The organism is Natronomonas pharaonis DSM 2160 (genome assembly GCF_000026045.1).
GTDB lineage: Archaea > Halobacteriota > Halobacteria > Halobacteriales > Haloarculaceae > Natronomonas > Natronomonas pharaonis.
In genome coordinates, this window is record NC_007426.1 from 942,608 (window position 1) to 1,386,905 (window position 444,298).

The 444,298-nt window shown below is 63.5% G+C and carries 463 protein-coding genes, 8 tRNA genes and 5 pseudogenes (2 of these 476 cut by a window edge); 275 read left to right on the forward strand and 201 right to left on the reverse strand.

Going from position 1 to position 444,298, the window contains the following annotated elements:
• From NP_RS04800 to NP_RS04810, 4 genes are all read left to right on the forward strand, one after another.
• Window positions 1-515, forward strand: partial view of a class I SAM-dependent methyltransferase gene (locus NP_RS04800; RefSeq protein WP_011322688.1) — the 3' portion only. The gene continues 106 nt to the left of window position 1, outside the view; 515 of the gene's 621 nt are visible here — the last part of the coding sequence; its start codon lies beyond the left edge, outside the window; it ends in the stop codon at window positions 513-515.
• Window positions 516-518: 3 nt separating this feature from the next.
• A complete protein-coding gene (locus NP_RS14085) occupies window positions 519-1,250 on the forward strand; it encodes an AAA family ATPase (protein ID WP_011322689.1) in 732 nt (243 codons plus the stop codon).
• A 152-nt stretch (window positions 1,251-1,402) separates the two neighbouring features.
• Entirely contained in the window at window positions 1,403-2,773 is a 1,371-nt protein-coding gene (locus NP_RS04805; protein ID WP_011322690.1) for an RtcB family protein, read from the forward strand.
• A 563-nt stretch (window positions 2,774-3,336) separates the two neighbouring features.
• The gene (locus NP_RS04810) at window positions 3,337-4,221 is read left to right on the forward strand and encodes an IS1595-like element ISNph2 family transposase (RefSeq protein ID WP_011322692.1); all 885 of its coding nucleotides are present in this window, start codon (window positions 3,337-3,339) and stop codon (window positions 4,219-4,221) included.
• A gap of 1 nt (window position 4,222) precedes the next feature.
• On the opposite strand, the gene NP_RS04815 is transcribed toward NP_RS04810, so the two are convergent.
• Window positions 4,223-4,534, reverse strand: coding sequence for a LicD family protein (locus tag NP_RS04815; protein WP_049939498.1), 312 nt, complete (start codon window positions 4,532-4,534; stop codon window positions 4,223-4,225).
• A 176-nt stretch (window positions 4,535-4,710) separates the two neighbouring features.
• Here NP_RS04815 and NP_RS14090 point away from each other — a divergent pair.
• The 5 genes and pseudogenes from NP_RS14090 to NP_RS04840 form a co-directional block, all read left to right on the forward strand.
• Window positions 4,711-5,019 (forward strand): annotated as a pseudogene (locus NP_RS14090) (ISH3 family transposase); the annotation flags it as partial.
• 389 nt (window positions 5,020-5,408) lie between these two features.
• Entirely contained in the window at window positions 5,409-6,842 is a 1,434-nt protein-coding gene (locus tag NP_RS04825; RefSeq protein ID WP_011322694.1) for an oligosaccharide flippase family protein, read from the forward strand.
• A gap of 317 nt (window positions 6,843-7,159) precedes the next feature.
• Window positions 7,160-10,276: a PEP-utilizing enzyme gene (locus NP_RS04830; protein WP_011322695.1), complete on the forward strand. Its 3,117-nt coding sequence runs from the start codon at window positions 7,160-7,162 to the stop codon at window positions 10,274-10,276.
• 1 nt (window position 10,277) lies between these two features.
• Window positions 10,278-10,958 carry a type 1 glutamine amidotransferase gene (locus NP_RS04835; protein WP_011322696.1) on the forward strand — a complete coding sequence of 227 codons (681 nt, stop codon included), beginning with the start codon at window positions 10,278-10,280 and terminating at the stop codon, window positions 10,956-10,958.
• Window positions 10,955-11,824: a phosphocholine cytidylyltransferase family protein gene (locus NP_RS04840; protein ID WP_083761662.1), complete on the forward strand. Its 870-nt coding sequence runs from the start codon at window positions 10,955-10,957 to the stop codon at window positions 11,822-11,824. Before NP_RS04835 ends, NP_RS04840 begins: the two co-directional genes overlap by 4 nt.
• Before the next feature lie 446 nt (window positions 11,825-12,270).
• Here the strand turns inward: NP_RS04840 and NP_RS04845 are convergent, their stop codons facing one another.
• From NP_RS04845 to NP_RS04860, 4 genes are all read right to left on the reverse strand, one after another.
• Entirely contained in the window at window positions 12,271-12,588 is a 318-nt protein-coding gene (locus NP_RS04845; protein WP_011322698.1) for a hypothetical protein, read from the reverse strand.
• Window positions 12,589-12,611: 23 nt separating this feature from the next.
• Entirely contained in the window at window positions 12,612-13,091 is a 480-nt protein-coding gene (locus tag NP_RS04850) for a type IV pilin (protein WP_011322699.1), read from the reverse strand.
• A 696-nt stretch (window positions 13,092-13,787) separates the two neighbouring features.
• Window positions 13,788-13,862 (reverse strand) — tRNA-Ile (locus NP_RS04855).
• Between the two features lie 74 nt (window positions 13,863-13,936).
• Window positions 13,937-14,551, reverse strand: coding sequence for an FxsA family protein (locus NP_RS04860; RefSeq protein WP_011322702.1), 615 nt, complete (start codon window positions 14,549-14,551; stop codon window positions 13,937-13,939).
• A gap of 123 nt (window positions 14,552-14,674) precedes the next feature.
• Here NP_RS04860 and gpmI point away from each other — a divergent pair, with 123 nt between their 5' ends.
• From gpmI to NP_RS04885, 5 genes are all read left to right on the forward strand, one after another.
• Complete coding sequence (gene gpmI / locus NP_RS04865) at window positions 14,675-16,195, forward strand: 2,3-bisphosphoglycerate-independent phosphoglycerate mutase (protein WP_011322703.1); 1,521 nt, start codon at window positions 14,675-14,677, stop codon at window positions 16,193-16,195.
• Complete coding sequence (locus tag NP_RS04870) at window positions 16,192-16,803, forward strand: alpha/beta hydrolase (protein ID WP_011322704.1); 612 nt, start codon at window positions 16,192-16,194, stop codon at window positions 16,801-16,803. The genes gpmI and NP_RS04870 overlap by 4 nt, the downstream gene beginning before the upstream one ends.
• Window positions 16,804-16,890: 87 nt before the next feature.
• Window positions 16,891-18,537, forward strand: coding sequence for a glutamine hydrolyzing CTP synthase (gene pyrG, locus NP_RS04875; RefSeq protein ID WP_011322705.1), 1,647 nt, complete (start codon window positions 16,891-16,893; stop codon window positions 18,535-18,537).
• Complete coding sequence (gene guaA / locus NP_RS04880) at window positions 18,537-19,454, forward strand: glutamine-hydrolyzing GMP synthase (RefSeq protein WP_011322706.1); 918 nt, start codon at window positions 18,537-18,539, stop codon at window positions 19,452-19,454. Before pyrG ends, guaA begins: the two co-directional genes overlap by 1 nt.
• Window positions 19,447-19,767 (forward strand): DUF7126 family protein, encoded by a 321-nt coding sequence (locus NP_RS04885; protein ID WP_011322707.1) that lies wholly within the window; start codon window positions 19,447-19,449, stop codon window positions 19,765-19,767. Before guaA ends, NP_RS04885 begins: the two co-directional genes overlap by 8 nt.
• 20 nt (window positions 19,768-19,787) lie before the next feature.
• Here NP_RS04885 and NP_RS04890 read toward each other — a convergent pair whose 3' ends face one another.
• Both NP_RS04890 and NP_RS04895 read right to left on the reverse strand, forming a co-directional pair.
• Window positions 19,788-20,462, reverse strand: coding sequence for an MBL fold metallo-hydrolase (locus NP_RS04890; RefSeq protein ID WP_049939503.1), 675 nt, complete (start codon window positions 20,460-20,462; stop codon window positions 19,788-19,790).
• A 30-nt stretch (window positions 20,463-20,492) separates the two neighbouring features.
• On the reverse strand, window positions 20,493-21,488 hold the full coding sequence (locus NP_RS04895) for a phosphate uptake regulator PhoU (RefSeq protein WP_011322709.1): 996 nt from the start codon (window positions 21,486-21,488) through the stop codon (window positions 20,493-20,495).
• Between the two features lie 204 nt (window positions 21,489-21,692).
• Here NP_RS04895 and NP_RS04900 point away from each other — a divergent pair, with 204 nt between their 5' ends.
• The 5 genes from NP_RS04900 (at window position 21,693) to phoU (ending at window position 26,213) form a co-directional block, all read left to right on the forward strand.
• The gene (locus NP_RS04900) at window positions 21,693-22,754 is read left to right on the forward strand and encodes a PstS family phosphate ABC transporter substrate-binding protein (protein WP_011322710.1); all 1,062 of its coding nucleotides are present in this window, start codon (window positions 21,693-21,695) and stop codon (window positions 22,752-22,754) included.
• The gene (gene pstC, locus NP_RS04905) at window positions 22,751-23,659 is read left to right on the forward strand and encodes a phosphate ABC transporter permease subunit PstC (RefSeq protein WP_011322711.1); all 909 of its coding nucleotides are present in this window, start codon (window positions 22,751-22,753) and stop codon (window positions 23,657-23,659) included. The genes NP_RS04900 and pstC overlap by 4 nt, the downstream gene beginning before the upstream one ends.
• Window positions 23,660-24,565, forward strand: a complete 906-nt coding sequence (pstA, locus tag NP_RS04910; protein WP_011322712.1) for a phosphate ABC transporter permease PstA — start codon at window positions 23,660-23,662, stop codon at window positions 24,563-24,565. It abuts the gene before it with no gap.
• Window positions 24,562-25,413 (forward strand): phosphate ABC transporter ATP-binding protein PstB, encoded by an 852-nt coding sequence (gene pstB, locus NP_RS04915; RefSeq protein ID WP_011322713.1) that lies wholly within the window; start codon window positions 24,562-24,564, stop codon window positions 25,411-25,413. Before pstA ends, pstB begins: the two co-directional genes overlap by 4 nt.
• Before the next feature lie 119 nt (window positions 25,414-25,532).
• Complete coding sequence (gene phoU / locus NP_RS04920; protein WP_011322714.1) at window positions 25,533-26,213, forward strand: phosphate signaling complex protein PhoU; 681 nt, start codon at window positions 25,533-25,535, stop codon at window positions 26,211-26,213.
• On the opposite strand, the gene asd is transcribed toward phoU, so the two are convergent.
• Together asd and NP_RS04930 are read right to left on the reverse strand one after the other, a co-directional pair.
• Window positions 26,210-27,247 carry an aspartate-semialdehyde dehydrogenase gene (gene asd, locus NP_RS04925; RefSeq protein ID WP_011322715.1) on the reverse strand — a complete coding sequence of 346 codons (1,038 nt, stop codon included), beginning with the start codon at window positions 27,245-27,247 and terminating at the stop codon, window positions 26,210-26,212. The two genes, phoU and asd, sit on opposite strands and share 4 nt — an antisense overlap.
• Window positions 27,248-27,412: 165 nt before the next feature.
• A complete protein-coding gene (locus NP_RS04930; protein ID WP_011322716.1) occupies window positions 27,413-27,607 on the reverse strand; it encodes a 30S ribosomal protein S17e in 195 nt (64 codons plus the stop codon).
• A 166-nt stretch (window positions 27,608-27,773) separates the two neighbouring features.
• Here NP_RS04930 and acnA point away from each other — a divergent pair, with 166 nt between their 5' ends.
• Window positions 27,774-30,527, forward strand: a complete 2,754-nt coding sequence (acnA, locus tag NP_RS04935) for an aconitate hydratase AcnA (RefSeq protein WP_011322717.1) — start codon at window positions 27,774-27,776, stop codon at window positions 30,525-30,527.
• A 127-nt stretch (window positions 30,528-30,654) separates the two neighbouring features.
• On the opposite strand, the gene NP_RS04940 is transcribed toward acnA, so the two are convergent.
• Genes NP_RS04940 through NP_RS04960 form a run of 5 tightly spaced genes read right to left on the reverse strand, consistent with a single transcriptional unit; the run spans window position 30,655 to window position 35,505 of the window.
• Entirely contained in the window at window positions 30,655-31,353 is a 699-nt protein-coding gene (locus NP_RS04940; protein WP_011322718.1) for an ABC transporter ATP-binding protein, read from the reverse strand.
• Window positions 31,350-32,126 (reverse strand): ABC transporter ATP-binding protein, encoded by a 777-nt coding sequence (locus tag NP_RS04945; protein WP_011322719.1) that lies wholly within the window; start codon window positions 32,124-32,126, stop codon window positions 31,350-31,352. Before NP_RS04945 ends, NP_RS04940 begins: the two co-directional genes overlap by 4 nt.
• A 34-nt stretch (window positions 32,127-32,160) precedes the next feature.
• The gene (gene urtC / locus NP_RS04950) at window positions 32,161-33,282 is read right to left on the reverse strand and encodes an urea ABC transporter, permease protein UrtC (RefSeq protein WP_011322720.1); all 1,122 of its coding nucleotides are present in this window, start codon (window positions 33,280-33,282) and stop codon (window positions 32,161-32,163) included.
• A complete protein-coding gene (gene urtB / locus NP_RS04955) occupies window positions 33,279-34,196 on the reverse strand; it encodes an urea ABC transporter, permease protein UrtB (protein WP_232503981.1) in 918 nt (305 codons plus the stop codon). The genes urtC and urtB overlap by 4 nt, the downstream gene beginning before the upstream one ends.
• Before the next feature lie 37 nt (window positions 34,197-34,233).
• A complete protein-coding gene (locus NP_RS04960; RefSeq protein ID WP_011322722.1) occupies window positions 34,234-35,505 on the reverse strand; it encodes an urea ABC transporter substrate-binding protein in 1,272 nt (423 codons plus the stop codon).
• A gap of 494 nt (window positions 35,506-35,999) precedes the next feature.
• Between NP_RS04960 and NP_RS14735 the strand changes: the two genes are divergently transcribed.
• From NP_RS14735 to NP_RS04995, 8 genes are all read left to right on the forward strand, one after another.
• The gene (locus tag NP_RS14735; protein WP_011322723.1) at window positions 36,000-36,158 is read left to right on the forward strand and encodes a hypothetical protein; all 159 of its coding nucleotides are present in this window, start codon (window positions 36,000-36,002) and stop codon (window positions 36,156-36,158) included.
• Window positions 36,159-36,222: 64 nt separating this feature from the next.
• Window positions 36,223-36,621, forward strand: coding sequence for an urease subunit beta (locus NP_RS04965; RefSeq protein ID WP_011322724.1), 399 nt, complete (start codon window positions 36,223-36,225; stop codon window positions 36,619-36,621).
• Window positions 36,618-38,330 (forward strand): urease subunit alpha, encoded by a 1,713-nt coding sequence (gene ureC / locus NP_RS04970; RefSeq protein ID WP_011322725.1) that lies wholly within the window; start codon window positions 36,618-36,620, stop codon window positions 38,328-38,330. The genes NP_RS04965 and ureC overlap by 4 nt, the downstream gene beginning before the upstream one ends.
• Window positions 38,327-38,656, forward strand: a complete 330-nt coding sequence (locus tag NP_RS04975) for an urease subunit gamma (protein ID WP_011322726.1) — start codon at window positions 38,327-38,329, stop codon at window positions 38,654-38,656. The genes ureC and NP_RS04975 overlap by 4 nt, the downstream gene beginning before the upstream one ends.
• Entirely contained in the window at window positions 38,656-39,276 is a 621-nt protein-coding gene (gene ureG, locus NP_RS04980; protein WP_011322727.1) for an urease accessory protein UreG, read from the forward strand. The genes NP_RS04975 and ureG overlap by 1 nt, the downstream gene beginning before the upstream one ends.
• Window positions 39,273-40,172 carry an urease accessory protein UreD gene (locus NP_RS04985; RefSeq protein ID WP_011322728.1) on the forward strand — a complete coding sequence of 300 codons (900 nt, stop codon included), beginning with the start codon at window positions 39,273-39,275 and terminating at the stop codon, window positions 40,170-40,172. Before ureG ends, NP_RS04985 begins: the two co-directional genes overlap by 4 nt.
• On the forward strand, window positions 40,172-40,816 hold the full coding sequence (gene ureE, locus NP_RS04990; RefSeq protein ID WP_011322729.1) for an urease accessory protein UreE: 645 nt from the start codon (window positions 40,172-40,174) through the stop codon (window positions 40,814-40,816). The genes NP_RS04985 and ureE overlap by 1 nt, the downstream gene beginning before the upstream one ends.
• The gene (locus NP_RS04995) at window positions 40,809-41,522 is read left to right on the forward strand and encodes an urease accessory protein UreF (RefSeq protein ID WP_011322730.1); all 714 of its coding nucleotides are present in this window, start codon (window positions 40,809-40,811) and stop codon (window positions 41,520-41,522) included. The genes ureE and NP_RS04995 overlap by 8 nt, the downstream gene beginning before the upstream one ends.
• A gap of 1 nt (window position 41,523) precedes the next feature.
• Here NP_RS04995 and NP_RS05000 read toward each other — a convergent pair whose 3' ends face one another.
• From NP_RS05000 to cofD, 4 genes are read right to left on the reverse strand one after another with little or no spacing between them, the layout of a single operon-like run.
• Complete coding sequence (locus NP_RS05000) at window positions 41,524-42,093, reverse strand: DUF447 domain-containing protein (protein WP_011322731.1); 570 nt, start codon at window positions 42,091-42,093, stop codon at window positions 41,524-41,526.
• 2 nt (window positions 42,094-42,095) lie between these two features.
• Window positions 42,096-42,971 (reverse strand): triphosphoribosyl-dephospho-CoA synthase, encoded by an 876-nt coding sequence (locus tag NP_RS05005; RefSeq protein WP_011322732.1) that lies wholly within the window; start codon window positions 42,969-42,971, stop codon window positions 42,096-42,098.
• Complete coding sequence (locus NP_RS05010; protein WP_011322733.1) at window positions 42,964-43,731, reverse strand: tRNA-dihydrouridine synthase; 768 nt, start codon at window positions 43,729-43,731, stop codon at window positions 42,964-42,966. The genes NP_RS05005 and NP_RS05010 overlap by 8 nt, the downstream gene beginning before the upstream one ends.
• Window positions 43,732-44,736, reverse strand: coding sequence for a 2-phospho-L-lactate transferase (gene cofD, locus NP_RS05015; protein WP_011322734.1), 1,005 nt, complete (start codon window positions 44,734-44,736; stop codon window positions 43,732-43,734).
• A 100-nt stretch (window positions 44,737-44,836) separates the two neighbouring features.
• On the opposite strand from cofD, the gene NP_RS05020 reads away from it, so the two are divergent.
• The 3 genes from NP_RS05020 to NP_RS05030 all read left to right on the forward strand — a co-directional run bounded on the left by NP_RS05020 (window position 44,837) and on the right by NP_RS05030 (window position 47,715).
• Window positions 44,837-46,060 carry an HD domain-containing protein gene (locus NP_RS05020; RefSeq protein WP_011322735.1) on the forward strand — a complete coding sequence of 408 codons (1,224 nt, stop codon included), beginning with the start codon at window positions 44,837-44,839 and terminating at the stop codon, window positions 46,058-46,060.
• A 56-nt stretch (window positions 46,061-46,116) separates the two neighbouring features.
• The gene (locus NP_RS05025) at window positions 46,117-47,133 is read left to right on the forward strand and encodes an amidohydrolase family protein (RefSeq protein WP_011322736.1); all 1,017 of its coding nucleotides are present in this window, start codon (window positions 46,117-46,119) and stop codon (window positions 47,131-47,133) included.
• A gap of 81 nt (window positions 47,134-47,214) precedes the next feature.
• Window positions 47,215-47,715, forward strand: coding sequence for a universal stress protein (locus NP_RS05030; RefSeq protein ID WP_011322737.1), 501 nt, complete (start codon window positions 47,215-47,217; stop codon window positions 47,713-47,715).
• Window positions 47,716-47,722: 7 nt separating this feature from the next.
• On the opposite strand, the gene NP_RS05035 is transcribed toward NP_RS05030, so the two are convergent.
• Complete coding sequence (locus NP_RS05035) at window positions 47,723-48,400, reverse strand: heme exporter protein CcmB (RefSeq protein WP_011322738.1); 678 nt, start codon at window positions 48,398-48,400, stop codon at window positions 47,723-47,725.
• The gene (locus NP_RS05040) at window positions 48,397-49,116 is read right to left on the reverse strand and encodes an ABC transporter ATP-binding protein (RefSeq protein ID WP_011322739.1); all 720 of its coding nucleotides are present in this window, start codon (window positions 49,114-49,116) and stop codon (window positions 48,397-48,399) included. The genes NP_RS05035 and NP_RS05040 overlap by 4 nt, the downstream gene beginning before the upstream one ends.
• A 54-nt stretch (window positions 49,117-49,170) precedes the next feature.
• On the opposite strand from NP_RS05040, the gene NP_RS05045 reads away from it, so the two are divergent.
• The 3 genes from NP_RS05045 (at window position 49,171) to NP_RS05055 (ending at window position 51,996) form a co-directional block, all read left to right on the forward strand.
• Window positions 49,171-49,848, forward strand: a complete 678-nt coding sequence (locus NP_RS05045) for a cytochrome c biogenesis CcdA family protein (protein ID WP_011322740.1) — start codon at window positions 49,171-49,173, stop codon at window positions 49,846-49,848.
• A 68-nt stretch (window positions 49,849-49,916) separates the two neighbouring features.
• Window positions 49,917-50,375 (forward strand): cytochrome c maturation protein CcmE domain-containing protein, encoded by a 459-nt coding sequence (locus NP_RS05050; protein WP_011322741.1) that lies wholly within the window; start codon window positions 49,917-49,919, stop codon window positions 50,373-50,375.
• 94 nt (window positions 50,376-50,469) lie between these two features.
• Entirely contained in the window at window positions 50,470-51,996 is a 1,527-nt protein-coding gene (locus NP_RS05055) for a molybdopterin-dependent oxidoreductase (protein ID WP_011322742.1), read from the forward strand.
• On the opposite strand, the gene NP_RS05060 is transcribed toward NP_RS05055, so the two are convergent.
• Both NP_RS05060 and NP_RS05065 read right to left on the reverse strand, forming a co-directional pair.
• Window positions 51,997-52,128: a CcmD family protein gene (locus NP_RS05060; RefSeq protein ID WP_011322743.1), complete on the reverse strand. Its 132-nt coding sequence runs from the start codon at window positions 52,126-52,128 to the stop codon at window positions 51,997-51,999.
• 5 nt (window positions 52,129-52,133) lie between these two features.
• Complete coding sequence (locus NP_RS05065; protein ID WP_011322744.1) at window positions 52,134-52,880, reverse strand: cytochrome c biogenesis protein; 747 nt, start codon at window positions 52,878-52,880, stop codon at window positions 52,134-52,136.
• A 162-nt stretch (window positions 52,881-53,042) separates the two neighbouring features.
• Here NP_RS05065 and glyA point away from each other — a divergent pair, with 162 nt between their 5' ends.
• The 5 genes from glyA (at window position 53,043) to NP_RS05090 (ending at window position 61,063) form a co-directional block, all read left to right on the forward strand.
• Window positions 53,043-54,317 carry a serine hydroxymethyltransferase gene (gene glyA / locus NP_RS05070; RefSeq protein WP_011322745.1) on the forward strand — a complete coding sequence of 425 codons (1,275 nt, stop codon included), beginning with the start codon at window positions 53,043-53,045 and terminating at the stop codon, window positions 54,315-54,317.
• A gap of 93 nt (window positions 54,318-54,410) precedes the next feature.
• Entirely contained in the window at window positions 54,411-55,820 is a 1,410-nt protein-coding gene (locus tag NP_RS05075; protein WP_011322746.1) for an FAD-dependent oxidoreductase, read from the forward strand.
• Between the two features lie 76 nt (window positions 55,821-55,896).
• Window positions 55,897-56,790, forward strand: coding sequence for a bifunctional methylenetetrahydrofolate dehydrogenase/methenyltetrahydrofolate cyclohydrolase (locus NP_RS05080; RefSeq protein WP_011322747.1), 894 nt, complete (start codon window positions 55,897-55,899; stop codon window positions 56,788-56,790).
• 4 nt (window positions 56,791-56,794) lie between these two features.
• Entirely contained in the window at window positions 56,795-57,328 is a 534-nt protein-coding gene (locus NP_RS05085) for an NUDIX domain-containing protein (protein WP_011322748.1), read from the forward strand.
• 291 nt (window positions 57,329-57,619) lie between these two features.
• Window positions 57,620-61,063 carry a carboxypeptidase regulatory-like domain-containing protein gene (locus tag NP_RS05090; protein WP_011322750.1) on the forward strand — a complete coding sequence of 1,148 codons (3,444 nt, stop codon included), beginning with the start codon at window positions 57,620-57,622 and terminating at the stop codon, window positions 61,061-61,063.
• A gap of 59 nt (window positions 61,064-61,122) precedes the next feature.
• On the opposite strand, the gene NP_RS05095 is transcribed toward NP_RS05090, so the two are convergent.
• The 3 genes from NP_RS05095 to NP_RS05105 all read right to left on the reverse strand — a co-directional run bounded on the left by NP_RS05095 (window position 61,123) and on the right by NP_RS05105 (window position 62,900).
• Window positions 61,123-61,755, reverse strand: coding sequence for a fibrillarin-like rRNA/tRNA 2'-O-methyltransferase (locus NP_RS05095; RefSeq protein WP_011322751.1), 633 nt, complete (start codon window positions 61,753-61,755; stop codon window positions 61,123-61,125).
• Window positions 61,752-62,594, reverse strand: coding sequence for an NOP5/NOP56 family protein (locus NP_RS05100; protein WP_011322752.1), 843 nt, complete (start codon window positions 62,592-62,594; stop codon window positions 61,752-61,754). The genes NP_RS05095 and NP_RS05100 overlap by 4 nt, the downstream gene beginning before the upstream one ends.
• 75 nt (window positions 62,595-62,669) lie before the next feature.
• Complete coding sequence (locus tag NP_RS05105; protein WP_049939507.1) at window positions 62,670-62,900, reverse strand: hypothetical protein; 231 nt, start codon at window positions 62,898-62,900, stop codon at window positions 62,670-62,672.
• Window positions 62,901-63,000: 100 nt separating this feature from the next.
• Here NP_RS05105 and NP_RS05110 point away from each other — a divergent pair, with 100 nt between their 5' ends.
• The 3 genes from NP_RS05110 to rqcH all read left to right on the forward strand — a co-directional run bounded on the left by NP_RS05110 (window position 63,001) and on the right by rqcH (window position 65,825).
• Window positions 63,001-63,408 (forward strand): glutaredoxin family protein, encoded by a 408-nt coding sequence (locus NP_RS05110; RefSeq protein WP_011322753.1) that lies wholly within the window; start codon window positions 63,001-63,003, stop codon window positions 63,406-63,408.
• Window positions 63,409-63,482: 74 nt separating this feature from the next.
• The gene (locus tag NP_RS14560; protein ID WP_011322754.1) at window positions 63,483-63,626 is read left to right on the forward strand and encodes a hypothetical protein; all 144 of its coding nucleotides are present in this window, start codon (window positions 63,483-63,485) and stop codon (window positions 63,624-63,626) included.
• 99 nt (window positions 63,627-63,725) lie between these two features.
• A complete protein-coding gene (gene rqcH, locus NP_RS05115) occupies window positions 63,726-65,825 on the forward strand; it encodes a ribosome rescue protein RqcH (RefSeq protein ID WP_011322755.1) in 2,100 nt (699 codons plus the stop codon).
• A gap of 38 nt (window positions 65,826-65,863) precedes the next feature.
• On the opposite strand, the gene NP_RS05120 is transcribed toward rqcH, so the two are convergent.
• A complete protein-coding gene (locus NP_RS05120) occupies window positions 65,864-66,361 on the reverse strand; it encodes a helix-turn-helix domain-containing protein (protein WP_011322756.1) in 498 nt (165 codons plus the stop codon).
• A gap of 186 nt (window positions 66,362-66,547) precedes the next feature.
• On the opposite strand from NP_RS05120, the gene NP_RS05125 reads away from it, so the two are divergent.
• The 4 genes from NP_RS05125 (at window position 66,548) to NP_RS05140 (ending at window position 68,485) form a co-directional block, all read left to right on the forward strand.
• Window positions 66,548-66,632: transfer RNA gene (locus NP_RS05125), tRNA-Leu, on the forward strand.
• A 211-nt stretch (window positions 66,633-66,843) separates the two neighbouring features.
• Window positions 66,844-67,146 (forward strand): DUF7552 domain-containing protein, encoded by a 303-nt coding sequence (locus tag NP_RS05130; protein ID WP_011322757.1) that lies wholly within the window; start codon window positions 66,844-66,846, stop codon window positions 67,144-67,146.
• Window position 67,147: 1 nt separating this feature from the next.
• Window positions 67,148-67,942, forward strand: a complete 795-nt coding sequence (locus NP_RS05135; RefSeq protein WP_011322758.1) for a DUF7260 family protein — start codon at window positions 67,148-67,150, stop codon at window positions 67,940-67,942.
• A gap of 48 nt (window positions 67,943-67,990) precedes the next feature.
• Complete coding sequence (locus tag NP_RS05140) at window positions 67,991-68,485, forward strand: cupin domain-containing protein (protein WP_011322759.1); 495 nt, start codon at window positions 67,991-67,993, stop codon at window positions 68,483-68,485.
• Between the two features lie 13 nt (window positions 68,486-68,498).
• Here the strand turns inward: NP_RS05140 and NP_RS14095 are convergent, their stop codons facing one another.
• Together NP_RS14095 and NP_RS05150 are read right to left on the reverse strand one after the other, a co-directional pair.
• Window positions 68,499-69,101, reverse strand: coding sequence for a hypothetical protein (locus NP_RS14095; RefSeq protein ID WP_011322760.1), 603 nt, complete (start codon window positions 69,099-69,101; stop codon window positions 68,499-68,501).
• Window positions 69,102-69,160: 59 nt separating this feature from the next.
• Entirely contained in the window at window positions 69,161-69,436 is a 276-nt protein-coding gene (locus NP_RS05150; RefSeq protein ID WP_011322761.1) for a hypothetical protein, read from the reverse strand.
• A gap of 432 nt (window positions 69,437-69,868) precedes the next feature.
• Here NP_RS05150 and NP_RS05155 point away from each other — a divergent pair, with 432 nt between their 5' ends.
• From NP_RS05155 to NP_RS05205, 11 genes are all read left to right on the forward strand, one after another.
• On the forward strand, window positions 69,869-70,516 hold the full coding sequence (locus NP_RS05155) for an archaellin/type IV pilin N-terminal domain-containing protein (protein ID WP_011322762.1): 648 nt from the start codon (window positions 69,869-69,871) through the stop codon (window positions 70,514-70,516).
• A gap of 8 nt (window positions 70,517-70,524) precedes the next feature.
• Window positions 70,525-71,148: an archaellin/type IV pilin N-terminal domain-containing protein gene (locus NP_RS05160; protein WP_011322763.1), complete on the forward strand. Its 624-nt coding sequence runs from the start codon at window positions 70,525-70,527 to the stop codon at window positions 71,146-71,148.
• An 8-nt stretch (window positions 71,149-71,156) separates the two neighbouring features.
• The gene (locus NP_RS05165) at window positions 71,157-71,789 is read left to right on the forward strand and encodes an archaellin/type IV pilin N-terminal domain-containing protein (protein ID WP_011322764.1); all 633 of its coding nucleotides are present in this window, start codon (window positions 71,157-71,159) and stop codon (window positions 71,787-71,789) included.
• Between the two features lie 122 nt (window positions 71,790-71,911).
• Window positions 71,912-72,472, forward strand: a complete 561-nt coding sequence (locus NP_RS05170) for a flagella cluster protein FlaD (protein ID WP_011322765.1) — start codon at window positions 71,912-71,914, stop codon at window positions 72,470-72,472.
• Window positions 72,473-72,710: 238 nt separating this feature from the next.
• Complete coding sequence (locus NP_RS05175; protein WP_011322766.1) at window positions 72,711-73,166, forward strand: fla cluster protein FlaF; 456 nt, start codon at window positions 72,711-72,713, stop codon at window positions 73,164-73,166.
• Window positions 73,163-73,663 (forward strand): flagellin, encoded by a 501-nt coding sequence (locus tag NP_RS05180; RefSeq protein ID WP_011322767.1) that lies wholly within the window; start codon window positions 73,163-73,165, stop codon window positions 73,661-73,663. The genes NP_RS05175 and NP_RS05180 overlap by 4 nt, the downstream gene beginning before the upstream one ends.
• 103 nt (window positions 73,664-73,766) lie before the next feature.
• Window positions 73,767-74,228 carry a flagellin gene (locus NP_RS05185; RefSeq protein WP_011322768.1) on the forward strand — a complete coding sequence of 154 codons (462 nt, stop codon included), beginning with the start codon at window positions 73,767-73,769 and terminating at the stop codon, window positions 74,226-74,228.
• 9 nt (window positions 74,229-74,237) lie between these two features.
• On the forward strand, window positions 74,238-74,930 hold the full coding sequence (locus tag NP_RS05190; RefSeq protein ID WP_011322769.1) for a DUF7500 family protein: 693 nt from the start codon (window positions 74,238-74,240) through the stop codon (window positions 74,928-74,930).
• 94 nt (window positions 74,931-75,024) lie between these two features.
• Window positions 75,025-75,381: a chemotaxis protein CheY gene (gene cheY / locus NP_RS05195; RefSeq protein WP_011322770.1), complete on the forward strand. Its 357-nt coding sequence runs from the start codon at window positions 75,025-75,027 to the stop codon at window positions 75,379-75,381.
• Window position 75,382: 1 nt separating this feature from the next.
• On the forward strand, window positions 75,383-76,579 hold the full coding sequence (locus tag NP_RS05200) for a chemotaxis protein CheC (protein WP_011322771.1): 1,197 nt from the start codon (window positions 75,383-75,385) through the stop codon (window positions 76,577-76,579).
• A gap of 3 nt (window positions 76,580-76,582) precedes the next feature.
• A complete protein-coding gene (locus tag NP_RS05205) occupies window positions 76,583-77,086 on the forward strand; it encodes a chemotaxis protein CheD (RefSeq protein WP_011322772.1) in 504 nt (167 codons plus the stop codon).
• On the opposite strand, the gene NP_RS05210 is transcribed toward NP_RS05205, so the two are convergent.
• Entirely contained in the window at window positions 77,087-78,586 is a 1,500-nt protein-coding gene (locus tag NP_RS05210; protein ID WP_011322773.1) for a stage II sporulation protein M, read from the reverse strand.
• 218 nt (window positions 78,587-78,804) lie between these two features.
• Between NP_RS05210 and NP_RS05215 the strand changes: the two genes are divergently transcribed.
• The 8 genes from NP_RS05215 to NP_RS05245 all read left to right on the forward strand — a co-directional run bounded on the left by NP_RS05215 (window position 78,805) and on the right by NP_RS05245 (window position 86,945).
• A complete protein-coding gene (locus NP_RS05215; protein ID WP_158303755.1) occupies window positions 78,805-81,357 on the forward strand; it encodes a type IV pilin in 2,553 nt (850 codons plus the stop codon).
• Between the two features lie 40 nt (window positions 81,358-81,397).
• Window positions 81,398-82,429: a saccharopine dehydrogenase family protein gene (locus tag NP_RS05220; protein ID WP_011322775.1), complete on the forward strand. Its 1,032-nt coding sequence runs from the start codon at window positions 81,398-81,400 to the stop codon at window positions 82,427-82,429.
• A gap of 71 nt (window positions 82,430-82,500) precedes the next feature.
• Window positions 82,501-83,145 carry a winged helix-turn-helix transcriptional regulator gene (locus NP_RS05225; protein WP_011322776.1) on the forward strand — a complete coding sequence of 215 codons (645 nt, stop codon included), beginning with the start codon at window positions 82,501-82,503 and terminating at the stop codon, window positions 83,143-83,145.
• Between the two features lie 39 nt (window positions 83,146-83,184).
• Window positions 83,185-83,541 carry a cupin domain-containing protein gene (locus NP_RS05230; RefSeq protein WP_011322777.1) on the forward strand — a complete coding sequence of 119 codons (357 nt, stop codon included), beginning with the start codon at window positions 83,185-83,187 and terminating at the stop codon, window positions 83,539-83,541.
• Window positions 83,542-83,641: 100 nt separating this feature from the next.
• Entirely contained in the window at window positions 83,642-85,192 is a 1,551-nt protein-coding gene (locus tag NP_RS05235; protein WP_011322778.1) for an ABC1 kinase family protein, read from the forward strand.
• 39 nt (window positions 85,193-85,231) lie between these two features.
• Window positions 85,232-86,023 carry a creatininase family protein gene (locus NP_RS05240; protein WP_011322779.1) on the forward strand — a complete coding sequence of 264 codons (792 nt, stop codon included), beginning with the start codon at window positions 85,232-85,234 and terminating at the stop codon, window positions 86,021-86,023.
• Between the two features lie 31 nt (window positions 86,024-86,054).
• Entirely contained in the window at window positions 86,055-86,213 is a 159-nt protein-coding gene (locus tag NP_RS14740) for a DUF7550 family protein (RefSeq protein ID WP_011322780.1), read from the forward strand.
• Window positions 86,214-86,945 (forward strand): hypothetical protein, encoded by a 732-nt coding sequence (locus NP_RS05245; RefSeq protein ID WP_011322781.1) that lies wholly within the window; start codon window positions 86,214-86,216, stop codon window positions 86,943-86,945.
• A gap of 438 nt (window positions 86,946-87,383) precedes the next feature.
• Here NP_RS05245 and NP_RS05250 read toward each other — a convergent pair whose 3' ends face one another.
• Together NP_RS05250 and NP_RS05255 are read right to left on the reverse strand one after the other, a co-directional pair.
• The gene (locus NP_RS05250; RefSeq protein WP_011322782.1) at window positions 87,384-88,184 is read right to left on the reverse strand and encodes a LolA family protein; all 801 of its coding nucleotides are present in this window, start codon (window positions 88,182-88,184) and stop codon (window positions 87,384-87,386) included.
• A 25-nt stretch (window positions 88,185-88,209) separates the two neighbouring features.
• Window positions 88,210-89,400: a tubulin/FtsZ family protein gene (locus tag NP_RS05255; RefSeq protein ID WP_011322783.1), complete on the reverse strand. Its 1,191-nt coding sequence runs from the start codon at window positions 89,398-89,400 to the stop codon at window positions 88,210-88,212.
• A 282-nt stretch (window positions 89,401-89,682) separates the two neighbouring features.
• Between NP_RS05255 and NP_RS05260 the strand changes: the two genes are divergently transcribed.
• Window positions 89,683-90,975, forward strand: coding sequence for an RNA-guided endonuclease InsQ/TnpB family protein (locus NP_RS05260; RefSeq protein WP_011322784.1), 1,293 nt, complete (start codon window positions 89,683-89,685; stop codon window positions 90,973-90,975).
• 15 nt (window positions 90,976-90,990) lie between these two features.
• Here NP_RS05260 and NP_RS05265 read toward each other — a convergent pair whose 3' ends face one another.
• A complete protein-coding gene (locus NP_RS05265; RefSeq protein WP_011322785.1) occupies window positions 90,991-91,716 on the reverse strand; it encodes a metal-dependent hydrolase in 726 nt (241 codons plus the stop codon).
• Window positions 91,717-91,807: 91 nt separating this feature from the next.
• Between NP_RS05265 and NP_RS14900 the strand changes: the two are divergent.
• Both NP_RS14900 and NP_RS14905 read left to right on the forward strand, forming a co-directional pair.
• A pseudogene (locus NP_RS14900) lies at window positions 91,808-92,215 on the forward strand (GNAT family N-acetyltransferase); the annotation flags it as partial.
• Window positions 92,216-92,308: 93 nt separating this feature from the next.
• Complete coding sequence (locus tag NP_RS14905; RefSeq protein WP_011322786.1) at window positions 92,309-93,070, forward strand: fumarylacetoacetate hydrolase family protein; 762 nt, start codon at window positions 92,309-92,311, stop codon at window positions 93,068-93,070.
• Between the two features lie 6 nt (window positions 93,071-93,076).
• Here the strand turns inward: NP_RS14905 and NP_RS05275 are convergent, their stop codons facing one another.
• Both NP_RS05275 and mobA read right to left on the reverse strand, forming a co-directional pair.
• Complete coding sequence (locus NP_RS05275; RefSeq protein WP_011322787.1) at window positions 93,077-93,535, reverse strand: hypothetical protein; 459 nt, start codon at window positions 93,533-93,535, stop codon at window positions 93,077-93,079.
• Between the two features lie 62 nt (window positions 93,536-93,597).
• Window positions 93,598-94,206 carry a molybdenum cofactor guanylyltransferase gene (gene mobA / locus NP_RS05280; RefSeq protein ID WP_011322788.1) on the reverse strand — a complete coding sequence of 203 codons (609 nt, stop codon included), beginning with the start codon at window positions 94,204-94,206 and terminating at the stop codon, window positions 93,598-93,600.
• Window positions 94,207-94,327: 121 nt separating this feature from the next.
• On the opposite strand from mobA, the gene hisC reads away from it, so the two are divergent.
• From hisC to NP_RS05300, 4 genes are read left to right on the forward strand one after another with little or no spacing between them, the layout of a single operon-like run.
• Complete coding sequence (gene hisC, locus NP_RS05285) at window positions 94,328-95,395, forward strand: histidinol-phosphate transaminase (protein WP_011322789.1); 1,068 nt, start codon at window positions 94,328-94,330, stop codon at window positions 95,393-95,395.
• Window positions 95,392-95,898 (forward strand): adenylate kinase family protein, encoded by a 507-nt coding sequence (locus NP_RS05290; protein WP_011322790.1) that lies wholly within the window; start codon window positions 95,392-95,394, stop codon window positions 95,896-95,898. Before hisC ends, NP_RS05290 begins: the two co-directional genes overlap by 4 nt.
• Window positions 95,895-96,524 (forward strand): CDP-alcohol phosphatidyltransferase family protein, encoded by a 630-nt coding sequence (locus NP_RS05295; protein ID WP_011322791.1) that lies wholly within the window; start codon window positions 95,895-95,897, stop codon window positions 96,522-96,524. Before NP_RS05290 ends, NP_RS05295 begins: the two co-directional genes overlap by 4 nt.
• Before the next feature lie 54 nt (window positions 96,525-96,578).
• On the forward strand, window positions 96,579-97,124 hold the full coding sequence (locus NP_RS05300) for a multiprotein bridging factor aMBF1 (RefSeq protein WP_011322792.1): 546 nt from the start codon (window positions 96,579-96,581) through the stop codon (window positions 97,122-97,124).
• A gap of 6 nt (window positions 97,125-97,130) precedes the next feature.
• On the opposite strand, the gene NP_RS05305 is transcribed toward NP_RS05300, so the two are convergent.
• Window positions 97,131-97,319 (reverse strand): hypothetical protein, encoded by a 189-nt coding sequence (locus NP_RS05305; protein ID WP_049939511.1) that lies wholly within the window; start codon window positions 97,317-97,319, stop codon window positions 97,131-97,133.
• Between the two features lie 147 nt (window positions 97,320-97,466).
• Here NP_RS05305 and NP_RS05310 point away from each other — a divergent pair, with 147 nt between their 5' ends.
• The 8 genes from NP_RS05310 (at window position 97,467) to NP_RS05345 (ending at window position 106,059) form a co-directional block, all read left to right on the forward strand.
• On the forward strand, window positions 97,467-98,411 hold the full coding sequence (locus NP_RS05310; RefSeq protein WP_011322794.1) for a hypothetical protein: 945 nt from the start codon (window positions 97,467-97,469) through the stop codon (window positions 98,409-98,411).
• Window positions 98,404-98,637 carry a DUF7385 family protein gene (locus NP_RS05315; RefSeq protein ID WP_011322795.1) on the forward strand — a complete coding sequence of 78 codons (234 nt, stop codon included), beginning with the start codon at window positions 98,404-98,406 and terminating at the stop codon, window positions 98,635-98,637. Before NP_RS05310 ends, NP_RS05315 begins: the two co-directional genes overlap by 8 nt.
• A gap of 326 nt (window positions 98,638-98,963) precedes the next feature.
• Window positions 98,964-100,601 (forward strand): FlaD/FlaE family flagellar protein, encoded by a 1,638-nt coding sequence (locus NP_RS05320; RefSeq protein WP_011322796.1) that lies wholly within the window; start codon window positions 98,964-98,966, stop codon window positions 100,599-100,601.
• Between the two features lie 2 nt (window positions 100,602-100,603).
• On the forward strand, window positions 100,604-101,365 hold the full coding sequence (locus NP_RS05325; RefSeq protein ID WP_011322797.1) for an ATPase domain-containing protein: 762 nt from the start codon (window positions 100,604-100,606) through the stop codon (window positions 101,363-101,365).
• A 3-nt stretch (window positions 101,366-101,368) separates the two neighbouring features.
• Window positions 101,369-103,042 (forward strand): type II/IV secretion system ATPase subunit, encoded by a 1,674-nt coding sequence (locus NP_RS05330; protein ID WP_011322798.1) that lies wholly within the window; start codon window positions 101,369-101,371, stop codon window positions 103,040-103,042.
• Between the two features lie 3 nt (window positions 103,043-103,045).
• Window positions 103,046-104,776, forward strand: a complete 1,731-nt coding sequence (gene flaJ, locus NP_RS05335) for an archaellar assembly protein FlaJ (RefSeq protein WP_011322799.1) — start codon at window positions 103,046-103,048, stop codon at window positions 104,774-104,776.
• A complete protein-coding gene (locus NP_RS05340) occupies window positions 104,773-105,654 on the forward strand; it encodes a CheF family chemotaxis protein (RefSeq protein WP_011322800.1) in 882 nt (293 codons plus the stop codon). Before flaJ ends, NP_RS05340 begins: the two co-directional genes overlap by 4 nt.
• 180 nt (window positions 105,655-105,834) lie before the next feature.
• The gene (locus NP_RS05345) at window positions 105,835-106,059 is read left to right on the forward strand and encodes a hypothetical protein (protein WP_011322801.1); all 225 of its coding nucleotides are present in this window, start codon (window positions 105,835-105,837) and stop codon (window positions 106,057-106,059) included.
• A gap of 11 nt (window positions 106,060-106,070) precedes the next feature.
• On the opposite strand, the gene NP_RS05350 is transcribed toward NP_RS05345, so the two are convergent.
• From NP_RS05350 to cheB, 5 genes are read right to left on the reverse strand one after another with little or no spacing between them, the layout of a single operon-like run.
• Entirely contained in the window at window positions 106,071-106,934 is an 864-nt protein-coding gene (locus NP_RS05350) for a CheF family chemotaxis protein (protein WP_011322802.1), read from the reverse strand.
• Window positions 106,934-108,253 carry a HEAT repeat domain-containing protein gene (locus NP_RS05355; protein ID WP_011322803.1) on the reverse strand — a complete coding sequence of 440 codons (1,320 nt, stop codon included), beginning with the start codon at window positions 108,251-108,253 and terminating at the stop codon, window positions 106,934-106,936. The genes NP_RS05350 and NP_RS05355 overlap by 1 nt, the downstream gene beginning before the upstream one ends.
• Before the next feature lies 1 nt (window position 108,254).
• Window positions 108,255-109,073, reverse strand: a complete 819-nt coding sequence (locus tag NP_RS05360) for a CheR family methyltransferase (protein WP_011322804.1) — start codon at window positions 109,071-109,073, stop codon at window positions 108,255-108,257.
• Window positions 109,070-111,349, reverse strand: a complete 2,280-nt coding sequence (locus NP_RS05365) for a chemotaxis protein CheA (protein ID WP_011322805.1) — start codon at window positions 111,347-111,349, stop codon at window positions 109,070-109,072. The genes NP_RS05360 and NP_RS05365 overlap by 4 nt, the downstream gene beginning before the upstream one ends.
• A gap of 5 nt (window positions 111,350-111,354) precedes the next feature.
• Entirely contained in the window at window positions 111,355-112,422 is a 1,068-nt protein-coding gene (gene cheB / locus NP_RS05370) for a chemotaxis-specific protein-glutamate methyltransferase CheB (RefSeq protein WP_011322806.1), read from the reverse strand.
• 355 nt (window positions 112,423-112,777) lie between these two features.
• On the opposite strand from cheB, the gene NP_RS05375 reads away from it, so the two are divergent.
• The 3 genes from NP_RS05375 to NP_RS05385 all read left to right on the forward strand — a co-directional run bounded on the left by NP_RS05375 (window position 112,778) and on the right by NP_RS05385 (window position 118,743).
• Window positions 112,778-115,204, forward strand: coding sequence for a methyl-accepting chemotaxis protein (locus tag NP_RS05375; protein ID WP_049939514.1), 2,427 nt, complete (start codon window positions 112,778-112,780; stop codon window positions 115,202-115,204).
• A gap of 65 nt (window positions 115,205-115,269) precedes the next feature.
• Entirely contained in the window at window positions 115,270-116,727 is a 1,458-nt protein-coding gene (locus NP_RS05380) for an RtcB family protein (protein WP_011322808.1), read from the forward strand.
• 72 nt (window positions 116,728-116,799) lie between these two features.
• Entirely contained in the window at window positions 116,800-118,743 is a 1,944-nt protein-coding gene (locus tag NP_RS05385) for a helicase HerA domain-containing protein (RefSeq protein ID WP_011322809.1), read from the forward strand.
• A gap of 7 nt (window positions 118,744-118,750) precedes the next feature.
• Here the strand turns inward: NP_RS05385 and tpiA are convergent, their stop codons facing one another.
• Window positions 118,751-119,398, reverse strand: coding sequence for a triose-phosphate isomerase (tpiA, locus tag NP_RS05390; protein WP_011322810.1), 648 nt, complete (start codon window positions 119,396-119,398; stop codon window positions 118,751-118,753).
• A gap of 104 nt (window positions 119,399-119,502) precedes the next feature.
• On the opposite strand from tpiA, the gene NP_RS05395 reads away from it, so the two are divergent.
• From NP_RS05395 to NP_RS05405, 3 genes are read left to right on the forward strand one after another with little or no spacing between them, the layout of a single operon-like run.
• On the forward strand, window positions 119,503-119,829 hold the full coding sequence (locus NP_RS05395) for a hypothetical protein (protein ID WP_011322811.1): 327 nt from the start codon (window positions 119,503-119,505) through the stop codon (window positions 119,827-119,829).
• A gap of 55 nt (window positions 119,830-119,884) precedes the next feature.
• Window positions 119,885-121,054, forward strand: a complete 1,170-nt coding sequence (locus NP_RS05400) for an outer membrane protein assembly factor BamB family protein (protein WP_011322812.1) — start codon at window positions 119,885-119,887, stop codon at window positions 121,052-121,054.
• 39 nt (window positions 121,055-121,093) lie between these two features.
• Window positions 121,094-121,537: a DUF5799 family protein gene (locus NP_RS05405; RefSeq protein WP_011322813.1), complete on the forward strand. Its 444-nt coding sequence runs from the start codon at window positions 121,094-121,096 to the stop codon at window positions 121,535-121,537.
• Window positions 121,538-121,546: 9 nt separating this feature from the next.
• Here the strand turns inward: NP_RS05405 and NP_RS05410 are convergent, their stop codons facing one another.
• From NP_RS05410 to NP_RS05445, 8 genes are all read right to left on the reverse strand, one after another.
• Complete coding sequence (locus NP_RS05410) at window positions 121,547-122,524, reverse strand: isocitrate/isopropylmalate family dehydrogenase (protein ID WP_011322814.1); 978 nt, start codon at window positions 122,522-122,524, stop codon at window positions 121,547-121,549.
• Complete coding sequence (gene leuD / locus NP_RS05415) at window positions 122,517-123,161, reverse strand: 3-isopropylmalate dehydratase small subunit (protein ID WP_011322815.1); 645 nt, start codon at window positions 123,159-123,161, stop codon at window positions 122,517-122,519. Before leuD ends, NP_RS05410 begins: the two co-directional genes overlap by 8 nt.
• Window positions 123,161-124,585, reverse strand: a complete 1,425-nt coding sequence (leuC, locus tag NP_RS05420) for a 3-isopropylmalate dehydratase large subunit (RefSeq protein ID WP_011322816.1) — start codon at window positions 124,583-124,585, stop codon at window positions 123,161-123,163. Before leuC ends, leuD begins: the two co-directional genes overlap by 1 nt.
• Window positions 124,582-124,824 (reverse strand): hypothetical protein, encoded by a 243-nt coding sequence (locus NP_RS05425; RefSeq protein ID WP_011322817.1) that lies wholly within the window; start codon window positions 124,822-124,824, stop codon window positions 124,582-124,584. Before NP_RS05425 ends, leuC begins: the two co-directional genes overlap by 4 nt.
• 8 nt (window positions 124,825-124,832) lie before the next feature.
• Complete coding sequence (ilvC, locus tag NP_RS05430) at window positions 124,833-125,828, reverse strand: ketol-acid reductoisomerase (protein ID WP_011322818.1); 996 nt, start codon at window positions 125,826-125,828, stop codon at window positions 124,833-124,835.
• Window positions 125,825-126,457, reverse strand: a complete 633-nt coding sequence (gene ilvN / locus NP_RS05435) for an acetolactate synthase small subunit (RefSeq protein ID WP_011322819.1) — start codon at window positions 126,455-126,457, stop codon at window positions 125,825-125,827. Before ilvN ends, ilvC begins: the two co-directional genes overlap by 4 nt.
• The gene (gene ilvB, locus NP_RS05440; RefSeq protein ID WP_011322820.1) at window positions 126,454-128,199 is read right to left on the reverse strand and encodes a biosynthetic-type acetolactate synthase large subunit; all 1,746 of its coding nucleotides are present in this window, start codon (window positions 128,197-128,199) and stop codon (window positions 126,454-126,456) included. Before ilvB ends, ilvN begins: the two co-directional genes overlap by 4 nt.
• A 313-nt stretch (window positions 128,200-128,512) precedes the next feature.
• Entirely contained in the window at window positions 128,513-129,712 is a 1,200-nt protein-coding gene (locus NP_RS05445; protein ID WP_083761666.1) for a LeuA family protein, read from the reverse strand.
• Window positions 129,713-130,050: 338 nt separating this feature from the next.
• Between NP_RS05445 and NP_RS05450 the strand changes: the two genes are divergently transcribed.
• Complete coding sequence (locus NP_RS05450) at window positions 130,051-130,584, forward strand: gamma carbonic anhydrase family protein (protein ID WP_011322822.1); 534 nt, start codon at window positions 130,051-130,053, stop codon at window positions 130,582-130,584.
• On the opposite strand, the gene thiC is transcribed toward NP_RS05450, so the two are convergent.
• On the reverse strand, window positions 130,581-132,014 hold the full coding sequence (thiC, locus tag NP_RS05455; RefSeq protein WP_011322823.1) for a phosphomethylpyrimidine synthase ThiC: 1,434 nt from the start codon (window positions 132,012-132,014) through the stop codon (window positions 130,581-130,583). The two genes, NP_RS05450 and thiC, sit on opposite strands and share 4 nt — an antisense overlap.
• A gap of 127 nt (window positions 132,015-132,141) precedes the next feature.
• On the opposite strand from thiC, the gene NP_RS05460 reads away from it, so the two are divergent.
• The 3 genes from NP_RS05460 (at window position 132,142) to NP_RS05470 (ending at window position 135,456) form a co-directional block, all read left to right on the forward strand.
• Window positions 132,142-133,797, forward strand: a complete 1,656-nt coding sequence (locus NP_RS05460) for a hypothetical protein (protein WP_011322824.1) — start codon at window positions 132,142-132,144, stop codon at window positions 133,795-133,797.
• 130 nt (window positions 133,798-133,927) lie between these two features.
• Complete coding sequence (locus NP_RS05465; RefSeq protein ID WP_011322825.1) at window positions 133,928-135,094, forward strand: thiolase C-terminal domain-containing protein; 1,167 nt, start codon at window positions 133,928-133,930, stop codon at window positions 135,092-135,094.
• Window positions 135,091-135,456, forward strand: coding sequence for a Zn-ribbon domain-containing OB-fold protein (locus NP_RS05470; protein ID WP_011322826.1), 366 nt, complete (start codon window positions 135,091-135,093; stop codon window positions 135,454-135,456). The genes NP_RS05465 and NP_RS05470 overlap by 4 nt, the downstream gene beginning before the upstream one ends.
• Here NP_RS05470 and NP_RS15210 read toward each other — a convergent pair.
• Complete coding sequence (locus tag NP_RS15210; RefSeq protein ID WP_011322827.1) at window positions 135,453-135,728, reverse strand: zinc ribbon domain-containing protein; 276 nt, start codon at window positions 135,726-135,728, stop codon at window positions 135,453-135,455. The genes NP_RS05470 and NP_RS15210 overlap by 4 nt on opposite strands.
• A gap of 50 nt (window positions 135,729-135,778) precedes the next feature.
• Complete coding sequence (locus NP_RS05480) at window positions 135,779-136,747, reverse strand: transcription initiation factor IIB (RefSeq protein WP_011322828.1); 969 nt, start codon at window positions 136,745-136,747, stop codon at window positions 135,779-135,781.
• A gap of 203 nt (window positions 136,748-136,950) precedes the next feature.
• On the opposite strand from NP_RS05480, the gene NP_RS05485 reads away from it, so the two are divergent.
• The 3 genes from NP_RS05485 (at window position 136,951) to NP_RS14755 (ending at window position 139,171) form a co-directional block, all read left to right on the forward strand.
• Entirely contained in the window at window positions 136,951-137,727 is a 777-nt protein-coding gene (locus tag NP_RS05485; protein ID WP_011322829.1) for an SDR family oxidoreductase, read from the forward strand.
• 141 nt (window positions 137,728-137,868) lie between these two features.
• Window positions 137,869-138,951, forward strand: a complete 1,083-nt coding sequence (locus NP_RS05490) for a phosphotransferase family protein (RefSeq protein ID WP_011322830.1) — start codon at window positions 137,869-137,871, stop codon at window positions 138,949-138,951.
• Window positions 138,952-139,027: 76 nt separating this feature from the next.
• On the forward strand, window positions 139,028-139,171 hold the full coding sequence (locus tag NP_RS14755; RefSeq protein WP_011322831.1) for a hypothetical protein: 144 nt from the start codon (window positions 139,028-139,030) through the stop codon (window positions 139,169-139,171).
• 18 nt (window positions 139,172-139,189) lie between these two features.
• Here the strand turns inward: NP_RS14755 and NP_RS05495 are convergent, their stop codons facing one another.
• Window positions 139,190-139,660, reverse strand: coding sequence for an FKBP-type peptidyl-prolyl cis-trans isomerase (locus tag NP_RS05495; RefSeq protein WP_083761667.1), 471 nt, complete (start codon window positions 139,658-139,660; stop codon window positions 139,190-139,192).
• Window positions 139,661-139,775: 115 nt separating this feature from the next.
• Here NP_RS05495 and NP_RS05500 point away from each other — a divergent pair, with 115 nt between their 5' ends.
• On the forward strand, window positions 139,776-141,422 hold the full coding sequence (locus NP_RS05500) for a rhomboid family intramembrane serine protease (RefSeq protein ID WP_011322833.1): 1,647 nt from the start codon (window positions 139,776-139,778) through the stop codon (window positions 141,420-141,422).
• Here NP_RS05500 and NP_RS05505 read toward each other — a convergent pair.
• Window positions 141,419-142,741, reverse strand: coding sequence for a HEAT repeat domain-containing protein (locus NP_RS05505; protein WP_148215433.1), 1,323 nt, complete (start codon window positions 142,739-142,741; stop codon window positions 141,419-141,421). The two genes, NP_RS05500 and NP_RS05505, sit on opposite strands and share 4 nt — an antisense overlap.
• A 202-nt stretch (window positions 142,742-142,943) precedes the next feature.
• Here NP_RS05505 and NP_RS05510 point away from each other — a divergent pair, with 202 nt between their 5' ends.
• Window positions 142,944-143,768 (forward strand): DUF7504 family protein, encoded by an 825-nt coding sequence (locus NP_RS05510; RefSeq protein ID WP_011322835.1) that lies wholly within the window; start codon window positions 142,944-142,946, stop codon window positions 143,766-143,768.
• A gap of 36 nt (window positions 143,769-143,804) precedes the next feature.
• On the opposite strand, the gene NP_RS05515 is transcribed toward NP_RS05510, so the two are convergent.
• Window positions 143,805-144,443, reverse strand: a complete 639-nt coding sequence (locus tag NP_RS05515) for an METTL5 family protein (RefSeq protein WP_011322836.1) — start codon at window positions 144,441-144,443, stop codon at window positions 143,805-143,807.
• A gap of 127 nt (window positions 144,444-144,570) precedes the next feature.
• On the opposite strand from NP_RS05515, the gene NP_RS05520 reads away from it, so the two are divergent.
• Window positions 144,571-145,737, forward strand: a complete 1,167-nt coding sequence (locus NP_RS05520; RefSeq protein ID WP_011322837.1) for a 3-dehydroquinate synthase II — start codon at window positions 144,571-144,573, stop codon at window positions 145,735-145,737.
• Here the strand turns inward: NP_RS05520 and NP_RS05525 are convergent, their stop codons facing one another.
• Both NP_RS05525 and NP_RS05530 read right to left on the reverse strand, forming a co-directional pair.
• A complete protein-coding gene (locus NP_RS05525; protein ID WP_011322838.1) occupies window positions 145,738-146,415 on the reverse strand; it encodes a type I 3-dehydroquinate dehydratase in 678 nt (225 codons plus the stop codon).
• A 66-nt stretch (window positions 146,416-146,481) separates the two neighbouring features.
• Complete coding sequence (locus tag NP_RS05530) at window positions 146,482-146,862, reverse strand: hypothetical protein (protein WP_011322839.1); 381 nt, start codon at window positions 146,860-146,862, stop codon at window positions 146,482-146,484.
• Window positions 146,863-146,963: 101 nt separating this feature from the next.
• On the opposite strand from NP_RS05530, the gene NP_RS05535 reads away from it, so the two are divergent.
• The 3 genes from NP_RS05535 (at window position 146,964) to NP_RS05545 (ending at window position 150,846) form a co-directional block, all read left to right on the forward strand.
• Complete coding sequence (locus tag NP_RS05535; RefSeq protein WP_011322840.1) at window positions 146,964-148,772, forward strand: flippase-like domain-containing protein; 1,809 nt, start codon at window positions 146,964-146,966, stop codon at window positions 148,770-148,772.
• Window positions 148,773-148,923: 151 nt separating this feature from the next.
• The gene (locus tag NP_RS05540) at window positions 148,924-149,883 is read left to right on the forward strand and encodes a transcription initiation factor IIB (protein ID WP_011322841.1); all 960 of its coding nucleotides are present in this window, start codon (window positions 148,924-148,926) and stop codon (window positions 149,881-149,883) included.
• A gap of 3 nt (window positions 149,884-149,886) precedes the next feature.
• Complete coding sequence (locus NP_RS05545) at window positions 149,887-150,846, forward strand: DUF5787 family protein (protein ID WP_011322842.1); 960 nt, start codon at window positions 149,887-149,889, stop codon at window positions 150,844-150,846.
• Here the strand turns inward: NP_RS05545 and NP_RS05550 are convergent.
• Together NP_RS05550 and NP_RS05555 are read right to left on the reverse strand one after the other, a co-directional pair.
• Window positions 150,843-151,667 carry an MBL fold metallo-hydrolase gene (locus NP_RS05550; RefSeq protein WP_011322843.1) on the reverse strand — a complete coding sequence of 275 codons (825 nt, stop codon included), beginning with the start codon at window positions 151,665-151,667 and terminating at the stop codon, window positions 150,843-150,845. The two genes, NP_RS05545 and NP_RS05550, sit on opposite strands and share 4 nt — an antisense overlap.
• The gene (locus NP_RS05555) at window positions 151,667-152,995 is read right to left on the reverse strand and encodes an ATP-binding protein (protein ID WP_011322844.1); all 1,329 of its coding nucleotides are present in this window, start codon (window positions 152,993-152,995) and stop codon (window positions 151,667-151,669) included. The genes NP_RS05550 and NP_RS05555 overlap by 1 nt, the downstream gene beginning before the upstream one ends.
• A 132-nt stretch (window positions 152,996-153,127) precedes the next feature.
• Here NP_RS05555 and rnz point away from each other — a divergent pair, with 132 nt between their 5' ends.
• The gene (gene rnz, locus NP_RS05560; protein WP_011322845.1) at window positions 153,128-154,054 is read left to right on the forward strand and encodes a ribonuclease Z; all 927 of its coding nucleotides are present in this window, start codon (window positions 153,128-153,130) and stop codon (window positions 154,052-154,054) included.
• Between the two features lie 21 nt (window positions 154,055-154,075).
• On the opposite strand, the gene NP_RS05565 is transcribed toward rnz, so the two are convergent.
• Window positions 154,076-154,531, reverse strand: coding sequence for a MaoC family dehydratase (locus NP_RS05565; RefSeq protein ID WP_011322846.1), 456 nt, complete (start codon window positions 154,529-154,531; stop codon window positions 154,076-154,078).
• A 133-nt stretch (window positions 154,532-154,664) separates the two neighbouring features.
• Between NP_RS05565 and hisB the strand changes: the two genes are divergently transcribed.
• Window positions 154,665-155,252, forward strand: a complete 588-nt coding sequence (gene hisB / locus NP_RS05570) for an imidazoleglycerol-phosphate dehydratase HisB (protein WP_011322847.1) — start codon at window positions 154,665-154,667, stop codon at window positions 155,250-155,252.
• Window positions 155,253-155,287: 35 nt separating this feature from the next.
• On the opposite strand, the gene NP_RS05575 is transcribed toward hisB, so the two are convergent.
• Together NP_RS05575 and NP_RS05580 are read right to left on the reverse strand one after the other, a co-directional pair.
• Entirely contained in the window at window positions 155,288-156,442 is a 1,155-nt protein-coding gene (locus tag NP_RS05575) for a thiolase family protein (protein ID WP_011322848.1), read from the reverse strand.
• 148 nt (window positions 156,443-156,590) lie between these two features.
• Window positions 156,591-158,393, reverse strand: a complete 1,803-nt coding sequence (locus NP_RS05580) for a heme-binding protein (RefSeq protein ID WP_011322849.1) — start codon at window positions 158,391-158,393, stop codon at window positions 156,591-156,593.
• Window positions 158,394-158,641: 248 nt separating this feature from the next.
• Here NP_RS05580 and NP_RS05585 point away from each other — a divergent pair, with 248 nt between their 5' ends.
• Both NP_RS05585 and NP_RS05590 read left to right on the forward strand, forming a co-directional pair.
• On the forward strand, window positions 158,642-158,893 hold the full coding sequence (locus NP_RS05585) for a hypothetical protein (RefSeq protein WP_011322850.1): 252 nt from the start codon (window positions 158,642-158,644) through the stop codon (window positions 158,891-158,893).
• A gap of 19 nt (window positions 158,894-158,912) precedes the next feature.
• Window positions 158,913-159,197, forward strand: a complete 285-nt coding sequence (locus NP_RS05590) for a hypothetical protein (RefSeq protein WP_011322851.1) — start codon at window positions 158,913-158,915, stop codon at window positions 159,195-159,197.
• Between the two features lie 41 nt (window positions 159,198-159,238).
• Here NP_RS05590 and NP_RS05595 read toward each other — a convergent pair whose 3' ends face one another.
• From NP_RS05595 to pyrH, 3 genes are all read right to left on the reverse strand, one after another.
• The gene (locus tag NP_RS05595; protein WP_011322852.1) at window positions 159,239-161,014 is read right to left on the reverse strand and encodes a site-2 protease family protein; all 1,776 of its coding nucleotides are present in this window, start codon (window positions 161,012-161,014) and stop codon (window positions 159,239-159,241) included.
• 62 nt (window positions 161,015-161,076) lie between these two features.
• Window positions 161,077-162,714: a lysine--tRNA ligase gene (lysS, locus tag NP_RS05600; protein WP_011322853.1), complete on the reverse strand. Its 1,638-nt coding sequence runs from the start codon at window positions 162,712-162,714 to the stop codon at window positions 161,077-161,079.
• On the reverse strand, window positions 162,707-163,390 hold the full coding sequence (gene pyrH / locus NP_RS05605; protein WP_011322854.1) for a UMP kinase: 684 nt from the start codon (window positions 163,388-163,390) through the stop codon (window positions 162,707-162,709). The genes lysS and pyrH overlap by 8 nt, the downstream gene beginning before the upstream one ends.
• Before the next feature lie 83 nt (window positions 163,391-163,473).
• On the opposite strand from pyrH, the gene NP_RS05610 reads away from it, so the two are divergent.
• The 3 genes from NP_RS05610 (at window position 163,474) to NP_RS05620 (ending at window position 166,062) form a co-directional block, all read left to right on the forward strand.
• Window positions 163,474-164,262, forward strand: coding sequence for a molybdopterin synthase (locus NP_RS05610; RefSeq protein ID WP_011322855.1), 789 nt, complete (start codon window positions 163,474-163,476; stop codon window positions 164,260-164,262).
• Between the two features lie 260 nt (window positions 164,263-164,522).
• Entirely contained in the window at window positions 164,523-164,762 is a 240-nt protein-coding gene (locus NP_RS05615; RefSeq protein ID WP_011322856.1) for a DUF7123 family protein, read from the forward strand.
• Between the two features lie 133 nt (window positions 164,763-164,895).
• The gene (locus NP_RS05620; protein WP_011322857.1) at window positions 164,896-166,062 is read left to right on the forward strand and encodes a site-2 protease family protein; all 1,167 of its coding nucleotides are present in this window, start codon (window positions 164,896-164,898) and stop codon (window positions 166,060-166,062) included.
• A 30-nt stretch (window positions 166,063-166,092) separates the two neighbouring features.
• Here the strand turns inward: NP_RS05620 and thiL are convergent, their stop codons facing one another.
• Window positions 166,093-166,962 carry a thiamine-phosphate kinase gene (gene thiL / locus NP_RS05625; protein ID WP_011322858.1) on the reverse strand — a complete coding sequence of 290 codons (870 nt, stop codon included), beginning with the start codon at window positions 166,960-166,962 and terminating at the stop codon, window positions 166,093-166,095.
• Between the two features lie 134 nt (window positions 166,963-167,096).
• Between thiL and NP_RS05630 the strand changes: the two genes are divergently transcribed.
• The 37 genes from NP_RS05630 to NP_RS05815 all read left to right on the forward strand — a co-directional run bounded on the left by NP_RS05630 (window position 167,097) and on the right by NP_RS05815 (window position 200,244).
• Window positions 167,097-167,552 (forward strand): 30S ribosomal protein S19e, encoded by a 456-nt coding sequence (locus NP_RS05630; protein WP_011322859.1) that lies wholly within the window; start codon window positions 167,097-167,099, stop codon window positions 167,550-167,552.
• A 127-nt stretch (window positions 167,553-167,679) separates the two neighbouring features.
• Entirely contained in the window at window positions 167,680-169,467 is a 1,788-nt protein-coding gene (locus NP_RS05635; protein ID WP_011322860.1) for a flippase activity-associated protein Agl23, read from the forward strand.
• Window positions 169,464-170,618, forward strand: a complete 1,155-nt coding sequence (locus tag NP_RS05640) for a 5-(carboxyamino)imidazole ribonucleotide synthase (RefSeq protein ID WP_011322861.1) — start codon at window positions 169,464-169,466, stop codon at window positions 170,616-170,618. Before NP_RS05635 ends, NP_RS05640 begins: the two co-directional genes overlap by 4 nt.
• Before the next feature lie 80 nt (window positions 170,619-170,698).
• Entirely contained in the window at window positions 170,699-171,307 is a 609-nt protein-coding gene (locus NP_RS05645) for a nitrous oxide reductase accessory protein NosL (protein ID WP_011322862.1), read from the forward strand.
• Window positions 171,308-171,381: 74 nt separating this feature from the next.
• Window positions 171,382-172,002: a 5-(carboxyamino)imidazole ribonucleotide mutase gene (gene purE / locus NP_RS05650; RefSeq protein ID WP_011322863.1), complete on the forward strand. Its 621-nt coding sequence runs from the start codon at window positions 171,382-171,384 to the stop codon at window positions 172,000-172,002.
• 103 nt (window positions 172,003-172,105) lie between these two features.
• The gene (locus NP_RS05655) at window positions 172,106-172,510 is read left to right on the forward strand and encodes an NADH-quinone oxidoreductase subunit A (protein ID WP_011322864.1); all 405 of its coding nucleotides are present in this window, start codon (window positions 172,106-172,108) and stop codon (window positions 172,508-172,510) included.
• Window positions 172,507-173,190: an NADH-quinone oxidoreductase subunit B gene (locus tag NP_RS05660; RefSeq protein WP_011322865.1), complete on the forward strand. Its 684-nt coding sequence runs from the start codon at window positions 172,507-172,509 to the stop codon at window positions 173,188-173,190. The genes NP_RS05655 and NP_RS05660 overlap by 4 nt, the downstream gene beginning before the upstream one ends.
• A complete protein-coding gene (locus tag NP_RS05665) occupies window positions 173,187-174,857 on the forward strand; it encodes an NADH-quinone oxidoreductase subunit D (RefSeq protein ID WP_011322866.1) in 1,671 nt (556 codons plus the stop codon). The genes NP_RS05660 and NP_RS05665 overlap by 4 nt, the downstream gene beginning before the upstream one ends.
• On the forward strand, window positions 174,857-175,915 hold the full coding sequence (locus tag NP_RS05670) for a complex I subunit 1/NuoH family protein (RefSeq protein WP_011322867.1): 1,059 nt from the start codon (window positions 174,857-174,859) through the stop codon (window positions 175,913-175,915). Before NP_RS05665 ends, NP_RS05670 begins: the two co-directional genes overlap by 1 nt.
• A complete protein-coding gene (locus NP_RS05675; protein ID WP_011322868.1) occupies window positions 175,915-176,376 on the forward strand; it encodes a NuoI/complex I 23 kDa subunit family protein in 462 nt (153 codons plus the stop codon). Before NP_RS05670 ends, NP_RS05675 begins: the two co-directional genes overlap by 1 nt.
• A 60-nt stretch (window positions 176,377-176,436) precedes the next feature.
• Window positions 176,437-176,949 (forward strand): hypothetical protein, encoded by a 513-nt coding sequence (locus NP_RS05680; RefSeq protein WP_011322869.1) that lies wholly within the window; start codon window positions 176,437-176,439, stop codon window positions 176,947-176,949.
• A gap of 60 nt (window positions 176,950-177,009) precedes the next feature.
• Window positions 177,010-177,285, forward strand: a complete 276-nt coding sequence (locus NP_RS05685) for an NADH-quinone oxidoreductase subunit J (RefSeq protein ID WP_011322870.1) — start codon at window positions 177,010-177,012, stop codon at window positions 177,283-177,285.
• On the forward strand, window positions 177,282-177,563 hold the full coding sequence (locus NP_RS05690) for a hypothetical protein (RefSeq protein ID WP_011322871.1): 282 nt from the start codon (window positions 177,282-177,284) through the stop codon (window positions 177,561-177,563). The genes NP_RS05685 and NP_RS05690 overlap by 4 nt, the downstream gene beginning before the upstream one ends.
• Window positions 177,563-177,877 (forward strand): NADH-quinone oxidoreductase subunit NuoK, encoded by a 315-nt coding sequence (gene nuoK, locus NP_RS05695; RefSeq protein ID WP_011322872.1) that lies wholly within the window; start codon window positions 177,563-177,565, stop codon window positions 177,875-177,877. Before NP_RS05690 ends, nuoK begins: the two co-directional genes overlap by 1 nt.
• A gap of 1 nt (window position 177,878) precedes the next feature.
• Window positions 177,879-179,918, forward strand: coding sequence for an NADH-quinone oxidoreductase subunit L (nuoL, locus tag NP_RS05700; RefSeq protein WP_011322873.1), 2,040 nt, complete (start codon window positions 177,879-177,881; stop codon window positions 179,916-179,918).
• Window positions 179,919-181,466, forward strand: a complete 1,548-nt coding sequence (locus NP_RS05705) for a complex I subunit 4 family protein (RefSeq protein WP_011322874.1) — start codon at window positions 179,919-179,921, stop codon at window positions 181,464-181,466.
• Entirely contained in the window at window positions 181,466-182,953 is a 1,488-nt protein-coding gene (locus NP_RS05710) for an NADH-quinone oxidoreductase subunit N (protein WP_011322875.1), read from the forward strand. Before NP_RS05705 ends, NP_RS05710 begins: the two co-directional genes overlap by 1 nt.
• A gap of 45 nt (window positions 182,954-182,998) precedes the next feature.
• Window positions 182,999-184,447: a DHH family phosphoesterase gene (locus NP_RS05715; RefSeq protein ID WP_011322876.1), complete on the forward strand. Its 1,449-nt coding sequence runs from the start codon at window positions 182,999-183,001 to the stop codon at window positions 184,445-184,447.
• Between the two features lie 33 nt (window positions 184,448-184,480).
• Complete coding sequence (locus tag NP_RS05720) at window positions 184,481-185,296, forward strand: CBS pair associated ParBc domain-containing protein (RefSeq protein ID WP_011322877.1); 816 nt, start codon at window positions 184,481-184,483, stop codon at window positions 185,294-185,296.
• 90 nt (window positions 185,297-185,386) lie between these two features.
• Window positions 185,387-187,072: an acyl-CoA mutase large subunit family protein gene (locus NP_RS05725; protein WP_011322878.1), complete on the forward strand. Its 1,686-nt coding sequence runs from the start codon at window positions 185,387-185,389 to the stop codon at window positions 187,070-187,072.
• A gap of 54 nt (window positions 187,073-187,126) precedes the next feature.
• Window positions 187,127-188,422 carry a UDP-glucose dehydrogenase family protein gene (locus NP_RS05730; protein ID WP_011322879.1) on the forward strand — a complete coding sequence of 432 codons (1,296 nt, stop codon included), beginning with the start codon at window positions 187,127-187,129 and terminating at the stop codon, window positions 188,420-188,422.
• A gap of 66 nt (window positions 188,423-188,488) precedes the next feature.
• Entirely contained in the window at window positions 188,489-189,085 is a 597-nt protein-coding gene (gene trmY / locus NP_RS05735) for a tRNA (pseudouridine(54)-N(1))-methyltransferase TrmY (protein ID WP_011322880.1), read from the forward strand.
• 41 nt (window positions 189,086-189,126) lie between these two features.
• Window positions 189,127-189,873: a hypothetical protein gene (locus NP_RS05740; RefSeq protein ID WP_011322881.1), complete on the forward strand. Its 747-nt coding sequence runs from the start codon at window positions 189,127-189,129 to the stop codon at window positions 189,871-189,873.
• A 65-nt stretch (window positions 189,874-189,938) separates the two neighbouring features.
• A tRNA-Pro gene (locus tag NP_RS05745) sits at window positions 189,939-190,011 on the forward strand.
• 175 nt (window positions 190,012-190,186) lie between these two features.
• Window positions 190,187-190,561 (forward strand): SWIM zinc finger family protein, encoded by a 375-nt coding sequence (locus NP_RS05750; protein ID WP_011322882.1) that lies wholly within the window; start codon window positions 190,187-190,189, stop codon window positions 190,559-190,561.
• Window positions 190,562-190,744: 183 nt separating this feature from the next.
• Window positions 190,745-191,425 carry a hypothetical protein gene (locus NP_RS05755; RefSeq protein ID WP_011322883.1) on the forward strand — a complete coding sequence of 227 codons (681 nt, stop codon included), beginning with the start codon at window positions 190,745-190,747 and terminating at the stop codon, window positions 191,423-191,425.
• A gap of 188 nt (window positions 191,426-191,613) precedes the next feature.
• A complete protein-coding gene (locus NP_RS05760) occupies window positions 191,614-191,859 on the forward strand; it encodes a hypothetical protein (protein ID WP_011322884.1) in 246 nt (81 codons plus the stop codon).
• Window positions 191,856-192,041, forward strand: coding sequence for a hypothetical protein (locus NP_RS05765; RefSeq protein ID WP_011322885.1), 186 nt, complete (start codon window positions 191,856-191,858; stop codon window positions 192,039-192,041). The genes NP_RS05760 and NP_RS05765 overlap by 4 nt, the downstream gene beginning before the upstream one ends.
• 85 nt (window positions 192,042-192,126) lie before the next feature.
• Window positions 192,127-192,327: a hypothetical protein gene (locus NP_RS05770; RefSeq protein WP_011322886.1), complete on the forward strand. Its 201-nt coding sequence runs from the start codon at window positions 192,127-192,129 to the stop codon at window positions 192,325-192,327.
• A 2-nt stretch (window positions 192,328-192,329) separates the two neighbouring features.
• Window positions 192,330-192,914 (forward strand): hypothetical protein, encoded by a 585-nt coding sequence (locus NP_RS05775; RefSeq protein WP_011322887.1) that lies wholly within the window; start codon window positions 192,330-192,332, stop codon window positions 192,912-192,914.
• Between the two features lie 211 nt (window positions 192,915-193,125).
• Complete coding sequence (locus NP_RS14350; protein WP_148215434.1) at window positions 193,126-194,823, forward strand: hypothetical protein; 1,698 nt, start codon at window positions 193,126-193,128, stop codon at window positions 194,821-194,823.
• Window positions 194,824-194,935: 112 nt separating this feature from the next.
• Window positions 194,936-196,333, forward strand: coding sequence for a hypothetical protein (locus NP_RS05790; RefSeq protein WP_011322890.1), 1,398 nt, complete (start codon window positions 194,936-194,938; stop codon window positions 196,331-196,333).
• The gene (locus tag NP_RS05795; protein WP_011322891.1) at window positions 196,326-197,429 is read left to right on the forward strand and encodes a hypothetical protein; all 1,104 of its coding nucleotides are present in this window, start codon (window positions 196,326-196,328) and stop codon (window positions 197,427-197,429) included. Before NP_RS05790 ends, NP_RS05795 begins: the two co-directional genes overlap by 8 nt.
• Complete coding sequence (locus NP_RS05800) at window positions 197,426-197,668, forward strand: hypothetical protein (protein ID WP_011322892.1); 243 nt, start codon at window positions 197,426-197,428, stop codon at window positions 197,666-197,668. The genes NP_RS05795 and NP_RS05800 overlap by 4 nt, the downstream gene beginning before the upstream one ends.
• Window positions 197,665-198,402, forward strand: coding sequence for a hypothetical protein (locus NP_RS05805; RefSeq protein WP_011322893.1), 738 nt, complete (start codon window positions 197,665-197,667; stop codon window positions 198,400-198,402). The genes NP_RS05800 and NP_RS05805 overlap by 4 nt, the downstream gene beginning before the upstream one ends.
• Window positions 198,403-198,561: 159 nt before the next feature.
• On the forward strand, window positions 198,562-199,215 hold the full coding sequence (locus NP_RS05810) for a recombinase family protein (protein WP_049939817.1): 654 nt from the start codon (window positions 198,562-198,564) through the stop codon (window positions 199,213-199,215).
• A 171-nt stretch (window positions 199,216-199,386) separates the two neighbouring features.
• Window positions 199,387-200,244, forward strand: a complete 858-nt coding sequence (locus NP_RS05815; RefSeq protein WP_011322895.1) for a MutH/Sau3AI family endonuclease — start codon at window positions 199,387-199,389, stop codon at window positions 200,242-200,244.
• On the opposite strand, the gene NP_RS05820 is transcribed toward NP_RS05815, so the two are convergent.
• From NP_RS05820 to NP_RS05835, 4 genes are all read right to left on the reverse strand, one after another.
• Window positions 200,241-201,848, reverse strand: coding sequence for a DNA-methyltransferase (locus NP_RS05820; RefSeq protein ID WP_011322896.1), 1,608 nt, complete (start codon window positions 201,846-201,848; stop codon window positions 200,241-200,243). The genes NP_RS05815 and NP_RS05820 overlap by 4 nt on opposite strands.
• 265 nt (window positions 201,849-202,113) lie before the next feature.
• On the reverse strand, window positions 202,114-203,793 hold the full coding sequence (locus tag NP_RS05825; protein WP_011322897.1) for a hypothetical protein: 1,680 nt from the start codon (window positions 203,791-203,793) through the stop codon (window positions 202,114-202,116).
• 296 nt (window positions 203,794-204,089) lie between these two features.
• A complete protein-coding gene (locus tag NP_RS05830; RefSeq protein ID WP_011322898.1) occupies window positions 204,090-204,392 on the reverse strand; it encodes a hypothetical protein in 303 nt (100 codons plus the stop codon).
• 11 nt (window positions 204,393-204,403) lie between these two features.
• Window positions 204,404-204,727, reverse strand: coding sequence for a helix-turn-helix domain-containing protein (locus NP_RS05835; protein WP_011322899.1), 324 nt, complete (start codon window positions 204,725-204,727; stop codon window positions 204,404-204,406).
• A 210-nt stretch (window positions 204,728-204,937) separates the two neighbouring features.
• On the opposite strand from NP_RS05835, the gene NP_RS05840 reads away from it, so the two are divergent.
• The 5 genes from NP_RS05840 (at window position 204,938) to NP_RS05855 (ending at window position 207,649) form a co-directional block, all read left to right on the forward strand.
• On the forward strand, window positions 204,938-205,294 hold the full coding sequence (locus tag NP_RS05840) for a PadR family transcriptional regulator (protein ID WP_011322900.1): 357 nt from the start codon (window positions 204,938-204,940) through the stop codon (window positions 205,292-205,294).
• Entirely contained in the window at window positions 205,291-205,629 is a 339-nt protein-coding gene (locus NP_RS05845) for a hypothetical protein (RefSeq protein WP_011322901.1), read from the forward strand. Before NP_RS05840 ends, NP_RS05845 begins: the two co-directional genes overlap by 4 nt.
• A 69-nt stretch (window positions 205,630-205,698) precedes the next feature.
• Entirely contained in the window at window positions 205,699-205,953 is a 255-nt protein-coding gene (locus NP_RS14355) for a DUF7563 family protein (RefSeq protein WP_162010748.1), read from the forward strand.
• Window positions 205,954-206,072: 119 nt separating this feature from the next.
• On the forward strand, window positions 206,073-207,038 hold the full coding sequence (locus NP_RS05850) for a tyrosine-type recombinase/integrase (protein ID WP_232503983.1): 966 nt from the start codon (window positions 206,073-206,075) through the stop codon (window positions 207,036-207,038).
• A 176-nt stretch (window positions 207,039-207,214) separates the two neighbouring features.
• Complete coding sequence (locus tag NP_RS05855) at window positions 207,215-207,649, forward strand: hypothetical protein (RefSeq protein ID WP_011322903.1); 435 nt, start codon at window positions 207,215-207,217, stop codon at window positions 207,647-207,649.
• On the opposite strand, the gene NP_RS05860 is transcribed toward NP_RS05855, so the two are convergent.
• The gene (locus tag NP_RS05860; RefSeq protein WP_011322904.1) at window positions 207,646-207,903 is read right to left on the reverse strand and encodes a hypothetical protein; all 258 of its coding nucleotides are present in this window, start codon (window positions 207,901-207,903) and stop codon (window positions 207,646-207,648) included. The two genes, NP_RS05855 and NP_RS05860, sit on opposite strands and share 4 nt — an antisense overlap.
• A gap of 85 nt (window positions 207,904-207,988) precedes the next feature.
• Between NP_RS05860 and NP_RS05865 the strand changes: the two genes are divergently transcribed.
• Both NP_RS05865 and NP_RS05870 read left to right on the forward strand, forming a co-directional pair.
• Window positions 207,989-209,275: a GTP-binding protein gene (locus NP_RS05865; protein WP_011322905.1), complete on the forward strand. Its 1,287-nt coding sequence runs from the start codon at window positions 207,989-207,991 to the stop codon at window positions 209,273-209,275.
• Window positions 209,276-209,290: 15 nt separating this feature from the next.
• Window positions 209,291-209,488 carry a DUF7511 domain-containing protein gene (locus tag NP_RS05870; protein WP_049939525.1) on the forward strand — a complete coding sequence of 66 codons (198 nt, stop codon included), beginning with the start codon at window positions 209,291-209,293 and terminating at the stop codon, window positions 209,486-209,488.
• 39 nt (window positions 209,489-209,527) lie between these two features.
• On the opposite strand, the gene NP_RS05875 is transcribed toward NP_RS05870, so the two are convergent.
• The 4 genes from NP_RS05875 to NP_RS05890 form a co-directional block, all read right to left on the reverse strand.
• Entirely contained in the window at window positions 209,528-210,253 is a 726-nt protein-coding gene (locus NP_RS05875) for a universal stress protein (protein ID WP_011322907.1), read from the reverse strand.
• Window positions 210,250-211,626: an APC family permease gene (locus NP_RS05880; RefSeq protein ID WP_011322908.1), complete on the reverse strand. Its 1,377-nt coding sequence runs from the start codon at window positions 211,624-211,626 to the stop codon at window positions 210,250-210,252. Before NP_RS05880 ends, NP_RS05875 begins: the two co-directional genes overlap by 4 nt.
• 69 nt (window positions 211,627-211,695) lie before the next feature.
• Window positions 211,696-213,480, reverse strand: coding sequence for a glutamine--fructose-6-phosphate transaminase (isomerizing) (gene glmS, locus NP_RS05885; RefSeq protein WP_011322909.1), 1,785 nt, complete (start codon window positions 213,478-213,480; stop codon window positions 211,696-211,698).
• Window positions 213,480-214,670 (reverse strand): sugar phosphate nucleotidyltransferase, encoded by a 1,191-nt coding sequence (locus NP_RS05890; RefSeq protein ID WP_011322910.1) that lies wholly within the window; start codon window positions 214,668-214,670, stop codon window positions 213,480-213,482. The genes glmS and NP_RS05890 overlap by 1 nt, the downstream gene beginning before the upstream one ends.
• A 121-nt stretch (window positions 214,671-214,791) precedes the next feature.
• On the opposite strand from NP_RS05890, the gene NP_RS05895 reads away from it, so the two are divergent.
• The 5 genes from NP_RS05895 to NP_RS05915 all read left to right on the forward strand — a co-directional run bounded on the left by NP_RS05895 (window position 214,792) and on the right by NP_RS05915 (window position 219,029).
• Window positions 214,792-214,989 carry a hypothetical protein gene (locus NP_RS05895; protein WP_011322911.1) on the forward strand — a complete coding sequence of 66 codons (198 nt, stop codon included), beginning with the start codon at window positions 214,792-214,794 and terminating at the stop codon, window positions 214,987-214,989.
• A 45-nt stretch (window positions 214,990-215,034) separates the two neighbouring features.
• On the forward strand, window positions 215,035-216,273 hold the full coding sequence (locus NP_RS05900; RefSeq protein ID WP_011322912.1) for a tRNA pseudouridine(54/55) synthase Pus10: 1,239 nt from the start codon (window positions 215,035-215,037) through the stop codon (window positions 216,271-216,273).
• Between the two features lie 20 nt (window positions 216,274-216,293).
• Entirely contained in the window at window positions 216,294-216,932 is a 639-nt protein-coding gene (gene rnhB / locus NP_RS05905) for a ribonuclease HII (RefSeq protein ID WP_011322913.1), read from the forward strand.
• A 108-nt stretch (window positions 216,933-217,040) separates the two neighbouring features.
• Window positions 217,041-218,384, forward strand: coding sequence for a 7,8-didemethyl-8-hydroxy-5-deazariboflavin synthase subunit CofH (gene cofH / locus NP_RS05910; RefSeq protein ID WP_011322914.1), 1,344 nt, complete (start codon window positions 217,041-217,043; stop codon window positions 218,382-218,384).
• A gap of 93 nt (window positions 218,385-218,477) precedes the next feature.
• Window positions 218,478-219,029, forward strand: coding sequence for a hypothetical protein (locus NP_RS05915; protein WP_011322915.1), 552 nt, complete (start codon window positions 218,478-218,480; stop codon window positions 219,027-219,029).
• Here NP_RS05915 and cofG read toward each other — a convergent pair.
• The 5 genes from cofG to NP_RS05940 form a co-directional block, all read right to left on the reverse strand.
• On the reverse strand, window positions 219,026-220,111 hold the full coding sequence (gene cofG, locus NP_RS05920) for a 7,8-didemethyl-8-hydroxy-5-deazariboflavin synthase subunit CofG (RefSeq protein WP_011322916.1): 1,086 nt from the start codon (window positions 220,109-220,111) through the stop codon (window positions 219,026-219,028). The genes NP_RS05915 and cofG overlap by 4 nt on opposite strands.
• Window positions 220,112-220,160: 49 nt before the next feature.
• Entirely contained in the window at window positions 220,161-220,766 is a 606-nt protein-coding gene (gene cofC, locus NP_RS05925; RefSeq protein ID WP_011322917.1) for a 2-phospho-L-lactate guanylyltransferase, read from the reverse strand.
• On the reverse strand, window positions 220,767-221,519 hold the full coding sequence (locus NP_RS05930; RefSeq protein WP_011322918.1) for a hypothetical protein: 753 nt from the start codon (window positions 221,517-221,519) through the stop codon (window positions 220,767-220,769).
• On the reverse strand, window positions 221,506-222,684 hold the full coding sequence (locus tag NP_RS05935; protein ID WP_011322919.1) for a tubulin/FtsZ family protein: 1,179 nt from the start codon (window positions 222,682-222,684) through the stop codon (window positions 221,506-221,508). The genes NP_RS05930 and NP_RS05935 overlap by 14 nt, the downstream gene beginning before the upstream one ends.
• Window positions 222,685-222,788: 104 nt before the next feature.
• The gene (locus NP_RS05940) at window positions 222,789-223,706 is read right to left on the reverse strand and encodes a complex I NDUFA9 subunit family protein (RefSeq protein WP_011322920.1); all 918 of its coding nucleotides are present in this window, start codon (window positions 223,704-223,706) and stop codon (window positions 222,789-222,791) included.
• 122 nt (window positions 223,707-223,828) lie between these two features.
• On the opposite strand from NP_RS05940, the gene NP_RS05945 reads away from it, so the two are divergent.
• Both NP_RS05945 and thrS read left to right on the forward strand, forming a co-directional pair.
• Window positions 223,829-224,266 carry a PaaI family thioesterase gene (locus tag NP_RS05945; RefSeq protein ID WP_011322921.1) on the forward strand — a complete coding sequence of 146 codons (438 nt, stop codon included), beginning with the start codon at window positions 223,829-223,831 and terminating at the stop codon, window positions 224,264-224,266.
• 79 nt (window positions 224,267-224,345) lie between these two features.
• Window positions 224,346-226,274: a threonine--tRNA ligase gene (thrS, locus tag NP_RS05950; RefSeq protein WP_011322922.1), complete on the forward strand. Its 1,929-nt coding sequence runs from the start codon at window positions 224,346-224,348 to the stop codon at window positions 226,272-226,274.
• Between the two features lies 1 nt (window position 226,275).
• Here the strand turns inward: thrS and NP_RS05955 are convergent, their stop codons facing one another.
• From NP_RS05955 to NP_RS05975, 5 genes are all read right to left on the reverse strand, one after another.
• Window positions 226,276-227,082 (reverse strand): PspA/IM30 family protein, encoded by an 807-nt coding sequence (locus NP_RS05955; protein ID WP_011322923.1) that lies wholly within the window; start codon window positions 227,080-227,082, stop codon window positions 226,276-226,278.
• A gap of 64 nt (window positions 227,083-227,146) precedes the next feature.
• Window positions 227,147-227,965: a carboxylating nicotinate-nucleotide diphosphorylase gene (gene nadC / locus NP_RS05960; RefSeq protein ID WP_011322924.1), complete on the reverse strand. Its 819-nt coding sequence runs from the start codon at window positions 227,963-227,965 to the stop codon at window positions 227,147-227,149.
• Complete coding sequence (locus NP_RS05965; RefSeq protein ID WP_011322925.1) at window positions 227,955-229,460, reverse strand: L-aspartate oxidase; 1,506 nt, start codon at window positions 229,458-229,460, stop codon at window positions 227,955-227,957. Before NP_RS05965 ends, nadC begins: the two co-directional genes overlap by 11 nt.
• A complete protein-coding gene (gene nadA / locus NP_RS05970; protein ID WP_011322926.1) occupies window positions 229,457-230,593 on the reverse strand; it encodes a quinolinate synthase NadA in 1,137 nt (378 codons plus the stop codon). Before nadA ends, NP_RS05965 begins: the two co-directional genes overlap by 4 nt.
• A gap of 155 nt (window positions 230,594-230,748) precedes the next feature.
• Window positions 230,749-232,254, reverse strand: coding sequence for an amidohydrolase (locus tag NP_RS05975; protein WP_011322927.1), 1,506 nt, complete (start codon window positions 232,252-232,254; stop codon window positions 230,749-230,751).
• A gap of 92 nt (window positions 232,255-232,346) precedes the next feature.
• Here NP_RS05975 and hmgA point away from each other — a divergent pair, with 92 nt between their 5' ends.
• Window positions 232,347-233,555: a hydroxymethylglutaryl-CoA reductase (NADPH) gene (gene hmgA / locus NP_RS05980; RefSeq protein ID WP_011322928.1), complete on the forward strand. Its 1,209-nt coding sequence runs from the start codon at window positions 232,347-232,349 to the stop codon at window positions 233,553-233,555.
• Here hmgA and NP_RS05985 read toward each other — a convergent pair.
• From NP_RS05985 to icd, 4 genes are all read right to left on the reverse strand, one after another.
• A complete protein-coding gene (locus tag NP_RS05985; RefSeq protein WP_011322929.1) occupies window positions 233,552-233,878 on the reverse strand; it encodes a hypothetical protein in 327 nt (108 codons plus the stop codon). The genes hmgA and NP_RS05985 overlap by 4 nt on opposite strands.
• 51 nt (window positions 233,879-233,929) lie before the next feature.
• The gene (locus NP_RS05990) at window positions 233,930-234,337 is read right to left on the reverse strand and encodes a hypothetical protein (RefSeq protein ID WP_011322930.1); all 408 of its coding nucleotides are present in this window, start codon (window positions 234,335-234,337) and stop codon (window positions 233,930-233,932) included.
• A 1-nt stretch (window position 234,338) separates the two neighbouring features.
• Window positions 234,339-234,836 (reverse strand): DUF5817 domain-containing protein, encoded by a 498-nt coding sequence (locus NP_RS05995; protein WP_011322931.1) that lies wholly within the window; start codon window positions 234,834-234,836, stop codon window positions 234,339-234,341.
• Window positions 234,837-235,417: 581 nt separating this feature from the next.
• Entirely contained in the window at window positions 235,418-236,674 is a 1,257-nt protein-coding gene (icd, locus tag NP_RS06000) for an isocitrate dehydrogenase (NADP(+)) (RefSeq protein WP_011322932.1), read from the reverse strand.
• 153 nt (window positions 236,675-236,827) lie between these two features.
• Between icd and NP_RS06005 the strand changes: the two genes are divergently transcribed.
• The 4 genes from NP_RS06005 (at window position 236,828) to NP_RS06020 (ending at window position 240,403) form a co-directional block, all read left to right on the forward strand.
• Window positions 236,828-237,712, forward strand: a complete 885-nt coding sequence (locus NP_RS06005) for an isoaspartyl peptidase/L-asparaginase (RefSeq protein WP_011322933.1) — start codon at window positions 236,828-236,830, stop codon at window positions 237,710-237,712.
• Window positions 237,713-237,760: 48 nt separating this feature from the next.
• Complete coding sequence (locus NP_RS06010) at window positions 237,761-239,023, forward strand: DNA double-strand break repair nuclease NurA (protein ID WP_011322934.1); 1,263 nt, start codon at window positions 237,761-237,763, stop codon at window positions 239,021-239,023.
• A 68-nt stretch (window positions 239,024-239,091) separates the two neighbouring features.
• A complete protein-coding gene (locus tag NP_RS06015; protein WP_011322935.1) occupies window positions 239,092-239,694 on the forward strand; it encodes a DUF420 domain-containing protein in 603 nt (200 codons plus the stop codon).
• A gap of 1 nt (window position 239,695) precedes the next feature.
• Window positions 239,696-240,403, forward strand: a complete 708-nt coding sequence (locus tag NP_RS06020; protein WP_011322936.1) for a 5-formyltetrahydrofolate cyclo-ligase — start codon at window positions 239,696-239,698, stop codon at window positions 240,401-240,403.
• Here NP_RS06020 and NP_RS06025 read toward each other — a convergent pair.
• The 4 genes from NP_RS06025 to NP_RS06040 are packed head-to-tail and all read right to left on the reverse strand — an operon-like array spanning window position 240,400 to window position 244,180.
• Window positions 240,400-241,179: an ABC transporter permease gene (locus tag NP_RS06025; RefSeq protein ID WP_011322937.1), complete on the reverse strand. Its 780-nt coding sequence runs from the start codon at window positions 241,177-241,179 to the stop codon at window positions 240,400-240,402. The two genes, NP_RS06020 and NP_RS06025, sit on opposite strands and share 4 nt — an antisense overlap.
• Window positions 241,176-242,096, reverse strand: a complete 921-nt coding sequence (locus tag NP_RS06030; protein ID WP_011322938.1) for an ABC transporter ATP-binding protein — start codon at window positions 242,094-242,096, stop codon at window positions 241,176-241,178. Before NP_RS06030 ends, NP_RS06025 begins: the two co-directional genes overlap by 4 nt.
• Before the next feature lie 54 nt (window positions 242,097-242,150).
• Entirely contained in the window at window positions 242,151-242,816 is a 666-nt protein-coding gene (locus NP_RS06035) for a DUF7546 family protein (protein WP_011322939.1), read from the reverse strand.
• Complete coding sequence (locus NP_RS06040) at window positions 242,816-244,180, reverse strand: heme o synthase (protein WP_011322940.1); 1,365 nt, start codon at window positions 244,178-244,180, stop codon at window positions 242,816-242,818. The genes NP_RS06035 and NP_RS06040 overlap by 1 nt, the downstream gene beginning before the upstream one ends.
• A gap of 100 nt (window positions 244,181-244,280) precedes the next feature.
• Here NP_RS06040 and coxB point away from each other — a divergent pair, with 100 nt between their 5' ends.
• From coxB to NP_RS06070, 6 genes are all read left to right on the forward strand, one after another.
• Complete coding sequence (gene coxB / locus NP_RS06045; RefSeq protein ID WP_011322941.1) at window positions 244,281-245,033, forward strand: cytochrome c oxidase subunit II; 753 nt, start codon at window positions 244,281-244,283, stop codon at window positions 245,031-245,033.
• 143 nt (window positions 245,034-245,176) lie between these two features.
• Window positions 245,177-246,043 (forward strand): cytochrome c oxidase subunit 3, encoded by an 867-nt coding sequence (locus tag NP_RS06050; RefSeq protein WP_011322942.1) that lies wholly within the window; start codon window positions 245,177-245,179, stop codon window positions 246,041-246,043.
• Window positions 246,044-246,112: 69 nt separating this feature from the next.
• Window positions 246,113-246,523 carry a DUF7541 family protein gene (locus tag NP_RS06055; protein WP_011322943.1) on the forward strand — a complete coding sequence of 137 codons (411 nt, stop codon included), beginning with the start codon at window positions 246,113-246,115 and terminating at the stop codon, window positions 246,521-246,523.
• Window positions 246,524-246,583: 60 nt separating this feature from the next.
• A complete protein-coding gene (locus NP_RS06060) occupies window positions 246,584-246,871 on the forward strand; it encodes a DUF6684 family protein (protein ID WP_011322944.1) in 288 nt (95 codons plus the stop codon).
• A 116-nt stretch (window positions 246,872-246,987) separates the two neighbouring features.
• On the forward strand, window positions 246,988-248,751 hold the full coding sequence (ctaD, locus tag NP_RS06065; RefSeq protein WP_011322945.1) for a cytochrome c oxidase subunit I: 1,764 nt from the start codon (window positions 246,988-246,990) through the stop codon (window positions 248,749-248,751).
• 432 nt (window positions 248,752-249,183) lie between these two features.
• Entirely contained in the window at window positions 249,184-249,453 is a 270-nt protein-coding gene (locus NP_RS06070) for a DUF7520 family protein (protein ID WP_011322947.1), read from the forward strand.
• Window positions 249,454-249,489: 36 nt separating this feature from the next.
• On the opposite strand, the gene NP_RS06075 is transcribed toward NP_RS06070, so the two are convergent.
• Together NP_RS06075 and NP_RS06080 are read right to left on the reverse strand one after the other, a co-directional pair.
• Entirely contained in the window at window positions 249,490-251,997 is a 2,508-nt protein-coding gene (locus NP_RS06075; protein ID WP_011322948.1) for an efflux RND transporter permease subunit, read from the reverse strand.
• Window positions 251,998-253,509, reverse strand: coding sequence for a COG1361 S-layer family protein (locus tag NP_RS06080; RefSeq protein ID WP_198408101.1), 1,512 nt, complete (start codon window positions 253,507-253,509; stop codon window positions 251,998-252,000).
• A gap of 270 nt (window positions 253,510-253,779) precedes the next feature.
• Between NP_RS06080 and NP_RS06085 the strand changes: the two genes are divergently transcribed.
• A complete protein-coding gene (locus NP_RS06085; protein WP_011322950.1) occupies window positions 253,780-254,388 on the forward strand; it encodes a TetR/AcrR family transcriptional regulator in 609 nt (202 codons plus the stop codon).
• 93 nt (window positions 254,389-254,481) lie between these two features.
• Here NP_RS06085 and NP_RS06090 read toward each other — a convergent pair whose 3' ends face one another.
• The 3 genes from NP_RS06090 to mgtE all read right to left on the reverse strand — a co-directional run bounded on the left by NP_RS06090 (window position 254,482) and on the right by mgtE (window position 258,738).
• Window positions 254,482-257,247: a BGTF surface domain-containing protein gene (locus NP_RS06090; protein WP_011322951.1), complete on the reverse strand. Its 2,766-nt coding sequence runs from the start codon at window positions 257,245-257,247 to the stop codon at window positions 254,482-254,484.
• A 105-nt stretch (window positions 257,248-257,352) separates the two neighbouring features.
• Window positions 257,353-257,583 (reverse strand): Lrp/AsnC family transcriptional regulator, encoded by a 231-nt coding sequence (locus NP_RS06095; protein ID WP_011322952.1) that lies wholly within the window; start codon window positions 257,581-257,583, stop codon window positions 257,353-257,355.
• A gap of 132 nt (window positions 257,584-257,715) precedes the next feature.
• Entirely contained in the window at window positions 257,716-258,738 is a 1,023-nt protein-coding gene (gene mgtE, locus NP_RS06100; protein ID WP_011322953.1) for a magnesium transporter, read from the reverse strand.
• Window positions 258,739-258,985: 247 nt separating this feature from the next.
• On the opposite strand from mgtE, the gene NP_RS06105 reads away from it, so the two are divergent.
• Together NP_RS06105 and NP_RS06110 are read left to right on the forward strand one after the other, a co-directional pair.
• Window positions 258,986-259,216 (forward strand): Lrp/AsnC ligand binding domain-containing protein, encoded by a 231-nt coding sequence (locus tag NP_RS06105; RefSeq protein WP_011322954.1) that lies wholly within the window; start codon window positions 258,986-258,988, stop codon window positions 259,214-259,216.
• A 46-nt stretch (window positions 259,217-259,262) separates the two neighbouring features.
• Complete coding sequence (locus NP_RS06110; RefSeq protein WP_011322955.1) at window positions 259,263-259,646, forward strand: cupin domain-containing protein; 384 nt, start codon at window positions 259,263-259,265, stop codon at window positions 259,644-259,646.
• Here the strand turns inward: NP_RS06110 and tmk are convergent.
• Genes tmk through NP_RS06135 form a run of 5 tightly spaced genes read right to left on the reverse strand, consistent with a single transcriptional unit; the run spans window position 259,636 to window position 263,606 of the window.
• Window positions 259,636-260,226: a dTMP kinase gene (gene tmk / locus NP_RS06115; RefSeq protein WP_011322956.1), complete on the reverse strand. Its 591-nt coding sequence runs from the start codon at window positions 260,224-260,226 to the stop codon at window positions 259,636-259,638. The two genes, NP_RS06110 and tmk, sit on opposite strands and share 11 nt — an antisense overlap.
• Before the next feature lie 47 nt (window positions 260,227-260,273).
• Window positions 260,274-261,305, reverse strand: coding sequence for a dipeptide epimerase (locus NP_RS06120; protein ID WP_011322957.1), 1,032 nt, complete (start codon window positions 261,303-261,305; stop codon window positions 260,274-260,276).
• Window positions 261,302-262,312, reverse strand: a complete 1,011-nt coding sequence (locus NP_RS06125) for a DUF1611 domain-containing protein (RefSeq protein ID WP_011322958.1) — start codon at window positions 262,310-262,312, stop codon at window positions 261,302-261,304. The genes NP_RS06120 and NP_RS06125 overlap by 4 nt, the downstream gene beginning before the upstream one ends.
• A 25-nt stretch (window positions 262,313-262,337) precedes the next feature.
• On the reverse strand, window positions 262,338-263,216 hold the full coding sequence (locus NP_RS06130) for a Vms1/Ankzf1 family peptidyl-tRNA hydrolase (protein ID WP_011322959.1): 879 nt from the start codon (window positions 263,214-263,216) through the stop codon (window positions 262,338-262,340).
• 24 nt (window positions 263,217-263,240) lie between these two features.
• Entirely contained in the window at window positions 263,241-263,606 is a 366-nt protein-coding gene (locus tag NP_RS06135) for a DUF5802 family protein (RefSeq protein ID WP_011322960.1), read from the reverse strand.
• 217 nt (window positions 263,607-263,823) lie between these two features.
• On the opposite strand from NP_RS06135, the gene NP_RS06140 reads away from it, so the two are divergent.
• Window positions 263,824-264,603: a hypothetical protein gene (locus NP_RS06140; protein ID WP_011322961.1), complete on the forward strand. Its 780-nt coding sequence runs from the start codon at window positions 263,824-263,826 to the stop codon at window positions 264,601-264,603.
• A 60-nt stretch (window positions 264,604-264,663) separates the two neighbouring features.
• On the forward strand, window positions 264,664-265,461 hold the full coding sequence (locus tag NP_RS06145) for an ArsR/SmtB family transcription factor (protein ID WP_011322962.1): 798 nt from the start codon (window positions 264,664-264,666) through the stop codon (window positions 265,459-265,461).
• A gap of 24 nt (window positions 265,462-265,485) precedes the next feature.
• Here the strand turns inward: NP_RS06145 and NP_RS06150 are convergent, their stop codons facing one another.
• Window positions 265,486-266,004, reverse strand: coding sequence for a hypothetical protein (locus NP_RS06150; protein WP_049939532.1), 519 nt, complete (start codon window positions 266,002-266,004; stop codon window positions 265,486-265,488).
• Between the two features lie 99 nt (window positions 266,005-266,103).
• Here NP_RS06150 and gatD point away from each other — a divergent pair, with 99 nt between their 5' ends.
• Together gatD and NP_RS06160 are read left to right on the forward strand one after the other, a co-directional pair.
• Window positions 266,104-267,348, forward strand: a complete 1,245-nt coding sequence (gatD, locus tag NP_RS06155; RefSeq protein WP_011322963.1) for a Glu-tRNA(Gln) amidotransferase subunit GatD — start codon at window positions 266,104-266,106, stop codon at window positions 267,346-267,348.
• Window positions 267,348-268,247: a GNAT family N-acetyltransferase gene (locus tag NP_RS06160; RefSeq protein WP_011322964.1), complete on the forward strand. Its 900-nt coding sequence runs from the start codon at window positions 267,348-267,350 to the stop codon at window positions 268,245-268,247. The genes gatD and NP_RS06160 overlap by 1 nt, the downstream gene beginning before the upstream one ends.
• On the opposite strand, the gene NP_RS06165 is transcribed toward NP_RS06160, so the two are convergent.
• Genes NP_RS06165 through NP_RS06200 form a run of 8 tightly spaced genes read right to left on the reverse strand, consistent with a single transcriptional unit; the run spans window position 268,233 to window position 274,244 of the window.
• On the reverse strand, window positions 268,233-268,607 hold the full coding sequence (locus NP_RS06165) for a hypothetical protein (protein WP_011322965.1): 375 nt from the start codon (window positions 268,605-268,607) through the stop codon (window positions 268,233-268,235). The two genes, NP_RS06160 and NP_RS06165, sit on opposite strands and share 15 nt — an antisense overlap.
• Entirely contained in the window at window positions 268,607-268,861 is a 255-nt protein-coding gene (locus NP_RS06170) for a hypothetical protein (protein ID WP_011322966.1), read from the reverse strand. The genes NP_RS06165 and NP_RS06170 overlap by 1 nt, the downstream gene beginning before the upstream one ends.
• Complete coding sequence (locus NP_RS06175; protein WP_011322967.1) at window positions 268,862-269,143, reverse strand: ubiquitin-like small modifier protein 1; 282 nt, start codon at window positions 269,141-269,143, stop codon at window positions 268,862-268,864.
• A gap of 22 nt (window positions 269,144-269,165) precedes the next feature.
• The gene (locus tag NP_RS06180) at window positions 269,166-269,552 is read right to left on the reverse strand and encodes a hypothetical protein (RefSeq protein WP_011322968.1); all 387 of its coding nucleotides are present in this window, start codon (window positions 269,550-269,552) and stop codon (window positions 269,166-269,168) included.
• 38 nt (window positions 269,553-269,590) lie between these two features.
• Window positions 269,591-269,896 (reverse strand): hypothetical protein, encoded by a 306-nt coding sequence (locus NP_RS06185; protein ID WP_049939533.1) that lies wholly within the window; start codon window positions 269,894-269,896, stop codon window positions 269,591-269,593.
• 42 nt (window positions 269,897-269,938) lie between these two features.
• Window positions 269,939-271,696 carry an archaeosine synthase subunit alpha gene (arcS, locus tag NP_RS06190; protein WP_011322970.1) on the reverse strand — a complete coding sequence of 586 codons (1,758 nt, stop codon included), beginning with the start codon at window positions 271,694-271,696 and terminating at the stop codon, window positions 269,939-269,941.
• A complete protein-coding gene (tgtA, locus tag NP_RS06195; RefSeq protein WP_011322971.1) occupies window positions 271,693-273,255 on the reverse strand; it encodes a tRNA guanosine(15) transglycosylase TgtA in 1,563 nt (520 codons plus the stop codon). The genes arcS and tgtA overlap by 4 nt, the downstream gene beginning before the upstream one ends.
• Window positions 273,256-273,314: 59 nt before the next feature.
• Window positions 273,315-274,244: a KaiC domain-containing protein gene (locus NP_RS06200; RefSeq protein ID WP_011322972.1), complete on the reverse strand. Its 930-nt coding sequence runs from the start codon at window positions 274,242-274,244 to the stop codon at window positions 273,315-273,317.
• Between the two features lie 124 nt (window positions 274,245-274,368).
• Here NP_RS06200 and NP_RS06205 point away from each other — a divergent pair, with 124 nt between their 5' ends.
• Both NP_RS06205 and mptA read left to right on the forward strand, forming a co-directional pair.
• Entirely contained in the window at window positions 274,369-275,181 is an 813-nt protein-coding gene (locus NP_RS06205) for an NAD(+)/NADH kinase (protein ID WP_011322973.1), read from the forward strand.
• A 57-nt stretch (window positions 275,182-275,238) separates the two neighbouring features.
• Complete coding sequence (gene mptA, locus NP_RS06210) at window positions 275,239-276,168, forward strand: GTP cyclohydrolase MptA (RefSeq protein ID WP_011322974.1); 930 nt, start codon at window positions 275,239-275,241, stop codon at window positions 276,166-276,168.
• Here mptA and NP_RS06215 read toward each other — a convergent pair.
• From NP_RS06215 to NP_RS14685, 6 genes are all read right to left on the reverse strand, one after another.
• Window positions 276,165-277,559: a PAS domain-containing sensor histidine kinase gene (locus NP_RS06215; RefSeq protein WP_011322975.1), complete on the reverse strand. Its 1,395-nt coding sequence runs from the start codon at window positions 277,557-277,559 to the stop codon at window positions 276,165-276,167. The two genes, mptA and NP_RS06215, sit on opposite strands and share 4 nt — an antisense overlap.
• Window positions 277,560-277,633: 74 nt before the next feature.
• Window positions 277,634-278,440 carry a TrmB family transcriptional regulator gene (locus NP_RS06220; protein ID WP_011322976.1) on the reverse strand — a complete coding sequence of 269 codons (807 nt, stop codon included), beginning with the start codon at window positions 278,438-278,440 and terminating at the stop codon, window positions 277,634-277,636.
• 156 nt (window positions 278,441-278,596) lie between these two features.
• Window positions 278,597-280,213 carry a DUF255 domain-containing protein gene (locus NP_RS06225; protein ID WP_011322977.1) on the reverse strand — a complete coding sequence of 539 codons (1,617 nt, stop codon included), beginning with the start codon at window positions 280,211-280,213 and terminating at the stop codon, window positions 278,597-278,599.
• A 51-nt stretch (window positions 280,214-280,264) separates the two neighbouring features.
• A complete protein-coding gene (locus NP_RS06230) occupies window positions 280,265-281,953 on the reverse strand; it encodes a preprotein translocase subunit SecD (protein ID WP_011322978.1) in 1,689 nt (562 codons plus the stop codon).
• The gene (secF, locus tag NP_RS06235) at window positions 281,950-282,819 is read right to left on the reverse strand and encodes a protein translocase subunit SecF (protein ID WP_049939537.1); all 870 of its coding nucleotides are present in this window, start codon (window positions 282,817-282,819) and stop codon (window positions 281,950-281,952) included. The genes NP_RS06230 and secF overlap by 4 nt, the downstream gene beginning before the upstream one ends.
• An 80-nt stretch (window positions 282,820-282,899) precedes the next feature.
• Window positions 282,900-283,085, reverse strand: a complete 186-nt coding sequence (locus tag NP_RS14685) for a hypothetical protein (RefSeq protein ID WP_049939538.1) — start codon at window positions 283,083-283,085, stop codon at window positions 282,900-282,902.
• A 24-nt stretch (window positions 283,086-283,109) separates the two neighbouring features.
• Between NP_RS14685 and NP_RS15160 the strand changes: the two are divergent.
• Window positions 283,110-283,811: pseudogene (locus NP_RS15160) on the forward strand (IS200/IS605 family accessory protein TnpB-related protein); the annotation flags it as partial.
• A gap of 256 nt (window positions 283,812-284,067) precedes the next feature.
• Window positions 284,068-284,970, forward strand: coding sequence for a hypothetical protein (locus tag NP_RS06245; RefSeq protein ID WP_011322982.1), 903 nt, complete (start codon window positions 284,068-284,070; stop codon window positions 284,968-284,970).
• A gap of 4 nt (window positions 284,971-284,974) precedes the next feature.
• Here NP_RS06245 and NP_RS06250 read toward each other — a convergent pair whose 3' ends face one another.
• Complete coding sequence (locus tag NP_RS06250; protein ID WP_011322983.1) at window positions 284,975-285,436, reverse strand: ArsR/SmtB family transcription factor; 462 nt, start codon at window positions 285,434-285,436, stop codon at window positions 284,975-284,977.
• Between the two features lie 170 nt (window positions 285,437-285,606).
• Here NP_RS06250 and NP_RS06255 point away from each other — a divergent pair, with 170 nt between their 5' ends.
• The 3 genes from NP_RS06255 to NP_RS06265 all read left to right on the forward strand — a co-directional run bounded on the left by NP_RS06255 (window position 285,607) and on the right by NP_RS06265 (window position 289,423).
• Entirely contained in the window at window positions 285,607-286,236 is a 630-nt protein-coding gene (locus tag NP_RS06255; RefSeq protein ID WP_011322984.1) for a thioredoxin domain-containing protein, read from the forward strand.
• Window positions 286,237-286,818: 582 nt separating this feature from the next.
• Window positions 286,819-288,006 (forward strand): redox-regulated ATPase YchF, encoded by a 1,188-nt coding sequence (locus NP_RS06260; protein ID WP_011322985.1) that lies wholly within the window; start codon window positions 286,819-286,821, stop codon window positions 288,004-288,006.
• 70 nt (window positions 288,007-288,076) lie between these two features.
• Complete coding sequence (locus NP_RS06265; protein ID WP_011322986.1) at window positions 288,077-289,423, forward strand: cytochrome P450; 1,347 nt, start codon at window positions 288,077-288,079, stop codon at window positions 289,421-289,423.
• A gap of 25 nt (window positions 289,424-289,448) precedes the next feature.
• Here the strand turns inward: NP_RS06265 and NP_RS06270 are convergent, their stop codons facing one another.
• Window positions 289,449-290,588, reverse strand: coding sequence for a thiamine pyrophosphate-dependent dehydrogenase E1 component subunit alpha (locus tag NP_RS06270; protein WP_011322987.1), 1,140 nt, complete (start codon window positions 290,586-290,588; stop codon window positions 289,449-289,451).
• A 109-nt stretch (window positions 290,589-290,697) separates the two neighbouring features.
• Between NP_RS06270 and NP_RS15080 the strand changes: the two genes are divergently transcribed.
• The 3 genes from NP_RS15080 to NP_RS06280 all read left to right on the forward strand — a co-directional run bounded on the left by NP_RS15080 (window position 290,698) and on the right by NP_RS06280 (window position 292,442).
• Window positions 290,698-290,820 carry a hypothetical protein gene (locus NP_RS15080; protein WP_011322988.1) on the forward strand — a complete coding sequence of 41 codons (123 nt, stop codon included), beginning with the start codon at window positions 290,698-290,700 and terminating at the stop codon, window positions 290,818-290,820.
• Window positions 290,821-290,884: 64 nt separating this feature from the next.
• On the forward strand, window positions 290,885-291,967 hold the full coding sequence (locus tag NP_RS06275) for an acetate and sugar kinases/Hsc70/actin family protein (RefSeq protein WP_011322989.1): 1,083 nt from the start codon (window positions 290,885-290,887) through the stop codon (window positions 291,965-291,967).
• 49 nt (window positions 291,968-292,016) lie between these two features.
• Window positions 292,017-292,442, forward strand: a complete 426-nt coding sequence (locus NP_RS06280) for a hypothetical protein (protein WP_011322990.1) — start codon at window positions 292,017-292,019, stop codon at window positions 292,440-292,442.
• On the opposite strand, the gene NP_RS06285 is transcribed toward NP_RS06280, so the two are convergent.
• From NP_RS06285 to NP_RS06305, 5 genes are all read right to left on the reverse strand, one after another.
• Window positions 292,439-292,873, reverse strand: a complete 435-nt coding sequence (locus NP_RS06285) for a universal stress protein (protein WP_011322991.1) — start codon at window positions 292,871-292,873, stop codon at window positions 292,439-292,441. The genes NP_RS06280 and NP_RS06285 overlap by 4 nt on opposite strands.
• A gap of 25 nt (window positions 292,874-292,898) precedes the next feature.
• Window positions 292,899-293,225, reverse strand: coding sequence for a DUF5658 family protein (locus NP_RS06290; protein WP_011322992.1), 327 nt, complete (start codon window positions 293,223-293,225; stop codon window positions 292,899-292,901).
• Window positions 293,226-293,239: 14 nt separating this feature from the next.
• The gene (locus tag NP_RS14565; protein ID WP_011322993.1) at window positions 293,240-293,380 is read right to left on the reverse strand and encodes a hypothetical protein; all 141 of its coding nucleotides are present in this window, start codon (window positions 293,378-293,380) and stop codon (window positions 293,240-293,242) included.
• Between the two features lie 621 nt (window positions 293,381-294,001).
• The gene (locus NP_RS06300; RefSeq protein WP_011322994.1) at window positions 294,002-294,292 is read right to left on the reverse strand and encodes a DUF7521 family protein; all 291 of its coding nucleotides are present in this window, start codon (window positions 294,290-294,292) and stop codon (window positions 294,002-294,004) included.
• A gap of 93 nt (window positions 294,293-294,385) precedes the next feature.
• A complete protein-coding gene (locus NP_RS06305) occupies window positions 294,386-294,736 on the reverse strand; it encodes an ArsR/SmtB family transcription factor (protein ID WP_049939541.1) in 351 nt (116 codons plus the stop codon).
• 99 nt (window positions 294,737-294,835) lie between these two features.
• Between NP_RS06305 and NP_RS06310 the strand changes: the two genes are divergently transcribed.
• Entirely contained in the window at window positions 294,836-295,267 is a 432-nt protein-coding gene (locus NP_RS06310; RefSeq protein ID WP_011322996.1) for a universal stress protein, read from the forward strand.
• Here the strand turns inward: NP_RS06310 and NP_RS06315 are convergent.
• Both NP_RS06315 and NP_RS06320 read right to left on the reverse strand, forming a co-directional pair.
• Window positions 295,264-295,974: a fumarylacetoacetate hydrolase family protein gene (locus tag NP_RS06315; protein WP_011322997.1), complete on the reverse strand. Its 711-nt coding sequence runs from the start codon at window positions 295,972-295,974 to the stop codon at window positions 295,264-295,266. The two genes, NP_RS06310 and NP_RS06315, sit on opposite strands and share 4 nt — an antisense overlap.
• Before the next feature lie 25 nt (window positions 295,975-295,999).
• Window positions 296,000-296,701, reverse strand: a complete 702-nt coding sequence (locus NP_RS06320) for an SOS response-associated peptidase (RefSeq protein WP_011322998.1) — start codon at window positions 296,699-296,701, stop codon at window positions 296,000-296,002.
• Window positions 296,702-296,847: 146 nt separating this feature from the next.
• Between NP_RS06320 and NP_RS14365 the strand changes: the two genes are divergently transcribed.
• Window positions 296,848-297,030 (forward strand): hypothetical protein, encoded by a 183-nt coding sequence (locus NP_RS14365; RefSeq protein ID WP_011322999.1) that lies wholly within the window; start codon window positions 296,848-296,850, stop codon window positions 297,028-297,030.
• 76 nt (window positions 297,031-297,106) lie between these two features.
• Here the strand turns inward: NP_RS14365 and NP_RS06325 are convergent, their stop codons facing one another.
• From NP_RS06325 to NP_RS06335, 3 genes are all read right to left on the reverse strand, one after another.
• Window positions 297,107-297,403, reverse strand: a complete 297-nt coding sequence (locus tag NP_RS06325) for a DUF7545 family protein (RefSeq protein ID WP_011323000.1) — start codon at window positions 297,401-297,403, stop codon at window positions 297,107-297,109.
• A gap of 154 nt (window positions 297,404-297,557) precedes the next feature.
• Window positions 297,558-297,632 (reverse strand) — tRNA-Val (locus tag NP_RS06330).
• Between the two features lie 47 nt (window positions 297,633-297,679).
• Complete coding sequence (locus NP_RS06335; RefSeq protein ID WP_011323001.1) at window positions 297,680-297,949, reverse strand: DUF7553 family protein; 270 nt, start codon at window positions 297,947-297,949, stop codon at window positions 297,680-297,682.
• A gap of 150 nt (window positions 297,950-298,099) precedes the next feature.
• On the opposite strand from NP_RS06335, the gene NP_RS06340 reads away from it, so the two are divergent.
• Together NP_RS06340 and NP_RS06345 are read left to right on the forward strand one after the other, a co-directional pair.
• Window positions 298,100-298,453 carry a HesB/IscA family protein gene (locus NP_RS06340; RefSeq protein WP_011323002.1) on the forward strand — a complete coding sequence of 118 codons (354 nt, stop codon included), beginning with the start codon at window positions 298,100-298,102 and terminating at the stop codon, window positions 298,451-298,453.
• Between the two features lie 63 nt (window positions 298,454-298,516).
• A complete protein-coding gene (locus tag NP_RS06345) occupies window positions 298,517-299,017 on the forward strand; it encodes a DUF2062 domain-containing protein (protein ID WP_011323003.1) in 501 nt (166 codons plus the stop codon).
• 10 nt (window positions 299,018-299,027) lie between these two features.
• Here NP_RS06345 and NP_RS06350 read toward each other — a convergent pair whose 3' ends face one another.
• Window positions 299,028-299,225: a dodecin gene (locus NP_RS06350; protein WP_011323004.1), complete on the reverse strand. Its 198-nt coding sequence runs from the start codon at window positions 299,223-299,225 to the stop codon at window positions 299,028-299,030.
• A 113-nt stretch (window positions 299,226-299,338) separates the two neighbouring features.
• On the opposite strand from NP_RS06350, the gene NP_RS06355 reads away from it, so the two are divergent.
• On the forward strand, window positions 299,339-300,535 hold the full coding sequence (locus tag NP_RS06355) for a pyridoxal-phosphate-dependent aminotransferase family protein (RefSeq protein WP_011323005.1): 1,197 nt from the start codon (window positions 299,339-299,341) through the stop codon (window positions 300,533-300,535).
• Here NP_RS06355 and NP_RS06360 read toward each other — a convergent pair whose 3' ends face one another.
• A complete protein-coding gene (locus tag NP_RS06360; protein ID WP_011323006.1) occupies window positions 300,536-300,850 on the reverse strand; it encodes a DUF7116 family protein in 315 nt (104 codons plus the stop codon). It lies immediately after the preceding gene.
• 83 nt (window positions 300,851-300,933) lie between these two features.
• Between NP_RS06360 and NP_RS06365 the strand changes: the two are divergent.
• The 3 genes and pseudogenes from NP_RS06365 to NP_RS06375 form a co-directional block, all read left to right on the forward strand.
• Window positions 300,934-301,605, forward strand: a pseudogene (locus tag NP_RS06365) (molybdopterin-dependent oxidoreductase); the annotation flags it as partial.
• Between the two features lie 2 nt (window positions 301,606-301,607).
• Window positions 301,608-302,813 carry a 4Fe-4S dicluster domain-containing protein gene (locus NP_RS06370; protein ID WP_049939543.1) on the forward strand — a complete coding sequence of 402 codons (1,206 nt, stop codon included), beginning with the start codon at window positions 301,608-301,610 and terminating at the stop codon, window positions 302,811-302,813.
• 12 nt (window positions 302,814-302,825) lie between these two features.
• Window positions 302,826-303,764 (forward strand): TorD/DmsD family molecular chaperone, encoded by a 939-nt coding sequence (locus NP_RS06375; RefSeq protein ID WP_011323009.1) that lies wholly within the window; start codon window positions 302,826-302,828, stop codon window positions 303,762-303,764.
• Between the two features lie 9 nt (window positions 303,765-303,773).
• On the opposite strand, the gene NP_RS06380 is transcribed toward NP_RS06375, so the two are convergent.
• Complete coding sequence (locus NP_RS06380) at window positions 303,774-304,010, reverse strand: DUF5816 domain-containing protein (RefSeq protein ID WP_011323010.1); 237 nt, start codon at window positions 304,008-304,010, stop codon at window positions 303,774-303,776.
• 128 nt (window positions 304,011-304,138) lie between these two features.
• Between NP_RS06380 and NP_RS06385 the strand changes: the two genes are divergently transcribed.
• On the forward strand, window positions 304,139-305,500 hold the full coding sequence (locus NP_RS06385; RefSeq protein ID WP_232503984.1) for a bifunctional metallophosphatase/5'-nucleotidase: 1,362 nt from the start codon (window positions 304,139-304,141) through the stop codon (window positions 305,498-305,500).
• Here NP_RS06385 and NP_RS14570 read toward each other — a convergent pair.
• The gene (locus tag NP_RS14570; protein WP_011323012.1) at window positions 305,497-305,661 is read right to left on the reverse strand and encodes a hypothetical protein; all 165 of its coding nucleotides are present in this window, start codon (window positions 305,659-305,661) and stop codon (window positions 305,497-305,499) included. The two genes, NP_RS06385 and NP_RS14570, sit on opposite strands and share 4 nt — an antisense overlap.
• Window positions 305,654-306,541 (reverse strand): prohibitin family protein, encoded by an 888-nt coding sequence (locus NP_RS06390; RefSeq protein ID WP_011323013.1) that lies wholly within the window; start codon window positions 306,539-306,541, stop codon window positions 305,654-305,656. Before NP_RS06390 ends, NP_RS14570 begins: the two co-directional genes overlap by 8 nt.
• A gap of 124 nt (window positions 306,542-306,665) precedes the next feature.
• Here NP_RS06390 and NP_RS06395 point away from each other — a divergent pair, with 124 nt between their 5' ends.
• Entirely contained in the window at window positions 306,666-307,067 is a 402-nt protein-coding gene (locus tag NP_RS06395; RefSeq protein ID WP_011323014.1) for a universal stress protein, read from the forward strand.
• Here the strand turns inward: NP_RS06395 and NP_RS06400 are convergent, their stop codons facing one another.
• Window positions 307,068-308,102, reverse strand: a complete 1,035-nt coding sequence (locus tag NP_RS06400) for a mechanosensitive ion channel family protein (RefSeq protein WP_011323015.1) — start codon at window positions 308,100-308,102, stop codon at window positions 307,068-307,070.
• Between the two features lie 110 nt (window positions 308,103-308,212).
• On the opposite strand from NP_RS06400, the gene NP_RS06405 reads away from it, so the two are divergent.
• Window positions 308,213-308,527, forward strand: coding sequence for a YbjQ family protein (locus NP_RS06405; protein WP_011323016.1), 315 nt, complete (start codon window positions 308,213-308,215; stop codon window positions 308,525-308,527).
• 21 nt (window positions 308,528-308,548) lie between these two features.
• Here NP_RS06405 and NP_RS06410 read toward each other — a convergent pair whose 3' ends face one another.
• Both NP_RS06410 and tbsP read right to left on the reverse strand, forming a co-directional pair.
• The gene (locus NP_RS06410) at window positions 308,549-310,237 is read right to left on the reverse strand and encodes a YcaO-like family protein (protein ID WP_011323017.1); all 1,689 of its coding nucleotides are present in this window, start codon (window positions 310,235-310,237) and stop codon (window positions 308,549-308,551) included.
• Window positions 310,238-310,405: 168 nt separating this feature from the next.
• Complete coding sequence (tbsP, locus tag NP_RS06415; RefSeq protein ID WP_011323018.1) at window positions 310,406-311,212, reverse strand: transcriptional regulator TbsP; 807 nt, start codon at window positions 311,210-311,212, stop codon at window positions 310,406-310,408.
• 562 nt (window positions 311,213-311,774) lie between these two features.
• Between tbsP and NP_RS06420 the strand changes: the two genes are divergently transcribed.
• Both NP_RS06420 and NP_RS06425 read left to right on the forward strand, forming a co-directional pair.
• Window positions 311,775-312,956, forward strand: a complete 1,182-nt coding sequence (locus NP_RS06420) for a thiolase domain-containing protein (RefSeq protein ID WP_011323019.1) — start codon at window positions 311,775-311,777, stop codon at window positions 312,954-312,956.
• Window positions 312,953-314,383, forward strand: coding sequence for a zinc ribbon domain-containing protein (locus tag NP_RS06425; RefSeq protein ID WP_011323020.1), 1,431 nt, complete (start codon window positions 312,953-312,955; stop codon window positions 314,381-314,383). Before NP_RS06420 ends, NP_RS06425 begins: the two co-directional genes overlap by 4 nt.
• A gap of 9 nt (window positions 314,384-314,392) precedes the next feature.
• On the opposite strand, the gene NP_RS06430 is transcribed toward NP_RS06425, so the two are convergent.
• Together NP_RS06430 and NP_RS06435 are read right to left on the reverse strand one after the other, a co-directional pair.
• Window positions 314,393-316,180, reverse strand: a complete 1,788-nt coding sequence (locus NP_RS06430) for a methyl-accepting chemotaxis protein (protein WP_148215436.1) — start codon at window positions 316,178-316,180, stop codon at window positions 314,393-314,395.
• Window positions 316,181-316,323: 143 nt separating this feature from the next.
• Window positions 316,324-317,475, reverse strand: coding sequence for a thiolase family protein (locus NP_RS06435; RefSeq protein WP_049939544.1), 1,152 nt, complete (start codon window positions 317,473-317,475; stop codon window positions 316,324-316,326).
• 89 nt (window positions 317,476-317,564) lie between these two features.
• On the opposite strand from NP_RS06435, the gene NP_RS06440 reads away from it, so the two are divergent.
• Window positions 317,565-318,008 carry a universal stress protein gene (locus tag NP_RS06440; protein WP_011323023.1) on the forward strand — a complete coding sequence of 148 codons (444 nt, stop codon included), beginning with the start codon at window positions 317,565-317,567 and terminating at the stop codon, window positions 318,006-318,008.
• A 30-nt stretch (window positions 318,009-318,038) separates the two neighbouring features.
• Here NP_RS06440 and NP_RS06445 read toward each other — a convergent pair whose 3' ends face one another.
• Entirely contained in the window at window positions 318,039-319,211 is a 1,173-nt protein-coding gene (locus NP_RS06445) for an MFS transporter (RefSeq protein WP_011323024.1), read from the reverse strand.
• Between the two features lie 178 nt (window positions 319,212-319,389).
• On the opposite strand from NP_RS06445, the gene NP_RS06450 reads away from it, so the two are divergent.
• Window positions 319,390-320,148 carry an IclR family transcriptional regulator gene (locus NP_RS06450; RefSeq protein WP_011323025.1) on the forward strand — a complete coding sequence of 253 codons (759 nt, stop codon included), beginning with the start codon at window positions 319,390-319,392 and terminating at the stop codon, window positions 320,146-320,148.
• 502 nt (window positions 320,149-320,650) lie between these two features.
• Here NP_RS06450 and NP_RS06455 read toward each other — a convergent pair.
• A complete protein-coding gene (locus tag NP_RS06455) occupies window positions 320,651-321,814 on the reverse strand; it encodes an acyl-CoA dehydrogenase family protein (protein WP_011323026.1) in 1,164 nt (387 codons plus the stop codon).
• Window positions 321,815-321,953: 139 nt separating this feature from the next.
• On the opposite strand from NP_RS06455, the gene NP_RS06460 reads away from it, so the two are divergent.
• From NP_RS06460 to NP_RS06485, 6 genes are all read left to right on the forward strand, one after another.
• A complete protein-coding gene (locus tag NP_RS06460; protein WP_011323027.1) occupies window positions 321,954-322,997 on the forward strand; it encodes a TAXI family TRAP transporter solute-binding subunit in 1,044 nt (347 codons plus the stop codon).
• 13 nt (window positions 322,998-323,010) lie between these two features.
• A complete protein-coding gene (locus NP_RS06465) occupies window positions 323,011-325,275 on the forward strand; it encodes a TRAP transporter permease (protein WP_011323028.1) in 2,265 nt (754 codons plus the stop codon).
• A 92-nt stretch (window positions 325,276-325,367) separates the two neighbouring features.
• The gene (locus NP_RS06470; RefSeq protein ID WP_011323029.1) at window positions 325,368-326,939 is read left to right on the forward strand and encodes a long-chain-fatty-acid--CoA ligase; all 1,572 of its coding nucleotides are present in this window, start codon (window positions 325,368-325,370) and stop codon (window positions 326,937-326,939) included.
• Between the two features lie 158 nt (window positions 326,940-327,097).
• Entirely contained in the window at window positions 327,098-328,237 is a 1,140-nt protein-coding gene (locus tag NP_RS06475; protein ID WP_011323030.1) for an acyl-CoA dehydrogenase family protein, read from the forward strand.
• Between the two features lie 95 nt (window positions 328,238-328,332).
• The gene (locus NP_RS06480) at window positions 328,333-329,220 is read left to right on the forward strand and encodes a 3-hydroxyacyl-CoA dehydrogenase family protein (protein WP_011323031.1); all 888 of its coding nucleotides are present in this window, start codon (window positions 328,333-328,335) and stop codon (window positions 329,218-329,220) included.
• Window positions 329,217-330,038 (forward strand): enoyl-CoA hydratase/isomerase family protein, encoded by an 822-nt coding sequence (locus NP_RS06485; protein WP_011323032.1) that lies wholly within the window; start codon window positions 329,217-329,219, stop codon window positions 330,036-330,038. The genes NP_RS06480 and NP_RS06485 overlap by 4 nt, the downstream gene beginning before the upstream one ends.
• Before the next feature lie 211 nt (window positions 330,039-330,249).
• Here NP_RS06485 and mch read toward each other — a convergent pair whose 3' ends face one another.
• Window positions 330,250-331,191, reverse strand: a complete 942-nt coding sequence (gene mch, locus NP_RS06490; protein WP_011323033.1) for a methenyltetrahydromethanopterin cyclohydrolase — start codon at window positions 331,189-331,191, stop codon at window positions 330,250-330,252.
• 302 nt (window positions 331,192-331,493) lie between these two features.
• Between mch and NP_RS06495 the strand changes: the two genes are divergently transcribed.
• From NP_RS06495 to NP_RS06510, 4 genes are all read left to right on the forward strand, one after another.
• On the forward strand, window positions 331,494-332,417 hold the full coding sequence (locus tag NP_RS06495; RefSeq protein ID WP_011323034.1) for a ZIP family metal transporter: 924 nt from the start codon (window positions 331,494-331,496) through the stop codon (window positions 332,415-332,417).
• A gap of 68 nt (window positions 332,418-332,485) precedes the next feature.
• Window positions 332,486-332,989, forward strand: a complete 504-nt coding sequence (locus NP_RS06500; RefSeq protein ID WP_011323035.1) for a CBS domain-containing protein — start codon at window positions 332,486-332,488, stop codon at window positions 332,987-332,989.
• On the forward strand, window positions 332,979-333,197 hold the full coding sequence (locus tag NP_RS06505) for a hypothetical protein (protein ID WP_011323036.1): 219 nt from the start codon (window positions 332,979-332,981) through the stop codon (window positions 333,195-333,197). The genes NP_RS06500 and NP_RS06505 overlap by 11 nt, the downstream gene beginning before the upstream one ends.
• Window positions 333,198-333,263: 66 nt before the next feature.
• Window positions 333,264-334,187, forward strand: coding sequence for a DMT family transporter (locus NP_RS06510; RefSeq protein ID WP_011323037.1), 924 nt, complete (start codon window positions 333,264-333,266; stop codon window positions 334,185-334,187).
• Here the strand turns inward: NP_RS06510 and NP_RS06515 are convergent.
• The 3 genes from NP_RS06515 to NP_RS06525 all read right to left on the reverse strand — a co-directional run bounded on the left by NP_RS06515 (window position 334,175) and on the right by NP_RS06525 (window position 335,448).
• Window positions 334,175-334,396: a hypothetical protein gene (locus NP_RS06515; protein ID WP_011323038.1), complete on the reverse strand. Its 222-nt coding sequence runs from the start codon at window positions 334,394-334,396 to the stop codon at window positions 334,175-334,177. The genes NP_RS06510 and NP_RS06515 overlap by 13 nt on opposite strands.
• A 157-nt stretch (window positions 334,397-334,553) precedes the next feature.
• The gene (locus NP_RS06520) at window positions 334,554-334,979 is read right to left on the reverse strand and encodes a hypothetical protein (protein WP_011323039.1); all 426 of its coding nucleotides are present in this window, start codon (window positions 334,977-334,979) and stop codon (window positions 334,554-334,556) included.
• A gap of 64 nt (window positions 334,980-335,043) precedes the next feature.
• Window positions 335,044-335,448: an acyl-CoA thioesterase gene (locus tag NP_RS06525; protein ID WP_011323040.1), complete on the reverse strand. Its 405-nt coding sequence runs from the start codon at window positions 335,446-335,448 to the stop codon at window positions 335,044-335,046.
• A 280-nt stretch (window positions 335,449-335,728) separates the two neighbouring features.
• On the opposite strand from NP_RS06525, the gene NP_RS06530 reads away from it, so the two are divergent.
• A complete protein-coding gene (locus NP_RS06530; RefSeq protein ID WP_011323041.1) occupies window positions 335,729-336,106 on the forward strand; it encodes a VOC family protein in 378 nt (125 codons plus the stop codon).
• A 20-nt stretch (window positions 336,107-336,126) separates the two neighbouring features.
• Here NP_RS06530 and NP_RS06535 read toward each other — a convergent pair whose 3' ends face one another.
• The 3 genes from NP_RS06535 to NP_RS14115 form a co-directional block, all read right to left on the reverse strand.
• Window positions 336,127-336,501 (reverse strand): universal stress protein, encoded by a 375-nt coding sequence (locus NP_RS06535; RefSeq protein ID WP_011323042.1) that lies wholly within the window; start codon window positions 336,499-336,501, stop codon window positions 336,127-336,129.
• A 58-nt stretch (window positions 336,502-336,559) separates the two neighbouring features.
• Window positions 336,560-340,141: a S8 family serine peptidase gene (locus NP_RS06540; RefSeq protein WP_011323043.1), complete on the reverse strand. Its 3,582-nt coding sequence runs from the start codon at window positions 340,139-340,141 to the stop codon at window positions 336,560-336,562.
• Window positions 340,142-340,209: 68 nt separating this feature from the next.
• Window positions 340,210-344,688 carry a PAS domain S-box protein gene (locus NP_RS14115; RefSeq protein ID WP_011323044.1) on the reverse strand — a complete coding sequence of 1,493 codons (4,479 nt, stop codon included), beginning with the start codon at window positions 344,686-344,688 and terminating at the stop codon, window positions 340,210-340,212.
• Between the two features lie 117 nt (window positions 344,689-344,805).
• On the opposite strand from NP_RS14115, the gene NP_RS14120 reads away from it, so the two are divergent.
• Complete coding sequence (locus NP_RS14120) at window positions 344,806-345,123, forward strand: DUF3006 domain-containing protein (RefSeq protein ID WP_083761693.1); 318 nt, start codon at window positions 344,806-344,808, stop codon at window positions 345,121-345,123.
• 214 nt (window positions 345,124-345,337) lie between these two features.
• Here NP_RS14120 and NP_RS06555 read toward each other — a convergent pair.
• Window positions 345,338-345,421 (reverse strand) — tRNA-Leu (locus tag NP_RS06555).
• A 91-nt stretch (window positions 345,422-345,512) separates the two neighbouring features.
• On the opposite strand from NP_RS06555, the gene NP_RS06560 reads away from it, so the two are divergent.
• The 3 genes from NP_RS06560 to NP_RS06570 all read left to right on the forward strand — a co-directional run bounded on the left by NP_RS06560 (window position 345,513) and on the right by NP_RS06570 (window position 347,169).
• Entirely contained in the window at window positions 345,513-345,989 is a 477-nt protein-coding gene (locus NP_RS06560) for a hypothetical protein (RefSeq protein WP_011323046.1), read from the forward strand.
• A 14-nt stretch (window positions 345,990-346,003) separates the two neighbouring features.
• Window positions 346,004-346,498 carry a DUF309 domain-containing protein gene (locus tag NP_RS06565; protein WP_011323047.1) on the forward strand — a complete coding sequence of 165 codons (495 nt, stop codon included), beginning with the start codon at window positions 346,004-346,006 and terminating at the stop codon, window positions 346,496-346,498.
• Window positions 346,499-346,578: 80 nt separating this feature from the next.
• Entirely contained in the window at window positions 346,579-347,169 is a 591-nt protein-coding gene (locus NP_RS06570) for an AsnC family transcriptional regulator (protein ID WP_011323048.1), read from the forward strand.
• On the opposite strand, the gene NP_RS06575 is transcribed toward NP_RS06570, so the two are convergent.
• The gene (locus NP_RS06575) at window positions 347,166-347,360 is read right to left on the reverse strand and encodes a heavy-metal-associated domain-containing protein (protein WP_011323049.1); all 195 of its coding nucleotides are present in this window, start codon (window positions 347,358-347,360) and stop codon (window positions 347,166-347,168) included. The two genes, NP_RS06570 and NP_RS06575, sit on opposite strands and share 4 nt — an antisense overlap.
• 150 nt (window positions 347,361-347,510) lie before the next feature.
• On the opposite strand from NP_RS06575, the gene NP_RS06580 reads away from it, so the two are divergent.
• Genes NP_RS06580 through NP_RS06595 form a run of 4 tightly spaced genes read left to right on the forward strand, consistent with a single transcriptional unit; the run spans window position 347,511 to window position 353,265 of the window.
• The gene (locus NP_RS06580) at window positions 347,511-350,066 is read left to right on the forward strand and encodes a heavy metal translocating P-type ATPase (RefSeq protein ID WP_011323050.1); all 2,556 of its coding nucleotides are present in this window, start codon (window positions 347,511-347,513) and stop codon (window positions 350,064-350,066) included.
• 56 nt (window positions 350,067-350,122) lie between these two features.
• Complete coding sequence (locus tag NP_RS06585; RefSeq protein WP_011323051.1) at window positions 350,123-351,289, forward strand: MBL fold metallo-hydrolase; 1,167 nt, start codon at window positions 350,123-350,125, stop codon at window positions 351,287-351,289.
• A 60-nt stretch (window positions 351,290-351,349) separates the two neighbouring features.
• On the forward strand, window positions 351,350-352,009 hold the full coding sequence (locus NP_RS06590) for a 2,5-diamino-6-(ribosylamino)-4(3H)-pyrimidinone 5'-phosphate reductase (RefSeq protein WP_011323052.1): 660 nt from the start codon (window positions 351,350-351,352) through the stop codon (window positions 352,007-352,009).
• On the forward strand, window positions 352,009-353,265 hold the full coding sequence (locus tag NP_RS06595) for a TIGR00341 family protein (RefSeq protein ID WP_011323053.1): 1,257 nt from the start codon (window positions 352,009-352,011) through the stop codon (window positions 353,263-353,265). Before NP_RS06590 ends, NP_RS06595 begins: the two co-directional genes overlap by 1 nt.
• Window positions 353,266-353,283: 18 nt before the next feature.
• Here NP_RS06595 and NP_RS06600 read toward each other — a convergent pair whose 3' ends face one another.
• The 7 genes from NP_RS06600 to NP_RS06625 all read right to left on the reverse strand — a co-directional run bounded on the left by NP_RS06600 (window position 353,284) and on the right by NP_RS06625 (window position 360,216).
• Entirely contained in the window at window positions 353,284-355,494 is a 2,211-nt protein-coding gene (locus NP_RS06600; RefSeq protein WP_011323054.1) for an amino acid permease, read from the reverse strand.
• Between the two features lie 54 nt (window positions 355,495-355,548).
• On the reverse strand, window positions 355,549-355,833 hold the full coding sequence (locus tag NP_RS06605; RefSeq protein WP_011323055.1) for a DUF7545 family protein: 285 nt from the start codon (window positions 355,831-355,833) through the stop codon (window positions 355,549-355,551).
• 64 nt (window positions 355,834-355,897) lie between these two features.
• Window positions 355,898-356,947, reverse strand: coding sequence for an NAD(P)/FAD-dependent oxidoreductase (locus NP_RS06610; RefSeq protein ID WP_011323056.1), 1,050 nt, complete (start codon window positions 356,945-356,947; stop codon window positions 355,898-355,900).
• 79 nt (window positions 356,948-357,026) lie between these two features.
• Window positions 357,027-357,152 carry a hypothetical protein gene (locus NP_RS15085; RefSeq protein WP_269764005.1) on the reverse strand — a complete coding sequence of 42 codons (126 nt, stop codon included), beginning with the start codon at window positions 357,150-357,152 and terminating at the stop codon, window positions 357,027-357,029.
• 38 nt (window positions 357,153-357,190) lie between these two features.
• Window positions 357,191-357,790, reverse strand: coding sequence for a hypothetical protein (locus tag NP_RS06615; protein ID WP_011323057.1), 600 nt, complete (start codon window positions 357,788-357,790; stop codon window positions 357,191-357,193).
• 13 nt (window positions 357,791-357,803) lie between these two features.
• Window positions 357,804-359,105, reverse strand: coding sequence for a hypothetical protein (locus tag NP_RS06620; protein WP_011323058.1), 1,302 nt, complete (start codon window positions 359,103-359,105; stop codon window positions 357,804-357,806).
• A 67-nt stretch (window positions 359,106-359,172) separates the two neighbouring features.
• Window positions 359,173-360,216 carry a FlaD/FlaE family flagellar protein gene (locus NP_RS06625; RefSeq protein WP_011323059.1) on the reverse strand — a complete coding sequence of 348 codons (1,044 nt, stop codon included), beginning with the start codon at window positions 360,214-360,216 and terminating at the stop codon, window positions 359,173-359,175.
• A 135-nt stretch (window positions 360,217-360,351) separates the two neighbouring features.
• Here NP_RS06625 and NP_RS06630 point away from each other — a divergent pair, with 135 nt between their 5' ends.
• Window positions 360,352-361,383: a hypothetical protein gene (locus NP_RS06630; protein WP_011323060.1), complete on the forward strand. Its 1,032-nt coding sequence runs from the start codon at window positions 360,352-360,354 to the stop codon at window positions 361,381-361,383.
• An 8-nt stretch (window positions 361,384-361,391) separates the two neighbouring features.
• On the opposite strand, the gene cutA is transcribed toward NP_RS06630, so the two are convergent.
• Together cutA and NP_RS06640 are read right to left on the reverse strand one after the other, a co-directional pair.
• Entirely contained in the window at window positions 361,392-361,694 is a 303-nt protein-coding gene (gene cutA, locus NP_RS06635; protein ID WP_011323061.1) for a divalent-cation tolerance protein CutA, read from the reverse strand.
• Between the two features lie 4 nt (window positions 361,695-361,698).
• A complete protein-coding gene (locus tag NP_RS06640; protein WP_011323062.1) occupies window positions 361,699-361,905 on the reverse strand; it encodes an HEWD family protein in 207 nt (68 codons plus the stop codon).
• Window positions 361,906-362,037: 132 nt separating this feature from the next.
• Here NP_RS06640 and NP_RS06645 point away from each other — a divergent pair, with 132 nt between their 5' ends.
• Window positions 362,038-362,592 carry a YbhB/YbcL family Raf kinase inhibitor-like protein gene (locus NP_RS06645; protein WP_011323063.1) on the forward strand — a complete coding sequence of 185 codons (555 nt, stop codon included), beginning with the start codon at window positions 362,038-362,040 and terminating at the stop codon, window positions 362,590-362,592.
• Between the two features lie 23 nt (window positions 362,593-362,615).
• Here the strand turns inward: NP_RS06645 and NP_RS06650 are convergent, their stop codons facing one another.
• The gene (locus NP_RS06650; RefSeq protein WP_049939545.1) at window positions 362,616-363,068 is read right to left on the reverse strand and encodes a hypothetical protein; all 453 of its coding nucleotides are present in this window, start codon (window positions 363,066-363,068) and stop codon (window positions 362,616-362,618) included.
• 93 nt (window positions 363,069-363,161) lie between these two features.
• On the opposite strand from NP_RS06650, the gene NP_RS06655 reads away from it, so the two are divergent.
• Window positions 363,162-363,581: a universal stress protein gene (locus NP_RS06655; RefSeq protein ID WP_011323065.1), complete on the forward strand. Its 420-nt coding sequence runs from the start codon at window positions 363,162-363,164 to the stop codon at window positions 363,579-363,581.
• Window positions 363,582-363,616: 35 nt separating this feature from the next.
• Here the strand turns inward: NP_RS06655 and NP_RS06660 are convergent, their stop codons facing one another.
• A complete protein-coding gene (locus tag NP_RS06660; protein WP_011323066.1) occupies window positions 363,617-364,096 on the reverse strand; it encodes an acyl-CoA thioesterase in 480 nt (159 codons plus the stop codon).
• A gap of 92 nt (window positions 364,097-364,188) precedes the next feature.
• Here NP_RS06660 and NP_RS06665 point away from each other — a divergent pair, with 92 nt between their 5' ends.
• The 3 genes from NP_RS06665 to NP_RS06675 all read left to right on the forward strand — a co-directional run bounded on the left by NP_RS06665 (window position 364,189) and on the right by NP_RS06675 (window position 366,757).
• Complete coding sequence (locus NP_RS06665) at window positions 364,189-365,694, forward strand: TraB/GumN family protein (protein WP_011323067.1); 1,506 nt, start codon at window positions 364,189-364,191, stop codon at window positions 365,692-365,694.
• Window positions 365,691-366,338: a zinc metalloprotease gene (locus tag NP_RS06670; protein ID WP_011323068.1), complete on the forward strand. Its 648-nt coding sequence runs from the start codon at window positions 365,691-365,693 to the stop codon at window positions 366,336-366,338. Before NP_RS06665 ends, NP_RS06670 begins: the two co-directional genes overlap by 4 nt.
• A gap of 143 nt (window positions 366,339-366,481) precedes the next feature.
• Window positions 366,482-366,757 (forward strand): hypothetical protein, encoded by a 276-nt coding sequence (locus NP_RS06675; protein WP_011323069.1) that lies wholly within the window; start codon window positions 366,482-366,484, stop codon window positions 366,755-366,757.
• An 86-nt stretch (window positions 366,758-366,843) separates the two neighbouring features.
• Here NP_RS06675 and katG read toward each other — a convergent pair whose 3' ends face one another.
• Both katG and NP_RS06685 read right to left on the reverse strand, forming a co-directional pair.
• The gene (katG, locus tag NP_RS06680; protein ID WP_011323070.1) at window positions 366,844-368,985 is read right to left on the reverse strand and encodes a catalase/peroxidase HPI; all 2,142 of its coding nucleotides are present in this window, start codon (window positions 368,983-368,985) and stop codon (window positions 366,844-366,846) included.
• A 795-nt stretch (window positions 368,986-369,780) separates the two neighbouring features.
• Window positions 369,781-369,852, reverse strand: a tRNA-Ala gene (locus NP_RS06685).
• Between the two features lie 191 nt (window positions 369,853-370,043).
• Between NP_RS06685 and NP_RS06690 the strand changes: the two genes are divergently transcribed.
• From NP_RS06690 to NP_RS06700, 3 genes are read left to right on the forward strand one after another with little or no spacing between them, the layout of a single operon-like run.
• Window positions 370,044-370,460: a cobalamin B12-binding domain-containing protein gene (locus NP_RS06690; RefSeq protein ID WP_049939548.1), complete on the forward strand. Its 417-nt coding sequence runs from the start codon at window positions 370,044-370,046 to the stop codon at window positions 370,458-370,460.
• Window positions 370,461-371,522, forward strand: a complete 1,062-nt coding sequence (gene meaB, locus NP_RS06695) for a methylmalonyl Co-A mutase-associated GTPase MeaB (protein ID WP_011323072.1) — start codon at window positions 370,461-370,463, stop codon at window positions 371,520-371,522.
• 24 nt (window positions 371,523-371,546) lie between these two features.
• Window positions 371,547-372,470, forward strand: a complete 924-nt coding sequence (locus NP_RS06700; RefSeq protein WP_011323073.1) for an alpha/beta fold hydrolase — start codon at window positions 371,547-371,549, stop codon at window positions 372,468-372,470.
• On the opposite strand, the gene NP_RS06705 is transcribed toward NP_RS06700, so the two are convergent.
• Together NP_RS06705 and NP_RS06710 are read right to left on the reverse strand one after the other, a co-directional pair.
• Complete coding sequence (locus NP_RS06705; RefSeq protein ID WP_011323074.1) at window positions 372,467-373,489, reverse strand: response regulator; 1,023 nt, start codon at window positions 373,487-373,489, stop codon at window positions 372,467-372,469. The genes NP_RS06700 and NP_RS06705 overlap by 4 nt on opposite strands.
• Window positions 373,490-373,588: 99 nt before the next feature.
• Window positions 373,589-374,179 carry a sulfite oxidase-like oxidoreductase gene (locus NP_RS06710; RefSeq protein ID WP_193763570.1) on the reverse strand — a complete coding sequence of 197 codons (591 nt, stop codon included), beginning with the start codon at window positions 374,177-374,179 and terminating at the stop codon, window positions 373,589-373,591.
• 221 nt (window positions 374,180-374,400) lie between these two features.
• Here NP_RS06710 and NP_RS06715 point away from each other — a divergent pair, with 221 nt between their 5' ends.
• The 10 genes from NP_RS06715 (at window position 374,401) to menE (ending at window position 383,734) form a co-directional block, all read left to right on the forward strand.
• Window positions 374,401-374,613 (forward strand): ribbon-helix-helix domain-containing protein, encoded by a 213-nt coding sequence (locus NP_RS06715; RefSeq protein ID WP_011323076.1) that lies wholly within the window; start codon window positions 374,401-374,403, stop codon window positions 374,611-374,613.
• Between the two features lie 82 nt (window positions 374,614-374,695).
• On the forward strand, window positions 374,696-374,974 hold the full coding sequence (locus NP_RS06720; RefSeq protein WP_011323077.1) for a UPF0058 family protein: 279 nt from the start codon (window positions 374,696-374,698) through the stop codon (window positions 374,972-374,974).
• A gap of 43 nt (window positions 374,975-375,017) precedes the next feature.
• Window positions 375,018-376,355: an isochorismate synthase gene (locus NP_RS06725; protein WP_011323078.1), complete on the forward strand. Its 1,338-nt coding sequence runs from the start codon at window positions 375,018-375,020 to the stop codon at window positions 376,353-376,355.
• Window positions 376,356-376,359: 4 nt separating this feature from the next.
• A complete protein-coding gene (gene menD / locus NP_RS06730; RefSeq protein WP_011323079.1) occupies window positions 376,360-378,120 on the forward strand; it encodes a 2-succinyl-5-enolpyruvyl-6-hydroxy-3-cyclohexene-1-carboxylic-acid synthase in 1,761 nt (586 codons plus the stop codon).
• Entirely contained in the window at window positions 378,117-378,482 is a 366-nt protein-coding gene (locus NP_RS06735; RefSeq protein WP_011323080.1) for a hypothetical protein, read from the forward strand. Before menD ends, NP_RS06735 begins: the two co-directional genes overlap by 4 nt.
• A gap of 74 nt (window positions 378,483-378,556) precedes the next feature.
• The gene (locus NP_RS06740; RefSeq protein ID WP_011323081.1) at window positions 378,557-379,444 is read left to right on the forward strand and encodes a 1,4-dihydroxy-2-naphthoyl-CoA synthase; all 888 of its coding nucleotides are present in this window, start codon (window positions 378,557-378,559) and stop codon (window positions 379,442-379,444) included.
• Between the two features lie 60 nt (window positions 379,445-379,504).
• Window positions 379,505-380,212, forward strand: a complete 708-nt coding sequence (locus NP_RS14575; protein ID WP_011323082.1) for a transducer protein — start codon at window positions 379,505-379,507, stop codon at window positions 380,210-380,212.
• Between the two features lie 98 nt (window positions 380,213-380,310).
• Window positions 380,311-381,249, forward strand: coding sequence for a 1,4-dihydroxy-2-naphthoate polyprenyltransferase (locus NP_RS06750; RefSeq protein ID WP_148215437.1), 939 nt, complete (start codon window positions 380,311-380,313; stop codon window positions 381,247-381,249).
• A complete protein-coding gene (locus NP_RS06755) occupies window positions 381,249-382,253 on the forward strand; it encodes an o-succinylbenzoate synthase (protein WP_011323084.1) in 1,005 nt (334 codons plus the stop codon). Before NP_RS06750 ends, NP_RS06755 begins: the two co-directional genes overlap by 1 nt.
• A gap of 14 nt (window positions 382,254-382,267) precedes the next feature.
• Entirely contained in the window at window positions 382,268-383,734 is a 1,467-nt protein-coding gene (gene menE / locus NP_RS06760; RefSeq protein ID WP_011323085.1) for an o-succinylbenzoate--CoA ligase, read from the forward strand.
• Here the strand turns inward: menE and NP_RS06765 are convergent, their stop codons facing one another.
• From NP_RS06765 to NP_RS06775, 3 genes are all read right to left on the reverse strand, one after another.
• Window positions 383,735-384,562 (reverse strand): amidohydrolase family protein, encoded by an 828-nt coding sequence (locus tag NP_RS06765; protein WP_011323086.1) that lies wholly within the window; start codon window positions 384,560-384,562, stop codon window positions 383,735-383,737.
• On the reverse strand, window positions 384,559-387,132 hold the full coding sequence (locus NP_RS06770; RefSeq protein WP_011323087.1) for a PAS domain S-box protein: 2,574 nt from the start codon (window positions 387,130-387,132) through the stop codon (window positions 384,559-384,561). Before NP_RS06770 ends, NP_RS06765 begins: the two co-directional genes overlap by 4 nt.
• Window positions 387,133-387,234: 102 nt before the next feature.
• Window positions 387,235-387,429, reverse strand: a complete 195-nt coding sequence (locus tag NP_RS06775) for a methytransferase partner Trm112 (protein WP_011323088.1) — start codon at window positions 387,427-387,429, stop codon at window positions 387,235-387,237.
• 88 nt (window positions 387,430-387,517) lie between these two features.
• Here NP_RS06775 and NP_RS06780 point away from each other — a divergent pair, with 88 nt between their 5' ends.
• Both NP_RS06780 and NP_RS06785 read left to right on the forward strand, forming a co-directional pair.
• Window positions 387,518-387,952, forward strand: coding sequence for a GIY-YIG nuclease family protein (locus NP_RS06780; protein WP_049939828.1), 435 nt, complete (start codon window positions 387,518-387,520; stop codon window positions 387,950-387,952).
• 89 nt (window positions 387,953-388,041) lie between these two features.
• On the forward strand, window positions 388,042-388,407 hold the full coding sequence (locus NP_RS06785; RefSeq protein WP_011323090.1) for a DUF7475 family protein: 366 nt from the start codon (window positions 388,042-388,044) through the stop codon (window positions 388,405-388,407).
• On the opposite strand, the gene NP_RS06790 is transcribed toward NP_RS06785, so the two are convergent.
• Together NP_RS06790 and lrpA1 are read right to left on the reverse strand one after the other, a co-directional pair.
• A complete protein-coding gene (locus NP_RS06790; protein ID WP_011323091.1) occupies window positions 388,404-388,886 on the reverse strand; it encodes an SRPBCC family protein in 483 nt (160 codons plus the stop codon). The two genes, NP_RS06785 and NP_RS06790, sit on opposite strands and share 4 nt — an antisense overlap.
• Window positions 388,887-388,972: 86 nt before the next feature.
• A complete protein-coding gene (gene lrpA1, locus NP_RS06795; RefSeq protein WP_049939551.1) occupies window positions 388,973-389,398 on the reverse strand; it encodes an HTH-type transcriptional regulator LrpA1 in 426 nt (141 codons plus the stop codon).
• Window positions 389,399-389,601: 203 nt separating this feature from the next.
• Here lrpA1 and NP_RS06800 point away from each other — a divergent pair, with 203 nt between their 5' ends.
• The 4 genes and pseudogenes from NP_RS06800 to NP_RS06815 all read left to right on the forward strand — a co-directional run bounded on the left by NP_RS06800 (window position 389,602) and on the right by NP_RS06815 (window position 393,845).
• Window positions 389,602-391,557 carry a 3-hydroxyacyl-CoA dehydrogenase/enoyl-CoA hydratase family protein gene (locus NP_RS06800; protein WP_011323093.1) on the forward strand — a complete coding sequence of 652 codons (1,956 nt, stop codon included), beginning with the start codon at window positions 389,602-389,604 and terminating at the stop codon, window positions 391,555-391,557.
• Window positions 391,558-391,923, forward strand: a pseudogene (locus tag NP_RS06805) (PaaI family thioesterase); the annotation flags it as partial.
• Entirely contained in the window at window positions 391,841-392,449 is a 609-nt protein-coding gene (locus NP_RS06810) for a MaoC family dehydratase (protein ID WP_332370220.1), read from the forward strand. The pseudogene NP_RS06805 and the gene NP_RS06810, both read left to right, overlap by 83 nt.
• Before the next feature lie 64 nt (window positions 392,450-392,513).
• Window positions 392,514-393,845, forward strand: a complete 1,332-nt coding sequence (locus tag NP_RS06815; RefSeq protein ID WP_011323096.1) for a methyl-accepting chemotaxis protein — start codon at window positions 392,514-392,516, stop codon at window positions 393,843-393,845.
• A gap of 43 nt (window positions 393,846-393,888) precedes the next feature.
• Here NP_RS06815 and NP_RS06820 read toward each other — a convergent pair whose 3' ends face one another.
• Together NP_RS06820 and NP_RS06825 are read right to left on the reverse strand one after the other, a co-directional pair.
• The gene (locus NP_RS06820) at window positions 393,889-394,245 is read right to left on the reverse strand and encodes a helix-turn-helix transcriptional regulator (RefSeq protein ID WP_011323097.1); all 357 of its coding nucleotides are present in this window, start codon (window positions 394,243-394,245) and stop codon (window positions 393,889-393,891) included.
• 64 nt (window positions 394,246-394,309) lie between these two features.
• Entirely contained in the window at window positions 394,310-395,047 is a 738-nt protein-coding gene (locus NP_RS06825) for an NRDE family protein (RefSeq protein WP_011323098.1), read from the reverse strand.
• A gap of 116 nt (window positions 395,048-395,163) precedes the next feature.
• Here NP_RS06825 and NP_RS06830 point away from each other — a divergent pair, with 116 nt between their 5' ends.
• Complete coding sequence (locus NP_RS06830) at window positions 395,164-395,733, forward strand: DUF7524 family protein (RefSeq protein WP_011323099.1); 570 nt, start codon at window positions 395,164-395,166, stop codon at window positions 395,731-395,733.
• A gap of 4 nt (window positions 395,734-395,737) precedes the next feature.
• Here the strand turns inward: NP_RS06830 and NP_RS06835 are convergent, their stop codons facing one another.
• From NP_RS06835 to NP_RS06865, 8 genes are all read right to left on the reverse strand, one after another.
• On the reverse strand, window positions 395,738-396,136 hold the full coding sequence (locus NP_RS06835) for an OsmC family protein (protein ID WP_011323100.1): 399 nt from the start codon (window positions 396,134-396,136) through the stop codon (window positions 395,738-395,740).
• A gap of 72 nt (window positions 396,137-396,208) precedes the next feature.
• Window positions 396,209-397,462 carry a type III ribulose-bisphosphate carboxylase gene (rbcL, locus tag NP_RS06840; RefSeq protein ID WP_011323101.1) on the reverse strand — a complete coding sequence of 418 codons (1,254 nt, stop codon included), beginning with the start codon at window positions 397,460-397,462 and terminating at the stop codon, window positions 396,209-396,211.
• 90 nt (window positions 397,463-397,552) lie between these two features.
• On the reverse strand, window positions 397,553-397,708 hold the full coding sequence (locus NP_RS14580) for a hypothetical protein (RefSeq protein WP_011323102.1): 156 nt from the start codon (window positions 397,706-397,708) through the stop codon (window positions 397,553-397,555).
• Window positions 397,709-397,777: 69 nt separating this feature from the next.
• Window positions 397,778-398,563, reverse strand: a complete 786-nt coding sequence (locus NP_RS06845) for an HAD-IIA family hydrolase (protein WP_011323103.1) — start codon at window positions 398,561-398,563, stop codon at window positions 397,778-397,780.
• A 50-nt stretch (window positions 398,564-398,613) separates the two neighbouring features.
• Window positions 398,614-398,973, reverse strand: a complete 360-nt coding sequence (locus NP_RS06850; protein WP_011323104.1) for a hypothetical protein — start codon at window positions 398,971-398,973, stop codon at window positions 398,614-398,616.
• A complete protein-coding gene (locus NP_RS06855) occupies window positions 398,970-401,411 on the reverse strand; it encodes a penicillin acylase family protein (protein WP_011323105.1) in 2,442 nt (813 codons plus the stop codon). Before NP_RS06855 ends, NP_RS06850 begins: the two co-directional genes overlap by 4 nt.
• A 57-nt stretch (window positions 401,412-401,468) precedes the next feature.
• On the reverse strand, window positions 401,469-402,965 hold the full coding sequence (locus NP_RS06860) for a PH domain-containing protein (RefSeq protein WP_011323106.1): 1,497 nt from the start codon (window positions 402,963-402,965) through the stop codon (window positions 401,469-401,471).
• On the reverse strand, window positions 402,965-403,531 hold the full coding sequence (locus NP_RS06865; RefSeq protein WP_011323107.1) for a PH domain-containing protein: 567 nt from the start codon (window positions 403,529-403,531) through the stop codon (window positions 402,965-402,967). Before NP_RS06865 ends, NP_RS06860 begins: the two co-directional genes overlap by 1 nt.
• Window positions 403,532-403,773: 242 nt before the next feature.
• Between NP_RS06865 and NP_RS06870 the strand changes: the two genes are divergently transcribed.
• On the forward strand, window positions 403,774-404,025 hold the full coding sequence (locus NP_RS06870) for an AbrB/MazE/SpoVT family DNA-binding domain-containing protein (RefSeq protein WP_011323108.1): 252 nt from the start codon (window positions 403,774-403,776) through the stop codon (window positions 404,023-404,025).
• Window positions 404,026-404,460, forward strand: a complete 435-nt coding sequence (locus NP_RS06875; RefSeq protein ID WP_011323109.1) for a type II toxin-antitoxin system VapC family toxin — start codon at window positions 404,026-404,028, stop codon at window positions 404,458-404,460.
• Between the two features lie 101 nt (window positions 404,461-404,561).
• Here NP_RS06875 and NP_RS06880 read toward each other — a convergent pair whose 3' ends face one another.
• Both NP_RS06880 and NP_RS14375 read right to left on the reverse strand, forming a co-directional pair.
• Window positions 404,562-405,266 carry a YqjF family protein gene (locus tag NP_RS06880; protein WP_011323110.1) on the reverse strand — a complete coding sequence of 235 codons (705 nt, stop codon included), beginning with the start codon at window positions 405,264-405,266 and terminating at the stop codon, window positions 404,562-404,564.
• A gap of 90 nt (window positions 405,267-405,356) precedes the next feature.
• Window positions 405,357-405,674 (reverse strand): hypothetical protein, encoded by a 318-nt coding sequence (locus tag NP_RS14375; RefSeq protein ID WP_148215438.1) that lies wholly within the window; start codon window positions 405,672-405,674, stop codon window positions 405,357-405,359.
• 178 nt (window positions 405,675-405,852) lie between these two features.
• On the opposite strand from NP_RS14375, the gene NP_RS06890 reads away from it, so the two are divergent.
• Window positions 405,853-406,365, forward strand: coding sequence for a macro domain-containing protein (locus tag NP_RS06890; RefSeq protein ID WP_049939554.1), 513 nt, complete (start codon window positions 405,853-405,855; stop codon window positions 406,363-406,365).
• Between the two features lie 18 nt (window positions 406,366-406,383).
• Here NP_RS06890 and NP_RS06895 read toward each other — a convergent pair whose 3' ends face one another.
• The 8 genes from NP_RS06895 to NP_RS06930 form a co-directional block, all read right to left on the reverse strand.
• Window positions 406,384-407,034 carry a helix-turn-helix domain-containing protein gene (locus tag NP_RS06895; RefSeq protein WP_011323113.1) on the reverse strand — a complete coding sequence of 217 codons (651 nt, stop codon included), beginning with the start codon at window positions 407,032-407,034 and terminating at the stop codon, window positions 406,384-406,386.
• A 55-nt stretch (window positions 407,035-407,089) separates the two neighbouring features.
• Window positions 407,090-408,064: an aldo/keto reductase gene (locus tag NP_RS06900; RefSeq protein ID WP_011323114.1), complete on the reverse strand. Its 975-nt coding sequence runs from the start codon at window positions 408,062-408,064 to the stop codon at window positions 407,090-407,092.
• Between the two features lie 43 nt (window positions 408,065-408,107).
• The gene (locus tag NP_RS06905; protein WP_049939556.1) at window positions 408,108-409,151 is read right to left on the reverse strand and encodes an ABC transporter permease; all 1,044 of its coding nucleotides are present in this window, start codon (window positions 409,149-409,151) and stop codon (window positions 408,108-408,110) included.
• Complete coding sequence (locus NP_RS06910) at window positions 409,144-411,027, reverse strand: ABC transporter permease family protein (RefSeq protein ID WP_011323116.1); 1,884 nt, start codon at window positions 411,025-411,027, stop codon at window positions 409,144-409,146. The genes NP_RS06905 and NP_RS06910 overlap by 8 nt, the downstream gene beginning before the upstream one ends.
• Window positions 411,027-411,962, reverse strand: a complete 936-nt coding sequence (locus tag NP_RS06915; RefSeq protein ID WP_011323117.1) for an ABC transporter ATP-binding protein — start codon at window positions 411,960-411,962, stop codon at window positions 411,027-411,029. The genes NP_RS06910 and NP_RS06915 overlap by 1 nt, the downstream gene beginning before the upstream one ends.
• 63 nt (window positions 411,963-412,025) lie before the next feature.
• A complete protein-coding gene (locus tag NP_RS06920; protein ID WP_011323118.1) occupies window positions 412,026-413,045 on the reverse strand; it encodes an LLM class flavin-dependent oxidoreductase in 1,020 nt (339 codons plus the stop codon).
• 63 nt (window positions 413,046-413,108) lie between these two features.
• Window positions 413,109-413,348 (reverse strand): hypothetical protein, encoded by a 240-nt coding sequence (locus tag NP_RS06925; RefSeq protein WP_011323119.1) that lies wholly within the window; start codon window positions 413,346-413,348, stop codon window positions 413,109-413,111.
• 152 nt (window positions 413,349-413,500) lie between these two features.
• The gene (locus NP_RS06930) at window positions 413,501-413,917 is read right to left on the reverse strand and encodes a DoxX family protein (RefSeq protein WP_011323120.1); all 417 of its coding nucleotides are present in this window, start codon (window positions 413,915-413,917) and stop codon (window positions 413,501-413,503) included.
• Between the two features lie 229 nt (window positions 413,918-414,146).
• Here NP_RS06930 and NP_RS06935 point away from each other — a divergent pair, with 229 nt between their 5' ends.
• Window positions 414,147-415,184 (forward strand): tyrosine--tRNA ligase, encoded by a 1,038-nt coding sequence (locus NP_RS06935; RefSeq protein WP_011323121.1) that lies wholly within the window; start codon window positions 414,147-414,149, stop codon window positions 415,182-415,184.
• A gap of 4 nt (window positions 415,185-415,188) precedes the next feature.
• On the opposite strand, the gene NP_RS06940 is transcribed toward NP_RS06935, so the two are convergent.
• Window positions 415,189-415,515: a winged helix-turn-helix transcriptional regulator gene (locus tag NP_RS06940; RefSeq protein WP_011323122.1), complete on the reverse strand. Its 327-nt coding sequence runs from the start codon at window positions 415,513-415,515 to the stop codon at window positions 415,189-415,191.
• A gap of 85 nt (window positions 415,516-415,600) precedes the next feature.
• Here NP_RS06940 and NP_RS06945 point away from each other — a divergent pair, with 85 nt between their 5' ends.
• The 4 genes from NP_RS06945 (at window position 415,601) to NP_RS06960 (ending at window position 419,076) form a co-directional block, all read left to right on the forward strand.
• Window positions 415,601-416,059, forward strand: coding sequence for a hypothetical protein (locus tag NP_RS06945; protein ID WP_011323123.1), 459 nt, complete (start codon window positions 415,601-415,603; stop codon window positions 416,057-416,059).
• A 121-nt stretch (window positions 416,060-416,180) separates the two neighbouring features.
• Complete coding sequence (locus tag NP_RS06950) at window positions 416,181-417,443, forward strand: PKD domain-containing protein (protein ID WP_011323124.1); 1,263 nt, start codon at window positions 416,181-416,183, stop codon at window positions 417,441-417,443.
• Window positions 417,440-418,453, forward strand: coding sequence for a hypothetical protein (locus NP_RS06955; RefSeq protein WP_011323125.1), 1,014 nt, complete (start codon window positions 417,440-417,442; stop codon window positions 418,451-418,453). Before NP_RS06950 ends, NP_RS06955 begins: the two co-directional genes overlap by 4 nt.
• Before the next feature lie 74 nt (window positions 418,454-418,527).
• Complete coding sequence (locus NP_RS06960) at window positions 418,528-419,076, forward strand: CAP domain-containing protein (protein ID WP_158303756.1); 549 nt, start codon at window positions 418,528-418,530, stop codon at window positions 419,074-419,076.
• On the opposite strand, the gene moaA is transcribed toward NP_RS06960, so the two are convergent.
• Complete coding sequence (moaA, locus tag NP_RS06965) at window positions 419,073-420,053, reverse strand: GTP 3',8-cyclase MoaA (protein WP_011323127.1); 981 nt, start codon at window positions 420,051-420,053, stop codon at window positions 419,073-419,075. The two genes, NP_RS06960 and moaA, sit on opposite strands and share 4 nt — an antisense overlap.
• A 128-nt stretch (window positions 420,054-420,181) precedes the next feature.
• Between moaA and NP_RS06970 the strand changes: the two genes are divergently transcribed.
• From NP_RS06970 to NP_RS07050, 17 genes are all read left to right on the forward strand, one after another.
• On the forward strand, window positions 420,182-421,228 hold the full coding sequence (locus NP_RS06970) for an Mrp/NBP35 family ATP-binding protein (protein ID WP_011323128.1): 1,047 nt from the start codon (window positions 420,182-420,184) through the stop codon (window positions 421,226-421,228).
• 3 nt (window positions 421,229-421,231) lie between these two features.
• The gene (locus tag NP_RS06975; RefSeq protein ID WP_011323129.1) at window positions 421,232-421,462 is read left to right on the forward strand and encodes a hypothetical protein; all 231 of its coding nucleotides are present in this window, start codon (window positions 421,232-421,234) and stop codon (window positions 421,460-421,462) included.
• Window positions 421,463-421,625: 163 nt separating this feature from the next.
• Window positions 421,626-421,709, forward strand: a tRNA-Ser gene (locus NP_RS06980).
• Between the two features lie 14 nt (window positions 421,710-421,723).
• On the forward strand, window positions 421,724-422,236 hold the full coding sequence (locus NP_RS06985; protein WP_011323130.1) for a 30S ribosomal protein S13: 513 nt from the start codon (window positions 421,724-421,726) through the stop codon (window positions 422,234-422,236).
• Window positions 422,236-422,760, forward strand: a complete 525-nt coding sequence (locus tag NP_RS06990; RefSeq protein ID WP_011323131.1) for a 30S ribosomal protein S4 — start codon at window positions 422,236-422,238, stop codon at window positions 422,758-422,760. The genes NP_RS06985 and NP_RS06990 overlap by 1 nt, the downstream gene beginning before the upstream one ends.
• On the forward strand, window positions 422,761-423,144 hold the full coding sequence (locus NP_RS06995) for a 30S ribosomal protein S11 (RefSeq protein ID WP_011323132.1): 384 nt from the start codon (window positions 422,761-422,763) through the stop codon (window positions 423,142-423,144).
• A 1-nt stretch (window position 423,145) separates the two neighbouring features.
• A complete protein-coding gene (locus NP_RS07000) occupies window positions 423,146-423,889 on the forward strand; it encodes a DNA-directed RNA polymerase subunit D (RefSeq protein WP_011323133.1) in 744 nt (247 codons plus the stop codon).
• 136 nt (window positions 423,890-424,025) lie between these two features.
• Window positions 424,026-424,110, forward strand: a tRNA-Leu gene (locus NP_RS07005).
• A 23-nt stretch (window positions 424,111-424,133) separates the two neighbouring features.
• Window positions 424,134-424,487, forward strand: coding sequence for a 50S ribosomal protein L18e (locus tag NP_RS07010; protein ID WP_011323134.1), 354 nt, complete (start codon window positions 424,134-424,136; stop codon window positions 424,485-424,487).
• Window positions 424,484-424,918, forward strand: coding sequence for a 50S ribosomal protein L13 (locus tag NP_RS07015; RefSeq protein WP_011323135.1), 435 nt, complete (start codon window positions 424,484-424,486; stop codon window positions 424,916-424,918). The genes NP_RS07010 and NP_RS07015 overlap by 4 nt, the downstream gene beginning before the upstream one ends.
• A complete protein-coding gene (locus tag NP_RS07020; RefSeq protein ID WP_011323136.1) occupies window positions 424,912-425,310 on the forward strand; it encodes a 30S ribosomal protein S9 in 399 nt (132 codons plus the stop codon). The genes NP_RS07015 and NP_RS07020 overlap by 7 nt, the downstream gene beginning before the upstream one ends.
• Window positions 425,311-425,322: 12 nt before the next feature.
• Window positions 425,323-425,517, forward strand: a complete 195-nt coding sequence (locus NP_RS07025; protein WP_011323137.1) for a DNA-directed RNA polymerase subunit N — start codon at window positions 425,323-425,325, stop codon at window positions 425,515-425,517.
• Entirely contained in the window at window positions 425,514-425,687 is a 174-nt protein-coding gene (locus NP_RS07030) for a DNA-directed RNA polymerase subunit K (protein WP_011323138.1), read from the forward strand. The genes NP_RS07025 and NP_RS07030 overlap by 4 nt, the downstream gene beginning before the upstream one ends.
• The gene (gene eno / locus NP_RS07035; RefSeq protein ID WP_011323139.1) at window positions 425,684-426,880 is read left to right on the forward strand and encodes a phosphopyruvate hydratase; all 1,197 of its coding nucleotides are present in this window, start codon (window positions 425,684-425,686) and stop codon (window positions 426,878-426,880) included. Before NP_RS07030 ends, eno begins: the two co-directional genes overlap by 4 nt.
• On the forward strand, window positions 426,877-427,710 hold the full coding sequence (gene rpsB, locus NP_RS07040; RefSeq protein WP_011323140.1) for a 30S ribosomal protein S2: 834 nt from the start codon (window positions 426,877-426,879) through the stop codon (window positions 427,708-427,710). Before eno ends, rpsB begins: the two co-directional genes overlap by 4 nt.
• A 105-nt stretch (window positions 427,711-427,815) precedes the next feature.
• A complete protein-coding gene (mvk, locus tag NP_RS07045; RefSeq protein ID WP_011323141.1) occupies window positions 427,816-428,805 on the forward strand; it encodes a mevalonate kinase in 990 nt (329 codons plus the stop codon).
• Window positions 428,802-429,533, forward strand: coding sequence for an isopentenyl phosphate kinase (locus NP_RS07050; protein ID WP_011323142.1), 732 nt, complete (start codon window positions 428,802-428,804; stop codon window positions 429,531-429,533). Before mvk ends, NP_RS07050 begins: the two co-directional genes overlap by 4 nt.
• Here the strand turns inward: NP_RS07050 and NP_RS07055 are convergent, their stop codons facing one another.
• The 3 genes from NP_RS07055 to NP_RS07065 are packed head-to-tail and all read right to left on the reverse strand — an operon-like array spanning window position 429,534 to window position 432,924.
• Complete coding sequence (locus NP_RS07055; RefSeq protein ID WP_011323143.1) at window positions 429,534-429,725, reverse strand: hypothetical protein; 192 nt, start codon at window positions 429,723-429,725, stop codon at window positions 429,534-429,536.
• 50 nt (window positions 429,726-429,775) lie between these two features.
• Entirely contained in the window at window positions 429,776-430,834 is a 1,059-nt protein-coding gene (locus NP_RS07060; RefSeq protein WP_011323144.1) for a phosphotransacetylase family protein, read from the reverse strand.
• On the reverse strand, window positions 430,831-432,924 hold the full coding sequence (locus NP_RS07065; RefSeq protein WP_011323145.1) for an acetate--CoA ligase family protein: 2,094 nt from the start codon (window positions 432,922-432,924) through the stop codon (window positions 430,831-430,833). Before NP_RS07065 ends, NP_RS07060 begins: the two co-directional genes overlap by 4 nt.
• Window positions 432,925-433,089: 165 nt before the next feature.
• Between NP_RS07065 and NP_RS14865 the strand changes: the two genes are divergently transcribed.
• The 4 genes from NP_RS14865 (at window position 433,090) to NP_RS07085 (ending at window position 437,488) form a co-directional block, all read left to right on the forward strand.
• Window positions 433,090-434,091: a hypothetical protein gene (locus tag NP_RS14865; RefSeq protein WP_011323146.1), complete on the forward strand. Its 1,002-nt coding sequence runs from the start codon at window positions 433,090-433,092 to the stop codon at window positions 434,089-434,091.
• A 96-nt stretch (window positions 434,092-434,187) separates the two neighbouring features.
• Complete coding sequence (locus tag NP_RS07075) at window positions 434,188-435,579, forward strand: metal ABC transporter substrate-binding protein (protein ID WP_011323147.1); 1,392 nt, start codon at window positions 434,188-434,190, stop codon at window positions 435,577-435,579.
• Between the two features lie 53 nt (window positions 435,580-435,632).
• Complete coding sequence (locus NP_RS07080; RefSeq protein ID WP_011323148.1) at window positions 435,633-436,376, forward strand: metal ABC transporter ATP-binding protein; 744 nt, start codon at window positions 435,633-435,635, stop codon at window positions 436,374-436,376.
• On the forward strand, window positions 436,373-437,488 hold the full coding sequence (locus NP_RS07085) for a metal ABC transporter permease (RefSeq protein WP_011323149.1): 1,116 nt from the start codon (window positions 436,373-436,375) through the stop codon (window positions 437,486-437,488). Before NP_RS07080 ends, NP_RS07085 begins: the two co-directional genes overlap by 4 nt.
• Before the next feature lie 11 nt (window positions 437,489-437,499).
• Here the strand turns inward: NP_RS07085 and NP_RS07090 are convergent, their stop codons facing one another.
• The 5 genes from NP_RS07090 to hisD all read right to left on the reverse strand — a co-directional run bounded on the left by NP_RS07090 (window position 437,500) and on the right by hisD (window position 444,007).
• Window positions 437,500-437,976 (reverse strand): YbaK/EbsC family protein, encoded by a 477-nt coding sequence (locus NP_RS07090; protein WP_011323150.1) that lies wholly within the window; start codon window positions 437,974-437,976, stop codon window positions 437,500-437,502.
• A 31-nt stretch (window positions 437,977-438,007) separates the two neighbouring features.
• Complete coding sequence (locus NP_RS07095) at window positions 438,008-438,706, reverse strand: MBL fold metallo-hydrolase (RefSeq protein WP_011323151.1); 699 nt, start codon at window positions 438,704-438,706, stop codon at window positions 438,008-438,010.
• A 171-nt stretch (window positions 438,707-438,877) separates the two neighbouring features.
• The gene (locus tag NP_RS07100; RefSeq protein ID WP_011323152.1) at window positions 438,878-440,536 is read right to left on the reverse strand and encodes a tRNA uridine(34) 5-carboxymethylaminomethyl modification radical SAM/GNAT enzyme Elp3; all 1,659 of its coding nucleotides are present in this window, start codon (window positions 440,534-440,536) and stop codon (window positions 438,878-438,880) included.
• A gap of 46 nt (window positions 440,537-440,582) precedes the next feature.
• The gene (locus NP_RS07105) at window positions 440,583-442,664 is read right to left on the reverse strand and encodes an OB-fold nucleic acid binding domain-containing protein (RefSeq protein WP_011323153.1); all 2,082 of its coding nucleotides are present in this window, start codon (window positions 442,662-442,664) and stop codon (window positions 440,583-440,585) included.
• 74 nt (window positions 442,665-442,738) lie between these two features.
• Entirely contained in the window at window positions 442,739-444,007 is a 1,269-nt protein-coding gene (gene hisD, locus NP_RS07110; protein ID WP_011323154.1) for a histidinol dehydrogenase, read from the reverse strand.
• A gap of 83 nt (window positions 444,008-444,090) precedes the next feature.
• Here hisD and NP_RS07115 point away from each other — a divergent pair, with 83 nt between their 5' ends.
• A protein-coding gene (locus tag NP_RS07115; protein WP_011323155.1) for a metal-dependent transcriptional regulator crosses the window boundary here: on the forward strand, window positions 444,091-444,298 show its beginning. It continues 452 nt past the right edge of the window; only the first 208 of its 660 coding nucleotides appear in the window; its start codon is at window positions 444,091-444,093; its stop codon lies beyond the right edge, outside the window.

Genomic DNA, 444,298 nt, shown 5'->3' on the forward strand with positions numbered 1-444,298 from the left:
GAGAGTCGGCAAATTTACATGAGTATCTGATAACAAACACCGAGTGCCACGTACAAGGAATAGATGTGCTTGAGGAAGAGATCGAAAAGATGCGGAATGAAGGGTACGATGTTCAGGTGGGGGACGCCGAAATCTTTGAGTCGGAAACCGAGTTTGATGTTATCGTTGCTGGTGAGGTTATAGAACATCTGAAAAACATAGGGAAGTTCATCCGCACTGCGGAGAGCAATCTCGCTGTGGGGGGGAAACTGATAATCACGACCCCGAATCCGGACGGCTTCGCGTATTTCAGGAAAGCACTGTTCAACCAGCCAAACAACCCCACACACACCTGCTGGGTAGACCCTAAGAACCTTGAGCAGCTTATTTCCATCACCGAAACAGATCTGCAACTAAACGAATGGACATACCTCCCACCAGTTGGTGGTGTTTCCATGGTCCTCTGGAAGACGGGTTTCAGCAGAGCTGCGAGCCCAGGGTACGTTGCTGAACTCTCGTTAGATTCAACTGGGTAAACTATGAGTCATATTGAATTTGTTGGGCCGCCGGGTGCTGGAAAATCGACGATTTACGGTGCCGTAATCGATAACCCGAAATTCTTTGGAGCGCTCCAAGAGGATGCTGTGAAACGGTGGATGCTACGTAAAGCACGCAAACGGTACCGGATCCTCTATCGGATGACCCCGGGTTTTCTCCGCTCACTGCTTGTCGATAGCGTTATCGAATATCGTCTCAGACGAGCGGTATTCGACGATTTTGTTCGAAGCTACCCTAACTTTCCCCATGTCTTGTCTCTGATACTGAACGAAGCACGATATCAACCGGAGACACTTCATCAACTGGTCAAACGATGTGCTGAAACATATCAAATAGGGGTTGAAACAGTCGAGGACGATGAAACACTTTTTATCGACGAGGGCTTTTCTCAGAGCGCGGTCTCAATACTATGGCGGTTTGACGACAGACAGTTCCCACTGAGTGACTACTTCCAGCGTACGCCTACACCCAGATTACTCATCTACGTGGATGCCCCAGTCGACACATGCATTCAGAGACAACAAAAACGGGGAAACGTTCCTGCCTCAAAAGAATGGGTCTCGGAGGATATTCAAACGGTTCAATACGACTTGGATAACATTTGTCAGCAGGTAGTGACGGCAGCAGAAAAGCATACGCAGGTACTAACCATTAACAATACCGGTGGTATCGACACTGCGGTGGACCGCATTCGTTCGGCACTGTCCAACTGAGCGCTATTGTCAGATTGGAAACTTACGGGCTCCATAAGAACGGGGGACTCCGCGAACCGAAAACAGGGTGAGGAGTATATAAAACAGGGATTCGGCGGATTCAATAGAGTTGGCCACAATAAGTACGTACAGAGTGCTCAATGGGTGGACAAATGCATGCCGAGCAAACGGTTGTTGTCGAGGATGAATTCGGGATCGATGATACACTAAAGGATGATCTCAAGACCGTGGCAGGTATACCGGATGTGGAAAGAGTGATTGCACTTGGGGACATCGGCCCGTCAAAATCTGAAACTCCGGGATCGATAGCTGTTGCAACGACGGGCACGGTCTATCCTGAGTTCTGTTCGAATGTCGTCAACTGTGGCATGTCTCTCCTGCGGACCGGCCTCAAAGAAGAGGACGTGACTGATGAACTTCTAACCAAATTCTGTGAGCGCCTGCAAAGTCCAGACGAGCGTTTCAGTCCTGACAAGCAGGATACCATCGGTATGCTGGAACACGGCGCCGAGTACGTCGTTGACGAATGGGGATTCAGTCCGGACCTGTTGACCAACATCGAAAACGGCGGAAATATGTTCAAAACTGAAAACCGGACACGGGAGATTCGGGAGCTTGTCCCGCCGTGGATACTCAGTCACCCAAACGCACGTGAGGACACTCCTATTCCAAACCTATCAGGAAACCACTTTATCGAGTTCCAGGTCGTTGACGAGGTGTTAGATTCGGACACTGCGACAGAGTGGGGACTCAGTGAGGGCGATGTCTTGGTTGCCATGCATGGGGACTATCAACTCACCCTCTACATCAATTGGCACTACGCCAATCGCCACAAGTTCCGAGAACATGCCGCTCTTCAGGATAAAATCAAACTCCAACTCTCGAAGCTACTCTTCCACGCGTGGAGTGGCAGAGTCCGAGATCTCCCGCAGAACTGGAAATGTTACAATGGATCGGAGCGATTCTCGGGGATTGATACGAACACTGTCCAAGGGGACCGATACGTTCAGACCCAGCATGCAGCGATGAATTTCGGCTATGCCAATCGACTTCTCGCCAACTGCTATATGGCCGATGTGTTGGCAGATATCACTTCCAAAGCGAGCGACGCATCGCTGCTGTGGGATGTCGGGCACGACACCCTGCAGCGGGAATCCATTGGGGGAGAGGAATACTGGATACATCGGAAGGCTGCAGGTAATGCCGCTGCAGGTAAGCCTGCATTTATTTCGGGGTCGTACAATATGGATTCGTTTCTCGGCCAAGGACTTCCAGGTGCGGAAGCATATCTCAACTCCTACGACCACGGCAGTGGGAATGTAATCAGCTACTTTGAATCAAACGGCCAGCTACCCAAAACAGACCTATCAACTGCGAAGTACTCCTTGCAGGAGGCACGTGACAGTGATAAAATTAAACATATTGATAGGAAACCAATCGAAAGGCTGGCCGATAACGTGACTGGGAAAGGTATTCTTTCGGGAGTGGCGTGGCTTCGGCCCATTGCAAATATTGGCGAGTAACCGCCACGGCCCATATAACAACAAATTAGTCTCATATCTGGACTTGGACTACATTATTACTCAGAGGATGTTTAGGCAGTGACATTTGACAGGTTGAACCTACAGCTTATTTTATTGTCTGATTTGATCAATCACATTACCGGGATCTCCATCATATAGGATACCGCTGTCTGTCCAAAAGTCGTAATCTTTGGTCGGTACTTGCCAATTCCCATAGACTCGTTTCAGATACTCCTCAGGCTGGGAGGGTAGGTATACGCCGTGTTCCTCACTGTACATGCGGTCTTCGTAATGGTATTTTGGTACTTTTCTAACTTTGATTTTATTTATTGTATTCAAAACTGGATCCATAATAGTATTATCTTTGACATACCAGTGATAGGCCGAATGTAAACGAGAGATTAGGTTCGCCTTTGATATTCGTCTATGAGTCACATTCCAAGCATACTGCTCCCCCGCATGATAAACAATAACGCTCTTCGGAAGCAGATTGTTGGTCGGGTAGAGCTGTCGCTGTGAAAGCGTAGCGGGCAAGGGTGACGCGAACGCGTCACCCGAACGCAATGTTCCCATTTGAATTGCTGAGCTCAGAGGCGAGCGCCGCGAACCTGCTGGAGCAGGTTCGCTGGCGCGAGGGCCTCTGTTGCCCGCGCTGCCGGTCTGAGTCGGTGATCAAACACGGCAGCTATCGAGAGTACCAGCGGTATCTCTGTAAGGATTGCGACCGCACGTTCAACGACAAGACCGGCACGATCTTCGCGCACGCGAAGATCGGCCTCGACAAGCTGTTGTTCGCGTTCTACTCGTTGCTCCGGTTCAACACGAGTATCCGCCAGTTAGACGCTGAAATTGACGTGTCGTATCGCTCACTTCGCCGGCGCGTCGAGCAGTTCGCCAGAACGCTCGACGCGCCAGCCATCAACCTCGTTGGCCCGGTCGAGATCGACGAGTTCTACGTCTCTGCCGGGAAGAAGGGCCGCGAGCGCGACCGAGAGTCGCGCTCGCGTGCTCTCTCGAAACGCGGACGAGGAACGTATGAGGAGGACAAACCACCAGTGTTCACGCTCGTTGATCGCGGCACCGGTCAGCGATACGTCGTCCCGGCGAAATCCGCCGACGAAGCGACGGTGCGACTCCTTCTCGAAAACCACGAGAAGGAGTCGCTAACCGTCTATACCGACGGATTTCGGGCATACGATCCACTTGACGATGATGAGGACTTCCACCGAGAATCAGTAATTCACGGTGACGGCGAGTACGTTGATGGAGACGCACACGTGAACACGTGCGAGAGCCACGCGTCGCTGGCGCGACGGTGGCTCTCGCCACATCGAGGCGTCTCAAAGGACAAACTGACAGCGTATCTTAGACCGTTCCAACTTCGGCGACGAATCCTCCGCAAACCGGGACGAGAAGCACTGAAACAGATTATTCGAGAAGTTCTCTGACTCACCAACAATGTACTTCACAAGAGCGAACAATAATATCAACTTTGACATCATAACTGCGAGGTCTCCCCTTAACTGCAAATACTTTCTTTTGATATGTTTTTGTTTTGTATTCATAATCTTCGGACTCTTCGAACATGTCAATGACTTTCTCAACGTCCGTGGACCAGACACCGAGATCGATATCGTCATCCCAACTTATGAGATGGCCTTCGCGGACTAATCCGAGTAAATTGCCCAAATCAACCCAGTAGGCGACCTTGTTAGTTTCCAGCTCAGCACAGATGTCGAAAAACTGCTCTTCAATGTCCATAGCGGAGCCGTCGCGTTTCGAACAATTAAATATTAACGGACGAGCTAGTTGAACAGCCATGGAGAATCATAGACCCGCGAGCTGATCGAATAAGAAACATCAGTACTTCACAAAGCCCGTTAGTTAGGACATCTGCCTGCTGAAGGTGTGTTCAAGACCAACAAGCAGACAGCGAAATCCACGAGGACCAGCTCGTTAACTTCCTCATCAACCAGCTTGACGAAGAAGTTGCTTTCTATCTTGCCGACAACGCTGAAATCAATTCTGAGGACATCTACGAGGTCCTCGTCGGCGCAACCGCCGACGGGACTCCAATCTCGACGCTGCACAACTCCAGCGAAGACCCGCCACCGGCGAACACGATACTCTACCATCTTCGGATGAAGTTCGAACCGGAACGGCTCAAACGAGTCGCTAACACACTCCTTCGGCGACATATAGTCGAGCTGCTCCCCGAGCAGGTGGAGGTCTCTACCGGTCGTCACTGACCCAGCAAGCGTTTTCGCAAGTTGCAACGCTGTTGCGCCGGCGGCTGACCGCCGCCGACACCGACAGCTCCGTTTTTGATCAGCGTTGCTCGGCTGTGCTGGCGACTCATCAACAGATGACTCAGGTCGGGTTAACTGGCGATGCTTTGTGAGGTACTGAATTTGGTACAGTGGGATTCACCACCTTTCGACGGTGAGAATAATCGGATTAGATTTGGTCCCCGTCCGCATTCGTATCCAGCACAAACAGTGGCAGGAGTACCGCGACGAAGTCTGGAACAACCCCAGTAAGGACGCTTCCTGGCATCCCGACCTACAGCAACCCGACTGACCCGTCCTTTCGGTGTGTTTTTACGTCTCTCCGCGAAAGTTTGCCCACAGGTTATATGAGGATCGGCCAGACCTCCGTGATCTACTTTCTCGGCAAGGTCACGGCCTCCGTCGTCGGCTTCCTCGCCACGATCTACTTCGCTCGAGTTCTCGGCGCAGAAGTGCTCGGCTTCTACGCCGTCGCGATCGCCGTCGCCGGCTGGCTCAAGCTCGGTGGCTCGATGGGCGTCAGCTCGGCCGTCCAGAAACGAATGAGTGAAGGCGACGATCCGGACCGGTACTTCGTCGCGGGCGCGCTGATGGTCGCCGCGTTCGCGGCCGTGGCCGTCTCAGTGCTGCTTCTCTTTCGCGACCAGGTGAACGCCTACGTCGGTGCGGAAGCAGCCCTTCTCGTCGCTTTACTGGTCACCGTCCAGCTCCTGTTTGCCATCGTCGGGGCCGGACTGAAAGGACAGCGTCGAGTCCACGTCTACGGCGTTCTCAAACCACTCAAGGAAGCGTCCCAGAGCCTGACACAGGTTGCACTCGTCGTTCCCGTCCTCTTCGGCCTCGGTCTCACGGGACTCCTCGCGGGCAAGGCGATCGGTGCCTTCCTCGTCACGCTCCTCGCTATCGCGGTGTTGGGCGTCAGTTTCAAACGTCCAACACTCGAACATTTCAAGAGTCTCCTCGATTTTGCCAAGTACTCCTGGCTCGGGAGCGTCGAGAGCCGGACCTTCAAGGAAGCTGATATCGTAATTATGGGATTTTTCGTCTCCTCCGCACTCATCGGCGTCTACTCCATCGCCTGGAGTCTGACGATGTTTCTTACCCTTTTTGGCTCTTCGGTGCGGACGACGCTCTTTCCTGAGATCAGCAACGCAGCATCGACCAAAGGGAAAGACGCCATCTCACTCATCGAAGATGGGATATCGTACCAGGGACTGATCCTGATACCCGGATTCGTTGGTGGCACGATACTCTCCGAACAGATTCTGCAGATATATGGTGACGAGTTCGTCCAGGGAACGGCTGTCCTCTGGATACTCATTCTGGCCGTCCTGTTGAAGGGGTACCAGTCCCAGTTCCTCACTGCACTCAACGGCCTGGATCGGCCCGATATCTCGTTCTACATCTACACCGCCTTTATTCTCTCCAACCTAATTTTGAACGTCACCCTTATCTACCTATTCGGTTGGGTCGGTGCCGCAATCGCAACAGCACTCTCTGCAGGTGTGGGGCTCTCGCTCTCATACATCGCCGTCAAGCGGCTGTCATCATTTAAAACACCAACAGAGATGATCGCTAAACAGCTAACTTCGGCACTGCTTATGGGTATTTTCGTCTATGCCGGTTTGTATATCGAACAGACATTCGGACTGATTGAGTACAACGCCATCACAGTCGGTATTCTCGTATTTTCAGGCGCTCTGCTATACTTTGTTTTACTGTTCGTATTGTCAGAGGAGTTCCGGCGTACCACACGGAGAAATTTACCCGGGTTTGGGTGATTGAGTTTGGCGAACACCAGCTGTACATCGTTGTTCGCTTCTCCACTAATGATGCTATCTTGAAGGTAGTTCCTCGAGTCGATTGGATGTTTTTCGAGAGGATACTCAACTCAGCGATAACTCCCAAAATCAATATCGATTCGAGACGAACCGGTTTGATTATATCGGACAATTTTCCTCGTTCAGACTATCCTATATTTCTGCACAATTGACTGCTGATCTTCCCGCGAGGACACTATAGTGTAGATCATCATCAAAATGTCGGGAGTCATCGCAAGCGAAAGAACATAAATAAACCTCCACCAAAGGTATTGTTGATGACTCGCCCCTTCGTCGTTATCCTCGGTGCCGGCCGCCCCTTCTCCGGCACCGTCCCCTCGGCACTCCAGCGCATCTCCGGCGATCGTCGCGTCCTCGATTGGCTCATCGATGCGTTCAGCACCACCCTGGAAAACCCAGAGATCCACTTCGTCGGCGGCTACCGCATGGACGAGATCGTCGAGGAGTACCCCGACATCCATTTCTCGCGCAACGAAGACTGGGAGGAGACCGGCACGATCGGCTCGCTCCTGTCGGCCCCCCTCGACGAGACCCGGCCCACCTACGTCTGCTATGCCGACGTCGTCTTCCAGCCCGAGATCGTCGCCGACCTCCAGAGCACCGCCGCCGACGCCGCGGTCGCGATCGACGAACGCTGGCGGACCCGCTACCGATCGCGCTCCGAGGCGAGCCGCGAGCGCGCCGAGAAAGCCCGCTACGAGACTGCCGACGAACCGTACGTCGATCGCGTCGCATCCGACCTCGATCCCGAGGAGGCCGACGCCGAGTTCACCGGCCTCACTCGACTCTCCCCCGCCGCGATGCGGTTCGTCTCCGATCTCGTCGATCGCAGCCTGATCGGCCCCGAGGACGACCTCGCGGATCTGGTCACCGCCCTCTCGGTCGGCGAGATCCACCCCGAACCGGTCGACGTGGCGGGCCACTGGGCGGAACTCGAAACCGCAGAGGACCTGGCGCGGTTCGTCCTCGACACCAAGGCCAACACGCTCAAGCGCCTCGAATCGATGGTCACCGAGAGCACGATCGCCCCCCAGTACACCTTCACCGTCGACGACTTCGAGGACGATCCGACCACCGTCGCCGACACGATCGAGGCCACCTTCGATCGCCCGGTGATCGTCCGATCGAGCACCCTCGCCGAGGACGGCTGGGAGCACTCCAACGCCGGCCGCTTCGAGAGCGTCCTCGACGTGCCGCCCGACGACGAGACCGCCCTGCGGAACGCGATCGAAGCTGTGATCGACTCCTACGACGGCAACCCACACAACCAGGTGCTCGTCCAGCCGATGGTCCCCGACGTCGCCGCCAGTGGCGTCGTGATGACCCGATCGGTCGAACACGCCAGCCCCTACTACGTGATCAACTACGACGCCGAGACGGGCAGCACGGTCACCGTCACTGACGGCAGCGGCGACGACATCCGGACGATTATCGTCCGCAAGGACACAGCTGACCGGTCCACGGCTAACGAGCCCGCAACGGGCGAATCTATCGCTGACAGATCGGTCGCCTCAACCGGTGATCCAGCCCTCTGCCTGCCGGCTCTTCTGCGGGCAGTTGCCGAACTCGAAGAGGTCGTCGGCCACGACGGACTAGATGTGGAGTTTGCCGTTACCGACGACGGCGAGGTGTATATTCTTCAGGTCAGACCGATGACAGTCGACCCCGGTGAACAGACCGTTGACGACGGCGCTGTCGTCCGGGCGATCGAAGAAGCCCGCGATACCTTCGAGTCCCGGCAGTCAGCTTCACCGTTCGTCTTCGGCGATCGGGCGATTTATGGAGTGATGCCCGACTGGAACCCGGCAGAGATTATCGGCCGGACGCCTCGCCTGCTGGCCGACTCCCTGTACCGGTACCTGATCATGGACGAGGTCTGGGCACGCCAGCGGGCTGAATTCGGCTATCGGGATGTCCGACCCCACCCCCTCATGTTCAGCTTTGCCGGCCAGCCGTACGTCGATGTACGTGCCGATTTCAACTCTTTCATCCCTGCGGCAGTCTCGGATGAGCTGGCCGAGAAGCTGGTCGATCACTACCTCACTCGGCTTGAAGAAAACCCCGAACTCCACGACAAAATCGAGTTCGAGATCGCGGTCACCTGCCTGCCATTCGATTTCGAGCACCGCGCCGAGCCGCTGCGGGAGGCCGGATTCACCGATGCAGAACTCGATGAACTCCGCGAGGGGTTACGAGGAATCACTCAGGGTGCGTTTGAGCGCGTCGAAGGCGGGGTCGATATGGCGAAGGTCGACGATCTCGAACGCCGGTACGAACGTCTCAGGACGGCTGACATCCCCGACCTACAGCTTGTCCGCACTCTGCTCGAGGACTGTCGACGGCTTGGAACACTGCCGTTCGCGCATCTAGCCCGAGCAGCGTTCGTCGCCGTCTCATTGCTTCGATCCCTCGAACGGAAAGGCATCCTGACAGACGAACAGGTGTCAGAGTTTCTCAACTCACTCGAGACCGTCGCCCGTGAATTCGAACATGACGGGTATCTGGTTGCTCAGGGAGAACTTGGTTTCGAAGAATACGTCGAGCGGTATGGGCACCTCCGGCCGGGCACATACGACATCACCTCTCCACGGTACGCCGCCGATCCGGAGGGTTATCTCCGGCCGACAGTTGAGACTGCGAGTGAACCAGATTCCCACCCCAGACCGGATGCGATCTGGGATGGCGAGACCGCAGCAGAAATCGAAGCTGAACTCGAATCGATCGGGCTTCCGGCGGATATTGATCGGTTCGTCGACTTCCTGCGTGATTCGATCAAAGGCCGAGAATATGCCAAGTTCATCTTCTCGAAGAACCTCAGCCTTGCACTCGAACGTCTGGCAGCTTACGGCCAAGAACACGATCTCGATCGCGATACCCTCTCACACGTCTCGATCGAAGACGTTCTCGAGCTCACGACAGGGCATCCACCCCAAGAGCCGGCTGAATGGCTCCATGAACGAGCTGCTGAGGGGCAGAGACGCCACACGATCGCCCAGGCCGTCGAGCTTCCACCGCTGCTGACTGAAGAACGGGAGTTTGACCGTTTCGAACGGCCAGCGCGTGAGCCGAACTTCGTTACAACCGAGACTGTCCGCGAACAGATAGCGGAGCCGGATGAGGACGATGATCCGACACTCGACGGCCGGATCGTCCTCATTCCGCAGGCTGATCCGGGCTACGACTGGCTGTTCGGATACGACATCGCCGGGCTCGTGACGATGTATGGTGGAACTAATTCCCACATGGCGATCAGGGCCGCAGAGTTCGGCCTGCCAGCGGCGATCGGGGTTGGTGAATCACTTTACGAACAACTCAGCGGGGCAGAGGTAATCGAACTCGACTGCGAAGCTAAGGCAGTCGAGCGGATTCGCTAATATGCGCCGGCTCGGGGTCACACAGCGCGTCGAAGTCGTCGAAGAGTACGGCGAGCGTCGGGACTGCCTGGATCAGGCTTGGACTGAGCTGCTTGAGAGCTGGGAGTTCCGGCCGTTTCCGCTACCTAACACCGTTGAGAACGTTGAAACATACCTTGACTCCCTGAATCTTGATGGGATTGTACTCACGAGCGGAAACGACCTTTCAAATCTCAAAAACCCGGACGATCCGGCACCCGAACGCGATCGATTCGAACGGGCCGCCCTCGAATGGGCGATCGATCACAAAGTTCCGGTCTGTGGTGTCTGCCGCGGGCTCGAACTTCTGAACGACCATTTTGATGGAAGCCTCTCTCCTGTGTCCGGCCATGTGGCAGTGGACCACGGTGTGTCGTTCGGCTACGAGGCGATCGATTTCAGCGAGGACGCCGATACCGTTCAACTCCCATCAGAGATCAAAACAAACAGCTATCATGACTACGGGATCGATCCGTCCGGTGTGGCGGATCCACTGTCGGTGCTTGGGACTGCTGCCGATGGAACCGTTGAGGCACTGCACCACCCGGAACTCCCGGTCCTCGGGATCATGTGGCACCCGGAACGTGATCCGGATCGGCCAGAGTCGTCTCGGGCTCTCGATCGTAAGCTATTCGATGCGCTGTTCGGAGAATCTGGACAATGAACGATGAGACGATATCAGAGCACACGCTAGACCAGACCGTTGGGAAGACTCCCCCCGACGAGCTGGACACTATTACAGATGGTGGTTCTAACGCTACACCTGTGGCCGTTCACCTCGCAGCAGGCCAAGGAACACGTCTGCGACCTCTCACTGACGATCGGCCCAAGCCGCTCGTCGAACTTGGCGGTCAGTCACTGCTGGAGCAAAACGTCGAGACACTCAAAGAAGCCGGTGTCAGGGACCACGTCGTCGTCACAGGCTATGAGGGCGACCAGATCGTCGATCGTGGGTTTGAGACGGTCCACAACGATGTCTACGACGAAACCGAGATGATATACAGCCTTTTTTGTGCCGCGGAGGCGTTTCCCGACTCTGGAGAGGGGGATCTGCTTATTTCGTACGGCGATATCGTATACGAGCGCGACGTGGTTGAGGCATTGCTGGACTGTAGCGCACCTCTCTGTGTCGCTGTCGACCGGCAGTGGCGAAAGCTATGGGAAGAACGTTTCGAGGACCCTCTCTCAGATGCTGAAACACTCGATATCGACGATAAGGGACGGATCCACGAGATCGGCGAGACGCCTGAGGGATACGATACGATCGATGCACAGTACGTCGGCCTGCTGAAAGTACGGAACGATCATATCGATCGATTTGTTGATGCTTATACTGAACTGGACGCTCAGACCGATGGCTATGTTTCGATTGACACGACCGCCTTCCTCCAGCAGTTGATCGACGACGGCTGGCACCTGCAGGCGGTCTCGATTGACCGCGGTTGGCTGGAGGTGGATACGCTCGAAGACCTCGAACGGTATCGGGAGCTGCACTCCAGCGGAGAACTTTCACAATTCGTAGATATATGAACATTCCTCAAATTGTTCAAGAATCTGGTTTCCCTCCCCTTGAGGCGAGAATCCTGTCGTTCACGGCGGGCGTGAACCACCGCACAGCATATTGAAGTGTTCTGAGCCGTAGTGGGCACGCCCGACGCAAAACAAGCCAGACAACTCTGAGGCAGCAGGGCAGAATCTCGTCCCTACTGCCGAGGGGAACGGCAACGTGGCCCTGCCAGCACCGCGTCGGAGCTTTTGTCGCCACGGTGGCCGAGTCACGTATAGAGCTCCCGGCCGAGCACCGAGGCTGATTCTGCCGGCCGCCACTCCGCCGGCCGGTCGTCCTCTGCCTCACGAGCCTGCTCGATGACGACGTTGGCACGGTCGGCGTGGTGGCGTAGTGCGTCGGCTTCGTCGTCGCCGTCAGTTACCCACGTCGGCGTCCAATGCTCGTTGATACTACCGCTTGCGAGCGTCTATGCCGCCAGCGTCGTCATTGAGCGGGCTGTGTCGTCCTCCCACCCATTGAGTATCCAGCCGTTTTCCAGCGCCGTTTGCAGGCAGCGGTAGCAGTCCGGCATCCCGTCGCCGTCAACCCACGACCGGATGCGGCCCCGCGGGAGGTCGACCGCCGTGCTGACTGCTTGCGACCCCTGCTGTGGGTGCTTAGCTGTGTACCGCTGGACACGTTCGTAGTCTTCGACAGCGTCCCACGGGTCGTCGTAGTTTGGCGGGTCGTACGTCTCAACGAGGCTGCGTTTCGCCGTGTCGGTGTCTACTGAGTTGGAGAGCACAAAGAAATGTGGATATATTCGGGTTATTGACCGTATTCGAACGAGGCGAGCGTAGATGTTCGCTCACCTTCCTGCGACTGCCACACTAAGCGAATGTCATCGCTGCCACTCGGGTCGAAGCTACCGGGGCTGCCGTCCGAGTTAAGAACGATCTGACCGCCGGCCCTCATTGTATCACTGACGTTCTGTTCTAGGTCTTCGTCATCTGCACGGATGCGTTCACCATCAACTGCCGAACCCGTTACAAAGAGGTTTTCAGCGTTTATCGAGTCTCCGCTTTCGTGTGTGAACGTAGTCTCGATATTACCATTATCAGTACCGTTATCGGCGCTGATTTGCGCGTTGGGTGCGGTTTCTTGGACTTGGTCGCCGAGTCCGAGGACGAAGGTGCCGATGACGGCTGCAAGAATAACGGTTATTGCAACCATGAGGATGACTCCTATAACGGGCGATACAGCGCGTCTATCGTCGGTTTCCGGGTTGAGTAGGTTACTCAGATTCATTGTTTTGGATTGTGTGTGCAGTCGCCGGCAGGAGATGAATTTATAACCCCGGACGCCCGAGTTACGGGTGCTTCTGGGGTAGTCATCTCGACTGCCTTTTGAGACTGACTGCGTAGCTATGCGTACGAGCGGGAGCGCATATAAATCCCTGTTTCTGCCTCAATTCGTGAGATGACCGAAAAACGACGGTTGACCAAATCGCGCAGAACTTGGGTCGGTCAAGTGCGCGGCCGATGGTCGACTGGGCGCAATCAAGCCAGCCGGTGGCTCCAACCAGCTCGTCAAACATCGCCCCGGTCAGCCGGACGCCCAGCCACGCTGCGAACGCGCACAAATGAGCTTTGCGAACGGGCTGTTGTTCGCCGGGTCGTACTCGGCTACGAGCGCTGATGCTATGACCGCCGCCAACCGCGGGAAGATGGGACCGACGCCGGTGTTCCGTTGCTGCCGTAGGTGCCTGGATTCGTCGGTCTGACGGATAGGTGGGCCGTCGCAGCGGCAGGCGTTGCCCGTCATGCTGCTGCCCCCCAGTCAGTTTCGGCTACGAGAATCGCACGACGTGAAGGGTGGGCAGGTAGTTTTTGCGTCGGACAATCACAGAGCGGGGGCTGCTCAAACGTTGAAACGGCGGAAATGAGACGCCAACGGGAGTTTGGCCACCGATTTCCAACGGCCAACGACCGTTTGGAAACCGAGTGGGCCAACTCGGATTTGAACCGAGGACCTCCCGGTTATCAGCCGAGCGCTCATACCTAGCTGAGCTATTGGCCCTAGGTTGGCGCAGTTCATCGTAGCGGGGTGATTTGTTTAAACGTTTCTCTTCGTCCGCCCCACGTCCCGTGGTGTCACGCCGTTCGGTCGGAGTCGGTGTCGTCGTCCTCGTCGGGTTCGGGGTCGGTGAACTCGTAGTCCGCTTCGCCCATTTCGACGGTATCGCCGGCTGCATCGGGACCGGACGCGTCACCGGGGAAGCCACCTCCGGGGCCACCGCCGCCCGGGAAGCCCTGCCCGGCCGTCTCGTCGCCGCCCGGGAAGCCGCCCACGTAAACGTTGCCGGAGGCGAAGCCGCCGGTCTTGTCGTCGAGGAACGGCGTGACGACGTACTTTTTCGTCGCAATGCGGATGGGATACCGGGTCGGTGGAAGCACCAGCAACAGCCCGATGAAGTCGGTGATGACGCCGGGCGTCAGCATGAGCGTCCCGGCGATGATAAGCAACAGCCCGTCCAGCAGCTCGTTGGTGGGCGCGTCTCCGTTTGCGAGCTTGCGCTGTATCTTCCGGAGGGTGTGTCGCCCTTCGGCGCGGGCAAACAGCAGCCCGAGCAGCGCCGTGAGGACGACCACCGCGACGGTCGCGACGGGGCCGATGGTGACCGGTCCCAGCCGCGTCGCAAGCACGACAAGCAGCAGGATATCCACGACCGGGACGAGCAACAGCAGGCCGATGACCCGCAGTCTCATACCGCCCGCTACCGGCGGCCGGGGGAAAACCTTTCCGAGACGACCGGTCGTGTCGGTGGCGGCCCACCAGCCCCGGCAGCGACACCGATACGGCCTTACGGCCCGGCCGGCTTTGCCTACCTGATGGAAGCAGCGCTTGTCATCCTCGACGGCTGGGGGCTCGGCGACGGCGACGAGACCGACGCCGTCGCGGCCGCCGACACGCCGGCGTTCGACGCCCTCGCCGAGCGGGGTGCGACCGGACAGCTGGAGACCCACGGCCGCAGCGTGGGGCTGCCGGACGGACAGATGGGCAACAGCGAGGTCGGCCACCTCAATATCGGCGCGGGCCGCGTCGTCAAGCAGGACTCGACGCGCGTCACCGACGACATCGACGCCGGCGTCTTCGCGGACAACGAGGCGCTGGCGCGGGCGTTCGACCACGCCGACGACCACGACGGCCGCGTCCACTTTATGGGGCTTGTCAGCGACGGCGGCGTCCACTCTTATCAGTCGCATCTGCACGCACTCGTCGACCTCGCCGCCGAGCGGGGCGTGGAGGCGGTCACCCACGCGTTCACCGACGGCCGGGATACGGCCCCGAAAAGCGGCGTCGGCTTCATCGAAGACCTTGCGGCGACCGTCGAGGAGGCCGGGACCGGCGACGTCGCAACTGTTTGCGGCCGCTACTACGCGATGGACCGGGATGAAAACTGGGAGCGGACAAAGCGCGCCTACGACGCCATCGTTCACCGGGAGGCCCCCCACGAGGCCGACTCAGCAGTTGCGGCCGTCGCGGCCTCCTATGACCGCGGCGACACCGACGAGTACGTCGAGCCGACGCTCGTTTCCGGCACGGACGCGCCGCTTTCGGCCGATGACGCCGTCGTCTTCTTCAATTTCCGTGCCGACCGGGCTCGCCAGCTCGTCCGCATGCTAGCCGACATCGACCCCGACTGGGCGTTCGAGACCGACCCGCCGGCAGCAGCACTCGTCACGATGACCGAGTACGACGAGACGTTCGACCTGCCGGTTGCGTACCCGCCGCTTGCGCCCGAGCAGCCGCTTGGCGCGGTGCTCGCCGAGAGCGACCGCACGCAGCTTCGGATGGCCGAATCCGAGAAGTACGCCCACGTCACCTACTTCCTGAACGGCGGCCGCGAGGTCGCCTTCGAGGGCGAGCGCCGCGATATCGTCGACAGCCCCGACGTGCCGACCTACGACGAGCAGCCGGCGATGTCGGCCCCGGAGCTGACCGACGCCGCAATCGACCACATCGGGGCCGACGCCCCCGACGTACTCGTGTTGAACTACGCGAACCCGGACATGGTCGGCCACACCGGTGACTTCGAGGCCGCCAAGGCGGCCATCGAGGCTGTCGACGAACAGCTCGGTCGGCTGGAAAGCGCAATCAGGGAGGCCGGCGGCCACCTCTTTGTCACGGCCGACCACGGCAACGCCGACGACATGGGCACGCCGGAGGCACCCCACACCGCTCACACGACGAACCCGGTTCCGTTCGTCTACTGTACGCCGGACGGCACCGACGGCGGCTACACCGTTCGGGATGGCGGTACCCTCGCCGACATCGCGCCGACGCTGCTTTCGACTATCGGTGTCGACATCCCGGAGACGATGACCGGCGAATCGCTGTTGGAGCGATGAGCAAGTCCGTCGTCGTCCCTGCGGACCGCGATATTCGCGGCACGCTCGATGCGCCCGACGCCGATAGGTGTGTCGTCGCCTGCCCGCCACATCCACAGCACGGCGGCAACCGCAACGACCCGCGGCTTGAGGCCGTCAGCGACGACCTCGATGCTGCCTGTCTGCGCTTCGACTACGGCCCGTGGGACGAGGGCCGCGGCGAACTCGAAGACGTCCGGGCGGCGTACGCGTGGGCGCGAGAGCGATACGACGCTGTCGGGCTCTTCGGCTACAGCTTCGGCGGCTGTCTGGCGCTTGTCGCCGCCGCGGCGGAATCGGAGGCGGGCACGCCGCCATCGGCGGTCGCTGTGCTCTCACCGGCGGCGTCGCTTGCTGCTGGCGAGCTCGATGCCGTCGCCGCCGTCGCTGATATTGACGCGCCGATGGCGCTGGTCTACGGCGAGCGGGACACGATGATTGACGCGACGGCGGTTGCCGACGCTCTCACCGACGCTGGCGGCGACGTTGCGTCGCTGCCGGCCGACCACTTCTTCGTCGGCCAGACACAGCGCGTCGGCGCGGCTATCGCCGCGTTCTTCAACGATGGGGCGCTTCCCGACTCGGTCTGAGCCGCCCTGTGGCTCGCCCCCACGGGACCGGCGCCCGCAGTCGGCGACTGTCGAAACCGTTTTGTCCGACGCTCGCGCACCGTCGGTATGCCGACGGAGCTTACTGATTACGACCCCTCGATGGGGAACAAGTTCATTTTCGTCACCGGCGGGGTGATGTCCGGGCTGGGCAAGGGCATCACCGCCGCGAGCACGGGACGCCTGCTCGCTAACGCCGGCTTCGACGTGACGGCGGTCAAGATAGACCCGTATCTCAACGTCGACGCCGGAACGATGAACCCCTACCAGCACGGTGAGGTCTACGTGCTGAAAGACGGCGGCGAGGTCGACCTCGATTTGGGGAACTACGAGCGGTTCCTCGATATCGACATGACCTTCGACCACAACATCACGACGGGAAAGACCTACCGGCACGTCATCGAAAAAGAGCGTGCCGGCGATTATCTCGGCAAAACGGTCCAGATTATCCCACACGTCACAGACGACATCAAACGTCGGATTCGGGAGGCCGCCGAGGGCCACGACGTCTGTATCATCGAAGTCGGCGGCACCGTCGGCGACATCGAAGGAATGCCCTACCTCGAGGCGCTCCGGCAGTTCGCCCACGAGGAGGATGACGACGATATTCTCTTTACCCACGTCACGCTCGTCCCCTACTCGAAGAACGGCGAACAAAAAACCAAGCCCACTCAACACTCCGTCAAGGAACTGCGGTCTATCGGCCTGCAGCCGGACATTCTCGTCGGCCGCTGTGAGGACAAACTCGACATCGAGGCCAAAGAGAAAATCGCGCTGTTTTGCGACGTGCCTATGGATGCGGTCTTTTCGAACCCCGATGTCGAGGACATCTACCACGTCCCCCTGATGGTCGAAGAGGAGGGCCTCGACCAGTATGTGATGGAACAGCTCGGCCTCGACGAGCGAGCGCTGCCGCCCGAAGAGCGGGCCAACGAGTGGCGCGACATCGTCACCCAGGAGACGACCGACGAAGTCGACATCGCGCTGGTCGGCAAGTACGCCATGGAGGACGCCTATCTCTCGATTTATGAGTCGCTGAAACACGCCGGCTTCGAGACCAACACCGATGTCAACGTCCTGTGGGTCGACGCCGACGAGATGGACGACGCCCACGCCGACCGGCTCAGCCGTGCTGACGGCATTATCGTTCCCGGCGGCTTCGGCAGCCGCGGCACGGAGGGCAAAATCGAGGCCATCACATACGCCCGTGAAAACGACGTCCCGTTCCTCGGGCTCTGTCTCGGCTTCCAGATGGCGGTCGTCGAGTACGCCCGCAACGTCTGCGGGCTCGACGGGGCTCACTCCGCCGAAATCGACGACGAAACCGACCATCCGGTCATCGACATCCTGCCCGAGCAGTACGAGGTCGAAGATATGGGCGGGACGATGCGGCTCGGCGCTCACGAAACCGACATCGAAGCGGGGACGCTGGCCCACGAACTCTACGCGGACGAACAGTGTACCGAACGGCACCGCCACCGCTACGAAGTCAATCCCGAGTACATCGAGACGCTCGAGTCGGCGGGGCTGGTCTTTTCCGGCCAAGACCAAAACCGCATGGAGATTCTGGAACTGCCCGACCACCCGTTCTTCTTCGGCACGCAGTTCCATCCGGAGTTCCGTTCCCGGCCCGGCCGTGCCTCACCGCCGTTCGTTGGGCTGGTCGAAACGATACTCGAAACGACCGACACTGACACCGAAGAGGTGACCGCATAATGGTTGAACCCACAGCATTCATCGACGAAAAGATTGCAGAGATAGCCGACGATGTCGGCGACGCAAACGCCGTTATCGCGCTGTCGGGGGGCGTCGACTCCTCGACGGCCGCCGCCCTCGCCTACGAGGCCATCGGCGACCAGCTGACGCCCGTCTACGTCGACACCGGGCTGATGCGGAAAGGCGAAACCGACCAGATTCGCGACACGTTCGACTACATGGACAGCCTGCGAATCATCGACGCCCGCGACCGCTTCCTTGATGCGCTGTCAGGCATCACCGACCCCGAAGAGAAGCGACACGCCATCGGCGAGCAGTTCATTCGCGAGTTCGAGACCGTCGCCCGCGATGTCGACGCCGATTACCTCGTCCAGGGGACCATCTACCCCGACCGTATCGAATCCGAGGGGACCATCAAATCCCATCACAACGTCGGCGGCCTTCCCGAGGTCGTCGACTTCGAGGGTATCGTCGAACCGATGCGAGACCTCTACAAGGACGAGGTCCGCGAGGTCGCCCGCGAACTCGACCTCGAATCCATCATCGCAGAGCGGATGCCGTTCCCCGGCCCGGGGCTTGCTATCCGCGTCCTCGGCGAGGTAACAGACGAGAAACTCGCGGTCGCCCGTGAAGCCAACCACGTCGTCGAGGAGGAACTCGAAGAGTACGAGCCATGGCAGGCCCTGGCGGCGGTGCTGGGCAAGGCGACCGGCGTCAAGGGTGACAACCGCGTCCACGGCTGGGTGGTGTCGGTCCGGTCCGTCGAATCCCGCGACGGCATGACCGCCCGCGCCCAAGAGCTTGACTGGGAGACGCTCCAGCGCATCCAGTCTCGCATTACGGGCGAAAACGAGAACGTCGCCCGCGTCGTCTACGACGTGACCCACAAACCACCGGCGACCATCGAATATGAGTGAGGTCGTCATCGCGGGCCCGGACCCTGAAGGGCTCGGCGAGGCGCTCGAAGCCGAAGGGGCGTCGGTCAGCCACGCTGACGGGACGGCCACCCGCCCGGACCTCGAAGACGCCGGTATCGTCGACGCCGACGTGTTTGTCGTCACCGACGCGGGGCTGGCAACGTCGGTTCCTATCGCCGTTGACTCCAACCCCGACATCCGCATTGTGATGTACACCCGCGATTCCGTCCCCGAGTTCGTGAAGGGACAGGCCGGTCACATCATCGACCCGGCCATCCTCGACCCCGAGACGGTCGCCGAAGAGCTCGTATAAAGTCTCTCCTTGCGGCCCTTTCAGTAGCGTTCTGCCAGCGCCCGAAGCCGCTCGCTGCCGCCCGTGCGGAACGGTGTTCCATGCCCCATCGCTGCCACCTCGAAGTCGGGCAGGCGAGCGGCAAGGTCGGCGATGCTCTCTTCGAGCCGGTCGCGGTCACGGCTAATAAACCACGGCGCTGGCGCGAGCTCGCCGTCGCGTTCGATGACCAAATCGCCGAGAAACGCCGCACTGCGTTCTTCGTGGACGTAGACGGTATGGCCCGGCGTGTGCCCCGGAGCGTGGTGGGCGGTGAAGCCGCCGACGGTGTCGCCGTCTTCGAGCGGCCGGACGCGGCGTTCCGGCAGGTCACCGACGAACGGCCCGGAAACGAGCTGTGTCAGCCGCTTTATTCCATATGGCGACGGCCGTTCGGCCCCGGTAAGCAGTGGCGCATCCGCCTGTCCAATGTACACTGGCGTGTCCACAGCGAGCGTCGATAACGGCCCGACGTGGTCGAAATCGTAGTGCGTGATGAGGATTCGTTCGAGGTCAGCGATATCGAAACCGGCGGCTTCGATTGCTTCGACCACTGTGCCCCCATCGAACGGTGTCCCAGCATCGACGAGTGTCAGTCCCTCGTCGTCAGCGACCAGATAGGCGTTGACGCCCATCGGCTCGAACCACCAGACGCCATCGCGCAACTCGGTTACCATAGGTCGGCGTAGGACCGCTGTGAACAAAAGCTACGGCTTCGGGGCGGCGTTCTGTAGTGCTGTCTCGGCGATGTTGCCGCCGTAGTCGGCGCTGCGGGACAGTGAGTCGACAACGAGACCGAGCAGTTGCGCCTGTTGGGGGTCAAGCTCTCGGATTTCGTCGTCGACGCGGCGGGTTAGCTCGTCGACGTTCGCGATTCGCGTGCGGGCGTCGTGTGCCAGCCGTGTCGCCCGGTCGGAGTCATCCTCCAGCAGCGCATCCATGCCCATATCGACGACTTCAGTCGCCTCATCGTGGAGGTCACGGATGGCGTCCGCGGCGTCTGTCGGCGGCGTCGACAGCGTCTCGGCGTGGGTCGCGATTTTCGCTGCGTGGTCGCCGATGCGCTCTAACTGGCGGGCGCTGGAGTGGTAGTCGAAACACGTCTCGCGGTCCAGACCGATAGTTGCGGCCGCCGAGGGGTCCCGCAGGACCGACCGGAACACCCGCGAGACCATCGACCACAGCCGGTCGACGTCGTCGTCGCGCTGGACGACATCGGCGGCCAGCTCGTCGTCGTCATCCAGCAGCGCGGTCACAGCGTCGGCGAGCATGGTCGTCGCCACGAGCCGCATCCGGGTGACGGCGTTGTGCATCGACAGTTCCGAGGAGTCGAGCAGGTCCTGGAGGCGGACCCGACCGGAGGTTTCGCCGATGACCTCCAGCCCGACGAGCCCCTGTGTGGCATCACGGATGGTCCGTCGCTGGGCGGCGCTTACCTGCGCCGTCTCGAGCGTGATGATGTCGAAGCCGCTGACGTACATCGTCACGACCGCCCGCATCAGCTCGTCGCCTTCGAGGCCGGTGATGTCGAGCGTGCCTTCGATTTTATCGTCGCCGTGTCTCGGCGTCAAAAGGAGCGATTCCTCCTCGGGATGGAACTCGACGACGCTGCCACCGCTGATGTCGTTTTCCGTCGCCCACCCCTTTGGGAGCGACACTGTGTAGGTCGACCCGCCAGTCACCTGGACCTTCCGCGTCTCCATACCCGACGCTACTCACCGGTATCATAAACCTCTGTCGAGATATATAGATGCCACGAATGGGCGCATATCGGCTGCTAAAGGGTTTTTGAGCCGCAACCGGAAGTCGAATACTGGCAATATTTGGGTTTGAAACCCTGTACCAAACATAGGTCTATATAGAAAACATAGTGGAGTACTTAGGTGTCCGGTGGGCGAGTAACGACAATGACACGAGGCCGGGAGCAGTCCTCATCCGGCGGCCGGTCGATGTCGCGTCGGTCGCTGCTCGCCGCCGCCGGTGCCGGACTTGCTGCCCTGTCGGGATGTACCGTTCTCGGCGACCCGCCCGGCGAAGACAGCGGGCTTCGCGGTGAGATTACCATGGACGGGAGCAACACCGTGCTGCCACACGGGGCGGCCGTCGCCGAAGAGTTCCTCTGGCGGAACAACCGCGTGACGATTCCGGTTCGCGGCTCGGGGACCGGCGCTGGCTTCCAGCAGTTCTGCCGCGGCGAAACCGACATCCAGAACGCCAGCCGGCCGGTACAGGAGAGCGAAGAACAGCTCTGTACGGAGAACGGTGTCGACTACATCGAGCTGGAGGCGCTCTTGGACGGCATCGCCATCATGGTCGATGCAGACAACGACTGGTGTGACTGCCTGACCGTCGAGGAGCTTCGGGCGATGTGGGAGTCGGGCTCGGACGTCGAGACGTGGAGCGACGTCCGGCCGGCGTGGCCGGACGAAGAAATCGACTTCTTCGGCCGCGATACGGCTTCCGGTACCTTCGATTCGTTCACCGAGCGGCTGATGGGTGAAACCGGGAACATCCGCAACGACTACTCGGCCAGCTCGGATACGAACGTCATCGTCCGCGGCGTCAGCGGAAACCGGAACGCTATCGGGTTCGGCGGGGCCGGCTTCTACTACGAGAACGAAGACCAACTCCGGCTTGTCGGGGTCGACGACGGCAATGGCTGCGTTCGTCCGACCCGCGAGACAATCGAAAACGAAGAGTACACGCCGCTTACACGACCGATGTACGTCTATCTGAGCACCGAACGCCTCGACGACCCGGCCGTGCAGGCGTTCGCCCGGTTTTACTTCGAGGAGATAGACGACGCGGTCCACGAATCGGCCGTCGAGGCCGGCATCGCCGCCCCCAACGAGACGTTGACGTGGACACAATGGGCGGCTCGACGCGTCGGCTACTACGCCGCCCCCGACGAGGTCGTTGATGAAAGCCGTGCGAAACTCGAACAGAAGATAGCGGAGGCAACCGAATGAGCACGACCGACATTACCGACGACGCCGTCAGCGACCGGGCGACAACGATTGCCCGCGTCGTCTTCTTTGCCTGTGCGCTCGTCACCGTCCTGACAACGTTCGGCATCGTCCTCGTGCTCATCACCGGCTCGATTCCCTTCTTCCGGGAGGTTTCTGTCATCGAGTTCTTCACCTCGACGGAGTGGTCGCCCAGAATCGAGCCCAACTCCTACGGTGTGCTCCCGCTCGTGTGGGGGACGATGATGATTGTGGTCGGCAGCGCCGCGATAGCGCTCCCGGTCGGCGTCCTGACCGCAATCTATCTCTCCGAGTACGCCGACCGTCGCACCCGGAAAGTGCTGAAGCCGACGCTCGAAATCTTGGCCGGCGTGCCGACCATCGTGTATGGCTTCTTCGCCATCTCGTTTATCACCCCACAGATACAGCGCGTCTTCCCCGAGACGGGGACGTTCAACGCACTCTCGGCGGCTATCGTGGTCGGTATCATGATTATCCCAATGGTCTCGTCGCTTTCGGAGGACGCGATGTCATCGGTACCGGACGACCTCCGCAACGCCGGCTACGGACTCGGCGCGACGAAGTTCGAGGTCTCGACACAAATCGTGCTGCCGGCCGCCGTCTCCGGCATCCTCGCGTCGTTCGTCCTTGCCATCTCTCGGGCCATCGGCGAGACCATGGCGGTGACGCTTGCGGCCGGGATGAGCCCGACTATCACCCTTGACCCGCTTGAGGAGATTCAGACGATGACTGCCTACATGGTCGAAATCGGTATCGGCGACGTCTCCGTCGGCTCCATCGGCTATCAGTCGCTGTTTGCGGTCGGGCTGTTGCTTTTTGTCATGACGCTTGCGATGAACGTACTGAGCCAACTTGTCCGGTCCCGCTATCGGGAGGTGTACGAATAGATGGCGGCCGACGACCGCCTTGCCGACCTGACTGCTGGCGACGACCTCGCCCGGAAGCGTCTCTATGGCCGGGTGTTCGTGGCAGTCTGTCTCATTTCGACGCTCGTCGGCGTCGTCGCGCTGGGGCTGCTCGTTGCCGACCTCATCTACGAGGCACGCGGCTGGCTCACCATCGATTTCCTCACACATCCGCCGTCGTGGTTCCCGGAGAACTACCAGCCCGGCGGGCGCGGAGCCGGGCTCTATCCGGCGATAATCGGCTCGGTGTTTCTCATCGCGCTGACAGCGCTTTTCACCATCTTCCTCGGTGTCGGGGCGGCCATCTACCTTGAGGAGTACGCGCCGGACAACCGGCTGACCCGGTTCATCGAGGCGAACATCGCCAACCTCGCCGGTGTCCCCTCCATCGTGTACGGGCTGCTCGGACTGGCTATCTTCGTCCGCGCCGCCGGCCTCGGGTCGAGCCTGCTGGCCGGGGCGCTGACGCTGACGCTTCTCATCCTGCCCATCGTCATCGTCTCCGCACAGGAGGCCATCCGGGCGGTGCCGGATTCGCGCCGACAGGCCGCATACGGCGTCGGCGCGACGAAATGGCAGGTGACCCGTGATGTTGTCCTGCCGTCGGCGCTGCCCGGTATCATGACCGGCACCATCCTCTCGCTTTCCCGGGCCATCGGTGAGACGGCACCCATCCTGATGGTCGGCGCGGCGACGTTCATGATAGCGCCCCCCGACTCGCTTCTCGGGCCGTTCAGCGCCATGCCGATGCAGGTCTTCGAGTGGGCCAAACAGCCCGACCCGGCGTTCCAGCACATCGCTGCTGCCGGGAGCATCGTTCTCCTTACGGTACTCGTCTTGATGAACGCGACAGCCATCCTCATCCGGAACAAATACGATACACAATGAGCTCCGACGACACGACCGACCCGACGGCAGACGACGAATCGTTTACCGACTCACCGGTTGCCGGTCTCGAACAGTCGACCACCACACGAGGCTCCGGCCGGACGGTCATCAGCGCCCGCAATATAAACGTCTGGTACAACGAGACGCAGGCGCTTTCGGACATCACGATGGACATCCCCGAACAGGAAGTGACGGCGCTCATTGGCCCGTCCGGCTGTGGCAAGTCAACCTTTCTCCGGTGTATCAACCGGATGAACGACCGCATCGACGCCTGCCGCATCGAGGGCGAACTCGAACTCCACGGCAAGAACGTCTACGACGAAGATGTCGACCCCGTGGCCTTGCGGCGGAAGGTCGGGATGGTCTTTCAGAAACCCAACCCGTTCCCGAAGAGCATCTACGACAACGTCGCCTACGGCCTGAAGATTCAGGGCTACGACGGCGACATCGATGCTCGTGTCGAGGAGGCGCTCCGCGGGGCGGCGCTGTGGGACGAGGTCAACGACCAACTCGACGAGTCGGGACTGGAGCTTTCGGGCGGCCAGCAACAGCGGCTCTGTATCGCTCGGGCCATCGCGCCGGACCCCGAGGTCGTCCTGATGGACGAGCCGACTTCGGCGCTCGACCCCGTCGCCGCCTCGAAGGTCGAAGACCTCATCGACGAACTCGTCGAGGACTACACCGTCGTCATCGTCACCCACAACATGCAGCAGGCCGCCCGCATCTCGGATAAGACGGCTGTCTTCCTCACCGGTGGTGAACTCGTCGAGTTCGACGACACCGCCTCCGTCTTCGAGAACCCCTCCAGCGAGCGCGTCGAGAACTACATCACCGGGAAGTTCGGATAGATGCCGTTCATGTCACCGACCCGCTCGAACGGACGCCGGCAGCGCCACCGACACCGCGGCCCGGCCAAATTGGCACCCGCCCGAAGAACCATATCACGGAAACCACACAACTGAGACAAATGGCACGCAAGGGATACCAACAGCAACTGAACGAGCTCCGCGAGAACGTCCTCTACATGAGCGAAATCGTTCTCGAACGCGTTCGCCGCGGGCTCCGTGCGCTGGAAACGAAAGACGAATCGCTCGCCAGAGAAGTCATCGAGGGCGACCACGAGATAAACGAGCTGTACCTCGAACTCGAACAGTCGTGTATCGAGCTGTTTGCCCTCCAGCAGCCGGTCGCCAGCGACCTGCGGTTTATCGCCGCGTCGTTCAAAATCATCACCGACCTCGAACGGGTCGCCGACCTGGCGACGAACCTCGGCGACTACACGCTCCAGTCGTCTCGGGACCTCTATCCCGACGTCGACATTCAGGGCATCGGCGATGCCGTCATCGAGATGGTCGAGGACGCGATGGAGGCCTACGCCGAGGAAGACAGCGAGGCCTGCTTCGCCATCAGCGACCGCGACGACGAGGTCGACAGCCGCTGTGAAGACGCCTCCAATACGGTCGTCCGCGACCTCATCGAGACGGAACTCGACGAAACCTCTTCGGAAGGCGATATCGAGTCGCTGTTGCGTGAGGTCTCGCGGCTGCTGTTGACGATTCGTGACCTCGAACGCATCGGCGACCACGCGGTCAACATCGCCGCACGGACGCTGTACATGGTCGAAAACAGCGACGAGCTGATTTATTAGAGGTAGCCTTCTTCCAGCAGCAGTTCGCCGTTCAGCACGCTCGCGCCGGCAGCGCCGCGCATCGTATTGTGGGCCAGGCAGTTGAACTGGATGCCGTCGGCGGTCGACTCGACGCCGCCGGTGGCGATGGCCATCCCGTCGCCGAGCATCCGGTCCATCCGTGGCTGCGGACGGTCGGGTTCGTCGAAGACCTCGATGAGCTGGTCGGGCGAGGACGGCAGGTCGACGCTGGGGTACGATTCGAAGGCTTCGACAACGTCTGCGGGGTCGGGGTCCGCAGCGAGGTCGGCCCAAACGTTCTCAAGGTGGCCGTCAAGCGTCGGCACGCGGTTACACGACGCCGAGACATCGGCCTCGTGGAGGTCGACGCCTGCACCGTCAAACGAGCCGAGTAGCTTGCGGGATTCGGTCTCCATCTTCTCGGCCTCGCCGCCGATGTGGGGGATGACGTTATCGATGATTTCCATCGAGGTAACGCCCGAGTAGCCCGCCCCCGAGACGGCCTGTAGCGTCGAGACGTGGATGTTTTCGAGGCCGAACTCGTCCAGCGCCGCCAGCGCCGGCACCATCGTAATCGTCGAGCAGTTGGGGTTCTTGATGAGCGCGCCGTCCCAGCCACGCTCGTCGCGCTGGACCTCGATGAGGCCGAGGTGGTCGGCGTTGACCTCCGGAATCGTCAGCGGGATGTCGTCGTCCATGCGGCCGTTCGAGGAGTTCGAGGAGACGACGTAGCCCGCCTCGACGAACTCGGGTTCGACATCCGCACCGATGTCGGACGGCAGCGACGAAAACAGCAGGTCGATGTCGTCGGGGACGGCGTCGGGGTCGGTCTCGACAACGGTCATGTCGGCAACCGACTCCGGAATCGGCGTATCGACGCGCCATTTGGCGGCCTCCCGGTACGTCTTGCCGGCGCTGGCCGACGACGCCGACAGTGCGGCGACCTCGAACTCCTCGTGTGGGTCAAGCAACTGGATGAGTCGTTGTCCGACGGCACCCGTCGCGCCGAGGACTCCTACGCGAGTGGTAGACATTGGCGGTGGTATGATGAGCCACAGGAAAACGGTTGTGAAACGCGTCTGGTTTTACCGGCCGGGATAGCCGCGAAACTGTACATTCGTGAAGGTCTGTTGGCTTCTCGCTCTGTGTCGACAGCCGCGCTGCTGTGCGGCGTGAAAACGACGGAGCAAAGAACCCGACTACGCCGGCTGCTGGGGGGAGCGCTGCTTGCGCGTGACGTATCCGGCGATACGGTTACGAACGCTCTTGGACTCGATATTTGTCAGTTCGTCTACGAGCTCTTTGTTGTGCTCGAAGTCGTCACCGAAGGCTTTCGGATATCGGTCCATGAGTAGCGTTCCAGTCTTCTTGACGTAGGCGGGTTTGATGGCCATTGGTAGACCACCCTACTGCTGTGGTACTCAAAAAAGGTTCGGAAGGCCGACAGCGGGGCGTATGCTGTCGACTCACACTCTGTGGGTCGGCAACGGTCCCGCGGGTAGCAGCCACCGCTGCCGCTATCCCGGCACTTTCAAATACGGTTTCTCCGTAGGTCGCATAATGTCGAACCAACACATCCCAAACGCGGTTCGGGAACTGGAACACGACGGCGAAACGTACAAGATGGCCGACCTCACGGCGCTGGAAGAGGCCGGACTCTGTGAGCTTGACTCGCTCCCAGTCAGCATCCGCATCATGCTCGAATCCGTCCTCCGGAACGCCCAACAGGACGGCGAGACGGTCACCGAAGACGACGTTCGGGCGGCGGCTTCGTGGAGCCCCGACGTTCCTGACGCTGAGCTTTCCTTCCAGCCCTCGCGGGTCGTCCTGCAGGACCTGACCGGCGTGCCGGCGGTTGTCGACCTCGCGGCGCTTCGCTCCGCGGCCGACCGAAAGGGTGTCGACCCGACGGTCGTCGAGCCGGAAATCCCCTGTGACCTCGTCATCGACCACAGCGTGCAGGTCGACTACTTCGGCAGCGACGACGCCTACGAGCGCAACGTCGAACTCGAATACGAGCGCAACGAGGAACGCTATCGCTCCATCAAGTGGGCACAGCAGGCCTTCGAGGACTTCGAGGTCGTCCCGCCGGGAACGGGTATCGTCCACCAGGTCAACCTCGAACACCTCGGTCGCGTCGTCCACGCCCGCGAGGAGGACGGCGACCAGTGGCTCCTGCCCGACACGCTCGTCGGTACCGACAGCCACACGCCGATGATCGGCGGCATCGGCGTCGTCGGCTGGGGTGTCGGCGGCATCGAGGCTGAGGCCGCGCTGCTCGGCCAGCCGATTACGATGAGTCTCCCCGACGTCGTCGGCGTCCGTCTCTCCGGGTCGCTCCCCGAGGGCGCGACCGCGACCGACCTCGTTCTCCACATCACCGAGCGCCTCCGCGAAGTCGGCGTCGTCGACAAGTTCGTCGAGTTCTACGGTCCCGGCGTCGCCGAACTCACCGTCGCCGACCGCGCGACCATCTCGAACATGGCCCCGGAGCAGGGCTCGACCATCAGCATGTTCCCGGTCGACGACAAGACCCTCGAATACCTCGAACTCACCGGCCGCGACCCCGACCACGTCGACCTCGTCGAGAAATACCTCGACGCACAGGGGCTGTTCGGCGAGCAGGAGCCCGAATACACCCAAGTCGTCGAGTTCGACCTCAGCGATGTCGAACCGAGCCTCGCCGGCCACAAGAAGCCCCACTCGCGAATCCCGATGGGCAACCTCGACGAGCACTTCCCGAGCCTGCTTGAGGCCGAGGGCGTCGTCGGTGACGGCGGCGCGGTCACGGCTGACGCCGCTGGCAACCCTGCGGATGTCGTCGAGACGCCCGACCTCGGCGAGACCGTCCCCGTCGAGCTGGAGGACGGCACCGAGGTCGAAATCGGCCACGGGAGCGTTCTCGTCAGCGCGATTACGTCCTGTACGAACACCTCGAATCCGTCGGTGATGCTGGCGGCCGGGCTGCTCGCCGAAAACGCAGCCGAGGCCGGCCTTGACGTCCCCGACTACGTCAAGACGTCGCTTGCGCCCGGTAGCCGCGTCGTCACGGAGTATCTGAAGGAAGCCGACCTCCTCGAACCGCTTGAGGAACTCGGCTACCACGTCGTCGGCTACGGCTGTACGACCTGTATCGGCAACTCCGGCCCGCTCCCAGACCCCATCGAGAAGGCCATCGACGACAACAACCTCTGGGCGACGAGCGTGCTGTCGGGCAACCGGAACTTCGAGGCCCGAATCCACCCGAAGATTGCCGCCAACTACCTGGCATCGCCGCCGCTTGTCGTCGCCTACGGGCTGGCCGGCCGCATGGACATCGACCTCGAAGAAGACCCCATCGGCGTCGGCGACGACGGCGAGGCTATCTACCTCGAAGACATCTGGCCCGACACCGACGAGATTCACGACGCCATCGCCGACAGCGTCTCGCCGGAGCTGTTCGAGGAAAAATACGCACAGGTCTACGAGGGCGACGAGCGCTGGGAAGCACTTGATGCGCCGACCGGCGACGTCTACGAGTGGGACAACGAGTCCACCTACATCCGCGAGCCGCCGTTCTTCCAGGACTTCCCGCTTGATAAGCCCGGCGTCAACAACGTCGACGACGCCCGCTGTCTGCTGACGCTCGGCGACACCGTCACCACCGACCACATCAGCCCGGCCGGCCAGTTCAGCGAAGACCTGCCCGCCGGCCAGTGGCTCAAGGAACGCGGCGTCGAACCCCACGAGTTCAACACCTACGGCTCCCGCCGCGGGAACCACGAGGTCATGATGCGGGGGACCTTCGCGAACGTCCGCATCGAAAACCAGATGCTTGACGGGAAGGAGGGTGGCTACACCATCCACCATCCGACCGACGAGGAGACGACCGTCTTCGAGGCCAGCGAGCGCTACCGTGACGACGACACGCCGCTTGTCGTCATGGCCGGCGACGAGTTCGGGACCGGCTCCAGCCGCGACTGGGCGGCCAAGGGGACCGACCTGCTCGGCATGCGCGCGACCATCGCCCAAAGCTACGAGCGCATCTACCGCGACAACCTCATCGGCATGGGCGTGCTGCCGCTGCAGTTCGCCGACGGCGACGGCTGGGAGGAACTCGGCCTCGACGGCTCCGAACACTTCACCATCGAAGGCCTCGAGGACGGCCTCGAACCCAACCAGGAGCTGACCGTCACCGCCGAACGCGAGGACGGCGAGACAGTCGAGTTTGATGTCACCGCACAGGTCAGCACCCCCGCTGCCGTCGACTACGTCGAACACGGCGGCGTCTTGCACATGGTGCTTCGCCGCCTGCTGAACGACGAACTGAACTGACGACGACTGCCGCGCTGGCGTCGCGTTTCTTTTTTGTTGCTGCTGTCTTCTCGGGCCCGTAGCACTAGCTCCCGGAGCATGGAGCTACGTTCCGCCCACCCGTCAGAAACGCGTTGGCGGTCGCCGTTTACACGACCAGATGCGATTCCAGGCGGCCGCGGTCCTGAATCGCCTCCGCGTCGAGTTCGTCGACGAGGCGGCCCTTGTCCATCGCATAGCAGCGGTCGGCGAGGCCCTGAATCACCGAGAGGTTCTGTTCGACAAACAGGATGGTCGTGCCGAACTCCTCGTTGATGCGTGCGAGGTCTTCGGTTATCGACTGGACGATAGACGGCTGGACACCCTCGGATGGCTCATCGACCAAGAGCAGGTCGGGGTTGCCGACGAGCGCTCTGCCGATGGCGAGCATCTGCTGTTGGCCGCCGCTCATCGTTGCGGCGTCTTGACTCGCCCGCTCTTCGAGAATCGGGAAGTACTCGTAGACGCGGTCGTACAGCGCCTCGGTTTCGTTGCCGATGTTCTCGCCGATGAGCAGGTTCTCACGAACCGACAACCCGGGGAAGACGTCCCGGCCCTGCGGTACGTAGCCGATGCCGAGTCCCGCCCGCTCGTCAGCCGACAGCGCATCGATTGTCTCGCCGCGGTATTCGACGGTGCCGGAGTCGGGGTCGAGAAGCCCCATAATCGTCTTCAGCAGCGTCGTCTTGCCGACGCCGTTCTTGCCGACGATGCCGACGACTTCGCCGCCGTCGACGCGACAGTCGACGTCCCGCAGGATGGGGGTCCCGTCGTAGCCAGCGGTGAGTCCGGTGACGGTGAGGCTCATGCGTCTTCCCCCAGGTAGATGCGCTTCACTTCGGGGTCGGACTCGATGTCGTCTATCGGCCCCTGCCGGAATATGGACCCCTGGTTCAGTACGGTCACTTGGTCGGAAATCTCTCTGACAAACTCCATATCGTGTTCGATGACGACGAAGGCCATCCCCTCGTCGTTGAGCGAGCGGATGAGGTCGGCGACGCTTGCGGTCTCTTCGACCGACATCCCTGCGACCGGCTCATCCAGCAGCATGAGCTTCGGCTCCAGCGTCGTCGCCATGCCGATTTCGAGCCGCTGCTGTTGGCCGTGCGAGAGGTCGCCGGCTGGCGTCTCGGCGCGGTCGGCCAGTCCGATTTCGTCGAGCGTTTCGTAGGTCGTTGCTTCGAGGTCCCCGCTGTCGACGCGCTGGAGCGGCACCTGCAGGTTCTGAGCGACAGTGAGGTCCTCATAGACGTGTGGCGACTGGAACTTCACGCTGAGGCCGGCGTCGATGCGTTCGTGGGGCGGCAGCTGCGTGAGGTCCATGCCGTCGAAGTAGATGCGTCCCTCTGTCGGCGTGAGCTGTCCGGTAATCAGCTCTAGGAGCGTACTCTTGCCCGCTCCGTTGGGACCGATGAGACACCGGAGCTCACCTTCGTCGACGGTGAAGTCGACCTCATCGACGGCGGTGAGGCCGCCGAAGTTCTTCGTGAGCCGTTCGGTCGCGAGAATCGCATCGCGGTCGAGGCCGGTCGCCTTGACGGCCGGCTGAAGCCGCGTTGCGGGGTCGTCCGGCGTGCTCACAGCACTCCCTCCGTTGTCGTCGTCTGCTGTCGAATCATTCTGTTGCTCCCTCCGTTGGCTCGGTCGTCGACCGGTCGTTGATGCGCTCCAGTAGCTGCTTTAGGCCTCGGTCGAGGTACGGAACAATCCCGGCCGGCATGACGAGGATGACGACCATCAACAGCCCGCCGATGATGACAAACGCCCACTCGGGGCCCAGCGGACCGACACCGTCGGTGAGGCCGGTCCGCATCCACTCGATGGCAAACGTCGCGCCGATGGCGCCGATGAGCGACTCACGGCCGCCGACGCTGACCCACACGACGGGCAGCGCGGCAAACAGAATGCCGAACACTGAGGGGTCGATGAAGTTCCCCCAGACGGCGTAGAAGACGCCGCCGGCAGCCGCCAACGCGCCGCCGATGGTGAACACGACGAGCTTGATGAACGGAACGTTGTAGCCGAACGTCTCCGTTCGCGCCTCGTCTTCGCGGACGGCAACCATCGTCATCCCGAAGCCGCTGTTGACGAAGGCCCGCAGCCCGAGGTAGGTGACCACGAGCGCGGCCAAAAGCAGGTAGTAGAAGGCGACCCTGTCGAAGGCGACGCTCGCGCCGCCAACGCCCAACACGAGGTCGGGGATGTCGGGCATCCCGTTGAAACCGCCGAGACGCGCTTCGCCGATGGCCCACTCGCTGCCGGCCGTCTGGGCCGCAAAGGTGTTCAGTACGAGCGCGACGACGAGCGTAATGATGGTGACGTAGACGTCTCTGACGCCGCCGTAGAACATGAAATAGCCCAGCGCGGCCGCAAACAGCGCGCCGACGACGATGGCCCCCAAAAGCGCTGCGGTGATGCCACCGGCCGTACCGAAGTTGATGCCGATGACGCCGAAGGTGTATGCGGCGACGCCGAAGAAGGCGACTTGTCCGAAGCTGAGGATGCCGCAGTAGCCCCAGACGACGCTGAGACTCAGCGCCAGGAAGGCCAGCGCGAAGTACTGTGTCGTCGTCTGAATGCTGAACGGGTCCGTCGTCATGGGGTAGACCGCGAGACCAGCCACCACGACGACGAAGAACCCCCAAAACAGGGGCGAGTTCCCGTAGGTGTTCGGCCCTTCGAGGAGCCCACGGATGCGGGCGGCCGGTCCGTCAGGCGACCCGATGTCGGCACTCATTGGTCTGCCCTCCGTCGCTGCCGCCACTGTTCGATGTAGCCGGAGATGCCGTCAGGCAGTACCCGAAGGGCGATGATGGCGACGATGAGCATCGCCATTAGCCCGACGAAGGTCCCAAGCTGGAAGCTGAAGACCGCGTTGACGAAGCCGAGCAGCCCCGACGCCGAGAGCGTCCCGATGACGACCGACGGCCCGCCGACGACCACGGCGACGAACGCCTCGACGAGGAAGATGCTGCCTCTGTCGGGCGTGATAGCGCCGATAGCGGGCGCGTACAGCGCCCCGGTGAGTCCGGCCAGCCCGGAGCCAAGCGCGAACGTCGTGACGTACATCCGGTCGGTGTCGATGCCCATCGCACGGGCGGTTTCGGGGTCTTCGATGGTTGCTCTGGCCTTGACCCCGAACTCGGTGCGGGTAAACAGCACGTACAGGCCGACCAGGACCGCAAGCGCTACCAGCGGCAGGAAGACGCTCCGGTAGGTCCCGGAGGTGTATGGCCCGTAGGCGACGTTGCCCATCGGCGTTGAGATGCTGTCGAGGCTGGACCCGAAGGTAATCAACAGCAGCTGTGCGACCACGAGCGCGAGGCCCCACGTCGCGACCATCGAGTCAAGCAGACGGTCATAGAGGTGTTGGACGACCAGCCGCTCGACGATGATGCCGAAGATGACTGTCATGACGACACCGGACACCATCGCGACCGGCAGCGGGAGCCCGGCGTGGTAGGTGAGCGCCGTCCCGTAGATGCCGACGAGGATGAACTCCCCGTGGGCGAGGTTGATGACGCCCATCATCCCGAAGATTACCGCCAGCCCGACCGTCGCCAACACGAGGAAGGCGAAGCTATCGAGGAACTGAAACAGCAGCGCGGCCCCGTCGTACAGCGGCGATAGGGGCACGAGCGGCTGGCTCACGGCGTCTCACCCCCGCCGGTGTGTCGTAGCCGTCGCGTCATTCGAGGATATCACCGTAAACGTCGGCGGGCTCGTACTGCGTGGTCTTCGACTCCGCACGGAGGTCACAGCCGTCGCCGCCCTCGACTTCTTCGCGGAGGAACGAGGGGCCGATTTCCTGTTCGGCGTCGAAGCTGATGTCGTGGTTCTCGTCGGCGTGGGCGACGCGCATCTGGTGGGTGATGTGGTGGGTCGCACCGTCGAGCTCGATTCGGCCCGAGGGGGCGTTCATCTCCACGCCTTCCTCGAGGACATCGATGACGGCGTCCTGGTCGAAGGTGCCGGCCTCCTCGACGGCCTCTTTCCACATGTAGACCGAGAAGTAGTTGTTCTGTGCTTCCTGGTTGAGGTAGTTCGCGTCGGGCCAGCGGTCGTAGAAATCCTCGACGAAGTTCTCGCCCTCCCGGAGGTCGCCGAGTTCCTCCATATAGCTGACGCCCGCGTAGACATCGGTCACGGCGTTTGGCTCGTAGCGGATGTGCTCGTGGCCCTGGGCCATCGTCGTCGATGTCCCGATGGGAATCATCAGGTCGTTGGAGTCCCGCTGGTCGTAGAAGTTCTCGTGGTTGGCACCGACGAGCATCGACATGATGAAGTCGGGGTCCTCGGCCTGAATCCGGTTGATGACCGACGAGAAGTCGCTTTCGTCGAGCGGGATGTACTCCTCGCCGACGATGTTGTAGCCGTTCTCCTCGGCGATGACGTTGACCCAGTCGCCGGACAACTGTCCGAAGTTGTAGTCGGCGGCAATGATGTAGATGTCCTCGCCGTACTGGTCGGCGAGGTACGGCGTCACGGCCCCGAGCTGCTGGCGAGCCGTCGAGCCGACGGCGAAGATGGTATCGTCACAGACACCGCCCTCGTATTGGGTCGTATAAAAGTATAGCTGGTCTTCGTCGTTGATTATTGGCCGAATCGCCTCCCGAGTCGCGCTGGAGTACCCGGCCCAGAGGGCGTCGACTTGGTCCTGTAGGATGAGCCGTTCAGTCAGTTCCTGGTAGCGCTCGTTGTCGGATTGGGGGTCGGGGTCGACGATTTCGACTTCCTCGCCGAGAATCCCGCCGTCTTCGTTTATCTCCTCGATTGCCAGCCGCGTCGCCTGCCACTTCGAGGTGCCGTTGAGCTGGAAGTTTCCGGAGCGGTCCTCAAGGATACCGACGGTTGGTCCGTCGCTGCCACCGTTGCCGCCCATACAGCCCGCAAGGCCGATGCCGGCTGCGGCTGCTCCCGATGCGAGCAGTTTCCGACGGCTGACGGTCGGGTTACGCATTGGCATCACCTGTGGTGTAAACTGCACGTTCGGAAACGTTCGTGATTGTTTCGCTTTTGCGCCGAATACTGTCTGTATATTCAGACATTTTCACGTCTCATCCGGAGTTAGAGGAGTTATATAAGCGTTTTCGGGAAACACTTCAATAGAAATACCCACAGAGGAGAGGGGCTGGATACTCTATTGACTGTGTTGGTGTCCTTATATTCTGGATGAATGTGGTTCTGAGAAGGGTCTAATATCCCGTGTGTGCTACATCTGTGAACACCGTTTGAGTTCAAAACAGCTCCACCGCTGGCTGTCCGCGCTGCCTGTCGCTCCGCACCCCCCGGCTAATCGTACGTTTTCCATATAACGGGGTCGAACAAAAATATTCTTCCTGATTTCGTTACCCTCTAGCCGGACGTTATCGGTAGGTGGCAGAATGGAAGCATACGTTCGAAAATATCGCCCGATTGGTTACCTTATGTACGCTTCCACTCTCACCCGGTAGTATGTTCGATATACTGTTGCACGCAGGAACAGAGCATCCCAATCTCTCGTTCATCGTCGTTGCGAGCCTTCTTTCGTTCCTCGCGGGGCTTGGCATCGGCACCTACTCCGAACAGCTCGCCGGATTGTTCACATCCACCGACTCGGAGCCGACCGAGTGAGACCGATGACGGGTATCGACCGACCGGCCACTCCTCGGCCGGCCGCTACCGGAGGTGACCGTCCGTGAGCGACCCCTCGGAGGGCTCGCTGACGCCCGGCGAACTGCTCGTCGACGATGCGCCCGTCGAACTCAATGCCGGCCGTGAAACGGCGACGGTCACCGTCGAAAACACCGGCGACCGGCCGGTACAGGTCGGCTCCCACTATCATTTCTTCGAGACGAACCCGGCGCTTGCGTTCGACCGCGAGACGGCCTACGGCATGCGGCTGAACATCCCCGCTGGCACCGCCGTCAGGTTTGAGCCGGGCGCTGAACGGGATGTCGAACTGGTCGCTATCGGCGGCGACCGCATCGTCCATGGCATGGATGGACTGGTGAACGGTGACCTCGATGACGAAGCAACCCGCGAGCGAGCGATGGACCGAGCCGCCGCGGCCGGCTACCGGGGGGTCGAGCGATGACGAAAACGCTGCCCCGCGAGGAGTACACCGACCTCTTCGGCGCGACAGTCGGCGACCGGATTCGGCTCGGCGACACCTCGCTGCTGGCCGAAATCGAACACGACCACGCCACCTACGGCGATGAGGCGGTTTTCGGCGGCGGCAAAACGATGCGGGACGGAATGGGCATGCAGTCGGGGACGACACAGGCCGACGGCGCTCTCGACTGGGTGTTCAGCAACGTCGTCGTCGTTGACCCGGTTCTCGGCATCCGGAAAGGCGACATCGGCGTCCGAAACGGCCGCATCGTCGGCGTCGGCAAGGCCGGCAACCCGGACACTATGGACGGGGTCGACGACGAACTGGTCGTCGGCCCGAGCACTGATACTGTCCCCGCGGACGGTCTCATCGCCACGCCCGGCGGCCTCGACATTCACGTCCACTTCAACAGCCCACAGCTCGTCGACCACGCCCTCGCCAGCGGCATTACGACGATGTTCGGCGGCGGCTACGGCGGCGGCGCAACGACCTGTACACCCGGCCCGAACAACGTCAAGCGGTTCCTGCAGGCAGCCGACGAGTGGCCGGTTAACGTCGGTTTCTACGGCAAGGGCAACAGCAGCCAGCCGGAGGGCCTGGCAGAACAGGTCGAAGCCGGCGCTTGTGGAATGAAACTCCACGAGGACTGGGGGTCGACGCCGGCGGCTATCGACACCTGCCTCGAATACGCCGAGTCGGCCGACATTCAGGTCTGCATCCACACGGACACGCTCAACGAGTCCGGCTTCGTCGAGGAGACGTTCGACGCCATCGACGGCCGGGCCATCCACACCTTCCACATTGAGGGAGCCGGCGGCGGCCACGCCCCGGACGTGCTTGAACTGGTCGGCCACGAGCATATGCTGCCGTCGTCGACGAACCCCTCGATGCCCTACACCGAGAACACCTTCGACGAACATCTGGATATGGTGATGGTCTGTCACCATCTCAACCCGGACGTTCCCGAGGATGTCGCCTTTGCCGAATCCCGCATCCGCGCCGAGACCATCGCTGCGGAGGACGTCCTGCACGATACGGGCGCTATCAGCATGATGACCTCCGATTCGCAGGCGATGGGCCGGATGGCGGAGGTCATTTCCCGGACATGGCAGACCGCGGATAAGATGAAACAGCAACGTGGGCCGCTGCCCGAAGACGACGGCACCGACGCTGACAACCACCGCATCAAGCGCTACGTCGCCAAGTACACCATCAACCCCGCTATCGTCGCGGGCATCGACGACTACGTCGGCTCCATAGAGCCGGGGAAACTGGCTGATATCGTCCTCTGGGAACCGGCCTTCTTCGGCATCAAGCCGAAAACCGTCATCAAGGGCGGCTTCCCGGTTTACAGCCAGATGGGCGAGGCCAACGGCTCGTTGATGACGTGTGAACCCGTCGAGATGCGCCCGCGAGCCGGCGCAATGGGGAACGCAAAGCACGGGCTCTCGGTGACGTTCGTCAGCGGCACAGCCCACGAGGCGGGCGTCGGCGACGCCTACGGCCTCGATACGCCGGTCAGACCCGTCGACGGGACCCGCTCGGTTCGGAAGGCCGACATGCTGTACAACGACTACTGTCCCGACGACATCGACATCGACGCACAGACGTTCGAGGTATCGATAGACGGCGAGCACGTGACGTGTGAGCCGGCAGACGAACTCCCCCTCGCACAGCGGTACCACCTATGAATCTCACACCCAAAGAACGGGAGCGGCTGACGATATTCATGGCGGCGGAGTTGGCCCGCCGCCGGAAGGAACGCGGCGTGAAGCTCAACCACCCGGAGACGGTCGCCTACATCTCCGATTGGGCCTGCGAGCGCGCCCGAGAGGGGATGTCAGTCGCCGAAATCCGCCAGGAGGCGACAGCGCTTTTGACCCGTGAGGACGTGATGGACGGCGTTCCGGAACTTGTCGATATGGTACAGGTCGAACCGATGTTCCCCGACGGAACGAAGCTCGTGACGATTCACGACCCGATTCGGGCTGACACCCGGGAGCAACTGGAGGAATAATGGGGCACAGAGATGTCGCAACCGTCGGCCTCGGCGGACCGGTCGGCTCCGGCAAGACCGCGATGGTCAAACGGCTCGTCCCGCGGCTCGATGCGGCCGGCTACAACGTCGGCGTCATTGCCAACGACATTATGACACAGGAGGACGCCGACCGGCTCAGGGAGTCCTTCGAGGGGATTCTCCCGCCGGACCTCGTCGAGGGCGTCGAGACCGGTGCCTGTCCGCACACTGGCATCCGCGAGGACCCCTCGATGAATATCGCGGCTATCGACGAGTTCACCGAGTCGTATCCGGACCTCGATGTGGTGTTGCTCGAAAGCGGCGGCGACAACCTCGCGGCGACGTTCAACCCGGAGCTGGCCGACTACTTCATCTTCGTCATCAGCGTCGCCGAGGGCGACGACATCCCGCGCAAGCGCGGCCCCGGCGTCACGCAGGCCGATTTGCTGGTCGTCAACAAGACGGACCTCGCACCCCACGTCGACGCCGACCTTGAGGTAATGCGCCGGGACGCCGAGACGGTTCGCGGCGACGCGCCGACCTGCTTTACCGACTGCAAGGCCGAGGAGGGAATTGACGGCGTCGTCGACCACATCGAGGAGGGGGTTCTCTTCGCGTGAGCGCCGTTCCCGATGCCTTCCAGCGATACGGTGCGGAATCGCTGGCGCAAGCGCCGGCTTTCGGTCCCGGGAAAGACGGCGTCTTCGAGGCAACGCTCGCTCGCACGGGCGACCGCGACACCCGTCTCCTCCGCGATTATACGAAGGTTCCATATCACCTGACGGGAACGCTCGATACCGACCCCGCGCCGGGGCTGACGACGCTCTGTCTGCAGGAGCCGACCGGCGGCGTCGCACAGGGTGACCGCCACAGTATTACCGTCACTGCCCGCGAGGGTGCACGTGCACGCGTGACGACACAGAGCGCCACGAAGGTCCACAGCATGCAGGCCAACTACGCCCACCTCGATGCGACGCTTGAGGCCGGCCCCGACGCCCATCTTGAGTACGTCCCGGGGCCGACCATCGTCAACGAGGACGCCCGCTGTTTACAAACGGTCGCTGTCGACCTCGCGCCGTCGGCTACCGTCGTCGTCGCCGACGTGTTCGTTCCCGGTGGACTCTCGGCCCACGAGCCGTTCGATTTCGACCACTATCACAGCCGGCTCGAAGCCCGTTGTGAAGAGCGGCTCGTCTGTGCCGACGCGGTCGATTTGCACCCGGCGGACGGCGACCCCCGCGACCCGGCGACCGTCGCCGACTACGATGTCGTCGGGACGCTGTACGTGCTGGCTCCCGAGGCCGACACGGAGGTGCTCGCGGAGGCCATCCACGCCCGGTTCGACGCCCACGACGCGGTCACGGCCGGCGTCTCGGCGCTCCCGTACGAGTCGGGGGTCTCGGTCCGAGTCCTCGGCACCCGGAGCGCAGACGTGACTGACGCGGTGCGGGACGCATGGGACGCATCGCGACAGGAATTGCTCGGCGTCGGCATCCCCGCCGACAGGAGGTACTGATGCGGCACGTTGATGGGGTCGTCGGCAACCGCTATGACGACCCCGACCTCGACGAGCAGCTCCACGCCCACGAGGACGCCGGGCGACTCGAACGGGTCGTTCTCGAAGCCGGCCAGCGGAAGCGCTCCCGGCTTCGTGTCGAGACCGACGCCGGAACTGACCTCGGTATCGTCGTCGACCAGCCGGAGCTACGGGCCGGTGATGTCCTCTTTCTCGACGACGATGCGGCCGCTGTCGTCGAGTTCGAGTCCAGAACCGCTTTCGTCGTCGACCTCCCGTCGCCGGGGCCGGAGACGGTTGCCGCGGCGGTCGAACTCGGCCACCGCGTCGGCAACCAGCACTGGGATATCGCCATCGAGGGCGGGACGGTCTACGTGCCCGTCGAGGCCGACCGCCGTATCATCGAAGACGTCCTCGGCGAGCACATCCCGGACAGCGGGACAACACGCTATGCGTCGGTCGATGCGAGCCTGTTCATCGGCGAGAATGCCGAACCCAGCGGCGTCGACCACAGCCACGAAGCAACCGACAGCGGACACGGTTATGGGGAAGACCACGACCACGACCACAGCCACGACCACAACCACGACCACGACCACAACCACGACCACGACCACAGCCACAGCCACGACAGCCATGAGTGAAACGTCGTTTCTGACGGCGCTGCGGCTGGCCGATTCGTTCCTGCCGGTCGGGACGTACACCGCCTCCTACGGCATCGAGCAGTACGTCAACGAAGGCGATATCGAGACGGCGGCGGAACTCGGCGACCTCGTTGAGGCGTATCTGCGGCGTATCGTCGGCCCCGCCGAGACGGTCGCGCTTGCCGCCGCACATCGGGCGGCTGCGGCGGACGACGAAGCCGGCATCCGAGCGGCCGACGAACGGCTGCATGCCGCCACGCTGCCGGCGGAGTTTCGCGACAGCGCGACGAAGGCCGGGACGAAGCTGCTTGAGCTACTGGCATCGACCGACGAGGGCCTGTTCGCCGAGACGACGCTGGACGGTGCTGTCGCCGCATACGCTGCCGCCGTTGCAGCCGACGAAACCCCGGGACAGTATCCCGTCGTACTCGGCGTCGTTACCCAGCGGGCCGGGCTCGGCCGCCGGGAGGCCTGTCTGGTCGGTGCCTACTCGGTGGTGACAGAGCTGCTTGGGGCGGCCCAGCGGCTCGGCCGGTTCGGACATACCGACATTCAATCGCAGCTCGCCGAGCTGCTGCCGGTTATCGAGGAGGTCTGCGACGAGTACGTCGACGCCGAGCTCTCGTCGCTTTCGTCCTTTGCGCCGCTCGCAGAGACGATGGGCATGGCCCACGAGCGGGCCGACCGGCGGCTCTTTATGAGCTAGCTCAGTCGATATCGGCGTACTCTGTGAGCCGCTCGAAGGCCGCAGCTTCTCGGTCGCCGCCGCAGCGGTCGACCACCGATTCGAAGTAGTCGATGCGCGAGCGGAGCGTCTCCGTGTCGTAGCCCGGGACATCGAGCCGCGAGGCCGCGACGGTCGCCTCGATGACGGCGTAGTAGCCGCGGTTCGTCGTCGGAACGACCTCCCGTTCGACGCGGGCCTCGACCGGCGTGAGCGCCCACTCGACCCACTGGGTGTCGCCCTCCTCGCCGTCGTCGAGCCGTTCGACGTCAACAGTGGCCCACGCGTCGGCGCTGTCGAGCACCGGGTCTGCTTCCTCCCGTACCGAGCAAGCGGCGTCAACGAAGTCCACCGGGTCGTGAGTGAACTGAACGTAGCCACCGCCCCGCTCGCTGAAATTCCGCCATGTTCGGGTTCGACCCCACGTCCGGGCGGTCACCGGCTCGCCGGCAAAAAGCCCCAGTGCCGCGACGTTCCAGCGGCCGTTGGGCCCCCTTGTCGTCACGACCGATTCTGTGACCCCGGAGAGGTCGACGGGCCAGTCTGCCGGCACGCTCAGACCTCCAGTCCCCGCTGCAAAGCGATGAACAGCGCCGCAGCGGTGATGTCGGCTGTCGTCCCCGGGTTGATATCGCGGTCGACGAACTCGGCAGCGAGGTCGTCGGCGTCCTCACGGCCCTCCAATACCGCCTGTGCTCGCGCTGTTGCTTCCTCGGCTGCCGCCCGCCCGTTGCGCGTGACGACGAAGGTATCCGGCTCGTCGGCCAGCAGCCGCAGGAACGTCCGTGAGGCGCGCTGATATATCGGCCCGTCGTCGTCGCTGAGCCACGAGGCGGCCGTGAAACTGCGCTCGAAACCGCCGGTCAACTCGGCGGCGACGCCGTCGCGGTCGGCCGACAACGCCATCACATCCGCGAGCGTCAGCGCCCGCTCTCTGAGCTCCGGGGCCGCATCGCCGCCGCGGCGGACATCGAGCGCGTCCGCGTCCGCCGGCGGGTCGTCGACGGCAACGTCGACGTGCTCGAAGGCGCGATAGAACCCGCAGGCGTCCTCGACGGTCGTCGATTCGACGACGGTCCTCGTCCCCGCCGGCGTGAGCCGGCTGGTTGCGGCAGCACGGACAAGCGGCACCAACAACAGCAGCGCTCCGAACTGCGTGTTGCCGGCGGACTGTTCGGCCATGCCGGCGACCGCTCGCTCGAAGCACTCGCCGACGCCGGGAGTGGTGTCGGCGGCCGCCGCGAGGCCGCCCATCGCCCCGACCGCGCCCGCCATGAAGTGTTCGAGCCGGAGGTCGTCGTAGTCGCGGCGGCGGTCGACGTTGCCCGGCTTCGGCGTGCCGGCCACCTCAAGCAACAGTGCGAGTTGTGCGTTCTGTGCCGGGCCGCGCCGCGGGGCGGCCGGCCGGCTGTCGGTCGATTCCTCAGCCATCGGCCGACACCTCCGTCTGTCGCTGGCTGTCGAACCACTCGTCGACGGCCCGCCGAACCCGAGCCAGCAGCGCCGGGTCATCGGACGGGCGGCCAACCGACACCGCGTCAGCGCCGTAGTCGAGATACTCCCGTGTCGTTTTCCGGTCCCGAACGCCGTTGTTGGCAACGACGAAGGCGTTGGGGGCGGCTTCGGTAACCGCGCCGACGACGTGTTCGCTGTCCATCGCATCGACGTGGAGGACGGACGCGCCGGCGGCCGAAAGCGCCGCTGCAAGCGCCGGCAGGTCGACCCCGTCGACCTCTGTTCTGACCTTGACGCTCACCGTCGCGCCGGTGTCGGCGGCCGCCCGGACCTGCTCGCAGAGCCGGTCGTCGTCTTTGAGCAGCGACTCGCCGGCCCCGGCGGCGCACATCTCGGACTGCCGGCAGTGGGCGTTGAGTTCGACTATCGCGTCCCGGTCGGCACAGACTGCCGCGGCTTCGACGATGGGGTCGACGGTCGCACTCCGGACGTTGAACGCCGGCCGGACGGGAGTTCCGGCAAGCGCCGCGAGCTGTTTGTCGATGAAGGCGATGGGGTCGTCGGGCAGGAACTCCGTTCGGTCGCGTTCAGCGAGCGCCGCCGCGGCGCGGCGCGTCTCGGCGTCGATAGCCAGCCCACCGAGAAACGCACAGCCGACGTGCGGGGCGGCCGCGGCCGCCCAGTCGGCATCCGACTCGCCCGACAGCGATGCGACGGCGAGCCGTGGCGCAAACATTCAGGCCACCTCCACGCCGAGGCGGTCGAAGGCCTCGCGGACGGCCCGGCAGACGCGCTCGCCGTCGGCCGGGCTGCCGAGTTCGGTATCGGTGCGGACTGTCGGCCGCTCCAGCGGCGTTTCGTCGGCCTCGTCGACCACGAAGGCGTCGGCAAAGGGGTAGGCCTCCGCGACGCCGGCCGTCGACGGCGCATACCCGTCCGCGGCCATCAGGTCGTCGGCCGGCCCGGAGAAAACCCGGTCCTCGACGAACGGCGAGACGGCGACAACGGGTGTTTCGGCGAGGGCTTTGCGGATGCCATCGAGAGCCACCATCGGGCCGATGCTGGTAATCGGATTCGACGGTCCGATGACGACTGGGTCGGCAAGCGCCTCGCGGACCTCCGGCGTCGGCTCGGCCGCGTCGGCACCGCGGAATTCGACGCCGTTGATTGTCGGCTCGGCCCGTCGATGGACCCAAAACTCCTGAAAGTGGACCAGTCCCTCGTCGGTGTCGATGAGCGTCGCCACGGGGTCGTCGCTCATCGGCAACACGGGATGGTCGACGCCGAGCGCGTCGGCAAGCGTCGCGGTTGCCTCGGTCAGCCGCTTGCCCTCATCGAGCAGGCTCGTCCGGGTAATGTGGACGGCTCGGTCGGTGTCGCCGATTTCCATGAACTCCGCGACCCCCGAGAAACGCCGCCACCGGGCGATATCCCGGCCGGCCGTCTGCTTTTTGTCCGGGAGGTACCGCGGCCCGGTGTCGAGGTCGGCGGCGTCGGCGAGCGCCCGCAGTTCCTCGTGGGTTTCGGTCGTGTCGCCGTCGATGCCCCACCACGTCTCGCGGTCGAGGCGGTCGGCGGCGGCAAAAAGCACCGTGTCTACGTCGGGGCAGACGACCAACCCGCCCAGTTCGACGTCGTCGCCAGTGTTGCAGACGACGGGCGTGTCGGCGGTGTCGAAGACCGTTTCGGCTCCGTATCGGAGCTTCGGGGTCCCCGTCCCGCCGGCGAGAAACGTCACCATACCCCCGGTTTCGAGCCAACGGGTTTGTATCTGATTGTTGCCGCAGTGGGCTGGCCGCCCCGCGACGGTTTTTATACGACGACGCCGAAGACCCGGCCGGATGGTCACCATCAAGGACAGCGTCCACGACCACATCACCGTCGAGGGCGTCGCGGCGGACCTGCTGGATACGCCGGCGGTCCAGCGGCTCCGGCGGATTACACAGCTCGGCACTGTCGAGTACGTCTATCCGAGCGCCAACCACACCCGATTTGAGCACTCGCTGGGGGTGTACCACCTCGCGACGCGTGCGCTCGACCATCTCGGCATCGAGGGCACGCAGGCCGAGCGGCTCCGGGCGGCCGCCATCCTCCACGACATCGGTCACACGCCCTACAGTCACAACATCGAGGCCCTCGTCGCTCGCCGGACCGGCAAGCTCCACGACGAGGTCGAGGACCTGCTCGAAACGGGCGATGTCGCCCGCACGCTCGCGCTCCACGACATCGACCCCAGCGCCGTCGCCGACCTCATTGCCGGCGACGGGGAGTTCGGCCCGCTGGTTTCGGGCGAACTCGATGTCGACCGGATGGATTATCTCGTCCGCGACGCCCACCACACCGGCGTTCCGTACGGGACCATCGACGCCGGCCGGCTGATTCGCGAACTCCGGTTTGTCGACGGCGAACTCGTCCTCGCCGAGGGGAACGTCCAGACGGCCGAGTCGCTGCTTGTTGCCCGTGCCCTGATGAACCCGGTCGTCTACAACCACCACGTCGCCCGTATCTCGAAGGCAATGCTGCGGCGAGCGACCGAGCAGCTTCTGACCGCCGGTGTGACCGACGCCGAGACGCTTCGCCGGATGGACGACGCGGCGTTGCGGTCGGCGTTGCGGGACTGTGCGGCGACCGCACCGCTTGCCACTCGACTGGACCGCCGGACCCTCTACAAGCGGGCTGTCTGGGCCGAACTCCGCGACGTGCCCGACGATATCGTCGACGCCGACCACGAGACCTGCCGGGAACACGAACGCGCTATCGCCGAGCGGGCCGGCGTCGACCCGGCGGCTGTCATCATCGACGTTCCGTCGCGGCCGTCGATGCGTGAGTCGACGAGTCGGGTCGTCGTCGGCGGTGAGGTCAGAACCCTCGGTTCACAGTCGACGCTTGTGGCGGCGCTGCGCCGCACCCAGCGCGAACAGTGGCGGCTCGGCGTTTACGCACCGGAAGCAGAGACCGACGCCGTCGGCAGCGCCGCGGAGGACATTCTCGGACTCGACCTCGATGCGCTCGTCGTCGACGTTCGACAGGGCGTCAACACTCGCCTCGACGAATTTCAGGAGTAGCCGCTGAGACCCACGCCGGCTACAACCGATTTAACCCCCCGCCCCGTTCGGCCCGTATGGAGCTTTCCGGAACGATACTCGCCGGCCCCGACTACGAGCCGATAGAAGGCCGTGTCGTCGTCGAGGACGGCGAGATAACGGCCATCGAGGAGGTCGAGACCGCCTCCTCGGACATTATCTGTCCTGCGTTCGTCAACGCCCACACCCACATTGGCGATTCGATAGCCAAAGAGGCGGGGCGTGGGCTCTCGCTTGACGAACTGGTCGCGCCGCCGGACGGGCTGAAACACCGGCTCCTTGACGATGCCTCGCGGGAGGAGCTGGTGGCGGCGATGGCTCGCTCGCTCCAGTTCATGCAGGCGGCCGGAACCGGCGCATGCATCGAGTTCCGCGAGGGCGGCGTCGAAGGCATCGAAGCGCTCCAGGCGGCCACGGCGGGGCTCGATATCGAGTCGGTCGCCCTTGGCCGTGACACGACCGACGTGCTCGACATCGCCGACGGATACGGAGCCAGCGGTGCCCGCGATGGCGATTTCTCGGCGGAACGGACCGCCACCGGCAGGGCGGGACTGCTCTTCGGTATCCACGCCGGCGAGCGGGACGCCCACGACATCAACCCTGCACTCGACTTGGAACCGGACTTTTTGGTTCATATGGTCCATGCCGAACCGCTCCACCTCGAACGGGTTGCGGACCGCGGCACGCCGGTCGTCGTCTGTCCTCGCTCGAACCTCGTCACCGATGTCGGCGTACCGCCGGTGGCCGACCTTCTAGAACGGACCACCGTCGCTCTCGGGACCGACAACGTGTTGCTCAACAGCCCCTCGATGTTCCGCGAGATGGCGGTTACCGCGAAGCTCTGTGATGTCACCGCACCGGAGGTTCTCCGGATGGCGACGGCCGCGGGCGCGGAGATAGCCGGGCTGAACTGCGGTGTCATCGAGCCTGGCCGGCGAGCGCGGCTGCTCGTTCTCGACGGCGACAGCGACAACCTCGCGGGCGTTCGGGACCCTGTTCGAGCCGTCGTCCGTCGGGCCGGCGTCAACGATGTGAAAAACGTCGTGCTGCAGTAGCTCCCACAGTCGGAGCAGTTGAGCCGCTGAACGGTCGAAACTCGTATATGTAACTATTAATAATTGTGGTACTAGGGAACAATGTACGATACGATTCTCGTGCCGACCGACGGGGGCGGAGGAATCGGACGGGTAATCGACCACGCCGCCGAGATAGCGGCGGCACACGGGGCGGCACTTCAGTTTCTCTACGTGCTTAACACCGATTCGGCAGCGGTCTCGGCGGCGGCCGTCGGCGGTGAAGCCCACGAACTGCTCCGCTCGCAGGGCGAGGAGGCGCTCGCGGACGCCGACGCTCGGGTCGATGTGCCGACAGAGACCGCCCTGCTGGAGGGGCAGCCGGCCGACCGCATCGTCGAGTACGCCGACCGGACGGGCTGTGACCTCATCGTGATGGGGACGCATGGCCGTGGCGGACTCGGCCGGCTGCTGCTTGGCAGCGTCGCCGAGCGGGTCGTTCGGCTGTCGTCGCAGCCGGTGTTGACCGTCCACGTCGACGACAGTGCGGACAACGACAAGACCTCTCTCGAAGAGGTGTCGCCGGTGACGGTCGACCCGGCTGTCTCCGGCGTACTGGAGTGATTGTTGTCTACTCCTCGACGACGTACTCGAAGGTCATCCAGCCGGCAAGCAGCATCAACCCGTCGTAGGCCAGCAGCACCCGGAACCACGCGGTCGTCATGCCATCCGAGAGGTCCGGCTGTGTCAGTGCGGTCCCGGCAAGCAGTACGGGCACGACGAGCGGAATCAGCAACACCGGGAGCAGCGACTCCTGCAACTGCGAGTGGAGCATCAACACCGACAAGAGCACGCCGACCGCGCTGAGACCGAGCGCCGCCAGCGGCACGACCGAAAGCAGCGTCGAAAGCGCCGCCGGCTCGAAGGAGTACTCCAAGAAGACGACGACGAAGACGAGACTCAGCAGGCCGATACCGGTGACAAACACCGTCGTGCTGAGCACTTTTCCGAGATAGACCGCCGAGCGGTCGACCGGCGCGAGCAAGAGGCCGTCGATGGCGTCGTTTTGGCCTTCGAGTGCGACCGCATGACTCATTCCAACGACGCCGCCGAAGACGACGGCTATCCACAGCGCCCCGCGGGCCAGCGCCTCCCGGCTGCCGACGTCCTCGCCGAAGACAAACGAGAAGACGACGATGACGAGCAACGAGAAGACGAACGCCGAGTTGACCGTCTGCTTGCTCCGGGTTTCGACCAACAGGTCCTTCCGAGCGACCTCATAGACGGTCCGGAGATACCGGCCGGTCATCGTAACGCCCCGCCGACAGCCGGTTCGCCGCCACAGAGCGTTTCATATCGGTCGACCGCTCCCTCGACGGTCTCGAATTCGTCGGCAGCGGCGTCGCCGACCAGCCGCCCTTCGCGCATGAAGAGAATCCGGTCTGCGAGTTCGACGCCGCGTTCGAGGTCGTGGGTCGACGCCAGCACGGTCCGGTCGGCCAACTCCGAGAGGACGGTCGTCATCCGCTTGAGCGATGTCTGGTCGAGGCCGGTGTACGGCTCGTCGAGCAGGAGCAACGCGGGGTCGTGAACGAGCGCGCGCGCCAGCGAGACCCGCTTTGCCATCCCGTGTGAAAACCCCGACACCCGCTCGCTGCCGCGGGCGGCGAGGCCGACGGTTTCGAGCAGCTCCTCACAAATCGCCTCGTCAACGCCGTGGAGCCGGGCGTGCAACCGGAGGTTTTCCCGCGCAGTGAGCTCTTCGTACAGGAGTGTCTCGTGGGTTAACACGCCGATATCGCCGCGAGCCGCATCGTCGCCGACGAGGGGCTGCCCATCGATTCGGATGGTCCCGTCGCTCGGCCGGGCGAGCGAGGCAAGCATTCTGATGAGTGTTGTCTTGCCGGCCCCGTTCGGACCGAAAAGCACCGCTGTCTCACCGGCAGTGAGTTCGAAAGAGACGTCGTCGACGGCGAGGTGGCTCCCGAATCGCTTCGAGAGGCCGGCGACCGAGACGAACGACATACTGACGGTTCTCAGACCCACAAGTTAAGCATTGTACTTCCCTACGGCCGATTGATGGAGGTCCCGACGCTCTCGGTCGTCTTCATAGCCGGCGTGGCGACGATACTGACGCCGTGTTGTCTGCCGCTGTTGCCGCCGCTGTTGTCCGGCAGCGTCGGCCACCGGCTGCGGCCAATAGCCATCGTTGCCGGAAGTCTGGTGTCCTTTACGGCCCTTGGCGTCGTCGTCGGAACGCTCGGGTCGTTCTCACCTGATTCACTTCGCACGCCGGCCTTTCTGGCTATCGTCGCGTTCGGCGCGGTGATGGTTGATGACGACCTCAACCGAATCTACTCGACGTATGCCTCCCGACTCTCCGGATGGCTGACGGGCAGTTTCTCGACGCTCGATGCGGACCGACGGCCGCTCGCATCGGCGTTTTCGCTGGGGACGCTACTTGGCGTTATTTGGCTGCCCTGTGTCGGGCCGGTACTCGGGGCGGTGCTTGCCTATGCGGCAACGACCGGCGCGGCAGCCGAAAGCGGCCTGCTGCTCTTCGTCTACGGGACGGGCTTTGCGGTGCCGCTTTTGGGCGTCGCCTACGGTGGCAAAATCGCGGGGCGCTCCGTCGTTTCCCGCCTTGGGGCTGTCGGCGGCACGGAGACGCTCAGACGGATAGCCGGGGGCATTCTGCTGGTGACCGGCGTTGCCCTGCTCTTCGACTTCGACCGCGTGCTGTTGTCGGCGCTGTGACCGTCGCCGTGTTCGTGTCGTGGTATCGAGCAAAGAGTTGATGTAGAATCCAGCCGAACGTTCTGGCAATGGACCGGAGGACAAAAGCCGTCGTCGGCGGCGTCGGCATTGCCGTTTTGCTGGCGATACTGGCGACGACGACGATGGGGGCCGCGGCGGAGTTCGTCACGCCGACCGACCTCGAAGAAGACGACGACTATCAGAACGAACTCGTCAAGCTCGAAGGGCAGGTCACCGACCTTGAGGAAGGCCCGCCCATTGCTTTCGCTGTCGACGACGGTAACTACACGAAGGCAGTCACCTACGACGGCGAGATGCCCGAAACGATGTCCGAAGGCCGCATCGTCGTTGCGGAGGGACATTTCGACGGTGAGACACTCGTCGCCGACGACCTCACCGTTCGTGCCCACGAGGGCGAACACCCTGACGACCACCCCGGCGGTGTCGACGCTGATGCCCACGACGAGAGTCACTTCGAGGGCGACAGCGACTACGACAACGGCGACTACGACAAAGACGACTACTGACCCCGGAGCCGTTGCCCCGGCGTGTTCTCTCCAGCCGGTCCCGTTTTCGTGGACTGAAGCCGGCGTTTAATTGTCTCGCTGCGCTACTACCGGTATGTCCGATTCAGACAGCGCCCGTTCCGACAACGGGTCGGCCATCGGCCGATACGGGATGGCCGCGATTGCGGTCGTCGCGGCGGGTGTCTCGACGGTTGCGACCTCGTTTGCCGTCTATGCGACCGGGCGCGAATTTCTGGTGTCGTCGCTGAACCGGCACCTCCTCGAGTATCTTCCTGGCTGGTTCGTCTCCGGCGTCATCCAGCGGTTCGGCAACCTCGCGCTCGAACTGAGTATGGTGTTTTCCGGCGCTCTCCTCGCCGTCGTCTTCGGTATCGTCGCTGTCGGCGGCTACCGGCTCGGCGACCGGCTCTCGCCGACCCTGCCGCCGGTAGCGGGCTTTGTCGTCGCGACAGCGCTCGTCTTCGTCGTTTCCTACTCCGTCGTCGGCTCGGCAATGGCGGTTGTCGTTCCGGCTCTCGTTGGCGGCGTCGTCGTGACGTACTTCGAGACCCGCTCGCCGACTGAGATAGCGACCGACAGCGAGCGCCGCTCGGTGCTGCGGGCCGTTTCGGCGGTTGCGGCCTTCAACGTCGTCGCCCACGGCATCGGACTGGTGCGGCGGAGCCAGACCCAGCGGGCGGAACAGGAGCTTCAGGAGCGGGCCCTGCGGCTCGAAGCCGAGCACATGATTTCGGACGCACGGCAAAAGGAACTCGACGTCGAGGGGGTTCAGCCGCTTGTCACCGATATCGAGGACTTCTACAAAGTCGATATCAACCCGAGCCCGCCCGCTGTCGACCCCGACTCGTGGGCGCTTTCGATTACCGGCGCCGTCGAAGAGCCGGTCGACCTCGACTACGCGGAGATACAGCGTTTCCCCGTCGAACACCAGTACAAGGCGATTCGGTGTCTCAGCGACGACATCGAGGACGACAAGCTCGATACCGCCGTTTGGACTGGCTGCTCGATGGATGCGGTGCTCGATGCGGTCGACCTGCAGGGGTCACACGTCATGCTGTACGGTGCTGACGACTACTTCTACTCCATGTCGGTCGAGGACTTCCGGTCGTGTCTGCTCGCCTACGGCATGAACGGTCTCGAACTCCCGCAGGCCCACGGCTATCCGGTCCGGCTGCTGGTTCCCGACCGATGGGGGAAGCTCCACGTCAAATGGCTCACCGAAATCGAGGTTATCGACGATTACTCGGGGGGCTACTGGGAAGAACAGGGCTGGCACGGGATGGGCGCGGTAAACGCCGTGACGAAAATCGACCGCATCAACCGCCCGGAAGGTCGCATCCAGATATGCGGCCATGCGTACGCCGGCGCTCGCGGCGTCGACAGAGTCGAAGTATCGATAGACGGCGGCGAGACGTGGACCGCAGCGGCGCTCAGCGGCCAGCTAGACAATCCGGATACGATACGACAGTGGGTCTATGAAATCGACGACCCACAGCAGGACGAATACGAGGTCTACGCACGGACTATCGACGGCACGGACACCATCCAGACAGAGGTCAGGACGGACCCGTTCCCCGACGGGGCGACCGGATGGGTCAACCGAACCATCCGGCGTGGGTAGCTACTCTCCCCGTTCTGCCGAGAGGTCTTCGAGTCGGGATTCGAGGCGGTTGAGCCGGCTCCGCAGGTACAGCACGTACACTACGAGTGCCGCGAAGATGGCCCCGTAGGACGCTCCGAGTAGGTACTCCATAGTTGTTAGTCACCACCCGTCGGTTTGTGCGTTTTCGTCCGCGTTCGGTCTTTCATCTCATCAAGGCGGCTCGTCAGTTCGTGGAGCCGGACCCGGTTGCCGAGCAGGTACACATAGAGGAAGAAGATAGCAAGGAGCGAAACAAACAGTACCGAGGCGGTGATGTTGGCCTCCGCGTCGGGATTGCCGATAGAGGGAGCGTGAAGCTGTGCCGTCCACAGCCGGGTCGAAGCGTACGATATCGGGACGGTGATGAACCCGACGACGCCGTAGACCGACGCCAGCCGCGAGACGCGGCCGCCGTCGCCGGCCCCGGAGTAGATTATCAGATAGCCGGCGTAGATGAACCACACGAACAGGAAGGTGACAAGCCGGATGTCGGACCAGTCCCACCACGTGTTCCAGATGATGCGGCCCCAAGCGCTGCCGGTCACAAGCGTCAGCGTCGCGAAGATGAATCCGAGTTCGCCGGAGGCGTGGGCAAGCTGCTCCCAGAACCGCGTCGACGTGACGAGATAGAGCACACAGCCGACGAACGTGACTGTCAGTGCGAGGCCGCCGACGATTGCCAGCGGCACGTGCCAGTAAGCGATGAGGTTGATGCCGTGGTCGACGCCGTACATCGATGCGGAGGCAAAGCCAAAGACCAACACGAGCGAGGCCAGCCCGAACCCCAGCGCCAGATAGCCCGGTACGGCGCTGTGGAACAGCCGCCTGAGAACGCGAACTGAGAGCCGCCGGTCGGTGTCCATACATCGGCGTTCGCAGCCGCAGACAAAAATGGTGCGCAACCTCCCATCGCCTCGGATGATACGGCGGCGCACCCGTGAAACCCAGCGCGCCATCGCTGAGGGGGCTCCAAGCCGTTGCCGCAAACGGGTAGCTTCTTGTCGCGCCGATGTAGTATTTGAACTATGAACTACGAGCAGGTCCGCGAGGCCGACCCTGCAATCGCTGCTGCGCTTGCCGACGAGCGCGACCGCCAGGAAGACACGCTGGCGATGATTGCCTCCGAGAACCACGTCTCGGAGGCCGTCCTGCAGGCCCAGAGTTCGGAACTGACAAACAAGTACGCCGAGGGCTACCCCGGCGAGCGGTATTACGCCGGCTGCGGTCCCGCAGACGACGTCGAAGAACTCGCCATCGAGCGCGCCGAGGAGCTGTGGGGTGCCGAACACATCAACGTACAGCCCCACTCCGGAACGCAGGCGAACATGGCTGTCTATCTCGCCATGCTGGAGCCCGGCGACCGGATTCTCTCCCTAGAACTGGAACACGGTGGCCACCTCAGCCACGGCCACCCGGCCAACTTCACCGGCCAGACCTACGAAGTCGAACAGTACGAGGTCGACCCCGAGACGGGCTACATCGACTACGACGAACTCCACGAGCAGGCCGAGGCGTTCGAGCCGGACATCATCGTTTCCGGCTACTCCGCCTACCCCCGCGAGGTCGAATTCGAGCGGATTCAGGAGGCCGCCGATGCTGTCGACGCCTACCATCTTGCCGACATCGCCCACATCACCGGACTCGTCGCCGCCGGCGTCCATCAGTCGCCGGTCGGCGTCGCCGACTTCGTCACCGGCTCGACGCACAAGACCATCCGCGCCGGCCGCGGCGGTATCGTGATGTGTGACGAGGAGTACGCCGACGATATCGACGCTGCCGTCTTCCCCGGCGCACAGGGCGGTCCGCTGATGCACAACGTCGCCGGCAAGGCCGTCGGCTTCAAGGAGGCGCTCCAGCCCGAATTCGAGCAGTACGCCCAGCAGGTTATCGACAACGCCGAGGCGCTCGGCGAGCGGCTGCAGGAACACGGCTTCTCCCTTGTCTCCGGCGGCACCGACAACCACCTCGTGTTGGTCGACCTTCGGGAGTCCCATCCCGACACGAGCGGCACCGTCGCCGAGGAGGCCCTCGAAGCGGCCGGCATCGTTCTCAACAAAAACACCGTGCCCGGCGAGACCCGGTCGGCGTTCAACCCCTCGGGCATCCGCGCCGGCACGCCGGCGCTGACGACCCGCGGCTTCGACGAACAGGCCTGCGAGCGCGTCGCCGACATCATCGCCAACGTCATCGACAACCCTGACGACGAGGGGACCATCGACGAAGCCGCCGCGGAGGTCGACGCCCTCTGTGAGGAGTACCCGCTCTACCAGGGCGAAAGCGGCATCACCGACTTCGAGTAGCGACCCGGCCAGCCTGCCGGTCGCTCCCGTATGGGCGTCGCCGTCGCCACGCCGCCCGTCGCTTTTATAGCCGGCGTCCGAATCGCCCGATATATGAGTACGTTTGTCGTCATCGGCGGCGACGCCGCCGGGATGTCGGCCGCGAGCAAGGCAAAGCGCGACACCCCGGACCTCGATGTCGTCGTCTTCGAGAAGGGTGCGTGGGTCTCGTACGGAGCCTGCGGGCTCCCCTATTATATCAAAGGCGAGATACAGACGCTTGAGGACCTCGTCTCTGTGACCCCCGAGCAGTTCCGCGAGGAGCGGGACATCGACCTGCGAACCGGCCACGAGGTCGTCGATATCGACCCCGACGACCGGACGGTCACAGCCCGCGGCGACGGCGAGGAACTCGTCCAGCCGTACGATTCGCTGCTGATTGCGACCGGCGCTGCGGCAGTCGTCCCCGACATCGAGGGCGTCGACCGCGAGGGGGCCTACACCCTCGGGTCGATGACCGACGGCAAGGAACTTCGGGAGTTCGTCGCCCGGGCTCGCGAGGAGGGGCCGGCTGAACAGCCCGATAGCGGCCCAGCCTGTCAGCAGCTTGAAAACTGTAATGGCCCTGTCGGCGTCGTCGGCGGTGGGTATATCGGTATCGAGATGGCCGAGGCGCTGGCCGCCAACGACTTCGAGGTCCATCTCTTCCAGCGGAGCGACCGGGTTCTGAAGGCCTTCGCCCCGGAGACGAGCGCCGCCGTCGCCGACCACCTCGAATCCCAGTCCGTCTCGCTGTATCTCGGCTCGGAGGTGCAGGCACTCGACGGCGACGACGGTGTCGAGGCCATCGTCACCGGTGACGGCGAGCGGGTTCCTGTCGAGATGGCGCTGCTCGGCGCCGGCGTCCGTCCGCGGACCGACCTCGCAGCGGCGGCGGGTATCGAACTGGGGCCAACGGGCGCAATCGCGACCGACGCCTACCGCGAAACGAACATCGACGACGTCTACGCCGCCGGCGACTGCGCCGAGGCCGAACACGTCGTCACCGGCGAGCCGACCTACGTCCCGCTGGCGCTGACTGCGAACCGCCACGGCCGGGCTATCGGCCAGACCGTCGCGGGAACGCCGACGAAGGGTGGCGGCGTCGCCGGGACGGCAGCGGTCAAGGCCTTCGAGATGGAGGCTGCCCGAACCGGCCTCAGCCACGACGACGCCGCTGCGGCCGGGTTCGAGCCGGTCACCGAAACCATCGAGGCCAAATCCCGCGCCGGCTACTACCCGGGGGGCGGGACGGTGACCGTGACGCTGACCGCCGACAGCGAGACCGGCCGTCTCCTCGGCGGCACGCTCCACAGCGAGTACGGTGAAGGGGCGGTCCACCGAAGCCACGGGCTCGTTGGGGCTGTCACCGAGGGCGTCACGCTGTCTGAGCTTTCGAACTACGATTTCGCTTACGCGCCGCCGTTCAACACGACGTGGGACCCGATACTCACCGCCGCGAAGGTCCTCGACGGCACGCTGTAGCGGACGAACACGCCGCGTTCGGCCGTGCTGGCGGCTTCCGGGGCATTGATACGTCCGGCGCGCCCCGACTCGGGTAATGACAGAGGTCATCGACGGCAACGCCGTCGCGAGCGACATTCGCGACGACCTGACCGACGCGATAGCAACACTCGCCGACGCCGGCGCACGGCCGGGGCTGGCGACGGTGCTGATGGGCGACGACCCCGCCAGCGAAACCTACGTGAACATGAAACAGCGGGACTGCGAGGAGGTCGGCATCGAGAGCTACCACGTCGATGTCGATGGCGACGCGCCGCCGGAGACGCTGTACGACGAGATAGCCGCGCTGAACCAAAACGACGATGTCCACGGCTACATCGTCCAAGCCCCGGTCCCGGACCACGTCGACTACCGCGAGGTCATCCGCCGTGTCGACCCACAGAAGGATGTCGACGGCTTCCACCCGGAAAACGTCGGGCGGCTGGTCGCCGGTGACGCCCGGTTCCGTCCCTGTACACCCCACGGCGTCCAGAAGCTGCTTGAAGCCGCCGACATTGACACCGAGGGCAAGGACGTGACCATCGTCGGCCGTTCGGATATCGTCGGCAAGCCGCTGGCGAACCTCCTGATACAGAAGGCCGACGACGGGAACGCGACGGTGACGGTCTGTCACTCCCGCACCGAGAATCTCGCTGCAAAGACCCGACGTGCCGACATCGTCGTTGCCGCTGCGGGTGCGCCGGAACTCGTCGACGGCTCGATGATTGGGGAAGGGTCAGTCGTCATCGACGTTGGTGTCAACCGCGTCGACGCGGACAACGAGAAGGGCTATGAACTCGTCGGCGATGTCGAATACGAGAGCGCAACGCAAAACGCCAGTGCAATTACCCCGGTTCCCGGCGGCGTCGGCCCGATGACCCGGGCGATGCTACTGTACAACACGGTCAAGGCCGCGAGCCTGCAGGAAGACATCGACGTCGCGCTCCCCTGAGTCAATGCCGTCGCCGTCCGCGCTACTGGACCGCTACGAGAGCCCGATTCACAAGCGGGACACCATCGAGCTGTCGGCAGACCGCTACGAAGCCGGTATCGAGCGCGGTGACGACGGCGCGTGGGGCGTCGGTGCGCTGGTCGTCTCGGCCGGCCGAGTGCTCTTTGTCCGGGAAGGCGAGACGTGGCTTCTGCCGGGCGGTAAGCTCCACGCCGACGAGTCTGTAGAGGCCGGCGCTCGGCGCGAAGTTCGCGAGGAGACGGGCATCGACATCGAACTATCGACGCTCGGGGCGGTCGCAGAACAGACCTTCCGGCATCCGGAGCGGGACGATTCCTACCAGTTCTATTTCGCCACGTTCGTCGCCGAGCCACGACCGCCGGAACCAGAGCCGACGGCGGCCGCCGAGGCTGTCGACGAGGCGGCATGGCTCCAGTCGGTCCCGGAATCGACCTTCGACCGCGAGTTGGTCGTTCGGCTGGTCGAACGTTACAGCGGTAGCGAGGCGAAAGCCCACCCCTTTCAGGGGTGTGGATGAAGCCGACAACTGAGAATCTCTCCACGGGATTGAGCCATCCCAGAGTTTTTATTCAATCGGAACGTAAGCATGACCACGCCGAGGCGGGTTCACCGCCCTGTTAAACGGATAATATCGGGATTCGGGCCACACCACGTCTGAAGGAATCCCCTTCGGACCGCTGGTTGTGGATTCCGACACACGGTAACTCTGAATCCCATGCCGGGATAGGAGTAACGGCGGTTTGGCCCCGCCGGCAGTCTGGTCATGCCGACGAGACTGCAAACCTGAAACTCCCAACCAAGCGGTGCGGTGCCGTGGGAATCCCACCCCGTTCACGGGTGGGAGGAGGTCAAGGTTGCGGCAGTTGACGGAACGCCCACCATCGAAATTGAGGACGGTACTGATGAAACAGATGCGGTCGGCATTTCGGTTCCCGGCGATGATGTGACCATCCGAGATATCGAACTCGACGGCAGCGGCGGCAACGGTGACATCGACACCGGCATCAAGACGACCGCGCCCGACACTGTCGTCGAGGATGTGACTATCACAAACGCCGCCGACGGCATCAGCGTCGAGGGTGACATCGCGCTAGATGGCAGCGACAGCCGAATCGAGGGGGCAACCGTCGAAAACGCCGACCGCGGTGTCGTGGTGACCGGCTCCGCTGACACTATCGAAGCCACCAGCATCGGCCTCACGGACGACGACGCTGTCGGTCTCGTGGTGCAGGACGGCGGCGGGATAGCGACCCTTGACGAGTTCTCGGTCAAACGGGACAGCGGGACCGGTGGAACAGGTATCGAACTCCACGGAAGCGACGGCATCGACGGCCACGGCGTGACCTTCGAGAACCTCGATACTGCGTTCGTCGTCGACGACGGTACGGCAGACGTCGCGCTCACGGGTGTCGATGCAAACCCTACAGCGACCGTTGAGTTCGGCGATGTCGCCCCGGCGGCAAACAGCATCGAAATCAGCCACGATGACGGCCCACCCGTTACGGTCGGCGGCCGGGAGGCGACACTTGAACGCGACGACGACGCCCCGAACGACCCCGAAGACCTGTTCGGCATCGGTGCCGACCTCAGCCTCGAAAGCGACGGTGAGGACTCGGAACTCGACCTCACAATCAGTTACGACGGCCACGCCGCCGGCATCGTCGACGAGACGCTGGCGCTCTACCGACACGACGACGGCAACGGTGACTGGACAGACGTCGGTGACTCGACTGTCGACACGGACGAGCGCGTCGTCGAGGCGACCGTCACCGACTTCTCGACGTTCGAGGTCTACGGCGAAGGTGGGGTAATCGTCGAGGACGCGACGCTTCCGGACCGGACTGCGACCGGGGCGACGGTGAACGTTGAGGCGACAATCAAAAACCAGGGTGATTCCGAGCGGACCGGAACGGTCGAGTATCAGTTCGACGGCGATGGTGTCGACAATACCACGGTGTCGCTCGACAGCGAGGCGTCTACTGCCGTCGCCTTCGCCTACACTGTCCCCGACGATGTCGATGCCGGCGACACGTCCCACGGCATCGTCACCGAAGACGACGACACCCAGCGTGGCGATATCACCGTCACCGACGAGGCCTTCTTCGAGGTGACTGACATCGATGCGCCGGCAAGCGTCGAGCCCGACAGCCAAATGACCGTCTCGGCGCTGGTGACGAACCACGGCGAAACGGAAGGGGACCAAGACATCGAACTGCGCTTCGGGAGCGACCTCGAAGACAGCGACGATTACGAAACACTGGAAACAGAGAGTAAGGTCTCGCTCGACCCCGACGACGACTCTCGGGTTGAACTCACCGGTACCGTCCCCGATGATAACGGAAACGGTCTCAGCGACCTTGACCTCAGCGTTGGCGACGATGCCAAGGTTGGGGTGTTCTCCGATAACGATGACGACAGAACGACGACGCGCATTGCCGAAACAGTCCACACGATTTCCGGGACTGTAGAGGACAGTCAACTTGGCGAGACGCTCGAAGACATCGACATAGCGGCCGTTTCTGACGGCGATGACTTCGAAACGGCGACCGGCGAGGACGGCGAGTATGAACTCGCCGTCCCGGCCGATACGTACGACGTGACCGCTGCCGACGCCAGCGAGCGCTACGGCGCTGAAACCGAGGACAATGTCGACGCCTCCGACGGAGACGTCGCGGATGTCGACTTCGACCTCCGGCTACGTGACGGCACCCTCGTCGGAACGGTCACCGACGCGGGCACCGGCGACGCGCTTGAGGGCGCGACCGTCGCCACGACCGCCGACGGCGAGGACCGGGAGACAGAGACCGACGCCAACGGGGCGTACGAGCTGTCGCTGCCGCCCAGCGACTACGAAGGGGCGTACACGGTGACTGTCGACGCCGATGGATTCGAAGAGCGGGCCATCGACACGGTCGACGGCGCGTCGATTGAAATCGAGCCGAACGAGGAGACAACGCTCGATGTCGCTCTCGATGCCGACCCCGGAACTGTCAGCGGAACCGTCCTTGACGACGAAACTGACGACCCAATCGAGAACGCGACGGTGACTGCTGACGGCGAATCGACAGCGACCGACGAGGCTGGCGACTACGAACTCACCGTCCCCCGCGGCGACCACGATATCACAGCGAGCGCGGCCGGCTACGCGGATGCTACGGAGACTGTGTCCGTCGGTCCCGGCGAAGACGTCTCCGGCGTCGACTTCCGGCTCGACCGGATACCGGTGCTTACTTTCGAGACAGTTACCGTCCCCGAGTCGGTTGAACAGGGCGGGACGCTCTCAGCCGACGTAACCGTCGAAAACGAGGGACTGGCTGCCGGTACGGCAACCATATCGCTCGATATCGATGCGCTCAACCTCAGCAACGAGGGTGACGTTGACCTCGGTGCCGGCGAGAGCACCGACCGCTCCCTGTCGGTGTCGATACCCTCGGATGCCGACACCGGCGACTACGACGCGACGCTGTCGGTCGGCGACGAAACCGAAACCCGGACTTTCGAAGTCGAAGCGGCAACGACCGGTAACGGCGGCGGTGGTGGCGGTGGTGGCGGTGGTGGCGGCGCAGTTGGCGGCGGTGGTGGCGGCGGTGGCGGCCCGTCAACGAGCATGTCCACGGCTATCGAAGACAGCGCGCCCGGGCAGCCGGGGATTACCATCCAGACTGGCCGCATCGACGACCTCGATTCGATAACGCTGTTCGATGAGACTGCCACGGGGAGCGTCCGCGTCAACGGCTACGGTGACCGTCTGCCACCCCGTTCGCCGTCGATGGGGACACAGCCGGTCATTTCCGCCGTCGAAGTCATTGTGCCGGATGCGTACGCCGACTCCCCCGGCTCGCTCCGGTTTACCATCCATAACCGACAACTGCTGCACGCAGACACCGAGCCGGAGGAGCTTCGAGTACTCCGGGCGGTCCCGGGCGGCTACCAGCAGCTTGACACAGAGGTCGTCGGGTCTACGAACGCCGATGTGACCATTGAAGCCGAGACGCCGGGCTTTTCGGTGTTTGTCGTGTCGAACGACGGAACCGATGCGCTCGTTGATGACGAGCCGCCGGCTGTCGAGGAAGACACTCCTGATGAAGCTGACGAACCAGATACGCCCGATACGCCGACGGAGACGGACGATGACGTCCCTGAAGACGTTCCCGACGACCAGCCGGGACTCGGTGTTCTCGCAGCACTACTGGCGCTTGCTGTGGCACTTGGAGGGCGAGTCCTGCTTGCGACATGCCGCAGCGAGGCCTAGCCGCTATCTCCAAACGGAACCTACGACGCTCTTGAAGCCGATAGCCAGCCAGTGTTGGCTCAGTCGCCGCTTGGTTCGGCGACGACCGCGAGGTGGTCTTCGTGGAACCGTTCGAGCGACCGCGTCTCGACGATGTCGTATCCCGTTGTGAGTTCCTCGAGCACGTCGTCGAACACCGCGTCCGGGTCGGCGGTCACGTCCTCGCTTCGGGCTTTGATAGCCAGCAGGAGGCGGCCGTCGTCGCGAAGGAACCGCCGGTTCGCGAGGGCGACCTTCGCCTGGCCGCGGGTGGCGACATCCTGTATCAGCACGTCGACCGGCTCGACGACGTGGGTGTAGGTATCGGGCTTGCGGGCGTCTTTCAGCAGCGGGATGAGGTTGGGCCGTGGCTCGGCCGCCGTCAGCAGGTCCCGGGCCGGCCGCGCCGCGAACTCGACGGCGTAGGTCGGCCCCGCGAAGTCGGCGACGTGGCTGACGGTCGTCCCTGCAGCAGCGCCGAGATATAGGACGGTTTCGCCGCCCACGAGCCCGGTGTCGATGTCGGTTTCGAGCATTGCGCCGAGCTTCGAGCGCCGCGGGTCCCACTGTCGCCAGCCGTCGGCCGTCGGCTCGCCGTAGACCGGTGGTCCCTCGGTCGCCAGCCGCTCGCCGTCACCGAAGTCACGCCGCTGGACGCCCTTGGGCAGGCTCATTCGGCATCACGCGCCTGAATGCGCTCGATACGGTCCCGGAGGTCGGCCTCCAACTCGGGGTTTCGCTCCCCGGAGTAGTGGTCGATGCGCGCTGCGATGGTGAGCTTCCCCGCCAGCGCCCGTGCGGCCGACCCGCGGTGGGCGGGTGCGGTTCCCTGAATGGCTTCGTGGGTGTAGATGACGCCGTGTTTCGGCGACGGGGCACGGCCGCGGAGGTGGGCAAAGAGCGCCTCCTCGGCGCCGAGTACCTGTACCGTTCCGGCCGGCTTGCGGGCGAGCTGTTTCAGACCGCCGGCGAGCGCGATGAGGCGGGCGGCAAGCACCGGTCCCGCCAGCCGCGCGAGGTTCGGGGCGATTTCGGGGGTGACACGCTCGACGTGGCTCCGGAGGTCGTCGGCTTCCGCCGCGAGGTCGCGGATGCGCTCGGCGAGCGAGCGAAGCTGTGGGTCGTCGAGGTCGTCGGCGTCGGCCAACGAGGCGGCGTATTCGACGCCGGTTCCATCGGCGTCATACCGGTCGCCGGCCCACTCGGTGACCCGCTCGGCCAGCTCGTTTGCGACGCGTTCGGTGTCGTCCATCGCCCGAACGGCATGGATGAGCTGCTGGTCGTCGGCCGTCTCGGCCTCATGGACGGCCGCCCGAGTCGCCGCGACGGCGGCCTCGTGAAGCTGCTCGTAGTAGTCGTCCTCGTCGGCAGCAACGCCCGACTCGACGGCCAGCGACGGCCACTCGCCGACGGTGGCGGCGGAGCCATCGCGTATCGCCGCCGCGGCCGCCTCGACGTCGCCCGGCGGGACGTCGGCGAACCAGCCGTCCTCGACGGCGCGTTCGTCTGTCATACGCCGTGCTACTGGGCGGGCACGTATATCTGTTCTCGATTCGCCGGTCCGGAACCCAGCGTCTGCGCTCCGCAATCAGGCGTCGCCCGGCCGCAGCGCCAGCCGGAGCGCGTGGCCGGCGAAGCCGACGAGCGGCGGCACGAAAACCAGCGCGTGGACCCACGCGTCGTAGGTGATGTCGGCGGGCTTTGTCACGAGAAACAGCGCGTACAGAACCGTCATGACGAGCAACCAGATGACCGTAATCGCGAGAAACGGGGCTGTCCCCACAACCGCATCGCGTACCGCAGTCTTCGTATCAGCCATGAGTTATTTGCCGCCCGCCACTCCTAAAAGCGTTCGGCGTTCCGTCGGCGGTGCTGCCGTCTGCACAACTGTTTTGCCCGTCGATGCCGAACACGTTCCCATGACGTTCGACCCCAACGCCGACGCCGCAGACCCCGAGAACGTACAGGAACGTGTCGACACGCTCATCGAGGACAACGAGGTTGTCCTCTTCATGAAGGGCAACGAACTGATGCCCCAGTGTGGCTACTCGAAGAAGGCCCTCCAGCTGCTGACGAAGTATCGCGACGACGTCGTTACCGAGGACGTTCTCGATGCGCTCGATGCGTACCGAGCTGCGCTGGAGTCTCACAGCGGCTGGGAGACGATTCCGCAGACGTTCGTCGACGGCGAATTCATCGGCGGCAGCGACATTCTCGAAGAACTCGACAACCGCGGCGAACTCCACGACGAACTCGGCGTCGACGCTGACGATGTTGATGCCGACGACGCTGGTACTGACGACGCTGGTGCCGAAGCCCCCTTCTGAGCCGTTCTGCGTTTCCGTAGCCGAGCCAGATAGCCGACAGCGTTTTGTCGATGGTGGCTGTGGGTCGGGGTGAGATGACATCCCGAGACGAGGCTGTTGACGTCGAGGTCGCCTTCGAGGAGGGGACGCTGCTGCAGGTCGATATGCTCCGCCAGCAGCCGGGCTATGAGACCCGCTCCGATGTCGTTGCCGCCGCCATCGAAGCCGCAAGCGACTGATACTGCTGGAGTTCCCGTTCGATCCGCGTCCGAACCACAGGCGACGCCCCGGCGCGAGCGACCCGTCAGGCATTTCTCCGGCCCGGACGACGGACGTGTATGGACCGAAAGCGGGCGATGACGAGCGTCGACTTGGCGGCGCTGGTCGGCGAGTTACGCGATTACACGGGTGCCGTCGTCGACAAGGCCTACCTCTACGGCGACGACTTCGTCCGGCTGAAGATGCGCGATTACGACCGCGGCCGCATTGAGCTGCTCATCGAGGTCGGCGACCCCAAGCGCGCCCACGTGGCGGTGCCGGAACACGTTCCCGACGCGCCGGGGCGACCGCCGAACTTCGCGATGATGCTGCGGAACCGCATCGCCGGCGCGAACTTCGAGGGCGTCGAACAGTACGGCTTCGACCGGATTCTCACCTTCCGGTTCGAACGCGAAGACCAAACGACACTCATCGTCGCCGAGCTGTTCGGCGACGGCAATATCGCCGTTCTCAACGAGGACCACGAGGTCATCGATTGTCTCGATACGGTGCGGCTGAGCGCTCGGACGGTTGCGCCCGGCGCACAGTACGGCTACCCTGACGAGCGGTTTAGCCCGCTGGACTGTTCGTATGCGGCCTTCGCCGCGAAGATGGACGAGTCCGACAGCGACCTCGTGCGGACGCTTGCGACCCAGCTCAACTTCGGCGGTCTTTACGCCGAGGAGCTGTGTCGGCGCGCCGGCGTCGAGAAGACGACCGACATCGACGAGGCGACCGATGATGACTACGAGGCGCTGTTCGGCGCGCTCGAACGGCTTCGGGAGCCGATCCTCGAGGGTCGGACCGACCCACGGCTGTACGAGGACGACGGACAGGTCGTCGATGCGACGCCGCTGCCGCTCGAAGAGCACACGGCCGAGGGCTACGATGCGACCGCCTTCGAACATTTCAACGGCGCTATCGACGCCTACTTCCACCGACTCCAGGCCGAAGCCGAGACGGAAACTGACACCGGCGACGACAAGCCGGATTTCGAGTCGGAAATCGCCAAGTTCGAACGCATTATCGAACAACAGCAGGGGGCCATCGAGGAGTACGAAAAACAGGCCGAGGTCGAACAGCAGAAGGCAGAGCTGCTGTACGGCAACTACGACCTCGTCGACGAAATCTGCTCGACGGTGCAGTCAGCCCGCGAGGAGGGGGTCCCGTGGGACGAAATCGAGACGACCTTCGAGGAGGGTGCCGAGCGGGGCATCGACGCCGCCGCGGCTGTCGTCGGCGTCGATGCCGCCGAAGGGACCGTCACCATCGACCTCGACGACAAGGAAATCGACCTCGACCCCACGATGGGCGTCGAGAAGAACGCCGACCGGCTCTATCAGGAGGCAAAGCGCGTCCGCGGCAAAAAGGAGGGCGCACAGGCGGCCATCGAAGACACCCGCGAGGACCTCGAAGACGTCAAAGAACGCCGCAGACAGTGGGAGGCCGACGACGACGAGGACGATGATGCCGACGAGGAGTCGCCGGACCGCGATTACCTCTCGATGGCGTCGGTGCCGGTCCGGTACGACGAGAAGTGGTACGAACAGTTCCGGTGGTTCCGGACCAGCGACGACTTCCTCGTTATCGGCGGCCGCGACGCCGACCAAAACGAGGCGCTCGTCAAGAAGTACATGGACCCCTCGGACCGCTTTTTCCACGCGCAGGCCCACGGCGGTCCCGTGACCATTCTCAAGGCCACCGCCCCCGACGAGCCGGCACGCGAGGTCGATATCCCCGACACCAGCAAGCGGGAGGCCGCTCAGTTCGCAGTGTCGTATTCGTCGGTCTGGAAGGACGGCAAGTTCGAGGGTGATGTCTACGAGGTCGACCCCGACCAGGTCTCGAAGACGCCGGAAAGCGGCGAATACATCGAGAAAGGCGGCTTCGTGATTCGTGGCGACCGCAACTACTACCGGGACATGCAGGTCGGCGTCGCCGTCGGCATCAAATGCGAGCCCGACACTCGCGTCATCGGTGGGCCGCCATCGGCCATCGAGCCCGTCGCCGAAACGTCGGTGCGGCTCCAGCCCGGCCAGTTCGCCCAAAACGACATCGCAAAGCGGCTCTACCGGACCTTCCGGGAGCGATTCAACGACACGAGCTTCGTTCGAAAAATAGCCAGCGCTGACCGAATACAGGAGTTTTGCCCGCCGGGCGGCAGCGAGCGCGTTGAATAGCAGGTCGGCGGCTCAGCCGCCGGCTGTCGGTCGGGATTTCAGGTGTCGGCGAGTTCGATATCCAGCCGCTCTTCGAGTGCGCTGATGAGCGAGCCGCCGACGTTGGCGCGGGCGGCCCGGCCCTGCTCGACAGCGACGACATCGTCCTCGTCAGCGCCGACCTCGCGTGCGAGTTCGTCTATCTGTAGCCCTTCGGCCTGTCGGGCCTGCTCGACCAAGGTTCCGTAGTCGCTGACGAGATACGGCAGGGGGTCTTCTTCGTATTCGGTGTCTTCCTGCCAGTCGGTGTCGACCTTGCGGGCGTCGTCCAGCCGGGCGACGTTCTGTGCCGCTTTCTTGCGGCGCTTGCGTTCCTGTGTTCGGTCCTCGGTGTCGGTCTGGCCGGCGTCGCCGTCGCCGTGCTTTAGGCACTGGTCGCAGACGTTGAGCTCGGCTCCGGCAACGGTCGCCGTCTCAAGCGACCGGTCTTCGGCCCCACAGAGTTCGCAGGCACCGCTTTCGTCGCCGCCGACGCCGCCGGTCGAATACTTCGCCATACCAGCCACGTCTTCGGGAACACACTTCAACTTCGCGCTCTGTCGGCTCTCCGGTTGCGCGACCGGCAGCGACCGCCTGTCGCCCCGCCCGCTGTCGAAACCGTGCGAGGGGTTGCCGGCCCGGGCCGAAAGGAAAGCCCTTTTATTGTGCCCATTGCTACAGGAGAGTGCAGACAGATACGACGTGCGTGGGTAGCCAAGCTAGGCCAACGGCGCAGCGTTGAGGGCGCTGTCCTGTAGAGGTCCGCCGGTTCAAATCCGGTCCCACGCACTGCTGGCGGCCCACAGCCGCCCACACAGTGCGGGTGCTCGAAGACAGCACCCACGCAAACTTCTCACCGACGCTTCACCGAACAACAGCGGTGCTACCGCTTGCTGGTACTGGCGTCGAGAATGTTGATACGTGACAGATAGCGTGTTCCTATCCGCATGGTTTAGGCTTACCTAAAATATTTACCCTCGGCCGCTTTAGGCCAACCTAAATGAACGAACGAATGCTCCGCGCCCTCCGGCGGCACATTGAATCACTGGCCGACCCCGACGGGACCTACGTTGTTTGCTCGCGAACGGGCGAGCGGCCGGTTCCGGCCGATGGACTCCGGTTTCGGGACTGTCTGACCGCCCGCGAGGCTGCCCGACTCGCAGCACAGTATCGCACTCGCCTGCGGCGGTACGACCGTCGGCTGCCACGGTACGACCTCACCGTGCGGCAGTCCCCCGGTGACAGCCCGCTGGCGACGACCGACAGCGATGCCGACCGACCTGCAGTGACGACGAAGGCCTAACATGGCACTCACAAACCACCTCGACCGGGCCACCGGCCGCGTTGCCGACGAGCAGGACGTGATTGCCGACGAGCGGCGCGCCTACGAGCGGTTTCGAACGACTGTCGAGACGACGGCGACTGACGCCCACTCCACGACATCGGCGGCGTCCACCGGCGCTGGAGCCGCAGCCGTCGGTCTCCAACGCCGTAGCCGACCGGACCGCGGCTGTAGCGAAATCAGAGCGGCCTTTGCCGAGACGGTTCGACCCTACAGCACGGACGACATCGACCGCGAGGAGTCGGTCATCGAGACGCTCGGTGCGGAACTCGGTGACTCTATCGCCGCCGCGCTGTCCCCGGAGACGACACACGAGTTCACGCCGCAGCTCAAGACCGCGATTCTCGCCGCCGTTGATGACCGCCACGCTGAGCTTGCGGTAATGGAACGGGCGCTGACGCGGGAGGCCGAGTCGCTCCAGACTGCGGTCGAGGCCTACGACGACATCACCGACCGTTTGCTGGAGCGCAACGAGACATCGCTTTTCGAGTTCGGCTTTCCCGGACTGCGACAGCGCCACGAGGCGCTGGCCGCAGACCGCGAGACCTGCGAGCGGCTGCTCGAGCGCCGCCAAGAACTGTTGGCGAGTACGACCAGCCGCGGCGGTGATGCCGGCATCAACCACCGGACGCTTGTCCGATATCTCTATCAGTCACAGCCGGCCACCTATCCGGCGCTTTCGACGCTCGTTCAACTCGATTCGACGCTGGCAGACTGCCAGCGGACGCTCCGGGACCACCTCACCCGGCGGGTCTGAGCCAGCCGTCCCAAAGAGCCATTTGGTCCCCGGCCGTCGGCTCTATCTATGGGTGAATTTGACACACCGACGACGGGCGAAGCGACCGAAGCGGCGGCGTTCGAGTTCCTCGATACGCTCTCGTATGTCCGCATCGACGGCGACGCGACCGACGGCCAGCGGGCCGTCGTCGAGATGCGGCTCCGCGAGGGCCATGCGCCGCCGATGCACATCCACCGGGAGGCCACCGAGACGATTCACGTCCTTGATGGCGAAATCGACGTTCACACGCCGGATTCGGTCACATCGCTCGATACGGGTGCGTCAGCAGTGTTGCCCAACGGCGAGCCACACAGCCTCCACGCCGTCACACAGGCGACGATTCTCGCTTCGACATCGCCGGCCGGCTTCGAGCAGTTTATCGAGGCCGTCGGCAAGCCGGCCGCGACGGAGACTGTCCCGACGACGCCGCCGTCCGAGGACGCCATCGGACGGGTGTCAGAGCTCGCACCGGCACACGATATCGAAATCGTCGGCCCGCCGCCGGTCGAGCCACCGGAGTAAGCAGGCATCGCCGTCAGTCCCGCTGTGCGTGTCCCGCTGTGCCGGCACCGCCGGCACCGCCCAGCAGGGCATCGACGACCCGCCGAAGCAGTCGCCCGACAACGAAGGCGGCGACGGCTATCGGGAGGCCGAACCAGACAGCGACGCCGAGGCCGTCGCCAACCGCCTGCGGCAACGAGACGACCTGTGTCTGTCCCAACACCGCATACTGGGTTCCGTAGGTGGTCACACCGGCACCGAACAGCGGCCCACCGACAAGCGCCAGCGTCGGCAGGAGGCCCGCACCAAGCGCGGCGGCGACGGCGCCCACCGCCAGCAGGCCGCCGGCCGCGATAAACAGCGGCGGATGCGGCGATTCGCCGGTCCACGTTTCGACGACACGCTCGGCTAGTACTGCGGTCCCAACCGTCGTCTGGATGAATGCGGCGCTGGCGACGGCCAAAAGAAGGCCCGAAAGCACCGCGACAAGCGACATCGGCCGACGGCCGAACAGGGCGGTTTTGAATGGGCCACAGAGCCACGCGCGAGCGGCGTCGACAACGCGGCGGCCAGCGGTCGAGAGCAGCACACACAGCCGAAACAGTCCCGATTCGGCTCGGTCTGGTATGGAGGGCATCACGCGTGGATGTACTCACTCCCACAGTAATAACGTTGGCTGACAGGCTACAGAAAGAATTACCAGTAGAGAGCGTCGTCGATATTCTCTTCGTCGGTTTCGATGCCCGAGGCGATTTGGCCCGTATTGAATTGCTGGATAGCCGTCTCGCTCAGGCTCCGGTCTGTCTTTCGGAACGAATCGACGACCTCCGAGCGGGAATCGATTGCCGACCCGACCAGCTTGCTGAGAATCGCTTGCTGTGTGACCTTCGACCCTGTTTTACGCCGGATATCAGCCTGCAGCTCTTCGAGCTTCGATTTTGTCTCGTCGTCTATCTTCACCGCTGTCGCCATATACTGTGAGTGCATCCCACACGTCGTTAATATTTCCACTGGCGATTTCACCGGCGGTCACTCTATTGCTGAACGTCCGGCTGCCACATCGTACGACCAGCGCGCGGGTTCACGTAACGACTGCTCCGGGCTCCGCGGGGTCGAGGCGCTCGATACTGGACACGCACGTGTGCGCTCGCTGTGAAGAACAACGTCCTCTTTCCGGCCGCCGAGGACCTGTTGGCCGCCGAGCCGGTCCGAGATTGACAGTCTACCAAGCGCGTCTGCCGTCTTATAGCTTTTCCCTCTATTACTCCCCAATTCGAGTGCGGATACGAGCACGAAATTGCGTGTCGCTTTTAGGAGTATGTAGGGAGTACCACCGGGTAACGTCCGAGGCGAACCCCTGCGGCCGCACGGCCCAGGGGTCCCGGCGGGCGTGCATACCAAAGCATGTTCGAAACACTAACAGAAACGAAGGAACGCGGTCAGGTTGGAATCGGTACCCTGATCGTTTTCATCGCGCTGGTCCTTGTGGCGGCCATCGCGGCAGGGGTGCTTATCAACACCGCCGGGTTCCTCCAAACGCAAGCACAGGCAACCGGAGAAGAAAGTACAGAACAGGTCTCAACCAACCTCGTCTACCTCAGCACCACCGGTGAAGTTGTGGAAGATGGTACTGGCAGCCTCGTTGGAATCGACCAGTTCGAAACGACGGTACAGTTGGGTCCGGGTTCGAGTGCGATTGACCTGAACGACACGACAATCTCGGTCTTCACTGACGACGGTGAATCCGAGGAGTTCGATGGGGTTGATGAGGGTGACTCCCTCACTGATGATGGAATTGAATTCGATGACACCGACCGTGACTCATCGGTACTCAGCACTGACGCAACTGATGACGATGCAACCGCGACCATCGTGTTCGGCCTGGATGATGCAAGCGATGGAATCAACCCTGAGGACGACCGGTTTGACGAAGGCACGACGGTTGATATTGTGATAACGACGGCTGAGGGGACGCAGGCTGAAAACAGCTTCATCATTGAAGATCCGCTTGACCCGCAGCTTGATGACGAGGACGAGATCCGGCTTGATTAGATAAGACAATGTTTGAACAATTCACAGAGAGTGAGGAGCGCGGTCAGGTTGGCATTGGTACCCTGATTGTGTTCATCGCGCTGGTCCTCGTGGCGGCCATCGCGGCAGGGGTGCTTATCAACACCGCCGGGTTCCTCCAAACGCAAGCACAGGCAACCGGAGAAGAAAGCACAGAACAGGTCTCAACCAACCTCGTCTTCCTCAGCACCACCGGCACTGTCTCCGACGCTGAAGATGGAATTGACTCGTTCAATACGACGGTGCAGTTGGGTCCAGGTTCGAGTGCGATTGACCTGAACGACACGACAATCTCGGTGTTCACCGACGATGGCCAATCGCAAGAGTTCAGTGGGGTTGATGAAGACACTGACAACAACGACGGCGGAATCGAATTCGAAGATGACAGCCGTGATTCGTCGGTGTTGAGTACGGACTCCACTGATGACGACGCAACCGCAACCATCGAGTTCGATATAGGCGATGCTAATGAACTGAGTGAGCCTTTCGAAGAGGGGACGACGGTTGATATTGTGATTACGACGTCGGAGGGCACACAGGCAGAAAACAGCTTCATCATCGAAGACCCGCTTGACCCACAGCTTGAGGGCGGCGACGAAATCCGGCTTGATTAGATAAGACAATGTTTGAGCAATTCACAGAGAGTGAGGAGCGCGGTCAGGTTGGTATTGGTACCCTGATTGTGTTCATCGCGCTGGTCCTCGTGGCGGCCATCGCGGCAGGGGTGCTTATCAACACCGCCGGGTTCCTCCAAACGCAAGCACAGGCAACCGGAGAAGAAAGCACAGAACAGGTCTCAACCAACCTCGTCTACCTCAGCACCACCGGCACTGTCTCCAATAGTGAAGATGGAATTAACCAGTTTGAGACGACGGTACAGTTGGGTCCGGGTTCGAGTGCGATTGACCTGAACGACACGACAATCTCGGTCTTCACTGACGACGGTGAATCCGAGGAGTTTGACAGCCTTGCGGAAGACGGAATCGAACTTGAGGACCGGTCTGATGACGAGGCAGTTCTCAGTACCGCCTCCAGTGATGACGATGCAACCGCGACCATCGTGTTCGACCTGACTGATGGCGACGGGATCGACCCTGAAGACGGCCAATTTGACGAAGGGACAACGGTTGATATTGTGATTACGACGGCAGAGGGAACACAGGCAGAAAACAGCTTCATCATCGAAGACCCCCTCGACCCACAGCTTGATGGCAACACCGACCCCGACCAGGCCGACGAAATCCGCCTCGGCTAACGCGGATACCACCTAATTCCTTCCTTTTATTACCCAACCCACCAGCCGCAGCACTCACCGCCGAACTCGGCGCGTGAAACACCGACCCTCCTTATACGTCCACATCCACTTTGCTCGTGTATATGCACCGACGGACGTTCGTTTCGGGGGTCGCGGCCGGCGCGGTCGCCGGGCTGGCTGGCTGTCTCGGCGGCGACGACGATGCGCCGACGACTGACGAGGGACACATCGAGGCGCTGCGGGCGGAGATTACCGACCGCGGCGTCGAGGTCGATTCGGTCGAACTCGAAGACCGTATCGTGAGCGTCGAGCACGGCTTTGATGAGGACCCCAACGACGCGATTGCCAACGTGGCGATGGCGTTCGTCGAGCGGATTATCGATGAGTGGGATGTCGAGCGGCTAGAAGGCCACCTCCACGACGAGGGCAACGACTGGTCGTGGCACGCCGAAACGGAGTGGGCACAGGAGTACGCCGACGAGGAAATCGGCCCCGAGGAGTACGGCCAGCGCATCAGCGAGACGATGGCGATGGTTATCGACGAGGACGGAGCAAGCGAAACCGACACCGATGAAGACGACGACGCGGGCGACGACGGCGGCGAGAACGCCGACGACGGGTCGGACGGCGGCGACGCCGACGGAGACGCCGATAGCGACGACGAACCGACCGACGACGAGTAGCCGCCCGCCGCGCACGCACGAATCACATCTTGTTTCGGGCGGTGAAACGGAGGACTGGCTTTAGTGTCAGACGCGGGTATCCGTAGACGAGCACCGACTCGGCGGCCGCGGTATGGGGCATCGGTTCCGCGGCCGCCGAGCAGCCCCACTATGAACACTGCGAACGGCATTCAGCGGCACCGCGGGCCCAGCGACGCGGGCAGCCGTTGGTCCGGCCCGAAGACGGGGGTGAGCGTCGATGGGCTTTAGCGTCAGCGGCTCGGCGGTCATCGTCTTCATCGGGCTGGTTGTCGCTGCTGGCATCGCCGTCCCGCCGCTGATGGGGAGTGTTGGCAACCTCGCCAGCGCACAGGGTACCCAAATCGACCAGGGGACAGAGCGGCTCAACACCGACGTTGAAATCGCGGCGGCGACCTACGACGACGATGCTGAGGAACTCGACATCGAGCTTGAGAACACCGGTACGACGTCGCTTTCGGTGGCCGACACCGACCTGCTCGTCGACGGGGCGATGCAGACCGACGCCGATAACCTAGCAACGACAGTCGAAGGCGACGCTGACGCCGAACTGTGGCTGCCCGCGGAGACGCTGACGATGACGGTGGGTGCGACCACGGAACCCGACCGAGTGAAGGTCGTCACGGAGAACGGTATCGAACGAGCGACCAACGATATCACCGACGGTGAGACATGAGTGGGATTTCCGCCTCGACGCTGATTATTTTCATCGCCAGCATCCTCGTGGCGGCGGGCGTGGCCGGAACGCTCGTGACGACTGTCGGTGACATCTCCACCTCCGCCGAATCGCAGGGTGATGCCATCAGTGAGTCAATAAACACCGATATAGAGATACTCAACGACGGCCGTGGGTCCAGCTTTTATCAGGAGGATGTCGAGAACAACGACGGGGAGACTGTGGATGCACTGATTACGCTGTATGCCAGAAACGCCGGCTCGACCTCCTTACATCAGGACCCGGATAGGATTAACGTCCTTGTCAATGGGCAACTCATCACATCGGAGAATCTCAATCTGGAGTCGCCCAACGGCGGCGACGACGAGGTCTGGGCCGAAGACGAAGTCCTCGAGTTCGAGATAACGCTCGATGAGGAGCTGGATGGCAGCGGCAACCGAGTGTCGATCTCGGTCGATGGCTCCGAGCGAGCCATCGAGTTCCCCGCGGAGGCGTAATATACCATGATACGACAACCAACACAGGCGCTCGAATCGATGCGGTGCTGTTGCCGCTGTGGCGGTCGCAGTGCTGCCGGGGCCGTGGCGGGGGTGAGAAGCGATGGGTAGTGTCTCGGCGTCGCACCTGATAATCTTCATCGCCAGTCTCGTCGTCGCCGCTGGTGTCGCCGGTACGCTCGTTACCGAGGTCGACCGGGTGAGCCAGTCGATAACCGAACAAAGCGACGGGATGAGCGAGAGCATCGAGACGGATATCCAGATTATCAGCGACACCGGCGCAGACGGAATCTACGACGATGGCAGCGACGAGGTCACGCTATTGGTCAAGAACGTCGGCGCAGTGGAGTTACCGGCCGAACCGGAGCGTATCGACCTGCTGATCGAGGGACAATTTATCAACCCGGATGCCGTAGAAGCGGAGGTAGTCGGTGACGACGAGGTATGGACACCGGGGGCTGTGGTTCGCATCGAGGCCGACACGGACGATGTCGACATCGACGGCGAAACGCGGGTCTCGGTCAGCGTCAACGAAAACGAGGCCACCATCCAGTTCAGAGCCTAACCCAGAACGATGCCTGACGACATCCCACCGGAGTTCCCCGACGATGACGGCGACGACAGTGACGACGACTACGTCGACCCGGACGTACCAAACGAGAAGGGCGGCGGTGATGGCGGGAAGGTGTTGTCGCCGGACGAGCTCGACCTCTCGGACAGCGAGTACGTCGAGGAACTCGACGACCAGGGTCGGTACGTCGTCTCGCCGGGCAGCGGACCGCCGAACGTTCCCGACCGCGGCTCCGAAGACGACCGCCAGGGACGGCGCGAGCGGCGGGACCGCGGCGGCCCCCAGCACCGCGAGGAGCGGCCCCAACAGGACCGCGGCGGCCGGCAACGGGAGCCAGCCCCCAACAGCACACCAGTTAGCCCCGAGGCCGCGCGGTCGCTCTTGGCCGACGAGTTGGAGCGCACCGACTCCCGGTACGGGCTGGATATCGTCGCCCGCTTTGACGGTACGACTGTCCGACACCGGACGGCCTCAGACGACGTTATCGCGACGTTCGAAAACCTCGTCCAGTGGTACGCCCAGCACGTTACCGATGACACGCCCGCCGACGAGGTCATCGACATTCTGCTTCGGGAATCGGCGCTGGCCTCGACGGAGACGCCCAACCTGGCGAAGCTGCTCCGGAAGCACGACCTCGATACGTCCGATTCGATTGCGGAGCTTGTCGACGCCATCCGGGACGAAGCCCAGCAGTGACGTCCATGTCACGCCACTGCTTCGGCTCCCGTCGTTTCGAGCGATGAGGATGAAGGTAGTTTCACATAGTTGGTCCTAGTAGAGGTGCCTAGAGATGGACGTCTTGATCGCAGACGACTCCGAGTTTATGCGCAGCCTCCTCCGTGAGATTCTCGAAGAGGAGTACAACATCGTCGGCGAGGCCGAAAACGGCGTCGAGGCCATCGAGCTCTACCAGGAGCATAGCCCCGACCTCGTGATGATGGACATCGTCATGCCGATTCGTGATGGTATCGAGGCGACAGACGAGATCACCGACAGCGACCCCTCGGCGAAGGTCATCATGTGTACCAGCGTCGGGCAGGAACAGAAGATGAAAAGCGCGATTCAGGCCGGCGCGGAAGGATATATCACCAAACCGTTCCAGAAACCGAGCGTGCTTGACGAAATCGAGAACGTCGTGGGCGGCTGACATGCAGATCGACATCGACTCGCTGGAGACGTACAACACGCTCGCCCGCGACGGTGCACAGTCGGCCGCCCAATCGCTGTCGCAGTTGACCGGCATCGACACCCACGTCGAGGTGACAAACGTCTCGTTGATGGACCCGTCGGACCTCGAATACGAGTACATCGGCGGTGAGTTCTCCGGTGTCGAAATTGGACTCGAAGGTGCACTCTCCGGTGAGACGGTACTAACCTTCGACGAGGCCGCACAGGAGACCATTACGAACGTTCTCGCGCCCGGTGCCGACGAGGCGATGCGCCGCAGTTCGATAAAAGAAGTCGGCAACATCATGACAAGCGGCTTCATCGACGGCTGGGCTGACCACCTCGACGCACAGATAGACATTTCGACGCCGACGTATCTGGAAGGGACTGGCTCCGACGTACTGCCCGCGTCGGCCGCCGACAGCGACGAGCAGGTGTTCGTCTTCCGAAGCCGTGTCGAAGCCGTCTCCGAGGCCGTCGATTTCCATATCTTGCTGGTTCCCGAGCGGGACACGCTCGTTGACGCGCTCGACCCCGACGAGGACGATAGCATCCCCTTCGAGAAGTTCGAAGTGTTCAACGAGATGACGATGCACGGCGCCGAAAAGGCTGCCGAGAACATCACCACGATGACCGGCCTCACGACGGATGTCGAAGTAAACCGAATGACGTTCGTCCCCATCGACGACGTGCCGGCCGAGGTCGGCGACAGGCGCTACGTCGGAACGGTCATGGAGTACGAGGGCACGCCGAGTGGCTACCTCGTCATCCTCTTCGACCAGTCATCGGCGTCTTCGGTCGTTGACGCGCTCGTGCCGGTTGAAACCGACGGCGATTGGGGTGAGATGGAACAAAGCGCGATGAAGGAACTCGGCAATATCATGACGAGCGGCTTTATCGACGGGTGGGCAAACGTTCTACAGACGTCCATCGACCACTCGCCGCCGACGTTTGTCGCCGACATGGGGTCGTCGATAATGAGTCCCATCGTCGGACGCATGGCCCGCACCCAAGAGCACGCTTTCATGCTCGATTCGGTCATCAACACCGACGGCGACGGTGTCTTCCGGTGTGAGATGTTCGCCCTTCCTGATGAGGCAGAGTTGACCGATGTGCTTGACGACTTACTCGTTGAGCGGGCCGACGAAACCGAGGTCGAACCTGACGAGGTGTTCTGACCGGTGGCTGCACTTCCGGCCGAATCCGACACAAGCGAACGAATCAAAGTCTCGATAGCCGACTACGCGGTCGCGGAAGCGGGCACTATCTCGACAAGCGGCCTCGGGTCGTGTCTCGGCCTCGCCATCTACGACCCGGAGGCCGGCGTCAGCGCGCTCGTCCATCCGATGTTGCCACGGCGGGACGGCAACGACGACCGGCCGCCGGAACGATTTGTCGACTCCGGCATCGATGTCGTCGTTGATGCGCTGCTTGAGCACGGTGCATCGAAGGCGTCGCTGCGGGCAAAGATAGCCGGCGGTGCAGCCGTTGTCGATTTCGGTTCCGACGACGGCGACTCGATTGGCGACCGCAACATCGAGGTCGCACGCGAAGAGCTCTCCGACCGCGGCATCGAGTTGGTCGGCGAGGAGGTCGGCGGCGACTGCGGCCGGACGGTCAAAGTCGACGCCGCGACCGGCGATGTCAACGTCTCCCGGACGGACGGCGAAGAGACGACGCTGTAGTCACACGAGCCCGGCGACGCTCGGGCTGATAAAGCCCTCAATGAAGCCGGCTACAGCCAGTACGACGCCGATACCGACAAGCACCCAGAAGCTTCTCTCGATGCGGTCGGCCAGTTCGGCATCCGAACACCGTCCACGGAGCCGCCGCCAGCCGGCGACGCCGAGCCACAGCCCAGCCGCGCCCGCCGCGATGATGGCCGGAATCTCAAGGACACCGTGTGGAGCGACAAACGCAGCGAGCGCTTCGGGGTCGGCCTCAAGCCGGCCGTACACGCCGAAGACGACGCCGTTAAACACCAGCGACGCCGCTGCGGGCACCGCCAGTGTAAGCCCCGAAAGGGCCGTCCCCACCGCGACGGTCCAGTTGTTGGCAGCGAAAAAGACCGCCGCCGTCGGCGCGAAGTGGTCCTCCAGCCGCGCCTCGATAGAGGCTGTTACGAGGCCCTCATAGGGGGCCGCGAGCATCCACCCGAGTCCAAACCCGCCGAGGATGAGCCCCGTCGCAACGGCGTGGGTCCCCGGCGTTGCCCGAACGAACGCCCCGAGCTCGGCAAGGCCGCGCCGGAGCCCGGAACTGAGCTGTGCCGCCGCCGACCGCTCGGGTACGGCCGGCGGCGCGATGGCATCGACCGTCCCCGCATACAGCGCCGTCTTCAGCACAGCCAGCGCGGGCGAGACGACCACAAAGCCCGCGACAGCGGCAGCCCGGGCACCGGCCTCGCCACCGCCGCTCAACACGCCGACGACGCCGAGTAGGCCGAGAGCCAGCAGATAGTAGCCGACGGCGTCACCAGCGTTGCGCCGGATGTAGCCACCAGCGCGCCGGAGCCCATCCCCGGCACCGACGCCGTCTTCGACGACGGCCACCGGAGCGAAGGCGAAAAGCGCCCGGATGCAGACGACGGCGGCGAGCCACGCGAGCGTGACCACCAACGCAACGGCGACAAAGAGAATGCCTGGGAGCAGCAGCGCCGCCATCGCGCCGGCCACGCCCGCGACGGCCGTCGCGAGCACCCACAGGAAGACCTCGAAGACGACGAGCACGACCATCGCTCCCGTGTGCCTGCGTGCGCCCGCGAGCGCGGCCGTCGTTCCCCGTCGGTCACGAAGCGTCGCCACGGACGCCGAAAGCTGTGCCGCGAGTGCGACACCGTACAGCGCGACGAACAACACGACGGCGACAAGCGCTGTCACTGCCAGCAGCCCGACTACTGCAGGGGGCAAGAGCACCTCGAAGACCGGGACCAGCTCTTCGAGCCACGCTTCAAACGCCGGGTCCTCCGGCGATGGTGGGTCGAGTTCGCGGTCTGCGAGCGCTGACTGGAACCGTTCGAGCCGCCCCGTTGTCGCCAAGTACAGATAGGACAGCGCGAAGCCGCCGAGCCCGACGACCTGTACGACAGCGGAGATAGCTGGGGTCAAAAAGAACGCCGGGAGGAGGTCGCTTGCTCGGCCGCGAAACACCGCGATGACGGCACGGAGCGCAGGGGCAATGGCCATGGCAGGGGCCACGGGCGCGCCGATATTAAAACCGGGAGACAAGTGGAAACTGTTGTTTAGTTTTCTTTTGTTTTATTGGCTGTAGCGGCTCTCTACGTCGACTTTCTGATTTGCAAACGTTGCCCTATTTTCGACTATATCTACCACAGATTTATTTACTATGAAAGACAATCCACGATAGAGACCGATTCGCAATGGTGGGGGCTATACGCAAAGCGTTGGCAGATATCCGTGGACAGTCGAACGTCGTCGGGTCGATACTACTGGTCGCGATTGTACTGGTGGTCGTGGTCGGCTTCGGCGCGGCGACGTTTCCGAACTACGCGACAGACAACAGCGACCCGAACGTTGATATCGAAGTGGCCGATGTCACCGCAAATGAGGTCGAAATCGCACACACCCAGGGTGATTCGCTGAACGCCGATGAGGTCGAGGTTAGAGTAGATAGTGGGTCGTCGTATGTGTCCGACAGCGAACGCTACGACGACACTGATAGCTTTGACCAAGGCGATTCCGTGTTTAGAACGCACTTCGTTGATGAAGGCGACACGGTTGAAGTGATGGTCATCGATGAGGTGACGAATACAGTGCTGTTGGATACAGAGGAGCTGGTTCCGGAAGCGGAGCCGTCGGCACTCAGCGTGAGCATCGACTCCGTCTCCGAAGAGGTCTACATTGATGAAGACGCGGTCGAAGACGACAACGAACTGGTCGGTATTGACCACATCGGAGACGAAGCAGAGCTTGAATACACGGTGAAAAACGAGGGCGGGCAGCCGGTGACCATAGAAAGTGAGGACCTCCGGCTGGAAGTCGGCACCGGTGGCTACGAGGCATACACCAACATCAACGACCCCACCACGCTCGAAGGCTACACTGAATCCGGCGACGCACACGTCGAATCTGACATCATAGACGATTGGGACCTCACCGGCGCACAGCAGCAAGGGGTTGCCAACACCGACGAGACAAACGTCGCATTGTTCGCCAACGGCGTCTCTGACGACGCCGAAATCACCGTCTACGGTGGCCCCCACTTCGACCCAGAAATCCAGAATACCACCGAGACGATAAACGCCACTGAGACGTTCGAATTCGAGGCAAACGTCACGAACGACGGCGACCTGCCCGACACCCAGACGATTAACGCAACGCTGTACGACCTCGACAACCAAACGGTGGTCGACAGTGTGCTCAATGAAAAGACCCTCTCGTTGGACCCTGAAGAGCACGATACAGCCGACTTCGAAAACGATGATGGCCTCGAAATCCCTGAATACGGCCACGACACGCGCCTCCAGGTCAACGTCACGACACACAACGCCGAGGTGGAAGACGGCTACGAAACGGAGACAATCGATGTCAACGCTCCGCCGAGCTTCACTGTCGACCTCAATGACGCCCCCGAAGCTATCGAAGTCGATGAGGTGGCGACGATGAATGCCACCATCGAAAACATCGGCGACAACCCCGGCGAGCAGACAGTTTCACTCGATGTCCCTGACGCAGACCCCGAAACCGCCGAGGAGGAAACGATAGAGCTTGCCGCTGGCGAAGAGACCGATGTCAGTCTCGATGTCGTATTCACCTCCGAGGATGTCGGCACCGTCGACATCGCCGTCCAAAGCGAAGACAGCAGCGAGCAGGCACGTAGCGTCACCGTCTACGAGCCGATGGAGGTCGAGCTCGAAGAGCCCGCTCCGGTCTTCGCCGAAGAGGAAGCGACCATCACAGCGACCGTAACAAACCCGAACGAACACGCTGCACAGTCAGAGGAACTGACACTGTGGCTCGGTGACGACGACGAAGAAAACGACCCCGCCGAGGTCTGGAGCGGAACGGTTGAGGTTGATGCCGGCGGGGAGACGACAGTAAGCGAAGAACACATCCCCGGCAAAGAGGAGGTCCGTGACGTGCCGGTTGACGCCGAACTTGAACGTGGCGGCGAAGACAGCACGGAAATCCACGTTGAGAACCTCTATGTTGGATTCGACGGTATCTCCGACACGGAGACCAGCGGCCTCCTCTCCGGTGATGGTGCTCGCGTCGAAGCTCCCGTTGTCTACGACTCCACTATCAGTGTTACAGTAGAAGAAGTTCGAATCGACAATGTCGAACACGCCGACCCGCTCCGGGTCAGCCAGCATAGCTTCGACGGCGGCGCGACCCTCAAGTTCGGCGACCAAGAGGTGATGGAACGCGATTGGTTCGACGAAGGAATCTACGTCGGTGAAACTGTGGAGATAACGAATTTCGACCTCCCTGCCGTAGAGAATGAACTCGCCGATAGTATCGTCTTCAACCGGTTCGCCGACGAGCCCGGGGGAATCACGGGTATCGTCGACGTCTGGGTGGCCCACGACATGCGCGGTGCGAATTACGACTTTACCCTCATCGGCGAATCAGAAGACCTGACTGACGTCGATGGGGACCCCCGCGACATTGAACGGTCGATTACCGTTAACGTTCCCGCCGGGGACGAAGTGCCCACGGAAGACGAACTCGAAGAGCATGCTGAAGACCTCGAAGCGGCTTACGAGACCGTCAGCGAAGACGCCGACGAGTTAGACGACGACCAGCAGGAAGCCGTCGATGAAGTCGGTGACTACGTCGAGGGGGTCGACAGCGATATTGACGCGACTGAGAACGAAAACGACCGCATCGGTGTCCAAAACGACATCAATGCCAACTACGCCGTGCTCGAAGAGGCCTATGACGACATCGACTGCGACTGGCACCAAGTCTTGGGCTGGACCTGCGGCGACCTCTGACCCCGTCGCTATTTTATAACTCCCCGCCAAACCGCTCTGTATGTCCCTGCTCATCTACGGTGCCTACGGCTACACCGGCGAACTCATTGCTGAAGAAGCAGTCGACCGTGACCTCGATGTCGTCGTCGCTGGCCGCGACAAACGGAAGGTCCGTGACCTCGCCGCCCGGCTGAACTGCAAGGGCCGCCGCTTCGACCTCGATGCCGCTGCCGACAACCTCGACGATATCGAAGCAGTTCTCAACTGCGCCGGACCGTTCGTTGAAACCTATGAACCGCTCGTCGAGGCGTGTCTGGAGACCGGCACCCACTATCTGGATATCACCGGCGAGCTTTCGGTCTTCGAAGCCATCGCGGAGCGGGACCGAGAGGCCGAGAAGGCCGGCGTCTGCCTGTTGCCGGGCGTGGGCTTTGACGTGGTGCCAACCGACTGTCTGGCCGGTCACCTCCACGATATGCATCCGTCGGCCGACGAACTGCGGTTGGGCTTTGACCCCTCGGGGACCATCTCGAAGGGGACGCTCGCGTCGGTCATCGAACATCTCGACGAGGGAGGCAAGGTTCGCCGAGACGGTCGCCTCGTCGACGTGCCGCCGGCACACAAGCGCCGATATATTGATTTCGGCCGCGGCGAGCGGTCGGCGGCGACGATTCCGTGGGGTGATGTCTCGACGGCCTACTACACGACCGGCATCGAAAACATCGAGGTCTACACGGCGATGCCGAGCGAGGCCGCTATCGCGCTGAAATACGGCAGCGGTATCGTCAGTCCAGTGCTGGGTGCCGAGCCGGTCAAAGGCGCGCTACAGACGCTCGCAAAGACGGTCGTCTCCGGCCCCTCCGAAAAACAGCGACGCGAGGGCGTCTGTTACGTCTGGGGTGAGGCGACCGACGGCGAGCGAACGGTCACCGCACGACTGAAGACCCCAGAGACGTACGCGCTGACGGTCGACGCCGCCACAACGGCGGCAGCGCGTATCCTCGACGACGCGCCAGCCGGCTTCGAGACGCCGGCAGCAGCATTCACACCGGAGTTCGTTCTTGCCCTCGATGGCGTCGAGGGCTTCTTCTGAGCTGTTTTCGCTCCGAACCCTTTCGACGCCTGCGACAAAAGGCATACATGGCCCCGTAGCTGACTGCGGATATGGACCGCCAGCACGTCGCCGTTCTCGTGGCTGTCTGCATGGCGCTTGCGCTCGTGCCGGCGGGCGTCGCCGCCGCCGAGGAGCCGGCTGAAGCCGTCGCTGCCGCGACCGGCCCGACCGTTGACGCAACGGTTACCGACCGTTACCGGGCGGGCGCGTCGGCGGGGCTGTCGCGGGTCGATACAGACGGCGTCCTCGAACAGCCGACTCGGGCGACGATATACGAAGCCATCGACGAGTCGCCGGGTATCGACCTCGCCGGACTGGCGGCGGCGGCTGACGTGACGAAGTCGACGGCACGGTATCACGTCGACGTGCTACGCGATGCCGGCCTCGTTGCGGGTGTCGAAGTCGCCGGTGCGTTACGCTTTGCGCCCGCGGAGCTCGACGCGGAGGTCGCCGGCGTGCTTGAGACGGACGCGCCGGGCACCGTGCTGACGGCGGTCGCCGACCACGAGCCGGCCTCGGTACGAACGCTGGCGGAGGCGACCGACCGCGCACCATCGACAGTCTCACACCACCTCTCGGAACTCGAAGCTCGCGGGCTCGTCGAGCGCGAACGCCGCGGTGAGGCCGTCCTCACATCGCTTGCCCCGCCGGCACGGGACGCCCTCGGGGCACCACCGGCAACAGCCGACGACTGACGAAGGGTTTCTTTTGTCCGCCGGGACAACCGCCGCTGTATGGATTTCAGTGTCGCAACCACCGACGACATCGACAGCGTCGTTCCGGACGAATACGGCGGCATGTGGTTCTTCCGTGAGCCGTTGGACTGTGCGGCGCTCGGCATCTCGCTGCTGGAGTTGGAGCCGGAGGGCCGCGGAAAGCCCCACGACCATGCCGACGACGGCCAAGAGGAGGTGTATCTCGTCGTCGATGGCGAGTTGACCATCGCACTCGGCGGCGGCGACGACGAGCCACCGGCCGAAGAACGGACACTGACCACCGGCGAGGCGATGCGTGTCGGCCCGGGGACGTGGCGGGCGCTCTCGAACCGCGGCGACGAGCCGGTCCGGGTCGTCGTTGCCGGCGCGCCCTGACCGGCCGCTGTGCCGTCGGCCCGACCTGCAGGTATTTTGTCCCGGGGGCTGAACGCCCGGATATGGTAGGGAAACGCCCCGTGTTCCGCTGCCGACAGCCATGAGAGGATTCCATACGCGGCTGCTTGAGGTCACGGTCAAGCTCCTCCCGTTTGCGTTTGCCTTCCTCCGTGACCGCCGACGGTGGCTACTCGTCGGCGGCTCGCGGCGGGTTTCTGATGAGGTCCACAGCGCGCGCGCCGAACGGCTCGTTGCAACGCTGCTGTCGCTTGGCCCCGCGTTCATCAAGGCCGGGCAGGTGCTTTCGACGCGGCCGGACCTCGTGCCACCGGTGTATGCGGAGGCGCTTTCGTCGCTACAGGACGAGATTCCCGAATCGGAGGGCCAAGACCCGAAAGCGGTCGTCGAAGCCGAACTTGGCGATGCCGTCGACACGGAGACGCTGTCGCCCGTCGCCGGCGGGTCGCTCGCGTACGTCTATACGGCCGATGTCGATGGCAGACGGCAGGCCCTGAAAGTCAGGCGGCCGGGGCTGAAACCGAAAATCGAACGCGACCTCGAAGTCATTCGGCGGCTGATTCCGGTTGTCGGCCTCATCGCCGACGAAAACCAGCGGTACTCGATTGCGAACATCGCCGACGACTTCGAGCGCATCATCCTGGAGGAACTCGACTTCGAGCGCGAAGGGCGGATGATGCGCCGCATTGGCGAGAACTTTGCCGACGATGACCGGGTGTACATCCCCGATGTCGACGAGGAGCGAACCACCGAACAGGTGCTCGTGATGGAGTATGTCGAGGGGAGCAAGATAACCGACGAGGCGGCGCTGGCCGACCGCGGTATCGATGCCCAGGAGATGGCTGACCGCATCGCCGATATTTACTTGACGATGGGGTTGGAACACGGCGTCTTCCACGCCGACCCGCATCCGGGCAACCTCGCAGTTACTGATGACGGGACACTGCTCATCTACGATTACGGGATGAGCGAACAGCTCACCCCGGAGACACAGCGGCTGATAACCGACCTCTACCGGTCGCTCGCCCGCCGCGATGTCGACGGTATCATCGACGCGCTGGTCGGCCTTGACGTGCTCGCGCCGACCGCCGACCGCGCCGACGTCAGGCGGGTCGTCGAACTCGCGATGAAGAACCTCGAAGGCCGCTCCGATATCGACTGGCGAGACATTACATCAGAGCTTTTCGGGATGCTCCATGACTTCCCGTTCCGCATCCCCCCGAACGTGATGCTTCTGGTCCGGGTTGGAACCGTCGCGGAGGGCGTCTGCAGACAGCTCGACCCCGAGTTCGACTTCGTGGCGTTCGTCCGCGAGTTCCTGCTCGAACGCGGGCTCTTCGAAGACGAGCTTCGGTCGTCGGTAGCGGCGGCGTCGGCCGACCTCCAGCAGTCCCTCCCGGCCCTGGCCGGGCTGCCGGCCAGAACCGACCGCCTCTTCGACCGGCTCGAACGCGGACAGTTGACCGTCAAGACTGAACGCGCCGGCCCGACCGAGTCGGCGCTGGGGTATGCGGTGCTGGCGGGAGCGCTCGCGGTCGCCGCGGCCGTCCTCGTCTTCCACGAACAGCCCTACGAACTCCTCGCCGCCGTCGCCGCGCTCGGCTGTCTGGTGCAGTTTCTCCGCCGTGCCTGAAGCCGTACCTTCTTTTCGTCGCCGCTCTCACCTCCGGACATGTATCTCGGAGACGTATCGTGGCCCGAGGCCGGCACCCACCTCGATGCCACCGACGTTGCGCTCGTGCCCGTCGGCTCGACGGAACAGCACGGCCCCCACCTCCCGCTTTCGACCGACCACGTCATCGCGGAGGGGCTGGCCCGCGAGGCTGCCGACCGTGCGGGTGTCGTCTGTACCCCGACAATCACCGTCGGCGTCAGCCCGCATCACCGGCAGTTCCACGGGACGATGTCCGTCGAGGCCCCCGTCTTCCGCGACTACGTCGAGTCGCTGTCCCGCAGCCTCGTCTACCAGGGCATCGACCGCATCGTCTACGTCAACGCCCACGGCGGCAACGTCGAACACCTCCGGGAGGTCGGCCGCCGGCTCCACGAGGACGGGGCCGCCTACGCCGTCGAGTGGATGTGGGACGAGTCTATCCCCGACCTCGTCGACGACCTTTTCGAACAGAACGGCCCCCACGCCGGCCCCAAGGAGACGTCGATGGTTTGGTATCTCGCTGACAACGTCCGCGAGGACGAACTCGCCGACGCCCGTGACGGCGGCTGCCCTGCCCTCGAAGATATTCGGACGACCTACAACGGCGCGCGGCTCTTCTACGACGCCATCGAAAACAGCGACAACGGAGCCTTCGGCGACCCGACTGACGCCACAGCGGCGAAAGGCGAGCGGCTCTTCGAGGCCGCAAGCGAGCAGCTTGCCGACCTTGCGGAGTGGCTCGCCGCCCAACCGTGGGAGACGCTTGCCCCGCGCGAGCACGTTCGGTCCCGCGACGAGTCGAAGCGGTAACCAAAAGTAACGGTGCGACGAAGCCAACGGCATGAGCGACGATACCGATGCCGACGCCGACGACGCGGAGCCGCCGGAGCGTTCGACTGCTCCGCAAAGCGAGTACACAACGGGACAGGTGGCCTTCGGCTTCGTCGTCGCCCTCGTCGGCGTCGCCATCACGTTCGGGATGCCGCTGGCGTTCCTGTAGATGGCCGGCGAAGGGCTCGACATCGACATTGATATCACCGACATAGCGGCAGTCGCCGACGCCCGCGAGCAACTGCTCGCCGCCGTTGCCGACCACGCCGGCGAGATTGCCGCCGACATCGCCCGGCTCGACGGCGGCGACTACGGGAGCCGTTCGTTTTCGACCGACCGAGGGCAGTGGACGCTCAAGCACGAACGCGGGACGCTCCAGTATCTCCGGTATGAGCCACAGGGCGGCGGCGAAACCTACGTCGTCTCGACACAGCGCCCTGCCGCCCCCGAGCCGCTCTCGGATGCGCTTGCCGACTACGACGCGTTCGTGACCGCCTACAACGACTACGTCGACCGCGTTGCGGGATTGCTTGACGATGTCGACGACGAGTTCCCGGCCGTCCGGTCGACAGCCGATGTCGCCGCCGAGCGCGACCGAATCGTCGACGGCATCGAACGCGCCTGCCATCGGATGGCGGAAGGGCTCTACCGCTATGAGGGTACGGAGTACGGCACGTTCTCGGCCCGTGTCGACAGCACGCGCTGGGAGCTGAAACGTGAGACAGAACGCGTCTCGTATCTCCGCGTCGGCGGGTCGAACGGCATCTACCTGCTGTCACAGTACGGGCAGCCATCGGCGGCCGATGTCCGGTCGCACGCTCCCGAATTCGGCGGTTTTGTGGCCGCCTACAACGACCATGTTGCCGAACTTGCAGCCGACCTCGAAACAATCGAGTTGTAACTTCAGCATCTTTCGAGGCGGAGCCCCCGGCCGCAAGTCGTGCGGGACCTTCGGTCCCGCTGACCATCCGAACGGGCCTGCGGCCCGTGAGGAGAGAGCGAGGGCTTCCGACCGGTCGGAAGCACGACGCGAGTAGGCCGGGGAGGGAGCCGACATGATGGGGAACGGACAATATGGCTTCTGCCATCTGACTCGCTACCCGATACACTTTTTCCGGGGGCCGCCGTACCAATACCCGGTGATACCGTCGCACACGTCGCCGGTATCACGGGCCGCAGTAGCCCGGCCCCCGAATGGTGGGGATGCCGACCCCCAAGGTCGTTCGGTACGGGCGAGGAACGACCTTCCTTCCCGGCGACAACAGAGGGCGAATCCCACATCAAAACCCCTCCCTCAACGAGCGAGGTCGCAAGACCGAGCGAAGTAGGGAGGGGTCGGTTACCCGCTTATGTCGGTCACCATCGCGTCCTCCGGTGGCTCGAACGCGAACGCGTCGTCGCCGATGTCGCCGTTGAACGTCACTGACTCGAAGCGCTCCGTGTAGACGTGTCGCTCGTCGTCGTCTTCGATGAAGACGGCCTGCTCTTTGAGCGGATAGTCGTACTCGGCGTCAATCCACACCCGCGTCTCCACGACGAGGAGTTCGTCGTTCGGGTCGACAGAATCGAGTGCGAAGACGAACTCCCGGTCGCCGACGAGCAATTCGATACCGCGGGTTGCCGTTTCGTTGGCCGCAGCGACGTCAAGAACGTGGGCCTCTCGGTCTGCGATTGTCTCGGTGCCGGCGTATTCGACCTCGACGAGGGCACGTCTCTCCTCGGCGTTTTCGCTCCGGGCGTCGCGTATCTCGGCGTCGGTAAACGGCTCCGCCGGACGGAAGTAGTCGGCGCTGTTGGTGGTGGGGTTGTACCACCAGTTCACGGTGGCGTTGGAGACGTACACCTCTCCCTCATCTCCGGGGAGCGGCGCCTCCAATACCGCCGTTCGGTAGTCCGTATAAGGCCGTTCCGCAACCGCGACCGTTCGTGTTCGCGTCTCGTTTCCGGTCTCGACAATCGTCGTTCGCTCGCCCTCGATGCTTTCGAGGGCTTCGCTGTAGACGAACGTCGCCTCCCACAGTGTGTCGGGGTCGGGGGCTTCGTTCTCGGCGTCCCCCGTCGGTGATTCGAGGACGGACGCGCCGGCCAAGAGCGCGCCGGCCAAGAGCCCGACAACGAGTAGCTCCCTGACAGTGGCCATCCGTTAACCACTCTCAGACGTGGAGCTACGTATGTCCGTCGGTCGCACCGTCGCCGTCGCTGTCGTCGCCGTACTCGATGAGGTCCTGCATCGCGTCTTCGCTTTCGGCTTCGCTCGTCTCCGCTGTCTCGGCGTCGACCGCCTGTGACTGCATTCGGTCGATTCGCGGCACGTCGGTGACTCCCGAGAGCACGACAAGCGCCGCGACGCGGTCGGCGTCGGGCAGTGGGTAGTCGCCCGCCCGCACCTCCCGGCAGTCGATTTCGGATTCCAGCCAGCTACGGGCGTTGTCGATGCCCTTCCGTGAGAGATGCTCAGGTGGCCCGGCGACTATCAAAAGCGCCTTCGAGGTGCTGGCGAGGTTGCAGGGCAGCGTCAGCTTTCCGAGAGCGGCCCGCCGGACGAGCGCCGGAATCTGGACGACTGCATCCGAGCCGATCGAGTCATCGTCACTCCCGCCGAGAACGCGACCGAGCAGCCCGCCGTCGTCACCGGCGTCGTCCGGTAGCTCCTCGGAGGCGTAGCCGACACTCACGAGCCCTTCGAGCGTATTGATGATTTCGGAGGCATCGACGACCGACTCGGCGATGTCGTCGCCGAGGGCTTCGAGTTCGCCGGCCGAAAACAGCGTTCCGAACCGGGTGGCTATCTCCTCGTTGATTGCGCCATACCCCTCCGAGAGGGTTTCACCGCTGCTTTTGAACGCGTCGTTGTCGAAGACCAGCAGGCCGTCGGTCGCACCGACAAACGCCTGGAGGGAGTCGGCGGCGTTCCGGCTGTAGAGGCCGCCTTCGTCCGCCGTGGGCAGGATGCCGAGTCCGTAGACGGGTTCGGCATAGACCGCCCGTAGCCGTTCGGCGATGACCGGGGCGGCACCGCTGCCGGTGCCGCCGCCGAGTCCGGCGATGACGACGAACCCGTCGATGGAACTCGTGGGGGCGTGGTCGATCGCCGATTGGATTTCGCTTTCGGCCTCGCGGGCGCACTCGCGGCCTGTTTCGGGGTCGGTCCCCGTCCCGTGGCCGCCGACGGTCGATTGGCCGATGAGCAACCGGCTTTCCTCGGGAACTGCATCGAGCGCCTGCAGGTCCGGCTCTGCGGTGTTGACCGCGACAGCGTGGGCGAGGAACGTGCCGGGGTGGCGGGCGTCGTGTTCGAGCAGCCGGTCGAGGACTTTCCCGCCGGCCTGTCCCGCACCGATAGCAACGAGCTTCATGGCCCCTCCGCACGTCGCGTAGTCGTTTCTGATGCCGAGAGCCAACTGGAGGGCTGCATATTCGATGGTCGCCCGTGATACTATTTATATTTGGGGTCCAGCGCTGCAAAAGCGGAGACGGCTGGCGGGTCGGCCTCACAGCGGATACAGCGCGGAAGCCCACCGGCTTTAGCCGTGGGAGGAAGCGCGTAAGCTCCATGCAACAATCCACCGACTACAACATTGCCGACTCCCTAACGCTATCAAACATATTAATAAAGAGTAGCTACTGCTGTGACGTACATGGCGTGGGAGGTAACTCGAACGGTTCGCGTCCGTCTCGACGTACCTGACGACCGCAAGAGTGACCTCCATGCCACCAACTCCAAATTCCAGTACTGCGCGAACCGTACCGCAGACTGGGCGTGGCGCTACCCCGACGAGAGCTGCGTAACCAGCAAGAGCGAAGCCGAAGCCGCCATCTACGACGACCTTCGTGAAGAAACAGACTACCTACACGCGAACCTTGTCCAGAAGGCCATCAAACGCGCCACCGACGACATTGGCAACTGCGTTGACCGGCTTGCAGACGGTGAGAACACCAGCAAGCCACATTACGATACGTTCAGCATCGTCTACGACAAGCGAGCGGCCACTTACTACCGTGACAAAGTGAGTCTCGCCACAGTCAACGGGAGGGTCGAATGCGAATACGACCTCTCCGACGACCCAGACGGCACACCACACGGCGAATACCTGCTGAACGACGATTATTCCTTTTCGACCAGCACCGTCCACTACGACTCAGAAACCGACGAGTTCTACCTACACGCCGCGATGGAACGGAAACTCGACGTGAGCAGTCCTGAGAAAGCCGAGCATTCGAGAGTGCTTGGCGTGGACTGCAACGTTGATGACCACATTGCCGTGACCTCGACGGGTGCGTTCGTCGGGAACGCCGACTACCTTAACCATCAACGCCGAGAGTTCGAGAAGCGACGTGCCAGCCTCCAACAGACGGGGACACGGAGCGCCCATCTGACCTTCCAGCGCATTGGCGACACGTTCGGACGCTGGAGCGAAGACTATCTGCACCAGTGTTCCAAAGAAATCGTTGCCGAAGCCAAGCGCCACGGTTGTACGCACATCGCCTTCGAGAACTTGGAGCAGATTCGAGCGCGTATCAGCGACGACAAAAAATTCCAACAATGGGCGTTTCGCGCACTCCAAGAACAAACCGAACACAAGGCAGAAATGGCTGGTATCGTCGTCAAAACAGTCGAACCATCCTACACCAGCCAGCAATGCTCGAAGTGTGGCTGTACGCTCGAAGAGAATCGTGACGGTCAACAGTTCCAGTGTCTCGACTGTTCGTACACGGCAAACGCCGACTACAACGCAGCAAAAAACATCGCTCGGAAACTCGCACTCAAACTCCAGCGAGGGCAGAAGTCCCCCGCTGGAGGGGCGTTCTGTCAGTACGCCCTGAAGTCGGGGACAATGACCGTGAACGCTACTGAAGTGGCGTCCGATACCTACGTATCGGCTGAACGGGAGTCCACCGACAAGCCAACGGCTTCAGCCGTTGGTAGCTGACGCGTGGACAGCGCTTTACCCGAGCGTGAACGATTCGTCGCCGTCGAGAACGACCGCCTCGGCGTCGGCACCGGTCGCGTTGAGCGCGTCGACGAACTCGTCGGTGTCGATTTCGATGGGCGGGAACGTATCGTAGTGCATCGGCGCGGCGTAGTCGGCACCGAGCCAGTCGGCGGCGATGGCGGCCTGCTCCGGCCCCATCGTGAAGTGGTCGCCGGCCGGCAGCGCCGCGAAGTCGGGTTCGAGATACGGGCCGATGACCTCGCGCATCTCGACCATCAGGCTGGTGTCGCCGGCGTGGTAGAAGGCGGTGTTGGCGGCGTCGGAGGCTCGCTGCGGTTCCGACTCGGAGACGACGAAGCCGGCGGGCATCCCGGCGGAGGTTTCGTAGCCGGTTTCGATGCCGTTGGAGTGGTCGGCACGGGTCATCGTCACCCACGCATCGCCGCACTCGACGCTGCCGCCGAGGTTCATCCCCATTCCGCCGACGGCGTCTTCGAAGCCGAAGTTGTCCTCGGCGTAGCCGACGAGTTCGGGCGTCGCAACCAGCGTCGCGTCGCTGAACGCGCCGGCGTGGGCGACGTGGTCCTCGTGGCCGTGTGTGAGAAGCACGTAGTCCGGGCTGTCGAGGTCGGACGGTTCGAGGTCGGTTTTCGGGTTGCCGAAGAAGGGGTCGATAAGCAGGTCGGTGCTGCCAACGCTGACATGCCACGTCGAGTGGCCGTACCAAGTGAGCTCCATTACAGCCGGCGGTACTCCCGCGTTCGTATTAATATTGGGGCCGAGGCCAGTACCGACTAGTATACCTCTCTGGAGACCACCAGTGTCCGCCATGGAGATACGACGCGCAGTGACAGAGCCGGCGCTGTCGGACGCCTTCGCCGTGCGACGGGCGGTCTTTGTCGACGAACAGGGCGTCGACGAGGACATCGAAATCGACGGCAACGACGGCGATGCACTGCAGTTTCTCGCGTACGACGACGGTGCGGCGGTCGGTACGGCCCGGCTCAGACGCCCGGCCCCGGCCATCGGCAAGGTAGAGCGGGTGGCCGTCCGCGAGCCGTACCGTGGCCGTGGCGTCGGCCGGGCGCTGATGGAAGCCGTCGAAGCCGCTGCCGCCCGGCTCGGCTGCCGTGAACTCCAGCTTCACGGTCAGACTCGGGTCGAGCCGTTCTATCGCCGCCTCGACTACGAGCCGGAAGGCGAGCCCTTCGACGAGGCGGGGATACCGCATCTGAAGTTCCGGAAGTCGGTCGACGGCAGCGGCGGCGACCCCACCGCAGCCGCCGCCGAGTCCCCGGCAGTTATGGCCGCTGGGGCCGACGGCACGCTCATGCGACAGGCACGATTCGAAGACCCGGACGGCGATGTTCGGTACGGTGAGCTGTTCGAGGACGGCACCGTTCGCGCGTACCCGAAACAGGAAAAGCGGTTGACTGCCGCCGAAGAACGCTTCGACCGGGACGACATCGAGCTGCTGGCTCCCTGCGACCCCTCGAAAATCGTCTGTGTCGGGCTCAACTACGCCGACCACGCCGACGAGCAGGGCAAGGCGGTCCCCGACCGTCCGCTGCTGTTTTTGAAGCCGCCAAACACGGTTGCGGCCCCTGAGGACACGCTGGAGCTGCTCGCTGACCGCCAGCTCGACTACGAGGCGGAACTTGGCGTCGTCATCGGCCAGCGGTGTCGCAACGTCGCCGAGGCCGATGCGATGGATGTCGTTGCGGGCTTTACCTGCGTCAACGATGTTTCCAACCGCGACGACCAGGCCGTCGAGACGAACTGGGTTCGCGGGAAAGCCTTCGATGATGCCGCCCCGCTCGGCCCGGCCATCGCAACGCCGGAGGCGGTTCCCGAGGACGCGGCGATTCGGTGTCGGGTCAACGGTGACCTCCGGCAGGACTCCTCGCGGGACCAGTTCATCTTCTCGGTGCCGGAACTCATCGCGGAGATAACCAGCTACATGACGCTTGAACCCGGCGACGTGGTTTCGACCGGGACCCCGGAAGGGGTCGGCCCGCTGGCCGACGGCGATACGGTCGAGGTCGAAATCGAAGGTATCGGCACGCTGAAAAACGACGTCCGGATTCCGTAGGACGGGTTACAGAATCAGCGACGGCTCGCCGAGCAGGCCGGCCGTGACCAACAGCCCGACGGCGAAGACAGCACCGAGCAGGTAGAACGGGCGGGCGTTTCGAGCCGGCTCTCGAATCTTATCCTCCGCGAGGCCGCGATTGGCACGGGCGCTCCCGATTTCGACGACGGCGGCCAAAAGCAGCCACAGCGCGAGCATCGCGAGTACGACGTAGCCGGGGGTCGTGCCCGTGAGCCGCTCTGCTGTGTAGCGCGTCCCGGCGAGGTGGCCGCCGGTAGCGAGCAGTACGACAGCGCTGATTCGTGTTATCCATTGGAGCTTTGAGACGACGCTGGCGAACGCGCCGGGGTCGATTTTGGCGTTCATCGCCAGCGGTAGTACAGCAAGCACAACGAACAGTACCGACCCAGCCCACAGCGCCCCGAAGGCGGTGTGGAGGGTGTACATGACAGTGTCGACGACCATGCTATCGCTTCGTTCCCGTCCCGGTTACAAAATAGACGCGACTGCGGCAGGCGAGGGGCTGGCTACGACAGTCGCTCCCGCGCCCGTTCGAGGTCCTCGGGCGTGTCGACGCTCTCGAAGCTCCGCAGCGACCCGTGCTCGACGATGGCGTCTCGCTCGATGACGATGTGGTCGAGCGACGAAAGCGGCGTGATTATTCTGGCGTCCGCCGCTTCGAGCGCCTCGGCGCACGCTTCGGCCATCGGCTCCGGTCGGTAGACCGCATGCAGCGGCTCGAACCATTCCTCGGGTCGTGGGACAGCGGCGTCGTGACTGTCGGCGCGCTCGAAGAGATACTCCAGCAGTTCCGGGTCGAGATACGGCATGTCAGCCGCGACGACGGCTGCATACGGGGTTTCAACGGTCGACAGCCCGGTCATGATGCCGGCTGTCGGTCCGCGGTCCGGAACCTCGTCGACGGCAAACGTCGGTGACAGCCCCTCAAGCGCCGCCGCGAGCCGCTCTTGCTGGTCGCGCCGGCAGTTGACCACGAGATGGTCAACGACAGCCAGCAGTCGGTTGGCGACCCGCCGGACCAAGGGAACGCCGGCAACGTCTACGACGGTTTTGTCGACATCGCCCATCCGGGTCGATTGCCCGCCAGCGACGATGACGCCCGTCCGTTCTCCCATCGGTCGACGTTCCGCCGCCGGCGCATATCAATCTGCCGCGTGTTCCCGCCATCGCCCAGCCGCTTGCGTCCCGTCGTCCGGGGTGGGCACGCTTAAGGCCCGCCGCCCGTTTCACCCGAGCATGCAACCACGGGACCTCTCCCACCACGTCGCCTACGAGGCCGGGCGGGGAATCGAGGAAGTCGCCCGCGAGCTGGGCCTCGACCCCGACGACCTCGTGAAGCTCTCCTCGAACGAGAACCCGTTCGGGCCGTCGCCGAAGGCCGCTGAGGCCATCCGCGAGCACGCCGACCGGGTCAACTCCTATCCGAAAGCCGCCGCGACCGACCTCCGGGGCGAAATCGGTGACCTGCTCTCGGTCGACGCCGCACAGGTCTGGCTCGGCAACGGCGGCGACGGCGCACTCGATTATCTTGCGCGAGCGATGCTCGACCCGGACGACGGGGTGCTTGTTCCCGACCCCGGCTTCGCCTACTACGGGATGAGCGCCCGCTACCACCACGGACAGGTCAACAGCTACCCCATCGAGAAGGACGACGATTTCGAGCAGTCACCGGACGCGATACTGGAAAGCTACGACGGCGAGCGAATCGTCTATCTCACGAGCCCGCACAACCCGACCGGCAGCGAGGTGTCGCTTTCGGATGTCGAAGCCGTCGCCGAGGGGACTGACGAGGAGACGCTTGTCGTCGTCGACGAGGCCTACGGCGAGTTTGCCGACTCGCCGTCCGCGGTCGCACTCGTCGAGGAACGCGACGACGTGGCCGTTCTACGGACGTTCTCGAAGGCCTACGGGCTGGCCGGCGTGCGGCTGGGGTACGCCGTTGTTCCCGGTGAGTGGGCTGATGCCTACGCCCGCGTCAACACGCCGTTTGCGGCCTCGGAAATCGCTTGTCGAGCGGGGCTCGCGGCACTCGAAGACGACGCCCACGTCGAGAAAACCGTCGAGACGGCCCGGTGGGCCCGCGAGTATATCCGGTCGACGCTCGAGTGCCGGACCTACGAAAGCGCCGGCAACTTCGTCCTCTGTGCGGTCGGCGACGGTGGCGAGGTCGCAGAGGCTGCACAAAAGGAAGGCGTCATCGTCCGCGATACGACCTCCTTCGGGCTGCCGTCGTGTATCCGCATCACCTGCGGTACCCGCGAGGAGACCAAACGGGCTGTCGAAGTGGTGAACGACCTGCTATGAGGGTGGCCGTCACCGGAACTCCCGGCACGGGCAAGACGACGGCCACGGAAGCGGTCGAGACGGCCCTCGACGTTATCCACCTCAATGAGCGAATCCGCGAGGAGGGCCTCGATGCCGGCCGCGACGAGGAGCGGGACAGCCTCGTTGCCGACCTCGACGCTGTGGAGGCAGCGCTGGCCGGCGAGGATGATGCCCTCATCGAGTCGCATCTCGCACACCACGTCGACGCCGACCGTGTCGTCGTGCTCCGCTGCCGGCCCGACATACTCCAAGAGCGGCTCGTCGACCGCGGCGAGCCGGCTGCGAAGGCCGCCGAGAACGCCGAGGCGGAGGCGCTGGACGTGGTGCTCTCCGAGGCCGTCGCCGAGCACGGCCGCGAGTCGGTCTACGAAATCGACACGACGGAGGCGTCGCCGTCGGCAGTCGCCGAGGCTATCGAGGCCGTCATCGACGGCGAGCGTGCTCCCGCGGTCGGAACGGTTGATTTCACCGAACACCTATGACGCTCGACAAACTCCGCCCGGTCGCTGAACGCGTCCTGAATCCGTTCGTTGCTGCGGCCGACCGCGTCGGTCTCACGCCGGACGGCGTCAGCGTCATCGCCTTCGGATTCGCTGTCGCGGCAGCGGCGGCCTACACCGCCGCGGGCACTGCCGTCGTCGGTGTCGGGCCCGACCCGGCGCTGTACCTCCTCGGCGCGCTGTTCGTGCTCGGGAACGGCTGGATGGACCTCCTTGACGGCGCGTTAGCCCGCCGGCAGGGGACCGACTCGAAGGCCGGCGACCTCCTCGACCACGTCCTCGACCGGTATGCGGACATCGTCGTCGTTGCTGGCCTCGCTGCCGGTGCGGAATCGTATCTGCTCGGATTGCTTGCGGTCACCGGCGTCCTGATGACCTCCTATCTCGGCACGCAGGCGCAGGCGGTCGGCCTCGACCGCGTTTACGGCGGACTCGTCGGTCGTGCCGACCGGCTGGCAGTTATCGGCATCGTGACCGCCATCGCCGCCGGCTATCCGGAGCCGCTGTGGACGCTTTCGCTCGTCGAGTGGTTGCTCGTTTTCCTCGCGGTTGTCGGTCACCTCACCGCACTCCAGCGATTCTACCACTCCATGCGGGCGCTATCGTAGCCGACGGGCGAAACAGGCAGAAAACCCTTTTGTACCGAGCCGATAAGGTCGGGTATGGTCCAGTGTGAGATGTGCGGCGCCGAGACGGGGTCGCCGAAGACGGTCAAAATCGAGGGCGCGGAACTCGATGTCTGCGACGACTGTGCCGACTTCGGCACCGAGGTCCAGACCCAGGATACGTCGTCGACATCGACGAAGTACTCGACGTCCAGTTCGGGCTCGTCGTCCTCCGGGGGGTCCTCGGGGTCCTCGACCTCGTCCAGCACCGGCAGCGGGGGCGGAGGCGGTGGCGGCAGCCGCCGGGACATGTTCGACGAGATGGACGAGGTCGTCCAAGACTACGACGACCGCATCCGCGAGGCTCGCGAGGCGGCCAGCATGACACAGGAAGAGCTGGCGAACTCGCTCAACGAGAAGGCCAGCCTCATCCGCAAGTTGGAACGCGGCGAGGTGCTGCCGAGCGACAGCGTCCAACGGAAGCTCGAACGCGAACTCGACATCTCGCTTTCGACGGGCGGCGGCTCCGACGACAACGATTGGTCGGGTGGCAGTTCCACCGGCAAGACGACGCTGGGCGATGTCGTAAAGCGAAAAGACTAGTCCGGTCTACAGCGTCGACTCGAACAGTACGTCGTCCGTCTCGGGGTTGACGACAACTCGTTCTGTATCTTCGGTCGGCTCATCCAGTTCGACGGCCAAAAGCGGCGCGCCGGTTTTCGGTGCGTAGGTGTACTCGACGACTGTCCCCAGTCGTGGCTCGTCCTCGACCGGGACCCACACGCGGCGTCCATCCATGTACGAACCCTGTGGCTCCGGCCCCGTGTATGCGTCGGTGCGGCCACGCGTCTTCACCGTCTGCACCGGCCGATGGGGGCGCATCCGCCCCGTTCGGCGCTCGAAACGACCCGAACCCCTTTGAACTGAAGTCGAATACGGTCCAGCATGGCAACGGGGTCGGCGGCCGGCGACGAACCGACGCTTCTGGGACGGCTCCCGTCGGTTCGCACAGCCGGTCAAACGCTCCTCCGGTCGCTCGTGTTCGCCCCCGGCCGGAGCGCCGCCGTTCTGCTCGTCGCGCTGCCGTACCTGTGGCTGGGCTACTACGTCGTCGGCGTCGCGGCCGGGCGTGTCGGCGACCCGATTATCGCCGGCGACTGGCTGACGCTGATGTTTACCTCGTATGCGCTCGTCTCGTCGCTGGCGCTCGCCCACCGTATCCTGCAAACCGGGCGTTTCGGGCTCTCGGAGTCGTATCTGGTTGATGTCGTCGTGCTGGTGTGGCTGACCACGTTCTATTTCGTGTGGATGCTCGCTCGGGAGGCAGTGTCGGCTACAACGACGGTCGTCGAACTGTACGCGCCGGTACTGCACGGGGAGCCGACGGCTGTCGTGTGGGCAGCGGCGACGGTGCTTACGACTGCCGTCGCCGCTGGCGTTGTCGTCCATCCTCGCGAGGGGAGCAAGCTCTTTGCCGGCGAGTTCCGGACGGCGCTTGTGACGCTGCCGGCGACGGTGACCGCGCTGACGCTGCTCGTTCGCCCCGGTGGTGACTCGCTTCTGTGGCCGGTGCTTATCGGGCTGTTTCTCGGCACGCTGCTCGGCGGCCTAATCCGGATTCACATCGTCGCCAGCGCCGCCTCGAAGGGGGTCTTCGCCGCGCTTTCGCTTTTCGTCTGGGCGTTTGGAACGCTGCTGTGGGTCCTCATCCACCGTCGCCGGCCACCGAACTGGCGAGTCGTACTGACTCACGTCGCGTTCGGAACAACCGACCGGAACGCCGACAGCACCGACCGTGACACAGACGGGACGATTGTACAGGAACGGCAGAACCGACCGGGCGACACCCCTGCTATGTCAAGCGACGGAGGTGACCCAACACGTGACTGACAACGGGTTCGACATCCATGCGAATCGCCATCGGCTCAAGCAGCTCAAAGACAGCGGCGACACGAAGCTCTTCGAGAACAGAGATGATGTCGAATGCCCCGCCTGCGGGGAGCCGTTCTCCCGGCTGTTTTCGACGAAGCAGCGGGCGACGTCGTTCCCGAAAAACGACGGCGCACGGTTCTGTCTCGTCCGCGACGGGGAGTTCGTCCATCTCTTCAGACACTGAGAGGGCAGTCGTCGTGAACAGCCGACAACACGCCTCTCGGAGTGCTCGCCGGGCACGGACGACAGTGGTCCACGAGGCCCTACTTAAACGCCCGGAAATGGCGACGGCCGGCTGTCTGCGCAAACGACGATGAAACTGCATTACTCACGTCGGTTCGGCCGCCGAATCCAGCGGTGACACGAACGGTGAAATCCCCCAAACCTAATTAGGGCATCTAGACCAATCGTTGGGTAAGACGGCAGACGGTCTGTGTCCGGCGGACGCTGGCGCCGGGCACTGCTTTCCGACCCGACCGGCGACCAACCGGCAGACACGAGGAATCCACAATGATTGACAATCTACTCGGAGACGACGATGACGAACCAGCCGACGAGGCCGGCGGCGACGACGACATGGACGGCGGGCTCTTCGACGAGGACGAGGGGGCCGGCGGCGACGACCTGATGGGCGGTGGCGGCGGCGACGATGACCTGATGGGTGGCGACGACGACCTGATGGGCGGCGGCGACGATATGGGCTTCGGCGATATGGATGACGGTGGGACGACAACCGCCGAGATGGACAACCGTATCGACGAACTCGAAAACGAGGTCGCGTCGCTCTCCTCGACTGTCAACACGGTAAAGAGCGAAAACGAACAGATCAGCGAGTCTCTCGAAGACGTCGAGGAGAACATCCGGAAGCTGCTGGAGGTCTACGAAATGGTTACCCGCGGCGTCAACCCCTTCGTTGACGAAAACGAGATGGGAGACGCCTTCGGCGGCGGTGGCGGTGGCGGCGGCTCGATGAGCCTGTTCGGCGATGACGAGGAGGAAGACGAAGCCGACGTTGACGACGACATCGCTGACGCAGACGCCGACGAGTTCTTCGATGAAGACATCGACGACGATGACGATGAGGACTTCGACGACTTCGATGACTTCGACGATGAGGACGAAGGCTTCGAGGAAGACGACGATGACGGGTTCGGCGACGACTTCGACGACTTCGATGACGACGACGATGACGACGACGATGACGACGACTTCGGCGACGGTGGGTTCGGCGATGATGACTTCGATGACGACGACGACTTCGATGAAGACGACGGCGGCGGCGGCAAGTCCTTCGAGGAGCTCAAAGCCGAATACGAGTCCGGCGATGCAGACTGGGACGAAGATGGAGAGGGCGGCGACGAAGACGAGGGCGATGACCTCGGGATGGACGAGGGCTTCGACGATGCGGACGATGCACTGGAGGAGACAGACGACAGCTTGGGTGCGGACGACGATTTGAACAGCGATCTCGAAGAAACGGACGACACAGACGAGTTCGGAATGGACGACGGTGTCGACGATGGATTCGTCTCGGCAGACGAGGCCGCCTCGACAACAGACTCCGAAGAGTCCGACGGCCAACCGCCGATTGCGGGCGGCAAGCCGTACCTCGAAACACTTCCGTCGGGATATGTCGCTGACGTGGTTGTCATGGACTGGCTGGAGTTCCTCGTCGATGAGGCCGGCGTCGATGGCGCGGCACGGACGCTCTCCTATTACGGCGCTATCGACTGGCTCGATGCCGAGGCTGCCGACGACCTCCAGACGTTCCTGCAGGGCTTCGGCGACGATGTCGCGGATGACCCCGCACCGCGGTCGTCGCTGACTGTCGCCCACCACAACACCAGTCTGCAGTACATCAGCAGAATCGCCAATCCCGATATGGAAATGGTCGCATTCAACGAGCGGAACGACGGTAGAGATGACCTCGCCACCCGAAACGGCCGTCGGTCCGGCAGACAGGGCCGGCGACGAGAGCGGGAGGAGCGGCACACCGTCGAATCAGACGGCGGCCGGCGCTCGGGTGGGCCACTCGGGGACGCTTCGGTGGCCGACCGACGACCCCCGCGGCTGCGGAGCCCCCGCCGTCGTGACGCAGGAGGCGGCGAACCAGATAGCGGCTTCAACGGCGGCCACAACCGGAACTAATCATGCAGAAGACACGCAACCTTCATTCACTCGGACTCGACGACCACGACCGGCTCAACAAGGAACTCGGGGGCGGCATCCCGAAGGGAAGCATCGTCCTCGCGGAGGGTGACTACGGGGCCGGCAAGAGCGCCCTCTCCCAGCGGATGGCCTACGGCTTCTGCGAGGAGGGGACGACGGTCACTTTCCTGTCGACGGAACTGACAGTCAGTGGCTTCCTCGACCAGATGAATTCACTCTCCTACGACGTCGTCGACCACGTCCTCGATGAGCGGCTGCTGTTCCTCCATGCCGATATCGACACTGGCGGGGTCCTCTCCGGGGGCAGCGACGACGAGGAATCGCGAATGGACCTGCTGACCCGGTTGATGGAGGCAGAGACGATGTGGACCGCGGATGTCATCATCATCGATACCTTCGACGCCGTACTGCGAAACGACCCGACCTTCGAGGCGCTCATTCGGCAAAACGAGGAGCGACAGGCGGCCCTCGAGATTATCTCCTTCTTCCGTGACATGATTTCGGAAGGGAAGGTAATCGTTCTCACTGTCGACCCGTCGACGGTCGACGGCGACGCCATCGGGCCGTTCCGAGCCATCGCCGACGTGTTCCTCGAACTCGAAATGATAGAGGTCGGCAACGACGTCCGGCGGCAGATATCCGTCAAGCGATTCGCCGGGATGGGCGAACAGGTCGGTGACACCATCGGATTCTCCGTCCGGTCGGGAACTGGAATCGTCATCGAGAGCCGCAGTATCGCATAAACGATGACAGAACAGGGAACCGTCAAGCCGTCAGACGAGCTTCGGGAGGCAGCGTCACGTCGGCCGCACCTTCGCGAGCATCTCAAGAAGTTCAAGCAGATTACCGGCGAGTTCCCGCTGTTTGTCGAAGAAGCCGACAGCGAGTACGAGTCAAAACGCCCCAACATTCTCTACCCGGTTGGCGGCCCGATTTACTGTCACATCTACGGTGACGTCGGCCGTGACACGAAATACTACGCCATCGAGCCGACACTCACCGGCGAAGAACAGCATGTCTTCGAACAAATAAAGGATGAACTCCTCAGGCGGAGCGTCACAAAGCAAGCCCCGGAAAGCGAAGCCGAGTACGGCGACCGAATCGAGGAGCTGCTCTCGGAGGCGACCCGCATTACCGGCGAAGAGCCGGACAGCATCCTTGAGAACATCAAATTCAAACTCGACCCCAACACGAAGGAGATAACCCAAGAGACCTTCGAGGACATTCGATACCGGCTCAACCGCGATATCGTCGGCCTCGGGCCGCTGGAACCGGTCATGCGCGACCCGGCCAACGAGGACATTCACGTCATCGGCCCCGACGAGTGCTACGTCGACCACGGTGTCTTCGGGATGTTGAAGACGACTGTCGACTTCGGGACCGACGAGGAGTTCGACAACTGGCTGCGGAACATGGGCGAGCGCATCGGCGACCCGCTTAGCGACTCCGACCCCATCGTCGACTCGACGCTGCCGGACGGCTCCCGTCTGAACGTTATCTACAGCGACGACGTGAGCCTGAAGGGTCCCAGCCTCACCATTCGACAGGGTGACGAAGTGCCGCTCTCGGTCAATCAGATTACCAACTGGGGTACGCTGTCGCCGGAGCTGGCCGCCTACCTGTGGCTCTGTCTGGAGAACGAACAGACCGTCTTCGTTGTCGGAGAGACCGCATCCGGCAAGACGACGACGCTAAACAGCATTATGTCGTTCATCCCTCGGGACTCGAAGATATACAGTGCCGAGGACACCGCCGAGGTGCTCCCGCCTCACGACACGTGGCAACAGCTCCTGACCCGCGAGGGCGGCGGCGAGGACACCGAAGACGTCGACATGTTCAATCTCGTCGAGGCAGCACTGCGGTCCCGCCCGGAGTACATCATTGTGGGTGAGGTCCGTGGTGAGGAGGGTCGGATGGCCTTCCAGGCGGCCCAGACCGGCCACCCGGTGATGTTGACGTTCCACGCGTCCGACATCGTCTCGATGATTCAGCGCTTTACGGGCGAACCCATCAACGTCCCCGAGACGTTCATGGACAACGCCGACGTGGCGCTGTTCCAGAACCGCGTCAAGCAGGGCGACGACGTGCTTCGCCGGGTCACAAGCGTCCAAGAAATCGAGGGCTACTCGAAGGAGATGGAAGGTGTAGTCACCCGACAGGTGTTCTACTGGGACCCCGTCGAGGACGAAATCGTCTTCCAGGGCCGAAACAACTCCTACGTGCTTGAAGACCAGATTGCGGAGCTTCTCGGCTACGCAGACACGAGGCAGATATACAACGACCTCCAGTACCGTGCCGACATTATCGAGCGGATGATACAGGAGGATATTCTCGGCTATCACGAGGTCAACGAGGCAATCGCTTCCTTCCAGCGGGACGGCATCGAAGGGCTTCCGTTCACCGTCGCCCGGAGGGACTAGCCAATGGGCGTCGCCGAGCGCAGCGCCCAACTGACCGACCTCGTCGGCTCCATCCTCGATGCGTACGACAGGATGGAGATGGACGCCAAGACCTACGTCTTGGCGGTGCTGTTGCCGACGACGGTGCTTTTTCTCGGCAGCATCGTGCTGGCGTTGGTCTGGCAGACGATACTGCTGGTGCGGCTGCTGTTTCCCCTCCTCGGGGCGGTCCTGCTCGGTGCTGGCGTCGCCTACCCGAAACTCGCGATGGACCAGCGCCGCATCGAGATGGAAAACCGGTTCCACCTGCTCGTGACGCATATGACGGTGCTTTCGACGACGAACATCGACCGGATGGAGGTGTTCCGGAAGCTCTCGAAGGAAGAAGAATACGGAGAGCTGACAGTCGAGATGCGCCGCATCGTCCAGCTCGTCGATACGTGGAATCAGAGCCTCGACGACGCGCTCCGGCGACGGGCAAAAGAGGTCCCCAGCGACTCGCTGACTGATCTGTTCGACCGGCTGGCATACACCCTCGGAGCCGGCCAGGAAATGTCCGATTTCCTCTTCGAGGAACAGGGCGTGATGATAGAAAACTACAAGACCATCTACCAGCAGTCGCTGGAGAACCTCGACGTGATGAAGGACCTCTATCTGTCGATGGTGCTCTCGATGACGTTTGCGCTGGTTTTTGCCGTCGTCCTGCCGATTCTGACGGCAACGAACCCGACGTGGACGGTCGCAGCCGTCATCGCGATGTTCGTCTTCGTACAGGTCGGGTTCTTCCTCGTTATCCGTGCGCTCGTCCCGCACGACCCGCTGTGGTACATTGAGGAAGGCTACCGGACTCGCTCGAAACAGAAGCTCGTCGGCAGCTCAGTCCTAGCCGTCGTACTCTTTTTGCTCATCGTGCTCGTGATGACGGCCAGTTCGTTCGGCGTGGCACCGTTCGATTCGCTCGTGCCCATGGCCTCGATACCCACGCCGTTGTACCTCGCGATACCGACGCTGCCGTTTCTGATACCCGCCATCGTCTTCCGCCGACAGGAGAAAGCGATTATCGAGCGCGACGAGGAGTTCCCGAGTTTCATTCGGGCACTCGGGGCCAGCGAGAGCGCAAAGCAGTCGACGACCTCGACGGTGCTGAAGACGCTCCGAAAGAAGGACTTCGGCGCGTTGACGCCGAACGTCGACGACCTCTATCGGCGGCTGAACATGCGGATCAACACCGAGCGGGCGTGGCGATACTTCGCCGAGGACACTAACTCCTATATTATCCAGAAATTCAGCGAGATGTACCTCATCGGCCGCTCGATGGGTGGGAACCCGAAGATGCTCGGCGAGCTGATAAGCGAGAACATGAACGAGCTCTGCCAGCTCCGCGAACAGCGGCGGCAAGTAACTGTGACGCTCATCGGACTACTGTACGGTATCTCGGCGGCGTCCGCCTTCGCCTTCTTTACTGGGCTTGAAATCGCCATCATTATGGCCGGCTTCGACCTCGAGATGGGGACCGCCCAGTTCGACTTCGGCCAGTTGCTCCACACCGAGATGTACAACGTGCCGCTGCTCCGCTACCTGCTGTTGCTCGTTATTCTGTTCAATGCCGTTATGTCAGCACTGACGATACGGGTTGCTGACGGGGGCCACTACGGCAACGCCTTCCTACACTTCGTCGCGCTCGTGTGGGTTGGCTGTATGACCGCTTTCGCAACCGAATCGCTGATTAGCATGCTACTGGACATAGACCTATGAAAGAAGAGGCCGTTGCTGACTTCGTCGGCCGGTTCGCCCGCAACCCCGAAGGCGGGGTACAGGGCGAGCCGCAGTCTTGCCGGGCGGTGATGAGCAAAAAACGGCTCGTCGTCGCCGGCGACGGCGACGAACGGATTACCGTGCCGTTGTCTCGAGTCGTCGATGTCGTCGTCGGGAACGTTCCGCCGAACCTCCGTGACCTCTTCGATGCAACGGTGACGGTTGGATACAAGACCGACGAGGGAACTGTCGAAACAGTTCTCATCGAGGGCGACGACAGCACGATGTCGAAGTTCCAGACGGTGCTTTTCAAGTGTCTACTCAACGGCACGAAGGCGCTGGTCAAACATCCGGCTCAACTCGGTGGCCGAGTGACCGACTCCCCCGTCAGAAAGGCAAAAATCTCCATCGAGTCCAAGCAGGTCCGGTTCAAGACATCCGGGGACAACTTCACTATCGATATCACCAACGTCATCGACTTCGAACGGACCGAACGGGCACCCGATGGCGAAAGCCGACCGACACTTGTCGTCAAACACGCCGACGACGGACAGGTTGCGACATCGCTCGTGTCGCCGGCCTCCTCTCGGAAGCTCAATCTGCTCGGGCGCTACTTCCGTATCGAGTACAGCGAGCTGCTCAACGAAGTGGGGCAGATAGACCTCAGCGAGTCCGAAAAGCGTGTCCTCGTTACTATCTATGCGACCGGCGGCGACATTGACTTCAAGAACGTCCTCGACGGCAGCGCCGCACAGGCGACAAACGTCGTCAACTCGCTGCGCGAGAAGGGGCTCATCGAGGAAGAACCGACCGGGCTCTCGCTTACCTCACACGGACAGGTCGTTGTCAGCCAGCGGCTCGAAGATGTCAACATCTGAGCAGCCGGCACAAGCGTTCGGCCTACCGTTGCCCCTCACGTATGGCCGTTGTTCGCAAAAACAATAGCTCAGTTTCCTCCTGTTTACTTGATAACGGAACGATAATCAAAAAATCAATCTTACCAGTAGGGTTTTGTATCTCCTCCGGGTATACTCAAGATACCGATACACGACACAGCGATGATACGCCTCTTTGCGGCAGCTGGTTTCGTCGTCGGGTTCGCGCTGGTGTTAGCCGCCCCGATAGCGCTGTTACACGCGATGGCCGACTCGCGGGCCGTGACCGACCTGCCGACGTTGACACAAGGTGACGTGTACCTCATCGCCGGTGTGATGGGGCTTGGGCTGTTGCTCGCCGGATTCAGCGCAATCATGTGGCTAGCCAGCGACATCAGACCGACCTGAGAAGAGTCCGCCTACTGGCTGTTCATCGATTCGCTGGCGATGTTCCGACCACGGGGCTTCAGCGCAACCTCGCGACGAATACGGACCTCTTGGAGGACATCGAGGTCAATGAGCCGCTCGTAGATTTCTTCGACAGCATCGGGGTCCATGTCGAGAAACTCCGGTACCTCGAACGGCGAGACTCCGGAGTACAGCGCCATCAGAACCTCTTCCTCGTCCTTGCTGAGGTCGATGGAGGACGCGTTCTGTTCGGCACCGCGCTTCAGCACCGACTCGACGACCGAGCAGTGTTTTCGATTCCCCGAAAGGTACGTTTCGACGCTCGTTTCATCTTCCGTGTGCTCGGCCTCCAAAACGGGCCGTTCCTTCGATTTGACCTGCCGCTCGTTCCGCTCGACGGTCCCCACGTCGTCGATTTCTATCTGGACGAACGAGCCGTCCTCGACGGCGAGGTTGACTGCGTCCTCGTCGACTTTGATGCGGGCCTTCCGCCAGCTGACGTCCTGCACCACGCCGCCCTCGATGGCTGGGTGTTTGATGAGGACGATTTCGCCGTCCAGAATGGTCTTGTGGAGCGTCCGCTCGAAGCTCTCCGACTCCTTCGTCGAGACGAGGAAGACGTCCGTCCCAACGCGGATACTCACGTAGTCGGTAACCTGCGCTATGGTCCGGTTGACGTCGTACCGGCCCTCGATTTTGTCGACGTTCGTGAGCTTGATAGTCTGTTTACCGTCGGTGCCCGCGAGGACGAGCCGCCGATTGGAAAGCAGGATGCGCCCGTCAGTCCACGAGATGTCGTTGAGTTTCGTGCCGTCACGGACGACCTGTGTAAACCGGCCCGTCGTGTCCAGTAGTTTGCGCTCCGATTTGCTCATTAGATACCACCTGCGCCGATGCCTCCAAGTTTCGACAGCGCCGAGAAGGCCTGTTCGCGGAGTTCGTCACTCTCGGTCCGGTCGACGAACTCACCGAGTTCATCACGAGCCCGGTCGCCGCCCACCTTTCCGAGAACGAAAAGCGCCTTCGAGCGCGCGTCCTCGTCTCCAGTCTCGTCGCGGGCGAGCTCCAGCAGCTCTCGCTCTAGTCCCGGGTCATCAAGCTGTGTGAGACTGGTCGCAGCAAACTGGGCTGTCATCCCGTCGTCGTCGCCGAGGGCCTCGATGAGCGCCTCACGGGCCATCTCCCGGTGTTGGTGGCCGACGACGCGTCCAAGTAGCCACGCCGCGTTGCGGCGCTGCGGTGACCCGGAGCTTTCGGTCAGAATCTCTGTCAGCGGCGGGATGACTTCGTCGGCCGTCGCTGATTCGAGCCGGTCGGCGGCGGCCTGTCTGACCTCGTGGCTCTGCTGCGGTGGGGCGTTCGAGAGGATTTCCACGAGCGAGAACATCGCCGTCCGGCGGACCATCTCGTGTTCGTCATCGAGGAACCCGACGAGCGTATCGACCGGTTCGACGCTGCCGAACTGGCCAAGCGAGTCGGCGACGACGCGCCTGACGGAGCCGCTGGGGTCTCCGGCCGCATCGAGCAGCACCGATAGTGCCCCCTCTGTGCCGATGTCCCCGAGCGCTCTGGCGACTGCTTGTCGGACATCGATGTTCGAGTCGCTCGTTATCAACTCTTCGAGGGGACCGACGGCCCGCGGGTCTTCGATACGACCGCAGGCGACAGCCGACCGTGCCCGGACGCGGGGGTCCTCGTCGCTGAGCCGGTCGACAAGCGACGCCGTCACGCTCGGGTCGCCGACGCGGCCGAGTCCGGTCGCCGCTGCCATCCGTAGCTCCGGCTGGTCGGCCTCAAGCACGTCCGCAAAGGTCTTTGCGGCGACCCAGTCGGCGGCCGCATCGAGGTCCTTACCGGAGAGCTCAGCAACAACCCGTTCGAGGGCCTCTTGGCTGTGCTTGTCAAGCGCGTCGACGGCGGCCGCGCGGACGCCTTCGTTTTCGTCGTCCTTGACAGCCCGAACCAGTACGTCGATAACCGTCTCGCGGTCGGCTTCGGCTTCGAGTGCTTCGAGACCGAGGTCGTCGGTCTCGTCGGATTCGAGTACGAGGTCTGACTCCTCGACATCGCCGGTATCGAGGATATCACCGATGACCTCGGCGGCTCGCTTGCGAATCGAGGGGTTGTCGCTGTGCTGGAGCACTTCGACGAGGTCCTCGAGGTCGCGTTCCCGTTCGAGCTGATACAGCGACATGTTATTTCCTCCGGTAGATGTGTTTCCCCCGGTCGTAGGGGTCGTAAGCGTCGCGGAACGACCGTGGTAGTGTCTCGGACTTGCCGATAGTTAAAAACCCGCCTTCACGCAGTGCGTCGGTGAGCGTCTCGAATATCGGTTCCTTGTACGACTTGTCGATGTAAATCAGGAGGTTGCGGCAGAGGACGAGGTCGTGGCCGCTCTTGGGGCGGCCGCTGATAAGGTCGTGTTTCTCGAAGGTGACCATCCGCTTTACGTCGTCTTTGACCGCAAACGAGGTCCCGTCGTCGGTAATCTCGACGTGGGCTTCGGGGTCGGATAGCGGTTCCAGTTGGCTGCCGATATCGGTCGTTCGCGTCGACTCGTAGACGCCCTCTCGTGCCTCAGCCAGCGCTTCGGCGTCGATGTCCGTCGCCGTAATTTCGACGGCACGCTCCCTGATGTTGGGGTCATCGCGAGCCAACATCGCTATCGAGTACGGTTCCCGGCCGTCTGCGCAGGGAGCACTCCAGCAGTTGACCGTTCGGTGTTCCTCGGTCAGCATCGCGAGTACGTCCCGGAGCCGCTCCCAGACCGGCGGGTTGCGGAAGAAGCTCGTGACGTTGATGCTCAGTGCATCGAGCAGTGCCTCCTGTTCGTCCTCGCTGTCTGCGAGGATGTCGAGGTAGCCCTCGTAGTCGTCACAGTCGGTCCGGCGCATTCTGGCAGAGATTCGGCGGTCGAGATACGACTCGTTGTAGGAGTCAGGCTCGAAGGCCATATTGTCAGCGACGTATCTCACGACCGCCTCGAACCCGGTGTCCGTGTCCGTGCCTTTCATTCCTCCAGACTCACCACGTCGAGAATTGGGACGATGTTTCCGTCGCCGAGAATGGCAGTCCCGCTGAGACCGGGGATACCGCTCAGCGACCCTTCCAGCGGCTTGACGACGACTTCCTCCTGGTCGCTAAAGGAATCACACCGTAGTGCGACCGGACGGACGGATTCTCTGATTCGGACCAGCATTCCCTCTTCGTCGCTCCGGCGAGCCATGTCACCCAGCTCGCCGCCGTCGGCAGCGACAGCGGATTCGCCGTCGACCGCGGCGGCGTCGGGGTCGATTTCCAACGCCGAATCGAGGTCGATAACCGGGTACACTTCGTCGTCGTGTCTGACGACCGGCTCGCCGTTGACCGTCTCGGTGTCGGAGGCCCGTGTCAGCTCGTCGATGTTCTTGATGGGGATGCCGTAGACCTGCTCGCCCACGTTAACGAAGAGGACGTTGACGATGGCGACAGAGACCGGCAGCCGGAGTTCGACTTTCGTCCCTTCGCCGAGCTCGCTTTCGACGTTGACGCTGCCATCAAGTTGCTCGACAGTGCTGTTGACAACGTCCATTCCGACACCGCGGCCACTGACGTCTGTCACTTCGTCCGCCGTCGAAAAGCCCGGATGGAAGATGAGGTCGTAGGCGTCACTGTCGGAGAGCTCCTCGGCCTCGGATTCCGTGAGAATGCCCTCATTGACAGCCTTGTTCCGCATGATGTCCGGGTCGATGCCGCCGCCGTCGTCCTCGACGATGATGGTCACGTGGTCGCGCTGTCTGGACGCACGGAGCTCGACTTTCCCCTCGCGCGGTTTACCTGCTTCCTCTCGCTTGTCGGGGGCCTCGACACCGTGGTCGACAGCGTTTCTGAGGATATGGATGAGTGGGTCTTCGATTTCAGTCAGAATCGAGCGGTCTAGCTCGATGTCTTGGCCGTGCATCTCGAAGGAAATCTCCTTGCCCTGACTCCGGGCGACGTCACGGACGACCCGCGGCAGGTTGCTGACGACTCGCCGAAGCGGGATGAGCCGCATATCCATGACGGTGTTTTGGAGCCTCGAGGTGACCTTGTCGAAGTCGTTGAGACTGGTTTGTGCCGTCTCCAGGTCCTCGTTTTCGATGGCCCGACGGATGGTGATGCGGCCGGTCACGAGCTGTTCGACGAGCCCGTGGAGCTCGTCCAGCCGGTCGACATCGACCCGCACCGAGGAGATGTCGCTCCCGCCGGAGCTCGTCGACGACGAACTCCCACTGGAACCGGAGCTGCTGTCGTCGCTGCTTTGGTCCGCATCGGCTTCGGTGTCGTCTTCAGCTGCTGGCTCCTCGTCGCTTTCGGTGTCGTCGGCTACCGCTTCGTCCGGCTGCTCTATGTCTTCTGTCGGCTCGTCGTCGGCTGCGTCCGCTTCAGCAGCCCCGTTCTCGGCCGCCGACTCGTCAGCCGGGGCCTCAGCCGCCTCGTCGACGCTTTCTTCGGTCGCCTCGGCGGCATCGGCTCCTTCAGCCCCATCAGCGCCGGCGATGGCTGCCGTCTCGAAGTCTTCGACGGCCCCGATGTCTGCCAGCGTCGACTCGATGTCGTCGGTCGATACGTCGGCGACGAAGGCGTCGAAGGTCCCATCGTAGTCGCCCTCCTCGATTTCGTCCCGGCTCGGCGCGGTTTCAAGCCGCTCGAACCCGTCGGCGAGCGGTTCCAACGCGAGCATCGAATCGACACCGAGCATGCCGTCCGGGTCAAGTTCGACGCGGGCGTAGGCAATCGAGTCGGCGTCCTCGAACTCCGGCTCCTCGTCGGCGTGGGCGAAGGTCACGTCGTCGCTTTCGTCCGCGCTCTCGGTGTCTTCGCCGTCTTCGTCCGCCTCGTCGGCTGTGGCTTCGTCCGAGCCGTCCTGTGGCGCTGCGGCTGCTTCGCCCATCCCCTCTTCGATTGCGGCCCGAAGCCGCTCGATGGTCTCGTTGGGGTTGGTCTGTGAGTCACCGTCGGCCTCGATTTCGTCGACGATGGTTTCTATCCGGTCGACGCCATCGAAGGCGGCGTCCATAATTTCGGGCGTTACGTCGATTTCCCCGTCCCGTATCTCGTCGAGGAGGTCTTCGAGTACGTGGGCGAGTTCGCTAGCGTTCGAAAAGCCCATCGCGCCGAAGTTCCCCTTCAGCGTGTGGGCGGTCCGGAACACTGATTCGATAGCCTCGTTGTCTGTCGGATCGTCCTCAAGCGCGAGCAGCGCATTGTTGAGGTCGGTTATGCTCTCTCTACACTCGGAGACGAACGCATGCATGTGGTCTTCGTTCATCGGTATCACTCCCTCATGATGGTGTCGAGCACGCCGTCAGCGAGTTCGTTTCGCGGGCGGACGTCGTCGACGACGCCCGTCTCGATGGCTCGCTGTGGCATACCGAACACCGCTGATGTTTCCTCGTCCTGTGCGACGACGCTGCCGCCGGCGGCGCTGACGGATTCGACACCGTCGGCACCGTCTGCTCCCATCCCCGTCAGAATAGCTGCCGTTAGCGGGCCGTCGACCTGCTCGGCGGCCGTCTGCAGCGTCACGTCGACGGCCGGTCGGACGTTGTTGACCGGCTCGTCTTCGGTGAGTGTCACCCGGAGCCGGCCGCCGCCGTAGCCTGACACTTCGAGGTGGTAGCCACCCTGTGCGACGAGGGCCTCGCCGCCGCCGATACGCTCGCCGCCAGTCGCCTCGCTGACGCTGTATTCGCTGGCTCCGTCCAGCCGCTTTGCGAACCGACCGGTAAACCCGTCCGGCATGTGCTGGACGACCAGTATTCGCAGGTCGGCATCCAGCGGCAGCTCGCTGAGCAGCTGTTCGACGACCGTCGGTCCACCGGTCGACGAGCCGATAACGAGCGTCGGCTTGTCGACGTACTCCGACGCCGACCGGCTCGTAGTGGTCGATGTGGCCGTCGATGTCGTCCGTTCCGCAGCAGCCTCAGTCGCCGAAACGTCGGCACCAGCGACGGAGCGAACTTTTTCGACAAGTTCATCCTGCTGTTGTTTAATGCCGACCGAGACTTCGCCGCTGGGCTTTTTGAAGAAATCGACGGCACCTTCATCCATCGCCTCGAAGGTTAGCTCCGCACCGTCGTCGGCGTGTGCCGAAAGGACAAGCACCGGTGTCGGACACTCGTCCATTATCCGGCCGGTCGCCTCGATGCCATCCATCCCCGGCATCTTCAGGTCCATCGTCACCACGTCCGGCTCGTGGGTTCGGACCGCTTCGACACCGCTTTCGCCGTTGGAGGCTGTCGCGACGACAGTGATGCCGGCGTCGTCAAGCATATCGCTGATGACGGTCCGCATGAACTGCGAGTCATCGACGACGACGGCTGCAATCCCGTTGTTGCTCATTGTTTCAGTGGCGCACTCCCCGGCCGACACAACGACTCATCACCGGCTGGCGGCCGACCGACCCGCCTGCCGTCTCCGCGGCAACGACGCGCTGACGCTACGCTCATATCAGAACGTTTCCTGCGACACATATCAATACTAGTCCGGACTCACTGCTCGTCATACAGCGACGTACCCGAGAGAAAAACGCTCTTGTCGTCTTAAAAGACGTTTTAGCTGCTAAGGAGTCGTATAACGAAGGCGATGGGGGTATTCGGACAGCCACCGGTGTATCCGTCGCTTCATGACATTCGACGGTGGTTTCGAGACGCAAAACGCACCGGGGCTACTTTTTATGACAGTACGAGCACCATCCATGAGCGTCCGGAGTGCGGCAGCCAGAATCGTCCCCGACAGAATACGGCAGAGCTATCTGCTCAAATTCGCCGTCGCTGTCGTCCTCGTGCTCGCAGTGACCCTCGGTGCTGGTATCGTTATCCAGCAGGCTGTCGCTGACGACCTCGAAGACGACATCCACGACGAGATGGAGACGATAGCGATGCTCGAAGCCGACAAGATGGAGGCGTGGTTCGAAGAGCGTTCATCGTCGGCACGGGTACTCTCGGCAAACGACGACTTCGGAACAGAGGGTCCGGCCGGCAATGAAGCGCTTCTGACGGCGCTCGACCGGACGCCAGCCGACGTCGAGTCGGTCCACGTTCTCGACCTCGACGCCGATGAGATAACCGATAGTACTGACCCCAACGCTGAAGGACAGGCTGTCTCCGAACGGATTCCGGAGTGGTGGGTCGAAGGGCAACATCCGACTGCGCTTGCGCCCTCCGAGGCAACGATGTCCGAAGATTACGAGGTCGGCGACACCGAGTACATCGCGTTCGTTAGCCCCCTCGGGGCGGACGAGGAAACTGGGCTCGGCTCTAATACTGTTCTCGCGCTCGAAGTCAACGCCGACGTGCGGGCCGAGACCTTCCAAGACCGAAACGAGGATATTCACATTCAGGCCACCGACTCCCGCGGGGTGGCCGAGTTCTACGTCGATGAAGACCGGATTTACGAACTCGAACCGGACGATGAGCATCTGGAGCGGAGCCTCATCGGTATCACCAGAAGCTTCGAGGACGACGACACCGTCGTCGCCATGGCGGCTGTCGACGGGACTGACTGGGTGATCGTTGCCTCTGCGCCCCGGGCGGCTGTCTACGGACTCCACTCCAGTGTCATCACATATCTCTCCGTTCTCATCGGCATCTTCGCTGTCGGTCTCGTCGTCTTCAGCGTCGGGGTCGGCCGTGACATCACCGGCACGCTCCGGGACCTGACCGGCAAAGCAGAGCGGCTCGAAGCCGGTGACCTCGACGTCGACATCCGGACCGGCCGGACCGACGAGTTCGGCGAGCTGTACGGCGCCTTCGATTCGATGCGTGGCTCGCTTCGGACCCGGCTCTCCGAGGTCGAAGACGCACAGGCCGAAGCCGAGGCCGCACAGCGGGAGGCGACACAGCTCAACGAGCATCTCGAAACGAAGGCCCGCGAGTACACAGAGACGATGGAGGCAGCCGCAGCGGGCGATTTGACCCGTGAGATGGACCCGGAAAGCGAAAGCGAGGCCATGCAAGAAATCGGCGAGACGTACAACGCGATGATGACCGACATCCGCGAAATCGTTCGACAGGTCCAGCGGTTCGCCGACGAACTGGAGGCGACTATCGAGGAAGTCGCCGTCGGCATCGAGGATGTCGAGGAGGCAAGCGAGGACGTAAGCGCGTCCGTCCAGTCGATTTCGGCCGGCACCGACGAACAGCTAACACGCGTTCGTAACGCATCCGACGAGCTTTCCGACCTGTCGGCGACGGTCGAGGAAATCGCCGCTTCCGCCGACAACGTCGCCGAAACCTCACAGCAGACCGCCGAACGCGGGGCCGACGGCAGAAAGCAGGCCGCGGAGGCGCTAGACGCCATCGAGGAAATCGAGACGACGATGGAAGAGGGAATCGAGCAGGTCGAATCGCTCGAAGCCCAGATAGCCGAAATCGACGACATCATCGAGGTTATCGACGACATCGCCCAAGAGACGAACATCCTCGCGCTGAACGCCTCTATCGAAGCGGCCAACGCCGACGGCGACAGCGAGGGCTTCGCCGTCGTCGCCGACGAAGTGAAGTCGCTGGCCGAAAAGACCGCCGAATCCACCGCCGAAATCGCAGACCGCATCGAGTCCGTCGAGGAAACCACCGAGACCACCGTCGACCTGCTGTACGAGACTGGCGACCGCGTCGACAGCGGAACCGAGACCATCGAAGAGGCCGTTGCGTCGCTGGAAACAATCGTCGAACTCGTCGAGGAAGCCGACGAGGGGATGCAGTCGATTAATCAGGCGACCGACGAACAGGCCCGCACGACCGAGGATGTCGTGACCGACATGGAGCGCGTCGAGGACATCTGTTCGGAGACGACGGACGACGCGACCGACGTCGCCTCGGCAGCCGAAGAGCAAACGGCAATTGTCTCGGAGGTAAGCGACGAACTCCGAGCCGTTTCCTCCGACGCTGCCGGACTCCGTTCGTTGGCCGACGAGTTCGACACTGGCGTCGGGACGGCGGCGGTAGAAACGGCCGCCTCCACCACTGGGGACGATGCCGGACCGGACGACGATACCGAAGCCGACCCGGCGGTCGATGCCGGTGACGATGCTTCGGCCGCGGGCGATGCGGCTCCCGCCGCCGATGACGACTCGGCAGCCGCTGACGGCGGTTCCTCGCCCGACGCCGACGAGGAACGCTAACGGCGGTCGGGCATCGACAGGCCCCGGTCGTAACTTATTGAACGCGTCGCGCCGAATCCGTTGGCATGACCACGTTCGAAGCGGGCAACATCACGCTGCACAAGGTCCGCGAACACGTCTGGGAGATTCCCCCGGAGGACGGAATGCGGGTTCCTGCTCGCGTTTTTGCCAGCGAGCGGCTGCTGGAGGAGATTGCCGACGACAAGTCGCTCCAGCAGTTGAAGAACACGACCCACCTCCCCGGCATCGAAAAATACGCGATTTGTATGCCTGACGGCCATCAGGGCTATGGCTTCCCGGTCGGCGGTGTCGCGGCAATCGACGCCGAAAACGGCTGTATCTCCCCGGGCGCGGTCGGCTACGACATCAACTGCGGCGTCCGGATGGTGAAGACGAACCTCACCTACGACGACGTCAGCGGCATGGAGGAAGAACTCGTCGAGGCGCTTTTCGATGCGGTCCCGACAGGGCTCGGCGGCGGCGGTATTGTCCAAGGCGACCGGGACACCGTCGACGCCGTCCTCGAACGGGGTGTCGACTGGGCTCGCGAGGAGGGCTACGCCGTCAAATCGGACCTCGAACACTGTGAGGACGAAGGCGTTCGCCCGGATGCCGACCCGTCGGCCGTCTCACAGAAGGCCAAGGACCGCGGCCGAAACCAACTCGGCTCGTTGGGCTCCGGTAACCACTTCCTCGAGGTCCAGCGCGTCACCGATGTCTTCGACGCCGACATCGCCGATGCCTACGGCCTCGAAGCCGACCAGATTGTCATCCTCATCCACTGTGGCTCCCGTGGCCTCGGCCACCAGGTCTGCAACGACTACTTGCGCGACATCGAACAGGCCCACAGCGGGCTGCTCTCGAAGCTGCCTGACAAGGAGCTGGCGGCCGCCCCGGCCGGCTCACAGCTTGCTGAGGACTACTACGGCGCGATGTGTGCAGCCATCAACTTCGCGTGGGTCAACCGCCAGCTCATCACCCACCAGACTCGGACGGTCTTTGCCGATGTCTTCGGCGAGCCGTGGGAGGACCTCGGGATGGAGCTGCTCTACGATGTGGCCCACAACATCGCCAAAAAGGAGGTCCACGACGTCGACGGCGAGGACAAGGAGCTGTACGTCCACCGGAAGGGGGCCACGCGGGCGTTCCCGGCCGGCCGTCCGGAAGTGCCGTCGGCGTATCGAGACGTCGGCCAGCCGGTCATCATCCCCGGCAGCATGGGTGCGGGGTCGTACGTGCTCTGCGGCGGCGAGCAGTCCCTCGACATTTCGTTCGGCTCGACCGCCCACGGGGCCGGCCGGCTGATGAGCCGCACGCAGGCCAAAGACGAATTCTGGGGTGGCGACGTACAGGACGACCTCCGCGGCCAGGAGGTCTACGTCAAGGCCGAAAGCGGCGCGACAATCGCCGAGGAGGCCCCTGGCGTCTACAAGGACGTCGACGAGGTGGTCAGCGTTTCCGACGCGCTCGGCATCGGCGATAAGGTCGTCCGCGTCGCACCGGTCTGCAACATCAAAGGGTGACCCCGGCCCCGCTCGCCCGTCAGACGACCGTCTGACGGAGAACTATGTGGTGGCAGCGTCTGTCACCCAACGATGGGCGAGGAAACGATTACGGTCGGCGAGGTCAGCGCCGGCGACAGAGCGGGCGACGGCGTCGAACTACCAGTTGTCGACGTGCTGACCGGCCGGGCGTTCGTCACTGGCAAGAGCGGCAGCGGCAAGTCGAACTCGGCGAGCGTCATCTGCGAGAAGCTGTTGGACAGCGGCTACGGCATCCTCATCGTCGATATCGACGGCGAGTACTACGGGCTCAAAGAGGAATACGAGATTCTCCACGTCGGGGCCGACGACGAGTGTGACCTCCGCGTTGGGGTCGAGCACGCCGAGAAAATAGCCGAGTTGGCCCTCGAACAGAACGTCCCCATTATCCTCGATGTCTCGTCGTTCCTCGATGAGTCCGAGGCCCGCGAGCTGCTTACCGAGGTGACGAAACACCTCTTCGCCAAGGAAAAGAAGCTCAAGCAGCCGTTCTTGATGCTCGTCGAGGAGGTCCACGAGTACATCCCGGAGGGCGGCGGCGTCGACGAGTGCGGCCGGATGCTCATCAAGGTGAGCAAGCGGGGTCGAAAGCACGGCCTCGGGGTCGTCGGCATCAGCCAGCGGCCCGCGGACGTAAAAAAGGACTTCATCACCCAGTGTGACTGGCTCGTCTGGCACCGGCTCACCTGGAACAACGACACGAAGGTCGTCGGTCGCATCCTCGGGTCCGACTACGCCGACGAAATCGAGGACATGGGCGACGGCGAATGCTTCCTGATGACCGACTGGGATGAGGATATCCGCCGCGTCCAGTTCGAGCGCAAGCGGACCTTCGATGCCGGCGCGACCCCCGGTCTCGATGACTTCGAGCGACCGGAACTGAAAAGCGTCAGCGGCTCGCTCGTCGAGGAACTCGAAGAGATTACCGACGAGCAAAACCGGCGGGCCAACCGCATCGAAGAGCTCGAGCGGGAGCTCAAACAGAAGGAAGACCGGATTCAGGACCTCGAACGCCAGCTAGCCGACGCCCGCGACCTGAAACAGATGGCCGACCGCTTTTCGCGGGCGATGATGGAACAGGTAACGGGCCGGCCGCTGTCGGCCGCTCCCGGCCGTCAGAGCCAACTCGGCGAGGCGGCAGTCCGCCGTGACCCGCAGTTGGAGGCGGACCTCGACGCCGTCCGGAACGGCGACCGGGAGCCGACGGAAAGCCCGGTCCCGGACGCCGCCGCGGAGTGGGACGGCTCCGACCCCAATGTGAGCGAAGATTCCGAAGCGAATGCGGATGCCGATACCGACCCCCAGGACGGGCAGACAGGCGATAGCTCCGGCGGAACGATTATCGGAGCCGCCGAAGCAGCCGGTGCGTGGGATGAAGCAGCCGACGCGTCGCAAGGGAGCGACAACGGTGCCGATTCTGAAGCGGAGCCCCACCAAAACGGCACGGAACCGCTGAACGACGATGCGGAACCGCTGAACGACGACACGGAGCCACTGAACAATGACCCGGAGCCGAACAGCGACGGCGGCTCAAAAACCCAGTCGTCCGACATGCGCGCCTCGGTACCTCCTTCGGACGACCCGCTCGTTGCCCGGCTCCGCCGCGAAATCGACGACCTCGACGACCGTACTCGGGAGATGCTTCGCCGATACCGCGACGCCGGGCCGCTGGAACCGACCGAGGCCCACCGGACCGCCGGCGGCTCCGGCGACCGCGGTCCGGCCTACGCCGCAAACCGAACCCTCCGCCAGCGCGGGCTGGTCGCCCATGTCGGCTGTGGCTACTACGATTATGCGTTGACAGCCCTCGTCGAATCGGAGTCGTCAGACCGGCTTTCGACGACGGGACCGTCTGCGACGGCCGTTGCAAAACAGGTACAGAACGTCGAGGCGGCGTTTGTCGACGGCGTCTCCGTCGCCGACGACAGCGGCGACGCCGCTGAGACAGTCGACAAACCGGACGCGTCGGCGACAGCGTGGCCGACACAACAGCGATAACCGCCGGCTATTCTGCGATGGGTTCGACGAGGTCCCGCAACGCTGCCTTCGGGGCATCCGCCTTCGCGACGCCGGAGGCCAACAGCACTCCTTCGGCCCCGAGTTCTGCGGCAGCTTCGAGGTCGTCGCCGGTCGAGATGCCGGCCCCACAGAGAACGTCCACGTCGCCGACCGCGTCGGCGGCCTCGACGGAGTCGGTGACGACTTCGGGGTCGGCCTGCGAAACCGGGGTTCCGGTGCCGATGAGCGCCGGCGGCTCGACAGCGACGGCGTCCGGCTCCAGCGCGGCCGCGGCGGCGATCTGTCGCGGATTGTTCGCACAGACGATACTCTCCAGTCCGACCCGCTCGGCGGCCCGGAGCCCGCCATCGATGTCAGCAAGGCGGAGGCGTTTTTCCGAGTGATTGAGCAGCGTTCCCTCGGCACCAGCCTCAGCCGCGGCCTCGGCGAGCGTCGAACCGGTATGGGAGCCGTGGTCAACGGCGTCGACGTGCTGGGCCCACGTCTCGACACCGGTTTCGGCGACGCGGCTGATGTCGGCGGCCTGTGGCGCGACGGCGATGCGAACGCCCGTCTCGTCTGCGACATCGGCGGCGGCCTCGGCGACGGCGACCGGGTCGCACGGATAGGCTTTCAGGTTGACTACGACGAACATACCCGGACCCGGTTCGGCCACGGAAAAATAGCTGTCTATCGTCGCCGCGTCGAAAACGCTGGCACGGTAGCAAAGTTTTTGGTCGACAGCGCGCCAGTTGCGATATGGTTTCTCGCAGGGGGGTACTCGCGGCGCTCGCCGTCGGGGCGAGCAGTTCGCTGGCCGGCTGTCATACGGGGGCGCTGGTCGAGGTACAGGACATGAGCTGCGTTCGCAGTCGGACGGAGCCGGACACCTGCAACGTCCTCGTCGCCAACCACTGGGTGAGCGGTGAGTTCCGGGTGGTCGTTCAATCGGAGTCGCCCGACGGGACGGTTCACGGGGCGATACAGGAAGAGATACATCTGCGTGCCGGCGAAAGCCGCGAGCTAACACTCGACGGCGACCTCGGAGACGGGACGCTGTTCCGGGCCTCTGTCGAACGGGCGTGAGCCGCTTCGGACCGCAGTCGTGGGGTTCTTACCCGTATCGCCCTTCCAGTTCGACATGGACCGGCGGGTAACCCGACGCGGCGTGCTTGCAGCGGCCGGTATCGCGCTGGCCGGCTGTACCGACAACGGTGACGACCAACCCGTTCGGACGCCGCTCCCCGACGAGGAGCGGGAGCCGCTCTCGAACACGTGGCGGTCGCTTGGGAGGGACGACGGGAACACGGGTGCTGTCGCCGGTATCGCCGGGCCCTACATCGAAGTCGCCGCGGAGTGGCAGTTCGATGTCGGCGGCGCCGTTATCGGTGGTCCCGTATTTGACGAGAATACGCTGTATGCCGGCACCGCGGACGGCGAGGTCTACGCACTCGATACGCACGTCGGTGCCGAGCGCTGGTCGTTTTCGGCGGACGGTCCCGTCTCAACGACACCGGTGGTCGACGACGGGCTGGTCGCTGTCGGCTCCAGTGACGGCCACATCTACGGCATTGACGCCGACGACGGCACGGAGCTGTGGCGGTTCGACACCGCCGTCCGCGTCGACAGCAGCCCGGCCATTGACGACCGATACGTCTACGCCGGGTCAGTGTCCAACGCCGCTTACGCCATCGACCGGACCAACGGTGAACTCCACTGGCGGTTCGACGCTGACGGGTCGGTGCTCGCAAGCCCTGCGGTCGGCGACGAAACCGTCTACGTCGCCTCGACCGACCACAACGTCTACGCCATCGACCCTGACTCCGGCGAGGCGGACTGGCAGTTCACCACCGGTGGCGAAATCAGCGTCGCACCGACCCTCGTTGGCGACCGACTCTACGTGGGCTCTCGCGACAGCAGTGTGTACGCCATCGACACCGGCTCCGGCGAGGGTCGGTGGTCGTTTGGTCTCGAAGCCGCCGTCGCCAGCAGTCCGGCGGTCCTCGGGGACCGACTCTTTGTCGGCGCAGCCGACCACAATCTCTACGCGCTCGGCATCGGCGACGACAGCCCCGAGGGGCTGTGGCGGTCGCCGACGCCGGGGGCCGCCGTTGGCAACCCCGCTGTGACTGACGACCACGTTTTCTTCGGCGGAAGAGACGGAGCGGTTCGGGCACTGCGTACCGACGGTGGCGACCGGAGCTGGGAACACGACGTCGACGGCGGGATACAGGGCGGTCCGGCACTCACAGACCGGTGGCTCTACGTCGGCACCGACGCCGGTACTGTCTACGCGTTCCGCGCCGGCTAGCGCGTCGGTTATAAGACCGACGGGGCCGTAGCGCCGGCCATGACTGATTGGCAGGATATGGTCGTCGGCGACCGGATGGCCGTCGACAGCGAGTTCGCCTCTCGGGTCGACGACTCACAGTTTACCAGACAGGAGTGGGGACTGATAATGACCGCGACGACGTTCGAGATACGGAACCCCGAAGACGAGACGGCGGCCACCATCGTTGCCGACACCTCCGAACTCGAAGGGATGATGCCGCAGATAGAGGAGGTGTCCCAGATGGACCCGATGAGCCAACAGGGCGGCGGCTCGGGCAGCGACGGCGGCGTCGTCGACTCGATTCTCGGCGCGCTCGGGCTCGGCGACGACGGCGACACCGACCAAGAGAAGGTCCAGGCCGCCGAGCGGCTTGTCGCCGCCTACGCCGACGAGCTACAGGCACACCTCGAAGCCGAAGGCCGGTGGGACGACGTCAGAGCCGCAGCAGCGGAAAACGAATAGGACAGTCGTTTACAGTTCGTCGACGATAGCGGCGGTTACGTCCTCCGTCGAGGCGTCGCCACCGAGGTCCGGCGTCCGGGGACCGGATTCGAGTACCGACTCGACGGCGGAGCGAACGGTCGCCGCTTCCTCGCCGTAGCCGAGATGCTCAAGCAGCATCGCCCCCGACAGAATCGTCGCTGCGGGGTTGGCAACGCCCTCGCCGGCGATGTCGGGTGCGGAGCCGTGGACCGGCTCGAAAAGGGCGTTGTCCTCCCCGACGTTCGCACTCGGAAGCAGGCCGAGACCGCCGACGAGGCCGGCGGCCAGGTCGGACAGCATGTCACCGGCGAGGTTCGGGCAGATGACGACACCGTACTCTTCCGGTCGAAGCAGCAGGTGCATCGCCAGCGCGTCCATCAGCGCTTCCTCGTAGTCGTGGCCGCCCGCTTCGGCGACCGCCGCGACGCTGTCGAGGAACTGGCCGTCGGTCGTCCGCATCACGTTGGCCTTGTGAGCGACGGTCACGTCGTCGTAGCCGTTTTCGTCGGCGTACTCGAAGCCGTATTCGGCTATCTTCTGGGAAGCGTCGTCGGTGATGACGCGAGTCAGCGTCGTCACGCCGTCGTCGATTTCTGACTCGATGCCCTTGTAGACGCCCTCGGTGTTCTCGCGGATGAACACGAGGTCCGTCTCCGGGCGGAGCGCTTCGACGCCCGGGTAGGACCGTGCCGGCCGAACGTTTGCGAAGGAGCCGACGGCCTGCCGGAGCGGCAGGATGACATCGGCGGCCGTCTCGCCAGCCGCGCCGAAAAGCGTCGCGTCAGCCTCGGCAGCCCGCTCGTAGGTCTCGTCCGGCAGCGCCTCGCCGGTCTCGGCCTTCACGTGGTCGCCGGCTTCAGCCTCGACGAACTCGAAGTCAGCGACGGCATCGAGGACGGAAACGGCTGCGGGAACGACCTCCTTTCCGATGCCGTCACCCGGGACGACGAGGACGGTTTCAGTCATCGGCGTGGCCCTTCCGCGGTTCGGGGTCCTCGACGTACGGCAGCGATTCGGCGGTCGCCTCGATGGCCTCGGTGTTGGATTTCATCAGCGCTGTCGTGTCCCAGATGCCTTCGACGAGCGCCTTCCGTTGGGCGTCGTCGACAGTGACATCGACGGTCGTGTCGCCGTAGGTGACCGTCTCGGCTTCGACGTCGACCTCGATGTCGCCGTCGGGGTTGTCCTCGACCCAGTTCTGTAGCGCTTCGATGGTTTCGGTGTCGGCCGTCACCGTCGGCACACCGAGTGCGAGGCAGTTTCCGGCGAAGATTTCGGCGAATGACTCGCCGATGATGGCGTCGATACCCCAGCGGACAAGCGCCTGCGGGGCGTGCTCGCGGGAGGAGCCACAGCCGAAGTTCGCGTTGACCACCATGACGTTGGCGTCCTGATACTGGTCTTCGTTGAACGGGTGGTCTTTCTCGTTGTCTTCCTCGTCGAACCGCTGGTCGAAGAAGGCGAACTCACCGAGGCCGTCGAAGGTGACGACCTTCATAAACCGCGCGGGGATTATCTGGTCGGTGTCGATGTCGTTGCCCCGGACGGGAATGCCGCTGCCATCGACGTGCTTGACGCTCGGAATCTCGGTTTCGTCGGCCATTATGCCTCCACCTCCGCTTTCGGGAGTTCACGCACGTCCGTTACCTCGCCGGTCACGGCCGCGGCGGCGACCATCTCGGGGCTCATCAGGACGGTACGGCCGTCCTTCGAGCCTTGCCGACCGACGAAGTTCCGGTTCGAAGAGGACGCACAGGCCTCATCGCCGACCAGCTGGTCGTCGTTCATCCCGAGACACATCGAACAGCCGGCCTCACGCCAGTCGAAGCCGGCCTCCTTGAACACCGAATCGAGGCCTTCGTCCTCGGCAGCGGCCTTGACGCGCTGGCTGCCGGGAACGACCATCGCGCGGACGGAGTCGTGGACCTCGCGGCCCTTGATAATCTCCGCCGCCGAGCGCAGGTCGGGCAGCCGGGCGTTCGTACAGGAGCCGAGGAAGGCGACATCGATGTTGTAGCCCGCCATCGTCTCGCCGGGCTCGACGCCCATGTGGTCCTGTGCCCGCCGGGCGGTATCCTGCTTGTCTGCCGGCAGGTCTTCGGGGGCCGGGATTTCCTCGGTGATACCGATGCCCTGTCCGGGCGTGGTGCCCCACGTGACGACCGGTTCGATTTCCGAGCCGTCGATGGTGACGACGTCGTCGTATTCGGCGTCGGGGTCGGACCGAACCGACTCCCAGTAGGGCTTTAGCTCCTCGAACCGCTCGGGGTCGTCCGCGAAGGCGTCGGTCTCGCGGAGCCACTCGTAGGTGGTCTCGTCGGGGTTGACATAGCCCGCACGAGCGCCGCCCTCGATGGACATGTTACAGATGGACATGCGTCCTTCCATGCCGAGGTTTTCGATGGCTTCGCCGGCGTACTCGTAGACGTAACCGACCCCGCCGTCGGTGCCGAGCCGGCGGATGATGGTGAGGATGATGTCCTTGGCGGTGACGCCCTCGCCGAGTTCGCCGGTGACCTCGATTTTCCGGACGTCCTTTTTCTCCATGGCAATCGTCTGTGTCGCCAGCACGTCCCGAATCTGGGAGGTGCCGATGCCGAACGCCAGCGCGCCGAAGGCCCCGTGTGTCGAGGTGTGGCTGTCGCCACAGACGATGGTCTTGCCGGGCTGGGTAAGCCCCTGCTCCGGGCCGATGACGTGGACGATACCCTGGTTGCCGGTGGTGGGGTCGTCAAGCGTAATCCCGGCCTCGCGGACGTTTTCCTCCAGTTCCGCCATCATCTCTTCGGCGGCCTCGTTGTCGAGCGGCCGCGACTGGTCGGCCGTCGGCACGATGTGGTCGACAGTCGCATGCGTCAGGTCCGGACGGGCGACCTCGATGTCGCGCTCCCGGAGCATCCCGAACGCCTGCGGGCTTGTGACCTCGTGGATGAGGTGGAGGCCGACAAACAGTTGGTCCTGTCCGTTCGGCAGGGTGGTCACCTTGTGGTTCTCCCAGACCTTGTCGTATAGCGTGCCCTCGCTCATCGGTTCGTGCCACGGTCGTAGGCGCGCTGTGCGCCCTCGCTTCCTTCCGGCGGCGTGTGGCGTACGTCCGCCAGCGTCTCCGCGTCGGCGGCGTCGGCTGTGCCACCGTCGGCGGCGACGGTCTTTCCGCGGCTATACGTCTGTGTGTCGCCGAACACCCGCCCCGTATAGGGGTTGGTGTGGCTCATCTCGCCCAGCGTTTCGGCGTCGTCTGTCGTTGGTTCAGTGTTTTCTGTCATTGGTCTGTTTAGTCGTCGCCCCACGCGAACAGCGCGCGCAGGTCCTCGCCGACCGCTTCGATGTCGTGGTTCTTTTCGGCGGCCCGGAGCTGCTTGTAGCTCGGGCGGCCGGCCTGGTTCTCCGAAATCCACTCGCGGGCGAAGGTACCGTTCTGGACCTCTTCGAGGACCTCCTCCATCTTTTCGCGAGCGTGGTCGTCGACGATTCGGTCGCCACGCGTCAGGCCGCCGTATTCGGCGGTGTCGGAGACTGAATCCCACATCTCGCTGTTGCCGCCCTCGTACATGAGGTCGACAATCAGCTTCAGTTCGTTGAGACATTCGAAGTAGGCCATCTCCGGGGAGTAGCCCGCATCGACGAGCGTCTCATAGCCCGTTTTGACAAGCGAGGTGACGCCGCCACAGAGGACAGCCTGCTCGCCGAACAGGTCGGTTTCGGTCTCCTCGCGGAACGTCGTCTCGACGACGCCGGCCCGCGTACAGCCGATGGCCTTCGCGTAGGCGAGTCCGAGGTCGTGGGCCTCGCCGCTCGGGTCCTGATAGACCGCCAGCAGACCGGGGGTTCCCTCGTCGTTTTCGTAGTTGCGGCGCACCAGATGCCCCGGCGACTTCGGTGCGACCATCGTGACGTTGACGTCCTCGCTGGGTTCGATTTGTCCGTAGTGGATGTTGAACCCGTGGGCGAACTGCAGCGTGTCGCCCGGCTGGAGAACGTCCTCGATTTGCTCGTAGACGGCTGGCTGGACCGTATCCGGAACCAGCACGCTCACGAGGTCGGCCTGCTCGGCGGCTCCTCGCGGCGTCGCGACGTCGAGGCCGTCCGCTTCGGCGGCCGACCGCGAGGACGAATCCTCGCGAAGTCCAACGACCACGTCAACGCCCGAGTCGTCGAGGTTCTGGGCGTGGGCGTGGCCTTGGCTGCCGTAACCGAGAACAGCTACGGTCTTGTCGTCGAGTACGGTGCTTTCTGCGTCGTCGTCGTAGTAGATAGTTGCGTCAGTCATGTATGTTTCTCGTCAACACGTGCGGTCTCTTCAGCGCCGCGTGCCAGCGCGGCCTGGCCGGTTCTGGCGATTTCTCGGATATCGAACTGCTCGTAGGCGTCGATGGCGTCGTCGATTTTGCCTTCGTCGCCGGTTATCTGGACCGTGATGGTCTGTGGCCCGGCGTCCAACGTCTCGCCGTCGTACATCTCCGTGATAGCCTGTACCTTGTCCGGCTCGTCGCCGTCGACTTTCAGGATGACGAGTTCGCGTGCGACCGGGTCGTTGTCCAGTTCCCGAACGTGAACGACCGGCAGCACCTTCTGGAGCTGCTTTTTTATCTGGTCGATGCCGGGGTCCGGCTCCTCGACAACGAGGGTAATTCGAGAATACCCCTCGTTTTGCGTCGGGCCGACGGTCAGCGACTCGATGTTGAACTGCCGGCGGTGGAAGAGCCCGGACACCCGCGCGAGGACGCCCGGTTCGTTTTTCACGTACGCCGAGATGATGGTTCGCCGCGGTTCGTGTTCGGCTGCAACCTCGGGGTCGATGCGGATGCCCTGCTCGTTGCGCCGGCCGACTGGTCGCTGCCGCTCGCTGGGCTCCGGCCCCTCCAGCCCGTTGCGGCGTTCGTCCTGTCGGCGGCTCATAGCTGGTCCTCCGAGAGGGCGAACAGTCCGTTGTCCCCGCCGCTCGGCACCATCGGGTAGACGTTCTCTTCGGGGTCGATGTGGACGTCGACAACCGACGGGCCGTCGTGGTCCAGCGACTCCTGAATCACGTCGTCGGCTTCCTCGTAGGTGTCGATGCGGAACCCGCGAGCGCCGAACGCCTCGGCGAGCGTGTCGAACTCCGGAATCCACGGGTATTCCGAGGCCATGTGGCGCTCACCGAAGAAGGCGTCTTGCCACTGGCGGACCATCCCGATAGCGGCGTTGTTCAGCACGACGAACGTGACATCGAGGTCCTCACGCACCGCGACCGAAAGCTCCTGGCACGTCATCAGGAAGGAGCCGTCGCCGTCGAAGCAGACGACATCCTTCTCGGGAGCGGCCAGTTTCGCGCCGATGGCCGCCGGCACGCCGTAGCCCATCGTCCCGAGGCCGTGGGAGGAAACCCACGTGCGGGGCTCCTTGTAGGTCCAGTACTGGCAGGCCCACATCTGGTGTTGGCCGACGCCGGTGGTGACGATGGTATCGTCGTCGGTAAACTCGTCGTAGCGCTCGACGACGTACTGCGGCTTGACCGGGTCGTCGCCGGGCGCGGCGTAATCCATTGGGTACTCGGTCTTCCATTCTTGGCACTGCTTTCGCCACTGGTCGGCGGCTGGCGACCGGTTCATCGCGGTCGCCAGCTGCTTTGTCACCGCCTTGGCGTCACCGATGAGCGGGTAGTCGGCCTCGACGTTCTTCGAGACTTCCGCGGGGTCGATTTCGACGTGGATGACCTCGGCATCGGGGGCGAATGACTCAAGCCCGCCGGTCAGCCGGTCGTCGAATCGCGTCCCGACCGCCAGCATGCAGTCGGTCATCGTGATGGCCATGTTGGCGTAGCCGGTCCCGTGCATCCCCGCCATCTCCAGCGAGAGCTCGTGGTCCTCGGGGAAGCAGCCGATGCCCGGCATCGTCGTCACGACCGGAATCTCGTGTTCGATTGCGAACTCCCGCAGTTCCTCGCTGGCTTCGGCTTTGATAACGCCGCCGCCGGCGAGGATGAGCGGTTTGTCGGCCGCAGCGAGTACATCGGCCGCCTCGGAAACGGCTTCGGGGTCGGCCGTCTCCGGCGGCTCGTAGGTGTCCGGAAGCTCCGGCGCGCCGGGGTCTTCGGTGGCGTCGCCCTTCGTGACATCCTTCGGCAGGTCGACAAGCGTCGGCCCCTGCCGGCCACGATTTGCCAGCGCGAAGGCGGTTCCGACGTCCGTCCCGACCGCCTCCGAATCGTCGGCAAAGACGTTGGCTTTCGTTATCGGGCCGGTGACGCCGATGGTGTCGGTCTCCTGGAAGGCGTCGTTCCCGACGAAGTCGGTCGGCACCTGCCCGGTCAGCGCCAACATCGGGTCGGAGTCCATGTTGGCGTCGGCGATGCCGGTCACGAGGTTGGTCGCGCCCGGCCCCGAGGTCGCCATGCAGACGCCCGGCTCGCCGCTGACGATGCCGTAGGCGTCGGCAGCGTGGGCCGCCCCCTGCTCGTGTGCCATCGTGATGTGGCGCATCTCCGAGTGATAGAGGGCGTCGTAGACGGGCATGATGGCTCCGCCCTGCACGCCGAAGAGGTGTTCGACGCCGGCGTTTTCCAGCGCCCGCACGACCGCGTCGGCGCCGGTCTCGATGTCGTCAGCGCCGGCGGCTGTCTCCGTCTCTGCCTGTGGTTTGTGTGTCTGTTCGCCGCTCATCGGGAACCACCCGTGCGATACCGTCGGTTGGTGTCTCGTGTGTACATTGTCCTGTCTGTGAAGCGTTCTGAAATCGGTGCGAACCGCGATTGGAAAAGTAGGTGATGAGGGGCTATACTGCCCCTACAATACCGGCCGCGATGCTGGCCGTGACCGCGAGCGTCCGAACGCCAGCTATCGCGTCGGCCATGACAGTCGGCTATGCGTCGTCGACTATCATAAATATTCCGCGTTGTTTCGCCCGGTGTCGCGGCTGGCCGCATGCCGTGTACCGGCCGCTGTTCCGGGGGGCAGGCGTCCGCAGCGGGCATCCCTAGATGCGAACCTCCTCGCGCTCGATGCCCACCTCGCGGGCGAACTCCTTGAGCCGCTCGAAGGTGACCTGCTCTTTCTGTGCGCCGTGGTCTTTGACCATGCGGGTCACCTCGCGGACCTCCGCGTCACTCGGCTTGAAACCGGCGTCTTCCAGCCGCTCGCGAACCGAGTGGGTGCCGGTGTGTTTGCCCAACACCAGCTCGCGGGTCGCACCGACCATCTCGGGCGTCATGACGCCGGGTTCGAAGGTGTCGGCGTTCTCGATGACGCCGGCGGCGTGGATGCCCGATTCGTGGGAGAAGGCGTTGTTCCCCACCACGGGCTTGTTCGCCGGCACCGGGATGTCGCTTTTCTCCTCGACGACGCGGGCCAGTTCTGTGATGCGTTCGGTCTTGATGCCCGTGTCGACATCGTACAGCGACTCCAGCGCCATGACGACCTCTTCGTAGGCCGCGTTGCCGGCGCGTTCGCCGATACCGTTGACCGACACCTGCGCCTGTGCGGCGCCCGCTTCGTAGCCGGACAGGGCGTTGGCCGCTGCCAGCCCGAAGTCGTCGTGGGTGTGGACGTCGACGTTGGCGTCCGTATGCGAAACGACGGTCTCGACCATATCGTAGAACCGCCGGGGCGTCGCGACCCCACAGGTGTCGGGAATGTTTATCCAGTCCGTCCCGGCATCGGAGACGGCCTCGATGACGTCGATCAGGAACGATTCATCCGTCCGCGTCGCGTCCATCGGCGAGTACATGCAGGTTACGCCGGCGTCTTTGACGCGCTCGACGGCCTCTACGGAGCGTTCGAGCGCCTCTTGACGAGTAGCGTGCATCGAATCCTGCAGCTGAACGTCGCTGGTAGACGCGAACACGTGTACCATCTCGACGCCGGAGTCCAACGCGGCGTCGATGTCCTTCTCTACGACGCGGGCAAGCCCGCACACCGTAGAGGATGTCGCGTCGGCGATGTCCTGTACGGCCTCGAACTCCGCCTCGGAGTTCACCGGGAAGCCGGCCTCGATGACATGGGTGCCCATGTCGTCGAGGATAGCCGCTATCTCGCGTTTGTCCTCGTAGCTGAACGAGGTTCGCGGGGACTGTTCGCCGTCGCGCAGGGTCGTATCGAAAATCCGGGCCTCACTTATCTCTGAGGTACTATCTAGAGTGCCCTGGAAGAACTCGATCCGCCGCCGAAGGCGACGTATCCTCGTGCTGTGTCATTGCAAGTGAGTCAAGGGCACTCGTGGTATTTAAATTTACCCCATCACTCGACCCCATCTCGGATAGGTCTCATACGGCCTTCCGTGGGGCTACAGACACTGAAAAGCGCGAAACCGTTGCTACGGTCCCGCAAGCGGTGGGGCAGTCGATGACCGACGACGCCGGAAACCTGCTATAATTTCTCCCTATATAGTGGATATAAACATTTGCCGCCGCAGCGCGCGGCCCGAAGTTGACGGACATCCACCGTCGGTCGGCTATCCTTTCCGACGGGGACACACCGAACCGGGGGCGTTAACAGCCCCCGCACCGAGTGACCGCTATGCTTCGGAGCTTCGACGGTATGGAACCGACGGTTCACGAGGACGCCTACGTCGACCCTGCGGCGGTCGTCATCGGTGACGTAACAATCGAAAAGGACGCGAGCGTCTGGCCGAACGTCACGCTCCGTGGCGACCACGGGGAAATCATCCTCCGGGAGGGAGCCAACGTGCAGGACAACGCCGTGCTCCACGAGGGGACCGAAATCGGCCCGTACGCGACTGTCGGTCACACCGCTATCGTCCACAGCGCGGCCGTCGAGCGCCGGGCACTCGTCGGCATGAGTGCAACCGTTCTGGACGGCTCCGTGGTCGGCGAACGGGCCATGGTCGGCGCTAACAGCCTCGTTACAGAGGGGACCGACATCGAGCCGGAGACGCTGTACGCCGGGACGCCGGCGGAGAAACTCAAGGATGTCGAGGAGTCACCGTGGGCCTACGCGGGCGACCGCTATGTCGAGCTGTCCAGAGAGCACATCGAATCCTCGGAGGTCCTCGACGACGACTATTCGGGGTCGGCACCGACGGACGGCTAGTCGTCGGCAGCCACGTCGTCTTCAGCGACGGGACAGGGAATGTCGTCCAGCTTTTCCGCCCGATGGACCCCTGTCGGCGGCCGGTTGACCGCGGCGGCAGCGGAGCTATCGAGGTCGGTCCTCGATTCGAGGCCATCCATTCCGTCACCGGCCTCGCGGGCGTCTTGGTCGATACGCATCGAACAGAACTCGACGCCACACATCGAGCAGAAACGGGCCTCCTTGTAGTTGTCTTCCGGGAGGGTCTGGTCGTGGTAGTTCCGCGCCCGACCGGGGTCGAGCGCGAGTTCGAACTGCCGCCGCCAGTCGAACGCATACCGGGCCTCGGAGACGGCATCGTCCCAGTCGCGTGCGCCCGGCCGGCCGTTGGCGACATCGGCCGAGTGGGCGGCGATTCGATAGGCGGCCAACCCGTCGCGGACGTCCTCGGCGTCCGGCAGCCCGAGGTGTTCTTTCGGCGTCACATAACAGAGCATCGCCGCGCCGGCGCGTGCGGCCTCGGTCGCGCCGATGGCGCTTGTGATGTGGTCGTAGCCGGGCGCGACATCTGTCACCAGCGGCCCGAGCACATAGAAGGGCGCACCATCGCAGACGTCCTGCTGGCGCTCGACGTTGTCGGCGATTTCGTCCATCGGGACGTGTCCCGGTCCCTCGACCATCACCTGCACGCCGTGGTCCCATGCTCGGCGGGTAAGCTCTCCCAGCGTGTCCAGTTCGGCGAACTGCGCCGCATCGGACGCATCGGCCAGCGACCCGGGTCGCAGCCCGTCGCCGAGACTAACGGTGACGTCGTAGGCGGCCAGAATCTCACAGAGGTCGTCGAAGCGCTCGTAGAGGGGGTTTTGCTCGCCGTGTTCCTCCATCCATCGTGCGAGGATCGACCCGCCGCGGGAGACGATGCCGGTCGTCCGGCCGTCGGTCAGCGGAAGGTGTTCTGCGAGAACGCCGGCGTGCAGGGTCATGTAATCGACTCCCTGCTCGGCCTGCTTTTCGACAACGTCGAGCAGCAACTCGGGGGTCAGGTCGCTCGCGTCGTCGACGCGGGTGACCGCCTCGTAGATCGGGACGGTACCCACCGGCACCGGCGAGTAAGCAATGTTCTCGGTGCGGATGGTGTCGAGGTCGCCGCCGGTCGACAGGTCCATCACCGTATCCGCGCCGTAGTGGACTGCTGTATGAAGTTTCTGCAGCTCCGCTTCGGGGCCGCTTGCCGGCTCGCTGTTGCCGATGTTGGCGTTGACCTTCGTGGCGAACTCCCGGCCGATTATCATCGGGTCGAGCGCGTCGTGGCCGTGGTTGGCGGGGATGACCGCCTGTCCGTCGGCGACCTGTTGCCGCACGAATTCGGCGTCGCGGTTTTCCCGTTCTGCGACCCGCTCCATCGCGTCGGTGACGGTGCCGCCGCGGGCGTGCTGTAGTTGCGTCGTCATCAACAATCTAGTAATACAACCAGCTAATAAAACTACTGCCGGGTCCTCCGGCCGTGGTCGCTTCGAGTGGGATTGAGCGAACGGAAGACCGAAATGTCCCCGGTCGAAATGGGAGGCAAGTCGACACATGAATGAAGGAATCCCCGAACAGCTCATCCGCCGGCTGAGCGACGCCTCGCGGCTCGTGCCGCTGGCGTTGCTCGCCGTGGTCGCGGCCGTAATCTACGTCTGGCGGCCGCTGTTTCACGGCCTCATCTACCGCGTCGCCTACAGCCCCTCCCTGCTCATCCTCGTCGGCACGACGGTTGTCGCCGGCATCGCGCTGGTCTTTTGGCCGCGCATGGGCGAAGACCCGCTCGAATCGGCGGTGACGAAGTGGTCGATTCTCGGCACCATTGTCGTCGCCGCACTGGTGCTTTCGGTCGCCTACTCGATTCCCGCCGGCATGGCCGAAGAGCGCTCTCTCGCCCAAGACGCGACAGCCGACGCGGAGGCGGTCACGGATTTCCCGACCGTCAACGAGGAGAACCCGCGAATCGTCCCGGAGGCTGTCGCTAACGTCCAGACGAAAGGGAGTGTCTCCTACCGGCAGCACGAACTCGGTGCCAGCGACATCGCCCGCACGGAGGATGGCCGGCTGGCGTGGTCCTATCCCATACAGCCCGGCCCCTTCCAGGTCCGTCTCTCCGGCCACCAGCGGGGCGTGCTGCTTTCGGACATGACGGCGATGGAGGACCGTGAGATGCAGGCCTTCGACGAACACGAGTTCGCTCGTGGACAAGCGATGCTGTTCCACCGGAGCGCAGACTGGGGGCTGAAGAAATCCGACTACTGGGCTCAGTACCGCGACGACCCCGTCGAGTTCGTCCACGACGGCGAGGCCTACATGGCCTTCCCGAAGACGGGCCACGAATGGCGGCTGACGCCGGTGCCGCATACGGTTCCCGTCTGGGAAGGCGTCGCCTTGGTCCATCAGGATGGTACCATCGAGCACTTCGATGCCGACGAGGCGGCCGACTCCGAGGTGCTGGACGGCCAGCGGCTCTACCCGATTTACAACGCCCAACGCGAGGCCGAATCGCTCCGGTTCCGCAACGGCATTGTCAACCAGTTGCCGATTGTCGGCACCTTCGAGGGAGTCATCGAGCCGGCCGGACTACCGTCCGGCGCGGGCAACGAGCAGCCCTTTACCATCGACCTCGAAGGCGAGGAGATGGCCTACGTGATGGCGATGGAACCGTACGGGCAGGACACCCGCGGCCTCGATGAGGTGTGGTTCTTCAACGCCGAGACCGGTGAGACAGTCTACTACGAGACCGGCGGTGACACCCTGCTCGGTCCGGAACGGGCGACAGACATTGTTCGCGCTGAGGACACCCGGACCGACTGGGACACCGCTGGCTCCGACGGCGAGTTCCGCGCCGTCGAGCCTGTCCCCGTCGTCGTCGACGAGGAGCTGTGGTGGCACAGCAAGGTCGTTCCGACCGACAACAGCGACGTGACCCGAAACGTCTTCGTCTCCGCACACAGCGGCGCGGCCGTCGAACTCCACGACACTGAAGCTGTCATCGACTTCATTGAGGGCGAAGATGTCGAGGACATCGACGAGGCCGAGGAAGTCGGCGAAGTCGGTACTGAGCCGGCCGACGAGGAGGAAGACATCGCCTACTACGTCGTCATCACCGACGAGGCCGGCGAAGAGGTCGACCGCATCCCCGTCGCGGCCGGCGAGGAGGTCACCATCGTCGACGACACTGACGACGAAGCCACCGCAGGCGACTGACGCTGTCGGTCGTCGGACCGGCTGCCGTTTTACTTCTCGGAGCAGTAGACCCTGAGCCCGAAACAGCCGACGGCTCGCCCACCGAGCCGTTTCCGCACAGATTATAAACATCTGTTCCGTTCGTTGCCGTATGTCACGAGCAGCCGTCGTCGGCGCCGGCATGACGAAGTTCGGCGTCCACGAGTCACCGATGCAGGAGCTTTTCGCCGACGCCGCCTTCGAGGCCCTCGACGACGCGGGCATCGAGGCCGGCGAAATCGAAGCCCTGTACTTCGGCAACGCGATGGGCGGACAGACGGAAAACGAGACGCATCTCGGCCCCAAGATGGCAACTCACATCGGAATGGCCGGCACCCCTGTCCAGCGGTTCGAGGACGCCTGTGCCACCTCCGCCAACGCGTTTAAAAACGCCGTCCAGGCCGTCGAGGCGGGCGTCCACGACGCCGTCCTCGTCGGCGGTGTCGAGCGCTGTACTCCCGAGACGGGCAAGGACACCCCAGAGATGACCCGCATCTTCGGGTCGGCTTCCCACCGGCAGTACGAGCAGCCATCGGGGCTTACCTTCCCCGGTGTCTTCGCGCTGCTAACGAAGCGGCACATGCACGAACACGGGACAACCGAAGAACAGCTCGCCCACGTCGCGGTCAAGAACCACGGCAACGGCGCGCTGAACCCGAACGCGCACTTCGGCAAGGAGACGACCGTCGAGGAAGCGCTTGACGGTCCTATCGTCGCAGACCCGTTCCGGCTGATGGACTGCTGTCCGTTCTCCGACGGTGCGAGCGCTGTCGTCGTCGTTTCCGACGACCTCGCCGACTCCTATGACGCCCCCGTTGACGTGACAGGCGTCGGCCACGCGACCGATGTCGTTCCCATCGGCGACAAGCGCGAAATCGGCGTCACGCAGGCCGCCCGCGACGCGGCCGCGGAAGCGTACGAACAAGCCGGCATCGACGCGGACGCTGTCGACTTCGCGGAAGTCCACGACTGCTTTACCGGTGCGGAAATCCTCGCCAGCGAGGCGCTCGGCCTCATCGAAGACGGCGAGGGTGGCGTCGCCGCCGAGGAGGGCCGTACCGCCCGCGACGGTGACATCCCAATCAATCCCTCTGGTGGTCTGAAGGCCAAGGGCCACCCCATCGGTGCGACCGGAACGGCACAGATAGTCGAGCTGACAAAGCACCTCCGCGGCGAGGCGGGCGAACGACAGCTCGACGCCGCCGACTGCGGCGTCGCACACAACCTCGGCGGCGACTCAGCGACAACCGTCGTCAGCGTCATGGAGGCACGACAATGAGCGACCTGACACACAACGAGTGGGTATCGGCGGTCAAAGACGGCGAACTGCTCGGCCAGACCTGCCCCGACTGTGGGGCGACACACGGCACGCCGAAGGCTGCCTGTCCGCATTGTGGCTCACGGGACCTCGAAACAGTTGCCCTTCCGACTGAAGGCACCGTCTACACCGAGACGACCATCAACGTCCCGCCCATCAACATCGACGAGCGCGGCTATCAGGTCGCGGTCGTCGCGGTCGGTGAGGCCCGCGTGATGGGACGGCTGGTCGAGGAGGATGTCGACATCGGCGACAGTGTCGCCGTCGCTGGCTACGATGAGGACGACACCGGAAACGTGACGCCGCGGTTCGAGGCCGTCTAGCTTCCCGGCTGTTCCGCTGCCGGACGTTTATTGTCAGGTGTGCCGCCGCCTGAAAGGTCGGAGACACAGCGGCGGCAGTATCGGAAGCCGGGGGCGTTCGGCGTCCCGCAGGTCGGACAGGTCACCTGGTCCGGAGGCTCGTCGGCGCTGTCCGTCGGGGCGGCTGTTGCTTCGGCCTTTCTGTTCCCCTTACGGTACAGATACACGGCGATAACGATGTGTACCGCGACGAACAGAACGGTTGCCGCTACTAGCCAGCCGAACCCCTCCATCTCACCCTAGATATAGTGTGTCACACTATATAATTCTTGCAGCGAGCCCTTCAGGCCGACCCGGATTCCTGTTCGGCTTCGAGCAGTTCGTGGTAGCGGTTCCGGATGGTCACTTCGGAAATATCTGCGACCTCGCTGACCTCCTTCTGTGTGACCTTCTCGTTGCAGAGCAGCGAGGCGGCGTAGACAGCGGCCGCAGCGAGGCCGACCGGCGACTTGCCGGAGACGACGCCTGCTTCCTGCGCGTTGTCGAGCAGTTGTCGCGCCCGCCGTTCGGCTTCGTCGCTCAACTCGATGTCGCTGGCAAAGCGCGGGACGTAACTTTTCGGGTCGGCAGGCTGGATTTCGAGGCCGAGTTCGCGGACGACATAGCGGTAGGTGCGAGCGATTTCGCTTTTTTCGACGCGGGAGACTTTTGCGACCTCATCGAGGCTTCGCGGCGTCCGTGCCTGCTTTGCGGCGGCATACAGCGAGGCGGTTGCGACGCCTTCGATGGAGCGTCCGGGGAGTAGGTCTTCGTCGAGCGCGCGGCGGTAGATGACCGAGGCGGTTTCGCGGACGTTTTCGGGGAGGCCGAGCGCCGAGGCCATGCGTTCGATTTCGCCGAGGGCCTGTTTGAGGTTGCGTTCTTTGGAGTCGCGGGTGCGGAACCGCTCGTTCCAGGTGCGGAGTCGCTGCATTTTCTGGCGTTGGCGGCTCGACAGGGAGTTGCCGTAGGCGTCTTTGTCCTGCCAGCCGATGTTCGTCGAGAGCCCCTCGTCGTGCATCATCTTCGTCGTGGGGGCACCGACACGCGATTTTTCGTCCTTTTCGGCGCTGTCGAAGGCACGCCATTCGGGACCGCGGTCGATTTCGTCTTCCTCGACGACGAGGCCACAGTCGGCACAGACGGTTTCACCGTGCTCGGTATCCGCCTGCAGCCGGCCATCACACTCCGGACAGGTGAGGTCGTCCTCGTCTTCCGAGGTTGATTCATTCTCGTCGGTTCGCTGATACTGCCGTACAGTGGTGTCAGTCATTGTCGGTGTGAGACAGCGGGTGCTGGGGGTTCGCTTCCTCTAATCTATTGTCGTTCCAGCGACTTAAATTCTGTGGCCGGCGAAGCGGCAGATTCGCCCTGACTGCCGATATGTAAACGGGGCTGTAATTGACAACAGTTGTCTAGTGACGAGTTCACAATTTCCGAACGCTTATTCGGTGGCGGTCGGATACGGCGGACACAATGGACCTCGGACTCGACGGACGGACCGCCCTCGTCACGGGGGGCGGCGGGCGTATCGGAGGCGAAGACTGTCGTATCCTCGCTGCGGAGGGCGCGGAGGTTGTCGCCCTTGACGTGAATCTCGGTGCCGCTGAGAACGTCGTCGAGGAGATCGAAGCCGACGGCGGCACCGCCCACGCCGTGGAGTGTGACCTGACCGACCGGGCGGATGTCGAAGACACGATCGCGGCGCTGGAAGCCGAGACTGGCGGCATCGACGTTCTCGTGAACAACGCCGGGATGGTCGACGCCAGAGACCGGATCGAGGAGTTCGACGACGAGATATGGGACCGCGACATCTCGGTCAACCTCACCGGGGCGTACAACGTCACACGGGCGGTGTATCCCAATATGAAAGAGCGGGGCTGGGGTCGCATTATCAATATGTCCTCGATGGCCGGCTGGCAGGGGGGCTTCGGGCAGGCCTCCTACGCCGCAACGAAGGCCGCTCTCATCGGATTCGGCAAGACGCTTGCGCTCGAGGGAGCACAGCACGGCGTTACATCGAATATCATCGCTCCGAGCATCGTTGTCGGCCAACTGGCCGACCTTCCGATCGACCAGCTTGAGACGGTTGACGAACACTTCGCCCGCATTGCGAAGGCGACGCCGATGCGCCGGCTCGGCACCGAAGCCGACGTCGCAAACCTCGTTGCGTACCTCGCCTCCGAGCAGGCCGACTACATCACCGGACAGGTGGTCGGCGTCACCGGCGGCATCGACCTCTTTAGTTTCTGAACCGGCCGCTCCGGATGCTCAGAAACATTGTAAGCATGATTTCCGCAAACTGCCCCGTGGCTCTCCGGTTCCCGGCAGATATTTGGGGGCGGACGTTCCAATGTGGCTTACAATGTTAGTGAAATTCGGTGGTGAGTGTCGATGACTGACACTGACCCCGAGTATTTCGAGCGCATCGTCGACGAGGAGGCGCTCCGGGCGTATCTAACGGATGCGCTCGGGCCGGCCGACGGCTTCGATGTCCGCCACCACCAGGAGGGACACTCCAACGAGACGCTGTTTGTCACGTGGGGTGACCGGGAGTTGGTTATCCGACGCCCCCCGCCGGGCGACACGGCCGAAAACGCCCACGACGTGCTCCGGGAGTATCGGGTCGTCGACGCGCTGCAGGACACGGATGTCCGTGTGCCGACGACAGTAGTGGCCTGTGATGACCACTCGGTCATCGGTAGCGACTTCTATGCGATGGAAAAAGAGGCAGGCGACGTGCTCCGCGACGCCGAGCCAGACCGGTTTGCCAACCCGGCGGCCCGCGAACAGATCGGCTACGAGCTTGTCGACCGCCTCGTCGAGATTCACGAGGTTGATTACGAGGCAGTTGGCCTCGAAGAGGGCGATTTCGGCTATCCACCGGGCTTTACCGAGCGACAGGTCCGCCGTTGGTCCGAGCAGCTGACGTGGGCCTTCGAGGTCACGTCCGACGAGCGAGAAGTCAACGAGCTCTACGACGTGATGGAGTGGCTCTACGATAATGTCCCCGGCGACGACGAGTATCCGAACACGCTGGTCCACGGCGACTACAAGCTCGACAACGTGATGTTCGCGCCGAAGGACGAGCCGGAAATCGCCGCCATCTTCGACTGGGAGATGGCGACGCTCGGTGACCCATTCACCGACCTTGGTTGGATGCTCTCCTACTGGCGGCAGCCGAAAGACCCCGAGCCGCCGACGCCGTCGCTGACACAGACCTTTATGACCGAAGACGGCTACCCCACCCGCCGCGAACTCGTCGACCGCTACGAGCAACAGACGGGCTTCGAGTTCGACAATTGGCGGTTCTACTGGGTGCTTGCGACCTACAAGCTGGCCGGGCTCGGCGAGATGTTCTTCCGGCGGTATCTGGAAGGCAACTCCGCCGACCCGATGTACCCCAAGATGGAACACGGCGTCCCCGCGCTGGCCGAGCAGGCGCTGGACATCATCGACGGCGAAATGACGCTGTAGGCGACCGGCAGCATTTGCCGGGTTGTCGATAAACAATCATTACATTAAAGACCATGCAGGATGTTCGTCGAAACAGATGACCCGCGACGAGACGGCTCCGATGGTCCCGATAATGCCGGCAGACGACCGTACAGACGACACTATCCGTGCCGACGGCGGCCGGCGGAAACGCTACGACCGCGAAGAAGTACTCGCACCGCTCGTCGCGGACCTCCGGTAACTCCGGCTGCTTTTCCGATTAGTTGACGTCGACGATTTCGACATCGAAGGTGAGCGTCTCGCCAGCCAGTTCGGGGTTGAAATCGACTCGAACGACGTCGTCGCTGACGTCGGTGACCTCACCGTGCTGTCCGTTTTGTGCCTCCAGATACGCGCCCTCTTCGGGGAGCTGTCCGCCGAGCATCTCCTGTAGCTCCTCGGTGTCGAACGTCTGAACGCGTTCTTCGGACCACTCGCCGTACCCCTTCTCCGGCGGGATTTCCAGCGTCGTTTCCGCGCCGGCCTCAAGGCCGATAAGTCCCTCTTCCATCCCCTCGATGACTTCCTGTGCGCCGACATCGACTGTCAGCGGGCTGTACTCGCGGTCCGGCTGCGCATCCGCCAGCCCTTCCTCTTCGGCAACGTCCTCGCGGGACGTATCAAAGACCGTTCCGTCGTCGAGTCGCCCGGTGTACTCCAGCGTCACCGCATCGCCAGTAGCTATCGTCATACTGTACCGAATGTCCCGACAGTGAAAAGCCATTGTATCCCACACGACACGGCTCGGTGCCCTCTCGTCGCCGGAACCGTCGGCTTATTTTATCCGTCGGGCCGTCGGCTGGGATATGCCTCTGCCCGCCGCCGTCTGGTATCCGGTGCTCGCGGCCGCGCTTGCTGTCTCTCTCGCCGCCGTCTACTATCTTTCACAGCCAGCCGGCCGGTGGGGCCAACTCGTCCGCAAGCGGCTGCTCTTGGGGCTGCCGTGGGGGACGCTGCTGGCCGTCGGTGGCGTCCTCGCGTTCTATCTGCTCGCACAGGACGGCCTCGCGAATCCGAACGCCCCCGTTCAGATTCCGTTCCGCGCCTACGGATACACCTACCCGCTCGGCGTGCTGACTGCCGGCTTCGCACACGCGAGCCTCGGCCATCTGGTCGGTAATCTCATCGGCACGCTCGTTTTCGGCTCGCTCGCCGAATACGCGTGGAGCCATTTTCCGACTGAGCGTGGCTCGACATCGTTTTCATCGCTCCGGATGAATCCTTTCGCGAGAATCGCTGCGTTCGCGGCCGCCGTCTTTGCGTTCGGCATCGTCTCGGCGGCGTTCGGGCTTGGACCGGTCATCGGCTTTTCCGGGGTCGTCTTTGCCTTCGTCGGTTTCGCTCTCGTCCGGTTTCCGCTCGCGACCGCCGTTGCCACCCTGACGACCGGTGTCGTCTCACAGCTCTACAACGCCGTCCGTTCGCCGGAGAGCGTCCACGTCGCAAGCGAAACGTTTTCCCAGCCGTGGTGGGCCGGTATCTCGCTGCAGGGACACTTACTTGGCCTGCTTGCAGGTGCCGTCTTCGGAGCGGCCCTGCTGTATCGCCGTGGCGTGCGGCCGAACCCGACCCACATCTGGCTTGCCGCCCTCGTCTTTGCGGTCGACCGCGGACTCTGGGCGGTGTATCTCCCGGAGGGTCCGGAGACGTTCCGGCTTTTCCGCGCGCTCGGACTGGCTGCCGTGTTCTGTATCGCCGCCCTCGTTGCCGGGGCGGCGGTTGCGACCCCTCGTGACCTACTCTCCCGCATCGACCTGTCTCGACGTGAGGCGGCCTACGGACTGTTGATAGCCGCCTTGCTGGCCGTCGCCCTCGTCGCCGTCCCGCTGAATCTCTACACGATTGACGACCCCGATGCGGGACTCGACGCCGACAGCGGAATCGAAGTCGAAGACTACACGGTCTATTACGCAGAGGACGTCGAAAACCAGTTCGTGCCGGCGATACCGGTTCCGGGCGACGGGAACGTGACCGCCGACCGCATCGAGGCCAGCGGCATCATCATCGTCTCCGCGGAGCGGGATATCTGGTGGCAGGAGGTCTCGAAAAGCCGTCTCGCATCCAACGGTGAGGCCACGCTCCGGCTCGGGAGCCTGACGTGGAACGAGGATGTCCACGTTACCCGACCGACGTGGCGGGTTGCCGGCACCGAATCCAGCTACCTCGTCGAAGCACAGGCGGAGACGGCCGACGAGCGGTCGGTGCTGTTCCAGTCGCCGCCGGCACAGGCCGACGCCCGGCTTGACGGCCGGAACGTCTCTGTCGCACCGGCCGACAGCGGCTTCGAACTTCGGGTCACACGCGACAATGAGACGCTCGGAACGGCTGCCGTGCCGGCCGACGGCGAATCGGTGACTGCCGGCGGCGTACAGTTCGAGCGCGACGACCGGTCGCTGTTCGCCGAGCGCGGCGACACGCGGCTCCGAATCGCACAGCGGGCCGACCGCTCCTAGGAGCCGTGTTTTTCGGTGTAATCCGACGGCTGCCTGACGTAGGTGTAGTCGACGTCGTGTTTTTCGGTGTCTTTCGCCATGTCCTCCTTGATGCGTTCGAGCACCGAAGAGGCGATTGTCCGCGTCTCGGCCGAGCAGTCCGCGTCGCGGCTCATCGACCGGAGCTTCGATTCGAGCTTCTCGCCTTCGAACTGTCGTAGGTACGCCGCCGCCATCTCGGTCGCGGCGCGGTCGGGCGTCCGCAGCGAGTCGGCAAGCCAGCAGTGAACCTCCTCGTCGTCGAGCGTCCCGGCGATTTCGCCGAGCAGCCACACCGCGTGGCGTTTTACCGTCTGGCTTTCGCGGCTCGTGCCCTCGCCGTCGTCGGCGACGATGTTGGACAGCAGCCGCGCCAAGTCGACGAGCTCCTCGTGGTTTCGTTCCTTGATGAGATAGTCTCTGACCGTGTCCGGTTCGACGGGGCGCGAGGACGTATACAGGAGAATGAGCGACACCATCGCCCGCCGTCGGACGGTTTCGGAGCGGTCATCGAGCGCTCCGACGAGCACGACCGCCGATTGCCGTCGGTCGAGCCGGTGGAGCTGTTCGACGGTGAGCCGCCGGAGCCGGTTCTCCGTTGCCTGCGCGAGCGGCAACATTGCTTCTAGTGCCTCTTCGGTCCCGATATTTGCGAGAGCCGTCGCCGCCGCCCGTCGGACCATCGGGTCGTCCGTCTCAAGCGCTTGCCGGACCGGCTCGACAGCAGCCGCGTCGCCAACGTTCCCGTAGGCTTCGAGTGCTCGCGCCTGAACGCGTCTGTCGGAGTCGGTGAAGGCGGCTTCGAGTTCGTCGGCGACCCGCTCGTCGGCGCGTGTCGCCATCGCTGCGGCGGCGACCAACCGGAACTGGGGGACGTCCGAGCCGAGCCAGCGCCGGAAGAACGCCCCCGGCGTTTCGGAACCGCGGGTCCGGACGGCCTCTGCCAGCCGGGTCGCGAGCCGGTCGATGTGCTCGCTCCCGTACCGGTAGAGCGCATCGATGGCCTCCCCGCGCACCTCTTCGCTGTCGTCTCGGAGGACCGCTCCCATCAACTCGTCGAGTGCCTGCTCGACTTCGTCGCCGTCCGACGATGTCGAGATGCGGCCGAGCGCGTTCGCCGCCGCTTGTCTAACTGTGGGCGTGTCGCCACCCCGTAACAGCCGACATAGCTCCGGGATGTCGCTGCTGTCGACAGGCGGTTCGAGCACCGAGTACGCGAGCCCGTCATCGTCGGCAGAAAACGTCGAGTCTTCGAGTCTATCCAGCCACGTTCCGTCCGCGTCAGTATCCTCTGAGGTCATTCGGAGCGCTCCCCGGTCGCACTGGCCGTCGTCCGCGACCGCTCCCGTATCGGCGTCTGCACCCGCGAGCGTACGACGGACCGGACAATCAAGGTTACGCCGTTGTGGGGCCACTGGCGGCTGTCGTTTGCCTTTCGGCCGCCGAAACAATCGGAGCGATTAAACGACAGAGCGGAGACGGGTCCACAAGGGTCCACTAAGGATGGTATATCGATGGGACTGCCGCCACTGTGCGTTCTCGGCCTGGTCGAACAGCGACGAACGGCTGCGGAAGAACGCCGGTGCGCACCTGTTCGACCACCACTCGTCGAAGCTTTCGAAGGCCGACTTCAGAGTCGCCTGGGACTGTCCGTACTGTGATGCGGGCGAGACTGCCCACGACAAGGGCGCCGCCGCACAGGCGTTCAAAGACCATCTCGACTGGCACGCCGGAAACAGCATCGAGTCGAACGCCCACCTTGCCGACGAGGTCGAAAACAGCGGCAACGTCCTCGTACAGACAGCCGCCGACAGCGCCGCAGCAGACAGTGCTCGCCTGCAGTTTACCGCACGTAGCGACCTGTCGATAATCGTCACCAAGAGCCCGAAAGAGCGGCTCCGGCTGCTTCACGACCGATTCAACGGCTGGCCCGACCGGACCGTCGTCATGACCACCAAGCGCCGCCCGCTTGCCGGGGCGTTTGATATCGATCTCTCGGATGCCCCTGTCGAAGTCGTCGAACTCGACCGCCGACTCGGACCGAGCCAACTCGGTGAGACGATCTCCCGCGTCATCGACGCCCACCACACCCCCGACCAGCGCCTCGCCGTCGGGTTCGACATCCTCTATGACATCGTTAGCTCCTTCGACCTCCAGACGACGCACGATTTCGTCAGTATGCTCTCTTCGCGGCTCTCGGAGGCCGACGCCCTCTGGCATATTTACGCGGAGCCGCGGCCGCAGCTTTCGACCGCACTGAACGTTCTCGAAGAGTACATCGACCTGACCGTCGAGACGGAGTCGGGCGTCTTCGTCGTCAACGGCTGATGCCGCTGGGTCGGGTGGCTCCTGACGCGGACGCGGTCACCACTCGATACGGAACACTTCGGTGTCGATAGTGCTAGACTGCTCGGTGTGGTGGTCGAACTGCCGAGGGATATCGAACTCCGCGGCGAAGGCGTGGGTCACCTCGCCAGCGTTGTCGTCGGCGAACGCCTCGACGAACGACTCGCTGCCGGCGTTGTGGACGGAGTAGGAGACAGCGGCGACATCGGCTGCCGTCTCCAAGAACGCGCGGTCTGCCCCCTCGTTTCCGGACTGTGCGCCGAACGGCGGGTTCATCAGCACCGTGGTTGGGTCCGGCGGCGAGACGGGCAGTTGGGTCGCATCGGCGCGAAGCCACGCCACGTCGGTCATCGCACCGACGCGTTGCTCGTTTTCCAGCGCGGTCGAAAGCGGGTCGGCGTCGATATCGACGCCGACGACGCGCTCCGGCCCCCGGAGGGCGGCACCGAGGGCCAACATGCCGGTTCCACAGCCCAAATCGAGCACCGTCCGGTCCACGATGTCGCCTTGTAGGTCCGCGACGTGGACGATATGCGCCGCCAGGTCCGGCGGCGTGTGGTACTGCTCGAGCGGAGCAGTCGGGTCCTCAAACCCGGCCACGACCGCCAGTTCCTGTGCCAGCCGTCGCCGTGTCGCCCCCGTGTTCCCGTCGGTCATCGGTCGGAAATACTTGCCAGATATCCATATAGCTTTGTGTATTTCTGATAGTAATTCACCGGTCTGGAGGCGGCGCTGGCGAACCGGTCCCGCCACGTTCAATAGCCGCCCCCACAACCGGGGAAGTATGACACGTTCCGTGTGGCTCAAAGCCGACGATGCAGTCGGCGACTGGGAGGCGCGCAAGCGCCGTATCACCGCCGGGCTTGAGGCCGGCGTTGACTGGGTACTCGTCGACGAACGCGATGTCAGCCGCGTCCGCGAACTCGGACAGGTGAACGTCGCCGCCTTCGCCGGCGATGATGTTCATGTGATGGACGCCGAGGAACAGCCGGATGCCGAGCCGGACGCCGTCATCGTCGGCAAGGAGGGAGAAGGCGATGGGACTGTCGACCTCCCCTCCGACTTCTCCGGGTCCGCCGACCTGACGACGCTCCGCCGGGCCGAGGCCCCGGCCGGCGCGTACGTCCGGATTCTGGACCAAGATTACGAGTCCTTCGCCGAAACCGCTGCCGTGGATGCCGACTACACGATTGTTATCGGCGACGACTGGCAGATTATTCCGTTGGAGAACCTCATCGCTCGCATCGGCGACGAGACCGACCTCATCGCTGGCGTCCAGACCGCCGAAGAAGCCGAAACCGCCTTCGAAACGCTTGAGCTGGGTGCCGACGCCGTTCTGCTCGACACCGACAACCCCGATGAGATTCGGGCGACCGTCGAAGCCCGCGATGCGACCGAACGCGAGACACTCGACCTTCAGCGGGCGACCGTCACTGAAATCGAAGAAACCGGCTCCGCAGACCGTGTCTGTGTTGATACCGCCTCGATGCTCGAACACGACGAGGGGATGCTCGTCGGCTCGATGAGCCGCGGACTGTTCTTCGTCCATGCGGAAACGGCGGATTCACCGTACGTCGCCAGCCGCCCGTTCCGCGTCAACGCCGGGGCCGTCCACGCGTACGTCCGGACGCCCGACGGCGGCACGAAATACCTCGCGGAACTTTCCTCCGGAGACGAGGTCCAAGTCGTCGACACCGACGGCAACACCCGCGAGGCCATCGTCGGCCGCGCCAAGATAGAGAAACGGCCGATGTTCCGCATCGAAGCCGAACTGGAAAACGGCGACCGCATCGAGACCCTGCTGCAGAACGCCGAGACCATCAAGGTCGCTACCGACGAGGGTCGCCGGTCGGTAACTGAACTTGAAGCCGGTGACGAGCTCCTGATTTATTACGAAGACGTGGCTCGCCACTTCGGCGAAGCCGTCGAAGAGTCGATTATCGAAAAGTAGCTACGCGAGCGACGACACGAGTTCCCGAAGCGTCGCGAGGTCGTACTGCCCGGGGGCGGTCGCCTCAGCGGGGTCGACCGGCGCGTAGCCGATTTGTGACCCGTACACCGGCGCGACCGCGCGGGTGTGGCTCCCGGCTTCTCCCATCGCCATCGTTGCCACCGTCGTCCCCTTTTGTGTCGCCTCGTGGGTCGCTGCCAAGACATCGAGCGCGTCGCTTCTGTCCGTCGCTGTCACGGCGAGCTTTGCGACATCCCCGTATGTGCCGGCTCGCTCTAGCAGGTCGACAAGCGTCGACCGTGCCGGCGTCGCCTCGAAATCGTGCGTCGAGACGACGACCGAGGCGTCGTTGCCGTGGGCGTGGTCAGCCAACGACCGTGCTGCAGCGTTGTCTTCGAGCGCCGCCAGTTCGATGTCAACTGCGCCCACGGCGTCGTGTTCGACGGCGGCTTCCAGTGCCGGGAGTCGGCCCTCGTCGTCTGCCTCGCCGCCCTCCCACGTCGGCCGGTTTGTCACCAAGAGGGGCAGTTCGCCGTCGTAGCTGCCGAGCGCCGAGCGGGGCTCCGCCGCGAGGTCCATCCGGAACTCCACACAGTCGGCGTGCTCGCGGGCTGCCGGCTCGTCACCGAGGTCAGCCGTCGCGGCCGCGAGGGTGAACGTCTCGAAAGGAATCGCCATAGCCGGGGTGTGTAGCCCACCGGTGAAAGCCTCACCGGTCGCCGCAGTCGCTGTGTCTCGGCCGATTCAGGCCCGCCCGATAAACCGGGCCTGTGCGGTCGTCCGGTTGCTCCCGTAATCAGTAACCTGTACCCGTATCGTGTCGCCGACCGAGAGCGCGCCGCTGCCGCCGGGGTCGGGGATGTCGCGGACGAACGTCTGGAGGCCGTTGATGGTCCCGCGGACCTCCGGCGGTACGCGGTCGTATTGGGTTTCCTTCACCACCAGTTCGTAGGTTTTGCCCTTCTCGGCAGCCTCCTCCGGCGGGCGCTGCTGGGCCTCCCGGTGGGCAGCGTCTCGTTTTTTCTGCGCCGCCGTCTTCGGCGTTCTGCTTCGCCGGAACAGTCCCAAGAGCATGACGAAGACGACCAGGGCGACGACACCACCGATGACCAGCGATTGCACCATCGACCGGCCGTTCGCGGGGGGCGTTGAAATCGGTTGTGCCCGCACCGCAGGTCGGCGCGCAGACAGAAGGTTGATACGCGGCGCTGCCGGACACACGGCCGATGACAGACCGGGAGGTAAGCGTCGTTTTGCCCGCCTACAACGAGGCGGACACTATCGAGCGGACGGTCAACGTGACGCTCGAGACGCTTTCGTCGTTCCTCCCGGCCGACAGCTTCGAGGTGCTGGTCGCCGAGGACGGTTGCGACGACCGCACGCCCGACATTGCCAGCCGGATGGCCGATGCAGACGACCGGGTTCGACACTTCCACAGCGACGAGCGGCTTGGCCGCGGTGGCGCACTTGAACGGGCCTTCGAGGCCAGCGACGGCGAGGTGCTCGTCTACTTCGATACGGACCTGGCGACTGACATGCGCCACCTCGAAGCCCTCGTCGAGTCAGTCCGGACTGAAGGCTACGACATCGCGACTGGCTCCCGTCGGATGCCGGGCAAGCGCCAGCGGCGCGAGCCCGAACGCGGCATCGCCTCAACGGGCTACAATGCGCTCGTGCGGCTGTTCCTTCGGTCGCCGCTGTACGACCACCAGTGCGGGTTCAAAGCCTTCGACCGTGACGCGCTGCTTGCTCTCGCCGACGACATCGAGGACAACCACTGGTTTTGGGATACGGAACTGCTGGTTCGGGCCCAGCGAGCCGGCTACGACATCAAGGAGTTCCCGGTCGATTGGGAGCCGAAAGGCGACACGAAGGTCGACCTCGCCCGGGATGTCTTCGGGATGGGAAGCCAGATTCTCCGGCTGTGGTGGCAACTGAGCGTCAGGCCACGCATCGACCGCCGGACGACGACGGTTCTCGGGACACTGCTGGTTGTCCTCGCCGTTTTCTGGCTGTCGCAGTATCTGGACCCGACAGCGGTACTCGATGCTATCCGCGATGCCGACCCGGCACTTTTGGCCGCGGCGACCGGGCTCTATGTCCTCTCGTGGCCCGTTCGTGGCGTTCGCTACCGTGACATTCTCTCCGCGCTCGGCTACCGCGAGCGGGTGGGATTTCTCACCGGCGCGATATTCATCAGCCAGACGGGGAACCTGATATTCCCGGCCCGTGCCGGCGACGCCGTCCGTGCCTACATCGTCAAGGCGAGACGCGATATCCCGTATCCGTCGGGGTTTGCCTCACTGGCTATCGAGCGTGTCTTCGATTTGTTGACGATTACCGCTCTCGCCGGCGTGACACTGCTCGGCCTTGCTGCCGCTGGTGTCGATGTGGCCGCTCTTCGAACGGCCGACGCAGGGGGTGGCACCGCCGAGAGCGGCCGGACCGCTGTCTTTGCCGCCGGTGCTGTCGGTGCGGCTGCGCTTGTGGCCGTCGCTGGCATCATCGCCACCGCCCGCACCGAACGGAACTTCGTTCGAGGCGTCCTCGGCCGTCTCGGCGGCGACTCCTACGTTGACCGCGTTGTCGCTATTATCGAACGGTTCGCCGCTGATGTCCAGACGGTCGCCGAGCGCCCGTGGACGTTTCTCGTTGTCGCCGCAGCGAGCGTACTGGTGTGGGCAATCGACATCGTGACCGCCATCATCGTCTTTGCGGCCTTCGGCATCGAGTTGCCGCTGTGGCTTCTGGTCTCGGTCGGGTTCTTCGCGGTCAGTGTCGGCAATCTCGCGAAGGTACTGCCGCTTTCGCCCGGCGGTATCGGCCTCTATGAAGGGGCTTTCACCCTCATCGTCGTCGCCCTTACCCCGGTCGCGTGGCCGGTGGCGCTTGCGGCCGCCATCGTCGACCACGCAATCAAAAACGCTGTCACGGTCATCGGCGGCGTGGGCTCGGCGGTCTTTTTCAACGTCTCGCTGACGACCGCCGTCGAAGAGTCCTACGATGTCGATGCTGACGCGCCGGTACAGGAGTGAGTAGCCCGACACCTGTCGCCGCCGGAAACAGGAGTCTCGCTGTCGAAAATACCGAAGTGTTTAAATGCCTTTCGGCCCTCTTTCTGGTACTGATAGCTGACCGGGTTCTTTTGGGGCGTTTCCCTACCTGGTAGCTCCCGCCACGTTAGCAATGAGCGAACATATCCGAACACGAACGACCGAGACGGAAACGGAAGACGAACGAGCTGAGACGTCTGGCTGTCCCGAGTGCGGCGGCAAACTGGCTGCCGACACCGAGCACGGCGAAACCGTCTGCCGGGACTGCGGCCTCGTCGTCGAGGAAGACGAAATCGACCGCGGTCCCGAATGGCGTGCCTTCGACAGCGCCGAAAAGGACGAAAAATCGCGTGTCGGTGCCCCGACCACCAACATGATGCACGACAAGGGGCTCTCGACGAACATCGACTGGCGCGACCAAGACGCCTACGGCAACTCGCTTGACTCCCGGCAGCGCCAGAAGATGCAGCGACTCCGCAAGTGGAACGAGCGGTTCCGCACCCGCGACTCCAAAGAACGCAACCTCAAGCAAGCCCTCGGCGAAATCGACCGCATGGCCTCCGCGCTCGGGCTTCCCGATAACGTCCGCGAAACCGCCTCGGTCATCTACCGCCGCGCGCTCGACGAGAACCTGCTCCCCGGACGCTCCATCGAAGGCGTCTCAACGGCTTCCGTCTACGCCGCCGCCAGACAGGCCGGCGTCCCGCGGAGTCTCGATGAGGTCGCAGGCGTCTCCCGTGTCGAGAAAAGCGAAATCGCCCGCACGTACCGCTACGTCGTCCGCGAGCTTGGCCTCGAAGTCCAACCCGCCGACCCCGAAAGCTACGTCCCGCGCTTTGCCAGCGAACTCGAACTCTCCGAGGAGGCGGAAAACCGCGCCCGACAGCTCCTCCAGAACGCCAAAGAGCAGGGCGTCCACTCCGGCAAGTCGCCGGTCGGCCTTGCCGCAGCCGCCGTCTACGCCGCTTCGCTGCTGACAAACGAAAAGACGACGCAGGCGGCCGTCTCCGAGGTTGCGGATATCTCCGAGGTCACCATCCGGAACCGCTATCACGAACTGCTCGAAGCCGAACAGGACCTCGCGTTCGCCTGAGGCTTGCGGGAGTTCGCTTTCGAACTCGCGGTCGCGGCATCGCTGGAGGCGGCAACGGACGGGTTGGTCGCCAGACAACTCGGCACCCGCGACCGCATTGTCGACCTCGTCGAAATCGAGCCCGGGCCGGATTTCTCCGAGCGAACCAGCCTCACTGCAGAGCCGATTCCACCGCTAGCAATCGAGAGCGCCGTCGGCGTTGGGACCGCCCGCGACCCAGTGGAGGCAATCGATACAGACCCCGACCACGCCCGTTCCGTCGCTGACCAAGCCATCGAGGCCGGATTCTTTACCGCCGAGCGCCGCGGCAGCCGTCGGCACGTCCGGCAGACGGCTCGCTACCCCGACTGGTTCGCCGGCCTCCACGCCTACGAGAACAAACCCGACCTCGACCGGCCCGGCGACCTCGAACGCCAGCTCCGGAAGGACGTCTCGCTTGCGCTTTTTGACACCGTTACGCTCGTTACCGACTCGTATGTGACCGGCGCGCATCGAAACCGCATCCCCGAGGTGGTCGGTATTGTTCGTTTTGACGCCGAGCACGGCGAGACGACCGTCATCCGTGACGCCGAACCGTTGTCTACAGAAACAACGGGAATCGCCATCGGCGAGCGTTCTCCGGCCCGAGTAGACATCGAGCCCATCCCGTCCGAACGGAAGACAGCCCTTCGGCTACGCCTTGCGGAGCGCGCCTACGGGAAAGGCTGGCGGCCCGACGGCCTGCCTCCCTGCACGCAAGCCGACGCTCGTGGGCCACCGTTTGCGTCCGACGATGCGCTTCCGTACTGCCAGTGGAAGGGGCGGTTCGTGCATCCGACCCGGGAGTGTGGCCCCGACTGTGGAGGCCACGAGGCCGCCGAGCCGCCGCCGGCCGATATCGACGCCGTCCGTGCTGAAAAGACGCCGTGGGAGCCGGACCCACCCGGTGCGGGACGGACACAGACCAGCCTCGACGACTTCTAAAGCTCGAAGCGCTCGCCGTCGACGGCCATGTCGTCGTCGAACGCCTCGTCGGCCGGGATGTAGTGTGAGAGGTGCACGAGCCGGTAGTCGTCGGCGTCGAGGTCGTCGGCGAGTCGGCGTGCCCCCTCGACGGTCATGTGCTTAGTGCCGAACGTCCGGTACGTGCCGTCGGCATCGGCGTGGTCGCCGCCGGCAGGGTGGTACTCACAGTACGCTGCAGGGACGATGCCGTCGGCGAAAAACAGGTCCGGGTTACGGAGCACGTCGCGGGAGGCGTCGTCGATGGCGTAGTTGCTGTCGCCGGACAGTGCGAGTGTCGCTCCGGTTTCGGGGTCCTCGATGTGTAGCCCATAACAGACCAGCGGCGGGTGCTCCACCGGCACGAGCGTCACCTCGAAGCCGCAGGTTTCGAACGGCTCGAACGGCGACCGAGGTTCGACGGTGATGGCGTCGAGGTAATCGTATTTGTCGCCGACGGTCTCGGCGACGCTTTCGCCGGTTGCTGGGTCGACCTCATCGGCCGCAAAGACGGGCACGTCTTCGAGCAGTCGATAGGCGTTCCCGAGGCCGTCGAGGTGGTCGAAGTGGATATGGCTGATGACGATAGCGTCGGGGAGGTCGACATCGTTCGATAGGAACTGCGAACGGAAATCCGGGCTGGCGTCGACGAGCAGCGACTCGCCGGTGCGGTCGTTGTGGACGTGGACGGAAAACCGCGACCGCTCGACGCCGCGTTCGCGGGCGCGCTGGCAGGTCTCACACTTGCAACTCGGCGTCGGCGTCCCGGTCGTATCGCCGGTGCCGAGCAGCGTGACCTCCATCAGTGGTCGTGGTCGTGGTCGTGGTCGTGGCCGTCCGACCCATCGGCGATGAGCGCGTCGGCGTCGCCTTCTATCATGTCCATGTTCTTGAGGTTGTCACGCTCCTCGAAGCCTTCGATGGCCTCGAGGAGGTCATCCTGTGTCAGCGTGGTCCGTTCCTCGGTCAGCGCATCAAGGACAGCCTCACGCAACACGAGCCGGAGGTCGCTGCCGGTCAGCCCCTCGGTTGCCTCGGCGAGCGCTTCGGGGTCGAAGTCGTCGACGTCCATCCGGCGGGTGACGATGCGGAGGATGTCGGCCCGCATGTCACGGTCCGGCTTGGGGAAGTTGACAATCTCGTCGAACCGACGCCATGCGGCCGCATCGAGCTGGTCGGGGTGGTTCGTCGCCCCGATAAGTAGCACATCGTCCTGAATCAGCGAGATTTCGTCGATGCTTTTCAGGAGCGTGTTCACCGCACGTTTGATGGCGGCGTGTTCGTCCGACGAGCGGGTCTTGGCGACGAAGTCGAACTCGTCCATAAAGAGGATGCACGGCGAGAGCCGTTTTGCGACCTCGAACGTCTTGTCGACGTTCTTGGCCGTCTCGCCGAGATACTGGCTGGTAATCATCGAGAGCTTGACCTCGACGAAGGGCAAATCGAGGTCCTGTGCCAGCGCGCGGGCGACCGAGGTCTTGCCGGTGCCGGGCGGGCCGACAAAGAGGAGCTTTCCGATTTCTCGGAGCCCGATTTCGGCCAGATAATCGCGGTGTTCGATGGCCTTGACGATTTTGTGAATCTCGTTTTCTTGGTCGGTCGTCAACACGAGGTCATCCAACGTCGTCTCAATCTCCTCGGGGGCACGAATCTCGACGAGGTCAAGCATTTCCTCTTCGTCCTCGTCGAACATCTCCTCCAGCAGCGAGTCTATCCAGACCCGGTCGGCGTGAATCGGTCGGTTCTTCGACCGCGCCGTCTCGTAGTCGACCTCAGCGTCGACTTGGTCGCCAAAGGCGTGGGCGAGGGTGGGATTGTCGCGCAGCGCTTCTACGGAAACCCGCTCGAGGAACCACGATTCGGCCATCTCGCGGTCGGTGAACTCGATTTTACCTGAGAAGTCATCTCGGTCGGTGAACATGAGCCCGGAGATGGCTTCCCATGGGCGGTCGACGCCGGTCGCGGCGGCCGCAGTGTTCGTCGTGGTCGTCAGCGGCCGCTCGACCTCGCCGTCCTCCCAGAAGACGCGCCGATAGCGGGGCGGGAGGTCCCGCTCGTCGAGGTCACGGTTGTCCGTATAGATGGCCGCAGTCAGCAGAAACTCAACGACGTCCAGTTCGGGGCTGCTCATTCCCCCAAACCTTGCCTCGCTGGGGGTATAAGCCCGTCGGAAGCTATCTTCCGACCGGCAGTGAACTGTGTTTTGCCGCCCCCGCCGACCGACATCGAAGTCGGTTTACCCGCGTCGCCGCTGTGTTCGGATATGTCCCTTCGCGTGACCTTTCTCGGAACCAGCGGTGCCGTGCCGACGACCCGGCGGAACACGAGCGCAGTCTTTCTCCGCCGCGAGGGCGACCGGATGCTGTTCGACTGTGGCGAGGGGACACAGCGACAGATGATGCGGTTCGGGACCGGCTTTGCGGTCTCGAAGGCATTTATTACCCATCTGCACGGCGACCACATCCTCGGCCTCCCCGGCCTCCTGCAGACGATGGATTTCAACGACCGCGAGGAGCCGCTGTCGGTGTACGTTCCGAGCGGCAAACAGGCAGAGCTCCGGGACCTCATCGACACGGCCGCCGGAGCGCCGTCGTTTCCGGTGCATGTCAACGGCGTCTCCGACGGACAGGTCGTCGTCGATGCTGACGACTACGAAATCAGAGCCTTCGAGACCGACCACGACGCCCGGTCGCTCGGGTACGCGCTCATTGAAGCCAGCCGAAAGGGGCGCTTCGACCGCGAACGGGCCGAAGAACTGGGCGTTCCGGTCGGCCCGAAATTCCAGCAGCTCCACGCCGGCGAGGCCGTCGAACTCGAAGACGGAACCGTCGTCGAACCGGAGCAGGTCGTCGGCGACCCACGCCCCGGCCGCCGTGTCGTCTACACCGGCGATACGAGACCCACAGACCGGACCGTGACGGTCGCCGAGAACGCCGACCTGCTGATACACGATGCGACCTTCGCCACCGACAACGCCGACCGAGCGGCCCGGACTGCCCACTCGACGGCCGCCGAAGCCGCCGACATCGCCAGCCGAGCGGACGCCCGGCGGCTCGCGCTGGTTCACATCTCCTCGCGGTACGCCGGCGACCCCTCCCCCATTGAACGGGAAGCCGACGACGCCTTCGGTGGCGAGGCGTTCGTTCCGGAGGACGGCGACACCGTCGATATCCCGTTCCCGGACGAGTGACCGGCCAGCCAGCGGGGCCGACTACGCGTCCGGATTCCGCCGGCGGGTCATCCCAAGCGCCGTCCACTCGATGACCTCCTCGTCGTCCTGATTGTAGCCTCGCAGCCGCGTTTTGATGTGGCCCATCCCCGGCCGACTCTCGGAGGGTCGCTTGTCGACGATTTCGACCTCGATTCGGATTTCGTCGCCGGGATAGACCGGCTGCTTCCACCGGAGGTTGTCGATACCGCGGGCACCCATCGACGTCTCGGCATCGAGGAACTCATCGACAAAGAGCCGCATACACGCCGAGGCGGTGTGCCAGCCCGACGCCGCCAGCGAGCCGAAAATCGACTCCTCGGCCGCCTCTTGGTCCAGATGGAACGGCTGGGGGTCGTATTTTTCCGCGAACTCCGTGATTTCGTCTTCGGTTATCTCATAGCGGCCGTCGAGTTCGTACATCTCGCCGACCTCAACGTCCTCGAAGTATCGTGCCATTGGTCCCCGCTCGTCGTCGCCGAATAAAAAGCCCTCCGTCCCGGCACCAGCGGCCGCGACCCAAATCAGCCGCCTGCGCGGGGGGGCAACCGGCCCCCGCAACCGACTTAACCGAGCGCACAAAGGTGCCGACATGACAGACCGGACGGCGGCCGCGACCCGCGAAACGGCCGAGACAGAAATCGAGGTCACGCTCGACCTCGACGGCGACGGCGAGAGCACCGTCGACACCGGCATTGGCTTCTTCGACCACATGCTCGAAGCGTTCGCCAAGCATGGCCTCTTCGACCTCACGGTCCGCTGTGACGGCGACCTCGACATTGACGACCACCACACGGTCGAGGACATCGGTATCGTCCTCGGGGAGTGTCTGGCCGACGCCCTCGGGGACAAGCGCGGTATCGTTCGCTATGCCGACCGAGCGGTTCCGCTCGATGAAGCCGTCGCCGATGTCGTCGTCGATGTTTCCGGCCGTCCTCGGTTCTATTTCGACGGCGCGTTCTCACAGCCCTATATCGGTGAGTTCACAAGCGACATGGCCCGGCATTTCGCCGAATCGCTGGCGCTGAACGCGGGGCTGACGCTGCATCTCTCCATTGAGGGGGAGAACGCCCACCACGAGGTCGAGGCGCTTTTCAAGGCGCTTGCGCGGTCGCTTGACGACGCCACACGCGTCGACGACCGACGAAGCGATACGCCGAGCACGAAAGGAGAGCTGTAGGAACAGCGAAACGAGAAACGGCGAATCCGGAGGTTCTACCGGAGCTCGAACTCGATAGCCGCGCCCTGGCCGAAGCCGACACACTCGGTCGCGAGGCCGAGTTCAGCGTCGTCGCGCTTGCGCATCTCGTGGATGAGCGTCACCGGTAGCCGCGCGCCGGTCGCGCCGAGCGGGTGGCCGATGGCGATGGCACCGCCGTTGACGTTGAAGATTTCATCGTCGAAGCCGAGCTGCTCCTGACAGTAGACGGTCTGGGAGGCAAAGGCCTCGTTGAGTTCGACGAGGTCGTAGTCGTCGGCGCTCGTCCCCGAGCGCTCGAAGAGGTTCTCACAGGCCGGGATGGGGCCGATGCCCATAACCTCCGGCTCGACGCCGGCAACGGCGTTGTTGCCGATTTCGGCGAGAATCTCGAAGCCCTGCTCTTCGGCGAAGGCCTCGCTTGTGACAAGCAGCGCCGACGCGCCGTCGGTCGTCTGGGACGCGTTGCCCGGCGTGACCGACCCGTCGGCCTTGAACACCGTCGGCAGTCCGGAGAGCTTCTCGGCGGTCGTGCCCGGCCGAAGCCCCTCGTCTTCCTCGACGAGCACTTCGTTGCCCTCGTCGTCGTGGCCCTCAATGGGGACGATTTCGTCGTCGAAGCGGCCTTCCTCGGTCGCCTCGACGGCTCGCTGCTGGGACCGAGCGGCGTACTCGTCCTGTGTCTCACGGCTGACATCGTAGCGCTCGGCGACTTCTTCGGCGGTCATTCCCATCTGCAGCGCCGCGATGTTGTGGTGGTCGTTGAGGCCGGGGTGGACCTTGTTGTTCTCGCCCATCTTGACCATCGACATCGACTCGACGCCGCCAGCGATGATGCAGTCGCGCTGGCCGGCGCGGATGGCGTCGGCGGCGTTGATGACGGCCTCCGCGGAGGATGCACACCAGCGGTTGATGGTCGTCGCCGGCGTATCCTCACCGAGTTCGCTCATCAGCGCGATGACGCGGGCCATGTTGTTGCCCTGCTCTTCGCGCTGCTGGGCACAGCCCCACTTGAGGTCGTCGACGTCCTCGCCGGTCAGGCCGGTCTCGTCGAGAATCTGATCGATGAGCGGAACGGAGAGGTCTTCGGGCCGAACGTCCGCGAAGACACCGTCTTCCTTTCCGAACGGGGTGCGATACGCCTTAACCACGACTGGCGTGTTGTCACTCATACACTCCCCCATTATCCCCCCACCACGTTAAAGCTACTACTCGGGCAGATACCTCACGTAAAAGGTTTGCCCAGAATCAGTTTCAAATGTTAATAAACTGAACGAGAGTGCCTACGTTCACAGAGGTGCGGCCGCTCTGCCCCCGCGCTCAGGCGAGGAAGACGTGGCGGGGTCGGTCGGCGAGGACCTCCCGGCCGTACTCGACGGTCTCCCGGAAGGCATCAGAGCGGAAAAAGGCCATCGCCGCCTCCTTGTCGCGCCATTGGCTGGCGATGAACATGTCGTTTTCGTCGTCCTCGTTGACCATAAGCTGGGTTTCGAGGTGTCCATCCATGTCGGCGAGCAGCCCGCCGACCTCATCGAAGGTCTCGACGAAGTCCTCGCGGTAGTCGGGCTTGACAGTGTAAAACATCCCCATCGTCCCGAAGCCGCTCTCCTCGTCCTCGCCGGCGCGGGCGACGATGTCGGGCAGGTCCGAGAGATGTTCGGCGGCTGTGTCGGCGGCGTCTTTCTCGTCCCACAGCGAGACGACCGCCGTCCGGTCGCCGCCGACCTCGGCGTCGTAGACAGCGGACTTGATGTGGGTATCGTAGCGCTCGAAGTGCTCCGCGAGAGCGCCAAGCTCGTCGCGTAGCTCGTCGGGGTCGGCCTCCGAGTACAGCACCAGTGCGTAGACATCCTCGCCGTGTGGTTGCCCGGCGTAGATGTCAGCGTCAGCCAGCTCGCCGCGAATCTCGTCGTCTTCGTCGGTGCCGTGGGTTGCGGCGTCGCCGCTCCCATCGAGTGGCGCGCCGACACCTTCGGCGGCCCCCGGCAGGTCGCCGAGGAAGCCCGACGCGGTGGTGGCCGCCCGCTCGTTTTTCCACAGCGAAATGGCGGCCGTTTCGCCGCCTTCGGCACGGACCGTCGTCATGACGTGGGTGTCGTAGTGGTCGAAGTTCTCTCGGAGCCCGTCGACCTCGTCGGATACGGCCTCGGCGTCGGCGCTGGATTCGAAACAGAGTGCGTAGCCGGCTGCCGGATACTCCTCGAGGTCAACGCCGAACCGACCCAAGCGGCTTTCGAGGTCCTCGGCGGCTATCTCGTCGTGGGACGGGTCGGTCGACGGGCGGCCACCGCTGCTTTCGGAGCTGGTCTGGCTGTCCGCGCCGCCGTGGCCAGTCTCGCTCGTCAGCGGCTCCGCTGCAAAGAGTGAGGACAGCTCCGACGGCTCGAACTGCTGGCCGATGTAGAAGGGGCCGAACTCCGCGAACTTCGAGGATGAGGGGTCAAACCGCATCTCATAGAGGAGGTCCTTGATATCCGTCGGGTCGTCCGCAAAGAGCGTGATACCCCACTCGTAGTCGTCGAAACCGATGCTGCCGGCGATTATCTGGGAGACCTTGTCGGCATACTGCCGGCCGACATCGCCGTGGTTCGACATATACTCCCGCCGCTCGTCGAAGGGCAGGTCATACCAGTTGTGGTCGGGACCGCGACGTTTGCTCATCGGGTAGAAGCAGACGTGGTCGGCGTCGGGCAGCTCCGGATAGATGCGCTGTTTCATGTAGTTGCGCATCCCCTCGTCTTCGAGGTCGTCGAGGCCGTCGGTCAGCTCCTCGTGCATGTAGCCGGAAACTTCCGTCACCGAGACGTACGAACTCGACTGCTCGGTGAACTCCGCCAACGCCGTCGACTCGAAGCGACGTTCCGCGTGGTCGAGGTGGTCGAGCGTCGGCCGCAGGTGCAGTACCATGAAATCGGCCTTATGGCCGAGAATCGAGAAGACCGCCGACGCGCCCTCCTCCGCGTCTTTGAGGTCGACGTGTGCCTGCAGATAGTCAGTACCGGTCTCAAGCGCGCGTTCGCGCTCTCGGTCGGGCGCATCGCGCCACGCGTCCCAGTCGATAGAGCGGAAGTCGTGGAGAATATACCAGCCTTCTTCGGTGCCCGGTGGTTGGCGTTGTGGCATAGCCACTCGTTGGGCCGCCCGAGTAATGGGGTTTTGTGTTTTCTCTCATCCAGCGGGATACAGCCGTCAAAACAAGAATATAGGATTAGAGGGCCGTATAAATTCTCTAAACGTCTCTGAAAACGTCATTAAACGTTGGCGGGATGCGCAAAATCCCGACCATCGGCGTAAACGGCGCTGAACTGGACCGAAGGCTCTGGCGTTTATATGGGGTTGGGGATCCGTAGTGGAACGTGAGGAGAGCATTCATGTCCAGCGCAACCCCGCCCCGCTCGACCGTCCATAGCCCTGAACTGCAGACAGCCCTCTCGGCACTCGGCCGACAGCTCGCCGCCGTCGTCCGGGCGGCCGCCTTCTGGCTTGCGGCGCTGCTGCCGCTTGCCGTCCTCGCGGCGCTCGTCGTCGGCTCGCTCACGCAGTCGCCGGCGCTGCTCGCCGGTGTGTTGACGCTCAACGTCGTCTGTGCGGTCGTCGGCCACGGCCACTCCCCCGAACAATGACTACGTCCCCGCTCCACCAATGAACACGCACGCTAAATCACCCTCCACGACGACCCCGAACCGGCCGTCCGAGTCGCCCTACCGCTCCCACGCGGCCAAGCGCCTCGCGCAATACCTCCGTACTGAACTCGAACGCGCCGACGAGGCGCTCTATGTCACCGGCGACCGTATCGCCGACGATGTCGGCCTCCCCCCGTTGGAGGTCGAGCGGCTCCTCAGACAGCTCTCCGACCGAGTTCCGGGATTGTCAATCCGGACCGACCCCAGCGGCTCGCGGACGGTCTGGCGCGTCAGCCGACCCTGAACTGGTTTCTGCGTGCTCTCCCGCGTTCTGTCGGCCGCCTATCAGCCGAGCAGCCACGGGATAAAGAGCAGCCCCAGCAGGCTCAGTATCATCACCAGACTGACCGCGGTTGTTACTGCGCCCGCGAGCGCGGGACTCGCCTCGCCGGGGAGTCGAGCCAACACCGCTTCGGTGCTGGACCGCAGTATGTGCCCGCCATCGAGCGGGTACGACGGGATGCAGTTGAAGATGCCGAGGTTGATGTTGACCCAGCCAGTCCAGAACAGCACGTTGACGAGCGCAAAGACGATGCCGGCTCCGAGTGGGCCGGAGACGTCGTAGAAGTTGGTAATTTCTCCGTTGAAGCCAGCGAAATTGTAGCCGACCGTCGGGTCGATGATGTTCATGAAGGGCAACACCAGCGCGCCGAACGTCTGCGAGACGAACGTCGCCACCGGATTCTCACCGAGACCGTCCCCGCCAAGCATCTCGTGGTACTGTTCTGCGGGGTAGGTGTCGATGCCGAAGTCGTCGAAGACGAAGCCGCTGATGCCGGCTTGGATGCCGCCGACGCCGAGGAATCCGTGGTCGCCGTCCGAATGGGCCGACAGCGTCACCTCGTAGGTATGCCGATCGCCGCTCCATGGGTCGCCGTCCTCGTCGTGGAAGGCGACGACTTCGACGGTTTCGCCCGGTTCCGTCTCGGCTAACACGTCCGACAGCGCCTCGTGGGTCGGGGTCTGCTCGCCGCCGATGCTGTGGATTACCATCGGCGTATCCGGTGCGCCGGCCGCACCGAGCGGCTCGTCGTCGGGGACCGTGCTGACGAAGGTACCGACCGGAATGTCGACAGGGTCGGACTCATCTTTGAGCCCGAGTTCGATTCTCTCGGTGCCCTCGATGGCTGTAGCGAGCGCTGACTCCGTGTAGACGGCGTCACCGTCGACGGTTGCTACGACCGCACCCTGTTCTATCGGTCCGTCCCTGACCGCGTGTGTGACGATGAGTTCGCGCTGGACATCGACCGGCGCGGCGTCTTTCCGCTCGACGGTCACTTCGCGGTCGGCGTCCGACAGTGCGGCGTCGAACTCGGAGACGTTCTCGACCCCCTGTCCGTTGACGGCGGTCAGCACGTCCCCACGGTCGAGGTCGGCGTCGTCCGCCGCCGAGCCGGGAAGCACGCCGCCGACGGCAACCCCCGGTGCGACGCTGATGAAACTGGCGACCATCCAGAACGCGAGGGCGAAACAGACCGCTGTCACGAGGAAGTTGTTCGTGACGCCGGCGGCGAACATCCGTGTCTTGCCGCCACGGTCGGCAGCGTCTTGGCTTTCCTCGTCAGGCTGGACGAACGCGCCGAGCGGGATAAACGCGAAAAGCGCCACGCCCATCGACTCGATGTCGATGTCTTCGACCCGACACAGCAAGCCGTGGCCCCCCTCGTGGACGACGAGGCCGACGAGCAGCCCGATGACAATATCGATAGCTGCCGCCCACGGAAGGAACTGGTTGACGCCGGGAATGACGAGAGCGTCCTGTGGGCGGACGAAGCCGGTCGCCTGTGGCTCGACCAGCGCGCCGATTGCGGAGGCCAGCACGGCGAGGAACGACCCGACCATGATGACAAGCGCAATGCCGACACCGAAGTTCCCCCACGCCCGCCAGAGCCGTTTCGGGGTGGCGAGCCAATCGAGGAAGGCCCTGCCACGTTTCGTGTGTACCGTCAACAGCGGCCCGGACACCGAGACCGCGTCAGGCAGCACGCCCCTCGATTTGAGGGCCATCGCCACGGATGTATAAAGTAGAATGCCGACAAGCACCCAAAGCAGCGTACTCATTGTCAGTTACACAGGGGTCGGTACTGAAAAGTCGTTCCGTCGGCGGTAGGTCGTTGCCGGTATTACCCCTCACGCCGCAGCCGCTCGACGACGAAGGTTTCGTCCATCGCCGAAAGCAGCGGCCCCAGTCGCGGCCCCTCCGATTCGTCGAGGAACAGCCGATATCCGGCCGAAAAGAGGTCCCCAACGTCAACGTCGTTGCGCTTTGCAGTCTCGTAAATCTCACCTTGGAGCGTTTCGTCGTCCGGTGACTCGGTCTCGACGAACGCCGCCAACTCGTCGAGTGCTGCCGCGGTCTCGGCATCGAAATCGACGGCTGGGAGCGTCTCCGCGAGCCGGTAGTTGAACTCGTTGTCGGTCCGGACCGCCCACGCGCGGGCCTTTTCAACCCGTTCGAGCGCCCGCTCGATCTGGTCGTCGGTCGCATCGTCGGGGATGTGGCCCGAGCGCTGTGCCATCTGGAGCCGAAGGTCGCGGTCGTCGGTCATCCCGAGCACCGCTGCGAACGTGTATGGAATCCGAACCGGCTGTCTCTCCGGGAGTTCATCGACAACCATCGGATACGCGCGGTCGGCACGGGCGCGCTCGTCGTCCTCGACCGACTCATCGCCGAAATACCCCGCCTCAAAGCGGTCGAACTCGTCGACGAAGCGGTCGAGGTTCGAGACATCGAAGTCGCGCTGCTTTTTCGGGTTCTTCGTGAAGAAATACCGGAGGACGGCCGGCTCGAGCAGCTCCAGTACCTCATCGACAGTGATGATGTTGCCGGCTGACGACGACAGCGCGTCGCCGTTGAGGGTAAACCACTCATAGACCATCGGCACCGGCGGTTCGGTATCGAAGACCTCCCGCGAGACCGCTTTTCCGGACGGCCACGACCCCTCGGCGTGGTCTTTGCCGAACGGTTCGAAATCGACGCCGAGAACACGCCACTGTGCAGGCCACTCGAAGCGCCACGGAAGCTTCCCCGCTCTGAATGTGGCCCGGCCTTCGTGGCCGCAGCCCTCGATGACATCGTCGCCGGCCTCGACATCCGAACAAACGTAGCCAACCGTCCCGTCATCGAGGTCGATGTCGGTGACTGTCTCGGTCAGGAGCCCACACTCGGCACACTGCGGGAAGAAGGGAACGTACTCGTCGTCGACCTTGTCTTGGAACTCACTGAGCACCTCACGTGCGGTGTCCCGGTTTGCGAGCGCGTCTTCGACGGCGGCATCGAAGTCGCCGCCGGCATAGAGTTCGGTGTTCGACACGAGGTCGATGGGAACACCGATTGCCTCCGCCGACCGGCGGAGCAGTTCGGTGAAGTGCGCCCCGTAGGAGTCACAGCAGCCGAAAGGGTCCGGGATGTCCGTGTAGGGACGGCCGAGGTTCCGGCCGAGCGCGCCGGCGTCGACCTCCCCGAGACCGACGACGTTCCAATCGAGGTCCGCGAGCTTCCGCGGCAGTTTCCGGAGGCGGTCCTTGTCGTCGGTCGTGAACACCTGTCGGACCTCGTAGCCGCGTTCCCGAAGCGCCTCCGCGACGAAGTAGCCGCGCATAATCTCGTTGAAGTGGCCGAGATGTGGTACGCCGGACGGCGAGACACCGCCCTTGATAGTCACCGGTTCGTCCGGGTCGCGGGCCTCGACTTCGTCAGCGGCAGCATCCGCCCAGAACGGCCGCTTTTCGCCGGTGCCGAGGTCATAGAGGTCACTCATTGGGAAGGACCTCCGTCCCGACGGGGTCGCCGTCGACGGCGTCAGCGATGCGCTCCGGCGCGGTGCCATCCAGGACGATGGCCCGAAGCCCGGAGCGTTCGATGACTTTGGCGGCCAGCAAATCAACCGGTGCGTTCGACCCGGCCGTCGTCTCGATAGAGGAGATGACATCGACGAGTTTGCTCGCCTCGAGGCGGTCGAACCGTTCTGCGGACGGGTCTTCGTTCGGGTCGGCGGAAAAGACGCCCGGGACGCTGGTGGCGTAAATCAGCAGGTCAGCTTCGACCATCTCGGCCAGCATTGCGGCGACGGCGTCGGTCGTGTGGCCTGGGACCGTCCCGCCCATTACTGCGACTTCGCCGCGCCGCATCGAAGCGCGGGCGTCCTCGTGGGACTCGGCCGGCTCCGGGATGGCGGAGCTGTTCAGTGCGGTAACAAGCAGCCGGGCGTTCAGCCGTGTCACGTCGATGCCGAGGGCATCAAGGTCGTACTCGGTGGCCCCGAGGTCGCGGGCGGAGTCGATGTACTGGCGGGCGACGTCGCCGCCCCCGACCACCGCCGCCACCTCGTGGCCGTCCGCGACAAGACTGTCGATAGCGTCGGCGTGAGCCTCGACCCGACCGGCTTCGAGGTCGGGTGCGAGGACGCTCCCGCCGATAGAAACGATAATCCTCATTACGTTCAGGTTGCCCTGTGCCGGTCTTAAGGATTGTCAAGCGCTCCGACACCTACAAGCGGCCGCGGACGAACTACACCGGTATGTACACGACCGTAGTTGTCGGCTCCGACGCCGATGCGGCGGCGGAGCGGCTCGTCTCGACACTCGATGGGCGGGTTGGCGTTGTCCGCGAGGCGGCCGACCCGGCCGACGGTAGCACGGCTGTCGGCGCGACGACCTACACGCTCGGTGACGGCTGGCGGGCCGACGGTGGCGACCTCTCCGTTGACGGGGCGCTGGACCGGCTTGCGCCCGACCACGATTACGCCCTCGTCGTCGGCGTCGACGGTGTCCGCGGGCCGACAGTCGTCGCTGGAGACTACGACGACGACCCGGAGAACCTGCTCGCAGCGGCCGAACGCGCCGCCGACCTCGATGCCGAACAGATACAGGATGGTCTCCAAGAGACCGAACCGTACGAGACGCTGGAGTCGCTCGTCGCAGCGGTCAAGCGCTCACCGGACGCCGACTACGCCGGCGCGATTGCGACGTTCACCGGCCGCGTCCGTGCCAAAGAGGACGCAGACGACGAGCGGACGCGGTTTCTGGAGTTCGAAAAGTACGACGCCGTCGCCGACGAGCGGATGGACACCATCGCTACCGAACTGGAACAGCGCGACGGCGTCTTCGAGGTTCTTCTCCACCACCGAACCGGCCGCGTCCCCGACGGCGAAGACATCGTCTTCGTCGTCGTCCTTGCCGGGCACCGGGACGAGGCCTTCCGGACAGTCGAGGATGGCATCAACCGGCTGAAAGACGAGGTGCCGCTGTTCAAAAAGGAGGTCACCGAAGCGGAGACATTCTGGGTCCACGAACGCGACGACCGGTAGCCCCAAGCAACCGAAACAGGGCAATTTTCTCCGTATCCCAGCTTTACTCCGCGAGAATTGAGAAGTATTATATGTTGTATGGTTCAAAGCATTTTTACAGAATAAAAGCTTCTCAGAGCTTTGTAAAATTTCTAAGAGTTCCTAAAAGAGTTCTAAAAAGCACTCAAAACCACTAGCTCACACGAATCGTTCCGAAGGCATCCGAAGCTTCCTTCCTTTATATACTCTCTCGGGGGGAAGGGGGTAGTGAGGTGTCAGATATGAGCGCAACAACGGAACCCTCCGCCGACAGCAAGGAAACGCGCCTTCGCCGCTACCTCCGCAACCGCGCCGAAGAAGGGGAGGTCTACATCAAAAGCAAGTTCATTGCGGACGATGTCGACCTCTCGCCGAAGGAAATCGGTGCGCTGATGGTGAAACTGCGGGATTCAGCGGCCGACATCGAAATCGAAAAGTGGTCGTACACCTCCGCGACCACGTGGCGCGTGTCCCGGCCGTAGACTGACACCGACTCGCCGCCCTGTCGAGTTCGGTTTCTGTTCGTCCCCCGGTCAAGCGGCCGAACCGCTGCCGGAGCAATAGACCGTACCGCTGTCAAGAGATTTATTTCCGTCAGACACTACCGGACTAGCGATGGATACCGACCAGTCGGTAGCGGGCGACGGACCGTCGCCGGAATCGCTGCTGCCGGCGTTCCGGACGACCGACGTCGAGCGTCGCGACGACGGGTCAATAGTCTACTACGGCCGTCCGCAGATGGATTCGGACAGCCTCGAACGGCACGTCTGGCCACAGTTCCGCGACCACGGCTACGAGGTCCGGTTCGATGTCGTCGTCGACAGCACGCCGGACCCGATAACCGGCGTCGAGGTCGGCCAGCGTCGACAGGCGCTTGTCGCCGAGCCACGGCGTGTCGGCGTCGACGGGGTCCCGTGGACGAACGTCGTAATGTTCGTCGCGACGGTGCTGACGACGCTATACGCCGGCACCATCTGGTATTACCAGCCCGTCGGCGGACCGCTTGACCTCCTTGCTGGCTGGCCTTTCGCGGCTGCCGTCCTCGGGGTGCTTGCGGTCCACGAACTGGGCCATTATGCGCTTTCTCGCTACCACGACGTACAGGCGAGCCTCCCGTATTTCATCCCTGTACCGACGTTTATCGGGACGTTCGGAGCCGTCATCAGCATGAAGGGTCGTATCCCCGACCGGGAGGCGCTGTTCGACATCGGCGTCTCCGGTCCTCTCGCTGGCCTCGTCGCTGCCGTCGCAGTCGCCGTCGTCGGGTTGCATCTCGACCCCGTCGAGGTTCCACAGCGGGTGCTCGAGGCCGAGGAAGCCGTCGAAATCGAGCTTGGCTATCCGCCACTACTTGAGTTTCTCGCGTGGGCGACCGGCCAGCAACTCACCTACGAAGACCCGACTGTCGTCGCCAACCCGGTCATTTTCGGCGCGTGGGTCGGCCTCTTTGTCACGTTCCTCAACCTCATCCCCGTCGGCCAGCTCGATGGCGGCCACGTCGTCCGCTCGATGTTCGGCGAGCGGGCCGAATCAGTCGCCGCTGTCGTCCCGGTCGGTCTCTTCGGGCTCGCCGCCTATCTGTTCATCAGCGGCACGAGTTCTAATGCGTCGGTCCTCTGGGCGTTCTGGGGGCTTATCGCGCTCGTGCTGTCGTATGTCGGCCACGCCGAGCCGGTCTTCGACGAACCGCTCGGGACGCCCCGGATGGCCGTCGGCGCGATTACGTTCGTCCTCGGCGTGCTCTGTTTTACCCCCGTCCCGATAGAGCTGGTCGGGGCGTAGGGACCCACGCTCTTGTCCGCAGTGGTCTCCTCAGTGCGTGTATCCCCTGTCCGGAAGCGCTTCGCCGTCCATCGTAACCCCGGATTCGGTGACGGTGCCGACCCGCGTCAGTGCAACCGGTGATGCCTCAGCCGCGGCGTCGACCGCTGTCTCCGGCATCGTCGCGACGAGTTCGAAGTCCTCGCCGAAGTGGACAGCGAGTTCGCGTCTGTCGCTCGGACCATCAGCCACCTCCTCGACGGCCGGCGCAACCGGTATCGCGTCCGCCTCGATGGCGAACCCACAGCCGCTTGCTGCCGCGAGCTGGTGAAGCGACCGGGCGAGGCCGTCGCTGGAGTCCATCATCGCCGTCGCGTGGGGAGCTACCCCCCGCCCGGCTGCGACACGCGGCTCGAATCGGAACAGCTCGTTTCCGCGCTCAGTGTCGCCGGCTTCGAACCGTCGGAGGGCCGCAGCACTCCGGCCGAGCGTTCCGGTTACACAGACGGCATCTCCGGGGGACGCTCCCGACCGATAGACAGGCGCGTCCGTTTGCCCGAACGCCGTCGTCGCGACAGTGAACTCCTCGTGGCCGTCGAGGTCGCCGCCGACGTACTCGGCGTCGACCGCCTCGCAGACATCGAGACAGCCCTCGATGAACGCCGCTATTTCGTCCGCATCGAACTGGGGAGCACCGTAGACGGCAACCGCCGCCGTCGCTTCGGCTCCCATCGCTGCAACGTCCGAGAGTGACGCACCGACGCTCCGCCAGCCGGCCGTATACCGGCTCGTGCCGTCGGGAAAGTCGGTCGTCTCGTGGAGCATGTCGGTCGTCACAACGAGGTCGTCGACGACCGCACAGTCGTCGCCCGCCGCAGCAACGCGGTCGCCGACAAGCGAGAGTGCCGCCCGTTCATCCATATCGGCCGGTCGCCCCGAGTGTCAATAGGCCCATCGGTGCCGCTGTCTCCCACGGCAGTGTCCGACGCAGATGGCGGTCCAGCGGCCGGGGAAGACCAACAGCGTTAAACACGGCCGACGGGAACCGGGACGTAATGACGACACTCTACGACGTACCCGCTGAAGACCTCATCGAGGCGGTCGCCGACGAGCTCGAAGACGAACTCGAAGCCCCCGAGTGGCTCGCCTACTCGAAGACCGGCACCGGCCGCGAACTCCCGCCCGAACAGGACGACTTCTGGAGCCGCCGTGCCGCCAGCCTTCTCCGCAAGGTCGCCGTCGACGGCCCCGTCGGCGTCGAGCGACTCCGAACGGCCTACGGCAACTCCGAAAACGGTTCGACGCGCTACCGCGTCCGACCCAAGCACAAGCAGGACGGCTCCGGTAACGTCATCCGGACCGCCCTCCAGCAGCTCGAAGACGCCGGCTACATCGAAACCGCCGAGGGTCGCGGCCGGACCATCACCGGTGACGGGCGTGCGCTCCTCGACGAGACCGCGGAAGACGTTCTCGAATCGCTCGACCGCCCCGAACTCGAACGCTACGCCTGAAGTTTCGGTCTGAACGCTTCTCTGTTGCTGCGACACTACCCGTAAGCCACTGCTGTTGTGCGGGAGGGCTCCCCGTGTCCGCCGTAGACCAGAAAGATTCTAATCCCGCCTCTGCAGTAGCCGAACGATGAACCTTCGCGACCGGACCGTACAGGCCGTCGTCGGACTGACGGTCGTCGCCGTCATCCTCCGGACGGTATCGCTCGGTTCGCGGGTCGCCCACTGGGACGAGGGGCGGGTCGCCTACTGGGTCCTCGAATACGGCGACACCGGCGTGCTCTTTTATCGCCCAATCGTCCACGGGCCGCTGCTGAAACTCGTTAATGCGCCGCTTTTCGAGTTGCTCGGCGCGACCGATTTCGCTATGCGGTTGTTTCCCGCCCTTGTCGGTGCGCTGTTGCCGCTTTCGGCACTGCTCTTTCGCCACCGACTCCGCGATTCGGCAGTCGTCTCCCTTGCGCTCTTGCTCGCGCTCAACCCCGTCTTGCTCTACTACTCGCGATTCATGCGTAATGACATCTTGGTCGCTGCGTTCTCGTTTCTGGCCTTCGCGTGTCTTGTGCGTGCTATCGACTTCGACGATGGTCGTTACCTCATTGTGGCGGCAGGTGCGCTGGCGCTCGGGTTTGGCGCGAAGGAGAACGCCCTCGCCTACGTGTTCGCATTCGTCGGTGCTGCGGGGCTGCTGTTCGGCCATCGCCTCGTCTTCGGCTACCTCGACGGCCGGTCGCCGGCAACGGTGGCTGTCCAGTACCTCCGATGGGGATACGATGGGCTGCGACGCCACATTCGCTCGGTGGTCGCAAGCGTCGTGACGTTCCTGCTGTTGATAACGTACATCCACGCCCCCCGAGGCGAACTTCCGTCGCAGGGGCTGTACTACGCTTCCTGTACCGACTACGACCCGTACTTCGATGTCGCGACCGCCCCGACCCTTGGCGAGGCTGCCACGAACCCCCTGTTATTGCCGCGGCTGGTGTGGTTTTCGGTCGGTTCGACGGCCGAACTCTACGCCTGCCAGTGGATAACGCCCCGGACGGATGACCCGAACCCGCTCTTGGAGTTCATCCACGAGATGGGGCTGATAACGCTCGAATCCTCGACGACGCTCGCCGTCCTCGCCCTCGCCGGGTTCGGGCTGGCGGTTTTCCGCGCCCGCCCCCCGGACGACCTCGTCTCCTTTACGTTCTACTGGGGGGCTGCCTCGATGGTCGGGTATCCGTTCATTACCGACATCGGCGGCGCGTCGTGGCTCGTCGTCCACATCGTCCTGCCGCTCGCCGTTCCTGCCGCGGTCGCACTCGGGGCGCTCTGCGAGACAGGCATTGAGGCAACCCGGGACGGCGACACGGCGAGTGCCGCCCTTGCTGTGGCGCTTGTGGTCGTCCTTGTCGGGTCGATGGCGTGGACCGGCTACGCGACAAGCGCCGTCAACACCACCGACGATGACAACCCGCTCGTCCAGTACGCACAGCCGTCCAACGACCTCCGGCAGTCGCTCGATGAGATGTCACGGCTGGCCGAGGACAACAAAGCCGGGCCGGATGTCATCGTCTACGGACAGGAGCTTTCGGACCCGACGCCTGATGCGGAACTCGACCGTCGGCCGGCGTGTGTCGACTGGTTTGAGACGCTGCCGCTGGCGTGGTATTTCGAGGCCGACGACATAACCGTCGCGTGTGCGCCCATCGAAGGCGACCTCTCGTCGGCGCTCGAAACCCACGACCCGCCGGTCGTCATTGCCCACGAGGACGACCGCCTCGGCGTCGACAACCGGGTCGACGACCGCTACGAGGACCGAACCGTGATGATGCGGACGACGGATACGCCGTTCGTCTACTACGTCGACGCCGAGCGGCTCGACGGGACCGAACAACAACCTTCTATTCAGTCGCCCGCACAACCCCGGACATGAGACATCAGACCCCGGCAGCGACCGTCGGCGTCGTCGGCGGCGGCCAGCTCGGACGAATGATGGGCGAGGCCGCCGGTCCGCTCGGTGTTGAGCTGGTGGTCTCGGACCCGACGCCGGACTGTCCGGCCGCGCCGGTCGTCCGCGACCAGATTGTCGCCGACTTCGACGACTACGACGCCATCCACGAACTCGCCGAACGGGCTGACGTGTTGACGTTCGAAATCGAACTTGCCGACCCCGACGAGATGGCGGCGGTCAGCGAGGCCACCGACACGCCGGTCCATCCGACCCCGGAGACGCTGCGAACGATTCAGGACAAGCTCGTCCAGAACCGCGCGCTCGATGACGCCGGGATTCCGATTCCGGCCTACCGGCAGGTCGATAGCGTGGCTGACCTCAGGGCGGCCGGCGAAGCGCTCGGCTGGCCGCTGATGCTCAAGGCCCGCGAAGGCGGCTACGACGGCCGCGGCAACCGCCCCGTCGAGGGGCCCGAGGAAGCACCCCAGGCCTTCGAAGCCGTCGGCGGGGCCGCGCTGGCAGAGGAGCTCATCGACTTCGAGCGGGAGCTTGCGGTCATGGGCGTCCGCGGCGCGGACGAAACCTGTGCCTATCCGGTCACCGAGACCGTCCACGAAGCGGAGATTCTCCGTGAGCTTGTCGCCCCGGCCCGCGTCGATGACGCCGTCCGTGAGCGTGCCCGCGAGGTCGCCTTCGACGTGCTGGAGATGCTCGATGGTCGCGGCGTCTTCGGTATCGAGCTGTTCGAAACCGCCGACGGCGGCATTCTAGTCAACGAAATCGCGCCTCGCCCGCACAACTCCGGCCACTGGACCATCGAAGGAGCGGGGTGTTCGCAGTTCGAACAGCACGTCCGTGCGGTGCTCGGCTGGCCGCTCGGCTCCGCCGAGGCCCGCAGCCCTGCCGTGACGCGGAATATCCTCGGCGACGTCGACCAGCCGGAGGCTGCGTCGCTCGCCGGCACCGGCGAAGTGCTGTCGACTCCTTCCGCGTCGCTCCACTGGTACGGCAAGCGGGAGGTCCGGCCGCTTCGGAAGATGGGCCACGTGACGGCCACTGATGCGGACGCCAACCGCGGCGACCTGTTACAAACCGCCCGCGAACTCGACGACGCGCTAACGTTCGAAACGTAGGACGGCGAGGCTTTCGCCTCGAATTTTCCGTACCCCCTCGATAGAGGGGTTTTTGCGGCTCCCACCCGAACTGCGTACCGATGCAACAGCGGCTATCAGACAGCCGGCGTCGGCGGACGGTACTGGCAGCCATCGGTGCGGGAGCAGCGGGACTTGCGGGTTGTCTGGACGGCGGCTCCAGCAACGACCCCGAAGACGATGCTTCGCCCGAAGTGTCCGACCAGTCATTTCCCGACCACCCGGTGACGGAGCCGCGTGACCCACCTGAAGGTCGCCGCTGTGACGGTCCCTGCGGGATGGTGGCTGCGGAGTATCCCGACTGGAACGCACAGGTTGCACACGCCGACGGGCAGGGTGCGTTCTTCGACACGCCCGGCTGTCTGGTCGCCTACTACCAGCACCACACCTTCTATGACGGGCCACCAGCAGAGATTGAGGGCGTCTGGGTCCGGGACTTCGAGACGACGGAACTGCTTGACGCCGCTGAGGCGTACTTCGTGCTCGACACCGACGACGGCCGACACGCGGAGCCGATGGGGTCGAACCCGAAGCCCTTCGCCGACCGCGACGACGCTGTTTCCTACGTCGAGTCCTATCAGGACCTCACGACCGACGACATCGTCGGCCTCGACGAGTTCGGCCCCGAAGAGGCACACGTCTACCGCGACTATCCGCTCGACGAGGCCTGAGGACGGCCTGAGACCGTAGGCCCCTGCCGATGTGGACCACAACGTCCAAGCGCCACCGGCGCGGTGGACCTCGTATGACACGTTCCGAGGAAGTGGCGGCGCTTATCGACCTGTTCGAAGCCGAAGCCGAGCGGGACCGCTCCGATGCGGAGACGCCCGATATCGGCATCGTCATGGGGTCGGATTCGGACCTCGATACGATGTATGGGGCCTACGAGGCGCTGACGGAACTCGGCTTCGAGGAGGTGACCGACTACGACGACCCGCCGGAGAGCCGGTTTACCTTCGAGACGTTCGTCGTCTCGGCCCACCGGACGCCGGAGCTGATGTACGCCTACGGCGAGACGGCCCGCGACCGCGGCCTCGATGTCATCATCGCCGGCGCGGGCGGTAAGTCGGCTGACCTCCCGAACATGACCGCCTCGATAGCGTACCCGCTTCCGGTCGTCGGCGTTCCGGTCCACGAAAAGTCAGTCAGTTCGGTCATTGGAATGCCGACCGGCGCGCCGATAGTCGCTGTCGACGCCGGCAAGTCGTTCAACGCTGCGCTGTCGGCCGTCCAGATGCTTGCCCGCGGCCACCCGGAACTCGAAGCCAGACTCGAAGCGTATCACGATGACCTGCAGGACAACGTCGGTGCGGTCTCGAAGCGGCTCCACGAACAAGGCACCGACCGGTTCCGCGAGTCCCGGTGAGCGGGTAGCACGGCCCGGCGTTCGACCATCTCATCGACGGTTGGTGGCCGACTCAACAACCCTTATGTAGCAGACTTCCGAAGTCACGTACGATACAGACCGTATGAGTGATCCATGGATCGCCGTCGGAGCGCTGGCGGTCGTCGGGCTCGCGATTCCGCTTTCGATGATTGTCATCTCGAGCCTGCTTCGCCCCAGCGTCCCCGAGCAGGGTAAAAGCGCCACCTACGAGTCCGGCGAAATCCCGACGGGGGATACGCGCATCCAGTTCAACATCCAGTACTATATGGTCGCGCTGCTGTTTCTCGTCTTCGACGTTGAGACAGCGCTCATCTTCCCGTGGGCGCTGATATACAGCGACGCGGTCGCCGAATTCGGCCTCGTTCGGGTGTTGGTACCGATGCTCGTGTTCCTCGCTATCCTCATCATCGGACTCGGGTGGGCGTGGCGGAACGGTGCCGTTCGCTGGGTTAGAAGCGAACGCGCGGAAATCAAGACTGAACTATGAGCAGCGAAAAACTCCACGATACGACTTCGACGCAACAGGCCCGGATGGGTGACGGCGTCGACGACCGGTTCAACTCCAAACTCCGGGAGGCGTTCGGCTCGACGCCGTTCATCCTCACGAAGTTCGACAAGTTCATGAACTGGGTGCGGGGCAACTCGATGTTCATGCTGCAGTTCGGTATCGCTTGCTGCAGCATCGAGATGATTCACACCTACGCCATCAAACACGACCTCGACCGGTTCGGGGCGGGGGTCCCCCGGGCGTCGCCGCGGCAGGCGGACGTTATCATCGTTCCCGGGACCATCGTCTCGAAGTTCGCCCCGCGGATGAAGCGTGTCTACGACCAGATGCCCGAACCGAAGTTCGTCGTCGGGATGGGTTCGTGTACGATTTCGGGCGGTCCCTTCCAGGAGGGGTACAACGTCATCAAGGGGGCCGAAGAGGTCATCCCCGTCGATATCCACGTTCCTGGCTGCCCCCCTCGGCCGGAGGCGCTCATCTACGGCATCGCCAAGCTTCAAGAGCGCATCCGAAACGGCGAAACCTCTCCCGTGACGGTCAAGCCTTACGAACTGGAGGAGTTCGGCGACCTCGAACGGGACGAACTGGTACAGCACCTCGCAGACCAAATCGACGAGGAGGACCTTGTCATGCGGTACAACTGGGCTGATTCGCCATGAGCCTGCAGGAGCCAGCCTCCGACATCGGAGAGACGGCCGACGGCGAGGTCGACTACGCCGAACTCGAAGCGCTGCTCGGCGAGCACGTCATCGACCGGGAAGAGCACGTCAACGCGCCCGCGTTCGTCGTCCGTCCCGACGAGGTTCAGGATGTGCTGTTCGCGCTGCGCGACGAGGCGGGCTTCGACTATCTCTCGAACGTCACCGCACAGGAGTACGAGGACCGCTACGAGTCAATCTACCACCTGAAAAAATACGATGACCCGACACAGGAGGTCGGCGTCGTTGTCCCGGCAGCCAAGGGCGAGCCGGTAAGCCAGACCGCCGAGCCGGTCTACCGTACCGCCGACTGGCACGAGCGTGAGGCCTACGACCTCGTCGGCATCGAGTACGAGGGCCACCCCGATATGCGGCGGATTCTCCTGCCGGAGACATGGCAGGGCCACCCACTCGGGCTGGATTACGACCCCGAAAAGCCGCAGGTCGTCCCCTTCCGCGAGCACAAAAACCCGCTCCAGCCGGACGAACACAGCGCCGAATCCGACACGATGTTGCTCAACGTCGGGCCACACCACCCGGCGACACACGGCGTGCTTCACGTAAAAGCGGTCCTCGACGGCGAGCAGATCGCCGACGTGGAACCGGACATCGGGTATCTCCACCGCTGTGAGGAGCAGATGTGCCAGCAGTCGACGTATCGGCACCAGATAATGCCGTACCCCGACCGCTGGGACTACGTCTCCGCCGGTATCCTCAACGAGTGGGCCTACGCCCGCGCCGCCGAGGACATGGCGGATATCGAGGTTCCGGAGTACGCACAGGTCATCCGGACGATGTCGGCGGAGCTGTGCCGCATCGCGAGCCACATGCTCGCGCTGGGGACCTTCGCGCTGGACGTCTTCGGCGACTTCACCGCGGTCTTCCAGTATGCCTTCCGGGACCGCGAGGTCGTCCAGAACATCCTGGAGGACCTGACCGGCCAGCGGCTCATGTTCAACTACCTCCGGCTCGGCGGCGTCGCGTGGGACGTTCCTGAGCCGCGCGAGGCGTTCTTCGAGAAGATTCGGGACTTCCTCGACGACCTGCCGGAAAAGACCAAGGAGTACCACAACCTTATCACGTCCAACGAAATCTTCCAGGCACGCTGTGTCAACACCGGCGAGCTGCCGCCGGCGGTCGCAAAGCAGTACGGTGCGACCGGGCCGGTCGCCCGCGGCTCCGGCATCGACATCGACCTGCGTCGGGACGACCCGTACGGCTACTACGAGGAACTCGACTGGGATGTCGTTACCGAGGATGGCTGTGACAACTACAGCCGAGTACTCGTCCGGATGCGCGAAGTCGAGGAGTCGGCAAAGATTATCGAGCAGTGTGTCGACCTGCTGGAGGAGTGGCCGGAGGACGACCGGGAGATTCAGTCGAACGTCCCCCGGACGCTCAAGCCGGACCCTGACACCGAAGTCTACCGCGGCGTCGAGGCCGCCAAGGGCGAACTCGGCATCTACATGCGCGCCGACGGCACGGACAAGCCTGCGCGGTTCAAGATACGGAGCCCGTGCTTCTGTAACCTGCACACGCTGCGTGAGATGACCGAAGGCGAGTACATTCCGGACCTCATCGCATCGCTCGGGAGTCTCGACATCGTCCTCGGGGAGGTGGACCGATAATGCTGCAGGGCGCGCCGCTGCCGGAACGGCTCGCGGAACTGCTCGGGCTCGGTCCCGGCCCCGGGAGCACTGCTCTCGCGGCGCTTCTCGGTGCCGCAATCGTTGGGACACTGATGATGACGATGACTGCCGTTGCCGGCCCGTGGGCAAAGCGAAAGGTGACGGCAGCGTTCACCGACCGGTATGCGGTCAACCGGCTCGGCCCGTTCGGCATCATTATCATCGTTGCCGATGCGGTGCGGCTGCTCTCAAAGGAGCTTATCGTTCCTGACGGCGTTGACCGACCGACGTGGGACCTCGCGCCCATCGTGCTGGCCTTTTCGGCGCTTTTGGGCTTCGCCGTTATCCCGATGGGAAGCGGTATCCATCTGGCTGACCCCGAAGTCGGGCTCGTCTACGTCTTTGCCATCGCCTCGATTGCCTCGCTGGGGCTCGTGATGGCCGGCTACGCCTCGAACAACAAGTACTCGCTTCTCGGCGGGCTGCGGGCGGTCGCCCAGAACCTCGCCTACGAGATTCCGCTGGTGCTCATCGCTGTCTCGGTCGTCATCTTCGCTGGCTCGCTGCAGATGAGCGAAATCGTCGCCGCACAGGCCGAGCCGCTCGTTGACCTCGGTGTTGCGACGATTCCGCAATGGTATGCCTTCGTCAACCCCTTCGCGTTCGTGCTGTTCCTCATCGCGAACCTGATGGAGGTCGGTCGCAACCCGTTCGACATCCCGGAGGCACCGACCGAGATTGTCGCCGGCTATCAGACCGAATACTCCAGCGTCTACTTCGTGCTCATCTACCTCGGGGAGTTCCTCCACATCTTCCTCGGCGGCGCGATTATCGCGACGCTGTTCCTCGGCGGTCCGGCCGGCCCCGGTCCCGAGGCTCTCGGCATCGTCTGGTTCCTCGTCAAAATCTGGGCCGTCTACCTGTTCACACAGTGGGCTCGCTCGGCGCTGCCGCGGCTTCGTATCGACCAGCTCATCGAAGTCGGGTGGAAGGGAATGCTCGTGTTGGCCTTCGCTAACCTCATCCTGACGGCCATTATTGTGGGGGTGCTCGCCTAATGATCGGAATGCTCAAATCGATGGCAACGACGATGAAGCACGCGCTGGACGGCGAGAAGTTCACCGTCCAGTATCCTGAAGAAACACCGGAGGTGTCGCCGCGGTTCCGCGGTGTCCACAAGTTCTCACAGGAGCGCTGCATCTGGTGTCGCCAGTGTGAGAACGTCTGTCCGAACGACACCATCCAAATCGTCACCGACGATATGCGGAACGGCGAACAGTACAACCTCCACATCGGCCAGTGTATCTACTGCCGGCTCTGTGAGGAGGTCTGTCCCGTCGATGCCATCCTGCTGACCCAGAACTTCGAGTTCACCGGCGACACGAAGGACGACTTGGCCTACAACAAAGAGCAACTCAAGAACGTTCCGTGGTACAAGGACATCGACCCGCTCGCGTCGCGTGAGCCGGACCGCGAAGCGTGGGTCGGCGAGGGCGACGGCGAAGTCGACTACCAGTAGCCCCTCCGACGCTTCTTTCGCTTCGAAAGGTATTTTTTGTTCCCGTTTGCGGGTGGTAGTATGCGCCCTCCACTCGCTCGCGATGCCGACAGCGGTAGCGACCGTGTTCGCTCCCGTTCCCCCGGTGTCGACGCTGGCCTCGCCGCAGCCACCGTTGCGGCCTGTGTACTCGTCTCGCTTGTTCCAGCCCTCGTCGTCGCCGATGTCGCCGGGCTCTTCGGCCCGTCGGTCGACCCGCTTGGCCTGACTGTGGGCGTCGTCGCCGCAGGTGTCGTTGTGCTCCCGGCGGCTTTCGGAATGGGGTGGTTCGTCCGGAACGCTGTCCCGGCCGTTCCCGGTGCCGGCATCCTCGCCGGCGGCGTAGCAACGGCCGGGACCTACGCCTGCGGGCTCGGTGTCTGCTTTCTCGGCCTGACTGCTGCCGGCCTCGTCTCCGGCGCTGGTCTTCTGCCGGCGGCTGCCGACAGCGCAGCGGTGACAGCGGCGGCTGGCGGAGCAGCCGTCGCCTACACCGGCTGGTTGGCGTTTCCGCTCGGCTGCCTCGGCGGACGGCTGTACACGCGCACCGCGTAGAGCCCTGCCGGCGACCGAATACGGAAATCTTCAAAAGGTCGCCGGGTGCAGGGTAATGTAATGGCTGTAGTACCGCTTGAGACACTGGCGTTTCTGTTGTTCGCCCTGCTAACGGTTGGGGCGAGCCTGGGCGTCGTGTTGGCCCGTGACGTGTGGCATTCGGCGCTGTTTCTCGGCGCCGCGCTGTTCTCCGTCGCGGTCCACTACGTGATGTTACGCGCCGAGTTCCTCGCGGTGATTCAGGTGCTCGTGTACGTCGGTGGGGTATTAATCCTGATTACATTCGCGGTCATGCTCGTCCGCCAGGATAACACCGGCGGGGAGGCCCTGACATGACGACGCGACCGCGGCTCTACCGGGGGTCGAAGCTCGCCGGCGTGTTGGCCGTCGGGCTCTTTGCCTTCCTCGCGGCGGTGTTTTTGACCGCCGGATTCGGAACGTCGGGGGCGTTCCCGGAGGGGTCGGTGACAGAATCCATCGGCTACGCGATGTTCGACCTGCCCGGTGGGGATATCGACAGCGAAGGGTTCCTCGTTTCGTTCATCCTCATCGCGCTGGTCCTGGACGCTGCACTTGACGGCGCAATCATGCTCGCTAAAGGGGGTGAGGAGTGATGGTACTTGAGACCGTCCCCGCCGAGTATTATCTGGTCCTTTCGGCGGCCGTCTTCTGCATCGGCCTGTTCGGCATTCTGACCCGACGCAACGCGTTGATGTTCCTGATGAGCGTCGAGCTGTTGCTCAACGCCGCCAACATCAACCTCGTCGTCTTCGCCTTCTATTGGGGCGAGGTGACCGGACAGGTGTTCGTGCTGTTTACGATGGCGCTTGCGGCCGCCGAAGTCGCCATCGGCATCGGTATCATCCTCGTGTTGCATCGGAACTTCGACAGCGTCGACGTGACGGAGGCAGCTACGCTGCGGTGGTAAGATGGATCTGATATACCAACTCACTCCGGCTATCGTGCTCGTGCCGCTCGCGACGTTTATTATCAGTCTCGTCTTCGGCCAGTGGATGCCGAAGAAGGGAGCTATCGCCGGTATCTTCGCGACGGCGGCGACGCTTGGGCTATCTGTCGTGACGCTCGGCTGGCTCGTCCTCACTGGCGAACCGCACAATCAGACGTGGTATACGCTCGTTGCTGGCGATGAAATCGTCGAGTTGAGCTTCGGTATCCTCATCGACCAGCTGTCGGCGTCGATGCTCGTCATCGTCTCGCTTATCGCTTTCCTCGTTCACGTCTTCTCGCTCGGCTACATGAACGACGAGGGCGAGCCCGGCCTGCCGCGGTACTACGCCGGCCTGAGCCTCTTTACGGCGAGCATGCTCGCGTTCGTCATCGCTGACAACCTGTTCATGGCCTTCGTCTTCTTCGAACTCGTGGGGCTGTGTTCCTACCTGCTCATCGGCCATTGGTTCCGCGAGGACGCGCCGCCGTCGGCGGCCAAGAAGGCGTTCCTCGTCACCCGCTTCGGCGACTACTTCTTCCTCGTCGGCGTCGTCGGGGTGCTCGTGACGTTCGGCACCGCCCAGTTCGCCGGCGCGGAGGGCTTCCCGGCGCTCGCCCAAGCCGCCCTCGACGGCGAAGCCGCCATCCAGACCTTCGGCCTCTCAGTTGAAGGCTGGCTGTCGGTTCTCGGTCTGCTCGTTTTGGGCGGTGTTCTCGGTAAGTCCGCGCAGTTCCCGCTGCACACATGGCTGCCGGACGCGATGGAAGGTCCGACCCCCGTCTCAGCGCTGATTCACGCCGCGACGATGGTGGCGGCCGGTGTCTTCCTTATCGCCCGGATGTACGGCTTCTACGCCCTGCTGCCGACGGTGCTGGCGATTATCGCCTTCGTCGGCGGCTTCACGGCACTGTTCGCCGCGACGATGGGCGTCGTCAAAAACGAAATCAAGCAGGTGCTGGCGTACTCGACGATTAGCCAGTACGGCTACATGATGGTCGCACTGGGCGCTGGCAGCTACGTCGCCGCGTTCTTCCATCTGACAACCCACGCCATCTTCAAGGCGCTGCTGTTCCTCGGGGCTGGCGCGGTAATCATCGCGATGCACCACAACGAGAACATGTGGGACATGGGCGGCCTGAAAGACGAGATGCGGGTGACCTACCTCACGTTCCTGGCTGGTTCGCTCGCGCTGGCCGGCATCTTCCCCTTCTCGGGCTTCTGGTCGAAAGACGAGGTGCTCTTCGATACGCTGGTACACGCCCTCGGTGGAAGCACCCTCCTGCTCGGCGCCTATATCATGGCGCTGGGGGCGGTTTTCCTGACCGGCTTCTACACCATCCGGATGGTGATGCTCACCTTCCACGGTGAGCCACGGAGCGATACCGCCGAGGACCCACACGGTGTCCGCTGGAACGTCAAGACGCCGCTTTCGGTGCTCGGCGTGCTGGCGGTCGTCGCCGGCGTTATCAACCTCGTTCCGGTCGAGAAGCTCACTGGGCTTGAGGTGTCCTTCCTCTCTGAGTTCCTGAGCCGCGATGTGGGGCTACTCACGGACAATGCCCACTACAGCGAGCTACTCGAAACGGCCGCCTACGCCGGCTACGAGACGGGCTATCTCGGTGGCGGCGAAGAGATGACGGTGCTTCTCGGTGCCGGCCTCGGCCTCGGGCTTGCGCTTCTCGGTGCCGGCTCCGCCTACGGCCTCTATCGCGGTAGCGACCCCGTTCGACATACGGCGAAACTCGGCAGTCTCCAGACGGTTCTCATGCACAACTACTACCAAGACGAGTATCAGGTGTGGCTCGCGGAGGGCTTTACCGTCCGCCTCTCGAAGGCCGCCGACACCTTTGACCAAGGTGTTATCGACGGCGCGGTCAACGCAACATCGAGTGTGAGCCTCGCGGCCGGCGACCGCGTCCGGCGGCTCCAGACCGGCCTCGTGACCAACTACGCAGCGCTCATCATCCTTGGCCTGTTGGCGCTGCTTGTCTTCTTCGCCGTGCTTGGGGGGTGGTTCTGAATGTTTATCGAAGCGCTCATCCTCCTGTGTCTGGTCGGCGCAGCGGCCGTCTTCATCGCTCCGGACCGGTATGCCCACAAGCTCGCGCTCGGGCTCTCGGTGCCGCCGCTTGTCGTCTCGCTGTATATGTACGCCGCCTTCGACGGCAGCGGTAACGCGTTGCTCGGCGGCGACATCGCCTACGAGACGGCCACCGAATGGCTCCAACTCGGCCAATACACGGTCTCCTACCACGTTGGCCTCGATGGCATTTCGCTGCCGCTTGTCGTGCTGTCGACGGTGCTGACGACGCTTGCCATCCTGAGCGCGTGGACGCCCATCGACGAGCGCCAAAGCGAGTTCTACGGGCTGGTCCTGCTGCTTGAGGGGAGCCTCATCGGCGTCTTCGCCGCGCTGGATTTCATCCTCTGGTTTGTCTTCTGGGAGGCCGTTCTGATTCCGATGTATCTGCTCATCGGCGTCTGGGGCGGCCCGCGCCGGAAGTACGCCGCTATCAAGTTCTTCGTCTACACGAACATCGCCTCGCTTGTGATGTTCATCGGCTATTTCGCGCTGGTCTTCGGCCTCGGCGACGCCGTTTCTTCGACGGGGATGCCGGCGGTCGCACAGGCGCTTCGTGCCGACCAGCTCGGCTATCTCGGCACCGCGGCGGTCGGTATCGGGCCTGATATGCTGGCGATGGCGGCCTTCCTCGCGATGTTTGTCGGCTTTGCGGTGAAGGTCCCCGTCGTGCCGTTCCACACGTGGCTGCCGGACGCCCACGTTGAAGCGCCGACACCGGTGTCGGTGCTGTTGGCCGGTGTCCTGCTGAAGATGGGTACCTACGCGCTGCTCCGGTTCAACTTCACAATGTTGCCGGACCAAGTCGAGACGTTCGCAGTCCCTATCGCTCTCATCGCCATCATCTCGATACTCTACGGAGCGCTGTTGGCGCTGGCACAGAAAGACCTCAAGCGTATCGTCGCCTACTCGTCGGTCTCCTCGATGGGGTATGTCATCCTCGGGCTCGTCGCCTACACCGTCTACGGGGTCGGTGGCGCGACCTTCCAGATGATCGCCCACGGCCTCATTTCCGGGCTGCTGTTCATGACGGTCGGCGTCTTCTACAACGCCACCCACACCCGGATGGTCGGTGACATGGGCGGGCTCGCAGACCGGATGCCGGTGACGGCCGGCATCTTCATCGCCGGCGCGTTCGGCTACATGGGGCTGCCGCTGATGGCCGGCTTCATGGCCGAGCTGTTTGTCTTCATCGGCGCGTTCCAGTCGGCGATTCTCCCTTACGCGCCTGTCATTACCGCAGCGGGGATGTTCGGCATCGTCGTCGTTGCCGGCTACCTGCTGTGGGCGATGCAGCGGTCGCTTTTCGGCCCCTTCCGACTGGAGACCGACTACGAACTGGAGCGAGCACCGGTTCACGACATCGTTCCGCTGTTGACGCTCGTGGCGCTCATCATCGCACTCGGTGTCGCCCCCGACCTCATCTTCGAGATGATACGGGATGCGACACACAGCGTCATTGATTACGATTTCGGAGGTGACCTCTGATGGTATCCGACTGGCTCCTGCTTGCACCGCCGGCTGCCTTCATTACGGCAGCCCTGGCACTGTTCGTCGTCGACGCCATCTCGTCCGACGAAACGAGCGGCTGGCTGTTGTCGGGGGTCACTACCGCCGGCGGGCTCGCTGCCGCCGCCATCGCCGGTGTGCTCTTGCTTTCGGAGACGGCGGCCGGCGGCGTCGAGCTGTTCGGCGGCCAGCTAGTGGTCGACGGGATGAGCCTCCTGTTTACGTTCATCTTCGGCAGCGTGACCGCGCTGGTTGCGGTCGCGTCGCTGGATTACATCCGTGACCTGCCCCACAAGGCCGAGTACTACCTGCTCATCTCGCTTGCGGCGACCGGGATGTCGCTTATGGCCTCGGCCAACAGCCTCGTGGTCGTCTTCATCTCGCTTGAGCTCGCGAGCCTGCCGTCGTACGCCCTCGTTGCGTACCTGAAGAACAACCGCGGCTCCGTCGAGGCGGGTCTGAAGTACTTCCTCATCGGAGCGCTGTCGTCGGGTATCATGCTGTACGGTATCTCGCTCATCTATGCGACGACCGGCAGCTTCTTGCTTGGCGACATCGCTGCCAGCGTCGGCGAAGCGGCAAGCACCCATCCCGGTGTCTTCGGTGTGGGGCTGTTGATGGTCATCGGCGGCTTCGCGTTCAAGACGGCGTCGGTGCCGTTCCACTTCTGGGCACCTGATGCCTACGAGGGAGCCCCTGCACCGGTCGCGGCGTTCCTCTCGTCGGCCTCGAAGGCCGCTGGCTTCGTCATCGCCTTCCGGGTGCTGCTTGTCGGCTTCCCGATTCAGGAAGTCGCAGCGACTGTCGACTGGGTGCTCCTCTTCCAGATTCTCGCCGTCGTCACGATGACGGTCGGGAACTTCGCGGCAGCGACCCAGTCGAACGTCAAGCGGATGCTCGCGTACTCGTCTATCGGCCACGCCGGCTACGTCCTCATCGGACTGGCGGCACTGACGAACGTGGGCGGCCCCACCGCGGAGGCGACGGTGCTCGGCGCGAGCATGTTGCACCTGCTCGTCTACGGCTTTATGAACACCGGCGCGTTCCTCTTTGTGGCGATGGTCGAACACTGGGACGTTGGCCGCACCTTCGAGGATTACAACGGGCTTGCCCGTGAGGCGCCGCTGGCCTGCGTGGCGATGACCATCTTCCTGTTTTCGCTTGCGGGCCTTCCGGTCGGCGGCGGGTTCCTCTCGAAATACTACCTCGTCGTCGGCGCGGTCGGCACCGGCGTCTGGTGGCTCGCGGTCGTACTGGCGATAAACAGCGCCTTGAGCCTGTACTACTACAGTCGGGTTGTCAAGGCAATGTGGATAGAATCGCCGGCGGAGTCGCTTACCATCGAGCGATATCCCACCGCGCTGTATGCTGCCGTAATGGCCGCAGCAGCCGTGACGGTGCTGTTGCTGCCCGGTCTATTTGTCTTCGACGGGGCCGCCTTCGACGCGGCGGCGGCGCTGCTGTAGCGCCCTCCAGCATACTTTAGGCTATCGAGCGCGCACGCTTTGATTATGGACCGGTTGGTGTTGGGGTGTGCGCCGGGGACCCGGCAGTTCGTCGAGCAACTCGCCGAGCAGCCGGCATCGCTGCTGGTGCTTGTCGGCGACGAAGCCCGCGCCGACACGCTCCGGGACAGCGGCATCGACACCCGGGTGGTCGACCCCACCGACCCGGCCGCTATCAGGACAGTCGCCGGCGACGCTGCGTCGGTCGTCGTCGCGCCCGAGGCGAGTCCAGAGGCGGCAGCCATCGCCGACGCGGCGCGCAGTGCTTACCCGGATACCTTTCTGCTCGCCTGCTTTGGCCGACAACCATCCGAACCGGTTCGGTCGGAGGTTGCGGCTGTCGCTGACCGTGTCGTTGACGGACTCGCGGAGACGCGTGACAAGCTACTGGCGGCCGTCGGCGAGGGCGGTCTCCGGACCCGAAAGCTCCAGCACGTACTCCGGACTATCGACGGGCCGCTCGCGGTCGTTGCCCACGACAACCCCGACCCCGACGCCATCGGGTCGGCCATCGGCCTCAAACGCATTGCCGAGGCCGCGGGCGTCGAGGCGACCGCCTGTTATTACGGCGACATCAATCATCAGGAAAACCGGGCGCTGGTCAACCTGCTGGAGTTCGACCTTCGCAGTCTCGATGCCGACTGCGACCCCTCGTCGTTCGGTGGTATCGCACTCGTTGACCACTCGCGGCCGGGGGCTAACGACGGCTTGCCGCCCGAAGCGGACATCGACATTGTCATCGACCACCACCCGCCTCGCCAACCGATACAGGCGCGCTTTGTCGACCTGCGAAGCGATGTCGGCGCGACCTGTACGTTGGTGGCCGGGTACCTGCGCGAACTGGGCATTCCCATCGACGAGAATCTCGCCAGCGGCCTCCTGTACGGCATCTGGACGGACACGCAGTCGTTCAGCCGAGGGGTCGCCCGGGCTGACTTCGAGGCGGCGGCAGCGCTCATCGAGACCGCCGACAGGGAGGCACTGCAGCGAATCGAATCGCCGAGCGTGACTGCCGGGACGCTCGAAACCGTCCAGCGGGCCATCTCGAACCGAACCGTCAGAGACGACGTACTGGTGACCTGTGTCGGACAGGTTTCCGACAGAGACGCGCTCTCGCAGGCTGCGGACAAGCTGTTGAACATGCAGGACATCTCTACGACCCTCGTCTGTGGCTACACCGACGAGACGGTGTTTATCTCCGCGCGGGCGCGAGCAGCCGACCTCGACCTCGGTGAAACACTCCGGGAAGCGTTCGGGCAAATCGGCAGCGCCGGCGGCCACGCGGACATGGCCGGCGCCCAGATACCGGTCGGTATTCTCCTCGATGACGCCGACGAACGGGAGCGGCGGAGCGTTATCGAGGACGTCATCACCGAGCGGTTCTTCGAGGCCGTCGGGATGACACCGGACTATGTCCCGTTTGTCTACGCCGACACCTTCGGCGGCGTTGAGTGAGCTTTTTGCCGCGTCGGGCCCTCATCAGTACCGATGGACGCCCCGGACGACGGCCTCGACAGCAGGGATAAGCCGAAAGTCGACGACTACATGACACGCGATGTCGCGACGGTATCGCCCGACGACACCGTCGAAGACGTCGCCCAGCGCATTGCCGACAGTGACTCTCACAGCGGCTATCCGGTCTGTGACGGCCGGACAGTCGACGGCTTCGTCAGCGCCCGGGACTTACTGCTCGCCGAGGACCACGAACCGATTTTCAAGGTGATGACCGAAGATATCATCGTCGCTCACCCGGACATGAAGCTCACTGATGCTGCCCGCGTCATCCTCCGGTCGGGCATCCAGCAGCTCCCGGTCGTCGACGATGCCGGCAATCTCGTCGGTATCATCTCCAATGCCGACGTCATCCGCTCGCAGATCGAGCGGGCGACCCCGGAGAAGGTCGGCAAGCTGAAGGAGACACTGGAAAACATCCACGGCGTCGAAGCCACGGAGGACCGACGGACGGTCGAGCTGAACTCGCTGACGCCGACACAGACGAAGGTCTACACCGATGAACTCGAAGGGCGAAGCTACGAGCTGGAAAACGGTCTTGCAGAGCCGCTCGTAGTAATCGACAACGCCGGCGAGCTGCTGCTCGCCGACGGCCACCACCGGGTCAAGGCCGCCAGCCGGCTCGGTATCGAGGAAATGGATGCCTACGTTATCGTTCTGGACCGGCGGGTTGAGCTCGGGATGGCCGAAACGGCCCGCAAGTGCGACCTCGAACGCATCGAGGATATCCAAGAGGTCGACTACGCCCACCACCCGCTGGTCGAGACGACCGAGCGGCTTCAAGAAGAGTAGCCGGCTGCCGTCGGGAACGCGGCCGCTTTTGTCTGCCCTCGTGTGGTATCCGTCACCAACATTCATGCATTCGCCCGACGAAGTTCGGCTATGTTCGACGAGGAGGACCTCGAGACCATACGGGAGGAGCGAAAGCGGTGGGCCTCGGAGACACACGACGACAGCGAGCGGCGGGAGCGGTTTGCGACAGTCTCCAACCGCGAGGTCGACCGGCTGTACACCCCAGCAGACGTTGCTGACCTCGATTATGCGGCCGACCTCGGGTATCCGGGCGAGCCGCCCTACACTCGCGGCGTCTATCCGACGATGTACCGCGGCCGAACGTGGACGATGCGGCAGTTCGCTGGCTTCGGGACTGCCGCCGAGACCAACGAGCGGTTCCACTACCTCATCGATGAGGGACAGACCGGACTCTCGACGGCCTTCGATATGCCGACGCTTATGGGTATCGACTCGGACGCTCCGATGAGCGACGGCGAGGTCGGCAAGGAGGGGGTCGCCGTCGACACGCTCCGGGATATGGAGATCCTCTTCGACGGCATCGACATCGGCGAGGTTTCAACCTCGTTTACGATCAACCCCTCTGCGCCGGTCATCTATGCGATGTACGTCGCGCTGGCGGACAGACAGGGCGTCCCACGGTCGGAGATCCGCGGCACGCTCCAAAACGACATGCTCAAAGAGTTCATCGCACAGAAGGAGTGGGCCGTCCCCCCGGAGCCGTCGCTGGATATCGTCGTCGACACGGTCGAGTTCGCCGTCGAGGAGACGCCGAAGTTCCACCCGATTTCGGTGTCCGGCTATCACATCCGCGAGGCGGGGTCGACGGCAACGCAGGAGGCCGCGTTCACGCTCGCTGACGGCTTTGCCTACGTTGAGGCCTGCATGGACCGTGGGCTCGATGTCGATGCGTTCGCGCCGCTTCTGTCGTTCTTTTTCAACTCTCACAACGACATCTTCGAGGAGGTCGCCAAATTCCGCGCGACTCGCCGCGTCTACGCTCGCTTGCTCGCTGAGTGGTACGGCGCTGAGACCGATGATGCCCGGCGGCTGAAGTTCCACACCCAGACGGCAGGTCAGTCGCTGACGGCCCAGCAACCGCTGAACAACATCGTCCGGACAACAGTACAGGCGATGGCGGCGGTGCTCGGCGGCACGCAGTCGCTTCACACCAACAGCTACGACGAGGCGCTGGCGCTGCCGAGCGAGGAGGCGGTCCGGGTCGCGCTCCGCACCCAGCAGATACTCGCCGAGGAGTCCGGAGCGGCCGACATCGTCGACCCGCTCGGCGGAAGCTTTGCGGTCGAGTCGCTGACCGACGAACTGGAGTCCGACATCGTCGACTACCTCGACGAGATACGGGAGATGGGCGACGGCTCCATCCGCGACGGCGTGTTGGCGGGTATCGAGCGCGGCTACTTCCACCGGGAGATTCAGGAAGCATCGTACGAATACCAAAACCGCATCGAGGATGGCACCGAGACAGTCGTCGGTGTGACCGACTACACTATCGACGAGGAGACGTCCCCGGAGATTCTCACCGTCGACGACGAGGTCCAGCGTCGCCAGCGGGACCGCCTCGAAGCGGTCAAAAACGACCGTGACGACGATGCCGTCGAAGAGGCGCTTGCGGCGCTTTCGGCAGCTATCGAGAACGACGACAACGTCATGCCGCCCATCATCGACGCGGTGAAAGCCTACGCGACGATGGGCGAGATCATGGGCGTCTTCGAGGACCACTACGGGGCCTACGAGGAAGCTGTCGGACTGGCCTGATGCCGCCGCCGCGGGAAGCAAACCCTCAAACCTCGGGCCCCGATACGGGGTGACATGAACGTAAGCGTCGTCGGCAGCGGCTCCCTCGGGACCACCGTTGCGGCCTGTCTGGCCGACCTCGGACACGAGGTGACCGCCGTCGATACTGACGAAGCGACTGTTGAAGCGCTCTCGCGGGGCGAGACCCCCGTCGATGAACCGGGGCTCGGCCCGATGGTGACCGCCTACGCCGGCCGCGGACTAACGGCGACGACGGACCACGCGGCGATACTGGAGACGGACCTGACGATGCTTGCCTCCCCAACGCCGACAGACGAGGACGGCTCGCCCGACACCGGCGCGCTCTTGGCTGCCGCCGAGGCGGTCGGAGCGGCACTGGCTGACGCCGACGGCTACCACCTCGTTGTCGTGAAATCGACCGCGCTGCCCGGTTTTGTCGAATCAGAGCTGCTACCGACGCTTGAGGCTGCAAGCGGCATGACCGAAGGCGAAGACTTCGGCGTCGCGGTCAATCCCGCGTTCCTCCGGGCGGGCAGCGCTGTCGACGACTTCATGGAACCGGACCGTATCGTCATCGGCACCGACGGCGACGACCGCGCGCTCGACCGGCTTGCGGAGCTGTACCACCCGCTCGTCAGCGACTGGGACGTGCCCGTCGTCGAGACTGGCCGCCAGGAAGCGACGATGATAAAGTACGCAAACAGCGCCTTCCTTGCGGCGAAGGCCAGTCTCATCAACGACATCGGAAACGTCTGCAAGGAAGTCGGCGTCGACACGTACGCCGTCGCCGACGCGCTCGGCGAGGACGACCGCATCAGCGAGCGGTTCCTGCAGTCGGGTGTCGGATGGGGTGGCAGCCGCCTGCCGGCAGACACTACCGCGCTCGCCTCGGCCGCCCGTGACGCTGGATACGAGCCGGCGATGCTCGAAGCCGCTATCGAGGTCAACGACCGCCAGCCCCAACGGCTGCTGTCGCTGTTGGAATCCCATTGTGAACTTGCTGGTGCCCGCGTCGCGGTACTCGGCCTTGCATCCGAGGCCGGCTCCGACGATGTCCGCGGCTCTCAGGCCAAGCCGGTCATTGCGGGGCTTCGCGACCGCGGCGCGTCCGTCGTCGCATACGACCCTCGCGCAGCCGATGCGATGGCCGAGACATACCCGGACATCGAGTATGCCGACTCGGCGGCCGCCGCGCTCGATGGGGCTGACGCCGCCGCGTTCCTCGCCGGCTGGCCGGCGTTTGCCGACCTCGACGCGGAGTTCGATGCGATGGCTGAACCGGTCGTCGTGGACGGCCGGCGCATCGTGGGCCGCCGCGAAGGACTCGTCTACGAAGGGTTGACGTGGTAACCCCCGGAGACGGTCCCGGTGACCACGAAGCGGCGGCGATTTAGGCCTCCGCCACCCACCGTCGGTATGCGACAGTTCATCGTCATCGGCCACGATGTCCCGACCGACCCCGACGCGGTCTCGCTTGCAGACCTTCCCGGGGCTGGCCGGCTCGATGTCCTCTGCCGGTGTCTCAACAGCGCTTTCTTCCTGTCTCACGACCTCCGGGATAACGTCCGGGTATGGCTTGTTGTCGGCGACGAGTACGCTATCCGCTTCGAGGGAAGCGAACTCCGCCGGCTGAACCCGGACGAGCGCTCGACGGCAGCGCTCGTCCGAGGGGCGCTTGCGGCCCGCGAGAAAGCTATCGGCTCGATGGCAGCCAACCCTTCACCCGGCGTCTACATCCGCACGCAGTCACTTTCCGGGCTACTGGAGTCGGTCGCAGACGACGGCCCGCTCGTGACACTCCACGAGGACGGCCAACCGGTCGTCGACATCGACCCGTCCGCCGAGCCGACCTTCGTCCTGTCTGACCACCACTCCTTCGACGACGCTGAGACAGCACTGCTTGCTGCTCACGCCGACCGGCGCGTCTCGCTGGGTCCGGAGCCGCTGCATGCCGACCACGCGATTACGGTCGCACACAACTACCTCGACACCGACGGCTACAATCGCTACTGAGCGACGCGCAGGTTTATATCACATTGCGCGGAAGCGTCGGCATGGCCCTCCCAATCGGACAGACGATAGCTGACGGTATCGAGCGTGCGGCGACGAAGACCGGCCTCGTGCTGGCAGTCGTCCTGATAGCCTATCAGCTCCCGCTTGTCGCCGCGACGAACACACTCTTCGAAGCGCTGCTGCCGGCCGAGGCCGCCGCTGAGGCCGACATCGGCCTGACGCTGCCGCTTTCGGCCGACGCCGCGGCGGCGATTGCGGTCCTTGGATATCTCTTTGGCGTTGCTGTCGCCGTTGTCGCCGCCCGCGCGCTGGCCCGTCCGCACGCAGCGCTCTCGACGTTCCCCCCGTCGCTGTACACCAGACGTATCCTCCGAGCGACCCTTGCGGCACTCGTCGCGGGGCTACTCGCGACGGTCGCTATCGGGGTCGGGACGCTTTTGCTCGTCATCCCCGGCCTCTTTTTGCTCGTCAGTTTCGCGTTCTACCTCGTCGTTATCGGGGTCGAAGACGAGGGGCCGCTGTCGTCGCTGCGCCGTAGCTGGCAACTGGCCTCGGGCAACCGCTGGCGGCTGTTTGCGCTGATTCTCATCGTTGGCATCGCCGTCGGCCTCGTTTCAAGTGTCGTCTCGATTGCTGCGGCAGTTACCGGGTCGATGGTGGCAAGCGAGGTCGCATCCATCTTGGTCGCCGGCTTCCTCGGCATCGTCGGCTACGGCGTCATCATCGAGGCCTACCTCTGGCTCCGTGAGAACGACGACCCGGCGGCGGCCGCAACCGCCTCGATGTGACGTTTTCCCACTGGATATCCACGGACCACAACGCTTAAACTCGCCGACGGCTACCATCCGAGTGCGGGCCGGTGGGGTAGCTTGGTATCCTTCGGCCTTCGGGTGGCCGTAACCGCGATTCGAATTCGCGCCGGCCCACTACCCGCTTCAATACTTTGGTACCTCAGGTAAACAGACACATCAATACCGGGGGTGCCAGCCATGACGGCTGACGCCTGCCGCTGTGACGGCCCGCCCATCCGACAGACGGACGACTCCGGACGCGACTACTGCGGCCGTTGCGGAGCTATGTTGGGCGGAGGGGGTGCCAGCCATGACTTCTAAACTCGACTTCGAGGCCGAACGCGACGACGGCAGCGAATCGTGGGACCGCTCCGACCCACTAAACGCCGTTATCTGCCGGATGTCGTGGCGCGAGTGGGCCGTCGCACTCCCCGACGGCGACGAAGCACATATCTGCGAGCTGCACCACGACGGCCGCGGCTATCAGGGCCGCTGTGACTGTCAGGGCTTCAAATTCCACAGCGGGCCGTGTGCTCATCTCATCGCCCTGCGGAAAGCCGACGCCCTCGGCCTGCACGACGCCCGCGGCGACCGCATCGAGCTCGCATCCGACGACCGCCGGCACGCCGACGACATCGAGGACGCGGTCGACCGAGCCGCCACCGACGGAGGACGCAACCGATGACGCTCAAACTCAAACAGCGACACCGACGACCGCGACGGCGACGACGACAGCAACGCGCACGCGCCCCCGCGCGTGAAGCCGCCTCCGCAAGCGTATGGGGGGGTCCGACTACGTATTGCCATTCCCAACGCCTTCTTGCGATTCACTACGTAGTCGCCGGTCGACTACGTTGGGGGTGCAGCTATGAGCAAAGACATCGAGCAGAACCCAACACGCATATCGGTCAACCCCAAGTCGGCCTTCGATGTCGGCGAGCTGGACGACATCGCCGACGACAAAGATATGAGCCGGGCCGCACTCCTGCGGGAGATTATCGGCGACTACGTCGACGAACACACCGACGACGACGGCGAAGTTACCAACCCGGACCTCGCGAAGCCGGAGCACCCCGACCTGCGGGACGCCTTTATGACGTTATTGGACGTGAGCGACCACCCACGCGGCCCGCGCCGTATCTCGGTCGACGAAGCCGAAGACGCCCTGTATAGCACGGACTGCGCGAAGTCGAGCGTCCGGCGACGATACCTTGAGCCGCTCCGAGAGGACGGCTATATCGCGGTCAAATGTGGCCGTATCACCGTTCGACGCCGAACAGTCGAGGAAGTCGAACGCCGACAGGAGACGGCCGACCGACAGGCCGACACGCTCGCCAAGAGCGAACCTACCAACGACGACGACCGCGGCGACGGCCCCGTGATGGACGAGCTGGACAAAGAACACCGGAAGCTAATCAAGTCGAGACGCGCCGACATCGACCCCGCACTCGATGTTATCGGCTGGGCCTGCGAAAACACCGTTTGGGACCACGGCAATCAGACAGCCGTCCGCGCCGACGGTGGGGAGGTTACCAACGATGGCGAGTGAGCAACGCGGAGACGGAGACATCGAGCAGTCCACGGACGGTACTGAGCGATGCAGCGAGTGCGGAAGTCGGGCCGTGTTTCTAACCTACGAGAGTCGAGAGGATGGTCGTTGCGCACATTGCCGACTTGGAATCCCGTGGGTGAACAGCTCGGTAGACACGGATACCGACCGTTCGGGAGGGTCGGACGATGAGTGAGCCACGCGGAGACGGCGGCACTGAGCGAACGCCCCAAGGAAGCGTTCATGAGCATGACTGTGTCGTCTGCGGGACGTTGGTCCGATACGTGGACTTTTGCCCCCACATTGTCCTCTGCTTAGACTGTGGGTACCCCGACCCGGCTCCGTGTGTCGAGGCCGACGAGGACGGCTATGCTTACATCGTTACCAACGACATGACCAAGGACGACACCGACAACACGGAAGATAACCGATGAGCACAACCGACGACCGCGAACTGATTTGTCTGACGAGCCGGAGCGCAGTCACAGACGCCGGGAGCGTTCGCGTCAACATCCCTGCCGAGCTGCTGGACGCGGTCGACACCGACCCCGACGACATCGAGGACGTGATTATCCGCGGCTACGACGACGGCAACGTCGAAATCCGGCTACCTTAGTTCCGTCGTCGACATTCGACGAAATCCGTCTCTTTTCTGCGATTTTCCGACTTACTTCTAGCCGGAGCGATATTACCAACCTGCGATGTCTCGCAACGATGTGACTGGTATGGCCCTCTCGGCCGTGCTGGCACTTTCGGCGCTTAGCTGGACCGCTTACGGACTTTTCGGCTTCGACGTTTTCAGCCTAATGGGTCCCGAAATGACCGGCGGACTGGCAATGATAATCGGCGGCCTCGGCGCATACGACGCCGCAGACACCTTCGGCATCATCGACAACTGCTGACAATGAAACGAACAACCCTCATTCTGACCCTGACAGTCGTGCTGGCAACCACGCTCGCCGGAGCCGCCGCTGCTCCGGCACTCGCAGAGGAAACGAACGACGACTATGTCGAACTCACGTTCGACGAGGTAGACGACGGAATCGTCGTCGAGGCGGTCGACACCAACACCGACCACGATGTTACCAACGTCGACGACGAGCTACCGGACATCGACCTGTCCGGCCTTGAGAACGGGACCACAGTCACGTTCGAGTGGGACGCTGTCGACGCTGACGAGCTGCAAATCGAAGACGAAGACGGCGACGTGCTCGAAACCGACGACGCCGAGGAACTGAGCGACGACACCGGAACGCTGGAAGTCGACTGGAACGACAGCCTCGACGACGACGCCGACGCCTACCACTTCGACAACGCCGCCCTCTACGACGACGACGAAGACGCGGTCGGCACTATCGGTGGGAGCTTCTTCGGTGGCGGAGTCGGCGACATCGGCGACGACATCGACAACACCAGCCTCGGTATCGGCGCGGTCGGCGCGCTCGTGCTCGTGGTGGGCGGTATCGCGCTCGCCGGGAGGGCCAACTAATGCAGCTCCTTGACCGGCATCTCCGGGCCGAGGAGATGGCGCTGTATCTCGCCGGAGCCGCGACGGCGCTTGCAGGGGCCGCGCTCGCCGCGGGGGTGACAGTATGAGCGCCGACGTTGGTAAGTCCGGCAGCACCGACGGCGGGGAGCCTGAGACATACCACACGGCGGGGGCCAATATCGGACAGTCTCGACTCTCTCGGCGTGGCTTTGTGCGACTTTCCGCCGCTGCTGCCGGAACAGCTCTCGCTGCTGGCGCTGGCTCGAAAGCCGGACTCAACCCCGTCGGGAACGCTCAAGCAATCCCACCCATCGCTATCGGAGCTGCCGCTGTCGGTGGCTCCGCTGCTGTCGGCTGGGCACTCCGCGAGTACGAAGTAGCCGGCAGTGACGACCCTCCTGAGGGCCTTACGCCTGAGGTGCTGCATGAACGTGTCTACGACATCGTACGCACTCGCCAGAGCACCAACGGCTCCTCGTTCACGGATAACCGAAACATCCTCGAAGGTATCGAACACACAGCATTCGCAGACGGTAAAATAGCAGCTATTGAGGCTCTTAACGACCCACAGAGTCAGGACGAGGTCTACAACGCTGCTGAACAGGCCGCTGACGAGTACGCAACCACCGTAATGAAAAACTTCCTTCAGGGATGGAATGAGTCCCTCAATGAGCTTGGTAATCTCATTAATACCCTTGAAGAACATCCTGAGACGGACGTTGAGGGTACTCTAGTAGCAACACGCCAATCCAATGCTGATTTCCCTGATTACAACTATTCAGACCCTCCTGAAATCGATGACGAAGAACGCGAAATAGAGCTTCCAGACGGTTCTTTCGACGTTGAACGTGTCCGACGTGAAGGAGAGCCAAGGTCTTGGGACCCAGCTAAACATGACGGCTCCAGCCTCGGAACCCAAGACGGTTGGGTCTACTGTTCCATCAGTGATGAGGATGATGTACATTATCTTCGATTCACTGAATGGAATGAAATCTATGAAGAGATGGTCCAACTCTTCACTGACGTACGTTCTGGCCTTTCTCTCTGGGTAGAAGAGGTCTACGATAGTGTTCAAGCCGGTGAGCTTGATACCGAAGAGCTTCTGACTCCCCGTGAGCTGGCCGAGATGACCGCCGACGAAGAGGACTTCAATCAGGCGATTTCCGACCTGATGGCACTCAACGTGTCCGTCGACCTCGAACGAGAGGCTGAAGTCCATATCCCCGAGCTGGACGCGACTGTCTACGGTCAGATTGCCAAAACTGGCTCTGGTTCCCTCTCAACCGGCACTGTTAATCCCGACGAGGAGGATGAAGACTTCTACCTCACGTATGACGTTTCGGAAGGCTCCGGCGACTGGGGAGCCCACGAAACCGGAATCGACGGTGGCACTATCACGTTCACATCTGAACCGTGGGAAGAAACCGTCTACCACGTCCATACCGTCGCTGGTGAAACCGCCGAAATCCTCGCTTCTGACTTCGAACATGACGAAGAAGAGGATGAATGGACCTACAATGCGAGCAACCAGCTGGACGATGCAATCAGCGACATCGAGGACGTGGAATACTTCGCTTCGACCGAAGAAACCCAGTACGAAACCGTCCGACTGACGGGACCGTTCGAGATTATCACGTTCACTGACTCGGACGGGAACGAACACGACGAAGCCGACTTCACCCGGTCCGAAACCCAGACTGACGACAACTACATCACCGAAGAGGAATGGAAAGAACAGCAAGAGCGCCACGAAGAGCTAATCGAACAGTACGAAGACGCTCAGAGCGGCGGAGGTATCGACCTCGGAGGCCTCGGCGGCTGGTTCTCCGGTGTCGGACAAACGGCCGCCGCAGCCGGCGCTGGCGTGCTGGCCCTGATATTCGCCGGTATCGCGCTGGGGGGCGAGTGACGATGCTCCGGCTGCTCGGCACGGTCGCCGCGGTCGGCCTGTCGGCGTGGGCTCTTGAGACGGCTGGCTACATCGACGTGCTGCCGGTCTGACGACGCCGAAGTTACCAACGATGAAACGGACACTAACTGTCATCTTTGTTTTTGTCGCTGTCGTCGGCTGTCTCACGGCGCCCGCCGCTGCTCAAGCCGAGACACCAACGCCGACACCGGACGGCGACGAGGTACAGACGGTCGAGCACCAGCTCGGGAATAGCGATGTGCTGGAAGTCGACTGGACCGACCGCACGGCCCATATCACCATCGAGGCAGACAGTCGCGCTCGGGTGTCCATCACCGACGCCGGAGCTATCGACAACCTTGGGTCGGGAGGTAGCCAACGCATCGGCTTCGAGACATACACAATCCCGCCCGGCGAGACCCGCGAAATCCAGTTTACCACCGCGAGCGACCCGGTAATCACCATTCAGGAAGGTGGCGAAATGGTGGGCGCGAGCGGCGACCGGCAGGTCCTCGATATTGTGACCGGAGCCGCGACCGTCCAGCTCATCCAATGGTCGGGCTTCTCCGGGGTCGCCGGAACGTTGCTGTCGGTCGGCCTGTCAGTCGGACTCCTGAAACGGCGACACCAAAACAGTTACCGCGAGCTTACCAACGACGAACGACACCGCATTGAACGGGACCCAGTCGACGGGGTCCTCGGTCGCATCAAGCGTTTCCTGTCGGACCATTACGTCGCTATCGCGCTGGCCGTCGCCTTCGGCCTCTACGCGCTCCTGTCGGCCTTCGGCGTGGTTCGTGGGCCGGTCGAGTTTTGGAACGACCTCGCCGACGCACACCGCGTGATTGTCGCCGGGACCGTCGCGACAATGCTGCTGGCGATAGCGCCGGCGTTCGCGCTCGTGAGCCGCGTATGGAACCCCGACCTGAAATTCGTGCTCGATGTCGATGTCGACGATATGATTCAGTCGGCCCGCGGGGTCGAGCCGGAAGACGGCGGCTTTGCTGTCTATTCCGGCCCGCCCGAGCGAATCCGCGAAATGGAGCTGCGGAACGCCGACCGAGACGCCGGCAAGAGCAAATCGGAGTCGCCCGGCGGCCCGGCCGTCGTCGTCCGCGATTTTGACCCGGCAGACAACGAAGCCGATGGAACGTGGCCCGGCCTCGCCGACGACCGCGAGTTAGTGAGCGAGCAGGCCAAAATCCGAGACAACCGAAGCCGGCTGCTCGATAGCGCCGAGCTGGGCAAGAACCTGCTTCGAGAGATTAGCGGCATCAGCATCGCCAGCGATATTGCATCAACCCGCGCTGTCGACAAAGCCGTCCGAAACGCGCTGTCGACGGACTCCGGCGCTGTCGATGAAATCCTCGATGAAGCGGCCGAAGGGACCCGCTGGGAAGAATATTACACCCCCGGCGAAGTCGCCGACGACGACCGCGCCGACCACGCCAACGAATCGCCCGACGACCAAGACGACGTTACCAACGACGAGACAGACACCAATGAGTAACTCAGGCTATCAGGCTGCAGAGCTATCAGACAAGATTCGAGACGGCGACGTTGGTGCCCACATCGACTCGGTGCTGGCTGACGACCAAGACATGGGCCACGTGATGCTGATGATGGAAAAGGCCGGTGTTGACGACGGTCCGCTGGCGGAGATGCTGTCGCGAAAGGGGCAGACCGATATGCTCCGAAAGGCTCGCCAGAACGGCGATGTGGCTTCGATGAACGCCGCTACCGGCCTGTCTGAGTCGAGAGTCGACGCGACCGGCTACGAAATGCTACTGAGCCGCATCGAACCGGCAGCACAGCAAGCCCTGATTAAAGGCCCGAAGGGGTCCGGCAAGACCACGAAAGCCTTGGACATCGCTCGCCGGCTATACACGCGATTTGAGGGAGAGCTGTCGATAGCGACCAACATCAAAGGCCCCGACGAGCACGACGACGTGCAGCTCGTCGAGTCGGTTAGCGAAATGCTGGAATGGAACCGGGACACCGACGGCGAAAAATTGATGATAGGAGACGAATGGAGTACGACTGTCAATGCCCACGCTGGCGGCGGAGACGCCCGTAAGACCTTCAGCCAGTTTATTAACGCCCTGCGGAAAGGCCGCGGGGGGTCAACGCGACTACTGGTTATCGGCCACGAGCACGACACCGACATCGCCAAAATCCTACGGACGCAGAGCGACGTAGTGATTCGAGCCGATGGGAAGGTCGACGAAGGACTCATCGCCTGTGCGACCGTCTACGACGGCTGGACCGATTACGTCGAAGACGACCACGCCTTCCAACTCAGGGGCCTGCAGGATGTGCCCGAAAACGGCCCTTGGGGCACCGATACCAACTACTTCGCACACTTCGAGCTGGATCTAGACGAACCGGACAAGCAAATCCGCAAAGGCAAGCTCATCGACGACTGGGAAGCCTACCAAGACGACGCTACCAACGACGGCGACGATGAACTTGACCCGCTACCCTGTCGCGGGATTAAGGACGACGGTACCGACTGCGGCGCTATCACCAAGCACGAGAGCGGCTTTTGTGCGCATCATCGGGACCAATGGACCGGCGACGACGACCCGCGGAGGCAAGACGAATGACTGACGACACCGAGCTTACCAACGACGACCGAATCGACGAATTGACCGCGGAAATCGACGACCTCGAAAGCCGGCTGGACTATCTCGCCGACCTCACGGTCGACCGCATCGACCCGCCGGACCACGTCGACGAGCAAGTCCTTCGGGGGAGTCTGAAGGTCGACCGGCGAAAGGTCCGCACCAAACTGGACACCAAGCGCCGCCAGCTCGAAGCCGCGCGGGAGGCTACCAACCGATGACCATCATAACCAAGCAAATCAACGGACACGGCCCGTATGCGTACCGAGTGACATGGACCGGCGACGACCACCATTGGGAGTATCTGGGGCCGGCCGGGAAGGTCGACCCGGCCGACCTCACCGACCGCGAGACAGCCCAACTCCGCGCCGAAGGCTTCGCACTCGCCCGGTTCCGCGAAACGTCCGAGGAAGAATTTGGCGACCTTGAGACGGCTAACGCCGTCCGCGACGAACTCGGCGACGACCTCTTGGCCCCGACCGACGACCGCCGCGACACCGTCGTCGAGGTACTGGACGACGAGCTGGACGCCGACGAACGAGCGTACCTTGAGGGAGCCGCCGCGGAATCGCAGGTTCGCGAAACTTACCAACACGGACAGGCCGAACTCACCCGCGCCGAACGCCGGGATGTCGACCCGGACAACATCATGCACGCCCGGTCGGCAAAGGCGATTTTGCAGGGCGAGGGAGTCGACGACTGGCGGGCGTACTACGACCCGGAGCTTACGCCGTCCGAACACGTCGACGTAGCCGAGCAGGCCCGCAGAGACGAAGCAGGAGCACGAGCCGACCGAGACGCCGCACGGGACACCAGACAGGCCGCAAGCCAATTCGCGGCCGCACAGGGAGCACGCGCCAACCACGTCAGAGAAGCCTGTCGAGACGGCGAGATGGAAGCCTGTCGCGAACTGCAGGAAATGGGCGAGCCGCTGCCGGACTCAGTCGAGGTGTGACGAGCTTACCAACGACAACGACGCTTCGCGCCCGCGCGCATAGCCGGGGGGTCAGGGGTGGGGGTGTCACTCCCTACGAGCCCGAACCCTGCCCAAGAACCCACGTTCCTGAACAGACTGGCCGTAAAGACTAGATACTATAAGAGCCTCGGCGTGTCCGTGACCGTCGCCTGTTACGTCCGCGTTTCGACCGCGGACCAGAATCTCGACCGACAACTCGAATCGACCAGCAACTACGCACAAGATGAACTTGGAGCGGCACTCGGGGATATCGACACCTACCGAGACAAGTCGACCGGCACTGATACCGAACGGCGCGGGTACCGTGACCTCGTCGCCCAGCTCGAAGCCGGAACGGTCGACGCCGTCGTAGTGCACGAAATAAGCCGCCTTGCCCGGTCGCTGCAGGACCTCGAACGGACTGTTAGCCGCGTCACCGACGCTGGCGCGGAAATTCACTTTGTCCGCGACGGTCTCGTCTTCGGTGACGGGAAAGAAAAGCCGATGCAGCGGCTTCAACTCCAGATGCTCGGCGCGTTCGCGGAATGGGAAGCCCGAGTCAAGCAGATGAACACCCGCGAGGGTATCGCTGCTCGGCAGCAAAACGATGAGTATCACCACGGACCGGCCCCGCTCGGCTTCGAGAAAGACGATGGCCGACTCATCGAGACCGACACCTATCACGAAGTCGTCGCGGTCCTCGATATGGTACAAAAAGACGAGCTGTCAAAGCGGAAGGCCGCCGGCCGGCTTGATTGTTCCCGGTCGACCATCGGCCGGGCGCTGGACCGACGCGAACTGTACGGATTGTAATCAGCTGTCTTCTCTTTGCCTTCGGTACTTGAGCCACCCCTATTCGCTGCTTGAGGTTCTTCTATAACACCGGTCAGTAGGTAATCCGTGCTATACAGATATGTAAATGAAAGTGACTGTATTCTTGGAAAGGTTATTTTGATGTATAGTTATCTCAATCGCTAGCACGCCATGTTTGATTTACCGTCCGGGCCTGACGCCGAGCAGGAAGACATTCTTCGTGCCACGAACGCACTACTGGGTCGCTCATTCGGAGAGATAGACGAAGAAATACAGGGGATGGCAGACGACGAACGTGCCCGGTCAAAGCACGGCGTAGCAAATGTCATCGAGAGTGGGTATTTTAATATAGAGACAAACTCCTCCGCAGAACCGGACTTTGGCAAAGCTGGTATCGAACTCAAGGTTACACCGTTACGACTGACAGGGAATAATGAGCTGGTCCGGCCGAAAGAGCGGCTTGTGCTCTGTATGTGCGATTACATGGAAGTCGTTGATGCCGACCACTGGACCGATGTTCCTGCACTTCGGAAAAAGCTTGAGCAGGTACTGATAATCTGGTATATACATATTGTTGGCCAGGACCGACGTACCTACCCCATTGTGTGGTGGACACTTTGGGAACCGATGACCGAACCTGAGTGGTCCGAGATTATCCAGTCTGACTTCGAAATCTGCAAGAAGCGCATTTTGAACGGTGAGGTACCGAGCGAAAAACACACTCAGCTCCTCGGAACTTGCCCGAAGCATGGCGGAGGGTACGACCGCGAAAACCCAGAAGAATCTCCGCGGTCTTCCCGAGTTGCCCAAGACGCACATCCAACGCTCGATTATGCTGAGAAACGTGGCTGGTCAATCGGACTCGGGGGCTGCATGGACCTCTTTGAGTCCGCAACTGGCCTTGAAAAGGCAAGTCGTGGGCGCGCCAGCGGCATCGAATTAACTGCGCTTTGGGGAGCGGCCCAAGAGCGTACGCCGCACGATATCCCAAGGTTTAGCGATGCAATAAATGAAGACGATGACAGCTAGAAGTCGGTTATTCTCGCACCAGCAGAGTCAGCAGTAAACGGCTCTATTTCATTGGCCACCTCTTTGCCGTCCTCATCCACGTTTATATATAGGTTAGAGAGGACCGGAGGATAACTGTAGGCAACGTGCTTTTCACGCCAACTGTCGGGGTTGGCTACAAGCTTCGTCCAGTCGTCAAGAGACACCTTCCCAGCAGGGTAATTGAACGAGTTTTTGTTATAGACATAATGCGAGTCAGACTCATAATCACCAGCCGCTTCGTCTAGGAACTCTGAAACTGTTAGAACGCTCAGTTCCGCATCTATCGGCATATCACTACAAGGCTCATTTTCCTGAGACCGCTGCAGGAGTTCCTCAACATGCCGACAGTCGCTTGAATCCATATCGTCATCTAATACGACTGCAATAGAGCTTGAGACGCGTTCCGTATCTCGGTCACCGAGGACAGATGAATCTCTCTCGCCAGACACGAATATGGTGTTAATCCCGAGGTTGCTCATATCTCGGTCCTCAGCATCGTCGGGGAATGATTGGAGCAGCTTCCGCGGATATATCAACTGTCGAAGCCGCCATACTTTCTTTGCGAGCTGAGCTTGCCGGTCTTGCAGTGTGTGAGATTCCTCACGCCGTTCGTCCCACTCTTCAAAAATTTCCCCACGTAGGTCCGGGTACGCTTCCACAAATTCCTCGCTCAATTCAAACCCAAGCGGCCACCGCCCCATGGCTTCGCTTTGTCCAAGTACCGTTCCAGTCCCTCCGAATGGGTCGAAGACCACGTCATCCGGCTCCGTCGTCAGATGTACAATGCGCTCGACAAGCTCGCGAGGGAACGGTGCCGGGTGGTCAATTGTCATGTCGCTCCAGCCCCCCTGAGTCGGAGTTACCATCTCCCAGATGTTGTCGGGGACCATCCCACGGGGATGGTATCGTTCGGGGTAATCAATCCACCAGTCTTTGAATTCGGCTGGGTCAGCGATGCGGATTTTGTCTAAGTCGAAATGGAAGTCATTCTGCTTGCTAAAGCAGAGTATATATTCGAACACATTGCGGAACTTCCCAGTCCCACTGTACGGCAGCGCACGCACTTTGTCCCAAATGACGATGTCCTGAAGAACCCACGAGCCTTCAGTCGCATCGTACTCGAAGCCACAGTCATCAGAGCAGTATAATATACCAGTCTCTCTATCCTTATCTAGAGGAGCGCCGCACTCATCGCAGGTTGTTTTGTCTTCGAGATTCTCGCATACGTCGGCGATATCGGTCGGAAGGCGAACGGTGCGGCCGCCCTTTTTGAATGTGTTAACGACGACCCACAGTGAGCCGTCGGGCTTCGTCACGTCGTAGGTCTGTTTATAGATATCCCGGAGCTCCTCGAGATAGTCCTCATAATCATCACCCAGCCCGACTTGGAGTTCTTCATCGTAGCCGTAGTCCTTCACGTCTGCATATGGAGGCGATGTTATCGTAACATCGACTAAAGCGTCATCTACATCGGTGAACGCCTTGGACAGGGTCTCATAGAGGTTTCTGGTGTCCTCGTTATAGAACCCATATCCATCAGGTACCTCGCCATCGACGGGCCTGATGAGGGATGAATCGGTCATCTGGTTGCCGTAGAGTCGGTTGGTATATTGGTGCTGTGCTTCGTTCTGGCCCTATCTGCTTCTTTAATAAAACTCTACCCTCTGAACGAATTTCGAGCGTACTGAACTTTGTATCTCAATCGTTTATTTTGACTCGTTGCCCGAGCGGTGGTGCAGAATAGATAACAAGGCCTAACTCGGCAGATTTCGATTACCAGGTTCGTATAAACCGTACCGATGTTTGGGGAGAAGTAGTTGTTTACATCGGGGCGGAAACTTGTCTCACTCAAGAACCGAAATCCGATAGCTCAGAGTGTGGGCTGTCTTCCGCACCACCGCCACATTGCTCGATATGCTCGTCGAACCAGTCTTGGAGGTGGTCGGGGACGTCGTATCTGTCTAGGCGCTCGGGAAGTTCGCCTGAACGGGACTGCTCGGCTAGCTCTTCCTCCGTTTTATTTATTTCTGCTAACACCTTCAGAATGGCGTTCATTGGTTGGTCTCGGCCCTGTTTTCTGTATTGAGGACCTCCGCGCTCAATCGGATGGAAATTGAATCTGTAATTCACATCCTCCACGATGAATACGAGTGCCAGAAGCCACAGGAAGGCACGCCGGTTACTGTATCGTAGTTCGTCCGGGTTTGAATGGGGCGGCAGGTCGTCTGCCAGTTCCACAATCGCATCTCTAAGGTCAGTACCTCGGTCTTCGGCCCTATACAAACGATACAGAGCCTGCATGAACTCGCGACCGCTCGACTCACACAGGGCATTTCGCTTGACTTCGGAGAATATCTCTTCGAATGGTGCTTGGTCGATGTCGAATTCGAGTTGCTCTCCCTCAGGTCCCTCAATCAAACCTATGAAGTCCTCTGCGTCTTTCCTCCCGGGTTTCTCCACTAATACCCTCCAACCATCGAACTCATCGATGACTGTTTGCCTGTCGCCTGCTACCCCCTGCCGATACCCTGGAAGCGTCTCTCTTGCCCATTCACTGTGATTGAGCTTTCGGCGCTCATGGCTGGGGTCAAATCCTGGTCCGATATCATCCAGGTCCGAATGTCGGGGATGCATCTTGAATAGAATAAACCGCTCAGACCCAGAGACGTATTCACCAGCAATGGAAAACCCCCATTTGTCCAACCTAGCGACTATTTTATTTATTTCGGCGTCAGTGGTTGACTGTTCAGATACTCGCGCTAAGATACTCCCGCCACACGTCGCACTCGTTTGGATATCGAGTTCGCCTTGGACTTGGACTTCGTCCATCGCATAATCGGGATCTGCTTCACAGTGATGCCGCGGAGAAATCCGGGAAGACCCTGGAGGGACACGATTCAATATATTCTCGGTGATGAGCTGGTCCAAGGTCGCGTCTACATCTTCCCCGAAGTGAACAAGCACCGTGAACAGAGGCCCGTCTGAAATCGGTGTATGATTGAAGCCGCTACTATCAACGGTGTATTCAGACATATCGCTCACATCGAGAACGGGGCCTGCTTGGTAAGGGTGTGCAATATTGAAGCTTGCCCCAGACGCTCGCTCGGCGCCGTCGAAGAAATCCGGCAACTGGCTAGTTTCCCAGAAACCGTTCGTATTACTCACGGGTCGAACATTGTCTGGGTCATTCATCGAGGGAATCTTCGCTACCCGGCTTGTGTCCGCGAGGCGGCTCGCTAAGTACTCGGCATCAATATCGTCGTTAAACGGTGCCAGATAGCAGGGCTCTTCGCCTCGGAAATCGTCGATAGCCACTTCCACGTCGTTTGCGTGTGCCTCGGAAATATCATTGTGGCCAAGGAATCCTGCTGCTCCTTGAAGTGTCGGTGGATGCTCCTCGACACCGGCGAGCGTCAGCCCCCACCCGCTGTCGGCTTGGTCCTTCAGTAGCCATAGAACCTCGCGACGGGCAATTTCGGGAGTCGATGCAGGGTCCTTCTGAAACAAATATAGAGTCGTCGATGTCACGCTATCACCGAGAAAAAAGTCTCATAGTTAAATAAGTCTAGCACGATGAACTGTAATCTCTGCCAAACTATATTGTCGCGAATCCCATGTGATGGATAGACGCTTACCGAGCAACGAGACGTCTGTTCTTTGGAGACGGCTGGCTTCCGCTGAGGGCAGCATTAGCGCCCTAGCGACGGGACTCAAACTGGCTTTTTGCCAATTTAAGCACTTAGAGGGATTTAGATTCCATATAGGCGCTTCTTAGCTCTTCTATTTGATTCAGTTGAACGCGCGGTGAGTGGCAAGGATATGAGCTACAGGCTCTCTTTCAGACGCTTCGGATGCCGCGGGTGGGGATAGAGCTCGGCGTCAAGGTCGCCCTCCAGATACAGACGCCCCTCGGTAGTCAGCTGAACCATCCACCCGTTATCCGGTTCAACGGACACGAGACCAATATCAGCCATTCGTAGGCACCGCTCACGAATCTGCTGTTCAGTAACGTTGAGCGGGATTTCGACGGTCATCATCCCCGGAACCGACCACGGTTCTTCGTCAAGCAATTCCAGTATCCGTTCGTCAAGGCGGTCTTGCCAGCCTGCGTTCCGTCGAATCGTCATAGTTGGAGAACCTACGTGCCGTTTGCTTCACCTGCACTCTCCGCACCGTCGCTGTCTGCATCGGCTACATTACGGTCAAGATAGGCACCTCGCTCGGCGTCGTACTCTTCGTCGAGGTATGCCTCCCCTTCGTCAGTAATTATGTACACGCCATTCCCGAGATGTTTCAGGAGGCCGTGGTCAACGAGTTTCTTTGCCCGTTGACTGATATACGAGCGTGTCCACCGGACCCGCCCGCTGTTTGCCATCTCGCTCGGCGTACCTGATTCGTTCTCTGAGAGATATTCGAGAATCCTCTCATCGCACAGGACCATCCACTCCGCCGAGCGTCTCATAGGTGATTATAACCACCACGAAAAATATAGGTGACCAATATATTCTACTGAACTCCAAGAGTGGTGGGAAACTCACTGTTAACTATATTTTACAAGAGGTAATTGGTTACCCTACGAGGCCGCTGGCGATACCTGTCGCTCATCGTCGTGGTATCGTTGGGGCCGTGTCACCAGCACGACCCCTGAAATGCGGTTTCGTGGGATGAACCAATGGGTTCTGAAACCACAGCGGGCGAAGCCCGCACTGATACAGACGCACTGCCGAATAAAAAGCCCGCCGACCTCTCGAAGTTCCAGCTCCGCATCCTCGCAGTGCTGGCCGACGCCGGCGACGCCCCGAAGGGTGTCACCGTCAAGCGCCGTCTTCAGGAGTACTACAGCAGCGATGTCAACCCCGGCCAGCTGTACCCGAACCTCAACGAGCTGGTCGAGACCGGCTTCGTCGCCAAAGGTCAGAAAGACAAGCGCACCAACGCCTACGAGATTACCAACGACGGCCAGCAGGCGCTCACTTCGGAAGTCAAGTGGCTCGCTGCTCGCACCGCCGGCGTCGCGGAGGAAGCATGACAGGCGACCCACTCAGCCGGCTGTTCGTTGAAGACAGCGACGACCGCCCCGACGAGGTCGTCGTTGATGAGCTGACGACGATGGACGCCGGCGAGTTCGTCGCCCGGCTTGAATCGCTTGCCGAGGCGGCCGAGGCAGTCTCGACGATGGCCGGTGATGTGGAGCGGCTTCGGCAGACCGGGCTTTCGGATGAGGACGCCCGCGACCTGATTTACGGGCGGAACAACAGCCTCGCAAAACGCGACATTGAGGCGATGTTTGAGACGGTCGACGCGGTCGTATCCGGTCGCGCCGACCGCCCGGCAAAGCGCCTTCTGTCGGAGCTTTCCGGGTGAATCTCTCGGAGACAGAGGAGCTGATGGACGAGCTTGACCGCTTGAACCGGAAGTACGGAGGGATGGATGATGAGTAACGGTGAGTGTCTCAGCTGCGGGTCGCACGTCTCGCAGTCGTTCGTTCGGGTATTCGGCGACGGGGGTAACTTGTACGCCTGCCCGAGCTGCACGACCCGTGAGGCCATCAAGCGCGGGGCGGCTGCCGACCCGGACCACGACCGCCGCGTTACTGTGCCGCCATCGGACGCCCGCCGGCAGGCTGGCGACACGCCCCGGGCGACGTGGGACGGCAGACGCACCACCAGCCCGGAGGGCGTTCAGTGAGCCGGAACCGTAGCCGTGAGGCCCCGAGCGAGTGGTCGCCCCGGAACGCGGCGGAGCGGTATATCAAGCACCGAGCTTCGGACACGACGGAGTCGAGCCGGAGCGGCTGGTGGTACCGCTTGAAACTGTTCGTTGAGTGGTGTGAGGAAGTCGGTCTGGAGACGGTCAGCGATATTCAGCCGCTCGATATCGACGAGTATCACGATATCCGTGCTGAGGCAGTGGCTCCGGTCACGCTCGAAGGCGAGATGGCGACCTTGCAGGAGTACCTTCGGTACTTGGAGGGGTTGGACGCGGTCGCCGACGACCTCAGCGAGGCGGTTCATGTCCCGAATCTGGACGCGTCGCAGCGGTCGAATGACGTGAAACTCTCGACGCCGGAGGCGATGGCGATGCTACAGTACTTCCGCGAGACGCCGGCGGTTCGGGCGTCGCGGAAGCACGTGTTCTTGGAACTCGTGTGGTTCACCGGAGCCCGGCAAAGCGGCCTTCGGGCGCTGGACCTGCGGGATGTCCATCTTGATGATGCGTTCGTGTGGTTCAAGCACCGTCCGTCGGAGGGGACGGGGCTGAAGAACAATCTCGATGGCGAGCGGCCGGTCAGCTTGCCGTCGGGTGTGGTGGATGTCCTTCGGGAGTACATTCACGAGAACCGGAATAGTGAGACGGACGTTCACGGGCGAGCGCCGCTTTTCACCACGTTACAGGGTCGTCCGTCGGGTGACAGCGTTCGGAAGTGGTGTTATTTGGCGACTTTGCCGTGTTTGCATTCGGACTGTCCGCACGGGAAGGACCGTGAATCGTGTGATTGGACGGGCTACAAGTATGCGAGTAAGTGCCCGTCGACTAGGTCGCCGCACCGCATCCGGACGGGGAGTATAACTTACCAACTGAATATCGGCTTTCCGACGGAGGTGGTTGCGAATCGGGTGAATGCGTCGCCGAAGACGATTCGAGACCACTACGACAAAGCGGACCGCCAGGAGCGTCGCCGCCGGCAGCGCCGTCGTATGGAGTCTGACCGGCGTGGATACGTACAACAGATGGACTTCGATTATGAGAACGATATCGGGAGTGACGACTGAGATGCACAGCCAGCAAACAGGAGACAATCCGGCCGCAGTACCATTTTTTTCTCGGTCGCGCCGGCCCACTTTTCCCGCACTTCCATCAACGAATAACCCCGGCTGATTGCTGTCTCGGACGGGCATGACTCCAGCGGTCCCTGACGTTGAAATACGAGACTCACTAGCAGTGAAACATGCGAAAACCACGCGTCACCGACGACGAGACGCACCCAGCGGCGGACATTGACGCTGTCGTTGCTGACCCGGAGGACGTCGCCGAGCTCCTCCATCGTGAGCACACTGAGTCCGACCCACTCCGGAGCCACGGCTTCCGAATCGACCCGCCGCTCGAAGGAGATGTTCGGGCGGAGCCACACGTTCAGGACGGCCCTGTCCGCCACCAGGGCCAAGCGCCGCAGCCGATTCACCTTCCGCCGGCAACCTTCGTCGCCAATGAATCCGGCGACCATCCGAACGAGACACACCTCGAACCACCGACGGAGGCCCCTGACGAGGAGTGGCGCTCGGCGGTTGAGGAAGCATTGATATCGCCAGTCCGAGTCTCATTCGACGACCGGACGGGCAACGAAGTCTGGGTAACCGCCCGATACGAGTCCGGAGACAGCTAGACGGCCCGCTGTGCCTCCTTTCTAAGCGACGACTCCAGTGCCCGGTCTTCGGCCAGCAGCTGTAGCTCTGCTCTCGCGTTCGTCTCAACGAGCCCCTCCAAGGCCTGCCTGCGGAACGTCCCGCGCAGGCCGGCCGTCTGCACGAGTACCCGGAGGTTCGTCTTCTCGCCGCTTTCGACCAGTCGCTCAATGGCCGCGAGACGCGCATCGCGGTCGACGTTCGACTTGACGACAGTGCGGAATGCCTCTGACATCGCCTGTATCTGCGCCCGCCGAAATAATAAAACTGTCCTTAGGAATAACAAGATATATTAGAATATGGTCTGTATATGATATTAGATGAGCGAGCAATCGACACCAGTGACGGTGCTGTCCGGGACGCTCGGTGCCGGAAAGACGACCACGCTCAACCACCTGCTTCGGGAGAGCGGCGGCCGCGAGCTGGCGGTCCTCGTCAACGACATGGGCGAGGTCAACGTCGACGCCGAACTCGTCGCCGAATCGTCGGATATCTCGGCGGAAGAAGAAGAGCTCGTCGAGCTGTCGAACGGCTGTATCTGCTGTGAGCTCCGGGGTGACCTACTGGACGCCATCGGCGCGCTCACGAGCGAGCGGTCCTACGACGGCATCGTCGTCGAATCGACCGGCGTCGCCGAACCGCTGCCGGTTGCCCAGACGCTGACGCTCGGGTTCGACCAGTCCGACCTCGACCCGACGGAGTTCTACGAGGAGACCGGCATCGAACCGCTCGAGAACTGCCACCTCGATACGACGGTCACCGTCGTTGACGCCCATCAGTTCCAGTCGGCGATGGAGTCCGACGAAATACTCGATGACGACGGCACCGAAAAGCATCTCGGCGACCTGCTCGTCGAGCAAGTCGAGTTCTGTGACGTGCTGGTGCTGAACAAGTGTGACCTCGTCGATGAAGCGACGCTTGATGAAATCGAGGCCGTGCTGGAGACGCTCCAGCCCCGCGCTGAAATCATCCGGACGACCCACGGCGAGGTCGATGTCGATACTGTCGTCGATACGGGTCGGTTCGACTTCGACGAGGCTCGGCAATCGGCCGGCTGGCTGCAGGAGCTACAGGAGCCACACGCCTCTGCCGAGGAGGAACACGGTGTCGGCTCCTTTGTCTTCGAGGCCCGGCGGCCGTTCCACCCGGAGCGGTTCGCCGAACTGCTCGATGACCTTCCGTCGTCAGTCGTCCGCTCGAAGGGCCACTTCTGGCTCGCCGGCCGCGAGGAACTCGCAATGTCGTTGAACGTCGCTGGAGAGTCGATTCGCATCGCCCCCGGCGGCCGCTGGATTGCAACGCTGCCACCAGAAGAGCGGGCAGAGCAGTTCGAGGCGCACCCGGAGCTGGAATCCATGTGGGACGACGAGTGGGGCGACCGCGGCACGCAGCTTGTGGTCATCGGTACTGAGATGGACGCAACATCGCTTGAGGACCGGCTTGCTGACTGTCTCCTCACAGACGAGGACATGGAAGCCGATTGGTCGGCATTCGAGGACCGGTTTCCAACCTTTGAGCGTCCCGAGGCCGAGCCCGAAAAAGCGGATGCCGACGAGGCCGAACAGGCGGGCACCGACGACTCCGAGGAAATCGGGCTCGCCGACTGAGTGATATCTCCCGCCGTGACTGATACCCGCAACCCAGCACAACCGACCCGCGACGCCCCGACACCGGTCGAGAACTACCGGGCCGCCGTCGAGACGGACGACGACGGCACAACGACCTGTACCATCTATTCGACCGCCCCCGCTGACACCCTCCTGACCACGTGGATTTCGGCCGACGGCGACAGTTTCTGTTCGCTGGCCGAAATGCGGTAGGTCCGCCGCCTGTCGGCGTTCCTCCGTCTACCTGCTGTGTTATTTTTCGACCGGCGGCCGCCGAACGATGACGACCGGAACAGCGGTCTGTTCGGCGACTCGTTCGGAGGTATCACCGAAAATGCGGTCCCGGATCGTCGGCTCGTCCTCGCCGACGACGAGGAGGTCGTGCTCGTTGGCGGCTGCAACGAGCGCCGAAAGCGGTGCATCGTCGGCCTCAATGACCGTCCGGAACCTCGCCTCGTCGAGGCCGGCTTCGACGAGAGCGCTACCGAGCGCCCTCAGCGCCTGCTCAGCTTCCGCAGTGTCTGCATCGGGCGTGGCGGCGTGATACAGCGTTGCGCTCGCGTCGGTCGACCGCAGCAGCGCTGCCACCGTTGCGGCGATGTTCGGGACGTTGATACCGCCACGAATCGCCACGAGCACGCTTTCTGCGGCTGTCGCCGGTGCTGGAAACAGTATCGCGACGCGGTCGATGTCGGTGGCGACCTGTTCGATGGTCCGCTGTGAATCGTGGGTAAACGTGAGACGGGTCTCGACGGCCGCGCCGGCCGCCGCGAACGTCTCGGCGACTGTCTCCAGCGTCTGTCTGGCGTCGTCCTCAAACTGGTCGCGGGCCTGTTTCGGCGCGGTCTGGTCGGGAATCTCGACGACACCGACCACCAACACCGGCAGCGGCGACAGAAACGCCGCCAGCGTCTCCGGAACCGACTCTCGACCACGGACGTCGACCGGAACGACGATTGTCGGGGGGGTCGATGTCATTGCAACTCCTCCCGCAGTGATACGTCCTCCGCGTACAAAAAGTACCATCCGACCGCGACCACGGCGATAACGGCACCAAGCCGGCGGGATATCGGCTGCATGTAGTAGATGAGGCCGAAGCTCGCCAGCCCACCGGCGATAGGAACGGCTGGATAGCCCGGACATTCAAACGAGGGCTGATACCACGCGGGCTCCTCGTGACGGAGTTTGAGCAACGCGAGACACATCAGCCCGTACATTACGAGGTGGAGAAACGACGCCACTTCGGCCAGCACTTCGGTGCGGCCAGCGGCGACGAGTAGCACGGTCACACCGCCGGCAAACGAGAGCGCGAAGTGCGGCGTTCCGTACCGATGGCTCAGTTCGGCCGCCTGTGGCGGAGCGAGCCGGTCAGCGCTCAACGCGTACAGTGTCCGCGAGGCGCTGAGTATCGAGGCGTTCGCGCTGGAGACAGTTGCTAGCAGCCCGGCCAGTAGGACGCTCGCCGCACCGAGCGGGCCGAGATACACCCGCGCCACCTCTACGATGGCCGTCTCACCCATTGGGCCGATGGTCTCCGGGGCAAACGTACTGCCAGCGATAAGCAGCGTGACGACATAGAGGATGCCGACAAGCACAACCGACCCCACCATCGCCAACGGCAGGTTCCGGTCCGGCTCGACGATGTCCTCGCCGACGGTGGCTATCTGTGCAAAGCCGAGATACGACGTGAACACGAGCGCCGCCGTCGTCAGCACCGGCTCGTATCCGGCGGGTGCAAACCCCGTCGCTGGCTCTCGGTCACCCACGACGCCGAGCAGTTCGAGGCCGCTGGCAGACAGGAAGACGGCGAGGATAGCGAGCAACAGGCCGACAACGGCGTTCTGAAGCGTTTCCGTGTTCTCGGTGCCGAGGATGCTTATCGCCGTTAGACCGATACCGGCCACGATGCCGAGCAGGGCCGCCGCGGTGATGGGTCCGACGGCGACCGGTGGCTCCCCGACGACCCCAGCCGCTTCGAGTATCGAGACGGCGTACTCGCCGAACCCGACGAGATAGAACGCCGAGGCGAACACCAGCCCGAACCCGAGGCTAACGCCGACGACGGCCCCTGGCAACGCGCCGAGGCTTCGTGAGATGAAATAGTAGCCGCCGCCGGATTTCGGCATCGCGGTCGCCAGTTCCGCAGTCGGCAATGCGACGAGCAACGCGATTACTGCACCGATGGCAAACGACAGCGCTGCAGCCGGTCCGGCACGACCGGCGGCCAACCCTGGGAAGACGAAGATTCCCGCGCCGATCATCGTACCAACGCCGATAGTCAGCGCGCCGGCCAGACCAACGGTCCGGTCGAGGTCCGACTCCGAGGTGACTGCCTGCTGTTCCGGTGGCACGTGTCCGTAACATTACACCAATTGAATTAAGCCCGCCCTCTGTGACCAGTGGCTGGGATTTGCCGGAGGTCACTCTACCGTGACGCTCTTTGCGAGGTTCCGGGGCTTGTCTATCGGCCGCCCGAGCGCGGCCGCCGTATGGTAGGCAAAGAGTTGGAGTTGAACGTTTGCGAGCACTGCCGCCGTTCGCTCTTCGGAGTCGGGTATTCGGAGGACGTGGTCGGCGTACCGGTCGGCCTCGGAACGGCCGTCGGTGACAACGACGACGGGGGCTCCCCGCGCCTGTACTTCTTTGATGTTGTTGACCGTCTTGCGTGCTGCCTCTCCATCCCCAAGAACGGTGGCCAAAACCGGTGTCTGCTCTGTCACGAGCGCCAGCGGCCCGTGCTTGAGTCCGCCTGCGGGGAACCCCTCCGCGTGCTCGTAGCTGATTTCTTTCAGCTTCAGTGCGCCTTCCAGCGACACCGGATAGGCGAGTCCGCGGCCGATGAAAAAGTAGGCCTCGCTCCCGAGATACGACTCAGCGACTGCTTCCGACCGAGAGTTGTCGAGGACGGCCTGGACGTCGCTCGGCAGGCTCCGGAGGGCGGCAATCGTCTCCCGGTCCGTAGTGTCTGCCGCCAGCCACTCGGCGAGCAACGCCAGCGTCGTCTGTTGGCCGGCAAACGTCTTCGTCGCTGCGACCCCGATTTCCGGCCCCGACCGAATGTAGCAGACGTGGTCACACTCCCTTGCGAGCGTTGATCCGACGGTGTTTGTCACCGCCAGCGTCTCCGCCCCTGCGCCGCGTGCTGCCCGTGTCGCCGCCAGCGTGTCTGCCGTCTCGCCGCTCTGTGAGACCCCAACGACGAGCGCCTCACCCGGTGGTGGTGACAGCGCGTACTCGTGGGCGTGATATGCGTCAGCCGGAATCCCGGCCACTCGGAACAGCGACGCCCCGTATAGAGCCGCGTGATAGCTCGTCCCGGCGGCGACGAGGTGAAGACGCTCCGGGGACAGCCGCGACAACTCCTCGAACTCGATTCTGCCACCGAGTTCGTCAACGCGGCCGCGGAGACACTGCCGGAGCGCCCGTGGCTGCTCGTGAATCTCCTTGAGCATAAAGTGCTCATAGCCGCTCTTGCCGGTCTCTTCGGGACTCCAGGGGACGGTCTCGACCGACTTTTCGACCGGCGTTCCGTCGACTGTCGAAATCTCCCAGTCGGTCGGTCGAAGCACGGCGACCTCACCGTCATCGAGATAGATTACTTGGTCGGTGTATTCACGGAACGCTGGTACGTCGCTTGCGAGGTACGTTTCCCCGTCGCCGATGCCGACTACGAGCGGCGAATCCTGTCTCGCAGCGAAAACAGCGTCTTCCCCCGAAATGACGCAGGCAACAGCATAGCTCCCGTCGAGCCGCTCTATGGCCGCCCTGAATGCGGCCTCAGGCGGCTGTTTTGCTTCCAACTCGGCTTCGATGAGGTGCGGGATGACTTCGGTATCGGTTTCGCTCTCGAAGCGGTGCCCGTCGGCTTCGAGCTCTGTCCGAAGCTGTCGATGGTTCTCGACGATGCCGTTGTGGACGACAGCAACATTATTTTCGCAGTCGGTGTGGGGATGCGCGTTGCCGTCCGTCGGCGGGCCGTGCGTGCTCCACCGGGTGTGGCCTACAGCGACCGTCCCAGAAATCGGCTCCGATTCGAGCGCGTTTTCAAGCGCATCTAGCTCGCCGGCTCGCTTGACGACACTGAGGCTGTCGCCGCCGGCGGCGATACCGGCCGAATCGTAGCCCCGATATTCGAGGCGTGAGAGCCCGTCGGCGACTCTGTCGACCGTCGACTGCCCGTTCACACAGCCAACGATACCGCACATCAGCGAACCACCTCAGCCTCGTCTGCAACGTTGGCCTCAAGCACAACGCCAGCGGCGACAGTCGCCCCCACCCCGATGAGCGCCCCATCTGTAACCGTTGCTCCGCCCCCGACGGTCGCCCGGTCGGCGATAACCGCCCCAAGTCGTTGCTGTTCGAAGATGTCGTCGCCGACCCTGATATCACCAGGGCCGCCGGGGACGGCAACACCGGGGCCGACGCTGGCGGCTTCACTAAGGACACAATCACACAGTATCGAACCCACGTCGGCTCTGCTGTCCGAGTCAAGCAGCGAATCCCGCACTGTTGTGTTTGCGCCGACGGTCACGTTCCGCCCGACGGCAACATGCGGGCCGACGACGGCACCAGCAGCAACCTCCGCATCCGGCCCGACGACAACCGGCGGCTGCAGCGTCGCGGCCTCATGGACCCGTGCGCTGTCGGCAACCCAGACCTGCGGCTCCCGTTCCTCGATGGCGACTGCCCCGGCTTCGAGCAGCTCCCGGAGTACAGCCAGCAGGTCCCACGGATAGGTGGCGTCGACCCATAGCCCGGCTGTCTCGACTGCGTGTACCGCTTTGTTTTCCAGCAGCGTCTCAACGACTGTGGGGAGCTGCAACTCACCGCTAGGACGCGGCATCCGTTCGATGGTCTCAAAGACCGCCCTGTCAAAAGCGTAGACTCCGGCGTTGATATGGCTGAACGGCCCGGCACTGGGGGCGGGCTTCTCGTAGAACGACCGGAGCCGCCCATCCGATACCTCCACAGCTCCGTATTTTGAGGGCGTCGGATGCTCGATGGCAGCCAGCGTCGGCGTGCCGTCGAACGCCGTGCGGACATCATCGACTATCGGTTCGCCGATGACGCGGTCACCGTTGACGACGAGCACCGGCCCGTCGACCACCGGTGCAGCCTGTTCTAAGGCGTGAGCGCTGCCGAGTTGCGTTTTCTGATGGACATACGTTATCGGCACCCCACGGAAGTCGTCGCCGAAGTGGCTCTGTATCCGCTCGCGTCGATAGCCGACGACGATACAGAGCCGCTCGATGCCGCAGTCGACGAGCACGTCGAGGACGTGTTCGAGAATCGGCCGACCGGCCGCCGGTAGCATCGGCTTCGGCCGGGTCCTCGTCAGCGGTCGTAGCCGCGTCCCCTCGCCCGCCGCGAGGACGACCCCTGTACTGATATCCATACCACAACGTCCGCCCGGCGCGGAATGAACCTGTCGGCGGCGGGGACACCCGCTCGGCGATTTCCGGCAACCACTGGTGGGCGTCGGTACACATTCCATCCCACGCGCCCTACACGACAGTATGGCACGCGACTACCCGAAGGAAGCCCCAGCGGGTGTTCCGCCGGAGGACCGCGAGCGAGCCCGGGAGCTCCAACACGAACTGGTCGTTCTAAAAGCCCGGCTTGAATCGGCGACCTTCGACCAGCAGGAGGCCTACCGGCGGGCGATACGCGACCGGCGCGAGGAGCTACGGTCGCTCGTCGAGACCGACACATAACCGTCGAACACAACACCGAAGGCGACCGGCCACCGATACCTGCCAATGACGGTTCTCGACGCCGCCCGTGACGCGCTTGATTCGGGTCCGGTCTGTAACGCCTGCCTCGGTCGGCTCTTTGCCGACCGGAGCTTCGGACTCACAAACGAGGCCCGCGGCCGGTCGCTCCGAACAACCATCGCTCTGGAAGACGACGAACCCTACGAGGAACCAGAGGCAGACTGTTGGGTCTGTGAGGGCATTTGTGACCGCTTCGAGGAGTTCGCCGACCGCGTCGTCGATGCCCTCGGTGAGACGGAATTATACACATATCAGGTTGGAACACGCGTCCCGCCACTTGTGGCCGAAAACGACCGCCTGCTCAGAGCCGAGGCAGGTCTTGCGGAAGACGCTGGCGAGCCGCTCAAAACGGAACTCAACCGCGAGGTCGGCCGCCGGGTCGGCGCGCGGCTCGACGCCGATGTCGACTTCGAGCGGCCGGACGTGCAGTTCCTGCTGGACCTTGATGCCGATACGGTCGAAGTACAGCGCAACTCGCTTGCCATCTACGGCCGCTATCGGAAGCTCGAACGCGACATCCCACAGACTGAGTGGGACCGCTACGACGAAAGCGTCGCGGAACTCATCTCGCCGCCATTTCTCAGTGCGTTCCGCGGTACGGAGGCTGTCTTCCACGGCGCTGGTCGCGAGGACGTGGACGCGTTGATGCTCGGGACTGGCCGTCCCTTCGTCCTCGAAATCAAACAGCCCCGCCGACGGCAAGCCGACCTCGAAGCGCTCCGGGAAGAGGCCCACGACCACGCCGACGGCAAGGTCGAAATCGAGAACCTGACCGCCGTCACCTACGAGATGGTCGAACGCGTCAAAGAACACGACGGCGACAAGACCTACCGGGCCACAGTCGAGTTCGGTGCGGCCGTCGACGAGTCGGACTTCGAGGCGGCACTGGCCGAACTTGACGGCACGACAATCGAACAGCGGACGCCCCACCGGGTCGACCATCGGCGGGCAGACCTCGTCCGGGAACGGACGGTTCTAGATATCGACGGTGAACTGGAAGCCGACCACGCCGCAACCGTCGAGGTCCACGGCGAAGGAGGGCTCTACATCAAGGAGCTGATGAGCGGCGACGAGGGGCGCACCGAGCCGAGTCTTGCCGGGTTGCTCGGCGTCGGGGCGACCGTCACTGCCCTCGATGTCCTTGCTGTCGAGGGCGTCGATGAGCCGTTCCTCACCGACGACTACCGGCTCGAACGCGACGGAGAGCCGGTCTCCGGAGCGTGACACCTGCTGACGGGGACGGCGTGACCCCGCTTGTCGGCGTCGACGAGGCTGGCAAGGGTCCAGTCGTCGGCTCGATGTTCGTCGCCGCGGTGCGTGCGCCCACCGAGGCGCTCCCGGACGGTATCGACGACTCGAAGCGGCTCACCGACGACCGACGAGAGGCCCTAGCCGACCGACTACGGGATGCCGACCGTATCGATGTCGCCGTCGTCGAGTGTCAGCCCGCCGACATCGACGACGCGAATATGAACGACCTCACCGTCGCGGCACACGCTGCGGCTCTCGATGGCGTCGCTGCATCCGGCGAGACGGTGTTGTGCGATGCCGGCGATGTTGACGCCGGCAGGTTCGCCGACCGGGTCGCAGCCGCCGCCACCCTTGACGTTTCGGTCGCTGCCGAGCACGGCGCTGATGGCAGCGACGACCTCGTCGGCGCGGCCAGCATCATCGCCAAATCCGCCCGGGAACGTCACGTCGAGCAACTCAGCGAACAGTACGGCGCGGTCGGCAGCGGCTATCCGAGCGACCCGACGACGAAAGCGTTCCTCCGGGAGGCGTTCGAGCAGGAGGGCGGCTTCCCGCCCTGCGTCCGTACCTCGTGGTCGACCTGTGAGCGGATACGCGCCGAGGCCGAACAGACCGACCTCGATGGGTTCTGACATCGTCTGACGCCGGGAGGGCACTCGGACTCCACCGAGGGCGTTGTCGACACCGGGGACGGCTGCCGGTCCCGGTGGGGTTTTTACCGTGCAGTCTGGAGGGGTGGTATGGACGCCTTCGAGGCGTCGGCGAACGTGCCGGCGGAACTACAATTTGAGCGCCGGCCCGTGACCGACCAGTCCTTCGAGAACGCTCTCGAGAAGGCCCGCTCGGGGGTCCGGCTCGATGTTGATGACGCCATCGAGCTGTTGACCACCAGCTCCGACACCGAGGGCATCGACCAATCGCGGAAGGAGCTGGTATTAGAGGCAGCCGACCGCCGCCGCGCCGAGGTCGTCGGTGAGGAGGTTACCTTCGTCGCCAACCTCAACAACAACGTCACCACCGCTTGCAACGTCGGGTGCCTCTTCTGCAATTTCAAGGACGCCGCCCAGCGCTTCGAAGCGGACTACGACGGCGACAACGCCGGCTTCACCAAGACGCCGGCGGAGTCACGCGAGGTCGTCGCTGACGCTGTCGACCGCGGCATCTACGAGGTCACCTCTGTATCAGGCCTTCACCCGGCACTGGCACTGGACGAAGAGCACCGTGAAATCCTCTCGGCGGCCGACGACGGCCACAACTACCAGCCCCCCTCGACCTACGAAACCGACCCGGGCACGTACGTCGACCAGCTCCGGGCGATGAACGTCGACGACGTCCACATCCACTCGATGACACCCGAGGAGGCCTACCACGCCCGACGCGGTACCGACTGGGACTACGAGACGGTCTTTCGGCGGCTCAGCGACGCCGGACTCGACTCCGTCCCGGGAACTGCCGCCGAAATTCTCGTCGACGAGGTCAGAGACGCCATCTGCCCGGGGAAAATCGGCTCCGACGAGTGGCTCGAAGCGATGACCGCTGCCGCCGAGGTCGGCCTCGACACCACGGCGACCATCATGTACGGCCACGTCGAAAACGAGGCCCACCGGGCGATACATCTCGACCGCATCCGTGACCTGCAGGACCAAACCGGCGCGATAACGGAGTTCGTTCCGCTGTCGTTCATCCATCAGGAGACGCCGCTGAAGGAACGCGGACTCGTCGACGGCGGTGCGTCAGCCCACGAAGACGAACTGATGGTTGCCGTCTCGCGGCTCTATCTCGACAACATCGACCACATCCAGTCGTCGTGGGTCAAGTACGGCGATACGCAGGGGTTAAAGATGCTCAACTGCGGTGCCGACGACTTCATGGGGACGATTCTCTCCGAGGAGATTACAAAACGGGCAGGCGGCGACTACGGCGAGTTCCGGTCGATACAGGAGTATGCCGATATGATAACCTCCATCGGCCGCGTGCCGGTTGAGCGTTCGACTGACTACGAGACACGGCGCGTCGTCGACCCCGATGCCTCCTCTGTCGGCCCGCGACTCGGCCCCCGAGCGGACGGAACACCACTCCTGTGACCGCCTTCTCAACACCGCTGCCGGCTGCCGCTGTCGACCCTTTCGACGGCGACGTGAACACCCTTATGTACCTCACTCTCCCACGCCTAGCCGATGGAAACACAAGTTTCGCGACGCCGGCTGTTGCAGGCCGGCGGCGTCGGTGCGGCGGCTTCGTTTGCAGGATGTGGCTACATGGATACCGAGGACGGCGGTGCGCCGGCCGATATGTCCGGCCAAGGTCCACACACCGTCGCAATCGGTGTCGCTATCGACCAAATGGAGATGCAGGCCGCCGAGCAGGAGTTTGAGGGCATCCAACAGGAAGCCCAGGAAGATTTCGAGGCCGGCGAAATCGACCAACAAGAGGCGTCGGACATGATTGAAGAGGCACAGGGCGAACTGCAGGACACCCAGCGGCAGCTGCTTCAGGACGCCATCGACGGCGTCGAGGCCCACGCCGAGGGGACGGAGGCGCTCTCCGTTCTCGACTCCGAACTGGAGTTCGGTCTCGTGCTCGTCGAGGGCAGCGGCGACGCCATCGTCGGCACGCTCGCCTCAGAACACGTGCAGGCCATCGTCCCGGAAGACGAGTTCGAAGCCATACAGGGTCCGCAGGGCGAGCCGGAGCCGGAGCCAGAACCGGAACCGGAGCCGGAACCCTAGACGCTTTCCAACACGCGCCGGTATCGTCGTCCCGCTTCGCTGTCGGCCTCGATGGCCGACTGGATACGAGGCGAGAGCCACTCACTGGCTGCGTAGCGGTCCTGTACTGGGAGCCGCTCTTCGAGCGGCACTCCCGCTTCCTCTGCGATGTTTTCTAGCTCGCGCAGCGCCGGCCACGCGTAGTCGGGATTGACGTGGTCGTCGGTCACCGGCGAGACACCGCCGAGGTCGTCGACCCCACAATCGAGTAGCTCCCGGACGGGCGCGAGGTTCGGCGGCGACTGGACGCTTATTTCCGCAGGCAGCCCCGCACGGGCCATCGCTGTCGCCCGGCGAAGCGTCTCTAGCTCGGGCGACCCCTGCTGCCAGCGGTCGTTGTTCGACACCGGTTGGACGATAATCTCCTGAATGTGGCCATACCGTTCGTGAAGCTCCCGGATAGCGAGGATACTCTCGGCGCGGTCCCGGGCCGTCTCGCCGATGCCGACCAGTATCCCGGTCGTAAACGGGACGCCGAGTTCCCCGGCAGTCGCAATAGTCGCCAGCCGCTGTCCCGGCTCCTTCGCCCGCGGGCCGCCGTGAGCGCGTACCTCGGCAGTCGTCTCCAACATAACACCCACCGAGGCGTTCAAGTCGGCGACACGCCCCATCTGCTCGCGCGTTTGGTCGCCGGGATTCGAGTGCGGCAACAGCCCGCAGTCAAGCGCGATGTCGCAGGCCTCTCGAAGGTAGTCGTGTATCGAGTCATGGCCCCACTCGGCGAGCTGGCCGTGAATCCGCTCGTAGCGGTCGTCGGGGTCGTCGCCGAATGTGAAAAGCGCCTCCGTGCAGCCGGCGTCAGCGCCGCGTTCACAGATGTCCCGGATTTCCGCCGGCGACAGGAGCGACGCCTGTCCCGGGGGTTCGTAGTAGGTACAGTAGGTACAAGTGTACCGGCAGGCTGTCGTCAGCGGTACGAAGACGTTCCGGCAGAAGGAAAGCGACTCAGCCGCCGAGACGTCATCGGGTGTTACCGAGAGCAGCCGCTCGGTGTCGCCGTCGTCAACCTGTATGTCGACGCCGTAGTCGGCCGCTCCGAACACATCTTCCGGTGAGAGCCTCCGGCACTAAAACGCTCGCCTGCCGGCGGTGTTATCCGCGCCGCTCGACTGTCGTCCGGCCATCCGTCTCGGCCAGCCGGAACCCAGCGTTTTTGAGCCAGTCGGCGCTCCGGCCGTCGCCGTGCAACAGCACCTCCGCGAGGTCGGTCGGCTCGTCGATGTCGACGGCCAGCCGGAAGGAGTCGACACTTCGGGCATCGATACCGGCGCCTTCGGCCGCGCGGCGGTGGTCTCGTACCGAGGTGCCGTGGTAGTCGACTGTGAAACCATCCGCACGGACGACGAGGGCGTTCGTGCCGCCACCGAGTCCCGGTGCGATGACAACGTCGCCGGTGGTTGCGAAGAGTCGCCGCAGTGCCGCCGGCGTCACCAGCGCTACGTCGGCCATCACGACAGCCGCGGGCGGCGAGAGATGTGCGTCAATCGCTGGCGTCAGCGGCCGTTTGTCGACAACGACCGGCTGTTCGATAGCCAGTGGCTCTGTGGCGAGGACGGTCGGTTCGCCGCCGGCTGCTTCGACAGCATCACAGACATCAAGAAGCATCGCACGGGCAAACGCGGCCCGCTCGTCGGCATCGAGCGTCCCGGCGAGCCGTGTCTTGGGCTCGCGAGCCGCAAACGGGACGAGAACGTCCATCTACCTCAGTCGGCTCGTATCTTGCTTTCGCGACTGATAGACACGGTAGCCGCCGAAGCCGAGCAGTGCCAAGACGATGATGGCACCGCCGGCGAGGAGGCCGGTTCGGATAAGCTGGCTTCGCGTCGCGTCGCTTTCGGCGCTTTCGGCCAGCGAGATGGCGTTTTCGAAGTTCCCGTTTTCGTAGGACGACACGGCGCTTTCGAAGGTGTCTTGCCCACTTCCGGAGGCGTTGACGGCTTCACGGGCGCTGTCGAGCGCCTGTCGGGCTTCATTGCTCTCCTCGGTGTAGTGGTGTACACCGTGGTCGTTGATGTGGCGGTCCGTGCCACCCGACCGTTCTTGTGTGAAGTTCGCCGCGCTGAACTGGTGTGGCGGGTCGTAGCTGATGTTCTCGATTTCCGGGACCGTTCCTGTCACGCGGACCTCGATTCGGTCGACGTTGTCGTCAATGTCGACATCTTGGGCCGCACTCTGACCGTCCGTCTCACTCCGGTCGATTTCGGAGCCGGCCGGGTCGTACTGCCAGACCGTCCACGTCACGTCTGTCAGTTCAGTTTCGGCCGCAAGCGTCCACGTGTTGAACTCGTCGAAGAGGTCTTCGACTTCGAAGTTCGCTTCGAAGTCGGTACCGACCTCAGCGTCCTCAGGAAGGTCTTCGGAGCTGCTCGTTGCCGCGGCAGCACCGCCGACAAACAGCGTCCCGACGAGCAATCCCGCGACCAGCAGCGCGACGAACTTACTGCGTTTCATCGTCGCCGTATTCTATGAGGTCATCCAAGTCATCTTTGCTTTGCGAGCGAATCTCTTCGACTTTCTCTTCGGCCTCGACGGCCATCCGCTGCATCTCTTTGACGCGCGGGACATCCGTGACACCGGAGAGAACGACAATCGCGGCGACCTTGTCCTCGTTGGGCAGCGGGTAGTCGCCGGCGCGGACCTCCATGCAGTCGGTCTGGCTTTCGAGCCACTTGCGCGCCTTGTCGATACCCTTTCGGTTGAGCGCTTCCGGCGGCCCCGAAACAAGGAGTAGCACTCGCTCGGTGCTGTCGACCTCACACTGGAGCGTGAGCTTGCCGAGCGTCGCCTTCCTCACGAGTGAGGTAATGCGGTTCGTCGCATCGCCGCCGCTTGAGAACCCGTTCTTATCGTTTCCACCGCGGAGCCGGTCGAGCAGGCCGGAGCTTTGTTGTTTGGTCTGTACCGGTTCGCTCGCGTAGCCGACGCTGGAGATACCGTGCTCGCCGAGCGTGTTGATAATCTCGGAGGCGTCGACGACGCTTTCGGCGACGTTGTCCCCGAGTGCCTCGACCTCACCTGCGGAGAACAGCGCGCCGAAGCGCGTGATTATCTCCGCGTTTATTTCAGCATACCCTTCGCCGAGGCTTTCCCCGCCGGTTTTGAACGCGTCGTTGTCGAACGTGAGCAGGTTGTCGACTGCCTCAGCGAATCGCTGGAACGACCGCGCCGCGTTGCGGTTGTAGATACCCCCCTCGTCTCTCGCGGGCAGAATGCCGAGCCCGTAGACCGGCTCGACGTAGAGCCGCTGGAGATGTTCCGCCAGTACCGGCGCGCCGCCGCTGCCGGTGCCCCCGCCGAGTCCGGCCATAACGAGAAACGCGTCGATTTCGCTGGATACCATCCGGTCGATGGCGCTTTGGATCTCTTCCATGTCCTCCTTTGCACACCGTTCACCAAGCTCGGGCTCGGTCCCGGCGCCGTGGCCCTTGACGACAGACTGGCCGATGAGGACTCGGTTTTCGTTCGGAACGTAGTCGAGACCCATCAGGTCAGCCTTCGCCGAGTTGACGGCGACAGCGTGCCCGACGATACCGGTGCCCCGGGTCGAGTCATACTCGAGAAACCGGTCGAGGATTTTCCCGCCGGCCTGCCCGAAGCCGATCATTGCAAGTTTCATATCGGTCCTTATCTGACATGCAGCCTACGGAAATGATAAGCTTTCGGCCCACGTCAGACGGTGAGATGACATCACACGGCCGACCGCCGACAGACGATGGTGTGTTAGTCGTCGATGCTGAGGTAGTCGCTGACTGTCCGAAGCGTCCCACTGTCGACGCCGAAGGCAGCCACGTCGTTTTCGTCGGTCGTGTTGTCGAACTGGAGCGACCGGTATTGGTCGCCGCCCATCCGCGGGACGCCGGGGAGTGAATCAAGCACCGACTCGGGGACGGAACCGAGCGCTTTGAGCCCGGCCCCGGCGACCGCCATCGGTATCGGAAGCACGTTCACCGGCCGACCGTCGGCGGCGTGTGCCAGCTTTGCGATTGATGCCAGCGTCAGCGCCTCGGGACCGCCGAGCTCGTAGATTTCGCCGGCGTGTTCGTCTTCCGTCGCCGCATCGGCAATCATTGGGGCGAGGTCTCCGATCCATATCGGCTGGAACCGCGTCTTTCCACCGCCGGGGAGCGGCGTGAGGTATGCCGGTGCGAGCTGCTTCGTGTACGGGATGAACTCGCCGCCATCGCCGAAGACGACCGATGGTCGGAGGATGACCCATTCGAGCGACGACGAGCGCACGATGTCTTCGCCTTGGCCCTTGGCGCGGATGTAGGCCGTCTCGCCGTCCGGGTCGGCCCCGAGTGCGCTCAGCTGGACAAGCCGGTCGACGCCGTGTTTCTCGGCGGCCGCGACAACGTTCTCGGTGCCGTCGCGGTGAATCCGGTAGTGCATCTCGTCGCCGCCGCTCGGCCGGAACAGCGGCGATAGTGCGACGAGGTTGACGACGGCGTCGACGCCCTCGAAGGCCGGCTCGATGGAGTCGTAGGTCGTCACGTCACCGGCTGTCGCCTCGACGCCTTCGGGTACCCCGCCGTCGTCGGGCGACCGTGACATCGCCGTCACCTCGTGGCCGCGGTCGTGTAGCTCTGCACAGAGGTGAGTGCCGATAAATCCCGTTCCGCCGACGACGAGTAGCTCCATATGGATACTGTACTCCCGGAACCAACATAAAACGTCGTGGCAGTCGGCCCCAGCGTCCCTTCCATTCCGGTCGGTTCGGCCCCCTCCACAACGTATATTCCCCGGCCGCCGGCAGCCAGCGTATGGACCACTACCGGAAGCTCGAGCGGATGTACCACGAGACGCCCTGCAACAGCGACCTCGATTTGACGCTCTCGATTACCGGCCCCGGCGAGGCCGAGCTTCGACTGGCCGTCGACGAGAGCATGCACCACGCCGCCGACGGCGTCCACGGTTCCTACTACTTCAAGGCGCTCGACGACGCCACGTTCTTTGCCGCCAACTCGCTCATCGAGGATGTTTTCGTGCTCACGACCGACTTCCACATCCAGCTTACCCGTCCCGTCTCGACCGGCCAGCTCCGGGCGGAGGCCGAGGTGGTCAACGACCATCCCAGACAGCTCATTGCCGACGGCGTTCTTTACGACGGCGACGGCAATCAGCTCGCTCGCGGTACCGGGACGTTCGGAAAAAGCGACGTCGAACTCGACGCCGAAATGGGCTACGAGCTCTCCTCGTGACACCCTGCTCGTTGAGGCGTGCGGCGAGGGCCGCCGGAATCTCGAATCACTTATCCGCCCGCCACGGCTCTGTCCTCGCATGAGCGAAATCGTCGTCACGTTGCCGGACGGCTCCGAACTCGAAATGGAGTCGGGGTCGACCGTCGAGGACGTGGCCTACGAGATCGGACCGGGGCTCGGCGACGATACGGTCGCCGGTGTCGTCGATGGCGAACTCGTCGACAAGGCTGAACAGCTCACCGACGACTGCGAACTCGTCATCGTCACCGACCAGTCCGACGAGTACCTGCAGGTACTCCGACACTCCGCGGCCCACGTCTTCGCACAGGCACTCCAGCGGCTCCATCCCGAGGCAAAGCTCGCCATCGGGCCGCCAACCGAGGAGGGGTTTTACTACGATGTCACCGGCGTCGACCTCGACGCGGACGACCTCGAGGCCATCGAAGCGGAGATGGAAACCATCATCGAAGCCGACCACGACATCGAACGCGCCGAGCGTTCGCGCGAGGAGGCCTTCGAAATATACGAGGACAACCCCTACAAGCGCGATATCCTTGAAACCGAAGCCGCCGATGAGGACCCGGTGTCTTTCTACACCCAAGACGATTGGCAGGACCTCTGTCAGGGGCCACACGTCGATTCGACGGGCGAAATCGGCGCGGTCGAACTGCTCAACATCGCCGCCGCCTACTGGCGCGGCGACGAGGACAACGAGACGCTGACCCGGGTTTACGGTACCGCCTTCGAGTCAGAGTCGGACCTCGAAGGGTTCCTCCAGCGACGCGAGGAAGCCAAAAAGCGCGACCACCGAAAGCTCGGCCAAGAGCTCGATTTGTTCTCGATTCCCGACGTGACCGGTCCCGGGCTGCCGCTGTACCACCCCAACGGGAAGGCCGTCCTCCGGGAGTTGGAGGACTTCGTCGACCAACTAAACGACGACCAAGGCTACGAGTTCGTCGAGACGCCGCATCTTTTCCGGACCGAGCTGTGGAAGCAGTCGGGCCACTACGAGAACTACGTCGACGATATGTTCCTCCTCGATGTCAACGACGAGGAGTACGGCCTCAAGCCGATGAACTGCCCCGGCCACGCTACCATCTTTAACCAGGGCAACTGGTCGTACCGTGACCTGCCTGTCCGGTACGCTGAAAACGGGAAGGTCTACCGCAAGGAACAGCGCGGCGAGCTCTCCGGGCTCTCCCGCGTGTGGGCGTTTACTATCGACGACGGCCACCTCTTTGTCGAACGGGACGCCATCGAGCAGGAGGTAAACGTCATCATGGACCAAATCGAGGAGGTCCTCGACACGTTCGACCTCGATTACGAGGTGGCGCTTGCCACCCGGCCGGAGAAGTCGGTCGGCTCCGACGAAATCTGGGAGCAGGCCCAAACGCAGCTTCGCTCGGTGCTCGAATCAAGCGGCATGGATTACGACATCGAGTCCGGTGACGGTGCCTTCTACGGGCCGAAAATCGACTTCGCCTTCGAGGATGCGCTCGGGCGCAACTGGGACGGCCCGACCGTCCAACTGGACTTCAACATGCCCGAGCGGTTCGATTTGACCTACACCGGCGAGGACAACGAGGAACACCGCCCGGTGATGATTCACCGCGCGCTGTACGGCAGCTACGAGCGGTTCTTCATGGTGCTCATCGAGCACTTCGACGGCAACTTCCCGACGTGGCTCGCCCCCGAGCAAGTGCGTATCCTGCCGGTCTCCGACGACAACATCGGCTACGCAAAACAGCTCAAGAACCGCTATCTCGACGATTTCCGCGTCGAAATCGAGGACCGCTCGTGGACGGTCGGCAAGAAGATTCAGACCGCCCACGACGACCGCGTCCCGTATATGCTCGTTGTCGGCGACAACGAGGAAGAAGCCGGAACCGTCTCCGTCCGCGACCGCTTCGAAGACGAGCGCAAGGATGTCGATGTCGAGACGTTCCGCGACCACCTCGCCAGCGAGGTTGAGGAAAAGCGCGTCGAGCCGGATTTTGTCGACGAGTAGCCTACTCGTCGTCCTTTTTGAGGTCGTCTAGCTCCGCTTCGATTTCGGGGTCGGCCGCTGCTTCGTTCGTTTCTTCGAGTTCGACCTCGGGGTCTGCTTCTCCGTCGCTTTCGACGCCGGCGTCGGCTTTGAGCGTCTCCAGTTCGGCTTCGACTTCGCCTTCCTGACGGACCTCTTCGAGTTCGGCCTCAAGGTCGCTCTCGTTTGAGAGGGCGCTGTCGAAGGCCCCGGACTCTTCGAGTTCGTCCATCGCCGCCGCGCGGGCCTCCATGTCCTCAGTGTCGTCGCGGGCGCGTTCGATGGAGCGGTTGATGTTCTCCATCTCCTCGCCGGCCCCGGTCATCGCCTCGCTGACGCGGGCGCTGGCTTCGGCGGCCTCGTAGCGGGCCTTCATCGTCTCCTTCTCGGTACGGAACTCCTGGATGCGGTTTTGAAGCTCGTTTTTCTTTTCGACGAGGTTGTCCTGCGTGTTCTGGAGGTCGGCGATTTGGGTTTCTAGGTCCTCTATCTGCTGCATTTTCTGCTTCTTTTTTTCCAGTGCCCGCCGCGCGAGGTCGTCGCGGCCTTGTTCGACGGCCTGTCGTGCCTGCTCGTTGTGTTTCTCGACGTTTTCTTCGAGGCGGTTCTTCTGGATTTCGAGGCGTTTCTTCTGTGTCGTCAGGTCGGCAATGCCCTGTTTCACGTCCTGAAGCTCGTCGCGAAGCTGCTCGTAGGAGTAATCGAGCGTCTCGTGGGGGTCCTCCGCGCGATTCAGGACGGCGTTGATCTTCGACCGGATGACGTAGGATGCCCGGGAGAGGATACCCATATACCCGTCCTTTGTGGCCGGAACCCTTAAAACGCTACTCCGTGGTCGCGTCGGCCGGCCGCAGCTACCGGTCGCCGCCCGTCCGGAAGGAGAAATCCAGCGCGCCGGCACTATGGGTCAGCGACCCCAGAGAGATGATGTCAACGCCGGTTCCGGCGTAATCGACGACATCGTTGAGCGTGATACCGCCGCTTGCCTCGGTCAGCGTTCCGTCGGGCACGGCCGCGGCTGCGTCGGCCGTCTCGGACGGCGACATATTGTCGAGCAGGACGATGTCCGCTCCCGCTTCGGCAGCGGCGACAGCCATCTCGGCCGTCTCGGCCTCGGCCTCTATCTGCGTCGCAAAAGACGCCTGCTCGCGGAAGCGTTCGATGGCTGTTTCGACGCCCATCTCGGCGATGTGGTTGTCCTTCACCATCACCATGTGCGACAGGTCGAGCCGGTGGGTGTCGCCGCCGCCCGCCGCGATGGCCCGCTTTTCGACACCGCGCAGTCCCGGCGTCGTCTTCCGCGTGCCGGCGATAGCGACGTCCGGGGCAACCGCCCGAGCCCGTTCGACGGCTGTCCGGGTCTTGGTGGCGACGCCGCTGGCGTGGCCGGCGATGTTGACGGCGACTCGCTCGCCGCGGAGCACGTCGCTTGCAGCCCCCGAAACCCGGAGTACTGTCTCGCCGGCCTCGACAGCGTCGCCTGCCGACCGACGGCTCTCGATGTCGACGCCGAGGTACTCGAAGACGGCAGCGGCCGCTTCCAGCCCCGCGAGAACGCCCGGCTCTGTCGCGACGAGCCGCCCCGTCGTCTGGCCGGGGACCTCGTTTGTCACGTCGTGGTGGCCGAGGTCCTCTCTGAGCCACCGCTCGACTTGTGACTGCTCAATCCGCATCCGCGGCAGCCTCCTCGACGAGGTGATGACACCCGCGCGAGGTCTCGTTTTCCCGGGCCGCGCGGGTAATCAGCAGCGCGGCGATACACGCGTTCCGGAGTTCGTACAGCGACCGACTCGTCCGGGTTCGGATGTAGGCGTCGATTTCGCCCTTGAGCCGGCGGAGGACACCCGCCGCCCGGTCGAGGTCCGAAGGCGTCCGCTCGATGCCCACGTAGTCGTCCATGACGCGCCGCAGCCGGATGAACTTCTCTTCGGCGAAGCTGTCGGGAAGAGACGGGTCGCTGTCCCGAAGCTCCGGCACTTCGACGGCCACCGGTTCGTTGCCGGCTGCCGCCTCGCCCGCTCTGAGCCCCCAGACGAGCCCTTCAAGCAGACTCGTCGAGGCCAGCCGGTTCGCGCCGTGAACGCCGGTTCGGGCACACTCGCCGACCGCATACAGCTGGTCTAGTGAGGTCCGGCCCTCGGTGTCGACAGCAACGCCGCCACAGAGGAAGTGTTCCGCCGGTGCGACCGGGATGCCGGCCTCGATATCGACGCCGCGGTCCCGGCATGCGGACGCCAGACCGGGGAACTCGGCTTCGAAGTCGACCGGACCGACATCGAGAGACACCCCACCGGTCCGTTCCCGTTCCGCCCTGACCGCGCGGGCGACGACATCCCGCGGCGCGAGTTCGGCGTCCTCGTGATAGTCCGGCATGAACCGTTCGCCGTCGGCGTTCCGCAGCAGCGCGCCCTCTCCACGGACGGCCTCGCTGAGCAGGAACGTTCCGCGGTCGTCGCCGTCCTCGCCGGCAAAGGCGGTCGGGTGGAACTGGACGTACTCCATGTCGGCGGTGTCAGCGCCGGCCAGCGCCGCCATCGCAACGCCGTCGCCGGCCGCCGTCGGTGGGTTCGTCGTCCGGCCGTAGCAGGCCCCGACGCCGCCGGTCGCCAGCACCGTCGCGCCGGCGAGACAGGGTGCCCACTCGCCGTTTTGCTCCAGCATCGCGCCGTGGACTCGGCCTTCCGCGGTGACGAGTTCGAGCGCCGCGGTGTCGGCCAGTATCTCGACGTCGTCGTGGGATTCGAGATGCGACATGAACGGCCCGAGCAGGTGCTTGCCGGTTGCGGCGTCGACGTGGAGAATACGCGGCTCGCTGTGGGCTGCTTCGCGGGCGTACTCGTGTCCGTCGTCGCCGTCGAAGTCGACGCCGAGCGTCTCGACGAGTACGTCCTCGACAGCCTCGTCGGCCGACTCGACGAGCACATCGACAGCAGTCTCGTCAGCGAGTCCGTCACTGGCGGCGATGATGTCGCGTTTGAACTGCTCGGCGTCGCCGCGGGAGACGGCGATGCCGCCCTGTGCCCAGTAGGATGTCGACTCCTCGGGGCGGGTGGCCTTCGTTGCCAGTGTCACCGACGCGCCGGCGCGGGCACCGGCAAGCGCCGCCGCACAGCCGGCGATACCGCTGCCGACGACGAGTAGCTCGGTCTCGCGTGGCTCCCCTGTCATATCTCCAGCATCCGTTCCAGCGCCAGTTCGGCCAGCTCCTTTTCGCGGGGCTCGACCTCGATGACGTTCCGCTCTCGGCCTTCGATGAGTTCTTCGAGCACCCACGTCAGGTAGTTGGGGTCTATCTGCCGCATCGCGTTGCAGTCCATGCACGCATCGCCACACAGCGGCAGGACGTTCACCTCGGGGTGCCACCGCTGGAGGTGATTTGTCAGGTGGATTTCGGTGCCGATGGCCCACGTCTCGCCGGGGTCAGCGTTCTCGATAGTCTCACAGATAGTCGATGTCGAGCCGGCGATATCCGCGGCCTCGACGACTTCGCGGCGGCACTCGGGGTGGACGACGACCTGCACGTCGTCGTGTTCTTCTCGGATTGTCTCGATGTGGTCTTCGGTGAAGCGCTCGTGGACCTGACAGTAGCCGTCCCACAGCACGATGTCGGCGTCGGCGACCGCCTCGGTGTCTTTCGATTCGGGGTCCCACGGGTCCCACTCGGCGGTCGAATCAGCCATCCCGAGCCGGTGGGCAGTGTTCTCCCCGAGATGCTTGTCCGGCAAGAAGAGCACCTTGTCACCGCGCTCGAAGGCGTACTCGAAGGCCTTGTGGGCGTTCGAGGAAGTACAGACGAGTCCGCCCTGTTCGGCACAGAAGGCCTTCAGGTCGGCGTAGCTGTTCATGTAGGTTATCGGGATGATGTCGGTGTCGTCGTCGACAGCCGCGGTAAGCTCGGCCCACGCAGCGTCGACCTGCAGGGCTTCTGCCATGCCAGCCATCGGGCAGGACGCCTCCATCGACGGCAGGATAACCGTCTGGTCGTCGTCGGTGATGATGTCCGCCGACTCGGCCATGAACGTCACGCCGCCGAAGACGACGTACTCGGCGTCGGCCTCGGCGGCCCGCTTCGAGAGCTGGTAGGAGTCGCCGATGAAGTCGGCGTGGTCGACGATTTCGCGCCGCTGGTAGTTGTGGCCCAACACGACGAGGTCATCGCCGAGTTCGGCTTTCGCTGCTTCGATGCGCTCGGTTCGCTCTTCTTCGCTCAACTCCCGGTACGTTTCGGGAAGTTGTTCGAGGTTATCGTACTTGAAGAGGCTCAGGTCGGTCTCGAGTTCGACCGTTTCCATTTCCGGCATTGTCTTGGTACCTTGGGTTATCCTGACTAACGGTGCCGTACTTTGATAAAATTTTGTCTTCAACACCGGCCGATACAGGAATATCTTGCCGTGGTGCGGCGAATTGCGGGTCGGAGTAGTGGCACGGTGGCGACCCCGCAGAAAACTGGCGGGGCTTACGGCCGATACACAACGTCGCCGTCAACGACCGTCATCGTCACATCGATGTCAGCGATAGCGTCGTCATCGACGGCCCATGGTGACTCCTCCAGCAACACGAGGTCGGCTCGCTTGCCCACCTCGATAGTTCCGAGCCGGTCTTCGTCGTGGCCGGCGTAGGCCGCCCCGGTCGTGTAGGCGCGCAGTGCTTCGGTCACCGTGAGCCGTTGGCTGTCCTCCGGCGCGGTGACGGCCTGCTCGACGCCGTACAACGGGTCAAGCGGCATGCAGTCGCTCCCGAACGCGACCGGCACACCGGCTGCCAGCAGGTCCGCAAAGCGGTCGACGGTCGCGGCTCGTTCGGCCCCAAGCCGCGCCGCATAGAGGCCGCCAGCCCGTGCCCACCGCAGGAAGTTCGGCTGCATCGATGCCACGGCGTCGAAGTCGGCGGCCGCCCCCGGAAGCAACTCGGCGTGTTCGATGCGGTGTCGGCGGTCGGAGTCGTCCGGAAGCGCCGAGAGCACCGCCCCGACGGCTTCGTCGCCGATGGCGTGAACCGCAAACTGTAATCCGAGGTCGTCGACACGGGCTGCGAGTTCTCTGAGTCGCTCAGGGTCGGTGAGCCACTCGCCGCGGCCGTCGGCGTCGGCATACGGTTCCGACAGCCGTGCCGTCCGTGCGCCCAGCGAGCCGTCCGCATATGCCTTGATGCCGCCGACCTCCACGAGGTCGCTGCCACAATCGGCGACGAGCCCCGTCTCCTCGACGGCGTCGAGATGGTCTGCCCAGTAGTAGAGCCGCACGCGCAGTCCGAGTTCGCCGTCGCGTGCCATCGTCCGGTAGACGGCGGGGGCTTCGGAGGCACGGACCATCTCGTGGACGCCCGTAACCCCCCGCTCGTGGGCGTCGTCGCGTGCTGCCGTCACCAACTGCCGCGTTTCAGCACGGTCCGGAGCAGTCTCGCGGCGGAGCCGTTCTGCAGCCGCCTCGCGGACGACGCCGGTCGGCTCGCCGTCGGTGCGCTCGACGCCCGCTTCCGGTAGTTCGTCGCCGTAGCGCTCGAAGACGACGCTGTTTGCTGATGCGGTGTGTAGGTCCTCCCGGAAGGCGACGACCGGCCTGTCTGTCGATACCGAATCTAGCTCCGCCCGCTGTAGGAGGCGGCCGTCATCCCAGTCGGATTCGTCGTAACCGTATCCGAGTACCCACGCGTCGTCACCGTCGGCGGCCTCGTGAAGCCGGTCGAGTGCTGCCGTCCGTGTCCCCGTATCGAGGTCGGCCCGAACGAGCCGTCGGCCGAGGATTTCGAGGTGCGTGTGGGCGTCGATAAAGCCGGGGAGCAGTACGTTCCCGTCGCAGTCGACGACATCGGTGTCGACGCCACGCAGGAACTCGACCTCGTAGTCGCTGCCGACCCGAACGATGCGGCCATCACGGACGGCAACGGCTTCGTGGATTTCGTCTGACTCGCCGAGGGAGTGGACCTCGGCGTTCTCGAAAATGCGGTCCGCCGCGCGTGTCATACCGGACCCGGCGGCCGCCAGCGTCTTGAAGCCGCCGCTGTCGCCCGACCGCCTGACGGAAACCCTTAGTCGCCGGCTCCCGAGCGACCGGTTTGGACACTGACGCACTCGTCGACGCCGTCAGGGACGGCGAGCTCCGCCTGCACGAACTCGAAGCACACGCTGACGCCGACACCGCCGCCGCGGCCCGTCGGCGAATCGTCGCCGACGCTGCCGACACGAGCCTTGAGACGGTCGGCGAGTACGCGTTTCCCGCCGACGATGCCGAGCCGAACATCGAGAATATGGTCGGCGCGGCGCAGGTACCGATGGGTGTTGTCGGCCCGCTCGCCGTCGACGGCGACGCCATCGACGGCGAGCCGTACCTCCCGTTGGCGACGACCGAGGGGGCGCTTGTCGCGTCCGTCAACCGTGGTTGTGCCTCGATGACTGCCGCGGGCGGTGCGACAGCGCGCGTCCTGAAGAACGCGATGACGCGCGCGCCGGTGTTCCGGGTCGCCGGGGTCGCCGAGGCGAGCGAAACTGCCGCGTGGGTCCGGGACAACGTCGAGAGTCTCGCTTCGGCCGCAGAGGCGACGACAAGCCACGGCGAACTCCGCGACGTGACGCCGTACGTCGTCGGAGACAACGTTTTCCTGCGGTTCGCCTACGACACCAAGGACGCGATGGGGATGAACATGGCGACGATTGCGACCGAAGCCGCCTGTGAGGTCGTCGAGGCGGAAACGCCGGCCGAACTCGTCGCGCTCTCGGGGAACCTCTGTTCCGACAAGAAGCCGGCCGCGGTAAACAGCGTCGAGGGGCGCGGCCGGACCGTCGCCGCCGATGTCGTCCTCCCCGGGTCGGTCGTCGAGGAGTACTTCGGGACGACGCCGGCGGCCATCGCCGAGGCAAACACCCGGAAGAACCTCGTCGGCTCGGCGAAGGCCGGGTCGCTGGGATTCAACGCCCACGCGGCAAACACCGTCGCCGCCGCCTTCCTCGCGACCGGCCAGGACATCGCACAGGTTGTCGAGGGCGCCAACGCCATCACGACGGCCGACGTTCGTGACGGTGACCTCTATGCCAGCCTCACGCTCGCTTCGTTGGAGGTCGGAACCGTCGGTGGCGGAACGAAACTGCCGACGCAGGCGGAGGCGCTCGACGTCGTCGGCGTCCGCGGCGGCGGCGACCCCGCCGGCTCGAACGCCGATGCCCTCGCGGAAGCCATCGCGACGGCGGCCCTCGGCGGCGAACTCTCGTTGCTCGGCGCGCTCGCGTCGAACCACCTCGCCAGCGCCCACGAGGAACTCGGCCGCTAGTCGTCGTCCGCGTCGATGATGCGCTGGCTGGCCAAGAGCACCAGCCCGGCCGCCAGTAGCAGCCCGAAGGAGACCAGATACAGTATGTTCGCGGTTAAATCGACAAGCGCCGCGACTCCGAGTGCCGCGGCGAACATCACCCAGCCCCCGCCGGCGCGTCGTTCGCCGCCGTAGATGTGGACGCCGGCGGCAACGAGCAGGACGATTGCCCCGCCGCCGACGAAGGCTCCCTCGGGAAGCCCAACGAGAAGGTCGGCGACAAGCAACGGTCCCAGTCCGAGCAACACGACGAGACGACTGTAGGCGGCGGGTTCACGCTCCATACGTCGACACCCGACCCGGAGGTTGAAAGCCCACTCGAATCGCGGCGGCGGTCAGCGACGAATCGAAATGACAAGCAGCGCGACCGACCCCACGACGAGAACAGCAACCCCCGCTGCGAGCAGCACCGCCTCCGATAGTAGTGTCCCGAAGACCAGAAACGTCCACCCGAGCGCGCCGAGGCCGTGTACGGCTCCGACGACCCGGCGACCCTGCCGGAGGTACATGACGCTCCCGGCGAACAGTCCGACGGCAAACACCGCCGCCGACAGCGCGACGAGGTCGACCTCGACGCCGAGCACCGGCAGCCCGTCGGTGACCGTCCCGGCCAAAAACAGCAGGATACCGACGCCGAGACAGACGACAATGACCAGCGGGGCGACACTCGCCGTCTCGTCGGTCGGGTCGCTGTCGCCCTCGAAGTCCTCCGGATGGAATCGGTATTCGTCTTCGTCGCTCATGTCAGAGTCGCCGGAGCGTTCCGTCAGTTTCAGTCACTTCGCCCGCTCGCCGAAGCTTCGTCAGCAGCCGTTCGGCCTTCGCCTCCGGCACGCCGGCCGCTGTCGCGTACTCGACGACCTCGGCCTCGGTCGGCGCGTCGAGTTCGGAGAGGCCATCGAGGAGAATCCGCTTTCGGCTCCGCGAGCCCGATGTGTCCGTTTCTCCCGCATCGGCGACAGCATCGGGGTCGACACCCGACGCCGACAGAAACGTCGCGTCGTCTATCCCGACACCCTCGATGTCGATTGTTTGGGGGTCGACGAACGCCCCGTCGTCGGCCCGGTCTGCGAGCATCGAACTCCGGACACGAGCGGCGGCATCGGCGGTGTCGGTCTGGGCGAACGACCGGAGCTTCCCGAAGCGGTGACGCTTCCCACAGCGCCGGCACTCGGTCGTCTCCGGGCGGTCTTCGACCACCCAGATGGCACGGCATGCAGGACAGCCGACGACGGTGTACATACCCGATACTCTCGGTGTCCCGGCTGAATTACTTTACGAGTCAAAAAGAACGACTGACCTGGGTCATTGACCTCCTCTCCGCCCTAAAGGGCGAAGATTCCTCCGTGGGTAATCCAACCAGATTGATTACCCCGGCTGTGAACTTGCGGGTTTGCTGACGCACCTTCGGCCCTCGACTGAGGGTGTGGCGTATTGGCTATCCGCTCGGTGTTGCCCTCCCCGAAGGGAAGTGACACTCACGGGCGTCCAGCACCGTGAGCAGCGGGCCGGGCCATCGGCCTGACTCTCCGTTCCAGCCACCGTGGGGGAGTCGTCTCGTGACATGCCAACCGCTGCTGGTTGGGCTGGGAAGGTGTGTAAATGTGGAAGTTGAGACGCACTCGTAGCCATCTTGAGCATGAGCACGTTCCCCGCAGCAGCATGTCGCATGTCTACCATTTTATAATTGCTCGCATAAAATAAACGTTGGGATTACAGGCAGTCTGTGTCGCGTGATTTGTAGCATATCATGTCGGCTTCATCCCCGCGCTGAAGCGCGAGGCTTTCGCCTTGTAATTCAGTAACGGACGGCGACGGTCCGTTTAGGCGAGGTCGTAGAGGTTGTCGACGACGGCCTCGGCGTACTCGCTGGTGGCGAGCTTCTCGGCGTCTTCGACCTGTCGCTCGATGTCGTAGGTGACCTTGCGGTCGACGATGGTCTGTTCGACGGCGTCGCGAACGAGGTCGGCCGCGTCGTCCCAGCCCATGAACTCGAGCATGATGCGACCCGAGAGAATCATCGCGGTGGGGTTGACCTTGTCTTGGCCGGCGTACTTGGGCGCGGAGCCGTGGACCGGCTCGGCAAGCACGCGTCCGTCGCCGATGTTCGCGCCCGGCGCGATGCCGAGGCCGCCGATTTGGGCGCCACAGGCGTCCGAGAGGTAGTCGCCGTTGAGGTTCGGCATCGCCAGCACGTCGTATTGGTCGGTGCGAGTTAGAATCTGCTGGAGCATGTTGTCGGCGATGCGGTCGTTGACGACGACGGCGTCTTCCGGCGGCTCGCCGTCCCGTTCTTCCCAGAGGGTGTCCTCGGTGATGACCTCCTCGCCGTACTCCTCGCGGGCGACCTCGTAGCCCCAGTCACGGAAGGCACCCTCGGTGAACTTCATGATGTTGCCCTTGTGGACGAGGGTCACAGAGTCGCGGTCCTTTTCGAGGGCGTAGTCGATGGCCTGCCGGACGAGGCGCTTGGTGCCGAACTCGGTGATTGGCTTGACGCCAATACCGACCTCACCATCGTGGATGACATCGTCGTATCCCATCTGCTCTTCGACGAATTCCTTTACCTCTTGGACCTCGTCGGTGCCGGCTTCCCACTCGATGCCGGCGTAGACGTCCTCGGTGTTTTCCCGGAACGTGACCATGTCCATCTGCTCGGGCTGTTTGACCGGCGACGGGACGCCGTCGAGGTGGTAGGTCGGACGGATGTTCGTATAGAGGTCGAGCTTCTTCCGCAGGGCGACGTTGAGACTACGGAAGCCCGCCCCCACGGGCGTCGTTAGCGGCCCCTTGATGGACACTTTGAACTCCTTGAGTGCCTCGATTGTGTCTTCCGGTAGGTTCTCGTCGTACTTTTCGCGGGCCGACTCCCCAGCGTAGACCCGCATCCAGTTGATTTCACGCCCCGTCGCGTCAGCGGCCGCTTGCAGGACCTTCTGTGCTGCCGGTCCGACGTCCGTCCCGATACCGTCTCCGTGAATAATTGGAATAACCGGGTCGTCCGGAACGATGAGTTCGTCGTCCTCGTCTACCGCTACTTTCTCTCCCTCGGCTGGCACCTCGACTTTGTCGTATCCCATATCGGGGGCCTTCGGCCGGCCCCATCAAAGGCGTACCGCTCTCGCGGCGAATTTTGCATGAACAACCGGGAAGAACCGCGGGGGAGTTCCACACGTACAGGAATCCGACGAAAAGCCACAAACCGTAAGCAGGCAGGGGTCATACCGGGGGATATGCGAACGATTGTCCATGGCGGTGCGGGAACAGCTCCGGCGGAGCCGAACGAACGGCTCGCGGTGCTGGAGGGAGCCGCCGATGCCGGAGCCGACGCACAGACGCCGACCGAGGCGGTCTGTGCGGCCATCCGCCGGCTGGAGTCGGCCCCCCGATTCAACGCCGGTGTCGGCAGCGCCGTTCAATCCGATGGATACATCCGGACTGACGCGGGGCTGATGACGGACGACAGGTCTGTTGGTGCTGCTGCGGGGATGCCCGGTGTCGAACACGCTATCGATGTCGCCCGGACAGTCAAAGACGAGACGCCGCACGTTCTCGTGGCTGGCGTCCACGCCGTCGACCTCGCGGAGACCGTCGGCGTCGAGACCACCGTCGACCTCTGGACCGACCGGACGCGACAGCGGTGGGACGACCTCGATACGAAGCCACCGGACGAGTTGGGCGACCAACTCGCGTGGGTCACCGACCGGTTCGGCGGCGACCCCGCCGGCCGCGACGGAACGGACCACGACACCGTCGGAGCGGTCGCAACCGACGGCGACCGCATCGCTGCCGGCACCTCGACGGGCGGCCGCTGGCTGGCGCTTGCCGGCCGCGTCGGCGATGTCCCGCAGGTCGGCTCCGGCTTCTACTGTACGCCAGCCGGTGGAGTCTCTGCCACCGGTGCCGGCGAGGATATCGCGCGACAAACGCTTGCCCGCTCGGCAGCCGACCGCCTCGATGCTGGCGACGATGCACAGCGGGCGGTCGAGGCAGCCATCGACGACTTCGACGAGGCTGTCGAGGGAACTGCTGGTCTCATCGCGCTGACGCCCGACGGCGACGCCGGAGCGGCATACAGCAGCGAGGCGATGCAGACCGCGGTTTCCGGAACGCTCTGAGCCGGCCGATGCCTGTCATTTATACCCGATAGCGCCCCAGACCCGGTAATGACGCTTGACCCGGTCCACTTCGACGGTATCGCAGGGTTGGCTGACCGCATCAGCCACCGCGTCGATGCCACGGACCACGATGCCTTCGCCGAAACAGTCTTCGAGGAGTTTTTAGACCCGCTCTGGCACGACGGCGACCGCATCGTCGAACCGCTTGGCGAGTTACGCCGTCGCCGCATCGACATCGAGGACGCCGCGCTTCAAGACGCGCCGTTCCCCACCCAGCACGGCCTCGATTCAGGCACCATCAACCCGACGACGTTCACGAACGGACTCGTTATCGACATCGCCCACGCCGCGATGGCAGCAGTCCCTTCGGAGCTTTCGCTCCATCGCTCGCGGACCGTTGTCAAGACCGTCCACTCTAACGACCGGACGGTCGACTGCAACGAAGACGACTGGAGCGGCTTCGACCGCGATGGCCCCGACGGCGACTACTTTTCTCGCGGGCGTGTCCTGCAAGCGCCACACGTAAACCGGTACGAGGAAGGCGTCGTACACGCGCTCTCGTTGTATCTCGCCGAGGTCGAACACGCCCTCGACAACGCTGAGGCGGTCGAGGACCTGCTCGTCCTCGATGGCCCAATCTATCCGAAGGGGTTGCTCGCGTGGTCCGACCGCTCCCCCGAACTCGCGGACCTACTGGTGGAAAACGAACGCCCCCGCGATGTCGTCAGCAGCTACCTCCGGCTCGTCGAGCAGTTCGCCGACCGCGGCGTGCCGCTTGTCGGCGTTGTCAAGAACAGCGCCTCGAAGGCGATTACCCGTGCTGTCCGAAACGAAAAACGCGCCCCGTGGGTCAACGATGCCGCGTTCTTCGAGCGAGTGCTCCGTCGGACCGGCGACGACGGCGAGCTACGAACCGACGCACTGACCTTCACAAACTGGTTTGTCTCCCGCTGTGGCGTCGACGAGCCGCTGTCGAAACACGGCGATGCGCTTGGGCTCGAGCGGAACCGTCCACCGGAGGACTACGAAGTGACGTTTTGCTGTGTTTTCGACCCGCGGACCGAGCTGCTGTTCCGGGTTGAGGCACCAGCCGTTGTCACCCGTGACCCGGAGCTGCGGGAAGCGCTGACAATGCAGCTACTCCGGGATATTGCCCACGAGCGAGGGCCGCCGCTGGCTGTCGCCAAGGCCGACGAGTTGGCTCGCATCAGCCGCGACGAAAAGCGGGCGCTCGTCAAGACTATCGAAGAGCGGTTCGACGCCCAGGAGGCGACAGACTACAACGACGAGCGCTGGACCGGCCCGGTCTGACGACGCAAAAACGGCGACCGTCGCCGGGAAGCGAAGCGACCTTTGTCCGGGAACACGAAACGAACGGTATGTCAACGGCTTCCGCCCCGTCCTTTGCCCGTAACCATCCGAAGGCGCTCGCCACCGTCGTGACGCTCGTCGGATACGTCGTGGTCATCGGAACCCTCTACGGCGACTTCGGCCTCTACCCGGAGATTTCCGAGTCGACCGTCGACCTGCTGGCACACGCCATCGCCGTGGTCAACGCCGCGACAATCGCCTGCCTCGTCGCCGGCATCTACTGGATTCGTGCCGACGAGATACAGAAGCACCGCGCCGCAATGCTGGCTGCCTTCGGGCTCATCCTCGTCTTCCTCGTGCTGTACCTGCTGAAGACGGGGGGCGGCGGCCGCAAAGAGATTCTCGCCGGCGAGCCGCTCCGGGGAGCGTATCTCGCGATGCTCGGCATTCACATCTTCCTGTCGGTCGTCGCGGTGCCGTTCGTGCTGTACGCCATCACGCTCGGACTCACTCGGACGCCGACCGAACTCAAGTCGACCGCCCACGCCACCGTGGGCCGCATCGCCGTTACGACCTGGCTCGTCAGTCTCGTACTCGGCATCGTCGCCTACCTGATGCTGACGTTCTACTACGGACCCGAGCAGGTCGAGTTCGTCCGTGGGATGGCATAAAATGTCAGCGACCGATAAGGAGACGCTCCGGTCGCGCATCTGGGACCGGCTTGAATCGGACGGGCTTGCCAGATTTCCATTCCCGCCCCACGGCCGGATTACCAACTTCGACGGGGCGGCCGAAGCGGCCCAGCGGGCGATGGACCTGCCCCAACTGGCCGACGCCGGCGCGGTCAAGGCCAACCCCGACGCGCCGCAACTGCCGCTCCGGCGGCGGCTGCTCAAGGACGGAACGACCGTGTACATGGCCGTTCCCCGGCTTTCGGAGCCAGCGTGCTTTGTCGAACTCGACCCCGAATCGCTCTCGGACCTCGATGCTGCACCGACCGTCTCCCACATGCGGAACTACGGCCGCCCCGTCGAACCCCCGTCGATGCCGTCGATAGACGCTATCGTCGTCGGTAGCGTCGCTGTCACTCGGGATGGCGTCCGCGTTGGCAAGGGGGAGGGCTACAGTGACCTCGAATACGCCGTCCTGCGTGAGTACGGGCTTGTCGACGACGGAACACCGGTCATAACGACTGTCCACGACGTACAGGTTGTCGACGAGACGGTAGCCGCAGCGGCACACGACGTACCGATTGATATCGTCTGCACGCCGACGGAGACGATACGGCTCGACAGCGGCTCGAAGCCGGACGGCATCGACTGGGACGCCCTTGACGACGACCGACGCGAGGCCATCCCGGTGCTGGAATCTCTCGATTAATCCGTTCTGGGCAGTGCGTACGCGCCCGCGGCGAAGAAGACGACTGCTCCGGCTGCCAGCACCACGAGATTCAGGTACGGGTCGCTGCCGACCAACCCGGTTCCGCCGGTGTTAGCGACCGGCTCGTAGGTTGCCGCCCGGAGCCCACGTGCGAAGTACGTCAGCGGCGACAGGTCCAAAAGCGGCACGAACCACTCCGGCAAGAGCGCGGGCGGGACGAACGTCTCTGAGAGGAAAAGCAGCGGAATCGCAATCCCGTTTGAGGCCGCAATGGCGCCGTCCTGTGAGTCCGCGATGCGACCCAGTATCGCGCCGAGCCCACAGAACAGCGCAACGCCGAGCGCGACGTACGGGACCACAAGCAGCGAGAACGTGAAGGCTGCGTCGGTAACGAGCAACACGAGCCCAAGGATGAGCAGCGACGCCAGTCCGATGACGACGACGTTGACAAGCGTCTGGGCGAACAGCCACTCCGCTCTGGAAAGCGGCGTCGTCGCCAGCTTCTCGAAGCGGTTGCCGCTCCGGTGGCGCGCGACCTCACTACCGACCCGAGAAAGCGGGGTAAAGAGCACGACGACTGCCAAATAGCCGGCGACGTAGTAGCCGGCCGGCTCGGCGAAGAGCCCGCCGCCCGTGGGGTCCGTCCCGACCAGCGCACCGAATATCAATATCAGAATCACGGGGAAAAAGAACGTGAAGAACACCGCTGTCCGTCTGCGAACGAAGGCATACCACGCTGCCCGCGTCTCGGCTGCGATGCGGCCCGCCCGGCTCATGGCGACGCCTCCGTAACCGGTTCGCCGCCGGCAGCGACGTCAGTGCCAGTCAGCGCGACATAAACATCGTCCAGCGACGGCTGTCGCCAGACGAGGCCCTCGTAGTCAGCGCCGGCATCGTCAAGCGCCTCAACGACAGACGGAATCTCCCGCGGACCAGCGGGGACGGCGACGTGGCGCTCGTCGGGGAGTAGCTCGTACCCAGCATCTCGCAGCGCCGTCTTCGCGGCTGTCCCATCGTCCGCTTCGACGACCAGTCGGCTGTCACCGCCGTGGCGCTCGACGAGCTCCGAGGGCGTCCCGAGCGCGATGAGTTCACCGTCGGCGAGCATCCCGACCCGGTCGGCGAGTTCTTCGGCCTCTGCCATGTAATGTGTCGTCAGCAGGACCGTCGTTCCGCCCTCGGCCAGCCCCTCGATGAGCCGCCACAGGTCACGGCGACCGCGGGGGTCAATGCCGGTCGTCGGCTCGTCGAGAATCAGGAGGTCCGGGTCGTTGACGAGCGTCGTCCCGACACACGCGCGACGCTTCTGTCCGCCGGAGAGGTTCTCGTAGGCGGTTGCAGCGCTGTCAGTGAGTCCCACATCATCGAGAATGGCGTCGGTATCCCGCGTCTCGTCGTAGAGCCCGCCGTAGTAGTCGATGAGCTCCCGGGCCGTCAGCCGCTCGGCCGGCGTAAACTCCTGTGGGAGCAGTCCGATTCGGTGCCGGGCCACCGATTCGGGGGACTCACCGAAGACGGAAATATCGCCTTCGGCCGCGGTCGTCCCCGTCAGCGCCCGGATGAGCGTTGTCTTCCCGGCTCCGTTCGGCCCGATGAGCGCGAACACCTCGCCGGCGTCAACCGACAGGGAGACACCGTCGAGCGCCACCGTCTCGCCGTATTGGCGGCGCACGTCGGAAGCACGAATGACCATACAGAACGCCGGTGGGCCGTGGGCTAAAGGCTACTGTTCCAGCCGAGCGCCGCACTACGAGAGCCAGCGCCGAAACTGGCCGAGACCGGGGCGGTACGAGAGCAGCCCCACGGTGACGACGAAGACCGCAGTACTAATCGCGTAGCTTTGGAACTCGATTGCGGCCTGTGCGACCGCGCCGCCGCCCCCGACGACACCGCCGACGAGCGCGGCGATGACCGGCAGCGTACAGGAGACACACGAGAACAGCCCGAGCAGACCGCCCGCGACGGCGTGTTTCGCCTCGACGGCAGTCACGTAGATGAGGTAGGCCAGCACGCCGTAGCCGAACGCCGTGTACGGGATGATGGCAAACTGGAGATACTCGCCGGCATACAGCACTGCTGGGTTCCACCCCGGTGGAAGCTCAGTCGCCTGTATCAGCAGTCCGGTTGTCGGGCCTGACGCCGGACCGAACAGCCCGCCGACAAAGCCCAACACGAGGAAGTAGCCGCCGGCGACCGCACCCGCGAGCGCCTTCGTGCGACGGGCGGCGGGCGGTGGCGACACCCGAAGCAGCGCCCAGACGCCGACTGTTATCCAGACGAGCGGCACCGCCCAGTAGGCGGTTGGCTGCCGTTCTGCGAGCAGAGCGTAGCCGAGTGCGGCCAGTACAAGCGCGTTCGCTACGATGGCCGTGTAGATGAGCGTCCAGTTCGGGTCCTTGTCAGTGGCCGTCATCACACCGCGAGCGAATCGATAAGTATCGCTACGAGCACGAGCCCGAGATAGGCGTTCGAGGCGTGGAACGAGCGGAAGGCCGCCCGGTCGGTCTGCTCGTAGTGTAGCTCAACGACGGCCCACAGGAAGACGCCGGCCGCAAGCACTGCCGTCGCGGCGTAGAGCCACCCGAGGTCAGTGACGGCCGCGAGCGCCCCCGCTCCCAGAAGCGTCGCGCCCAAGTAGAAGACGATGTGTTTTCTGGTCTCGGTTTCCCCGCGAACGACGGGCATCATCGGGAAGCCGCCGCGCTCGTAGTCGTCCTTGTAGGCCAGCGCGAGGTTATAGAAGTGGGCGGGGGTCCACAGGAAGATGACCGCGGCCAGCACGAGTCCGCCGATGCCGATGGTTCCGGTGACCGCCGCGTAGCCGATGAGCGCCGGCAGCGCGCCAGCAGCGCCCCCGATAACCGTGTTCTGGACGGTGTTGGGTTTGAGGATGAGCGTGTACACGACGCTGTAGAAGGCGATGGCGGCGAGACCAAGCGCGGCCGCGAGCAGATTGACAGAGAGGAACGCCCACAGCGAGGCGACGGCCAGTAGCCCACCGAACGCCAGCGCGTTCGCCACCGGGACCTCGTGGGTCGCAATCGGGCGGTCCGACGTTCGCTCCATCCGCCGGTCGATGTCACGCTCCAGTACGTGGTTGAACGTTCCGGACGCGCCGATAGCCAGCACGCCACCGCCGAGCGTGAACACGACGGTCCGCACCGTCGGCGTTCCGGCGATGACCATGCCGGCCCCAGCGACCAGACAGAGCAGCCACATGAGCCGTGGCTTCGTCAGTTCGAAGTACGCCCGCGCGGTGGCCTTGGCTCGGGCCAGCCCTGAAAGCGCCGGCTGTTCGGTGGCCGCGGGTTCCTCGTCTACCGGCGGTGCCAGTTCCGGCGGTGACTCCGGGGCATCGTCGCTACCGGTCTCAGCTTCGAGATGCCACGCGAGCCCGACGACGAGTACCGCGAAGATGGCCATCGCGACGAACAGATGGAGGTTTGCAAGTGCCGAGCCGGTCGCCACCAGCGCCCCGAGAACGACCTGTGCCGGATACAACGCGAGCGCGAGCGCGAGTGTGGTCTTTACGCGGGCTGTCGTTTCGGACCACCCGACGACGGCCGTCGCAATAACGAGCAGACCGACGACGGCGGCCACGCCTCGGTGGAGCACAGCGACGGGCACCGATGGGTCCGAGAGGTCCCCTCCACAGAGCGGCCATCCTTGACAGGCGGCCGCCGCGTCGGCGAGTGCCGCTGTCGCGCCGACGACAACGAGGACGTAGACGCCGACGACCGTCGCGGAAAGCAGCCCCGAGAACCCAGTCGTACGCATTGTCCGATATCTTCGGCTGCCCATACTTAGACCCCCCGCTTCCAGCGGGACAGTCGGAAGTCGGCACTTACTTTAGCTGGTACTCCAATAGCCAGCCAACATGAGAGTCACGCGCATCGCGCCGGTCGCGCTCGTCGGGGCCCTTGCGCTGCTCGCGGTCGAGCCCGTGGCCGCCCAGAGCACTATCCAAGACGAGCTCATCACCGACCTCAACACGACCCTACTGTACGCAGCGATTCCGATAGCCATTCTCGTCGAAGCGATTCTGATATACGCGGTCGTCAAATTCCGGAACAACGACGACCCTAAGCCGACCGAGGAGAACCGACGGCTCGAAATTACGTGGACGATTGCAACCGCCATCGTCCTGCTTTTCGTCGGCTTTGCCTCCTATCAGGTGCTCGCTGTCGAGGAAGTTGGTAACCCACTCGAAGACGAAGACCGAATCGAACCGTCAGTCTCGGAGGACCTCGAGGGGGCTGTCGGTCCGTACGAACACGAAGAGGATGCTGTCGAAATAGAGCTTGAGGCCTACCGGTACGGCTGGGAAGCGAGCTACGCCGACGGTGAGGTAAGCGAGTTCGACCAGATACGGATACCGACTGACAGACCGGTTTATATCCACATCTATGCGTCCGACTGGCTCCACATGCTTCACGTGCCGGAGCTCAACCTGAAGCAGTCCGCCTTCGTGGGTGAGTACAACACCATCAAGACCGAAGCCTACGAAGAGGGGAGCCACCAGTTCTACTGTACAGAGTACTGTGGGACCGGCCACTCCCAGATGAACGGTGAGTTCACGGTCATGGACGACGACGAGTTCGACGACTGGCTCGACGAGCAACTCGAGTAAGCCCTCGTCGCGCGTTCGACCGCCTGCCGTTTTCCGTTCCTGTTTTCGCTGCCGCTACCAGTACTGTCGCCGGCCCAACTGTCGCGTCTTGAGGCGCAGCCGTTTTGCGAGGGTTTTTGACCCTCCACTCGAATCAAGCGCGTATGAGTGTCGAGACAGACGACGGACACGGCCATGGTCACGGCCACCACCTTCCGGCCGTCGAGGACTGGCCGAAAGGATTCGGTGAGGCCTCTTGGTGGCCCTTCATCGCGGCCCTCGGTGGGTCGGGACTGTACATCGGTGCAGCGCTTTTCGTACTGGGACAGCCGGAGCACGGCGTCGTCAGCCCGCTTGCTGGCCCGCTCGTTTTCGTCCTGAGCACCGCCGCGTTCCTCGCCGGCCTGTACGGCTGGCTCTACCACGCCTTCATCGTCGACTTCTGGGCTGGGGAGGCAGACGACCACGGGTTCCCGATGAAGCTAACAATGCTGTTGTTCCTCGGGACCGAAGTCGCTACCTTCGGAGCCGGGTTCGTATACTACTTTTTCATCCGGGCCGACGCATGGGCCAACCTGCCGCCGATTGTCGCTGACGGAAACGTCCTGAACGCGCTCGTCATCGCGAACACGCTGATTCTGATAGCCAGTTCGGTTACGATGCACTACGCCCATCACGCGCTCCTGAAGGACAACCGAAAGCGGTTCGTCCGGCTGCTTGGTGCGACGCTCCTCTTGGGGCTTATTTTCCTCGCCGGCCAGACCTACGAGTACTACGAGTTCATCACGGTCTACGGCTTCGGACTCACTGACGGCGCATACGGGTCAGCGTTCTATGCGCTGACCGGCCTCCACGGTCTCCACGTCGCTTTGGGCGCTGTCCTGCTGACGATTCTGTTCATCCGGGCGATATACGGCCATTACTCGCCCGAAAAGCACGTCTCGGTCAGCACCGTCTCGATGTACTGGCACTTCGTCGACATCGTCTGGGTGTTCCTCGTCGTGGTCCTGTACGTCGGGGCCATCGTCTGACTGACGAACGCTTCTGTTTTCGTTGTCGCCAACCGACGCGCCTTTGAACCGCTGGTACGACACACCGGTATGGGCACGGAGTCCGACTCGGAGCGGATGGCAGACCGATACGACAAGACAAGTCCGTGGCCGCTCGTCATTGTTCTCGGGCTCGTCCTCAGTGAGATTGGCATCCTGTTCAATGTCTACCCGGTTGCTATTGCCGGCCTCGTCATGTTCGTCGGTAGCGTCTCGGGTATCATCAGCGAGGCGGGATACGTCGCCTCCCCGTGGCGGCTCGTTTCGGGGCTCGGGCTGTTTCTCGCCGTCGTCGGCGCGTTGGTCATCTGGACGCAACTCGACGCCGTTTCGGTTGACGCTGCCGCGACGGCCGTCGCTGTCCCCGCAAACGATATTGTCCAGCGTGGCGTGACTATCGCCGCGACCGGCGGGGTACTCGCAATCGGCGGTGTTGTACTCCCCCGGCTGCGAGGGCGCTGACCCCTCCGAGAGCGTGCGGAACCAGTAACCTCTTAATGTCCGTGGACAAATGAGCGCTCAATGAGCAACAGTGTCTTCGACCGCGAAACGATGCTTGACCTGTCGGTCAACGTGATTCCGCTGGCGGTGCTGCTGTTCTTCATCGCCGCGTTTGCCGTCATTGCGCCGTTCCCCGGAAACGCTGTCGTCGTCGTTGTCCAGATGAGCATCATTGTCCTTACTGGCTTCGGGCTCGCCGTGCTGACGTACTACTCCGGCAAGGCGGTCGCCGGTGACGAAACAGACGACCAGATTCCCCCTGGATACTCACGCGAGGACGCGGCCGGACCCGCTCACAAAGAGGAGTAAACCGCCCCTTACTGGGGGGGCTCCCCCTCGGTAGCTGCTGCAGCGTCGCCGGAAACCGACAGCGGATAACGCAACCTTTCTTTACCAGTAGTCCTACCGAATGGGTAGAGACATACATGGCTGCAGAACAGCTCGCGTTGGCAGTTCTCATGGGGGCGCTCGTGCTTGCGGCGTTTGGGTTCGTCGCCCGCGTGCAGAACTGGCATCTCCCGTTCGTTGGTGGCCAGCGGGTCGCCACCGACGGCGGTCACGCGCACAAACCCGCTGGTATCACCCGCTGGCTAACGACTGTCGACCACAAGGATATCGGCATCCTGTACGGCATCTACGGTGTCATTGCCTTCCTCTGGGGCGGCGTCGCCGTCATGTTCATGCGCTTCGAGCTCTGGACGCCCGGAGCAACACACATGAGCACCGAGATGTACAACGCTTTGCTGACGAGCCACGGCATCACGATGCTGTTCCTCTTCGGGACGCCGATCATCGCGGCCTTCGCGAACTACTTTGTCCCGCTGCTCATCGGTGCCGACGACATGGCGTTCCCGCGCATCAACGCCATCGCGTTCTGGCTGCTCCCGCCGGGGGCCATCCTCATCTGGGCTGGCTTCTTCACGATGCCGCTGGACATCGGTGTCGGACCGGCCGAGACCTCGTGGACGATGTACACGCCGCTTTCGGTTGAGCAGTCCAACGCCGGTGTCGACCTCATGCTCCTTGGGCTTCACTTAACCGGCGTTTCGGCGACGATGGGCGCTATCAACTTTATCGCGACCATCTTCACCGAACGCTCCGACGACGTGACCTGGGCGAACCTCGACATCTTTAGCTGGACCATTCTCACACAGTCCGGCATCATCCTGTTTGCCTTCCCACTGCTTGGCAGCGCCCTCCTCATGCTGCTGCTCGACCGGAACTTCGGAACGCTGTTTTTCGCCACCGAAGGCGGCGGACCCATACTGTGGCAGCACCTCTTTTGGTTCTTCGGTCACCCCGAAGTCTACATCCTCGTGCTGCCGATGATGGGTCTCGTCTCGTGGATTCTGCCGAAGTTCGCGGGCCGAAAGCTATTCGGGTTCAAATTTGTCGTCTATTCGACGTTAGCAATCGGTGTGCTCTCCTTCGGTGTGTGGGCACACCACATGTTCGGGAGCGGCATTGACCCACGCATCCGTGCGTCGTTCATGGCGACATCGCTGGCGATTGCGATACCGTCCGCGGTCAAGACGTTCAACTGGATTACGACGCTCTGGAACGGCAACATCCGACTGACAGCACCGATGCTGTTCTGTCTCGGCTTCGTTGCCAACTTCGTCATCGGTGGCATCACCGGCGTTTTCCTCGCGTCGGTGCCGGTGAACCTCCTGCTCCACGAGACCTACTACGTCGTTGGTCACTTCCACTACATCGTGATGGGGATGATTGCCTTCGCCGGCTTCGGTGCCATCTACTACTGGTTCCCCATCGTTACCGGCCGTATGTACAACCGCCGGCTCGCGAAAGCGCACTTCTGGCTGTCGATGATCGGCTCGAACATCACGTTCTTCGCGATGCTGATCGCTGGCTACCTCGAAATGCCGCGGCGGTATGCGACCTACGAGTTCGACCCGAACCTTGCGCCGCTGACTGAAGTTACACTGCTGCATCAGGCGATGACAGTCGGCGCTGTCATCATCGCTGTCGGGACGTTGCTGTGGTTCGTCAACGTCGTCTGGTCGTGGAAGAAGGGCACGGAAGTCACCGACCCCGACCCGTGGAACACCAAAGAATACGGACTCCACGGCCGCGAGTTCGCGTGGTTCGAACAGCAGCTCGCTGCCACTGATGGCGGCGACGAGGAGCTTGCGACGGACGGCGGCGAACCAGCCGACGAAGCACAGTAACCTCTCACCCAACCGCGCTTTCTGCCTCGGCGTTTCGATAGGCCGCAACGATACCAGCGCATGCCTCGCTAGCCGCAGCACGATTCATTCCAAGAGTGGGCTGGTTGGGCGGCAGAAACAAAAACAGTAGCCGACGCACCGACGGCTGTTGGTTCGTGCTGATGCTACCGCTGAACGATACGGTCAGCCCCCGCCCCAAGGGTGGGCCGACAGGACTGCGGAACGACGCGTCAACTCGACGTAATGACGAGAATAAATGCAGTTGTCGCCATGAGCAATGCGACCCCGACGAGCACGACGAGCAGATACTCTTTTTCGGTGAACTCGCGCGTCTTAGCCATACACGTAATAGGGAGCATCATCTCAAAAGCGTTTCAACTCACGGCGGCGTGCTCCAAAAGGCTCATTCGGACGGTTGGCGTATCAAAAGATGTGAGCGATTCAGACAGCGCAGGCGTCGGTGGCAGGCGGATTATCGTCGGTCTCTACATCATCGTCGTCACAATCGCCGGCCTCTTGGGAGCGATAATTGGTAGCGCCGGCCTTCGCGACCTCGAGCCCGTTTCATTTCTTGGCATCGTCACATTCCAACCGACGCCAACCGGACTCGCCGCATTCGGTATGACAACGGTCGGCTTCGGCCTCGGTCTCGTCTTGCTCCTCGTCGTGGTTGTCTCGCGTCGGATTCCCGACGAAGCATAAAAGCGCTTCTGCGCTTGGAGGCGGCGAGAAAAGCAGTCAGGCTACCTTGTCCCGAAGCAGGTTCTGAATTCGAACTACTGTCTCGGACTCCATGGCCAGCTCGTAGGTGAAGATAGCCGGTGGGAGCGCAATGATTGCAGCGGCAAACGAGTAGACGACGGACAGCGCCATCAGCAGTCCGAAGTCGCCGAGTACCGGCGTAATCGCGAAGGCGAGCGCGCCGGTCCCCAGCGATGTCGTCAGCATACTGCCGGTCAGCGCGCCGCCAGTGCCGGTCAGCGTCGTCTCTAGAGCGTCGGATGTGTCTTCTTGTTTTTTGAACTCGTCGATAAAGCGGTGGGTGATGTGGACAGAGTAAGCGATACCGATACCGATAGATATCGACAGAATTGTCGCTGTCAGGGCGTTTAGCGGCATATCTAGCAGCCGCATCGTTCCGATGAGGAACGCGACGGCGATCATAATCGGGAAGACGTTGACAATCCCTAAGAGCGGCTGCCGTTCCAGCCATCCATAGGCGATGACGAGGAAGACACCGGTAAGCACCAGCGCTAGGACGAGACCCTGAATCGCCGACTCAAAGATTATGTCGCTGATAACGTCGAAGACAACGATTTGACCGGTCGCTGTCGCGCTGTAACGGAAGTCTTCGGAGAACTCCCTCGCGTCGTCGCTGATTTCACCCTGCGAGGCGTCGGCGTCAACGCCGAACTCGATTTGTGCACCGCGGCGGTCGTCGGTGAGGTACTGGTCGGCCTGCCGGCTGACTGCCGGCGGCGCTGCGTCGAGTTCGTTGTATATCATCCCGAGGTTCCGGTTTGGAATCCCGTCTCCGGTTCTGTCGTTCCGGTCGACTAGCGCGGCAAACTCCGGATTCCGTTCGGCGTACTGGTCAATGACGTTGATGATACTTGTCTCGTCGGCGGCCCCACCTGGCCCGACTGCAAGACTATCGGGCGGGTCATCCGTCGGTTCAGCAAGCGCTTCCAACGCATGATCCTCTTCGAAAGGCCCCTCAACAAAGATCGTGACCGACTCACCTTCCATCGCGGCAAAGCGGTCCTCAAGGAGGTTGATGGTCTCCGTAACAGTATACTCGCCGGGGGCAAACGGTTCCGGGATGTACTGAACGTAGGCAGCCTCTTCTTCCGGCGGGAGGAAGTCTTCGTTATCGAATGATGTGTCGACACCCGACCCGTAGGCCCCCATCCCGGCTCCGGCAAGGAGGATGACAACGACAAAGACAACCGGCGCATTCTGGCTTGCTTTCGACGGCAAGGCGAGAATCCGGCCAAGCGCAGATTCCTCGGAAGCGATCGGCGTCGAGTTGAACTCAGGCACATTATACTTTTCTCGAATCCGGTCGGCTTCGATTTTCGCTGCCGGGAGGAACAACCCGAAAACAAGGAATGTGAACACGATACCGACCGCGGAGACGATACCCAAGTTCCGTATCGGGTCAAGATCGGAGACGACGTTCGCGCCGAATCCGAAAACCGTCGTCACTGTGACGATAATGAAGGCGATGATGAGCTGATTATTGGCTGTTCGCATCGCCGTCACCGGGTCGTATCCTTGGATGGTCTCCTCGCGATACCGGTTGATAATGTGAATGCCGAAGTCGACTCCGACTGCTAGCAACAGCACCGGGACCGAAATCATGTTCTGGTCGAACGGAATCCCGGCATGTCCCATGAAGCCGAATGTCCAGATAATCGTCATCAGCAGGGCAAACAGCCCCATCATAAGGTCAATCGGGTCTCGGTAGGCGACGACGAGGAACGCCAAGAGCAACACGACGACAATCGGCATCACGATGGCCAGTGAATCACCGATAATTTCCCCGAACTCGCTTTGGGTAATACCGGTACCGAACACACGCAAATCGCCGGGTTCGTCGTCGGCGATACTGTCGATGGTCGTCTGAATATCTGCTAAGTCATTATCATCAAACCCTTGTGGGACATCATGGCTGATGGATGTCATTGACGCCGATGCTGACGCCTCTGTTTCGCTGAAATCGTTACCCAACTGTATCGCAAAGCTCTCATCTTCCTCCGCGGCTTCGCGGACGGCTCCTCTAATCTCGGTTGGCGTCGCATTCTCGACGGCTTGCCGGTGGGCAGCCATCGATGACTCGGCAGTTACGTCCTCATCAAGCGCTCGTGCGACGCTGACAGGCGGCCCGCCCGCTGAAGCCATCCGAAGGTCCTCACGCTGCTCAACTCGCTCAAGCACCGTCAGCGAACGGAGCAACTCTCCCCTAGTGAGCACGTCACCGCCGACATGAATCAACTGTGTCGATGCCGTGTCCTCAGTGAACGGTCCCTCGAACTGTTCGTTGATAGCGTCAAGGGCCTCCTGCTCGGGAATATCTTGCGTGAACCCCTCGGTCGCATCGTCTTCATCCTCTACTGCTGGGACGCCGGCGGCGAAGGCAGCCGTAGCGAGCAGAAAGACGAGGACGACCGTCTTCGGACGGGTGACGATAGACTCCTTGAGCGTATCGAAGACGGTTTTCGCCCGCTCGCTACCGGCTGGCATTCATTTCCTCCGGTACCAGTAGAAGCCGCCGCCCGCAGCGAGCAGGACGACGCCGACGAGTAGCCACGGCAATCCGTCTTCAGCCTCGGTGACGTTGTAGGCGACGCGTGTCGTATCGGAAAGCTGGCTGTTGCCGCGCTCGTCGTCATATCGGAAGTCGAACTCGATGGGGTACGTCTTCGGTGTTGCGCCGGCTTCGGCTTCGAGTTCGAACGTCATCATTGTCGTCTCACCGGGGTCGAGTTCCTCGACGAAGCCCTCATCGTCGTCGCTGTCAAGCGGGTCGTCCGCAAAGAGCCGCGCTTCGACGTCGGTTGCCGTCTCGTCAAGGTTGTTCGTCACCTCGACATCGATGAGTTTGGTCTCGCCGGCCGCTATCTCGCGGTCCTCGACATCGACGAGGAACTGGTCGCGCCGGGGGGCGATTTCAGAGAAGGCGTCGGTGTCCTCGTACTGGCGCAGTTCGTTGTCCGCGTTGCGGTAGGTGACCATCATGTCGAAGACCCGCGGGACGGCTTCGGCCTCGCGTGTCATCTCGATGGGCATCCGGAAGTCGGCAGACTCCCCTGGGTCAAGCGCGCCGACGGCGACGCGTTGTTCGACTGGGACGGCGTTGGGGTCTTCATCGGCAAAGCGGACGACAGCACTATTGGCCGTCGTTGGGCCGGTGTTGGTGACGGTGCCGTAGAGGTCGCCGCGCTCGCCGACGCGGAGTGTCGAGTCGATATTGGAAATCGAGAAGGTCTGTTCGGCTTCCGGCGTCGTTCCGCCGATAAGGCCTTCCTGAAGGCCATCGGTCGCGTCTTCGTCGGTGTATCGGACGGTACCGTCGAAGGCGAACTCCCGGATGCTGGCATCGGATGGGACAGTCACGTCGTAGTTGAGTGTCGTCTCCTCGCCGGCGGCAAGTTCACCGATGCGGGTTGTATCGGACTCACGTTCGCCGAAGAGGAAGCGAGAACTCTGTGTTTCGAGTGTCAGTTGCACATCGTCGGCATCCTCGTGGCCGATGTTTTCGAGCGTCACTTCGGCAGTACCGGTGTCGCCGATCTGTGCGTCGGAGTCGACGCCAGTAATTTTGAAGTACGGTCCTTCATCGACGGTGATATCGACGGTTCGAGTCACCGTCCGAGTGCGGTCTTGGGTTGAGCCGCCCCGCTGTGAGATAGCTGAGGTGTAGGAGTATCTGAGGTCGACATCAATTTCGTACTCTCCGGGCTCGACGTCATCGGGGACCGTCACAGCGATGGGGACCTCCCGTGGCTCGTTTTCACCGACCGAGCCGATAGCCATTTTGCCGGTTTCGACCTCGATACCACGCTCGCCTTCAGCTTCAAGCCGGACGTTACGGGCGGTTGTGACGACCTCACGGTTGCCGGGCGCACCGGTCGTTACCCGGCCATCGTTTGTTACCTGTAATGTGAGTTCGGACGTTGCCTCAGGCGGCAGGGTTTCATCGGGTGCCTCGACATCGAGGTCGGGGCTGCCCTTCACGAACAGCGGGTCCTGCATTTGCCCGGCGGCAGCCCCCGCCATAGCCCCAACAAATAGCACAGCGAAAACGAGTGCAAAGGCCGTCAGACGGCGCATGCTTTCCCTCTAGAGCAGTTTCCAACTGTCGTTCGGTGACGGAGGGGCGGTCCGTCATCCGGTACTTCGGTCTGTGGGGATCCGCCGTGCAGCATTGTAGATACACACTGTTCACGAATACAAAATGCTTTTGTTTTTGTATTCGCAATTGAGGGACAACACCGGGCCGGAGGGGGCCGGCGAGAGCCACGAATGAAGGGATTTACCGACGAAGAACGGGACCGAATCGAACGCGAGTTGCGCGAGGCTGGCCGGGAGCTGTTTGCGAGCTTCGGCCTCGAGCGCACGCGAATCAGCGACATCACCGACGAGGTCGGCATCGGCACGAGTACGTTCTACCAGTTTTACGACTCGAAGGCCGAACTGTATCTCGACGTCATCTACGAGGAGGTGACCCAAATCGGCGACGACGTCGCCGACGAAATCGCCGATGCGGAGTCGCTCGAAGAGGAAATCCGCCGGACGCTGACGTTGCTTTTCCGGAAGCTCGAAACCAACGACATCCTGTATCAGGTGCTCGTCGAGGACGACGGCCAGCGGCTGCGAAACCAACTCGACGCCGACGTCCAGAAGCGTCACCATGAGAACAAATACCGGACGCTCGGCCCGCTCGTCGAGCGCTGGACCGAAAACGAGCGATTCCGGGCCGACGACCCGGAGGTCGCCCTCGACATGCTCGGGGCCGTCCCGCAGTTTGTCGCCCACAGACGGCAGTTCGACGCCCTCGACCGCAATGACGCCTACGAGCCCGCCCGGGAACTGCTGGTCGAGACACTCACCGACGGGCTGGTCCTCGAGTGACCTGTGATTTCCGTCATACGACTGCAGTCGTTGGATGCCCACGACACTGTACCGCTTAATCGTCGCCGTGGTCCCGCTGCAAGGTGGGGCCGACTAACCGCCGAGTACGTACGCCCCACCGACGATGACCGCCGCGCCGACTGCGTGTCTGGCCCCGACTAGGCTCGTCAGCGCCCCGACGAGTTCGCCGAGGGCGTCGGCCGGCAGGTTATCATCGACCGGCTCTGCCGGGTCGTCAACGGGGTCATCACCGCCCGCAGCGATGACCTCTTCGGGCTCCGGTGGCTCGACAACGACCTGTCCGGACGCCTCGTCGTCGGGTGTCACAACAGTGTAGTTGTAGGTCCCGGCTTCGAGTCCGTCAGGCACATCGAAGTTGAACGGTGCCGGCTCGTCGGGCTCGACGGTTCTGTTGGTCTCTGCTATCTGAGCGTCCTCAAAGACGAACTCGATGGGCTTTCTGTCAGCCGCGTTGCCGGTGTTTTCTATCGTTGCCGACACACGCGTGTCGTTGTCGCCCTCGGTCATTGTCACCGGATTGCCGACATCGGTGACGATGAACTCGCTCGGGTCGTCGAGGTCGTCGACGACATCCGCAGCGCGCTTGTCAGCGAGCCGCTGGTTGGCGTAGAACTCCGCTTCGACATCTTCTCCGACCCGGAGTGTCGAGAGGTCTTCCGTGGCGCTGAAGCTGCCGTCTTCGTCTATCTCGACTTCGTCGATGGTGATGCGGGTCGGATTCGTCCGGTTGTGAGCGATGAGTTGGATGTGGGTCTCCGTCCCCGGTGCGACGTTTGTCGTTCCCTCTATGGTTACTTCGGTTCCGTTGTGGACCAGCAGCTCATCGGCGACGGTCGTACGGTCGTACTCGGCACTGGGGTCTTCGATGCGGAACGGCGCGATGTCGGTCTCGCCGGTCTCGCTTGTCCGGTAGTAGGGGTAGTGTTCGGTGTTCGGGTTCTCGTCGACGAGGTCGGGGTCGATGCTGTATGCCGGTGGCCGGACGCCGAGCGGCACGTCAACGAACCGGTGTCGGGCGTCTGACGGTGATTCGTAGCCGAACTCGACATCGAACTCGTCGCCGTGGCGGACCGAGCGGGTAAACGGACCCGAGTCGCGAGTATCGAGGACAACGTAGAACCGGTCGATTTCGCTCAGTTCCTCGTCTTCGTGGGCTGGCAGGACATAGGCATCGCCGTCCGCTGGTTCATTGAAATCAATCTCAGTTGGAGCCGTGTTGGGGTCCGAGTTGGTTTCGCTGACGTTGACGATAATGCCCTCGTGGGCGTCAACGACGCTGCCAAGCGCTCGGGGATGAACACCCTCCTCAAACGGCGGTTCGGAGCCATCACCGAAGGCAAACAGGTTGCCATAGATGCCCGTCGCCTCGATTTCGAAGACGAGTCGGTCGCCCTTCGCGACCGTCTCCCGTTCGGTAAGTTCGTCAAGTAGCTCGTTGAGGCTGCCGGTCTCTTCGACGCTGTTTGCGCTCGCTTGCGGGGCGACGTGGGTCGTTACCTCTCCCGGCTCCGGCTGATTCAACAGCAGGTTCGACCGCCCTAGCGGATAGTCGAAGTCGGGTATCTCGTCGTCACGCGTGATGACTGTTCCTTCCGCTCCCGCGACGATTCGATAGCGGTCCGGCTGAAGCGGACGGGGCTGTTCGGTCATATCGAGTTCGGCCCGGTATTCGTCAAGCGACGCTGCTATCTCGTCACCCTCCCCTTCCTCGTCTTCCCTGAAATCCACATCGTCGAACTCGGTTTCATCACCGTGGAGATAACTGTGAACCGTCCCGTCAGTGATGTAGACGGCGTCCGCGGGTGCATCAGTTCCGAGCAACCGTGTGTTGACTGTCAGCTCACCACCGTCGAATTTGACGATATCGAGGAAATCGTTGACGCCTTCCTCGGCGGTCGTTCCGTCAGCGCCGACAAGCAAGTACGTCTCGTCGAGGCCATCGAGGCTAACGTCCATCGTCACGAGGTCACCAGCCGGCACCTCGTAGAGGTCTTCGTCGAATTCGACATCGATCTCCGGCTCCTCGACTTCGAGCGGGATGACTGTCTCTTCACGAGAACGGTCGACGCTGATAACGAACTGATAGTTAGCAGCGCCGACGTGAGTGAACGAGGCCTCGATTTCCGGCACAGGTGGCTGTTCGCCGGCATCAGCTGGCCGATTGATGAGCAGGCGGTCGCCGTCGGTCTCGACGCCGATATCTTCGTGGTCCCTATCGACACTGAAAATCGACTCCAGTTGGTTGCCGTCCAACCCCGGCGAGGATACCACGACGTGTTCTGCGGGACTCCCGTCAGCTTCGACCGACAGTGTTGTTTCGTCATCCGGTCCGATACTGTCGACCGGGTCGTCGGCGAACGACGCAGCTATCTCACCGAACTCGACGGTTTCAGTTGCCGGCTCGCTGGTCCCCTCCCCGCTGTGAACGGTCAGCGTTGCGGTTGCCTCGTCAATAGTCGGGTTTCGAAGCGAGATGGTAGCTACGGCTGAGACGTCCTCACCGCCGGCCGTCTTCGTGAAGGTAATAACACCACCAGATGCATCGGCGTCGTCGAAGTCACCGGTGTCGACGATATCGATGAACTCGCCGTTTTCACTCTCTGTCCACTCCGTAACGTCGAGCTCGAAGACGAGATTTTGGTTCTCAGAGACGTTCGCGACATCTCCTCCGACCTCGTACTCAGCTATCGCGCCGGCGAGCTCGTCGTCGGTATCGAATTCGAAGTCCTCGATTTCGGGCTCGGCCGCCGCTGTGCCGGCACCAACAGCAACGACGAAACCCACCACTATCGCAACGAGCGCCAGCCGACGCAATCCGGAGGGACCAAGCGATGACATACCCGTGGTTGGGCTTATATACCCCACTTCGAGGTATCAACGTTCGGGTCGTATTCGCGCCCGAAACCCGGGCTGAGCCGGCCACCGGCACGGGTGCTGGCAGCGTTACCCCATCGCGACGTAGGTGTGCGTGTCGTCGACGCCGTCGAGGCTCTGAATCGAGGTGGCGGCGATGTCCTTGACATCTCCCGGCGACTCAACCTCGGCCTTCGCGATAATGTCGACATCGCCGGCGACGATGTGCGCCGAGACGACGCCCTCGATGGCCTTGATGTCGGAACGGAGCCGGTCGGCCTCGCCGGTGTTGGCCTTGACCGTAATGTAGGCGACAACCACGGGTCAGTCCCCCTGAAGACGGGATGTGCGTCGTCGTCCGGCTCGCTGTAGGGTCGTGGCATTAGTACACATAGATTGCTGTACGACGAGGGGGATAAACAATGTTGCTCAAAAAATCGCGCTGCGAACGGACTACAACAGCTCCGCCAGCAGGAACGTCGCCAGTCCGAAGTAGATTAACAGCGCAGTCACGTCTTTGATTGTCGTCACGAGCGGGTCCGACACAGCTGCGGGGTCGTAGCCGGCTTTGTTCGCCAGCCACGGGATGACGTAGCCGACGACGGAGGCGACGACACAGACGGCCACAAGCGCGATGAAGACGACAATGGCTATCGTCTCAGCGTGTGGGTCACCGCGGAGCACCCGCCAGCCGTAGGCTGCGCCGGCACCGAGGCTGCCGATAATGAGACCGATAGCGAGTCCGATAAGCCCCTCACGAGCGAAATGTCGCATCGCGTTCCGGTCGTCGATATGGCCCAACGCGAGCCCGCGGACGAAAATCGTCGATGCCTGTGTACCGACGTTACCGCCCATGTCCATGATGACCGGAATGAAAAACGCGAGTGCGACTGCCGTCTCCAGTGTCGCCTCATACTCCTCGATGACGGCACCGGCGAGCAGTCCACCGACGAGTGCGACGATGAGCCACGGGAGTCGCAGCCAGAGTATCTTCGGGACCGATGATTCGAGAATTGCCGTGCTCCGGGACGCCTCGATGTCCCGGAAGGTCATCCCGGCGCTTTTGAGGATGTCTTCGGTGGCTTCTTCCTCGACGACATCGACCATGTCATCGGCGCGGACGATGCCGACAAGCGTGCCGTCGTCGACGACTGGCAGGGCTTGGAAGTCGGTGTCGGACATGGTCGCCGACACTTTCTCGGGGTGGGCATCGGCGTCGATAGTCACGAGGTCCGTCTCCATGATGTCGGTGACGAACTCGTCCTCGTCGGCGTTTAGAAGCTCCCGGAAGGAGGCGACGCCGGTGAGGTTCCCTTGGTCATCGACGACGTACAGGAAGTAGACAGTCGTTTCTTCATCGACCGGGGAGAACTCCCGGAATTCCCGTATCGCTTCGCCGACGAACGTGTCCTCGTCGACGGAAACGTACTCGTTCGATACAAGCTCTCTGGCGCTGTCAGCGTGTGTCTCCACCATCGTTTTCACCACAAATGAGTGTTTTTACGCGGGACCCTCCAGCGAGGGCGGCCGTCGTCGATACAGTCGTCGCGACGGGGCCGACATCGGCTCCGCCGCCGACAGCGCCACTGGGAATGGATGCGGGTGCGGACATACAGGAGGTGCAATGATTAGACAGTACAAAAATATTATTCGAGACAGGAAAACAAACGTCACGGGTTAACACGACGAAAGCGATTTGTCAATCCATGTTGGATACCCACACATGGCTCGTTCGTTCATCATGGTCAAAGCCGACACCGGCCGAGCGAGGGCGCTGCTAGAACGATTCAGCGACCTCGATTACATTGCCGACGCGAACGTCGTCGCCGGCGATATCGACATCGTGCTCGAAGCCGAAGCCGACGAAGTAGCCGATATCATCGACTCCGTGGCAACGAATGTCAGGGCGATAGAGGGCGTCGTTGATACGAAAACCTACGTCTGTCTCGAATAGGCGGGCCCTGCGTCGCACCTATTATGCTGGACGCAGTAGCCCCGGTATGGCCGAGTACAAACACGTTAACTACGACGACATCGAGCCGGTCTCCGGCGGCATGCACTTCCTCCGGGAGCCGCTCGACAGCGAGCGCGTCGGCGTCACCGTCGCTCGCTGTGAGCCGAACTGGAACAGCCGCCCCCACGACCACGCGGACAACGACCACGAGGAGATTTACGTCCTCATCGAGGGAGAGGCAACTGTCGTCATCGATGACGAACCCGTCGAGATGGAGACCGGCGACGCCGTCTGGATTCCGCCCGAGGCGACGAGGCAGATACGGAACGACGACGAGGAGTGTGCGTTCGTTCTCGTGAGCGCTCCGGTGTCGCTGGAGCCGGACGACGGAGAGCACGCCGAGTGGACGACGGACGGCTTTATCGGCTGAGAAGCGTTTCGACCGTCTCGACGGCCGCCTCGACAACAGCCGATTCAGACTGCGTGGCATCGATTCGGTGGAACCGCTCCGGCTCGGCCTCGATAAGGCGCTCGTAGTTTTCACGCACCGATTCGAGGTAGTCTGCGGCCTCGAACTTGTTCGTCGCGCCGGCCCGTTCGGCCCCGACTGTCGGCGGGACATCAAAGTACAGCGTCGCATCCGGCGGTCGAGTAAACGGCTCGTGGACTCGCTTGACATAGGCCATCGGCTCGTCGATGACACCCTCCAGTGTCGCGCCCTGATAGGCGTAGCGGGAATCCGAATACCGGTCCGAGACGACGGGTTCGCCGGCTTCGAGCGCTGGCCGGACGACCCGGGAGAGGTGGTCGGCATGGTCGGCGGTGTAGAGAAACAGCTCCGCGAGCGGGTCGGCGTCGGCGTCGCCTATCGAGCGTTCGACCGCCGAGCCGTACCACGAGTCGGTCGGCTCGCGGGTAAAGGTCGTCTCCTCGGCGGTGAGCCGCTCACGCAGTGCCGCGTGGGCCGTCGACTTGCCGCTGCCGTCGATGCCTTCCAGCGTGATGAGCATACCTCGGTGGTGAGAGAGCAGACGTATAGTAGCCTCGGGATGCCCCGCTACCGCGGGGCCACGCCGGTTCCGCAGTCGACCGCTCCGAGGTCGAACCGACCGTCGGAGACGGAGACCCCCTCGTAGGGGTCCGAATCGAGCAGTAACGACCCATCAAGGTCAGCATACGAGAGCAGCGGCAACAGCTGTGCCGCTGCGGCAATCGAGGCGTTCGTCTCGACCATGCACCCACACATCACGTCGAGTCCGTGGGCACGAGCCGTGTAAATCGCCTCGACAGCCGGCGTCAATCCGCCGGTCTTCATCAGCTTCAGGTTGACGATGTCGCAACTGTCGGCAACGGCCGGAATATCACCGGCAACAACGCACGATTCGTCGGCGGCGATGGGCAGCGGCGACTGCTCGTAGACCCGCCGCAGCCCTTCGGCGTTACCGGCTGCAACAGGCTGTTCGACGAACTCGACGCCGTAGTCGGCGAGGGCTTTGCAGTTTCGGACGGCCGCAGATGGTGTCCACGCTTCGTTCGCGTCGACGCGTATCGTTGCTTCGGGGGCGATTTCCCGCACCGAGCGTACGATGTCGCGGTCGCGCTCGGAGCCGAGCTTCAGCTTCAACACCGGATACCCAGCATCAACAGCCGCTTTGGCTCGCTCGGCCATTGTCTCCGGGTCGTCCAGCCCGACAGTGTACGAAGTCGGTGGACACGAGGCCGACGCGGAAAGCCCCAGCAGCCGATAGACCGGCTCGCCGAGCAGTTTCCCCGCCAAATCCCATAGTGCGGTATCGACAGCAGCCTTCGCCGCCGGATTATCGCCGGCGACAGTCGCCATCCGCTCGTGTACCTGGTTTCGGGCGTGTGGGTCGCCGATAGACTCGACAGCGTCGAGTAGCTCCGGTAGCAGTGCCGCGACGGTATCCGCCGTTTCGCCGTAATACCGGGCGGGGGCTGCCGCGCCGTAGCCGGTCGAACCATTGTGCTTGATGACAACGATAAGGTTCTCGACTGTCCGCTTCGTCCCACGGGAGATGGTAAACGGCGTCTCCAGCGGTAGCTCGACGCGTTCGATGCTGGCCTTCATAGCTGTTCGACAATCGGTGCCGCCGACTGTCGAACCGGGTCGACCACCGGGACGCCGAGTTCGTCGGCGTAGTCGTCGATAGCTGTCTCGGCCGCTCCGCCGTCGAGATGGGACGTATTCAGTGCCCCCCCAAGCAGCGTTGTCGGGGCGACGGGTTCCGCAAGCGACAGGTACTGGTCGGCAACCGCCGACGGTTCAGGGATGGCGAAGTCCTCGTAGCCGTGCACCCGCTTGCGGCCGGCCTCATGGCACAGCACCAGCCAATCGGGCTGTGTTCCGTGAAGCAGCCCGCAGGTAACAGGCGAGTAGGCCGGATGCAGAATCGAGCCCTGCCCCTCGACGAAGAGGTAATCGTGGTCCTCGGCCGCTGTCGCGACCAGCCGCTCTGCGGCCCCGGCGGTAAAGTCGCTGATGGTGCGGTCTATCGGAATGCCATCGCCGGCAATCATAATCCCCGTCTGGCCGGTCGGGACGAAGCCGGCATCAAGGCCGGCCTCACGAGCCGCCTCAACGAGTTCCAGCGTCGTCGTCATCTTGCCGGTCGAGCAGTCGGTGCCGACCGTCAGCACGATTTCCGCATCGAGGTCCCGGGCGATACCGTCGGCAACAGTGAGGTCCGCAGGAGGCTGTCGGACATCGCGGAGTTCGACGCCGTATTCATCGGCCAGTGACGTGAACTCCTGGTCGTCGGAGAGGAAATAGTGCAGCCCGGAGACGACATCGGCACCGCGCTCGATAGCTGTCCGAACGTCCGGCCGCCACGACGCATCGAAGCCGCCGCCGATGGGCGCGATACCGATGTACAGCGCGTCGAAGTCGGGCGCGTCGGCAGCCGACGCCACGACCGGTATTTCCGCGTCAATATCGTCGAGATGGTCGCCGACAGCTGTGCCGGCACGCTCGCGGTCGAGAACAGCGACGACGTCGTCGGTACCGTACCGGAGGACTCCAACCGCGGTTTTGGCTCGGCCGGGGAACTGCTCGTGGGCAAGAATTGCGACTCGCATATCTCACCACAGCCGGTGGGTGTACTTAAAGACCGTAGAGTCGGACGGACCAAAACTCCCTGACGGCGTCTTCAAGCGCCGGCTTGGGCTTGCCGGTCGCGTTGACCGCCGCCGTGGCGTCGGCATCGAATTCGCCGATTAGCCGGCGGTCACCGACGACGTAGCGACGCTCGGCGTCGATGTCGTCGAGTGCTGCCGACGCTTTCTTTATGTGCTTTTGTATCTGTTCGTCGCGGATGCGCTCGAAGCGCGACTGTGAAAAGCCGCCCTTCGAGTGGTCGCTTTTAACGTTGCTCGTAACCGTCCTGATGTCGACTCGCTCGTCGCCCTCGTAGACTCCAACGGCAAAGATGTCCGACCGGACGACAGCGAGCGCGTGCCGGCCGGTCGGTACAAACCACGACCGCTCAACCGTCGGCCGACCAGCCCATTCGACGAACGGTTCCGGCGCGACCGGCGGTCGGAGCGCGGTTGCGAGCACCCCGGCGTCGTCGACACAGACGAGACACGGGGCTGCCCGCCGGACCAGCGGCGTCCGGTCGCCGAGCTGCTCGGCGAGTTCATCCGGCACGTCGTCATCGACGTACGCGGTCAGCACACCCTCGGGCTTCGCCTCGAATGATTCTACCCGCGAGAGCACGGCATCGCGCCGTTTTCCGTGGAGTGTTTCTTTACGACGGAACCCGATTTCAGCCGACTCGGATTCCTGCTGGAGCTTCCCTTCGAGGTCAGCGATACGGTCTTCGAGCCGGTTTATCCGCTCCTGTGCGGCCTGCTTTTCGCTGACTGCGTCGGCACGACGCTCGCTTTCGGCCTCCAGCTGGGCCGCCAGCCGGTCCCGCTCGTCTTCGAGTTCGGCGATTTGCTCTTTGAGCTCCGTCCGGCCGAGAATGTCGTCGAGCATCGGCGGACCGACGGCCCGCGCCGCCTAAAATCCCGCGGGGCCGTCCGCCGCTCCGTCCGGCCGTGCCGGCGAGTCGGGAGCCAAGCCGAGCAGTTGCTTTGCGCGGTCGGCTTTCGCCAGCAGCACTTCTTGGAGCGTTGGCGGATTCTCGACGCCGGCCGCCGAAAGGGCCGATTCCGGGAGGCCAACGGTTCGGCCAGGGACATCGTCGGCGCTGTGAACCGGTACGTGTGCCGACCCGATTTTCATCACGAGGGGGGCCTCTTTCCCGTCGTAGAGCTGCTCGTTTACCTGCTCGTGGTGGTTCCGATGCATCACGGCGTGGTCACCGCCGTACGGCTCAACGTAGAGCCGCCCGAGGTAGTAGCCGCTTGAGAACTGTTCAAACATGCCGCTACATGTGTGTTAGATATTGTCACACATAAGCGTTTGCCGTGTCACTTTCATCGCCGTGCGAGTCGACTTTTTATGTCACCCCGGCTGCCGGTCTTTCAGCCCTTCTGCCGCATAGCTCCCCCGCAGTCGTCGGATTTAACGGATATAAACGGTCCTGAACGGTCCGAACGGTGGTCGGGTTTTTATATATTCGCTAGCGGAGTCAGTAGCAATGAGTGGGACCGCACTCCGCGTTGGGGTACTCGCCATACTGCTGGCGGGGGCAATCGCGCTCGGGGGGTTCGCCGCTGCCCCGACCGCCGCACAGTCAGTTTCAGAGAACGCCTCCGTCGGCGCGGAAATATCCGCCTTCATGCAGACGACCGACGCGGCGACCGAACGAGACGTTGACGACGGCATGTTCGAGACCGCGTTCGACCGTGCTGAAGACCGGGCCGAACGGGAGGCGCTCGTCGAGCAGCGCCGCCAGCACCTTCAGGACCGTTTCCAGCGGCTCGCCGACCGACGCGCGACACTCGGTGCGGAGCCAACCGTTCGTAACCGCTCTCTCGCTGCCCGCATCGACGCGGGTGCAAGCGGAATCGAGCGCTCAGTGAACCACACCAAGCGGTCCGCAGCCGACGCAGGTGTCGACGCCGAGTCGCTCGACGAACTCCGGGCGAACGCCAGCCGGCTTCGAGGCCCGGAAGTAGCCGAACTCGCCCGCGGACTCGCTGGGCCGCCGGATGACCGTGGCCCGCCCGGAGAGCGCGGCCCCTCGGATGGCGACAGCGCAGGCCCTGGAGCCGGCGATAGGGGGCCGGGAACTGACGAGGAGGCACGTGGCGGCCCAGCAGAGCGTGGTGGCCCCGGCGGGGGTTCGGCTGCTGAGTCGACACCGGACGAACGGTCCGACGCGGACCCTGACGCCCGCGACAATCACGCCGATTTCACTCCCGACGGACCGAGTGACGGCCAGCCCGGCGACCGGCCCGGCGGTCCGCCCGCATAGCTGGTCTGGCCGCGCCGGGTCGCGTCACCCTTTTTCCCTCTCGGACCGAACTGGTAGGTGATGGACTCCGCCGCACTGCTGGACCTCCTCGGAAACGAAAACCGTAGACGCATCCTGCGGCTACTGGCGCGGCGGCCCTGTTACGTGACAGAGATCAGTGATTACCTCGGCGTCAGCCCGAAGGCGGTCATCGACCACCTCCGGAAGCTCGAGGAAGCCGGCCTCGTCGAATCACACGTCGACGACGGCCGCCGAAAGTACTTCTCTATCGCCCGGAATCTCCGGTTGGAGGTCAACGTGACCCCGTACGATTTCGGCACGAAAAGCGCCTACTCGGCGTCGCCGAACCTCGATATCACGTCTTGGAAGCACGTCTCGCTGCACGTCGAGCGGGCCACGCAGGCGGCGGCCGAACTGAACAGCGAAGAGGAGACTGAAGACACAGATATAAGAACCGACGCTGCCGGCGCATCCGACAGTCCCCCAGCCGATGTGGCCGACGGCGCATCCGACAGTGATTCTCCCGGTGATGCCGACCAGCCACCGAACGCGGACCTCGCGGGGCTCGCGGCCGACCTCGAACAGCTCGAACGGCTGGAAAACGAACTCTCGATGGCCCAGCGGTGGGTACAGGGCCGTCTCACAGAGACGCTCGACCGCATCAGCGACCATTTCGACGGCGTCGACGGCCGTTTCTACGCCGAGCTCCTCCGCGGTCTCGCGACCGGTCCCGAGCCCCCAGACCGGCTCGCACAGCGGGTCGATGCACCGCCGGACGTCGTCGCCGACGCGCTGGAGGGGCTAGCAGCCCACGGCGTCGTCGAACGCGACGGCGACCAGTGGCGGCTCAACGTCTGATACAGGCCGCTGGATGCCGCCGCGCTATATTTCTCTCGTCAGCCCGTCCCTGAGGTCGCGGCCGAAGTACGCTCCGAGAAGGCCGGCAGCCGCGCCCCCGAGGCCGCCGAGGATAGTCAGCGAAATCCCGAAGCCGCCGAGCACCGCAACGACCGCGAAATCGAGGAACGTACTCGCCGCGACCGCACCGCCCCCCGCGGCAGCCACCTCGGCGTACCGCCGTTCGTTGACGACGAAGCCGAACAGGAACGCCGCCGCGAAGACGCCGACCAGCCCGGCCCCCGGAAGCGGCAGGAACGTACTCGTCGCAAAGAGGCCGACCGCAATCAGCGCGAACGCGATGAGGAACGACCGCGGGGAGAAAAGCGACGTCGCCTTCGACTTCGCCCGGCCGGTGAGTCCGGCGTCGGTGCGGTCGGCGTCGGTGGTTTCGGGCGTTTCTGCCCCGCCGGCGTCGCCGAGCGCATCGCCGGTGCCGAACTCCAGCGACTCTTCGCTGACATCCCCCGAGCGGTCGCGGGTCGTGGTCCGGTCGCGGCTCATAGTTGCCTTGTAGGACGCCAGCGGTATCGGTCTTTCCCAGTCGGTCTCATGTCGCCGCGAAGGGAGGCTTTCAAGTCCGCCCGCGCGGTACCGGCTGGTATGAACCCCGGGGACCGCGTCCGCGTCGACCGTGCCGACGTTACCTACGAGGGCGTGCTCATGCCCTCGACGACCGACGAACACCTCGTCGTCAAGCTTGACGGTGGCTACAACGTCGGCATCGACCGCGCCGACGCCGACACAGAGGTACTGGAGACCGACACCTACGACGTTGCTGAGGCCCAGACCGCCGAAGGAACGTCCGAGATTACCTTCGAAGACGACTTGCCGACGGTGTCGCTCATCTCGACAGGCGGCACAATCGCTTCGACTGTCGACTACCGCACCGGTGCGGTAACGGCCCAGTTCGACGCTGAGGACGTCCTCCGCGCCGTCCCCGAACTCGCCGGCCGCGCCAACTACCGCGGCCGCGTCGTCGCGAACATCCTCTCTGAGAATATGACGCCGGAGGTCTGGCAGGAGCTCGCCGAGGCGGTCCGCGAAGAGATCGAAGCCGGCGCGGACGGCGTCGTCGTGATGCACGGCACCGACACGATGCAGTACACCGCCGCTGCGCTGTCGTTCATGCTTGATACGCCGGTCCCCGTCGTCTTCACCGGCAGCCAGCGCTCCGCCGACCGCCCTTCCTCGGACAACGTGATGAACGCTGTCTGTGCCGTCGAGGCTGCGACCGCAGACCACTCGGAGGTGCTGGTCTGCATGCATGCGACCGAATCGGACGACAACTGCGCTCTCCACCGTGGCACCCGCGTCCGGAAGAACCACACGTCGCGCCGGGACGCCTTTGAGACGGTCGGCGCGGAGCCGCTCGGCAACGTCGACTGGGAAACCGGCGATGTGTCATTCCGCCGCCCGGTCGCCGACCGCGGCGACGCGGACCCGCGGCTCCAGGGCGAGCTGAACACGGATGTCGAACTCGTCACGTTCGTTCCCGGAACCGATGCCGACCGGCTTGCTGTCGCCGAGGGCGCGGACGGCCTCGTCATCGAGGGGACGGGCCTCGGCCACGTCAACACTGACTGGATAGCCCGTATCGACGAGCTAACCGACGATGGGACAACCGTCGTGATGACGAGTCAGTGTATCGAGGGCCGCGTCTGCGACCGCGTCTACGACACCGGCCGAGACCTGCTTGATGCGGGTGTCATTGAAGCCGGCGACACGCTCCCGGCGACCGCCTACGTCAAGCTGATGTGGGCGCTCGAACACGCCGACAGCGTCGCCGAGGCAATGCAGCGTCCGCTTGCCGGCGAGCTACAGGAGCGGTCGACACCCTGGACCTGATGGCCGATATTGCTGTCCGACCGGCCCAAGCCGACGACTACGAAGCCGTCGCCGCGTTCACTGCCGACACGTGGCAGCGGCTGGACGGCGACTACATCCCCGACGTCTTCGACGAGTGGGTCGCATCCGACGGTCCCACCCAGCGGACGCTCGTAGCGACCGTCGAGGACCGTCCGGTCGGGCTTTGTCAGGGCGTGTTGCTCTCCGAAGACGAGGCGTGGGCACAGGGGATGCGCGTCGACCCGGAGTACCGCGGCCGCGACATCGCCCGCCGACTCGTTACGGGGGTCTTCGAGTGGGCAGCAGACGCCGGCGCGACCGTCTGCCGAAACATGGTGTTTTCGTGGAACGAGGCGGGCCTTGGGCTCTCCCGGTCTGTCGGCTTCGAGCCGCTGGCGTCGTTCCGCTGGCTGGAGCCGACACCGGATGCCGACGCCGACTGCGGGCTGGCTGTCGACAGTACCCCCGACGCAGCGTGGCGCGGCTACCGCCGTAGCGACGCCTGCCGACGCCTGTACGGGCTCGGACTCGACACCGACGAACCGTGGGCGCTGGCGGAGCTGACACGCGAGCGGCTGGCGGCCGTCGAACGCCCGCTCGTCGTCGCCGATGACGACCACATTAGAGGTGTCTCCTACCGAGTGCGAACGACCGACGAAGAAACCGATGACGGCGAATCGGTCAGCCGCGCCGAATACGGCGTCGGCGCGTGGAACGACGCCGAGGCGCTTTCGGCGCTTTCGGCCGCTGTCGCTCGTGATGCAGCTGCCGCAGGCGCAGACCGAACGCGGCTGCTGGTCCCCGAGACGCCGCGGCATATCTCCGATGCGGCCGCCGTCGGCGTTGCAGCCGCTGATGCGCCCGACTTCGTGCTCGAACGGGAACTAACCCGGTACTGACTGTTCTGTACCGATGACGACGACCTCTCGCAGCTCCAACGCCGCATCGAACTCCTGTCGCCGGTCGAGGTCGCCAGCGAGCTGTCCGAGCTGTTCACGATGGGCGCGGCGGAGCGCTCGCCACGCCTGGTCGTCGAGACCCCATTCATCGCCGAGCGTCTGCCAGTGGCCCTCCTCGACGAGAAAAACGGTCCGGTCGTCGTCGTCGTGGACACACTCGTAGCGACGGCGGTACGCATCGCGGCGGTCCGCGAGCCGCGACTGGGCGTCATCGACGAGCTTCGGAAGCTGCTCGCCGGAAACAGACGCTTTTGCGGCCGCGAGTACGAGGGCGTTGCCGTCAAGTGGGTCCCCGCTCATCAACCGCCCGCCCTGACCGCCTTCCGCTCGAAGGCCTCGATGACGGGGTCGAGCTCGTCGCGGTCGCCCTCGAAGCGGATTTCGACCTCGGAGAGCCGTATCGACCCTGCCGGCGACACGGTCCGGGCATCGAGCGTTGCCGCCCAGCCGTCGCCCTCAACGCGGCTCTCACCGTTGTGCTCGCCGCCGAGCCCTTCGAGATACGAAATCGCCAGCCGCTTCGAGATACCGCGGAACGTGCGTGTTTCCTCCATCTATCCGCCCGCGACCGGTGGAAAAATGCTCAACCGGTCGCCGTCGGAAAGCTCCGTCGCAGTGCCATCGAGGTGGACGACCTCCCGGCCGTTCCGCAGGACGGTCAAATGCGGCTGGATGTCGCCATCGTCGTCGAGGATGTCGCCGGCAAGCTCGGGGAACTCGTCTTCGACAGCCGCGAGAACGTCGCCGACGGTCGCTTCCGCATCGAATGTCCGTTCGATTTCTTTCGTCCCGACGGCCTCACGGAACGTCGCAAAGAACCGGAGTGCAAGCTGCATACCCGTCCTTCGACCGCTGGCCCTATAAATCGGACAGGCGGATGCCGTCCTCGACGAGCCGCGCGTTCCGCTCGCGGTCCAGCTGGGCGGCCAGCCAGTCGTGTTCGTAGAGCTGTTCGATGCAGTCGGCATACAGATTCCGCCAAGCGATGGCGTAGATGGGCGACTGTCCCCACGCCCGTAGCTCCGGGACGAAGGCGTGGAACCGTTCGATGCGGTCCTCGAAGTGCTCGACGAGGTCGAGTATCGCCTCGGCCGCCTCGCCCTCGTCGGCAGCCGCCTCAATGAGCCGCTCGAGACGGGCGTTGTATCCCTCGATTGCCCTGTGCATGTCCTGTGCGGCTGCGCCGTCGTCGTCCGGCAGCGACTCGACGAGCGGCTGTGGGACGCCGAGCTGTATCTCGTCCATGCTGGTTGGTGGCAGCCGCCGATAAAAAAGCTGACCCGCTAGTGCTCCTGTGCGGCTGTCTGAAGTAGGTCTGAGGACCGAATATCTGATTGGCCATGCTCGGCCCGCGTCTCACGGACCTCGTCTGCAACCGCTGGCTCAATATCTGCTGCCGGCGGCGCTGAGAGTGCCTCATCGACGGCTTCGCCTGCCGACCCGGCGGCAGCAACGACAGCGTCACCGGCGTCGTCAACTGGTCCGATGCCAGTCCCGACAACGCCGCCCGCGAACGCAAGGCTGACCGTGCCGATGAGCACGAACAGGAGTGCGATGAGGAGCTTGACAGCACCGAGTGCTGAGGGCACTATCCTCATTTCGGACGCTGGTGAAAAAAGTGTTCGGCGGCGCTACTGTTTTTCTTCACAGTGTCGAACATCGACGGCGACACCGCGAGTCGATTCTGCCATCGCACGGCCGTGGGCTGCCGCCCGGCCCACGCCGACCGCCTTCGGTCCCTCGAAGACGACCTCGTCGCCGGGGCGAATCGACCCGTCAGCGTCGAGAACGCCCGGTGCGAGCACGCTACCGCTGGGGACGAAGGCATCGATAGTGACCGTCTTCGTCGGGACATCGCTTTCCTGCCACGCCCGCGCGCCGGCCATCGACAGCGAGAGCGTCCCGTACTGGGGGACCATCGCCGCCAGTTGCGTGCCGTCGGCGTCGGTCACCCGCAGCGAGGGGTATCTGCCACCGGTCTCGATGCCGGGGCCGAACACCGCATCGCCCGCTCCGGGGCCGAATTGATAGTCGGCGATAGCCCGCACCGTTGCCGCCTCGCGGGTCTCCTTCCGATAGGCGTCCTCGCCGGAGAGCGCCTCCGAAAGCGCCGAGAGCGACTCGCCGGTCGTCGGGTGGTCGGTCGCCGTGTACTCGAAGCTGATACCGAGGCTGTCTTCGACCCGCTCGCAGATATCCCGATAGCCGTCGCCGGTCACATGGGCGATGTGGCGGTCGTAGTTGGCCCGCTCGAGGTAGCGTTCGAGAACGGAGGCGACGAAGTCGATTTCCGTCTCCGTCCACCGGCCGGTGACGACGCTGTCGTAGTGCTGTGCCGGATAGGTCGTCTCTAGCTCGTTCGGGACAACGCCGATGGGCGAGGTCATCGAGACGACGTGGCCGCGATACTGGATGGCCCGCATGAACTGCTCGTGGCTCTGGGATTCACTGTAGGGTTTCCGGGCCGAGCACGGCACCAAGACGAGTGGAGCCTCAAGCCGCCGCTCGTAGCGGCTCGTAACCCGGTCGGCGAATCGCTGAATCTCTGGCCGCCGGAGGGCGTCGTCGCTGGCTGCCAGTAGCTCGCCTCGCCGGAAGACTGGCGTCCGTTCTTCGATGTAGCTGTACTGCTGGTCGAGTCGCCGGAACGCCGCCGTCAACCACGCTTCGTGGCGAGCCTGCCCCTCGATGTAATCGCGGAGGCGGCCGTCGCTGATTCGCGTTCTGACCCGCGACAGCTCCGCCCGGAGCATTGCGGCGTTGTGGTCGGCGCAGTCGCTTCGGGTAAACGCCTCGCGTCCGCCCTGACAGGCCGGACAGGCACACGGGAGTTCTTCGAGGTCTTCGAGAAAGGCCTCGCCGTCGGTCGTCAGGTAAAACCCCTCCAGACCGCGCGCTCGCGCCCGTTTCTCGTCGACGAGGTCGACACCGGCGTAGACGAGCGTCGCGACGTTGGCCGGCGTCGCCACACCGGAGAGGTAGAGCGCGGCGTCGTCGGGGATTGCCTCTCGGACAGCCACAACGGCCTCGACAAACGCCGCTGCATGCCCGACGTAGCCCGGTGCACCGGCCAGCACGTAGGCGTCGGTCCCGTAGTCGTTGGCCGTCTCCGGCGAGACGACGGCCGCGCTGGGGGAGGATACGTTCGGCTGGTCAGTCTCGAACGCTTCGGCGACCGTCTCATCGGTGCCGGGGGGCAGCGCCCGGTGAGGCAAGACAGTCAGCGCCGATTCGTCGCCGTCCGGGACAGACTGGTCGGCATGCCAGAGGCTCCCAGCGTCGGTAACGATGTCGTCGACAGCGGCCGGCGTCCGGCGCGACTCGTCGAGCCGCAACTCGCCCCGGCGGGCGGCGCAGTCGCGGCCGTGAATCTCGAAATACTCGGTCATGCGTTTTCGTCCTCGCCGGGCGGGTAATCCTCCTTCGGTTCGTCGCCGTCCATGTCCGACTGGGCGCTGTCTCGTTCCGGGTGGTCGCTGTCTGCACCTAAACGCAGCAGCTCCACCCCGTCGGGTAGCGAATCGAGCGCCGCGTCCGGCCAGCCCCAGTGTGCGACGGCGAACTCGGTCTCGGGATGGTCGTCGACGAGCCGGCGGACGCCCTTGGCGGCGGCCTCGTAGGCCCGGTCATCGAGCCGCTCGGGGAGTTCGGCGGTCAAGGGGTAGCTGTCAGACAGTGCCGGCGGAAACGGACCGAAAGGCGGCTGCAGCCGCCAGGTCTCGTCGAACCGGCTGTTGTCGCCGCCCTCCGACAGGAGCACGCGGTCGCCGTCGACGGACAGCCGGCTGAGCCGGTCGTGATGCCGTTTGACCTCCGGTCGGCGCGCCGACTCACCGGAGAGATAGAAGAACGACCCTTTGGAGACGGGGTCGTCGCGTTCGAGTTGGTCGGCCGCCTCCAGCAGCGCCCGGTAGCCGTCGACCATCGCAGGGTGGCCGCGAGCGCGCCGCTCGACGAGCTCAAGGAGGTTGCCCTTCTTGATGGCCTGCTTTATCGTCCGCAGTTCCTGGAAGCTGACGTGGAGGTTGTGTCGGGCCAGCAGCCGCTCGCGTTCGGTGTCGTCTTCGGCTTGTAGCTCTGCCGGCGTGTGGTCAGCACAGACCGGACACGAGCAAGGCAGATATTCGAGGTCATCGAGGTGGTCGGTGCCAGCGACGGTGAGATAGCGGTCGTCGCGGGCATACAGCGCGTAAGCGGCCGAGTCAAACAGGTCGCAGCCGGCGGCGACTGCCAGTGCGAACATCATCGGATGGCCGGCTCCGAACAGATGGACCGGAGCGTCCGCGCCGAGTCCTCGCTTCGCTCCGAGAATGGCCTCAATCATATCTCCGTACCGGTAGCTGTTCATCAGCGGCACGACGGCCCCAACGGGGAAGACATCGAGAGTCGTCCCGTAGGCGTGTTCGGCCGCCTCCTCACGGAGGTCCGGGTAGGTGCCGCCCTGCACCGGTGCGTTGACCAGCATCTCGCCGGTGTCAACCGTCTCAGCCGCTTCGAGCCGCGCCTTTGTCGTTTCGAGGTCGGCAGCCGTCTGCTCGCGGCTGGCTTCCGGCGGCGTCGGGATATCGACCGGAGTGCCGATGTCGGAGCCGATGTCGCGCTGGAACCGGAGTATCTCCTCGTTTGTGACCGATATCTCGCCGTACTCGGAGAGCTGAAACGAGCCCGAGTCGGTCATGATGGCCCCCGAGAAATCGAAGAGGTCGTGTAGTCCGTCCGCAAGGGCGCGTTCACGGTATTCGTCGCTGCCGTAGAGGATATACCCGTTAGTGATGAGAATCTGTGCCCCGAACGTCGATTCCAGCTCTGCCGGGGCTATCGTCCGGATATGTGGGTTGACGACCGGCAAAAGCGCCGGTGTCTCGACGGTGGTGCCTGCCCGCGGAACGGACAGCTCGCCGATACGGCCGGCGGCATCGCCGTCCCGACGTTCGAAAATATCGCGCATGTCACAGCACGGGGGCCGGGCCTAATAAGCCGATTGAAGCCGAGCGCGACCGGACGCTGTCAGAAGATGCTCGCCTGCTGGTAGACGGAGATGCCGTCGCTGGTAATCTCGTAGGGCTTTGTCTCCCGGGAGTGGTTGGCGTTCCGTATCTTCTGTATCTCGACGGCCAGTCTGGTTTCCTTGAAGTCGGAACGAACGTATTGGAGGACGAAGACGGCGTCCGTCAGATACTCGATGATGCCGTATTTCGAGGTGTAGGAGTCGGTGTCGCTGACCTCGCTTGTGACCATTGTGCTAATGCCGGCAGACTTCAGCGCTTTCGTGAAATCAAAGACCTCTGTCCGGCGGGCCGACTGCTCGTCGTACATCATCTCCAGCAACGACACCGAGTCGAGAACCAGTCGCTCGGCCCCGAAGGCGTCGATAAGCCGCGGCAGGTCTCCGCGAATGGACGTGAGGCTGTTCGCCATCTCGATGGGGTCGAGGTCAACGACAGCGAGCTTGTTCTCGGCCATGTACTCGTCGAACGGCCAGCCCTTCTCGGTGGCGGCTCTGCGGACGGCGTCTTTTGTCTCCTCAAGTGTGATGTAGACGCCGCGTTCGCCGTTTTCGATGCCCTCGTTGAGGAACTGCAGCCCGAACGTCGTCTTCCCGGTCCCGGCAGAGCCCATCACGACCATCAGCGACCGCTCGGGAACGCCGCCCTGAATCATGTTGTCGAGGCCGTTGATGCCGAGGTCGATGCGGGGGATGTCGGAATCAAACTCCTCGTCGAACTCCTCGCTGCCGCCGCTCCCGGCATCGAAGGCACTTTCGAAGTCATCGGTGCTTGGCCCGTCGCCCCCGATTTCGCCGTCGAAGGCGCTCTCGAAGTCGTCGGTGCTTGGACCATCGTCGGGGCTATCCTCGGTGTCCTGCTCGAACCAGTCGTCGTCGCTCATTGTCCACCCGCGCTCGGCTCGCGCATACCGACAGTTAACGGCCTCCATTGTTAATGTTGTCCGCTCTGTTGCCGAACAGTCAGCCGGTGGACGCCGACCGTTGATGACCGCCCCACTGACCCGCAGCCGGCTCCGGGGGGCTTTTAGTCACGGGGCAGCCAACGGAGGGACAATGGAGTTGGGCATCGTTGCCAAGCGGGAGACGCCGCGTGCCGTCGAGCTCGCCGACCGCATCCGACGACACGTCGACGTTCCCGTTACGCTCGACAATCTCACGGCCGACGAACTCGACGCGAATGGGACCGATGTCACGTCGCTTTCGGCCTGTGACTTGGTTGTCTCTATTGGAGGCGACGGCACGTTCCTGTTTGCCGCGCGCGAGGTGTCACCGACCCCCGTCCTCGGCGTTAACCTCGGCGAGGTCGGCTTTCTGAACGCCGTTTCCCCGGAGGAGTGTGTCGAAACCGTCGCTGGCGTCGTCGAACGGATGCAGGCGGGCGACGCGGAGCTACAGGAGCTACCACAGCTGCAGGCAACCGGCCCCGGACTGTCCCTACCGGCCGCAGTCAACGAGGTCGCGGTACTGGGGCCACAGCGCGGCCGCGACAACGGTCTTGACATCGACGTTCGCGTCAATGGCGAGGGCTACTCGTCGGGCCGCGCCGACGGCGTACTCGTCTCGACGCCGACCGGCTCGACAGCGTACAACCTCAGTGAGGGCGGTCCTATCGTCCATCCCGATGTGTCCGCCTTCGTGGTCACCGAGATGTGCGCCGAGTCGTCGATGCCGTCGCTTGCGGTCCCGACAGACCGGACTATCACCGTCCATGTCGACGGGGCTGACCACGCCGTCGTCGCCGCCGACGGCCGGACGCGTTCACAGGTTGCGCCGCCCGCCGAAATAACGCTTGCAGTCGCCGCTGACCCGGTCCGTATCGCCGGACCGAAACTCGAATTCTTTACGGCGCTCGACAAGCTCGATTGAAGCCGCGGGCTGCCACTTCCAAAAGCCATAATGGGGCTGCGAGCCTCCCTATTGCCAATGAGCCAACAGCTGCCGGACGTACAGGCGTCGAGCCCGGACGTGAGCGTCGGGCTTTCCCGTGTCGGCGTCACCGGCGTCGAAAAGCTCGTCAAACTCCACCGCCCGAACGACCGCCCCATCGTGCTGATGGCCGAGTTCGATGTCTTCGTCGACCTCCCGAGCTGGCGGAAGGGGGCCGACATGAGCCGGAACATGGAAGTTGTCGACGAAATGCTCGAAGAGGCTGTCTCCGAGCCCGCCCTTAGCGTCGAGGATGTCTGTGGCGATGTCGCCGAGCGACTCATCGAGAAACACGACTACACGACACAGGCCGAGGTCCGCATGGAGGCCGAGTATATGATTCGCGAGGAGACGCCGGCGACCGACCGACCGACGCAGGCGACCGCCGACATCATCGCCTCGGCGACCGCCGACGAGGACGGCAACACCCGCGAAGAAATCGGCTGCCACGTCGTCGGCATGACGGTCTGTCCCTGTTCACAGGGGATGAGCGAATCCCGCGCCCGTGATGTCCTCGAAGGACTCGATGTCGACCGCGACACCATTGACGCCTTCCTCGAGGAGGTCCCTCAGCCCGGCCACTCCCAGCGCGGCCACGCCACGCTGACAGTCGAGACCAGCGGCGACCCCGATGTCGACCTGCGGACGCTTATCGACATTGCCCGCGACTCGATGAGCGCCCGCATCTACAATCTCGCAAAGCGCCCCGACGAAGACCATATGACCTTCGAGAGCCACAGCGACGCGAAGTTCGTCGAAGACTGCGTTCGCTCGATGGCAAACGGGCTTCTTGAGGAGTACCCCGACCTTCCGGATGACACAATCGTCCGGATGGAACAATCCAACGACGAATCGATTCACCAGCACAACGCCCACGCCGAGCGCGTCGCCGAGTTCGGGCAGCTTCGCCGGGAAGTCCGCGACTAGCGTTCGGCCTGTGGCAACGATAGCGTAACGACGTTCCCCTCGCCGTCAGCGCGCCGGCCGAATGTGAGCTCCCCGTCAGAGAGGTCGGCGACCCAATACACCAGCCACAGCCCGAGCCCGGTTCCGTGGTTAATAGCCGAGAGGTCAGCCTCGGTAAACAGCGGTCGGATTTCGTTTTCGGGTATCGGTGGTCCGTTGTCGATGATGTTGATGGTGATTCTTTCCCCCTGACACTCAACGACAGCCGTCACCTCCGCGGCACCGTCGGCGTGCTGGATGGCGTTTTCTAGCAGCTCCGCAACCGCTTGGTTGATTTTGGGGATGGCCTCAGCAACGGCAGTTGACGGCTGTCGCAACTTGATAGGAACCTCCGGATAGCGTTCCCGCGCGTTTTCGACCGCCGTTGACACGCAATCAGCAATGTCGACAGTCACCGTTTCGTTGGCCCCCGAGAGGACCTCAACGACCTCGCGTCCTTTCTCGGCGGTGTTCAGGAGGTCCGTCGCAGAATCGATGACTGTTCCCATGCCGGATGGGGCGTCCGGGTGTGCCCCTCTCTGGATGAGTTCCGCGTGGCCGAGTACGATGTTCATCGTGTTCCGGATGTTGTGTCGGAGTAAATCGTCAAGCACCCGAAGCTGCCGCTGGCGGCGATAGCGGTCTGTCACGTCCCGTGCCGTCCCGACAATCCGGACAACATCACCGTCCTCAAAGATGGGTTCGGCGCGAACCCAGACGCGACGACGGAACGAGACACTCGGGTCGACCCAGTACTCCATCTCGACCGACTCGCCGCCGGCGAGGCGCTCCATCCCATCCCGGGCCTTCGACCTGTCCTTGGGACGGATGCCATCGAGGAACCGCTCGGGGTTTTCTCGAACCTCCGCCGTTGGTTGCCCCCAGATGTCCTCGTAGGCATCGTTGACAAACAGCATCTCGTCCCAGTCAGCCGAGACCGTCCAGAGCACGTCGTTCGTGTTGGCGGTCAACTCCTCCAGCCGCGTCCGGAGTTCGTTACGCTGTCGCTCGGCGCGCTTCCGCTCGGAGATGTCGTGGGAGCTGGCGACGTAGCCGTCGAAATCCGGCAGCTTCCGGTTCGACAGGCGTGTTTCGAGCCACACCCACCCACCATCAGCGCTCCGATGACGGTACTCGACTGTCTCGGACGCGCCTTCAGGAGCCGAACGGAGTGACTCAAAGCGCGCCTCCATCTCCGGCCGGTCGTCGGGGTGCATGCACTCGAAGGTGTTCAGGCCGACGAACGCATCGGGGTCGTACCCCAGCAGCCGCGACACCGCGTCGTTGGCGTACTGATAGGTCCCTGCCTCGTCGATAACGACAATTTTTGCCTGACTGTGGTCGAGCAGCGACGCCAGGGTCTCTGCGTCCATCAAGGCTCTGTGCTAGAGGTTTACACGGGGGCGTAATTTGTGTTTTGGTGCCCTCGGAAATACGAAAAGGGCAGTCAGAAGGTGAGCTCTTCGGCCTGCTCCCACCGCGGTTCGAACTCGCTGCGGACGCTCTGGGCGAATTCCCGGTCTTTGAGGTCTATCATGGCAAAGACCTCTCGGTTCTTCAGCGGATGCGGGACCTCGATGGTTACTTCGTTGTCGTCGATGAGCGTGAACGTTCCCGTGACATCCTCGCTGATGCAGACGGTGAACCGCTCGTTTTCGGTCAACGAGGTCCGGTAGCGCTCGCCGATAGACTCGGGCAGCACGGACATGACCTCCGGCCGCATCAGGAGTCGGACGTCGACGCCGCGGTCCATCGCATCGGTGAGCTCGTCGAGAATGAGCGTTCCGACCGTATCGATGTCGAAGAACTGCTCGATGTAGCTGGAAAGCACCATAACCACCTCGGAGTCGGCCGCTGAAATGCGTTCCATCAGCAGGTCGACCGTCTCGTCCGGCCCGACAGCGGCGGTCCAGAAGGTGTCCTCTACTGGCTCGGCGGTTTCCAACTCGCCGCTGAGTTCGTCGACGATGCTCTCGTATTGGTTTGCCTTTTCGTCGAGTTCGCGCTTTTTATCCTCCAGCAGCCGGTCGAGCGCCGTCGACGGCTCGACGGCGACGTATTTTTTCGGCCGCGAGGCCGACTGCGAGCGGACGAGGTTGTACTGCTCGATGCTGTTCAGCACGTCGTAGATGCGGCCCATCGGGACATCGCTGACACGGGACAACTCCTTTGCCGTCGTCGGCCCGGTCTTCAGGAGCGCGCGGTATGCACGGGCTTCGTACTCCGAGAGCCCGAGGTCTCTGAGACTTGCCATTAGTCCCCGTTCACGGGCCGATGGTATAAACGCATCGGGAGTTTAGGCAATGTTTGAGTTGTTGTCGGCTATGCGGAGGTACGAGCGGTCGAACGGCCTGTTTCCAGTCGTTCTGCTCGCTACTGTGCTTGCGTACAACAGGCTCTGTCGACTGCCTTAGGGTGCCGGCCCCGACGCCGCGCGGTCGAGGAGCTCGTCGGGGGCTTCCGCCGGCGCGCTCGTTTCGCCGCTTCGGACGACGACGGCTGTCTCCCGGTCTTCCGGCACGACGACCTTTTCATGGTCGGCGATCCGGAGCGCCGCCCGATGGAGGTCGCTGCCGGCCGGCGGCGTCCGAACGACGACCGGGTCGTAGTGGGCACGTGCCGCCGCGGTCGCATACTGGGCGACCTCGACGCCCATTCGTTCGTAGGCTCCTGCGAAGGCTGCGATTGCGTCGGTCGCGGCCGTCATGTAGCGGTCATCGCCGGTGAGCCCCCACAAATCGAGCAGCGCGTCGGCGAACTCGGCGTTCGTCTCTAGCGGATACAGCGGTCGGCCGAGCAATCCGGCTCCGGTCGGGTCGCCGTCACGGAAGGAGCCGTCGGCCGTCTTGAGGCGGTCGATGGCGTCGTCAGCGATGGCCCGGGCCGGCTCCAGCCAGCCGTCAGGGCCGGTTACCTGCGCAGCGGTCGTTAGCCCAGCCAGCAGCCGGGCATGGTCGGCCAACAGTCCGGTCTCGCTTGCATCGTCTGCAAAGTGGCTGACGTGGCCGTCGTCGACGAGCGTCTCGAGGACGTGGTCGAGGGCGCGCTCGGCGTACCGTGCCGGGCTGTCGTCGTCGGTGAGCGCTGCAATCTCAAAAAGCGCCTCGGCGGCCATCCCATTGCGGTCGGCAAACACTGTCTCGTCGACGTGGGGCGGTTCGGCATTCTCGCGCTCTGTCGGCTCCAGCGTGTAGTAGTCGCTTGCGGCCTGGCTGCCAGCAAACGCCTCGCCGGCCCATGCGGTCGTCGTGAGATAGTCGACGGTCCGCTCGGCGCTTTGCAGGTAGGCCTCCTCGCCCGTATAGAGGTAGCCGTGGGCGAACGTCGAGACGAGCGCGGCGTTTTCGTCGACGAGCTTTTCACGGTGTGGCTCGCCCCAGCTTCGGGTTTCGGCGAACCGATAGAAGCCGCCGTCGTAGGTGTCGAGCAGGTGGGTTCGAATCGCCTCCAGCGTCCGCGTTGCCCGCTCGCGGTCCCGCTTGAGCGCAAACGAGACGGTCCGTGGCAGCGGGAACTTCGCGCCCGTGCCCCAGCCGCCGAACTCGTCGTCGAAGGACGCAGCCACCTGTTCGACCATGTGCGCCTCGATGGCGGCCGTTACCTCGCCAGCCGGCCGGTCGTCGTCGGACAGCGACCGTGGCACGCGGCCAGCAGCCCCGCCCTTTGCGTCCCACGATTCGCGGACGCTGTCGAGGACCTGCCGGAAGCCGTCGCGGCCGAGATACGTCGCCCCCGAGAGCACTTCGCCGTCTGGCGTCAGAAAAACCGTCGTCGGGAACCCGCCCATGTTGTATCGCTCGCGGACGCGCGGGTGTTCGTCGACGTTGACCCGTACCGGAATGAAGCTCTCGCCGATGTTGGCGGCGAGCTTCGGGTCCGAGTAGACCTCCTCGTCCATCCGGTGACACCAGTCACACCACGGCGCGGTCAGCGAACAGAGTATCGGCGTCTTCTCGCGGTCGGCGCGGGCGAACGGTTCTTCGCCCCACGCGTGCCAATCGACGAGTGTCCCGTCGCGAAAGGTCATACTCCGGCTTTCGGCGGCGGGCGGGAAAGAGCTTCGAAAACGGCGGTTCGGTTAGTCGTCCTCCAAAACGAGAATCCGGAGGATGTCGCCGTATGCGGGCCGCGTTATCAGCACGCCGATGAGGACACCAACGATGGTGATGATGGCAAAGCCCTGCAGGTCACCCAGCGAGAGGACCGCAAGCGGCGACATGGCGAGGATTGTTGTCGCCGCCGCGGCCCCGATAACCCAGAAGGCCTTCTTAAACCTCGATTCGAACACCTTTGAGGTGCTCACATCACCCTGTTGCATGATTTCATCCGCGATTATCACGAGGTCGTCGACCCCGGTACCGATGACGGCGATGAAGCCGGCGATGTGAGACAGGTCGAGCGGTAAGCCTACCGCGGCCGCAAAGCCAAGCAGGATGTACACCTCGGAGCCGGCGGTCAGCAACATCGGCGCGGCGACCTCGGGCTTGCGGTAGCGGAAGAAGACCATCACGGCGACCGCGAAGATAGCCGCAGCGCCAGTCACAAGCGACAGCGCTTTGAACCGCTCTGCGAGGCTCGGCAGCAGGAAGAACGACGTGCCGCGGTTGTCGATGTCCAGCTCCGTTCGGAGCGCGCCAGCGCGCATGTTGATTTCGAGGTCACGGGCGTCCTCGAAGGAGGTCGTCGTCGTTCGGTAGGAGGGGTCATCGTCGAAGGCCCCGCTGGCGAACGACGACGAGAGGTTCGGATTCACGCCTGCCGCGAAGACGACCTCGCCGTCGAGGACCGTCATCAGACAGCGGCCGGGTTCGTCGTCCAAGTTCTCCTCCAGCGAGCGGCTGAGGTCGTAGTTACAGCGGACGCCGCCGTCCTGGTCGAATCCGTGGTCGCGCATCGCTTGGCCGAACCGGGGGCCGGCCTGTTCGTCGAGCCGAATCGGGACGTAGTAGCCGTCGTCCTGTCGTGCCTGTCCGATATCAGCGAGGTCGTCCTGGTCGAGTAGCGACCGAGTCTCGTAGTCACCGTCGTCTCCGGGGAACAGCGCCCAGATTTCGACCTGTCCCCGCTCGCCGATGAGGTCAACGACCGTCTCACGGTCGGCGCCCGGTACCTCGACAACCATGAACTGCTGGCCGGGGGCGCTTACCTGTGCGGCCGACCCGCCGCCGAGGCCGCGTTCGCGGAGTCGGTCGTTGAGGACATCCTCGACGCCGTCTCTGGTGTCGCCGGTAACGCCCATCCCGACATCGCCGGTGTCAACACTGTAGCCGGCTTCCTGCATCGCCGCAGCGAAATCGCTCCGTTCGATGCCGCCTACGTATTCGTCTTGGAAGACCTCGACGGTACCGTCCTCGGCATCGGCTCGGACGTCACCGGTCCCGAGGTCCAGTTCGTCCTGTAGTGTCTGCTCGATGTCGCCCTGTTCGTCAGGGCCGAACTCGAGGTTCGAGACGGTCATCCCGATAAAGGGTGCCCGCACCTGTGTCCCGCCGGACAGTTCTAACCCGAACTGGAGGTTCGTTATCTGTGAGGCGGTCGCGACATCACCGTTGACCTGCCCGACGGGTTGTTCGCCATCCGGGTCCCCGTCGGGCTGTGCGGCTTCCATCTCGTCGCCCTGCTGTTCGCCCTCTATCTCCGGTGCCGCGTCGCCCGTCGGCTCGTCGGCCGCGTCGTCACCGAGTGGTCCGAACAGGGCGACTGTACTTATCAGTACGAAGACGACAAGCAGCCAGATACGCCAGTGTTTCTTGAGTTGCAGATTCATTTTGCGATTCCCTCGTACTTGTAGTAGCGGAGCAGGCTCACGTTGAGCAGGTAGGTGTTCATCAGGTCAGCCAGCAGCCCGAACACGAGGATGAGGCCGACATCCGGCAGCAGCGGGATGCCGAGCAGCGAAGCGACGACCGTCATCACTATCATCGCCGCGATAGAGGTGACCGTCATCGTCACACCCGTCCGCATCGCACGGAACGTCGAGGTATAGAAGTCCCCGTGTCGCCTGAGCACGTGGTTGTTCAAGAGCAGGTCCGAGTCGACTGAATACCCGATAAGCATCAACAGCGCTGCGACCGTCCCAAGCGTCAGTTCGATATCGAAGAGTCTCATCAGCGCCAGCGGAATCATGATGTCCGAGAAGGCAGAGGCGATGACGGCGATGGACGGGACGAACGTCCGGAACATCGCCGCCACGAGCAGTGCCATGCCGGCGAAGGCGATGGCTATGCCGAACAGTGCCTGCTGTTGTGAGTCGGCGGCGAAGCTCGCGGAGCGTTCGCCTTCCTGTTGTATCTCATAGCCGGCAGCCTCTGCCTGGGCGACGAGGTCGCCGAGGTCGTCGTAATCGCCCGACTGGAACTCGATAATGTAGGTGTTACTCGTCGGCGAGCCGACCTGCGTTATCGACTCGACGGGTTCGTCGAACTGCGCTTCGATCTCAGCCTGCGAGTCGGTGGTTTCGACTTGGAGCTCCGCGCCGCCCGTGAAATCCATCCCGAGGGCGACCGGCGACCCCGTCACCACCGTCGCGACAGCAAGAATCGCGAGCGCGAACGCCAGCACGGCGAGCGGAATCGTCACGAGCTGGCGGTTGGTGTAGTCGGAGTAGTCGACTTTCGGTACCGACAGGTCCATGCGTTCCGATGTGAATCCCCCGTGAATAAGGGTTGTCGTTCGCGTGTCGAAAGGGTCGACCCGCTTCAGGCGGGCGGTCCTCACCACCGGATGTCTACCGGGAGGTTCCGGACCACCGTCCGGCGGAACCGCCGAGAGACGGCAGTAAGCACGAGGAAGTAACAGCCGGCCCCGAGCGCAACCAGCGCAGCAACAGCCGGAAGGAGCCACTCGAAGAGCCCAGCGCGTTCGAGCGCCCACCGGAACAGCAGCACGGCACCGGCCATGACGGCCGCCGCGCCTTCGATGCCGTAGACTTGGACGAGCGCAACGTCGCTCTCAGCGCCCTTGACCGCGGGACAATGCGGACGAAGGGCACGCTAGCCTTGACTAAGGACGAATCAAACAGGAACGCCGACGCTATCACACCATTACCACCCGCTGTCGGGAACACGGAAAGACGGGTATCCACCGAAAACCCAGTGACAAAGAAGAGCGGTTCATCGAGTGGGTGTTGCATCGACTCTCCCATGCTGTCGTGGGGCTCGCAGGGCAGTTCTTGAGCCCAGTCATCGTGTTCGAAGATATGGGCGGTATTCGCGACGAAATGCAGTACAGTCGTATATGAGCTAGCGGTTGCACAAGCTCCCGTTCCTCAAGTTCGAGACATCCGTCTCGTACAAGGCAATGTGGCGAGAGATTCCGACGGACACCGTGGGCGCCTACCACAACTCGAAGACGTGTTCGTGCTGTGGTGAGCGCGGTAGTCGGCAGTGACGGCGGTTACGGTGTCCAAACGACGAGTGTGACGTGGTGCAAGACCACGCTGACGAAATGTTCCGGTGAACATTGTGTGGCGTGGGAGGGCGAAACTTGACCGTAACAAAATGAATTACCGGACGCACAAAACTCAACCACGAGCTCGGTTGGTGCGTCTGTCCGGTTCGGGGCGCGTAAACCGCCCAACCTCATCCCTTTGCCTCGCGGAACAGGGAGTGCTACAGCACGGCTGAGGGAACTACAAAAGCTCGAGCCACCGCGTCAGAGGCTGTTTTACGAAGAGAAACAGATGCTCTCGCCGCGGTCAGTCGTTAAGCGCCCAAACGAACGACTCGGCGTGCGAAACCTTGCTATTAACATTCTGTCCCCGAGAGGGCTGTAACTAAAGTATGCACCGTCCAGTACAAACGTAAAGGATGGTCAAGAGCGCTCGAACCGACCGACAGAGGTTTGCTAACCCCCTCCGTAGCGGTGCTGGACCGATACTGAATGTCATCCGGCACCGAGCGCGACCCGTCACGTCCACCGGCGGTGAGACGGCGTGAGGACCTCGACGGCTGTGGCTGTCTTCGCTGCCGCGGGCTCGATTACGCGGTCGTCAGCCGTTCGTTCGGCGCGGCGTTCATCTGGGGCGGCCGACTCCTTCGGCGGCGGCCGTCGGTCCTGCTGGTGTTTGTCCTCGTCGGCGTGGCCCAGCAGCTTTCGCTGCTCGTGCCAATGGAACCCGGCATCGCTGCCGCGTTCGTCGGTATTGCGGGCGTCTTCTTCGGACGGGGGTACGCCGGCCTTGTCGGGGCGGGCGACCTCCGCGGGTCGGACGCTCGATTCCCACCGGTGGTCGCGGCAGCGACCCGACTGCCGGCGGCACTCGGTGCCTTCGGCGTCGCGGCGCTCGGTGCGGCGGCTGTCGCTGTTGGGCTTGTCATTGCTGGCTCCCGTGCCGGCCCGGCGCTCGCGACGACGCTCGGGGTCGGCGGCGGCCGGGTCTTCGATGCGCTCGTGTTGGCGGCGGCTGTCGGTGTCGTCGTTTACGTCCTCGTCAAGTGCTGTTTCGTCCCTGAAGCGTGTTTCATCGGTGGGTACGGGCCGCTCGAGTCGATACGGGTGAGTTGGGCGTTGACGACGATGCACCGGCGAAAAGCCGTTGCACTAACCGCCGGACTGGTCGCCCTGTTTGCTGTCAGCGTGGCGCTCGAAGCCGGCGTCGACGCCGGCCGGCCGGTGGTTATCTCGGTGACATTCGCTGGGACGACCGTCCCGGTCCGGTCGATTGGGCTCTCGACCGCGACGGTCCCGCGGCTCGCGGCTGACGCCGGGCTGTCGGCGGTGTACTATCTGGTCTTTGCACACCAATACGTGCAGGGACTGGTCGATGAAGCGGCTGCCGTCTGAGCGGCTACTGGCCGAACAGCTCCCGAACCGTATCCGAGGCGCTCTTCCAGACGGCGATGAGCGCCGCTGGTGCGCCGACGCCGGCGACGAGGCGCTCTATCGCCTGCCGAACCCGTGGCCGGTTTTCCTCAGTGCCGAGCACAAGCACCGTCGGGTCGGCGGCGACGGCATACACGTCCATTTCCCGGCCCTTCTCCGAGTAGCAGACATCGACGACCTCGATGAGTTCGGCTTCCCGAAGCTTGTCGAGGTGGTAGCCGGCGTTCTGCAGCGAGAGCCCGAGCCTCTCGGCGACCTCGGAGGCCGTACACGGCGCGTCGTTCAGCACACAGAACACATCGCGGGTCGTCTCCGCCGAGAGCGCACCGAACAGCTGTTCGGCGCGTTCGTCGTCGACATAGAGGACTGCGGGGTCGCCGCTGCGTTCGGGTGTCTCGTCCGTTCGTGTCGGCAGGAGTCTACTCATGGTGTCGTCGGACTTGCCGGCGGTCCTGTTTCCAGTTCCGGCGTGTGAAAGCATAGTCGTCCCGGTTGCTAAAACGTTGGTTTTACCCACTCCGTCCGGTCCTTTCGCCGTCGCAGCGCGGCGGCGGCCGAGGCGTCGGGCTTTTGGCCCCGCCGTCCGAATACTCGGTAATGTCACCCGACCTCACCCGACGGGGCTACCTCGCTGTGACCGCCGCGGCCGGCGGGGCGGCGCTGGCGGGCTGTTCTGACGATGTCACGGCCGACCCCGACGCCATCGATGACGCCGACCGACCGGCGCTTGGTGCCGAGAACGCCCCCGTGACGGTTACTGTGTTCGAGGATTACGGCTGTCCGGCCTGTGCGCGGTTCAAAGCGCAGGCGCTGCCGGCTCTCATCGACCAGTATATTGAAACAGGCGAGGTCAGATATCTGCACGCTGATTTCCCGATTCCGGTCGATGAAGCGTGGTCCCATCCTGTCGCCAACGCCGCCCGCGAGGTCTTTTTCGAGGCCGGTAACGACGCATTCTGGCTCTTTTCGTCGTCCATCTACGACCATCAGGGGAGCTACTCGCTAGACGCCATCGAGACCGTCGCCGCTGACGTGGCCGACGACGAGGCCGTCGGTGCGGCCGCCCGGGCCGCTGCCGACGAGGAAGCCCACAGCGAACGCATCGCTGCCGACCGTGACCGCGGCGAGTCATGGGGCGTCGGCGGGACGCCGGCCGTCTTCGTCGACGAAACGGAGGTCGACCCCGCCTACGATGAGATTGACAGCGCTATCCAAGACCGGCTCTGAGACAAGACATCGTGTGAACTACCCCATCCTGCTCGCGCTGACGCGCTCGCTGAGGGTGGGGCTTCCTGGTTCCGCGACGCGCTTTTTCACGGACGGTCGGCGTGCGCCGACAGTCCGCGCAGGGAGCGCAGTCTCCGCAGGCGTGGATTTGGAGCGTCCCACTCCTACTCGGTGGTGACGGCGGAATCTGTCTCGACCGTCCTTTTTGTCGGACTCTAAGCCGAGACGATGAGTAGTTGCCATCACGGTTCCAGCCTTCGGCTGGCACCGTTATAAATTCATGGAACAGAGTGCAAACAATTCTGTGACGGCGTGGACGAATCGCAGAGCGATTCGTTCGCACACCAGAAACAGAGATTTCTGGGGACGCTGTATCCCCTCCCTACTGCGTCCTCAGAACGCAAAGCGTTCTGATGTGCGAACGAGAGCTCCGCTCTCGTTAACGCTGCTTGTCCGCTACGCGGACTGCGCTGCTCGTTGAGCAAGGGAGCTTAGCGCCTCAATTCAGCTAACACGATACCCGCAGCCAAGCGGCGGCGCGAGGTCAAAACGTTTTACCCGTCGATTCTCCTCTCGGTAGCTATGAGCTACACCATCGGACTCGTCGGCAAGCCCTCTGTCGGCAAGTCCACCTTCTTCAACGCCGCGACGATGAACGACGTTCCCGAGGGAGCCTATCCGTTCACGACCATCGACCCATCGATGGGTGAGGCCTACGTTCGCGTCGAGTGTGCGGCCCCGGAGTTCGACCACAGCTGTACACCGAACCACGGCTACTGTGCCGACGGCATGCGGTTCGTCCCGACGAAGCTGGTCGACGTGGCCGGGCTCGTTCCCGGTGCCCATGAAGGAAAGGGGCTCGGAAACCAGTTCCTGACCGACCTCAACGAAGCCGACGTGCTGATACACGTCGTCGATTTTACTGGCGAAACTGACCTCGAAGGCGAGCCAACCGAGGACCACGACCCACGTGACGACATCGACTTCCTCGAAAACGAACTCGATATGTGGTATCTCGATATCCTCGAAAAGGGTATCGAACGATACGAGTCCGGCTATCACGGCACCGAGCGCGACATCGAGGCCGACCTCGCCGAACAGATGTCGGCGTTCGGCATCGGGGAGGACGAACTCAAGCAGGTCATTCTCGCACTCGACCTGCCGCTTGCCCCCGAGCCGTGGGACGCCGCCGACCGCGAACGGCTAGCCCGCGAAATCCGCATCCGGACGAAGCCGATGGTCATCGCCGCCAACAAGATGGACACCGAGGCCGCCCAAGAAAACTGGGAGCCGATAACGTCCGACCCCGACTACGAGCACCTGACGTTCGTGCCCGTCTCGGCCCACGCGGAGAAGGCTCTCAAGCAGGGCGACGAGCAAGACGTTCTCTCGTACCGCCCCGGCGACGACGGGTTCGAAATAACCGCCGACCTGCCGGACGAAAAGCAGGCCGGCCTCGAACAGATACGCGAGTTCATCGACGACTTCGGCGGCACCGGCGTCCAGTCGGCGCTGGAGACCGCGCTCTTCGATGAACTCGACGCGATTGCAGTCTTTCCCGGCGCGCGCAAGCCGCAAGACGACGGCACCTTCCTGCAGGATTGTTTCGTGCTTCCCGGCGGCTCGACCGCCGAGGAGTTCGCCTACTTCCTCCACACCGACATCGGAGATGGGTTCCTCCATGCCCACGACGTTCGGTCGGGCCGGCAGGTCGGGGCCGACACCGAACTGAGCCATCGCGACGTCGTCGAAATCACGACGACGAACTGAGCCGTCGTCGAGTTCCGGATGACGCTGCCGGGCGCGAAAGCCCCAATAGTCTCAGGACCTACCCCTAGCCATGTCAACAAGACTCCCGGAACCGCCGGAAGCGGGGCTTCTCAACGCGCTCCGGTTTGGGACTGACACCTTCCGGTTTCTCGAAGGGATACAGGCCCGGTTCGACGACGGAACATCGGTTTCGATTCCGGGACGGCCGCCGCTTGTCGTACTGACCGGTCCCGACCTCGTCGGTGAAGCGCTTGACCGTCCGGAGGATTTCCCCCGTGTTCCCGCTCAGGATGCGGTGACGATGATAGCTGAGAACGGCCTCGTACAGAGCGAGGGTGCGCTCTGGTCCCAGCAGCGCTCGGTGATGGCCCCGTCGTTTAGCGGCGAGCAGGTGACCGCCTACGCGAACACAACCGGGCGGCGAATCGAGGCCCGGGCCGACCAGTGGGCAGCCGCCGGAGCGAGAACAACCGACCTCCATCGGGAGATGACCTCTCTCACCGTCCGGGTTGCCTCGGAGATACTGCTGGGTGAGGACATCGGCACGGAGCGCGCCGACCAGTTCCACGAGTGGATGCAGGTCGCGGGCGAGGAGTTCGAATTCGGTATCGAAACCGTCCTGCCCGACTGGGTGCCGACGCCGACATCGGGCGAGTTCGAGCAGGCGGCAGCGGGTATCCGGGAGCTGAGCGAACAGCTCATCGAACGCCGACGGGAGAGCCTTGCTGCCGGCGAACGTCCCGACGCGTCCGATATGCTCACGATGCTCATTCGCGCCGAGGACAACCCCGATATCGACTATCCCGAAAACCAGATTCGAGACGAGGTCGCGACGTTTCTCATTGCCGGCCACGAGACGACGGCATTGAGCCTCACCTACACATTGTGCCTGCTGTCGTGGCATCCCGAGGCTCGCCGCCGGGTTCGCCAAGAGGCCGACGAAGCTCTCGGCGACGGACCGCCAACGCACGACGACCTCGCGGAGCTTACGTACACTCGGCGGGTCTACGATGAGGCGCTACGCCTCTACCCGCCCGCGTGGGGTGTTTTCCGGCAGGCAAACGGCGATGTTACCCTCGGGCAGTATACCATCCCGGACGGTTCAGCGGTCATCATGCCGCTGTGGTCGATTCACCGCGATGGCAGCTACTTTGAGCAGCCCGACACGTTCGACCCGGACCGCTGGGAGCGGCGCACCCCGAGAGCTGTCGACGCCTATCGTCCCTTTTCGAGCGGCCCGCATGCGTGTATCGGCCGCGGGTTCGCGCTGGCCGGATCGACGCTCGTCCTTGCGCGACTCGTCCGCGATTTCGACATCGACGTTCCGGAATCAGCGCTAGACGACCTCCGGTTGACGCCGACGCTCCGGCCAGCCGACGGCGTCGAAGCAACAATTCAACCAGTCGGCGGTCGGTGACCTGCGGGGTGCCTCGCCTCCGGCCTCAATGCTCCTCACGTAGCGCTTTGTCGCCGTACTCCTCGCGAAGCCGCTGTAGGTACGCACGCTGTGATTTGATATCGTCCGGGAGTTCCGCGTAGGCGTCCGCAAAGAGGTCGTCGGGGTCCGGCTCGACGGCCATCGCTTGGTCGACGGCGTCGGCGACGGTCGCCTCTACGTCCGATTCGACCGCCGAAACCGCCTCATCGTCGAGCAGCCCGAACTCGCGGAGGAAACCCTCAAACCGCGGCAGCGGGTCCCAGCGCCGCCAACGCTCGACGGCCTCGTCGGTCCGGTACGCCGAGGGGTCGTCGGCGGTCGTGTGTGCGCCGAAGCGGTACTGCACGGCCTCGACGAGCGACGGCCGGCTTGCCGTGCCGGCGTCGGTCGGCCGCTCGTCGTCCGATTTCGCCCGGTCGAGCGCCTCATCCATGACCTCGTAGGTCGCAAGCGGGTCCATCCCGTCGACACGGACACCCGGGAAGCCATAGGCTTCGGCCTTCGCCGCGAACGTGTCGCTTGCCGTCTGTGCGGCCTGCGGCACGGAAATCGCCCACTGATTGTTATTACAGACAAACACCGCCGGCACGTCGAAGACGCCGGCAATGTTAGCTCCTTCGTGGAAATCCCCCTCGCTGGTTGCGCCGTCGCCGAAGTGGCAGACAACGGCCCGGTCGTCGCCGCGGAGCTTTGCGGCCCATGCCATCCCGACGGCGTGTGGGACGTGCGCCGCAATCGAGATGTTCAGCGGCGCGATGTTGTGCTCGACGAGTGTCGCGTTGCCGGATTCGTAGCCCATCCAGTAGCGGATGTAGTCGGCGAGGCCGCCGCGGTCGATGACTGCACCGTGTTCGCGGTACTGATAGCTCACCCAATCGTCGTCATCGAGGGCATACATCGAACCGAACTGTGCGGCCTCCTGACCGGCAAGCGGCGCGTAGGTGCCGATTCGCCCCTGCCGCTGGAGGCTGACCATCCGCTCGTCGAAGTGGCGCGCAAGGCGCATATCCCGGTGTAGCTCACGTAGCCGGTCGTCGGAGAGCGGCGGCTCGTAGCCGTCGACGAGCGGCTGTCCGTCGGCATCAAGCCGGCGGTGGAGATTCTCGCCTTCGGCGAAGGCGTCGATGGCGTCCGCTGTGTCCATGCCGAATGCACCGCCGCCGCGGACATAGCTTTGGGGGCTGTCGGAACCGGCGGGTCCCTCGCGACGATAGGGCGCAACGCTTTTTCATTGCGGCGGCCTCCCTCCGGACATGAAAGACTACATCATCGACGAAGAACAGCATCTGTCGCCGGTCGTCGTCGTTACGACCGTCGCACTCGTGGCGATTTTCGGGTTCGGGCTCCTGTATCAGGCTGTTTCGCTTGCTTTGTAACTGCAGCACCTATAGTTGGATGTCGCGGGTCTTTTATTAGGCTCCACTGAGTTGGCTATCTCATATGAGCGACGACTCAACAGAAGAACCGGACGAAGACACCACGGAAGAACCGGACGAAGACACCACCGAGGCGACCGAAGGGGCAGCCGTCGGCGTTAAGCTCGGAAGCACACGAACCGTTCTGAAGACCGACGACACCGTCGACAAGATGCTCACGTGTCTGGCGACCTACGAGGACGCTCTCACCGGCGAGGAACGCATTCTCTACGGCGAGGAAGCCGCCCGCGAGTACCCTGATACCGTTCGGTATATGCTTCGGTCGGGGCTGCCGGAGGACGACGAGAACGCCGAGGCCGCCGCGAAGTTCTTCCAAGCGGTCGTTGAGGCCAACGACGTTCCCGAAGCAAGCGGCGTCGTGTACGCGGTCCCCACGATGGAAAACGAGGCCGGCATCCGGAATCTCGAATCGGTCATCGAATCGGCTGCCATCGGCGACGTCTTCACCCGCGCATATCCTGAATCCCTCTGTGGAGCGGTTCCGGTCTTCGGCGGTGTCGAGGCGCTTGACGAAATCTTCCTCTCGATTAATCTCGGGTCGACGAACCTCGAAGCCTGTGCCTTCCGTCGTGGCGAGGCCCTCGCACCGTATGCGACCGGCGGTGTCACCGGCAGCGAAGTTGACCGCCGTATCGTCTCCTACATCGAAGAAGAGACACAGGGCCGAGTCAACGTCGACCTCACGACGGCCCGCGAATACAAGGAGGAACACGCCAACTTCGACGCCTTCGAGCCGTTCACGGACGTCATCCAGCAGCCCGGCGGCGGCGCACACGAGTTTACCATTGAAGACAGTGTCATGGACGCCTGCGACGAGTATCTCGACGAGGTTGTCGACGCCGTCGCCAACGAGTTCCTGCCGGAACTGGCAAACGACTACATGAAGGTCTATCAGATCGCTCTCGATGAGACAATCGTGCTGACCGGCGGTATGGCCTGCATCCCGGGGCTCGTCGACGAGTTCGAGCGGCGGCTCAGCGATGAGCTCCAGCGGGACATCAAAGCGGATGCGGCCGACCGTCCCGACCTCGCAGCCGCCGAAGGCGCACACGAAATCGCTAGCCAGCTGCTCAAACACCAGTCCTGATACACTGCGAGGGCGAGGACTTTTGCCGGCCGCCGCCGTCGGCTCGGCTATGCGTACCGACTCCGACTCCCCGTGGCTGCTTGGTGGGCTCTGTCTGATCGCAGTGGCGGCGGCGGGCATCCTCCATGCCGTCTACATTCCCCGCCACATTCCTGGGTCGTTCTCCCGTGCACTGCCGTATCTCGTGGTTGGCTGGGCGAGCTACGCCTTCGTCTTCTATGCGCTCGGGCGGCTCGGACCGCTGGCCTCCGGGATGCCGTCGATGCGGGCGCTCGATTTCGGACTCGGGCTGTTTCTGTTTTCGATTGTCGTCAGTGGTCTCTTCGACGCCGCCGGGCTGACACTTACAGTAGCGCCCGGTCTGCACCTGCTTCCGGCGCTCGGACTCTACGTTGGCCTCGCGCTCGCCGGCTGGGGGTTCGGTGCGCGAACCCGTGCCGTCAACCGAATCGCCGCTGAAGCCGAGCGCGGCTAGTCGGTGCCACCGTGGACGAGGACATCGACATCGCTTCGCCGAACGACGTGTTCTGTGACGCTGCCGAGCATAAGCCGCTCGACACCACCCCGCCCTCGCGTCCCCATGACGATGAGGTCGGCTTCGACCTCGTCGGCGTAGTCGAGAATCGTCTCCGGTGCCGGCCCGGTCGGCGTTGCGGTCGTCACCTCGATACCGTCCGTTGCCGCCGACGCCACGACCGACTCGACGACGCGCTCGGCCCGGTCACCGAGTGCCTCCGCCGCCGAGGTCCGCTCGCCGGGAAGCTGGTAGTCGCTTAGCGGACCGGTGTCGGCGACACAGATGACGTGGACGCGGCTGCCATGAGCGCGCGCGATGTCGAAACCGCGGGTCGCGGCGGCGGTCGCGTCCTCGCTGCCGTCGACCGGCAGCAGTATCTCTTCGAACATAGTGGTACAGAGGGCCTCCCGGTGCTTATAACGCACCGGAGATAACAACGAGGTTCCACAGCGTCACCGCCGCCCCAACGACCGCAAGCGCAAGCGGCACCGCAACGCGGCCGGGCGTCCGAAGCAGCCGCCAGACGACGTAGAACGTCGGGAACACGACGACCTTGATGCCAATGAGCGCGCCGCGACCGTAGGCGTCAATCAACGGTCTCGCTATCGGCCCGGCTTCGGCGACACCGCCGAGCGACAACCCCCAGAACGTCGTCACCGTGTCACCGACGCCGTACAGTAGTAAAGCGGCTATCCACACCTCGCGTTCGCGCTCCGCGAGCCGCGGCAAGAGTCCTCCCACGTCGGCCGGTCAACCTACGGCAATATAACTGCAGCGACGGCCACGGCGACACATAGCGTCAGCCCGGCGATAATGAGGAAGTCGGCACGCGGTGTGAGATACGCGCCCGGCTCCTCAGCGTTCGCTTCGGTCGCTGACGGACGGTCTGCTTCCATACCATACCGTCCGCATTCGACGGTTATCAACGCAATCTGTGTTTCGAGCACTGAATCGCCTGGTACCGCGACGGCAATAGCTTTGCCGCCGTGTCCCGTATATCAAATATGGCCGAGAACCGAGACCTCAGACACCCAGACCACGTCATCCCGCCGCAATCGGACGCTATCCGTAGTCAACAACCTCGGGGTCAAGCCCCGAGGCTTGTCGGTGGACTCGCCGCGTCGTACCTAACTTACTTCGGTATTACTCTATACCGAGTGTCAGGCGTTCACGGGTCTTTGACCCCGACTTGGGGGCTGGTTGACTGGCAGCCCGTGGCTGGCAACACTTGTGGCTGCCATCCACTACAAGATATTACGGAGTCAAACAATTTAAACTTTGACACTCGGGAGAGTGTCGGCTTCCTCCTCGGGGTCAAGCCCCGAGGTATCCGCCTTGCGTTTTTGATGAACTCGACCGCGGCGGCCGCTCGCTGTTGTGTTGTCTCCGCTGCGGGCGGCAGGTCGCCGCCCTCCGACACGGGGACTCGTGTCTTTTCTGTGGCTCTAATGCCATCGTCGTCGAATCGTGGTCCTCACCCGGCCGCTGAACTGCCCGCTTGAGTAGTTTCGCATCCGTTACCGATACAACGAGGCGTAAATCATGGCGAATCCGACGATGAACGGGACTGTCTCGGCGATCTGGAAATACTGAAGGCTGCGACCGATTCCGCCTTGCACACCGAGTTGCGTTGTGAGGTTCGTCACCCCGACACCCATGCTGAGAAACGCGAACCCGATGAACGCGTACTGGAGCCGCTCTGTCGGCTGCTTTCTGTAGGCTTGGAAGCTGATTATCGTCAGCCCGAGTGTAAGTCCGAAAAGCAGCAGTCGCATCGAGATGAGAACCGCTTGCAAGAGGTCGACCATGTGAGTCCGTTTATGTGCCCCCGATAAAAATACCCCGCTGGCGGCGCGAAATCTCCGGGATATTCCGGTCTGTGCCTTCCGCCACGGGCCGGTTTAGTCTTTTCCGAGGTCGTCCCACAACTGCGTAAACCGGTCCGGAAGGTTCTCCCGGCGGTAGATACGGACCTTGTACTCGTCGTCTTCGAGTTGGATGACAGTACTGTCGAAGTTACACTCGTAGATGTTGTAGTGGTTGCCGTCCCCCGAGACCGCGGTCCGCTCGACAACGAGGTCGTTCGACTCGAGTACCTCCAGTCGACGGTAAATCGTCGGCAGCGAGAGGTCACATTCGTCCGCAAGCTCCTTTGCCGACCGTGGCTCGCGGCTTATTGCGGCGAGTACGTCCCGTGCGTGCTGGTCCCCGATGGTATCGAGGATATCTTCGATGGTTTGCTCGCCTTCCACAGACGTGTGTACTATCGGCACTCAAAAGTTCTTTCGCCGATGACGGCCCCGACAGACGAGACGCGGCGTTTCAAGTAGGTGGCCATCGCAGGAGCCGACATGTACGATTCCATCCTGTTGCCGACGGACGGCAGCGAGAACGCCAGCGAAGCGCTTTCCCACGCCATTGAGGCGGCAAACTCCTACGACGCCGATTTACACATCGTCTCCGTCGTCGACGAACGCGTCATCCTCGCGGCCGCGCCGGAGGACAAAGAGGAGGTCAGGGAGGACCTCGCTGCTGAAGCCAACGATGCTGTCGAGGAACTGACCGCCCGCGCTACTGACGCCGGCCTCGACGTGACGGCCGCAACGCCCAGCGGTGTCCCGTACCGCGAAATCCTCTCGTATGCCGACGACGAAGCGGTCGACCTGCTTGTGCTCGGAACCCACGGCCGGACCGGACGCGAAAAGCGGCTCAACCTCGGCAGCACGACCGAACGCGTTATCAAAGACGGCGACCGGCCGGTGCTCGTCGTCGATATCAGCTAATCGCCGCCGACGGTGTTACGAAGCGTTCCGATACCCTCGTAGTAGATTTCTATCTCGTCGCCGCGTTCGAGCAGGCCGGGGTTTGCCGGGCTGCCGAAGCTGATGACGTCGTCTGGCTTGAGCGTAAACCGCTCGGAGAGGAAGGAAATGACCTCTCGCGGCTTGATGAACATGTTCTCGGTGTTGTCCTCCTGCCGGAGCTCGCCGTTGATGTGTGTCGTCATGTCGAGGCCAACGGGGTCGATGTCAGCGACGACCGGACCGAGCGGTCCGGAGGAGTCGAACGCTTTCCGGGCGGTGCGACGCTCTTGGTCGAGACAGTCGAGGTCGTTGAGGATGGTATACCCCCGAACGACATCATCGACTTCGTCCTCGGCGACGTTTTTGCACTCGGTGTCGATGACGGCCGCAAGCTCGCCGGCGTAGGTTAGCTCCTCGGAGAACGACGGGTACGGAATCGGCGTCTCGGGGTCGTGCAGCGAGACCGGGGGCTTGATGAAAAAGTCCGGGACCTCCGGTACCTCGTAATCCATCTGGTCGACTTTCTCGCCGAAGTTTCGGCCGACACAGTAGAAGACCGACGGCTCACACGGCGCGAGTAGCTCGTATTCCGCCGGTTCGTAGCTCCCCTCGTCGGTGTGAACGGTTCCATCGTCGTACTCGCCTTCAAAGACGCCATCGTCTGTGTCGATGCGTGCGAACTTCATACGCGGGTGAGCGGCGGCCGGTCCCTTACCGTTGCCGGTCTGTGTCGGCCGGCTTGATGAGCCCCGGCCGGTCGTTGCTCGGGTCGTTGACCGCACTCGATACTGGTGTGATACGCATGTTATCGCCGGATGCGGGCGACAGCGAGACCGAATCACCGTTGAGCCACGCGCCCTCATCGTCAGCATTGAGGATGACTGCCATGCGATGGTGGAGCGGCTCTACGACCCCGTTCGGCTCTGTTGTCAGTATGGTGAACGTCTCCAGCGGCTCGGGGTCTCCGCCGTCGGTAGCCCCGTCGCCGAAGGCGTCCAGCCCAACCTGTTGTGTCTCGGGGGTCCACCGTTCCCAGACCCCCGCCATCGCGAACGGGCGGTCGTCATCGAAGGCCACGCGGTAGGGACGCTTGCCGTCGCCGCGGTCGGCCCACTCGTAGAAGCCATCGGCGAGGACGAGACACCGGCGACGCTGGTAGGCCTCGGCAAAGGCCGGCTTTTCGGCAACCGTCTCGGAGCGGGCGTTGATATGGCCGCCGCTATCATCATCGGCCCATCGGGGAACGAGCCCCCACTCCAGACGCTGAATGCGGCCGGGGTCGGTGTCGACGACGACCGGCAGCTGCTGTCCCGGTGCAGCGTTGTACCGCGGCTCGAACTCGAAACCGACGGTCGCGTCGAACCGGGATTCAAGTTCGTCGGGCGGCGTAAAGAGCGTGTATCGCCCACACATACAGCCGCGTATGCGTTCCGGCTCGAAATAGGTAGCGAACGTGGCGGCGCGCGGCGCGTGCTGCACAACAGCGCATTGACATCCGGTCTGCTGTTCGGACCCTCGCAACCGAAATATCCATTGTGTGGGAGCATGTACCGTAGTGTATGCCTTCAGCCACAGTTGCGTGTCCGTACTGTGAGACAGACAACACCGTCACGGTACCTGATGGGGTGGACATCAAGAAGGTCGTCAAGTCGTATCGGACCGGCATCCGCGGTGACAAAAACGTCTCCGAGGCCGAGTGTGCAGGCGGCCATCACTTCGGCGTCAAATACCGGTCGAAATAAAGTACGTATCGGGACAACAGACCCGCGAGAGAGGAACGGACGAAGTCTACGACCGCATCGGTCTGTCGGTCCGTTTTTAATGTCCGTGTCCCATCATCTCTTCGAACGGCTGTCCGAACCGTTCTTCGAAGAGCTCCATTGTCCGCTCCATCGCTTGCTCGTTTGCATCGCTTTCTTCTACACCTATGTCGCCCTGTGCGTGGTGGAGGACGGCGTGGAGCTGCTGTGCAACGCCGAGCATCGCGAGGTCTCCGATAACCGTTGGCATCCCTTCGTCGCTTTCGTTAAGAACATCGATTGCCTCGGGTACTACTTCGATTTCGTCACGGTTGTCCGGCGTTTCGATGGTAACGGTAACAGTGTCGTCAGCCATACGTGCTCTGCCGTAGCCAGATACAAATATTATTGGGAGCTGATGACAGAAATCAGTGGGCCGGGGCGGATTTGAACCGCGAGAACTCGCTTCGCTCGTTCTCTGGGCACAAACCGCTGAGCCCATCCGCTCTTCACGTCCGTTCATCGCAGAATGGGTCGGGGCGGATTTGAACCGCCGGCTTCCTCCGTGTGAAGGAGGTGTCATAACCGACCTAGACCACCGACCCAGCGAAAGAAGATATCGCCGCCCCGGACTTAACCCTTTTCAACCGACCTAGTTGTCGTCGCGGTGCTCCCGGTAGCCGTTGATTTTCTCTCGGGCATCCGCAATCGCTTCCCGTGTCTCGCCTTCTGCACGCTCTTGTAGTGCCGCGAGGTCCTCCCGTACCTCCTCGAATCGGCCGGGCTCCGGCTCTTCTTCTTCTCGGTCGATGAGGTCGTCGACGCGCTCGCGGACCGGTTCGAGTTCTTCGGCGACGCCTTCCTTGGCGGTCTGTCCGGCGCGTTTCAGGTAGTAGCGGGTGTCTTCGAAGTGTTTGTTCATGTTTCGTAAATATATACGCTATCAGAGAATAAAACCATTATGGCGGAGGGGTCCAGCGTGACGCCCGTCCGGTAGGCTCTCTCGGCACGATACCGGCCGGACGTCGTTCCGAGCGTCAGGGTTATTGACATAGCCATAGTATAGTGGTATATGAGCCAGAGCGTCGACACCGACCCGGTCGAGGTCACCGAGGACGCCGCTGAACAGGCGATTTCCCTCATCGAAAACGAGGGCTACGATACCGACGAGGCGGGCCTCCGGCTGTTCGTCCAACAGGGCGGCTGTGCCGGCCTATCATACGGGCTCCGCTTCGACGACGCACCGGAAGACGACGATGCGATTACCGAACATCACGGGCTCCGGGTCTTCATCGACCCGTCCAGCCAGAACTACATCGAGGGGTCCGTACTCGACTTCGAAGGGGGACTGCAAGGCAAGGGCTTCAGCGTCGAAAACCCCAACGTCGAAAGCGAGTGTGGCTGCGGCGAGTCGTTCCGGACGTAGGTAGCGTTCGTACTGCTGATTCGTCCGCTACATTTCTTACGCTGGCAGTCAAATACAGAACGAATGGCCTCCAGCCGTCTCGGGTCGTACCGTGCGCGGATACGCGGGGCGCTCCGAACCGCCCTCGAAGAGGAGCATCCGCCGAAGGAAGTCTCCGGGAGCTTCGCGCTCGGCACGTTCATTACGATGCTGCCGACGCTCGGGACAGGGCTGGTGCTCTTTGTCGTGCTTGTGGCAATCTTCGACCGCATCAGCAAGGTCGCGCTGCTCGCCTCGGTCGTCGTGTTCAACCCGGTCGTCAAGTGGGGCGTTTACGGAGCGAGTTTTGCGCTCGGGGTGGCGATTCTCGGCCCGGTCGAAGGCGTTTCCCCGACGAGTGCTTCGCTGTCGGCTGGTCCGGACATCATCGTCCGGCTCCTTGTCGGGAACCTCATCCTCGCAGTCATCGCCACTGTCATCAGCTACTTCGTCGTCTATCGACTGGCGGTTGCCTACCGGCACACCGAGGTCGGCGAGCGCATCGAGGAGGCGGTCCACGATATCGCCGACGAACTCAAAAAGTAGCGGGGGCGGCTTACTCCAGCTCGAAGGCCACTTCGACTTCCGCTTGGTACTCGCGGCCGTCAGCGTTTGCTACCTCGACGCCGAACTCCTCGACTTCGGCCCAGTAGATGTTGTCGAGGGTGTCCTCAGCGCGGTCGAGGGCGTCGTCGGCCGCGGCATCGAAGCTCTCGTCGCTCGTTCCGATGAGCGTGATTTTCTTGAATACCATCGCAGGCCGTCATTCTCCCCGAGGGCTACTAAAGCTATCTCCGAATCGAAAATAGGTTTCCTTTCCGGCGAGTTTTCCGTACGCTTTTGTGCCCCCGATAATCACGTTCGTGTATGGACAGCATCGACGTCGACGAGTTGCGGCCGCCCGAGCGGCTGTTGATGGGTCCCGGTCCGAGTGAGACGCACCCGCGTGTTCTGGCGGCGTTCGGAACGCCGCCGGTGGGCCATCTCGACCCGGGGTTCGTCGAGATGATGGACGAGACCCAGGAACTCCTGCGGGCGACGCTGGGGACGGAAAACGAGTGGACCATCCCGGTAAGCGGGACGGGGTCGGCGGCGATGGAGGCCGCCATCGCCAACCTCGTTGCGCCGGGCGATACCGCCGTCGTTCCCGGGAACGGCTACTTCGGCGACCGAATGGCCGAGATGGTCCGCCGGGCCGGCGGCGAGGTCGCTGTCGTCGAAACCGCGTGGGGCGAGCCGCTCGACCCCGCTGCCGTTCGGGATGCCTGTGCGACACACGACCCCGACGTTGTCGGTGTCGTCCACGCCGAAACCTCGACCGGTGTCCTGCAACCGTCGATGGAAGAGATAACCGCGGCTGCCCACGACCACGGGGCGCTCGTTGTCGCCGACTGTGTGACCTCCCTCGGCGGCGTCGAGTTCCGGATGGACGAATGGGGCGTCGATGTCGCCTACAGCGCCGGCCAGAAGTGTCTTTCCTGTCCGCCCGGTGCGAGCCCGCTTTCGGTCAACGACGCGGCGATGGAGAAGATACTCGACCGCGACGAGGCCGTCCGGTCGTGGTATCTGGACCTCTCGTTGCTCGATGAGTACTGGGGCGACGAGCGGGCCTACCATCACACCGCTCCTGTCAACAACGTCTACGCACTCCGGGAGGCGCTCCGGTTGGTACAGGAGGAGGGTCTCGAAGCCCGCTGGCAGCGCCACCGGCGGTTCTCGGCGGCCCTACAGGCGGGCTTGTGGGAACTGGGCCTTGAGCCGGTCGTCGACGAGAACGCTCGGCTACCGAGCCTGACGACTGCACGGCTCCCCGACGGCCTCACCCCTGGGGCGGTTGTCGCGACGATGCGGGACGACCACAACGTCGAGATCGCGACAGGGCTGGGTGCCTTCGCCGACGAGGCGGTCCGTATCGGCTGCATGGGTCACGGCGCGCGCCGTGGCCCCATCCTTGAGACGCTTGGCGCGCTCGGCGAGACACTCGTCGCTCACGGTGTCGATGTCGACCCCGGAACGGGGGTCGCCGCCGCGACTGCGGAACGCTCCGCCGATGAAAAACCGTAATTACGGCGCCGGTAGCACGTCGGCGCTCGGGTGGAGAACCTGATAATCGCCGTCCTCGACGCTCATAACTGCCCAGTCGTAATCGGGTTCGAGCCCGAGCAGTCGGTCGCGGACCTCACCGGCACGGTCGGCGTCGGCAACGAAACAGCGGAGCCGGCCATAGGTGTTTGCCTCTTCTGGGTCGGCTGTCGTCACGTGAACGGTCCGCCATTTCCGCTCGGCCCGCAGTTCGTCGTTTTCCGTCGTCACCTCGTAGCCGAGGTCGCGGAAGATGGTCCGTGCCTCCTCGTCGAGGGATGTGGTAACGGCTCCCATTCAGACGAGCGTTAGTCGGCACGGTAGATAAAGATTAGCACGTTACGGATACGTGATAGATTATGCCCGCAAGCACGGTGGTGGTGCCGAACATCGCCGTCTGGTGGGGGCCGTTCGGGGACATGGACCGCGAGGACGAGCGAAAGCCCTACTTCGGTGAGGGCTACGTCGAGATGAACCCGAACGACGCCCGCGAGGAAGGCTTCGAGGACGGCGACTACGTCTGGGTCGACGCCGACCCCGACGACCGCCCGTACATCGGCGCGGACGGCGACCCCGACGAGTACGCCCGCGCCCTGATGCGCGTCCGCTACCAGCCGGCGATGCCCGAAAACATCACCCGTAGCTGGTTCAACCTCAATCAGGCGACCCACGGGACGACCGAGGCGACCCCGGACCGTGAGGGGCTGGCGAAAAACGAAGAAACCGACTACGTTTCGCTGTACCGCCGCGGCGGCCACCAGAGCACAACCCGGACGTGGCTTCGGCCGACGCTGCTGACAGACGAGATGAACCGCAAGAACCTGATGGGCCAGACCATCGGACAAGGCTTCGAGCCTGACGTCCACTGTGCGAACGGCGCTCCCCGAGAGTCGTTCGTCAAGTTCGAGAAGGAAGGCGATGCTGGCGAGGACGGCGAGGGTCTCTGGCGGCCCGCCGAACTCGGCCTACGCCCCGGCTACGAAGACCTCGGAGAGGACACTGACCTGCGCCGCTACATCAGCGGCGGCTACGCTGAAACTGGAGGTGACTAATCATGCCACAGGTAGAAAACTGGCAACTCGGCCGCGAGATGGAGTATCCGTACGAAGAGGCCCGCCCGGACGACCAGTGGGCCGGCGTCTTCGACCTGAACAAGTGCATTGAATGCCAGACATGTACGCTGGCCTGCAAGACGACGTGGACCCACGAGGAGGGCCAAGAGCACATGTTCTGGAACAACGTCGAAACCAAGCCCTACGGCTCCCACCCTGTCGGCTGGGACCAGCGGCTCGTCGAGGAACTCGGCGAGATGGAGTGGGACGAAGACGGCACCTACGAGGGAGAGACCATCTTCGAGGCCAAGGGCGCCGAGTGGATCGGCGACGGCTCCGACATCAAGGATGACGGTAGCGCCGCCGACGACATGGCCGGGTTCCGGCCGAGTACCGATGACTGGCGCTACCCGAACCTCGGCGAGGACGAGCCGGCTGGCGAGGAGATGACGCCGAATACGCACTTCGACGAGAGCACCCACCCGGTGTGGTTCTTCTACCTCCCACGCATCTGCAACCACTGCACGTACGCTGCCTGTGCGGGCTCGTGTCCGGCGCAGGCCATCTACAAGCGCGAAGAGGACGGCGTCGTGCTGATAGACGAAGACAACTGTGTCGCATGGCAGCAGTGTAACGAGGCCTGTCCCTACAAGAAGGCCATCTACAACATGCAGGAGGGCATCTCCCAGAAGTGCGTCGGCTGCTACCCGAAGACCGAGGAGGGGAAAGCCCCCCAGTGTTTCGAGAGCTGTATCGGGAAAATTCGGCTCCACGGCTACATCAACACGCCCGACGAGGCCAACGTCGGCGACCCCAGCGACGAGCGGGTTAACCCGGTCGATTTCCTCGTCCACAAAAAGGAAATCGCCCTGCCGCTGTACCCGCAGTTCGGGCTTGAGCCGAACGTCTACTACATCCCACCGATTACCGCGCCGACGGACTACCTGACACAGATGTTCGGCCCCGGCGTCGAAGACGCCATCGAGATGTACCAGGCCGCCCGGGACGGCGAGGAGCCGGCCGTGCAGGCGCTGCTGCAGCTGATGGGCAGCACGGAGTGGTCGCTGACCGGCTTCGAACTCGACGGCGACGAGGCTGTCGGCTTCTACGAGGGCGACGAGGTCGGCCGGGTGCCGATTACCGAGCCGACCGCCGAACGGGACCGCTACGACGAAGACGAAGACGTCTATCGACTGGACGTGACCTGAGGTGAGCGACAGATGAGCAACAACATCCTCCGGTCGCGGTCAGAAACGACGGACGAGCGGCGAACCGGTCCCGACGCCGGTGGCTCTAGTGTCGACCGTACGCTGCTCGAAGCCGGCTCGGCCGTCGACGCTGCGCACCGCTCGCGGCTATACGGGCTGGTGGCGCTGGCGCTCGACCGCCCGGGCGATGACCACCGGGAGGCCATGGCCGACGGGGCGTTCATCGAGGAGCTCCGCGAATCGGCCAGCATCTACGACGACAAACGCATCGAGCAGGCCATCGACCGCGTCGCCGACGCCTACACCGACCTCGACGAGCATCGCCGCGAGTGGGCATCGCTTTTCGGCGTCGAGGAGGGTGTTACTGTCTCACCGTATCAGCTCACCTACCTCCCCGGCCCGCTCGTGACGACCGTTCGCGAACTCGCCGACATGAAGGGGTTCTACCAAGCGTTCGGGCTGGAAATCGCCCCGGAGGAGCGCGACCGCGGCGACAACATCGTCTTCCAGGTGGAGTTCTTGAGCCACCTTCTGTTCCGGGAGGCGACGCTCCGACAGGCAAACGACACCGAAGGCGTCAGCGTTGTCGTCGGCGCACAGCGGTCGTTCCTTGAGGACCACCTCGGCCGCTGGTACTGGCGATTCGCCGAGGAGGTCGCAAAGCAGGACACGGGCGGCTTCTACGTCGCCGTCGCTGAACTCCTTGCAGCCCTCGTTGAGGAAGACATCGACCGTCTCGGCGCCGACCCGGAGTGGGTGCCCGACGACCCCGAGGTGACAGAATGGAACGAGGGCGTCTTCGGTGACTCCGGCCGTAACTGCGGCGGCTGCGGGGCCGCCGACGACGAGGGCGAAGCGCCGACGGATGCCGGGCTGATGGATACCTACGGCCCGCCGGATGAAGACAGACTACCGGATATAGACGAGTACGGACCGCTCAACGACGAGTAGCCCAACGTCTCACTCGTGGGCGGCGTCCCATTCTTCGGCCTTGTGGAAGTTCGCACACTCGTTGCACTTAATTCGTCCCATCGCGTCGACAGCGTTGTCAAACGTGTCGCAGTTCGTACAGAAAAAGCCCCAGCGACGCGTTCCCTCGGCGTCGCTGTAGACGACACGGAACGGCGCTTTGTTTCCCCGCTCTGCCTCTCTCGAAAGGTACAGCGTTTCGCCGTCGGGCCCGGTTCGTTCCTCCATACCGGTGGTGTGCCACCCGGCGGCAAAACGCTCACGGTCGCGGCCAGCCCCGACCCACAGTGCGACCGGGGCGCTGGTCGTAGTCCACAGGCGGTGTGGTTTTGAGCGTGGCCCGCCAACCGACTACCGTGCGGCTGTTACACTACTCAGATATCGAGAACGCCCACGACGACCCCGAGCATATCGCCCGGCTCGCGGGTACTATCCAGTCGCTGCGGGACGAGCGGACGCTCGTCTGCGGCACCGGCGACAACATCGCCCCGGGCGTGGTGCCGCTCGTCGCCGACGGCGAACAGGCGCTTGATTTCTTTGCGGCTGCCGGTCCCGACCTCGAAACGTTCGGCAACCACGACTTCGATTTCGGCCCCGACCGCCTCCGCGATATCGTCGCCAGGTCACCGCAGCAGTGGCTCTCGGCGAACGTCTACGAGGACGACGAGCCGTTTGCCGGCGTTGCGCCGTGGACGGTCGTTACCGTCGGCGAGTCGACGGTCGGCTGCTTCGGACTGACCGACCCCACAACTCCCTCTGTCGGCGACCCCGACCGCGACATCGAGTTTCGGGACCCGATTCCGGCCGCCCGCGAGGCCGTCTCGGCGCTTAAGGGCCGCGGCGTTGACTACGTCGTCGCGCTGTCACACCTTGGCCGCGCTGACGACCGGCTGGCGGCGGCCGTCGACATCGACGTCATTCTCGGCGGCCACGTCCACTCCGAACGCGTCGAGCACGTCGCCGGAACAGTCTGTGTCCGTCCCGGCAGCGGCGGCGGAACGCTGCTGGAGGTCGACCCGGAAACCGGCGCGGTGACCCGTCATGCAGTCGCTGACGGGCCTGTTGACGTCGACCTCGAAGCCACCTATCGACAGCGGCTGGCAGCCGCCGGGCTCGATTCCGTCGTCGCCCACGTCGAGGAGCCGATACACCGAACTGACGGCGAGGCCTTTCGTGGTGAAAGCCGCATCGGAAACTTCGTCGCCGACGCCTACCGCTGGGCCGCCGAACGCGAGTTCGGCATTGATTATCCGGTTGTCGGGCTCCAGAACAGCGGTGGCATCCGGACCGGCCCGCCGCTTTCGGGTCCGGTGACGGTCGCTGACCTCATCAGCCTCGTCCCCTTCGACGAACCGCTCGTCGTCGCCGAGCTGACGGGGGCGGAACTGCGCGCCGTGTTCCAGGAGGCCGCTGAAACCCCCGGCTTCGGAGAGAGCGACTGGTGGCACGCCCATCTTTCGGGGGCAGCCGTCACCTACGACTACACCGACGACCGGCTGCGCTCGGCGACTGTCGGCGGTACCACCGTCGCCGACGAGGGGACCTACCGCGTCGCTGTCTCGTCGTTTCTGACCCACACCGACGTGGAGTTCCCGACGCTGACCGGCGACCACGTTATCGCCGAACTCGACACCCAGTATGAGATACTCGTCGATTACGCCACGGACGTTGGTATCGCCCCGGCCCTCGAAGGGCGCATCACCCGCGTCGGCGTCTAGAGGTCCTCGTCGTCGAACAGCTCTTTTCGCTCTTCGTGTTCGAGCTTTCGCTGCTCCAGTGTTTGCTTGGTTTCGAGTTTCGCTAGCGTCACCCGGTACAGCAGGATGACGCCGACGAGCGCCAAAAGCAAGAGCCCGCCGAGGAAGACGGCTCTAATCATCCGCTGTCACCCCCTCATCGTCAAGTGAGCCCTCCTCGGGGTCGAGGATAACCGGCGTGCCGCCGTCGGTGACGTAGACGGTCCCCTCGTCGTAGGCACGAATCTGTTCGAGTGCGAGGTTCTCTTCTGTGAGCGCCTCCTGTACCTCTCGGAGCGCGTCGGCTTCTCCCTCCGCGCGGATACGCTCGGCGTCGGCGTCACCCTGTGCTCGTGTTCGCTCGGCGTCGGCTTCCTGTTGAGCGATTTCGACCTGTTCGAGCGCCTGCTCGAACTCGGGGTCGAAGTGGATGTCCCTGACCTGCACGGACTCGATGTCGACGTAGCGCGGCGACTGGGAGCGCAACTCATCGGCAATAATGTCGCCGAGCAGTTCACGGCCTTCGTCGGAGTTGGCTTCGGTGGCGTTCAGCGCCGATGCCTCCCTGGCGACCGTATCAACCGTTTCCGGTCTGAGCAGCCGTTGTTCGTACTGGTCGATGGTGTTCCACTCGCGGTGGAACTCGTCGGCCCCGTCCTCGTTGACGCGGTACCGAACGGTAATATCAGCGCCGACCCGCTGTTGGTCGGCCGACCGGAAGTCGACGGCGTCTTCTTCTGCGACATCGCCCTCGAACACGTCACCGCTCATCGTGTAGGTCTGTGGACGGATTTCGATATATTCAACGGAGTGATAGAACGGCACGAGCGGGAAGTGCCACCCCGGCTCGAGAACGTCACCGGTAACAGACCCCTGAACCTTCTTTACGCCGCGGTCGCCCTCGTCGACGGTCGCGACGGAAAACAGAAAGGCGATACCGACGACCAAAAGCAGCACGATGCCGGCGACCGCGGCTGCCTGTAGCCGCGGCCCAAACTGTTCTTGCAGGATGTCATCTGCCATAGCCTACTGCCGGTTTCACTGACAGCACACCAAAACATACCGATTACCCAAAATCTCGTTGTAGCTTCTGATGCGGAGGCTGCGACCGGAACTTTCAGGCTGCCGGCGGTCTTCGGGTCCAGCAATGACGCTCGTCGTCGCGCCGGTGCGGTATCCGCTGTCGCCGAACTCGAAGGTGACATTACAGACTGCCATTCAGGTCGCTGACGACCACGATGCCGACCTCACAGTGCTGCATGTCAACCTATACCAGAATGACCGACGAGTGACACGTACGGAGCTCAAAAACGCGGTCGAAGCAGAGCTCGGTACCGTCGACCGTGCCCGCTATGTCGTTCGTCCGGGCTTTCTGGTTGAGGAGACGATTCTCGACGAAGTTGCCGCCGAGGACGCGGACTACGTCGTTATCGGGGAAAACCAGACCAGCCGGTGGCGGCGGTTGGTCAGCCGGCTCGTCGACGACCCGAACATCGAGCAGTTCCTGCGGAACGAACTCGACTGTGAAGTCATCACGGCGGCTCCGTAATTAGCGACTCCCGCCCGCGTCGTCTGTAGGTTCTGTCTCCGTCCCCGGCTCCGACGCTGGGGCCTCCTGCTCTTCGTTTCTCGTCGTCGCGCCGCCTTGCCGTGCGGCCGCTTGTTGCCCTCGACGGCGGATGGCAGTCTGCAGTTCGCCGCTGGTGTCGTCGAAGACCAGATGGGAGTGGGGATACGGAATCTCGATGTCGTGGTCGTCGAATCGCTCCCAGACGTTTGTCAGCACCGCCGACCGAACCGTCGCCTGTGTGTACGGCTCCCGGACCCAAAACCGGAGTCTGAGCGCCACTTCGCTGTCGCCGAACTCCAGAATATGGACGACGGGAGCGGCCGGATATCTGGCGCTGCCGATGCGGATGTCCGGGCCACCTTTGATGACGCCATCGACATCACGGGCTGCTGCCCGGAGCTGTTCGCGCGCGGTTTCGATGTCGCTTTCGTACGTGACGCCGACATCGGCGGTCAGCCGAACGCGTGCGTCTTCAGCGGAGTAGTTGATGACATCCCGTTCGCGCATCGACCCGTTCGGGAGCACGATAAACGTGTTATCGAGAGTGAAAACCTTCGTATAAAACAGCGTGATATCCTCGACAAAACCCTTGGTGTCTGTATCTTCGAGCTCTATCATATCGCCGATTTCATAGGGCTGCTCGGAGAGGATGAAGACCCCATTTATCAAGTTCCCGATAATAGGGGCGAGAATAATCCCTGCGACTGCCGAGAAGACACCCACCGAGAGGACAACGTTACCGAGCCCGATACCAAAAAACCCCAGAGCGGTCATCACAGCGACGAAGACGATAACCGCCTGGATGCTCCGCAAAACGGTCTGTCCAACCGATGGTCGCTCGAACCGCCGGGCGATACGGCGCGCCAGAAGCCGGCGGGCAAATTGCGAGAGATAGTAAGCGACGGTAAGGAAGACGACGGCCATTACAAGCCGGTAGGCCCACAGCGGGATGGTCTCCGGCAGCCATCCCGGACGGGGCAGACCTTGCTGGAGCGCCGTCGTCGTCGGGTCCATACCGGCCCGTCGTCGCCGGCCGGAAAAAGCGTTCCCCTGCAGATTCGGTCGCTCAAAGCGCCGTTGTAGTCTCGGAAGCACTCATATGCTTTTGGCGCGACCGTCCGGGTATGCAGACCGTCTCAACCGAAACCGTCCCCGGCCACGAAACCGTCGAAGCGCTCGGCATCGCCCGTGGTAACACTGTCGAGGCAAGAAACGTTGGCCGCGACATCACACAGAGCATTCGCAACATCACCGGCGGCGAGCTGAAGGCCTACTCCGAACTGCTCTCGAAGGCCCGTGACGAAGCGCTGTCGCGGATGGAAGCCGATGCGGAAGAAATGGGCGCTGATGCGGTAGTCAACGTCCGCCTCGAAACGTCGAAGGTCACCGACGGTGGGTCGGAGGTAATCGCCTACGGAACCGCTGTGCGGCTCCGATAGCCGGCGGCGGGCGTTTTGGGCCTATGGATACGGGTGGTACGGCCTATCAAGCTGCGGTTCGAAGCCGAGTTCCGCTGGAACACGTCGGGCGCGGTCGCCGAAGTAGGCGTCGCCGGTAAACAGCGGCTGAGCACTCGGGACAACCACGCGAACGGCTTCAAAGCCGAGCATTTCGATGTCCCGCGGCGTCAGGCGTGCGCCGTAGGCATCGAGGCCGGCCGCCGACACACGGTCGACAAGCGCCGTGAGTTCTGCTTTTCCGGATGGCCGCTCCGCAGGGCCGACGCTCTCGGCCGGTATTGTCGTCTCGGCATCGACGAACGCTCGCGCCGCCTCCGGGAATGCCGCGTAGTCGCCGATAGCGCCCGATTCGCTTTCCGCCTGTGTTCTCCCCATCCGACGGAGTTCGAGCCAGTTTTGTAGCGCTTCTTCGAGCGCGCCGCGGGCTGCCGCCGCCGGGTCAAGGTCGGCCGCCGAGCCGGCCGCAAACCGCGGCCACTCGCCCTCCCGGTGGACACAGACGGCGACAACAGGCACATCGACATCCTGCGTCAAAAGCAGCGCCGTCGCCGAGAGCCCTTCGCTCCCCGCTCGGGCGGCCAACGTCCGGTATCCTTCGTCCTCGACGGCCAGCGCCATCGGGTCGTCGGTCGAGTACCACGATACCATCGCAGCGTCACGTTCGATAACCTCGTAGAGCCCCGAGCACAACGCCTCGACGGTTCCGTTGCCGAGGCCAAGCCCGGTCGTGATGGCGGGACGAATACGGGTTTCCGGCGGCGGAAAGACGACCAGTTCCGACGGAATAGCCGTCCGTTCGCCGGTTTCGAGATGTTCAGCCGGATACCAGTAGGCGACCTCGCCGGGCGGTTCGGGCGCGACGAACGCGTCTGCCGGCACCCGCCGGTCGGGGTCGACAAGCAGGCGGTCAGTCGAGTAGACGGCCGCGCTGTACCGTTCGAGCCCTTCGCCGAGGGCTTTCATAAACGCCGGGTCCCACGACAGGCCGACGCCGGCCGCGTGGTCCGGCGCGTCCGCGTCGGAGAACGGCGTCGCCGCGAGGGATGCGAGATAATACGGCACCGGGAACGATTCGGCTTCGCCGACCGAGGTGATGGGACCGACACGCTCGTCGAAGGCCCCCTCGGCTAACGACAGGGATTCATCGAGCGTACGGTCGGCATGGGTCAACTCCAGTTGTCGGCCAGCCCGAGACCCGCATGAACAGCCGGGGACGGGAAGGACCTGTCTGGCGGCGTGTGGCACCTCAATGACGCCGCCAAGCAACTGGGACTCCTCGCCGGCGACCAGCCGGGCGACCTCGCGGCCGGCGACAGCGCCGGCAAAGCGGGCTGTGGCGCGGTCGGTGTCCCCGTCGTCGGTGTCGGGCGCTGTCGCTGCGACACGTGTGCGGAGACATTCATAACAAGCCGTTCCCGGAGCAGCGCCGGAGACAGCAGCCTCAACGCCGGCGACCGCCTGACCGCCGATGCCACCGACCTCGATGCAGACGAGCGGTGTCGATGTTTCGCTCGCTGTGGTGGCCGCCCGCTCGAAGCCGCCGGTGCCAACGTCGCCAGATACAACGGCGATGTCGACGTCGCCGAGGGCGGCAGGGTCGACAGCGACAGTATCGGCCGCGCTATCGTCAAGCGCCGCCCGGACGGCTTCGGTCGCCGGAGCGTCGCCGGCGATGCCAACCGTCGTCACGACACCACCATCCGCGGTGGCAGCCGAAGTGTAGATTCCATACTCGCGTATCGACGCATGTGGCGATAAAAGCGGCGCACGCAGGCTGACAAAAGCAGCGGCGCTGTGCCGTAACGGAATGGGAGGAAGGAGCACAAAGCGGGGAGCGAACCGGGGACCGGACGGCGGCTATTCGAGCATCGACTGTGTAGACTCCACGAGCGACCCGATGTCGGCACCGCGGAGGTTGTCGTCGCCGAGTTTGAGGCGGAGACGCGGTCGCCCGACATCGATGGGGACCTTCTCCGTGCCGAGGATACCGTTGTCTTCCATGCGGGTCTTTGTCCGCGAGAACGTCGCCTTGGAGGCGATACCGACATCCTCGCCCCACTTGGAGATGTCGTACAGCAGGTCCTCGTTTTTGGCCGCAACGAGCAGCGAAATCGTCACCTCATCGAGCCCCTCGCCGTCACCGCGGGCGGTTTCGAGCGCATCGAGAACGGCGTCGAAATTCTCGCGCGTCGACTCGCCGAGTTCGTCGGTCAGCGTCTCTCGAACGCGAATCAGCGACGGCGTTCGGAGGTTGAAGTTCTCGGCGTCGGCCCACTCGCCGGTGATTCGCTGGTATGCGCTATCGATGAACGCCTCGTCGTCGGTCGTCAGACCGGCGACTTGGTCGTCTCCTCTGACGACGGCGACGACTGCGTCCGCAGTCACAAGAAGCGAGTTCGCGGCGGCGTCGTTGACGCGGATTTCCAATCGGTCTGCCTCGATGTGGTCGGCCGCTCGGCTGGCGACGAGGAAATCGTCGAGAACGTCTTTCAACGTCTCGGAGTCGGCGAACAGGCAGACCGGAGGTGACTCGGCATCAAGCGTTTCGACGAGCGACTCGATGGCCTCGGCGTCCGGATTGATAACGAATAGTTCATCGTCTGCGGCGTCGAGCGCCGCTTCGAGTACGTCTCCCATGGTTCGCTCCAATAGGTTTGATTTCATCCGTCCAACAACTAGTATGGTCTGATAGATACTTAATATTAGCGTAAAAGTCGAAGCAATCCTTACCGGTTACAAATAAATAACCGGCTAATACCAGAAGCTAATATATGTACGCAAACTTCAGTTCGTGTTCCCGCTAGATTTCGAAGGGCCTAGAGCTTTTAAAACAGCGTCCCAGTTGACAGCGATCTGTTTCGTCGGCCACTTGTTTCGTGTGCTGCTGCATACGGATTCGCTTCGCTACTAATAACAGATACTTTACATTTCGCGAAAATAATAAACTGCTTTTTACTAACCCGATTATCAAAATCCCATTAATGGCAATCAATATTAGATATATTTTTCATATTCGTTCTTTTACTACTTGTAAAGCAAAAGCATATCAATACTATTCCAATATTAGATTCTCCTGAACCCTTGTTCAAAAATATAATCTGACTTGGTATATATGAATTCTGACTTTTCTGTCTGAGGGATGTCATGGGCGGCGAATCCAATGGACACCTCCTGTTGCCGCAGACAGCGGTGTGTTTATTTCCCGGGGATTGGTAGCCGCATGCGTATGCCAGACGCTTACCTAGTCGGTGCTGGACAATCCGACTACGGTGCTTTCCCGGACGAAAGCTATCGGTCGCTGTTTCGGACCGCCTTCGAGGCCGCCGCAGAGAGCGTTCCGGAAGGATTCGACAAGGACGCCGTCGACGAAGCGTTCATCGGCACGCTCGGCGTCGGTGGCCGACAACTCGGCCTTTCCGGCCCGGCCGTGACCGAACACGTCGGTCTCGACGGCGTCCCCTGTACGCGCGTCGAAAACGCCTGTGCAGCGAGCGGGTTCGCCGTCAGACAAGCCGTACAGGCTGTCAAGTCGGGGATGGCCGATGTCGTCCTCGCCGGCGGCTTCGAGGTAATGAGCGATATGAGCTCCGACGCGACGAAGTACTGGCTCGGCGTTTCGGGGGAAACGGAGTGGGAGCGGCTCTCCGGAACGACGTTTTCCGGGGTGTACGCACAGATGGCAAGCGCACATATGGACCGATACGGGACCACCGGCGAGCAGCTCTCCCGGGTGGCGGTCAAAAACCACGCGAACGGCGCGAAAAACCCCCACGCACAGCTCGGGTTCGAATGTTCACTCGATGATGCACAGTCCGCACCGATGGTGGCTGACCCGTTGAACCTCTATCACTGCTGTCCGACCTCCGACGGCGCGGCCTGTGCGCTCGTCGTTAGCGAGGCTGTCGTTGACGACTACACCGACGACCCGATTCGGGTCGCCGGCGTCGGGGCCGGCAGCGACAACGTCGGGCTGTTCGACCGGGAGACGTACACTGCCGTTCCGGCGAGCCAGCGTGCCGCCGAGCGTGCCTACGAGATGGCCGGCATCGAACCCACGGACCTCGATTTCGCGGAGGTCCACGACTGCTTTGCCATCGCGGAGCTCCTCGCCTACGAGGACCTCGGCTTCTGCGAGCGCGGCGAGTCTGGCAGCTTCATCGAGTCAGGCGCGACGGAGCTCGACGGTGAGCTTCCGGTCAACACCTCCGGCGGGCTGAAATCGAAGGGCCATCCCATCGGCGCGACCGGTGCCGGACAGGTCGTCGAGGCGTTCAAACAGCTCTCCGGGAAAGCTGGTGACCGACAGGTCGACTCGCCGCACCGTGGGCTCACGCACAACGTCGGCGGCAGCGGCGGTGCCGCCATCGTCCACGTCTTCGAGAAGGAACAGGAGGTGAGCGCCCCATGACAGGCATCGCCGGTGTCGGCGCGTACGCGCCGCGGTTCCGGATTACCGCTGCGGCGTTCGAGGACGCTTGGGGGCGGTTCGAGGCGGCTGGCGTCGAGGAGAAAGCCGTCCCCGCCGCCGACGAGGACGCGCTGACGATGGGCTATGAGGCAGCCACGCGCGCACTCGACGCCGCGGCTGTCGACGCCACCGACATCGACTGGCTCGGCGTTGCTTCCTCCCGGCCGCCGATAGCGGAGGAAGACGTTTCTGCGCGGCTCGGTGCGATGCTGGGCCTTTCCGACGCCGCCACCCGACACGTCTTTACGGGAAGCACTCGGGCCGGGACTCGTGCCCTGTGGGCCTGTCTGGACGCTGTCGACGCAGGCACGGCGACCGGTCTTGTCGTGGCCGCAGACTGCCCTGCAGGCACACCCGACGACGGGATTGACCACGCCGCTGGAGCGGGAGCCGCCGCATTCGTCGTCGGCCCGGACGGCGGGGCGAGAATTGTCGACCGCGCGGAATATGCCGCCCCGTACCCGGGGACCCGCTTCCGAAGGACGGGAGAGGCGGAGACCCGCGGGCTCGGTATTACCGAGTACGACCGGCAAGCGTTCACCGAAGCCGTCGGCGCGGCGGCTGACCGTCTTGACGCGATAGACGACCCTGCGGCCGCAGCCATACAGGCACCCGACGGAAAGCTCCCGTACCGTGCGGCAGGGGCGGCCGGCGTCGACGCCGAGACGATTCAAGCCGCGAGCACTGTCCACGAACTCGGCGACCTCGGGGCCGCAAGCGTTCCCGTCTCGCTCGCGAAGGGCCTCGCGGACGGCCGCGAGTCGCTGCTGGCGGTTTCCTACGGCAGTGGAGCCGGAGCCGACGCGTTCGCGGTCGCCGCCGATGGTGACGTGCCGACCCGGATGGCGCTTGACGGCGACGCGTCGCTTTCGTATGCCGAGTACCTCCGTCAGCGAGGTGTCGTGACCGCCGGCCCGCCGTCGGGGGGCGGTGCCTACGTCAGCGTCCCCTCGTGGCGGCGGTCGCTGCCACAGCGGTACCGGCTCGTCGCCGGCCGGTGTGCCGAGTGCGGGGCGCTCTCGTTCCCGCCGGAGGGGGCCTGCGATGACTGCAACGGGCTGGTTGCGTACGACCCCGTCGAACTTTCCGGCGAGGGAACCATCGAAGCGGTGACGACGATTTCACAGGGCGGGGCTCCCCCCGAATTCGCCGAACAGCAGGACCGTGCGGGCGACTACGCCGCTGCAGTCGTCGCCTTGGACGCCCCGTCGGGCGCACGTTCGGTCAGTGTTCCCGCGATGGGTACCGACGCCGCCCCCGCCGATTTCGATGTCGGCGACCGTGTCGAGACGACGGTTCGACGCATCTACACACAGGAAGGAGTCACCAGATACGGGTTCAAAGTTCGGCCGATGGCCGACAAGTAAGCGACGACGCTATCGGAGTTCGGCGACCCGGTCCGAGAGGTCATCGACAGCCGCTTCCTGCTCTTCGACAGCATCGACGACTGCATCTGTTGTTTCGGCGACATCGTCGGCCCGTTCGCGAGCCTCCGCAACTGTCGCAGTAACTTCTTCGATGCGAACGGCTTGGTCGTCGTTCGCGTCAGCGACCTCCGAAATGCCGTCGACCGTGTTCTCGACTTCGTCCGAGATAGCAGCCAGCGAATCGAGCGCCCGCCGTATCTCATCGCCGGTCGCCGCGATCTGCTCGGCGGACCGCTCGACCCCGTCGATGGTGTCGTCCGCCTGCCGCTGTATCTCCTCGATACGGTCGGCAATCTCGTCGGCGTGGTCTCGCGTCTCGCTGGCGAGCGTCTTGACCTCGTCGGCGACGACCGCGAACCCATCGCCGTCCGTCTCCGCGCGGGCAGCCTCGATGTTGGCGTTCAGGGCGAGAATGTTCGTCTGGTCGGCGATATCGGCGATGATGTCGACGACCTCGCCCACCTCGTCCATCCGCTCGCCGAGCTGCTCGACGGTATCGACGAGGTCGTCCGTCGACTCTACTACTGCATCCGTCGATTCGCGGGCTTTTTCGCCGGCTTCGACGCCTTCAGCCACCGTTTCGCGGGCGCGGGTTGCCGCCTCGGTGACTTCCTTCGCGTTGGCGGCGACCTCCTCCATCGTGGCCGAGACGTTCTCCATTTCTGTGCCGATTTCCGCCAGCGAGTCGTTTTGTGCTTCGACCGTCCGGTCGATTCGGTCGCTGGCGTCGCCGAGTTGGTCGATAGACGCCTCCAACTCGTGGGTTTTCTCGTCGACACCGTTGATAAGCTCCTCGAAGGAGCCGGCCATCCGGTTGACATCCTCGACGAGGTCGCAAAGCCCGGGCTCGATTACGCCGTTCGTGTCCTCCCAGTCGGCTCGCGCCGTGAGGTCACCATCGCCGATGGCCCCCAGTGTCGCGCTGACCTCCTCTATCAGCGACACCATGTCCTGCTCCCGTTGGATGTCTTCGGTGGCGTCCTCGATTAGTTCGAGTACGGCCTTTAGCTCTCCGCCATCGTCGAATATCGGCACCGCGAGGAACTCGATGTGTTTTTCGACGCCGTCTTTGTTCTTGGAGACGCTCCGGTCCCGATAGACCGGAAAATCGACCAAGGTGTTTGCACCGTCAGTCCGTTCGACATCCCACTCCTCGTGGGCGGTGTGCGGTGCTGCTGCAACCTTGTCGGCAAGCGTCTTCGCCCGCTGTCTGTCGGAGTAGGTCGCGACTGCAATCGTTTCCCGGCAGTCCTCGCCGACGAACTCGCTGTGGTCGTCATCGAGCCCCATCAGCCGTCCGGTATAGGCGATGACCTCGTGGTTGGCGTCGATGAGAATCGCCGACATCGGGACGGCCTTGATAACTTCGTTTACTGTCACGGTTGCGGCGTCGAACGCTTCGAGTCCCTGCTGGAGGTCGGCCATCGTTTCGGAGACGCCGTCGAGGGCTCGCTCGCGTGCGTCCGTCACCGACGCGCCCGCTTCGAGCGCGTCGAATGCCTCCTTGACCGCTGCCCGGGCCGCAAACTCGTAGCCGCCGGCATAGGTCGACGGCGCGACGCCGGCTGCCGCCTGCGCACGCGCTGTCTCGCGTATTTCGCCGGCGCTCGCCGCTCCCCGAGCCGTCGAGGAGAGCTGTGTCGCCGTCCGTTCGAGCAGCTTGTCATCCGCTTTGTCGCCGTAGGCGGCGGTGAGCTGTTGCTGTGAGACGGCGGTTCCCCCGTCAGTCGCGGGCACGTCAGTACCGCTGTCGGCTGCTCCGTCCGCCGTACGGCTGCTGGTGTCCGGTATTAGTCTTCGAAGGGCGTCGAACATATCGTTGTGCTACTGGGAACAGCCGATGTATTTAAGTACTCGTTTCCTTTCGAGCGGCAAAACAGTCACTCGGGAACCCAAAGCTCGATGGCTGCGCCCTGCCCGTAGCCGACACACATCGTCGAGAGCCCGCGGCCGCCGCCACGCCGCTGTAGTTCGTGGATGAGCGTCACCGGCAGGCGTGCGCCACTGGCGCCGAGCGGATGGCCGATGGCGATAGCGCCGCCGTTGACGTTGAATATTTCGTCGTCGAAGCCGAGTTCGTCTTGGCAGTACAGCGTCTGCGAGGCGAAGGCTTCGTTGAGTTCGACGAGGTCGTAGTCGTCGGCGTCGCGGCCGGTTTCTTCCCAGATTCCTCGCACCGCAGGAACCGGGCCGATACCCATCACCGTCGGGTCGACGCCCGCGACGTTGTGGTGTTCAACCGCTGCGAGGATGTCGAGGCCGCGCTCGTCGGCGAACGCACGCGATGTCAGAAGCACACCGGCCGCCCCATCGGATATCTGTGAGGCGTTCGCAGCGGTGACGGTGCCACCTTCTTCGAAGGCAGGCGGCAGGTCAGCGATGGCTTCCGCTGTCGTTCCCGGTCGGAGCCCCTCGTCTTCCTCGACGAGCACTTCGTTGCCCTCGTCGTCGTGGCCCTCGATGGGGACGATTTCGTCGTCGAAGCGGCCTTCCTCGGTCGCCTCGACGGCTCGTTGCTGGCTCCGCGCGCCGTATGCGTCCTGCCGTTCACGGGACATGTCGTACTCCGTGGCGACTTGCTCTGCCGTCTGCCCCATCGCGAGTGCATCGACATCGTACCGCTCCGCAATCGCCTCGTAGCTGCCGATACCCGTCCGACGCTCGTTGCGGGACATGTTCTCGACGCCGCCGGCGACGATTACGTCGCGGCTTCCCGCCCGGATTGCGTCGGCAGCGGACATAATCGCTTCCGCCGACGAGGCACAGAGCCGGTCGATGGTCGTCCCCGGCACCGACTCGCCGAGCGCCAGCAGCGCGATGACGCGGGCGAGGTTGTTGCTCTGTTCGTCGACCTGTTTTGCACACCCCCAGCGGACGTCGTCAACGTCCTCGGGGGCGAGTCCGGCGGCCTCAACCATTGTCTCGACTAGGGGGACCGAGAGCTCCTCGCTGCCCGTCTCGGCGAACACGCCGCCCTGTGTTCCCTGTGATGTCCGCACCGCTTGCACGATAACTGGCTGTCGCTGGCTCATCATCTGCGCTTCCGTCCGGGGCGCATTAACAATCCCGGTTCGGGACACCGGGCGGAAGGATTATTCAACCGGTGGCCGATACATCATGTATGGGCGAGTACCGCGTTCTGCTCCCTGTCGATACCGAGACGAACCGTGCCCGACACGCGGCCGAGACCGTCGCGGCCCTTCCCGGGGACGGCGCGTCCGTCCACGCCACTGTCCTGCACGTCATCGAGCCGTTCGAGGCGACCGATGAGGGTCCCATTATCGAGACGGACGACATTCACACCGACGACACGCTTCCGGACAGCATCGAAACGGCAGCCGACGCGCTCCGGTCGGAGGGCGTCGAGGTCGATACGCGCCACGTCGAGGGGGACCCAGTAGAGACGATTCTCGGCGTCGCAAGAGACCTCGACGTCGACAGTATCGTGATGTGCGGCCGGCGACGGAGTCCCGCGGGGAAGGTGCTTTTCGGTAGTACCGTCCAGTCGGTCCTTCTCGCGGCGGAGCGTCCCGTCGTCACCGTCGCCGCTGAAGACGGGCAATGAGCCCCGCTTGAGCCGGCACGCCCAACGGCGTCAGTAGCCCGCCCCGAAGACGTTGTTCCAGAGGATGCACAGCAGTCCTAGCGCCATGATGCCGGCAAGGGAGCCGAAGGCAACGGGCCAGCCGAACAGGTCCGCCACGACGCCGATAGCGACGCTCCCAAGCGCCCCCAACAGCATGTAGACCGTGCGGACGAGGCCAAATCCCGCGCCCCGCTCTTGCTCGCCGAGCACGTCAATGAACTTCGACTGTAGCGGCGCTCCCCACGTCATCGCGACGCCGACACAGACCGTCGCCGCGACGACAAGCGAAAACGAGTCACCGACGACAACAGAGCCGTAGCCGACAACCCCGAGCCCCATCGTCACCGCGGCGATGGCGTCCCGCGAGAAGCGGTCGGACAGCGAGCCCATCAGCGGCTGGAGCGCTCCGTGAATAAAGAAATAGACGGAAAACAGCCCACCAGCGACAGCACGCGAGAGCCCGTGATGGGCTTCAAGAAACGCCGGCAGGAAGGAGGCGGTCGCCTGCCATGTAAAAGCCCCGAGCACTGAAAGCACCGTCGCATACAGTATCGGTCCGCGACGGTACAGGCGCACGATTGACCCGAGTTCGACGCGGTCTCGCATCCGGCGGTCGGGAAACTGTGGCGGCTCCGGTCGGACAGTAGCGGCGAACAACGCCGCCGCGGGAACGGCAACGGCGGCACCGACCAGCACGGCCGCCCGCCACCCGTACCACGTCGCCACCAACGCCGCGGCCGCGGGTGCAAGCAGGCCGGCCAGCGGCGCACCCGTCACGTGGAACCCGATTGCCCGTCCCGTCCGCTCGAAGTTCCGGGTAAGGAGTGCGGTCGCAACGATGTAATGAAGCCCGGCGGCGACGCCGAGACAGAGTGCCAGCAGCGCAAACAGCCAAAACGTTGGCGAAAGGGCGAGCAAGCCGCTGCAGACTGCCGTCCCGACGACGGCAAAGAGGATGACACGGCGCTCGCCGAACCGGTCGCCGAGAATCCCGCTGGGGAACTGCGTGAGCGCGTACGCGGCCCACATCCCGGTGAGCGCGAGCCCGACGGCGCTGTTGCTCGTCGAGAACGCATCAACGATGTCGGGGACCACCGGGCTGATTACGAGCCGGGCGGTCACGGTAGCGAAAAACGCCACCGTACACGAAAAAAGAAGCGTGTGCCTGTAGTCGGGTGTCACTCGCGGATGGCTTCCGCGACGGGACAAAAATGCGTTTCGTTCTGGTGTGAATACTCTGCGTTTCGTATAATGAATCAGCCAGCCCTTCTCACCGGGATGGGTCCAGATTCGTCCCGTATACGACTGCAGGCGATTCGCTATCCGAAACGCTGATTGCCGAGGACGGACGATAGAGGATATGGACGACGACTCGACAGACGACGTGGGGGTGACGACGACCCGGAAAACGTTCGAGATTCTCGAAGTACTCCGGGACGAGGAGGGGCTTTCGATAGCCGAAATCACCCGCCGAACCAGCCTCACGAAAAGCACTGTCTACCGACATCTGAAGACGCTCGTCGACACGGGATATGCCATCGAGCGCGAGGGGGCCTACTACATCGGGCTCAAGCATCTCGAAATCGCAGAGCAAGCCCGAAACCGGGAGCCCGGATACACGATAGCACAGCGAAAAGTCTTCGAGCTCGGTCGAGAGACCGACGAGCGCTCCGTATTTCTCGTCGAAGAGGAAGATGAGGGGGTCTATCTCCATCGATACGACAGCCCGACGAGTACGATGGTCGGCCAGCGGCGGCCGTTACACGCGCTGGCGACTGGGAAGGCGATTCTCGCAGAGCGGGATGGCGAGCAAATCGACCGGTTCGTGGCCGAAAACGACCTGGAACGATACACCGAAAACACGATTACGACACCGGAAGCGCTGCTGGAAGAAGTTGAGTCGGTCCGCGAGCAGGGGTATGCGACGAACGACGGCGAGTACATGGAGGGGCTCTTTGGCGTCGCAGTGCCCGTCTACACGCCCGACGACGACCTGCTCGGGTCGCTGGGGCTCTTCGGTCCCCGCAGCCGGTTCTCCGAAGAGTACATCCAGGAGACGGTGCTCGACCGACTCTGGGACAAGGCCGGCGAGGTCCGGGTCACGCTCGCCTACGGGTGACAGCCGAGGCGTCCGCCCAGCGGTACGGCCGGTCGTCGTCGGACGGACCCGCTCCAAAAATAACAGACATAATTCTGTTATTGAAATGCGGGATATCCGCTGAACGGACAGACAATCCCCTTCTCTGTGCAGAAATGTTTCACTCGACGAAATCTGGCTTCTGTATCCCGGTAGAGTGCAGTTGAGCCATCAGCGAGTGCCGGGGGGTCGTCATCGAAAGCGGCGGAAGCCGATGGGATGGCCGGGCCGAAGGTACGGATTCACATGCCGGAATCAAGCAGCAGGTGGCCGGTAGCAGCCGTCGCGTGAGGCCTCTCCCCGTCTTTTTTGACGACCGAGCTCCCGCATCTTGCAACGGCAGCTCTGTCAAAGCTGGTTCTGCCAGCATAGAGGGTCCTTGGACGAACTGCTAACCCGCATGCTGGGACCCGTGTGTTCGGCAATATGAAGCTCCTATCGCCCTGAGGTAGGAAGACCAGCAGAAAAAGACGGTTGGACGGCGTTACTGGTAGGCCTGCAGCCCGGTGAGGTCCTCGCCGAGAATCAACGTGTGGATGTCGTGGGTCCCCTCGTAGGTGTAGACGGTTTCGAGGTTCGCCATGTGGCGCATCGGTGAGTAGTCGGTCGTGATGCCGTTGCCGCCGAGCATCTCGCGGGCGATGCGGGCTTGGTTGCGTGCCATCCGGACGTTGTTACGCTTCGACATCGAGACGTGCTGGGGTCGCATGTCGCCGCGTTCTTTCAGTTCTGCGAGGCGGTACGCGAGAAGCTGTGCCAGCGTAATCTGGGTTGCCATCTCAGCGAGCTTGTCCTGCTGCAGCTGGAATCGGCCGATGGGACCGCCGAACTGGTCGCGGTCTGTGGCGTACTGCCTGGCCTCCTCGAAGGCGTCCCGTGCCGCACCGACCGCGCCCCACGCGATACCGTACCGGGCCTGTGTGAGACACGAGAGCGGACCTTTCATCCCTGAGACGCCCGGGAGCACGTTCTCTTCGGGCACGTACACGTCATTCAGGCCGATTTCGCCGGTGATGGACGCCCGCAGCGAGAGCTTGTCAGTAATCTTGTTCGTGGTGACGCCGTCGCGGTCGGTTTCGACGAGGAACCCGCGCACAGGGGTGTCGTCAGCCGAGCGGTCACGCGCCCACACGACTGCCACGTCGGATATCGGCGAGTTCGTGATCCACGTCTTCGCGCCGTTGAGCACGTAGCCGTCGCCGTCGGCTTCGGCGTGGGTCTCCATCGCCGACGGGTTCGAGCCGTGTTCCGGTTCGGTGAGTCCGAAACAGCCGACGGCCTCGCCCTGCCCGAGCTTCGGCAGCCATTCTTCTTTCTGTGCTTCGCTGCCGTAGGCATGAATCGGGTACATGACGAGTGCGCCCTGAACGGAGGCCATCGAGCGGAGTCCCGAGTCACCCGCCTCAAGCTCCTGCATCAGGAGCCCGTACGCGGTCTCCGAGACGTTCGGCGACCCGTAGCCTTCGAGATTGGGAGCATAGAAGCCGAGTTCACCCATCTTGGGGATGAGTTCGGTCGGGAACGTTCCCTCCTGGAAGTGTTCGCCGATATCCGGTTTGACGTGCTCTTCGACGAACTCGCGGGCGGTGTCACGGATTAACCGCTCTTCTTGATCGAGGTCTCCCTCGAGCTGAACGAAATCCAGCATGGGTCGTAGGTGAGCCAACAGAAGTATAGGTATTGTGGTTTGACGGCCCCTCACACGTCGTTTCCGAACTGTGAATACGTTCTCCGTTTTTAGTTCTGTTCCGGTACATCTATAATACTTGGTTACAGACCAGCACGACATGGACCCCCAATCTAGTAGTCAGTCTGTACGGATGAGTCGGCGGTCGGTTCTCGGCGCTGTCGGTGCTGGTGCGACAGCCGCGCTCGCAGGTTGTTCCGGTGGACAGGACGGCGACCCCCTGCGGATGCGGACGAGTACGGAGGGAACGACCGCCTACGCCGCGAATCAGGGCATCGCGGCGGTTATCAACGAACACACCGACGAGATATTCGCGGAAGCACAGACCAGCCCCGGGACGGAGGCAAATCTCGGTGCCCTCTCGAACGAGGAAGCCGAGATGGTCTACCTCCAGAACTGGTCGGCCCACGAAATCGCCCAGGGAATCGGCCAGATCGGCGACCTCGATTTCCAGGTCGCACAGGTCTTTCACTACTACGACCTCCCGTGGTTCTTCTGTACGGCCACCGACGACATCGAGTCGCTCTCGGATATCGAATCGGACCACAGCGTTTCGCCGACCCCGGAGGGCTCCGGTACCGCACCGGCACTCGAACATGCGCTCGATATCGCTACCGACGGCTACGAGCGTCAGAGCATCACCTACGGTGAACAGGGGAGCGCGATGCAGGAGGGGCGGCTCGATGTCGGTGCCGGCACCTACCTGAACTTCGATATCGAGCCCGGATGGCTCCAAGAGATGATGAGCACGGTCGACCTCACGATATTGGATGTCGAGGACGGCACCGTCGATGCGTGGGAGGACGACGACCGGCTACTCATCGAGTCGTTCCCCGGGTCCGACCTCGAAGCGGGCGAAGCGACGCCGGCGGCGGTTCCCGAGACGGTCTACTGCCCGACCTTCGCGTACAACTTCGTTTCGCGTGCCGACCTCGATTACGACCTCGTGTACGAGTTCCTGACGGTCATGCACGAACACCGCATGGAGCTTGAGGAGTACAGCGCCGTGCTCGCGTCGCTGGAAGACGAGGCGTTCTGGGTCGAGAATGCCTACGACGATATCCCGTTCCACCCCGCAGCGGCCGACTTCTACGAGGAGATCGGCGTCTGGAGCGACGAGTTCGAACGCGCTGACGAGAGCTGAGTACCCTGACACGATGGAGCTCCCAATCCCGTTCGCGAGCCGTCTCAACCGCCGGCTACCTGCGTTCGTAGCGGCGTCGCTTCCGGAGCGAGTGACGGTGACGCGGCTGCTCGTACTCAACGCGCTTGTGTCGCTGTTTGCCATCCTCTTTACGCTCTGGACGGTCTACTACGCCTACTCGCTGATGTGGATGCGGCTCCGGTACTCGAACGTCTTCCTCGGTCTCGGACTTGCGCTCTACTATCTCGACGTCGTCCGGCGTCGCTACAAGACAGCAGCGGAGTCCTCCGACGGCGATGCGGCGGCAGACGCCGCGACACAGTCCGGCTCGGGGACAGCCGCGGCGGCTGCGGTACCAAGCGTCGGCGGTCCGGTGAGCCGGGGTCTCGGGACCGCCCGGACCCTCTATAACCGCATCGACCCGTATCTCGCTGTCGGGTTCGCTGGGCTCGCGCTTGCGACTACGGCGTACGTCGAGTTCAATTTCCAGCGGCTCCACGAGGACGTTCACCTGATGGGACACACACAGGTTGACCTCGTTGTCGGGGCGCTTCTGATACTGCTCGTCATCGATGCGACCCGGCGCGCGTTCGGGAACATCATTGCCGGTGTGACCGTCGTCTCCATCGCTTACGCCCACGTTGTCTTTGCGACGTTGCTCCCCGGAGTGCTCCGCCACACCGGATACGGCTGGGAGCGCATCGCTCGGCAGGGGGCAATCGACCTCACCGGTGTCTACCACGAGACGCTGATGGGCATCGGCTCGACGTGGGTTGCCATCTTCATCATGTTCGCCGGCATTGCCAAGGCCTACGGCCTGATGGATTTCGTCCTCGATGTCGGCCGTGAACTCGGGAAGGCGCTCAAGACCGGCGTCGTCCAAATCGCGGTTATCGCAAGCATGATTATGGGCTCGATTACCGGCAGTGCCGCCGCCAACACCGCGACAACCGGGAGCTTCACGATTCCGATGATGCAAGACCAAGGCATCAGCGACGAGTTCTCGGCGGCCATCGAGTCGGTTGCCTCCGCCGGCGGCCAGATGCTTCCGCCGGTCATGGGCGTCGCCGCGTTCCTCATGGCCGACCTGCTCGGTGAGAGTTACCTCACTATCGTTCAGGCCGGCGTCATTCCGGCTGCACTGTTTTATTTGAGTGTCGGCATCGGCATCCACTTCGCCATCCTCCGGTACGGCTGGCTGTCCTCCGAGACGGGGTCGTTCGACTGGCGGATGCTGCTCCGTGGGGTCCACTTTGCCATCCCGCTTGGGGTGCTCATCGTGACGCTCGTCGTCCTGCGCTATACGCCGTTGTATGCCGGCCTCTACACGATTGCGACCATCTTCGCTGTCGGGAGCCTCAAACTCGTCGCCGTGGATATCTGGAAGGTGTACGCCGCCGAAGCATCGTCGCCGTCGGTGCCGGGCCTGCTTGCGTGGCTCCCCGGACACGCTCTGAGTGGCGTCTCCGGACTGGGCTCGGCCGCCCGCGGTGTCGTCTGGTCGGTCCGTGAAGTCGCCCGCGTCGTCAAGCAGGTCGCGCTCGGGCTCCGGCGCGGCGGCTTGGAGATGGCGCCGCTTGTCGGCGTTCTCGCTGCAATGGGCGTCATCATCGAGATGCTGACCTTCACCGGGCTCGCCCCCCGGGTGAGCACCGGCATTCTCGGGCTCGGCGGTGGACTGCTCGTCGTCGTTCTCGTGTTGGCGATGATAGCAAGCATCCTCTTCGGCCTCGGGATGCCGACGCCCGCGGCGTACGTGCTGGTCGTCGTTCTCGTCGTCCCCGGCGTGACCGAGATGGGCGTCCCCGATATCACCGCCCACATGTTCGTCTTCTACTTCGCGATGCTGTCGGCGATTACGCCGCCGGTCGCCATCTCGGTGGCCATCGGCTCCCGCATTGCAGGCACGAGCTTCGTCCGGGCCTGTGTGCAGGCGCTGCGAATCGGCGCGCCCGGGTTCATCATCCCGTTTGCGTTCGTGACGAACAACAGCCTCATCTACTGGTCCCAAGAGACGCTCGTGGCGTTCCCCGTCGTCCTCGCCGGCACGGTGGGGCTCATCGTCGCCACCATCGGCTTTGACGGGGCGCGCGAACTCTCCGTCCCGGTCCGGGGGCTCTTTGTCGCCGCTGCCTGCGGCGCGATGTTCGGCTCTCTGGTGGGTGTCTGGCTGCAGGTCGTCGCTGCGGCCGTCATCGTCGGGGCGTTGGCGTATGCGAAGGTCGTTGTCGGCTACGACACCGACCGGCAGGCCGACCCTGAATCGGCCTCCGCCTGAGCGCAGCTACGTTTTGGCGCTGATTTTTAACTCCTGTACCGGTATCGGACAGAAATCGTTTAGTGGCCGTCAGCCGAACGGGGAACAAGCGGATGACAAACCTCGTTACAACCGTAGCTGAGACTGTCGAATCGACCCCCGACGCCCCCGCAATCGTCTACGAGGACACAGAGCTCACCTACGAGCAGTTCTGGACCCGTGCCGGACAGTTCGCGCAGGCGCTTGATGACCGTGGCATCGGCGCTGGCGACCGCGTCGGCATCTACCTGCCGAACCTCCCGCAGTTCGTGACCGCGTTCTACGGGACGCTGCGTGCCGGCGGCATCGTCGTTCCGATGAATCCACAGTACAAGGCCCGCGAAATCGGCCACCTGCTCGGCGACAGTGGGGCGAAAGCCGTCGTTTCGCTCGCTGACAACGTACCGAACGTCCTCGATGTCGTCGCGGAGACGGACGTCGAAGAGGTCGTCAGTGTCGGCGGCGATGTCGACGACGCGACCACGTTCGAAGCGTTCCTCGCCGACGAGACACAGCCGGTCGTAGACCGTGCTGATGATGATGTCGCCGTCCAGCCGTACACTTCCGGGACGACCGGCACGCCGAAAGGCGTCCTGCTCACCCACGAGAATATCCGCTGGACGACACACGCCAACGCCGATGTCCCACACGGCGGCTTTCAGGCAACCGACCGGCTCGTCGGAACGCTTCCGCTGTTCCACATCTACGGGATGTCCGTCGTGATGAACGGGGCCATGTACAGCGGCGGCGCGTACTACCCCGTTCCCGAGTGGGATGCGACGACAGTGATGGACCGCATCGAAGACGAGGAACTCACCATCATGTTCGGTGTACCGGCGATGTTCAACGACATGATAAACCACCCTGAGGTCGAGTCCTACAGCCTCGATTCCCTTCGGTTCGTCAACTCCGGCGGCTCCAGCCTTCCGATGGAGGTCCTCGAACGCTTCGAGGAACTGTTCGGCGTCGAGCTCTACGAGGGGTATGGCCTCACCGAGACGAGCCCCGTGACACACGCCAACCGCGAGGGTGCACGCCGGAAGGGAAGCATCGGGAAGCCGCTCGACGGCCCCGGTGACACCCGAGTTGAGGCGAAAGTCGTCGACGAGGACTTCGAGACTGTCCCGCGTGTCGAAGCAGGGCCTATCGACGAGGAGGCGGCCGACCTCCACGAGATTACCGGTGAGCTGGTCGTGTCCGGGCCGAACGTCATGAAAGGCTACTACGAACTCCCGGAGGCAAACCGCGAAGCCTTCACCGAAGACGGCGGCACCCGATGGTTCCACACTGGCGACGTCTGTTACTGGGACGAGGACGGGTTCTTCTTCGTCGTCGACCGCGAAAAGCACATGATCGTGACTGGCGGGTACAACGTCTACCCGCGGGAAGTCGAGGAGCTACTCTTCGAACACGAGGATGTGGCCGACGCGGCCGTCGTCGGTGTCCCCGACGAGCGCCGCGGCGAGACGGTCAAGGCGTTCATCGTGCCGACCCCGGATGCGGACGCATCGCCGGAGGATATCAAGCAGTTCTGCCTTGATACCCTCGCCGAGTACAAACACCCCCGAGAGGTCGAGTTCACCGAAGAGCTACCCCGAACGACGACCGGCAAAGTACAGAAGTTCAAAATCCGCGACGAGGAATAACGCGCTGTCGGAGCCGCTCCGATAGCCGGCTCGCCAGGCACCGGTAGCTGTTGGTGTATCTCCGGAAACTGGTTTACAATAGCTACCCTCTGTGTGAATTAGCTTACATCGTTCGGTGAAACCGGTGGTATTTTGTAACTTGAGCCCAATTGTCAGGTATGGCTTTCAGTCTGTCAGACGAGCACGAAGCGATCCGTGATGCCGTTCGCGAATTCGGCGAGAACGAAATCAAGCCCGTCGCCGAAGAACACGACCGCAAAGGGGAATACCCGCTCGAACTCCGTAAGAAGGCTGCCGAGTACGACTTCGTCGCGCCGAGCATTCCGATGGAGTACGACGGGGCCGGCATGGACAAGATCTCCAGCACCATCGTGACGGAGGAGCTGTGGCGTGCCGACCCGGGTATCGGCTCGGCCATCGGCTCGGCCGGCTTCGGGACGAACATGATCCTCGAGTTCGGCGACGACTGGATGAAAGAGGAGTGGCTTCCCAAGGTCGCCAACGGGGAGACGGCTTCCTGTTCGATGATCTCCGAGCCCGCACACGGGTCCAACGTCGCCGGCATCGAGACCGTCGCCGAGGAAGACGGCGACGGCTACGTGCTCAACGGCAGCAAGATGTGGATTACGAACGGGACGGTCGCTGATGTCGGCGTCCTGATGGCGAAGACCAGCCCCGGCGAGGGCCACCAGGGAATCACGGCTTTCCTCGTGGAGATGGACCGCGACGGTGTCACGACCGATAAGATAGACAACAAGCTCGGCATCCGTGCGTCCGACCTCGCGGAAGTCGTCGTCGACGACGTTCGCGTCCCCGAAGAAAACGTCATCGGCGAAGTCGACAAGGGCTTCTACCAGCTCATGGAGTTCTTCGCCTCCGGTCGGACAAGCGTTGCCGCCCAGGCTGTCGGCGCAGCACAGGGCGCACTCGATGCGGCGATCGAGTACGCCGACCAGCGAGAGCAGTTCGGCCAGAAGATCAACGAGTTCCAGGCTATCGAGCACAAGCTCGCGGAGATGGCGACACAGGTTGAGGCGGCTCGCTCGCTTACCTACCGCGCTGCGACCGAAGTCGAGCAGAACAACCAGAGCGTTGCCGCGCAGTTTTCGAGCATGGCGAAGCTCTTTGCCAGTGAGATGGCCGTCGATGTCGCCGACGAGGGGATTCAGGTCCACGGCGGCTCCGGCTACGTTACCGACTACCCCGCAGAGCGGTACTACCGCGACGCCCGTATCACGAAGATCTACGAGGGAACGAGCGAGATTCAAAAGAACATCATCGCCGACCAGCTGCTGTAGCAACCCGGCATCACTCCGTTAGCTGTGGGCCCTCCGGGTCGGAGCGTGCGCCGACTCGGAACGTTTTTTATCGGCTCTCGCGTGTCCTCTTCCGTATGCAGGTGACGGTACTGGGAGCCGGTAGTATGGGTCACGGAATCGCACAGAGCTCCGCGATGGCTGGCTACGATGTCGTTCTCCGCGACATCGAGGCCGAACGCGTCGAGAACGGTATCGAGGAGATACGGCAGAACCTCGAAGGCGGCGTCGAACGCGACAAGGTCTCCGAAGCCGAGATGGAGGCGACGCTCGACCGAATCGAGGGCGAGACCGACCTCGCCGCCGCCGTCTCGGATGCGGCGCTCGTTATCGAGGCGGTCCCCGAAGACATGGAGCTAAAAAAGGACGTCCTCTCGGACGTGGAGGCCGAAACCGATGCGGAGACGGTGCTGGCCTCGAACACGTCGTCGCTTTCGGTTACCGAGATGGCAAGTGCCCTCGAACATCCCGAACGCGTCGTTGGGCTTCACTTCTTCAACCCACCGCACCTGATGGACCTCGTCGAAATAGTCATCGCCGAACAGACGGATGACCGGGCCGAGTCGTTTGCTGTCGATTACGTTCGGGAAATCGACAAGGAAGACATCGTTGTCCGCGACAGCGCCGGGTTCGCCACCTCACGGCTCGGACTGGTGACCGGGCTTGAGGCCATCCGCATGGTCGAAGAAGGCGTCGCCAGCCCGGCCGACATTGATGAAGCGATGAAGCTCGGCTACGGCTACCCGATGGGGCCGATAGAGCTCGGCGACCACGTCGGTCTCGATGTCCGCCTCCATATCGCCGAACACCTTCGAGAGGAACTCGGTGAGCGATTCCGGCCGCCGCAGGCGCTTCGACAGAAGGTCCGAGCCGGTAAACTCGGCAAGAAGTCCGGTGAAGGCTTCTACGTCTGGGAGGACGGCGAACGCGTCGGCATGAGCGGCGACTGGGGTGATGACGAATGAGCGATGAAGCCCTCGACGGCCTCGATGATGAATTCGAGTTAGTTTCCATAGATGTCGCTGATACTGTCAAAAAGGTTGTAACTGTATCCATCGAGCGGCCGGACGCCCGCAACGCGCTCAACAGTCAGGTTCGCACCGAACTGAAGCGTGCTGTCGCCGCCGCCGAAGCCGACGACGATGTCCGAGTGCTGGTCCTCACCGGCGGCGAGGGCTCAGGTGCGTTCGTCGCTGGCGCTGACATTACCGAATTCAAGGACCGCGACCTCGTCGAACAGCGCGAGGCCAGCGAGCGGCCGCGCATCTACGAGACAGTCGACGACGCGTCGATACCGGTCATCGCTCGCATCAACGGCCACGCCCTCGGCGGCGGCTGTGAGCTCGCACAAGCCTGCGACATCCGGATTGCGGCGGAAGGGGCGAAACTCGGGCAGCCGGAGATAAACCTCGGCCTGATTCCCGGCGGCGGCGGCACCCAGCGACTTGCCCGCCTTGTCGGCGAAGGACAGGCCATGCGGCTGATTCTCTCCGGCGAGCTCATTGACGCCTCGGAAGCAAAGGATATCGGTCTCGTTGACGAGGTCTACGCCGAAGAAAACCTCGACGAGGGTGTCTACGACCTTGCGGGGTCTATTGCCCAGAAAAGCCCGGTTGCCCTCGAACTCGCGAAGGACGCTATCAAGGCCGGGTCGCGCATGGGGCTCGAAGAAGGCCTCGATTACGAGTCGGAGCTCTTCGTTCAACTGTTCGCTACTGCGGACAAAGACGAAGGTATTCAGGCGTTCCTCGACGGTCGCGACCCCGAGTTCACCGGAAAATAACGCCCACCGGCACTGCGGAGGCCGATAGTCCCCGTTCCGCAGCCCAGCCGCTGTGGACGAATAGTATAATATAAACAGAATGTATTCTAAAGCTACATATTTGGGGGATGTGGAACAATCTACCGACGGCGGTACCGCTCTATGTGGTGTACTCTCTTGACGAACGTGCTGGAATACGCTGTATTCTTTCGTCCTTGGCCGGGGAGCCGTCTCAGGCGGATTCGATGCCGAAGCTCTCGGCGAGGAGTTCCTCGTTCAGCTCTCCGACGACGTCGAGCCCGCCGCCCGCGACATCGAATGTGACCTGTGCCGGGGCGAACACCTCGACGGGGAGGTCCTGAAAGTCCCACTCGTGGGACTCGAAGATGTCGGCAAACGGCGTGCCGAACTCGTCGGAAGCCGTCGACGTGGCCTCCGACAGCCGCTCGAAGTCGCTGTCGACCGTTAGATGGACGCGACCGCCGTATGCGAGCGCGTCGTTTGTCCGTGCCATCGCGGTTTCGTCGTCGCCGGCGATGGGCGCGACCGGTGCTGAGGCGGTCGCCGAAAGCATATCAAGCGGGTCGTAGCCGAGCTCTGAGAGCCGGAACGCAGCCAGTTCGCCGGCGCGTGCGGCGAGCGCAACGCTGCCGGTGATACTGGCCGTCGAAAAGGTCGGCAGGAAGACGCTCGATGTCGGAACGCCGGCGCGTTCGGCGACCTGTTCGGCGACGGCTTCTGTCGGGAGCCGGTCGCTTTCTATCGCCAGCACGGCAAAGTCGGCGGCGTCGCGGTAGCCGAGCCGCTGGTGCTCTTCTTCTTCCGCCACGAGCGCGCGTGCCGGGCCGCTGCCGAGTCCTTCGAAGCCGTCGACGGATATCTCCCAGCCAGCCTTCTGTGCGGCCAAGAACGCGATTCCGGGATGGTCGGACGAGACCTCGACATGGGTGAGCGGCGCATCGGCGACCTCCCCGACGGTGGTCTGGACGGTCGCCAACCCGCCGGTCTGGATTTCGGTCAGCAGCAATCCCGCCTCGATGCCGCCGGTCGCCTCGACGCCGAAGTCACAGACCATCGCGCCGTTGTCGAGTTCCTCGATTTCGATAGCGAGTTCGTCGGCGAAGTCGACGGCCTCGTCGACCAGTTCGACGGCCATCCGATTGAGACTTTCCATGCTCCGGCTTGGGACGGATCCGACCAAAAGGGTTCGTACTCGGCTCCTCCGGTGTCGGGGTGTATATCCGCGAAATGTGTGGTCCGCCGGCCGCTGCGGACCACGCTCGCAAACTCCATCGGAAAGACGCCGAACGGTCGGTGCCCCGATGCGACGAACGCCCGTGACCCGCTGGCGCAATGCCAGCGTTTCGGTAAACGATGGCTCGTGGCATATTTTGTGTGGGACGGTAACGTGGGCTTTGATATATCCTCGGATACGTATAGAGGAACTTTTAGATTAGTCGCATCTAACATCCTGTCATGGATTCCGATTCGGCCCCACTGAGCGGGCTTCCGGACTGGGTGCTCGCGTTCGGCCCCTTCGCCATCATCGGCGTACTCATCGGGGCTTCCTTTGCGGCGCTTTCGGCGCTTGAGTTCGATTGGCTCGCCGCCAGTGGGACGGCCGAGATTCTGGCTGTTATGACCGTTCTCGGGTTTGTTGCCGGCATTCTCCCGGTGGTTGTCGGGATGCTCTGGTTCCCGTACGTCCGTCGGCTCGATGTCGTGTGGGTACACGCGATTTTGGCGTTCTCTGCGGGCATACTCGCGTATATCGCCTTCGAGATGGCTGATGAGGCGCTCGAAGCGGGAGCGGAAGTATCGACGTCACTGCTGGCCGAGAGTGTTATCCTCGTCAGTGCCGGCGGAACCATCGTCCTCATGGAGGCGTTTAGCCGGTGGCGCCGGAACCGCTCGTCCGGTTCGGACCGGGCCGGGCTTCGGGTTGCCTACCTCGTCGCTATCGGACTGGGTCTCCACAGCGTCGGTGAGGGACTGGCTATCGGGACTGCGTTCGTTCTCGGGGAGTCCGGTCTCGTCGTCCTCCTGACTATCGGCTTCGTTATCCACAACGTCACCGAAGGCCCGGCAGTCATTTCGGCCGTCGCACACGACGCTGAGACGCCGCCGCTGCGGCATTTCGCGCTGCTCGGCCTCCTCGCCGGTGGTGGCGTCATCGTCGGCGGCTGGCTCGGCAGCTTCGTCGACTCGGCGCTCGTTGCGGCCACCTGTTTCGCCATCGCCTTCGGCGCTATCGTCCAAGTCATCTGGGAGATGCGCGGTCTCATCCGCGCCGACGCCGACGCGCTGATAACGAAGCGCACCGCCGTTGCCTTCATCGTCGGGGTCATTGTGATGTTCACGCTCGAAGACGTCATCGTCGAGGCGTGGCTACTTGGATAGTCTGCCGCGTCGTCGACCCGGGGCCGCCGACAACAAAGGCTAATCGTCCGGGGGTCGAACGCCGACCCATGCAGGCACGCGACATTATGACCGACGAGGTCGAAACGGTAGCCCCCGACGACGATGTCGGCGACGTTCTGACACGGCTCGCCCGGGCCAACTTCAACGGGTTCCCGGTCGTCGAAGACGGGCTTTTGGTCGGCATCGTAACCCAGGGCGACTTGGTTGACCTCTTTCAGCCCTCCGACCGGACGCTGTGGATTCCGGTCGGGTTTCCGCCGTTTCTGGAATCGCTCACCTATGGCGTCGACCTCTCGTGGGACGAGTTCGACCTCGGACGCGACATGGCGAAAAACGCCGGGCGTCCGGTCAGCGAGGTAATGACCGAGGACGTCGTCACCGTCGGCCCGGACGCCGACCTCGATGCGGTGCTCGCGTTGTTGGCTGACCGGGACCGAGACATCAACCGGCTTCCGGTCGTCGACGGGGCAGGGGTCGTTCTCGGGATTATCGCCCGCGAGGACCTACTGGCGGCTCTCAAAGCGGTGCGGGACGCGGGCGATGCCACCTGACGAGTCGGGCGGCGCCACCGTCAGACGATACACCACGAGGGCGCTCCAGTTGCTCGGCGTCGGCATCGCCGTCGCAGTGCCGTTGCTCCTTGTCGTCGCGGCCGTTGCGGCCGAGGAGCCGGGGCTCGGCCTTCTCGGTGCCTTTTTGCTTGCGGCTGCTGTGGTGCTGTATTTCAGTTCGCGCCCGCGTCGGCCGTCGGTCGAGTAATGCGAGGCGGCTGACCGGCCGGCAGGCGTTCGAAAGGTTCAGGCGGCGACGGGACGACGACCGAGCGTGCGCTACCGGAACACGGCGCTGTTTGTGCTTCTTGCGGCGGTCTGGGGGTCTGCCTTCGTCGCTATCAAGGCCGGCGTCGGCTCGCCCGACGCGCCGGGCTACTTTTTTGATGCGCCGGTGCTCTTTGCGGCAGTCCGATACGACATCGCCGCCGTGTTGATGTTCGCTTACGTGGCGTGGGCGACCGACCGCTGGCGGCCCCGCGGTCGCACCGAGTGGCTCGCCGTTGCCGTCGGCTCGGCGTTTATCATCGCGGGCTATCACGCGCTGTTGTTCCTCGGCCAGCGCGGCACCACGAGCGCGGCCGCCGCGGTTATCGTCTCGCTGTCCCCGGTGTTGACCACCGCCTTCGCTCGGGCATTGCTCGCCGACGAGCGACTCTCGGTGCTCGGACTCGCCGGAATGGGGGTCGGCTTTCTCGGCGTCGTTGTGCTCTCACAGCCGACACCGGCCGATATCGCTGCCTCACGGTTCGAAGCGCTCGTCTTCGCCGCGGCGCTGTGTTTTGCCCTCGGCAGCGTCTTGACCCGGCGGCTCGATACTGACCTTCCCATCGAAACGATGGAGGCGTGGTCGATGGCTGGCGGCGCGCTTTTGATGCACGCGCTCAGTCTCGCCCTCGGTGAAACCGTCTCCGGGGCGCCGCCGACCGATGCGCTCGTCGCGCTCGGCTACTTGGCTGTCGTCGCCAGCGCAGCCGGCTTCCTCGTGTATTTCGACCTGCTCGGCCGGCTCGGGGCAATCGAAATCAATCTCGTCTCCTATGTCGTTCCAGTCTTCGCCGCGCTTGTCGGCGTGTTGCTCCTCGGAGAGCGGGTCGACACGCCGACGGCTGCCGGGTTCCTGCTCGTCTTCGCTGGCTTCGTCATCATAAAACGGCGGGCGATACGGGCGGAAATCGCCGACAGCTACTGGCCGTAGTCGTGGCCGGCCACGAGTGCGAGGACGTTGGCGACAAGCAGCGCGGTGAAGGCAAGGTACTCGAGGGGCGACCCGAGACCGCTCGCAAGTACTCCTAAGGCAAGAAACGGCATGAGGACGGCCGTCCAGAAGGCACCAGCCTTCAGCGGCCCCGGCAGCGATGGCGGTTTCGCCACCGTCAGACGGTCGTCGGTTATGAAGGGGCTCATGATGGTAGATAGATGCCGCGGTACCCACTAATAACCGGACGAGGCTTCGGGCGGTTTCACCCCGTTTCATCAGGCACATGCTGTCCCTGTCTGACGTTTTACGAGGCGCATAGAACGGCTCAGACGTTTTATAATCGGCTTTGCGGCAGTTTCCCCGCTATCCGAGCCACGTGACCCGGACCTCGTGTTCACCCGACGGTGTCTCGATATGCGCGGCGTCGAGCGTCGCTTCTTTGAGTTGCTGTCGCCACGCCGACAGCACCGCCTCGTGTCGCTCCCGGTGCCGTTCCTGTGTGTATGTCTCATCCGGGTCGTTTCGGAGCGTGTCGGCCGTCTCGTCCGGTGTTGGAGCAGGCGGAACCTCCGAGACGAACCGCTCCGGTGGGATATGGAGCGGCTGCGTCGACTCGTAGCCGTGCTCGGCCCCATCGAGATGGAGACGGGCGCGCATCCGGCCGCTGAACGGCGGTGTCACGCGAAGCACTGCGTCGGCGTCGCGCCGTTCGTTCGCCTCAACCGCAGCCACGAGGTCCTCGGCGGTCACCGCGAGCACGCGAATCGCCGTCGGGTCCGTCGATGACACGCCTTAGCCAATGGCCGGGGGCGATATCAGCGTGTCGGAGCCGCCATCGTCGCGTCGGGGGAGGTCACAGCTCCGGTTCGAACGCTTCGAACTGCTCGCGCCAGTGCTCGGGCAACGGCCGGGAGCCGTCGCCGTCCCACGCGACGAGCGTGGTCTCAGCGGTCGCGGCCGGGTCACTGTCCGCACTCGGGGCTATCCGGTACTGCATCCGAAAGCTCGAGTCACCGAGTTCGACAACCCCGCAGGCAACGGTTACCTGTCGGTCGTCGATTGTCACCGGTTGCCGGAAGTCGACATCGAGGTTTGCCAGCACCATGCTGCGGTCCTCGATGGGAACGCCCAGAACGCGGTCGAAATACCGGACCCGGGCCTGTTCAAGATACGTTCCGTAGACGGCGTTGTTGACGTGGCCAAGCGCGTCGATGTCCTGATACCGGACTTCAACGTCGGTGTCGAACCGGAACTCCATACTGTGCGGGCGGGCGACCGGCGGAAGACGGTTTCGTTTCGGTGAAAACAGGCGCTGTTTGCCGCTGTATTTCAAAGAAGCACGCCCAAAAGGGCTCGATACACACGACAAACACCGATGGAGCCGGCTTGGGCTGGCAATTGTCCGTGATATTGTGGACACCCGTCGATGGACAATCGGTGTGGCTGAAAGTGCCGACGACTCCGGACACAGGCAGTATAATAGAAATCGCTTCGCGCGAACCGCCAGTGTTTATGTCGTTGCCGGACGCCGTCGGAGTATGGCAATCCTGCACGTCTGTTTGAACGTCGCCGACGCGGACCGTGCTGTCGACTGGTACACCGAGAATCTCGGCTTCGAGGAGTCGTGGGGCTTCGAAACGGAAAGTGGGGAGACGGTCAACCGGTACGTCGCCGATGACAACGGTGTCGAACTCCAACTATCCGACACCGAGGGTGAAACGCCGTCGGAAGACGGCGACCGCTGGGACCATCTTGCCGTTTCGGTCGACGATGTCGACGCGGCCGTTGAAGCAATCGACCACCACGGCATCCAGCAGGAACCGAGCGACCAGCCAGCCGCCGGCGCACGAACCGCCTTCATCGAGGACCCGGACGGACACGTCATCGAGCTCATCGAGCCGCTCAACGGCGAGTAGACAGCCCGAGCGTCCGGCCACTAGTACGCCGAAAGCGGCACGACGACAACCGGAACGGTCGCTCCTTCGATGATGTTCCGCGCCGTCCGGCCGACCGCCGGACCAGCCTCCGGCTCGCCGGCGTGTGGGCCGATGATGAGTACATCGGCGCTTCGCTCGGTCGCAGCACCGAGCACCGCCGTCTCTACGTCCTCGTCGTCGAGTTCCGTTGTGGTCACCTCGTGGCCGGCCAGCCGCACGGTGGCGACGTTCGTTGCGTCGCCCCCGTCGCGGCTTCCATCAGCGACCGTCGCTACGGTGACGGTGTCGTCAGCCGCAAGCCGCGGGTCGAGATAATCGCACGCGGCGGCCGTGGTGTGTACCGAGTCAGTCGCGACGAGGTACTGTGTGCCCATAGCTGTTTCTCGTCGCTCGGTATCTCGAAGCTTCTGGTCACCGCTGTTGTTGCACCAGCTACCCGCGTTCGACGACGGACACCGTCGTCTCCGCTCGGGCCTCTTTGCCGGCGGCGTCAACGACGGTGACCGCCGGCGTCGTCGTTCCGGTGTCGGGCGTGTACCGAACTCGCGGCGCTGTCGTCGTCCGGTCGACGTGACCGTCGCCGCTGAGGTCCCAGCGGTACTCGTCGGCCCCGGCCGGAACGTCGCTCGCGCTCGCGTTCAGCGTCGTCGGCGTTCCATCAAGCATCCGCTCGCGGCTCGCCGACAGCGTCGCCTCCGGCGGCTCGGTTCCGACCACAAGCCGCATCGTCTCCGGCTCGCTGGCGACTGTTACGGTCTCTTCGAGCCGTGCCTCCGAGAAGACGGGCTCGTCGGGGACGTCGATGCGGACCTCGATGTCCCCAGCCAGCCGTAGCCGGCGGTCGCCGCCCGGCGCGACGAGGCTGTCGTCGCCGGAGACCGAGAGAACGTCGGCAGTGCTTCCGTTCCCGCGATGGACGACGCTGACCGTCGCGTTCTCAACCGGCAGCCCACGCTCGTCTGCGACAGTTATTTCGACCTCGCTTGGCGCGGGTAGCGTCCGGTCGACGACGACAGCATCGGTCGTATCAACCACGCCGAGTGCGTACGCGGCGGGCCGGTCGGCATCGGCTGAGGTGTTGAGCCGCCACGGCTCCCCGCGCCGGTACTGGAGCGCATACGAGCGGTCCTTCGGGACCTCCAGTTCGAACTGCCCGTCACCGTCGGTCCGGGTCACGAACGGCGAGCCGTCGCCATCCGGCACCGCGATGACGGTGTCATTGTCGGCGACGGGACCGTTCTCAACCGTAAGGCGGCCCGCTATCGACCGGGTGGAGGTGTTGACCGCCGAGCCGACGTGTGCCGCGTTCGCTGTCATCGACCGTGTCCGGACGCCATCGGCCGTTGTCAGTTCGACCGCGACCGAGACGGTGTCGGCGCTGCCCGGAACCGAGAGGTTCGCTAAGGCGGCCTCGTATCCGACCCGTGCCGACGACTGGTTCCACTCGCCGTGGGCCTCCCATGGCGGCGTCTCTTGGCCGCTAGCTGCATACCAGACGGTCGCCGACTCGACAGCCCGCGGTTCATCGATGCCGACCCGAACAGGCACGTCACCGGGGGCCACGGCATTGTTCGCCGAGAGTCCGTCAAACGAGACATCGGTGACAAGCGGTACGGGGCCGTCGACGCCGCCCGGCAACTCAACCGCCGTTAGCGTCCGGGTTGAGAGTCGCTCATCGGGGTTGCGGCCGTCGAGGCGGACCGACGCTGCATCTGCTGTCCCTCTCGGAACGGTTACCCTCTCCTCGTGGTCGCGCAGCTGCCGGTCGTGTACCGTCTCTCCGCCGACGGTCACACGAAGTGACCCATCGCCCGCTATCTCTGCCCCGGTCCCGTCCGCCAGCGGCCGTACCTCGGTGGTTATCGATTCGTTCGTCGCGGAAAACTGTGTGACACGTGCGATGAACGGGTGTGAGAGCGTATCGACTGCCGCCTCGCCGGCCGGGAGCGTGACCCGGAGCCCGTCGCTCCGGAGGCGCCGCTGGTGTTCGATGTCCGGGGTCCGGTGGACCCGGTGTATCGTGGCGTCCGTATCGAACCACGTAAGCTGGGAGCTATCGTTAGCGCCGCGAACCGAAAACCGCTCCTGTACCTCCGGCGGTCGGTCGACCGCCGACCGCCGAAGCCGGTAGGTTGTCGTCTCGAGGCCGTCGGCAGTTATCGTTCGTGGCATCGCCCACTTGCCACCGCGGAGTTGGTTGCCGAGTTGGAAGACCTCGCTCACGCCAGTCGAGTCGTTTTCCGTGGCGAGGAGATGCGCTGTCGTCACTGCCGTATCCGGGTCCGGCGAAACCCTGACGGTCCGGTTGTCGACATCGAGCCGGGTTCTGGAGAGTCGCTGGGTCCCGGCAGCGGTATCGGTGCTCAGCGACGCCATCACCGACCGGTTTTCGAGCGGTCCGTACGACCCCTCCAGCGCCGCCACGTCGACACCAGCCCGTGACGTTTCTGCCTCGTCAAGCCGAACCCGCGCTGGACCGTCGAACGCGTGTCGTTCCGACAGCAGCGACAACGAATCGGTCGGTCGGTCGATACCAGCCGACCAGAGGACGTAGGTACCGCCGCCCGCCACGAACTCGGCGGTCCCGTTCGTGAACTCCAGTGTCTCCTCGTGAGTGCCCTCCTCGGTGAACACGAGTAACTCGTCGCCATCGACGGTGCCGTTCTCCGACAGCGGCCGCTTTTCGACGGTGACACGACCCCCGCGAAGGAAGCCGACGGCGACCGACCGCGGCTCGCCGGCAACGTCGTACCGCAGTTCGCCCGCGTACGCTCCCGACGAGACCGCGGTGTCGACTACGACAGATATGTGCTCTTGACCGCCGGCCGGCACCGTCACCTCGCTTCGGTTCACAGAGAGCGCTTGGTCGGCATTGGTACCGGCGTCAGCGTTCCACAGCGGTGTGTCGAACGAAACTGTGTGTGGCTGGCTATCGTGGTTCTGGAGCGTTACCGTCCGCGTTGCTGTCCCGTCTTCTCCGATGACGCCGAAGTCGATAACGCCCGGCTCGGCGGTGACTGTCGGTTCCAACACCCGGTCGAGGTCGACAATGCCGCTTCCCGCCTCGTAGCCGGCTGTTCCGTCGAGCGGCCGGGCAGTACTGGCAAGCCGCGCCTGTACTGTCGCCGGCGAGAGGGATGGCTCCGCGGCACGTAGCTCCGCCGCCACGCCAGCCGCGTGGGCGGCGGCGACGCTGGTTCCGGACCCCCGACGGTACGGGTCGTCCGCAGGGTCGTATGGGGCGGTCGGGGCAGTCACTCGCTCGCCGTGTGCGACGACTTCCGGCTTGAACGCCCCGTCGAGCGTCGGCCCACGTGACGACGCCGCACGGACCGCCGATTCGTTCGCTGCGCCGACCGAAATTGCTGCCGGAGTCGTCCCCGGTGTCGTGATTGAGCGCGTGTCGCCGCGGTTGCCCGCAGACGCCACGACGACGGTGTCTTCCTCGACGGCCCACTCGACGCTTTCGGCGACAGTTTCCGGCTCCGGGCCGACGCTGTTGAGGCTCAACAGGATGACGTCGGCGTCGGCCTCGTCGACCGCATATTCGATGCCGTCGGCCAGCCGCTTTTCGTCCGCTTCAGTGGGGTCGTCACCGACGATGCGAATATCGACGAGGTCGGCCCCCGGGGCGACGCCGGCGTGGTCGCCATCGCTTGCGGCCCCGGTTCCAGCGACCACACCGGCGACGAAGGTCCCGTGGCCGCGGCTGTCGGTGCCGTTTTCGGGATGGGTCGGGGTGTCGCCGGTCAAATCGATGCGGTCGACGACCTGCCCGGCAAGGTCGGGGTGGCTGTCGTCGATACCGCTGTCGAGGACAGCGACGGTCACCGGGGAATCGGCGTCTGCCGGCGTCGGCTGCTCGCTTGCATCCGCCGTTCCGCCGAGTGGGCCTTCATCAACGACGACAAACACCCCAATAACGGCGACCGCGAGAACGAGCACTGCCACCAGACTGACCAGCAGCCGCCGGTCACGCGCGGAGAGCAGTTGTCGGTCACGAACGGCGGGCATTCAGCAGCGCGTACGCGCCCGCAACAAATAAGCGGCCCGGGCAGCCGGCTGGTCAGGCGCGCCGTCTGTCATTCGGCCCGCTGGAGTTCGACGACGAAGACGCTGCCGTCGGGGTCGTTGTCCTCGACGCGGACCTCGCCGCCGTAACGGTCGACGAGCGTCTCGACGAGATACAGCCCCAGCCCCGTCCCCTCGCTGTCGAGGCCTTTCTCGCCCTCCTCGAAGATTTGTTCCTTCCTGTCGTCAGGAATACCGGGGCCGTTGTCGGCGATTCGTACCACGACGGTGTCGTCATCGGCTGTCGCAGAGAGTGCCACTTCAGGAAGGGCCTTATCGTTGTGCTGGATGGCGTTCGAGAGCAGGTTTCGGAACACCGACTCCAACATTCCATCGGCCAGCACTCGACACGACGGCAACGGTCCCTCGACGGTCACAAGAGTTCTCTCGTGGCTGGAACGGATGTCTTCGGCCTGCTCTTCGAGGACCCGCCGGAGGTTGACCGGTCGCGGGTCGTCGGTCGACTGGAGCAGTACTTCGGTGACATCTCGGGCGGTCGTCGTGATGTTGACCGCGTCCCGCGCCGCCTTGAGGACCTGCCGGATGAACTCTTCGCCCTCCTCGTCGACGTGGTCTTCGAGCAGGTCCGCGTAGGCGAGCACGAGCTGGAGGTCGTTGCGGATGTCGTGGCGGACGACCTGATTGAGTACCTCGAGGTCGTCGCGTTGCCGTTCGAGGGTCTGTTCGTATTCTTTGAGCTCCGTGATGTCACGAGCGTAGCCGAGGACGGCGTCGTCGCTCGTCTCTGCAGATTGGTAGGGAATCTTTGTCGTCTCGAGGATTCTGGTCTCTCCGTCGGCGGTGGTCAGCTTCTCTTCGGGAACCTCTTTCGGCTCACCGGATTCGATGACCTCGATGTCGTCTTTTCGGAACTGCTCGGAGTCTTCGACTTCGGGAATGACATCGCTTTCCTTCTTGCCTTCGAGTTCGTCGGGCGACATCCCGTAGGCGTCAGCAGTCGCCTCGTTGGCGAGCAGATACTCGCCGTCGCGGTTCTTGACGAAAACCAGGTCCGGGACGAGGTCGATGACCTGCCGGAGCTCCTCGCGGGCTGTTTTCAAAGCTTCCTCGTACTCCTTCCGGTCGGTGACGTCCTGTGCGATGGCGACGTACTTCTGTGGTTCGTCACCATCGACGAGCGGCGATATGGTCTGGTGGAGGATGATTTCCTCGCCGTCGGCACGCTGGTCAATCATTTCGGCCTCCCATTGCTCACCGTTTTCGAGCGCCTCCCAGAACGTTTCGTAGAACGACTCGTCGTACTCGCCGGAGCTGAGAATGTTCGGTGTTTCGCCGAGTGTCTCGGCTTCGCTGTAGCCGGTCAGCTCCTCGAATGCGGGGTTGACGTACTCGATGGTCCCGTCGCGGTCGGTGATATAAACCGCGTGTCCCGTCTGCTCGATGGCTTCCCGGAACTGCTGGAGCCGCTGTTCGCGCTCTTTGCGCTCTGTGATGTCCTGGTGGACACCGACGATACGGTCCGGCTCGCCGTCACCGGTCCATTCTACGACTCGACCGTGGCTTCGTATCCACCGCCAGTCGCCGTTCTTCGTACGGACGCGGTATTCGCTGCGCGCGGAGGTCCTATCCCCGTTCAACATCGCCTCGACATCCGACTCGACGCGGGGGAGGTCCTCGGGGTGGGTCAACTCAGCCCAAGCAGAGAGGTCGTGTTCGAACTCCTCCGGGTCGAACCCGAGTAGCTCCGCGACACGGTCGTCGAAGGTAATCGACTCATCGGCAACGTCCCAATCGTAGACGCCGAGTCTCGATGCATCGAGGGCCATGTCGAGTCGGTCCTTCGTTACCTCGAGTTCGCGCTCGCGCTCTTTGCGCTCTGTGATGTCACGACTGTTGACCAGCAGGCCGTCGATTACGTCGTCGTCGAGACGGTTCTGTATTGTCGCCTCTATCCAGCACCACGACCCGTCGGCGCGTCGGAATCTTGTCTCCACCGTGCGAACCGTCGACGGGTCCTCCAGCACCTCGTCGATGGCCGCTGCGACGCGGTCGGTGTCCTCCTGTGGCTGGTAGCCGAACCCCTCCTCGCCAATCAACTCGTCGGGCTCGTAGCCGAGGACAGCCCGAACGGACGGGCTCACGTACTGTATCGTTCCGTCCGGGCCGATGACCGTCGCGATGTCGCTGAATGCCTCGATGATCCGTTCGTAGTATCTGAGTTCCTGTTCCCGCTGCTTTCGCTCGGTGATGTCGACGAGGTAGCCGAGGCGGTGGGTAATCTCGCCGTCCTCGCGGCGGTTTCTCGTGTGGTCGAGCACCCATCTGGTTTCACCGTCTGCGGTCACGACGCGGTATGGGTCGTGGCTGAACCGCTCGGTGTCCGGGCCGCTGCTTTCTTCTACCTCTCGCTGAACACGCTCTGCATCGCCCTCGTGAACGATATCGGAGAACGGTATTTCACCGGAAAGAAGCGCTTCCGGAGTGTAGCCGAGCACCGTTTCGATGTTCTCGGTGACGTACTCAACCGGCCATCCGGGTTCATCACGCCATCTGAAAACGATGGCCGGCCCCTGAGTGAACATCTCCCGTTCCTCGCGGAGTTCCTGCTCGGCCCGTTTTCGCTCGTCGATATCGATGTGAATACCGACTGCCCGAATGGGGTTGCCGTCGGCGTCATGTTCGACCACCTGTCCGATGTCTCGTATCCATTTCCAGCCGCCGTCGGCGGTTCGCATCCGGTGTTCCGTATCGTAGTAGTCCGTTTCGCCGTCAATGTGGGCTTCCAGCGCCGCCTCGACTGGTTCGAGGTCGTCGGGATGGACACGGCGCTCCCACTCGTCGAGCGACGAGCTGATTTCCTCGGGGTCGTGGCCGAGCATCGTCGCCCAGTTGTCGTTGAACTCGACTTCGTCTGTCGTCATGTCCCAGTCCCAGACGCCGAGGTTTGCGCCGTCGACGGCGAGCTCGAACCGCTCTTTGAGCGTCCGAAGCTCCGCTTCGCGCTCTTTGCGCTCGGTACTGTCTCTGGCCATCGCGACGTAGCGAGGCTCGCCGTCGACAGTGAGCTTGTTGACCCACACCGCCACGGGGAACGTCGATCCGTCACGGCGCTTGTGCTCCGCTTCAGCCTTGATGACCTCTCCAACCGACATGTCTCGCCAGCGGGCTTGAAGGTCGTCCAGCTCCCAGCCGACTTCCCAGTCGGTGACGGTCATCGATTCGAGTTCGTCGCGGCTGTAGCCGAGTTCGTCGACAAGCCGCTGGTTCACGTCGATTACTTCGCCATCTTCATCGTGGACGACGATAGTGTCCGGTGCCTCGTCGAACAGCACCCGGAGCCGTTCTCGGGCCCGCTCGAGGTCTTGTTCCCGCTGCTTTCGCTCGGTGATGTCCTGAATCGTTCCTCGAACCGCCACAGCGTCGCCGTCCTCCATCCGGGGCTGGCCGCGGAGACGAGCCCACCGGCGCGTCTCTTCTGCATCACCGATGCGGGCCTCTATGTCGTAGGATTCTCCCTCCTCGACAGCCCGCTCGAACGCCTCCCGCACCTCCGGACGGTCTTCAGGGTGGTAGTACTCGATACCCTCGCCGGCTTCCGGCTGGTAGTCTGGCTCCAGTCCGTATATCTCGTTTACTTCCTTGGTCCACCACCCCTCTCCGGTGCGCAGGTCCGTTTCCCACGCGCCGAGGTCGGCGATCTCCTGTGCCTGCTCGAAGAGGTCGTTTTTTCGTTCTAGCTCCTCCTGTGTGCGCTTCAGCCCGGTAATCTCCCGCGTGGCTCCGACGATTCGCTCGACGGCTCCGTCGATGACGATGGGAGTCAGCGTCGTCTGCCAGACAGTTGGCTCTTCGTCGAATACCAGTTCCTCTTCGTACGTAATCGAGGCCTGCTTTTCGAGGCATTCACGGTAATTCGCTTCGAGTTCGGCTCCGAGCTCCTCGCCGAACACTTCGACGGGTGTCTTACCGCGAACCGCCGCCGTTGATTTGCCGATTGCGTCCGCCTCGCGCTGGTTGATTCGCTGAAACCGAATGTCACCCTCCTCGTCGACATCGAGCAGAAACAGTGCCTCCTGAACGTTTTCGAAGACAGTCTCGTACTCTCGCTCTAACTGTTCCGTGCTTCGGTGGCTGGCTGCTATCTCTTTGCCCTGTCTGGCTGCGCTCACGACGCGCTCGGTAAGGAGTTCCTCACGAGCGGCGCCGACATCAGTACAGAAGTAATCGGTTACGTCGAGGGAGATGGCCCGCTGTGCGTCGGCTTCCGGAATCGTGTCTGCGATGAGGACGAACGGAAGCCCCGGGGCGACTTCACGAACCGATGACAGCAACTCCACGCCGTCTGCTTCCGGCAGTGCATATCCTGAGACCACACAGTCCGGCTGCCGCTCCTCAACCGCCGCAAGCGCGTCTGCCGCTTTGGTCTCCGTCTCCACCGTGATGCTATCATCCTCGCGTTCGAGGCGTGTTGTCGCATCCTGAACGGGTGCGCCGTCGCCAACGCAGAGAACGGAGACGTGCGTAGACATGCGCTACTATTCGCTGCCACGGAGCAAAAGTGTCACCCTGTTTCGAGCGATTGAACTAAGGTTTCCACCGTCTATCGGCGGATGGTTTATATACCGGAACGCGGCCAACACGTCTCGATGCGCACTGCAACCGCGCTGTGTGTCGTAGCATTGCTTTCGACTGCCCTGCTGTCCGGCGTCGCTGCTGCTGAAGCCGACCAGACAGCCGTTGTCGACCGCATCGGCGACGACTACGCTGTCATGCTCATCGAGGAAGACGGCGAGACGGTCGACCAAGCTGTCGTCGACCCCGAAACACTCCCTGATGAGGGCCGCTATGAGGGGGCCATCTATCAGGTCGTCGACGGTGAGTACGTCTACGACGGCGAGGAAAGCGACGACCGGGACAGCCGCCTCGGAGAGCTACTGGAGGCGCTGTCGGAACGACTCTCGTAGCACAGACGCGGGTTTCGGCCGCGCTCGACAGCGGCGATAGCCGCTGCTATCGGCGTTGTACTGAGATGTTGCGAGGGAAGGCCGCTCCGAGAGCGGTCTTCCGCATCGGGCGGGAGTGACCCCGGCGATGCGAGGGGAGGGATTTGAACCACGGTCGCGCCGGAGGCGCTCCCTGATTCAAACCCTCCTGCATTTGCGCGCTGTGGCACGCTCATGCGAGGGGAGGGATTTGAACCCACGGACCTCTACAGGAGCGGATCTTGAGTCCGCCGCCGTTTCCAGGCTTGGCTACCCTCGCACGCGTTGCCAACTGAGCCACCCGACAGCTAAAGCGTTGCGGGTTCGGGACAAAGCGCGCGACCGAAGTAGCCCGAGAACATAGTTCGTGTATGGTCGACCATCCGCGCCTCATCGAAGACGCCCCCGACGAGTGGCTGCTGGGGGTCTCACTCGCCGACAACGCCGCCCACAACTTCGCCGACCCGAGCCGCGAGGAGTTCCACCTGACGACGCGCGCCACGGCGTTGCTCGTCGACGACCTCGAATACGCCCACACGGAGGAGGTAGCCGACGAGACCGCCCGGGCACTCTTGCTCACCGAGGGGGCATACCGCCCGGACGAAAAGGCGAACCCTGCCGACACCATCCAGCGGCTCGAACAACCAAGCGGCGGCAAGCATCCGACTGATGCCGAGCTCGAACGGGTTGCCGACTACCTCCGGAACGCCGAAATCGACGAGCGCGCCGAGTGGATAACCGAGGAGTTCATCGAGGAGTCCCGGCTCGAATCGGTGGTGTCGCCCGACGAGCTACAGACCAAGCGCAACCGGATGAACTCGCTCCGCGGTATCGCCAAGGACCTCTAACCCCCCGACAGCCGATGGACGACCACACCGTCGACAACGATGTCCCGCCGCCGACGAACGGCGACCCGACCGGCTGGCAGCGCCGCCGCGGTCGCTCGAACGGCTGGGAGCACGGCACGCTCCGGCGGGCGGTCGTCCACGGTGTTCGGCTCTACAACGACGGGGCGTATCACGAGTCCCACGACTGTTTTGAAGCGGAGTGGTACAACTACGGCCGTGGCACAGCCGAAAGCGCCTTTCTCCACGGGATGGTCCAAGTCGCTGCGGGCGCGTACAAGCACTTCGACTTCGAGGACGACGACGGCATGCGCAGCCTCTTCGAGACGGCCCTACAGTACTTGGAGGGGATGCCTCGCGACTACTACGGCGTCGATGTCCTCGCTGTCCGGACGGCGGTCACGAACGCCATCAACGACCCAGCAGAGCTTGCGGGCTGGCAGATTCCGCTTGACGGCGAGCGCCCGACAGCGCGGCCGGTCGACTTCGAGTACGCTCGGCGTCTCGACTGAGTGCGGCGACGCCGTGCGAGGGGCAGCGATTCTGTGGCCGACGGGGAAACGCGTATCTACCTGCCGACAGACGGGCCGGTATGCGCGATATCGATGAGACGGACCGCGAGCTGCTGCGGCTGCTGCTGGAGGACGGGCGGCGGCCCTACAAAGAGCTGGCCGAGGCGGTCGAGCTCTCGCCGCCGGCCGTCAGCGACCGCATCGACCGCCTCCGGGAGCTGGGTGTCATCCAACGCTTTACGGTGGATGTCGACCGCTCGAAGCTCCGTGAGGGAGTCAGGCTGGCGGTGACGCTATCGGTGCGCCCGGGCGAGACGACCGCCGTCCGCGAGGCGCTCGCCGATGTCGAGGGAGTCGAGCACGTATTTGCGACCGCCGACAGCCGGCTGTTTGTCGTCGCGACGTTCCCGTCCGGCGACATCGAGACGCATCTGGCGGCGGCATTCGATACCGGGGCCGTCGAAGCCGTTGAGGCAACCCCGCTTGTGGGTGCTGACTGGCATCCGGCGCTCGGTGAGGTGACCCTCGGATTGGAGTGTGCCGAGTGTGGTAACACCGTCACTGACGAGGGGGTCTCGGCGACAATTGACGGCGACCGCTACGAGTTCTGCTGTGGCTCCTGTGAGGCTCGGTTCGAAGAACGGTATGCGGAGCTACAGCAGAACGCTTAGTCGACGCTGTACCCTGCTTCGGAGACGGCTTCGGCGAGCACGTTCCAGTCGGCACCGCCCTCGACAGTGACGGTGCCGTCCTCGTGGTCAGCGTCGACGGCGTCCACGCCGTCGAGTTCGCCGAGCGACTCCTCGATTTCGGTCTCGCAACCGCCGCAGGCCATGTCGGGGACTGAGAGCGTCGTTGCCATATCAATGGATACGGACCGGTCGTTCTTTGCCGTTTCTGTTTTGTATCTAATTTCGAACTCTTTTTTGCTTTGGTTAGAAAGGTGGGGTGGCAGCTACAGTTTGGACCAGAAGGGACAAACCGCATCAACGGGGGACTCGTATACATAGGTATGGCAACCGAAACGCGAATCGAGGTCGGGGGGATGCATTGCTCGACCTGCTCGGAAACCGTCGCCGAGTCGGTCGAGGCCCTCGATGGTGTCCGTTCGGCCTCGGTCAACTACGCGACCGATTCGGCGACGGTCGAGTACGACCCCGGTACGGCATCGCTGTCGGACATCTACGGGGCAATCTCCGAGGCCGGGTATGAGCCACGGCGGGAGACGCGCACCATCGAGGTCGGTGGGATGCATTGTTCGACCTGCTCGGAAACCGTCGCGGGGGCGCTCGCGGAGGTGCCGGGGGCCATCGATGCCTCCGTCAACTACGCGACCGACGAGGCGACAGTCGAATATAATCCGGAGGCGTTCTCGGTGGAAACTGCCCGTGCGGCAATCGAAGACGCGGGATACGACCCGGTCGTCGACGAGAGCGACGACGACGGTGACGCGGGCGGGTCGGCCGCCGAGCGCGAACTGCGGAAACAGCGCCGCCTCGTCGTCGGCGGCGGACTACTCACGCTTCCCTTCATCTACCTCATGACGGCGATGTTCTCTCCCCTCCCGCAGCCGGACACCGTTGCCGGTGTCCCCTTCGGGTGGGTGGAGTTCGTCTTCGCGACGGCGCTGATGGCAACGCTCGGCAAGGAGTTCATCGTCGGCGCATACACCGCGGCCCGAAACCGGACCGCGAATATGGACACGCTGGTTGCGGTCGGGACAACCGCCGGCTACCTCTTCAGTACGGCCGTGGTTCTCGGCGCGATTACCGGCGACCTCTACTTCGAGGCGGTTGGCTTCATCCTCTGGTTTATCACCGTCGGCAACTGGTTGGAGGCCCGCTCGAAAGCTCGGGCCTCCGACGCGCTTCGTGAACTCCTCCGGATGGAGGCCGAAGAGGCGACCGTCGTCGTCGATGGCGAGGAACGGACGGTGCCGCTCTCAGAGGTCGCGGTCGGCGACCGGCTGAAGGTCCGTCCGGGCGAGCGAATTCCGACGGACGGCGTCGTCGTCGACGGCGATTCGGCGGTCGACGAGTCGATGTTGACCGGCGAATCGGTCCCCGTCGAGAAGTCGCCGGGCGACGAGGTCGTCGGCTCGACGGTCAACGAAAACGGCGTGCTCGTCGTCGAGGCGACGAAGGTCGGCGAGGATACCGCCCTCCAGCAGATTGTCCGCCGCGTCAAGGAAGCCCAATCCCGCCAGCCGGACATCCAGCGGCTTGTCGACCGCGTCAGCGGCTACTTCGTCCCGGCGGTCATCGTCAACGCCGTCGTCTGGGCAATTCTGTGGGCGGCGTTCCCGACCGAACTCTACAGTCTGGTTCAGTATCTCCCCTTCGAGCAGGTCGGCGGCGGCCCGGTTGCCGGCGGCGTGCCGCTGTTCGAGTTCTCGATGGTCGTTTTCGCGTCGGCGGTGCTCATCGCTTGTCCCTGTGCGCTCGGGTTGGCGACGCCCGCGGCGACGATGGTCGGCTCGACGATATCGGCGAAGAACGGCGTCCTCTTCAAGGGCGGCGACATCCTCGAACGGGTTCGGGAGGTCGATGCGGTCGTCTTCGACAAAACCGGCACCCTGACCGAAGGCGAGATGCAGCTGACCGATGTCGTCCCGCTCGACAGCCACCGACCGGACGGCGGAGCCGTTACCACACCCGCAGTCGACGAGACGTACGTTCTGTCGGCGGCGGCCAGCGCCGAAGCTGGCTCCGAGCACCCGCTCGGTCAGGCTATCGTTGCGGGAGCCAAAGAGCGTGCTATCGATGTCACGGAGCCGACGGAGTTCGAGAACGTTCCGGGCAAGGGTGTCACAGCAACGACCGACCACGGCGAAGTGCTCGTCGGGAACCGGAAGCTCCTCGAAGACCGCGGCGTGGACACGGCCCCCGCCAGCGAGACGATGGCGGAACTCGAAGCCGAGGGCAAGACGGCGATGGTCGTCGCCGTAGATGGCGCGGTCGTCGGCGTCGTTGCGACGGCCGACACCGTTCGGGAAAGCGCCACCGAAACCGTTGCGGCGCTCACCGAGCGCGGCTACGACGTGTTCATGCTCACCGGCGACAACGAGCGGACCGCCCACGCCGTCGCTGCCGAAGTCGGCATTCCCGAAGCGAACGTCAGAGCGAGCGTTCTGCCCGACGAGAAGGCCGATGTCATCGATGCTATCCAGGCCGACGGCACGCATGCGATGATGGTCGGCGACGGGGTCAACGACGCGCCGGCGCTGACGACGGCGAACATCGGCGTCGCCATCGGTTCCGGGACCGACGTTGCCATCGAGGCCGCAGACGTGACGCTGATGCGCTCGGACCCGGCCGACGTGCTCAAGGCGCTCCGCATCTCGCAGGCGACTATCTCGAAGGTCTGGCAGAACCTCTTTTGGGCGTTCGCATACAACACGACGCTCATCCCCATAGCGTCGCTTGGACTGCTGAACCCGGCGCTTGCTGGGGCCGCGATGGCCGCCTCCAGCGTCTCGGTCATGACAAACAGCCTCGCGTTCGCCAACTACGAGCCGACCAGCGACTACGTGCCGCTGCCGCTGCGGCCGCTGGCCGCGCTCCGGTGAAGTGTGTCCGGTTGCTGCAATAGCGCTTATTATCGCGGCGACGATACTACACGGGTATGGCTTCAACAGCCGAGCAGGCCCCCGTCGGTATCTCCGCGACAGAGCTGAAACGGCTCTTCGACAGTGGTGAACGGTTCGTCCTCGTTGACACCCGCGACCGGGAGAGCTTCGAGAGCTGGCGGCTAGCAGACGCCCGTCAGTATCTCTACAAACCGCACCACGAGTTCGATTGTGAGGCCTTCGAGGCCGAAACCGGAATCGGCAGCGAGGAGTCGGTCGTCACCATCTGTGCCAAGGGCAAATCCTCCCGAGCGCTGGCCGAGGAGCTGGCGGCAGCCGGCTACGACGACGTGCGATACGTCGAAGACGGGATGCGCGCCTGGAGCGCCGTCTACGATGCCGTAGACATCGATGCTGGCGGCGACGCAGACATCGTCCAGATACAGCGCCGGGCGAAGGGCTGTCTGGGCTATCTCGTCGCCGACCCCGAAGCGGGTGTCGCCGCTGCTGTCGACCCGACGCGGCACACGGACGAGTTCGTCGCCGCCGCTGCGGAGCGCGGCTGGCAAATCGAACGCGTTCTCGATACTCATATTCACGCCGACCACATCAGCGGCGGCCGGCAACTCGCCGACGAGCTGTCGGTGCCGTATCACCTCGGCGAGCGGGTTTCTGACCGCGATGTCGGTGTCGACTACGAGCCACTGGCACGCAACGAGGTCGTCACCGTCGGCGACGTCGACCTCAAGGCGGTCTTTACCCCCGGACACACGTCCGGAATGGCGAGCTACCTCGTCGACGAGAATGCGCTCCTGACTGGCGACACCGTCTTTGTCGACAGCGTCGGCCGCACCGAGCTCCAGTTCGGCGCTGCCGACGCCGACACGGGTGCCAAGCTGTTGTACGAGTCGCTCCACGGAACAATACTCGCCGAACCGGACTCGGTGACGGTGCTTCCGGGCCACTTCCACGTCGGCGACGACGGCAGCTACGGCATCGACCCCGGCACCCCCGCTGCGACCACCGTCGCCAAGCTCCGGACCGAGCTCCCGGTGCTGGAACTCGACCGTGCGTCGTTCGTTGCGACCGTCCGCGATGCCGCCCCGGAGAAGCCACCGAACTACGAGCGCATCATCGCTATCAACCGCGGACGGGCCAGCCCCGATGACGAGGTCGAGGCCATCGAACTCGAACTCGGACCGAACCGGTGTGCCGCTGAGTGACGGTCGCAGAGCGCCCGGGCGACAGGTACCGTTTTGCGGCCGGAAAGCACACGGGTCCGTATGGACGTTACCGTCAACGCCGCGATGAGCGCGGACGGCAAGCTCTCCTCGCGCCGACGCGAGCAGATAGCCATCAGCGGCGACGCGGACTTCGAGCGGATGTACCGGCTGCGGGCGGCCGTTGACGCAGTACTCGTCGGCGTCGGGACGGTACTGGCCGACAACCCCTCGCTTCGGAGCCACGACGAGGCGCACCGAGCCGAGGTATACGGGCCGGATGCTGACCCACCCGCACGAGTGGTCGCGGATTCGGCGTGTCGGACGCCACCGGACGCCGACATCCTCGCTGGCGAGCCGGATACCTACGTACTGACGAGCGGCGCGGCCCCCGAAGACCGACGAGCGGCGCTTCGGGAAGCGGGCGCGGAACTCATCGTCACTGATGGCGACCGTGTCTCGCTTTCTACGGCGTTCGCCGAGCTTGCGGCCCGCGGCATCGACCGGCTGATGGTCGAGGGCGGCGGCGAGCTGATATTTTCGCTTTTTGAGGCCGGACTCGTCGATTCGCTTTCGGTCTACATCGGCGACCTCGTCATTGGTGGTCGGGATGCACCCACACTGGCCGACGGCGAGGGGTTCGTTGCGGACTTCCCCGAACTCGAACTCGACGAGGTCGAGCGGCTCGATGAGGGGGTCGTCCTCTACTGGGAGGTTGTCTGATGCGGCTGGTGCAGACGCTTGTCCCGGAGGGGAAACACGACGTGGTCGTCGAGGCACTCGAAGAGGCAGATGTCGACTACGCGATGGCCGACGAGACCTCTCGCTCCGACTACTCCGATATCGTCTTCGTCCCCGCCGACGCCGACGATGTCGAGACAATTCTCGAAGCCCTCCGGGATATCGGCGTCGAGCGGGCGGGCTATACGATGGTTTCGGAGGTCGAAACCATCGCCTCCGAGCGGTTCGAGCGCCAGCAAGACGCCGGTGACGAACAGGGCGGCGACGAACGTATCTCCAGAGACGAACTCCGAACGAAAGCCCGGAACCTCTCGCGGTCGACGCCGAACTATCTGGCCTTTACTATCATCAGCGCCGTCGTCGCGACTGCGGGGCTGCTTGAGGACTCTGCGTCCATCGTCGTCGGGTCGATGGTCATTGCGCCGCTTATCGGCCCGGCGATGGCATCCTGTGTCGGGACGGTCATCAACGACGACGACCTCTTTTGGGAAGGCATTCGTTCGCAGGCCATCGGGGTCGTCCTCGCTGTCGGCGCGTCAACGGCTTTCGCGTTCGTGTACCGGCTCGGCGTTCGGCCGGAGCTCGACCTTTTATTGCTCGGACAGGTCGCAGAGCGCGCCCATCCGGGCATCCTCGCGCTTGCGGTCGCGCTCGGTGCCGGGGCCGCGGGGGCGCTGTCGCTGACCTCGGGGGCCGACGAGGCGCTCGTGGGCGTCATGATTGCGGTGGCGCTTATGCCGCCAGCGGCGAGTGTCGGGCTGGGCGTCGCCTACACCGACTGGGTGTTGGCTGTCGGCGCGAGCATCCTCGTCGCTGTCAACCTGCTTTCTATCAACGCGGCCGGCATCGTCACGTTCTGGACCAAGCGCTACCGGCCGAGCCACTGGTACGACGAGGCGCGGGCGCGGCGGGCGACGTTTGAGCGGTTTGCGGCGTTTGTCGTCGCCATTCTGATTTTGACCTCGTTTCTGGCCGTCGCCTCACAAGAGGCCCGTGCCAATGCGGCTTTCGAGTCAACAGTCGAAGACATTGCCGACGAGGTCGTCGACGGGGACGTCCGCTCAGTCACGGTCCATTACGACCCCGACTTCGTCTCGCCGACCCCGGCGTCGGTCGTCGTCCACGCCGATGCCGAGCGGAACGGGGTAGCCGAATCGCTCAGACAGACCATCCTCGATAGAACCGGCCACGATATCGATATCACGGTCGTCTACGAGACGACCGAATCGGCCGAATAGCGCTAAAACGCCGGCAGGTCACCCGATGAGCCGTTCTCGGAGGCTTCGGGTTCCGGGGCGCTCTGCGAGCAACACCGTACAGTCGACCTCCTCGACCACGTCGTAGACCAGTGTCCGGCGAACCAGCCGCGAGAGCAACCCGCGCTCGGTCGCACTGATGAGCAGCATCGTGTGGTCGGCGGCCGCCTCGGCGATGGCGCGTTCCACATCACCGCTCGTGTCGACGATGGTTTCGGCATCGAGGTCGTGAGTATCCGCCCAGTCCTCAAGGAACCGCTCGCCGCCCCTTCGTTTCCCTTCGCCATCGACGACGTGTAGCAACGTCACCGTGGTATTGAACGTCTCCTGTAGCACGCGGGCGACGCCGGCACAGAGGGCGTCGTTGTCGGTGCCAACCGTTGGGATGACGATTCGGCTCGGGTCGAAGCCCTCGTCTTTCAGGACCAACGTATCGCAGGGCAGGTCGTGTGCGAGTTCGTCGGCAACCGATGCCGCCCGGCCCGAAATGAACGTCGGTCGGCCGCGCCAGCCCATGACGACGGAATCGGCGTCGGCTCTGCGGGCGGTCGCGAACACTTCCTCGACCGCCTGATGGGAGTAGATGACCCGTGTTTCGACGGGGACGTCCAGAATCGAGTCCTCGCTTGCGGTGTCCAAAAGCGCCCGTGGGTCCTCGTCGACGCGGTCGAGGTACGTCGGCCCCCGGGCGAGGGGTACTTGGTCGGGGAGCGTAACGATATGTACCGCGAGTACCTCGCCGTCCTCAGCGGCCGCGATGGCACAGCCAAGCGCCATCAGGTCCGCCTCGGTTCGCGGGTTCGAAAGCGCCACGAGCGTCCGATGGCCGACCGTCTCCGGCCGCGCGGCCTTGACGGCGCTGGCGGCAAGCGGCGGCAGCTCCTCGGCGCGCTGGCCGAGATACTTCGGGAGGAGCCCCTCCTCAGTCGCGTAGTGGCGGCCGTAGAGGAGATACCAGCCGATAGCACCGACACCGATAGCGACCGTCACAGCGACAACGTCGAGCCCCATCGCGAACACCAGCGCGACTGATGCCCCGGCGGCGGCAAGCGCCACCAGTGGGTACGCCGGGACGCGAAAGTCGGGCTCGTAGTCCGGAACCTGCCGGACGACAACGAGCGAGGCCGCAAGGAGCGTATAGCCGACGAGGTGGAGCGCACTGGCAAGCACCGCGAGCGTAAGCAGGTCGCCCACTGCCACGAGCACGACGACGAGCGCCCCAGTTACCTGCAGAGCGCGATACGGGGTCGAAAACCGCGGATGAACGTTATCGAACCAGCCGGCGACAAGTCCCATTCGACCCATGCCGAACGCCACCCGCGATGAAGCAGCCACTGAGACGTTCGCTGACGTTGCCATCGCCGCGAGGCCGACAAGAGCAAAAACGGCGACGCCAACCGTGCCGAAAAGCGCCTCGGCAGCCGCTAGTATCGCTGCTTCGTCGGCGAGGGCATCGTAGTCGACGACACCGTCGACGACGAGCATCAACACCGTGTACAACAGCGTGACGACGACAATACTCCCAAGAACCGCCCTGGGGAGCGTCTTCGATGGGTTGACAAGCTCTTCGCCGAGCGCCGCGACCTTCGCGTAGCCGAGATAGGAGACGAAAACGAGCGCCGTCGCCGTCAGCACCGCATCGCCGCCGAACGCGCCGGCGACATCGCCGAGCCGCCCCGTCCGAACGCCCTCGGCGGCGAGGACGACAAGCACGGTGACGACGAATCCGACCAGCGCAATTTCGGTCCAGCCGGTGACGCGTGCGCCTACGTAATTGAGCGCGACGAAGCCGAGTCCGGCGAGAACGGCTCCGAACTGCGTCGGCGAAAGCGAGACAACGCCGAACGCAATCGCCGGTAGCTCAACGACGACATCGAGATAGACGCCGAACCCGAGTGCATAAAAGGCGGTTGCGACCGTCAGCCCGAGCCAGTCGGCAACGCCGGCGACGGTCCCGAAAAGCGGTCCGAGCGTCCGGGTCACCCAGTGGTGGCTGCCGCCGGCCGCGGGCATCGCCGTTCCGAGTTCCGAGACGACGAGACCGTTGAGCAGGGCAACAAGCCCCGCGAGCAGAAACGCCGCCACGAGAACCGGACCGATCTCCGCGACGACGAGGCTTGGCAGCACGAACACGCCGGCACCAATCATCGTCCCGACACCGACCGCCACAGCGCCGGTCAGCGTGATGTCGGTTGCAAGCTCGTCGCTCATCGGCTCCGGGTTGGCGAGCGGGCCTCAAATCGGTGGTGGTCCCGTGTTGTCGGACTAGTGCTGGTGGCCGGTCAGTTCGCCATAGCTCGCACCGAAGCGCTCCTCGAAAAGCTCCATTGTCTCTTCTTCGATAGCACGGTACTCCTCTGTGTCGCCGCCCTCGGCGTGGTGGACAGTCGCATGGATGCGCTGGGCGCAGGAAAACAGCGCGAGGTCACCGACGATTTCGGCGTCGGACTCGTCGGACTCGCGCATCAGTTCAAGCATCTCGGCCGGCAGTGTTACCTCGTCTTCGCTGTTTGGCCCTTCGATGTGCAGAGTTACTGTCGTATCGGACATACGCCGGCTTTCGGACGGGAAGGGAAGTGGCTTCCGGTCGCCCCGCAGCCGGTAAGCCGATGGTTTAGTCGTCGCTTGCTGCCGCAGCGTCGGCGTCAGCGACAGCGCCTTCCTCCCGCTCTAGCGCTTCGAGATACTCGTCGGCGTCGATGGCCGCCTTACAGCCCATACCACCGGCGGTAATCGCCTGCTGGTAGTGGTGGTCGACGACATCGCCCGCGCCGAAGATTCCGGACACGTCGGTCTTCGTCTGGCCGCCGCCCTCGCCGCCCTGTGTGTGGATGTAGCCGGTGGCATCCATCTCGACGCCGGTGCCTTCGAGATACTCCGTGTTTGGCGTATGACCAATGGCCATAAAGACTGCGCCGAGGTCGCGCTCGGTCGTCTCGGTTGCGTCGTCGTCGAGTTTCTCCGAGGGATACCCGTCGGGGTTGTGGGCAAGCGTCACGTGGTCGACCCCGTCTTCCGGCGTTCCGTGAATCTCGACCAGTTCGGTGTTCGTGAGAACCTCGACATCACCGTCGGCCTCAAGCTCCCGAATCCGGTCGACCCAGTAATCCTCAGCGCGGAACTCCTCGCGCCGGTGGGCGAGATAGACCGTGTCGGCGAACTTCGTGAGGAAGGCAGCCTCCTCGCAGGCGGCGTCGCCGCCGCCGACAACGAGCATGTCCTCACCACGGAAGAAGGCCCCGTCACAGGTGGCACACGTCGAGACGCCGTAGCCCATGAGTTCGTCCTCGCCGGGAACGCCGAGCGTGCGTGCGGATGCCCCGGATGCTGCGATGAGGGCGTCGGCCGTGTAGACCGTTCCATCACGGAGTTCGATACGGTGTGGCTGTCCGGGGTCAACAGCGTCGATGACCCCGTGGTCGATAGTCGCGCCGAACTGTTCGGCCTGCTCTTTCATGTTGTTGACGAGGTCCGGACCGCCGATGCCGTCCGGGAAGCCGGGGTAGTTGGCGACATCAGTCGTCAGCGTCAGTTGCCCCCCCGGCTCGGGGCCTTCCAGCACGAGCGGGTCGTTGTTCGAACGGGCCGCGTAGATGGCTGCTGTCAAGCCTGCGATACCCGACCCGGCGATGATGAGCCGGCGGTGGTCGGCGTCGTCGGTCATGTTTCCGGGTAGCCGGTCGGCGTGTATGTAGCTTGTGCTGTGTGTACCTGCGGCTACACGACCGAGGGACTACGCGGAGTCAGGCCCCGTTGATGAAGATGAAAAGACCGAGCGCGAGCGCCAGCACAACGGCTGACCCAAGGAGGATGCCGAGGCTGGCGAGCTGACTCATGCCCCTCGTTTCGGACCGGAACGACGAACTCATATGTAACCTGTCGGTCTCGGGCTATATCAGTTCCGCGGTCAGTTCAGTGTCTCGCGCAGCTCGCGGAGTGCGCGCTGTCCGACTTGTCTGTTTGTCGGGCACTCGACCGGCTCAGCGTCGCCGCGTTCGATAATGAACGCAACATCGCGCGAAAACAGCCAGTACAGGACGACGACCGCGGCGGTAAGTACCGCAAGGATGGCTGTAAAAACGAGGACGGACCCGAGCAGCCGGACGGCCCACCCGAGCGTCTGGATGATTGCGTCAAGCTGTCCAGCCCCCGGCGCGTCCGGGACGGTGAGAAACTGCCCGGGTGAGACGGTAAGCAAGACGACGCCAACGAGCCCAGCACCGAGCGCGTACAGCAGCGCTCCCGGGACGTATCGGAGGAACCCCCGTCCGCCGGTCCGACGAACGGTGATACCGGTGACGTTTGCTCTGGGCGTACGCACCACTTTCGGGTCACGGTCCGGGTGGAAGGTGAGAAGCGCCCGTTCGGTTACTGCCACCCAGCCGGGGGAGAGCCGAACAGTCGTGAGAAGCGTCTCGTCGGCATGCAAGCGGTCGGCCGGGTCCGGCTCGTCGCGTTGGATGTCGAGTCGGTCGACGACGCCGGGGTCGGGAACACCGGGTACCATCGCTCGCTCTCGGTCAGAGGCTCTGGGCGAGATGGTCGGCGATTTCGTACGCTCCCTGTGCGGCCGCAAGGTCGGGTCGGTCGGCGCTGACCGCCGTGACATCCCGTTGGAGTTCGTCGCTGAGCCGGCGTTCGAACTCGTCGACGACACCGGGGATACACGCCATCCCGCCGGTCAGCACGAGCGGCTTGTCGAGAGCAAGCTGGTAGACTTTCATGTAGTTGTTCGCCAACTCCGGAAGGAAGCCGTTAGCGACCTCGTCGACAACTTCGTCGAGGTACTCGTCGCAGGCCTTCATGACGCTTTCTTCGATGGTAAACTCGTGGGTGCCGCCGCCGGGCTGCTGGATGACATCGGTAAACGGCTCGAAGCTGTCGAAATCAGCGTGTTTTTCTTTGTACTCACGGGCTGTCGTGCGGTCGATGTTCACCCGCCCCTGTGTTTCTTCCTCAACGTAGTTGGCGATGCGGCGGTCGGCCTCGTTGCCTGTTGTCGCCCCCGTCGACAGCGGCACCAACTGCTCGCCGCGCCGGTATGCACACGCTTCGAGGTTTGTCGAACCCATGTTGATGGTGATGAAGATGTCGTTGATGGCCGCAAGCCGTTCCTCGAAAGCCGGTAGTGCGCCACACAGCGATTCCGGATAGCTGCGAACCAGCGCCTCGCCGATGGGGCTTTTTTCAACGACGGCTTCGAGATTCGAGAGCCCGGCCTCGTTGTCGATTGTCGGTATCGCATAGACGACGACGCTGTTTTCCGGAACATCGTTAGCCGCGAGTAGTTCGCTGAAGAACGTTGCAGCCGATTCGACGCTGTCGTCGCTCTCCGGCAGCCCGGAGCGGAGCATGAACTCGACCTCGTCGGGGTATTCGCGGGCGGCCTCCTCGCCGTAGAGTATCTGCTCTCGTCCAGTAAGGAGATCCTCGTACGTGGCCAAGCAGGTCAGCGATTGGACTACTTCCATCCCATCGCCGCTCTGCGACGGATATGTAATAACCGTCCGGGTACTGCCGAGCTTGACACCGATGGGAACGACGCTCTCATCGGCTGCTTCTTCGGCCTTCGCTGTCCCCACGTCGTCCCTTCGCTGCGCTTCGCCGCTTGTCCGACCGGCCGGTTCGGTCACTTCATCGGCCGTCCTCGTGCGCCCACGCTCGGCACGGTCTCGGCCGCTGGTGACGTTCCCGTCTGTTGTGCCGTAGTGGTCCTGTGGTTGCTCGCCAGTCGCCGTCTCGTGTCCGTCTCGTGTCCGCTCGCCCTCCGCGGTGTCGTCAGTAGATAAACCCCTGCCGGCTGGCTCTTCGTTGGGTGTCATATACCGGGTAGACCGAACGGAGGGTAAAATACCTTGCCTGCGGACGGCAACGGTTGTAGGAGGGCTGCTACTGTCCCAGACGGTGGGCGAGTCGCGCGATGTACAGCAGACTCTCACGGTGGTCGGCGACGGTCAATGGGTGACCGCCGGCGTCGGCTGCGGCAAGGCCGTCGGCGAAGTCCTCAAGCTGTGCGCGACTCTCCTCAGAGAGCCAGCCAACGGACTCGTAGTACGCAAGGGCCTCGACGGTCGACTCGTGGCCAGCCTTCGCTACCATCGTATCGAGCCAATCGAATATCTCCAGTTGGGCGCTGTACTCATCGGGGAGCCGCTGCAAGTACGGTCGGTCGTCGCTGTTCTCCGAGAGCCGCGCCAGCAGTTCGAAATCCTCCTGTGCGATTGCTGGGTCGGACCGTTCGGTGTCGGGCCCCGTCTCCGGCTCCCTACCGGCGGCACGTCGCTTCTCGTGGCGGCTCTGGAGGTATGCCGCTGGGTCATCAGCGATGCTGTCGGTGTCGTCGCCGGCATCGGCACCGGGCGATGGTTCTGACTCCGCCGTAGCGGACGGCGCTGTACTGGTATCAGCCGTACTGGCGGTTGGGGTAGCAGCGGACGGCGAGTCGTCGCCTCCGGGTGACTCGAACGCGTCTTCTTGTGCGGACGACGCGTCTGCGAAGGCATCGCCCGCCTCGCTCTCGGAGCTAGTAAGAGCTTCCGTCGACTCCGCCTCGGCGTCTTCGGCACCGCCGACCGATGTCTGGGGCTGTTCCGCCGGTGTCTCGGGGTCGTCGCGCTCGGCAGCCGCCGTTTGGCCGGGGCGGCGCTGGCTCGCCGGCTGGTATTCGGCCGGTTCATCTCCGCGCCGGCGGTCGCGTCGCTCCGGTCGTTCTGGCTGGCTACCGGTATTCGACCGTCGTCCCTGCGTCTCTGTCTTGGTCTCTCGCGGCTGTTGGCTGCGCTCCGGTTCTATCGGCTGACCGCCCTCGCCGTCGGCGTCGTCGAGCCCCTCATCCCGCGTCTGTTCGTTTCTCCGCTCTCGCCGGGTCGTTTCCCGAACCGCGTCGCGGAGCTCACCGAGGTCATAATCTCGGGGATTCAACTGGCTCGACATGGGGTTACCAGACGGTTTGTCAGTCGAACAATTAAAACCCTTCCCCGTTTCGGACGCTGTAGTCCGTTTCAGCGCTCGAAACCAGTTTTCGATACTGGCGATACAATTTTTAAACATGGTTCCGAACGTGTCGCCATGGCGACGCAGGACGCCCGCTCGACGACGCTGAGGGACTTTAATGTTGACCCCAACGTCGTCGCCCGAGAACACACGCCCTCCCTTTTCCCCCGCGAGCGATTCGTCCGTTGTACGACCTGCGGGGTTACCGTCCCCTACTCGGTGAACGCCGAAGGGCCGATTCGCCGCGCGCTCGACGAGTTGTCGTCGATTCCCTGCGGCCGCTATGAGCTTCCCGACGTTTCCGTGGGCGACCACGTCCCGACCGTTACGCCCGAACACCCGACGAAGGGCCGTAGCGTCGTCTGCGAATCCTGCGGCCGTTCGGCGCGGCTCCACGGTGACCGCGAGGCCGTCCTGCACTCGCTTGCTGATATTCCGTGCATCGACCAGTTGAGCTACACGGAGCTTGTCAATCTCGTCTTCTCGCCGACGAGTTTCACGCCCGTGCTTCCTGACTTGGGCATTTCAAACTGGTACGGACGGCTCGGCAGTCGGCGCTCGGACGTGGTCCGGCAGTTCCGCCACGACCGCTTCCAGTACACGGTCTACATCAAAGAACAGACTGACGGAACCTACACCGCCGCCCTCGCCACCTCGCCAAACATCGACGGCGACCCCGTAGGCCGGCTGCGGTTCCCCAGCGACGACCCGGCGGACCCGGCGGCCCGGAAGACGGCGATTAGGCTTGTGACTTTCCTCTCGGCCACTGACCCACTGACCGCTGGCGAGTTTTCCAAGTTACAGGCGGCCCACGAGGAAGTCGACCGCAAACAGCGGAAAGGGTGGCTTGACGACGCCTATGGGACCGCACGCGAGAAGTTCAGCGAACGGTTCAACGATACGCCGGAAGCGTTTACCAACGCCTTCGGCGACAGCTCTGCTGACGAAAGAGAGGTCATCAGGCGGCTCGTCGGCTCCGGCGGTTTCACGGACATGGACGAGCCGGCTTTCGCACGCGAGATTCTCGGCCGCGACCACGAGTTCCCGGGCTTCATCGATTTCGTCGCCGACCACCACAACTGGTCGCCGCCGGTGCCGGAGCCGTAGCCCGGCCGCTACCGGACGCTTTCTGCCACCCACTCGCCGAACGCGTCAAGAACGTCGTCCTCGTCGAACCGTTCGATGCACGGTACGTCGTAGGGGTGCTGGTCTTCGACCCGTGCTTTCAGCGCCTCGTAACCGTCGTCGGTCGTTTTTGCGAGCAGTACTGCTTCGGCTTCCGTGACGACGTCTCCTTCCCACCGGAACGTAGAGGAACAGTCGACCCGGTTGACGCAGGCTGCCACTTCCGATTCGACGAGGTCGGCGGCGAGGTCATCGGCCGCCTCACGCGGTGCGGTAATATAGACCGTCGGCATCGCTTCAGGCGTCCGCGCCCGTGTTCTGTTTCCCTTCGATCGGATTGTACTGGCCGTTGATATCCCACTCGTGGATGCAATGCTTGTTACCGACCTGCCGCTCCCCGTCGACGTCCGCGATGACCCAGTTTTGAGCCGCCTCGTCCCAGACGTCCGTCCGACCGCAACGTTCGCAGGTCCGCTTCGTCGGGGGTACGATTTCTGCGCTCATACCAGGCCGGACGTGCGCCTCCGTAATCAACTCCTCGCCCTCGGGTGAGAGGTGTATCCAGCTATCGACCGGCGCGTCGTCCATGTCACAGCGTTGCGGTGTCGTCATTAGCGTCGAGCCGTTACAGTCTGTATGCGACGACGCGAGTTGATTGCCGCGGCCCCGCTGGTGGCGACAGCGGGCTGTACCATCGGCGGTGAGCCGCCGGACGGCTCAGCGTTCAATATCGCCATCCCGGACGCTGAGGGGGTGCTGCCCGAGCAGTACACCTGCGACGGGGAAGGCGTTTCACCGCCGCTCCGGATAACGTCAGTCCCCTCCGGTACGGCATCGTTGGCGGTTGTCGGTGAGTGGCTACGTGGCTACACGCCACGAACCATCTGGCTCCTCTGGGGCTTGCCGACGACGGAGCCGCTCGAAATCCCGCCCGGAATCGGCGACGAGCAAACCCCTGATGCCTTCGAAGAGGCCGTCCAAGGAGCGACCGAGGACGGAGCCATCGGCTACCAACCTCCCTGTCATGAGTCGCCCGACCACGACAGCTACCGGTTCATCGCCCACGCGCTTCCCGAGCCGCTCGACCTCGAACCCGGGGCCGGCCGTGACGACCTCGACGACCACATCAGCGAAACACTCACAGACGTTTCGAGCACCTCCGTGCAAGTTCGTTACGAACGGTTCAGGTGACTGCCTCCGGCCCCGTGTGACGGTTAAAAATCCGGGAGGTCGTCCGGCGCGTCGTAGTCTGCTTCCCAGTCGACGTACTCTTCTTTCAGCGTCCGACTCACGACATCACCAAACTCCGCCATCGCGGCATTGATACCGGAGACGGTCTCCCACGACGAAAGCTCCGGGTGAAGCTCCCGTTCTTTCCAGTCTTCCGGGATGCCGGGGGCGTGGTAGCCGACGCGGTCGGCGAAGTCGTCCCAGAAGAAGTCGAACGCCTCGAACATCCCGAGGTCATCGGCGATGTCGTAGGCGCGTTCCTCGAGGTCAGTCTCCGCTGCCCATCGCTCGAAGGCCTCCTCCCATGCGCCATTGTGGAGAAACGTCTCCAACTCGTCGCGCCGGTAGTCGGTGCCCTGTACGTCGACATCCTCGTATTCGTCGGTGTCCTGTTCCGGAAGCGCTGGCGGGTCCGGCGGCGTCACGTCGAGTCCCATGCGTATCATTATGCGGGGCCAGTACAACGGTGTTTTTGTTCCCGCTCTCGTCCGGCCTGCAAAGTTATACGCCGGTGGGGAGTATGTCCGCCCATGCGAGTCGTAGTTCCGTATGACGGGTCCGAACAGGCTGCCGAAGCGCTCGATCATGCTGTCTCCCACCATGCCGACGACGATGTCGTGCTCCTTCGAGTCCTCGATTTCGTCGATGCCGGCTACGATGCTCCGCCGGAGGCAGCGCTGCCGGGCTACTGGGAGGACTGGTACGAGCAAGCGGAATCTGAGGCCGAAGCCGAACTCGAAGCGGCCGCGGCCGACCACGACCGCGAGTTCGAGCTTGAGACAGTCGTCGGCCGCCCCGCCCGCGCCATTGTCGAGTACGTCGACGAAAACGACATCGACCACGTCGTGATGGGGAGCCATGGCCGGGACGGCATCACTCGGGTGCTGCTCGGCAGTGTTGCCGAGGCGGTTGTCCGCCGCTCACCCGTCCCGGTGACGGTCGTTCGCTAAGTCCACCTCCTCCCGGCTGTCTGGCGTTGCGGACGCTACTCGAGGCCGCCGAGACGGTCGGCAACCTCTTGTAGCCGGTCGCGTCGCTCGGCTATCGCGTCGTCTCTGAGCTGTTCTTCGGCGGCCGTTGGGCAGTCGAGCTCCGGGGTCTCGGTCGGCCGGCCGTTCTCGTCCACGGCGACAAAGGTGAAAAACGACGAGGCTGCCGGTCGTCGCTCGTCGCAGCGTGGGTCTTCTGCGGAGACGTTTACTTTCACTTCGATGCTCGTTTCGCCGGTGTCGTACGCGTAGGCCTCGACGACGGCGACCTCACCGAGGTCGATGGGGCTGACGAAATCGACATGGTCCATCGACGCGGTCACACACTGCGTTCCGGCAAACCGCATGCTCGAGACGGCCGCACAGATATCCATCCAGTGGAGGACGGTTCCACCGAGCGCCCGCCCGAGGTTGTTGGTCCCGTTCGGCATCAGCAGTTCCGTCATCTCGGTCTTCGAGTCCGCGAGCGTTGGCATTGACAGACACCACCTCCTGAGTGCGGTTGTGCGCTTCGGTTCGCCCGGCGCGTCCCGACACACGTAAAGCCCTCGCCCGACAGGTGCCGACAATGAGTACAGACGTCGAGGAGGGGTCCGTCACCGTCGTCGGGACGGCGCACGTCTCCGAGGCGAGCGTCGAGGAAGTCGAGGCGGTCATCGACGAGGAGCGCCCGGACGTCGTGGCCGTCGAACTCGACGAGGGACGCTACCGACAGCTGCGCGGCGAGGCGCCCGAGGACCTCGACGCCGGCGACCTACTGAAGGGTAACACGGTGTATCAGTTCCTCGCATACTGGATGCTCTCCTACGTACAGGCCCGGCTCGGCGACCGGTTCGACATCGAGCCCGGCGCGGACATGAAAGCCGCCGTCGACACCGCCGAAGCGTACGGCATCGATGTCGCGCTCGTCGACCGCGATATTCAGGTGACCATACAGCGGTTCTGGGCACGGTTGTCGTTTTTTGAAAAGCTCAAGCTGGTCGGAAGCCTTGCTGTTGGCTTCGGAACACCGGTTGAAATCGGTATGGGCGTCGGCATCGGTATCGCGCTCGTTGTCTCGATACTCGCCGGAGCGGTCGCCGGCCCGTTCGTTGTTCCGGCCGGCCTCGGTCCCGGAATACTCGTCGGCGCTGCAGATACGCTGCTCGTCGCGCTCGGGTTGGGTCTGGTGCTTGGGCTCGCTATCACGGCCTTGCTGGGGCGGCTGGCCCCCGAGGACGACGAGCTACAGGAGTTCGATGTCGACCGGATGACAGACACCGATGTCGTCAGCGCGATGATGGAGGAGTTCCGCCGCTTTTCGCCCGGCGGTGCTGAAGCGCTCATCGACGAGCGGGACGCCTACATCGCTCACAACCTCGTCTCGCTGCGGGACCAGGGCCACGATGTCGTCGCCGTTGTCGGTGCCGGCCACCGGAAGGGGATTGAGAAATATCTGGAGACGCCGTCGTTGCTGCCTCCGATGGAGGATTTGACGGGGAAAGCCTCGGGAAGCCGCTTTTCGCTGTACAAGCTCTTTGGCTACCTCTTTACGCTCGGCTTTCTGGCGTTTTTCGTCCTGCTGGCGATTGCGACCTACACCGGCGTCGAGGGGGCCTCCAGCGAACTGCTCTTCCGGCTCTTTGCGGCGTGGTTCCTCGTCAACGGCGCGCTCGCGGCGGGCCTCGCGAAATTCGCCGGCGCACACTGGCGGTCGGCCGGCGTCGGCGGGGCTGTCGCGTGGCTGACGAGTGTGAACCCCCTGCTCGCCCCCGGCTGGTTCGCCGGCTACGTCGAGCTCCGGTACCTCAATGTCAACGTTGGCGATATCTCGACGCTGAACGAGCTTATGTCCGACGAGGAGACGCCGCTGCGGCAGTTGTGGTCCGACCTCACCGACGTGCCGCTGTTCCGGCTCATCATGATTGTCGCGCTGACGAACGTCGGCAGCTTCATCGGCAGTATCGTCTTCGCGACGGTGTTTCTGCCGTACTTGTTCGCCGGCTCGGGTGTTGAGGGCGCAAGCGGCGTCGCTCGACTGATGGTAGAGGCGGCACGAAACAGTGTGGATATCATCTTCGGGTCGTTCCAATGACGGTCGATGTCGCCGAGATTCGGTTCTCCGAGGTAGAGCTCCGCGACCTCGCTATCGCGTGGGTCGCCCTCGGCGTTGCGTTCAGTATCTTCATTTTCGTCGCGACCGGCCGGGACGTCTTTCCCGACATTACCGGCGCAATACTGTCACCGCAGTTCGCCACCGTATTCGTTCTCAGCTTGGTAACCGTCGGCGTCGGCTTTCTGCTACACGAACTCGCACACAAGGTCGTCGCAATCCGGTTCGGACAGGCTGCGGCGTTCCGGGCCGACTACCCGATGCTTGCGCTGTGTGTCGGCGCGGCCTTTGCGGGCTTTCTCTTTGCTGCACCCGGTGCGGTCCATCATCGCGGCCGCATCACGCCTAGAGAAAACGGTCTCATCTCCGTTGCCGGTCCGGTGACGAACATCGTGCTCGTCGGCGTCTTTCTCCCACTCGTCTTCGTGGGTGGGTTTGTCGGCGCAGTCGGCCAGCTCGGCGTCATCATCAACGCCTTCCTCGCGGCGTTCAACATGATTCCGTTCGGCCCGCTGGACGGCAAGTCGGTACTGGCGTGGAGTAAGCCGGTCTTCGGGGCTGTCTTTACTGCGAGCGTCCTGCTCGCGGTCGGCTCGTTCCTCTTTGTCGGGTTCCCCTCGATTTGAGTTGGGAACTAGCATCAACATTTATTATACTCCGGCTACCAGAGGGAGGTACGATGCTCCACGCCGTATCGGTACGCGTACGCTACTAATTTTGCTCGCCGAGCATCGCCGTTCGAACGTACGCGCTCACCGACCACTCACCGATGTCCATCCCATACGCAAGCCCGATTGCACCGATTGCCGACTCACCCGACGACCCCCGTCCGATGACCGACGGCGGTGATACCAAATCCTATCGCCCCCCATCGGACGCACCGCTCGTTCCGATAGCCGACGAGCCTGCAACACCGACTACGCAGCCGCGAGCCGACGGGGGCGACCGCTCGAAGCGGTTCGCTCGTCCGCCGGAGACTGACCACGCGTCCGGCTACGATACAGGACAAGAGACAATACTGCCGCTGGTCGCCGACATGCGATAACGCTCGACTGTCGGCCTTTGAAATAAGCAACACAAAAAGTACGGCGTGCGGCTACGAGAGCCGCCTGTGAAGCCGCGAGAGTGACCCTATTCGAGGTCGAACCGGTCGAGTTTCATCACTTTACTCCACGTGTCGACGAAGTCCTCGACAAACTCCGCTTCGCCGTCGTCGGCACCGTAGACCTCTGAGATGGCACGGAGTCGGGAGTCAGACCCGAAGATGAGGTCGAAGCGGGTGCCTTCCCACTCGACCTCGCCGGTCTCGCGGTCGCGGAGTTCGAAGACCTCTCGGTCCTCCGAAACCGGCTCCCACTCGTAGTCCATGTCGAGGATGTTCACGAAGAAGTCGTTGGTTAGCGTCCCTGGCTCATCGGTGAAGACGCCGCGGTCGGTGTCCTGGTAGGTCGCTCCCAGCGCACGCATGCCGCCGACGAGCACCGTCATCTCCGGCGGCGTCAGGTTCAGCAGGTCCGCCTTGTCGACGAGCAGCTCCTCGGGCTTGCGTTCGGCCTCGTCGCTGAGGTAGTTCCGGAAGCCGTCGGCCTTCGGCTTGAGCGCCTCGAAGGACTCGACGTCGGTCTGTTCGGGGGTAGCGTCCGTGCGGCCTGGCTCGAAGGGGACCGTCACGTCGTAGCCGGCGTCAGCGGCCGCCTGCTCGACGGCGGCGTTGCCGCCAAGCACGATGAGGTCGGCCAGCGAGACACGGACAGCATCGGACCGGGCGCTGTTGAACTCCTCTTGGATCGCTTCGTAGGTCTCCAGCGCATCGGCCAGCGCCGCAGGCTCGTTGACCTCCCAGCTGCGCTGTGGTTCGAGGCGGATACGAGCGCCGTTGGCACCACCGCGCTTGTCGCTGTCGCGGTAGGTCGACGCCGACGCCCACGCGGTCTTGACAAGCTGTGCGACCGAAAGCTCCGAGTCGAGAAGCGCTTCCTTGAGTTCGGCGACTTCCTCGTCTCCGATACTGTCGTAGTCGGCGTCGGGCAGCGGGTCCTGCCAGATGAGCGTCTCCTCGGGGACCTCGGGACCGAGGAATCGCTCCGGCGGGCCCATGTCGCGGTGGATGAGCTTGTACCAAGCCTTCGCGAAGGCTTCCTGGAACTCGTCGGGGTTCTCCTGGAAGCGCTCCAGAACCTCCCGGTAGTCGGGGTCGCGTTTCAGTGCCACGTCAGTCGTCAGCATCATCACGTCTTCCTTCTCCGAGGACCCGTCGACACTGGGGGCGGCCGCATCAAGTTCGCCGCTTTCTGTGGTCCACTGCCAAGCACCGCCGGGACCTTTCTCCGGCCACCACTCGTAGTCGAGCAGGTTGTCGATGTAGCTCATGTCCCACTGGGTCGGCGTGGTGTTCCACGGCCCTTCGATACCGCTGGTAATCGTGTCGGGGCCTTTGCCCTCACCGAAGTCATTCTCCCAGCCGAGACCCTGCAGGTCGATTGGCGCATCCGCGGGCGGCCCGCCGACGTGCTCGTCGGGGTCGTCAGCACCGTGGACCTTCCCGAAGGTGTGGCCACCGGCAATGAGTGCGACTGTCTCCTCGTCGTTCATCGCCATCCGGCCGAACGATTCCCGGATGTTCGCTGCCGAGCCTTCGAGGTCCGGCTCGCCGTCCGGTCCTTCGGGGTTCACGTAGATGAGCCCCATCACGGTCGCGCCGAGGGGCTCGGGCAGTTCGCCGGCCTCGTCATACCGGTCGGAGGCTTCCATCTCCTCTTCGGGACCCCAGTCGACCGACTCGTCGGGGGCGAAGTCGTCTTCGCGGCCGCCGGCGAAGCCGAACGTTTCGAAGCCCATCGACTCCAGAGCGACGTTGCCGGCGAGCACAATCAGGTCTGCCCACGAGAGGTTCTGGCCGTACTTCTGCTTGACCGGCCAGAGCACTCGGCGAGCCTTATCGAGGTTCGCGTTGTCCGGCCAGCTATCGACCGGCGGCAGGCGCTGATAGCCGCCGGAGGCACCGCCACGGCCGTCGGTGGTACGGTAGGTGCCGGCGCTGTGCCACGCCATTCGGATGAAAAGCGGTCCGTAGTGACCGTAATCCGCCGGCCACCACTCCTGGGAGTCGGTCATTACCGACTCGATGTCCTGCTTTACCTCTTCGAGGTCGAGTTCCTGGAACGCCTCGGCGTAATCGAAGTCTTCGTCTTTCGGGTCAACGTGCTGTGCGTTCTGATCGAGGCTTTCGAAGTCTAATGCCTCTGGCCACAGCTTCTTGTAATCAATGCTCATCAACGCGACGTTGTACCGTTCGCGTATTAAGCTTGTCTATCCGAATACCGATATTGGTGTGCTACACGAGTTATTTTGCATGCTGGAAATAATATATCGCAGTACGCAAAAACCACTCCCAAATGTGGGCTAGCTGCTAATAAAGAATCGGACTCGTGGCTATGACATAAATCTAGTCTACTACTTCATCAAAGACGACTGAGCGAAGCGAGTAGACTCGCTGGGATTTACAGCGGTAGCGAGGCAAAAGCCCACTCGTTTACGGGTGTGGATGAAGCCGACAACTAGAACCCTCTCCACGAGATCGAGCCATCCCGGAGTTTTATTCTCAATCGGGACGTAGCCATGACCACGCCGAGGCGGTTTCGCCGCCCTGGTAAACGGATAATATCGGGATTCGGGCCACGCCACGTCTGGAGGAACCCCCTTTGGGCCGCTGGCTGTGGATGCCGAACAGCACGGTAACTCTGAATCCCATGCCGGGATAGGAGTACCGGCGGCTTGGCCCCGCCAGGAGTTCTGGTCATGCCGACTGGACTGCAAACCTGAAACTCCCAACCAAGCGGTGCGGTGCCGTGGGAATCCCACCCCGTTCACGGGGGGGAGGAGGTCAACCCAGAACCAGACATCTTGCCCGTCGCTTCGCTCCTGCGCGAGCTGCGACTGGTAGGGATTCAAATCCCGCTTCGACTATTCTCGCTCGTAGAAATCGCTCCGATGGACTCGCCGGGACTGAGCAAACCCGATGGGTTTGCGACGGTCGGCGAGAGAATGAGTCGAGCGAAGCGAGACGAATGGACTCGCCGGGATTTGAACCCGGGGCCTTCCCCGTGCCAGGGGGATGATCTACCGCTGATCTACGAGCCCTCGAACGCAACAGGTTGTACCGGGGTGGAATTGATAAACCCATCGAACTGCTGGAGGGCGTGTGAACGGAAGCCACAGTTGTGACGGGTTTGTTGACGGGCGTTCCAACCGTACTTTAGAAAACACAAATCCGTCGATAATCCGCCGCCCACTCCGTTAGAGTCAAACACCTACCGGTGGTAATGTGGGGCATGAGCACGGAGGGAGAACAGCGGACGATTCGGTGTCTGGTGGCGAAAGTCGGCCTCGACGGCCACGACCGTGGGGCCCACGTCATCGCCCGAGCGTTCCGTGATGCCGGCTTCGAGGTCATCTATTCGGGGCTGCACAACTCGCCGGACGAAATCGTACAGGCGGCCGTCCAAGAGGACGTCGACGTACTGGGTATCTCGATTCTCTCGGGGGCACACGACACGCTCGTCCCGAAGATACTCGATGGGCTCAAAGAGTACGACGCCTTCGAGGACACGCTCGTCATCACCGGCGGTATCATCCCCGACGAGGACCACGACGAACTCTACGACGCCGGCGTCGACGAGATATTCGGTCCCGGGGCCTCGATGGAAGAGACGATAACGTTTGTCCGTGAAAACGCCCCCGAGCGATAGATGTCGGACGACGAAACGCTCATCGAGGAGCTGCTGGCCGGCAAGCATCGTGCGCTCGCCCGCGTGATAACGAAAATCGAGGACCGAAGCCCCGGCTATCGGGACCTGGTGTCGTCGCTGCATGCCCACACCGGCAACGCTGAGGTCATCGGCATCACGGGCTCTCCCGGCGCCGGAAAGTCGACGCTTGTCGACAAAATGGCCGCGACCTACCGCGAGCGCGGCGAGACAGTCGGCGTCATCGCCATCGACCCCTCGTCGCCTTTTACCGGCGGAGCGGTGCTCGGCGACCGCATCCGGATGGCTTCGAACGTCGGCGATATGGATGTCTTTTTCCGGTCGATGTCCGCCCGCGGCTCGCTCGGCGGGCTCTCGACGGCGACGACTGATGCGGTCAAGGCGCTCGATGCCTTCGGCAAGGACAAAATCATCGTCGAGACGGTCGGAGCGGGCCAAAACGAAATCGAGGTCGTCAAAACCGCCGACACGGTGGCGGTGCTTGTCCCGCCCGGGTCCGGCGACGACGTCCAGATGCTCAAGGCCGGTATCCTCGAAATTGCCGATGTTTTCGTAGTCAACAAGGCAGACCTCGATGGAGCCGACCGGACGGTAATGGAGCTTCGGGAGATGGTCGAGATGCGTGATAACTCGCCGATGGCAGGCCACCACGGCGCGGATACCATCGATATCGGTGGCGGAACTGACGACCCGGACGGCGACGCGGACGGCTGGGAGCCGCCGATTGTCGAGACGGTCGCAAAGAGCGGCGACGGCGTCGAGGAGTTCCTCGGTGTGCTTGCCGACCACGTCGAGTGGCTGAAGGAGACCGGCGAGCGACAGACACAGGTCGAAAAGCGCTACGCCGCCGAGATTCGGACCCTACTGCGGGAGGATACGGCGACCCTTCTCGAAGCGGAAATCGAAGCCCGTGGCGGCCTCGACCAGTACGTCCAGCAGGTGCTACAGCGGGAGACAGACCCCTACACTGTCGCTGACGACATCGTTGAGCCACTGGCCGACTGCGTCCGGAAGCGCCGCGAGCACGAAGACGACTATACATAAGCGGTCGGGTGCTGACGGGGCAGTATGGCCCCGAAACACCTGGTCCGCAACGCTGCGGTCGGTCTTGGTGCGGTGGTTGTCGGCAACCGCCTCCTCCGCTGTTCTCCGGAGACGCTTGCCCCGCCGCTTGCGAGGACACAACAGACCTACGAGTGGCAGCACCGCGACGTCGCGTACACGGAAGCCGGCGACCCCGACGCGCCGGACCTCGTGTTGTTGCACGCCCCCGAGTTGCCCCGGTCGAGCCACGAGTTCCGGTACGTCATCGACGCGCTGTCGGAGACCCACCATGTTTTCGCCCCGGACCTGCCCGGGTTCGGTCGCTCGGCGCAGCTTCCCGAGACGTACGACGCCGAGGGGTACAGTGGGTTTCTGCAGTCGTTTCTATCGGACATGACAGAACAGCCCACCGTCGTCGCCGCCTCGGTCACAGCAGCGTACGCAGTCGCCGCCGGGACGGATGCCAACGCAGCGACCGATATCGATGAGTACGTTCTCATCTGCCCGACGACGACGGCCCCGCAGACTACCCGTCGGCTCGCACCGGCGTACTCGCTCCCGGTCGCCGGGGAGGCGTTCCGGAACGTCACGATGTCGAAGCCGATGCTCCGATACCGGTTCGGAACCGATGGTTTCGCGGAACCGTCGGCGATGACAGCCGAGTGGCTTCGGTACAGCTGGCAGGCGTCCCACCGGCAGGGTGGCCACCGGCTGCTGGCGGCACGCGCTGCTGGGCGACTAGATTCGGATATCGACCTCGGGTCGGTGCTGTCGGAAACTGCGACGACGACAACGCTTCTGTGGGGCCGGGAAGCCGACAGCCCGCCGGTCGCTGCGGGGCGGCGGCTGGCGACGGCCGCGGACGCCCGGCTCGTCGTCTTTGAGAACGCAGCGACGCTGCCGCACGCAGAACACCCGGAGCCGTTCGTCGAGCTATTCGACGCCTAAGAGAGTTCGATGGACACCGGCACCGAAGACGGCGGGTTCTGGTCGAGGAGTTCACGGATAACCTCCAATTCGTCACGGACCCGCTCTTTGTCGCCTGCGTCGAGTGCCTCACGGGCGCTCGTCAGGCGGCTCTGTGCCGACCGGACGGACTCGCTTTGGTCCCGTGCCCACTCGCTTGTCAGCTCGTGGCCGAGCCAGTCGCCGAGCAGCTCAACGAAGGCCCGCTCCCAGGCAGTAAACTCGCTTCGCGGGCCGCTATCGCAGAAACACAGCGTGCCGTACCGCTGGTCGCCGACGTAGACTGGTGTTCCAACGTAGGCTGAGAACCCCTCATTGGGTTCGGCTTTCTCGCCGGTCGCGACGGCGACGATGCCGCTGCCGTCGACAGTCAATCCGTCGATGTCGTCTGCGAGCGGGATTTCGCCGTCGGTTTCGAACGGGAGGTCGTCGCTAACGCTTTCGACAAGCTGTTCGCCATTGTCTCCGTCGTGTTCGACCACGGCACTGTACTCCAGCTCCAGCGTCTCGCGGCCGAGTTCGAGCAGCTCCTCGATTGGCGTTGAGACGCTATCAATGACAGTTCGCGCGAGCTGGCGGAGTGCGGACTCGCGGCGTTGGACAGCTTCTTCAGCGCGGTAGCGCGCGGCGACGTTTTCGATGCGGTTTGCGAGAACCCGCCACTGTTCGGAGCCGCGGCGCTTGCGGAAGTAGTCAGTAACGCCCTCGGAGACGGCTTCGCTGGCTATCTCCTCGCTCCCCCGAGCGGTAAACAGGATAAACGGAATGTTCGGGTCCATCTCGCGAACGTACTGCAGCAACTCCAGACCGTTCATCTCCGGCATGTGGTAGTCGCTAACCACGCAGTCGATATCGTCGGCTTCGACGGCTTCGAGCGCGTCGTTCGGGTCGGTCTCGACACGAACCGAGAACTCCTCGCGGAGCGACCCGAGCTGGCTCGCCATGAGGTCGGCCAGCGAGGGGTCATCGTCGACTAGGAGGACGCGAACAGGACCGGCCATAGCGAAACGCCGTGGCAAAGCCGGTTAACCCTTCCGGCCATTCGGACTGCCGAAACCGTTCATGGTCCGCGTTAGCACTGCTGTCGGCAGTTTCGCCGGCTACGCATATCGCTCTTCATTCCACGGATTCGCCGTCTGCGAATACCCCCGTTTCTCCCAGTACCCACGTTCCGGCTCGGTCAGGAATTCGACTCCGGAAACCCATTTTGCGCCCTTGTAGGCGTAGCGATGCGGCACGACGACCCGGAGCGGACCGCCGTGGTCTGCGGGCAACGGCTCGCCGTCAAGCTCCCACGCAAACAGCACCTCCCGACGGTCACACGCCGACAGCGGGAGGTCAGTCGTATACCCGTCGTGGGCGTGGAACATGACGTGTGTCGCCGACGGCTGGACGCCGGCGTGGTCTGCGAGCGTAGGGAACGGGACTCCAGTAAAGACACAGCCGAGCCGCGACCAGCCGGTAACACAGTGGAAGTCCTGCCGTTGTGTTTCCGCTCCGAGGTCCGCTAGCTCAGCGGCCGAAAGCGAACATGGCTCGTCGACGGCACCCCACACCTCAAGCGTCCAGTCGTCCGGTACCGACGGCGTCTCGCCCTTCGAGAGGACGGGAAACTCGCTGGTTTCCCGCTGTCCCGGCGGAAGCCGGTCCTCGCCGAAGGACTCGTACAGATCCGTAACGTCTCTCATCACCCACGGTATGAGCGTGCGGAAAGTAGGCGTGTCGCTTCGGTAGCCGCCGTGAGCAATCGAGTCCGGGGCGCCTGAGCGTCCGGTAGAGCGACAGTCTGGCTTTCGGAGACGTGAATCGTGTTTCAAAAATATACTTTCGGTATCCGGGACCTCGATTTTGCGCCAGGCGAAAAATCCCCGACAGTATTAAATACCCCATACACAAAGCAACAGGTAATCCGATGCCGAAGGTACAACTCACCATTCCAGAGCATCTCGAGATGCAGATCGCCCAGCTCGTCGAGGAAGGCGAGTTCGTAAACCGGGAGGAGGCCATCGAGGAACTACTGTCGACCGGACTGCGGGCGTACAAGACGAGCGGCCCGATGGACGACGAAGACCCCGGCCTCGAAGAAGACGGGATGATGGGCCACGACGACGAGTACGTCTTCTGAGAGCGTCTCGGCGGCGACGAGCCGTGCGTGTGCTCCACGTTCCCGCACAAAGGTTAAAGAGTTCCTCCCAATACGCACAAATATGCACAAAGACGAGCTTCTGGAGCTACACGCCAAGATGGTCTCCATCATGGAGCACTTCCGTGAGATGGACGAAATCGACGCCTCCGTCTTCGACGGCTACGACGAACTCGACGTGACGCCCGACGACGTCCACAAGTCAAAAAGCGAGCACAAACACGCTGTTTTCGTCCTCGGGAACGCGCTGGCGGAGGTCATGGCCGAAGACGAGTTCTCCGATGCGGGCCGCATCGGCAAGCGGATGCAGGAGCTGGCCGACGACGCGGAGTCGAAACTGTAGGAGACGGACACGTCTAAGGCGGTGGGGTTCCTAGTACGTGTTGATGGAACCTCTGCGGAGCACGGAGCTGTGCCCCGACGAAACCCAACTCGTCAGCCGGAGCCGTCGGCTTTCGGCGCCGCCGGACCCGCGGACGGCGCTGTCGATGGCCGACGCTCCGCGAACGCTTTGGGCGGCTCCCGACGAAGCGACCGTCGTCGGCAGTGGTGCTGCTGAGACAATCCGCGCCGACGGTAACGACCGGTTCCGTGCCGTCCGCGAGGCCGCAAACGAGCTTTTTGCTACCGGCGACGTTCATGCCGGAACACTTTCAGCGCGCCCTCGGCTGTTCGGTGGGTTCGCCTTCCACGACGAGCACGACCCGGCGGGTCCGTGGCGCGGCTTCCCTGGCGCGCGGTTCGTGCTCCCCGAAACACAGCTCACCTACGCCGAGGACGGAACGTGGCTCACGGTCCACGGTGTCGGCCGTGATGTCGAGGCTGTCGAGTCGGCACTAGAGGCCGCTGCTGACCGCTTCGATGGCGCGACAACCCCCCGACCGCCAGCCGGCCCGCCCGGAATCGAACGCAGAGAGCGAACGACCTCGAAAGACCGGTGGCGAGAGAGCGTCACCGCTGCAATCGACCGCATCGAGGCCGGCGAGCTCCGGAAAGTCGTGCTGGCGCAGGCGTTACAGACGGCGCTGAGCCGACCGGTCTCACTGCCGGATGTCCTCACGCGGCTTGCCGACACCTATCCTGACTGTTATCGGTTTCTCATTGAGCCGGATGACGGTGGGGCCGGCTTCTTCGGGGCGACACCGGAGCGGCTCGTCGGCCGACGCGGCCGCACCGTCGAGACAGGCGCGCTCGCTGGGACAACGGGGCGCGGCGACACGCCCCTCGAAGACGAATGGTTGGCCGAGGAGCTGCGCTCCGATGCCAAGAACGTTCACGAACACGAACTTGTCGCCGACGCTATCCGGGACCAGCTACAGCCCTACGCTGCCTCCGTCCGTACCGGCGAGCGCGGCGTCCGGCGGCTGGCGACCGTCCAGCACCTCGAAACGCCGATAACCGCCGAACTCGCCGCCGACGAGCACGTGCTGTCGCTTGTCGAAGCGCTGCATCCGACTCCGGCGGTCGGCGGTCTGCCGCCGGACAAGGCGCTTGCGACGATTCGCGACACCGAGCCGTTCGAACGCGGTTGGTATGCCGCCCCGGTCGGCTGGTTCGACGCCGCGGGCAACGGCTCCTTCGCTGTCGCCATTCGCTCGGCGGTCGCCCACGGTGAGGCCGCGACGCTCTTTGCCGGCGTCGGCATCGTGGCGGATTCCGACCCCGACCGCGAGTGGGACGAGGTCCAGCTCAAATACCGGCCGATACTCGACGAACTGGAGTGACGGAATGGCGACACCGAACGTCAATACGCTGTGGGGACAGACTGTCGCCGACGAACTCGCGACGGTCGGCATCGAGACGGCAGTTCTCGCGCCCGGGAGCCGGTCGACGCCGCTGGCGGTTGCATTCGCCCAGCACGATGATATCGAGGCGGTGTCGCTGCTCGACGAGCGGTCGGCAGCGTTTTTCGCGCTCGGCTACGCCAAGCGAACCGGACAGCCGGCGCCGTTAGTCTGTACGTCCGGGACGGCACTGGCGAACTTTCATCCGGCCGTCATCGAGGCCGATACAGCCCGAGTACCGATGGTCCTGCTGACGGCTGACCGGCCGCCGGAACTCGCCGACAGCGGCGCAAACCAGACTATCGACCAGGCCGACCTCTACGGCGATGCCGTCCGTTCCTATCGGACGCTTCCGGAGCCCGAGGCTGCCGCCCGAAAACTCCGGTCACTCCGGACGACGCTCTGTCGGGCGGTCGGTACGGCGACCGGCACTGAGCCGGGACCGGTGCATCTCAACGTCCCGTTCCGGAAACCGCTGGAGCCGCTCGCGGCAGCCGAGCCGCCGGCCGGCGTCCCCGACGGTGCGGTCCCGGACGGCTTCGCTACCGAGAACCCGCTCGCGGCTCGCGGGCGGGACGGACCCTTCGTCGAGGTTCACAGCGGCTGTACCGACCCGTCGGCCACAACCGTGGATGAACTGGCGACTGCCGTCGAAGCCGCTGCCAGCGGACTCATTGTCTGTGGACCGACCGACCGGCCGGCCCCCGACGCCGAGTCGCTCGTGGCGCTGGCGGATGCGACCGGCTTTTCTGTCTTCGCCGACCCGCTTTCGGGCCTTCGGTTCGGCCCGCACGTCGATGACGCTCCCGTCTGTGGTGGCTATGACGCCTACCTACCGGCGCTCGAACAGACGCCGGAGGTCGTCATCCGGTTCGGTGCGTCACCGACCTCGAAACCGCTCAGACAGTATCTCAGGGACGCCGACGCCCGCCAGTTCATAGTTGACCCCGCTGGCGGCTGGCGCGAGGCGACCTTTACCGCGACTGACCTCGTCGTCGCGGACGAAACGCGGTTAGCGACCGCTGTGGCCGACGCCGTCGACCGCACGCCCGGCTCGTACGCTGACCGGCTGGCAGAGCTAGAGCCCGGCTACTGGCGGCTCGTTGAGGGGGAAGAACCACAGGAGGGGGCGATGCTCGCTGACGCCGTCGCGCTCGCGCCCGACCCGTCGACGGTCTTCGTCTCGAATTCGATGCCCGTTCGGGACCTTGACCGCTTTGGCGCACCGCAGGCAGCGTCGCTTTCAGTCCTCGGCAACCGCGGCGCATCGGGCATCGACGGAATCGCCTCGACAGCGCTCGGGGCCGGGTTCGGGACAGACGACCCGCTCGTCGCCGTGACGGGTGACCTCGCCTACTACCACGATATGAACGGGCTGTTGGCCGTCTCGCGGGCCGGTGTGGACGCGACAATCGTCTGCATCAACAACGACGGCGGCGGCATCTTCCATGTCCTCCCCATCGAGGCTCACGAGAGCTTCGACAAGTGGTTCCGGACGCCGCACGGGCTTGATTTCGAGCCGTCAGCAGCGCTGTACGACATTGAGTTCGCCCGTACCGACAGCCGCGAGGGGTTCCGGTCGCTGTACTCGGAGGCCGTCGGAAGCGGGGAGACACAGGTCATTGAAGTACAAACCGAGAGCGGACACAACCACGCCGACAGGACGGCGCTTCGGGAAGCGGTCGTTGAGGAGCTGGGCAGATGAGCGACACGGGCTCGCTGCGCGCGGAGGTCGCTGCCGCCTTCGATGTCGGTACGTGGCTGTTTTCGACGGTTGCGGCGCTCGTCGGTTTTGTGGTCGGCCTCGAAGCCGTCGGCTCAACGCCGGGGGCCGTCGCCGCCGCGTTCCTCGCTGCCGCCGCTGCGACGCTTCTCGGCCGATTGGATGCCCCGACGCCCGCATCACTCGATGACCGACTGGCGGGGAAAACCGCCGTCCTCGTCGTTGCGGTGGTCGCCGGCGGGCTAGCCATTGCCCGCCCGCTTGCCGGCATCGTCGTCGCCGTCGCCTGTTATTTGACCGTCTGGCTGCGTAGCTTTGCGCCGACGGCCGCCCCCGACCGCTAGGTCCGCGGCCGCTCGGCCATGCGGCTGGCAGCGCGACTGCCCATCTTTTTGCTCGCCGCGGCCGCAGGTCGGGTATGGTTTCGGAACTGTTCGACGAGGACCGCTGGGAGCCGATTACCGACGACTTTGAGGACATTACCTACCACCGGTCGACTGAGACCGGCGCGGTCAGAATCGCCTTCGACCGTCCAGAGGTGCGCAACGCCTTTCGCCCGGAGACGGTCGACGAGCTCTATACCGCGCTCGACCACGCCAAGCGCCAGACAGACATCGGCTGCGTGCTCTTGACCGGCAACGGCCCATCGCCGAAGGACGACGGCTGGGCGTTTTGCTCCGGCGGCGACCAGCGCATCCGCGGCGAGGCCGGCTACGAGTACGAGGACACGCCGGACGCCGAACAGCAGGACGCCCCGCGGCTTCACATTCTCGAAGTACAGCGGTTGATTCGACACATTCCCAAGCCGGTCATCGCGGTGGTCCCCGGCTGGGCTGTCGGCGGCGGCCACTCGCTGCATGTCGTCTGCGACATGACGTTGGCGTCCGAAGCACACGCGAAATTCCTCCAGACCGACCCCGATGTCGCATCCTTCGACGCCGGTTTCGGGTCGGCGTATCTCGCCCGACAGATCGGCCACAAAAAGGCCAGAGAGGTGTTCTTCCTCGGGAAAACCTACTCGGCCGACGAGGCCGTCGAGATGGGGATGGCAAACGAAGCCGTTCCCCACGAGGACCTCGAAGACGTCGCCCACGAGTGGGCCGAGCGCATTCTCTCGAAGTCGCCGATGGCTATCCGGATGCTAAAGTATGCGTTCAACATGGATTCGGATGGCCTCGTCGGCCAGCAGGTCTTTGCCGGAGAGGCAACCCGCCTCGGGTACATGACCACGGAAGCACAGGAAGGCAGAGACGCGTTCAACGAGAACCGCAAGCCGGATTTCGAGCAGTTCGACTGGCACTACTGAACCGGCAGCCGTTTTCTGCCGCCCATAAATTTATTACGTAATAGACAGTATTAAATTCTCATGGGAGACGACAGCACACCAGTCCGGGCGGTATTCGAACTCCAGCGGACCGCCATCGAAGGGACACAAGAGACGCTCGAACGCGGTATCGAAGTCCAGCGCCGGCTTAACGAGACCGCCGAATCGAACACGGATGCGGTCAGCGATATCGCCGAAGGGGGCGGCGATGTCGTCCGAGCCGGCATCGACACCTCGCTGGATGCCGCCGAGACAGCAATTCCGGAAGACGGCGACATCATCGGCGATGCCAGAGAAACAATTGACAAGCGCCTCGATGCTGCCGGCGACGTTCGCCGCGATGTCGCCGACGGCGTCGAGTCCGGGCTCGAAGAGTCCTTCGAGCTGACAGACGAGTTGCTCGCCGCCGCGCTCGATGTCGTCGACGGCGGTGCGGAGACGGCGCTGGAAGCCAACGAGGCCGCGGAATCGCAGGTCGCAGATGCCGTCGAGGAACTCGACGAAACGATGGACGACCTACAGGCCGCTGTTGAGGACCGCCTCGAAAGGACGGCCGAGGAGACGGAGTCAGACGACGCCGACAGCGACCACACAACCATCGAAATCGAGGACCTCTCGGAGGACACCGAGGAGAGCCCGGAAGCTGAAACCGACCCGGCGGCTGCTAGCGGTCAAGAAAGCGATAGCGAGTCGGCTGCCGACGACAGTGCGACCACCGTAGCCGACACGGACGCCGACACAGAGACGTAGGTGGATACACGCGGGAGTCGGATACCGCCTGTTTTTCGGCGTCGACACCGACGGGCGCAATCACCCCACTTATGGGCGCTGCCACCCGAGTTGCACCAATGACAGCGGCGGCTTCGTCGACGAAAGCGTGGCTCATGGCCGCACGGCCCCAAACACTTCCGGCGGGGGCGGCACCGGTCATCGTCGGCACCGGACTGGCGGTCTATCACGGCGTCTTTGCGCCGCTTCCAGCACTGTTCGCACTTTTCGGAGCGCTACTGCTACAGATCGGGACGAACTTCGCCAACGACTACTACGACGCCGTCCGCGGTGCCGATACCGAGGACCGAGATGGGTTCACCCGTGTGACAGCCGGCGGCCTCATTGAGCCGGCCGCGGTCAAACGGGCGATGTACGCCACGTTCGGCCTCTCGATGGTCATCGGGCTCTATCTTGTCGCCGTCGGCGGCGTTCCGATACTCGTCGTCGGGCTGGCGAGCATCGTCGCCGGCATCACCTACAGCGGCGGACCGCTCCCCTACGGCTACCGGGGGCTCGGCGACCTGTTCGTCTTCGTCTTTTTCGGGCTCGTCGCCGTTGCCGGAACCTACTACGTACAGGCGGCGGCTCACGGCGGTTGGTTCCCGCTGTGGATTCCCGAAGGAACGCTGCCGGCCGCCGCCGTCGTCGCCGGGCTCCCGGCGGCGGGCTTTTCGACGGCTATCCTCGTGGTCAACAACATCCGCGACCGCGAAACGGACGCCGAGGCCGGCAAGCACACGCTAGCAGTCATCCTCGGCTACCGGCTGAGCCGCATCGAGTGGAGCCTGATGGCCGGCCTCGGCTACGCCATCCCGGTCGTCTTCTGGCTCGATGGCTATCCGGCGACGGTGCTGCTGCCGCTTGTTACTGCGCCGCTTGCTATCGCCATCGGCCGGACGGTCTGGAACCGGACCGACGGCGAGGCGCTTAATCCGGCGCTGCAACGGACCGGGAAGCTGTTGTTCGCCCACTCGGTGTGTTTCGCGCTCGGATTCGCCGCTCCGGCGGTGATATGATGGACATCCAGCCGTTTTCACTGCCGCTTTCCTCACCGCTTTCGACCGCCGATGGCACGATTGAATCTCGTCGTGGCTTCCTCGTCCGGACCGAAATCGACGGCGTGGCCGGTGTCGGAGAGGCAGCCCCCCTTCCCGGCTGGACGGAATCGTACGACGCGTGCCAAGCGGCACTTTGCGGCGTCGAAAAGCCGAAACAGGCCCTCGAAGACAACGTCTTTGATGACACCCCCGCCGCGCGACACGCCGTCTCACTCGCAGTGGCTGATGCGGCGGCTCGGCGAGCCGGCGTCCCGCTGTATCGCCGCCTTGGAGCCGGCGAGCGCGTCGAATCAGTGCCGGTGAACGCGACGGTCGGTGACGGCTCCCCGTCGGCGACGGCCGAAGCCGTCGCCGACGCGGCTGCAGCCGGCTTCCCGGCGGCGAAAGTGAAGGTCGGCAACCGTTCGCTCGACGCGGACATCGAGCGCATCGAGGCGGTTCGGCAACGGTACCCGGACATCGAGCTGCGCGTCGACGCAAACGGGGCATGGGAGTTCGAGACGGCCCGCGAGGCGGTCGAGTCGCTTTCCGCACTCGGCGTCGCCGTCCTCGAACAGCCCCTCCCGGCCGAGGCGCTTGACAACCACCGACGGCTCCGCGGCCACGGCATCGATATCGCTCTCGACGAGGGGCTTCTCAGGCATGGCGTTGATGCCGCTATCGCCGCCGAAGCGGCTGACTGTCTCGTCTGCAAGCCGATGGCGCTTGGCGGGGTCGACATCGCCCGCTCAGCGGCCGAGCGGGCACGGGCAGACGGCTGGGATGTAATCGTCACGACGACTATCGACGGCGTGGTCGCTCGGGCGGCAGCAGTTCATCTCGCCGCCTCGGTTCCCGATGTCCGCCCGTGCGGGCTGGCGACCGGCGGTCGGCTGGCGTCGGACGTGGGTCCGGACGCCGCGCCAGTCAGTGACGGGACGGCAGCGGTGCCACAAGGAAAAGGAAATATCCCTCCGCTGTAAACGGTCGGTCTACGATGCGTGACTGGCTTGCGGTCCGGGCGGACGCCACACCGGGAGCGACGGCACTGGCCGTCGCTGACGGACCGGACCGCAGCTACGACGAACTCGACGAGCGCGTCGAGGTGCTGGCGGGGCGGCTGGCTGCTCTCGGCGTCGGCGTCGGTGACACGGTCGCCGTCTGTCTCGAAACCCGCCACGAGTTCGTCGTGGTAGTCCACGCCCTCCAGCGGCTTGGCGCGGTTCTGGTGCCACTACACACCGAGCAGACGCCCCCTGAACTCCGGACGCGGCTGTCGGCGGTACCCCCCGAAGCCGCTGTCTGCGGAGCGGCTACCGAGGCCGCCCTCACAGATGCTGCCGAGACGACGGTCGTCACCGTAGACGAACCGACCGCCGACGCGCGACCCCTGTCCGGTGTCACCCCCGAGCCGTTCGACCTCCCGGAGTGGGCGCTTGACGAGCCGCTTGCGGTGCTGTTTACCTCCGGAACGACCGGTGAACCGAAAGGTGTCGTACTGACGCTCGGCAACGTGCTTGCCAGCGCGACGGCCTCGGCGTTTCGGCTCGGCGTTCAACGCGGCGACTGCTGGCACGTTCCACTTCCGATGTACCACATGGGCGGACTCGCCCCCGTCTACCGGTCGGTCCTCTACGGGACGGCGTTGTCGGTACAGTCGACGTTCGACGCCGAAGCAACCGCGGAGCGCCTTCGAAACGTCGAGGCAACCGCCGTCTCGCTTGTCCCGACGATGCTCGAACGACTCATTGCGGTCGGCGACCTGCCCGACCTCCGGTTTGCGCTTGTCGGCGGCGCGCCGTGTCCGGCGTCGCTCGTCGAGCGCGCCCACGACCGTGGCGTGCCGGTCGCGCCGACCTACGGGATGACCGAGGCCGCCTCACAGATAGCGACCGCAGCGCCGTCGATGGCACGTGCCCACCCACACTCGGTCGGATACCCGTTGATGTTCGCCGAAGTCACCGTGGTCAACGACGAAGGCGTCGGCTGTGAGCCGGGGACCGTCGGCGATATCGTTGTCGACGGGCCGATGGTGACGCCGGGCTATCTCGACGACGAGACGACCGCTGCACGGTTTACCGCCCGCGGTCTCCGCACCGGCGACCGTGGTTACAGAGACGACGACGGCCGACTCCACGTCGTCGGTCGGAGTGACGACACCATCGTCACCGGCGGCGAGAACGTCGACCCCACGGAGGTCGAGGCGGCGCTCCGTGCTCATTCGGCCGTTGACGCGTGTGCTGTTGTCGGACTTGCCGACGACGAGTGGGGCCAACGGGTCGCCGCGCTCGTGGTATCCGACGGCGACGACACGACCCCTGATGCCCTCCGAGAGCACTGTCGCGAGCGGCTGGCCGGCTACAAGCTTCCCCGAACTATCGGCGTCGTTGACGCGCTACCACGGACTGCCTCCGGAACCGTCGACCGTGACGCCGCCCGCGACCGGCTTTCGGAGTGCCAATAGCTACGCCGTTCCCAGAAACCGGTCTGCGGCACCGCGGAAGAGCGCGTCTGTCGCCGCGGACGAGAGGTCACGAGCCAACAGCCCCGCACGCTCCGCACGGTATGCGTGTGGGATGTTCGGGAAGTCAGAGCCGTACATAATCTGTCCGGCGAACGTCTCGAAGACGCTGTTGTCGATGCTGTCGGCATCGAACGCCACGTACTCCGAATCCGCCATCGCGAAACTCGTATCGAGAAACGCCTGCTCGTTGTCCGCAAGCACCTCGAGGAATGCGTCGGTTTCGTAGGTCCCCATGTGCGCACAGCAGACGCTAACGTTGGGGTAGGAGGCACAAAATGCTCGAAATCGGTCGACGCCGACGTATGGTGACTCCTCGTACAGCGGCGCGGTTCCGGCGTGAAACAGCACCGACCGGTCCCGTTCGGCCGCGAGTTCGAAGGCGGGGGCTAAGCGAGGGTCGTCCGGGCTGCACTCTTGGACGGGACACTGGAACTTCAGCCCGCGTGCACCGCCGTCGAAGGCCGCCCGGACGACCTCCCGAACGTCGTCTTCCGGGTGGACCGTCGCGAACGGGACACACGCCTCGGAGGCAGCCGCCCACTCGAGAACCCAGTCGTTGAGGTCTGCGGCCATCCCCGGTCGGTGGGCGTACGGCAGTGAGATGTACCGTTCGACGCCCGCCGAGAGGAGCGTCTCCTCGATTGCTGTTGGGTCGGGCGAATGCTGGAACGACCAGCCCGCCTCGCCGCCGAGCGCCGAGCGGATGGCCTCCGTCAGCCGGCGGGGCAGGAGATGGACGTGGCAATCGGTCGCAGGTGCGAAGCTCATGCTGCCCGCCGGAGTTCGATTGTCACCACGCTCCCGCGTGGCTCGTTCGCCTCGAACGAGAGCCGGCCGTTCGAGCGTCGGACAATCCAGTTTACCAGCCAGAGCCCGAGGCCACTGCCATGATAGAGCGGCTCGATATCGCGTTCTCGGGTCAGCACGTTGACTTCCCGGTCGGGAATCCCGGGACCACGGTCGGCGACGCTGATGCGAACCACATCGTCGTCGGCGTCAACGCGGACCATCACCTCCGGTGTCCGACCGTCGTAATGCCGGATTGCGTTCTCGAGGAGTTCACTGACGGCTCGGCGGATGTTTTCTGTCCCGACTGCTGCCGCTTCGGCATCCGCTTCGAATTCGATGGCCGCGTCGGCGTGTGACTTCCGCGCCGCTTCGACCGCGCGTCTGCAGAGTTCACCGACTTCCAGGCGTGTCCGCTGTGGCGGGTCAGAGATAACCTCGACAATCTCGCGCTCTTTGTCCGCCGTCCGCAGGAGGCTCTTTCCCTCCTCGATGATAGTCCGGGCTGCGGGGGCGGCCTCGGGCACCTCGTCGCGAATGGTTTCGGCGTATCCGAGGATGGCCGTCATATCGTTGCGGAGGTTGTGGCGCAGCACCCGGTCGAGAACCCGTAGCTGCCGCGCCCGGTCGATTCGCTCCGAGATATCGATGGCGACGCCGACGAGCCGTTCCGGGTCACCAGCACCGTCGGTGAGCACCCGCGACCTCGCCAGAAGCCAGATGTACTCCCCGGACGTGTGTCGGAAACGGAACTCCCGTTCGAATCCGTCCTCCTGTGAGAGCGCATTCTCGACCGCCGCCCTGACTGTCTCTCTGTCGTCCGGATGGATGCGGTCGAGGAACCACCCGTGTGTGTCACCGTCGACTTCGGTGTCAAGCCCGACAAGGTCCTGCATCGAGTCGGTCAACTGCATCCGTCCCGAGTCCGCATCGAGTTCCCAGACGCCCGCATCGGCGGTGTCGATAGCCAGCGAGAGCCGGTGTTTGGTCCGTTCGAGCTCCTGCTCTCGTGTCTTCTGTTCGGTGATGTCCTGTACGATTCCAACGGCGCTTGTTGGATTGCCGTTATCGTCGAAGGTTAGCTCCGCCTTCTCGCGGACCCACCTGACGTCTCCATCGCCAGTGACGACACGGTGTTCGATGTCGTACGGAGCGCCTTCCTTTGCCTCCTGCCACGCCTGCCCGACGTGGTCGCGGTCTTCGGGGTGAATGTACGACATAAACGTCTCGTGGTCGATAGTGCCGCGGTCGCCATCGACACCCCACATCTCGTAGACCTGCTCGGACCAGTATATCTCATCCGAGGGAATCTCCTTTCGCCACCAGCCGATGTTACCGACCTGCTGGGCCTCCTCGAGGTGGATTTCCCGGTGTCGACGGTTGCTGACATCGCGAACGAAGGCGATGAACCGAGCGCCGTCGTCTTTCGCGGACTCGATTTTGCTGACCCAGACTTCGACAGGGTACGTAGTGCCATCCTTTCGCTGGTGTGTGCCCTGTACCTCTATCTTGTGTGTCGACCCCGTATCCATCGACCGCCAGCGTTCACGCAGCTTCTCGGGGTCGATTCCGATCTCGAAGTCGGGAACGGACATCGAAAGCAGCGTTTCGCGGTCGTAGCCGAGCATCTCGACGAGCATGCAGTTGACATCGAGCACCTCACCGTCGATGTCGTGAACCACGATTCCGTCGGGGGCCTGCTCGAAGAGCACCCGAAGCCGACGCTCGTTGAGCGCCCGCTGGTGCTCGCGCTCTTTCCGCTCTGTGATGTCGCGCTGGATGGCGACGAACCCGTCCGCCTCCCCCGTGTCGTCGACTATCGGCGCGACAGTCTGTTCGGCATGATAGTATTCTCCGGATTGCCGCTCGTTTACGATTTCCTCCTGCCATACGTCGCCCGCAAGAATCGTCTGCCACATGCGGGCGTAATAGGCGTCGTCCTGCTCGCCGGACCTGAGAATCCGTGGTGTCCGGCCGACGGCTTCGGAGCGCTCGTAGCCGGTCAGCGCCTCAAACGAAGGATTGACGTACTCTATTGTCCCGTCAGCATCGGTGATAAACACCGCGTCAGCCGCCTGTTCGACCGCCTGACGGAACCGCCGTGCCCGTTCCGTTGGACAGCCATCTCCGCCGCCAGCGCCTTCCTTACCGACGTCGCCGGCGTCCGCCCGACGACGTGTCGCGGTGGCAGCGATTCTGTCGGCTGCCTGTTCGTAATCCCGCGACGAGGCGAGCGGCAAACACGCCGTCGCGCCGGCATCGTAGACGCGTCGGGCGAGTTCGGTAGAAAAGGACTCGGCGAGACAGACGACCGGCAGTGACCCGTCGGCGTCGCTGACGCTCCGAACGGCCGCAGCAGCTGCGGCGTCTGTACGTGTGTCCGTCGCAACGGCGCAGTCGAATGATTCCGTCTCGGCAAGCGTACCTGCTTCCTCGGCGCAGCCGGTTGCATCGATAGTAATTGTAGGGAGCTCCGCTTCGAGAGCGGTCGCGAGCCGGGACCTAACCGACCCATCAGACCCGACATAGAGCACCCGGATATCGCGTTCCATCGCCTCGTGGTTGCCTTGGTGCAACCGAGGGTGCCGACTGTTTTCAACCCTTCTGTCGATTTTAGTAGCTGAAACGCCAGCCGCGGACAGTCGTACTATGGACTACGCCGCCGCCTCGTCGCGCATATCCGGCGGAAGGAGGTTCGGAATTCCGTCTTCGATGGGATACTCCTCACCACATTCCTCACAAAGTAGCCGACCTTCAAGAATCTCGTCGTCGTCTTCGCGGATAACTTCGAGTTCAAGGTCGCCTTTGTCGAGCGGGCAGCACAGGATATCCAGCAACGACTCTTTCATGGTGTTTGCTGTGGCGTCGACTGGGCAAAAGTATGGCGGGTCGCGCCCGCGGGCTGAGCCGGCAGCATCGATAGAGCCGACAGCTACTATGCGGCCGGCAAACAACGACCGAGACGTGAGCGGCGGCACCTACACGCTGATACTCGAACTCGAATCGCCGGTAACGGTTGAGATAGGAGCGCTCGGGACCCATCGACTACCCGCTGGCCAGTACGCCTACACGGGTAGTGCCCTCGGCACGGGCGGTTTCAGCCGCGTCGACCGCCATTACGAACTCGCGGCCGGCGACCGCTCGGTCAGGCACTGGCATATCGACTATCTGCTCGGCCACGAGGCTGTTTCGCTTCGCGGCGACGTTCGGACGCCCGATGCGGACATCGAGTGTGCTGTGGCCGCAGACCTTCCGGACGGCCCTGTCGACGGTTTCGGCGCGTCCGACTGCAACTGCCGGTCGCACCTGTCGGCCGGTGATGACATCCGTGACCGTGTCGCTGCAGCCCACCGGCGGGCGACCATCGAATGACGGGTCGCGGCGCTTTCGTCTGCCGGCTGCCGTATCGGCGCGGTCTTTTTATGTCCCGCGGGAGAGAAGCCGGTACTCACTGAGATTCCATGACTCGTAGAACGCTGGCCGACCTCCGTCTGCCGAATCTGCTGTTCATCTGTCTAACGCTCTCGCTGGCCGGGATTCACCTGTATCTCGGGCTGACTGCGCCGTTCATCGAGCCGGGGCGGGCAGGCCAGTTCGCTCTCATCGGGGTCGCTTTTCTCGCCGGCGTGGTCGCGTACTTTACGCCCTACTGGCGGCCGGTGCTGTATCTACTTGGCGTGGTCTTTGCTGTCTTTCTCGCCGGCGTCTGGGCTTTCGCCGGGTTCGAACACGCGCGGGTCGGCATCGTGACCGGCGTGGTCGCGACGGCGTTTGTCATGTTGGCGCTGTATCTGTTCGTCCGCGAGGAGTTTCGGGCAGCGAGTTAATCCTCCAGCAACTGTCTCGTCCGACGGTGACGGTACCGGAACATTGGCTCGAAACCGACGACCCCGAGCGGTGAGACGAGCCGGCCGGCCGGGCCACCGGGGAATTCGTATCGGACTGTGTCAGAAACAACCGTTCCGTCCCCATCGGCCCTGAACCGGTGGGTGTGCTCCCACTCGGTGAACGGCCCGTCGACCATCTCGTCGCGGAAACTTCCGGTGTCGCCGTCGCGCTCCCGGTGGGTGATGACTGATGTCCAGCGTTGCTGTGGAGCAACTCCGAGCGGCCGCATCGACATCTCGATTCGTGACCCAGCCGCGAGCACCTCCGGGTCAGGCTCGCCGTCCGGTCCGGTCACTGATTCGACAGTGAGGCCGAGAAACGACGGCGTCAGGGCTTCGAGGCCGTCGGTCGTGGCGTGGAACTCCCATACGTCCTCGAAGGACGCCCGGACGTGGGTCTCGCGGTGATAGGTTGCCATGTAGCCACTAAGAGCCCCGCGAACAAAACAGCACGCCAGTCGGCAAGGAACACGGCACGCCACGCGACGGAGCGAACACTGCCCCGCTATTTGAGCCGCTCCTGTAGGAAGGACGGATGCGCCGCCTCGACGCCGTCGATGGTGAGAATCTTTTCGTGAATGACATCGCCGACGGCGTCGCCGTCGGCAGCCCGGACCTCCGCCATCAGCATATGGTCGCCGCTGGAGGTGTACAGCGATTCGAGTTCGTCGAGGTTTTTCAGTTCCCGGGTCACCTCGACGTAGCGCTCGCTGGCGACGTCGATGCCGACCATGGCAATGGACGTTCCCGAGAGCTTCTTCGGGTCGATGTCGGCGGAGTAGCCGACGATGACGCCCTCCGATTCGAGTTTGTCGATGTACTTTCTGACAGTCGGCTTCGAGACGTCGGCCCGGTCGGCGATTTCGGCGTACGAGGCTTGGGCGTCGTCTTCGAGGATGGCGAGTATCCGGTGCTCCGTCTCCGCGTTCATGTGATATTGTTTTCCGTCCATGAAAAAATATCTTCCGAACCCGCAAACACGGTTCGTCCGTACTCTATCACGGCCGAAGAGCCGACAGCGTACGCGAAATTGCGGCTTTCTTCTTACAGTCAACAGACCGAATGGGAAATTGTCCTAACAGCGGTAATAGCAAGGGGTACCGTTAAGACGGTGCCGGGCGCACGGAACACCGTATGCCACTCGACGACATCGACCACGTTGCCGTGCTTGGCGCCGGCAACATGGGACACGGGATTACGGAGGTCATCGCCATCGCCGGCTACGACGTGACGATGCGCGACATCGAAACGGAACTTGTAGAAGACGGCTATGAGGATATCAAATGGTCGTTGGAAAAACTCGCCGAGAAAGAGCGAATCGACGAGTCACCGGAGACGGTACTGGACCGCATCAGTACGATGACGGACCTCGAAGCCGCCGTTGCTGAGGCTGACCTCGTCATCGAGGCCGCGCCGGAAGAGTTGGATATCAAGCACGACATCTTCACCGACCTCGAAACGTACACCGACGAGGACACGATTCTGGCCTCGAACACCTCTTCGCTGCCGATTACCGACATCGCAGCGGCTACTGACCGCCCGGAGCGGGTCGTCGGGATGCATTTCTTCAACCCGCCGGTAAAGATGGACCTCGTCGAGGTCATCTACGGCGACGAAACGAGCGATGCGACGGCCGAAACCGCCTACGAATTCGTCGAGTCGATAGACAAAACGCCCATCTACGTTAACAAAGATGTCCGCGGCTTCGTCGTCAACAGCGTGCTCGGGCCGTTCGGTGACGAGGCCGGCTGGATGGCCAGCGAGGGAGTGGCCGACATCCGCGAAATCGACGCGACGATGGTCCACGAGCGCGGCTACCCGATGGGACCGTTCGAGCTTGCCGACCTGACTGGCATCGACATCGGCTACCACGTCCGCACCGAGGCCGGCAAAGACGTGCCACCGATCGTCGAATCGAAAGTCGAAGCCGAAGCACTCGGCCGCAAGACCGGAAAAGGCTACTACGAGTACGAGGACGGCGATGGCGTCGATTACGGTCCCGACGACGCCGCTGACTCCGTCGACTGGCTGCGTATCGAGGCTCGAATCATCAACGAAGCGGCGAAACTCGTCGGCGACGATGTGGCAACGCCCGATGCTATCGACACGGGGCTTCGGCTGGGTGCCGGCTTCCCAGAAGGCCCCTGCCGACGAGCCGACAAGCTCGGCCTCGATACTGTCCTCGAAAAGCTCGACGACCTCCATGCACAGTACGGCGAGGACCGCTACGAGGCCGCCGACTACCTCCGCGAGCTCGTCGACAGCGGACAGACCGGGGAAGACGCCGACGCTGGCTTTTATACGTACGGCAGCGACGACGACCGAACGTACACGACCATCAATGTCGACCACCACGAGGACGGGCTGTTGGAAATCGAACTCGACCGCCCTGAGCGGATGAACGCGCTCAGCCAAGACCTCATGGACGAGGTCGTCCACGCACTGGAGACGGCCGACGAAGACGAGGTTCGAGCGGTCGTCTTCGAGGGAGCCGGCGACAGGGCCTTTTCAGCCGGTGCGGACATCACTGGCTTTGCCGGTATGGACCCCTACGAGTCGGAGGTCTCAGAGGTCTTCGAGGTCGTCGCCGACTACCCACGGCCGACGCTGGCGAAAATCGACGGCTTCTGTCTCGGCGGCGGCCACGAGCTCGCCTTGGCGTGTGACCTCCGCGTCGCCACCGATGGCTCCGAGTTCGGGTTCCCGGAGATCAACCTCGGCCTGATTCCGGGCGGCGGCGGCACACAGCGGGCGGTCCGGATGCTCACCGAAGCCCGTGCGAAGGAACTCGTCTTCCGTGGCAACCGCATCGATGCCGAGACCGCCGAGGAATGGGGGCTTATCAACCGCGCCGTCCCGGAATCGGAGTTCGAAGACACCGTCGAAGCCTTCCTTGATGACCTCGTCACCGGCGCCCCCGTCGCCCTTCGGAAGGCAAAACGGGTCATGAACCGCGGTCGCGACCAGGACATTTCCGCGGGGCTCCAGCTCGAATCGCAGGCCTTCGGACAGCTGCTCTCGACTGACGACGTGACGGAAGGCACGACCGCGTTCATGGAGGACCGCAAGCCGGAGTTCGAGGGCCAGTAGATGTCCGAAACGCCCTCCGACGACGACATTGACTCGGCGCTTGCGGCCTCCCTCGACGAGCACGGCCTCTTCGAGTGGCTCGACCTCGATATCGAAGCGGCCGAGCCGGGGCGCATCGTCTTTTCGTTGCCGTTCGATGAGAAGTTCGCCAACCTCGCCTCCGGGACCGTCCACGGCGGTGTCACCGCGACGATTATTGATACAGCGTCGGGGTTTGCCCTGCGGTTGACGTTCGACGACCCTGCAGCGGCGCGGCTGACAACCACCGACCTCAACGTCCGCTATGTGCGGCCCGCCCGTGACGACCTGCGGGTCGAAGCGTCGGTCGTCCGCGCCGGAGGAACGATGGGGTACACCGAGAGTACAGTCACGACCGTCCACGAGGGCGAGCGAAAGACCGTCGCGACCGGCGGCACCAGCTACCGACTTTTCAGACATGACTGACGAACACCAAAGCGTCTTCGAGCACACCGACATCGGCGATACAGACACCACACACGGCCGAACGGTCACCGAGGCTGACGTGACGAACTTCGCCGGCGTGTCCGGCGATTTCAACCACCTCCATACGGACGAAGAGCGGATGGCCGATTCGATGTTCGGCGAGCGAATCGCCCACGGTATGTTCGTTCTGAGCGCCGCGACAGGGCTGCTGTGGCAGACCCGGACGCCAGAGGAACGGGAGGCCGTCGTCGCCTTCTACGGTATCGACAACCTCCGGTTCAGACAGCCGGTCTACATCGGTGACACGATACACGTCGAAACGGAGGTCGTCGACACTGAGGCGAAGCCGGACGGCCCCGGAAACGGTACCGTGACGACAGCGATTGAAGTCGTCAACCAGCGCGACCAGACAGTCATCTCGTGTGAGATGACGTCGCTGTTGCGATGAACAACGGGACTCACCGCCCATAATCGGGCGGAAGTTCTTTTGTTCGGCAACGGAACGGAAGTCCATGAGTGACAGCACGGACGGCGGCGAAGACCCGCGTCCGGACGGCGCTGGGACGCTCGCCGAACGGGGAAACGGCATCCGGTGGGAACAGGCGCTCAACGATATGCCGCTTCCCATCGTGGTTGCTGACTTCCACGGTGGCGACACCGAACTCATCATCTTCAACGACCTGATGGAGGAGATGACCGGGTTGACCAAAGCCGAGGCACAGGAGATGGATGCGTGGGAGATTTATCGGACGGACGAAACCCACGACACGAAGCAGACGATGGCCGAGCGCGTCCGCGAACTCGGCGAGCCGATACGCGACCACGAAACCGAACTGCTGGACCACGATGGGAATCTCCACCAGGTCGTCATCTCCAGTACGCCGATATTCGACGAGCGCGGCGACGTTCGGGCGACGATGACCAGCTTCCGTGATGTGACCGAACTCAGGGACAAAGAGGAAGCGCTGCAGGCGACACAGGAGCAAGTCGCTGGCACGCTCGACGAAGCAGTATCACAACTGGAGGCTGTCGCCGAGCGGGTCGTCGACAACGCCGAAAACATACAACAGCGGGCGAGCGAACAGGACGACTCGCTGCAGGATGTCGCTCGCGAGATGGAGTCGTTGAACGCCAGCATGGAGGAGGTCGCCGCCAGCACTGACGAACTGGCGGAAGCGGCAGACGAGATGCGAAGCGCCGCCGACGAGGGCCGAAGCGCCGCCGAAGACGCCCAAGAAGCAACCGACGAACTGCTCGAAACCGGCGAATCGCTCGTCGATACGGTTTCAGCGCTGGAATCGGAAATCGGCGAAATAAGCGAGGTCGTCGACCTCATTGCGGACATCGCCGACCAGACGAACATTCTGGCATTGAACGCCAATATCGAAGCGGCTCGGGCAGACGCCGAGGGGGGCGGATTCAAGGTCGTCGCCGACGAGGTCCGGAATCTCGCCGAGGAGAGCCAAGCACACGCCGCCGACATCCGCGAGCAGATAGCCGTGGTCGAAGAGAAGGCCACAGAAACTGTCGCGGAGACCGAAACGGCGAGCGAACGCATCGAGGAAACCGGCGACCGGATTCAGGAGTCGCTGTCGGCGCTTGAGGGTATCGCCGAGCGAATCGAAGAGTCCACAAGCGGCATCGAAGAAATCGCTGACGCCAATACCGACCAAGCGACCCGGGCTGAGGAGGTTACGGCCACTGTCGATGAGGTCGCTGACCGGGCACAGCTTGTCCGTGAGGCAGCCGGCGAGACGGTCGAAGCCGCCGAAACACAGCGCGACGTGGTCGGCGAAGTGTCGGCGGCTGTGACGCAGCTTCGGGACAGGACCGACCAGAAATAGAAGGTAGGTCGCCACGCAACCAGTTGTCGCCCTGCGTGGAGCGTCAGTATTCCTCGTACGCGAGGTTCATGACCCACTGGGAGAACGCGTCGCTTTGGGCGTCGATTTCTTCGTCGCCGACGAACGGCGACAGCATGTCACCGGCCATCAAAAGCGAGAAATCGAGGTCTTTCGGGTCCCGGACCGGTGTCACGAGATACGTGTTGTGTCCGTCGTAGACCGTCTCCTCCCGTTCGACGAGTCCTTCCTCTTCGAGCGAGTCGAGGATGCGACTTCCCTTTCTGGAGTCGACGTCGAGTTCCTTCCAGAAGTCGCTCTGGTGGATGCCCCCCGTCTCCCGAATCAGCTCAAGGCCTTCACGTTCAATCTCGGAGAGGTCCGCGTCGGTGGCGGTACTCATCGGGAGCTACTCGGCGGGCGAGCGATTTAAATCATTGCTTCGGCGGACGCGGTGTTCGGACACATCAAACAGCGTCCTCGACAGGGCGGTATTCGGCGTCACACGGCGGTCCATCGGCGAATTCGAACCGTCGCTGCTCACCAAGCCGGACGAGCGACGACGACCGCGTTCCGAACTGCCCGCGGTGGATACACGCCCCGTACTCGTGGTCGCCGAGCAGCGTCCCTGCTCGGCTGGTCCAGTCGGCCGCTGACTCGTCCGGTTTAGGCTCCAGCGCCGACCGGAGCCGCTCGGTATTCCGTGCCTGCTGGCGGCCGAGTTCGGGGCGCTCGGTGGGGGTGAACCAATCCCCGTCGAACCCGACGTTAACGACCGCGTGGACCCCGGGTGAGAGCTGGTGGACGACCCCCGTGTCACCGCTGTCGTGCACGACGAGGAGACAGTTCTCCGCGTCGGCGACGAGAAGATGGAACGGCGCGTACCGACGGGCCTCCAGCTCGGCCCGGACGTGGTCGACGGCCGCCGCCGCCGACCGGTATCCGAGCGCTTCGTCGACGAGCAGCCCACGCGAGCGGTCGCCGTCGCCCGCCCGCCACCGGTTTGTCACCGCGACGAGGACGCCGGCTGCGTTGTAGCCGAGCCACGTGCCGCCAGCCCGGTCATCGCGCGGCGCAACCACTGTTGGGTCCCGGTCGCGGACAAACGGGGGCGTCGACGGGCGGTTGGCGGCTTCGTCACGGTTGGCGGCAACACAGAGCGGCGCGTTGTCGAAGGCGTGCCAAGCAGCGACCAGCGTACACACGGCAACCGCTTTGGCAGGGAGCGTCTTAGTTTTTGAGCCATGAGCGGCGGCTTGCCCCATCGGAGATTCTCGGGTCGGGGAGAGACTTTTTAATCGTACCGGGAGAGAGTCAAACTGTGACACAGACACTCGCCGTCGATGTCAACGACGACGGGCTCTATACGCTTTCGGTGCCGGCGGAGTTCGAGGCCAATGGCCCGTTTACCGTCGAGTTGCACAACCACGGCGAAGCCAGTCACGTCTATCTCAACCTCGACGACCGGCTCTCGGAGGTCGCCCGCATCGAGGCGACGAACCACTACCTCAAGGAAAACGAACAACGGCGGATAGACGTTGCGACACACGACCCCTCGACGTGGCCGGACGAGACGCTTCGTGGCTCCCTGAAAGTCGTCGTCGCCCACGGTCAGGAGACGCGGTACGTGTCCGTGGTTCTCGAGCGGGCGGCGGAGACGACCACCGAAGTCGAGGTCGCCCCGGAGCTTTCGAGCCCGACAGTGACCGAGCAATCGACAGAGCCGACGCCGCTGCTCCGGGCGCTGCCGGTTGTCGTCGCCGGCAGCATCGCGGTGCTACTGGCGGTTGGAGCGCTGTTTGCCGCCGGTGGCACACAGCTGCTGCTCGGCATCGGTGCAGTCGTGGCGGCGGCCGCTTGCGGGGTCGCCGCCTACCTGCTCTTCGAGTAGCCGTTCAGAACGCGTTCGCTGTTGCCTCGACGTCGGCGTGTACTGCGGAGTCGAGTACCGCATGAACGTGACAGATTTCCTCGCCGAGTTCAATGACCGACTCGAGCTGTTCGTCTGTGAGGGCAGCCTCGATAAAGAGGTGGAACCGGATGGCTTCGATGTCGTCGCTGTCGTCGAGGTCCGCCTCGGCCTCGGTTTCGACCTTGCCGAGGTCGACCTCGAGCCGTCGCTTTGCGCCAGCGCGGCACGCAAACGTAAAACAGGACGCGTAATCGGCGACAAGCACTTCGTTCGGTGACGGTCCGTCGTTGCCTGACGCGTCGATGCTGAGTTCGAACTCGCCCGCCCGGCTGAACGCGTGGTACTTTTCTTCGTTGATTGTCGTGGTCTCGATGTCGGACATACACTCGGCTACTCACTCGGCGGGCTGAAAAAGATACGGCGGATATGCGCTCTGGGAGAGCGCCGGTGTCGGTCACCGCGGGTTTTGTGTTCCCCACTCGTCGAGCGCCGTCCGGAGTGCCGGCACCGACTCGGCGCGCGAGTCGAGGCTCTCGCCGTCGGCGTAGGCGTCGACGGCCGCTCGCAGCGCACGCGCACCGGCCTCGGTGCCGTCCGGATGGCCGTGAATACCGCCACCGGCCTGTACCATCACGTTCGTTCCGAGCGCATCCAGCAGTTGGTCGACGATGCCGGGGTGGAGCCCGCCCGAGGCGACGGGGAGCACGTCGCTGTGGCCGTGGAGGTCCGAGCGGAGCCACTCGTTGATGCCGGCGGTATCCTCGTTTTCCAGCTTGCCGAGGCCGGCAGTACCGGTGTGAATGTGGTCGACGCCGGCCAGCCGGGCGAACTGCGCGAGACAGCGCATCGAGACGCCGTGCTGGGGGAGCCGGTCGAAGGCGGCGTGCATCGCCCGGTGGGCGTGAATCGCCAGGTCGAGGTCCTCGGTCCGACGGCGAACCGTCTGGAGCCCACTCCAGCCGCAGGTGATGATATCAACCATCACAAACGACCCGCCGTGGTCATCAACAAACTCCGCCCGACGGACCATCTCGTCGGTTTCTGCCGTGATGTTGACGAGGTAGTCCTTCCGCTCGCCGGTCTCTTCTTCGAGGCGGTCACGCGCGGCAAAGGAGTCTGCGACCCGCTGTTCGAAGGGGTTGAACGTCTGGTCGGTGAGGTTCTCGTCGTCTTTCAGGAGGTCGACGCCGCCACGCCACGCCGACTCGGCGACTGAGACATGCTCCTCCGTCGAGAGACCGACCTTCGGCTTGGGAACGGTCGCCAGCGGCGGCCGGTCGCCCGCATCGAGCAGCTCGGTCCGGACATCGGAGCCGTACTGCGGGCCGGGGAACGAGCGGGCGATGACGGCGGGCCACTCACAATCGAGCAGCCGGATGGTTTCGACGGCTTTCATCCCCATGATGTTGCCGGCGATGCAGGAGAGAATCTGCGGTAGGCTGCCGTCTTCGAAGAGCCCCGATGGGTATGCAACGGTTACCTGCGTACCGTGTTCGTCTTCGGGACCAATATCGCAGGCCAGCGCCGAGTACTGCCGGACATCGGACTCGGGAGACAACGCCGCCCACGTCCCGTTCGAACTCTCGGAAGCGACTCTGGCGGCGGCATCGGCGACGGAGATGCCCTCGCCGGGCACCAGCCGGAACGTACAGACGAGGTCGTCGTCGGACGGTTCGTACGACTCGTCGAGGAAGTCTGCGTACTCCATAGAAGGGGGTTCGTCGCGCGGTACCTTAAGTCCGAGCCGGCCGTCGGCAGCGACAGGCCCGGGGGGCCGACTCGCGTCGGCCCGTGCTCGTCACTTTTGTTCAGCCCTCGTGTAACTTCTGTAGCTCATCGCTGCGCCGTCAACGATGACCATGTCGGAGCCGTGCTGTCGCTCGTGTGGCGGCTCCTCGCCGATTGCCGCAATGTCAGCGTCGCCGTACTCGTATGGTGTGTGGTTTTCTACCATACACGTCCGTCAGCGCCGATGGTATATAAATCCTTGTCAGACAGTAACACTCATATCGGTGCGGGCCGTCTACAGGCCTTCGAGGACCTGCTCCAGCTCCGCGAGCGATTCGATGACGTAATCGGGCGTCCGGCGGCTTTCCCCGATGTCTGCTTCCGCGTCGATGCCGGTCTCAACGAGCACCGTCGTCATCCCGGCCGCCGCACCGAGCGCGATGTCGGTGTCGAGCCGGTCGCCGATGACGAGACACCGCTCCGGCGGCGCGTCAAGCGCCGAGAGCGCGGCCGCGCGTGCTTCCGGGGATGGCTTCCCAAGAATCTTCGCCGGCTCCCGTCCGACGACGCCGCCGACGGCGTTGATTATCGCGCCTGACCCCGGTGCCATCCCGGATTCGGCCGGAATCAGTCGGTCGGGGTCGGTTCCGTAGAACGTCGCCCCCGAATTGAGCGCCCGGTACCCGGCAAGCAGGTCGCCGTAGTCGAATTTGTCGGTCCAAGAGACGACCAGCACGTCGGCCGCCGTGGCCTCTTCGACGACGTGCAGGCCGGCCGCCTCGAACTGCCGGCGGAGCCCGTCGTCGCCGACGAGAAAGATGGCTCCGTCGCCGTGTTCGTCGGCGAGAAACCGGGTCGTGACTGTGCCGGCGGAAAGCACCGACTCGGGGCCGACGTCGATGCCGAGTTCACTCAACCGGTCGGCGTAGGCCGAACGGGATTTTGTCGGGTTGTTCGAAAAGAAGACCGGTCTGATACCGAGTTCCCTGAGTCGGCGCACTGCCGCCGCCGCGCCCGGAAGTAGTTCCGAGCCGCGGTAGATTGTGCCATCGAGGTCGAGGACCGCACCCGCATACTCCATACCCGACGTAGGCGGCCAGCGGTGTTAACCGCTGGCTTCCCGGCCCAATGCTATCCGTCGGTCGTTGTGACGGGCGTGCCGTACCTGACAATGGCCGCCGTTGCGGTCGGAACGAGCACCGAGACAGCGACGAGCCCAACCGAAAGCGGAAACGCGCCGGCGACAGCGCCGAGCACACCGTACCACGATAGCACGACGCCGTAGGCGACGAGGACGAAGAAGCCGAAATAACACCCCAACACGAGCGCCCGTTCGGTCGAGGACGCGACCACGCCGAGAAGACCCCCGGCCACGACGAGACCGAGCCAGTGGCCGGCTGTCGCCCCAATCCCGACGACAACGGCAGCCGCGACAGCCAGCTCCGAACGGGAGCCATACCGGATGGCGTGGAGGTGCCCGGCGAAGCTCATCCGTCCACCTCCGCAAACTCGATGACGACCGGCCCGCGTGGCGCATACGCCATCGGTTCGGTACCGCCAGTCGCCCACGGGTCCAGCCGGTCATCGTAGTGCGTCGACAGCGGGTTGCCCGACTGCCCGCCCGGAAGCGTCCCGACGCCGCCGTCGCCATCGACGACCATCCGCCAGCTCATGCCGGCTTGCGGCTCACGGTCCGGACGGAAATTGAAGACCGTCGCCGGGCTGCCGGCCATCGGTCGCCGGTCGTAATCGAGGAAGTCAAGCGGGAACTCGTGGTCGAGCTCGAGCTGGCTGTAATCACCGTAGGTGCCGTAGCCCTCTGCTTCAGCCCGGTCAAGCGCCGTCGACAGCGCATCGGCCGCGATATCCTCGCGGGTCTCGGTGGTTCGGGTCGAGGGGTTGTCGAACCACTCGCTTTCGCTGTCGAGTCTGGCAAGCGTCGTATCCGCCGGATAGTAGGACTCGTCAAGACCGGCCGCGTCGAACTCCGGCCCCCACGTCGCCTCGCGGTAGGCCGAGAGCCACAGCGTGAACACAAGCGCCGCCTCGGAGTCCGGCTCCATCCGCCGGTCCCACGACGCCAGCTCCGACAGCGCTGTGTGCTCTCTCGGTGCCAGCTGTGACGCATCGAGCGCGAGAAGCTGCGGCAGGAAGGTTGCGGCCCGCTCCGAGTAGGTGTCTCGCTGGAGGTCGACGTGGAACGCCCGGTCCATCGGCTCGCCGCTTTCGGCCCGCTCGTCGAGCCGCTCGTAAATGCGTTCGCCACGGTACGGGTCGGCGTAGCGTGTGCTCCGGGCGATGTAGAAGGGTGGGTCGTTCATGGTCCGCTGGTTTGCCGTCGCAACGTAGTCGGCACCGCGGACCTCGGGGAACCGCTCGAAGTCGGCGAAGCCATCGGCAGCGAAGTCGCTGACGCCGTAGGGCTCGAAGCCGTCCCACTCTCCGTGGCCGGCCGAGCCGTTGAAGATGCGGTCGCCGGCGACGACCTCGCCGTCGGCGGTCCGGACCGGATACTGACCGGTGATGCGGAACAGCGTTTCCTCGCTGTCGGCGGCGACGATATTCTGTGTCGGGAGGTCGAACCGGCGCAACGCCGCCCGCACGTCGTCGATATCGTCCGCCTGATTGAGCTGGTAGACGGCCTCTGCCTCCCGGGTGCCGGTCATTCCGAGCCACGAGACGCCGACGCGCCTGTCCTCCCGTTCGATGAGTGCGCCGTGGACGGTCCGCTGAACGTCGACCGTCTCGTCTTCGGCCCCTGCGACGTTGATGGTCTCGGTGCGGCTCTCGACGGTTCGCTCTGTGTCCCGATACCGGTAGGTTTCGTCGTCGACCCACTCGTATTCGTAGACATCGAGCACGTCAGCGCCGACGTTGGTAAAGCCCCACGCAACGTCGTCGGTTGCGCCGATGACGACGACGGGCATCCCGGGGAAGGCCACGCCGCGGACCTGCGTGTCCGGCGACTGGAGATGCATTTCGTACCAGATCGGCGGCACGGTCAGTTCTAGGTGTGGGTCGTTGGCGACGACCGGGTGGCCGTCGTCGGTGTGTGTCCCGGCGACGACCCAGCTGTTGGACCCGATTCCAGCGTCGGGTTCGTACGGCTCGATGGCGTCGTATATCGCCTCGTAATCGGCCGCTTCAGGGTCGGGCGAGGCCGCCGCTCCGTCGCCGCCATCGCCAGCTCCAGCCATCGGATTGTGGTCATCACGGACGACGGGTGTGTCGTGGTCGAGTTGGTCGGGATACAGCGACGCCGCATCGGGGAGTCGGTCTTCGACTGTCGCCTGTTCGAGGTCCGCGAAAGACCCGGTCAACCCCCACGAGACGAGTTTCCCAACGAGCAGCGTGTCTTCTGGTTGCCACGGGTCCGGCTCATAGCCCGCAACGGCGAACTCCATCGGTAGCGGATTGCTGTCGGCATAGGCGTTGACGCCGTCGGCGTAGGCCTCGACGTTCGTTCGTGTCTCCTCGTCCTCAATAGCTTCCCACGACGCCTCCGCAGCGGCCGCAAAGTCCATCTGCCGGTGGAAGCGGTCGGATTCGACCTGTTCGGGGCCGAACGCCTCGGCGAGTTCACCGCGCATCAGCCGCCGCTGGAGGTCAAGCTGGAAGAGCCGGTCGCGGGCCTGTGCGTAGCCGGCGGCGTAGCTCATCGCCGCGTCCGAGTCAGCCTCGATGTGCGGGACTCCTTGGTCGTCGTATCGGACCGTCGCCTCGCCGTGTGGGCTCTCGACGGTTGTCGGACCGGTAACGGCCCGTTCGATAGACGGGCCCGTGTCGGTCGGGTTCGCCTCGTCCGCGCCGGCCCAAGCGTCGCCGGTGAACGGCGCGACAAGGCCGATGGGTCCGCTCGCGGCGTACAGCGACGCGACGAGCAGGACGCTGAACGCGACCGCAAGAAGCGGCCGACGGCGCTGTTGCATGACAACGACACACAGAATCAATTACCAAAAAGTTTCCCGTTGTCCCTGTCGCCGGCGCTACACGCCGGGATTCGGGTCGGCGTCGGCCAGCTCCGCCGTCATCGACTCGACGCGCTCCTCGCGACGTTCCTCACGGCGGTAGGCGACCATCTCCTGAAGCTTATCGGCGACCTCTTCGCGGAGTTCCGCGGCCCGTTCCTCATCGATGTCGAGCGCTCTGGGCTGGCGGTTCGTCAACCCGCTCGACCCGGCCGTATCAACGACGAGCGTCGCCAGCCGGCGACGACGCTGAAACACCGTTTGGGAGTCAAGGACCGTTTGGACGCGGTAATACGGGACGACGGTGATTGTCCGGGTCCAGAATCCCTCCCGCAGAACGATATACTCCGATTGAACATCGTAGCCGAGGTTCAGCCATTTCAGGTGGGCGGCGACGGCCGCAAGCGGGAACAGCGCCAGCGTCGCATACCACGCGAAGGTCAGGTCGGTGTAGGCGTCCGCGCCGAAGGCGACGATGACGGCTATGAGGGCGATAATGCTGTATCGGCCGGCGTACCGCTCTCTGGCCCGCTTGGGTGGGCGCGTAAACTCGACGTCGGTAAAGTCCTCGACGGACTGTGCGAGGTTGAACACCCTGTCTCGCTTGGCCAGCGGGATGGCCGACTCCGACCCTCGGTCGCCCGGCGCGTAGCCAGCAGTCTCGACGGCCAGCGACGCATACCGCAACCGGCGAGCGATGAAATTCTCCGAGACGGTGAGCGTCTGGACCTTGGAGAGCGGTATCGCGCCGCTAAACCGTTGTAAGAGTCCCCGTTCGTAGAGGAGTTCGTCGTTCTGCCGGGCGAGGCGGAACCCATAGTAGTTCATCACCGCGAGGATGCCGCTGATACCGGCGGTGACGACGACGATTGCGGCCGCCGCCAGCGGCGCGGTCACCGCCAATCCCACGAGCGGGTCGGCGAACTGCTCGCGGAGCGACGGCGAGACGACGGGCAAAAGCACCGTCACAAACGAAAGCAGCCGCAGGTCGATACCGACGACGCCCAAGAGTCCGAGTTCCTTGGAGGTAATCGAGAAGAGTTCCTGCTCCGGCTCCGCGGACCGTTCTGCCTCCCGTTGGGTCTGCCCCCGTTTGAGACGGCCGATTTCGGACTGTAGCCGCTGTGCTTCCTCGACGCTTACATACCGGAGCGACGCCTCCGTCGAGGAGCCGCCCGCTGTTTCGAGGTTTATCTGTGCGACGCCGAAGGCCCGCTGGAGCACGTTACGGCTGATGTCGACGTTCTGTACCCGCTGTATCGGAATCTCCCGGCGGCGTCGCGAGATGACACCGGAGGCCATATCCAGCGTGTCGGCGGTAAGTTCGTACTCGAACCGCTGGTAGTAGATGAGTTGGTAGGCAAGCGCGATGACAAACCACGCAGCCACGATGACGCCGACCGCTGAGGTACCGCCGAGCGCCGGCGACCCGAGGATAGCGATAATCAGGACCCACGCGAGGCTGATAACCGATTCGATGGCCCGCAGCGGGACGGAGAACGGATGGAGCTTCATCAGACGGCGTCTTCACCCTCGGCGGCGATTGCGAGCTGTTTCAGCCGGGATTGGAGGTCTTCTGCCCGCTCTGGCGTCAGTCCGGGAATCGATACGTCAGCCCCACGCGAACCCGCAGTGTAGACAACTGTCGTCGAGAGCCCGAACACCCGCTCTGTCGGACTCCGTCTGGTGTCGACGTGCTGTATCCGCACGTACGGCGCGACGGTCGTTACCTGCGTGAGCACGCCGCGGTGCAGATACAGAGAGTCCTCCCGCACCTGATAGGTCCAGATACGGTATCGGAGCACCGCGAAGACGATACCCACGAGAAATCCGACAGTAAAGACCGCCCCGCCGATTCGTGGGCTGCCGAACTCTATCATTGAAAAGCCCACAGCGGCGACACCGCCCAGAATCGCTGCCGTAATCGCAGCCTGTAGCGACCAGACGGCCTGTATCTCGGGTTCGAGCGTCTGTGGAGGGCCAGTAAGCTCTTCGATGTCGGGAATGTCGTCCGGCGTCAGACCCGTATCGACGCGACGAACCGCCGGCGTCAGCGACTCGTCGAACGGGCTCTCGGCCATTCGACTGCCGTCCGTCTCGTCCATTGCGGGATACTGTGGGCGCAACATATATAGTAGCGGTGTCCTCGACACCAAGTGGTTCCTGTTAACGTACGTGCCACTTACTAATTCAATGAAGCATGGGCAACGTGCTGATGCTGCTACCAGTTTCGTGCAAGATACAGAGCGTATGTTCGTCACCCGGGCGCTCTCAGTGTGAGCGCACACTAGAGTTTATTAACGATGGAATCGTACGTTCATATGTGAGTAGTGAGAGCGTTGACTCAGAGAGCAAGGTGTCAGGGAATCAGGCGAACATTCCTGCCCACATTCGCCGGGAACTCGACATCGATGACGGCGACAAACTGCGCTGGCACATCGAGGATGACGGCACGCTCCGGGTCCATGTCGTCCAGCAACGGACCGGTACGTTCAGTGACTTCGCCGGCTACGGCGGCGACGAAGAGACAGTGGTTACAGCGGACCACGATGCGTGGGGCGTCGGCGACAGCTAAATGCCACGTGTACTCATCGACACGACCGTTCTCTTCGCCGCAACGTACCGCCAAGACAGTGCACACGACAAAGCCCTTCCCATCCTCTCCGGCATCGATACTGCCGCTCTCCCGGAAGTAGTGATTCTCGACTACGTACTCGCAGAGACGCTAAACGGCCTCACCACCCACGCCGGCCACGACGCCGCTGTTGACTTTCTTGACCGTATCGAAGAGAACGCGCGGTTCCACATCGAATCACTGACCGCGGACGCTTTCGCCACAGCGAAAGCGCTCTTCCGCCAGTACGAGCAGTTCTCGTTGGTTGATGCCTGCATCGTCGCCTATATGCAAAACGAAGGGTTCGGATACCTCTATGCGTTCGACGACGACTTCGATGCCGCAGCAGATATTTCTCGCCTCACCACTGCAACAAACCCCTATCAGCCGCAATGAGCCCCTCGCGCGAGTGGCCGATTCGCTTCCTCAATCTTGCACAGCACGTCCTGAAAGAACCCAGTGGACTATTTTGCTAGCTTCAGTACGAGCCGCGTACGTTACTCCGGACCAGCGAACCGCCGGATTCGGTCCGCAGTGACGGCTATCGGTGCAGCGAAATACAGCAGCGGGTTACCGCCGGGTCTGTCGAAGCCGTTGGCCGCAAACAGCGTGTTCGTCTCGATGTCCGCCCACGCCGGGGCCAGCGACCACGGCTCGTGGTCGATGTCGCCGTAGTAGACGGTTCCACCACGGTCGGTCGTGTAGAACCGGTATCGCTCGGTCAGAAACGCCGGAAGCGAGCCGGGGTCGGGCGTGGAGAAGTCGCTGTCAGGGCCGTAGCGCGCGTCGAAGCGGGCGTCCGGTGCGTCGCTCGTCCGACGGCTACGGAACCGGACCTCCCGGTCGGTGCCTTCGCCTCGCGTCTCGATATCCATCGCCGCTCGGTAGTAGGGCAACTGGAACAGCGCTCTGGCGATAGCGACGCCAATCCGGTCGTCGGCGTCGAGATTGTAGAAGTAGACGCCCGGCCTGCCGTCGACGGTAACATACGTCCGAAGGTTCAGTTCGCCGAATTCAAGGCCGAACGGGACGCCGCGGGGGCTAATATCCGACATCACGAAGGGCACGACACCGAGGTAGGCGTCGCCGTCGAAGGTGTCGACGGCGAGTCCGTCCGGAAGCGTCTCAGCGACGGTTTCCGGCGGCACCGTCCAATGGGCGAAAAGTAAATCCCGCCACGTCATCTCCAGCAGGTTTCGCATGTCTTTGTCTAGGGCTGCTGGTCGTATATGCCTTCGACCAGCGGAACCAGTCACGATGTATCTCAGGTGGTCTGTGATGCCATCGCCGGGCTACGGAATCCGACTGCCGACCGCGTAGACGACGACACCGACTATCGTGGTCAGAAAGCCGACAAGCAAAATCGGCATATCCTGCTCCAGCGGATGTACGACGTGGTCCGGGGTTCCGTACAAAAGTCTGAAAACCGCATCATAGAGCCCGTCGTGGAGCGCTGGGGCAAGGAATCCGGCACCGATTCCACCTGCGACACCGCCGCCCCACAACAGCTGTGTCTGTTTTGGAGACTGGCGGCGTTGCATATCCAGTACGACGAGGCCGAGTCCAGAGAGTGCGACCGCAATGGCAAGGAGGAGGGCTATGGGGGACATGGTATCGGAGTCATGTTTTACAAACCCGTATTCTGATAAAAATATGTCGGACTCCGGGCGAACCACACATGTTTCAGGGGGGAAAGAAGCCATCCTGTGCCTACAGCGCTCATCATTCCACCCACGCTGGCCAGTCGCTGCGGACGGTTTATTTGGGATGGGCGAGAGACAAACGCACATGGAGTTCGATGTCGTTCAGGGGGACATCGCAGCACAGTCGGCGGACGCGCTGGTCAACGCAGCCGGGACCAGCCTCAAAATGGGCTCCGGCGTCGCCGGGGCGTTGCGCCGGGCTGCCGGTCGCGGGCTCAACGAGGAGGCGGTCTCGAAGGGACCGGTTGACCTCGGGGAGGCGGCCGTCACCGACGCCTACGAACTTGACGCCGAGTACGTGATTCACGCCGCGGCAATGCCCCACTACGGCGACGGAGAAGCGACAGCCGAGAGCATTCGCGAGGCGACGCGGAACGCGCTTGCGGCTGCTGACAAGCGGGGCTGTTCATCGCTCGTACTCCCGGCGCTGGGCTGTGGGGTCGCGGGCTTCGACCTCGAGGAAGGCGCAGCACTCATCGGGGAGACAATAGCCGAATACGAGCCGGAGACGCTCGAAGCGGTCGAGTTCATCGCGTACTCGGACCGCGAGTACGAGACGGTACGGGCGGCGACAGAGCTGTTCCGGAACGACGGGTGAAGACGGAGGGATAGACGGTCAACCGGCGATTTCCGAGAGCATTCGGGCCTCGATTTTCCGGAGGTGCTCGCCGACGGTCGTCGTCGACAGCCCGAGATGGTCGGCGATGTCCTGATGGGTGGCCTCCCGTGGAACCTGATAGTAGCCGAGTTCGGCAGCGGTATCAAGTATTTCCCGCTGCCGGTCGGTCAACATCGCCGAGAGTTCCTGTAGCTCCGGGTCGTAATCGGAGAGCCGCTCGAGTTCGACCCGGAGGTTCTCGGGAATGTCGTCGATTGCCTCCTTGACCGTCTCCTCGCCGCCGATGGAGGCGACGCTGATACCGCCGTTGGGACCGTATTCGATGGGCATGTCGATGACGAGTTCGTGCCGTTGGGTGAGGTCGTGGAGGGCCTGCCCGACATCCGTCGGCTCGGTGTGGAGGTAGGCTTGCACGCCGTCCCGAAGCGTCGAGATATCGTAGGAGAGGACGTTATCACTCGCCTCGAACAGTTCGTCGAGGCCGTCCGGCCCGCCGCTGATTTTCAGGAGGTAGACCGCGGTCCCGTCGTTGAGTCGGTTCGTGTGGAGAATTGCCTCGTAGTTGTGGTCCGGACTCGCGGCGACCGTTCCGCCGGTCGGGTCGATTTCGCCGTCCTCCGGAACGAGGGAGACCTTGACGTACCGCATTGTGCCGGCTCTTGGTGGGCGGGATATAAACCTCCCTCGGTCGACAGGGTGGTCCTCAGTCGTGGCCGGAGACGGGAACCGGTTCGTAGGGCGCTTCGAGGTACGCGAGGTCGCTATCCGAGAGGTCTATCTCAAGTGCTTCGACGGCATCTTCGAGGTGGGACAGCTTTGATGCGCCGACGATAGGGGCGTCAACCCATTCCTTGTGCAGCACCCACGAGAGCGCGATTTGCGCCATCGAGACGCCCTTGTCGGCGGCCAATTCCTGTACCCGTTCGTTGATCTCCCGGCCGCCGTTGTCCGCGTAGGGGTGTTCTTGTGCGTAGTCGTCCGTCTCGGCGCGCTTTGTCGACATGTACTCCTCGTGGGGGCGGGTGAGGTAACCGCGAGCCATCGGGCTCCACGGCATAACGCCGAGTCTCTCCTTCTCACAGAACGGGAGCATTTCGCGCTCCTCCTCGCGGTAGGCGAGGTTGTAATGGTTCTGCATCGTCGCGAACCGCTCTAGGCCCTCCCGGTCGCTGGTATGGAGCGCTTCCGCGAGCTGGTGGGTCCACATCGACGACGCGCCGATATGGCGGACCTGTCCCCGCTGGACCGCGTCAGTCATCGCGCGTAGCGTCTGTGCTATCGGCGTGTCGTAGTCCCAGCGATGAATCTGATAGAGGTCAACGGTATCCATTCCGAGCCGGTCGAGCGAGGCCGAAAGCTCTTGCTCGACAGTCTTCCGGGAGAGACCACCGGAGTTGGGGTCCCCATCCCGCATCGGGAAATAGACCTTCGTCGCAACGACCGATTCCTCGCGGTGGCCGTCGAGTGCGTCCCCGAGAATCCGTTCGCTCTCGCCGCGGGAGTACATATTTGCGGTGTCAAAGAAATTGATGCCGAGGTCGAGCGCCCGCTCGACGAGTTCGTGGCCGAACTCCTCGCCCCGAACCCACTCGCGCCAGTCGTCGTCGCCGAAGCTCATGCAGCCGAGACAGATGCGCGACACCTCGATACCGGTTGCGCCGAGCGTCGTATACTCCATACCCGCACCAGCACGGGCGCTGGCAAATACTTTGGCGGTCGAGTCAGCCGAGCGACTCAGCGTCCAGCGTCCCTATCCACCAACGGAACGCGACGACGGCGGCGACAGCGACGAGACAGTAGCCGGCGAGATGGGCGTAGGTGGTCGTCGTCGGGCTGTTGATGGCAAACAGCGCGATACTCGTCGCAGGGTGTTCCGGAAGCAACGCGACCGCGGCGAAGGCCGCGAGCATGCCGAACGAGTAGGTCAGCTGTGCCCGCTGTCTGACCGGTATGGCGACCGCGAGTGCGGCCGCAAAGACGACAGCGAGGGCAGCGAAACTGGTCGCGATTGCCAGTATCGGCGCGACGTTCGCGATGGCGATGTCGTTGATGGCGAGCAACGCAAGCCAGAGGACCACCTGCAGCGGCGTCAACACGGCCATGACCCCGGCTTTTCCGTCGACGATATCGAGCAGCGACGCGGGCGTTACTCGCAACAGCTCCAGTGTCCCCCGTTCTATTTCCTCGGTCAGCGAGTCGACGACAACCGCGCCGCTGATGAACACCGGGAGGAAGACCAAGAGCGGAACGAGCACGGTGTAGGAGAACCCGAAGTAGGGACTCGCATCAACGCTGGGGGGGACAGAAAGCGGCAGCACCGAGAGATACTCGCTGCGGTCGGCCCGCTCGTTCCGTTCGAGGGTTTCGAGCGCGGCCCGCAGTTGGACGACGATGAACGTTTTCTGGACGCTTGCCTGCGGCGCTTCTATACGCACCGCTATCCGCCCCTCAGCGCGCTCGACATGAGCGGTCGCTTGCACCCGATTGTCCTCGAACGCTGCTCGGGCCTCACTGCGGTCGTCGTACGGCCGAACGACGAGCCCATCAACCTCACCAGCGGCCTCGACGAGCGCGTCGGTTTCCTCGCCGGTCGCCCCGACGATAACGTCATCAGCCGCCGCTCCCGGCTCGTACAGCGATGTCAACCCGACAACCAAGAACGACGAGAAGCCGGCGATGACAAGCTGAATGAGCAACGCGAGCACGATGGTCTTCTCACGGGAGAGCGACCGCAGCTCGCGGCCGGCGATAGTCGTCTTAGACAAGGGTACTCACCACCGCGACGTTGTAGATGAGGTGTACGAGCATCGCAACCGCGAGGCCGACAGCGAAAGCGCCCCTGCTCCGCCGGGCTCCGAGCGACGAAATCGTCGCCGTGACCACATGAAGCGCAAGCGGGGCGAGCGCCAACACTGCAATCAGCGCCACGTCTCCCGTTCCAAACCCGGTCTGGAAGGCGGCGTCGGCGACCGCAAGCTCCGGCAACCCGACGAGCTGGACGGCAAGCGTCAACTTCTCGGCGAGGAAGAAGCCGACGCCCGAGGCGATGCCGGCAGCGACGGCGACGCCGAGCGTCCGCTCGTACCGAGAACTCTCAAACCCGGCGTATATCGGCAGTCCCTTGGCGAGTTCTTCGATGACGGCGATGACCGCGAAGACGAGCGGAATCGACAGCGTCACCGGCAGCGCAAAAAGCAGCGCAACCGCCAACAGCTCCGCGATGAAGACAAACGGGACGAGCAGCGCGACGACGACGGCGACGCTCCGCGGACGGTGAATCCGTGCGGCGAGGGCGTCCATCGCCTTTTGATGGACGGGCCGCTGGGTGAAAAGGTCCTCCTCGCGGTAGATGCCGATGCCGAGCAGAAAACAGAGCGCGGCCACAAGCGTCGGCGGGCCAGTCGAGAAGACGAACTCCGCGGCCGTCACGCCGGCACCGGTCAGGTCCTTGATAGCCAGCGTCAGCGGCGAGACGAAGGCGACTCGGCTGGTTTCGGCGAAGATGGCCGGTACGAATGCATACGTCGTGAGGACGGTGCTTATCGTCACCGTCACGAACGTGAGTTCCTTGAACGACCGGGCGAACATCGCTCCGAGGAACGTTGTTCCGAGGAACAGCAGCGCCAGCGGGACGACAGCAGCCACGGACAGCGCCCCCGCCGTCGCCCCGAGTACGCGGAGTCCTCCGACGATGACAGCAGCGATGGCAATCGACGCAGCGATGTACGGCAGGGTCTTGCCGAGGACGATTTCGCTGCGGCTCACGGGTGCGACCAACAGCAGTTCGCCGCGCCTGTCGAGCCGTTCCGAGAGCATCGAGCTCCCGTAGGCTTGGATGAGGAAGTTCAACGGCAGCACAAACAGGAACGCAAGCACGAGCGACTGGAACGGGAACGGCGGCTGGATATCGGACGGCGAGCCGGTCGTTTGCTGTGCGCCGAAGAGGTCGAATGCACCGAGCGACGGCGCACCGATTGCCCTATCATCGGCGTCGGTATCGGTGTCGTCCCCGTCGGGCGCTCCGGGCGCTGTCTCGTCGCCATCGTCAGCCGGAGCCGCTTCGCCATCCGTTTCGTCGTCGATTTGTTCGTCCGGCGGTGCGACCGTAATGCCACGGTCCCGCTCGACGAACTGCATTGTCACTGTCACCGGGAACGCGGCCGTCTGGTTGTCCTCGGCGAGCATCCGGCGGTCGTTGTACTGCTCGACGGCGTTCCGGAAGGAAGCAAGCGCCGCCAGGCTCTTTCCGGTCGGCTCGCCGTCCTCGACAGCGAGGTAGATGGCCGTCTCGTCGGGCCGGTCGTCAATATAGAGGTCATATCGGTCGTCACCCGCAAAGCCGCCGATGACGAGGCCGTCAACGCCGGTTGGAGACGCCGGTCCAGTATCGACACCGGCAGCCGGGTCAACGACAGCGAACGTCGGGTCCTCGGCGACCGGGTCATGATACGGCGAGTCTTCGTCGACGCCGACACGGTAGATGCCGTCTTCGAGAGCGACTCCGCCGACGACGGCGACCGCCCCGACCGCCAGCGCGAACGCGACCGCAGCGACCGCGACCGCGACGGCTCCCCGGTCGATACCGCCGACACCTTTCGTTGATTCCCAGCGCGCGATGCGCAGCAGCGTTCGCGGCCGCATCAGCCCTCTGTCGGTCGGTCGGCGGTGGTTTGCTGGCTGTGCTCGGCTGCGCTCCGGTCGTTTCTTTCGTTCCGGCCCGAAGCAACGTCCAGAAAGAGCCCTTCGAGACTCGGCTCCACGGTCCGGATATCAGCAAGGCGGCCGCCCCGCTCTACGGCGGCTTCTCGGACGGCCTCAACAGCATCAATATCGTCGACGACGCGCCGGTATCTGTCGTCGTCCTCGACCGAGCCGGGAACCTCGACGGTCGTAAAGACGTGATACTCCGTCTCGCCGTACGTCTCCCGGAGTTCGGAGAGCGGCCCCTTCGTGACGATTTTGCCCTCGTTCATAATCGCGACCCGGTCGCAGACCTCCTCGACGTGGTAGAGATTGTGTGCCGAGAAGACGACGGTGCGGCCCTCCTCGGCGAGTTCCTTCGTGAACTCGATGATGTAGTTCGTCGTCAGCGGGTCGAGACCGGACGCCGGTTCGTCGTAGACCAGCACGTCTGGGTCGTTGACCAGCGAGCGGGCGATGGCGACTTTCCGCTTCATTCCCTTCGACATGTCGCCTAAAGCCCGTTCGCGGTGAGCCAACTCCAGCCGGTCGAGCGTGTTTTCGATGCGCTGGTTGGCAACCTCGCGCGGGACATCGTAGAGGTCGGCAAAGAATCGGAGATACGACCGCGGTGACATCTCCTCGTAAAGCGGCGACTCCTCGGGGAGAAAGCCGAGGCGGCGTCGTGTCTCGCGGCTATCGGCCGGTTCGCCGTTGATGGCGACCGTCCCCGAAGTCGGCTCAAGCAGTCCGGCGATAGCCTTCAGTGTCGTCGTCTTGCCGGCTCCGTTCGGCCCGATGACGCCGAAGACTTCCCCACTGTCGACGCTGAATGTGCTTCCTTCGACCGCAGCGAACCCCCCGTATTCCTTCCGAAGGTCGCGTACCTCTATCACGTGCGGTCGAACGCCCCCCGGTTACAAAAATCCGTGCCGCGAATCGTCGACGGAAGCCGCCGACTACGTGCCGACCGCGTCGGCGAGCAACTCGTGTGACCGAAGCTTGGTCTCGTGGTCACCAACGGTCTGTTGGACCATCACCTCGTCGACGCCGAGTTCGTCGGCGAGTTGGTCGAAAAGCGCCGCAACCGTTTCCGGGCTGCCGGAGATGGCGCGCGGCCACGCATCGATATCGAGCGATGTCGGCGTGGGGTCGGGAACACCACCAAGCTCGTCGATGGCTGTCTCGACTGACGGCCGCGCTCCGACGGTGCCGCGCTGCATTCGCGCGTAGACGGCCTCGGCGACGGACCGCTGCCGGGCGGCCGCCTCGTCTGTCGGTGCACAGACAGCGTTGACAGCAACCATCGCCTGCGGCTCGTCGACGCCGCCGGCCAGCGGCGAGGCTTCGAACTCCTCGCGGTAGGTCTCGAATGCGCGCGGCATGAACTGCGGGCGGATGAAGGCCGCAAAGCAGTACCGGAGGCCGAGCCGGCCGGCGACGGCGGCGCTGGAGGGGCTCGACCCGAGCACCCACGGTACCGCCGGCCCCGCTCCCGACCGTGGGATGGTGATGTCGGCGTACTCATGGCCGTCAGGAAAGTCGTCATAGAGATGGGCAACGACGGCTTCGATCTTCTCCGCGTGGTCCTCGTCGGGGTTCCGGACGTGCCGTTCGGTCCCGAGCGCCCGGTCGACTGCCGGCGACCCGTTTGCGCGACCGAGGCCGGCGTCGACCCGCCCCGGCGCGAGGCCGTCGAGCGCGCCGAATATCTCGGCGACCTTGAGCGGGCTGTAATGGTTGAGCAGGACCGCACCGCTCCCGAGCCGTATCGAGTCGGTCGCCGCCGCCAGCCGCCCGAGCAACACCTCGGGGGTCGTGCCGGCGAGCGTGTCGGCCATCCCGTGGTGTTCAGCGACCCAGTACCGAGTCAAGCCGAGGCGCTCGGCCTGTTCGGCGGCCTCAACGGTGTCGGCGTATGCCTCCGTCGCGGTTCCGTCGTCAGGGACCGGCGACAGGTCAACAGCAGAGAGGTTCACAGGTGTGGTCGCCGCTGCCGAATCCTAAGCGTTGCGACCGCAGAAACGAGGTCCGAGTGCCGCTCACTTCGGTGTGGTGACGCTGAAATCGCGTACCGAATGCAGGTCGTCATCGATGCCGGTCCCGTCGCAGTCGTCGTTCGGACACTCGTAATGCCATCCGTCGCGGGTCGCCCGCCGCTCGGAGAACTGTTCGCCGCAGCACTCACAGACGAGCGCTTCCGACGAGCAGGTGTCGCGGTGGAGTTCGTACTGTAGTTCGTTCGTGAACGTCCGTTTGCAGTTGCGGCACGTGTAGGTCATATCTGAACGTCGATTATCGAGTATAATATAAGTACCCGTTCGTTTTTCACCGTGGGAATTGGGCGAAACGACAGAGGGCGACGGGGCCGGTAGAACCGATGCCTACGCGCCCGCTCTGAAGCCGGTGGGTCACCGCCCACCGTAGGTGAGCCTTAGACCAGCCCGATGTTGAGCGCGTACGGCCACGTTGAGCCGGCAACCGCGAGGAAGGCCAGCGCGCCCCCGGCTCCGAAGACGTTCTTGAGGAAGGCGTTCATCTCGTTTTGTGCCTCTTCGCCGTCCATGTTCCAGAAGTCGTGCATCGTTACCGCCGAAGCGAGCAAAAACAGCGCTAGCCCGCCGGCACCGATGGCAGGAACCACTCCGGCAACAACCGAAAGCCCACCGAAGACGAGTAGCCCGCCGCTGAGAAGGACGGATGCCCGAGGGAACGGAAGCCCCTTGAATTCAGCGTACTCGGCCATCCCGTCGGTATCGAGGAAGTGGTTGACGCCGGTGAACGCGAGCGTCGCACCGAACAGGACGCGGGCGAGCACGAATACGATGTCAGCGCCGGCGCTCTCAAACATCGTCAGTCCCCTCCACTGGTCGGCTGGCGGTTCCAAATCGTTCGCTTGCTGGCTGCGAGTTCGTCGTCGAAGCTAGTATCATTACACAAGCTGGTACACGCTCGAACTAATATATCAGTTTGGCAACATTAGTGTTACCGGGTAACCTCGATGTTATGAGGGGGCCTAACACGGATGTACCGGGGCGACAACCCGAACGTTTTATCGGCTATCTACCGGAAGCGGGCGTATGGACACGGTCGAGCGGACGGACCTCGTCGCTCGGTTTACCGAGGAGGTAATCGAGCGCGACGAGATTGAGACGTTGTTCGAGGAACAAGACGAGCCGACGGCGTACATCGGCTACGCGCCGACTGGTGAGATGCACATCGGCCACTTCACGACGATGCGGAAGTTGGCCGACTTCATCGACGCCGGCCTCGATGTGACGGTCCTCGTCGCCGACCTTCACGCACACCTCGATGACGCCAAAAGCCCCTTTGAGCTGCTGGAGGCCCGGTCGGAGTACTACGAGCGGGCCATCGAGGGGATGATAGCTGCTGCGGGTGCCGACCCCGACGGTATCTCGTTCATCCGCGGGACGGACTTCCAGCTCGACGAGCCGTATACCCTCGACCTCTACCGACTGCTGGCCGATACGACGCTTTCCCGAGCCCAGCGAGCCGGCAGCGAGGTTGTCCGACAGTCCGAGAACCCCTCTCTCGGCAGCCTCGTGTACACGCTGATGCAGGCGCTTGACGTCGCCGCGCTCGACGCTGACATCGCCTACGGCGGCATCGACCAGCGCGGCATCTACATGCTCGCCCGCGAACAGCTTCCCGACCACGGCTACGACAAGCCGGCCTGCGTGTTCGCCCCCCTGCTGTCGGGACTTTCCGGCGGCAAGATGTCCGCTTCGGAAGCAGGGTCGAAAATAAACCTCACTGACGATGGGGAAGCCATCGACGAGAAGATCGGCGGCGCGTACTGCCCAGCCGGAGAGACCGAAGAAAACGGCGTCTTGGAGTATCTCGAATACCTCGTCTTCCCGGTGTTTGACCAGCGCGACACGTCGTTCGTCGTCGAGCGGCCGGAAAAGTACGGCGGCGACCTTGAATACGGGACCTACGACGAGCTTGAGGCGGACTTCGTCTCCGGAGAGCTACACCCCGCTGACCTCAAGCCCGCTGCCGCCGCCGCCATTGACGAAGTCGTCGCCCCGGTTCGAGAACTGCTCCTCGAAGACCCCGAGCTGCTTGCGTCGGCCTACCCCGAGCGCTACGAGTAGTTTCTCACTCGATTTCGAGCCACTCGTCGGCCCATTCTTCGATTTCGTCGAACACCGGCGCGAGCGAGCGACCCTTCTGTGTTAATGAGTAGTACGTCGCAACCGGTGCGTCCTCTTCGAGTCGTCGCTCGACGAACTCCGTCTCCTGAAGGTCGTCAAGCACGCGCGACAGCGTTCGGGAGTTGGCCCCCGTCGAACGCTTCAGTTCGTTGAACCGCTTTTCGCCGTGCTGGAGGTCATGCAGCACGAGCAGCCGCCATTTTGAGCCGATTTGGTCCATCGACTCGACGACCGGACATGCCGCCTCCAACCGACGCTGAGTGTTCGACATAGACGCCGATACAACAGCCGGGAATAAATACTCACGCCCCGCCGGTAGCGGCACACACAAGCGGGTCGCGCCCCTATCCAATAATATGTATACAGGCCGCACGGAGAAGCCCTGCTGTCTCTGCGGGCGTCCGGAACCGGACCACCGCATCGACATCCCGCCGCGCGCGATTCAACTGCTAAAACACTCCGGGCCGATAGCGTGGCAGGACATCGAGGGTGCTGTCTCGCTGTACTTTTGTGAAGACGACTGGCAGACGGTCAAAGACCTAGTGCTGGAGACCGGGATGAGCCCGCTGTCCCGCTGCAACGCCGGCCGGGCGTCGTTCGTCCTCAGAGAGGATTTCGAGGCGCTGTTAAACGATGTCCGCGACGAACCGGACCAGCGACCGCTCGAACGGGAACTCCGCGAGAAGGCCGAATCGGCTGTCGACCGCTACGAAGATGGTGATGACCTCGTTGAGGCGAGAGACCTCGTTGAAGCCCGTGTCGTCCTCTGGGCACTTGCGGACCTTGACACACGGCAACCCCAAGCCGACGCGTGATTCGGGTACCTGCTGACAATATTTCAGTGTCTATCTCTGACAGCTATATTCTAGCGCTATTTAATTTACTCCTGTTTACGAAGCTTTTTATTCCAATACGAAGGAGCCTGCGGCACATCGAATGCACTGGCGAATCACGATCGCGGTCGGCATCGTCGCTGTCGCGGCGCTGTCGGGCGTTGCGGCAGCAGATGAGCCGATGGCTGACGCCGGCCTTGACCAGGAAGTCTCGGTCAACACCACAGTCCAACTCGACGGCACCGGGTCGACACATCCGGACGGTGAGATACAGACCTATCAGTGGGACGTTACCCACGACGGCGGGACGACAGTCTACACGTCCTGTATGACCTGTTCGCGGACGGAGTTCACGCCGTCTGCTCCCGGAACGTACGAGGTGACGCTGTCTGTCACTGATGGGGCGAGCCAGCGCGCCACAGATACGCTCTATGTTACCGTCACCGACGCGGGGCCGAGTGTCGAGCTTGACGGGCCACTAACTGTCGACACCGACGACCCGGCAACGTTCGAGGCAGCGGCCGAAAGCCCCGACGCTGAGCTCGAAACGGTTTCGTGGGCCGTCGAGGATGACATCGTCACCGAACGGCCGCTGGATGGCGGCGTGGACACTGATGCGTTCCAGTTTGCCTTCGGCGACCCGGACACGTATCGGCTACAGGTCGTGGTTCGAGATGTCAACGGCCGAACGACCTATGAGGAACTGTTCGTGCAAGCTGAAGCACCGCCGGAACCGAGCGGTGGGTCGTCGGGCGGGTCGTCCGGTGGGACGGAGACGCCGACGCCCGAGGAGACGCCGGAAGAAACGCCACGCATAGGGGATCCGAATAATGAAGAGTCGGTCATCTACGAGGCCGACGGCTACTACCAAAATCGGAATGCGGGTGCCGACGTAGCCGACTCGGCATACATCGGAACTGAAGTAACTGAATACAGCTTCGATGACGGAGAAAACGCTCCGTGGGGGCAGCCAATAATGGAGCAGGCCGGCGGAAGCGCATGGGAGGGGATTCAGTCACAGGTTTATGGAGAAGAGCGGCAGGAGCATTCGTGTACGATAACCGGCGATAGCATCGACATGTGCTCGCAGGTCGCGCATCAAATCGAATCTCATGGGGAGACATCTCACGTCTACTCACCGGACAAAAGCGGAACGTACCACGAGTACGGCTTGAGAGATGTTGAGCGTACTGAGGGGCCGAACCCCCTCGAAAATCGCGATGAGGTCGATAAGATACACGTCACCATCATCACACAGCCCGAAGAAGACGGGCTTGTTGACCAAGCTTCAGACATAGCAGACGGTGTCGTTGACGGCGTCGACAGCGCCTTTGGGTATGTTCGGTCGGGAGGTGAATCGGCATGAACCGAGACGAATTAGTAGCCAACAAGACTGTCGGCCGACGGGCATTACTTGGGTCCGTAGCTGCCTTCGCAGGTGTCGTCGCCGGCTGTTCCCAGCTATCACCGGCGTCATCGAAAGAAAACAGACCTGCGGAAAATAAAACATCGAAGCCGTCCTCCTCAGACATCCAAGACGCGAACACCCGATTGGAGTACGTCTCCAGTGAGATTGAATCGGTACCAGTAGTCGACGAGAACGGGGAGCTAGCCTTCGATACCGACGCGTTCGAAGGATCCTTCGACCACGAACGTCTCTTTGAAACGGTCAAAGACATCCGCGACTCGTTCGAAGGCCAGAATACGGACCGCGCTAACGAGCTCGTTCCCGCTTCCCGTCTCCTCTACTCCCGTATTGAGCTCCGGCTACTGCTCAACGATGTCTTCGCTTCCGGCACAATGTACCAGCACATGTTTATGCGAAATAATTATGGAGCTGCTTCCAAGCACGCTGAAGAGGCTCTAGAGGCACTTGATTACCTACCGGGGAACGCCGACACTATAGAACACCGAATTGACCGTCTTCCAGGGAGCCAGAGGGTTAATGGTGAATACAGCACGGAGGTCGCCAAGATGGAGGCGGCTATGGCTGCTGAAATATATAGCTGGGCCGTCCCCGCATATCGAGGACTCAGAGATGTCTCAACCGGAATGAAACTAGTTTCTGAGTCTCAGACGTGGGAGATGGGTGAACGGTCCCCGGATTCTCCGGAGCACTACACCGAGATCAGCGAGCGGTTCAGTAGCGCTAAAAAAGAATTCAATGAAGCACACGGTAGCGGAACGCCGATTCCGAGGATGGTACCCGTGTTTGATGACCTCCGTTGCTTTGCTTCGGATATGGACGAAGTAATGGCCGATGTTGCAACCGCTGCTGAACTGTCTCTGGAAGAAAGACACGATGAGTCCCAGCGAATCCGTGAGGATGCACTCAGACGAGCCGAACAAAACGAAAGCCGGTGCCTCCCTGAATAGAAATGAATGCCAAAACAATCTTAAATATCATTTCGGCAGTAATCCTTCTCTTTGTTGTCCTCCCTGTCGTCATCGTGGGCGCGTTCGAGCTGTGTACGACGGTCGGGAATGACAACAACTCAATTGACAAAGAAGAGCCCTCCAACGGAGAGACAAAACTCTCCGGGGTTCCAAACCCGTCTTCTTCGAACCATTCGTCGATTGATGGTGAGCGGCTAGAAGACGAGATACACCACAAAATAAATGATAAGCGGGAATCGCTGGACAGACAGCGGCTGGAAAAGTCAGAGAGGGTTAGGCGGATTGCCCGGGGCCACAGCAAAAGTATGGCGACTGGAGACTTCTATGCGCATGTAGATACAGATGGGAATGACCAGACCGATAGGCACGAAATGTATGACGGGTGTACGTTAGTCGGCGAGAATATAATTATTGGACATAAACAAGATCGAGGCGTAAATGAAATAGCCGAATCCCTCGTCGAACGGTGGGTTGACTCAGAAGGTCACTATGAGAATCTAAAGAGCCAAGGACATAACGTCTCCGGCGTCGGCGTCTACGTAACCGAGGACGGAACAATATACGCCACACAGAACTTCTGCCGCGAGCATCCGGACACCTAAGCGCTGATATACTCTTCGTTGAACCGCCACTCGCCGTTCTCGTCTTGTACCATGTACTCCCCGTAGTACGGAACCCGTTCGTCCACCGTCTCGCGGAACGCCTCACGGATTTCCGGTTTCGTCATCTCGCCCATGCTCTTGAGGTCGTCGTTGCGGTTGAGACAGCCCTTTAGATACCCTTCATGCGTCACGCGAACGCGATGGCAGTTCGCACAGAAATCTGCGTTGCCGACTGGGTCGACGATTTCGACCATTCCGCCGGGGCGGTCCGGGTCGTCCTCCCCGACGAAATAGCGGTTCCGGCCGTGCATCTCGCGGCGGTCGACACGGTCGGCTTGGTCGGCCAGCCACTCGTGGACGCGTTCGATGTCGACCGCCCACTCGGGGCGGCCGGCGAGTTCGGGCATGTATTCGATGAGCTGGAGCTGGAGCCCCTCGTTGTCGGCGACGTGGTCGACCATCTCGGGGACGTACCCGGCGGTCTGTTCGAACACGACCATGTTGAGCTTCACGGGGGCGAGGCCGGCATCGAGGGCGGCGTCAATGCCCGCCATGACGTCGTCGTAGGCCGAGCTTTTGGTGACCGTTTGGAACGCTTTCGGCGAGAGCGCGTCCTGTGAGACGTTGACCCGTTCGAGGCCGGCATCGACGAGCGCGGTCGCACGGTCGGGGAGAAACGTCCCGTTGGTCGTCAAGGAGGTCTCGATGGAGTCGGGGGTGCGACGGACGATGGTTTCGAGGTCCTCACGGAGCATCGGCTCGCCGCCGGTGAACTTGGCGCTCTGGATATCGAACTCGGCGGCGACCTCGAGGAACCGGATGACATCATCGGTGCTCATCTCGTCTTCTGCGGGTTCCATCGGCCCACGGGTGTCGCCAAGCCCCTCGTTGTGGCAGTAAACGCAGTCGAAGTTACACCGGTCGGTGAGCGAGATTCTGACCCCCGTCGTTTCTCTCCCGAACCCGTCTTCGAGCATACCGGAAGATTCGATTGTGGTTGCTTAAAACCGATGCCGTTTTGCCGGTGTTCGTAACCACTTCTAGTTACCTGAGGCGGCAGACCGCTCCACAATCCTTATCGGCGGCTCCGGCCCTAACGGAGGGTATGAACGAAGAGACGGTTTTAGACCGGCTGGCTGCCGTCGAAGACCCCGATTTGGGTGACGACATCGTCTCGCTTGGGCTTGTCAACGATGTCAATATCGACGCCGAGACGATACACGTCGACCTCGCGCTTGGTGCACCGTACTCACCGACCGAGACTGAACTGGCGGGGACGGTTCGCGACGCGCTGTCGGAGTTGGACCGCGAAATCGACCTCACCGCGAGCGTCGACACCGGGCTCTCGGCCGACGAACAGATTCTGCCCGACGTCGAGAACATCATCGCGGTCGCCTCCGGGAAAGGCGGCGTCGGGAAATCGACTGTGGCGGTGAACCTCGCCGCCGGACTCTCGCAACTCGGGGCTCGCGTCGGGCTGTTTGACGCCGACGTTTACGGACCGAACGTGCCCCGGATGGTCGAGGCTGACGACCAGCCGAAGGCGACCGAACAGGAGACCATCATCCCGCCCGAAAAGTACGGGATGAAGCTGATGAGCATGGACTTTCTGGTCGGTGAGGACGACCCAGTCATCTGGCGCGGACCGATGGTGCACAAGGTACTCACACAGCTGTGGGAGGATGTCGAGTGGGGGGCGCTTGATTACATGGTCGTCGACCTACCGCCCGGAACAGGCGACACCCAGCTGACGCTACTGCAGTCGGTGCCGGTTTCGGGAGCGGTCATCGTCACGACGCCCCAGAAGGTGGCGCTCGACGACGCCGAGAAGGGACTGCAGATGTTCGGCGAGCACGACACGCCGGTGCTGGGAATCGTCGAGAACATGTCCGGGTTCGTCTGTCCGGACTGTGGCAGCGAACACGACATCTTCGGCAGCGGCGGCGGCGAGTCCTTCGCGGACGATGTCGAGATGCCGTTTCTCGGGCGGATTCCGCTTGATCCGGCCGTCAGGGAAGGTGGTGACGCCGGCAGGCCAGTCGTTCTCGATGAGGATGACGAGACCGGCGAGGCGCTACGGTCGTTCACCGAGCGGACGGCGAACATGCAGGGCATCGTCCGACGGCGGCAGGTGTCAGCGGCAGACCGGTAAGTGATGGACGACCAGACGCACGCGGACAACGAACGGGTCGCGATGCTGCGGGCAGTCGCGGAGGACGTTCGTGATGACAGCAGCGAAAGCGAACAGCTAGCGGCGCTTCTATACCGGGTTTCGGACCTATACGACCCCAAGGAGGAGACTACTCCGGAAGATATCTACCGGAACATGCGGACGATTCTGCGTGTCTCCGAGCAGGGTGGACTCCCCGAACGCGGCGAAGACTGAGACTACTTGCCAGCCGCGTTGCCGGGTCATTTCGCTACTTCGGTGAGCGTTGTCACAGGGGCCGGCATCCGCATAGTTTAAGTACACCGGTCGGGTATCGACGGTTGCAATCGATGTAGGGGGCCGCGCCCCCGAGTCCGAGAGGGCGAAGATACACACGCGAGTCGTGGTAGCCAAGCATGGCCCAAGGCGCAGGGTTGCTAACTCTGTGGCGCAAGCCTCCGGGGTTCAAATCCCCGCCACGACGCTAACCAACCACACATGAGCACGGAAGAACCCCAAGCGGACGAGGAAGACGAAGACCTTCAGTACTTCGTCCGCATCGGACAGACAGACCTCGACGGAACGAAAAGCGTCGAGCGTGCGCTGACCGACATGAACGGTATCGGTCGACGCGTCGCTCGCATCATCGCGGAAAAGGCAGAAGTCGACCGCCGAGACGTTCTCGGCGCGCTCGACGAGGAGAAAATCGACGATGTCGTCGCAGCGGTCGAAGAGTACGGCGACGAAGTCCCCGAGTGGCTCACGAACCACCAGAAAGACTTCTTCACCGGTGAGACGACCCACGAGATCGGCAACGACCTCCAGATGAGCCGCCGGCAGGACATCAACCGGATGAAGAAAATCGACGCCTATCGCGGCGTCCGCCACAAGCGCGGCCAGAAGGTCCGCGGTCAGCGAACCAAGTCTACCGGCCGAACCGAGGGCACCATCGGTGTCAACGTTGAGGCTATCAAGGAAGAACAGGCTGAGGACGGAGGCGACGAAGAATAATGGCGCTCGGAAGCAACACCAAGTTCTACGAAACGCCGAATCACCCCTTCCAGGGCGAGCGTATCGCCGAGGAGGGCGACCTGCTTTCCCGCTACGGTCTCGTCAACAAAGAAGAGCTGTGGCGTGCCCAGTCGGAGCTTCGTGACTACCGTCGTGAGGCCCGACGCCTCATCGGTGAGGCCCAGGGTGACACCGTGGCTGCAGCCGAGGCCGGCAGCGAATTCCTCGCCCGGCTCAAGCGCATCGGTGTCCTCGACGACGAGGACAGCCTCGACGACATCCTTTCGCTGGATGTCACCGATATTCTCGAGCGGCGACTGCAGACGGTCGCCTACCGGAAGGGCCTCGGCAACACGCCCCAGCAGGCCCGGCAGTTCATCGCCCACGGCCACGTCACCGTCAACGGCGCACGTGTGAGCGCGCCGTCGTACAAGGTTGATGTCGCCGAGGAAGGCGAAATCGAGTTCGACGAGACGAGTCCGCTCGCGGACGATCTCCACCCCGAACGCGCGGAGGGACAATAAATGGCAGACGACACCACCTGGGGCATCGCGAACGTGTATGCCTCGTTCAACAACACGATTATCACGGTAACGGACATGACCGGCGCCGAGACGATTGTGAAGTCGTCCGGCGGAACGGTCGTGAAGCAGAACCGCGACGAAGCATCGCCGTACGCGGCGATGCAGATGGCCGAAGTCGTCGCCGAGGATGTCAAAGACGCCGGCATTGACGGCGTTCACGTCCGCGTCCGCGGCCCCGGCGGAAACCAACAGCAGAACCCCGGACCGGGCGCTCAGGCGACGATCCGCGCCCTCGCTCGTGCCGGCCTCGAAATCGGCCGTATCGAAGACGTAACTCCGATTCCGCACGACGGTACGCGCGGACCGAAGAACGCTGGGTTCTAACATGTCTGAGGAGTACGAGGTAACGTTCATCGACCGCGACGAACGAAGCGCGAGATTCCTCGTTCGTGGCGTTACCCCCGCGTTCGCCAACGGGCTTCGTCGGGCGATGATTGCCGACGTACCGACGCTCTCTATCGACACGCTTCGTGTCGTCGAGAACTCGTCGGTCATGTTCGACGAGCAGCTCGCGCTTCGGCTCGGGCTGGTGCCGCTTACGACCCCTGACGACTACGAGCCGGGCGAGACAGTCACGCTGGCTATCGACGTCGAAGGTCCCGCAACGGCGTACTCGGGCGACCTCGTCTCCAGCGACGACAAGGTACAGCCAGCGGACGAAAACATTCCGATAATCGAGCTAAAGGACGACCAGCAACTCGAACTCGAAGCCGACGCGACGCTCGGTCGCGGCAAGGACCACGCCAAACATCAGGGCGGCGTCGCAGTCGGGTACCGACACCTCCAGCGGGTCGAGGTCGTCGGCGAGAAAGGCGAGTTCGAAGACGACGAACCGGAGATACTCCGCGGTGTTATCGAGGAAGACGGCGATCTCATCGAGACTGGTGAGTTCGACAACGACCTCAGCCAGCGGTACCCCGGCAAAGAAGTCGAAGTCGAGGAAGTTCCCAACGCCTTCGTCTTCGATGTCGAAACTGACGGCTCGATGCCGGTTGAGGAACTGGTCCTCAAGGCGGCCGAGTCCATCGCCGCCCGCGCCGACGAGCTCGAAGAAGCAGTCGCACTATAACACACCACAATGATTCCCCACCCCCATACACAGACGGTCGCCCCAGCGCCGAACGGCGGAGCAGCCGCGCGTTCCGGCGATTGGGGCCGACGGACCGAAAGGGGCTTTAGTGGGGATACAGAAACACCTACTGCGAGCAGGGATAGCCAAGTCAGGCCAACGGCGCAGCGTTCAGGGCGCTGTCCTGTAGAGGTCCGCAGGTTCAAATCCTGCTCCCTGCATCCACTTCTCAGGAGTAATAACGATGAGTAGCAAGACGAACCCGAGGCTATCCAGTCTCATCGCCGACCTGAAGTCGACCGCCCGCAACGGCGGTGGCGAGGTCTGGAGCGATGTGGCCGAGCGCCTCGAAAAGCCCCGGAGCACGCACGCGGAAGTTAATCTGGGTCGTATCGAACGATACGCCCGAGAGGACGAAACCGTCATCGTGCCCGGCAAGGTGCTCGGGTCCGGTGCCCTCCGAAAGGAGGTCACTGTCGCTGCTGTCGACTTCTCGTCGACGGCCCAGACGAAAATCGACCAGGTTGGCGACGCAATCGAACTCGAACAGGCACTCGAAGACAACCCCGACGGTTCCAACGTACGGGTGATTCGATGAGTTACGCAGAATTCGACGCGGATGTCGTTATCGATGCTCGCGACTGTATCCTCGGTCGCGTCGCATCGCAGGTCGCAGAGCGAGCCCTCGACGGCGAGCGCATCGCCGTTGTCAACGCCGAGCAGGCGGTCATCACGGGCAGCGAAGACGACATCATGGAAGTCTACCGCAAGCGCGACGAGGTCGGCTCCGACCGTGGCCCCCGATACCCCAAGCGGCCGGACCGCATCTTCAAGCGCTCCGTGCGAGGGATGCTTCCATACAAGACGACACGCGGTCGCGAGGCCTTCGAGAACGTCCGCATCTACATGGGCAACCCCTATGAAGAGGCGGAGGTTCTTGAGGACACCTCGCTTGACCGGCTCTCGAACATCAAGTTCGTCTCGCTCGGTGAAGTCAGCGAGAACTTGGGTGCTAACGTCACATGGTAACTAACACATCCGGAAAGAAGAAGACGGCCGTCGCCCGAGCGACGGTTTCGGACGGCTCCGGGCGGGTTCGCATCAACGCCGAACCCGTCGAGCTGGTCGAACCCGAGCAGGCGCGGCTGAAGATGCTCGAACCGTTCCGCATCGCTGCCGACGACCTCCGCGACGAGGTCGACATCGAAGTCACCGTCTCTGGCGGCGGCTTCGCCGGACAGGCCGACGCTGTCCGGACAGCCATCGCCCGCGGGCTCGTCGAACATACCAACGACGCCGAGCTCCGTGACGCGTTCATGTCCTTCGACCGGTCGCTGCTCGTCAACGACGTGCGGCAGTCCGAACCGAAAAAGTGGGGCGGCCCCGGCGCACGGGCTCGCTACCAGAAGTCCTACCGCTGAGGTGATGCAGGTATGATGGTACCGGTCCGGTGTTTCACGTGCGGAACCGTCGTCGGCGAGCACTGGGGGGAGTTCAAGGAACGCGCCCGCGAGGGCGATGAAGACCCGGCGGAGGTCCTCGACGAACTCGGTGTCGAGCGAGCCTGCTGTCGGCGAATGCTCGTCTCCCACAAGGACCTCGTCGACATCGTCTCCCCCTACCAATGAGAGGAACCAACCGCTACGAGAAGGCACGCATCCTCGGGGCGCGAGCCCTGCAGGTGTCCTACGGCGCGCCGGTACTCATCGAAACCGACCAGACGGAACCGATACTGGTCGCCGCCGAGGAGTACGACGCCGACGCACTGCCGTTTACCGTCCACCGGGGTGAAAAATGACGCTTATCACTGAGGTCAGACTCCGGAAAATCCTCGACAGCCGGGGCAACCCGACCGTCGAGGCCGAGGTGCGGACGGAAAACGGCGGCTTCGGTCGTGGTGCGGCCCCGTCGGGCGCATCGACGGGCGAATACGAGGCCGTCGAACGGCCCGCTGAAGAGGCCATTGCGCAGGCCCGCGAGCTTGCCGTCCCGCGAATCGAGGGACAGGTGTACGCTGGCGACCAGCGCGGCGTCGACAACGCGCTCCACGGCGCGGACGGGACCGACGATTTCTCGGAAATCGGAGCCAACAGCGCCGTCGCCATCTCGATGGCTGCCGCGAAGGCTGCCGCCGACGTTCTCGGCGCGCCGCTGTACCAGCATCTCGGCGGCGCGTTCCGCGGGCGTGACTTTCCGGTCCCGCTCGGCAACGTCATCGGTGGTGGCGAACACGCCGCCGACGCGACACACATCCAAGAGTTCCTCGCTGCCCCTGTCGGAGCACCGTCGGTCGCCGATGCCGTCTTCGCGAACGCGAAGGTCCACGGCGAGGTCCAGCGCCAACTCGATGAGCGTGGCGTGCCCGCAGCGAAGGGCGACGAGGGCGCGTGGGCACCCTCGATTGACGACAGCGAGGCCTTCGAAATTATGGAGGAGGCCATCGCGGCCGTCGAAGACGAGGTCGGCTTCGAGATTCGGTTCGGCCTCGACGTGGCCGGTGCCGAACTCTACGAGGACGGCGTCTACCACTACGGCGACGAGACGAGGTCTCCCGACGAACAGGTGGCGTATATCGCCGACCTCGTCGAGGAGTACAATCTCGTCTACGTCGAGGACCCGCTTGACGAAGACGACTTCAGCGGGTTCGCCGAACTCACCGAACGCGTCGGCGACCGGACGCTCATCTGTGGTGACGACCTCTTTGTCACCAACACCGAGCGGCTCCAGCGTGGCATCGACGACGGTGCCGCAAACAGTATCCTCATCAAACCGAATCAGATCGGGACACTGTCGGACGCGTTTGACGCAATCGAGCTTGCGACCCGGAACGGCTACGACCCGGTCGTCTCCCACCGAAGCGGCGAAACTGAGGACACGACCATCGCACACCTCGCTGTTGCGACCGACGCTCCGTTCATCAAGACGGGCGCGGTCGGCGGCGAGCGAACCGCGAAGCTGAACGAACTCATCAGAATCGAGGCAAACGCATGAGCGAAAACGACGAGGGGACTGACGCTGCCGAACTCGACGAGGAACTCGACGAGCTCGAAGACGAGCTCGAAGAGGACTTCGAGGAGCCGGCGGCCGCGGCCGACGAGGCCGACCCCACAGCGGACGAACCGCCCGCCGAGGAGGCAGCCGACGAGGCAGCCGACGAGGCCGAAGCAGACGAACCAGAGACCGACGCGGAGCCAGCGGACGAAGAGCCGGTGCTCGACGAAAACGTCATGCCGGACGACGAGGCCGACCTCCTCATCCCGGTCGAGGACTATCTGGCGGCCGGTGTCCACATCGGTACCCAGCAGAAGACCAAATCGATGGACCGGTTCATCCACCGTGTCCGAACCGACGGGCTCTACGTCCTCGACGTCTCCCAGACTGACCAGCGTATCCGGACAGCGGCGTCGTTCCTTTCGAACTACCAGCCAGAGCAGATTCTGGTTGCCTCCTCGCGCCAGTATGGTCGCTTCCCGGCCGAGAAGTTCGCCGACGCCGTCGGCGCTCGCGCTCGCACCGGGCGCTTCATCCCGGGGACGCTGACGAACCCCGACTACGACGGCTACATCGAGCCGGATGTCGTGGTCGTCACCGACCCCATTGGAGACTCCCAAGCGGTCAAGGAGGCCATCACGGTCGGTATCCCGGTCATCGCGATGTGTGACTCCAACAACACGACATCGAACGTCGACCTCGTGGTGCCGACGAACAACAAGGGTCGAAAGGCGCTCAGCGTCATCTACTGGCTGCTCGCAAACGAGACGCTCGACCGCCGCGGTGCCGAGCCGGCCTACGCGCTCGAAGACTTCGAGACCGAGCCATAGCGGCGACAGCGTTTTGCGTCTTCTCTCGACACCGAGCCGCTAGCTGTGGCTTTGGCAGCAGAACGCTTCGGGTATGCTTTTTGTGCCCCCCGTCAATCACCCGGTATGACCACATCGAGCGCGCCGGGGAAGGTGTACCTCTTCGGCGAACACGCCGTCGTCTACGGCGAGCCGGCGGTACCGTGTGCCATCCAGCGACGGGCGCGTGTTACCGTCGAGGAGCGCGACGACGACCGGCTTCAGGTGCAGGCAAACGACCTCACGCTCGACGGCTTCACCGTCACGTGGGGCGGTGAAACGAACGACAGACCCGACGTCGATGTTCCAGCGCCACTGGTTGAGGCGGCAATGGGCTACATCGACGGCGCAATCGAGCAGGCCCTTGACGCTGTGGATGTCGAGGAGTGTGGGTTCGATATCACGGTCGAAAGTGACATTCCACTCGGGGCGGGACTCGGCTCCTCGGCAGCCGTCGTCGTGGCCGGTATCGACGCCGCAGTTCGGGAGCTCGGTGGTGAACTCGACGCCCAAGCGGTCGCCGAACGCGCCTACGAAGTCGAGTATGAGGTGCAGTCGGGAGAGGCATCGCGGGCCGACACGTTCTGTTCGGCCGTTGGCGGCGCGGTCCGCGTCCGAGGCGACGACTGTCGGCGGCTCGATGACGTGCCGACGCTGCCCTTCGTCGTCGGCTACGACGGCGGAACGGGCGATACAGGCGAGCTTGTGGCCGGCGTCCGAGAGCTGCGCGAGGAGTACGATTTTGCGGCCGATACCGTCGAGTCGATCGGTGACATCGTCCGGAAAGGCGAGGCCGCTCTCCAGCGCGGCGACATCGAAGAAGTCGGTCGGCTGATGGACTTCAACCATGGGCTGCTGTCTGCGCTGGGTGTCTCCGCCCGGTCGCTGGATACAATGGTATGGGCCGCACGGGAGGCTGATGCGCTCGGAGCGAAGCTGACCGGGGCCGGCGGCGGCGGCTGCATCGTTGCGCTTGACCGCACCGAACAGACCCACACTGCCCTAGAGTACACCCCCGGCTGTGAGACGGCGTTCCGAGCAGCGCTGGATACAGACGGTGTCAGAGTCGAAGAATGACGACAGTACTGAAGCTCGGCGGCAGCGTCGTCACGGAGAAAGCGACGCCGGAGACGGTTGACGAGGAAGCGCTCCAGCAGGCCGCTGCGGCCATTGCTGCGGCGGATGTACAGCCGGTCATCGTCCACGGCGGGGGAAGTTTCGGTCACCACCACGCCGCTGCCCACGGCGTCTCGACGACCGAAGGGACCGACGACGCGGCCGCGGTGCGGGCCATCACCGGCGCGATGCGGCGGCTCAACGACGCTGTCGTCGGTGCGCTCGCCGACGCCGGGGTGCCGGCGGTACCGTTGCAGCCGTTTGCTGCCGGTGTCCGGGAGGCGAACGACGAGCTCCGGTTCTGTTGGGAGCCGGTGGAGGCGATGCTGGAATCGGGGTTCGTCCCCGTCCTCTGCGGTGATGTCGTCGCCCATCGGGGCAAGGGGGCAACCATTCTCTCCGGAGACGAACTCGTCGTCGCCGCAGCGAGGGCAGTGTCAGCCGAACGTGTCGGCGTCTGTTCGTCCGTGCCGGGGGTCTACGACCAGACTGAGACAGTCGTAGACCGCATCCAGTCGCTGGAAGACATCGAGGAAGCACTCGGAGGCAGTGACGTGACGGACGTAACCGGTGGTATGGCCGGGAAAGTCAAGCAACTACTGGCGCTCGAAGCTGCAGGATACATTTTCGATATCGACGGGCTAGCGGCGTTCCTTCGCGGTGGGAACCCCGGAACGCGAGTCGGGTAGTCACGGGGCATCCAGCCGGCTGAAGTAGAGGAACACGACTCCACCCCATCCGAAGAGCAGCCACGCCAGAAGCGTCGGGTTGAGATACAGCCCGAGGTGGAACGGCTCGTCGCTGACAACCGGCACCGCGACAATAATGGCTGCGATGACGCCTACCGCGGCAACGAGAGCGATTTTTACCGCGTCGTCCATGGCGATTTCTCGGCAGCCGCGGGCAAAAGCATCACGATGAGCGGCGACCGCTACGGCTCGGTCATCGCATCGATGTCGGCGTAGTCGGCAAGCAGCGATTGCATCCGGTCGACGGTTTCGGCGTCGCGGGTACGTCCAGAACGGACGAGTGCCTCTAGTCGGTCCAGCGTCGTCTTCGTGTCGGTGCGGACTGCCAGCACAGGCACGTCGGCTGACTCCGCCCGTCCGACGACCGCGCTGGAGGGCTTGAACCCGCCGGTCAAGACGAGACACTCCACGCCGGACGCTTCAAGCGCGGCGGTCTGTACGTCGGTCCGGTCGCCGCCAGTGACGAGGGCAGCGTCTCTGACCCGGCGGAGCTCCGAGAGCACCTCGCCAGCCGATGTCGCGCCCACGACGAACCGCTGGACGAGCCCATCCGTGGGAACATTGTTTGTCAGCACGTCCGCGCCGAGTTCGGCCGCGATTTCTGAGACAGAACTCCCAGACAGCGTTTCGTCGCGGGGAACGGTCCCATAGACGCGCACGCCCCGGGATTCGAGAAATGGGACAACGTCGGTGGCAAGCGAATCGAAGGCCGCGTCCGGCACGTCGTTGAACAGGATACCGCCGAGCCGGTCACCGAGCCGGTCGGCCGCATCGAGTAGTTCGTCGACATCTTTCGGTTCCGTGTAGCTTGCGACGAGGACGACTGTCGCATCCAGTAGCTCGGCGATATCGATGTCCGAGAGGTTGACGCTGCGGCCGGTCGAGAGTGTGTCGCCGCCTTCCAGTAGCATCCGGTCTGTCTCCTCAGCGAGCGACTCGAACTGCGTTTCGAGCTGTTCGCGGAGCGCCTCCTCGTCTTCCCGGCCACGAACGACCTCCGTAACAAACGTTGGAGAGTAGACGATTGGCTCCAGTTCGTGCAGTTCCGCATCGAGGCCGAGCAGCTCCCGGGCGAGCTTCGGGTCCTCATCGAGCGTTTTTCCGACGGCGGATTCGAGGCGCGTCCCCTTCGGTTTCATGTAGCCGACAGTCTCATCGCGCTCGCGGAGCGTCTCCGCCACCGCCAGCGTGACCGCGGTTTTGCCTGTGCTTGGTTCGAGCGAGGTGACGAGTATGGTCATAGGGTTGCTGGGTCGACAGTAAGCTGTATGTCGACGGCTGCGACGCCGTCGGGCGTTGCGACGAGCGGGTTGATATCCAGTTCGAGAATTGCCGGGAAATCGGAGACAAGCTGTGAAAGGCGCTGTATCGTCTCGACGACCGCCGCCTCATCGACCGGGTCCCGCCCCCGAGCGCCGCGGAGAAGCGGTGCCGCATCAATATCATCGAGCATCGCTTCCGCTTCCTGTTCTGAGAGCGGAGCAAGCGTCGCCGTCGTGTCTTCGAGCACTTCGACGAAGATGCCGCCGAGGCCGAACACCACGAGCGGCCCGAACTGCGGGTCGCGAGTAGCCCCGACGATGGTCTCGACGCCGGCATCGGTATCAGCCATCGCCTGTACCTGAACGCCGAGAATGCGGGCGTCGGGCTGCCGCGTGCGAGCCCGCGCAACGAGCGTTTCGTAGATGTCCGCGGCCTCGGCGGCGGCGACGCCGACTTCAACGCCGCCGATGTCGGTCTTGTGAAGGATATCCGGCGAGACGATTTTCATCACGACATCGCCGTCGATGGCCGCAGCGGCATCGCTGGCGGCTGCCGGTGACTCGACGATCTCCGAATCGAGCGTCGGGATGCCGTAGGCATCAAGCAGCCCCATCGCCTCGATGCCGAGGCGGTTATCCGGCCGGTCTTCGACGGACGCAAGGATGTTACGTGCACGCTCTCGGTCGACATCGAAGTCAGTCGGCTCGCCGCGGTCGTGCTGTCGGACTGCCCGGTAGCGAGCGAGGCCGTCAAGCCCTCTGACCGCCCGCGACGGGTCGAAATACGTCGGGATGTCGGCCGCAGCGAGATGCTCTCGGGCGGCATCGGACTCGGAGCCGGCCATCAGACAGACCGCTATCGGCTCCTCCCGGCGACGACGGACCGACGCGAGTACGTCGGCCAGCTCCTCGAACTCAAGGACAGCAGTCGGACAGGCGATGACGACCGCCGAGCCGACCCCTTCGTCTTCGAGGACGACATCAAGCGCGTCGGCAAACCGCTCGGCATCAGCATCACCGATGACATCGACGGGATTTCGAGCGCTCGCCGCATCGGGGAGTACCTCCCGAAGCCTGTCGCGGGTAGTGCCGCTGAGAGACGCCAACGCTAGCGTCGCTTCTCCGACCGCGTCGGCTGCCATCACGCCCGGTCCACCGGCGTTTGTCACGACCGCCGTCGCGTCGGTGTCCGGAAGCGGTTGTCCGGCGAGCATCGCCCCGACATCAAAGAGCTCCTCAGTCGATGCCACCGGGAGTACCCCGGCTTTTTCGAAGGCAGCCTCGTAGGCAACCTCGCTGCCGGTGACCGCTCCGGTGTGGGAGGAGGCAGCCTGCGCGCCGGCGTCGGTGCGACCCGACTTCAGCACGGCGACAGGCGTCGATTCGGTTGCTGTAGCGGCGGCGTCAACGAACGATGCCCCGTTTTGAATGTCCTCTAAGTAACCCAAAACGACATCCGTGTCGTCGTCTTCGCCCCACGTGTCCACGAAATCCGTTTCATCGAGGACAGCCTTGTTGCCGAGCGAGACGACATCGTTGAAGCCGATACCGCGGTCGGCCGCCCAGTCGAGGACGGCGGTGACAAGCGCCCCCGACTGGCTCATGAATGAAATATTTCCGGGACGGGCGTTCCGTGGGCTGAACGTCGCGTTCAGCCCCGTCGGAGTCGAGAGAATGCCGAGACAGTTCGGACCGACAACATTGATGCCGTGGCGGTCGGCGGCCTCGACGAGCGCCTCCTCTCGGGCGGTCCCCTCGCTGCCGGTCTCGCTGAACCCGGCGGAGATGACAACGACATTCTTGATACCTGCATCCCCAGCCGCCGCGACAACATCGACGGCTTCCGGTGCCGGAACGACGACGACGGCGAGGTCGGCGTCGGTCTCTCCGACACGGTCCCGGCTACGGCGTCCGAAGACGCTGTCGGTGTTCGGATTGACCGGAACTACTTCGCCGTCGAAATCATCGACCAAATTCTCCATTACGGCCCGCCCGACGGCACCGTCGCGCTCTGTCGCGCCGACGACGGCGACACGCTGGGGGTCAAACAGCCCGGATTCGATTCCCATTCGCCTTCCCCTGCGATGCGGGAGAAAAAGTAACCACCGCCTGCCGGACCGAGAAACTGGCCTCTCCGGTGGAAGTAACATACGGAAAAGACAAGTTGGCTATCAGTAATAAGAAAGTATATTGGAATAATAACCCTTTTGAGCACACCCTTCCTTGGAGGCTATATGCAGCCTTCCCGACGAACGTTCGTCAAGTCCGGAATCGGAGTTGTAGGTCTCGGTGCGCTCGCTGGCTGCGCCGAGGAAGACCCAGACCCGGGTGCTGAAGACGAAGAGACGACGCCGGATGAGGAAGAACCGGACGAGGAGACACCAGAGCCTGAGACAGCCTCCGTAACCCTACTCGTTGAGGGCGTGGGCGGCCACGACCACGACGACGACGACGACCACGACCACGACGACGACCACGACCACGACGACCATCACGACGACGACCACGACCACGACGACCATCACGACGACGACCACGACCACGACGACCATCACGACGACGACCACGACCACGACGACGACGACCACGACCACGACGACGACGACCACGACGACCACGACGACCATCACGACGACCATCACGACGACGACCATCACGACGACGACGACCACCACGACGACCACAGCGAAGGCCTCAGTGCCGGAGAAATTGACCACGCCTGCGGCCACATCGAGTTCGACGACTTTGAGCCGCTCGAAGCAGGTACCTCAAGCGATACTGCGCCGACAATCAGCTCTACCCACCAGCCGTACGATGTTACCGTCGAGGGTGAAGGGGGGTATATCCGCTTCGAGGTCGAGGACGACGACCACCACGACGACCACGACCACCACGACGACGACCATCACGACGACCACGACCACCACGACGACCACGACCACCACGACGACGACCATCACGACGACCACGACCACCACGACGACCACGACCACGACGACGACCATCACGACGACGACCACCACGACGACCACGACCACGACGACGACGACCATCACGACGACCACGACCACGGGGGCGACAAACTCGCGTTCTTCACGCAAGGTGGGTCTGTCACCGTCCACACCGGGCACACCGAGCATGAAGAAGCCGGCATCGAGGGGTGTGACGGCCTCGACCGCTACGTTATAGTTGAGCCGGACCACGGCGAGGCTGTCATCGAACTGGTCGCAGAGTAGCCCGTTTAATACTCACTCGCTTTCTGTTGCCCTCAGTTAATAAGAAACTGAGCATCTATAATAATACTTTTAGGCACAGAGGGCATTCACCTTGATATGAATCTCTCTCGACGCGGACTGCTCACTGCAGGAGCGGGTGCTGCTACGGCTGCTGTCGCAGGGTGCGTCGACGCCGCGGCGCCAGGACAGGAGAGCGACGGCGGATACGCCGCCTTCTTTACCCTCTGGGATTGGGCCGAGGAGATATCCGGAGACACACTTGATTTCGAGAATCCGGTCAGTGCCGGACAGATGGGGCATGGCTGGAGTCCGGACGGCGACATCACCCGAGAAATCGCCTCCTCGGAGATGTTCCTCTATCTAGACACACCCGAGTTCTCGTGGGCACAGGATGTCGCAACAGAGCTTGAACGTGACCACGATGAGGTCGCTGTCGTGGACGCTCTCGAAGGGCTGGAGCCGTATCTCATCCCGTTCGACACTGAGCCGATGCCGGAGCCGGACCACGGACGTGACTACCCGCCCGAGTCGCTGTGGTTTGAGGAAGTCGATATCTACGACCTCCGGTCGAACCAACAGCTCGGCTACTGGCATGGGCCGGGGTTCAACCACTGGCACGGTGGCCTTCCGGATATCGCTGTCGGCGACAGCGTTCCAATCGGTGTCGTGCTGAAAGACGAAGCGGAGAACATCGTCCCGCTTGGTGACGGCGAATCATACCGTGTCGATGCCCGTCTCGCAGACGGCGAACCCGAAGGTGTCGTCGATATCGAGAGTCGTGGCGACCGGGTCGTATTCCACGGCGAATCGACCGGATCGGCCGGTATCGTCTTTCAGATACTACACGAAGGCGAAGTCATCTACGAGACGGACCCCGAGCCGACTTCGATACGGGTCCAAGAGACGCTTGATGCCGGTGGCGCGGATGAGTTCCATGACCCACACGCGTGGACTGACCCCGTATTGTCACAACGGATGGTCGATAACGTCGCCGACGCGCTCGCGGAGATTAACCCCGAAAGCGAGGACACGTATCGCGACAACGCCGAGCAATACAAACAGCGGCTCCAGTCCGTCCACGAAGAGCTTGAGACGCTTGTCGAGACCGCCGAGCGGGACATAGCGGTCTTTGCCGGCCACGACTCCTTTCAGTATGTTGAACAGCGATACGACTTCGAGCTACATACCCCGGTCGGTATTTCACCGGACGCCGGCGAGTCATTCGACGACATGACGCGGCTCAACAACGTCATTGAGGAACACGGCATCGACACCGTTCTGTACGACCCCTTCGAGTCTGCAAGCCCCGGTGAGGACCTTCCACAGATGGTCGAAAACATCTTCGAGGAGACATCAGTCGACAGCGCCGAGCCGCTGTCGCCGCTCGAAGGAACGACAGAGACGTGGCAGGAAAACGACTGGGGCTGGGTCGAGCAGATGGAGAATGTGAACATCCCCTCGCTGCGCAAGGCGCTCGGAGCCGACTGAGACGAGATGAACAGAGTGATAACTGCCAGCGTCCTTCCATCGATGAGAACATCGTGAGCACCGTCGTCGACGTACAGAACGTGACGTTCGCCTACGGAGAGACACCTGCTGTCGAGGATGTCTCGCTCAGCATCTCCGACGGTGAGTTCGTTGGCCTCATCGGCCCCAACGGCTCCGGGAAGACGACGCTGCTTCACCTGATGATCGGGCTTTACGAGCCGGATAGCGGCTCAATCGAGCTGTTTGGCGAGCCGGCGACGGAGTTCGACGAGGGAGAACGACTCGGCTACGTCGGCCAACGGTCGACCGACCGGAGCGGAACGATGCCGGTGACCGTCCGTGAGGCGATACTTATGGGCCGGTTTGCACGGGCGGGCCGGTCCCGGCTCACTGACGAGGACCGGCGAATTGTCGCCGACGCGATGGAAACGGTCGACATTCGTGAGCTGGCGAACCGACGCGTCGACGAGCTTTCGGGGGGACAGCGCCAGCGGGCCTTTATCGCCAGAGCGCTGGCCTCAGAGGCGGATATCCTCGCGCTGGACGAGCCGACCGTCGGTGTTGATGCGGACTCCAGAGACCGGTTTTACGACCTGCTTGATGAACTCAATCGCAACGGAATGACGATTATCCTCATCGAACACGATATCGATATCCTCACAAAGCACGTCGACACCGTCGCCTGTATCAACCGAGAGCTCTACCACCACGGCGACACCGTCTCGTTCCTCGAAAGCGATGCGCTGAGCGAAGCCTACGGCAGAACCAGCGGCATCATCCAGCACAACCACGCATGAGTTCGGAGACGGATACGGCTACGGACGCTCCGACCGACACCGAATACAGCCGGCCGTTCCGAGAAACGGTGGAGCTTGTCGGTGTCGCCGCTGCGGGGGTGCTCGCGTTCTGTATGCTGGCGTTTATTGCCCTCGACTGGCTCCGTGGTGCCCCCGGTGCTCTCGGAGTCGCCGGCGAGATAGCCTTCGAGCAGATTCTCATCTACGGGAGCTGGATCGACTTCTACCTCGGCACGGATGTCTTCAGCTACCCGTCGATTCTGCGGGCCGTCGCGACCGGAACGCTTGTCGGTATCGTCGCGCCGCTTGTCGGTACGTATCTCGTCCATCGACAGATGGCCCTCATCGGCGAGACGCTCGCCCACACCGCCTTTGCCGGCGTCGCGGTCGGTGTACTCGTCGTCGCGATACTGGGCGGTACGCAGGCCCCGATTGTCGAGGCGGTCGGCTCGCGTGGAACGCTGTTGCTCGTCGCGTTGATTGTCAGTGCTGCCGGCGCGCTCGGCCTCCAGTGGCTTTCGGACCACACGAGCACCTACGGAGACGTGCCGATCGCCATCGTTCTGACCGGCAGCTTCGCTGTCGGGACGCTGCTCATCAGCTGGAGCCGTGATTTCGTCGCCATCGCCATCGACATCGAAGACTTCCTCTTTGGTAACCTCGCCATCGTGACCGCCACCGGCGCACGGCTCGTTGCTATCCTTTCGGTATTCGTCGTCGCGCTGACTGTCGTCCACTACAAGCAGTTCCTGTTCATCACGTTCGACGAACGGGCCGCCCGTGTCGCGCGGCTCAACGTCGACCGCTATAACGCCCTGCTCGTCGTCATGACGGCCGTCGTTGTCGTCGGCGCGATGCAGATTCTCGGGGTCATTCTCGTGGCCGGGCTGCTCGTTATTCCGGTCGCCGCGGCGTCGCAGGTCGCCGACAGCTTCCGAGAGACACTGTATCTGTCGGTGCTCGTCGGACAGTTGTCGGTGCTCGGCGGGCTAGCGTTTGCCATCTGGCAAAGCCTACCCCCCGGCGGGTCGATTATCGTCATCGCTATCGGCTTCTATCTGCTTGCTATCCTGTTTTCAGGTCGCGATTCCGGGGCTATCTCCGTCCACTAACCCAGACACGCTTACTCTGCGACGTCGACAACCGCCGCGTCGGCGAGTTCGCGCAGTTTTGCCGGCGGAATCGGGAACACGGCCTCCGGCGTTCCGGCGGCCGCCCACACGTCGTCGTGTTGGGTTAGCGTTTCGTCCATGTAGACCGGCACGTCGGTTTCGTGGCAGAACGGCGGCACGCCACCGATGGCCCACCCCAGCGTCTCCTTGATGTCGTCAGCATCGGCCATCGAAACCGACGCAGTGTCGACATTGCACTCGGCTGCGAGTTTCGGCTCGCTGACGCGATTTGCGCCGCTCGTGACGACGACGACAAGGTCGCCCTCGACATCGAAAACGATGCCGCTGGCTATCTGTGCGAGGTCGCAGCCAACCGCATCGGCGGCGTCGGCTGCCGTCTTCGTTCCTTCGGGAAACTCGTGGACATCGATTTCAAGCCCGTACTGGTCTTCGGCATGCTCTCTGAACGCTGCCGTCCGGGGGTGCATGGGTACCGATGCCACGGCGCTTTGCTTGAACCTACCGGAGTCGGTCGGCTCCGAAACGTCGCACAACGAGCGACCGCAGCCGTTCGGCTGCGTCCGGCGAGACGACCGGGCCGTGGCCGACACAGGCGTGGGCAAACGACTCCTGAGCGACGCGAGCGATGCTTTCTGCGAGCCGCGCAGTGTCGTAGGAATCGAGCCACGGCGGCGGTACGAACCCACCGTCCGTCGCCCACACGAGGTCACCGAGCATCGCCGTTTCAGTCTCGTCGTGTATGTATACGGTATGGCCGGGGTTGTGGCCGGGCGTGTGGAATGTACGGAACGCACCGATGGTGTCGTCGTCTTCTACCGGCCGAAGGTCGTAGTCAGAAAGCGAATACCACCGTCGCACGACGCGATGGAACACACCCTTGTGATGCCGCCACGGTGGCGACCACGCCCGCCGGACGAGTCGGCGGTCAAGCGCTCCGATGTACACCGGAACGTCGATGTCGATGCGAGCGAGACCGCCGACGTGGTCGATATCGTAGTGAGTAACGAGTACGCGGTCGATATCGTCAAGCGAGTACCCAAGCGAGCGGAGTTCGCCCGATAACGACCGGCGCGGAAATGGAACACCGGCATCGACGAGCGTAACCTCGCCGTCGTCGACGAGATAGGCGTTCGCCCCGACCGGCTCGGGCCACGCGATATCGAGCCGGTAGACGCCGTCGGTGACCGCACGAGCCATATCGGGACTACTGTGGCGCAGGTCTTGATGCTGGCTATCGGAGTATCGGCCGACAGCTACGCCCGAAACGGCGCTTGTTCGCCAGCTGCATTCCTTGTGCCCCCGCCAACCGTCGGTGGCGGCTGCGTCGGGCAGCGATACGGTACGGCCCCGAACAGAAAAGCAGCTACTCTACTGGTCCAGCCGCGTCGAGACGTACGGGCCATCCTGATAGTAGCCGAGTTTCTCGCGATAGTACTGGCGGACGCCGATGCCGGAGATGACAGAGAGTTTGTCGTAGCCGGCGTCCGCAGCCAGCGCCTCGGCCGTCGACAGCAGCCGCCGACCGTGGCCCTCGTGTTGGTGGCCATCGTCGGTCTGCTTGCCGACGCCGACCTCGCTGCCGTAGACGTGGAGCTCCCTGACAATCGCTGCGTCCTCCAACTCCGCCCTGACGGGGTCGTTCGGGAACCGGAGCCGGCAGAAGCCGACGAGCAGGTCCTTCTCGAAGTCCTCGATGGAGATGAAGTGTTCCGTCCCGCCGGCGGCCTCGTAGGTGTCGACGTTCAGCTCGACAGTATCGGGGTCTTCGTCGTTCATACCGACCTCGCGACAGCGGATACAGTCACACTCCCAGCCGTGTGCTTCCATCCGCTTTCTGGCGAGCTGTCGGAGGTTCGACTTCCAGACCCCGGCATCGATAAAGTCTGCCGGGATATCCCGCTGGACGCGCTGGAGGCGCGTATAGCGCGGAATCATCGATTTGATTTCGGCGACGAGTTCCGCCGCCTCCTCGTTGTTGAGCGGCTCGTACTCGTCGCGCCGCCACATGTCGTAGGTCACCGTATCCCGGACGATGAGCGTCGGATAAATCTTCAGATAGTCCGGCCGCCAGTCGGCGTTCTCGAAGATCTCCCGGAAGTCCTGTAGACACATCTCTTTGGACATGCCGGGCTGGCCGGGCATCATGTGGAAGCCGACTTTGAAGCCGGCGTCCCGGAGTCGCCGGTTGGCATCCAGCGAGGCCTGGACACCGTGGCCCCGGTGCATTTCGCGGTTGATGCGCTCGTAGGTCGTCTGGACGCCGACTTCGACTTTCGTCCCGCCGAGCCGAAGCATCCGGTCTATCTGCTCGGGGTCACACCAGTCGGGCTTGGTTTCGAAGGTCGTTCCGATGTTTCGGATGTTGGCCGTCTCGTTTTCGGCGATGACATCCTCCAGATACCGGAAGTCGACATCCTCGGGGTCGGGCTTGAACGAGTCCTCCTCGCTGGGTGCAGGCGGGCTGTCGAGGTCGTAGTCGTTCATCGCTTCGAGGGCGCGTTTGACGAACCACTCCTGATAATCGTGGCTCCGGGCGGTCATCGTCCCGCCCATGAGGATGAGTTCGACCTTATCGACTGGGTGGCCGATTTCGCGGAGCTGGTGGAGACGCAGCGTGACCTGCCCGTATGGGTCGTAATCGTTCTGGACGCCCCGTGCTGCTGCCGGTTCGTGGCCGGTGTAGCTCTGTGAGGACGAAAACTCCGAGGCGGGGCCGCCCGGACAGTAGAGACACTTCCCGTGCGGACACATGTGTGGAGAGGTCATGATAGCAACCGGCGAGACGCCGGACGCTGTCCGGACCGGTTTGCGCTGCAACACCGACTCAAGCTCTTCGCGTTGCTCCTCGGGAGCGTAGTCGAGCAAATCCGTGTTCTTCGGCACCTTCGGCGAGGAGTGCTCGCGGCAGGCGTCCATCTTGGCCGATTCGAGATTATCTCTGTCGATGTCGCCGTCGAGAATCCCCTCGACGAGCGACTCACAGACGCGCTCGAAGACCTCGGACTCGGCGTCGGTGTCGGCGCTCATTCGCTACTGATGACAAGGAACTGCGACGGGAAAGGAATAGCGGTCCTCAGGCGGAGGGTGCGGTGACCTGCTCTGCGACGGCGTCAACAACAGCGTCGATAACAGCGTCGCGCTTGCCGGCGAGGAACTCGAGCTTCGGCTCGCGTGCGCCGGGGTCGGAAACGCCGGCGTTCGGGACGGCTTCAGCGACGGTGTCGGCGACAGCACTGATGTCGATGTCGTCAGCCGCTCGGAGGTGGAGTTCGTCAGTCGCGACGCCGACAACGGCGTCGGCGTCCAATCGCCGCGAAAGCTCATCGAGGAGCAGCCGGGTCGGCGGGAAGTCGTAGGTGTGCGTGTAGGCGTCAGTGTCGAGGACCGTCACGTCGTAGCCGTCAACGGTCCGCTCGTCGAGGTTCGTCGTGGCTGTCTCCAGCTCCGCTTCGAGCTTGGTATCGAACTGCTCGGAAACCTGCGCGGCGAGGCCGGTCTGCTCGCCGAACAGCAGGTCGATGATGAGTTGGCGTTTGTCCTCGTAGGACTGATAGAACGCCTCCAGCGCGATGGCTTCCCGGAGCTGTTCGACCGTCTCCTCGTCGAAGCCGGCACCGGTTGCGAGGTCGGTGTAGACTGTCGGCGTCTCGTCCCAGTAGCTGACTGCCGGCAGGTGTTCCAGATCCGCGCGGACATCACCGTTGACAGCGGCGGCGACAGCGGCCGCGACGGTTGCTGACGTCCGGCCGTCGGCAGTCACCGGAGCGTCGATTTCGTCGTCGACAGCGTCGTCGACCGGACGACCGTCGAGGACGACGCGCGGCGCGTCGTAGACATCCAGCAGCTCCAGCCCGTCCGTCGAGGCGGCCGTCGAACCGGCAGCGGCGAAGACGAAGAGCGGGAGCTTCTCGTCGTGACGCTCGCGGTCGTCGAGCATCCGGGTGACATCTTTTGTCGCGTCGTCCATGTCGTAGACGCCGTCTTCGAGCGGTCGGCGGTCGAAGTAGTGGTAGACGGCGTCGGCGCTTTCGTACTCGTCTCGGATGAGCGGCAGCACGGCACGCTCGATGGCCGCACCGGCGACGTATCCGTCAGTCGTCGCATCGTGGCGGACGACAACCGGCCGGGATTCGAGAACGGCACGGCGGATTTCGGTCGCGGCGTCGGCGATGTCGTCCGTTATCGCCGAGACGGCATCGTCGTCGGCAAGCGGTTCGACCGACTCCGGTCGGGCGCGGTTTTCGATGGCGGCGTCCATCCGGGACTCGACATCTTCGCGCGCATCGTCTTCCAGCGCGACGAGCGAATCGGTTTCGACCTGAATCTCGTCGCGGCGGAGTCGCACCTCGCCGTCGAGGCGGACAACGTCGTCGGTCTCGATTTCGGGATAGGCTCGAACGCCCGCCTCGACGAAGGCGGCGCAGTCGACGATACCGGTCTCGTCGCGGAGTTCGAAGACGGTCGGACCGGAGGTCTGTCTGACCGACGCGACGACGCCTTCGAGGCGGACGACATCGCCGACGCGGTCACGAAGCGTCTCGACGGCGACGCGGTCGATGTCGCTTTCCGCGTCAACGTCGCCGGCCTCGGCTTCTTCAGCTTCCGCAGCAGCTTCGTCGTCTTCGTCGCTTTCTGTCGCCATCTCGGCGAGCTCGGGGTCGCTTGGATTGCCACCGGTCTGCTCGTCGACGCTCGGCTCTTGTGTCGTCGGGCCGTCGTCGCTGGACTCGGGGGAGCCGCCGGTTTGCTCGTCGGCGTCGGCCTCATCGTCGTCAGCCGCGTCGGGAAGGTGCTCGCCGTCGGGTGTCTGGACCAGCATACCGCGGAACTCGTCGGCGGTCTGCCGAATCGAGGAATCGAGGTCGATGTCGCCGTTGTCACGGACGTTGTTGACCTGTACGGAGACTTCGTCGCCCTCATCCCAGTCGAGGCTCTCGATTCGCTGGTCGAGTTTGCTCCGGTGGAGGAGTCCGGTGACGTTGCCGATGTTGATGAAGACGCCGAACTCGGCGTAGCCGTCGACGGTACCTTTGTAAAAGCGACCGGGCGTCAGCTGTGAGGGTTCGTTACCTGTGAACTCGAAGAGGACGTCCTCTTGATGGACGTCACAGACGAGTCCATCGGTGGACGTACCGCAGATGATACAGTTACCCATTACCGGAACCCAACAGCCCGGGCTTAAAACGGTTGTCGGATTCGCCGCGAGCGACACCGGAGCCCAGAGCGGAGTCAGTCGAACCGTTTGTCGACGCTTTCCGCGTGGGCTTCGAGCCCTTCGGCGCGGGCCAGCGTCGTGACCGTCTCCCGAAGCGACGACAGCGCGTCCTCGTCGAGTTTCTGTACTGTCGTCGACCGAACGAAGTGGTCGACGGAAAGCCCGCCAGCGACCTTCGCCAGGCCACCGGTCGGAAGGACGTGATTGGTTCCGGAGGCATAATCGCCGACCGCAACCGGTGAGAAGCCACCGAGGAAGACGCTCCCTGCCGAGTCGATGCGGTCGAGGAGTGCTTCTTCGTCGGCGGCGACAATAGAGAGGTGTTCGGCGGCATACTCCTCGGCAAAGAGGACAGCCTCCGACATCGACCGTGCACAGAGCACCGCCGAGGCGTCGTTTTCCAACGCCGACTCGATTGCTTCGGTCCGCTCGCGGGCTGTGGCCTGACGCTCACAGGCGTCGGCGACGGCTTCGGCGGTCGCCTCGTCGTCGCTGACGCAGACGACCGAGGCGTTCGGGTCGTGTTCGGCCTGTGCAACCATGTCGGCAGCAATCAGTTCCGGGTCCGCGGTGTCGTCACAGACGACGAGTAGCTCGGATGGGCCTGCGAGAAAGTCGATTTCGACATCGCCGCGAACCTCGGCCTTGGCGGCGGTCACCCAGCGGTTCCCCGGGCCGACAACCTTCTGGACCGCCGAGACGGACTCCGTGCCATAGGCGAGCGCCGCAATCGCCTGTGCACCGCCGACCTGATAGACCGCGTCGGCACCAGCGACGTGAGCGGCCGCAAGCGTCGCAGCCGGTAGCTCCTCGGCCGGCGGTGTCGCAACGGCAACGTGGTCGACACCGGCGACGACAGCCGGGATGACGCCCATCAGGACGCTGGAGGGATAGGCGGCGGTCCCGCCGGGGGCATAGACCCCGACACGCTCCAAGGGACGGTATCGGCGACCCAGCTCTCGGCCGTCGAACTGCTCCCGCCAGTCGTCCGGAACCTGCCGCTCGTGGAACGTTCGAATGTTCTCGGCGGCAGTTTCGATAGCGTCACGGAGGTCGTCGTCGAGGTCGTCGTAGGCGCGCTCTGCCTCGTCGGTGACCGCTAGTGTTCCGATGTCGACATCGTCGAACTCCTTTGCGTAGCTTCGGAGCGCCACGTCACCCTCCTCGCGGACGCGGCCGATGATATCTCGGACCGACTCACGGGCGTCTTCAATCCCCGCATCGCGCTCAAACAGCGCCGCACGTGCTTCGGGCGAGAGGTCGGCAACAGCACTGACGTTCATGCTCAACACCTGCAAGCGAGTCCGGAAAGCGATTCCGGAACGGACGGAAAACCATATCCCCGACGCCGCCATAGCCGCGGACAATGCTGAGCGCCGTCATGGAGGATTATATCAAAGCGATATACGCCCTCCAAAACGACACCGACGAGCGCGTCGGGACGTCCGAACTCGCCGACTACATGGACGTGACCTCCCCGACCGTCTCGAGCATGATAAAGAAGCTCGAAGAGCGTGGGCTCGTCGACCGCGAGGAGTACCGTGGCGTTCGGCTCACCGAAGAGGGTGAGGTCG

What these genes read in the sequence shown, in the direction of transcription:
- NP_RS06660 (WP_011323066.1), bottom strand. Translation starts at nt 364,096, where the DNA reads ATGCCAACGCTCGCGGACTCGAAGACCGAGATGACGGAACTGCTGATG.
- pyrG (WP_011322705.1), top strand. Translation starts at nt 16,891, where the DNA reads ATGCCGACGGAGCTTACTGATTACGACCCCTCGATGGGGAACAAGTTC.
- purE (WP_011322863.1), top strand. Translation starts at nt 171,382, where the DNA reads ATGACACGTTCCGAGGAAGTGGCGGCGCTTATCGACCTGTTCGAAGCC.
- NP_RS05235 (WP_011322778.1), top strand. Translation starts at nt 83,642, where the DNA reads ATGAGAGGATTCCATACGCGGCTGCTTGAGGTCACGGTCAAGCTCCTC.
- NP_RS05185 (WP_011322768.1), top strand. Translation starts at nt 73,767, where the DNA reads ATGGGTAGTGTCTCGGCGTCGCACCTGATAATCTTCATCGCCAGTCTC.
- NP_RS06970 (WP_011323128.1), top strand. Translation starts at nt 420,182, where the DNA reads ATGAACGAAGAGACGGTTTTAGACCGGCTGGCTGCCGTCGAAGACCCC.
- NP_RS06810 (WP_332370220.1), top strand. Translation starts at nt 391,841, where the DNA reads ATGTGCGGCCCGCCCGTGACGACCTGCGGGTCGAAGCGTCGGTCGTCC.
- eno (WP_011323139.1), top strand. Translation starts at nt 425,684, where the DNA reads ATGACGCTTATCACTGAGGTCAGACTCCGGAAAATCCTCGACAGCCGG.
- NP_RS05660 (WP_011322865.1), top strand. Translation starts at nt 172,507, where the DNA reads ATGAGCAGCGAAAAACTCCACGATACGACTTCGACGCAACAGGCCCGG.
- NP_RS14560 (WP_011322754.1), top strand. Translation starts at nt 63,483, where the DNA reads ATGACATCCCGAGACGAGGCTGTTGACGTCGAGGTCGCCTTCGAGGAG.
- NP_RS05590 (WP_011322851.1), top strand. Translation starts at nt 158,913, where the DNA reads ATGAACACGCACGCTAAATCACCCTCCACGACGACCCCGAACCGGCCG.
- NP_RS05275 (WP_011322787.1), bottom strand. Translation starts at nt 93,535, where the DNA reads ATGGTCGTCGACACTGTCATGTACACCCTCCACACCGCCTTCGGGGCG.
- NP_RS06930 (WP_011323120.1), bottom strand. Translation starts at nt 413,917, where the DNA reads ATGTTTGAGAGCGCCGGCGCTGACATCGTATTCGTGCTCGCCCGCGTC.
- NP_RS06895 (WP_011323113.1), bottom strand. Translation starts at nt 407,034, where the DNA reads ATGCGGTACGTCAAGGTCTCCCTCGTTCCGGAGGACGGCGAAATCGAC.
- NP_RS06485 (WP_011323032.1), top strand. Translation starts at nt 329,217, where the DNA reads ATGAGCGATGAAGCCCTCGACGGCCTCGATGATGAATTCGAGTTAGTT.
- NP_RS05035 (WP_011322738.1), bottom strand. Translation starts at nt 48,400, where the DNA reads ATGACCGGCCGGTATCTCCGGACCGTCTATGAGGTCGCTCGGAAGGAC.
- coxB (WP_011322941.1), top strand. Translation starts at nt 244,281, where the DNA reads ATGAGAGTCACGCGCATCGCGCCGGTCGCGCTCGTCGGGGCCCTTGCG.
- hisB (WP_011322847.1), top strand. Translation starts at nt 154,665, where the DNA reads ATGACAGACCGGACGGCGGCCGCGACCCGCGAAACGGCCGAGACAGAA.
- NP_RS07010 (WP_011323134.1), top strand. Translation starts at nt 424,134, where the DNA reads ATGAGTAGCAAGACGAACCCGAGGCTATCCAGTCTCATCGCCGACCTG.
- NP_RS05310 (WP_011322794.1), top strand. Translation starts at nt 97,467, where the DNA reads ATGGCAACGGGGTCGGCGGCCGGCGACGAACCGACGCTTCTGGGACGG.
- NP_RS05760 (WP_011322884.1), top strand. Translation starts at nt 191,614, where the DNA reads ATGAGTGAGCCACGCGGAGACGGCGGCACTGAGCGAACGCCCCAAGGA.
- NP_RS06075 (WP_011322948.1), bottom strand. Translation starts at nt 251,997, where the DNA reads ATGCCAGCCGGTAGCGAGCGGGCGAAAACCGTCTTCGATACGCTCAAG.
- lysS (WP_011322853.1), bottom strand. Translation starts at nt 162,714, where the DNA reads ATGAGTGACCTCTATGACCTCGGCACCGGCGAAAAGCGGCCGTTCTGG.
- NP_RS06005 (WP_011322933.1), top strand. Translation starts at nt 236,828, where the DNA reads ATGCGAACGATTGTCCATGGCGGTGCGGGAACAGCTCCGGCGGAGCCG.
- NP_RS05845 (WP_011322901.1), top strand. Translation starts at nt 205,291, where the DNA reads ATGACAGGCGACCCACTCAGCCGGCTGTTCGTTGAAGACAGCGACGAC.
- rnz (WP_011322845.1), top strand. Translation starts at nt 153,128, where the DNA reads ATGTCCCTTCGCGTGACCTTTCTCGGAACCAGCGGTGCCGTGCCGACG.
- NP_RS06465 (WP_011323028.1), top strand. Translation starts at nt 323,011, where the DNA reads ATGGAGCTCCCAATCCCGTTCGCGAGCCGTCTCAACCGCCGGCTACCT.
- NP_RS06245 (WP_011322982.1), top strand. Translation starts at nt 284,068, where the DNA reads ATGTCATCCGGCACCGAGCGCGACCCGTCACGTCCACCGGCGGTGAGA.
- NP_RS06655 (WP_011323065.1), top strand. Translation starts at nt 363,162, where the DNA reads ATGCGAGTCGTAGTTCCGTATGACGGGTCCGAACAGGCTGCCGAAGCG.
- mch (WP_011323033.1), bottom strand. Translation starts at nt 331,191, where the DNA reads ATGGAAAGTCTCAATCGGATGGCCGTCGAACTGGTCGACGAGGCCGTC.
- NP_RS05930 (WP_011322918.1), bottom strand. Translation starts at nt 221,519, where the DNA reads ATGAAACGCAGTAAGTTCGTCGCGCTGCTGGTCGCGGGATTGCTCGTC.
- NP_RS06855 (WP_011323105.1), bottom strand. Translation starts at nt 401,411, where the DNA reads ATGCAACAGCGCCGTCGGCCGCTTCTTGCGGTCGCGTTCAGCGTCCTG.
- NP_RS06255 (WP_011322984.1), top strand. Translation starts at nt 285,607, where the DNA reads ATGTCACCCGACCTCACCCGACGGGGCTACCTCGCTGTGACCGCCGCG.
- NP_RS06280 (WP_011322990.1), top strand. Translation starts at nt 292,017, where the DNA reads ATGCGTACCGACTCCGACTCCCCGTGGCTGCTTGGTGGGCTCTGTCTG.
- NP_RS05080 (WP_011322747.1), top strand. Translation starts at nt 55,897, where the DNA reads ATGACAGAGGTCATCGACGGCAACGCCGTCGCGAGCGACATTCGCGAC.
- rpsB (WP_011323140.1), top strand. Translation starts at nt 426,877, where the DNA reads ATGAGCGAAAACGACGAGGGGACTGACGCTGCCGAACTCGACGAGGAA.
- NP_RS05865 (WP_011322905.1), top strand. Translation starts at nt 207,989, where the DNA reads ATGAGCGAGCAATCGACACCAGTGACGGTGCTGTCCGGGACGCTCGGT.
- gpmI (WP_011322703.1), top strand. Translation starts at nt 14,675, where the DNA reads ATGGAAGCAGCGCTTGTCATCCTCGACGGCTGGGGGCTCGGCGACGGC.
- pstA (WP_011322712.1), top strand. Translation starts at nt 23,660, where the DNA reads ATGGCGGCCGACGACCGCCTTGCCGACCTGACTGCTGGCGACGACCTC.
- NP_RS05620 (WP_011322857.1), top strand. Translation starts at nt 164,896, where the DNA reads ATGGATACCGACCAGTCGGTAGCGGGCGACGGACCGTCGCCGGAATCG.
- NP_RS05305 (WP_049939511.1), bottom strand. Translation starts at nt 97,319, where the DNA reads ATGGATGGACGCCGCGTGTGGGTCCCGGTCGAGGACGAGCCACGACTG.
- NP_RS06740 (WP_011323081.1), top strand. Translation starts at nt 378,557, where the DNA reads ATGGTTTCGGAACTGTTCGACGAGGACCGCTGGGAGCCGATTACCGAC.
- NP_RS05645 (WP_011322862.1), top strand. Translation starts at nt 170,699, where the DNA reads ATGCAACAGCGGCTATCAGACAGCCGGCGTCGGCGGACGGTACTGGCA.
- NP_RS06525 (WP_011323040.1), bottom strand. Translation starts at nt 335,448, where the DNA reads ATGGAGTTCCGGTTCGACACCGACGTTGAAGTCCGGTATCAGGACATC.
- pstB (WP_011322713.1), top strand. Translation starts at nt 24,562, where the DNA reads ATGAGCTCCGACGACACGACCGACCCGACGGCAGACGACGAATCGTTT.
- NP_RS06850 (WP_011323104.1), bottom strand. Translation starts at nt 398,973, where the DNA reads ATGAGCTTCGCCGGGCACCTCCACGCCATCCGGTATGGCTCCCGTTCG.
- NP_RS06040 (WP_011322940.1), bottom strand. Translation starts at nt 244,180, where the DNA reads ATGCGTACGACTGGGTTCTCGGGGCTGCTTTCCGCGACGGTCGTCGGC.
- NP_RS05085 (WP_011322748.1), top strand. Translation starts at nt 56,795, where the DNA reads ATGCCGTCGCCGTCCGCGCTACTGGACCGCTACGAGAGCCCGATTCAC.
- NP_RS15080 (WP_011322988.1), top strand. Translation starts at nt 290,698, where the DNA reads ATGAAAGACTACATCATCGACGAAGAACAGCATCTGTCGCCGGTCGTC.
- NP_RS05295 (WP_011322791.1), top strand. Translation starts at nt 95,895, where the DNA reads ATGACGCTCGACAAACTCCGCCCGGTCGCTGAACGCGTCCTGAATCCG.
- NP_RS06990 (WP_011323131.1), top strand. Translation starts at nt 422,236, where the DNA reads ATGGCGCTCGGAAGCAACACCAAGTTCTACGAAACGCCGAATCACCCC.
- NP_RS05985 (WP_011322929.1), bottom strand. Translation starts at nt 233,878, where the DNA reads ATGGAGCGTGAACCCGCCGCCTACAGTCGTCTCGTCGTGTTGCTCGGA.
- NP_RS06165 (WP_011322965.1), bottom strand. Translation starts at nt 268,607, where the DNA reads ATGAGCGGGGACCCACTTGACGGCAACGCCCTCGTACTCGCGGCCGCA.
- NP_RS06815 (WP_011323096.1), top strand. Translation starts at nt 392,514, where the DNA reads ATGAGTGACAGCACGGACGGCGGCGAAGACCCGCGTCCGGACGGCGCT.
- NP_RS06050 (WP_011322942.1), top strand. Translation starts at nt 245,177, where the DNA reads ATGAGTGTCGAGACAGACGACGGACACGGCCATGGTCACGGCCACCAC.
- NP_RS06785 (WP_011323090.1), top strand. Translation starts at nt 388,042, where the DNA reads ATGACTCGTAGAACGCTGGCCGACCTCCGTCTGCCGAATCTGCTGTTC.
- NP_RS06625 (WP_011323059.1), bottom strand. Translation starts at nt 360,216, where the DNA reads ATGTCGAGCCAGTTGAATCCCCGAGATTATGACCTCGGTGAGCTCCGC.
- NP_RS05840 (WP_011322900.1), top strand. Translation starts at nt 204,938, where the DNA reads ATGGGTTCTGAAACCACAGCGGGCGAAGCCCGCACTGATACAGACGCA.
- NP_RS14575 (WP_011323082.1), top strand. Translation starts at nt 379,505, where the DNA reads ATGGGAGACGACAGCACACCAGTCCGGGCGGTATTCGAACTCCAGCGG.
- NP_RS06500 (WP_011323035.1), top strand. Translation starts at nt 332,486, where the DNA reads ATGCAGGCACGCGACATTATGACCGACGAGGTCGAAACGGTAGCCCCC.
- NP_RS05975 (WP_011322927.1), bottom strand. Translation starts at nt 232,254, where the DNA reads ATGACACGCGCGGCGGACCGCATTTTCGAGAACGCCGAGGTCCACTCC.
- leuC (WP_011322816.1), bottom strand. Translation starts at nt 124,585, where the DNA reads ATGAGCGAGGGCACGCTATACGACAAGGTCTGGGAGAACCACAAGGTG.
- NP_RS05585 (WP_011322850.1), top strand. Translation starts at nt 158,642, where the DNA reads ATGTCCAGCGCAACCCCGCCCCGCTCGACCGTCCATAGCCCTGAACTG.
- arcS (WP_011322970.1), bottom strand. Translation starts at nt 271,696, where the DNA reads ATGACCGAGTATTTCGAGATTCACGGCCGCGACTGCGCCGCCCGCCGG.
- NP_RS14365 (WP_011322999.1), top strand. Translation starts at nt 296,848, where the DNA reads ATGCCTTCAGCCACAGTTGCGTGTCCGTACTGTGAGACAGACAACACC.
- NP_RS05740 (WP_011322881.1), top strand. Translation starts at nt 189,127, where the DNA reads ATGGCCCTCCCAATCGGACAGACGATAGCTGACGGTATCGAGCGTGCG.
- NP_RS05400 (WP_011322812.1), top strand. Translation starts at nt 119,885, where the DNA reads ATGGACCGGCGGGTAACCCGACGCGGCGTGCTTGCAGCGGCCGGTATC.
- NP_RS05720 (WP_011322877.1), top strand. Translation starts at nt 184,481, where the DNA reads ATGGACGCCCCGGACGACGGCCTCGACAGCAGGGATAAGCCGAAAGTC.
- NP_RS05010 (WP_011322733.1), bottom strand. Translation starts at nt 43,731, where the DNA reads ATGTTTGCGCCACGGCTCGCCGTCGCATCGCTGTCGGGCGAGTCGGAT.
- NP_RS14755 (WP_011322831.1), top strand. Translation starts at nt 139,028, where the DNA reads ATGACCCGCGACGAGACGGCTCCGATGGTCCCGATAATGCCGGCAGAC.
- leuD (WP_011322815.1), bottom strand. Translation starts at nt 123,161, where the DNA reads ATGGCCGACGAAACCGAGATTCCGAGCGTCAAGCACGTCGATGGCAGC.
- NP_RS06725 (WP_011323078.1), top strand. Translation starts at nt 375,018, where the DNA reads ATGGAACCTCTGCGGAGCACGGAGCTGTGCCCCGACGAAACCCAACTC.
- NP_RS06620 (WP_011323058.1), bottom strand. Translation starts at nt 359,105, where the DNA reads ATGACACCCAACGAAGAGCCAGCCGGCAGGGGTTTATCTACTGACGAC.
- rbcL (WP_011323101.1), bottom strand. Translation starts at nt 397,462, where the DNA reads ATGGAGTACGCAGACTTCCTCGACGAGTCGTACGAACCGTCCGACGAC.
- NP_RS05110 (WP_011322753.1), top strand. Translation starts at nt 63,001, where the DNA reads ATGACGTTCGACCCCAACGCCGACGCCGCAGACCCCGAGAACGTACAG.
- NP_RS06630 (WP_011323060.1), top strand. Translation starts at nt 360,352, where the DNA reads ATGGCGACGCAGGACGCCCGCTCGACGACGCTGAGGGACTTTAATGTT.
- NP_RS06495 (WP_011323034.1), top strand. Translation starts at nt 331,494, where the DNA reads ATGGATTCCGATTCGGCCCCACTGAGCGGGCTTCCGGACTGGGTGCTC.
- glmS (WP_011322909.1), bottom strand. Translation starts at nt 213,480, where the DNA reads ATGTGCGGTATCGTTGGCTGTGTGAACGGGCAGTCGACGGTCGACAGA.
- secF (WP_049939537.1), bottom strand. Translation starts at nt 282,819, where the DNA reads ATGGACCTGTCGGTACCGAAAGTCGACTACTCCGACTACACCAACCGC.
- NP_RS05410 (WP_011322814.1), bottom strand. Translation starts at nt 122,524, where the DNA reads ATGACTGAAACCGTCCTCGTCGTCCCGGGTGACGGCATCGGAAAGGAG.
- NP_RS14375 (WP_148215438.1), bottom strand. Translation starts at nt 405,674, where the DNA reads ATGTCCCCCATAGCCCTCCTCCTTGCCATTGCGGTCGCACTCTCTGGA.
- NP_RS05340 (WP_011322800.1), top strand. Translation starts at nt 104,773, where the DNA reads ATGAAAGAAGAGGCCGTTGCTGACTTCGTCGGCCGGTTCGCCCGCAAC.
- NP_RS07060 (WP_011323144.1), bottom strand. Translation starts at nt 430,834, where the DNA reads ATGACCATACTCGTCACCTCGCTCGAACCAAGCACAGGCAAAACCGCG.
- NP_RS06395 (WP_011323014.1), top strand. Translation starts at nt 306,666, where the DNA reads ATGACGCTCGTCGTCGCGCCGGTGCGGTATCCGCTGTCGCCGAACTCG.
- NP_RS06765 (WP_011323086.1), bottom strand. Translation starts at nt 384,562, where the DNA reads ATGAGCTTCGCACCTGCGACCGATTGCCACGTCCATCTCCTGCCCCGC.
- nadC (WP_011322924.1), bottom strand. Translation starts at nt 227,965, where the DNA reads ATGCGGATTGAGCAGTCACAAGTCGAGCGGTGGCTCAGAGAGGACCTC.
- NP_RS07015 (WP_011323135.1), top strand. Translation starts at nt 424,484, where the DNA reads ATGAGTTACGCAGAATTCGACGCGGATGTCGTTATCGATGCTCGCGAC.
- NP_RS06310 (WP_011322996.1), top strand. Translation starts at nt 294,836, where the DNA reads ATGTACGATTCCATCCTGTTGCCGACGGACGGCAGCGAGAACGCCAGC.
- NP_RS05355 (WP_011322803.1), bottom strand. Translation starts at nt 108,253, where the DNA reads ATGTCGCTGTATCAGCTCGAACGGGAACGCGACCTCGAGGACCTCGTC.
- NP_RS05230 (WP_011322777.1), top strand. Translation starts at nt 83,185, where the DNA reads ATGGATTTCAGTGTCGCAACCACCGACGACATCGACAGCGTCGTTCCG.
- NP_RS06880 (WP_011323110.1), bottom strand. Translation starts at nt 405,266, where the DNA reads ATGCGAAACCTGCTGGAGATGACGTGGCGGGATTTACTTTTCGCCCAT.
- NP_RS05800 (WP_011322892.1), top strand. Translation starts at nt 197,426, where the DNA reads ATGACTGACGACACCGAGCTTACCAACGACGACCGAATCGACGAATTG.
- NP_RS06320 (WP_011322998.1), bottom strand. Translation starts at nt 296,701, where the DNA reads ATGTGTGGGCGATACACGCTCTTTACGCCGCCCGACGAACTTGAATCC.
- pyrH (WP_011322854.1), bottom strand. Translation starts at nt 163,390, where the DNA reads ATGAGGATTATCGTTTCTATCGGCGGGAGCGTCCTCGCACCCGACCTC.
- NP_RS14685 (WP_049939538.1), bottom strand. Translation starts at nt 283,085, where the DNA reads ATGGCCGGTGCCGTGCTGCTGTTCCGGTGGGCGCTCGAACGCGCTGGG.
- mptA (WP_011322974.1), top strand. Translation starts at nt 275,239, where the DNA reads ATGAGCCAACAGCTGCCGGACGTACAGGCGTCGAGCCCGGACGTGAGC.
- NP_RS06845 (WP_011323103.1), bottom strand. Translation starts at nt 398,563, where the DNA reads ATGGAGTATGCGGGTGCGGTCCTCGACCTCGATGGCACAATCTACCGC.
- NP_RS06135 (WP_011322960.1), bottom strand. Translation starts at nt 263,606, where the DNA reads ATGTTTGAACAGTTCTCAAGCGGCTACTACCTCGGGCGGCTCTACGTT.
- NP_RS04940 (WP_011322718.1), bottom strand. Translation starts at nt 31,353, where the DNA reads ATGAGCCTCACCGTCACCGGACTCACCGCTGGCTACGACGGGACCCCC.
- NP_RS06790 (WP_011323091.1), bottom strand. Translation starts at nt 388,886, where the DNA reads ATGGCAACCTATCACCGCGAGACCCACGTCCGGGCGTCCTTCGAGGAC.
- NP_RS05805 (WP_011322893.1), top strand. Translation starts at nt 197,665, where the DNA reads ATGACCATCATAACCAAGCAAATCAACGGACACGGCCCGTATGCGTAC.
- NP_RS05380 (WP_011322808.1), top strand. Translation starts at nt 115,270, where the DNA reads ATGACCACGTTCGAAGCGGGCAACATCACGCTGCACAAGGTCCGCGAA.
- NP_RS06925 (WP_011323119.1), bottom strand. Translation starts at nt 413,348, where the DNA reads ATGACCTACACGTGCCGCAACTGCAAACGGACGTTCACGAACGAACTA.
- NP_RS05965 (WP_011322925.1), bottom strand. Translation starts at nt 229,460, where the DNA reads ATGACAGGGGAGCCACGCGAGACCGAGCTACTCGTCGTCGGCAGCGGT.
- NP_RS06180 (WP_011322968.1), bottom strand. Translation starts at nt 269,552, where the DNA reads ATGGACGAGATACAGCTCGGCGTCCCACAGCCGCTCGTCGAGTCGCTG.
- ctaD (WP_011322945.1), top strand. Translation starts at nt 246,988, where the DNA reads ATGGCTGCAGAACAGCTCGCGTTGGCAGTTCTCATGGGGGCGCTCGTG.
- NP_RS14905 (WP_011322786.1), top strand. Translation starts at nt 92,309, where the DNA reads ATGCGACAGGCACGATTCGAAGACCCGGACGGCGATGTTCGGTACGGT.
- NP_RS06775 (WP_011323088.1), bottom strand. Translation starts at nt 387,429, where the DNA reads ATGAAAGAGTCGTTGCTGGATATCCTGTGCTGCCCGCTCGACAAAGGC.
- NP_RS05025 (WP_011322736.1), top strand. Translation starts at nt 46,117, where the DNA reads ATGGAGCTTTCCGGAACGATACTCGCCGGCCCCGACTACGAGCCGATA.
- NP_RS14740 (WP_011322780.1), top strand. Translation starts at nt 86,055, where the DNA reads ATGAGCGACGATACCGATGCCGACGCCGACGACGCGGAGCCGCCGGAG.
- NP_RS05635 (WP_011322860.1), top strand. Translation starts at nt 167,680, where the DNA reads ATGAACCTTCGCGACCGGACCGTACAGGCCGTCGTCGGACTGACGGTC.
- NP_RS05360 (WP_011322804.1), bottom strand. Translation starts at nt 109,073, where the DNA reads ATGAAAGGCACGGACACGGACACCGGGTTCGAGGCGGTCGTGAGATAC.
- NP_RS04870 (WP_011322704.1), top strand. Translation starts at nt 16,192, where the DNA reads ATGAGCAAGTCCGTCGTCGTCCCTGCGGACCGCGATATTCGCGGCACG.
- NP_RS05505 (WP_148215433.1), bottom strand. Translation starts at nt 142,741, where the DNA reads ATGACCTCAGAGGATACTGACGCGGACGGAACGTGGCTGGATAGACTC.
- NP_RS05855 (WP_011322903.1), top strand. Translation starts at nt 207,215, where the DNA reads ATGCGAAAACCACGCGTCACCGACGACGAGACGCACCCAGCGGCGGAC.
- NP_RS07030 (WP_011323138.1), top strand. Translation starts at nt 425,514, where the DNA reads ATGAGAGGAACCAACCGCTACGAGAAGGCACGCATCCTCGGGGCGCGA.
- NP_RS07095 (WP_011323151.1), bottom strand. Translation starts at nt 438,706, where the DNA reads ATGGCTCGTGCGGTCACCGACGGCGTCTACCGGCTCGATATCGCGTGG.
- NP_RS06940 (WP_011323122.1), bottom strand. Translation starts at nt 415,515, where the DNA reads ATGTCGAACACTCAGCGTCGGTTGGAGGCGGCATGTCCGGTCGTCGAG.
- NP_RS06975 (WP_011323129.1), top strand. Translation starts at nt 421,232, where the DNA reads ATGGACGACCAGACGCACGCGGACAACGAACGGGTCGCGATGCTGCGG.
- NP_RS06400 (WP_011323015.1), bottom strand. Translation starts at nt 308,102, where the DNA reads ATGGACCCGACGACGACGGCGCTCCAGCAAGGTCTGCCCCGTCCGGGA.
- NP_RS06935 (WP_011323121.1), top strand. Translation starts at nt 414,147, where the DNA reads ATGGACACGGTCGAGCGGACGGACCTCGTCGCTCGGTTTACCGAGGAG.
- NP_RS05860 (WP_011322904.1), bottom strand. Translation starts at nt 207,903, where the DNA reads ATGTCAGAGGCATTCCGCACTGTCGTCAAGTCGAACGTCGACCGCGAT.
- NP_RS07065 (WP_011323145.1), bottom strand. Translation starts at nt 432,924, where the DNA reads ATGGGAATCGAATCCGGGCTGTTTGACCCCCAGCGTGTCGCCGTCGTC.
- NP_RS06570 (WP_011323048.1), top strand. Translation starts at nt 346,579, where the DNA reads ATGCGCGATATCGATGAGACGGACCGCGAGCTGCTGCGGCTGCTGCTG.
- NP_RS06260 (WP_011322985.1), top strand. Translation starts at nt 286,819, where the DNA reads ATGAGCTACACCATCGGACTCGTCGGCAAGCCCTCTGTCGGCAAGTCC.
- flaJ (WP_011322799.1), top strand. Translation starts at nt 103,046, where the DNA reads ATGGGCGTCGCCGAGCGCAGCGCCCAACTGACCGACCTCGTCGGCTCC.
- thiC (WP_011322823.1), bottom strand. Translation starts at nt 132,014, where the DNA reads ATGACGACGCAACTACAGCACGCCCGCGGCGGCACCGTCACCGACGCG.
- NP_RS06715 (WP_011323076.1), top strand. Translation starts at nt 374,401, where the DNA reads ATGCCGAAGGTACAACTCACCATTCCAGAGCATCTCGAGATGCAGATC.
- NP_RS06275 (WP_011322989.1), top strand. Translation starts at nt 290,885, where the DNA reads ATGAGCGACGACTCAACAGAAGAACCGGACGAAGACACCACGGAAGAA.
- NP_RS06480 (WP_011323031.1), top strand. Translation starts at nt 328,333, where the DNA reads ATGCAGGTGACGGTACTGGGAGCCGGTAGTATGGGTCACGGAATCGCA.
- menE (WP_011323085.1), top strand. Translation starts at nt 382,268, where the DNA reads ATGCGTGACTGGCTTGCGGTCCGGGCGGACGCCACACCGGGAGCGACG.
- NP_RS06505 (WP_011323036.1), top strand. Translation starts at nt 332,979, where the DNA reads ATGCCACCTGACGAGTCGGGCGGCGCCACCGTCAGACGATACACCACG.
- NP_RS14355 (WP_162010748.1), top strand. Translation starts at nt 205,699, where the DNA reads ATGAGTAACGGTGAGTGTCTCAGCTGCGGGTCGCACGTCTCGCAGTCG.
- ilvN (WP_011322819.1), bottom strand. Translation starts at nt 126,457, where the DNA reads ATGAGCCGCCGACAGGACGAACGCCGCAACGGGCTGGAGGGGCCGGAG.
- NP_RS06770 (WP_011323087.1), bottom strand. Translation starts at nt 387,132, where the DNA reads ATGGAACGCGATATCCGGGTGCTCTATGTCGGGTCTGATGGGTCGGTT.
- NP_RS05045 (WP_011322740.1), top strand. Translation starts at nt 49,171, where the DNA reads ATGGAGGTCCCGACGCTCTCGGTCGTCTTCATAGCCGGCGTGGCGACG.
- NP_RS06120 (WP_011322957.1), bottom strand. Translation starts at nt 261,305, where the DNA reads ATGAAGGCCAGCATCGAACGCGTCGAGCTACCGCTGGAGACGCCGTTT.
- NP_RS06690 (WP_049939548.1), top strand. Translation starts at nt 370,044, where the DNA reads ATGAGCACGGAGGGAGAACAGCGGACGATTCGGTGTCTGGTGGCGAAA.
- lrpA1 (WP_049939551.1), bottom strand. Translation starts at nt 389,398, where the DNA reads ATGAACGCGGAGACGGAGCACCGGATACTCGCCATCCTCGAAGACGAC.
- NP_RS05465 (WP_011322825.1), top strand. Translation starts at nt 133,928, where the DNA reads ATGTCACGAGCAGCCGTCGTCGGCGCCGGCATGACGAAGTTCGGCGTC.
- NP_RS05775 (WP_011322887.1), top strand. Translation starts at nt 192,330, where the DNA reads ATGAAACGAACAACCCTCATTCTGACCCTGACAGTCGTGCTGGCAACC.
- NP_RS06205 (WP_011322973.1), top strand. Translation starts at nt 274,369, where the DNA reads ATGGAGTTGGGCATCGTTGCCAAGCGGGAGACGCCGCGTGCCGTCGAG.
- NP_RS07050 (WP_011323142.1), top strand. Translation starts at nt 428,802, where the DNA reads ATGACGACAGTACTGAAGCTCGGCGGCAGCGTCGTCACGGAGAAAGCG.
- NP_RS05900 (WP_011322912.1), top strand. Translation starts at nt 215,035, where the DNA reads ATGACGGTTCTCGACGCCGCCCGTGACGCGCTTGATTCGGGTCCGGTC.
- NP_RS06300 (WP_011322994.1), bottom strand. Translation starts at nt 294,292, where the DNA reads ATGGTCGACCTCTTGCAAGCGGTTCTCATCTCGATGCGACTGCTGCTT.
- ilvC (WP_011322818.1), bottom strand. Translation starts at nt 125,828, where the DNA reads ATGACTGACGCAACTATCTACTACGACGACGACGCAGAAAGCACCGTA.
- NP_RS06540 (WP_011323043.1), bottom strand. Translation starts at nt 340,141, where the DNA reads ATGCCCGCCGTTCGTGACCGACAACTGCTCTCCGCGCGTGACCGGCGG.
- NP_RS06995 (WP_011323132.1), top strand. Translation starts at nt 422,761, where the DNA reads ATGGCAGACGACACCACCTGGGGCATCGCGAACGTGTATGCCTCGTTC.
- cofH (WP_011322914.1), top strand. Translation starts at nt 217,041, where the DNA reads ATGGACGCCTTCGAGGCGTCGGCGAACGTGCCGGCGGAACTACAATTT.
- NP_RS05395 (WP_011322811.1), top strand. Translation starts at nt 119,503, where the DNA reads ATGGTTTCTCGCAGGGGGGTACTCGCGGCGCTCGCCGTCGGGGCGAGC.
- NP_RS06665 (WP_011323067.1), top strand. Translation starts at nt 364,189, where the DNA reads ATGAGTACAGACGTCGAGGAGGGGTCCGTCACCGTCGTCGGGACGGCG.
- NP_RS06955 (WP_011323125.1), top strand. Translation starts at nt 417,440, where the DNA reads ATGAACCGAGACGAATTAGTAGCCAACAAGACTGTCGGCCGACGGGCA.
- NP_RS06475 (WP_011323030.1), top strand. Translation starts at nt 327,098, where the DNA reads ATGGCTTTCAGTCTGTCAGACGAGCACGAAGCGATCCGTGATGCCGTT.
- NP_RS05640 (WP_011322861.1), top strand. Translation starts at nt 169,464, where the DNA reads ATGAGACATCAGACCCCGGCAGCGACCGTCGGCGTCGTCGGCGGCGGC.
- NP_RS15085 (WP_269764005.1), bottom strand. Translation starts at nt 357,152, where the DNA reads ATGAGTTCGTCGTTCCGGTCCGAAACGAGGGGCATGAGTCAGCTCGCC.
- NP_RS04885 (WP_011322707.1), top strand. Translation starts at nt 19,447, where the DNA reads ATGAGTGAGGTCGTCATCGCGGGCCCGGACCCTGAAGGGCTCGGCGAG.
- NP_RS06705 (WP_011323074.1), bottom strand. Translation starts at nt 373,489, where the DNA reads ATGGCCGGTCCTGTTCGCGTCCTCCTAGTCGACGATGACCCCTCGCTG.
- NP_RS05835 (WP_011322899.1), bottom strand. Translation starts at nt 204,727, where the DNA reads ATGAGACGCTCGGCGGAGTGGATGGTCCTGTGCGATGAGAGGATTCTC.
- NP_RS06435 (WP_049939544.1), bottom strand. Translation starts at nt 317,475, where the DNA reads ATGAGCCAGCGACAGCCAGTTATCGTGCAAGCGGTGCGGACATCACAG.
- NP_RS05540 (WP_011322841.1), top strand. Translation starts at nt 148,924, where the DNA reads ATGAGCGAACATATCCGAACACGAACGACCGAGACGGAAACGGAAGAC.
- NP_RS14115 (WP_011323044.1), bottom strand. Translation starts at nt 344,688, where the DNA reads ATGTCTACGCACGTCTCCGTTCTCTGCGTTGGCGACGGCGCACCCGTT.
- NP_RS05180 (WP_011322767.1), top strand. Translation starts at nt 73,163, where the DNA reads ATGAGTGGGATTTCCGCCTCGACGCTGATTATTTTCATCGCCAGCATC.
- tmk (WP_011322956.1), bottom strand. Translation starts at nt 260,226, where the DNA reads ATGCTCATCACGCTGGAAGGCATCGACGGCAGCGGCAAGTCGACGGCC.
- NP_RS06755 (WP_011323084.1), top strand. Translation starts at nt 381,249, where the DNA reads ATGGACATCCAGCCGTTTTCACTGCCGCTTTCCTCACCGCTTTCGACC.
- NP_RS05325 (WP_011322797.1), top strand. Translation starts at nt 100,604, where the DNA reads ATGCAGAAGACACGCAACCTTCATTCACTCGGACTCGACGACCACGAC.
- NP_RS05670 (WP_011322867.1), top strand. Translation starts at nt 174,857, where the DNA reads ATGCTGCAGGGCGCGCCGCTGCCGGAACGGCTCGCGGAACTGCTCGGG.
- NP_RS05510 (WP_011322835.1), top strand. Translation starts at nt 142,944, where the DNA reads ATGGTATATCGATGGGACTGCCGCCACTGTGCGTTCTCGGCCTGGTCG.
- guaA (WP_011322706.1), top strand. Translation starts at nt 18,537, where the DNA reads ATGGTTGAACCCACAGCATTCATCGACGAAAAGATTGCAGAGATAGCC.
- NP_RS05160 (WP_011322763.1), top strand. Translation starts at nt 70,525, where the DNA reads ATGTTTGAACAATTCACAGAGAGTGAGGAGCGCGGTCAGGTTGGCATT.
- nuoL (WP_011322873.1), top strand. Translation starts at nt 177,879, where the DNA reads ATGGATCTGATATACCAACTCACTCCGGCTATCGTGCTCGTGCCGCTC.
- NP_RS05520 (WP_011322837.1), top strand. Translation starts at nt 144,571, where the DNA reads ATGACACGTTCCGTGTGGCTCAAAGCCGACGATGCAGTCGGCGACTGG.
- NP_RS05470 (WP_011322826.1), top strand. Translation starts at nt 135,091, where the DNA reads ATGAGCGACCTGACACACAACGAGTGGGTATCGGCGGTCAAAGACGGC.
- NP_RS06020 (WP_011322936.1), top strand. Translation starts at nt 239,696, where the DNA reads ATGTCAGCGACCGATAAGGAGACGCTCCGGTCGCGCATCTGGGACCGG.
- NP_RS06515 (WP_011323038.1), bottom strand. Translation starts at nt 334,396, where the DNA reads ATGAGCCCCTTCATAACCGACGACCGTCTGACGGTGGCGAAACCGCCA.
- mobA (WP_011322788.1), bottom strand. Translation starts at nt 94,206, where the DNA reads ATGGGAGAACGGACGGGCGTCATCGTCGCTGGCGGGCAATCGACCCGG.
- cheB (WP_011322806.1), bottom strand. Translation starts at nt 112,422, where the DNA reads ATGAGCAACAACGGGATTGCAGCCGTCGTCGTCGATGACTCGCAGTTC.
- ilvB (WP_011322820.1), bottom strand. Translation starts at nt 128,199, where the DNA reads ATGAGCGGCGAACAGACACACAAACCACAGGCAGAGACGGAGACAGCC.
- NP_RS06535 (WP_011323042.1), bottom strand. Translation starts at nt 336,501, where the DNA reads ATGGGCACACAGTACCTCGTCGCGACTGACTCGGTACACACCACGGCC.
- NP_RS06670 (WP_011323068.1), top strand. Translation starts at nt 365,691, where the DNA reads ATGACGGTCGATGTCGCCGAGATTCGGTTCTCCGAGGTAGAGCTCCGC.
- NP_RS06560 (WP_011323046.1), top strand. Translation starts at nt 345,513, where the DNA reads ATGGTCGACCATCCGCGCCTCATCGAAGACGCCCCCGACGAGTGGCTG.
- tbsP (WP_011323018.1), bottom strand. Translation starts at nt 311,212, where the DNA reads ATGAAATCAAACCTATTGGAGCGAACCATGGGAGACGTACTCGAAGCG.
- NP_RS06600 (WP_011323054.1), bottom strand. Translation starts at nt 355,494, where the DNA reads ATGAGCGACGAGCTTGCAACCGACATCACGCTGACCGGCGCTGTGGCG.
- NP_RS04805 (WP_011322690.1), top strand. Translation starts at nt 1,403, where the DNA reads ATGCATGCCGAGCAAACGGTTGTTGTCGAGGATGAATTCGGGATCGAT.
- NP_RS06230 (WP_011322978.1), bottom strand. Translation starts at nt 281,953, where the DNA reads ATGAATCTGCAACTCAAGAAACACTGGCGTATCTGGCTGCTTGTCGTC.
- menD (WP_011323079.1), top strand. Translation starts at nt 376,360, where the DNA reads ATGGCGACACCGAACGTCAATACGCTGTGGGGACAGACTGTCGCCGAC.
- NP_RS06200 (WP_011322972.1), bottom strand. Translation starts at nt 274,244, where the DNA reads ATGGAGGCCGTTAACTGTCGGTATGCGCGAGCCGAGCGCGGGTGGACA.
- NP_RS05830 (WP_011322898.1), bottom strand. Translation starts at nt 204,392, where the DNA reads ATGACGATTCGACGGAACGCAGGCTGGCAAGACCGCCTTGACGAACGG.
- NP_RS06130 (WP_011322959.1), bottom strand. Translation starts at nt 263,216, where the DNA reads ATGCTCGACGACATTCTCGGCCGGACGGAGCTCAAAGAGCAAATCGCC.
- NP_RS06420 (WP_011323019.1), top strand. Translation starts at nt 311,775, where the DNA reads ATGCCAGACGCTTACCTAGTCGGTGCTGGACAATCCGACTACGGTGCT.
- NP_RS05260 (WP_011322784.1), top strand. Translation starts at nt 89,683, where the DNA reads ATGGCGTGGGAGGTAACTCGAACGGTTCGCGTCCGTCTCGACGTACCT.
- NP_RS06390 (WP_011323013.1), bottom strand. Translation starts at nt 306,541, where the DNA reads ATGGCAGATGACATCCTGCAAGAACAGTTTGGGCCGCGGCTACAGGCA.
- NP_RS05055 (WP_011322742.1), top strand. Translation starts at nt 50,470, where the DNA reads ATGTCCGATTCAGACAGCGCCCGTTCCGACAACGGGTCGGCCATCGGC.
- NP_RS05200 (WP_011322771.1), top strand. Translation starts at nt 75,383, where the DNA reads ATGCAGATCGACATCGACTCGCTGGAGACGTACAACACGCTCGCCCGC.
- NP_RS06170 (WP_011322966.1), bottom strand. Translation starts at nt 268,861, where the DNA reads ATGGAGGAAACACGCACGTTCCGCGGTATCTCGAAGCGGCTGGCGATT.
- NP_RS04975 (WP_011322726.1), top strand. Translation starts at nt 38,327, where the DNA reads ATGAATCTCACACCCAAAGAACGGGAGCGGCTGACGATATTCATGGCG.
- NP_RS05555 (WP_011322844.1), bottom strand. Translation starts at nt 152,995, where the DNA reads ATGAGCAGCCCCGAACTGGACGTCGTTGAGTTTCTGCTGACTGCGGCC.
- NP_RS05575 (WP_011322848.1), bottom strand. Translation starts at nt 156,442, where the DNA reads ATGAGTGACAACACGCCAGTCGTGGTTAAGGCGTATCGCACCCCGTTC.
- tpiA (WP_011322810.1), bottom strand. Translation starts at nt 119,398, where the DNA reads ATGTTCGTCGTAGTCAACCTGAAAGCCTATCCGTGCGACCCGGTCGCC.
- NP_RS06105 (WP_011322954.1), top strand. Translation starts at nt 258,986, where the DNA reads ATGGCTCGTTCGTTCATCATGGTCAAAGCCGACACCGGCCGAGCGAGG.
- NP_RS07020 (WP_011323136.1), top strand. Translation starts at nt 424,912, where the DNA reads ATGGTAACTAACACATCCGGAAAGAAGAAGACGGCCGTCGCCCGAGCG.
- NP_RS06090 (WP_011322951.1), bottom strand. Translation starts at nt 257,247, where the DNA reads ATGTCATCGCTTGGTCCCTCCGGATTGCGTCGGCTGGCGCTCGTTGCG.
- NP_RS14570 (WP_011323012.1), bottom strand. Translation starts at nt 305,661, where the DNA reads ATGATTAGAGCCGTCTTCCTCGGCGGGCTCTTGCTTTTGGCGCTCGTC.
- NP_RS06360 (WP_011323006.1), bottom strand. Translation starts at nt 300,850, where the DNA reads ATGGGAGCCGTTACCACATCCCTCGACGAGGAGGCACGGACCATCTTC.
- NP_RS05795 (WP_011322891.1), top strand. Translation starts at nt 196,326, where the DNA reads ATGAGTAACTCAGGCTATCAGGCTGCAGAGCTATCAGACAAGATTCGA.
- NP_RS05725 (WP_011322878.1), top strand. Translation starts at nt 185,387, where the DNA reads ATGTTCGACGAGGAGGACCTCGAGACCATACGGGAGGAGCGAAAGCGG.
- NP_RS06015 (WP_011322935.1), top strand. Translation starts at nt 239,092, where the DNA reads ATGTCAACGGCTTCCGCCCCGTCCTTTGCCCGTAACCATCCGAAGGCG.
- NP_RS06220 (WP_011322976.1), bottom strand. Translation starts at nt 278,440, where the DNA reads ATGGCAAGTCTCAGAGACCTCGGGCTCTCGGAGTACGAAGCCCGTGCA.
- NP_RS06460 (WP_011323027.1), top strand. Translation starts at nt 321,954, where the DNA reads ATGGACCCCCAATCTAGTAGTCAGTCTGTACGGATGAGTCGGCGGTCG.
- NP_RS04900 (WP_011322710.1), top strand. Translation starts at nt 21,693, where the DNA reads ATGACACGAGGCCGGGAGCAGTCCTCATCCGGCGGCCGGTCGATGTCG.
- NP_RS04815 (WP_049939498.1), bottom strand. Translation starts at nt 4,534, where the DNA reads ATGGACATTGAAGAGCAGTTTTTCGACATCTGTGCTGAGCTGGAAACT.
- NP_RS06225 (WP_011322977.1), bottom strand. Translation starts at nt 280,213, where the DNA reads ATGACCTTTCGCGACGGGACACTCGTCGATTGGCACGCGTGGGGCGAA.
- NP_RS05165 (WP_011322764.1), top strand. Translation starts at nt 71,157, where the DNA reads ATGTTTGAGCAATTCACAGAGAGTGAGGAGCGCGGTCAGGTTGGTATT.
- NP_RS04890 (WP_049939503.1), bottom strand. Translation starts at nt 20,462, where the DNA reads ATGGTAACCGAGTTGCGCGATGGCGTCTGGTGGTTCGAGCCGATGGGC.
- glyA (WP_011322745.1), top strand. Translation starts at nt 53,043, where the DNA reads ATGAACTACGAGCAGGTCCGCGAGGCCGACCCTGCAATCGCTGCTGCG.
- NP_RS05095 (WP_011322751.1), bottom strand. Translation starts at nt 61,755, where the DNA reads ATGAGCCTGCCCAAGGGCGTCCAGCGGCGTGACTTCGGTGACGGCGAG.
- NP_RS05005 (WP_011322732.1), bottom strand. Translation starts at nt 42,971, where the DNA reads ATGGCTGAGGAATCGACCGACAGCCGGCCGGCCGCCCCGCGGCGCGGC.
- NP_RS05330 (WP_011322798.1), top strand. Translation starts at nt 101,369, where the DNA reads ATGACAGAACAGGGAACCGTCAAGCCGTCAGACGAGCTTCGGGAGGCA.
- NP_RS05770 (WP_011322886.1), top strand. Translation starts at nt 192,127, where the DNA reads ATGTCTCGCAACGATGTGACTGGTATGGCCCTCTCGGCCGTGCTGGCA.
- acnA (WP_011322717.1), top strand. Translation starts at nt 27,774, where the DNA reads ATGTCGAACCAACACATCCCAAACGCGGTTCGGGAACTGGAACACGAC.
- NP_RS05050 (WP_011322741.1), top strand. Translation starts at nt 49,917, where the DNA reads ATGGACCGGAGGACAAAAGCCGTCGTCGGCGGCGTCGGCATTGCCGTT.
- NP_RS04995 (WP_011322730.1), top strand. Translation starts at nt 40,809, where the DNA reads ATGAGTGAAACGTCGTTTCTGACGGCGCTGCGGCTGGCCGATTCGTTC.
- NP_RS05730 (WP_011322879.1), top strand. Translation starts at nt 187,127, where the DNA reads ATGAACGTAAGCGTCGTCGGCAGCGGCTCCCTCGGGACCACCGTTGCG.
- mvk (WP_011323141.1), top strand. Translation starts at nt 427,816, where the DNA reads ATGACCACATCGAGCGCGCCGGGGAAGGTGTACCTCTTCGGCGAACAC.
- pstC (WP_011322711.1), top strand. Translation starts at nt 22,751, where the DNA reads ATGAGCACGACCGACATTACCGACGACGCCGTCAGCGACCGGGCGACA.
- NP_RS14565 (WP_011322993.1), bottom strand. Translation starts at nt 293,380, where the DNA reads ATGGAAGCAGACCGTCCGTCAGCGACCGAAGCGAACGCTGAGGAGCCG.
- NP_RS06720 (WP_011323077.1), top strand. Translation starts at nt 374,696, where the DNA reads ATGCACAAAGACGAGCTTCTGGAGCTACACGCCAAGATGGTCTCCATC.
- NP_RS06595 (WP_011323053.1), top strand. Translation starts at nt 352,009, where the DNA reads ATGCGGCTGGTGCAGACGCTTGTCCCGGAGGGGAAACACGACGTGGTC.
- NP_RS05365 (WP_011322805.1), bottom strand. Translation starts at nt 111,349, where the DNA reads ATGAACGAAGACCACATGCATGCGTTCGTCTCCGAGTGTAGAGAGAGC.
- NP_RS05485 (WP_011322829.1), top strand. Translation starts at nt 136,951, where the DNA reads ATGGACCTCGGACTCGACGGACGGACCGCCCTCGTCACGGGGGGCGGC.
- NP_RS06640 (WP_011323062.1), bottom strand. Translation starts at nt 361,905, where the DNA reads ATGAGCGCAGAAATCGTACCCCCGACGAAGCGGACCTGCGAACGTTGC.
- NP_RS05895 (WP_011322911.1), top strand. Translation starts at nt 214,792, where the DNA reads ATGGCACGCGACTACCCGAAGGAAGCCCCAGCGGGTGTTCCGCCGGAG.
- NP_RS05065 (WP_011322744.1), bottom strand. Translation starts at nt 52,880, where the DNA reads ATGGACACCGACCGGCGGCTCTCAGTTCGCGTTCTCAGGCGGCTGTTC.
- NP_RS06355 (WP_011323005.1), top strand. Translation starts at nt 299,339, where the DNA reads ATGGACAGCATCGACGTCGACGAGTTGCGGCCGCCCGAGCGGCTGTTG.
- NP_RS06950 (WP_011323124.1), top strand. Translation starts at nt 416,181, where the DNA reads ATGCACTGGCGAATCACGATCGCGGTCGGCATCGTCGCTGTCGCGGCG.
- NP_RS04835 (WP_011322696.1), top strand. Translation starts at nt 10,278, where the DNA reads ATGCGCCGGCTCGGGGTCACACAGCGCGTCGAAGTCGTCGAAGAGTAC.
- cofD (WP_011322734.1), bottom strand. Translation starts at nt 44,736, where the DNA reads ATGGTGACGTTTCTCGCCGGCGGGACGGGGACCCCGAAGCTCCGATAC.
- NP_RS07085 (WP_011323149.1), top strand. Translation starts at nt 436,373, where the DNA reads ATGAGTTCGGAGACGGATACGGCTACGGACGCTCCGACCGACACCGAA.
- NP_RS07000 (WP_011323133.1), top strand. Translation starts at nt 423,146, where the DNA reads ATGTCTGAGGAGTACGAGGTAACGTTCATCGACCGCGACGAACGAAGC.
- NP_RS06265 (WP_011322986.1), top strand. Translation starts at nt 288,077, where the DNA reads ATGTCAACAAGACTCCCGGAACCGCCGGAAGCGGGGCTTCTCAACGCG.
- NP_RS05630 (WP_011322859.1), top strand. Translation starts at nt 167,097, where the DNA reads ATGACGACACTCTACGACGTACCCGCTGAAGACCTCATCGAGGCGGTC.
- NP_RS05490 (WP_011322830.1), top strand. Translation starts at nt 137,869, where the DNA reads ATGACTGACACTGACCCCGAGTATTTCGAGCGCATCGTCGACGAGGAG.
- NP_RS05385 (WP_011322809.1), top strand. Translation starts at nt 116,800, where the DNA reads ATGGGCGAGGAAACGATTACGGTCGGCGAGGTCAGCGCCGGCGACAGA.
- NP_RS07100 (WP_011323152.1), bottom strand. Translation starts at nt 440,536, where the DNA reads ATGAGCGCCGACACCGACGCCGAGTCCGAGGTCTTCGAGCGCGTCTGT.
- NP_RS06060 (WP_011322944.1), top strand. Translation starts at nt 246,584, where the DNA reads ATGAGCAACAGTGTCTTCGACCGCGAAACGATGCTTGACCTGTCGGTC.
- NP_RS05190 (WP_011322769.1), top strand. Translation starts at nt 74,238, where the DNA reads ATGCCTGACGACATCCCACCGGAGTTCCCCGACGATGACGGCGACGAC.
- NP_RS06800 (WP_011323093.1), top strand. Translation starts at nt 389,602, where the DNA reads ATGCCACTCGACGACATCGACCACGTTGCCGTGCTTGGCGCCGGCAAC.
- NP_RS04895 (WP_011322709.1), bottom strand. Translation starts at nt 21,488, where the DNA reads ATGGAGACGCGGAAGGTCCAGGTGACTGGCGGGTCGACCTACACAGTG.
- NP_RS05250 (WP_011322782.1), bottom strand. Translation starts at nt 88,184, where the DNA reads ATGGCCACTGTCAGGGAGCTACTCGTTGTCGGGCTCTTGGCCGGCGCG.
- NP_RS15210 (WP_011322827.1), bottom strand. Translation starts at nt 135,728, where the DNA reads ATGGAGGGGTTCGGCTGGCTAGTAGCGGCAACCGTTCTGTTCGTCGCG.
- NP_RS05075 (WP_011322746.1), top strand. Translation starts at nt 54,411, where the DNA reads ATGAGTACGTTTGTCGTCATCGGCGGCGACGCCGCCGGGATGTCGGCC.
- NP_RS05515 (WP_011322836.1), bottom strand. Translation starts at nt 144,443, where the DNA reads ATGACCGACGGGAACACGGGGGCGACACGGCGACGGCTGGCACAGGAA.
- NP_RS06820 (WP_011323097.1), bottom strand. Translation starts at nt 394,245, where the DNA reads ATGAGTACCGCCACCGACGCGGACCTCTCCGAGATTGAACGTGAAGGC.
- NP_RS04960 (WP_011322722.1), bottom strand. Translation starts at nt 35,505, where the DNA reads ATGCGTAACCCGACCGTCAGCCGTCGGAAACTGCTCGCATCGGGAGCA.
- NP_RS05765 (WP_011322885.1), top strand. Translation starts at nt 191,856, where the DNA reads ATGAGCACAACCGACGACCGCGAACTGATTTGTCTGACGAGCCGGAGC.
- NP_RS06370 (WP_049939543.1), top strand. Translation starts at nt 301,608, where the DNA reads ATGCCACAGGTAGAAAACTGGCAACTCGGCCGCGAGATGGAGTATCCG.
- NP_RS06450 (WP_011323025.1), top strand. Translation starts at nt 319,390, where the DNA reads ATGGACGACGACTCGACAGACGACGTGGGGGTGACGACGACCCGGAAA.
- NP_RS05120 (WP_011322756.1), bottom strand. Translation starts at nt 66,361, where the DNA reads ATGGCGAAGTATTCGACCGGCGGCGTCGGCGGCGACGAAAGCGGTGCC.
- NP_RS06270 (WP_011322987.1), bottom strand. Translation starts at nt 290,588, where the DNA reads ATGGACACAGCGGACGCCATCGACGCCTTCGCCGAAGGCGAGAATCTC.
- NP_RS06285 (WP_011322991.1), bottom strand. Translation starts at nt 292,873, where the DNA reads ATGTTCGAAGAGATACTGCTGCCGGTCGACGGCAGCGAGGACGCGACC.
- NP_RS05040 (WP_011322739.1), bottom strand. Translation starts at nt 49,116, where the DNA reads ATGTCGTTCGTCTCGGTCGCCGGCCTCTCGAAGCGATTCGGGAGCCAC.
- NP_RS05940 (WP_011322920.1), bottom strand. Translation starts at nt 223,706, where the DNA reads ATGGAGCTACTCGTCGTCGGCGGAACGGGATTTATCGGCACTCACCTC.
- NP_RS06250 (WP_011322983.1), bottom strand. Translation starts at nt 285,436, where the DNA reads ATGAGTAGACTCCTGCCGACACGAACGGACGAGACACCCGAACGCAGC.
- ureG (WP_011322727.1), top strand. Translation starts at nt 38,656, where the DNA reads ATGGGGCACAGAGATGTCGCAACCGTCGGCCTCGGCGGACCGGTCGGC.
- NP_RS14095 (WP_011322760.1), bottom strand. Translation starts at nt 69,101, where the DNA reads ATGCCCTCCATACCAGACCGAGCCGAATCGGGACTGTTTCGGCTGTGT.
- NP_RS06140 (WP_011322961.1), top strand. Translation starts at nt 263,824, where the DNA reads ATGAGTGGGACCGCACTCCGCGTTGGGGTACTCGCCATACTGCTGGCG.
- NP_RS14085 (WP_011322689.1), top strand. Translation starts at nt 519, where the DNA reads ATGAGTCATATTGAATTTGTTGGGCCGCCGGGTGCTGGAAAATCGACG.
- NP_RS05375 (WP_049939514.1), top strand. Translation starts at nt 112,778, where the DNA reads ATGAGCGTCCGGAGTGCGGCAGCCAGAATCGTCCCCGACAGAATACGG.
- NP_RS05130 (WP_011322757.1), top strand. Translation starts at nt 66,844, where the DNA reads ATGAACGAACGAATGCTCCGCGCCCTCCGGCGGCACATTGAATCACTG.
- NP_RS05595 (WP_011322852.1), bottom strand. Translation starts at nt 161,014, where the DNA reads ATGAGTACGCTGCTTTGGGTGCTTGTCGGCATTCTACTTTATACATCC.
- NP_RS05790 (WP_011322890.1), top strand. Translation starts at nt 194,936, where the DNA reads ATGAAACGGACACTAACTGTCATCTTTGTTTTTGTCGCTGTCGTCGGC.
- NP_RS06675 (WP_011323069.1), top strand. Translation starts at nt 366,482, where the DNA reads ATGTCCATCCCATACGCAAGCCCGATTGCACCGATTGCCGACTCACCC.
- NP_RS14735 (WP_011322723.1), top strand. Translation starts at nt 36,000, where the DNA reads ATGTTCGATATACTGTTGCACGCAGGAACAGAGCATCCCAATCTCTCG.
- meaB (WP_011323072.1), top strand. Translation starts at nt 370,461, where the DNA reads ATGTCGGACGACGAAACGCTCATCGAGGAGCTGCTGGCCGGCAAGCAT.
- NP_RS07055 (WP_011323143.1), bottom strand. Translation starts at nt 429,725, where the DNA reads ATGGACGACGCGGTAAAAATCGCTCTCGTTGCCGCGGTAGGCGTCATC.
- NP_RS05990 (WP_011322930.1), bottom strand. Translation starts at nt 234,337, where the DNA reads ATGAGCGACGAAGACGAATACCGATTCCATCCGGAGGACTTCGAGGGC.
- NP_RS14865 (WP_011323146.1), top strand. Translation starts at nt 433,090, where the DNA reads ATGCAGCCTTCCCGACGAACGTTCGTCAAGTCCGGAATCGGAGTTGTA.
- NP_RS04840 (WP_083761662.1), top strand. Translation starts at nt 10,955, where the DNA reads ATGAACGATGAGACGATATCAGAGCACACGCTAGACCAGACCGTTGGG.
- cutA (WP_011323061.1), bottom strand. Translation starts at nt 361,694, where the DNA reads ATGCCGACGGTCTATATTACCGCACCGCGTGAGGCGGCCGATGACCTC.
- NP_RS05405 (WP_011322813.1), top strand. Translation starts at nt 121,094, where the DNA reads ATGACTGATTGGCAGGATATGGTCGTCGGCGACCGGATGGCCGTCGAC.
- NP_RS06945 (WP_011323123.1), top strand. Translation starts at nt 415,601, where the DNA reads ATGTATACAGGCCGCACGGAGAAGCCCTGCTGTCTCTGCGGGCGTCCG.
- NP_RS05750 (WP_011322882.1), top strand. Translation starts at nt 190,187, where the DNA reads ATGACTTCTAAACTCGACTTCGAGGCCGAACGCGACGACGGCAGCGAA.
- NP_RS05460 (WP_011322824.1), top strand. Translation starts at nt 132,142, where the DNA reads ATGAATGAAGGAATCCCCGAACAGCTCATCCGCCGGCTGAGCGACGCC.
- NP_RS05705 (WP_011322874.1), top strand. Translation starts at nt 179,919, where the DNA reads ATGTTTATCGAAGCGCTCATCCTCCTGTGTCTGGTCGGCGCAGCGGCC.
- NP_RS05100 (WP_011322752.1), bottom strand. Translation starts at nt 62,594, where the DNA reads ATGACAGACGAACGCGCCGTCGAGGACGGCTGGTTCGCCGACGTCCCG.
- NP_RS05935 (WP_011322919.1), bottom strand. Translation starts at nt 222,684, where the DNA reads ATGAAACTTGCAATGATCGGCTTCGGGCAGGCCGGCGGGAAAATCCTC.
- NP_RS05955 (WP_011322923.1), bottom strand. Translation starts at nt 227,082, where the DNA reads ATGGGTATCCTCTCCCGGGCATCCTACGTCATCCGGTCGAAGATCAAC.
- NP_RS05530 (WP_011322839.1), bottom strand. Translation starts at nt 146,862, where the DNA reads ATGGTGCAATCGCTGGTCATCGGTGGTGTCGTCGCCCTGGTCGTCTTC.
- NP_RS05525 (WP_011322838.1), bottom strand. Translation starts at nt 146,415, where the DNA reads ATGGCGATTCCTTTCGAGACGTTCACCCTCGCGGCCGCGACGGCTGAC.
- NP_RS06455 (WP_011323026.1), bottom strand. Translation starts at nt 321,814, where the DNA reads ATGCTGGATTTCGTTCAGCTCGAGGGAGACCTCGATCAAGAAGAGCGG.
- NP_RS05715 (WP_011322876.1), top strand. Translation starts at nt 182,999, where the DNA reads ATGGACCGGTTGGTGTTGGGGTGTGCGCCGGGGACCCGGCAGTTCGTC.
- NP_RS06025 (WP_011322937.1), bottom strand. Translation starts at nt 241,179, where the DNA reads ATGAGCCGGGCGGGCCGCATCGCAGCCGAGACGCGGGCAGCGTGGTAT.
- NP_RS06340 (WP_011323002.1), top strand. Translation starts at nt 298,100, where the DNA reads ATGAGCCAGAGCGTCGACACCGACCCGGTCGAGGTCACCGAGGACGCC.
- NP_RS06150 (WP_049939532.1), bottom strand. Translation starts at nt 266,004, where the DNA reads ATGAGCCGCGACCGGACCACGACCCGCGACCGCTCGGGGGATGTCAGC.
- NP_RS06835 (WP_011323100.1), bottom strand. Translation starts at nt 396,136, where the DNA reads ATGTCCGACATCGAGACCACGACAATCAACGAAGAAAAGTACCACGCG.
- NP_RS06735 (WP_011323080.1), top strand. Translation starts at nt 378,117, where the DNA reads ATGAGCGACACGGGCTCGCTGCGCGCGGAGGTCGCTGCCGCCTTCGAT.
- NP_RS06325 (WP_011323000.1), bottom strand. Translation starts at nt 297,403, where the DNA reads ATGGCTGACGACACTGTTACCGTTACCATCGAAACGCCGGACAACCGT.
- NP_RS05155 (WP_011322762.1), top strand. Translation starts at nt 69,869, where the DNA reads ATGTTCGAAACACTAACAGAAACGAAGGAACGCGGTCAGGTTGGAATC.
- NP_RS05815 (WP_011322895.1), top strand. Translation starts at nt 199,387, where the DNA reads ATGTTTGATTTACCGTCCGGGCCTGACGCCGAGCAGGAAGACATTCTT.
- NP_RS05020 (WP_011322735.1), top strand. Translation starts at nt 44,837, where the DNA reads ATGGTCACCATCAAGGACAGCGTCCACGACCACATCACCGTCGAGGGC.
- thiL (WP_011322858.1), bottom strand. Translation starts at nt 166,962, where the DNA reads ATGGATGAACGGGCGGCACTCTCGCTTGTCGGCGACCGCGTTGCTGCG.
- NP_RS06645 (WP_011323063.1), top strand. Translation starts at nt 362,038, where the DNA reads ATGCGACGACGCGAGTTGATTGCCGCGGCCCCGCTGGTGGCGACAGCG.
- NP_RS05450 (WP_011322822.1), top strand. Translation starts at nt 130,051, where the DNA reads ATGCTTCGGAGCTTCGACGGTATGGAACCGACGGTTCACGAGGACGCC.
- NP_RS05685 (WP_011322870.1), top strand. Translation starts at nt 177,010, where the DNA reads ATGGCTGTAGTACCGCTTGAGACACTGGCGTTTCTGTTGTTCGCCCTG.
- NP_RS05170 (WP_011322765.1), top strand. Translation starts at nt 71,912, where the DNA reads ATGCACCGACGGACGTTCGTTTCGGGGGTCGCGGCCGGCGCGGTCGCC.
- hisD (WP_011323154.1), bottom strand. Translation starts at nt 444,007, where the DNA reads ATGAACGTCAGTGCTGTTGCCGACCTCTCGCCCGAAGCACGTGCGGCG.
- NP_RS06750 (WP_148215437.1), top strand. Translation starts at nt 380,311, where the DNA reads ATGACAGCGGCGGCTTCGTCGACGAAAGCGTGGCTCATGGCCGCACGG.
- NP_RS06910 (WP_011323116.1), bottom strand. Translation starts at nt 411,027, where the DNA reads ATGCGGCCGCGAACGCTGCTGCGCATCGCGCGCTGGGAATCAACGAAA.
- NP_RS06375 (WP_011323009.1), top strand. Translation starts at nt 302,826, where the DNA reads ATGAGCAACAACATCCTCCGGTCGCGGTCAGAAACGACGGACGAGCGG.
- cheY (WP_011322770.1), top strand. Translation starts at nt 75,025, where the DNA reads ATGGACGTCTTGATCGCAGACGACTCCGAGTTTATGCGCAGCCTCCTC.
- NP_RS05495 (WP_083761667.1), bottom strand. Translation starts at nt 139,660, where the DNA reads ATGACGATAGCTACTGGCGATGCGGTGACGCTGGAGTACACCGGGCGA.
- NP_RS06335 (WP_011323001.1), bottom strand. Translation starts at nt 297,949, where the DNA reads ATGAACAAACACTTCGAAGACACCCGCTACTACCTGAAACGCGCCGGA.
- ureE (WP_011322729.1), top strand. Translation starts at nt 40,172, where the DNA reads ATGCGGCACGTTGATGGGGTCGTCGGCAACCGCTATGACGACCCCGAC.
- urtC (WP_011322720.1), bottom strand. Translation starts at nt 33,282, where the DNA reads ATGAGTGCCGACATCGGGTCGCCTGACGGACCGGCCGCCCGCATCCGT.
- NP_RS06860 (WP_011323106.1), bottom strand. Translation starts at nt 402,965, where the DNA reads ATGAAGCTCCATCCGTTCTCCGTCCCGCTGCGGGCCATCGAATCGGTT.
- NP_RS06875 (WP_011323109.1), top strand. Translation starts at nt 404,026, where the DNA reads ATGCCACGTGTACTCATCGACACGACCGTTCTCTTCGCCGCAACGTAC.
- gatD (WP_011322963.1), top strand. Translation starts at nt 266,104, where the DNA reads ATGAACCCCGGGGACCGCGTCCGCGTCGACCGTGCCGACGTTACCTAC.
- NP_RS05030 (WP_011322737.1), top strand. Translation starts at nt 47,215, where the DNA reads ATGTACGATACGATTCTCGTGCCGACCGACGGGGGCGGAGGAATCGGA.
- NP_RS06890 (WP_049939554.1), top strand. Translation starts at nt 405,853, where the DNA reads ATGGAGTTCGATGTCGTTCAGGGGGACATCGCAGCACAGTCGGCGGAC.
- NP_RS05220 (WP_011322775.1), top strand. Translation starts at nt 81,398, where the DNA reads ATGTCCCTGCTCATCTACGGTGCCTACGGCTACACCGGCGAACTCATT.
- NP_RS06590 (WP_011323052.1), top strand. Translation starts at nt 351,350, where the DNA reads ATGGACGTTACCGTCAACGCCGCGATGAGCGCGGACGGCAAGCTCTCC.
- cofC (WP_011322917.1), bottom strand. Translation starts at nt 220,766, where the DNA reads ATGGACGTTCTCGTCCCGTTTGCGGCTCGCGAGCCCAAGACACGGCTC.
- NP_RS05820 (WP_011322896.1), bottom strand. Translation starts at nt 201,848, where the DNA reads ATGACCGATTCATCCCTCATCAGGCCCGTCGATGGCGAGGTACCTGAT.
- NP_RS05580 (WP_011322849.1), bottom strand. Translation starts at nt 158,393, where the DNA reads ATGCCACAACGCCAACCACCGGGCACCGAAGAAGGCTGGTATATTCTC.
- NP_RS05875 (WP_011322907.1), bottom strand. Translation starts at nt 210,253, where the DNA reads ATGACATCGACCCCCCCGACAATCGTCGTTCCGGTCGACGTCCGTGGT.
- NP_RS06575 (WP_011323049.1), bottom strand. Translation starts at nt 347,360, where the DNA reads ATGGCAACGACGCTCTCAGTCCCCGACATGGCCTGCGGCGGTTGCGAG.
- ureC (WP_011322725.1), top strand. Translation starts at nt 36,618, where the DNA reads ATGACGAAAACGCTGCCCCGCGAGGAGTACACCGACCTCTTCGGCGCG.
- NP_RS06160 (WP_011322964.1), top strand. Translation starts at nt 267,348, where the DNA reads ATGGCCGATATTGCTGTCCGACCGGCCCAAGCCGACGACTACGAAGCC.
- NP_RS05255 (WP_011322783.1), bottom strand. Translation starts at nt 89,400, where the DNA reads ATGAAGCTCGTTGCTATCGGTGCGGGACAGGCCGGCGGGAAAGTCCTC.
- NP_RS06650 (WP_049939545.1), bottom strand. Translation starts at nt 363,068, where the DNA reads ATGGGACTCGACGTGACGCCGCCGGACCCGCCAGCGCTTCCGGAACAG.
- NP_RS04825 (WP_011322694.1), top strand. Translation starts at nt 5,409, where the DNA reads ATGAGGATCGGCCAGACCTCCGTGATCTACTTTCTCGGCAAGGTCACG.
- NP_RS06615 (WP_011323057.1), bottom strand. Translation starts at nt 357,790, where the DNA reads ATGGTACCCGGTGTTCCCGACCCCGGCGTCGTCGACCGACTCGACATC.
- NP_RS05480 (WP_011322828.1), bottom strand. Translation starts at nt 136,747, where the DNA reads ATGACTGACACCACTGTACGGCAGTATCAGCGAACCGACGAGAATGAA.
- NP_RS05425 (WP_011322817.1), bottom strand. Translation starts at nt 124,824, where the DNA reads ATGACAGAAAACACTGAACCAACGACAGACGACGCCGAAACGCTGGGC.
- NP_RS05915 (WP_011322915.1), top strand. Translation starts at nt 218,478, where the DNA reads ATGGAAACACAAGTTTCGCGACGCCGGCTGTTGCAGGCCGGCGGCGTC.
- NP_RS06700 (WP_011323073.1), top strand. Translation starts at nt 371,547, where the DNA reads ATGGCCCCGAAACACCTGGTCCGCAACGCTGCGGTCGGTCTTGGTGCG.
- NP_RS05290 (WP_011322790.1), top strand. Translation starts at nt 95,392, where the DNA reads ATGAGGGTGGCCGTCACCGGAACTCCCGGCACGGGCAAGACGACGGCC.
- NP_RS05500 (WP_011322833.1), top strand. Translation starts at nt 139,776, where the DNA reads ATGCCTCTGCCCGCCGCCGTCTGGTATCCGGTGCTCGCGGCCGCGCTT.
- NP_RS06580 (WP_011323050.1), top strand. Translation starts at nt 347,511, where the DNA reads ATGGCAACCGAAACGCGAATCGAGGTCGGGGGGATGCATTGCTCGACC.
- NP_RS05710 (WP_011322875.1), top strand. Translation starts at nt 181,466, where the DNA reads ATGGTATCCGACTGGCTCCTGCTTGCACCGCCGGCTGCCTTCATTACG.
- NP_RS06055 (WP_011322943.1), top strand. Translation starts at nt 246,113, where the DNA reads ATGGGCACGGAGTCCGACTCGGAGCGGATGGCAGACCGATACGACAAG.
- NP_RS06080 (WP_198408101.1), bottom strand. Translation starts at nt 253,509, where the DNA reads ATGCAGGACCCGCTGTTCGTGAAGGGCAGCCCCGACCTCGATGTCGAG.
- NP_RS06470 (WP_011323029.1), top strand. Translation starts at nt 325,368, where the DNA reads ATGACAAACCTCGTTACAACCGTAGCTGAGACTGTCGAATCGACCCCC.
- NP_RS05265 (WP_011322785.1), bottom strand. Translation starts at nt 91,716, where the DNA reads ATGGAGCTCACTTGGTACGGCCACTCGACGTGGCATGTCAGCGTTGGC.
- NP_RS06865 (WP_011323107.1), bottom strand. Translation starts at nt 403,531, where the DNA reads ATGGCCGAGAGCCCGTTCGACGAGTCGCTGACGCCGGCGGTTCGTCGC.
- NP_RS05150 (WP_011322761.1), bottom strand. Translation starts at nt 69,436, where the DNA reads ATGGCGACAGCGGTGAAGATAGACGACGAGACAAAATCGAAGCTCGAA.
- NP_RS06035 (WP_011322939.1), bottom strand. Translation starts at nt 242,816, where the DNA reads ATGACGGCCACTGACAAGGACCCGAACTGGACGCTCATCTACACGGCC.
- asd (WP_011322715.1), bottom strand. Translation starts at nt 27,247, where the DNA reads ATGTCTACCACTCGCGTAGGAGTCCTCGGCGCGACGGGTGCCGTCGGA.
- NP_RS06565 (WP_011323047.1), top strand. Translation starts at nt 346,004, where the DNA reads ATGGACGACCACACCGTCGACAACGATGTCCCGCCGCCGACGAACGGC.
- NP_RS05135 (WP_011322758.1), top strand. Translation starts at nt 67,148, where the DNA reads ATGGCACTCACAAACCACCTCGACCGGGCCACCGGCCGCGTTGCCGAC.
- nadA (WP_011322926.1), bottom strand. Translation starts at nt 230,593, where the DNA reads ATGCCGGAAATGGAAACGGTCGAACTCGAGACCGACCTGAGCCTCTTC.
- NP_RS06780 (WP_049939828.1), top strand. Translation starts at nt 387,518, where the DNA reads ATGCGGCCGGCAAACAACGACCGAGACGTGAGCGGCGGCACCTACACG.
- NP_RS05535 (WP_011322840.1), top strand. Translation starts at nt 146,964, where the DNA reads ATGACAGACCGGGAGGTAAGCGTCGTTTTGCCCGCCTACAACGAGGCG.
- NP_RS05690 (WP_011322871.1), top strand. Translation starts at nt 177,282, where the DNA reads ATGACGACGCGACCGCGGCTCTACCGGGGGTCGAAGCTCGCCGGCGTG.
- NP_RS06900 (WP_011323114.1), bottom strand. Translation starts at nt 408,064, where the DNA reads ATGGAGTATACGACGCTCGGCGCAACCGGTATCGAGGTGTCGCGCATC.
- NP_RS04860 (WP_011322702.1), bottom strand. Translation starts at nt 14,551, where the DNA reads ATGAGACTGCGGGTCATCGGCCTGCTGTTGCTCGTCCCGGTCGTGGAT.
- NP_RS06110 (WP_011322955.1), top strand. Translation starts at nt 259,263, where the DNA reads ATGGCCGAGTACAAACACGTTAACTACGACGACATCGAGCCGGTCTCC.
- NP_RS06585 (WP_011323051.1), top strand. Translation starts at nt 350,123, where the DNA reads ATGGCTTCAACAGCCGAGCAGGCCCCCGTCGGTATCTCCGCGACAGAG.
- tgtA (WP_011322971.1), bottom strand. Translation starts at nt 273,255, where the DNA reads ATGCGCGATATTTTCGAACGTCGGGACGGCGATGCCGCCGGCCGTATC.
- NP_RS05105 (WP_049939507.1), bottom strand. Translation starts at nt 62,900, where the DNA reads ATGGCTGATACGAAGACTGCGGTACGCGATGCGGTTGTGGGGACAGCC.
- NP_RS05610 (WP_011322855.1), top strand. Translation starts at nt 163,474, where the DNA reads ATGTACACGACCGTAGTTGTCGGCTCCGACGCCGATGCGGCGGCGGAG.
- NP_RS06125 (WP_011322958.1), bottom strand. Translation starts at nt 262,312, where the DNA reads ATGCGAGTCGCAATTCTTGCCCACGAGCAGTTCCCCGGCCGAGCCAAA.
- NP_RS07075 (WP_011323147.1), top strand. Translation starts at nt 434,188, where the DNA reads ATGAATCTCTCTCGACGCGGACTGCTCACTGCAGGAGCGGGTGCTGCT.
- NP_RS05890 (WP_011322910.1), bottom strand. Translation starts at nt 214,670, where the DNA reads ATGGATATCAGTACAGGGGTCGTCCTCGCGGCGGGCGAGGGGACGCGG.
- NP_RS04930 (WP_011322716.1), bottom strand. Translation starts at nt 27,607, where the DNA reads ATGGCCATCAAACCCGCCTACGTCAAGAAGACTGGAACGCTACTCATG.
- NP_RS14120 (WP_083761693.1), top strand. Translation starts at nt 344,806, where the DNA reads ATGCGCACTGCAACCGCGCTGTGTGTCGTAGCATTGCTTTCGACTGCC.
- moaA (WP_011323127.1), bottom strand. Translation starts at nt 420,053, where the DNA reads ATGCTCGAAGACGGGTTCGGGAGAGAAACGACGGGGGTCAGAATCTCG.
- NP_RS05655 (WP_011322864.1), top strand. Translation starts at nt 172,106, where the DNA reads ATGAGTGATCCATGGATCGCCGTCGGAGCGCTGGCGGTCGTCGGGCTC.
- NP_RS06010 (WP_011322934.1), top strand. Translation starts at nt 237,761, where the DNA reads ATGACGCTTGACCCGGTCCACTTCGACGGTATCGCAGGGTTGGCTGAC.
- NP_RS05665 (WP_011322866.1), top strand. Translation starts at nt 173,187, where the DNA reads ATGAGCCTGCAGGAGCCAGCCTCCGACATCGGAGAGACGGCCGACGGC.
- NP_RS07105 (WP_011323153.1), bottom strand. Translation starts at nt 442,664, where the DNA reads ATGGGTAACTGTATCATCTGCGGTACGTCCACCGATGGACTCGTCTGT.
- phoU (WP_011322714.1), top strand. Translation starts at nt 25,533, where the DNA reads ATGGCACGCAAGGGATACCAACAGCAACTGAACGAGCTCCGCGAGAAC.
- NP_RS06530 (WP_011323041.1), top strand. Translation starts at nt 335,729, where the DNA reads ATGGCAATCCTGCACGTCTGTTTGAACGTCGCCGACGCGGACCGTGCT.
- NP_RS05140 (WP_011322759.1), top strand. Translation starts at nt 67,991, where the DNA reads ATGGGTGAATTTGACACACCGACGACGGGCGAAGCGACCGAAGCGGCG.
- NP_RS04830 (WP_011322695.1), top strand. Translation starts at nt 7,160, where the DNA reads ATGACTCGCCCCTTCGTCGTTATCCTCGGTGCCGGCCGCCCCTTCTCC.
- rqcH (WP_011322755.1), top strand. Translation starts at nt 63,726, where the DNA reads ATGGACCGAAAGCGGGCGATGACGAGCGTCGACTTGGCGGCGCTGGTC.
- NP_RS06985 (WP_011323130.1), top strand. Translation starts at nt 421,724, where the DNA reads ATGAGCACGGAAGAACCCCAAGCGGACGAGGAAGACGAAGACCTTCAG.
- NP_RS05615 (WP_011322856.1), top strand. Translation starts at nt 164,523, where the DNA reads ATGAGCGCAACAACGGAACCCTCCGCCGACAGCAAGGAAACGCGCCTT.
- NP_RS05680 (WP_011322869.1), top strand. Translation starts at nt 176,437, where the DNA reads ATGCGCCCTCCACTCGCTCGCGATGCCGACAGCGGTAGCGACCGTGTT.
- NP_RS05210 (WP_011322773.1), bottom strand. Translation starts at nt 78,586, where the DNA reads ATGGCCATTGCCCCTGCGCTCCGTGCCGTCATCGCGGTGTTTCGCGGC.
- NP_RS07025 (WP_011323137.1), top strand. Translation starts at nt 425,323, where the DNA reads ATGATGGTACCGGTCCGGTGTTTCACGTGCGGAACCGTCGTCGGCGAG.
- NP_RS06145 (WP_011322962.1), top strand. Translation starts at nt 264,664, where the DNA reads ATGGACTCCGCCGCACTGCTGGACCTCCTCGGAAACGAAAACCGTAGA.
- NP_RS04850 (WP_011322699.1), bottom strand. Translation starts at nt 13,091, where the DNA reads ATGAATCTGAGTAACCTACTCAACCCGGAAACCGACGATAGACGCGCT.
- NP_RS05675 (WP_011322868.1), top strand. Translation starts at nt 175,915, where the DNA reads ATGATCGGAATGCTCAAATCGATGGCAACGACGATGAAGCACGCGCTG.
- NP_RS05350 (WP_011322802.1), bottom strand. Translation starts at nt 106,934, where the DNA reads ATGAGCAAATCGGAGCGCAAACTACTGGACACGACGGGCCGGTTTACA.
- NP_RS05345 (WP_011322801.1), top strand. Translation starts at nt 105,835, where the DNA reads ATGATACGCCTCTTTGCGGCAGCTGGTTTCGTCGTCGGGTTCGCGCTG.
- NP_RS05225 (WP_011322776.1), top strand. Translation starts at nt 82,501, where the DNA reads ATGGACCGCCAGCACGTCGCCGTTCTCGTGGCTGTCTGCATGGCGCTT.
- nuoK (WP_011322872.1), top strand. Translation starts at nt 177,563, where the DNA reads ATGGTACTTGAGACCGTCCCCGCCGAGTATTATCTGGTCCTTTCGGCG.
- NP_RS05565 (WP_011322846.1), bottom strand. Translation starts at nt 154,531, where the DNA reads ATGGCACGATACTTCGAGGACGTTGAGGTCGGCGAGATGTACGAACTC.
- NP_RS06405 (WP_011323016.1), top strand. Translation starts at nt 308,213, where the DNA reads ATGCAGACCGTCTCAACCGAAACCGTCCCCGGCCACGAAACCGTCGAA.
- NP_RS05755 (WP_011322883.1), top strand. Translation starts at nt 190,745, where the DNA reads ATGAGCAAAGACATCGAGCAGAACCCAACACGCATATCGGTCAACCCC.
- NP_RS06350 (WP_011323004.1), bottom strand. Translation starts at nt 299,225, where the DNA reads ATGGTATTCAAGAAAATCACGCTCATCGGAACGAGCGACGAGAGCTTC.
- thrS (WP_011322922.1), top strand. Translation starts at nt 224,346, where the DNA reads ATGAGCGAAATCGTCGTCACGTTGCCGGACGGCTCCGAACTCGAAATG.
- NP_RS06380 (WP_011323010.1), bottom strand. Translation starts at nt 304,010, where the DNA reads ATGGAGGAACGAACCGGGCCCGACGGCGAAACGCTGTACCTTTCGAGA.
- mgtE (WP_011322953.1), bottom strand. Translation starts at nt 258,738, where the DNA reads ATGGTGGAGACACACGCTGACAGCGCCAGAGAGCTTGTATCGAACGAG.
- NP_RS06605 (WP_011323055.1), bottom strand. Translation starts at nt 355,833, where the DNA reads ATGTCCGATACGACAGTAACTCTGCACATCGAAGGGCCAAACAGCGAA.
- NP_RS05945 (WP_011322921.1), top strand. Translation starts at nt 223,829, where the DNA reads ATGGACCACTACCGGAAGCTCGAGCGGATGTACCACGAGACGCCCTGC.
- NP_RS06425 (WP_011323020.1), top strand. Translation starts at nt 312,953, where the DNA reads ATGACAGGCATCGCCGGTGTCGGCGCGTACGCGCCGCGGTTCCGGATT.
- NP_RS05175 (WP_011322766.1), top strand. Translation starts at nt 72,711, where the DNA reads ATGGGCTTTAGCGTCAGCGGCTCGGCGGTCATCGTCTTCATCGGGCTG.
- hisC (WP_011322789.1), top strand. Translation starts at nt 94,328, where the DNA reads ATGCAACCACGGGACCTCTCCCACCACGTCGCCTACGAGGCCGGGCGG.
- NP_RS06315 (WP_011322997.1), bottom strand. Translation starts at nt 295,974, where the DNA reads ATGAAGTTCGCACGCATCGACACAGACGATGGCGTCTTTGAAGGCGAG.
- NP_RS05060 (WP_011322743.1), bottom strand. Translation starts at nt 52,128, where the DNA reads ATGGAGTACCTACTCGGAGCGTCCTACGGGGCCATCTTCGCGGCACTC.
- NP_RS07090 (WP_011323150.1), bottom strand. Translation starts at nt 437,976, where the DNA reads ATGCACCCCCGGACGGCAGCGTTCAGAGAGCATGCCGAAGACCAGTAC.
- NP_RS06440 (WP_011323023.1), top strand. Translation starts at nt 317,565, where the DNA reads ATGGGCGAGTACCGCGTTCTGCTCCCTGTCGATACCGAGACGAACCGT.
- NP_RS06175 (WP_011322967.1), bottom strand. Translation starts at nt 269,143, where the DNA reads ATGCAGCTTGCACTCCGGTTCTTTGCGACGTTCCGTGAGGCCGTCGGG.
- NP_RS04810 (WP_011322692.1), top strand. Translation starts at nt 3,337, where the DNA reads ATGTTCCCATTTGAATTGCTGAGCTCAGAGGCGAGCGCCGCGAACCTG.
- NP_RS14580 (WP_011323102.1), bottom strand. Translation starts at nt 397,708, where the DNA reads ATGGTAGAAAACCACACACCATACGAGTACGGCGACGCTGACATTGCG.
- NP_RS05320 (WP_011322796.1), top strand. Translation starts at nt 98,964, where the DNA reads ATGATTGACAATCTACTCGGAGACGACGATGACGAACCAGCCGACGAG.
- NP_RS06610 (WP_011323056.1), bottom strand. Translation starts at nt 356,947, where the DNA reads ATGACCGACGACGCCGACCACCGCCGGCTCATCATCGCCGGGTCGGGT.
- NP_RS06030 (WP_011322938.1), bottom strand. Translation starts at nt 242,096, where the DNA reads ATGGTCATTCGTGCTTCCGACGTGCGCCGCCAATACGGCGAGACGGTG.
- NP_RS05245 (WP_011322781.1), top strand. Translation starts at nt 86,214, where the DNA reads ATGGCCGGCGAAGGGCTCGACATCGACATTGATATCACCGACATAGCG.
- NP_RS05240 (WP_011322779.1), top strand. Translation starts at nt 85,232, where the DNA reads ATGTATCTCGGAGACGTATCGTGGCCCGAGGCCGGCACCCACCTCGAT.
- NP_RS05550 (WP_011322843.1), bottom strand. Translation starts at nt 151,667, where the DNA reads ATGGAGGTCACGCTGCTCGGCACCGGCGATACGACCGGGACGCCGACG.
- icd (WP_011322932.1), bottom strand. Translation starts at nt 236,674, where the DNA reads ATGGGATACGACAAAGTCGAGGTGCCAGCCGAGGGAGAGAAAGTAGCG.
- NP_RS05995 (WP_011322931.1), bottom strand. Translation starts at nt 234,836, where the DNA reads ATGTACACCGTCGTCGGCTGTCCTGCATGCCGTGCCATCTGGGTGGTC.
- trmY (WP_011322880.1), top strand. Translation starts at nt 188,489, where the DNA reads ATGCGACAGTTCATCGTCATCGGCCACGATGTCCCGACCGACCCCGAC.
- NP_RS06215 (WP_011322975.1), bottom strand. Translation starts at nt 277,559, where the DNA reads ATGGACGCAGAGACCCTGGCGTCGCTGCTCGACCACAGTCAGGCAAAA.
- NP_RS06085 (WP_011322950.1), top strand. Translation starts at nt 253,780, where the DNA reads ATGAAGGGATTTACCGACGAAGAACGGGACCGAATCGAACGCGAGTTG.
- katG (WP_011323070.1), bottom strand. Translation starts at nt 368,985, where the DNA reads ATGAGCATTGATTACAAGAAGCTGTGGCCAGAGGCATTAGACTTCGAA.
- NP_RS06345 (WP_011323003.1), top strand. Translation starts at nt 298,517, where the DNA reads ATGGCCTCCAGCCGTCTCGGGTCGTACCGTGCGCGGATACGCGGGGCG.
- NP_RS05300 (WP_011322792.1), top strand. Translation starts at nt 96,579, where the DNA reads ATGGTCCAGTGTGAGATGTGCGGCGCCGAGACGGGGTCGCCGAAGACG.